At 41.7% G+C, this 461,373-nt stretch carries 398 protein-coding genes, 4 tRNA genes, 2 pseudogenes and 1 riboswitch (2 of these 405 cut by a window edge); of the genes and pseudogenes, 150 read left to right on the forward strand and 254 right to left on the reverse strand.

Going from position 1 to position 461,373, the window contains the following annotated elements:
- The 3 genes from BUC20_RS04090 to BUC20_RS04105 form a co-directional block, all read right to left on the reverse strand.
- A protein-coding gene (locus tag BUC20_RS04090; protein WP_073227747.1) for a LodA/GoxA family CTQ-dependent oxidase crosses the window boundary here: on the reverse strand, positions 1-1,444 show its 5' end (the start). Its footprint begins 1,808 nt before the window's first position; 1,444 of the gene's 3,252 nt are visible here — the first part of the coding sequence; the start codon lies at positions 1,442-1,444; the stop codon falls past the left edge of the window.
- 896 nt (positions 1,445-2,340) lie between these two features.
- The gene (locus BUC20_RS04100; protein WP_073227750.1) at positions 2,341-3,024 is read right to left on the reverse strand and encodes a DUF6624 domain-containing protein; all 684 of its coding nucleotides are present in this window, start codon (positions 3,022-3,024) and stop codon (positions 2,341-2,343) included.
- A gap of 74 nt (positions 3,025-3,098) precedes the next feature.
- On the reverse strand, positions 3,099-3,911 hold the full coding sequence (locus BUC20_RS04105) for a helix-turn-helix domain-containing protein (protein WP_073227753.1): 813 nt from the start codon (positions 3,909-3,911) through the stop codon (positions 3,099-3,101).
- A gap of 414 nt (positions 3,912-4,325) precedes the next feature.
- Between BUC20_RS04105 and BUC20_RS04110 the strand changes: the two genes are divergently transcribed.
- Positions 4,326-4,745 carry a hypothetical protein gene (locus BUC20_RS04110; protein ID WP_073227755.1) on the forward strand — a complete coding sequence of 140 codons (420 nt, stop codon included), beginning with the start codon at positions 4,326-4,328 and terminating at the stop codon, positions 4,743-4,745.
- Positions 4,746-4,890: 145 nt separating this feature from the next.
- Here the strand turns inward: BUC20_RS04110 and BUC20_RS04115 are convergent, their stop codons facing one another.
- The 4 genes from BUC20_RS04115 to BUC20_RS04130 form a co-directional block, all read right to left on the reverse strand.
- Positions 4,891-5,730, reverse strand: a complete 840-nt coding sequence (locus tag BUC20_RS04115; RefSeq protein ID WP_143166688.1) for an MBL fold metallo-hydrolase — start codon at positions 5,728-5,730, stop codon at positions 4,891-4,893.
- A gap of 44 nt (positions 5,731-5,774) precedes the next feature.
- Positions 5,775-6,398 (reverse strand): DsbA family protein, encoded by a 624-nt coding sequence (locus tag BUC20_RS04120; RefSeq protein WP_200800879.1) that lies wholly within the window; start codon positions 6,396-6,398, stop codon positions 5,775-5,777.
- The gene (locus tag BUC20_RS04125; protein WP_084528520.1) at positions 6,398-6,832 is read right to left on the reverse strand and encodes a MoaF-related domain-containing protein; all 435 of its coding nucleotides are present in this window, start codon (positions 6,830-6,832) and stop codon (positions 6,398-6,400) included. The genes BUC20_RS04120 and BUC20_RS04125 overlap by 1 nt, the downstream gene beginning before the upstream one ends.
- Before the next feature lie 74 nt (positions 6,833-6,906).
- A complete protein-coding gene (locus BUC20_RS04130; RefSeq protein ID WP_073227761.1) occupies positions 6,907-7,488 on the reverse strand; it encodes a Crp/Fnr family transcriptional regulator in 582 nt (193 codons plus the stop codon).
- A 104-nt stretch (positions 7,489-7,592) separates the two neighbouring features.
- Here BUC20_RS04130 and BUC20_RS04135 point away from each other — a divergent pair, with 104 nt between their 5' ends.
- Positions 7,593-9,281 carry a patatin-like phospholipase family protein gene (locus BUC20_RS04135; RefSeq protein WP_073227762.1) on the forward strand — a complete coding sequence of 563 codons (1,689 nt, stop codon included), beginning with the start codon at positions 7,593-7,595 and terminating at the stop codon, positions 9,279-9,281.
- A gap of 32 nt (positions 9,282-9,313) precedes the next feature.
- Here BUC20_RS04135 and BUC20_RS04140 read toward each other — a convergent pair whose 3' ends face one another.
- Positions 9,314-10,642, reverse strand: coding sequence for a serine hydrolase domain-containing protein (locus tag BUC20_RS04140; protein ID WP_073227765.1), 1,329 nt, complete (start codon positions 10,640-10,642; stop codon positions 9,314-9,316).
- A gap of 91 nt (positions 10,643-10,733) precedes the next feature.
- Positions 10,734-11,972 carry an MFS transporter gene (locus BUC20_RS04145; RefSeq protein WP_200800880.1) on the reverse strand — a complete coding sequence of 413 codons (1,239 nt, stop codon included), beginning with the start codon at positions 11,970-11,972 and terminating at the stop codon, positions 10,734-10,736.
- A gap of 127 nt (positions 11,973-12,099) precedes the next feature.
- Between BUC20_RS04145 and BUC20_RS04150 the strand changes: the two genes are divergently transcribed.
- From BUC20_RS04150 to BUC20_RS33865, 3 genes are all read left to right on the forward strand, one after another.
- Positions 12,100-12,990 carry a LysR family transcriptional regulator gene (locus BUC20_RS04150; protein WP_073227767.1) on the forward strand — a complete coding sequence of 297 codons (891 nt, stop codon included), beginning with the start codon at positions 12,100-12,102 and terminating at the stop codon, positions 12,988-12,990.
- 11 nt (positions 12,991-13,001) lie between these two features.
- Positions 13,002-14,825 (forward strand): serine hydrolase domain-containing protein, encoded by a 1,824-nt coding sequence (locus BUC20_RS04155; RefSeq protein ID WP_073227769.1) that lies wholly within the window; start codon positions 13,002-13,004, stop codon positions 14,823-14,825.
- A gap of 136 nt (positions 14,826-14,961) precedes the next feature.
- Complete coding sequence (locus tag BUC20_RS33865; protein WP_159441048.1) at positions 14,962-15,114, forward strand: hypothetical protein; 153 nt, start codon at positions 14,962-14,964, stop codon at positions 15,112-15,114.
- 90 nt (positions 15,115-15,204) lie between these two features.
- Here BUC20_RS33865 and BUC20_RS04160 read toward each other — a convergent pair whose 3' ends face one another.
- Positions 15,205-15,636, reverse strand: a complete 432-nt coding sequence (locus BUC20_RS04160; RefSeq protein ID WP_073227771.1) for a VOC family protein — start codon at positions 15,634-15,636, stop codon at positions 15,205-15,207.
- Between the two features lie 245 nt (positions 15,637-15,881).
- Between BUC20_RS04160 and hmpA the strand changes: the two genes are divergently transcribed.
- The 4 genes from hmpA to BUC20_RS04180 are packed head-to-tail and all read left to right on the forward strand — an operon-like array spanning position 15,882 to position 19,987.
- Positions 15,882-17,090: an NO-inducible flavohemoprotein gene (gene hmpA / locus BUC20_RS04165; protein WP_073227773.1), complete on the forward strand. Its 1,209-nt coding sequence runs from the start codon at positions 15,882-15,884 to the stop codon at positions 17,088-17,090.
- A 10-nt stretch (positions 17,091-17,100) separates the two neighbouring features.
- Positions 17,101-17,553, forward strand: a complete 453-nt coding sequence (locus tag BUC20_RS04170; protein WP_073227775.1) for an Rrf2 family transcriptional regulator — start codon at positions 17,101-17,103, stop codon at positions 17,551-17,553.
- A gap of 17 nt (positions 17,554-17,570) precedes the next feature.
- Positions 17,571-18,071, forward strand: a complete 501-nt coding sequence (locus BUC20_RS04175) for a GNAT family N-acetyltransferase (protein ID WP_073229462.1) — start codon at positions 17,571-17,573, stop codon at positions 18,069-18,071.
- Positions 18,072-18,082: 11 nt separating this feature from the next.
- Positions 18,083-19,987 carry an AAA domain-containing protein gene (locus BUC20_RS04180; protein WP_073227777.1) on the forward strand — a complete coding sequence of 635 codons (1,905 nt, stop codon included), beginning with the start codon at positions 18,083-18,085 and terminating at the stop codon, positions 19,985-19,987.
- 51 nt (positions 19,988-20,038) lie between these two features.
- Here the strand turns inward: BUC20_RS04180 and BUC20_RS04185 are convergent, their stop codons facing one another.
- Positions 20,039-21,469 carry a DUF2141 domain-containing protein gene (locus BUC20_RS04185; RefSeq protein WP_073227780.1) on the reverse strand — a complete coding sequence of 477 codons (1,431 nt, stop codon included), beginning with the start codon at positions 21,467-21,469 and terminating at the stop codon, positions 20,039-20,041.
- A gap of 233 nt (positions 21,470-21,702) precedes the next feature.
- Between BUC20_RS04185 and BUC20_RS04190 the strand changes: the two genes are divergently transcribed.
- The 5 genes from BUC20_RS04190 (at position 21,703) to BUC20_RS04210 (ending at position 25,453) form a co-directional block, all read left to right on the forward strand.
- Positions 21,703-21,778: transfer RNA gene (locus tag BUC20_RS04190), tRNA-Lys, on the forward strand.
- A 303-nt stretch (positions 21,779-22,081) separates the two neighbouring features.
- Positions 22,082-22,378: a hypothetical protein gene (locus BUC20_RS04195; protein ID WP_073227781.1), complete on the forward strand. Its 297-nt coding sequence runs from the start codon at positions 22,082-22,084 to the stop codon at positions 22,376-22,378.
- 4 nt (positions 22,379-22,382) lie between these two features.
- On the forward strand, positions 22,383-23,867 hold the full coding sequence (locus tag BUC20_RS04200; RefSeq protein WP_073227784.1) for a metallophosphoesterase family protein: 1,485 nt from the start codon (positions 22,383-22,385) through the stop codon (positions 23,865-23,867).
- Positions 23,868-24,230: 363 nt separating this feature from the next.
- The gene (locus BUC20_RS04205) at positions 24,231-24,860 is read left to right on the forward strand and encodes a DUF4145 domain-containing protein (protein WP_073227787.1); all 630 of its coding nucleotides are present in this window, start codon (positions 24,231-24,233) and stop codon (positions 24,858-24,860) included.
- Between the two features lie 38 nt (positions 24,861-24,898).
- Entirely contained in the window at positions 24,899-25,453 is a 555-nt protein-coding gene (locus BUC20_RS04210; protein ID WP_073227790.1) for a hypothetical protein, read from the forward strand.
- Positions 25,454-25,942: 489 nt separating this feature from the next.
- On the opposite strand, the gene BUC20_RS04215 is transcribed toward BUC20_RS04210, so the two are convergent.
- The 5 genes from BUC20_RS04215 to BUC20_RS04235 all read right to left on the reverse strand — a co-directional run bounded on the left by BUC20_RS04215 (position 25,943) and on the right by BUC20_RS04235 (position 28,841).
- The gene (locus BUC20_RS04215) at positions 25,943-26,767 is read right to left on the reverse strand and encodes a DUF6266 family protein (protein WP_073227792.1); all 825 of its coding nucleotides are present in this window, start codon (positions 26,765-26,767) and stop codon (positions 25,943-25,945) included.
- Between the two features lie 12 nt (positions 26,768-26,779).
- The gene (locus BUC20_RS04220) at positions 26,780-27,283 is read right to left on the reverse strand and encodes a hypothetical protein (RefSeq protein ID WP_073227794.1); all 504 of its coding nucleotides are present in this window, start codon (positions 27,281-27,283) and stop codon (positions 26,780-26,782) included.
- Positions 27,284-27,285: 2 nt separating this feature from the next.
- On the reverse strand, positions 27,286-27,837 hold the full coding sequence (locus tag BUC20_RS04225) for a peptidoglycan-binding protein (protein WP_234994439.1): 552 nt from the start codon (positions 27,835-27,837) through the stop codon (positions 27,286-27,288).
- Positions 27,756-28,112, reverse strand: coding sequence for a hypothetical protein (locus BUC20_RS04230; protein ID WP_084528522.1), 357 nt, complete (start codon positions 28,110-28,112; stop codon positions 27,756-27,758). The genes BUC20_RS04225 and BUC20_RS04230 overlap by 82 nt, the downstream gene beginning before the upstream one ends.
- An 81-nt stretch (positions 28,113-28,193) precedes the next feature.
- Complete coding sequence (locus tag BUC20_RS04235; RefSeq protein ID WP_073227803.1) at positions 28,194-28,841, reverse strand: DUF6266 family protein; 648 nt, start codon at positions 28,839-28,841, stop codon at positions 28,194-28,196.
- 1,192 nt (positions 28,842-30,033) lie between these two features.
- Here BUC20_RS04235 and BUC20_RS04245 point away from each other — a divergent pair.
- The gene (locus tag BUC20_RS04245) at positions 30,034-31,077 is read left to right on the forward strand and encodes a GNAT family N-acetyltransferase (protein ID WP_073227809.1); all 1,044 of its coding nucleotides are present in this window, start codon (positions 30,034-30,036) and stop codon (positions 31,075-31,077) included.
- A 651-nt stretch (positions 31,078-31,728) separates the two neighbouring features.
- Here the strand turns inward: BUC20_RS04245 and BUC20_RS04255 are convergent.
- From BUC20_RS04255 to BUC20_RS04265, 3 genes are all read right to left on the reverse strand, one after another.
- Entirely contained in the window at positions 31,729-32,223 is a 495-nt protein-coding gene (locus tag BUC20_RS04255) for a RidA family protein (RefSeq protein ID WP_073227815.1), read from the reverse strand.
- 87 nt (positions 32,224-32,310) lie between these two features.
- Positions 32,311-32,919 carry a class I SAM-dependent methyltransferase gene (locus tag BUC20_RS04260; RefSeq protein ID WP_073229465.1) on the reverse strand — a complete coding sequence of 203 codons (609 nt, stop codon included), beginning with the start codon at positions 32,917-32,919 and terminating at the stop codon, positions 32,311-32,313.
- A gap of 211 nt (positions 32,920-33,130) precedes the next feature.
- Positions 33,131-33,808 (reverse strand): TetR/AcrR family transcriptional regulator, encoded by a 678-nt coding sequence (locus BUC20_RS04265; RefSeq protein WP_073227818.1) that lies wholly within the window; start codon positions 33,806-33,808, stop codon positions 33,131-33,133.
- 171 nt (positions 33,809-33,979) lie between these two features.
- Between BUC20_RS04265 and BUC20_RS04270 the strand changes: the two genes are divergently transcribed.
- The 3 genes from BUC20_RS04270 (at position 33,980) to BUC20_RS04285 (ending at position 38,191) form a co-directional block, all read left to right on the forward strand.
- A complete protein-coding gene (locus BUC20_RS04270; protein ID WP_073227820.1) occupies positions 33,980-34,627 on the forward strand; it encodes a carbonic anhydrase family protein in 648 nt (215 codons plus the stop codon).
- A gap of 263 nt (positions 34,628-34,890) precedes the next feature.
- Positions 34,891-36,264 (forward strand): S41 family peptidase, encoded by a 1,374-nt coding sequence (locus BUC20_RS04275; protein ID WP_073227823.1) that lies wholly within the window; start codon positions 34,891-34,893, stop codon positions 36,262-36,264.
- Between the two features lie 505 nt (positions 36,265-36,769).
- The gene (locus BUC20_RS04285) at positions 36,770-38,191 is read left to right on the forward strand and encodes a serine protease (RefSeq protein WP_073227835.1); all 1,422 of its coding nucleotides are present in this window, start codon (positions 36,770-36,772) and stop codon (positions 38,189-38,191) included.
- A 121-nt stretch (positions 38,192-38,312) separates the two neighbouring features.
- On the opposite strand, the gene BUC20_RS04290 is transcribed toward BUC20_RS04285, so the two are convergent.
- A complete protein-coding gene (locus BUC20_RS04290; RefSeq protein WP_073227837.1) occupies positions 38,313-38,786 on the reverse strand; it encodes a helix-turn-helix domain-containing protein in 474 nt (157 codons plus the stop codon).
- Between the two features lie 165 nt (positions 38,787-38,951).
- On the opposite strand from BUC20_RS04290, the gene BUC20_RS04295 reads away from it, so the two are divergent.
- Complete coding sequence (locus BUC20_RS04295) at positions 38,952-39,551, forward strand: hypothetical protein (protein ID WP_143166690.1); 600 nt, start codon at positions 38,952-38,954, stop codon at positions 39,549-39,551.
- Positions 39,552-39,585: 34 nt separating this feature from the next.
- Positions 39,586-40,224 (forward strand): hypothetical protein, encoded by a 639-nt coding sequence (locus BUC20_RS04300; protein ID WP_073227843.1) that lies wholly within the window; start codon positions 39,586-39,588, stop codon positions 40,222-40,224.
- Positions 40,225-40,332: 108 nt separating this feature from the next.
- On the opposite strand, the gene BUC20_RS04305 is transcribed toward BUC20_RS04300, so the two are convergent.
- The 3 genes from BUC20_RS04305 to BUC20_RS04315 form a co-directional block, all read right to left on the reverse strand.
- The gene (locus BUC20_RS04305) at positions 40,333-41,127 is read right to left on the reverse strand and encodes a hypothetical protein (protein WP_073227846.1); all 795 of its coding nucleotides are present in this window, start codon (positions 41,125-41,127) and stop codon (positions 40,333-40,335) included.
- Positions 41,128-41,423: 296 nt separating this feature from the next.
- The gene (locus tag BUC20_RS04310; protein WP_143166691.1) at positions 41,424-42,023 is read right to left on the reverse strand and encodes a PAS domain-containing protein; all 600 of its coding nucleotides are present in this window, start codon (positions 42,021-42,023) and stop codon (positions 41,424-41,426) included.
- Positions 42,020-42,520 (reverse strand): hypothetical protein, encoded by a 501-nt coding sequence (locus tag BUC20_RS04315; protein ID WP_073227851.1) that lies wholly within the window; start codon positions 42,518-42,520, stop codon positions 42,020-42,022. Before BUC20_RS04315 ends, BUC20_RS04310 begins: the two co-directional genes overlap by 4 nt.
- Before the next feature lie 337 nt (positions 42,521-42,857).
- Here BUC20_RS04315 and BUC20_RS04320 point away from each other — a divergent pair, with 337 nt between their 5' ends.
- Both BUC20_RS04320 and BUC20_RS04325 read left to right on the forward strand, forming a co-directional pair.
- Positions 42,858-43,334: a YybH family protein gene (locus tag BUC20_RS04320; protein WP_073227854.1), complete on the forward strand. Its 477-nt coding sequence runs from the start codon at positions 42,858-42,860 to the stop codon at positions 43,332-43,334.
- 39 nt (positions 43,335-43,373) lie between these two features.
- Positions 43,374-43,871: a hypothetical protein gene (locus tag BUC20_RS04325; RefSeq protein ID WP_073227857.1), complete on the forward strand. Its 498-nt coding sequence runs from the start codon at positions 43,374-43,376 to the stop codon at positions 43,869-43,871.
- A 12-nt stretch (positions 43,872-43,883) separates the two neighbouring features.
- Here BUC20_RS04325 and BUC20_RS04330 read toward each other — a convergent pair whose 3' ends face one another.
- Entirely contained in the window at positions 43,884-46,259 is a 2,376-nt protein-coding gene (locus tag BUC20_RS04330; RefSeq protein ID WP_073227860.1) for an ABC transporter permease, read from the reverse strand.
- Between the two features lie 454 nt (positions 46,260-46,713).
- On the opposite strand from BUC20_RS04330, the gene BUC20_RS04335 reads away from it, so the two are divergent.
- Positions 46,714-47,772 (forward strand): 3'-5' exonuclease family protein, encoded by a 1,059-nt coding sequence (locus tag BUC20_RS04335; protein WP_143166692.1) that lies wholly within the window; start codon positions 46,714-46,716, stop codon positions 47,770-47,772.
- Between the two features lie 108 nt (positions 47,773-47,880).
- Here BUC20_RS04335 and BUC20_RS04340 read toward each other — a convergent pair whose 3' ends face one another.
- Positions 47,881-48,291 carry a winged helix-turn-helix transcriptional regulator gene (locus BUC20_RS04340; protein ID WP_073227864.1) on the reverse strand — a complete coding sequence of 137 codons (411 nt, stop codon included), beginning with the start codon at positions 48,289-48,291 and terminating at the stop codon, positions 47,881-47,883.
- Positions 48,292-48,386: 95 nt separating this feature from the next.
- Between BUC20_RS04340 and BUC20_RS04345 the strand changes: the two genes are divergently transcribed.
- Positions 48,387-48,764 (forward strand): nuclear transport factor 2 family protein, encoded by a 378-nt coding sequence (locus BUC20_RS04345; RefSeq protein WP_073227867.1) that lies wholly within the window; start codon positions 48,387-48,389, stop codon positions 48,762-48,764.
- 15 nt (positions 48,765-48,779) lie between these two features.
- On the opposite strand, the gene BUC20_RS04350 is transcribed toward BUC20_RS04345, so the two are convergent.
- From BUC20_RS04350 to BUC20_RS04375, 6 genes are all read right to left on the reverse strand, one after another.
- Positions 48,780-49,421, reverse strand: a complete 642-nt coding sequence (locus tag BUC20_RS04350; RefSeq protein ID WP_073227871.1) for a DNA alkylation repair protein — start codon at positions 49,419-49,421, stop codon at positions 48,780-48,782.
- Positions 49,422-49,642: 221 nt separating this feature from the next.
- Positions 49,643-51,058, reverse strand: a complete 1,416-nt coding sequence (locus tag BUC20_RS04355) for a hypothetical protein (protein ID WP_073227874.1) — start codon at positions 51,056-51,058, stop codon at positions 49,643-49,645.
- A 184-nt stretch (positions 51,059-51,242) separates the two neighbouring features.
- Positions 51,243-51,689: a hypothetical protein gene (locus BUC20_RS04360; protein ID WP_143166693.1), complete on the reverse strand. Its 447-nt coding sequence runs from the start codon at positions 51,687-51,689 to the stop codon at positions 51,243-51,245.
- Between the two features lie 207 nt (positions 51,690-51,896).
- Positions 51,897-52,334: an immunity protein YezG family protein gene (locus BUC20_RS04365; protein ID WP_073227880.1), complete on the reverse strand. Its 438-nt coding sequence runs from the start codon at positions 52,332-52,334 to the stop codon at positions 51,897-51,899.
- A 30-nt stretch (positions 52,335-52,364) separates the two neighbouring features.
- On the reverse strand, positions 52,365-53,603 hold the full coding sequence (locus BUC20_RS04370; protein WP_073227882.1) for a hypothetical protein: 1,239 nt from the start codon (positions 53,601-53,603) through the stop codon (positions 52,365-52,367).
- 7 nt (positions 53,604-53,610) lie between these two features.
- Positions 53,611-54,864 carry a hypothetical protein gene (locus BUC20_RS04375; RefSeq protein WP_073227885.1) on the reverse strand — a complete coding sequence of 418 codons (1,254 nt, stop codon included), beginning with the start codon at positions 54,862-54,864 and terminating at the stop codon, positions 53,611-53,613.
- 358 nt (positions 54,865-55,222) lie between these two features.
- Here BUC20_RS04375 and BUC20_RS04380 point away from each other — a divergent pair, with 358 nt between their 5' ends.
- Together BUC20_RS04380 and arr are read left to right on the forward strand one after the other, a co-directional pair.
- Positions 55,223-55,780: a T6SS immunity protein Tdi1 domain-containing protein gene (locus BUC20_RS04380; protein ID WP_073227888.1), complete on the forward strand. Its 558-nt coding sequence runs from the start codon at positions 55,223-55,225 to the stop codon at positions 55,778-55,780.
- 567 nt (positions 55,781-56,347) lie between these two features.
- A pseudogene (arr, locus tag BUC20_RS34375) lies at positions 56,348-56,728 on the forward strand (NAD(+)--rifampin ADP-ribosyltransferase); the annotation flags it as partial.
- A gap of 30 nt (positions 56,729-56,758) precedes the next feature.
- On the opposite strand, the gene BUC20_RS04390 reads toward arr, so the two are convergent.
- Positions 56,759-57,952: an RCC1 domain-containing protein gene (locus BUC20_RS04390; protein ID WP_073227894.1), complete on the reverse strand. Its 1,194-nt coding sequence runs from the start codon at positions 57,950-57,952 to the stop codon at positions 56,759-56,761.
- A gap of 353 nt (positions 57,953-58,305) precedes the next feature.
- On the opposite strand from BUC20_RS04390, the gene BUC20_RS04395 reads away from it, so the two are divergent.
- Positions 58,306-59,178, forward strand: coding sequence for an alpha/beta fold hydrolase (locus tag BUC20_RS04395; protein ID WP_073227896.1), 873 nt, complete (start codon positions 58,306-58,308; stop codon positions 59,176-59,178).
- On the opposite strand, the gene BUC20_RS04400 is transcribed toward BUC20_RS04395, so the two are convergent.
- Positions 59,170-60,096 (reverse strand): Rpn family recombination-promoting nuclease/putative transposase, encoded by a 927-nt coding sequence (locus BUC20_RS04400; protein WP_073227899.1) that lies wholly within the window; start codon positions 60,094-60,096, stop codon positions 59,170-59,172. The two genes, BUC20_RS04395 and BUC20_RS04400, sit on opposite strands and share 9 nt — an antisense overlap.
- Before the next feature lie 237 nt (positions 60,097-60,333).
- Positions 60,334-61,695 carry an alpha/beta hydrolase family protein gene (locus BUC20_RS04405; protein WP_073227901.1) on the reverse strand — a complete coding sequence of 454 codons (1,362 nt, stop codon included), beginning with the start codon at positions 61,693-61,695 and terminating at the stop codon, positions 60,334-60,336.
- 430 nt (positions 61,696-62,125) lie between these two features.
- Here BUC20_RS04405 and BUC20_RS04410 point away from each other — a divergent pair, with 430 nt between their 5' ends.
- From BUC20_RS04410 to BUC20_RS04415, 3 genes are read left to right on the forward strand one after another with little or no spacing between them, the layout of a single operon-like run.
- Positions 62,126-62,737 carry a hypothetical protein gene (locus tag BUC20_RS04410; RefSeq protein ID WP_143166694.1) on the forward strand — a complete coding sequence of 204 codons (612 nt, stop codon included), beginning with the start codon at positions 62,126-62,128 and terminating at the stop codon, positions 62,735-62,737.
- A gap of 33 nt (positions 62,738-62,770) precedes the next feature.
- Positions 62,771-62,920: a hypothetical protein gene (locus BUC20_RS33870; protein WP_159441049.1), complete on the forward strand. Its 150-nt coding sequence runs from the start codon at positions 62,771-62,773 to the stop codon at positions 62,918-62,920.
- On the forward strand, positions 62,917-63,726 hold the full coding sequence (locus BUC20_RS04415) for a hypothetical protein (protein WP_143166695.1): 810 nt from the start codon (positions 62,917-62,919) through the stop codon (positions 63,724-63,726). Before BUC20_RS33870 ends, BUC20_RS04415 begins: the two co-directional genes overlap by 4 nt.
- Positions 63,727-64,041: 315 nt before the next feature.
- Here BUC20_RS04415 and BUC20_RS04420 read toward each other — a convergent pair whose 3' ends face one another.
- The 9 genes from BUC20_RS04420 to BUC20_RS04460 all read right to left on the reverse strand — a co-directional run bounded on the left by BUC20_RS04420 (position 64,042) and on the right by BUC20_RS04460 (position 74,080).
- Entirely contained in the window at positions 64,042-65,076 is a 1,035-nt protein-coding gene (locus BUC20_RS04420; protein ID WP_073227910.1) for an MAC/perforin domain-containing protein, read from the reverse strand.
- A gap of 182 nt (positions 65,077-65,258) precedes the next feature.
- The gene (locus BUC20_RS04425) at positions 65,259-66,782 is read right to left on the reverse strand and encodes a hypothetical protein (RefSeq protein WP_073227912.1); all 1,524 of its coding nucleotides are present in this window, start codon (positions 66,780-66,782) and stop codon (positions 65,259-65,261) included.
- Positions 66,783-66,855: 73 nt separating this feature from the next.
- A complete protein-coding gene (locus BUC20_RS04430) occupies positions 66,856-67,782 on the reverse strand; it encodes a DUF4465 domain-containing protein (RefSeq protein ID WP_159441050.1) in 927 nt (308 codons plus the stop codon).
- Positions 67,783-67,833: 51 nt separating this feature from the next.
- A complete protein-coding gene (locus BUC20_RS04435) occupies positions 67,834-69,315 on the reverse strand; it encodes a PKD-like domain-containing protein (RefSeq protein WP_073227915.1) in 1,482 nt (493 codons plus the stop codon).
- A gap of 324 nt (positions 69,316-69,639) precedes the next feature.
- A riboswitch (cobalamin riboswitch) is annotated at positions 69,640-69,843 on the reverse strand.
- Between the two features lie 421 nt (positions 69,844-70,264).
- Positions 70,265-71,011 (reverse strand): hypothetical protein, encoded by a 747-nt coding sequence (locus BUC20_RS04440; protein ID WP_073227918.1) that lies wholly within the window; start codon positions 71,009-71,011, stop codon positions 70,265-70,267.
- A 49-nt stretch (positions 71,012-71,060) separates the two neighbouring features.
- Positions 71,061-71,462, reverse strand: coding sequence for a hypothetical protein (locus BUC20_RS04445; protein WP_073227919.1), 402 nt, complete (start codon positions 71,460-71,462; stop codon positions 71,061-71,063).
- An 11-nt stretch (positions 71,463-71,473) separates the two neighbouring features.
- Positions 71,474-71,878 (reverse strand): lipocalin family protein, encoded by a 405-nt coding sequence (locus BUC20_RS04450; protein WP_073227922.1) that lies wholly within the window; start codon positions 71,876-71,878, stop codon positions 71,474-71,476.
- Positions 71,879-72,277: 399 nt separating this feature from the next.
- On the reverse strand, positions 72,278-73,045 hold the full coding sequence (locus BUC20_RS04455) for a hypothetical protein (protein ID WP_073227925.1): 768 nt from the start codon (positions 73,043-73,045) through the stop codon (positions 72,278-72,280).
- A 30-nt stretch (positions 73,046-73,075) separates the two neighbouring features.
- Entirely contained in the window at positions 73,076-74,080 is a 1,005-nt protein-coding gene (locus BUC20_RS04460) for a hypothetical protein (RefSeq protein ID WP_073227928.1), read from the reverse strand.
- A gap of 485 nt (positions 74,081-74,565) precedes the next feature.
- Here BUC20_RS04460 and BUC20_RS04465 point away from each other — a divergent pair, with 485 nt between their 5' ends.
- The 3 genes from BUC20_RS04465 (at position 74,566) to BUC20_RS04475 (ending at position 76,298) form a co-directional block, all read left to right on the forward strand.
- Complete coding sequence (locus BUC20_RS04465) at positions 74,566-74,952, forward strand: helix-turn-helix domain-containing protein (protein WP_073227931.1); 387 nt, start codon at positions 74,566-74,568, stop codon at positions 74,950-74,952.
- Between the two features lie 3 nt (positions 74,953-74,955).
- A complete protein-coding gene (locus BUC20_RS04470) occupies positions 74,956-75,345 on the forward strand; it encodes a TfoX/Sxy family protein (RefSeq protein WP_084528526.1) in 390 nt (129 codons plus the stop codon).
- Positions 75,346-75,455: 110 nt separating this feature from the next.
- Positions 75,456-76,298 (forward strand): hypothetical protein, encoded by an 843-nt coding sequence (locus tag BUC20_RS04475; RefSeq protein ID WP_073227935.1) that lies wholly within the window; start codon positions 75,456-75,458, stop codon positions 76,296-76,298.
- Here BUC20_RS04475 and BUC20_RS04480 read toward each other — a convergent pair whose 3' ends face one another.
- From BUC20_RS04480 to BUC20_RS04515, 8 genes are read right to left on the reverse strand one after another with little or no spacing between them, the layout of a single operon-like run.
- Positions 76,299-76,904 (reverse strand): GAD-like domain-containing protein, encoded by a 606-nt coding sequence (locus BUC20_RS04480; protein ID WP_073227937.1) that lies wholly within the window; start codon positions 76,902-76,904, stop codon positions 76,299-76,301.
- 50 nt (positions 76,905-76,954) lie between these two features.
- A complete protein-coding gene (locus BUC20_RS04485) occupies positions 76,955-77,563 on the reverse strand; it encodes a GAD-like domain-containing protein (RefSeq protein WP_073227940.1) in 609 nt (202 codons plus the stop codon).
- Positions 77,564-77,613: 50 nt separating this feature from the next.
- The gene (locus BUC20_RS04490) at positions 77,614-78,234 is read right to left on the reverse strand and encodes a T6SS immunity protein Tdi1 domain-containing protein (RefSeq protein WP_073227943.1); all 621 of its coding nucleotides are present in this window, start codon (positions 78,232-78,234) and stop codon (positions 77,614-77,616) included.
- A 4-nt stretch (positions 78,235-78,238) separates the two neighbouring features.
- Positions 78,239-78,799: a suppressor of fused domain protein gene (locus BUC20_RS04495; protein WP_073227946.1), complete on the reverse strand. Its 561-nt coding sequence runs from the start codon at positions 78,797-78,799 to the stop codon at positions 78,239-78,241.
- Positions 78,800-78,841: 42 nt separating this feature from the next.
- Positions 78,842-79,216 (reverse strand): Imm10 family immunity protein, encoded by a 375-nt coding sequence (locus BUC20_RS04500; RefSeq protein ID WP_073227949.1) that lies wholly within the window; start codon positions 79,214-79,216, stop codon positions 78,842-78,844.
- Positions 79,217-79,229: 13 nt separating this feature from the next.
- Positions 79,230-80,489, reverse strand: coding sequence for a hypothetical protein (locus BUC20_RS04505; RefSeq protein ID WP_159441051.1), 1,260 nt, complete (start codon positions 80,487-80,489; stop codon positions 79,230-79,232).
- 8 nt (positions 80,490-80,497) lie between these two features.
- Positions 80,498-80,968 carry an SMI1/KNR4 family protein gene (locus BUC20_RS04510; RefSeq protein ID WP_084528527.1) on the reverse strand — a complete coding sequence of 157 codons (471 nt, stop codon included), beginning with the start codon at positions 80,966-80,968 and terminating at the stop codon, positions 80,498-80,500.
- Positions 80,969-80,970: 2 nt separating this feature from the next.
- Positions 80,971-81,882, reverse strand: coding sequence for a BatD family protein (locus BUC20_RS04515; protein WP_159441052.1), 912 nt, complete (start codon positions 81,880-81,882; stop codon positions 80,971-80,973).
- 551 nt (positions 81,883-82,433) lie between these two features.
- On the opposite strand from BUC20_RS04515, the gene BUC20_RS33875 reads away from it, so the two are divergent.
- Genes BUC20_RS33875 through BUC20_RS04525 form a run of 3 tightly spaced genes read left to right on the forward strand, consistent with a single transcriptional unit; the run spans position 82,434 to position 83,941 of the window.
- Complete coding sequence (locus tag BUC20_RS33875; RefSeq protein WP_159441053.1) at positions 82,434-82,601, forward strand: hypothetical protein; 168 nt, start codon at positions 82,434-82,436, stop codon at positions 82,599-82,601.
- Between the two features lie 47 nt (positions 82,602-82,648).
- Positions 82,649-83,107: a GNAT family N-acetyltransferase gene (locus tag BUC20_RS04520; RefSeq protein ID WP_073229473.1), complete on the forward strand. Its 459-nt coding sequence runs from the start codon at positions 82,649-82,651 to the stop codon at positions 83,105-83,107.
- A gap of 21 nt (positions 83,108-83,128) precedes the next feature.
- On the forward strand, positions 83,129-83,941 hold the full coding sequence (locus BUC20_RS04525) for a lipoyl domain-containing protein (protein WP_073227955.1): 813 nt from the start codon (positions 83,129-83,131) through the stop codon (positions 83,939-83,941).
- 1 nt (position 83,942) lies between these two features.
- Here BUC20_RS04525 and BUC20_RS04530 read toward each other — a convergent pair whose 3' ends face one another.
- The 13 genes from BUC20_RS04530 to BUC20_RS04590 all read right to left on the reverse strand — a co-directional run bounded on the left by BUC20_RS04530 (position 83,943) and on the right by BUC20_RS04590 (position 110,885).
- Entirely contained in the window at positions 83,943-84,449 is a 507-nt protein-coding gene (locus BUC20_RS04530; protein WP_073227958.1) for a SecDF P1 head subdomain-containing protein, read from the reverse strand.
- A gap of 42 nt (positions 84,450-84,491) precedes the next feature.
- A complete protein-coding gene (locus BUC20_RS04535; RefSeq protein ID WP_143166696.1) occupies positions 84,492-84,950 on the reverse strand; it encodes a hypothetical protein in 459 nt (152 codons plus the stop codon).
- Between the two features lie 107 nt (positions 84,951-85,057).
- On the reverse strand, positions 85,058-86,896 hold the full coding sequence (locus BUC20_RS04540; RefSeq protein WP_073227963.1) for a hypothetical protein: 1,839 nt from the start codon (positions 86,894-86,896) through the stop codon (positions 85,058-85,060).
- Positions 86,897-86,929: 33 nt separating this feature from the next.
- On the reverse strand, positions 86,930-87,469 hold the full coding sequence (locus BUC20_RS04545) for a hypothetical protein (RefSeq protein WP_073227966.1): 540 nt from the start codon (positions 87,467-87,469) through the stop codon (positions 86,930-86,932).
- 29 nt (positions 87,470-87,498) lie between these two features.
- Positions 87,499-95,778, reverse strand: a complete 8,280-nt coding sequence (locus BUC20_RS04550) for a Tc toxin subunit A-related protein (protein ID WP_073227968.1) — start codon at positions 95,776-95,778, stop codon at positions 87,499-87,501.
- Between the two features lie 28 nt (positions 95,779-95,806).
- Complete coding sequence (locus BUC20_RS04555) at positions 95,807-103,138, reverse strand: SpvB/TcaC N-terminal domain-containing protein (RefSeq protein ID WP_073227970.1); 7,332 nt, start codon at positions 103,136-103,138, stop codon at positions 95,807-95,809.
- A 377-nt stretch (positions 103,139-103,515) separates the two neighbouring features.
- Entirely contained in the window at positions 103,516-104,301 is a 786-nt protein-coding gene (locus tag BUC20_RS04560) for a hypothetical protein (RefSeq protein ID WP_200800881.1), read from the reverse strand.
- A gap of 4 nt (positions 104,302-104,305) precedes the next feature.
- Positions 104,306-105,085: a toxin-antitoxin system YwqK family antitoxin gene (locus tag BUC20_RS04565; RefSeq protein ID WP_143166697.1), complete on the reverse strand. Its 780-nt coding sequence runs from the start codon at positions 105,083-105,085 to the stop codon at positions 104,306-104,308.
- Positions 105,086-105,142: 57 nt separating this feature from the next.
- Positions 105,143-105,865, reverse strand: coding sequence for an NAD(P)-dependent oxidoreductase (locus BUC20_RS04570; RefSeq protein WP_073227973.1), 723 nt, complete (start codon positions 105,863-105,865; stop codon positions 105,143-105,145).
- A gap of 60 nt (positions 105,866-105,925) precedes the next feature.
- On the reverse strand, positions 105,926-106,360 hold the full coding sequence (locus tag BUC20_RS04575) for a bleomycin resistance protein (protein ID WP_073227976.1): 435 nt from the start codon (positions 106,358-106,360) through the stop codon (positions 105,926-105,928).
- A gap of 52 nt (positions 106,361-106,412) precedes the next feature.
- Positions 106,413-108,785: an ABC transporter permease gene (locus tag BUC20_RS04580; protein WP_073227978.1), complete on the reverse strand. Its 2,373-nt coding sequence runs from the start codon at positions 108,783-108,785 to the stop codon at positions 106,413-106,415.
- Between the two features lie 230 nt (positions 108,786-109,015).
- Complete coding sequence (locus BUC20_RS04585) at positions 109,016-109,924, reverse strand: ketopantoate reductase family protein (RefSeq protein ID WP_073227981.1); 909 nt, start codon at positions 109,922-109,924, stop codon at positions 109,016-109,018.
- Positions 109,925-109,931: 7 nt separating this feature from the next.
- On the reverse strand, positions 109,932-110,885 hold the full coding sequence (locus BUC20_RS04590) for a bifunctional helix-turn-helix transcriptional regulator/GNAT family N-acetyltransferase (protein WP_073227983.1): 954 nt from the start codon (positions 110,883-110,885) through the stop codon (positions 109,932-109,934).
- 230 nt (positions 110,886-111,115) lie between these two features.
- On the opposite strand from BUC20_RS04590, the gene BUC20_RS04595 reads away from it, so the two are divergent.
- Entirely contained in the window at positions 111,116-112,654 is a 1,539-nt protein-coding gene (locus BUC20_RS04595; protein WP_084528529.1) for a serine hydrolase domain-containing protein, read from the forward strand.
- Between the two features lie 18 nt (positions 112,655-112,672).
- Here the strand turns inward: BUC20_RS04595 and BUC20_RS04600 are convergent, their stop codons facing one another.
- From BUC20_RS04600 to BUC20_RS04615, 4 genes are all read right to left on the reverse strand, one after another.
- Complete coding sequence (locus BUC20_RS04600; protein WP_073227989.1) at positions 112,673-112,864, reverse strand: hypothetical protein; 192 nt, start codon at positions 112,862-112,864, stop codon at positions 112,673-112,675.
- A 548-nt stretch (positions 112,865-113,412) separates the two neighbouring features.
- Positions 113,413-114,282, reverse strand: a complete 870-nt coding sequence (locus tag BUC20_RS04605) for a YegJ family protein (protein ID WP_073227992.1) — start codon at positions 114,280-114,282, stop codon at positions 113,413-113,415.
- A gap of 138 nt (positions 114,283-114,420) precedes the next feature.
- On the reverse strand, positions 114,421-115,101 hold the full coding sequence (locus BUC20_RS04610) for a response regulator transcription factor (protein WP_073227995.1): 681 nt from the start codon (positions 115,099-115,101) through the stop codon (positions 114,421-114,423).
- Positions 115,098-116,474, reverse strand: coding sequence for a sensor histidine kinase (locus BUC20_RS04615; protein WP_084528530.1), 1,377 nt, complete (start codon positions 116,472-116,474; stop codon positions 115,098-115,100). The genes BUC20_RS04610 and BUC20_RS04615 overlap by 4 nt, the downstream gene beginning before the upstream one ends.
- 137 nt (positions 116,475-116,611) lie before the next feature.
- Between BUC20_RS04615 and BUC20_RS04620 the strand changes: the two genes are divergently transcribed.
- A complete protein-coding gene (locus BUC20_RS04620) occupies positions 116,612-117,976 on the forward strand; it encodes a DUF4270 family protein (RefSeq protein ID WP_073228000.1) in 1,365 nt (454 codons plus the stop codon).
- Positions 117,977-117,986: 10 nt separating this feature from the next.
- Complete coding sequence (locus tag BUC20_RS04625) at positions 117,987-118,982, forward strand: Kelch repeat-containing protein (RefSeq protein WP_073229481.1); 996 nt, start codon at positions 117,987-117,989, stop codon at positions 118,980-118,982.
- A gap of 50 nt (positions 118,983-119,032) precedes the next feature.
- Here the strand turns inward: BUC20_RS04625 and BUC20_RS04630 are convergent, their stop codons facing one another.
- Positions 119,033-119,401 (reverse strand): winged helix-turn-helix transcriptional regulator, encoded by a 369-nt coding sequence (locus tag BUC20_RS04630; RefSeq protein WP_073228003.1) that lies wholly within the window; start codon positions 119,399-119,401, stop codon positions 119,033-119,035.
- A gap of 93 nt (positions 119,402-119,494) precedes the next feature.
- On the opposite strand from BUC20_RS04630, the gene BUC20_RS04635 reads away from it, so the two are divergent.
- The gene (locus tag BUC20_RS04635; RefSeq protein ID WP_073228006.1) at positions 119,495-120,235 is read left to right on the forward strand and encodes a 3-oxoacyl-ACP reductase family protein; all 741 of its coding nucleotides are present in this window, start codon (positions 119,495-119,497) and stop codon (positions 120,233-120,235) included.
- A 63-nt stretch (positions 120,236-120,298) separates the two neighbouring features.
- Here the strand turns inward: BUC20_RS04635 and BUC20_RS04640 are convergent, their stop codons facing one another.
- From BUC20_RS04640 to bla, 5 genes are all read right to left on the reverse strand, one after another.
- Positions 120,299-121,549 carry a hypothetical protein gene (locus BUC20_RS04640; RefSeq protein ID WP_073228009.1) on the reverse strand — a complete coding sequence of 417 codons (1,251 nt, stop codon included), beginning with the start codon at positions 121,547-121,549 and terminating at the stop codon, positions 120,299-120,301.
- A 46-nt stretch (positions 121,550-121,595) separates the two neighbouring features.
- On the reverse strand, positions 121,596-122,069 hold the full coding sequence (locus tag BUC20_RS04645) for a DUF4625 domain-containing protein (RefSeq protein ID WP_073228011.1): 474 nt from the start codon (positions 122,067-122,069) through the stop codon (positions 121,596-121,598).
- Positions 122,070-122,091: 22 nt separating this feature from the next.
- Positions 122,092-122,940, reverse strand: coding sequence for a DUF4625 domain-containing protein (locus BUC20_RS04650; protein ID WP_084528534.1), 849 nt, complete (start codon positions 122,938-122,940; stop codon positions 122,092-122,094).
- Positions 122,941-122,950: 10 nt separating this feature from the next.
- The gene (locus tag BUC20_RS04655) at positions 122,951-125,365 is read right to left on the reverse strand and encodes a TonB-dependent receptor (RefSeq protein WP_073228013.1); all 2,415 of its coding nucleotides are present in this window, start codon (positions 125,363-125,365) and stop codon (positions 122,951-122,953) included.
- Positions 125,366-125,967: 602 nt separating this feature from the next.
- Positions 125,968-126,861 carry a class A beta-lactamase, subclass A2 gene (bla, locus tag BUC20_RS04665; RefSeq protein ID WP_073228017.1) on the reverse strand — a complete coding sequence of 298 codons (894 nt, stop codon included), beginning with the start codon at positions 126,859-126,861 and terminating at the stop codon, positions 125,968-125,970.
- 170 nt (positions 126,862-127,031) lie between these two features.
- On the opposite strand from bla, the gene BUC20_RS04670 reads away from it, so the two are divergent.
- On the forward strand, positions 127,032-128,318 hold the full coding sequence (locus BUC20_RS04670) for a prephenate dehydrogenase (RefSeq protein ID WP_317042760.1): 1,287 nt from the start codon (positions 127,032-127,034) through the stop codon (positions 128,316-128,318).
- On the opposite strand, the pseudogene ribB reads toward BUC20_RS04670, so the two are convergent.
- From ribB to yiaA, 4 genes and pseudogenes are all read right to left on the reverse strand, one after another.
- Positions 128,311-128,922: pseudogene (gene ribB, locus BUC20_RS04675) on the reverse strand (3,4-dihydroxy-2-butanone-4-phosphate synthase); the annotation flags it as partial. The gene BUC20_RS04670 and the pseudogene ribB sit on opposite strands and share 8 nt — an antisense overlap.
- Positions 128,923-129,017: 95 nt before the next feature.
- Complete coding sequence (locus BUC20_RS04680; RefSeq protein WP_073228022.1) at positions 129,018-129,887, reverse strand: AraC family transcriptional regulator; 870 nt, start codon at positions 129,885-129,887, stop codon at positions 129,018-129,020.
- A 15-nt stretch (positions 129,888-129,902) separates the two neighbouring features.
- Complete coding sequence (locus tag BUC20_RS04685; RefSeq protein ID WP_073228024.1) at positions 129,903-130,400, reverse strand: hypothetical protein; 498 nt, start codon at positions 130,398-130,400, stop codon at positions 129,903-129,905.
- Positions 130,401-130,422: 22 nt separating this feature from the next.
- A complete protein-coding gene (gene yiaA / locus BUC20_RS04690) occupies positions 130,423-130,848 on the reverse strand; it encodes an inner membrane protein YiaA (protein ID WP_073228027.1) in 426 nt (141 codons plus the stop codon).
- A 188-nt stretch (positions 130,849-131,036) separates the two neighbouring features.
- Here yiaA and BUC20_RS04695 point away from each other — a divergent pair, with 188 nt between their 5' ends.
- From BUC20_RS04695 to BUC20_RS04740, 10 genes are all read left to right on the forward strand, one after another.
- Complete coding sequence (locus tag BUC20_RS04695; RefSeq protein WP_073228029.1) at positions 131,037-131,618, forward strand: hypothetical protein; 582 nt, start codon at positions 131,037-131,039, stop codon at positions 131,616-131,618.
- A 310-nt stretch (positions 131,619-131,928) separates the two neighbouring features.
- Positions 131,929-132,240: a hypothetical protein gene (locus tag BUC20_RS04700; protein WP_073228032.1), complete on the forward strand. Its 312-nt coding sequence runs from the start codon at positions 131,929-131,931 to the stop codon at positions 132,238-132,240.
- 190 nt (positions 132,241-132,430) lie between these two features.
- Positions 132,431-133,546 carry an efflux RND transporter periplasmic adaptor subunit gene (locus tag BUC20_RS04705; RefSeq protein ID WP_073228035.1) on the forward strand — a complete coding sequence of 372 codons (1,116 nt, stop codon included), beginning with the start codon at positions 132,431-132,433 and terminating at the stop codon, positions 133,544-133,546.
- Between the two features lie 6 nt (positions 133,547-133,552).
- Positions 133,553-138,055 (forward strand): efflux RND transporter permease subunit, encoded by a 4,503-nt coding sequence (locus BUC20_RS04710; protein WP_073228038.1) that lies wholly within the window; start codon positions 133,553-133,555, stop codon positions 138,053-138,055.
- 146 nt (positions 138,056-138,201) lie between these two features.
- Positions 138,202-139,257, forward strand: coding sequence for a sensor histidine kinase (locus BUC20_RS04715; RefSeq protein ID WP_084528538.1), 1,056 nt, complete (start codon positions 138,202-138,204; stop codon positions 139,255-139,257).
- A complete protein-coding gene (locus tag BUC20_RS04720) occupies positions 139,244-140,005 on the forward strand; it encodes a LytR/AlgR family response regulator transcription factor (protein WP_073228041.1) in 762 nt (253 codons plus the stop codon). Before BUC20_RS04715 ends, BUC20_RS04720 begins: the two co-directional genes overlap by 14 nt.
- Positions 140,006-140,080: 75 nt before the next feature.
- Positions 140,081-140,647: a Crp/Fnr family transcriptional regulator gene (locus BUC20_RS04725; RefSeq protein WP_073228044.1), complete on the forward strand. Its 567-nt coding sequence runs from the start codon at positions 140,081-140,083 to the stop codon at positions 140,645-140,647.
- Positions 140,648-140,738: 91 nt separating this feature from the next.
- Complete coding sequence (locus BUC20_RS04730; RefSeq protein ID WP_073228047.1) at positions 140,739-141,317, forward strand: NAD(P)H-dependent oxidoreductase; 579 nt, start codon at positions 140,739-140,741, stop codon at positions 141,315-141,317.
- A 35-nt stretch (positions 141,318-141,352) separates the two neighbouring features.
- On the forward strand, positions 141,353-141,964 hold the full coding sequence (locus BUC20_RS04735) for an ExbD/TolR family protein (RefSeq protein ID WP_073228049.1): 612 nt from the start codon (positions 141,353-141,355) through the stop codon (positions 141,962-141,964).
- 182 nt (positions 141,965-142,146) lie between these two features.
- Positions 142,147-142,458, forward strand: a complete 312-nt coding sequence (locus BUC20_RS04740) for a hypothetical protein (protein WP_073228051.1) — start codon at positions 142,147-142,149, stop codon at positions 142,456-142,458.
- Positions 142,459-142,532: 74 nt separating this feature from the next.
- Here BUC20_RS04740 and BUC20_RS04745 read toward each other — a convergent pair whose 3' ends face one another.
- The gene (locus BUC20_RS04745) at positions 142,533-142,934 is read right to left on the reverse strand and encodes a GNAT family N-acetyltransferase (RefSeq protein WP_073228054.1); all 402 of its coding nucleotides are present in this window, start codon (positions 142,932-142,934) and stop codon (positions 142,533-142,535) included.
- A 33-nt stretch (positions 142,935-142,967) separates the two neighbouring features.
- Between BUC20_RS04745 and BUC20_RS04750 the strand changes: the two genes are divergently transcribed.
- From BUC20_RS04750 to BUC20_RS04765, 4 genes are all read left to right on the forward strand, one after another.
- Positions 142,968-144,494, forward strand: coding sequence for an aminotransferase-like domain-containing protein (locus BUC20_RS04750; RefSeq protein WP_234994442.1), 1,527 nt, complete (start codon positions 142,968-142,970; stop codon positions 144,492-144,494).
- 28 nt (positions 144,495-144,522) lie between these two features.
- Complete coding sequence (locus BUC20_RS04755; RefSeq protein WP_073228056.1) at positions 144,523-144,993, forward strand: hypothetical protein; 471 nt, start codon at positions 144,523-144,525, stop codon at positions 144,991-144,993.
- 227 nt (positions 144,994-145,220) lie between these two features.
- Positions 145,221-146,021, forward strand: coding sequence for a metallophosphoesterase family protein (locus BUC20_RS04760; protein WP_073228058.1), 801 nt, complete (start codon positions 145,221-145,223; stop codon positions 146,019-146,021).
- A complete protein-coding gene (locus BUC20_RS04765) occupies positions 146,002-146,607 on the forward strand; it encodes a hypothetical protein (protein WP_234994444.1) in 606 nt (201 codons plus the stop codon). The genes BUC20_RS04760 and BUC20_RS04765 overlap by 20 nt, the downstream gene beginning before the upstream one ends.
- A gap of 21 nt (positions 146,608-146,628) precedes the next feature.
- Here BUC20_RS04765 and BUC20_RS04770 read toward each other — a convergent pair whose 3' ends face one another.
- The 4 genes from BUC20_RS04770 to BUC20_RS04785 are packed head-to-tail and all read right to left on the reverse strand — an operon-like array spanning position 146,629 to position 151,102.
- A complete protein-coding gene (locus tag BUC20_RS04770; protein ID WP_073228064.1) occupies positions 146,629-148,137 on the reverse strand; it encodes a helix-hairpin-helix domain-containing protein in 1,509 nt (502 codons plus the stop codon).
- Between the two features lie 8 nt (positions 148,138-148,145).
- Positions 148,146-149,393 carry a PP2C family serine/threonine-protein phosphatase gene (locus tag BUC20_RS04775; protein ID WP_073228066.1) on the reverse strand — a complete coding sequence of 416 codons (1,248 nt, stop codon included), beginning with the start codon at positions 149,391-149,393 and terminating at the stop codon, positions 148,146-148,148.
- Between the two features lie 6 nt (positions 149,394-149,399).
- Positions 149,400-150,452, reverse strand: coding sequence for a TerY-C metal binding domain-containing protein (locus BUC20_RS04780; RefSeq protein ID WP_073228068.1), 1,053 nt, complete (start codon positions 150,450-150,452; stop codon positions 149,400-149,402).
- Positions 150,453-150,466: 14 nt separating this feature from the next.
- Positions 150,467-151,102 (reverse strand): vWA domain-containing protein, encoded by a 636-nt coding sequence (locus BUC20_RS04785; RefSeq protein WP_073228071.1) that lies wholly within the window; start codon positions 151,100-151,102, stop codon positions 150,467-150,469.
- Between the two features lie 341 nt (positions 151,103-151,443).
- On the opposite strand from BUC20_RS04785, the gene BUC20_RS04790 reads away from it, so the two are divergent.
- Positions 151,444-154,092, forward strand: a complete 2,649-nt coding sequence (locus BUC20_RS04790) for a PAS domain-containing sensor histidine kinase (protein WP_073228074.1) — start codon at positions 151,444-151,446, stop codon at positions 154,090-154,092.
- Between the two features lie 7 nt (positions 154,093-154,099).
- Here BUC20_RS04790 and BUC20_RS04795 read toward each other — a convergent pair whose 3' ends face one another.
- Entirely contained in the window at positions 154,100-154,675 is a 576-nt protein-coding gene (locus BUC20_RS04795; protein ID WP_073229491.1) for a TerD family protein, read from the reverse strand.
- A gap of 65 nt (positions 154,676-154,740) precedes the next feature.
- Here BUC20_RS04795 and BUC20_RS04800 point away from each other — a divergent pair, with 65 nt between their 5' ends.
- Both BUC20_RS04800 and BUC20_RS04805 read left to right on the forward strand, forming a co-directional pair.
- Positions 154,741-155,487 (forward strand): class I SAM-dependent methyltransferase, encoded by a 747-nt coding sequence (locus BUC20_RS04800; RefSeq protein WP_234994446.1) that lies wholly within the window; start codon positions 154,741-154,743, stop codon positions 155,485-155,487.
- Positions 155,488-155,491: 4 nt separating this feature from the next.
- Positions 155,492-156,697 carry an MFS transporter gene (locus BUC20_RS04805; protein WP_073228075.1) on the forward strand — a complete coding sequence of 402 codons (1,206 nt, stop codon included), beginning with the start codon at positions 155,492-155,494 and terminating at the stop codon, positions 156,695-156,697.
- On the opposite strand, the gene BUC20_RS04810 is transcribed toward BUC20_RS04805, so the two are convergent.
- On the reverse strand, positions 156,681-157,037 hold the full coding sequence (locus tag BUC20_RS04810) for a cupin domain-containing protein (RefSeq protein ID WP_073228078.1): 357 nt from the start codon (positions 157,035-157,037) through the stop codon (positions 156,681-156,683). The two genes, BUC20_RS04805 and BUC20_RS04810, sit on opposite strands and share 17 nt — an antisense overlap.
- A gap of 79 nt (positions 157,038-157,116) precedes the next feature.
- On the reverse strand, positions 157,117-157,686 hold the full coding sequence (locus BUC20_RS04815; RefSeq protein WP_073229496.1) for a porin family protein: 570 nt from the start codon (positions 157,684-157,686) through the stop codon (positions 157,117-157,119).
- 648 nt (positions 157,687-158,334) lie between these two features.
- Here BUC20_RS04815 and BUC20_RS04820 point away from each other — a divergent pair.
- A complete protein-coding gene (locus BUC20_RS04820) occupies positions 158,335-159,081 on the forward strand; it encodes a LytR/AlgR family response regulator transcription factor (RefSeq protein ID WP_073228080.1) in 747 nt (248 codons plus the stop codon).
- 29 nt (positions 159,082-159,110) lie between these two features.
- Here the strand turns inward: BUC20_RS04820 and BUC20_RS33880 are convergent, their stop codons facing one another.
- Positions 159,111-159,254: a hypothetical protein gene (locus tag BUC20_RS33880; protein ID WP_159441054.1), complete on the reverse strand. Its 144-nt coding sequence runs from the start codon at positions 159,252-159,254 to the stop codon at positions 159,111-159,113.
- An 88-nt stretch (positions 159,255-159,342) separates the two neighbouring features.
- Between BUC20_RS33880 and BUC20_RS04825 the strand changes: the two genes are divergently transcribed.
- Entirely contained in the window at positions 159,343-160,431 is a 1,089-nt protein-coding gene (locus BUC20_RS04825) for a sensor histidine kinase (RefSeq protein ID WP_073228083.1), read from the forward strand.
- Here BUC20_RS04825 and BUC20_RS04830 read toward each other — a convergent pair.
- On the reverse strand, positions 160,405-163,215 hold the full coding sequence (locus BUC20_RS04830; RefSeq protein WP_073228086.1) for a lantibiotic dehydratase: 2,811 nt from the start codon (positions 163,213-163,215) through the stop codon (positions 160,405-160,407). The genes BUC20_RS04825 and BUC20_RS04830 overlap by 27 nt on opposite strands.
- Positions 163,216-163,624: 409 nt before the next feature.
- Between BUC20_RS04830 and BUC20_RS04835 the strand changes: the two genes are divergently transcribed.
- The 3 genes from BUC20_RS04835 to BUC20_RS04845 all read left to right on the forward strand — a co-directional run bounded on the left by BUC20_RS04835 (position 163,625) and on the right by BUC20_RS04845 (position 165,631).
- Positions 163,625-164,419: a murein L,D-transpeptidase catalytic domain family protein gene (locus tag BUC20_RS04835; RefSeq protein ID WP_073228089.1), complete on the forward strand. Its 795-nt coding sequence runs from the start codon at positions 163,625-163,627 to the stop codon at positions 164,417-164,419.
- Between the two features lie 95 nt (positions 164,420-164,514).
- Complete coding sequence (locus tag BUC20_RS04840; RefSeq protein ID WP_073228092.1) at positions 164,515-165,099, forward strand: Crp/Fnr family transcriptional regulator; 585 nt, start codon at positions 164,515-164,517, stop codon at positions 165,097-165,099.
- Between the two features lie 82 nt (positions 165,100-165,181).
- Positions 165,182-165,631 (forward strand): carboxymuconolactone decarboxylase family protein, encoded by a 450-nt coding sequence (locus BUC20_RS04845; RefSeq protein WP_073228095.1) that lies wholly within the window; start codon positions 165,182-165,184, stop codon positions 165,629-165,631.
- Positions 165,632-165,723: 92 nt separating this feature from the next.
- Here BUC20_RS04845 and BUC20_RS04850 read toward each other — a convergent pair whose 3' ends face one another.
- The 13 genes from BUC20_RS04850 to BUC20_RS04910 all read right to left on the reverse strand — a co-directional run bounded on the left by BUC20_RS04850 (position 165,724) and on the right by BUC20_RS04910 (position 184,592).
- Positions 165,724-168,264, reverse strand: a complete 2,541-nt coding sequence (locus BUC20_RS04850) for a zinc-dependent metalloprotease (protein WP_073229497.1) — start codon at positions 168,262-168,264, stop codon at positions 165,724-165,726.
- Positions 168,265-168,403: 139 nt separating this feature from the next.
- The gene (locus tag BUC20_RS04855; RefSeq protein ID WP_234994448.1) at positions 168,404-170,044 is read right to left on the reverse strand and encodes a protein-disulfide reductase DsbD family protein; all 1,641 of its coding nucleotides are present in this window, start codon (positions 170,042-170,044) and stop codon (positions 168,404-168,406) included.
- Positions 170,045-170,093: 49 nt separating this feature from the next.
- Positions 170,094-170,540, reverse strand: a complete 447-nt coding sequence (locus BUC20_RS04860; protein WP_073228100.1) for a protein-disulfide reductase DsbD N-terminal domain-containing protein — start codon at positions 170,538-170,540, stop codon at positions 170,094-170,096.
- Between the two features lie 78 nt (positions 170,541-170,618).
- Positions 170,619-171,839: a FecR family protein gene (locus BUC20_RS04865; protein WP_073228103.1), complete on the reverse strand. Its 1,221-nt coding sequence runs from the start codon at positions 171,837-171,839 to the stop codon at positions 170,619-170,621.
- 56 nt (positions 171,840-171,895) lie between these two features.
- Positions 171,896-172,495, reverse strand: a complete 600-nt coding sequence (locus BUC20_RS04870) for an RNA polymerase sigma factor (protein ID WP_073228105.1) — start codon at positions 172,493-172,495, stop codon at positions 171,896-171,898.
- Positions 172,496-172,594: 99 nt separating this feature from the next.
- Positions 172,595-174,004, reverse strand: a complete 1,410-nt coding sequence (locus tag BUC20_RS04875) for an efflux transporter outer membrane subunit (protein WP_073228108.1) — start codon at positions 174,002-174,004, stop codon at positions 172,595-172,597.
- A 67-nt stretch (positions 174,005-174,071) separates the two neighbouring features.
- A complete protein-coding gene (locus BUC20_RS04880; protein ID WP_073228111.1) occupies positions 174,072-177,266 on the reverse strand; it encodes an efflux RND transporter permease subunit in 3,195 nt (1,064 codons plus the stop codon).
- An 8-nt stretch (positions 177,267-177,274) separates the two neighbouring features.
- Positions 177,275-178,417 (reverse strand): efflux RND transporter periplasmic adaptor subunit, encoded by a 1,143-nt coding sequence (locus BUC20_RS04885; RefSeq protein ID WP_073228112.1) that lies wholly within the window; start codon positions 178,415-178,417, stop codon positions 177,275-177,277.
- A gap of 166 nt (positions 178,418-178,583) precedes the next feature.
- The gene (locus BUC20_RS04890; RefSeq protein WP_073228115.1) at positions 178,584-179,183 is read right to left on the reverse strand and encodes a TetR/AcrR family transcriptional regulator; all 600 of its coding nucleotides are present in this window, start codon (positions 179,181-179,183) and stop codon (positions 178,584-178,586) included.
- Positions 179,184-179,337: 154 nt separating this feature from the next.
- Positions 179,338-180,687 carry a hypothetical protein gene (locus BUC20_RS04895; protein WP_073228118.1) on the reverse strand — a complete coding sequence of 450 codons (1,350 nt, stop codon included), beginning with the start codon at positions 180,685-180,687 and terminating at the stop codon, positions 179,338-179,340.
- A gap of 7 nt (positions 180,688-180,694) precedes the next feature.
- Positions 180,695-182,713 (reverse strand): hypothetical protein, encoded by a 2,019-nt coding sequence (locus tag BUC20_RS04900; protein WP_073228121.1) that lies wholly within the window; start codon positions 182,711-182,713, stop codon positions 180,695-180,697.
- Between the two features lie 35 nt (positions 182,714-182,748).
- A complete protein-coding gene (locus tag BUC20_RS04905; RefSeq protein ID WP_073228123.1) occupies positions 182,749-183,426 on the reverse strand; it encodes a hypothetical protein in 678 nt (225 codons plus the stop codon).
- A gap of 107 nt (positions 183,427-183,533) precedes the next feature.
- Complete coding sequence (locus BUC20_RS04910) at positions 183,534-184,592, reverse strand: glycoside hydrolase family 18 protein (protein WP_084528638.1); 1,059 nt, start codon at positions 184,590-184,592, stop codon at positions 183,534-183,536.
- Positions 184,593-185,197: 605 nt separating this feature from the next.
- Here BUC20_RS04910 and BUC20_RS04915 point away from each other — a divergent pair.
- A complete protein-coding gene (locus tag BUC20_RS04915) occupies positions 185,198-186,232 on the forward strand; it encodes a LacI family DNA-binding transcriptional regulator (RefSeq protein WP_073228126.1) in 1,035 nt (344 codons plus the stop codon).
- Here the strand turns inward: BUC20_RS04915 and uxuA are convergent.
- The 7 genes from uxuA to BUC20_RS04950 form a co-directional block, all read right to left on the reverse strand.
- Positions 186,229-187,404: a mannonate dehydratase gene (uxuA, locus tag BUC20_RS04920; protein ID WP_073228127.1), complete on the reverse strand. Its 1,176-nt coding sequence runs from the start codon at positions 187,402-187,404 to the stop codon at positions 186,229-186,231. The two genes, BUC20_RS04915 and uxuA, sit on opposite strands and share 4 nt — an antisense overlap.
- 4 nt (positions 187,405-187,408) lie before the next feature.
- A complete protein-coding gene (locus tag BUC20_RS04925; RefSeq protein WP_073228130.1) occupies positions 187,409-188,230 on the reverse strand; it encodes an SDR family oxidoreductase in 822 nt (273 codons plus the stop codon).
- Between the two features lie 102 nt (positions 188,231-188,332).
- Positions 188,333-189,559, reverse strand: coding sequence for a purple acid phosphatase family protein (locus tag BUC20_RS04930; protein WP_073228132.1), 1,227 nt, complete (start codon positions 189,557-189,559; stop codon positions 188,333-188,335).
- A gap of 64 nt (positions 189,560-189,623) precedes the next feature.
- Complete coding sequence (locus BUC20_RS04935) at positions 189,624-190,877, reverse strand: sensor histidine kinase (RefSeq protein ID WP_073228135.1); 1,254 nt, start codon at positions 190,875-190,877, stop codon at positions 189,624-189,626.
- Positions 190,874-191,551: a response regulator transcription factor gene (locus BUC20_RS04940; protein ID WP_073228137.1), complete on the reverse strand. Its 678-nt coding sequence runs from the start codon at positions 191,549-191,551 to the stop codon at positions 190,874-190,876. The genes BUC20_RS04935 and BUC20_RS04940 overlap by 4 nt, the downstream gene beginning before the upstream one ends.
- A 64-nt stretch (positions 191,552-191,615) precedes the next feature.
- Positions 191,616-193,574 carry an LTA synthase family protein gene (locus BUC20_RS04945; RefSeq protein ID WP_073228140.1) on the reverse strand — a complete coding sequence of 653 codons (1,959 nt, stop codon included), beginning with the start codon at positions 193,572-193,574 and terminating at the stop codon, positions 191,616-191,618.
- 159 nt (positions 193,575-193,733) lie between these two features.
- The gene (locus tag BUC20_RS04950; RefSeq protein ID WP_069381434.1) at positions 193,734-194,072 is read right to left on the reverse strand and encodes a helix-turn-helix domain-containing protein; all 339 of its coding nucleotides are present in this window, start codon (positions 194,070-194,072) and stop codon (positions 193,734-193,736) included.
- Positions 194,073-194,157: 85 nt separating this feature from the next.
- On the opposite strand from BUC20_RS04950, the gene BUC20_RS04955 reads away from it, so the two are divergent.
- Positions 194,158-194,592 carry a hypothetical protein gene (locus tag BUC20_RS04955; RefSeq protein ID WP_073228143.1) on the forward strand — a complete coding sequence of 145 codons (435 nt, stop codon included), beginning with the start codon at positions 194,158-194,160 and terminating at the stop codon, positions 194,590-194,592.
- A gap of 159 nt (positions 194,593-194,751) precedes the next feature.
- On the opposite strand, the gene BUC20_RS04960 is transcribed toward BUC20_RS04955, so the two are convergent.
- The gene (locus tag BUC20_RS04960) at positions 194,752-196,104 is read right to left on the reverse strand and encodes a Gfo/Idh/MocA family protein (RefSeq protein WP_073228146.1); all 1,353 of its coding nucleotides are present in this window, start codon (positions 196,102-196,104) and stop codon (positions 194,752-194,754) included.
- Between the two features lie 447 nt (positions 196,105-196,551).
- Between BUC20_RS04960 and BUC20_RS04965 the strand changes: the two genes are divergently transcribed.
- Together BUC20_RS04965 and BUC20_RS04970 are read left to right on the forward strand one after the other, a co-directional pair.
- Positions 196,552-197,571 (forward strand): LacI family DNA-binding transcriptional regulator, encoded by a 1,020-nt coding sequence (locus tag BUC20_RS04965; RefSeq protein ID WP_073228148.1) that lies wholly within the window; start codon positions 196,552-196,554, stop codon positions 197,569-197,571.
- A gap of 79 nt (positions 197,572-197,650) precedes the next feature.
- Positions 197,651-198,730, forward strand: coding sequence for a phosphotransferase enzyme family protein (locus BUC20_RS04970; RefSeq protein WP_073228151.1), 1,080 nt, complete (start codon positions 197,651-197,653; stop codon positions 198,728-198,730).
- Here BUC20_RS04970 and BUC20_RS04975 read toward each other — a convergent pair.
- From BUC20_RS04975 to BUC20_RS05010, 8 genes are all read right to left on the reverse strand, one after another.
- Positions 198,675-200,372, reverse strand: coding sequence for a GMC oxidoreductase (locus BUC20_RS04975; RefSeq protein ID WP_073228153.1), 1,698 nt, complete (start codon positions 200,370-200,372; stop codon positions 198,675-198,677). The two genes, BUC20_RS04970 and BUC20_RS04975, sit on opposite strands and share 56 nt — an antisense overlap.
- Positions 200,373-200,384: 12 nt before the next feature.
- Positions 200,385-200,882, reverse strand: a complete 498-nt coding sequence (locus BUC20_RS04980; protein ID WP_073228156.1) for a gluconate 2-dehydrogenase subunit 3 family protein — start codon at positions 200,880-200,882, stop codon at positions 200,385-200,387.
- Positions 200,883-200,901: 19 nt separating this feature from the next.
- On the reverse strand, positions 200,902-203,559 hold the full coding sequence (locus tag BUC20_RS04985; protein WP_159441055.1) for a TonB-dependent receptor domain-containing protein: 2,658 nt from the start codon (positions 203,557-203,559) through the stop codon (positions 200,902-200,904).
- A 50-nt stretch (positions 203,560-203,609) separates the two neighbouring features.
- Positions 203,610-204,806 (reverse strand): SGNH/GDSL hydrolase family protein, encoded by a 1,197-nt coding sequence (locus BUC20_RS04990; protein WP_073228160.1) that lies wholly within the window; start codon positions 204,804-204,806, stop codon positions 203,610-203,612.
- A 48-nt stretch (positions 204,807-204,854) separates the two neighbouring features.
- Positions 204,855-206,051: a hypothetical protein gene (locus tag BUC20_RS04995; RefSeq protein WP_073228163.1), complete on the reverse strand. Its 1,197-nt coding sequence runs from the start codon at positions 206,049-206,051 to the stop codon at positions 204,855-204,857.
- 68 nt (positions 206,052-206,119) lie between these two features.
- On the reverse strand, positions 206,120-209,479 hold the full coding sequence (locus tag BUC20_RS05000; RefSeq protein ID WP_073228165.1) for a DEAD/DEAH box helicase: 3,360 nt from the start codon (positions 209,477-209,479) through the stop codon (positions 206,120-206,122).
- 53 nt (positions 209,480-209,532) lie between these two features.
- On the reverse strand, positions 209,533-210,117 hold the full coding sequence (locus BUC20_RS05005) for an O-methyltransferase (protein WP_073228167.1): 585 nt from the start codon (positions 210,115-210,117) through the stop codon (positions 209,533-209,535).
- A gap of 56 nt (positions 210,118-210,173) precedes the next feature.
- Positions 210,174-210,725 (reverse strand): 5' nucleotidase, NT5C type, encoded by a 552-nt coding sequence (locus BUC20_RS05010; protein ID WP_073228170.1) that lies wholly within the window; start codon positions 210,723-210,725, stop codon positions 210,174-210,176.
- A 92-nt stretch (positions 210,726-210,817) separates the two neighbouring features.
- On the opposite strand from BUC20_RS05010, the gene BUC20_RS05015 reads away from it, so the two are divergent.
- Positions 210,818-211,567, forward strand: coding sequence for a DeoR/GlpR family DNA-binding transcription regulator (locus tag BUC20_RS05015; RefSeq protein ID WP_073228172.1), 750 nt, complete (start codon positions 210,818-210,820; stop codon positions 211,565-211,567).
- 63 nt (positions 211,568-211,630) lie between these two features.
- Here the strand turns inward: BUC20_RS05015 and BUC20_RS05020 are convergent, their stop codons facing one another.
- The 8 genes from BUC20_RS05020 to BUC20_RS05055 all read right to left on the reverse strand — a co-directional run bounded on the left by BUC20_RS05020 (position 211,631) and on the right by BUC20_RS05055 (position 220,387).
- Positions 211,631-213,256, reverse strand: a complete 1,626-nt coding sequence (locus BUC20_RS05020) for an NADP-dependent glyceraldehyde-3-phosphate dehydrogenase (RefSeq protein ID WP_073228175.1) — start codon at positions 213,254-213,256, stop codon at positions 211,631-211,633.
- Between the two features lie 33 nt (positions 213,257-213,289).
- A complete protein-coding gene (locus tag BUC20_RS05025) occupies positions 213,290-214,657 on the reverse strand; it encodes an MFS transporter (protein ID WP_073228178.1) in 1,368 nt (455 codons plus the stop codon).
- 39 nt (positions 214,658-214,696) lie between these two features.
- Entirely contained in the window at positions 214,697-215,356 is a 660-nt protein-coding gene (locus BUC20_RS05030; RefSeq protein WP_073228181.1) for a bifunctional 4-hydroxy-2-oxoglutarate aldolase/2-dehydro-3-deoxy-phosphogluconate aldolase, read from the reverse strand.
- 37 nt (positions 215,357-215,393) lie between these two features.
- The gene (locus BUC20_RS05035) at positions 215,394-216,419 is read right to left on the reverse strand and encodes a sugar kinase (protein ID WP_073228183.1); all 1,026 of its coding nucleotides are present in this window, start codon (positions 216,417-216,419) and stop codon (positions 215,394-215,396) included.
- A gap of 6 nt (positions 216,420-216,425) precedes the next feature.
- The gene (uxaC, locus tag BUC20_RS05040) at positions 216,426-217,826 is read right to left on the reverse strand and encodes a glucuronate isomerase (RefSeq protein ID WP_073228186.1); all 1,401 of its coding nucleotides are present in this window, start codon (positions 217,824-217,826) and stop codon (positions 216,426-216,428) included.
- Between the two features lie 120 nt (positions 217,827-217,946).
- Positions 217,947-218,744, reverse strand: a complete 798-nt coding sequence (locus BUC20_RS05045) for a DUF4350 domain-containing protein (RefSeq protein WP_073228189.1) — start codon at positions 218,742-218,744, stop codon at positions 217,947-217,949.
- A 263-nt stretch (positions 218,745-219,007) separates the two neighbouring features.
- Complete coding sequence (locus BUC20_RS05050) at positions 219,008-219,769, reverse strand: arylamine N-acetyltransferase family protein (RefSeq protein WP_073228191.1); 762 nt, start codon at positions 219,767-219,769, stop codon at positions 219,008-219,010.
- A gap of 18 nt (positions 219,770-219,787) precedes the next feature.
- Positions 219,788-220,387 (reverse strand): helix-turn-helix transcriptional regulator, encoded by a 600-nt coding sequence (locus BUC20_RS05055; RefSeq protein ID WP_234994450.1) that lies wholly within the window; start codon positions 220,385-220,387, stop codon positions 219,788-219,790.
- Between the two features lie 411 nt (positions 220,388-220,798).
- Between BUC20_RS05055 and BUC20_RS05060 the strand changes: the two genes are divergently transcribed.
- From BUC20_RS05060 to BUC20_RS05080, 5 genes are read left to right on the forward strand one after another with little or no spacing between them, the layout of a single operon-like run.
- Positions 220,799-221,308, forward strand: coding sequence for a DUF2480 family protein (locus tag BUC20_RS05060; protein WP_073228197.1), 510 nt, complete (start codon positions 220,799-220,801; stop codon positions 221,306-221,308).
- Positions 221,309-222,436 carry an efflux RND transporter periplasmic adaptor subunit gene (locus BUC20_RS05065; protein ID WP_073228199.1) on the forward strand — a complete coding sequence of 376 codons (1,128 nt, stop codon included), beginning with the start codon at positions 221,309-221,311 and terminating at the stop codon, positions 222,434-222,436.
- Positions 222,437-222,445: 9 nt separating this feature from the next.
- A complete protein-coding gene (locus BUC20_RS05070; protein ID WP_073228202.1) occupies positions 222,446-225,604 on the forward strand; it encodes an efflux RND transporter permease subunit in 3,159 nt (1,052 codons plus the stop codon).
- 9 nt (positions 225,605-225,613) lie between these two features.
- A complete protein-coding gene (locus tag BUC20_RS05075) occupies positions 225,614-227,002 on the forward strand; it encodes an efflux transporter outer membrane subunit (protein WP_073228204.1) in 1,389 nt (462 codons plus the stop codon).
- 56 nt (positions 227,003-227,058) lie between these two features.
- On the forward strand, positions 227,059-227,484 hold the full coding sequence (locus tag BUC20_RS05080) for a GNAT family N-acetyltransferase (protein WP_073228207.1): 426 nt from the start codon (positions 227,059-227,061) through the stop codon (positions 227,482-227,484).
- A gap of 92 nt (positions 227,485-227,576) precedes the next feature.
- Here the strand turns inward: BUC20_RS05080 and BUC20_RS05085 are convergent, their stop codons facing one another.
- From BUC20_RS05085 to BUC20_RS05095, 3 genes are all read right to left on the reverse strand, one after another.
- Positions 227,577-230,804 (reverse strand): TonB-dependent receptor, encoded by a 3,228-nt coding sequence (locus BUC20_RS05085; RefSeq protein ID WP_073228210.1) that lies wholly within the window; start codon positions 230,802-230,804, stop codon positions 227,577-227,579.
- Between the two features lie 71 nt (positions 230,805-230,875).
- On the reverse strand, positions 230,876-231,907 hold the full coding sequence (locus tag BUC20_RS05090; RefSeq protein WP_073228213.1) for a FecR family protein: 1,032 nt from the start codon (positions 231,905-231,907) through the stop codon (positions 230,876-230,878).
- A gap of 59 nt (positions 231,908-231,966) precedes the next feature.
- Positions 231,967-232,542, reverse strand: a complete 576-nt coding sequence (locus BUC20_RS05095) for an RNA polymerase sigma factor (RefSeq protein WP_073228216.1) — start codon at positions 232,540-232,542, stop codon at positions 231,967-231,969.
- Positions 232,543-232,751: 209 nt separating this feature from the next.
- On the opposite strand from BUC20_RS05095, the gene BUC20_RS05100 reads away from it, so the two are divergent.
- Positions 232,752-234,224, forward strand: a complete 1,473-nt coding sequence (locus tag BUC20_RS05100; RefSeq protein WP_073228218.1) for a calcineurin-like phosphoesterase C-terminal domain-containing protein — start codon at positions 232,752-232,754, stop codon at positions 234,222-234,224.
- 291 nt (positions 234,225-234,515) lie between these two features.
- Here BUC20_RS05100 and BUC20_RS05105 read toward each other — a convergent pair whose 3' ends face one another.
- Entirely contained in the window at positions 234,516-235,547 is a 1,032-nt protein-coding gene (locus tag BUC20_RS05105; protein ID WP_200800882.1) for an alpha/beta hydrolase family protein, read from the reverse strand.
- A 178-nt stretch (positions 235,548-235,725) separates the two neighbouring features.
- Complete coding sequence (locus tag BUC20_RS05110; RefSeq protein ID WP_073228221.1) at positions 235,726-239,568, reverse strand: TIM-barrel domain-containing protein; 3,843 nt, start codon at positions 239,566-239,568, stop codon at positions 235,726-235,728.
- A gap of 876 nt (positions 239,569-240,444) precedes the next feature.
- On the opposite strand from BUC20_RS05110, the gene BUC20_RS05115 reads away from it, so the two are divergent.
- From BUC20_RS05115 to BUC20_RS05130, 3 genes are all read left to right on the forward strand, one after another.
- Entirely contained in the window at positions 240,445-243,537 is a 3,093-nt protein-coding gene (locus BUC20_RS05115; protein WP_073228224.1) for a SusC/RagA family TonB-linked outer membrane protein, read from the forward strand.
- A gap of 15 nt (positions 243,538-243,552) precedes the next feature.
- The gene (locus BUC20_RS05120) at positions 243,553-245,064 is read left to right on the forward strand and encodes a RagB/SusD family nutrient uptake outer membrane protein (RefSeq protein ID WP_073228226.1); all 1,512 of its coding nucleotides are present in this window, start codon (positions 243,553-243,555) and stop codon (positions 245,062-245,064) included.
- 318 nt (positions 245,065-245,382) lie between these two features.
- The gene (locus tag BUC20_RS05130) at positions 245,383-245,673 is read left to right on the forward strand and encodes a hypothetical protein (RefSeq protein WP_143166698.1); all 291 of its coding nucleotides are present in this window, start codon (positions 245,383-245,385) and stop codon (positions 245,671-245,673) included.
- A 343-nt stretch (positions 245,674-246,016) separates the two neighbouring features.
- On the opposite strand, the gene BUC20_RS05135 is transcribed toward BUC20_RS05130, so the two are convergent.
- From BUC20_RS05135 to BUC20_RS05180, 10 genes are all read right to left on the reverse strand, one after another.
- The gene (locus BUC20_RS05135; protein ID WP_073228233.1) at positions 246,017-247,354 is read right to left on the reverse strand and encodes a TldD/PmbA family protein; all 1,338 of its coding nucleotides are present in this window, start codon (positions 247,352-247,354) and stop codon (positions 246,017-246,019) included.
- Positions 247,355-247,359: 5 nt separating this feature from the next.
- Positions 247,360-249,000 (reverse strand): TldD/PmbA family protein, encoded by a 1,641-nt coding sequence (locus tag BUC20_RS05140; RefSeq protein WP_073228236.1) that lies wholly within the window; start codon positions 248,998-249,000, stop codon positions 247,360-247,362.
- 94 nt (positions 249,001-249,094) lie between these two features.
- Positions 249,095-250,735 (reverse strand): TldD/PmbA family protein, encoded by a 1,641-nt coding sequence (locus BUC20_RS05145; protein WP_073228239.1) that lies wholly within the window; start codon positions 250,733-250,735, stop codon positions 249,095-249,097.
- 597 nt (positions 250,736-251,332) lie between these two features.
- Positions 251,333-252,649 carry a TldD/PmbA family protein gene (locus BUC20_RS05150; protein WP_073228241.1) on the reverse strand — a complete coding sequence of 439 codons (1,317 nt, stop codon included), beginning with the start codon at positions 252,647-252,649 and terminating at the stop codon, positions 251,333-251,335.
- 2 nt (positions 252,650-252,651) lie between these two features.
- Positions 252,652-254,286, reverse strand: coding sequence for a TldD/PmbA family protein (locus BUC20_RS05155; RefSeq protein ID WP_073228244.1), 1,635 nt, complete (start codon positions 254,284-254,286; stop codon positions 252,652-252,654).
- Positions 254,287-254,354: 68 nt separating this feature from the next.
- Complete coding sequence (locus BUC20_RS05160; protein WP_073228246.1) at positions 254,355-256,139, reverse strand: hypothetical protein; 1,785 nt, start codon at positions 256,137-256,139, stop codon at positions 254,355-254,357.
- The gene (locus BUC20_RS05165; protein WP_073228249.1) at positions 256,129-258,366 is read right to left on the reverse strand and encodes a DUF4175 family protein; all 2,238 of its coding nucleotides are present in this window, start codon (positions 258,364-258,366) and stop codon (positions 256,129-256,131) included. The genes BUC20_RS05160 and BUC20_RS05165 overlap by 11 nt, the downstream gene beginning before the upstream one ends.
- Positions 258,359-259,777 (reverse strand): BatA domain-containing protein, encoded by a 1,419-nt coding sequence (locus BUC20_RS05170; RefSeq protein WP_073228252.1) that lies wholly within the window; start codon positions 259,775-259,777, stop codon positions 258,359-258,361. The genes BUC20_RS05165 and BUC20_RS05170 overlap by 8 nt, the downstream gene beginning before the upstream one ends.
- Before the next feature lie 2 nt (positions 259,778-259,779).
- On the reverse strand, positions 259,780-260,667 hold the full coding sequence (locus BUC20_RS05175; RefSeq protein WP_073228255.1) for a DUF58 domain-containing protein: 888 nt from the start codon (positions 260,665-260,667) through the stop codon (positions 259,780-259,782).
- On the reverse strand, positions 260,667-261,665 hold the full coding sequence (locus tag BUC20_RS05180) for an AAA family ATPase (RefSeq protein ID WP_073228256.1): 999 nt from the start codon (positions 261,663-261,665) through the stop codon (positions 260,667-260,669). The genes BUC20_RS05175 and BUC20_RS05180 overlap by 1 nt, the downstream gene beginning before the upstream one ends.
- 175 nt (positions 261,666-261,840) lie before the next feature.
- Between BUC20_RS05180 and BUC20_RS05185 the strand changes: the two genes are divergently transcribed.
- Complete coding sequence (locus tag BUC20_RS05185) at positions 261,841-262,470, forward strand: DUF4159 domain-containing protein (protein WP_073228259.1); 630 nt, start codon at positions 261,841-261,843, stop codon at positions 262,468-262,470.
- Here the strand turns inward: BUC20_RS05185 and BUC20_RS05190 are convergent.
- From BUC20_RS05190 to BUC20_RS05225, 8 genes are all read right to left on the reverse strand, one after another.
- Entirely contained in the window at positions 262,467-262,925 is a 459-nt protein-coding gene (locus tag BUC20_RS05190) for a DoxX family protein (RefSeq protein WP_073228261.1), read from the reverse strand. The two genes, BUC20_RS05185 and BUC20_RS05190, sit on opposite strands and share 4 nt — an antisense overlap.
- A gap of 58 nt (positions 262,926-262,983) precedes the next feature.
- Entirely contained in the window at positions 262,984-263,565 is a 582-nt protein-coding gene (locus BUC20_RS05195; protein ID WP_073228264.1) for a Crp/Fnr family transcriptional regulator, read from the reverse strand.
- Between the two features lie 55 nt (positions 263,566-263,620).
- A complete protein-coding gene (locus BUC20_RS05200) occupies positions 263,621-263,770 on the reverse strand; it encodes a KOW motif-containing protein (RefSeq protein ID WP_200800883.1) in 150 nt (49 codons plus the stop codon).
- Positions 263,771-263,834: 64 nt separating this feature from the next.
- The gene (locus BUC20_RS05205) at positions 263,835-264,218 is read right to left on the reverse strand and encodes a DUF3037 domain-containing protein (protein ID WP_073228267.1); all 384 of its coding nucleotides are present in this window, start codon (positions 264,216-264,218) and stop codon (positions 263,835-263,837) included.
- Entirely contained in the window at positions 264,196-264,993 is a 798-nt protein-coding gene (locus BUC20_RS05210; RefSeq protein WP_073228269.1) for a HipA family kinase, read from the reverse strand. The genes BUC20_RS05205 and BUC20_RS05210 overlap by 23 nt, the downstream gene beginning before the upstream one ends.
- Positions 264,994-265,008: 15 nt before the next feature.
- Complete coding sequence (locus BUC20_RS05215) at positions 265,009-267,003, reverse strand: tetratricopeptide repeat-containing sensor histidine kinase (RefSeq protein ID WP_073228271.1); 1,995 nt, start codon at positions 267,001-267,003, stop codon at positions 265,009-265,011.
- Between the two features lie 90 nt (positions 267,004-267,093).
- Positions 267,094-267,555, reverse strand: a complete 462-nt coding sequence (locus BUC20_RS05220; protein WP_084528548.1) for a DUF4268 domain-containing protein — start codon at positions 267,553-267,555, stop codon at positions 267,094-267,096.
- A gap of 34 nt (positions 267,556-267,589) precedes the next feature.
- Positions 267,590-268,273 (reverse strand): pseudouridine synthase, encoded by a 684-nt coding sequence (locus BUC20_RS05225; RefSeq protein WP_073228276.1) that lies wholly within the window; start codon positions 268,271-268,273, stop codon positions 267,590-267,592.
- Positions 268,274-268,433: 160 nt separating this feature from the next.
- Here BUC20_RS05225 and BUC20_RS05230 point away from each other — a divergent pair, with 160 nt between their 5' ends.
- Together BUC20_RS05230 and BUC20_RS05235 are read left to right on the forward strand one after the other, a co-directional pair.
- Complete coding sequence (locus BUC20_RS05230) at positions 268,434-270,023, forward strand: M20/M25/M40 family metallo-hydrolase (RefSeq protein ID WP_084528550.1); 1,590 nt, start codon at positions 268,434-268,436, stop codon at positions 270,021-270,023.
- A gap of 203 nt (positions 270,024-270,226) precedes the next feature.
- A complete protein-coding gene (locus BUC20_RS05235; protein ID WP_073228281.1) occupies positions 270,227-270,988 on the forward strand; it encodes a CPBP family intramembrane glutamic endopeptidase in 762 nt (253 codons plus the stop codon).
- Positions 270,989-271,046: 58 nt separating this feature from the next.
- On the opposite strand, the gene BUC20_RS05240 is transcribed toward BUC20_RS05235, so the two are convergent.
- The 7 genes from BUC20_RS05240 to BUC20_RS05270 form a co-directional block, all read right to left on the reverse strand.
- Complete coding sequence (locus BUC20_RS05240; protein ID WP_234994452.1) at positions 271,047-273,488, reverse strand: alpha/beta hydrolase family protein; 2,442 nt, start codon at positions 273,486-273,488, stop codon at positions 271,047-271,049.
- A gap of 110 nt (positions 273,489-273,598) precedes the next feature.
- Positions 273,599-276,352 carry a M14 family metallopeptidase gene (locus BUC20_RS05245; RefSeq protein ID WP_234994454.1) on the reverse strand — a complete coding sequence of 918 codons (2,754 nt, stop codon included), beginning with the start codon at positions 276,350-276,352 and terminating at the stop codon, positions 273,599-273,601.
- 13 nt (positions 276,353-276,365) lie between these two features.
- Positions 276,366-277,880 carry a RagB/SusD family nutrient uptake outer membrane protein gene (locus BUC20_RS05250; protein WP_073229508.1) on the reverse strand — a complete coding sequence of 505 codons (1,515 nt, stop codon included), beginning with the start codon at positions 277,878-277,880 and terminating at the stop codon, positions 276,366-276,368.
- A 49-nt stretch (positions 277,881-277,929) separates the two neighbouring features.
- Positions 277,930-281,394, reverse strand: a complete 3,465-nt coding sequence (locus BUC20_RS05255) for a TonB-dependent receptor (protein WP_073228287.1) — start codon at positions 281,392-281,394, stop codon at positions 277,930-277,932.
- 112 nt (positions 281,395-281,506) lie between these two features.
- On the reverse strand, positions 281,507-282,757 hold the full coding sequence (locus BUC20_RS05260) for a FecR family protein (protein WP_073228289.1): 1,251 nt from the start codon (positions 282,755-282,757) through the stop codon (positions 281,507-281,509).
- A 52-nt stretch (positions 282,758-282,809) separates the two neighbouring features.
- Positions 282,810-283,406 carry an RNA polymerase sigma-70 factor gene (locus BUC20_RS05265; protein ID WP_159441056.1) on the reverse strand — a complete coding sequence of 199 codons (597 nt, stop codon included), beginning with the start codon at positions 283,404-283,406 and terminating at the stop codon, positions 282,810-282,812.
- An 80-nt stretch (positions 283,407-283,486) separates the two neighbouring features.
- Complete coding sequence (locus BUC20_RS05270) at positions 283,487-283,897, reverse strand: VOC family protein (RefSeq protein ID WP_073228293.1); 411 nt, start codon at positions 283,895-283,897, stop codon at positions 283,487-283,489.
- 130 nt (positions 283,898-284,027) lie between these two features.
- On the opposite strand from BUC20_RS05270, the gene BUC20_RS05275 reads away from it, so the two are divergent.
- From BUC20_RS05275 to BUC20_RS05300, 5 genes are all read left to right on the forward strand, one after another.
- Positions 284,028-284,936 (forward strand): AraC family transcriptional regulator, encoded by a 909-nt coding sequence (locus BUC20_RS05275; RefSeq protein ID WP_200800884.1) that lies wholly within the window; start codon positions 284,028-284,030, stop codon positions 284,934-284,936.
- Between the two features lie 83 nt (positions 284,937-285,019).
- Positions 285,020-286,204: an MFS transporter gene (locus BUC20_RS05280; RefSeq protein WP_073228299.1), complete on the forward strand. Its 1,185-nt coding sequence runs from the start codon at positions 285,020-285,022 to the stop codon at positions 286,202-286,204.
- Positions 286,205-286,614: 410 nt separating this feature from the next.
- Positions 286,615-287,196 (forward strand): Crp/Fnr family transcriptional regulator, encoded by a 582-nt coding sequence (locus BUC20_RS05290; protein ID WP_073228304.1) that lies wholly within the window; start codon positions 286,615-286,617, stop codon positions 287,194-287,196.
- A gap of 76 nt (positions 287,197-287,272) precedes the next feature.
- Positions 287,273-287,893: a hypothetical protein gene (locus BUC20_RS05295; RefSeq protein WP_073228307.1), complete on the forward strand. Its 621-nt coding sequence runs from the start codon at positions 287,273-287,275 to the stop codon at positions 287,891-287,893.
- A gap of 8 nt (positions 287,894-287,901) precedes the next feature.
- Positions 287,902-288,303 carry a DoxX family protein gene (locus BUC20_RS05300; protein ID WP_073228310.1) on the forward strand — a complete coding sequence of 134 codons (402 nt, stop codon included), beginning with the start codon at positions 287,902-287,904 and terminating at the stop codon, positions 288,301-288,303.
- Positions 288,304-288,433: 130 nt separating this feature from the next.
- Here the strand turns inward: BUC20_RS05300 and BUC20_RS05305 are convergent, their stop codons facing one another.
- From BUC20_RS05305 to BUC20_RS05315, 3 genes are all read right to left on the reverse strand, one after another.
- Positions 288,434-289,519 (reverse strand): alpha/beta hydrolase, encoded by a 1,086-nt coding sequence (locus BUC20_RS05305; protein ID WP_073228313.1) that lies wholly within the window; start codon positions 289,517-289,519, stop codon positions 288,434-288,436.
- A gap of 100 nt (positions 289,520-289,619) precedes the next feature.
- Positions 289,620-290,663, reverse strand: a complete 1,044-nt coding sequence (locus BUC20_RS05310; protein ID WP_073228316.1) for a bifunctional transcriptional activator/DNA repair enzyme AdaA — start codon at positions 290,661-290,663, stop codon at positions 289,620-289,622.
- A gap of 11 nt (positions 290,664-290,674) precedes the next feature.
- Positions 290,675-291,442 (reverse strand): isocitrate lyase/PEP mutase family protein, encoded by a 768-nt coding sequence (locus tag BUC20_RS05315; protein ID WP_073228319.1) that lies wholly within the window; start codon positions 291,440-291,442, stop codon positions 290,675-290,677.
- 140 nt (positions 291,443-291,582) lie between these two features.
- Between BUC20_RS05315 and BUC20_RS05320 the strand changes: the two genes are divergently transcribed.
- Positions 291,583-292,227 (forward strand): hypothetical protein, encoded by a 645-nt coding sequence (locus tag BUC20_RS05320; RefSeq protein ID WP_073228322.1) that lies wholly within the window; start codon positions 291,583-291,585, stop codon positions 292,225-292,227.
- Between the two features lie 528 nt (positions 292,228-292,755).
- Here BUC20_RS05320 and BUC20_RS05330 read toward each other — a convergent pair.
- The 6 genes from BUC20_RS05330 to BUC20_RS05355 all read right to left on the reverse strand — a co-directional run bounded on the left by BUC20_RS05330 (position 292,756) and on the right by BUC20_RS05355 (position 299,614).
- Positions 292,756-293,643, reverse strand: coding sequence for a DUF6999 family protein (locus tag BUC20_RS05330; protein ID WP_073228328.1), 888 nt, complete (start codon positions 293,641-293,643; stop codon positions 292,756-292,758).
- An 11-nt stretch (positions 293,644-293,654) separates the two neighbouring features.
- Complete coding sequence (locus BUC20_RS05335; protein ID WP_073228331.1) at positions 293,655-295,532, reverse strand: beta-ketoacyl-ACP synthase III; 1,878 nt, start codon at positions 295,530-295,532, stop codon at positions 293,655-293,657.
- Positions 295,529-296,257, reverse strand: coding sequence for a sterol desaturase family protein (locus BUC20_RS05340; protein ID WP_073228334.1), 729 nt, complete (start codon positions 296,255-296,257; stop codon positions 295,529-295,531). The genes BUC20_RS05335 and BUC20_RS05340 overlap by 4 nt, the downstream gene beginning before the upstream one ends.
- A gap of 56 nt (positions 296,258-296,313) precedes the next feature.
- Positions 296,314-296,754 (reverse strand): GNAT family N-acetyltransferase, encoded by a 441-nt coding sequence (locus tag BUC20_RS05345; RefSeq protein WP_073228336.1) that lies wholly within the window; start codon positions 296,752-296,754, stop codon positions 296,314-296,316.
- A 294-nt stretch (positions 296,755-297,048) separates the two neighbouring features.
- A complete protein-coding gene (locus BUC20_RS05350; RefSeq protein WP_073228340.1) occupies positions 297,049-297,840 on the reverse strand; it encodes a hypothetical protein in 792 nt (263 codons plus the stop codon).
- Positions 297,827-299,614: a DUF885 domain-containing protein gene (locus BUC20_RS05355; RefSeq protein ID WP_073228343.1), complete on the reverse strand. Its 1,788-nt coding sequence runs from the start codon at positions 299,612-299,614 to the stop codon at positions 297,827-297,829. The genes BUC20_RS05350 and BUC20_RS05355 overlap by 14 nt, the downstream gene beginning before the upstream one ends.
- A 180-nt stretch (positions 299,615-299,794) precedes the next feature.
- Here BUC20_RS05355 and tatA (BUC20_RS34150) point away from each other — a divergent pair, with 180 nt between their 5' ends.
- From tatA (BUC20_RS34150) to BUC20_RS05370, 3 genes are all read left to right on the forward strand, one after another.
- A complete protein-coding gene (tatA, locus tag BUC20_RS34150; protein WP_073228345.1) occupies positions 299,795-300,061 on the forward strand; it encodes a twin-arginine translocase TatA/TatE family subunit in 267 nt (88 codons plus the stop codon).
- 15 nt (positions 300,062-300,076) lie between these two features.
- Positions 300,077-300,247, forward strand: a complete 171-nt coding sequence (tatA, locus tag BUC20_RS05365) for a twin-arginine translocase TatA/TatE family subunit (protein WP_073228348.1) — start codon at positions 300,077-300,079, stop codon at positions 300,245-300,247.
- A 109-nt stretch (positions 300,248-300,356) separates the two neighbouring features.
- Positions 300,357-301,211 carry a DMT family transporter gene (locus BUC20_RS05370; protein ID WP_073228351.1) on the forward strand — a complete coding sequence of 285 codons (855 nt, stop codon included), beginning with the start codon at positions 300,357-300,359 and terminating at the stop codon, positions 301,209-301,211.
- Here the strand turns inward: BUC20_RS05370 and BUC20_RS05375 are convergent.
- The 4 genes from BUC20_RS05375 to BUC20_RS05390 form a co-directional block, all read right to left on the reverse strand.
- A complete protein-coding gene (locus tag BUC20_RS05375; RefSeq protein WP_073228354.1) occupies positions 301,183-302,172 on the reverse strand; it encodes a Gfo/Idh/MocA family protein in 990 nt (329 codons plus the stop codon). The genes BUC20_RS05370 and BUC20_RS05375 overlap by 29 nt on opposite strands.
- A 64-nt stretch (positions 302,173-302,236) precedes the next feature.
- On the reverse strand, positions 302,237-304,891 hold the full coding sequence (locus BUC20_RS05380; RefSeq protein WP_084528560.1) for an ATP-binding protein: 2,655 nt from the start codon (positions 304,889-304,891) through the stop codon (positions 302,237-302,239).
- A 13-nt stretch (positions 304,892-304,904) separates the two neighbouring features.
- Positions 304,905-305,738: a DUF6929 family protein gene (locus tag BUC20_RS05385; protein WP_073228358.1), complete on the reverse strand. Its 834-nt coding sequence runs from the start codon at positions 305,736-305,738 to the stop codon at positions 304,905-304,907.
- A gap of 50 nt (positions 305,739-305,788) precedes the next feature.
- Positions 305,789-307,603: a serine hydrolase gene (locus BUC20_RS05390; protein ID WP_073228361.1), complete on the reverse strand. Its 1,815-nt coding sequence runs from the start codon at positions 307,601-307,603 to the stop codon at positions 305,789-305,791.
- A gap of 175 nt (positions 307,604-307,778) precedes the next feature.
- On the opposite strand from BUC20_RS05390, the gene BUC20_RS05395 reads away from it, so the two are divergent.
- The 7 genes from BUC20_RS05395 to BUC20_RS05425 all read left to right on the forward strand — a co-directional run bounded on the left by BUC20_RS05395 (position 307,779) and on the right by BUC20_RS05425 (position 319,271).
- Positions 307,779-308,729: a hypothetical protein gene (locus tag BUC20_RS05395; protein ID WP_073228363.1), complete on the forward strand. Its 951-nt coding sequence runs from the start codon at positions 307,779-307,781 to the stop codon at positions 308,727-308,729.
- Between the two features lie 94 nt (positions 308,730-308,823).
- Positions 308,824-310,269, forward strand: a complete 1,446-nt coding sequence (locus tag BUC20_RS05400; protein WP_073228366.1) for a PP2C family protein-serine/threonine phosphatase — start codon at positions 308,824-308,826, stop codon at positions 310,267-310,269.
- 5 nt (positions 310,270-310,274) lie between these two features.
- Positions 310,275-314,348 (forward strand): FtsW/RodA/SpoVE family cell cycle protein, encoded by a 4,074-nt coding sequence (locus BUC20_RS05405; RefSeq protein WP_084528561.1) that lies wholly within the window; start codon positions 310,275-310,277, stop codon positions 314,346-314,348.
- A gap of 20 nt (positions 314,349-314,368) precedes the next feature.
- A complete protein-coding gene (locus BUC20_RS05410; protein WP_073228369.1) occupies positions 314,369-315,160 on the forward strand; it encodes an FHA domain-containing protein in 792 nt (263 codons plus the stop codon).
- A gap of 15 nt (positions 315,161-315,175) precedes the next feature.
- Positions 315,176-316,708 carry a serine/threonine protein kinase gene (locus BUC20_RS05415; RefSeq protein WP_073228370.1) on the forward strand — a complete coding sequence of 511 codons (1,533 nt, stop codon included), beginning with the start codon at positions 315,176-315,178 and terminating at the stop codon, positions 316,706-316,708.
- Between the two features lies 1 nt (position 316,709).
- Complete coding sequence (locus BUC20_RS05420; RefSeq protein ID WP_073228373.1) at positions 316,710-317,630, forward strand: NTF2 fold immunity protein; 921 nt, start codon at positions 316,710-316,712, stop codon at positions 317,628-317,630.
- 246 nt (positions 317,631-317,876) lie between these two features.
- Positions 317,877-319,271: a glycosyl hydrolase family 18 protein gene (locus tag BUC20_RS05425; RefSeq protein ID WP_200800885.1), complete on the forward strand. Its 1,395-nt coding sequence runs from the start codon at positions 317,877-317,879 to the stop codon at positions 319,269-319,271.
- Positions 319,272-319,328: 57 nt separating this feature from the next.
- Here the strand turns inward: BUC20_RS05425 and BUC20_RS05430 are convergent, their stop codons facing one another.
- Positions 319,329-320,060 carry a LytR/AlgR family response regulator transcription factor gene (locus BUC20_RS05430; RefSeq protein WP_073228384.1) on the reverse strand — a complete coding sequence of 244 codons (732 nt, stop codon included), beginning with the start codon at positions 320,058-320,060 and terminating at the stop codon, positions 319,329-319,331.
- Positions 320,057-321,076 carry a sensor histidine kinase gene (locus BUC20_RS05435; protein ID WP_073228387.1) on the reverse strand — a complete coding sequence of 340 codons (1,020 nt, stop codon included), beginning with the start codon at positions 321,074-321,076 and terminating at the stop codon, positions 320,057-320,059. The genes BUC20_RS05430 and BUC20_RS05435 overlap by 4 nt, the downstream gene beginning before the upstream one ends.
- Before the next feature lie 183 nt (positions 321,077-321,259).
- Here BUC20_RS05435 and BUC20_RS05440 point away from each other — a divergent pair, with 183 nt between their 5' ends.
- From BUC20_RS05440 to BUC20_RS05455, 4 genes are all read left to right on the forward strand, one after another.
- On the forward strand, positions 321,260-322,039 hold the full coding sequence (locus tag BUC20_RS05440) for a hypothetical protein (RefSeq protein WP_073228390.1): 780 nt from the start codon (positions 321,260-321,262) through the stop codon (positions 322,037-322,039).
- 463 nt (positions 322,040-322,502) lie between these two features.
- On the forward strand, positions 322,503-323,138 hold the full coding sequence (locus tag BUC20_RS05445) for a response regulator transcription factor (protein ID WP_073228393.1): 636 nt from the start codon (positions 322,503-322,505) through the stop codon (positions 323,136-323,138).
- A 123-nt stretch (positions 323,139-323,261) separates the two neighbouring features.
- Complete coding sequence (locus BUC20_RS05450; RefSeq protein WP_143166700.1) at positions 323,262-323,738, forward strand: hypothetical protein; 477 nt, start codon at positions 323,262-323,264, stop codon at positions 323,736-323,738.
- 126 nt (positions 323,739-323,864) lie between these two features.
- Positions 323,865-324,623 carry a penicillin-binding transpeptidase domain-containing protein gene (locus BUC20_RS05455; RefSeq protein WP_073228399.1) on the forward strand — a complete coding sequence of 253 codons (759 nt, stop codon included), beginning with the start codon at positions 323,865-323,867 and terminating at the stop codon, positions 324,621-324,623.
- On the opposite strand, the gene BUC20_RS05460 is transcribed toward BUC20_RS05455, so the two are convergent.
- The 3 genes from BUC20_RS05460 to BUC20_RS05470 all read right to left on the reverse strand — a co-directional run bounded on the left by BUC20_RS05460 (position 324,617) and on the right by BUC20_RS05470 (position 327,961).
- Positions 324,617-325,300: a hypothetical protein gene (locus BUC20_RS05460; protein ID WP_143166701.1), complete on the reverse strand. Its 684-nt coding sequence runs from the start codon at positions 325,298-325,300 to the stop codon at positions 324,617-324,619. The two genes, BUC20_RS05455 and BUC20_RS05460, sit on opposite strands and share 7 nt — an antisense overlap.
- Positions 325,301-325,351: 51 nt before the next feature.
- Positions 325,352-325,966 carry a competence protein CoiA family protein gene (locus tag BUC20_RS05465; protein WP_073228405.1) on the reverse strand — a complete coding sequence of 205 codons (615 nt, stop codon included), beginning with the start codon at positions 325,964-325,966 and terminating at the stop codon, positions 325,352-325,354.
- Positions 325,967-326,077: 111 nt separating this feature from the next.
- Positions 326,078-327,961: a helix-turn-helix transcriptional regulator gene (locus tag BUC20_RS05470; protein ID WP_073228407.1), complete on the reverse strand. Its 1,884-nt coding sequence runs from the start codon at positions 327,959-327,961 to the stop codon at positions 326,078-326,080.
- 212 nt (positions 327,962-328,173) lie between these two features.
- On the opposite strand from BUC20_RS05470, the gene BUC20_RS05475 reads away from it, so the two are divergent.
- Genes BUC20_RS05475 through BUC20_RS05490 form a run of 4 tightly spaced genes read left to right on the forward strand, consistent with a single transcriptional unit; the run spans position 328,174 to position 330,796 of the window.
- A complete protein-coding gene (locus BUC20_RS05475; protein ID WP_073228410.1) occupies positions 328,174-329,127 on the forward strand; it encodes an SPFH domain-containing protein in 954 nt (317 codons plus the stop codon).
- Positions 329,128-329,138: 11 nt separating this feature from the next.
- Positions 329,139-329,387: a hypothetical protein gene (locus BUC20_RS05480; protein WP_073228413.1), complete on the forward strand. Its 249-nt coding sequence runs from the start codon at positions 329,139-329,141 to the stop codon at positions 329,385-329,387.
- Positions 329,388-329,390: 3 nt separating this feature from the next.
- The gene (locus BUC20_RS05485; RefSeq protein WP_073228415.1) at positions 329,391-330,218 is read left to right on the forward strand and encodes a hypothetical protein; all 828 of its coding nucleotides are present in this window, start codon (positions 329,391-329,393) and stop codon (positions 330,216-330,218) included.
- Positions 330,219-330,229: 11 nt separating this feature from the next.
- Positions 330,230-330,796 (forward strand): DUF6620 family protein, encoded by a 567-nt coding sequence (locus BUC20_RS05490; RefSeq protein WP_234994456.1) that lies wholly within the window; start codon positions 330,230-330,232, stop codon positions 330,794-330,796.
- A 268-nt stretch (positions 330,797-331,064) separates the two neighbouring features.
- Here the strand turns inward: BUC20_RS05490 and BUC20_RS05495 are convergent, their stop codons facing one another.
- Entirely contained in the window at positions 331,065-332,030 is a 966-nt protein-coding gene (locus tag BUC20_RS05495; protein ID WP_084528646.1) for an alpha/beta fold hydrolase, read from the reverse strand.
- A gap of 87 nt (positions 332,031-332,117) precedes the next feature.
- Between BUC20_RS05495 and BUC20_RS05500 the strand changes: the two genes are divergently transcribed.
- Complete coding sequence (locus tag BUC20_RS05500; protein WP_073228423.1) at positions 332,118-332,891, forward strand: hypothetical protein; 774 nt, start codon at positions 332,118-332,120, stop codon at positions 332,889-332,891.
- Between the two features lie 4 nt (positions 332,892-332,895).
- Here the strand turns inward: BUC20_RS05500 and BUC20_RS05505 are convergent, their stop codons facing one another.
- The 4 genes from BUC20_RS05505 to BUC20_RS05520 are packed head-to-tail and all read right to left on the reverse strand — an operon-like array spanning position 332,896 to position 339,363.
- Positions 332,896-334,017 (reverse strand): cytochrome-c peroxidase, encoded by a 1,122-nt coding sequence (locus tag BUC20_RS05505; protein ID WP_073228426.1) that lies wholly within the window; start codon positions 334,015-334,017, stop codon positions 332,896-332,898.
- A 15-nt stretch (positions 334,018-334,032) separates the two neighbouring features.
- Positions 334,033-335,547 carry a DUF6850 family outer membrane beta-barrel protein gene (locus BUC20_RS05510; RefSeq protein ID WP_143166702.1) on the reverse strand — a complete coding sequence of 505 codons (1,515 nt, stop codon included), beginning with the start codon at positions 335,545-335,547 and terminating at the stop codon, positions 334,033-334,035.
- Positions 335,548-335,565: 18 nt separating this feature from the next.
- The gene (locus BUC20_RS05515) at positions 335,566-336,777 is read right to left on the reverse strand and encodes a DUF4876 domain-containing protein (protein ID WP_200800886.1); all 1,212 of its coding nucleotides are present in this window, start codon (positions 336,775-336,777) and stop codon (positions 335,566-335,568) included.
- A gap of 6 nt (positions 336,778-336,783) precedes the next feature.
- The gene (locus BUC20_RS05520) at positions 336,784-339,363 is read right to left on the reverse strand and encodes a TonB-dependent receptor plug domain-containing protein (RefSeq protein ID WP_084528562.1); all 2,580 of its coding nucleotides are present in this window, start codon (positions 339,361-339,363) and stop codon (positions 336,784-336,786) included.
- A gap of 266 nt (positions 339,364-339,629) precedes the next feature.
- Here BUC20_RS05520 and BUC20_RS05525 point away from each other — a divergent pair, with 266 nt between their 5' ends.
- A complete protein-coding gene (locus BUC20_RS05525; protein WP_200800887.1) occupies positions 339,630-340,160 on the forward strand; it encodes a P-loop nucleotide/nucleoside kinase family protein in 531 nt (176 codons plus the stop codon).
- Between the two features lie 48 nt (positions 340,161-340,208).
- Positions 340,209-340,529, forward strand: coding sequence for a hypothetical protein (locus tag BUC20_RS05530; RefSeq protein WP_073228435.1), 321 nt, complete (start codon positions 340,209-340,211; stop codon positions 340,527-340,529).
- Here the strand turns inward: BUC20_RS05530 and BUC20_RS05535 are convergent.
- From BUC20_RS05535 to BUC20_RS05545, 3 genes are all read right to left on the reverse strand, one after another.
- A complete protein-coding gene (locus BUC20_RS05535) occupies positions 340,507-341,247 on the reverse strand; it encodes a hypothetical protein (protein WP_073228438.1) in 741 nt (246 codons plus the stop codon). The two genes, BUC20_RS05530 and BUC20_RS05535, sit on opposite strands and share 23 nt — an antisense overlap.
- Positions 341,248-341,319: 72 nt before the next feature.
- Positions 341,320-342,249, reverse strand: a complete 930-nt coding sequence (locus BUC20_RS05540) for a hypothetical protein (protein WP_073228441.1) — start codon at positions 342,247-342,249, stop codon at positions 341,320-341,322.
- Positions 342,250-342,457: 208 nt separating this feature from the next.
- A complete protein-coding gene (locus tag BUC20_RS05545; RefSeq protein ID WP_073228443.1) occupies positions 342,458-342,778 on the reverse strand; it encodes a hypothetical protein in 321 nt (106 codons plus the stop codon).
- Between the two features lie 415 nt (positions 342,779-343,193).
- On the opposite strand from BUC20_RS05545, the gene BUC20_RS05555 reads away from it, so the two are divergent.
- The 4 genes from BUC20_RS05555 (at position 343,194) to BUC20_RS05570 (ending at position 355,544) form a co-directional block, all read left to right on the forward strand.
- Positions 343,194-344,366 (forward strand): helix-turn-helix domain-containing protein, encoded by a 1,173-nt coding sequence (locus tag BUC20_RS05555; RefSeq protein ID WP_073228449.1) that lies wholly within the window; start codon positions 343,194-343,196, stop codon positions 344,364-344,366.
- Positions 344,367-344,526: 160 nt separating this feature from the next.
- Positions 344,527-345,741, forward strand: coding sequence for an exosporium glycoprotein BclB-related protein (locus tag BUC20_RS34380; protein ID WP_084528563.1), 1,215 nt, complete (start codon positions 344,527-344,529; stop codon positions 345,739-345,741).
- 32 nt (positions 345,742-345,773) lie between these two features.
- Positions 345,774-354,593 (forward strand): Ig-like domain-containing protein, encoded by an 8,820-nt coding sequence (locus BUC20_RS05565; protein WP_073228451.1) that lies wholly within the window; start codon positions 345,774-345,776, stop codon positions 354,591-354,593.
- Positions 354,594-354,656: 63 nt separating this feature from the next.
- Positions 354,657-355,544 (forward strand): PorP/SprF family type IX secretion system membrane protein, encoded by an 888-nt coding sequence (locus tag BUC20_RS05570; protein WP_073228454.1) that lies wholly within the window; start codon positions 354,657-354,659, stop codon positions 355,542-355,544.
- A 57-nt stretch (positions 355,545-355,601) separates the two neighbouring features.
- On the opposite strand, the gene BUC20_RS05575 is transcribed toward BUC20_RS05570, so the two are convergent.
- From BUC20_RS05575 to BUC20_RS05585, 3 genes are all read right to left on the reverse strand, one after another.
- Complete coding sequence (locus tag BUC20_RS05575; protein WP_073228456.1) at positions 355,602-355,952, reverse strand: MmcQ/YjbR family DNA-binding protein; 351 nt, start codon at positions 355,950-355,952, stop codon at positions 355,602-355,604.
- A 46-nt stretch (positions 355,953-355,998) separates the two neighbouring features.
- A complete protein-coding gene (locus tag BUC20_RS05580) occupies positions 355,999-356,235 on the reverse strand; it encodes a helix-turn-helix transcriptional regulator (RefSeq protein WP_084528564.1) in 237 nt (78 codons plus the stop codon).
- A gap of 116 nt (positions 356,236-356,351) precedes the next feature.
- On the reverse strand, positions 356,352-357,371 hold the full coding sequence (locus BUC20_RS05585) for a lysophospholipid acyltransferase family protein (protein WP_262497405.1): 1,020 nt from the start codon (positions 357,369-357,371) through the stop codon (positions 356,352-356,354).
- Positions 357,372-357,641: 270 nt separating this feature from the next.
- Here BUC20_RS05585 and BUC20_RS05590 point away from each other — a divergent pair, with 270 nt between their 5' ends.
- Positions 357,642-358,673, forward strand: coding sequence for a GNAT family N-acetyltransferase (locus BUC20_RS05590; protein ID WP_073228461.1), 1,032 nt, complete (start codon positions 357,642-357,644; stop codon positions 358,671-358,673).
- Between the two features lie 81 nt (positions 358,674-358,754).
- On the opposite strand, the gene BUC20_RS05595 is transcribed toward BUC20_RS05590, so the two are convergent.
- The 4 genes from BUC20_RS05595 to BUC20_RS05610 are packed head-to-tail and all read right to left on the reverse strand — an operon-like array spanning position 358,755 to position 361,365.
- Positions 358,755-359,279 (reverse strand): hypothetical protein, encoded by a 525-nt coding sequence (locus tag BUC20_RS05595; RefSeq protein ID WP_073228463.1) that lies wholly within the window; start codon positions 359,277-359,279, stop codon positions 358,755-358,757.
- 10 nt (positions 359,280-359,289) lie between these two features.
- Positions 359,290-360,093 carry a helix-turn-helix domain-containing protein gene (locus BUC20_RS05600; protein WP_073228466.1) on the reverse strand — a complete coding sequence of 268 codons (804 nt, stop codon included), beginning with the start codon at positions 360,091-360,093 and terminating at the stop codon, positions 359,290-359,292.
- A gap of 20 nt (positions 360,094-360,113) precedes the next feature.
- Positions 360,114-360,515: a GlcG/HbpS family heme-binding protein gene (locus tag BUC20_RS05605; protein WP_073228468.1), complete on the reverse strand. Its 402-nt coding sequence runs from the start codon at positions 360,513-360,515 to the stop codon at positions 360,114-360,116.
- A 58-nt stretch (positions 360,516-360,573) separates the two neighbouring features.
- Complete coding sequence (locus BUC20_RS05610; protein ID WP_073228470.1) at positions 360,574-361,365, reverse strand: SDR family oxidoreductase; 792 nt, start codon at positions 361,363-361,365, stop codon at positions 360,574-360,576.
- A gap of 363 nt (positions 361,366-361,728) precedes the next feature.
- Here BUC20_RS05610 and BUC20_RS05615 point away from each other — a divergent pair, with 363 nt between their 5' ends.
- Both BUC20_RS05615 and BUC20_RS05620 read left to right on the forward strand, forming a co-directional pair.
- Positions 361,729-362,118 (forward strand): hypothetical protein, encoded by a 390-nt coding sequence (locus BUC20_RS05615; protein WP_143166704.1) that lies wholly within the window; start codon positions 361,729-361,731, stop codon positions 362,116-362,118.
- Between the two features lie 69 nt (positions 362,119-362,187).
- The gene (locus tag BUC20_RS05620; RefSeq protein WP_073228474.1) at positions 362,188-362,877 is read left to right on the forward strand and encodes an HAD family hydrolase; all 690 of its coding nucleotides are present in this window, start codon (positions 362,188-362,190) and stop codon (positions 362,875-362,877) included.
- Here BUC20_RS05620 and BUC20_RS05625 read toward each other — a convergent pair.
- Both BUC20_RS05625 and BUC20_RS05630 read right to left on the reverse strand, forming a co-directional pair.
- Positions 362,874-363,767 (reverse strand): SDR family oxidoreductase, encoded by an 894-nt coding sequence (locus BUC20_RS05625; RefSeq protein WP_073228477.1) that lies wholly within the window; start codon positions 363,765-363,767, stop codon positions 362,874-362,876. The genes BUC20_RS05620 and BUC20_RS05625 overlap by 4 nt on opposite strands.
- 108 nt (positions 363,768-363,875) lie before the next feature.
- On the reverse strand, positions 363,876-364,514 hold the full coding sequence (locus tag BUC20_RS05630) for a DsbA family oxidoreductase (protein WP_200800888.1): 639 nt from the start codon (positions 364,512-364,514) through the stop codon (positions 363,876-363,878).
- 109 nt (positions 364,515-364,623) lie between these two features.
- On the opposite strand from BUC20_RS05630, the gene BUC20_RS05635 reads away from it, so the two are divergent.
- The gene (locus tag BUC20_RS05635; protein WP_073228480.1) at positions 364,624-364,995 is read left to right on the forward strand and encodes a winged helix-turn-helix transcriptional regulator; all 372 of its coding nucleotides are present in this window, start codon (positions 364,624-364,626) and stop codon (positions 364,993-364,995) included.
- Here BUC20_RS05635 and BUC20_RS05640 read toward each other — a convergent pair.
- From BUC20_RS05640 to BUC20_RS05655, 4 genes are all read right to left on the reverse strand, one after another.
- Positions 364,990-365,850 (reverse strand): AraC family transcriptional regulator, encoded by an 861-nt coding sequence (locus tag BUC20_RS05640; protein WP_073228481.1) that lies wholly within the window; start codon positions 365,848-365,850, stop codon positions 364,990-364,992. The genes BUC20_RS05635 and BUC20_RS05640 overlap by 6 nt on opposite strands.
- 11 nt (positions 365,851-365,861) lie before the next feature.
- Entirely contained in the window at positions 365,862-366,338 is a 477-nt protein-coding gene (locus tag BUC20_RS05645; RefSeq protein WP_159441057.1) for a hypothetical protein, read from the reverse strand.
- Positions 366,335-366,901, reverse strand: a complete 567-nt coding sequence (locus BUC20_RS05650) for an NADPH-dependent FMN reductase (RefSeq protein WP_073228486.1) — start codon at positions 366,899-366,901, stop codon at positions 366,335-366,337. Before BUC20_RS05650 ends, BUC20_RS05645 begins: the two co-directional genes overlap by 4 nt.
- 116 nt (positions 366,902-367,017) lie before the next feature.
- The gene (locus tag BUC20_RS05655; protein WP_073228489.1) at positions 367,018-367,536 is read right to left on the reverse strand and encodes a hypothetical protein; all 519 of its coding nucleotides are present in this window, start codon (positions 367,534-367,536) and stop codon (positions 367,018-367,020) included.
- A gap of 244 nt (positions 367,537-367,780) precedes the next feature.
- On the opposite strand from BUC20_RS05655, the gene BUC20_RS05660 reads away from it, so the two are divergent.
- From BUC20_RS05660 to BUC20_RS05670, 3 genes are read left to right on the forward strand one after another with little or no spacing between them, the layout of a single operon-like run.
- Positions 367,781-368,800: a bestrophin family protein gene (locus BUC20_RS05660; protein WP_073228491.1), complete on the forward strand. Its 1,020-nt coding sequence runs from the start codon at positions 367,781-367,783 to the stop codon at positions 368,798-368,800.
- 12 nt (positions 368,801-368,812) lie between these two features.
- Entirely contained in the window at positions 368,813-370,396 is a 1,584-nt protein-coding gene (locus BUC20_RS05665) for a Na+/H+ antiporter (protein WP_073228493.1), read from the forward strand.
- Positions 370,393-370,824 (forward strand): hypothetical protein, encoded by a 432-nt coding sequence (locus BUC20_RS05670; protein ID WP_073228495.1) that lies wholly within the window; start codon positions 370,393-370,395, stop codon positions 370,822-370,824. The genes BUC20_RS05665 and BUC20_RS05670 overlap by 4 nt, the downstream gene beginning before the upstream one ends.
- A gap of 23 nt (positions 370,825-370,847) precedes the next feature.
- On the opposite strand, the gene BUC20_RS05675 is transcribed toward BUC20_RS05670, so the two are convergent.
- Positions 370,848-371,066: a hypothetical protein gene (locus tag BUC20_RS05675; RefSeq protein ID WP_084528565.1), complete on the reverse strand. Its 219-nt coding sequence runs from the start codon at positions 371,064-371,066 to the stop codon at positions 370,848-370,850.
- 10 nt (positions 371,067-371,076) lie between these two features.
- A complete protein-coding gene (locus BUC20_RS05680) occupies positions 371,077-372,096 on the reverse strand; it encodes a hypothetical protein (RefSeq protein WP_073228500.1) in 1,020 nt (339 codons plus the stop codon).
- Positions 372,097-372,314: 218 nt separating this feature from the next.
- On the opposite strand from BUC20_RS05680, the gene BUC20_RS05685 reads away from it, so the two are divergent.
- Both BUC20_RS05685 and BUC20_RS05690 read left to right on the forward strand, forming a co-directional pair.
- Positions 372,315-373,391 carry a sensor histidine kinase gene (locus BUC20_RS05685; protein ID WP_073228502.1) on the forward strand — a complete coding sequence of 359 codons (1,077 nt, stop codon included), beginning with the start codon at positions 372,315-372,317 and terminating at the stop codon, positions 373,389-373,391.
- Positions 373,388-374,122, forward strand: coding sequence for a LytR/AlgR family response regulator transcription factor (locus tag BUC20_RS05690; RefSeq protein ID WP_073228504.1), 735 nt, complete (start codon positions 373,388-373,390; stop codon positions 374,120-374,122). Before BUC20_RS05685 ends, BUC20_RS05690 begins: the two co-directional genes overlap by 4 nt.
- Before the next feature lie 13 nt (positions 374,123-374,135).
- Here BUC20_RS05690 and BUC20_RS05695 read toward each other — a convergent pair whose 3' ends face one another.
- From BUC20_RS05695 to BUC20_RS05725, 7 genes are all read right to left on the reverse strand, one after another.
- Positions 374,136-374,708 (reverse strand): hypothetical protein, encoded by a 573-nt coding sequence (locus tag BUC20_RS05695; protein WP_073228506.1) that lies wholly within the window; start codon positions 374,706-374,708, stop codon positions 374,136-374,138.
- A gap of 40 nt (positions 374,709-374,748) precedes the next feature.
- Complete coding sequence (locus BUC20_RS05700; protein WP_073228509.1) at positions 374,749-375,114, reverse strand: hypothetical protein; 366 nt, start codon at positions 375,112-375,114, stop codon at positions 374,749-374,751.
- Between the two features lie 54 nt (positions 375,115-375,168).
- The gene (locus BUC20_RS05705; protein WP_143166705.1) at positions 375,169-375,738 is read right to left on the reverse strand and encodes a hypothetical protein; all 570 of its coding nucleotides are present in this window, start codon (positions 375,736-375,738) and stop codon (positions 375,169-375,171) included.
- Positions 375,739-375,750: 12 nt separating this feature from the next.
- Positions 375,751-376,275, reverse strand: coding sequence for a DUF2199 domain-containing protein (locus BUC20_RS05710; protein ID WP_073228514.1), 525 nt, complete (start codon positions 376,273-376,275; stop codon positions 375,751-375,753).
- A 56-nt stretch (positions 376,276-376,331) separates the two neighbouring features.
- Positions 376,332-376,643, reverse strand: coding sequence for a hypothetical protein (locus BUC20_RS05715; RefSeq protein WP_143166706.1), 312 nt, complete (start codon positions 376,641-376,643; stop codon positions 376,332-376,334).
- Between the two features lie 3 nt (positions 376,644-376,646).
- Positions 376,647-379,013 (reverse strand): ABC transporter permease, encoded by a 2,367-nt coding sequence (locus BUC20_RS05720; protein WP_073228518.1) that lies wholly within the window; start codon positions 379,011-379,013, stop codon positions 376,647-376,649.
- A gap of 203 nt (positions 379,014-379,216) precedes the next feature.
- A complete protein-coding gene (locus tag BUC20_RS05725; protein ID WP_073228519.1) occupies positions 379,217-379,966 on the reverse strand; it encodes a sulfite exporter TauE/SafE family protein in 750 nt (249 codons plus the stop codon).
- Positions 379,967-380,077: 111 nt separating this feature from the next.
- Here BUC20_RS05725 and BUC20_RS05730 point away from each other — a divergent pair, with 111 nt between their 5' ends.
- A complete protein-coding gene (locus tag BUC20_RS05730) occupies positions 380,078-381,574 on the forward strand; it encodes a hypothetical protein (RefSeq protein ID WP_073228522.1) in 1,497 nt (498 codons plus the stop codon).
- Positions 381,575-381,597: 23 nt separating this feature from the next.
- On the opposite strand, the gene BUC20_RS05735 is transcribed toward BUC20_RS05730, so the two are convergent.
- From BUC20_RS05735 to BUC20_RS05745, 3 genes are read right to left on the reverse strand one after another with little or no spacing between them, the layout of a single operon-like run.
- Positions 381,598-382,020, reverse strand: a complete 423-nt coding sequence (locus BUC20_RS05735) for a hypothetical protein (RefSeq protein ID WP_073228525.1) — start codon at positions 382,018-382,020, stop codon at positions 381,598-381,600.
- Between the two features lie 59 nt (positions 382,021-382,079).
- The gene (locus tag BUC20_RS05740) at positions 382,080-382,958 is read right to left on the reverse strand and encodes an alpha/beta fold hydrolase (RefSeq protein WP_073228527.1); all 879 of its coding nucleotides are present in this window, start codon (positions 382,956-382,958) and stop codon (positions 382,080-382,082) included.
- A 41-nt stretch (positions 382,959-382,999) separates the two neighbouring features.
- Positions 383,000-383,929, reverse strand: coding sequence for an MBL fold metallo-hydrolase (locus BUC20_RS05745; RefSeq protein ID WP_200800889.1), 930 nt, complete (start codon positions 383,927-383,929; stop codon positions 383,000-383,002).
- A gap of 91 nt (positions 383,930-384,020) precedes the next feature.
- On the opposite strand from BUC20_RS05745, the gene BUC20_RS05750 reads away from it, so the two are divergent.
- Positions 384,021-384,914, forward strand: coding sequence for a helix-turn-helix domain-containing protein (locus BUC20_RS05750; RefSeq protein WP_073228529.1), 894 nt, complete (start codon positions 384,021-384,023; stop codon positions 384,912-384,914).
- 48 nt (positions 384,915-384,962) lie between these two features.
- On the opposite strand, the gene BUC20_RS05755 is transcribed toward BUC20_RS05750, so the two are convergent.
- From BUC20_RS05755 to BUC20_RS05780, 6 genes are all read right to left on the reverse strand, one after another.
- The gene (locus BUC20_RS05755; RefSeq protein ID WP_073228531.1) at positions 384,963-385,877 is read right to left on the reverse strand and encodes an NmrA family NAD(P)-binding protein; all 915 of its coding nucleotides are present in this window, start codon (positions 385,875-385,877) and stop codon (positions 384,963-384,965) included.
- A complete protein-coding gene (locus tag BUC20_RS05760) occupies positions 385,864-386,271 on the reverse strand; it encodes a hypothetical protein (RefSeq protein WP_073228534.1) in 408 nt (135 codons plus the stop codon). The genes BUC20_RS05755 and BUC20_RS05760 overlap by 14 nt, the downstream gene beginning before the upstream one ends.
- Before the next feature lie 16 nt (positions 386,272-386,287).
- The gene (locus BUC20_RS05765) at positions 386,288-386,701 is read right to left on the reverse strand and encodes a DUF2141 domain-containing protein (protein ID WP_073228536.1); all 414 of its coding nucleotides are present in this window, start codon (positions 386,699-386,701) and stop codon (positions 386,288-386,290) included.
- 55 nt (positions 386,702-386,756) lie between these two features.
- A complete protein-coding gene (locus BUC20_RS05770; RefSeq protein WP_073228538.1) occupies positions 386,757-387,722 on the reverse strand; it encodes a DUF6268 family outer membrane beta-barrel protein in 966 nt (321 codons plus the stop codon).
- Between the two features lie 66 nt (positions 387,723-387,788).
- Entirely contained in the window at positions 387,789-388,679 is an 891-nt protein-coding gene (locus BUC20_RS05775) for an AraC family transcriptional regulator (RefSeq protein ID WP_073228540.1), read from the reverse strand.
- A gap of 143 nt (positions 388,680-388,822) precedes the next feature.
- The gene (locus BUC20_RS05780) at positions 388,823-389,209 is read right to left on the reverse strand and encodes a VOC family protein (protein WP_073228543.1); all 387 of its coding nucleotides are present in this window, start codon (positions 389,207-389,209) and stop codon (positions 388,823-388,825) included.
- A 220-nt stretch (positions 389,210-389,429) separates the two neighbouring features.
- Between BUC20_RS05780 and BUC20_RS05785 the strand changes: the two genes are divergently transcribed.
- On the forward strand, positions 389,430-389,849 hold the full coding sequence (locus tag BUC20_RS05785) for a lipocalin-like domain-containing protein (protein WP_143166708.1): 420 nt from the start codon (positions 389,430-389,432) through the stop codon (positions 389,847-389,849).
- Positions 389,850-389,937: 88 nt separating this feature from the next.
- Here BUC20_RS05785 and BUC20_RS05790 read toward each other — a convergent pair whose 3' ends face one another.
- Positions 389,938-392,325: a TonB-dependent receptor gene (locus BUC20_RS05790; RefSeq protein ID WP_073228547.1), complete on the reverse strand. Its 2,388-nt coding sequence runs from the start codon at positions 392,323-392,325 to the stop codon at positions 389,938-389,940.
- Positions 392,326-392,628: 303 nt separating this feature from the next.
- Between BUC20_RS05790 and BUC20_RS05795 the strand changes: the two genes are divergently transcribed.
- Both BUC20_RS05795 and BUC20_RS05800 read left to right on the forward strand, forming a co-directional pair.
- Positions 392,629-393,588: a quinone oxidoreductase family protein gene (locus BUC20_RS05795; protein WP_073228550.1), complete on the forward strand. Its 960-nt coding sequence runs from the start codon at positions 392,629-392,631 to the stop codon at positions 393,586-393,588.
- A gap of 189 nt (positions 393,589-393,777) precedes the next feature.
- Positions 393,778-395,190, forward strand: coding sequence for a hypothetical protein (locus BUC20_RS05800; protein ID WP_073228552.1), 1,413 nt, complete (start codon positions 393,778-393,780; stop codon positions 395,188-395,190).
- 28 nt (positions 395,191-395,218) lie between these two features.
- Here BUC20_RS05800 and BUC20_RS05805 read toward each other — a convergent pair whose 3' ends face one another.
- The 7 genes from BUC20_RS05805 to BUC20_RS05835 all read right to left on the reverse strand — a co-directional run bounded on the left by BUC20_RS05805 (position 395,219) and on the right by BUC20_RS05835 (position 400,199).
- Entirely contained in the window at positions 395,219-395,716 is a 498-nt protein-coding gene (locus BUC20_RS05805; protein ID WP_073228555.1) for a hypothetical protein, read from the reverse strand.
- A gap of 21 nt (positions 395,717-395,737) precedes the next feature.
- Positions 395,738-396,955 carry a hypothetical protein gene (locus BUC20_RS05810; protein WP_073228559.1) on the reverse strand — a complete coding sequence of 406 codons (1,218 nt, stop codon included), beginning with the start codon at positions 396,953-396,955 and terminating at the stop codon, positions 395,738-395,740.
- A 145-nt stretch (positions 396,956-397,100) separates the two neighbouring features.
- Positions 397,101-398,243: a WD40 repeat domain-containing protein gene (locus BUC20_RS05815; protein ID WP_073228562.1), complete on the reverse strand. Its 1,143-nt coding sequence runs from the start codon at positions 398,241-398,243 to the stop codon at positions 397,101-397,103.
- The gene (locus tag BUC20_RS05820; RefSeq protein WP_073228565.1) at positions 398,243-398,680 is read right to left on the reverse strand and encodes a DUF6265 family protein; all 438 of its coding nucleotides are present in this window, start codon (positions 398,678-398,680) and stop codon (positions 398,243-398,245) included. The genes BUC20_RS05815 and BUC20_RS05820 overlap by 1 nt, the downstream gene beginning before the upstream one ends.
- 17 nt (positions 398,681-398,697) lie before the next feature.
- Positions 398,698-399,378 carry an Imm19 family immunity protein gene (locus tag BUC20_RS05825; protein WP_073228568.1) on the reverse strand — a complete coding sequence of 227 codons (681 nt, stop codon included), beginning with the start codon at positions 399,376-399,378 and terminating at the stop codon, positions 398,698-398,700.
- A gap of 5 nt (positions 399,379-399,383) precedes the next feature.
- The gene (locus BUC20_RS05830; RefSeq protein ID WP_073228571.1) at positions 399,384-399,605 is read right to left on the reverse strand and encodes a bacteriocin immunity protein; all 222 of its coding nucleotides are present in this window, start codon (positions 399,603-399,605) and stop codon (positions 399,384-399,386) included.
- An 18-nt stretch (positions 399,606-399,623) separates the two neighbouring features.
- Positions 399,624-400,199: a hypothetical protein gene (locus BUC20_RS05835; protein ID WP_073228574.1), complete on the reverse strand. Its 576-nt coding sequence runs from the start codon at positions 400,197-400,199 to the stop codon at positions 399,624-399,626.
- 311 nt (positions 400,200-400,510) lie between these two features.
- On the opposite strand from BUC20_RS05835, the gene BUC20_RS05840 reads away from it, so the two are divergent.
- On the forward strand, positions 400,511-400,963 hold the full coding sequence (locus tag BUC20_RS05840) for a nuclear transport factor 2 family protein (protein WP_073228577.1): 453 nt from the start codon (positions 400,511-400,513) through the stop codon (positions 400,961-400,963).
- 7 nt (positions 400,964-400,970) lie between these two features.
- On the opposite strand, the gene BUC20_RS05845 is transcribed toward BUC20_RS05840, so the two are convergent.
- The 5 genes from BUC20_RS05845 to BUC20_RS05865 form a co-directional block, all read right to left on the reverse strand.
- Positions 400,971-401,588 (reverse strand): methyltransferase, encoded by a 618-nt coding sequence (locus BUC20_RS05845; protein WP_073228580.1) that lies wholly within the window; start codon positions 401,586-401,588, stop codon positions 400,971-400,973.
- Positions 401,589-401,603: 15 nt separating this feature from the next.
- On the reverse strand, positions 401,604-404,096 hold the full coding sequence (locus BUC20_RS05850; RefSeq protein ID WP_073228583.1) for a DUF1963 domain-containing protein: 2,493 nt from the start codon (positions 404,094-404,096) through the stop codon (positions 401,604-401,606).
- 129 nt (positions 404,097-404,225) lie between these two features.
- Complete coding sequence (locus tag BUC20_RS05855; protein ID WP_073228586.1) at positions 404,226-405,152, reverse strand: hypothetical protein; 927 nt, start codon at positions 405,150-405,152, stop codon at positions 404,226-404,228.
- 2 nt (positions 405,153-405,154) lie between these two features.
- Complete coding sequence (locus BUC20_RS05860) at positions 405,155-405,508, reverse strand: peptidase associated/transthyretin-like domain-containing protein (RefSeq protein WP_073228588.1); 354 nt, start codon at positions 405,506-405,508, stop codon at positions 405,155-405,157.
- 113 nt (positions 405,509-405,621) lie between these two features.
- Positions 405,622-406,035, reverse strand: a complete 414-nt coding sequence (locus tag BUC20_RS05865; protein ID WP_073228592.1) for a VOC family protein — start codon at positions 406,033-406,035, stop codon at positions 405,622-405,624.
- A gap of 257 nt (positions 406,036-406,292) precedes the next feature.
- Here BUC20_RS05865 and BUC20_RS05870 point away from each other — a divergent pair, with 257 nt between their 5' ends.
- On the forward strand, positions 406,293-406,478 hold the full coding sequence (locus tag BUC20_RS05870; protein ID WP_073228594.1) for a hypothetical protein: 186 nt from the start codon (positions 406,293-406,295) through the stop codon (positions 406,476-406,478).
- A gap of 20 nt (positions 406,479-406,498) precedes the next feature.
- On the opposite strand, the gene BUC20_RS05875 is transcribed toward BUC20_RS05870, so the two are convergent.
- From BUC20_RS05875 to BUC20_RS05890, 4 genes are all read right to left on the reverse strand, one after another.
- Entirely contained in the window at positions 406,499-407,191 is a 693-nt protein-coding gene (locus BUC20_RS05875) for a DUF421 domain-containing protein (protein WP_073228597.1), read from the reverse strand.
- Between the two features lie 63 nt (positions 407,192-407,254).
- On the reverse strand, positions 407,255-407,602 hold the full coding sequence (locus tag BUC20_RS05880; RefSeq protein ID WP_143166709.1) for a hypothetical protein: 348 nt from the start codon (positions 407,600-407,602) through the stop codon (positions 407,255-407,257).
- 186 nt (positions 407,603-407,788) lie between these two features.
- A complete protein-coding gene (locus tag BUC20_RS05885) occupies positions 407,789-409,594 on the reverse strand; it encodes an alpha-L-fucosidase (RefSeq protein ID WP_073228603.1) in 1,806 nt (601 codons plus the stop codon).
- 110 nt (positions 409,595-409,704) lie between these two features.
- Positions 409,705-410,226, reverse strand: a complete 522-nt coding sequence (locus BUC20_RS05890) for a hypothetical protein (protein WP_073228605.1) — start codon at positions 410,224-410,226, stop codon at positions 409,705-409,707.
- 102 nt (positions 410,227-410,328) lie between these two features.
- On the opposite strand from BUC20_RS05890, the gene BUC20_RS05895 reads away from it, so the two are divergent.
- Positions 410,329-410,682: a hypothetical protein gene (locus BUC20_RS05895; RefSeq protein WP_073228607.1), complete on the forward strand. Its 354-nt coding sequence runs from the start codon at positions 410,329-410,331 to the stop codon at positions 410,680-410,682.
- Here BUC20_RS05895 and BUC20_RS05900 read toward each other — a convergent pair.
- Positions 410,679-412,127: a serine hydrolase domain-containing protein gene (locus BUC20_RS05900; protein ID WP_073228610.1), complete on the reverse strand. Its 1,449-nt coding sequence runs from the start codon at positions 412,125-412,127 to the stop codon at positions 410,679-410,681. The genes BUC20_RS05895 and BUC20_RS05900 overlap by 4 nt on opposite strands.
- A 301-nt stretch (positions 412,128-412,428) precedes the next feature.
- On the opposite strand from BUC20_RS05900, the gene BUC20_RS05905 reads away from it, so the two are divergent.
- The 4 genes from BUC20_RS05905 to BUC20_RS05920 all read left to right on the forward strand — a co-directional run bounded on the left by BUC20_RS05905 (position 412,429) and on the right by BUC20_RS05920 (position 414,694).
- Positions 412,429-412,504, forward strand: a tRNA-Lys gene (locus BUC20_RS05905).
- Positions 412,505-413,015: 511 nt separating this feature from the next.
- Positions 413,016-413,441: a MarR family winged helix-turn-helix transcriptional regulator gene (locus tag BUC20_RS05910; RefSeq protein ID WP_073228613.1), complete on the forward strand. Its 426-nt coding sequence runs from the start codon at positions 413,016-413,018 to the stop codon at positions 413,439-413,441.
- 9 nt (positions 413,442-413,450) lie between these two features.
- A complete protein-coding gene (locus BUC20_RS05915) occupies positions 413,451-413,798 on the forward strand; it encodes a GIY-YIG nuclease family protein (RefSeq protein ID WP_073228615.1) in 348 nt (115 codons plus the stop codon).
- A gap of 11 nt (positions 413,799-413,809) precedes the next feature.
- Positions 413,810-414,694: an alpha/beta fold hydrolase gene (locus BUC20_RS05920; RefSeq protein ID WP_073228618.1), complete on the forward strand. Its 885-nt coding sequence runs from the start codon at positions 413,810-413,812 to the stop codon at positions 414,692-414,694.
- 60 nt (positions 414,695-414,754) lie between these two features.
- Here BUC20_RS05920 and BUC20_RS05925 read toward each other — a convergent pair whose 3' ends face one another.
- Positions 414,755-415,387, reverse strand: coding sequence for a hypothetical protein (locus BUC20_RS05925; protein ID WP_143166710.1), 633 nt, complete (start codon positions 415,385-415,387; stop codon positions 414,755-414,757).
- Positions 415,388-415,890: 503 nt separating this feature from the next.
- Between BUC20_RS05925 and BUC20_RS05930 the strand changes: the two genes are divergently transcribed.
- The 4 genes from BUC20_RS05930 (at position 415,891) to BUC20_RS05945 (ending at position 420,606) form a co-directional block, all read left to right on the forward strand.
- A tRNA-Lys gene (locus BUC20_RS05930) sits at positions 415,891-415,966 on the forward strand.
- A 130-nt stretch (positions 415,967-416,096) separates the two neighbouring features.
- Positions 416,097-416,954 carry a sialate O-acetylesterase gene (locus BUC20_RS05935; protein ID WP_073228623.1) on the forward strand — a complete coding sequence of 286 codons (858 nt, stop codon included), beginning with the start codon at positions 416,097-416,099 and terminating at the stop codon, positions 416,952-416,954.
- Between the two features lie 188 nt (positions 416,955-417,142).
- On the forward strand, positions 417,143-419,845 hold the full coding sequence (locus tag BUC20_RS05940) for a sensor histidine kinase (RefSeq protein WP_073228625.1): 2,703 nt from the start codon (positions 417,143-417,145) through the stop codon (positions 419,843-419,845).
- A complete protein-coding gene (locus tag BUC20_RS05945) occupies positions 419,845-420,606 on the forward strand; it encodes a LytR/AlgR family response regulator transcription factor (protein ID WP_073228627.1) in 762 nt (253 codons plus the stop codon). The genes BUC20_RS05940 and BUC20_RS05945 overlap by 1 nt, the downstream gene beginning before the upstream one ends.
- A gap of 58 nt (positions 420,607-420,664) precedes the next feature.
- Here BUC20_RS05945 and BUC20_RS05950 read toward each other — a convergent pair whose 3' ends face one another.
- The 4 genes from BUC20_RS05950 to BUC20_RS05965 form a co-directional block, all read right to left on the reverse strand.
- Positions 420,665-422,374, reverse strand: a complete 1,710-nt coding sequence (locus BUC20_RS05950) for a RagB/SusD family nutrient uptake outer membrane protein (protein ID WP_073229523.1) — start codon at positions 422,372-422,374, stop codon at positions 420,665-420,667.
- A 13-nt stretch (positions 422,375-422,387) separates the two neighbouring features.
- Positions 422,388-425,744, reverse strand: coding sequence for a SusC/RagA family TonB-linked outer membrane protein (locus tag BUC20_RS05955; protein WP_200800890.1), 3,357 nt, complete (start codon positions 425,742-425,744; stop codon positions 422,388-422,390).
- Positions 425,745-425,861: 117 nt separating this feature from the next.
- A complete protein-coding gene (locus BUC20_RS05960; protein ID WP_143166712.1) occupies positions 425,862-427,055 on the reverse strand; it encodes a FecR family protein in 1,194 nt (397 codons plus the stop codon).
- A 91-nt stretch (positions 427,056-427,146) separates the two neighbouring features.
- A complete protein-coding gene (locus tag BUC20_RS05965) occupies positions 427,147-427,746 on the reverse strand; it encodes an RNA polymerase sigma factor (RefSeq protein ID WP_073228632.1) in 600 nt (199 codons plus the stop codon).
- Positions 427,747-427,953: 207 nt separating this feature from the next.
- On the opposite strand from BUC20_RS05965, the gene BUC20_RS05970 reads away from it, so the two are divergent.
- From BUC20_RS05970 to BUC20_RS06015, 10 genes are all read left to right on the forward strand, one after another.
- A complete protein-coding gene (locus BUC20_RS05970) occupies positions 427,954-429,183 on the forward strand; it encodes a TPR end-of-group domain-containing protein (protein WP_073229526.1) in 1,230 nt (409 codons plus the stop codon).
- Between the two features lie 104 nt (positions 429,184-429,287).
- The gene (locus BUC20_RS05975; protein WP_073228636.1) at positions 429,288-429,548 is read left to right on the forward strand and encodes a helix-turn-helix domain-containing protein; all 261 of its coding nucleotides are present in this window, start codon (positions 429,288-429,290) and stop codon (positions 429,546-429,548) included.
- 64 nt (positions 429,549-429,612) lie between these two features.
- Positions 429,613-430,518: an NmrA family NAD(P)-binding protein gene (locus BUC20_RS05980; RefSeq protein ID WP_073228639.1), complete on the forward strand. Its 906-nt coding sequence runs from the start codon at positions 429,613-429,615 to the stop codon at positions 430,516-430,518.
- An 81-nt stretch (positions 430,519-430,599) separates the two neighbouring features.
- On the forward strand, positions 430,600-431,520 hold the full coding sequence (locus BUC20_RS05985; protein WP_073228641.1) for a helix-turn-helix domain-containing protein: 921 nt from the start codon (positions 430,600-430,602) through the stop codon (positions 431,518-431,520).
- A gap of 341 nt (positions 431,521-431,861) precedes the next feature.
- Positions 431,862-433,181 carry a paraquat-inducible protein A gene (locus tag BUC20_RS05990; protein ID WP_073228644.1) on the forward strand — a complete coding sequence of 440 codons (1,320 nt, stop codon included), beginning with the start codon at positions 431,862-431,864 and terminating at the stop codon, positions 433,179-433,181.
- Entirely contained in the window at positions 433,168-434,502 is a 1,335-nt protein-coding gene (locus tag BUC20_RS05995; protein WP_073228647.1) for a paraquat-inducible protein A, read from the forward strand. Before BUC20_RS05990 ends, BUC20_RS05995 begins: the two co-directional genes overlap by 14 nt.
- Positions 434,474-435,313: a helix-turn-helix transcriptional regulator gene (locus BUC20_RS06000; RefSeq protein ID WP_073228650.1), complete on the forward strand. Its 840-nt coding sequence runs from the start codon at positions 434,474-434,476 to the stop codon at positions 435,311-435,313. The genes BUC20_RS05995 and BUC20_RS06000 overlap by 29 nt, the downstream gene beginning before the upstream one ends.
- Before the next feature lie 69 nt (positions 435,314-435,382).
- Positions 435,383-435,742, forward strand: coding sequence for a DinB family protein (locus tag BUC20_RS06005; protein WP_073228653.1), 360 nt, complete (start codon positions 435,383-435,385; stop codon positions 435,740-435,742).
- A 1-nt stretch (position 435,743) separates the two neighbouring features.
- The gene (locus BUC20_RS06010; protein ID WP_073228656.1) at positions 435,744-436,058 is read left to right on the forward strand and encodes a DUF1330 domain-containing protein; all 315 of its coding nucleotides are present in this window, start codon (positions 435,744-435,746) and stop codon (positions 436,056-436,058) included.
- 63 nt (positions 436,059-436,121) lie between these two features.
- Positions 436,122-437,108 (forward strand): 2-hydroxyacid dehydrogenase, encoded by a 987-nt coding sequence (locus BUC20_RS06015; RefSeq protein ID WP_073228659.1) that lies wholly within the window; start codon positions 436,122-436,124, stop codon positions 437,106-437,108.
- 189 nt (positions 437,109-437,297) lie between these two features.
- Here the strand turns inward: BUC20_RS06015 and BUC20_RS06020 are convergent, their stop codons facing one another.
- The 7 genes from BUC20_RS06020 to BUC20_RS06050 all read right to left on the reverse strand — a co-directional run bounded on the left by BUC20_RS06020 (position 437,298) and on the right by BUC20_RS06050 (position 441,940).
- The gene (locus BUC20_RS06020; protein WP_073228661.1) at positions 437,298-438,257 is read right to left on the reverse strand and encodes a hypothetical protein; all 960 of its coding nucleotides are present in this window, start codon (positions 438,255-438,257) and stop codon (positions 437,298-437,300) included.
- 82 nt (positions 438,258-438,339) lie between these two features.
- Positions 438,340-438,681, reverse strand: a complete 342-nt coding sequence (locus tag BUC20_RS06025) for a TfoX/Sxy family protein (protein WP_073228664.1) — start codon at positions 438,679-438,681, stop codon at positions 438,340-438,342.
- Between the two features lie 68 nt (positions 438,682-438,749).
- On the reverse strand, positions 438,750-439,124 hold the full coding sequence (locus BUC20_RS06030) for a VOC family protein (protein WP_073228666.1): 375 nt from the start codon (positions 439,122-439,124) through the stop codon (positions 438,750-438,752).
- 73 nt (positions 439,125-439,197) lie between these two features.
- On the reverse strand, positions 439,198-440,013 hold the full coding sequence (locus BUC20_RS06035) for a helix-turn-helix transcriptional regulator (protein WP_073228668.1): 816 nt from the start codon (positions 440,011-440,013) through the stop codon (positions 439,198-439,200).
- Positions 440,014-440,036: 23 nt separating this feature from the next.
- Entirely contained in the window at positions 440,037-440,732 is a 696-nt protein-coding gene (locus BUC20_RS06040; RefSeq protein ID WP_073228670.1) for a hypothetical protein, read from the reverse strand.
- Positions 440,733-440,775: 43 nt separating this feature from the next.
- Positions 440,776-441,405: a DUF4304 domain-containing protein gene (locus tag BUC20_RS06045; protein WP_084528568.1), complete on the reverse strand. Its 630-nt coding sequence runs from the start codon at positions 441,403-441,405 to the stop codon at positions 440,776-440,778.
- A gap of 31 nt (positions 441,406-441,436) precedes the next feature.
- Positions 441,437-441,940 carry a hypothetical protein gene (locus BUC20_RS06050; RefSeq protein ID WP_073229532.1) on the reverse strand — a complete coding sequence of 168 codons (504 nt, stop codon included), beginning with the start codon at positions 441,938-441,940 and terminating at the stop codon, positions 441,437-441,439.
- Positions 441,941-442,104: 164 nt separating this feature from the next.
- Here BUC20_RS06050 and BUC20_RS06055 point away from each other — a divergent pair, with 164 nt between their 5' ends.
- On the forward strand, positions 442,105-442,695 hold the full coding sequence (locus BUC20_RS06055; RefSeq protein ID WP_073228673.1) for a hypothetical protein: 591 nt from the start codon (positions 442,105-442,107) through the stop codon (positions 442,693-442,695).
- A 3-nt stretch (positions 442,696-442,698) separates the two neighbouring features.
- Here the strand turns inward: BUC20_RS06055 and BUC20_RS06060 are convergent, their stop codons facing one another.
- The 4 genes from BUC20_RS06060 to BUC20_RS06075 form a co-directional block, all read right to left on the reverse strand.
- The gene (locus BUC20_RS06060; protein ID WP_073228676.1) at positions 442,699-444,072 is read right to left on the reverse strand and encodes an SMI1/KNR4 family protein; all 1,374 of its coding nucleotides are present in this window, start codon (positions 444,070-444,072) and stop codon (positions 442,699-442,701) included.
- An 87-nt stretch (positions 444,073-444,159) separates the two neighbouring features.
- Entirely contained in the window at positions 444,160-444,639 is a 480-nt protein-coding gene (locus BUC20_RS06065; protein ID WP_073228678.1) for a hypothetical protein, read from the reverse strand.
- On the reverse strand, positions 444,639-445,337 hold the full coding sequence (locus BUC20_RS06070; protein ID WP_073228681.1) for a LytR/AlgR family response regulator transcription factor: 699 nt from the start codon (positions 445,335-445,337) through the stop codon (positions 444,639-444,641). Before BUC20_RS06070 ends, BUC20_RS06065 begins: the two co-directional genes overlap by 1 nt.
- 10 nt (positions 445,338-445,347) lie before the next feature.
- Positions 445,348-446,379, reverse strand: a complete 1,032-nt coding sequence (locus BUC20_RS06075; RefSeq protein ID WP_073228685.1) for a sensor histidine kinase — start codon at positions 446,377-446,379, stop codon at positions 445,348-445,350.
- Positions 446,380-446,519: 140 nt separating this feature from the next.
- On the opposite strand from BUC20_RS06075, the gene BUC20_RS06080 reads away from it, so the two are divergent.
- Entirely contained in the window at positions 446,520-448,913 is a 2,394-nt protein-coding gene (locus tag BUC20_RS06080) for a TonB-dependent receptor domain-containing protein (protein ID WP_073228687.1), read from the forward strand.
- A gap of 51 nt (positions 448,914-448,964) precedes the next feature.
- Here the strand turns inward: BUC20_RS06080 and BUC20_RS06085 are convergent.
- The 5 genes from BUC20_RS06085 to BUC20_RS06110 form a co-directional block, all read right to left on the reverse strand.
- A tRNA-Ile gene (locus tag BUC20_RS06085) sits at positions 448,965-449,040 on the reverse strand.
- 497 nt (positions 449,041-449,537) lie between these two features.
- Complete coding sequence (locus BUC20_RS06095) at positions 449,538-450,428, reverse strand: SPL family radical SAM protein (protein ID WP_073228689.1); 891 nt, start codon at positions 450,426-450,428, stop codon at positions 449,538-449,540.
- Complete coding sequence (locus BUC20_RS06100; RefSeq protein ID WP_073228691.1) at positions 450,425-451,135, reverse strand: DNA alkylation repair protein; 711 nt, start codon at positions 451,133-451,135, stop codon at positions 450,425-450,427. The genes BUC20_RS06095 and BUC20_RS06100 overlap by 4 nt, the downstream gene beginning before the upstream one ends.
- A gap of 79 nt (positions 451,136-451,214) precedes the next feature.
- Positions 451,215-453,446: a B12-binding domain-containing radical SAM protein gene (locus BUC20_RS06105; RefSeq protein ID WP_200800891.1), complete on the reverse strand. Its 2,232-nt coding sequence runs from the start codon at positions 453,444-453,446 to the stop codon at positions 451,215-451,217.
- Positions 453,447-453,589: 143 nt separating this feature from the next.
- On the reverse strand, positions 453,590-454,132 hold the full coding sequence (locus tag BUC20_RS06110; RefSeq protein WP_143166714.1) for a hypothetical protein: 543 nt from the start codon (positions 454,130-454,132) through the stop codon (positions 453,590-453,592).
- 129 nt (positions 454,133-454,261) lie between these two features.
- On the opposite strand from BUC20_RS06110, the gene BUC20_RS06115 reads away from it, so the two are divergent.
- Together BUC20_RS06115 and BUC20_RS06120 are read left to right on the forward strand one after the other, a co-directional pair.
- Positions 454,262-455,326, forward strand: a complete 1,065-nt coding sequence (locus tag BUC20_RS06115) for a serine hydrolase domain-containing protein (protein WP_073228696.1) — start codon at positions 454,262-454,264, stop codon at positions 455,324-455,326.
- Between the two features lie 139 nt (positions 455,327-455,465).
- On the forward strand, positions 455,466-456,002 hold the full coding sequence (locus BUC20_RS06120) for an RBBP9/YdeN family alpha/beta hydrolase (RefSeq protein WP_073228699.1): 537 nt from the start codon (positions 455,466-455,468) through the stop codon (positions 456,000-456,002).
- A 54-nt stretch (positions 456,003-456,056) separates the two neighbouring features.
- Here the strand turns inward: BUC20_RS06120 and BUC20_RS06125 are convergent, their stop codons facing one another.
- The 3 genes in view from BUC20_RS06125 to BUC20_RS06135 are tightly spaced (at most 37 nt apart) and all read right to left on the reverse strand, a layout consistent with a single transcriptional unit that may run on beyond the window.
- On the reverse strand, positions 456,057-457,490 hold the full coding sequence (locus tag BUC20_RS06125; protein WP_073228701.1) for a TolC family protein: 1,434 nt from the start codon (positions 457,488-457,490) through the stop codon (positions 456,057-456,059).
- On the reverse strand, positions 457,483-460,647 hold the full coding sequence (locus BUC20_RS06130; protein WP_073228704.1) for an efflux RND transporter permease subunit: 3,165 nt from the start codon (positions 460,645-460,647) through the stop codon (positions 457,483-457,485). The genes BUC20_RS06125 and BUC20_RS06130 overlap by 8 nt, the downstream gene beginning before the upstream one ends.
- Positions 460,648-460,684: 37 nt before the next feature.
- A protein-coding gene (locus BUC20_RS06135) for an efflux RND transporter periplasmic adaptor subunit (protein WP_073228705.1) crosses the window boundary here: on the reverse strand, positions 460,685-461,373 show its 3' portion. It continues 394 nt past the right edge of the window; only the last 689 of its 1,083 coding nucleotides appear in the window; the start codon falls outside the window, past its right edge; the stop codon is at positions 460,685-460,687.

Raw genomic sequence — 461,373 nt, forward strand, 5'->3', positions numbered from 1 at the left:
TGATATTGCGTAACATGGAAGCTGGCGCGTCTACAGCATCCGGAATATCCAGTGCCATTTGAAATTGATACCAGGATGATTTTTGGTTTGCTAAATGCGCATGCCAGACAATAGTGGCGTTATCGGCAGTCAGCTCTTTAATTGCCTTTCCGGCGGCATTAAATCCGTAAATTCTGAATTCAGCAGCTTGTCGTTTTAATGCCCCGGTTTTATCCCGGTAAGCATAATCGTCCGTTAATGCGACCGGTTCTGAAACCAGGGGGCCAATAAAATATTCATCATCACTATTTCCTACACGCATCACTCCAATCGGGGGATATATACCGGCCGTAACAATGCAGTTGCTATCTTCGTCCGGATCTTCCTTAAAGGGAGGATTAATTTCATCGGGTTCGTCTAATTGTTGACCGTTGGCCTGATGGCGCGCTTCTGCACTTGCAGCATAAACGTCTTTTCTCGCTTCAGCAATCGATCCCAGCGGCTCATGTTGTGCTAAGGTTCTCCAGATGTTAAAAGCAAGGATGTTTCCAAATTCAGACTGGCCAATTGCCGAAATATCCTGTTGTGGGAATTCTAATTCGGCAATGCAGACATAAGGGCTTTCTTCTGTGCTCCAGACCTCCTGGGCATCATTAAGCGGCATGGTATCGTTTGTCCGGGGCTGAATTTCAAAACGGAACTTTGCGCTTTTATTACGCAGTCGCTGATGTAGGTCAAGTCCCAGATAATTGTTGTCATTAAAAACGGCACCATGATCGGTTTCATCAGGTACTAAACGATATTTAACGATACTCGTTTCCCCCAACTTGAAAGGGAGTATTGCCCAATAACCGGCGCTCAGACAACTCGCTTCCACTTTTGTCATCGCGTTAAGGATATCGGAAAGTTTCTTGTGCTTATTGATATAAGAGTCGTAGTCACGGTCTATGATCCCCGCGGTAGTGAAACTGCACATCTGCTGTGCATCTTTTGCGAAAAATCTGTCTATGTTTTGAAAGATGAAATCCGCGTTGTTGCCATCTCCAAATAATTTAGGACCTTCCACACCAAACAGTTTCAGTCCCAATCCCAATGTGGAGTGTATATCCGGTGAAGTTGGCCCGGTATCGCTGGAAAAGCGTGCCACACATTCGTAAACATCACCATCGAAAATACCCACCTTATATTTGGGGTCGATGTCTTTTTTTATGGTGAAGGTTCCATATGCAATCCCATGCTGTTTTCTAAAAACGGCGCGTTCAGCAGGCATTTGCCCTTTTTCTATCCTTGTCTTTTGTCCAATCTCGACGAACATCTCTTTGAGGCGTTCGGTTACCACTTCTATTGTGCCTTCGCTATCCCAGCATACTACATTATTTGCTGTCGCTTCGCCTTTAGTGGCTTTTTTCGCTGATGAAGATTCATTCTGCAGCGGACTTGTTTTTTTCTTTGATTTCTCAGTCATAATTAAATTTTAGTTAAGGGTTCTAAAATGATAAATAGACTATTACACATTTTGAATATGCATTAACTAACTCCGCTTATGAAAAAGATAACTGGGTATTTGGGATTGAATTAAAGGAAGGGTATCGTTTAAACGATTCATTTGAGGAGAGGTTAATGTAATGTAATAGGGTTGATAGAATAAAGCTATAGAAAATATCTAACTATTTAATACTTTTTATATAAACTATTGCAGATTAATATATGGCTATAACCAAACGAAAGCGCCCCCTTTCGCCAGAGCAAAGTGACTCCTCAGCGATTAAGAATGATTTTTTAGCTCTCCTTTGGACAAAGGCCCGACTACTTTTGTGATTTTTTTGCCCGCTCAACATCAGGACTACGGTATAAATCCTCAGATATAGACGACAGAGTAGAGACATGTACCTGTTCACCAAGACCATAAAATTGTTGAAAGCTCATTATGAGCGGTCTCCATTTTTATTTATAACCAAATCTACCATAATGGTATACTGTACAGAATCCGATTCTTGCGGTATTAAAGGTAACCTCTATGGTATCAATTTGGCATTGATCCCTCAATAGAGAGTATGGGCATTTGGCAAATGCCTGCAAAGAAAAAAAACGCCCCTAAACTATCTTTAGAGGCGTTTTTACTTGCTGGTGATCCCGCTGGGATTTGCACCTGGTGCAAAAGTCAACGTTTAAACAATATCTGGATGGTTTTGTAATTCGACTCCCCGAATAAAGAACCTTTTATTTAATACATTTTAGCTGCAAACGTATGATTGTTCTATTTGGAATAGCCCTACTTTACTTCTACTTAAGGAAGAAACTACAACCCAATAATCAAAAACTAAAACTTTTACACTCAAATCTGATTTATGTAGAGTTGCGCTATTGTTTAGTAATTTCTCTTATTTGCTCTTTTGTATATTCTTTATAAACCACGCCGAGCCTTAGTGCATTCTCTTCAACTGTAGAGTCAAAACCTGCTTCCTTCCGTCTTTTATTCACATTTTTAGCATCTTTAATAGGCATTACATATTCAAAAGGCTCTTTCTTGCCCGTTTTAGGATTATTGATCATTTCCATATATACTTGTGTGCCGTAAACTTGTTCTTTACCTTCACCAGTAAGCTTCCTGTCAAGCATCATGGCCGTGTACTTATAAGGTAATTCCTTGGCCTTGCCCGCCTTTTCTATTAGTTGATAATATTTTGGAATTTTATTTGAATGCTGTATTGCATAAAACACAGCCGTGTTTTCAGGTTCGCCCACCAGTGTTTTTCCTGGATAGCCATACTTTGTAATTATACGCTCTACCTTTTCGATGTTTATCGAATCAATTTTTTGCATAATTCTCCCCGCACTTTTATCCAGTACAGTTCTCGGGTAATTAAGTAATTGAGCAATAGCATCTTTTCTTTCTTCCTTTACTTCTGAATCAAGGAATTCCCTTATACCCTGATCAGTCTGTAAAATGGTATCCAATTGCTTCTTTAATTCAACATTAACTGGTTTTTGAGCAAAGCAGCTTATACTAATGACTGTTAGTAACGATACGAATATTGTCTTCATAATGGTAATGGGTTATTCTACCTATCAAAAGTACGTTTTAGCAAAAAGGCAAACAGGTATAAATCGGACAATCTTTACATTAGTTTAAAGACTGAACTTCCATTCCCCGGCAGGAAGGAAGCTCTTTTAAACTGCCTCAGTGAGCAGTCGGTAAATTGTACAAACTCTTTTCTGAAATGCGATGAATCGTAATAATCTTCTGTAAGTAAGAATCTATGGTACGAGTTAGTATTTTTTGAATATCGGGCATCAAGTACATTTCTAAACCGAAGTATTTTTTTATACGTTGAAGGACTGCAACCAAAATACTTTTTAAAATATCTTAAGAAAGTTCTTTCAGACATACAGGCGATAGCTGACAGAGCTTGAACCGTCAATTTGTCGATTCCAGCCGTACTGTTAAAAATTCGCTCCAATGTATCCCCTTTGTGCTCGTTCAGACTTGACAAAAGGAATGCTTCCAGTTTTTCGATTCTTTTTTCTGGGGGTTTTGAAAAGAGCAGTGAGGCAAATTCAGTCCATGTAGATTCATTCAGCAGCTGATGCGACTTGCCTGCCATTTCTAAAAATGGAATTCCGAAAAAAAAATTGATGCCGCATGGGGTAAAATTAATACTTATCTCATCTACGGGATCATTAAATGTTATTAGTGTTGGGCGTGTTAGCCTACCCAATAAGATAATTTCCGGCCCCTGAGTATCATCTTTTGTGAAGGTAACTTCGTGTGGCTGTATCCGGATCAAAGTATGGTTAAAAAACGCCAGGCAGATGCCCAGATTTGGAAACGCGGTATACCTTAACGGAAAGACCCCTCCTTTCTGGGATACTGTAAAACTGGTAATGTATCTTTTCAGTTTATCGGTAACGGGTATAATATTGGTAAACATATTTTTCAGGTTATCTAAAATAAACTTCGTCAAAATGAAGATGCATCCTAAAGTTAATAAGATTGTAGTTTATTTGTACGCAAACTGTGCACATTCTGTTTTTTTGTTACAAAAAGAATTCGGAAAAAACTTACTCAACAAGGTTTACCAGTGTAAGAAACACGCCTTCGAATAATATCAGATGAAGCCAAGGTTAAGAGAGTTAAATAAATTCGTTCCTTCAAGTCCTCCCCAAGCTAAATTACTCGCGTTATTTTTGGATAGATTCGGAAAAAGTAGCAAACATTAGTTTTTTCGTTCAAAAGACACGGTTCATTAAAGCATCTGCTAATAAATTATTTTTTAAAGGCTAACACGTAATGTCATATATTTATGTGTTTGCAGAAATGTTGACCTGACCATAGATTATAAAGAATGAGTAATAATTTGGATAGCATTATTGTAGAATTGGTTGTCACCGCTTGCCAAGCAGAGGCAAACAATATTTGGATGCAAGGTGGCCTGGAAATAAGCCTGAATAATGAAAAACCATATACAGACAGTGACATTATTGATATAGACGAATTTTTGAAAAGCTTAGAACAAGATGGTGAATTTTTCATTTTTTCATGCCATTGTGGTTTACCAGAATGCAGTGGCTGGGAATTAGGAATTCAGGTTTTACATTTGGAAGAAAACATCAAGTGGACCAATCCCAATAATGGAAAAACTTGGTGCTTTAGTAAGCAAAAGATAACAAATGATTTAATCAACATTCGAGAAGAAATAGCAAACTACAAACAGTTCTTCAGTCAAAAAGATATAGCGTATGTGGGAGTTGGGTACAATTGGTGAAGTTTTGATATTCCCGTAAAAGCAAAAACCCCGCTAATCGTGCGATTGCAGGGTTTTATATGTTTTGATTCTAAATCTGGTGATCCCGCTGGGATACGACCCGGGATCCGATGTTATCCGGGACTGCAAGAAATGTTTTATACCACTACCATTTCATTTCGCCAGTATTCACCTTCGCTCCCAGCTGCAATGCAATTTCAAACGTCGCATCCGGATAACGTTTCTTCATCGCAGCGATCAGCTCATCCGAAGTCTTCACTTTACTCAATTCTTCTCCATAAGCTTTCAGATAAGCCCTGTTGTACTTCAAAGACTCTATATTTAATGCTGCTCCGTCTTTATGGTGTGCAGGAATAATAACCGCCGGTTTCAACGCTTCGATCTGATCCAGTGCCTTTAGCCACTGCTCACGTTTTTCTGTGCTTGCATCATCTGCCATCCATAAGTGAAAACCGGTACCGAAAATATTGATACCACCTACAACAGCCTGGATCGATGGGATCCATACAAAAGTACGTGAGGCTGCTCCTTCTACATTGACAAATTCCAGCTTATGACCTTCCAGTTCCAGGCTATTTCCTTTTAATACCTGTGGCAAAACCACGTTTTTCGTTCCATTATCGCCCAATTGAGGTCCCCAGACATCCAGTTTCTTCTGAGCAGTTTCTTTGATATGGGCTACTGTTGTTTCGGTAGCATAGACCGTTACGCCAGGGAAATAGCTTTTAAAAACTTCCAGTCCGAAATAAAAGTCCGGATCACCATAACTCACATAAATGGCTTTTAATGTTTTGCCACTGGCTTTGATCTCTTCTGCCACTAATTTGGCATCAGATAAGGTAAACTGGGCATCTACCAATATCGCATCGGTTTCCCCGCTAATGATCACCGATGCCACGCCGAAGCTGGTTTCGGCTGCATGGTATACGTTAAGCTTTAACGGACCGGCATCAATTGTTTTAAATGTTTGTGATTGTGCATTCATGTTTAATAGGATTAATATGAATAAAATGGCTTGTCTTTTCATTTTTATTGAACACTTAAATGGCTTTCAATGCGGTTGCTGATCTCTTCCAACGAAGAATAGCCCTGTTCTATCAGCAACAACTCCGATCCTGTATCCAGCAACAACGTCGGATAAGACATCGCATAATCTGCTGCTTTAGCAAAAGCTGCTTGTGTAGCGGCTTTCATCTCCACACTATGAAAATGTTTGAAAAACACTTCCTTATCAATACCCAGCGAATCCAGAATCTCCTGATAAGTCAGGTCCAGGTTCAGGTCTTTACCATAGAAGTACCTCTCCTTTTGTACTGCAGCAGCAAAGGTTACGTTCTTTTCCGGCCAGAACTCTTGTACTGTTACAATCGCCCTTGATGGGATTTCACTATCCAACAATACTTCCTGCGCATTGATAAACTTAAAATAATCTTCTCCAAAGGCAGTTCCGGTAAGCTTTGCAATCTGCTCGTCGTGTTTGATAAAATAAGCCGCCATTTGTTTGCTTTGTTTGCGGACATTTGCTCCCGCCCACATTCCTCCGGGAATGATCTCAAAAGGAATGTCTTTATAATTTTCTGCTGTTTGCAGGGTATTTCTATAATTTCCGTAGCACCATCCGCAAAGCGGATCCATCACATAGATCAGTTTCATTATTTTTGTGTATTAAATTCAAATTTTCCTTTTAAAAACTGTGAGGACCTTCCTGCAGCAGTTTTATCATCTTTGTAGCTTAAAAAAGCATCCACTTCCCCATCTTTGGTATTGATCACCTGACTCACCGTGAGCCCGTCTTTTTCAATCCAGTTCAAGAAATAAAGGTGGCCATTGAGTTGTTTAAAGGAAACATGTTCTGTACCCTCATTGGTTTTTCCGCTTTTATCTACCGCTTTCCAATGCACCGTACTGTCGTTTAAGTACTGTACTTCGGCACTAAAATCAGGGTATGTGATCTTTCCGGTTTTTCCAATAAGCGTCTGTGTAGTGTCGGCTTTGCTGTCTTTTTCATTTGCCGGATTGTTGTTTCCGCTGCAAGCCTGAAAAAGAAACGCTGCGAAGAGCGAAGTGATGATAATATTTGTTTTCATATGTTCTGATGTTTGACACTACAAAATTAGAACACCTGAATGGCGAAAAAGTTGAACTAGTTCAAAAAAGAAACTTACCGCTGTTTAGCCAGTTTTTTCCTGATCTTACTCAGGAACTCGTGGGAGATGCCCAGATAGGAAGCCACCTGTAATTGGGTGAGCCGTTGTTCCAGCTGCGGATATTTGGTGATGAATTCCAGGTAACGCTCATCTGCTGTTTTTCCTAGCGCAGAGATCATTCTTCTTTGCAGGGCCACATGCGTTTTCTGCGTCATGATACGAAAAAGCTTCTCTACTACAGGAACCTGTTCGTACAGCGCTTCTTTGTAAGGCTGGGTGATCAATAGTACCTCGCTATCTTCAAGGGCTTCAATATTCAGGATCGAGGGTGTATTGTTCGTAAAGCTATCGATATCGGTGATCCACCAGTCTTCGATCGCAAAGTATAAGATCCGCTCCTGCCCCTGTTCGTCCAGGTAATAGACCCTTAAACAGCCTTTGATCACAAATCCTTCAAACTTACAGATTTGTCCGGCGCGCAACAGGAATTGCTTTTTTGCAATTTTACGATGGTAAAATGGCGCGGTGAACCGTTCAAAATCCGAATCAGAAATTGCCAGGTGTTTTTCTATGTTTTTACGGAGAAGCTCGAACATAGCCCTAAGGTAAGACAAAATGGAAATTAACCACAGACCGCTGAACAAAAACCTCAGATTTTTGTTTTAATTTAACCCTATAATCATTCCCCTATTTATTAGCTATGTCATCCGAAAACGAGAAAGAAAACACCTTTTACATTGGCCTTTGCATGGCTGGCGCGGTATCCGCAGGCGCTTATACTGCCGGAGTAATGGACTACCTCTTAGAGGCCCTTGCCGAATGGGAAAAGAGAAAAAACGAACCAGGCGTCCCTACACACAAGGTACAAATCCCTGTAATCGGAGGTGCTTCTGCCGGAGGTATGACCAGCATCCTGACCTCTACCGTCCTGAACAGCCTGCATATCCCTATCGATAAACCCAGTGATAATATCCTTGCTGAGCACCCGGAAAACAAGTTTTACCATACCTGGGTAGACTTGAGTCAGGGGGATATTTTAGAGAAAATGCTCGACACCTCCGACATCAAAGAAGCAGGCCTGGTTTCAGGATTAAACTCGGCTTTTATCGATGAAATTGCACAACGTGTGGTAGCGACCGAAGCCGACCGGAGCAAATGGCGGCCTTTACCCCCTTTCATTAAACCTGGCTTAAAGATTTTCAGCACGCTGACCAATCTGGAAGGCTTCGGTTATACGGCTGATTTTGGTCCGGGGAAACCGCAAACCAGAAAGTACCACATGTCCATTCATAACGACTATGCCTGTTTTGAACTCACCGAAGAAAATATCATTGGCTCAAACGGCGGCTGGGTGCCCCTCAACCTCAAAGACGACATCAATGTAGACCTGGCAAGAGATGCCGCAATTGCAACCGGAGCCTTCCCTGTCGGACTAAAATCAAGGCTCCTGAACCGCGATGCATCCTATGTGAACGCCAATCTCTGGTTAAAAAAATACCTGACCAATAACCCTGTTGCCCCGGGCAATTACCAGACCCTCAACGTGGATGGCGGACTGATTAACAATGAGCCCTTCGAAAAGGTGCGGGATGTGCTGTACGAAATCACCGGACAGGAAGCCAAAGATTACCGCGACTTTCATCAGTTTACCTCTACCGTAGTGATGATTGATCCATTTCCAAGCCAAAAGCCGAAACCAATCTCCAAATTACAGGACCTGATGAATGTCCTTGGCCTCACGCTCAGCTCGATGATCAACCAGATGCGGTCAAAGCCCCTGGACATCGCAGATGCACTAAGTAACAGTTGCGCAGGTCAGTTTCTTGTTGCACCTTCCAGAATGGTAACCAGCCCTGATGGAGAGCAACAGAATGTAACCGGCGAAATGGCCATTGCCTGTGGTACTTTGAACGGCTTTGGCGGATTCCTGAGCAAAGAATTCCGTGTTCATGATTATTTTCTGGGCAGGCACAATTGCAAAATCTTCCTAAGGGATTACTTTACCATCCCCGAAAGCGCCTTACAGGAACATCCGATTTTCAAAGAAGGTTATGCCAATGCCAACCTGGACCGCTTTAGATCCACCAAGGATGGAGGATACCAGATCATCCCCATATTTGCAGAAAAGACCGATTATACCTTCCCCCAGCTCAGGTTTAAGTCTGGAGGAACCTGGCCTGTTGTCGAAGATCAGGACGTAGACCGCTATAAATCGAAACTCAAGGAACGCATTCAGGCAATTCTGCTAAACGTTGCAGAACTCAGTGGCACCAGTAAATTCCTGATCTGGGCAGGTGCAAAGATTGTACTCAACCGGGTACTTTCCAATGCTGTGCTCAAAAAGATCAAGAAAGACCTGGTGATCTGGAAGCTCTTATCCGAAAAATAGTAACGTTCCCTGAGCAAGATCACTATTTTCTTTTAATTGCTGAGGGCCTGATAAACCGCAACCTGGAATTCTTCTCCTATACTAAAATACGGAGAAAGGTATTCCTGGGTAAACAACAGCGCTATCAGGCCCTCTTTTGGATCTGCCCATCCATGTGTATTGAAAGCTCCTCCCCAACCAAAAGATCCTTCGCTTAAAGGCAACAGGTAGTCATTTTTCTGAGTTTCCACTGCAAAACCACCTAAACTAAACTGGAAGTTCTCCGGCTGTGGAGGCATTGCAGAGGTCTTTACCTGATCTCCCAATTGATTCTGTAACATCAGTGCTATCGTTTTCCCGGAAATCAGTCTCTTGCCATTAAATGTTCCTTTATTCAGGTAAAGCGTATAGAAATTGGCCATGTCCTGTGTGGTTGAGCTTAAGCCTGCTCCTCCCGACAGATAGGTTCCTTTAAGCTTGGGGAATTCCGGATCAACTCCTTCATATAATAGATGTTTCACTTTAATCAGCTGATGATCTGCCGTGCTCTCGTATAAGCTGGCCAGTCTGTTTTGTTTTTCTGCCGGAAGGTGGAAATACGTGTCTTTCATCTCCAAAGGATCAAAAATCCGCTGTTTCATAAACACATCCAGGGCTTGTCCGCTCCAGATTTCGATCAGATAGCCCAACAAATCAATGTTTAGCCCATAGGTAAATGTTTCGCCCGGCTGATGTTGTAGTGGCAGTGTAGCCAATAGTTCCATTTTCTCTTTCAACGTGCCTTCGGTAGTACCAACACCGGAAGGAATTCCGGCACGCTCATAGATCTTCCACATAGAGGCATCACTGAATATGGCCGGATAAGCGATTCCGGAAGTATGCCTTAAAAGGTCGCGGACGGTAATTTCCCGGTTTGCAGGTTTTGTCGTATAGCTGTTTTTTGTGGCATCATAAGCCAGTAGCACTGTTGGGTTTTTAAATGCAGGGATGTATTTAGAAATCGGGTCGTCCAACAGGAATTTCCCTTCTTCCCAAAGCATCATCACTCCCAGGCTGGTAATCGCTTTAGACTGGGAAGCAATCCTGAAGATATCATCGTTCTTCACCTTCCGTTTCGTTTCCAGATCGGCATAGCCAAATGCTTTTTGGTAAATCACTTTTCCGTCTTTCAGCACCAATGCTGTGGCACCAGGAATGTGTTTCGCGTCCATTTGGCGTTGGATCATTGCATCAATTTTCAAAAGCCGGTCCTGCTCGTAACCGGTTCCCGGATTACTTTTCGAGGCAGATCTGGCTGTATGCTGAGCATAAGTATTTGTAATGTGAAAGGCAGTGAGCAAAATACCCACAATTGTTCCTTTATTTATGATGGATAAGTTCATTGTTGTTTTCTTTTAAATGCTTTAAATACAGGTGGAAGTTTAAATACAATTGAAGTTTAAGTGCAGTTCCGGTTTAATTACGGATCCAGGTCTAATTACAGGTCGAAGCCAGGGCTTCAACTTTGTTAAAATTCTGTTCAGACAGTTTTTCTTCTCTTGCACTCAGCAATGCCAGCACGATAGAAACGAGCACAAAGATTGCCCCAACCCATGGTGCTGCGCCCAGGCCTAGTGTGGATGAAACCACCCAGCCTCCTGCATAAGCCCCCAAAGCAGCTCCTGCATTAAAGGAAGCGATGTTAAAAGCCGAAGCTACGTTTGCCATTGCCGGATTAAATCGTTCTGCGGTCTGAACTACAAATAGTTGAGATGCCGGAACTGTACCAAAAGATAAGGCACCAACTACAAACAAAGTGATGATTGCCGGAATGGTATGGTGCACCGTGAAACTGAAAATCAACAGCACTACAGCCTGGATCACCAACATCCAGAGGAGCGCTTTAAGTGGCACTTTATTGGCCAGCTTTCCGCCAATGATGTTCCCCACTGCAATCGCAATTCCGTATACGAGCAACATCAGGCTCACCATATTTTGCGACATTCCGGTAAGCTCCATCAACAACGGAGACAGGTAAGTGAACACCAGGAATACGCCTGCGTAATTAAATATGGTAGTCAGAAAAGCCAGGAGTAATTTCTTATTGCCCAGGATCCCAAATTGTTCTTTTATTGGTGCAGCAGCTTCATTTTTAATGTTACCAGGCAACAGAAACAAGTTGGCCAGTAATCCGATCAGCCCCAGTCCGGCAACCCCCAGAAAGGTAGCACGCCAGCCAAAATGCTGTCCGATCAGCGTTCCAAGAGGAACTCCTGTAGCCATCGCTACCGTTAAACCCGCAAACATAATGGCAATGGCACTCGCTCTTTTATCTGCCGGCACCAATGCTGCTGCAATCGTTGCTCCAACGGCAAAAAATACCCCATGTGCAAATCCGGTAATGATTCTTGCCATCACCAATGGCATAAAACCAGGAGATATTCCTGCCAACAGGTTCCCGGCAACGAAAAGTACCATCAGGTAAATCAGTAAGGGTTTACGGGGAAACTTGTTGGTCAGGGCGGTCAGTACCGGAGCACCTATCGCCACCCCTATGGCGTAAAAACTCACCAGTAAACCTGCTGAGGGAATGGAGATGGCTAAATCTTTTGCCACAGTTGGCAGTAAACCCACAATGACAAACTCTGTTGTACCGATGGCAAATGCACTGATGGTTAATGCCCAGAGTGCCAGTGGCATTCCGGTTTTGGTTTTTATTGTTTTATTGTTCATGATTTTTCTTTTAGGAATTGTGATGACAAAGGTCAGTAGTCTTAAACTATAAATGAAATAACATGATTTATGGTTTACTATAAATATTATTATAGTAAGGCTGAGAAAATAGCTGTAATTTTGAATCATGGTAAATTTAGAATGGTACCGGACCTTTAAGGCAATCTATCATACCGGGACGTTAACAGGCGCAGCGCAGGAGTTGCTGATTTCTCAACCCAATGTGAGTCAGCATTTATCGGCATTGGAAGCCCATATCGGCAAGCAGCTATTTGAACGGAAACCCAGACGTATGGTGCCCACAGATTATGGAAAACTGTTTTATACGCAAATTATTGAGGCCATGGATAAGCTGGAAAGTGTGGAAGCAGAGTTCAGGTATATCCGCTCCTCCAACCTTCCACTCACCTGTATTGGTGCCCCAAAGGAGTTTTTCTATACGCTGTTGAGTCCGGAGATCAGCAAGGCACCGGCAAACTTTGTCTTTGAGTTTGGCCTCACGAAAAACCTGATGGAGAAACTGGGCAAAGGGAAACTCTATTTCGTGATTGCAACACATTGCACAGATGAGAAAGATGTGGTTTATGAACCCATCAGGGAAGAAAACTTTGTCCTCGTTGCCAATTACGATCTGGATACCCGGGATTTCGACCAGTATATCGCAAACGGAGAACTGGATAAAGCAGAAAAATGGCTTTGTGAACAGGATTGGTATGCCTATAGCAGCGACCTGGCCATTATCCGCAGGTTCTGGCTGGAAAACTTCAAAAAACGACCGGCCATAAAGCCACGCTTTATCATTCCCGATTTCAATTCTATTCTTAAAGGCATCAGCAAAGGAAAAGGACTCGCCATTGCTTCAGATTACCTCGTTAAAGAACTCCTGGAGAAAAAGGAACTCAAAGAAATCTGGAAAAGCCATAAACCGGCTACCAACACCATTTACCTTTGTTACGATAAAAACAGGGCCACCACCGACCAAATAGAAATGGTAAGAAAATTGGTGCAAAAACAATAGATTTGCAACACATGACCAGAATTTTTACGCTCAGCCTTCTTTTCAGTTTCATCAGTTTATCTCTTGTTGCACAGGAAGATGAATTGCCACTTCGCGAAAAAATGATGACAGCCCTGGCGGATGAAAAACTGGCCGGAGCAGCCTGGTCAACAGTGTCGCCTTTCGGGATCATTACCGCAGATGCCTATGGCCTCAAATCTTCCCTTACCAAACGCCCCTTAACACCATCAGACCGCATTCAGGTAGGCTCCGTTACCAAAACACTATTGGCTACCGGGATTTTCAGACTGGTTACGATCAATAAATTAAGCCTCGATACACCGGTAGAGAAAATACTAACCAATATCAAATTTGAAAACCAATGGGCTTCCAGTGATCCGGTTACGGTAAGACACTTATTAGACCATACCTCAGGACTGGAAGATTTGCGTTTCTGGCAGCTGTTCAGCGAAAAGGTAAGTGCAAATACCCCTTTGATCGAAAACTTCAAAAGAGATCCTGCTGTACTCCATATTTATACCAGACCAGGTGCTCAGTTTGCCTATTCCAATATGGGGTACACCCTACTCGGAATGGTCATAGAAGCGGTAACAGGGCAACGCTACGAGGATTATCTGGACATGTTTCTTCTGGAACCACTGGGCATGACCCGCAGTACTTTTCATTTTGTGAGCCAGCAGGGAGCACATGCGGATAAAACCCTCGCTATGGGACATCTGGAAGAAATGAAGGCGCAGCCAACTGTGCCGATGTACCTCAGACCTGCCGGGCAATTCACCACCACTGCCAATGACATGGGGATTTTTATCCGCTTCCTGATGAGCGATGGAATCCTGCACCGTTCCCCTTTTATCCGCGAAGATTTACTTCGTTCAATGGGCAATCCAAAGGAAACAGAAGCCACAAAGCATGGCCTGGAAATCGGTTACAGTGGCGGATTGATGAAAAGAGACGCCCATAAAGTAATAGGTTATGCCCATTCAGGAAACACGATCGGCTACCATGCCATGATCTACCTCTTCCCTGAAGAGAAAAAAGGTTTTTTCATTTCCCATAACATGGATAGTGAAACCGCAAATTATGAGGTGTTCAACAAAATCCTGATCCAGTCGCTCGATATTCCTGAGGGCAAAACGCAGGCAGCAGGCGAAATGCCTAAAGACATTCGCAACTGGAAAGGCAATTACATCGCTGCAAAAGATAAAATCAAAACTTTCGCTTACCTGGATTTCCTGACCAACTTTGTAACCATTATCCCTCAGGAAAAACAGGTTCTCTTTTGTCAGTTTCAAAAAGACGATAAAGTGTTAAGCCCTGCAGGTCATCACCTTTTCAAATCTGCCGGCAAAATAAGCCCCTCACATGTCTTTTATACGGATCCTACCGGCAACCAAATGGTGAGTACCGGATTCGGGACCTTTAAAAAGATCAGTTCCTTTTATCTGTGGGGAATGTGGATGAGCTTCATTCTGGGCGTCCTTGCCCTTCTTTACCTGTTCATCAGCGGGCTGGTAAAATCACTAACGCAAAGAATGGCATTTTTGAAATCGCTCAGGTCAGCTCCTTTTCTTTCTCTGCTCTGCTTATTAATTCCTGGCTTGTTGTTTTTGAACCAGAATTTCACTGCATTGGGGGATGTTACTCCGGCAAGCATTTCCCTGGCCATAGTTACCCCTCTTATCCCTGCTGCATTACTGTTGGGTATCTGGGCTTACTTTAAGCATAAAACAAGACGAAATACTGCCATCCTGGAGATCTTTGCACTGATTCTTGCCTTACAGCTGTTCCTGGTCATGATGTACTGGGGAATGGTTCCTTTCCTGCTCTGGGCTTAAGTTTTATTAGGCTTTTTGCAAAGCCGGTAACAGCCTCCTGATGCTAACCAGAACAGTCCAGAAGAAAAAAATAAAATTATGACAAATACATTTGCAAGAATGTCCTTATCTTTAAGTAATTCATTAGCAAAACGATATGAAAACAAGCCACTTAAATTATCCTGATCCAAGGGAGGAAGGGGATGAAAAACAAAGGACGTACGATGATGATGAGTTTGACCAGGATATTGATGAACCCTGGAGAGAAATGGACGATGATGAGGATAATGAGGACTACTATGACGATTAACCTCCACCGGCTTTTTTAAGAATTCAAACATCTTACTTAAAAGCTCCGTATAAATGCCTTTTACAGGAGGCATTTATACGGGCATTTTTTTTATTTGTCTTTAGTATAGTCATAGTTCACCAACCATTGGATGCCAAAACGGTCTTTCAGCATTCCAAAGTAAGCGCCCCAGAAAGCTTTCTCCAGTGGCATAATGATTTCTCCGCCAACCGCAAGTGCATTAAAAATCCGATCAGATTCCGCCTCACTCTCTGTAGTCACAGAGATAGAAAAATTATCGCCCACATTGAGCTTTTGTCCCATTGATTCCAGGGTATCGGTTCCCATCAGAAAGTTACCACTTCCTATAGGCAAGGAAATGTGCATGATTTTTACTGCATCTTCTGCAGACAGCTCATCGCCACCCGGCGTATCTTTAAAGCGCTGAACCGCCTGAAATTCCCCACCGAAAACAGATTTATAGAGGTTAAATGCTTCTTCAGTCTTTCCTTCAAAATTTAAATAAGGATTAATAGTTGCCATGTTTTGTTCTTTTAGTTTTTAGGTGTTTATGTATTAACTAAGATATTCAGTTAATTCCATAACTCAAATGTAGTGCTAAACTTAGTTTGCAAACAAGGCCGGACAAGACAATAACAGGGGGCAATCAAGACAAGCTTATCCCCCATCTCTTTTATCCTTGAAATGTAATTTCCTCAGAAATCCGGTTTAAAATTAGGCCTCCGTTTTTAAAGTTGTATTTTTGATGCAACTTTAAATAACACATTATGCTTACAACATCAGAGATCGGCTTGATTAAAGCCACCGTCCCAATTTTAAGAGAACATGGAGTATTGTTAACCAAACATTTCTACCAAAGAATGTTTGACCATAACCCCGAACTGAAACATATTTTTAACATGGGGAACCAAAAAAACGGAACCCAGCAAACGGCATTGGCACTCGCAGTACTTGCCTATGCCGAAAACATCGAAAACCCATCTGTACTCCTACCCGTTCTTCAAAGAATAGGCGATAAACATACCAGCTTGCAAATCAGTGCAGACCAATACGATATTGTAGGCAGACATCTTCTGGCTTCTATCAGTGAAGTACTTGGCGAAGCCGCAACCGAAGAGCTGATCACCGCATGGGCGAAAGCTTACGGACAACTGGCCGACATCATGATCAATCTCGAAAAATCAATCTACCTGCAAAAAGCAGCTGTTCCGGGTGCCTGGAGCGGATGGCGTAAATTCGTCATCGACCGGAAAGTTAAAGAATCAGATGAGATCAGTTCCTTTTACCTGCGCCCTCAAGATGGTCTGGAAGTGGCCTTACATCAACCCGGTCAATACCTGAGCATTAAGGTGTATATCCCTTCATTAGACCTTTATCAGCCAAGACAATACAGTATTTCCTCTGCCCCAGATCAACATTATTACCGCATTTCGGTAAAGAAAGAAGCCGGAAATCAGAATAAAGAAGAAGGAACAGTGTCTAACCACCTGCACAATGTACTTCAGGAAGGTGATGTACTGGAAGTCAGCACCCCTGCCGGAGATTTTGTGCTCAACACCGATCAGAGCTCCCCTCTTGTGTTGCTGAGCGGTGGTGTAGGCCAGACTCCTTTCGTCTCTATCATGGACTTCCTGAGCGCTGCAGATCAGCAACGCCAGGTGAGATGGGCCCATGCCTGCAGGTCTGAAAACGTACATGCTTTCCGGGATCAGATCAAAGCCTGGGACGAGGAACACGATTGGTTTAAACATATCGTCTTTTACGAAAACGCAGCCCAGGAAGACAAGAACATCCGCTCCGGCAGACTGGATGTTGCCGAAATCACGGAAATGGTCCTGATACCCGAAGCAGATTATTACCTTTGCGGTCCCAAGCCCTTTATCGAAAAAACAATTCTCGACCTTGCTGCTTTAGGCGTAGATCGAAAAAAGCTGTTCTTTGAAGAGTTTGGTCCACAGACCATTCATACCAATTAAGATCATATCAATGAAACTGAACCAATTTACAGATTACGGACTGAGGATCCTGATGTATATGAGCCGTAAACCGGAGCACCTGCCGGCAACGACCATTACAGAACTGGCAGACCGGTTCGCGATATCCAGAAATCACCTGGTTAAAGTGGTTCAGTTTCTTTCCAATCAACAAATCATAGATGCACAAAGAGGCAGAGGTGGTGGATTACGCCTGTACGCTTCGCCAGAAACTTACCGGATCGGAAAACTGGTTCGCCTACTGGAACAGGACGAAGACCTGATCAATTGTCAAAATCCGCTCTGTATTCTGGCAGGTGATTGTGGCCTGAAAACCATTCTCAACAGTGCCATGGAAGCCCTTTATCTTCACCTGGACAATTATACCCTGAACGACATTAGTCAGCCGACAGTGAGCAAAACCTTACAATCTCTCTTTGCAGATCTTCCGGATCAGAAAATATAATGCTATTTTGCGGCATCATGCTAAATATTTATACCGCAACTTCGAGCGACTATCCCCTAATCCAGAAGATCGCTCATGAAACATGGCCGGACACTTTCGGCGCAATTTTATCAAAAGAACAAATCAGCTATATGCTGGAAATGATGTACAGCACTGCTGCGTTAACAGAACAAACCAGCGTCAAAGGACATCAGTTTCTCCTGGTAAAGGACGAAACAAAACATTTAGGTTACGCTTCTTTTGAACTCAATTACAAAGGATTATCAAAAACAAAAATCCATAAAATCTATATCCTTCCAGAAGCACAGGGAAAAGGCGTGGGCAAATTGCTGATGAATACCATTACCGGTATTGCCAAAGAAAACAACAATGACACGCTTTCTTTAAATGTCAACAGAGACAACTCTGCTTTTGCTTTTTATCAGAATATAGGCTTTGAGAAAGTAGGCGAAGAAAACATCGATATCGGAGATGGCTTCCTGATGGAAGATTTTATTATGGATAAAAAACTAGTTTAAACCAGATACTGTTGGAATATTTCAAAAAGCTCCTTGATTTACTGAAAATTGAGCGCGACGAAGACTTAAGGTCTTACCTGCAATTAACCGAATCTTCTTCTGTCGCAGAGCGAAGGGCCAATGGTCTTTCCTGGTACCCTATTGCCATCAGAGGTTCTGAAATGAGCCGTGGGGATTATCTGACGGTGGAAATCGAACGCACCACGCATCAGGAACTCTCCCACCAGCTTCGCTTTGGCGCCTCTGCGGTATTGTTCTCTAATCACGATCCAAAAGACCGTGTGGAAGGAACCATCACCCATCAAAGTGGCAATAAGCTTAAAATTACGTTAAAGACAGATGAGCTGCCAGACTGGGCACGTGATGGGAAACTGGGGATTGATGTGCTCTTTGATAACAACAGTTATGATGAGATGCAGGCGGCGATAAAACAAGCCTCGTCTCCTGTCGAAAACAAAGAAACACAACGCCTGATCAACATTCTGACAGGCAATAGCAGTCCGACGTTCTCCAAACCCGATTTCCAGTATGCCATTCCGGGCTTAAATGAAGTACAGCAACAGGCAGTAGATAAAATTCTTTCCGCACAGGAGCTTGCCATTGTCCATGGTCCTCCGGGAACAGGGAAAACCACCACATTGGTGCAGGCCATAAAGGCTTTGATCAAACAAAACCATCAGCAAATTCTGGTGGTTGCCCCAAGTAATACCGCTGTAGACCTGCTCACCGAGAAACTGGACGAACAGGGTCTAAATGTACTGCGCGTAGGAAATCCGGCAAGGGTATCGGAAAAATTGCTTTCCCTCACCCTGGATGGCAAAATGACCGAACACCCAATCATGAAACAGGCACGTGCGTTTAAAAAACAAGCCAATGAATTCAAAAACATGGCCCATAAGTACAAGCGCAATTTCGGCCGTGCAGAAAAAGAACAGCGTAAAGCCCTTTTTGACGAAGCGCATAAAATCATGAAAGAAGTGGGCAATACAGAGCAGTACATCATTGATGATCTGCTGAGTAAAGCCCAGGTGGTTACCGCAACATTGGTTGGCGCCAATCATTATACGATCAGAGGTCTTAAGTTTCATACAGTAGTGATTGATGAAGCCGGACAAGCGCTTGAACCCGCCTGCTGGATCCCTATTCTGAAAGCACAAAAAGTGGTATTTGCCGGTGATCATTGTCAGCTTTCGCCTACCATAAAGTCAAATGAAGCTGCAAAAAGTGGATTAAGCACTACCTTACTTGAAAAGTCTGTTCTTGCTCATCCAGAATCTGTTACGCTTTTGGAAGAACAATACCGGATGCACGAAACCATTATGGGTTATTCTTCAAAGGTATTTTATGGAAACAAACTAAAAGCAAATGCTTCGGTAGCCAATCATCGTCTGTTTGCAGATGATGCTCCTCTGGCTTTTGTCGATACTGCGGGTTGCGGATTTGAAGAAAAATCAGAAGGAACGAGTACCACCAATCCGGAAGAAGCTGTATTTCTGTTTAAGCACCTGACGCAATTGGCAGAACAACTGAGCAGTTTTTATACGGTTGAAGATTTTCCTACCATTGCAGTGATCTCTCCTTATAAGCAGCAGATCTTTTTGATGAAAGAATTACTGGCCAACTCCCCTGTTCTTCAAGCTTACGGAGACAAGATCTCTGTGAATACGATTGATAGTTTCCAGGGACAGGAACGCGACCTGGTTTATATCAGCATGACCAGGAGCAACAATGAAGGAGTAATTGGCTTCCTTTCTGATACCCGAAGGATGAATGTGGCCATGACCAGGGCAAAGAAAAAACTGGTGGTGATTGGCGATAGTGCCACGCTTTCCAGATTGCCTTTTTACTCTGCTTTTATCAGTTATGCAGAAGAAAATAATGCTTACCAAAGCGCATGGGAGTTTGCAGATTTATAGTCTGCAAACTTCTTTTTAATGCCTGCGTGACAAATAGATACTAGTAATTATCTAATAGATCAGTTTAATACTGATTTCTGCTTCGTTTTCCAGTTTAAACTTCGTATCTCCAAATTTAGGAGCTGATAATGTTGGCTTGAAATTCTGGGAGAAACCATATCCTTCTTTCGGAATTCCGATAAGGTTGGTATTGCATTTCCCATCCGAGTTTTCATCATGGTAAAGCGCAACTGCATATTCCCCTGCCGGAAGATCTTTAAAAATAAAGGTCTCAGATGTAGACTTTACACTTTTGATCTGTGATTTATACTCCTGCCCTTTTTTAATAAACTTCTCTTTACTGTTGTACAGGCTGACCTGTATTTTCCCTTCCACTTTATCAATGTTGGGTATAGTGATTTTTAATTGACCTTTTTGTGCATAGCCCTGCTGAAAGGAGAAAAACAAGATGACCAGCAGCGCAGCTTTAAAGAAGCGTGAAGCCATCTTTTTGTCTTTTGTGACATGAGCGCTGTAAGGTTCGGATTGTTTCAGGAGGTGGCTTTTAATTGGCTTTCTGAATAATTTAGTGAATCCTTTCTTAACAGTGGAAACAGATGCATTCAGCTGGTCGAAATAGTCTTCCAGGGTATCTCTTCTGAAATCGATGATCTTTGCAAGATCATCGCCATCTTCGTAATATCCGCAATGAAAGTTCTTTTCTGCAAAAGAGTGTTCTGGGAAGTCGGCCTTGCCGAGGCCGAAGGCCTCAAATGACCTGTTTAAGAATTCCTGATAAGTAGTTCTGCAGGTTGCTCCTCCTCCCAGGTTAAAGATCTTACCTTTTAATTCTGTTCTATGTTCGATAGCCAACACAAACGCCCTTGCGGTATCTTTTGGGGTCAGGATTTCCATTGCGGTATCCAAAGGCATGTGAAACATGATTCCTGAAGCTTTATGGTTACCTGTTCCCATAATTGCAGCCAGTCTGAAAATACCGTAATCTATTCCACTGTTTCTGATGAGTGCTTCTGTTCCAATTTTAGTAACCGCGTAATGATCGTGCGGACTCGGGATCAAAGGATCTGATGTTTTAATCCATGGATTGGTTAGCCTGTCGCCATACACAGAAATGGAAGAACTGTAAAGGAAAAAAGTATTCCTGCCGTGTTTCTGTATTCCGCTGATCAGGTTTTTAGTTCCGATCACATTTACTTTGTGGGCAAGATCTGGATGATGATCCGCTAATGGAGGAATAATAGCAGCCAGGTGAATGACGACATCCTGATCTTTGCATGCCGCCTCAGCCTCTTCTGTATTTGTGATATCTCCGTAGATGATCTTCACCCGATCTTCAAATGGAGACAGTATTTTCTTTGAATTATTGGTCTTTTGATCAAATGCCGTAATTTCATAGTGTTGAAATTGTAGCAATTGCTTTAAAACCTCTTGTCCTACGGTCCCTGAGGCTCCTGTAAGTAATATTTTCTTTTGTTTTCCCATGCGCTGATTTCTCTTCTATACTTCATTAAGCATTTATTATTCCAAAAACAGAGATTGTCTTTTTTAGCGTAAATATTTCTACAGGCTTAAGTTTATTGGAAATCGTTGATTATTAAGGCAGTCGGGAATGAGCAGGGAGTTAAGGAAAAATTAATCTAATTTTTTTTCAAATTTATTAGCAATTTAATATAAATTTTCTACCTTTGCACTCCCGAAACAAGGGAACAATAAATGATTCCGTAGCTCAGCTGGTAGAGCATTACACTTTTAATGTAGTGGTCCTGGGTTCGAATCCCAGCGGGATCACCATATTTAGAATCAAAACGTACAAAACCCCTGCAAACATAATGTTTGCAGGGGTTTTGTTTTTTCAGGGATATCAAAACTTGCAGCCACTACGGTTTAGCTATTACATATATGAAACGAATCGACGAACCTCAATAATCTAACATGTCATTGCGGTGGTAGGTCATAATCTACAGTTTTGTTTGTGGTAAAATACCGCTCTTGATAAATCGCATTGCTTAATTTTTAAAGACATTTCAAAATTAGTCACCAAATCTATTGTTGATGTTAAAGAAAAGCTTAAATTAGTATAATAAAATCCTGCTCATGTATCATTCTATTATTCCGGTGCCGAATAGTCACGCCCCTATTGTTGTTGAAGGAAGTATAAATACCCGTTTTATACTATTCAATGCAGGCCCTGCAAATATTGAATCACAAGTTTGGATAACGTGGTCAGGCAAAGAAAATGCTTATGAACCAAATTTTCGTCTTGAACTCCGTGCTGGTAGTGAAAAAATCATCTCTAGAGCATTCGCAAGAGTTAAACTGAACGAGACTGGCAAGAGCAGAGATTCATTTGCAGCTGTTGGAATAAGATTAATCTCTGAATATTATATCTAATTAAATGGCCGTAACTTACACCAACCAAATCCAAATACTCCACCTGTCAGATTTGCATTTTGGAGAACATCACATCTGTAATCCTGTAGAATCAGCTTCAAGAAAAGGAATCCCAACGTTAGCTGAATTAATTGGCGATGATCTTCAAACAGATTTCGGTGCAACTGTATATGACGTTACCGACTATGTCGATCACCCTAAACCACCTCTAATTGTAGCCGTTTCTGGTGATTTCACGCAAAAGGCGAAAAGCGATGAGTTTAAAGAAGCTGAAAGCTTTCTAAATGCGCTAATTAGTAAGCCAATAATGCATCGTACCGTTCACAAAAAAAATGTGTACATCATTCCTGGCAATCATGATGTTTCTTATGAATCGCATTCACCAGACGAACGATTTCAGTCATATACCAATTTTTATAATCGCTTTTATGGTAATCAACGACCAACTGCAGCTGCACATGAACCGATGGATTTCACACAGGTTCACGCCGATGACATTGATGGTAACAAATTTTTAATAGCAGAAATTAATTGTAGTATTTATGTAGAAAAAGGGACTGAAGACAGCAGCCGGGGGCAGGTGGATATGGATTCTATAAAAAGATTGCGACAGAAATTGAATGAGCTATCTCAAAACACTGATTATGAGGACTATATAAAGGTTGCTATGATGCACCATCACGTAGTCCTTTTACCGGCTTTTATTGAATCAGGTCGAGGAGTAGATTCTATCGTTAATGCTGGTTATCTTTTGGAATTACTTAGCGAAAATAATTTCCATTTGATTTTACATGGACATAAACACTATCCACAAATATTCAATTATGAACCTCTACCCTTGTGGTCGGAAAGCAGCACAAAAATTCCGCAATTGGTTATTTCAGGAGGAAGTTGTGGAAGTAGAGAACTACCGGATACGGTTGATACAGCTTGTAATACTTATAGTGTAATTACAATAAAATGGCATCCAGCAGCGAATCAGGCAAGGGTGCAAGTTATTACTAGAGGCCTGATTAGAAAAGGAAAGAAATTACTTGCGCCAGACGAATGGAAATGGAGAACAGTAAATATCAGCGATAAAATACTTTCTCCATACCAAACTGTACCACCAGTTGGGGAATTTCGTTTAGAAGAAATCGGGGACGATAAAGGGCGACTTGAAAAATACGAGATGCAACGAGGAATGATGCCTGTGGTTGAGGTCATGCCTTCACTTATACCAAATCAAGCATATGAAGTCAGAGCGTGGATCGTATCTCATCGACCGGAATCGCAAAAAACACCTAAACTTTCGATCGTAGAATGGACGGCTGGACGTAAATTTAGAAAAATCATTTGCGAACGAAAAACAAATCCAGATTTTTGCATGGCATATCAATACTGGGGCCCAATGTTAATGGAAGCAAAAATGATTTTTGAAGATGGTTATACGATCTCATCATTTGTCTATGCTAGAATGCCAAGAAACGAAACAAAAGGCCCGATCTGAATGAGCACCGAATCAAAGATCTTGGTTTTTATCCAATGATCATTTTGAATTTATCTATCAACAATATATAAAACTTCTAGAAAATTAACTCATGGCCTAGTTAACAATTATGATAACCTTAAACTAGATCTGGATCATCCTGCGCTCAGACAAATAATGTAGTGTCTTGGTCTTCACATTTAGAAGACCTACAAGTATCAAGCTGTCCAGATCTACGCTTCTTCACGTGTGATTGGAAAAGAAATAGATGAGTTTATTCCCGCCTCTACAAAGATCTAGATCTCAAATTCTCAGACCGTGGGCAAGTTATTTTGCTATGAGGTAAGCTTTACCTACATTTACACAAACTAAATTAACTCACTCATGAACTTTATACAACCACAGGTATTCCTTAAATCATTCACTTGCCCCTATTGTAGTGCTATTGCTCAACAAAATTGGTGGCACACATCGTTTAGTGGAAATAGATATCCGACTTCGAGCAACAATGGAATAAGAGTTAGTCATTGTCAACATTGTGAAGAATATACACTTTGGGTATGGGACAATATGGTCTACCCTACCAACGGGAATGCCCCAAGCCCAAATGGTGAAATGCCAGAAGCTGTGAAGAAAATATATCTAGAAGCCTGTTCAATCTACCAAAAATCCCCTAGAGGTGCAGCTGCATTATTGAGATTAGGTATACAAATGCTGTGTAAAGAATTAGGCGAGAACGGCACCAATATTAATAATGACATCAAAAATCTTGTAGAGAAAGGATTACCAGAAATTGTTCAAAAGTCACTTGACATAGTTAGGGTGACTGGTAATGATGCTGTTCATCCAGGTCAAATAGATACAGATGACCCAAATACTGTTGCTCGTCTCTTTGAACTCACCAATATAGTAGTTCAATATATGATAACACTCCCTAAGCAGGTAGGATCACTTTATGATTCATTGCCGACCGACAAAGTTGAAGCAATTTCCAAGAGAGATAAAACTAATTAGATAATTGAAATCAAATCATTAATTGTAATAAACTAATCATGAATGAACCATATATATTCTTAAGTGTTGGCGGAGTTGCTAATGATGCTCAAGAACTATTTGTTAAAGCAATTGAAGATCGAATTGCTAGCGAGGGTCTTATCCCCAAGACTGTAGGTAGAAATACCTTTAGTGAGGAATCGCCACTTAAGACAATTAATAAATTGATGGCGGACTGTTCGGGGACTATTATTATCGCTTTAGAACGGACCTACTTTCCTGAAGGGGTTGAAAAGAGAGGTGGGGATATGGAAAAAATTCTTCGAGATGTAAAATTTCCAACCCCATGGAATCAAATAGAAGCTGCAATGGCTTACTCCAAAGGTCAACCATTAATGATTATAATGGAGGAGGATTTAAAAAAGGAAGGGTTATTGGATACGGGCCAAGAATGGTTTATATTGTTGGTGAAGCCAGATGCTTCGTCACTTAATACTCCTGCATTTAATGGAGTCTTAGCTAGTTGGAAAGGAAAGGTAGCTGAGTTGGGTATTTCGCCAAAAGTGGCCATTCGTTCCGCATTTAAACTGACACTTAATTCCGCGCTAAACTGACCAGGTATTACGGAGCAAAGTGGCCGTTATTTTAGGTTTAGGGCATTATTTTACTCCCTGCATTGTAAATTCTTTTTTTTAAATGAGCCTGTTTGAGGCCGCTTGTTCACGCCGGATTCCTTGGTGTGGGATTGTTTGTCATCCGAGGTGTCAGCTCGCCTTAAATCGCTTTATTTTGAGGCGGAGCTGGAATGGATCAGTTGAAGGTGATTTAGGGGCATGTTTTGATCTGAAAATACAATCAGGAGGAGAATGAGATTGGCTTTTGTTGCTAAGGATGAAAAATCCAGAGTGTTGGTTATATTCGTTCAGGAGAAGGGAACTTTATGGACTCACTCGGCAGCCTAATTTGCGGCCACTTTGCCCCGAAACAATGGGGTCACATTCACCGAAATGTACACCGTATCCCCTAAAACAGAAAATCAAGGCTTTTTTTGACGTATAGTTTTCCGAATGACAAACCCATTTCCCAAAACTTCACCTGTATTTTCACGAACGGATCGCCCAATCTTTCCTGGATTTCTTTTTTTTGGGATAACATTTTTTTGGAATCGCTAAGTATTTTGCAACCTTCCTCAGGTTTTCTTTTTTGGCATTAACACCATCATCAACGACAGTCTTACAAACAGATCCTAAACTTCTGTCTTTTTCATTCCGTCCTGGCTCCCGCAAATCCAAACATTGATATTGTGTTCGGGACACCTCCTTTTTTAGAGAAGAACGCAAAAACACATACATATGGATTTTCTTTCCAACCATTTCTTTAGGCAGGGGGAACATAAAATGGTTGTCATTTCTCATTGCTCCCATAGAAACTTCAATAACAAGTCTATCTACAGCATCATAAAGAATGCAGTAAATGCGATCACAACCATCTGTATCCAGGTAATGCCCCCATTTGATGCTATTATTCCATTTCACATCAAATGATTGACGATCAATCCGATCAACTTTCAGACTGCTAAGTCCTTCCAGGTTCCCTCTGCTAAACGTTACTTTCGAATAATCAATTTCCAGATTTGGATATACTCCATCAATAACACAATGATAATTCTTCGAAAACACCGCATTAAATGCGCTCATCCGCCGTTTTGGTCTCTTAGGATATCCAATCCGGATAAAAGAAGTAAACAGGCCTAAAAACGCCGTCAGTAACTTTAATCTTGCTCTAATGTTTAACGCGGCCTCGGTTATTGGGCCTTCATACTTTTTTGGAAGATTTCTTACCTCTGTTTGATTGTTTCTTGTGGAGAACACCAGTCCTCCTATCTTTCCGGATATGTTTCCAAAAAGACCACCTGTTAAAATAGCCATGGTTTTAAAAATTTAGGGATGAATAAATAGTTTGTATTTTAAGATGTACCAAAGGAAGAGTAAGGCGACCAGAATCAGGAGCCAGTGCCAGACAGACAACCGAAGGTCTTTCTTTTCTGTATCCTTCAGGGAAATATCCTTTGTTTTTATCCTCGATTCTGTTATATCGGATACTTTGGTACTTTGCGCTGCCTCCTCCTTTCTTTCGATCGTTCTGCTACCAGACTTTGTTTTTTTATAGATCAATACCTTTTCTGCCTGCCCGGAGAAACCTTCCCCTGGAGAGAAATCAAACCTCCCTTTCGGCCAGATCTCTATCTGTGAAAAAGAATCTGCAGCATCATTCCTGATCGTTAAAGATTTGTTCTCCTGCTGATGCAGATACTTTGACTGATCCTTAAATTCAATTTCCTCCTTGTCTTTTAAATTAGAAACGGAACTGCTTTTTGTTGTTTTATGGAGCGTCCCACAGGCTGATAAAAGCAGTTGGCTGAGAATTAATAATAAACTACACATTTTCATGGTCTGTTCTCCTTTCCTATCCAGTTAGCAAATTTGGCGATGGTGCGCAGGTGTCTGCGCTTTTTAAAAACCCCATCGCCTTCTCTGCTCCCTTCTATATTTGTGTTACCTTCCAGGGTGACTGCCCAATCAGACTTGATACTTAACACAAATCCTGTATGTGCAATTCTCTTCAATGAAGGAAAATAAATTCCAAAAAGATCTGCAGGTATGGGTTTTCTAACCAACCGATTTGCAGGAAACAGCGCTGGCGTCCAGCCGGTCCTTGGCTTAGAAAGCCCCGCCTGTTGGTGAACCCAGCTGACGTAGGCTCCACACCAGGCATGGCCTTTTGGTAATCCTATATATTTTAGGTAGAGCTCTACCCTTTCTCCATCATTTCTCCCTGACTTTTCTCTGACTCCAAGTTCCTTTTCCGCAATTGAAAGTACAGACGTTCTGACTTTTGCCTCAACTAGTGAATCACCTAACAGATGGCGATCAGGCATCCCACTGCTGCAAATAACAGGGACACAAATGATGCCCAGTAAAAGCTTAATTGTTTCCATGAGTCCAGAGTTTTAAATTGTAAAACCATCACTTCTATTACAGGCAAGCCTAGTCCCAGCCATAACCTTTCCAATAACCAAAAGCTTAGCCCTGCAACCAGCAGAAAGGAGATCAGACTCAGCAAAACCAGGAGCCAGATGCCCGGATCGATATATCCGGCGGTTACATCTGCACTTAAGATCCAGCTTTGCCCTAATGGCCACAACAGCAGCATGACTAATAATAAAAGACCAATTTCTAACACATAAGCCGTCATGATATGAGGCTTTTTCATACCTATATTTTTCATAATAAAATCTATTAAATGAAGGAATAATCACCCGCCTTCCTTTCGGAACAGCGGGTGACAGATTGATTAGGTTAAAGTAATGCTTCCACAATATTTGGAATCTGAAACCATTTTTTCGTCAGCGGTGACGACCATGATGTAACAGTGAAGCGGCAGACCGATAAAGTCAAACGGAACCACCATCCTGAGCGTTAAAGCTGACCGTAAAGTAGCGACCGGATTAGAGATGATGTGTTCTATTTCCGGTGTATGGATGTAGATCTTCACTAAATCGGTGTTATTACTTATGCCATAGCCAACGATCAACTCCCATGAAACATCCAGTGTTGCCATTTCACCGGCTACGCTTGCTACTTTCGCTTTTTGAACAGGAGCTAACTTGCCCCTACCTATCGAAAAGTTCTCATAGTCAATGCTATAATTGGGCGCTGTTCCCTTAAGCCCATGCTCAAGGTTGTAGCTCAGTGCAGCATTTCCAGGAGCCAGATTTTTCTTATTGGATTTGAACCCAAGAGCAATTGCTCCACTGAACAGACTCACATGCTGCATGATCATTCCAAAGCCGGCTCGTTGGTTAGCCTGGCCAATTGTAGCTGGCTTTGAGGATTTCCCTGGCTTCATTGAAAATACATTTTTGTTTTTGACACGACGGCCAACGTTGTTTCCTACTTTTCCTGTGAGGTGGTAGAATGGACCTCCTTCTAAAAATGCCATAATTTTAAGTTTTAAAAAATGAATTAATCTGTTGATTCATAAGTCGCTTGCAAGCTGCATTTTCCGGGTACCTCGGAAGCTGCTTAAACATTACGATTCAAACGTATGAATCGATATCTTAATAACCTAGGCCTCAATGGGTAATGAACGCATTTGAACGGTTTTGACTCAATTTGACTGGATTTGACACCCTTAGCAATTTTACAAATGACCATAAAACAAAAATGCTTGTACTAATCAGCACAAGCATAAGAAGCAGGTTTAGGTGAACAATACTGTAATATGACCTTACTCAGATTCCAGAATTGAAGATTTAAGATAATACTTTCGCTTGCCTACCAGTCTCATTTTCCAGTCGAGCTCTTTTGCCAATCTCCGAAAAGTACTTTCGCTAACGCTTAATAGCCGCATTACCTGAAACTTATCTAGCCACTCAGCTGGTGGCACTGGTGCTTGATATATAACTATCTGCTGCTCTTTGGAATTAAAATATCTTTCTAACTTCTGTTCTATTCTTCTCAATATCATTTTCATAACAATAGGGATTTTAGTAGGCCGGTTTTGGACATGAGGATTTACCCAGGCGACAAAAGTAAAGGCCTATTTATTTAATTAATAAGGATGAATTTTCGGTAGACCGATTAAGTCGGGCGCTTGAGGTACTATTTGGGATTTAAGTATTTCATCATGAGATTCGATTTAAAGGTTAATCTTTACGTTAATTATTTCCCTCCCTTTTTATTTTAATCTTCCCCTGGTGTTCTGTTTCAAATCAGGTCATTACAAAACAGTACTTCAGCGAGGATACATCAATAGCTTCATTATTACCAGCATAGTAATACTATAAATATATGTTTTATTTAATAAAAAATTAAATATTATTTATAATAGTTATTTCTGTATAAAAAATATTTAAACAATAGATAAGCATCATAATTTCTATAATGTTGGGGAATATTTACACTGAGATCCGGTTAAAATGTTTTGCATATCCGTTTTCTTCCGGTTGACTATCATTTAACCATTAATACGAGGTTAATAGGTCCATGATTGGTCTGACGAACCTTTTAGCCATGTTTCTATAATCAGGTGATGGTGAGTTTAATTAAAACGCATATAAACACGATATGAAAAATATTTTGTAACTTGTTTTTAATCAATTCATTCAGTTAACTAATTAAATAAATTAAAAATGGGAAAATTAATAAATGGGTTATTTGGCGGATTCCATGGCAGAATCGGCAACCTGGTAGGTTATACCTTGAAAGGTAAACATGTGATAAGAACAATTGGCAGAAGTGAAAAACCACTTACTCCGGCAAGGAAAGCAAATTGTCAAAAGATGACGGTGGTCAACGAGATCCTTAAGCCTTCAATTCAAGCAATCCGTGCAGGATTCCGCCTTGCGGTTGCCGGAACAGACAGAAACGAATACAATGAAGCAGTTTCTTACAATAAAAAGAATGCCCTTCAGGGAGCATATCCGGATATCAGTCTGGACTACAGTAAAGTATTAATGAGCATGGGAACACTTCCTGTGGCTATTAATCCTTCCATTAGTCAGGCAGAAGAAAAAATCACCTTTAACTGGGAAATATCGGCTAGTCCGGTAAGTGAGTATCATACTGACCGCACTATGTTAGTGATCTATTTCCCTGATTTAAAAGTGAGCTTTTGCCAGTTAATCGGAGCAAAAAGAGTCGAGGGAAAAGATGTGATTGTGATCAGTTCTGAACATATAAACGAACGGATGGAAGCTTATATTTCTTTTGCTAAAGACGATGGAAAAGCAGTTTCTAATAGCGTACACGCGGGTTCATTGAACTTAGATCGTAAAACAACAGTTGCAGACGATAGCACACCTGAAATAAAAGATATTCCTGGATTTGTTCATTCGCTAAAGGACGAATTTAGTCAAAATTTAGGCGGAGACTGTGAGTTGAAACTCAATCAGTATGATGCCCGCATTGCAGAACTTAGCATCAATTCCTCTCCTAACACCCAAGCGGATATAAAAGAATCTCTATCTTCAACATTGTCTCTTTTATTCAAAAAAGCAAAGATTAATCGTATTGTTCTGAAAATAAACACAGACAATAATGAAATGATCAGCTTATTGAAGGTTCTGGGCTTTAAAAAGGAAGGTCATTTTATTGAAAATCGGTTTGTAAATAGCAAGTGGATTAACGAATATCAATTTGCGATACTAAAATCGGAATGGGACTTATTAAACTAGTCGTTTAGCAAAGGAAGTTTGGCTCTTTTACCGTATATGGTTTACCAGAAGATCTTCAGAATCTACCCTGGAAGGAATTTCTATGGATTTAGTTACCAACCAATGGAGCAAATCTTTCAATCATTTATATCTCTATAGACAGTAAAGTATTGTTAGCCAGATCTTAAAACATCAGCAAAAAAAACAGAACAAATATCATCCTCCTAACGAAAAGGCGAAAGCGAAGCCGTTACCATTGATACACACAGCAAATACAATACTGTAACAATAAATGCCGTTAACAGATGCGATTTAGCCCGGCGTAAATCCTGCTGTTTTAAGTTGGTATAGACACATGATAGCGATGTTAACAGGACAAAAACCAGTGCTCCCCATTCTACGATGAACTTATGAATAAGTAAATTTGTAATCCCTGCAGATGATGCTCCACCACCATAGTTATAAAAGTATATTAGAGGAATTACCAATATGTAGAGAAATGCGGAATAGGCAACTCCAATTATCAAGAAAAAAAGAAAATGCATCCACTCCGTCTTACTCTTGAGGATATCTTTTATTGAGATGACCATTCTATCCAGGGCTCAAAAAATTTCTGTTGATGATTTGATGGAGTAGAATGTCTATTGTTCGCATTTGGAGAATAAAAGTAAGTTATTCATTATTATCTGGCAGTTGTGCAATTAAATCAACTTCTACCTTTGCTTTAGCTTCATACAACCTGCTGATTTGTACCCAGGTCGCAGCAGGATAATCACCTTTATAAAACTCTTTTCTTGAATCGTTGTATTTCTTCATTAGCTCTATGTCGGTAGTATAAAGGTTTTCTTTTACCACATTTTCTGAGGAGGCTCCATAGGCATTTAAGCACTTTTCCAATGTTTTATAAAGTGCGGTTATACCCTTTGGGCTTAAATCACTTGTAGGAACCCCGGAAATGTAAAGGGTATTACCTACTTTAACAACCTGAGCATACCCGGCAGTTTCATCTTGCTTTTTCTCATTACCCCAGTTCCACTTTTCTTTAATTATAGCTTTCTTTTCTGTCGCGGGTTTTCCTCCAGCTTTTTTTGAGTCATCGCTGTTTTTGCAGCCAGTTTGAATATATAAAAGGGAAACAAGACCAAATAATAACGTCGTTTTAGTCATATAAACTTGTTTAAATTAATTTCATTGCGACACTAAATGTAAAACTTAAAACCGCAATTGCCAAGATCCATGCAGTTTCTTCCTGTCTTATTTCCTAAGGCACCAGGTAGTCATTGACCGCAGATTCTGGACATTGGTGGTCTTGATCGGCTCATGTAAGGTTGCACCTAGCTTTTTGGTAAAGGCGAACAGCATTTCCTGATTCACCAGAAAACGCTCGGATTCATCTGGCAGAAGATATCTTCCATTTCCGATTGATCTGACGAGGCTTTCAATACCAATATCCGATGCCAGACGACAAAACAGATACCCTCCGGGACGGATCACCCGCCACATTGAGTTCAACATTTCCTCAAAATGCTGGAGGTTACTCGCAAAATGGAGCACTGCACTACTAATCACCAGGTCAAACTGTCCATCATTAAATGGTAGATTTTCTACAAGACCAATCTTAAAATTATCTTGTGACGAACTACCGGAAAAAGGTGCAGCCATCTGTTTGATCCTTGCAATGTTGTCTGCAGATGAATCGACACCGTAAACCTGATATCCCGATCGTAAAAAGTAACCGACATTCCTCCCCTGCCCGCAGCCTGCATCGAGGATCGACTGACAGTCATCATATGTTCCTTTTAACAACTGATCAAATAAATAGATGTCGATATTACCAAACTGGTGGCGCAGGTCTTCTTTCATAAAACAAAAATAAGGATAATCTCCTCCCCCGCATATGCTTTTGTTTGATTGCAAAAAAGAACATTTTAAAATCTGACCACCCATTTTATTTTTGCAAAATACTCCAATCTTGGATTACTTTTGCCGAAACGCACCATCTCTTGTTGACCATCAATGATGATGGAATAGGTTTAGATGAAAAAATGTTAAATATCTGCTACACTTAGTTTAACTAACCTTTTCCCAAACTGGTAAAGACCAGGTCGTTCAGGAAAGCGCTGATTTCAGATTCCTCCTTTGCCACTCCGAAATCGGTTAATGATGGGAGATTGTTCATAAAAAAATTTTGGAAATGAGCCATCTCAATAATGGTAGATGCCAGGGATTTGGGATATTTATACTCAGGGCTACATTCAGAAATAATAACACTGACAACAGCGCAGAGATCTTTATATGGCTTAAAAAATTGCTGTTTGTTGTCCTCTCCTACCTGCTTTGTCAGGTAGGCTTTTGATCCTTCTGTAATAATGATCTGGTGCAATAAACTTTCATTGATATAGCTCGTTTGCTCATCATCTTCCACTGCAGTTGCCAGAAGGTTGATCACCTTCTTCAGCCTGATGGCCGGATCAGCTATATTATTGGTTTGAAAACTGATCTGAAACTCAAGCCAGCCCCAATACCAGGCAGTAAGATATACCAAAAGTTTATGCTTGTTCTCAAAATAACGGTAAATACCAGCTTCTGTGGTGCCAATATTTTCGGCCAGTTTTTTAAAGGTGAATGCTTCAAATCCTGCTTTGTAAATTAGCTGCACACTATGCTTCAGAATATTCTTACCCAGGTCCGAGCTTTCCGGATTTTTAAGGTACAAGGCTTCATTCATTTTTATCTGTAGCTGTAATTTCATTCTGTTCGCCTCTTTTTCTTTTGGATAAGGAGAACAAAGCTAATGAAAATATATCTGGATTATTTTTGATAGTAATACTACCATACAGAAAACCATTACTATCTTTGTTGCTGTCCTTGTATCCTTTAGTGGGTATTTATTAAAATATAAAAAACTGTTAAACCCGATAAAATGAAGACGTTAACAAAAGAAATGCAATCAGCCATCACTCCAACCATGGCATTAGATTTATTGAAAGACGGTAACAAAAGGTTTGTTAGCAACCTGAAAATTAACCGAAACCTTTTGCAACAGGCGAATGAAACATCAGATGGACAGCATCCATTTGCTGTAATTCTGAGCTGCATTGATAGTCGTACATCTGCCGAACTTATTTTCGATCAGGGACTTGGTGATGTTTTTAGTGTGCGCATTGCCGGAAACATCATTAACGAAGACATTTTGGGCAGTATGGAATTTGGTTGCAAAGTTGCCGGCTCAAAAATTATTGTGGTATTAGGACACACCAAGTGCGGAGCTGTAAAAGGTGCTTGTGATCATGTGGAAATGGGTAATCTTACCGCCTTGCTGACTAAAATAAGACCTGCTGTGGATGACGAAACCACCACTACTGAAAACCGTACTTCCAGTAACCCGGTTTTTGTAGAAAACGTTTCCACCATCAATGTGAAGCGCACAGTTAAATCAATAATGGAACGCAGTCCAATTCTGAAAGAAATGATTGAAAGCGGAGAAATTGGAATCATCGGAGGTTCGCACGACATCGCAACAGGTGAAGTATCCTTTTTCCATGATACCTCAAGCATCCATAACATTTAAGAACAAAGGAGATTTTTATATAAAAACGGGGCTTATCTACTAAATATAAGCCCCGTTCTCCTACCTGCTAAATTTTAATACACCAATTTCTGATGGCTTTGTTAATTATTGGATACCAATAAAGATTACTTGACAGATATCTGTCTTAATAAGTATATTTATTGCCAGAACCAATATAACTTATGACTACAGGAAAATTTTTATCCCGATACATCCGAACCGCCATACTACTTTGTAGCATATTGCTTAATCCCGCCTTCCTGATGGCGCAAAAAAAGTGTGATTGTGAAGGTAATTTCAAATGGGTAAAAGAGACTTTTGAGAAAAATGACGCGGGCTTCGGCTATGCGCTGCAACAAAAAGGCGCAGATGCTTATCAAAAGCTGAACAACACGATTCTGGTACGTATTAAAAAGGCCAATACCAAAGAAGAATGTGCTGCGGTGATGCGGGATTGGCTACAATTTTTCCGAAACGCCCACCATGGCATTGCTCCGTTGCAGGATGCAACAGTTACAGCCGCCGCCAAGAATACAATTACCTGGGAAACGCTTCCGCTTACAGAAGAAGAGGTTAAAAAACAAATCCCTTCTGGCGGTCCTGCTTCCTTTGAAGGGATTTGGAGCACCGGCGCCTATAGATTAGCCATTGTCAAAAAAGACAATAACTATAAAGGTATGGTCTTGGCTTCCACCAATATGAACTGGACACCTGGTAAGGTCAAACTAAGGATTTCTGCTGATAGCTCCGGTGTATTTTATATGGGAGACTATTCTCCGGCAACGTTTAATAAAGCGTTGGCTCATGGAAAAAATACGCTTCAACTGGGCCGTATTTTTTTAAAAAGAGAATATCCGGTATTACAGGATGATGCCGGCGTACAGTTGTACGCAAAAGAGATGACCAGCACAGGACCTTTTCTGCAGCAGATATCGGCAAAAACGATCCTGCTCCGCATCCCGACTTTTATTGATTCCCAAAAGGGCCTGATCGACAGTATCCTCAAAGCCAATGATCAGCTGCTGAAACGTACCGAAAATCTGGTTATTGACATCAGGGATAACGGCGGTGGGTCTGATGTTAGTTATTATGAAATTATTCCATTACTGTACACCAACCCCATCCGTAGTGTAAATGTCGAATTTCTATCTACCCCACTTAACAATTCAAGAATGGAACGTTACCTGGCTAAATTTGTTGGTTCGGAAGCTGAGAAAGACCAAATTAGAAATATGATCAAAAAATTAAATGAAAATCCAGGTAAATTTGTGAACCTCAATGGAGGGAAAGTTGTTAGCGAAGGAAAACTGGATACTATTTTCCCATTTCCTAAAAACGTAGGCATTATCATTAATCAAGCTAACGGCAGTACGGCTGAAGAATTTCTGATGGCAGCTAAACAGAGTAAAAAAGTAAAACTCTTTGGTGTTACTACGGCAGGTGTTCTTGATATCTCCAACATGTATGTGGTGAATTCCCCGGATGGTCAATTCGAACTCAGCTACTCGTTATCGAGAAGTCTGCGGATACCAGACCTAACGATCGATGGAAAAGGCATCATGCCTGATTATTACATCGATAGAAGCATTTCGCCGGAAAAATGGTTGGACCATGTGATTGGCATATTGGAACAATAACCGGTTTCCTCAAATCAATATTTCGGAACTTTTGATACCTTAATCCCAGGTTATTTTCATGCGGAACATATATTTGTTCTATTCACATCAACTGTACTGATCTGGCTTAGCTTAATTGCACAATCGTGTATCTCTATACCTGCACTTCTAAATCAAGGATTGAGTATGGCTGATGCAATTGTCCGGCTACTGAAATGCCTGGCTACAAACAGGTGCTGATCAATTCACTGTTTGTGCTTTTCGCGTTTTTAATATTGGGTTTACTATTTATTGCGATATCGCGATTCGGGACAGTTAAAAAGTAAGCAGCATTCCTCCCCTGCCTGCAACCTGCGTCAAGGATTGACTGACAGTCAAAATATGGATAATCTCCTCCCACGCGTATGCCTTCAGTTATCATAATTATCTCCAAAGATGGAAAAGAACCACTTTTCTCGGAAACATACAGGTTATGGTAAATATTCAGTAAATTCTTATATTTAAACTTAACCAAACAATTAAAATTATGAAAAAAACCATTATTAGCCTCAGCCTTATTCTGGCTTTGAGCATCTACTTTATTGGATGTAAGAAGAAGGACCTTCCAGAAAATCAACAAGAAAAAAAGGTAAACGATAAAACAAGTATTATTGGCGGTGAGCCAATAAATATCTTGAATGCCCCTTATCAAGCCGCCTTTTTCGTGCATAAAGGTATCTCTTTTGGCTTTCAGGGTGGCGGAGTTATTCTGAGTGAAAATTGGATACTTACGGCGGCTCACGTAGTTTCTAATGGATCCCAGCAACTTCCTTTAAGTCTGGTAAATGTTAGAACCGGCTCAACTGATGCAAATCTTGGTACGAATAGAACAGTAGATCAGATTATACGACATCCAAATTATAACCCAACAACCTTGGAAAATGATATTGCCCTGGTACATTTGTCGTCGCCTATGACTTTTAATGCTTCAACAGCTGCAATTTCATATTCAACGTCGACTTCTATCCCTTATGCACAAGCAGGTTATGCAGCTATTGCATCTGGCTGGGGAGATACCGTACAGAGTGGAATTGGATCAAGCACTAACCAATTAAATAGTGTCGGTGTAAAAGTAATACCTAACAATGATGGTAGTATTCCTGGTTACATGAACAGATCAGAGTCAATACTTTTTACAAATTCTCCTGACAATCAGAACCATGGCACATGTAATGGAGATAGCGGCGGGCCATTGACAATTAATTTTGGTGATGGCCCTGTGCTCGCAGGCATTGTGAGTTTTGGAACGCCTACTTGTTTAAATGGTCCTGCTGGTTATGCTCGTGTTTCGTATTTTGCAGACTGGATTTATACAAATTCTGGTGTTGGTTCCGACAGGCTTTATGGCAATTATGGAATAAATTATTTTTGTGGATCTGCAAATTATCAAATCGTTCAGCCATCAACAGGAACTACTGTTAGTTGGAGTGTAAGCAACCCTTCAAATGCCACCTTAAGTACTTCAACAGGAAATAGCGTAACCGTTACGCGTACAGGAGATTTGTATGCAGATTTAAATCTTACCGCAACTATAACATTCCCTGGCGGAAGAACAAAGGTGATCAATAAAAAGATCTTTTCTGATTGTAAGGTTCCGATTGTAGTTCAGGCACTTCGGGGTGGTATGCCAAGGCCACTTATGGGAGGAGTAAAATTTATATCAAACAATCCGCAGAATCCCAGAGAGTTTGGTTCTGATTGGATGAGTGTTGATGAACCGGAAATCGTTCCGGGAACGTACAATCTATATGCTTATTTAGATAATGGTGTTTCGGTTAGTGTTAATGTAAATGGAACAAGTCAAAATGTAGTTGGGCAAGGCGTAGGTAGTGTTGGCATTGGCAACGGAGTTTTTCTAGGCACTGTTACTGTAAATAGCGGTTTTTATGTGAAAGCAATCCTTCCATAATAACATTTGATTTTTAAATTGGCAACTGGCTCTTATTGGTAAAACATACTTGTAAGAGCCAGTTGCCTTTCTATTTAAAAAATAACGATGGATCATCGAATATTAAGCCGTATTCATTAAATCAGGCCAATTTCGATTGTAAATAAGCATTCTTTTCGCGTTCAAGATTAAGCAAGCCTTCATAAAGGGCTTCATTTTTTGAGTGAAGTTCTCTGTTTTCCCCATAGACTGTTTTAAGCTCTTTCATCGCTTCCACTAATGCAACGAAAGGATCGAAATTTGGAGTATTAGCATGATTCACATCTCCGTTACCATTATGTTGCGTGCTATGATTAAATGTGTTAAAATAATTTATTGCAGCCTGTTCATCAAAATTCTCCAACACTTTTACAGGGACTTTTAACAGTTCTGCAATCGAATTCAACAACTCAGGATCTACTACTTCTCTCGCTTCTATTAAAGAAATCCTTTTTTGACTCCACTCCGGCCCTAGCTGATCAGCCAGGGCTTCTTGTCTTATTCCGAGCATCTCCCGGAACCGTTTTACATTTCTCCCCTGATGAGCTTGTCCCGCTCCGTCTGTTTTAATTTTCATATCATTTAAGTTTTGTGAAATCAAATTTATTAAAACAAAACAACATAAATCATACAGTAAAGAATATATTTTACCCATTAGTTAATAAAAACTTAAATAGAAAGTGAGATGCATGGGTTAGAATTTCCAAAAGGTATCTATTCGTACCACACAAATCAGGAAATCATGAAGGCTAAAAACATTTCAACGAAAGCGCTCTTACTTTATAACCTCAGTCAAAACGAGATAGAAAACCCTACAATTATATTGAATGACTTTTGCCTTCATGATCACCTTCCTGCCCACCTGGAACAGCTTAAACATTGGAGAAACCTGCTGATCTCCAATAAAACCTACAAAAGAAGGAATTGTCCGTCAGACTTATTTCTTCATTACAGAATGACGATAAAACTATTAGAGGCAGCCTGGTTATTAAAAGAAAAAAGCACACCTAATCACCCCACCCTAGACAAAACAGAGCAAGCACTCATCAAATACTTGCTTAACAAAGAGCAGCAGGAAATAACATTCTACCCTACTTCATTGAGCATGGAAGAGCTCTGGAATCCCAGGATACTGTTTAGCAAACTATTTAAGCAATATAAACTGAAAGACTACAGAAGGATTCTTCAATACTGGATGAGCGAAGCCTTAAGCCCCTTCTGCAGCGATGAAGTCCTGATGAAAGCCGAAATCATCATTGTCTATGAGAATCTTCAAAAGCTTTACGAAGCCTGTTGGCTCATATACGAACGGGCCAACAAAACCCAGGAGATTCAGAATTAGAATCAATTTATCCATTCACATAAAGAACAATAACATGAAAACAGTAACAACAACACCAGCAGCAACAGGTTTCAGACAATTAACAAGTTATGAGATAGACTATCCAATGTACGCGGTCTGCCACTTTTGGTCCATTGATGCTTACATTGAAGAATTCCGGATGGATGTATACTACTGGATTAAAACATCCTGTTCTTTATCCGATGACCAGTTTGGAGATCCTTATTATTTTGAACTTATTCATGCACAATGCATTAAACTATTGGAAATAGCTCATGTTCTGTTTAGCGATTATGCTGACTTTAAAATAGATAAGGATCATCCTCTTCGCAGACAAAGGTTTTCCGTTTTTGGTCATTATTTAGAAGATCAACAAGTTTTAAGGTGCCCGGATCTATACTTCCGTACGCTTGACGGGAAAGAAATAAATGATGTGACCATTTTCTTCGAGGATTTTTTTGAGTTTAAGAGTTTAGACGAATGGTATCTTATTTTAGACCAGCTACTGATCAATTCCAGGGAAGAGACCAGTGTAGTAAGAAATGCAGAGATCGGACCTCTGATTTTGGAAATCAATGAGTATCTGGAGAAGTTAATGGAATCAATCTATGTGGTGTATCAAACACAAGCAATAAATTTCATCGCTGAGCATCATCCCGAATTGCTTGATTAGGGCATGGAGGAATCGATAAAAAAGCCTTCCAGAAATGGAAGGCTTTTTTATAGCATAGATTTTTCCGGAAAGAATTCCCTGGGGGTAATCTCCCCGAACTAATCTGAACTAATGGATATTTCGGATAACTGAATTGAAAAGTTGCGTGTATTTACTCTCGTCAACGTTGGCATAGTTGTATTTGAAGTTGGAGAGCATGTGTTCAAAGGTGTTATTGTAAATATTTATGACATGGTTTTTCATCAATGCGGTATCGGTCAGGTCAACCTTTGAAAGCTTCTCCAGGCTCTCTTCAAGTTCTGAGTATTCAACTTTCCAATCCTTTGGTAATGGCAACCTCCGGTTTGGAAAAGCCAGGTTTTCTAAATAGTGCGGGTTATACAAACTATCGAAGAGTACATATAAATAGTCGAAGAGACGGGTTTCGGATAACTCGGTAATATTAAGTCCGAATGTGTTTTCTGCACGTATGTGCCGGTTATAAGATGCCTTGTATTGTTCAACAAATTCATTCCTGACAGTTGTATATTCGGGCAGTTTGCTTTCTAAAAGAGAAATCAACCTGTTTCTCATTTCCTGGGCTTTTGGCTTCCATACTTCTTTTGAAGTTTTCTCGATTTCCTGATACTCATATCTTTTATAAGCTAATTGCCCATCGCTGGAACAATCTTCGTAACACTCCCCGACGTAAATTTCCAATATATCAGAGGAGATTACATCGATATAAATCCAATTATCAACATACTCTCTAATTATAGTTAATTGGGATATTGATTCCAGGTGAATTTCGTAGTAATAATCCTCCCTATAATCGTACTCCGGAAATCCACTTAAAATAAAGTAATGATCACTGATTTCGGAAATCGAATCCAGATAAAAAGCTTTGTATGATTCTGTTGTCATTGCATTAGTGTTACAGGAATAGTTAAAGATAGGAATACATTATTGAGTACTGCTTTTGCTTAACGATTAAATGTAAATACATTATATTATGGTAGAATACTTAAATCTATATTCATATGATGGTTGCTACGCAGCCACATGGTTAAAAAACGATAAGTAAACAGCAATCGAAAAAAGAAGATATCTAGTCAGGCGTCACTTTTAGTAGTGAGGAAATGTCCCGCATGAAATTCTTTCAGAAAATTCCCAAAAAGCACCTCTAACCACAACAAACATGTCTTTTCGATTGATCCTGGCTATATGATTTTCAACATTTGATAGTCCGATAAGCTTACGCTCAACGGTCTGGGATCTTTTCTCCAGGTTATAGTTCTGTTGCTGGCATCACTTTCCGTAAAATCTTTTCGGATAAAAGAAAACAGGTAAATATTGTTGTTTTGGAACACCAGCTCATCATCTTTGATTAAAGGGTTCTCCTGCAGGACAGAAGCCATGTGTTTGATTAAACTTAGCGAGTTGGAGAAAACAGGAATACCTTGAAAATGAAGCTGATTTGCCCTGTTGTCGGCAAAAAACTCGGTTAGTTTGCCATCTTCGTATTCCAGCGTTAAGCCCGTTGCCCTGTATTCCGTTTCAATAACCCCCCGTTGTGCGCTTGTTTCGTCTAAAGCTTCCATTACATTTTTTAAATCCTCTTCAGTAAAAAAATCTTTAAGCATATCGTAAGTAGCCAGCAACTGTTCTTTTTGCAACGATAAATTGTTTTCTCCCGTAATTTCTCCCAGAACATCTTTAAGTGCACTTACTTCTAACCGGGTCATATCAAATACAGCTTTGCCCAGACCAACACCTGGCAACAGCTCCCAATTGCTATCGTATTGTTTATTTGTTGTCATTGCATCCATTTTGTTTTCTTGTGACTCCTGATGATTTTTATGCCATCCTGTTTATCGGTCTTCCATAAATGGATTTCATAAAAGTCTTCTCCATCAAGTCCGTCCTCACTAATTTTATCAAGGTTTCCATAATAAATCCGTGCCCTGTAAACTCCGTTTTCAAGTTCAATTCTTTTTGCCTCCGGAAAATAGTCGGTACAGCCTGCAATTACAATTTTACCTGAGCTAACTTCTATATCACATTCGTTTATTTGTCCTATCACATGCTCATCATCTGTCAAAAATGGGGGTTCGCTATCAAATATTTTTAGGTTTACCGGAACGTTCATATTTCGCACGGTTCCAACTCCAATTGTGCCATCTGTTATTGCTAAAAGAATGCAGACAGCTTCGTTAGTCCATTTATCACTCAAATCCCCATCTACTTTTTCATCTTGTATGTAAAATTGAAAGTAGTCTGCAAAAAGTATCAACTTAACTTCGTTTACTATTCCCATATCAATTTACTATCAGAGGTGTCATTTTATATTGATTTGTAATAGGTTTCTGTAAGTGTTTTTTCCAGGATCATCATCTTTAGGCTTTTCATGGGCCTAAGGACTAATGCTCTTAATTAAGTATAGATACACAAAATTAAGAACACCAAGAGGCCAGGCCAAGAAAACAGAGATTACATAGCGACTACATATTCCTGAACAAACGTCTACAAGGGAACTACCGGATAGCGTTAAACAATTTTAATTCGAATACGTTCCTAACCTAGCCCATACCAGTCTTTCGTTATTTAATGCCAAAAGGATTAAATTTGATATATTCCCCATAAATCATGAACAGATGAAGATGATCTTACAATTGGTTTGTATGATGCTTTTCGCACTTACTGCAAACGCGCAAACATTAAATGGATCTGCAGAAGAACGGAGTTCGCTGGAAAAAGCAACTTTAGCACTACGAAATGCTTTTGCTACGGGCAACTCAAAGCTGGTTGCCAGATTACACCATCCTGATATCGTTAAATATTTCGGAGGAGACAATGTCCTCATTGGTCGTGCGGCAGTAGAAAAGGGAGCAAAAGAGTGGTTTGAAAACTCAAAGGTAGAGTTTATCGAAAATACGGTAGAAAGTACCGTTTTTAATAAAGGGACGGCAATACAAACGGTTATTTTTTCAATCAAAACAACACCGAAATCAGGAGGTAGTCCAGTAATAAGCAGAGGGCGATCATTGGTAGTTTACATGCGCGACAAGAATAGTCCAACAGGTTGGCTTTCTCTGAGAGAAATAGCCCAGGCCGCACCAGACCAAAAATAATATAAGAATTGGTATTGATAGTTTACATATAACGCTTTAATGAAAATATTTAATGTACAACCAATAAAAGTAATTGAATATATATACAACGAGGAACATCTTGTGAAAAGCAATACAGATTGGAACTATGAGTCTGGCTTTGAATTCATTGGCAAAAAAGTTCAACCATTAAATACCATGTTCATCTTGTTTCACATCCTTTATTGTGTGGGTTCCACTCACGAAAAGGAAATCATTACCCCCACCGGTCCAGGCAAGCATACCATTGAGTTTTCGTTTATTGCGGGTGAAGATGTCTTTATTTCTTATCGCAGTTCATGTCAGTTTGATTTTGAAAGTGAAGGCTTTGATGCTGATGTGGCCTCAATAACTGACTTTTTAGCTGATTATCAAGCTCATACTCAATCATTTTTTCGCCAATATGGATTTAATTCCATCATAAAACTAGAAGAAGAGTCTCGTATGCGGCATACATTAAAAGCAGACGCGATTATAGCAATTGATAATCTGCGTGAAAATAACATGTACGAGTTTTAAAGTAGGTCTCTCCTATTGTTCATACTTCAGCGCTTCCGCAGGATTGGCCCTGGCAGCCTTGTACGCCTGAAAACCGACCGTCAAAAATGCAATGGCAGCAGTGCCGACTATTGAGGTCAATATCACCTGGAATGATATGCTGGTCCGGAATTCAAAATTAGTGAGCCATCTGTTCATCAGGTAATAAGCCAAAGGTACGCCAATACAAGCAGCGACAAATACCATTTTCAGGAACGAAACCGACAGCAAATTCATGATACTACTCACTGAAGCGCCCAGTATACGACGCACACCAAATTCTTTCGTGCGCTGTTCCGCACTGTAAGCTACCAGGCCATAAAGCCCCATGCAGGAAATAAATATCGCGATACCGCCAAACAGATTGGCCAGTATGCCCAGGATCTTTTCAGACTGCAGTTTTTGGGCATACAGATTGTCCACAAACTTGATGTCGACCGGATAAGCCGGATTCAACCTTTTTGCAACAGCTGAGATCAGTTCCACATTCCGGCTCAAACTGTTGGCAGGATTTAGCCTCATGTTGATGGTAAAGCCCTTTTGTCTGTTAAAATTGATGACCATTGGTTTTTCAGTCTGATAAGGCGAATCCCAGATGAAATCTTTGAACACCCCAATTACCTTCAAATCCTTGCCGTTAAGTTCTACCCTGGTGCCCAACGGACTTTGAAGATTCATCACTTTCACCGCCGTGCTGCTCAGAAGAACCCCTGCCGTATCAGAGGCAAAGTCTTTAGAAAAATCGCGTCCTGCAACGAGCTCCACACCGCTGGTCTTCACAAAATCGTAAGTGGTTTCCAAACGGTTAAAAACAATATCTTGTCCTCCCGGGGCCATATTGGCCCATTCGAAGCCCCAAAACCAGTTACTCACGCTGGAAAAACTGCCAGAGGCCTGGTTGACTGCAGTGACAGCCCCTGATTTCAAGACCTCCGATTTAAAGACCTCAAATTTGCCGGAAAGCTCACCCTCCTGCGGCAATTCTACCAGCAGATTTGCGTGGTAGCCAATCGGCCTGTTTTTGATGAAGCTAATCTGTTTGTAGATCACCAGTGTAGCGATGATCAGCATAATGGCAAAGCAAAACTGGCACACGACCAATACCTGCCTCAAATTCACAGGGACTGACTTTGCCCTTGCGGTCTTTCTTTTTAAAGTTTGAATGGGGTTAAAAGCAGAGAGGAACAGCGCAGGGTATAATCCCGACAGTAATCCTGTTCCCATTACCACTCCAAAAATTACCAGCCAATACCAGATATTGCCATAGTCTATTGCAATTTCTATACTCAGCAAATTGTTGAACATGGGCAAAGTAAGCTCTACAATAGTTACTGCCACTAATACACTTCCCAATGTCAATACCATAGCTTCAGTAAGGAACTGTATAACGAGGGAAGCCCTTGTGGCGCCAATGGTCTTCTTGATGCCTACTTCCTTTGCCCTTCGCTCGGATTTGGCGGTCGCCATATTCATAAAATTTATGCAGGCGATCAATAAGATGCCAAAGGCCAGACCAATAAACAGATAAATTCTTTCAATGTCACCACCATCATTTTTTCCGTTAACGAATTTATTATAAAGGTGCTTTTTAGCGAGTGGAAATAAGAAATTCTCCGTTTTGCCATCGGGACTTCTCTCATTAAATATGCCCTTGATCTTGCTGTTGATTAAATCGACTTTTGACGGGTCGTTTACCTTTACCATCGCCAGCCAGCTGAAGCTGCCCCAATTCCAATTTTTGGCCCTTTCATTTATCATTTCAAAGAAAGACCAGGGCATGACATAATCAAACTTAATGGAAGTATTGCCAGGAAAGTCTTTGATCACACCCGTGATGGTCAGGTCCCTTTCATTTTTGTATTTTATGCTTTTGTTAAGCACATTGACCCCGCCAAATAACAGCTTTGCCGTCTGTTCCGTTACAACAACAGAATTGGGCACATCAAGGGCTGTAGCTGGATTACCGGCTATAAATTCGTAATTGTAGATCTTCAGTATTTCAGGATCTGCAAATATTTCAACCCTTTTGAAGCCTGTTCTGCCATTGGCAATGAGTGTCTCCCCGCCTCCGGCGATACGTGTTACCGCATCAACTTCTGGTACACGTTTCCTGATTTCTCCGGCGATGCCATTTCCCGGACTACCACCCGTCCCGGTGATCTTTCCTGATGCATCCTGATAATTGGTCATCACCTGATAAACCTTGTCAGCATCTTTGAATCCCTTGTCGAAATTCCATTCGTAGTTCACGTACAATAGCAGTAAAAGGCAGGATGCCAGACCTATTGCCAGACCAATAATATTAATCACAGAAGAAGTCTTATTTCTCAGGATATTTCGCAAAGCGATTTTTAAATTGAGTCTGAACATGGCTGCAGGTGTTTATTGGTAAAGATAAGATTGAACTCCAATTCACCAAGTTAGTGCCAAGACCAGCAAATGCTTTAAATTGCTGCTGTACCCCACTTTATCCCGAAATCGAGGAGGAAACCGTTCATTATTGAACATCGGCTGTACGCTGCCGTACACCAGGTGTCAGACACTCATAGGTTTCTGTAACGCTTTGTATTAGTCAACAGCCACCTATTATAGGTGATATCTATATGGAAAATAATCGTTCGCAAATAAGTTGCAGAGGTTCGTTAACGATATTTGCCGACGCCTCATTAACTTTGATTAACTCTGATTAACTCTTTATTAACTCTTTAACATTCAATTTCTTGTATTTTTGTTTATAGACATTCGAAATGCCAAAAGATACTATTTGCTTAAGCCAAAGAACTTCATCAAGTCTAAATATTTTTTAACTCAAATTCTTAAACCGATGTTAAACCGAAACAAACAAAAAATCGTCTATGCCTTTTTAGCTATTACATTTCTTTTAAATGGCTGTAAAAAGGAAGAAAAAAAACCGGATAAAGTCTCAGCCAGAAGATCTGTCCAGGCTTTAGTGCTGAATGGGAATAACGTTAATACACTAGAGGAACTACATGAATATGTAAGGCGTAATGGTTTTACAGATGATATAAATGGTACTGCGGTTAAAATGTACGCTGGGGACTTAAATAAGAGCTTGGGTCAGCTTATATCCGATAAAACACCGGTAGTTCCCCGGGAGGCGGCATTTAATGCTGCAGTGGAAAACGCGGCTTATGCATATGCGAGATCCATTTTTAATCCCAATCAGGCAGAAATGGATTTTTTTCAAAAAACCTTACAATTGATAGGTAGTAACGCGGGCGGCCAGTCTCCATATATGATCTATAAAAAAGCCGACTTTGACATAGAAACAGATCCAACTAAACCCGATTTCGGTTTGTCAAAATACGACAAAGCGCAGATTTTGTATTTTGACACTCAGTTTAAAATGTATGACCTTTATCGAACCTATCTAAACCAGGTAACTTCAATGACGGACGAACAACGAATTCAAAAGCTGACCAACTCATATATTCCGATTTTTAAGCCCCTGGTTGCAAACAACTACAAAGGATTTGATGCTCCTTTTTCTATCGGAGAAATACTACCATGGTTGAGAAATAATACGATTGGTACCTCCCGAAATGCGTTTTGTTTAAATTTAGCCCCAAGGATACAAGACAGTAATTTTACAGCAGCTGTAATCTCTGATATTTTAACTACCAATGATGGCAAATGGGTTGGTGTCTTGCTAAATGTAGCAACAGATGGCGTACTTGGATCATCAGTTTATATGTATGTTGGTGATACAAGGGCAGGCGACATTTTACCGTATCATTGGGACAGTGAAAAATCGAATAAAAGTCCATGGGAGATACAGCCCGATTATAGCGTCGTAAAACCAAAATGGTTAGCCGAAGGGCCGCCAGTTATAAAAAAAGACCCAAGAGATTTGAATCCCTGATTTTTAGATCTGCATTTTAAAGTTCTGCTCATGCAAAAACAAAAGTCTTTCGGAATTAACTGAAAGACTTTTGTTTGAGTTGGATTCCTGTTTTTTACCTCACACCTGCTATTTAACCTTCTTTTTTAAAGCCTGACTCAGCTCTTTAATCACGCCAGCCTTGTCTTTTTTAATTTGCTTTCCCAAATCCCTTCTTGGACATTGTTCATTATACTTTGCGCCCCAATCCATAATTTCAATTACTATCGGTAGCAGGTCCGCTCCTTTTTGCGTCAGACTGTAGACAAACTTCGATTTATTAGTTGCTGAAACTTCTTTGATCAAAATATTTTCCTCCTCAAGGACATTCAATCTGTTTACCAAAATATTACTCGCAATTTTTTCCTCCGAAGTTAAAAATTCGCTGTATGACAGCTTTCCTCTCAACATGACATCCCTGATAATGAGCAATGACCATTTATCGCCAAATACATCCAGCGAGCAACTTATCGGACAATCAGATCTGGTTTTCTTTTCCATAACAAAAAAATAGCTCTTGCATTTTGCAATAACTTTGTATCTTTATACTTGTTGCATTTTGCAAGAACAAATTTATGACTTAAAAAATAAAAGCAATGGAAAATTCAGAAGAAACAAAACAATTATTGGAAACTTACTACAAAGGGTTTGCAGAAAAAGCAAACTGGGAAAGTGTTATTTCTGACGACTTTCAGTATAGAGGTGGCGACATGACCAATACTACTCCCGTTGTTGGCAAACAGGCCTACATTGAAATCATAAAGCGATTCTCACAACGTTTTGAGGCCATGCGTGTATTGCAGATGATTGTAGAGCAGGACAAAGCAGCAGTTATTGGTAATTATGATTTTGTATTTCCCAATGGAATAAAAATAAACGGAAATGTGTCTGAACTTTGGACCCAGAAAGATGGCAAACTCAACAGTTTAACTTTATATTTCGATACCCTTACTTTCATGAACAATTTGAAATAGAACTGCTTTGCACGGTTACAGGCTTCGTTTATTACTTTCGATAGCGATGAACTCCGGCAAATAATTTGGAGTACATCCTTTTGACACCATTTGATCTTTGTACAGGCCGGTTTTCTTGCCGATCGCAACGCAACGTGCCCGGAACTTTTTATCGTAAACGCCTATCCAACCAGCAGTAAAATTCATGGCCCACTGCACTTCTGACGCTTCCCCGGTAATCTTAGCTTCAATTGCCAAAAGCAGGTATGCAGTATTCTCAGGGGAAACTTGCCCCATCCATCTTAACCTTCCCTGATAATACCAGAAAATCCGCCTTTGAAGAGCTGAAGGACTGTTTTCCCAGGATTCAATCAATGCAATAGTTTTCTTGTCTTTGGTAAGTTGATTGGCCATGAGCCAGTCTATTAATTGATTTCGCTCGTTAACCGGATGGCCCTGAATATCCATATCCAGTTTATCGACCACCTCTTGCGTAAGAACTTTATGATCCATAATTAAGATGGCAAGCTGCCTGGACAGGAAATCGCCACTGCTCCAAAGCTCATTAGCCAGGGCATGATCCATCTTAATTTCCTTTGCCATTTTACGCAGGTCGCCAAGTTTAGTCTTACTATTGATTTGTCTGAGGAGTTGCTCTGCTTTTGATGAAGTTTGCATATCAATCGTTGCTTTTGTGATCCTGTATAAGTTACGAAATCAGAAATGAAGTGGAGAAAAAATTGGGAGCAAACTATGCAAACACGCTACTCGATAGGTTCTCCAAGCCAAATGCACGATGGGTAGCCAGTATAAGCGTACTTATTATACAGCTGAATGCCTGGTAGTAATCGCGAACATTGAAAACCCTGGTACCTAACCGGCACCAGGGTTCGTAATGATTAGAGTGCGATTACTTTGATTGACGATGCTTTATCGTTAAAAGTAGAAACAAAGCTACTGGAGGAGGTAATCTCTATGCTGCTTCCGGTAAAATTATCACCGTCGTACATGATTACTTTTACGCCAAAGCCCAGAGTCAATGAGGATACGTCATTATTGCTAATGCCCAGACTAACCAGGTTTGCAGTAGTATAATTACCTACCGGAAGCGAGACGCCATACCCACCATAACTGCCATGCTGGAAAAACTTTGCTGATCCATTAGCCCCTATTTGCGGTACCCCATTCAAAAATGAGAAAGAATAGGCTTTGGAAATGGTGCTGCCATTATTGAGCAACAGTTTCACTCTTACATCATAAGGCTCGTTGTTTTTAAAGTTAAGCTCATTGAGCGCCATTGCCCCTGTGAGGGTATTGCCTGAGCCGGGATTAAACCGCCAGGTTACCGCGTTGTAATCAGCATCATCGCTGCTTATTTTTGGATCCATGTACACCAGGATGTCGCTTACGGTTTTGTCGCTGGTATAATTTCCTATCAGGTTAAGGGTTTGCAGGGAGCTGTCGTAGGTCAGGTTGGCGTTAATGGTTGTTGTTGCGCCCGCATATGGCGTTTCGGTTGGCAAAGGGCTCTGAAAGACCTCATTTCTATTCAATATCGCGGCATCAACCGGTGTAAGGAATGTGGGCTGGCCTTTACTAAAAGTTACGTTTCCGCTTCCCATTAATGAGGTTCCATAAACAGGTTGTTCGGAAGTGTATTTTGCATGGTCATGTGGTAGATTTAACCCATGACCAAGTTCGTGCAACATCCCTCCAATGTAATTCGACGTACTCGGAATTTTGTCAACAGCCATATTACTGTTATCCAGTGCGAAACAATATTTTCCCCAGCCATAAAAAGGCTGCCCTGCGCTGCTGCCATCGGTGCGCTGAGGCATCAGGATGAGCATGTGCGATGAATTCGAAAATTCGCTGGCATGGGTGGCTTTGTAAGCATTAATTTCATTGATAATTTTACTGGCCGATACGCTCGCCGTGTAAGGATAATCAACCTGCGGGCCCTGGGCGGGAATTTCGATAAATTTCACTAAGCCTCCGGTATCCAGCGGAAGCCCCATGAACTTATCATAGCCATAGCGCAGCATTTCGGTATGCAGCCAGCTCTGGAAATGAACCATCAGCGTGGTTAGACGGGTTCTGTAATCGCTTAATGCCGGGTTGTCTGTGGGAACAAACATCACGATGTTAAGATTTTTGGGATTGGTGGTAAAAGTTGATGTAGTGGTTGAAGTGGTTGAAACTTTCATGCTTTTTACTGCATGTTCGGCAGGGAGCACTTTTGCCTTTTCGCAGGAGCTCAGGAATACAGTGGTCGCAATTAGTACCGCGAAAATGCTTGTTTTTTTGTTTTTCATCTTTTGTTTGGTTTAGGTTTGGTTTTAAGTTAAAATGCCCCGTAAATGAATACATGGGCTACAAGCTGACAAAAGGATACCGTCAGTTATACCTTAAAATTGACCTATTATTTGTTAAAAAAAGATGAAAAATGGTAAAGAATGGGTAGAAAATTCAGTAGAAAAAGATTCCCTGAAGAGCTTACTAGTCCTTCTTTTCGGTTAAAGTATCTTTGGTTACATCATACAAATATTCATGAGTATCGTAATTTCTATAAATTGTGACACTCTTTAAATTTTTGTTTTTATTCAGGATAACATCTTTAACATGCTGAGCAATATTAAACAGAGAATCTTTTTGAATGACGAGGTCTACAGGAAAATCAATAGACAAATAATATTCGAAAGGAACTTTATTGTAGTCTTTGTATAGCGTATCTTTCCCTTCCTTTGTATAATTATAATAGAATCTTTCTGATTTACAATTGTACGTTTTCTCTAATTCTTTAAAATACTGTTGCTCCGTTGATGATAATTCTGGCTGCGCTATTATTTGTCCGGGTTGCATTAGCCAATAAAAAGGATTAAAAATAAATGCCAGAATGATGACCAATGCAGCGGCAGCTATAATTATTTTGATTGACCTTTTCATGTTCATCTTTTCTTTATCAACACGGCTTCGCAGGATGAAGTGGTTGTTTCATTCAAATAAGTTTATTGATAGCTAAATATAAAAAATTAAAGCCTTGCCAACTACTATCAAACAATTAAAGCACATTCAAACTTAAAATCTCTGGTAAAAATTTATCTCCCGCTTTGGCTACTTTTTGAAAGTCGGAGTAAAACCTCGCCAAGCCTATCAGCCTTTATTTACGATATCCTTTAACCATTGAGGTACAAGTGACTCTTCTCTTGGGAATTTTTTCAGGTCATCAATATACTTACTGTTGTCGGGTTCATAGGTGAAATCCGGTTTTGTCTCATACTCATATTGAATGTTAAATTCCCCTTCTGAATCCACTTGAAGGGCCGCATGATACCATGCACCCTGATTCGGAGACATCGAATAAGTGATTTCTCTTAATTCTTTAAAAAGCAGGGATAGATCAGGTCCCCCCTCCTGTTCCGGATCAAAAGACTGAAGCTTGTGATCTGAATCAACATAACTGGCATCAAGCTGAATAAATTTATTCAGGATCCTGACTTCAACAGTGAAATAATTCCAGGAATCAACAGGGATTGCGTTAAACGCCGATTGTGCAATTTGGGTAATGAGTTCGTTAGATCTTTCTAGCATTTGGATTATATTTTTAATTCATGAACGTTATTAATTATTAGGGTCTTTTTCAAGCGCTGTTTTTGCATCGTCCCACCATTCTTTTAAATGAGGTATGTTGTAATAGTTATTCAACTTAAATTCTCTGGAATACCTTCTGTCGCCATCGCCAATACTGGCAAAGACCTTTACCATTAATTCCTTGTAGGGAACATTATTTCGGGGACTCCCCTTTTTTGCAATGGTATTCGCGTATTCTGGCTGAATGCAGATGTTTTGACCAAATGCAACGAGGGTTGCCAGTAGTTTTGCCTTTTGTTTTAAGGGGATACTGTCCCGGTCTTCAAGCGCCAGGTAGTTGATATAATCGCTCAGATGGGCAAGGTATTCAGGGTGTTCCGGAGTAGTGATAAATCTAATCAGGTCCAAAGTATTTTGATGAACCGTAATTTTACCCTTGCAATCTTTGCTCCACAGTAATTTACCAAAGCCTTCAGCATCGGTGGTTTTGTCGTCGAAAACATATGGAACGGTATCGTCGAAAACGAGTTTCAATAATTCGGGATCACTGACATAACCGAATTCCTTCACCAATGTTTTTAAGAAGCTTTTATCGTTTTCCCATAGCCAGGACAACTGGCTTTTATCATCATTGAAAAGATATTTGTTACGGAAAATAAGTGTTTTGAGATTTAATTCCCTTTCTACATCCAAACCTGCAAGATCTTTCCAATGTTTGATCTTTACATTTACTTTTTCGATGGCATCATAAACTGTAATTTCCTCTTGCTCTGCCGTTATTAGATCCGGAAAGTCTTTTTTATAGTTTATAATTTGCGGAAGCGCATAAAATCCGGTAATAAAAGATCCTTCTTTTACCATGAAGACCCCTTGTATATCCGCACTAAATGGATGGTAGAGCGGTGTAGTTTGACACTTGTTGTAGAAATTCTTATACAGATATTTGGTTGCTGAGCCGGGGTCTATTGTCCGGTCAAATATCAGTTTTATCTTCTTTGCAAAATCGGCTTTGTTCAATTCTTTATAGCCATTCCCAGCCAATACACGCTTTAGGATGGGTAAAGTCACCTCAAAATCCTGCTGGGAATAATTGTAAGTATCATAGTCGGATGGGCCTCCCGCCCTGAGTTGTTTTTCCAGTTGACTCACAATGGGTTTTGCCTGCTGATCAGGTTCGGGATCTGTTTGATTTTTTACCTGCGCCTTGCAGGATGTAAGGAACATCAACATGATCAGACTTATTCCTATGTGAAAGACATATTTCTTCATACAGCTATCATTTAATTCGATTAGGAGTATAACCAGATCTGCTCATATTTAAGTAATCCTCCGGGCTGGGATTATCCGCTAGTTCAATACCTTTAAAAACGTTTTTTTCTTTTTCAGCCTTTTTCAACCATTCTTTTAAATTCGGCAGCCCGTAATAGCTGTTATTTTCAAACTCCTTTCTATAGGTCCCCTTATCATCCAGGTAATGGATAAAATTTCCGCTAAACATCTGGCCATAGTGGTATGCTTTATTGTACTTATACTGCTCTCCAAATTGCAATAAATGGGCAATAACATAAGCCTTGTTCTTAAAACTCATCTCTTTAAAAGGGGGATTGACAACGTTAAAAAAAGCATTAATGCATTTTGCTATACCGATAATATGTCCGCTTCGATCCGGACTTGCAAATTCCTTTATCACTTCCAGACTCTTCGGATGAATCACGACTTTGCCATTGCAACGGGTGTGCCAAAGGCTCTTGCTGAAGGTTTTCAAATCATCAGCACTGTTGATATTTTTAGGAGGGCCGATCACTGATTTCATAATCCGTTTTTCCCCGGCGTAACCGAAATCGAGAAATAGGTGTTTCAGGAACTCAAAATCGTTTTGAAACAGCCAGTTGAAGTCTGTACGACTGTTGTTCAACAGGTACTTATTTCTGGCAACAAGTACTTTAAGATTCTGTATCCGCTCTGATGGCAGATTTTTATAATCTTTCCAATGAGGAATTTCAATTTCCTTACCAAGGTCTGGCTCTTTTTTTATGATTTTAGCCGCTTCTATTTTATTATACTCAGGAAATGCTGTTTGATAATCTATCAGTTCCGGGATCGCGTACAGATCTGTAAAAAATCCTTCTTTAGTAATAAATGTTCCATCGAGTGCAACTCCATTTTTCATATACAGTTGTCTCCTGTCGCAGGCATCATTATAATTCACAAACAAATGAACCTGGGATGAAATGTCTATCGTCCGGTCGAAAATCGATTTTACCCTGGAGGCGAAATCGGCTTTACTCAACAATTTTACCCCATTGGCCAGCAAGATCTTCTTAATGATGGGAAGTGTTGCTTCAAGATCAGTTGAGGTATATTGATGGGAATCGTATTCTTCTTCGCCGTTGGTTTTACCATCCTTTAGCTGGGATTTTAATACTTCGATTGCATGAGTGCTTAAACCCGTTTCTGTCTGGGCATCGCTAATGAGGCTTCCGGTAAACATCATCAGACCAAGTGCTAAAATTGCTTTTCTAATTCTCATATTAAATCTATAGCGATACAGCCTTCCATTTCATTTCTATCATCTAAAAGTATGTCATACTTTGGTTGGCATTTATTATTCAATTTTTATCCTGGTGTATCGGGCATATTTATCGTTGAAAAATAAAATAAATCTATGAAAAATTTATGCAGTATTATTTTATGTTATTTTTTTATACAAAACAAATCCCAATCTCCCCAAAATTAAAATGCTAAATCCGGTATTACTATTCCAGACATCAAAAAAACAGCGATGCGCAGATCAGAAAAATTGACATATTTTCTGGCCGTTGATTTGCTTACCATTCCTTAAGCAAATAATTATTCAGTGGTATCATACCCAAAAGCTTTCGAATATCATGATTGAGTCTTTCCTGGCCGAATGTGGCCCATTAAAACATCATGTAGAGGCAAATCAAAATAGCCTCGATAAAATAAAGGATGAGTTGCCTGAAGATATACTCGGCTTATTATCTGCTGGGATGGGCAGCTATATGAATGGCTACTTTTGGACTGTTGATCCCTTCGATTATCAAAGTATTTTGGACGAAGTTTATACTCCTGTAGAGCTTCCATCCACCTGTTTTGCAAGAGACGCCTTTGCCGGGCTATACCTCTGGGAAGGCGGCAGCATTATCTATATTAATGTACGGCATGGCAATTCAAAAGTTGTGGGGAGAAAGACCAGTGTATTTTTTAACCACATCATAACCGACTGGGAGTATATGTCGGACTTGCTGGGTCTGGAAAACTACTTTCCAGCCAAGGCGGCTCTCGGTGATCTTTCTGCTGAACAGTGTTATGGCTATGTTCCGATACCTGGCCTGGGTGGAGCAGAAAAAGTAGAAAACCTGCAAATCGTAAAGACAAAGGAACATCTCAGCATCATTGCTCAGGTGATGGGTAAAATAAGATAGGGCGACGAAGTTGCTTTTAACTCCCCCAAATATCTTTAAAAGTAGAATATCATATTACACAAAGCGGCAAAGACCTGAAGCTGTGATGCATGAGCTTTGTACGATATTAAATGCGAAATGGAGATTTGCATCATCTGATACATTTAGCGATCTTAGTATCAACAACAGAATCGAATTACCTACTTAACAGCTAAATCATTAAAAATGGAATTCAGCCCATTCAACAGTGTAGTTAAACTCTGCCTTCAGGGCATGGCGATGGAGGAAAATGGCAAACCCGAAGAAGCAAGCCGACTTTTTCTTCAGGCCTGGAACGAAGCAACAGAAGACCTGGAAAAATTTCTTTCAGCTCATTTTGTAGCCCGATGTCAAAAAAACACCGCTGAGCAATTACAATGGCTCGAAACGGCTTTACAGTTTGCATTAAAAATAAATAACGACACTGTTAAAAGCGCCTTCCCTGCTCTATACTCGAAAATAGCAAAATGCTATGAGGACTTAAACAAGCCTGACAAGACAAAAGAGTATAACGAATTATCTGCTTCTTTTAACGATACCCCATCAGACAAAGGTCCTTTTTATCATGGGACAAAGGCCGATTTGCAGGTTGGCGATTCGCTGATAGCCGGGGGGAATTCTAATTACCAGACCGGGCTCAAAATGAATCACATTTACTTCACAGCCATTGTTAGTGGAGCCGGCCTTGCTGCCTCCTTAGCAAAGAGCGATGCACCTGAACGCGTTTATATTGTTGAACCAACAGGAGCTTTTGAAAATGATCCGAATGTGACCAACAAAAAGTTTCCAGGCAACCCTACACGGTCCTATCGTTCAGAATCACCATTAAAGATCGTTGGCGAAGTGATAGATTGGGAGAAAGCAGCAGCTGCCGAAGTGCAGAAATGGCGCGAAAAAATAGACGGGAATAAAGGAGAAATTATCAATTGATGCCGGAATCGGAATGAATATACATGAGGATTAATTCAGCTTAATTTTTGTAAACACATCAATGTCTTTATTATTTCCTGATCCCAAATGACCAAAGGAATTCTGGCCCGTCCCAAACATGGTCTGATCTGTTTTGATGATGAAAGAATGATAATCAGCTGCAGATACCTGGGCCACATTGTCAGTGATGCGAAGGAATTTGTTCTGATCCGGACTCTGAATGCCATAGGTACTGTTATTGAAGCCGGATGCCCACAAACTTTTGTCGGTCTTAATGATCAATGAGAAAAAGCGTCCGCCAGCAAGGGCTGATACATCGTTCATTACTTTTACAAATCGGTTCTGATTGGTTAGATTACCAATCCCGAGTTCACCATTTCCGTTTCTTCCCGTCGCCCAGAGGCTATTGTCCGTTTTGATGATCAACGAATGATAGTCAAGGGCTTTGATTGCGCTCACCCCATCCATCACCTTTACAAACCCGATCTGATTGGAAGAAAAGCTCCCGATGCCCAGCTCCCCTTCTAAATTTCTTCCGCAAGCCCATAAGCTATTATCGGTTTTTAGGAGCAGGAAATGTCCCAATCCTGCTGATATCGCCTTAATATTCTCTGCAATTTTCGTGTATTTTTCAACTACAACTCCGGTTCCAACAGATCCAAAGATTTTATCATCATTAAATCCTGCTCCCCAGAGACTGTGATCCGGTTTGATGATAAACCCATTCCTTTCGCCCGCTTCAATCTGCTCAGCACCATCAAATATTTTTACAAATCTACCATCAGATGGAACGTCACCTGTACCCAATTCCAGGAATGCGTTACTGCCAGTGGTCCATACACTATTGTCGTTCTTTATTACAAGAGCACGGGAATCCTTTATAGAAATGTCTTTAACCTCCCCCATCACACGCACAAATTTAGGCTGTTGGCTGATATTACTGCCAAGCCCGAGAACATTGCTGTTATTCTTGCCTGCAACCCATAAATTACCTTTATTGTCGATACTCAAGGTATTGCTTGTTGTGGTGCTGATTTTCAGAAAATACGATTCAGTAGAACCTGGTTCCGGGCCAGACGGTCCATCGTCTTTTACCCGTTTCTTTTTACAGGATGATGCCGTGACCAGAATGAAGACAATGAGCACAAGCTTGCAAACCTGAAAACGATTGACAAACTTTCCTGCCCGAAGTCCTTGAATGATCTTTAAGAGAAACCTATTCATATCAGTATATTTTAAGAGAGATTCTTTTTAATACGACTAAACCCTTGTGATGACAGATTACCTAAGCGCGATATACAAATTGCAGCGCAAAGCTGATGCCATGATTTACTCCTTACCACTGGGACATATAAAAGAGAAACGAGGCAAAATAGTAAGGCCGTTTTAGTCATAAGAAACTGTTTAAATTAACTTCACTGTAATCGGTTAAAAATATAAAATTTAGCGCAATTAAATCAGCGTGTTACCAGAGTCGTAATTCACCCCTAAAGTTGTCGTTCTTACACCGCATAAAATCACGAAATCGTCACCACCTTTGTTTCACCAATAAGTTTCCAACTTAAACAAACATCACTATGAAAAATTTATTCAGCACAGGGAATCACTTTAAATCATTACTGATAATTGCAATCATTATGTTGACAGCATCTCAATCAAACGGACAAATCAAACCTTCCAACAATGGCTATGCACCTGTTAACGGCATCAAAGTTTATTACGAAGTATATGGCGAGGGTAAACCTATCGTTTTGCTGCATGGCGCCTTCATGACCATTGGGACGAACTGGGGACAATTAATCCCCGAATTGTCGAAAACAAGAAAAGTCATTGCCATTGAAATGCAGGGGCATGGGCAGACACCATTTTCAGAGAGAAAATTTGACCATGAGATATTGGCTAAAGATGTTGAAGGTGTAATGGATTACCTGAAAATTGACAGTGCTGATGTTTTAGGGTATAGCTTTGGTGGTGCAGTCGCTTATAAATTTGCTATTCAATATCCTAAACGCTTAAAGAAACTGGTCATTATTTCTGCCACTTATAAAAGTACAGGTTGGATGCCCCAGATAAATAATGCATTTAAAAGTATGAAGCCAGAATTATTTGCAAACAGCCCTATGCAAATCGCATATGATGCTGTGGCACCAGATAAGACAAAATGGACCAAATTCCTGGCGCAGATGATCGCTTTGGCAGGGAAACCGTTTGACTTTGGTGATGCCAATATTTCGAAAATATCTGCACCGGTATTGATCATAGCCGGCGACAATGACGGATTGGATAAAATCGAGTTTGTAAAAACTTATCAATTATTAGGGGGTGCCGTATGTGCCGATTTCGGGACAATGCCAAAATCGCAATTGGCCATTATCCCTTCACAGGGACATGTTAGTCTGATGATGCAGGCCAAACCAATATTGGGATACCTGGACAGTTTTTTAAAATAACAATTTCTCGATTTCTTCAATTGAAAGTTTTGTGATGTTGGAAATTTGATCAATTGCCATTCCTATTTCCTTTAATTCAAGGGCAACAGCTAATTTTGCCTTTAGCTCACCTTTCTCCATACCTACCTCAATACCTTCCTCCCTTCCCTCAATTCTGGCCTTTTCCACCCCCTCTTTTCTGGCGAATTCAATAGTAGCCATATAATCCCGCTTCGCCTTTAAGTTAGATTCATAAATTTTCCGTTGCTCTTTTGTTAATTTACTCACCTCTGCGATTTTAAATAATTTTTGAAAGATCCCTTTATCGAAGTACGATGGTATCTTTTCCAAGCGGCTCATATTTTTAAGAATATAAAACCACTTATCCAGATCTGATTCCAATTTATCGACCTCCTTATCAAAATTAGGCAATTCCAGGAATTTAAACCCTAACCTATCGTAGAAAACTTCGCCTGTATCTTTGTTCATAAGTGCAATGTCATGTAAATAACGACCATCATCATTGTTTTTAAATTTGAATTCCAATACCGCAATTAAATACACTTCCTTAAGCCTGGTATCCCAATTGACTGCTCCCTTAGGAAGTTGCTCACTAATTAATCTGGATATATAATAGATGCAACGGTCATGAAAACATTCCTGCTCTCTACGTTGCATTTCGATAATAAATTGATTACCATCTTTTCCGGTACACATCAGATCAAAAAACACTTTCTTATACTCATCGGTGTTTCCCGCATACTCTGTCGGACTAAAAACCAGATCCACAATTTCCTTTTTCCCTGCAAAAATGGCATTCAGAAAAGCAATCATGATTTCTTTATTGGGCTCACTCCCTAATAGATGTTTAAAACCAAAGTCTGTAAGCGGATCAATGTATCGGGATATAGGAGCGGAAGTTATCGTTGTAAGGTTCATAGGCTAACCTATGCATTATTCACAACAAAAACCACAAATAAAGAAAATAATTATTCTAATTATAAATAAATATTTTACTCTCAGTAACTTATATTACAGTTTCAGCATTGCCATTAATTTCCGCTCTATGATTTAAAGTTGACTCAAAATATAAAGTCACAAAAAGTGTGACTTTATATCCGTAACAGTGGTTATCATATTCGTAACCTTAGCCTCATATGTGCCATGACACAGTTCTTATATTACATCAATGTATTTATCCACCCAATTGAATATCCTGGTATACGCAATGGCTAATGCCCCCGGCTGACAATGCAAATAGCCTGTATCCTCTTCAGTAAACAATACATAATCTTTAGGGCAGGTAAGTGCATCATACAGCCTTTTCGCTTCTCCCACCGAGAACTCCTCTCCCGTTCCATCGATCACCATCATCCGGCACCCGATGTTTTTGGCAACAGCTTCAATATTGTATTCCTGGTATTTTTTGATCAGTTCTGAGGGTTTATGTACACCGTATTTCCACAGCTCATCTGTTATTCCCCATTTAACATAACTGCTCGTTCTCATATACTCCTCAATTTTCTGATCAAACAGATCGTAATTGCCCGCCTGAAACAAAGGCAATAACTGAGGATCTATCTGGTTCAAACCATTGTATATACTTGCTGTCCAATTGAGCACACCAGGATTGGCCACACAAAGTTTAATGCGTTTTTCGACTGTTACCGCTCTTGGGGCCAGAAATCCCCCCATGCTGAATCCCATCAACACCGTCTTATTCATGTCTACCTCTTTTTTAGTATGTTTCAGAAAATCCAGTACCGGTGTAATCACATTCTCCCAGTCAGGCCGGAAAGGGATTCCCTGTATCCGTATCACTTTTCCCTGACCCGGACCATCAAACAGTAAGCAATGGTAACCTCGTTTTACAGCTTGTTGCGCAACCCATAGATAATCCTCGGCCCAGGAGTCTCGTCCTGCATGAAGAATGATCACAGGTGCTTTTTTGTTGGACTTCAATTTGGCTGGGAAAAAATAACCCGGCAATTCTGTCTTCATATACGGTATAGACACTGCTTCGAATGGGATTGACATTAGTTTCAGGGCCATTTTGTAATTTTTAACCACCTTGAGGCTGAGTTCTTTTACGATCTTATTAGCCGGATCCGGGTAGTGATGAAGCGCTGCGCGATAGTAAGTGGACGAGCGTAAATAAGATTCTCCAGCTGTAAATTCATGATGTTCTTTCAGGCAGGCATCTCCAAGCACCTTTAGCCTGTTGCCGGTTTTTATCCATTGATCTGACCAGCTATAGTCGTTCGCTTCATCAATTCGGGATGCAGTATCAAAGCATTCCCCAACATCAGACAGTCTTTGCCAGGTGCTTCCCACATAAAAAAGGAAAACACTTTCGAGCACAGGGTTTTTAAAAACCCCAAGTGGATACCAGGATTTTTTTGGGATCTTATTCGTTTCCTCATTTTCGGCAAGCTGCTCAGGATGGCTTCCCGCCAAAACAGCCGGGCTTGCCAGCGTGCACAGACCGGCTGTAGCAGCCAGTTTTACAAAAGAGCGGCGATTAGTTTCTCGTTTCATAATTTATTGATTTATAAGTTTTTACTTACATCAAAGCTCTCTATCTTTAAAAAGAAGACAAAGAAATTAATTACGAAGTGTTTAAATTTTACTACGAAGCGTATCATTCAGGATACGAACCGATTGGTTTCGGAGGACAGGAGCTTTTTCATCAAAACTTTCTTTTCTGGTCTTGAATCCATTCAATCCCTCGTCCGAAATGTGGCAGGTTATATTCTGACATTTATTCATGTTGTTAAATCAGGTTTTTGAGGGTACACTCTCTTATAGTCTGAATTACATTTCCGGTTTTGCAAGTGTAGAGTTTTAATTAAAAACAGTACAAGATTGAGAAATTTTATTAAAATATCTTGTAATTTCAACTATATGTTTTTAGAATAAAAAAAAGAGATTCCGTAGCCTGATTTCTCTTACACTTAAACACATAAAAATGTCACGTAATTATATCAAAATAACACTCATTATGGGATTTATAGCCTCATTGTTTGGATGCAACTCCGAAAAAACACCTCAACACACCAAATTAGAAGAAATTACCTTGAGAGCCGATCCTTCAGAAGGATTTAGTGATATTTATCTAAAAATAATATCCGATAAACCGACAGATAGTACTCATATCTATGTTGCCAAAGGGCTTTATCATGGCAAAACAGTAGGAATACAGGTTGAGGTTAAATCCAATATGCCAGCAGGTATAACGCAAAACGGCGAGATCAGTAATGCTGGGTTTATTTATGACGCAGTAACGTTTTTCTCTATTGGGGAAGAAAGTAATGAACTTATAAAGGCACTAGGCACTTTATATTCGGTCAATACATCCAGGCCATTTGCCAGTCAAGTGACAGCGACGACTGTATTTTCCTTAAACAAAAACATATCAAATCTTAATACTGCAGGTAATTATAAGTTTAAGCTATTCTTTGATACTGAAGCCGATGTCCCTGAAATATATCTGAACTTAAACCTAACAGAAGGAATAATAGAAATACTGGAAAAAGACCAGGAATACAGGAAACCTATAATAGACGTTTTAACCAAATAGAATTACTGATGTTGTACATCAGGGACTGAGCATATGACTGAACGACAAAAATATCAGGGAACTTTTGCCGATCAGTTTGGAACCACTGACATTGTGGTTTTAAACGATTTTGAAAACCTGTATTTTGAAATAGACGGAGTAAAATTCGAGGGCCTGGAAAAGACTAACAATATAAATGAATGAAAATATTTGTTTTAATACTAATGCTGTTGATTTCCTGTGGGAGAAACCAATCTAAAAAAATCTCAAACGATGAGGAGGTCAATATAGCAAAAATCGATTCTACGGATATTGAAGGTAAAATACATGCTCCGGCCTCTTCCAGGAACCAAAGTGTGCAAAAAAAAGTAGATACAGTGAATATTCCATCGAAATATGTAGTCACAATTCCATTGGAAATCAATAAAAAAAAGATAGACATCCGATTGCTGCTCTCTAAGTCTGAAGATTTGTTTAGAGGAAAAAATTATACCATTGCTGAAATAGAAGAAGATAAAAATAGCTTTTTACCTAAATCTGCTTACGACTGTATAGAAGGCACTGTTGAGCTTCAGCATTGGCAAGTTCTAAATAGCAATTCATATTATTTTGCTTATGATTATTATAAGAATAACAAATTCAAAGAAAATGATTTTGTAAGTAAGAAAAAAATGATTTTTGGTCATGCAGATTATAATTTCATAACAATAACAGATGTGGATAATGATGGATATGAAGATCTTCTTATTCTGGATCTGGCAAACTCCATGAGAGATAATGAAGTGCATCAATTCTACAAATGGTCTGAGAAAGAAAGCAAACTTATATTTATGCCAGATTTTTTCGATAAAACCGCTTTCCGGGGATGGGACAAAACAGAAAAATATCTAATAACAGGGCTGAGTGATACCAGAGAAAGAAAACTCTATAAAAATAAAATAGTTCGGGGCAAACTGAAGGTTGTTGATGAATGTACAGAGTACGCAGTATCAGATAAATTTTGTTGGTAAACAAATATTTTTCAAATATGATCATGTTTCACCCGCCATTGCCTATCCTTTGAAACTTTTAAAAGCGATCTCCAGGCAGACAGATATATGGTATACGAAAGATATGATATGGAGAAAACCTGGAAAATATCATGTTAATTAACCACAAAAAAGACTTTTAATAAAAAATAAGCAGGCTGTTTCATATAATAGAAACAACCTGCTTACGTTAAAACTTCATTCTTTGAATACGAACTGCGGTCAAAATAGCCAGTAGCGCTACACCTACATCAGCAGAGACAGCTTCCCACATGGCGGCAAGTCCAGCCCATAAATTTAGTTTGTCAACCTGACTGCTTTATCAGCAAAGTATTTTCCGAGGTAAGCTTTTACCGCGGCTTTTTTAAGGGGTTCATCAATAAAACTATCTAGTGGAACCAGGCGATCCCTAAAAACACCAATAAACCGTGCATTGTCTTCTGTATTAGTTGAACGCCAGTCTGTAATATTCAACATCACTCTGTTATTTATCATTTCAGTTCTCAACCTGTTCAGCTCACCTCCAATGGAGCTATAATAGATTTGTGCCTTAGAATTTGCATTTAAGTTCTCTAACTTCACCGCATCCATGGGGCCGGTCATTAAGCCAAATGTTCTTTTTATCGCATAGCGTAGTCCTTCCATAATAACAGACTCTCTATTTTCTGCCGGGGCCTCTGCCTGATAAACAACATCAAATTTTGAACCCATATTTATCCCGGCCAGAACGTGTGTTCCATATTTATGAATAAGCTCCTCGGCGCTTAGTAAAGTAATGTCGTTCCTGAAACCCGCTGTCAGAAATTTATTGACACGTTGCTCAGGATAAAACTCATATCTTTTCCATACCATGTAATTGGAATAGTATCCGTAAACATATTTTTTATCTGTGGCAACTGTTCCAGGGAATATCTTTTCGATAGTGTTTCCAAAGAGCCTCAAACCTTTGGTTTCTTCATAAGTACTGGAAAATTTTTCTGAAAGCTCCATCGCATTTTTGGCATGAATAGTTCTCCACGAACCTTCAGTGCCTCTGGCTATGCTAACTAAATCAGATCCACTGGCAGCATAAGCTAAAACGTCAACTACGCTTGCTCTTACTGAGGCTTCGTCGTCGAACTTATCAGTAACATCGTATCCAAACCCTAAAAAATTATAGGTTTCAGGCCGTTTATACAGCGGCTTACTTTCTTCTGTTGCCCCCTTAACGACCAATTCAATATCCGGGGATAATTTCTCTTTCTGATCAGGGGTTTTAATTACTTCATCGGATTTTTTCTTGCAGGAGGCAAGCATGGCAAAAACTGCCATCACTAGAATTGTTTTTTTCATGTGGTTTAAATTTGTGTGTATGTTGTTCACAGCAATTTTAATACCACTAATACAACATTTTTTTTATTTATTTACAAATATCCTTCAGCTTCGAATAAATCCGGTATACGGTTATTTATTATTGAAATAAAAAAGACGCATTTTTGATGCGTCTTTCTATTCTGAGTGATCATCAGACCTTCTTATTGTTTTACGGTTTCAATTTTTGTTCCTAACAAGTGTAAATCTTCCCCCCTGCTGATTTCGGTAGAAGCTTCTCCCAACCAACCATTTTCCTGATCTATCCCATTGTAGATCTTTACAAAGTCGATGCCCGGCAGGATGACTTTATTTCCGTTTTTATCAATAGCCCATTCAATATCAATACCGGAATTATCATGCGTATTGGGATAATTATCTACATATCCGTAACCATATGCGTATTGTACATAGTAACTTCCTTGTCCACTTTCTTCTACACCGTTTCTAGCCAGGCGAATACCTTTGTAAGTGATTTTATCATCTTTCAGCCAGGCAGGATAATAACTCTGTGCATGAAAAGTATTTTTCACTTTATAACCTTGTTGCCCCTGGTTATCTGCCCAACGGATATAATTGTTGATACTGATGTTATTCTGAGGTGTACCTGTGGGACTTTCCGTTGCAGGCCTGTCGTAGGTCATTTCATAACTGCGAAAGGTACGTACATCATTATTCTTGCCGACAGCAATCGCATACCACGGCTCTTTTTCAGCAGAGAAATTACCACTTCCCTTTATTTCATACCACTCGTCTTCATCAGGCTTACCGTTTTTATTTTTATCATAAGCTACCATCACAATTCCTGGCTCGGAGCTTCCACCAAAAGGTGCGTTTGGACGGGGATTCGCGGCAGCACCGAAAGCATTTCCATGAATCCTGAAATCGCGTCTGCCTGCTACATTAACAATGGTATGATCAAAGCCCAAAACTACGTAACCGCCCCAGCCTCCCAGGGTGATGGCATTGGCATTCTCTCCTACAAGTTCTTTTCCTGCTTTGTTAACCATCGTTTCATAAGTATCACCGGCAACGTATTTTGGCAATTCGTTTACAAACTGACCAGGCGCCGGAAGGTAATCGAACACTTTAGCGATATAGGCTGAAGCAAGGCGTTCAGGTCGGCGCACAGTGATGAGTAAGGTATCGGCCAGGTCACCGGAAGATACCTTTAGCTTGTAAGTTCCCCTATCCACGGTTGCAAACATTGCCGAGGTTGCATTGGTAGCCGTTAGTCGGTAAAGCTCAGATGGAGGAGAAAGTACTTCCCATTTCAGATCATTTTTGCCTGCAAATTTCTTTGATGCCTCCAACGTCAGGATGGCATTGGTTGTGGTCTGGAAGTTCAGATACCGGCCAGTAGTGATCCTGACTACCTTTTGGAAAACGTTGCCCGAATTGTATGCCATCACGATCAGGTTATAAGTGCCTGGTTCGGCAGGTGCCTGGAAATTGTATTCCATAGCATTGGCTACCCTTTTTCCGTTTACATGCCATACTAAAGAATCTACTTTGTTTTCAATTGCAGGTTTAAACAATAAGGTCTCTTTGACCACCACATAATATTCAGCTTCAAGTCCGGAGATGCCAGGTGCAGGTGCTGGTGTTTCAGCTTCTTTTTTACAGCCACCGATTAATAATATGGTAACGGTGGTCAGGTAAACTAGAAATTTGTAAGATTTATTCATTTTGTCAAATTATGATTTGCACTATCGTTAACTGATAGCAGTATTATAAAAAAGCCGGGTATTATTTATCGGATTATAATGTCACCTTTACATTGTCTATGCAGACATAGGCTGGTGTATTTAGTCCGTAGGTGCCTGAATCATTACCTTCAATATTGAATTCAACACGGGTAACATTACCCAGGTCCGAAAGGTCAAAATAAGTCCATGCGGTTAAAGGTCCGGTAACAGGCAAGTGGTTATTGTATCTTGCGAGGTCAATTTCAACAGGGTCACCGTTATTTGTGGCTGTGTTGCCATTAAATCCATAGGCCAGCAATTTCAGATACCCCGCTCCTCCTGCTACATCTTTTAATGGCGTTGCCGTTCCTGAACCGAATGAATTACCATTCTGGATTACCCCATAAGTATAGGACGAAAGCGTTACATACATCCCTTCTACCACTCCGCTGCCAGATGTAAAATCAAGCTTAGGACGTGTAGCATAGGTTGAATTATAGGAATCTACATAGCCAAACATGACTGCAAAATTACTGCTGCCACCATAGCCACCGTTTTTAGCGCCATCTGTACCTGAATAAACACTGCACTGATTGAGGTAAGAATACCACCAATCACCGGTTTTTCCCGGAGTATTTGATTTGTTGTTCCAGTCGGAAACCACAAAGCCTCCGTTCCAGTAGTCGACCGGAGATCCTCCGCCTGCACCTTTGATCGCAAACTTCAAATTGCTTGGCGAATGCACATATGGTGCGATCTGGGTACCAGCCCAGGAAGAGTAGGCATTATCTCCGTATGAGGTATTACCAGCCATGAAGCTACTTCCGATACCTTCAAAAGTGATGGTATAGCTTGTGGCCAGACTCGTTTTTGATTCTTTTGTGCTTTTGGTTTGTGAAGTTACCTCTGGTAATAAATCGTTCTGTTTGCTACAGGAAGCCAATACACCAAGAGAAATGGTTGCTACCAGTAAGGTTTTAATAGATAGGGATTTTTTCATAATAAGTTCTAATTTTTGATTTGGATTATACATTGGGATTACCCGGCTTTTTTAATTTTTGAGGTGTTTATCCAAAATAGACCCCACCTGTAACATGCGCCCTTCTTCCATATTGTAATCGGTCATCACATTCCCTGTGCTCAGGTCCTGTTGAAAAGGATAGACCACCTTTTGAACTCTTACAAAATCGATTCCCGGCAATTGAATCGTCTCTCCTTTTTTGTTTACGGCCATATCGATATCAATATTCAACTTCTGAAAGAATGGAGCGGCACCAGTAATGTTCCTGCTGATGCGCTTTCCCTTGCGGGAGAAAGAACTTTTCCATCCATCCAGAATGGCTGTCTGTTTTGTCGAATTGTCGGTTACGGTTAGTCCTGGAAAGAAACCTCTGTTGGAGAATGCTCCTGCGCTGGTCATGGAACTGGTAAAGGTTTTGTTGGTCAGGATCTCTCCACTGGCAAGGCTTGGCTGGTTGTCTTTCCAGTTAAAATAACTGTATATCCTTTTGGCATCTGTTTCCGTTTTATTGTAGGTAAACACCATTTCATATTCCGGGATATCTTCCAGCCCATAATCATCGTTTTTCAGCTCGTACCATTCGTCTTCGTCCGGCATTCCGTTTTTATTACGGTCATAGGCTACGTACACCGCTGGCAGGTCACGGGCGGAGTGAAAAGCATTCATCTCCAGATCGGTTTTACCCGAAACATTGGCAACAGTATGGTCAAATTTGAAAGTGACAGATCCACCCCAGCTACCCAGGAAGAGTGCAGCATTTGTATTTATTTTTCTAATGGCGCTTGCCTTCGCGAGAAAATCATTGTAAGCGAGTGGGTATTCGTCACCATACTTCCAGTTATCCGCAGATCCTATGATAGACCAATTGTGGTTTTTGCCTGGTGAAGGAGCATATTCGAGTACGGTATAGGCATTTTTTATATACTGTTCTTCCTTTACTGCGATCGTGCATTTGGCGGAAACACTTTGTTTTCCGGCGGTTGCACGAAGTGTAAGCTCGTAAGTTCCCGCTTCAGGGGAAATAAAGCTCAGGTTTAGTTTTTTACCAATCACCAGATCTCCGATAGACCATTCATATTCGTAATCCTTACGGTCCGGTCCGGTGATGGCAGGCGTAATCTCCAATACATTGGACATGGAGACCTTCAGCTCATTAGTTAACGAGATCACAATCGGCTTTTCTACAGTTAATTTGTAAGATTGCTGCTCTGTACCTCCTTTATTGGTTACTTTAAATATGACTTCAAAGATTCCCGGCTCGGTGGCCTGAAAGGTATAGTTGAGCTGCCCCGAAGCTGTTTCCTTGCCATTCACCAACCAGATATAGCTATTGCCTTTGGTATTTGTGATATTGGGCGCTAAGGTTAGTTTATCACCGATGTTTAGCGTAGCTATATCTGTCTCGACCCCGGAAATGGTTGGCTTAACCTGTAATTCCTTCTTGCAAGAGGAGGCAAAGAGCATAACTGCGACCAGTAGCTTTAGAGAAATGATACCTTTCAAGTTTTTCATGTTTGTTTTTTTGATTATCTGAGTTTTAATTAAATCCTGATCTGTTACTTAGTAAAATGAGTTGGGATATTGTAGATAAATTCCGGGGAATGCCCCTATCCAGACATATAGGACCAGGGCAGTTTTTCTGCCCATATAGATTAGCGCTAATAAATGCTAAAAACGTGATCATTAACGTTTTTAATGCGTCTGAGATATACATCAATAATTGAATAAATAGCTTCGGGAATGACATGCGAAAACAAACGGAACAGACCACGAGGGCCCTCGAAGTAAAATTACCCCGGTCCATGCTGTATTCAAAACCTCATCCTCGAAGGCTTTAAAAAATATATGTATCTGGCAGGTCTCCTGACTTATTCCCAATTTGACGGCCTTCCCATTTTCTTTTAAAAAACAGTGGCAATTAGATGTCAATTGTTGTGATAGAACTTACAGTAGCGGGTCTGCTCAGGATTTTCACCTGATTCCCTATTAATCCTAACATTGTGAAATTTTATGTTAAGAACCAATTACGACGCGAAAGTACAAAAAGTTATTGATATGGTGGTGAAGTTTAAGTAATAAGCATCTGTATCACAAGACAGCTACCTTCTACGAATTACTTTATCAATTGAGAAAATCAATAAAAACAGAATAGCAAAAAAGACTAAAAAATAGCCCAGGAATAATCTTTGATAATCGTTAAACACTAACGTAAATATTAATAATAATACAATTATACACGAAATGATATAAATATAATTTCCCTTTGAATAATCTTTAAACTTTATAATCCGGTACAATCTGACTATTAGAAATAAAGGGAGGAATACCGCACAAAAGACAGATATTTGGTGTACTAAATTCGATTTTAAAATTTCGTCCATAACAAGATTTTACCCTGAGGTTAACATCTTTATTAAGAAGTATCCCCGACCGGGCCGAATTTAGTGATTATTATTGTGCGTTATCTCCTAATCGTAAAATAGTCCTCCATACTTTTGCCATGACGGTCTTTGAATTTCCTTAAAATTGATTCATTACAGGACAAGGTATCGATGATGCGTATAATTTTTCCAGGCATCTCTATTTTTTCCGCCAGGCCGCTGCTCTCGAGGTTGAATTCATTTTTTTCCGGAGTTCCCTCATGGTAAGCGATGGCCCCATCCGCACTGATGTCAAAAAAGTAAGGTCTGCCATTTGACTGCCCGGTAAAATACTGCACCAGATCCTCGCGCCTGACATAGGCTGTCCCCACAAGATGGGTATCAAAATAGATGTTTTTAAGCTTGTACATTTCCTGTTCTACCTGGGGCCATCCGTTTGCAAAAAAATCAGCATAAGCCTGATAACTTTTCAGGTCGAGCTGGTCGGGGTCTACATAAAGCATGGTCACTCTTCTATCGTTATTTTCGATCCTGTTTTTATAGGTAACCGTATCGGGGCCAATGAGGCGATAAGGAATATCTTTAAAAATGGCATAACTGTAAGGCCTGCCATTGAGGTCTATGGTATGGGCATCAATATATACCGGTTTTAAATCACCCAGTTTAATGAAATAATCCACTGTACCTGAGACAAAAGTTCTGGTTTCTTTAATGCCGACAGTAACCTGCTGATTCTTATAGCGGCCCTGATAAATGTCAGTTTTACTTTCACAGCTGATAAAAGTGGTGATGATGATTATGCTGTAAATGAAGTATTTGGTTTTCATATTGGTGGTTTTAATAGCGCAGGTACTGACATGTAAAAAGAATTGGCTCTTATTTGCTCAGGTTGTACGATAATTTATCAATATTATCACCATCTTTTTCCGAAATGCTAAATGTCAGTTTCTTGTCGTTCAGTTCGTCTATATCATAAGCTTCATCCTCAACCAGCAGCTTATTCTCCGCATTAATGCTATAGTTTCCGGTACGTTCTGCTCCGTTCATCCTGACCTGGATTTTACCATCAGCTCTAAATTCCATGTAATCGCCTGGCTCGGCGGGATTGGTATCGATACTGGGTGGTTTGGTAGTGGTTACGGTTCGGGAAACATAGGTCCATTTACCAAGTATTTTTTCCTGGATAGTTTTTTCCCGTTCCTTATTTTTATCTTTTTTACAGGCCTGGACGGCAAAGATCATTGCCGTAAACAGCATTATAGTTTTTAAAGTTTTCATGGTCTTAATTTTTAGCGGCCGAGGGTAAAGGTGCTGGTTACCGTTCTGGTACTGCTGGTATATGATGCTTCAAAAACGAATTTGTTGTTTGTGATTTCCTTAATGGTATAAGGTTCATCAAAGAGTTCAATCGTAGTATCATTTTTTATCTTATAGGTAGCGGTTAGTTCCCCCTCTATATTGGTCTTCATTGTGCCATCAGCAAAGAATTCGAAATACCCCCCTTTAAATTCGGATGTATTTGTTTTTGGCGGCTCTCCGGGCTTTTGGATGATCTCGATGAAAGAGGTAAGGTTCCATCTGCCTATGACTTTTTCATTGACAGTTTTTTCGGGTTCCTTATCTCTATCCTTTTTACAGGCGGTAACAGAGAGCAGCAGCGTTAAAAGCAATAGGATAGCTGATTTTGATTTCATGGTAGTTAGATGTTTAAAGGTTAGATTGATAAATCAAAATTACGATCAGATATCCTCCAAACCGCATAAACAGCGTCTACTTAGCGACTACGTATGCTTAATCAGCACCAATAAGTGTAACCTGACCGGTATTCCGGAACAAAAAAGCTACAACATTAGCCAGTTTAGCTACATCAGCTGGTATATTAAAGTCCATCTTTGACACATCATCATCAAAAACAGATCAAGATGTCCTACTGCAGTTATATCAATAACATGCAGTTCATCAAATCATCTTAACAAAAAATCCCAATTGGAAACAGTGATCATCATCAATAGCAGAGCAGCTGTTGTGGAAATCAGACTATCGGCCTGTAACCTAAACTGGGATCAATGAGATAATCAGAAGAATGCTGGAGATTATTGTCCTTTGATGTTCAGTTCTTCAAGCTTTTTTGTTGAAGGATTCATTTCAAATACTTTTTTTGAGGGACGCTGAATGTAAAGCGTGTTTAACAGCTTATACTTGTCTGTATATCTCTTTATGTCAAAATCTTCCTCATTCTTTGAGAGTTCATAAACTATCGGCACAAGTGTATAGCTGTTACCTTCTATTTTTTCCGGATCTGCCGGAAGCCATTCGATGTAATAGTTATCAGTTATTGCTTTTCGGACTTTTGCATTTTGCGGTGTTTTCAGATAAGCATTTACGATCTTGTCAATCCAGCTATTTTGGTTATAAATGTTACTAAATTCAATTTTCCCGTCGTTGTTTTGCGAGTATGTGGAGTATTTGTGATATTGAGTATAATCGCTTTTATAGGATAAAGAACAGGGTTTGTTTTTGTTTATACAAATAAGGGTATCAATTTCAAGTTTAATATAACCGTTAGCAAAAATATGATAGGAACCTTTTATTTGTTTGACGTCACTTTGTTCCAAAGCCTTATTTGTACTGATAAAATTTAATGAATCAAATTCAATTAAGAATTCAAAGTCATGATATGGGTCTTTCGTGTTTTCAGGAAAGATTTCAGAACCTATTCCATGTCCATATCCCCAAAAAGTTTTAGATTTCCATTTGGTATTTTTTAAATTTAATGTTTGGGCATTTGCATTAAACACGCCTGATATAAGTAAGAATATGAATAGTATTTTTACTACCGCCGACTGGTGCTTTTTATTCATTTTTTGCAATCGTTCTATTTCAATAATTATTTAGTACACCTGGAGCTCAGCACCTTTTTTGGGACGATACAAATAGAGCCGAATGTAAGTTGTTGTTCCAATAGCTTTATCTTTTCGTTTAAAACCACCCCAAAGAGATGATTTTTCGTTGTTTTTCTTTTCCAGACAAACTAATTTTCCGTTGGCATAAAAAGTCAGTTTGTAGTTTTCTATTGGTTTCAGATCAAAAAATTCCAGATTAGCGTCGGTTCTGAATTGATAGTCGTTGTCCCATCTTTCTTTTATTTCCTCAGGAGAGGAATACAATTGCTGTGCAGTCCTTTTTTCACTTGTATATAGCTCATTGGCTAAATCATCTTTTGAACCTTTTAAATAAACATCTCTGATCTGGTTATACTTGGTAACCACCTCTTTTTCCAGGGTTTTCAGCTTGTCATTATCTTTTGTATAGAGTGTTTCGGCATTAGCTAACGTATGAATTTGATAAGGTACTTTAGCCTCAAAGGTAAAACCATCTTCGAAAGAAGGACTCCCATCATAGGTTGCGGTTTTTTTATTCTGGGATTCTTTTTGTGGAGTTGAGTAAACTTTAATCTCTTCCTCATCGCCAGAACCACCATCTTTATCAGGGACTGATACTACGATAACGACTTCAACTGCAGAATTTTTCATTAATGCAGGGAATAAGGAGCCTGTCTTCTGATTAAATCCGGGAGATAAACGGACTGTTACTTTTTGTGTGCCCTCTTGTGTGATGTCCCAATTGATAGGGAAATATGAGCGCGACAAGCCAGCTCCGGAGGCGTCGCGATGCTTAATAACAGGGATGTCATTAATGAGGACCTCAAAAGAACAATTATTAGTTGAAATATAGGCCCCGTAGTTAGGTTCTTTATTGAAACGTTTTATTTCGCGTCCTATTGCATAAATATCATTTTCAGACTTAGCGTTCTCCTTCTTCTCCTGTCCTTTGCAATTTATAAATAGCAAAAGGGGCAAAATCAGAAGGACCGGTTTTATGTTTATTATTTTCATAGGGTTTTTCAAAAATCACTTATCTTTTTTCATCCAAGTGTTTTGGTCTGTATTTCAAAGCTAATGATTTCCTTATTGATAATTCTTTCGTCTTAATTCAATTTTTTTGATTTATCAGACAACCAATAAGTTTCAATATTATTCTCTTTTGGCTATTTTCATTTGGCAGATAAGTGTTGTGTAAATAACACTCATGACATTGGTATTCTTACAATAAATATGGAAATACAGAAGATTATCTTTATTATCACAGCTGCCTGCTTCAATTTTTAGAAATTCCTGATGTATTCATCAGAAAAGAGAAACATTTTACTGGCGCATCTAACATAGCGCGTCTTACTCAATAGATCTTTCTAAAACACTCCATACCCTCATCAATTCTTATTTCAGGAATTTCAGATGAGTAACTGAGAAACGCCACCAATAAGTATTTATGCTGCAGCACAACATTAATTAATCAATGGTCAAACTAAAAACTAACCAATATGAATCTTGGAAGAAAAATCGGACGTATCCGCGAATTACGCGGAATTAAGCAATCAACTATGGCAATTGAGCTGGGTATAGCCCAACAGAACGTTTCCAAGCTAGAACATAGAGATGAAGTCGGAGACGAACTTCTGAAAAAAGTTGCTAATATACTCGGAGTAAGCCCGGAGGGTATAAGAAACTACCAGGAAGGAGATTTACAGGAAATTGTTACCTGCATGAAAACAAAGAAAGAAAAGCAAATGCTGATTGACTACTCTCCTCCCTTCGATCCTATGGAAAAAATAGTGCAGCTCTATGACGAAAAAGTGGAGCTCCTGCAACGTCTCGTAGAAAGTGAACAGGAGAAAGTTGAAATCCTACGAAGGATGAAAGAAGAATAACTGATGATAACATTCACTACATTTGAATTGGCATCCAATAAACTATACTATATGGCTTACGATGAACAACTGGCTAATCAGGTACGAGAATTACTCTCCGACCGCGAAGATGTGACTGAAAAGGAAATGTTCAGTGGGATTTGCTTTATGATAGATCAAAAAATGTGTATCTGTGTTTCAGGCAATGAATTACTATGCCGCATAGGTTCAGAAAAAGTGGGTGTAGAATTAGAGAACGGCAATTGCAGGAACATGATGAACAATGGCAGAGTAATGAAAGACTATGTTTATGTTGAAGACACGGTTCTTAACAGCTTAAAGAAGCTGCAGTATTGGGTTGACCTATGCCTTGAGTTTAACCCAATGGCCAAATCATCCAGAAAAAAAGATTGATTATTCTGCCCCTATCTATACCGAAATACTTAAAATCAACAGCAATACACAACTGATTAATTATTTATTTGTAGAATTGCGTTAGTGAAAACCATCAATCAATTCTCAAAATGGAAAACTCATTAGAATTAACGGATGAACAGGAAAGAGCAAGGAAATTCAAATCAGAGGTAAACAGCTACGGGGATATCTGTAGAATTCTAAACATAGATCCTGATCTTGAACCAGATGTATCTGCTTACGATGAAGAGGATAAAGAGGCGGCGATCTCCATGTTCAGATTGTGGAAAGCAAATAAAGTAGCATGGAATGGCGAAGCGATCGACTTCAATAAGTATCAGCCCCAACATGAAATTTACTGTGATCTCAGTGATGAAGCTGGTTCTGGTTTTGGTTTCGCGTACTACAGAACACACTACGTTAGCGATTACACGAATGTAGGTGCCCGCCTCCTTTGGCCCAGCTCTTTTATCGCAAAACACATTTTTAGGGCGATGCCGGAGGACTTTTATAATATGATGAAAATACCCGATGAAGCAGCATACTTAAACCCAAAATCCGGGGAAATTAATTTCGTCGAAGAAGTAAACGGTTATGGGGATGTCTGTAAAATCTTAAACATAGACCCTGATTTAAAACCAGATGTATCGGCCTATGATGATGAGGATAAAGAGGCAGCGATCTCCTTGTTCAGGTTATGGAAAGCAAGTAAAGCGGCCTGGAATGGCGAAGTGCTGGATTTCAATAACGATAAACAGGAAAAATTTGAAGTTTTGTGTTGTTTGGGTGATGAAGATAGTCCGTTGGGTTTTGAATACGTTAGCTACCAATTCTTCGGCTCTTGTACACATGTCGGTGCCCGCCTGCTTTGGCCCAGCATTGCCATAGGAAAACACCTTACTGAGGTGATGAAACAGGATTTCATTAATGTGATGAAAATCCCGAAAAAATAACTATCCTAAATCAATAATTTTACCTACAGCCTGGCCAATGATGTGAAGGTATGCTTTTGCTTCAATAACCGCTAAGTTATTGTTTGAGGCTTTCCCTCCTAATGACAAGGCAGGTATATAACCATAGCATTGACCATATTGCAGTTGAGATAACTTGTCCTTAATTTCTAAAAAGGCTTTGGAATCGAAATATTCTTTGTGAGCTATAAAATAATCATCAAAAAATACATCAAGAGTTCCTTTCATAGAATTTAATGCGCGACTTTGACATTTTCTAATATTTATTATTTTCACCCTATTTCCTTCATCCGGGGCGATTGTCCAATTTTCATTTCCCTCCCAAATCAACAAATCTCCTAATGCAGTTACTCCAAAAACAACAGACGGCTCTAATAATTTATCAATGTATTCAAATACAAATTCAAATTCATCTGGATTTACCAATTGAAGAAATCCATCTTCAAAAATCCCAAATCCCATTGTTTGCCAAATATTGATCAATTCACCAGGAAGCAGATTTTTGTATTTATTGATCATTTCTAAAGAAACTTCAACATGCCTGACGTAATTATTCTGGTTTCTTTCTTCAAATGTTAATCTTGACATATTGTATTTTTTATCAGACAGTAATCATTAATGTAAATATTCTTCAATAACTATCCCAGATCAACAATCTTTCCTACCGCCTGACCGATCACCTGAATATAAGATTTTGAGTCCACAACCTGTAAATTATTGTTGGAGGCTTTCCCTCCCAATGGCAAAGCAGGCACATACCCATAGCATTGCCCATACTCCGGTTTTGATTGCTTTTCTTTAATTTCTAAAAAGGGTTTGGCGTCGAAATAGGATTTATTCGCAATCGCAGTATGATCACCTAAAGTAAAATTCAAAAGGAAATCCATATCACCCAAGATTCTTGCATTACATTTTCTCACATCTATTAGTTTAACACGATTCCCTTCATCCGGGGATATTGTCCAATTTTGATTCCCTTCCCAAATCAACAAGTCACCCAGCGCTGTAACTCCAAAAACAATAGATGGCTCTAATAATTTATCAATGTATTCAAATACAAATTCAAATTCATCGGGATTTACCAATTGAAGGAATCCATCTTCAAAAATCCCAAATCCCATTGTTTGCCAAATATTGATCAATTCACCAGGAAGCAGATTTTTGTATTTATTGATTGTTTCTAAAGAAACTTCAGCATGCCTGACGTAATTATTCTGGTTTCTTTCTTCAAATGTTAATCTTGCCATATTGTATTTTTTATTCCACGGTAATCATTAATGTAAATAATCGTCAATAACTATCCCAGATCTATAATCTTTCCTATTGCCTGACCAATTACCTGGATATAAGATTTTGCATCCACGACCTGTAAATTATTGTTGGAGGCTTTCCCTCCCAATGGCAAAGCAGGTACATATCCATAGCATTGACCATAATGTAGCTTTGGCAATTTCCCCTTCATTTCCAGATAAGGTTTAGCTTTATAAGTATCAATTAAATCGTCTTCATCATTAACAAGTATATCCAGATAAACATCGACCTCAGCACCAATTATATTTTTCTTCGGTTGTCTGATATTAACAAAAGCGGCCCTATCTCCTTCATCTGCCGCAATTGTCCAATTATCGTTGCCTTCCCATAAGAGCAAATCACCTAATGCAGTAATCCCCCAAATAATTGTAGGTTCCAGAAGTTTATCTATATACTCAAATACAAAAGTGTATTCTTCCGGGTTTACAATTTGCAAATAACCGTCTTCAAAAACACCAAAGCCCATATTTCGCCAGATCCAGGTTAATTCTTTCGGAAATTTTCCTTTAAATAGTTCATCATACCTGGCTATTGTTTCTTCAGAAACTGCACTATGCTGTTGGTAGGTACTCATGTTCCTGTTAATGAATTGTTGGATTGTCTCCATTGCTTTACAATACAGATTTTCTATTCATATCAAAAATGTCAATCTCTTTCTCCTCAAATAATGCTTCCAAAGCTTCAGCGCTATTGTTTTTTCTGAATTCTAATTCAGCATCTGAAATAGCAATACCCAGTAAAAAGGATATTTTTTCATTTTGCACTTCAAAATCTTCAAGTTTATCTTCCCACAAATACGGGTTGCTGAAATAGATATGTTTCATTTCTAGGTCCTTGTAATACATTTCGACCAAAGTCTCAAAAACTGTCCCAGGGGAAACTTTCCAGTGATCCTTTATGCAGAAAAAAGCACTTGTACTTAATATATTCCCTATTTTATCATTGTCAGCATATCCTGCGAACATTAATTCATATTTCTCATTACCGATAGAAAAATCAGATAACCCAATCGTGGAGTAAAAGATAACGTCTTTATCAGTTGGATCAGGACATTCCATAATGAAGATGGCATTTTCACCAGAATCATCACCGTATTTGATGACTTTAGGTTCAACTCCAATAATTGGAGCTAATTTTTTATATATTTCTTTTTGTTTTTCTGTTGGTTTCATATATCTGAAAAATAAGCTGCTACAGCTGACCGAAATATATTTCTATTCGAAAGACTGTTCCATATTTATTTGTAATAAATCGCCAAATATCCCCTTCAGATATTCAACAAAATTCTTAGGCAGATCTACATTTTCAATATCTATTATGATTTGACTCTCTTGAACAACAAGCGTTAAATTTTTATGATTAATCCTTATTTCTTTACAGCAATTAAAGCATGAATCTCCATTACATTCGACATATATACCATTAGATTTTGCATTTGGGTTGTCATTTTTACCAAATTTATAGGGCTTTTGAAATAGGATATATTTTTCATAATCAAATTCATCTTCAGCGAGCCCCACAAGGTAATAGTTGTCTTTTTTCTCTATAGATGCATGTGCAAATTTTGCCTTAAATTCTACTTTATCCATGTTTTGGTTTTAGTTAATAGATTTCCATGATCTTATCAGCATGCAGGATATAGTAATAGAGGATGGTACGGAGCTGCAATATATGGTCTTCAAAATAAACATCACCACCTTCAGTGCTGTTGGCAGCAGAAGCAATAGCGTCTTGTCCCATGCCTTTGGATAGGGATTGTGAAAAACGCACTTGCTGTTCCTTGGATCTTGCCAGGTCATCAGCCTTTACTCCTGCTTTCTGCAATGCGATCTTTTCCTCCAGCTCTATTTTCTTTAATATACAGTCTGGCTGATTTTTACAGGCAGCCGCATTTTCTTTAATTTTACCACTAAAGCCATCACCTGAATAAGAAGCCAACGCGTTATAGCTGCACATCAGGTTATAGGTTTGGGAAATAAGAAGGAAGCGTAATGCTTCTTTTTCAAACGGGCTGAGTTTCAACCCATCAATGACCACTCCTTCCGCTTTGATCCATTCCATAGCCAAAGGTTTCAGTTCTTCCCAATCGCTTCTTGTAGCCATGTGCGGAAGGCTTTCTTTATTTACAATTTTGTTCAGATAGTTTTTGCCAAGCTCGCTCAGGCAACCGGGTAATCCTTCTTTGTTACTGATCTCACACAAGCAGGCAAGTTTGCCCTCACAATTTTGGGTGTAAGGCAGGAATTCGAATACACAATCCTCCGCCACACCAAGTGGAATATCTCCGTTAAGCCGGGCATAAGTTGCGCGGTAAGGCTTTATGTAATTATCCTCCAGATCCAAAAGGAGCGCATATTGTTTTTTGTCGTTATAGAGAATATCATATGCATAAGCAATGACCATTACAGATTGTGCGGTAAGACTTTTGGGCAATTCAGCAGCCAGGGCTTTGTATTTTTCTCTTGAGGGGCTGGAAGTTCCAAAATCAGTAAGCAGGCAATAAAGCAAACGTGTTTCTGCCGGAACTTTAGGGTCTTCAATTGTGGTTTTGTATTTGCTTTCGACAAACTGTTTATATGCTTGTCTGTACCTGGTAAAGTATTCCTCAGTACCGTCATCATCTTTCCATTCAAAATAACTGGCCAGAGCCGAAATCAAGGTCGCCTTTTCACCAAGGCTATGATCGGAATTCAGGTAATTCATAAAAGGTTCTTCTGCCATACCATTTTTTGAAGCGGACTGAATCATACTGTCATTTTCGAATAATTTGGTAAATCCTAATCCTGGTAAAAAGGAAGAATCAGCATTGGCAGAATTTACAAGCAGGAAGCACAAAAAAAAGAGTGTCAGGTATTTTTTCATAAAATTCATTAAAGTTCATTAAGCAGGTCTGGGTTTTCTAAAAATGCTTTTAAAAAATCAACCAGAGCATCTGAAACTCTGATATCCATACAATAGATTGCATTCTTTCCCCCATCGTCAATTTTATTCATCGCCAGATATAGTCCTTCATTTACTTCAAAAAACAAAAGTTTATCATGGTTATAAAGATCTTGGTATACCTCTAAATCAGGATCAAATTCAAATTCATCCAACTTAAGATTTATTTGAGTTAAAGAAAATGGATCCATGAACCGATTGATGTTTCCGGTACTTCTGTTGAAAAAACCGTAACCACATTGTTGATAGAACTGATGTAGTTCTACTGGCAGATTAGTTTCTAACTTTTCGATCGCTATTTTAATGTCCTCTTCTCCAACAGGATAGATGATGATATCATGGTCAGTATCCTGGGATTCATCAGAGACCTTATGCTGTGCTAAAAATGAAAAGTCGCTCATGTTTATTTTACTTTAAACTCAAGGGCCTGGGATTTAATCTGAAGTTGCGTTGCCCCCTTGTCTGTTACCTTGTAACCGCCGCTATCCTGAGGTTCAAATTTGCTAAAATAGTCTGTATTACTTTTATACACATGGTATTCAAACTCGCTTGGTTCTATTTTAAACTCACCCTTATTTTTAGGCACAAGACCGGTCGTGAAAATTTTCGTTTTCACATAGCTGATACCGTTAATAATTTCAATGCTCTTGCGATCCCCCATTGCGTCCCAATCGAAATTGACCAATTCAAAGTTCTGCTTTAGATAGTCTTCAAAGCCTTTAATACCAGCAATATCATCCAGCGTTGGTTCACTTGAAATCGTGATTTCATTATCTTTTCCGGTCACAGATCCCTTAATTGCCATGTTTTTCTTCCTTTTAACGTTTATAAACCGGCTGTATTCATAAAGGCTGATGGCAATGGTATCTTTAAGACTGTACACCGCTTTATCCGAAGTTAATGCCACTTTAACAGCGTCGGCGCCCACTTTTAACTGCTGAACCACATTGATAGAAAATGGGCGCGTTTTGTATTCCTTCCCTTTTACTTTCATGGTCAACACCGGAAAATCGATCTTTCCCAATTTTTCAGGACGTGCATAAGTATAAAAATGAAAATACGACGTCACTTTACCATTTTCATCAGTAGACTCACTTTCATTTATCTTATCTGAGATCCGGCTTAAGCCATCGGTTAAGGTCAATCCCTTGATCTGATCGGTCGCCGATGAGACATGATCTGGTTTCATTGCAAAACGCACATAAAAATCGGTGTTCTTTCCGATCTCCACCTCAGGCTGAACCACGTATTGAATGAAATCAGGTTCTTTTTTCTCCTGGCAACTGGAGAAAGAGGTCCAGAATAAAGTTGTCATACACAGAAGTGTCTTTTTTATCATTTTATTATCCATTATTGAAAGCAGAACACCTGCCTTTTCCCGAAGATATTAATATATTCTGTATTTATTTTTTGTTTACTCCTTACACTCAGGCTGCAGAACTGCGGCTACCAAAATCAGGAGAATAAATGGATGCTTGTACATCGTGCTTATTTTTTAATAAATATACAGACCACAACAGGAGTTTGCCAGGCAAACTGGTATAGCTGAACATTGAATCTACATTCGTAGTAGTTTAGCCCATATTTGATTTACCCTTAGCTGACTGGCGCAGTATTTACCTCCGGCTTTTGCTAAGAAAACTGAACAGGAATTTAAGAGTGATGTGTACTATAGGAATGTGATCAAAAAAATCGTTGTCAATGATAAATTGTGGCAAGAGATTAAAGGTTTATTGATAAAGGAACTTCAGGTGGAGCAAGAACCAGTCGCACCCAACGGATTCCAGGTTGCTAAATTTTATTTAAAAATAATATTAAATTACTAAAGATAAACCGTAGATTACGAATAACTTAAATATCATTAAAATGGAAAAGTTTATTTTGATGCTCACGCCCAATGGAAACAATAAATCCAGAACTTATTGGATCAACCTGCTTTGCTTTCTATTTCTCGTTACTGCCTACTTCTTTGATCATAAAGATCAGTTTCTAAAAGGTGTAATGCAAGGACTATACGACTTTACCGGTAAATAGCCGGGTAAAGGATTTACTGTATCTTGCCGTGTTAATCCGTAATGCTCATGCTTATTATTAAATACACACCGGCTTTCAGAGAGAGATGTATTGAAATCTTTAAAAGCAATTTACCCAAATTCTTTGCTCCTGAAGAATTGCAATTCTTTGAAGCTTTTTTAGATGGTGATATTAAGGATAACTACTTTGTTGTCAAAGATGATCAGCAGGTAGTAGCCTGTGGGGGAATATTTCTGAATGAGGCAACTGATGAGGCGGGCCTGTCCTGGGGAATGGTGCATGCCCAATACCATTTGAAAGGAATAGGCAAAGTGTTTACACAATATAGAATAGACCTGTTAAAGCAATTATATCCTGCCAAAAATTATAAAATAGAGACCTCACAGCATACAGCCGCATTTTATGAAAAAAATGGCTTTAAAACGGTGGATATAATTCAGGATGGATTTGGTAAGGGGATTGACCAGTATATCATGAAAATAGATCATACGATGATTGACAAATAATCTTTACCTTCCATCACCAATATGCAGGACTATAATAAACGACATGCTGAGGCGATTAACTACTTCAGGAATGAGGCAAGAAAAGCCTTTGCAGCGATTTGTGACCGCTTCGGTTTACAGGAAGAAAATGTCACCCTACAAGATACAGATAACTTATTTCAGGTAACCTTTTCGAATAGTAAGATCCGAATCCGGGTGGAGGGCATCAACTGGGGCATGAATACAGGTGTCTGTTTTGGAATGAATACCCGGGATAGTAATTTATACGGCATTCATCAACTCATCAAAAAGCGAAAACCTGCAACACCTGTTACTGGTAATCAGACCGACCAGCTTTTTGGATATGCTGATTACCTGATGACCTATGCTACTAATATTCTCCAGGGCGACACCTCCTTTTTTAATCAGCAGGACGCGTTGATCAAGAAAGAGAAAGAAAAGTCCCTGAAAGCCATTCAAGCCGAATCAGCCAGAAAAATTTCTGAAGGCTATCTGAAAATTGATACGCAATTCGGACTAACGGTCTGGAGAAAACCCCGCCCACTTTTACCCGCATATAACCATGTTAAAGCTAAATTTCCACATAGCTTTGAAGTCGTCCTGAATGAAGGCGATTTTTTAGGCTCAGGGAATGATGAAGCGATCATCAGCGAGTGGAAAATAGAATTGGAGGAGATTGTTAAGAAAGATCAGGTGATTTGTGAGGTAAGTACTGACAAAGTTTCGCTTGAAATTGTTGCACCGGAAGCAGGTCGGTTGGTATGGTTGCTGGAAGAAGGTATTGCAATCAAATTTTCGGCCTGTATCGCGTTAATTGAGCCGCAGCATAAATGAACTAGTGCTCAGCCTTGATCATTGCTTTGAATTTTTCAAGTTCTTCTTTTGAATAGATCCCCCGATCCATTACCGTTATACCATTATCGACCTGATCCCTTACACTTACGACATACAAGAGCTTGTTATCAAGAATAAATGCAAGTTTTTTCCCAATCGACTTCTTTGTTGCGATTCCCATAAGCTTTGCTCCTGCTAAGTCAAGCTCCATAACCAACCGATATTTATATTTTGGCGCATTCAAAGTGCTTCCATCAATTAAAAAACTGTTGAAGTTGCTTGCTGTTACAATTGCGGTTTTGTCTATAAAACAATGCTCTTCCGACTTATCCAATTGTCTTTTGAAACCTTTAGGGCCATCAACAACGTAATACCAACCGGTCTTAAGAATTTTGCTCTCGCCTTGCATCGTTTCTCTGCCGATGGATTTGTTGACAGCACAAACGATCAGAAGTATTAATGATAGTTTTAAAGCTACCACAAAAGTTTGTTTTCGTTTTATCATCATATGCTTGTTTATGGTTGATCAAAAAAGACAGAATAGCAGAAATCAGGTTTTGTTCTTATTCACTATCAAATTCTCTCCAAATTTTCTAAAAGAGTCCTGAGCAGCAGGCATTAGGTTTTCCAAAACATTTTCGGACTTACCTTCCTGTTGTACTTTTTCTAAATTATTGGATGCATCATAAGAGAAAATATAAGTTTCATCATAAGTATCTGACACCGACTCATCTATAAACATTTCTACCCTGAATTTCACTTTTATAGTGGCATCGTTTGAGCTGATATTTTCCGGGGAATAACTCATCGCACAACCCGAGCCACAGCTGATCACCATTGAGTCCTTAATGTAATCTTTTATTTCATTTGACTTTGTTGAGCCAGTCTTTTGTTTTTGAACCTCAGCGGTATCTTTTGTACTGCCCGTTTCTACTCTTGAAGCGCTATTCTGGCATCCTATTGCACAAAATAATAAGATACAGAAAGTTAATTTTTTACTGATTTGCATTTTTAAAACTAATGAATTCCTGATAAGAATCCGCATCCGTTTGATCTGAAAACGTAAAAGGAGGCCATCTGACCTCCTCTTACGCAATAACACAGTTTTAAAAATCTTTATTCTTCCGGTGCCTGGAATTCTGCCTGTGAGTGTGCAGGATCCATGCCGGTACCCAATGAAGATTTCAGGTTTTTTACAGTGACCTTATAATTTACTCCTGCTTCCAGTTTAACCGTAAGTTCCACAGCAAAATCCTTTTCTGAACTGCGTACAGCTTCCAGTACTTTTACCTCTGGTACAAAAGTATAGTTGGAAACGTCGTCTGCAGTTGCAGGATTGATTGGCAGGTTGAAAATCAACTCCACACTATCCAGATTCGCCGCCTGAGCAACCTGTAAATCGATCAGCTTAGGAGGCGTGCCACCTGCACATGGAGGTAAACCACCACCAAATGGTGCAGATTGAATCACTTCCAGGCGACAACTGATAGATGGATCTGTGATTGGATCACTTCCTCCGCGATGGTCTTTAATATAACCAAACAGCATTGTCCATTGCTGGATTGCAGCATTGATATAACCAAATGCAGGGTCTCCCAGCCATAATTTGCCGGTGATATTTCCGAAGGCGTAACGATCGGCCTGTCCTATTGCAGTGTATCCGAAAAGAACTTTAGGTTCTCCTCCATAGAAACAACCAACTCCATGTGCCATCGCCATCAGCAGCCCTTCAAAGTTGAAATCAACCAACCTTGCAAGTCCGCCTGAAACCTGTACGATTTTCTTTCCATAGGCTTCAAATGCATATACATTTGGCAGCATATCGAAGACATCCAGATAAAATACAATGTCAGGAAAATAACCGTTCAGCTGTATTTGTGCAGTGTCGTAGAAATATTTAGGGGTAGGATCCGAAAGCGGAACCTGCTGGCAATTGGCGAGTATTTCCTTAGCCTGATCCTCGGTAAATAAAGATTGTGCACCAATCGGAAGAATTGATGCGACACGAGTATAGGTTTTGAAAGCACCATTGCCCAACGCTTTAGGCGCTTCTGCCCCATCTTTATTTTTCTTGTAGCGGAATTCGAAATGTGTGGAAGACAACTGAGTCTGGGCATTTTCCGCTCTTAAGGCGATTTCGTAAGCTTCAGTTCCTATTACCGCATGAACGTTATCTACATCGTGCTTAAGCGAGGCATGAAGCTCGCCAAACTTCACCTGCATTTCAAAATCTCCGGCTACGACGCCACCAGCCAGAATCAGATGTCCGTCTGGGGTACCGCTCCATGGATTATCAGTTGCGATGTGATGTACACCGCCGTTGTAAGTACCAAGGCTCACAAATTTTATTTCAACCGGGGCACCATTTTTGTCAACCAGTTGCATTCCTGGTGTCAGCTTATTGGCCGTAGTGAATTTACCGTTTGCAAGCAGAAAAGGTTGTTCCTGAGTACAGATCAGATCTCTCACTACCGAGTCTTCAAAGCCAATGTAAACCATAAAAGGCTGGGCTCCTTCGCCCGTACCCATACTGAATTTAACAACAGACTCCTTCCAGTCGGGGTTGGTTACGCCCCTGGTGAGTACTTTTGCACCGTTAGGAATGGTGTACATTTCGGCATAGCCGCCAGGAACTGCAACCAGCGTATCCTTGGCAAAACATGCGCAGCAACAATAGCACCAGCGCTGCTGCCATGCAGGATCTGCCTGATGCAGTGCATCACACTCCTTGAAATAGGTTGCAGGTGGAAAATACCTGTTCGTATTGGTTACAGAATTCCAGCAGGTAGCAACTTTTACCTGGAAGTAGATGATTCCGGCATCTACACATTCATCATGGTAATCTCCACCCACACCGGTGAGTGTATCACAATGATAAGGAAGGTTAAGACTGTCGCACGCTATGCGACCTTTGTCCTTGATTTTTTGCAGGCAAACATTCGGATCGTATCCCATTTTGTTTTGTTTTAGTGATGATTATTTGATTGATTAATTATTTTCGGTTTCTAAATACTCTTCCTCCCATCGGTTCTCTCCTACTTTAAATGGATGTTTATCCGGGCAGGTGTCTGTACCCCTCCTGGCCTTTACTTTAACCACACAGCCACATTTTGAACACACTGATTTATGGTTCATCGCACCCGAGATGCTGTAAAGGGCATTCTGATCTGATGAAGGCACACGGAGATTCGGACAGGTTTTGCAGGCATTGACCCTTCGCTCATAAGTTTCATTTGAAACGGTAGAAAAACCTGTCCCTGCCCATTTCAGCAAGGATTGGGCTGCCCTTTTCAGCAATGTGGGTGTAGGGATGTCAATAGCCACCTGTTCAGCCACTGCAGGTGGATGCATGAGCAGATAATTGAGGTACTCTGTTTCATTCCGCACCACAAGGAGGTGATGTGCATAATTCGGATCGGCCAATGCTGTGAGCAGCACCTTTTCCGGCACCGGCACATCCAGTCCCAGGATCGCTGCCATCTCGATACATTGCTCTTTGAGCCTGTTCTCGTTTATATTTTCTTTCATGTGAAATCTGAATTAATTAGAAAACTGTGTTAATATACTTTCGCCTGATACAACCCGATCACCTGGACGTTCAACAGCTTTTCACCATCAATATGTCCGTCTTTTAAAAGGGGCTTAATGGTGTCACTGCTGAGGTCGAACTCCAGCTTCCAGCTGACAGGAAGTTTTTTGGCGTCCCAGTTGATGCCCGCGATGGTCCCCTGGCCTTTGTTTAGCGGCGGACTGGCCTCATGGCCGGCATCTATTGCCAGCTTGAGGAATGTTGCACCATTTGCAATGTTTACCCCCGCAGCCAATTCCAGTTGCAGAATGATCGTGTCGTACGCAAACGTCTTGAAATAGCCCATTTGCGCCGGATCATTTTTAATGGTAAGCGTCTGTTTGGTGGCATCTTGTGTATCCATAAGGAAAGCTAGCCAGGCGCTGCTCTGCATGTTGCTGCTGATGAGGATACCACCTGTTAAAGGCACTTTTGCCAATTCAGCTTTTACATCTGTTTCCAGTTTCTGATCGAAAAATGCGGTATATTTTAGCGTAATGACCACATCAGACAACTGGTTGAAATCAAACCTGTTGGTTTCCTTAGGCATGCTCAGCTCCCAGTCTGACACCGCACCGGTGTTTTCAAAAGGAAGGTAGCGGGGCTCCTGAAAATCGAGTACAAACAATCCCGAATCGTCCACACCTTTGGAGAGCGCGATCATCTGGTTCACTCCCCAGTCTTCGCGCAGGCCTTCCGCAGGTTTTGGGTTGTTGTTATCCAGCAGGTATTTTACAGCGGCAATGGAGGTGCCATTCAACACGACATAGTTTTTTGTCTGTTTCAGGATGGCTTTAACCTCCTGATATGGTCCCAGAACCGCAGGAATGGAAACAGAAATCGTTTTGATTTTGCGGGCGTACTGACCAGGGTAATCATAATCGAACAATGCTTCTGTAAACTGGAAGGTGCATTTCCCGGTATTGATCAGATCGAGCAGGGCATCCGGTGCCAGTACGGAAAGCGGAATGGTTTTCACCACATCCAATGCGCGTACATCCCCAGCCCTGAAGGCACTGTCCATACGGTTCAGCGATAACCTCAGTCCTTCACCTGCGGTAAGTCCTTTATGCAGACTATCCCAATAGTCGAATGTAAGGAAGCGTTGTGTGCTGTTCATTTCATACTGGAAGGACGCTTCTGCCTGCCTTGCAGCTTCGAGAGCTAAAGCATAGGTCTGGAAATAGGTACCACTAAGACTGCCTATCATCCATTGGTATAACTCCCGGTTGGTAAACTTATTCTTGAGGTAGGTTTCCACTACCTTGTTTTGTTCAATCGATTTGAGGTGAATGCTGAGGTCCTGCTGTGCAGATTCCAGCTGATAGTTTGCGGCTTCGATCTGTTGCTGGATATTTTGAGAGTCGTAAGTGGCCTGTTGTCTCTGCAGCTTCCAATCCTGAGTACGACGCTCATATCCACCCATGGTGGCCGCTTGTTGTGATACGAAGGCGCTTACTGTTGCACCAATTTCAAATGCTCCGGATGCCGCATTGACCATGGAACCTACCTGAACACCACCATAAGTCATTGCGAACGGTGATCCTACCTGTGGTATTGCGTAACCGATCGCGGCAGCAGTTTTACTGATCCCGGCCAGGATATTAAATGCAAGTCCGGAAGCCGCAGCTTCAAGGCTGGTTTTTTCAAAACCGCTCAGACCTGAATCAATCAGATCGTTATAGTGGGTTTGTCTGAAATTGGCCGAAGCAAGCGACTCGTTAAGGCCTGATATGTTGGCATTAAGTTCGGCTATCCGGTCTTCTTTTATCCTGGTGGTCATGTCCAGGATCTGTCCCTGCTGGTTTGCCTGCAGGGCAGAAAGGCCTTCTGCATCGTTCTTTTCAAGAGCGCTCAACATTCCATTACCCAGTTCGATCAACGTGCTGCATAACATCGCAGATACACTGCTGATCGAGGTATAACGATAAGGAGAAAGCTGTGGTTTTGAGCTGCTTAACGACTGTATATTATTGCCTGCTTTAGCTGCCCTGACCAAGTCTAAGGGGTTAAGCGGCGGCTCGAAGAGTGGCAATTGCCTGAAGATTCCATTGATGTTCAGAGAGTGATTGATTTTATACATGCGGTCTTCCACAAGGTCCCACCGGCTCATCAGGTTGGCATTTTCCGGTACACAGAAATAGACATTCAAATCGTTGAAAGCATGACTGAGCATTGCGGTATCCGAACCTGTACCAGTTCCGGTAAAATGTTCCAGTTCAATCAGGAACTGTGGAATACCATTCGGATATTTGGCCGCAATCTCATTGAAATTTAAGACCACATTTTCGCCTTTACAGACGCCCACTTCCTGTGGACGCGGGCCCAGCAGATCGTAGGCATATACATAAATCATATACGCGGCTGTGATGGATTCCCAGGTATCCTCGGTAAATAGCTGATCGCCCCAGGCAATCAGGTTATCGATGTACTGTATGAGCGTGGCTTTTTCGAATGCACCGATTCTCAGCCTTGCGATTGCAAAAGGATCGAAAGGGTCGTCGTTATAAACTTTTATTGCCGGATTATTATCTGACAACATCTCCTGCAGGCTTTCCAGGTTATGTGTCCGGAAAGGTCTGAATTGCCAGTAATGACTTGAAGGCGCATTGAGCTGATAGTTTAACAGCTCATTACGAACCATCAACAGCTGATCGCTGCTCAGCGTCGGATCCTGAACTTTAAGGAAGCCGAGGTCTGTAGTAGCTTTGAATTCAGGGTTTACTTCGCCGGCAGCATTAAGTATTGGTGCCGGAGGGTCTCCAATGTTATGGTTCTTAAGGTTGGTTACAATGCCAGTGGCCTGTTGCAAAGGAATATTCCCTTCAGAGTCGCGCGTAAGCGCTTCCGGGGTTACAAAATCTTCCCGGCTGGTGGGATTAAAAATGTATTGATGCCAGGTGGTTGCATCAGGAAACTTCTGATTGATCTTCAAGGTATAGGAAACCAGCATGGGAATATGATAAAAGATTTCCCAGTAATACTGTCCGTATAAGCCATCATAGTCTACCTGTGTCGCATCCAATGCGGCAGGCCATTGCAGATTGCTTGTAGAGGGATCAAACCTGTCGAATGGCAGTACAGGGACTACAGGAATCTGTTGTGTTTTGAGGCTGAGCAATTCGTCTACCCCGTTAACAAACAGGGCACGGCTGATCTTGTTGACCGCACCGGTAGACAACCGGACTACATCAAACACAAATTCAGAAGTCTTCGTGTTATTTTTTGCATCCCCCTCATTGGCATAGTTGAGCTGAACTGCCTCCGGACAAGTCGCCAGGATCTTAAATACTGAAGCGATCTGCGACTGAGATAATTTATTGGTGTTGAGCAGATTTCCCAGGGCAGTCATCAGGTTCTGCCCGTTGAGGTAAGCATCGTTTATCCTTCCTGTCGGATCAATGATGCTGAATTTGATCAGGGCCTTGAATATATCCTCCGAAACACTTTCGGTGACCCCCACCGGTACGAAACTGTATTTGAAAATGATGGACGCATTGATAAAAGCACGGTATACATATCCCACCTGAGCATCAGTCATATCGCCCAGCTCAACGAAGAAATCAAGTGTATTTTCAAAGTTGGCCCATGTGGCTTCGGCTGTAGGCCGCCCGTTGACCAGTAAGTTATACTTCACTAATCTGTCGTATATTTTGACCGATAAGTCAACGCTGATGCTATCCTCTTTTTCTGTCGGTTCATAAACGGTATACACCATGACTGCAAATGCAGTGCTGATCAGCGGAGGACCAATGCGCAGGCTTTCTGCAAAAGTACTGAAGGCGGTTTGCCCCAGAGTTTTTGGCTTAGGGATGAGCAGGAATATTTCATCACTTACGGTAAACATGAACCAGCCTGGCTGTGTGGCCACCGGCACGATACTGCCTCCCATCACCTGGCCAAACAATGGTGTTGCTTCCATGTGATTGAAAAGCACCTGCAGGATGGCCGGAAACTGCATCGGTCCAAAAACATTATAGGCCAGGATACTTTGCAAAGACTTATACAGGTCGAGGGTTACCATAGCCGCCGGGATCACCATTCCGTTATCGTCGATTACTTTTGCCGTTTTCAGGGCGACAAAAATTTTGGTGCTGAGATCGGCTGAGATTCCGGTAGTGATAAAAGAATCGCCATCCAGCGGTGTGGCCAGACTGGTCGAATCCAGACTGCTATCGTCCTGCGCCCGGCGGTTGCTGTTGATGGCTTCTGCGCTATGAGAAATTTGCATAATCTCTCCTGAGCTTTGAAGCTCTGCCCTGATGGTCGATAAAGGACCGTTAGCCAGATAAGGGTCGGTCATGATGAATTCTTCGCGATGAACCAGGACGTCCCGGTCGAGGCTCACATTGATGACCCGCGTTTGCATTAAGGACAGGTAACCCGTATTTTGCCCCACGATCATTCTGTTATGGTCTTCGGCCCTGGAATGCAGGTTTGCCCAGAAGGCAGCTGCATTCGGATCTGTTGTTGGCGCTGAACTTTCTGCGTCCACAATTGAAGAGGTATTCGCTATATTTGGTCCATACATGACCACCAGCCGTTCAGAACCTGCCTTAAAGGAAGGAGCGTTCACATAGCTGTCAGCATTTACGCTGAAGGCAAAGACTTTGTTCCAGCTGGAGTTGTTCAGGTTAAAATCCCCCTCAAAGACCGGAGAATTCATCAGGTTGATTTTCCTGCTGTCATCTGCGTTGGAGTATATCACCTCCTGGTCTACCAGTGTCTGAGGCTGAACCCACTTTCCAGTCTCATTCAGGAAAGAGTATTTCAGCGTTGCAGTATAGACGAGACTATTATTGGTGGTCACGGATCCGCCACTACCAGACACGGATGAGGTATTGTTTTTTGTGATTTCTACCCAGAATATAAATGGCCTGTTGAAGGCATAGACCAGGCTGCAATTCGGCGAATTGATGGTCAGGTCTATTTGCGTCCAGGGGGTCCATGGCATGGACTCCGGCTGCTCGCAATAATAATAAACATAAGGATCGGTTTTGGATCGTGACAGCAGATAAATCCGATCGGTTTTATCAATGTTACTCCGGTAAGCATCTACCGGTTTTAACTCCGCTACCGCAGAAAACCCGTTGATATAATTGCTGAAGGCAGTATTTACATAAGGCTTGTTGATATCACCCTGTTGCAGCGTTTTGGACAGCTCTTCAAACTGAGGGGTCACATTTTTGCGCAATGTTGGAATGAGGTAATTTTCCGGATACAGGAAGATCTGTCTGTTCGCTTCCCAAACCCTGTAGTTCATCATCCATTCCCACCAGGCTTCCTGGATGTAACTCATGTCAAGTACACCTGGTTCCAGCCTCAACCTGCAGCGTTGTAAATAAGTCTGGCAGGCATTCAAGGCTTCTTTTATGTAGGAAATGCTCGTTTCGGGTCCCATTTCGACATCGGTGAGCAGAAATTCATATACGTTACGGTCTGCAGTGATGTCCTTGTAATCGGTGTTCAGCTCGGCCAGCACCAGCGGTAATAAAGCATCACGCAGGTGCAGCGCCAGATCTCCTGAAAGTGTGGCCCAAACCTGTGGCCAGCCCTGGCCATACAGCCCGGCTACCTTGTCTATCAATTGCCCGAAGGTCTTTTTGTATAAGGCCCAGTTTCCCAGTGCCGGTTTTGTTGCGAGTGAGACCAGGCTGTTCATCAATTCCGGATTTGCAGCCAGTTTTTTCATCAGTGTGAGGCAAATCTGGAGGTCCTGCAATTTCTGGCAGATGATGGTATCTGCTTTCAGAGGACCAGTGAGCAGGCTTTGAACCTCTGCCGGTAACCAGCCCGTTGCATTTTGCAAGGCCTTAAGCTGATCGGACTCAGCTGCGTTTTGCGAAGCCAGGGAAATGTATAACAAGAGGTTTTGCTGTGCATCCCCGTAGCCAACCATCATGACCTGCACCATGTTGATCCATTGAATGGATGTAAGGCTGATCGCATCAAACTGAGCAGGCAGGCCATATGCCGCCGGATATGAGGAGGTGTTGGTGACGATTTCTACAGGAAGGGCAAGATCGTCGGAAAGTGTGAGCCAGCGGGAAACCCATTGCAAAACGGCACGTACATAATCGCCATATTTTGGGGTAATTCCATCTGCATCCGCAGTCATAAAGCCGTCTTCCCAGGTGGTTACTCCTGCAGGCTTTGTCACTGCTTTCAGGCTCATTTCCAATATAGCGGTAATCCGCGGGACATCTGCCCCGAACAGAATAGCGATATTAGAGGTGATGTCATTGCCTGTTTCAGGCGTATTGGGTTTTACGTTTATCCAAAGGGTACGTAACCATTCATCGACTTTGTCTGGTTGATACCGTGGATTCACATAAACACTCAGATTTCCATTCATGATGTAATCCAGGTGATAAGAGTTTACCCCGCTATCGTCCATCCAGATGGCCGTTTTAATGAGGTTCTCCAGGTCTGCAACAGTTGGTGCAGTTGGAGTAGCCAGTTTTATGACTTTTAAGAAGAGCACATAGGCAGCCATGCTTATACGGAGTTTCTGGCTCAGTAAAGCATGTCGGTATAAGGCCGAAATCACCTCCACTGTCAATTGGACCTCAGTGGCTCCGTAAAGGTATTTCCCGAGGATATTGGCATCATTAAGACTCAGGCCAAGTCCGGGCAGAATCCTGTTGATGGATGCGGTATTGTCTTCCCCGGCATTTTCCGGTGTCCATTTGAGCGGATCGGATTTATAAAGGGGATTTAATGGATTTCCTGAGGGTTGATAAGCTGGTTTGGTTGCAACTACACCCGAAGAATTGAAAAGCGTGTCAAAAGCAGAACTGTTTCCATCTGTTGTTTTACCATAAGTTTTGATGGGCCCAGACAGTACAGAAGCCGTAGCCAGGTCTATATCCAGAAGCGAAGCACAGTCCAGCAAGCGACTAAGGTTAACGATGGCCTCGTCGTTCAATGCGGGAGCCGCCCCATTTTTGAGGCAACGCAGCACCCAATCAGTATCGGTTATCGTGACGCCAATCGCAATGGCCAGGCGTTTAATCCTGTTGATCTGGTCAAGCGGCGCTGCATCCATATTGGTGAGTACATAAGGGCCATTCGCCACTGGCTGTTCCAGTTTTACCCACTTGCCATTTAAGCCTTCATTGATGTAAAAATTCTTTTGTAATCCTGCTCCCTTTTCCAGGTCATTCAGGTCCTGATCCAGCAGCCTGGTCAGTTCTGCAAAGTTGATCCAGCTTTTCTCGATAAATGTCGTAGCATCTTTAAGGGTGACGATATCTGTTACATTATAAAAAGGAGCGATATCTTCCGGTTTTGTGAGCTGAGTGATGATAATTTGCTGTTGTTCGGGTGAGAGGCTGAGCCCACGCGCGGCAGCCACATTATCCGCTTGCTTCCAGGCCGTCAGGATAGCACCATAAGGTGCTTCGGCCTGATTCAGCAAGACCTGAATCTGGTCCAGCGGGTAATTAAAAGGCAGCTCGATGGGATAAACAAGCGTGGTGGCCAATGCCTCTATGACCTCTTCCGGACTGGCCTTGCCCAGGTAAGACTGGGCATAGGCGGTGAGCCTTTCATTTACGATCTGAAGATATGGAACAAGGTTGTTGGTATTCGCACAGGTCAGTTCAATTTCTCCGATGTCCGGCCTGCGGCTGGTAAACAAAAACTCCCTGGCGATGGTTTTTTCGTTCGGTTTGGTAACGTATTCTGAGATGATCCGCTGCAAATCGACCAGATAAGCTGCTGCACCAAAGATGGAACGGCATTCGTCGCACCTGCAAAAGTCCAGGGTACCAAAAAGGTCCTGGTAGCTGGGCAGATTCGAAAAAGTTTTCTCGACATCAGAACTGACGTTGTTCAATACGGAACCCTGGTAAAACGACGAGGCGACCGTACCCCTTACTGATGCCCAGAGGTGCATGGACTTGTTGCGAAGACCGGTGGCACGTTTATGCAGTTCTACTGCCGCTGCTTTTTCCAGTCCGAGATCATCTGCATGTTCCTTAACGAACTTTTCCCTGGGGATGACGGCGAGCTGATTGGCAGAAGTGATGCCTTTATTCATCAGGGCCTGCACCACATCATTGCTGGAATGGAGCTTTCCTAACCGTTGCTGGGTTTGCAGCGCTTTCACCGTAGCCGCTTTGGCTGGTGAGCTGAGTTTTAATTTTTTCAAGGTGGACTTATCGAAAAGGTCCACTGAATGAATGTCTATACCTGGATTTACATTCATGAATTCCTGTGCCAATTGGGATGATACAGTTTTTTGAGCATTATTTTTTTGGGCCATAATGACTTTTTTTATGCCTTTTGGTGAATTATTTAGTGCGGTTGACACCAAGTTGTGTCCATGTCTTTGTCAGTTCTTTATATTTTTCCGGAAAGAGTCTGCTGATGACATCCTGTCCGAACGGATCGGTTGTTGCAAGTGTTAATCCGGTGGCCATCTTCTGGGCCGAGGCAATCGGCTGCAGCCTTACTTTAATTCCATTCTCGTCCAATAGGGTAACTGCATCAATAAAATTTGTGGCTTTTGCAGATTCATCATCTACGAGTGTTTTTGGCAGGTCGTACGGTCGCAGGAATTTTGTGCGGAAAATATATTTCCCCTTGCCTAATTCTGTATCCAGAAACTTTTTAAAGGAAATGATCGTTCCTACACAACCCAGGCAGGGAGAAAAATTTATCCTGAGGCTAAATACAGGTTTTTTGGCCACCTTACCTGTATTTAGGGTACTGCTGGGGACGGATTCTGAGGTAAGAAATGAGCTAAGAGTAGTTGATGCACTCTCCTGATAAGCGACCCGGAACGAGTTGAGGTTCCAGTCTTCGGCATGTGGATTGATTTTTAAACCTTTCTGGTTTTCTGTACCTATTGACGGGAATTCCAGTGAAGAATCGGCCGGTCCATTCTTTCCTGTTTGCAGGGCAACACCATTCACTTTCAGGATGGCAATAACACCCGTTGTAGAGGTCACATACTGTTGTGTAATACTGCTGGTTACGCTTGACGTTCCGGTTTCATAAAAGCTTTTTCTGCCTTTTTTACTTTTTCCACTTAAATTGTCCTGACCGGCATTATCCTCTACCACAGAATCTGTCAGAGACCATGTCGCCTTACGTTTACTCGAGAGACCGTTAGGGTCTTTGTAACGCAAAGGGTTGTTTTTGACATACGCGTAGAGATTTGGGCCGTCTTTCTCCCCTATAGGATCGGCAGTGAGCCATCGTCCGAGCCAGGAAATGAAATACCGGGCACCGAAATAGTAGAAACCAGTGCTGTCGTCGCACTCTTTACCGGAGTAGCGGTAATCCTTTAAGGAAACTTCAACCTGGTTTTCGCCGGCAATGATTGCAGTTCCGCCAAAGGGAAAATAGGCTTCATAGCTGATCATCTTTCCTTCGGTGTCCATCTCGATGGAGACGGAGTCATTGCCATTGCTCATCTGGAAACGTACGCTGTGTTGTCCGGTCTTGTCTACCTGCAGTTTCCGGTTGTCCTGTTCCCAGTAGTGGATGATCGCTACGCAGGTCTGGTTGTCCATAATCCTCAGGGTTCGCTTTTCAAGCATCAGGTTAGCATTGCCATCCTGAACCTTATAATCCTGTGTGACTTCATAATTACCGATATAGGTTTTGCGCGAAATGTTGCTGACCGCCCCTCCCTGCGCCATGCGTTCGTTTACTTTCAGAATGCGGTCTTCTGCGGAGTCATACACATAATAATCGCTGTCGTCGGCTTCCTCCGGCCGTTCAATTGTGCAGGCACGCACCAGTTTTTCGCAACAATTGAAGGAAAGTGTTACGGTATTGTTGATGGAAATCTGGCGTTGGTTGCCACTTGCATCATACTCAAATTCTTTAAGATGGTTGTTGTTGTCGTTCACCGCACCATCCACGGAATAGGAAGAGCTGGCGGCGGTATGTTGCTTGTTGATCAGGTTTCCGGAGTCATCATAGGTATAGGTTTCTCTGTAGTTCTCCAATGCGCTGCCATCTCCTGCGGCGGGAAGCTGACTGAAAATAGATTGCTTAAAGCTATCCTGTGTAATGTTGTTCTTATAGGTGTTCGCATTGATCCCGGGATGCTGCCGTCCACTTGCTATAATCAACCGGTAATAGGCATCATATGTATAATCAGACATGGGGTCTACCTGCTGATTCTTGTAGAAAATGGTTTCGATACTACGATCCCAGCTTCTGGTGAGGTTACCTACAGGATCATAGGTATAGCTGATGTCCTGTACAATTTGCTGATCTGTCTGTTGCCTTGTGCTGAGCAGACGAACCAGTCGTTGCGTGGTCCATTCGTAGGTGTAGGACGTCTGTATTCCATTAGCGTACCGGATTTTTTTCCTTTGACGGTTGGCGTCATATTCTATCTTGCTGACGATCTCCTGTGTAAAGTTATCCTGACCGTTCAGGCTTATCGTGTCGAGCAGGCCGGCGATGTTATAGCTGAAGCTGGTGACTGAACCGTCTGGGGTGGTTTCGCTGAGCAGGGTTCCCCTGGCATCGAAAGTAAATGAAAGCTGGTATATTTCAGGTTCCAGTCCGACCGGATTTTTCCAGTTTGCAGGGGTTTTATAATCCTTTACCACTTGCCTTGCACTTTTAAGGACATTGCCCGCCATGCTGTACTGTAAAGTGGTGGTGCTGCCCGACAAATCTTTCAGTTCGAAGAGGCGTCCGCGAAGGTTGGCCTTATCCGCATCTGCCTGCGTTTCTCCGTAGGTAAAAACCTCTACAAGGTTAAAATCCCCGTAATTAATCACCGGACCACTGTATTCGATCAGCATAATGTTTAATTTGCTTTTCCGGTCCAGCCTGTCGTAGTCGAGCAGCTGGCAATAATTGCGTGGGCTGATAGACCAGCAGAGACCTTCAAATATGTTGTTGAAGAAACGTTCCAGGCCGGCATCAGCGCTATTGTTGGAGCTGTAACTTTTGGACCCCATCGGATAGAGGTATTTAAAGCTGTAATAATCGGTGCCCTTCTCCATATTGGATTTGAAGAGCCTCGGATCGGTGAGTAATACTTTCCTGCTCTGAATATCATATTCCAGAAGGGTGACCATCTGCTTTCCTCCTTCTGCGGTCTGGATCTCACGGATACGTGAAGCAGTCTGGTCTGTGACATAAATCGTTGGGGTGTTGTAGAAAAGAGCCGCTTTGTCCAGGGCATCTTTTTCATCCTTTTGTTCCTGGGTTGGGTTGGCAGGATAATTTGCCGTAAACCATTTATAGTAAGGGGAATCCAAAACGGTATCGTCCTCATCAAAATGCGATTCCTCCCATGCGGTATACACTACTTTCGTAAAAAAGCCTTTAGGGGTATCCTGCCGGATCTGCCGGAGCAAAGGATCATAAAAAAGGGTTGCAGGTGGAGGAACGATGCCTTCGTCGGTGATTTCTTTCTGACTTTCGTAATTGGGAGTGTTGCTGAAATAAGCCAGGTATTGTTCAGCAGCCAGACCTTTATTGTTATACACTGTCCGGCCGGATACCAGCCATCGGGTTTCCGTTTCGGCCAGCAGGATACTACCCTTGCTCCTTTTCAACAAGCCTTTATCATTTCTGGTCACCGCAAGGCCGGGCTCTACACGCATTTTCTTCTCGATGATCTTGCCCTCCCCACTGCTGAATTCCAGTTCTGTATGACAGCGGAAGGCAGTTGTATTTCCATCCAGGTAATAATAGTCGTAGCGTTCAAGGCTGACTGAGCTGAGGGGTTGTGGCTGTGCTGGTTTTTCCTGATGGAGGATCACTGAGCGTTCGTAAGCATGCAGGTCGTAAAAGAAAAAGGACCCTGCACCCTGCAGGTAATATTCGGAGTTGTAAATGACGTCCTCAAACGTGATCGGATCACCATTTTCCGCTTTATCCCTGCGGATGTATTCAGCAGGCTTGCTGTCATATTCATACAGACGCATGTTGCCACAAGGTTTTCCTTCTTCATGACCAAACAGGGTGCTGACGATGACCTTACCGAAAGGATCATAAAGCACCTGTCTGACATTATTGTTGATGTCAACAATTTGCTTTGGCAGCATGGCCTGATAATCAATTTTTGCAGTGATGACCTGTTCTGTTTGTTCGTCCAGGTATTGTGTGGATTTTATGGCAGCAAGGAAATAGAGATCATATTCCAGTGTAGATTTCCGGTACAGCTCCGAAGCAGGACTTACGAAGGAGTTTTCTACCTGCCATGGCATAAAAAAGCTGTTGGCATCTTTAAAATAATGTTGGACCAGTCCGCGGTTTTCGTAGTACCCGCTGGTATCGTTATAGAAATAACCACCCTGTTCCAGGATTACCGCTTCGCTGAGGCGGTCTCCATAGATCTGGTTAATGTTTTCTTTGGTATAAACTTGCTGGGCCTGGTGGTGGAGCAAAGCCCGGGAAGAAATTTCTCCTCCGGCAAGTGCTTCGCTCTGCAGTTCATTCCAGAAATAAGCCGTGTTCCAACTTAACTGAGCGGCATAAGGATCGGTATTTTCGGCCTTAGGGCTGCCCATATAAGGGACAACATTTGCAAAAGCCTGAGCCGCCTGTCTGCTGATTTCTGTATAGCTGAAATATTGCGATCCGGCAATATTCAGCCTGAATAATTCAAATTCCTGTTCGTCGTACAACATTCCTCTGTACCAGTATTCCTGTTCCTTGCTGGTATTGATAAAGCTTTTGGTATTTGCACTTGCTTTAAGGAGCTGTTGTTCGGGGTATATGTTAAGTTGTGCTTGCCCTGTTGTTCTACGTCCCAGAAATATACTACAGTCTTTTGTGACTTCTCCGCACTGCGGATCAACCTCCAGGGTAAATTGCTGTCTGATATTTGGGTCGGCAGGATTGCGTTCGTAATTGTATTGTATATTTTCCCGGCTGTCTATCCGGAACACCCCACGTGCATTCACCTCAGCAGCCTGGATCATGACCACTGTATAGTTTGATTGCTGAACGGTATAAGGGTATTTTGCCTCAGGCGAATCGTCCAGCCCATATACCTCCTGTCTGATCATCCGGTCTCTCAGGGCTACGTAAGCCTGACTGATTGTTTCCGGATTGTGGAGGTAAATGGCGGGATCAAAAAAACTGTCGGGAAAGTTGAGGGCGTCTTTGTCGCCATCAAAATAGCTGGTCTTGTATTGTTCCAGCAGAGCGTCGTAATCAGCATATGCTCCGGTTAAATACCAGGTCCTGGTGTAAACCGGCGGAATAGAAGCCGGAGATTCCTGATTGACCGTTTCATTTCCGGCATCCCAGGATTCTACGTAACCGAAACCACGGAAGGCTCTATTGACAGGGTCATAATAACCATCATGCCAGGCATATCGGGTCACACTGCTGATTTCCGAGATGTGGTCATACGTATTGACCTCATTTACCACCTGCACAGGAAAAGGGACTGTTGTTGGCCAGGGCCTGCCTTTTAGTTTATCCTCGAGGGCGTAATGTGATGAAGTGCCATATTTTATAGTTGTGGTACTGCCTGAATGGTTATCTATCTCAGAAAGCAGATAGGGTTTGATGGAGGCTACCCATTTGCCGTTTTCGGCTGCTGTTTCGCCGGCAAAGTTGTACCAGTATTGAACAGGAGTTGGACTTATTTTGGTAAAGATTATGCTGGAAGTGCCGTTGCCAAGGATATCGGCAAAGTTGATCTGGTCTATCGCACTAAATAATGCGGGCAGATAGATCACGATCCGATCCGAAAAAGAATTTCCAGATTGATTCAGGTAAGCTTCCACGCGATCGGGATATACATACACAAGATCTGCTGTACCGGAGCCATCCAGGTCTGTGAAAAATAAATTTGCTGCCTTAAAGTCTTCTCCAAAATCCGGCGGATTGCCCATGGTGACCACTTCATCAAAGTTTCCATATCCGAAAGAAGGCCAGCATTGCACCGACCTGTTCCGTACCCTTATGCGATGGGACATCCCATCTCCAAAAATATTCGCAAAGCCCACATATTCAACCGGGTTATCGAGTGAATTCATTGGGACGTTATTCAGGTTATCCAGGGTTTTCAGACTTTGGTAACCTTTTTCTCCCAGGGATTCATAAATGCTGATTTGCTCTGTTCCAATGATCAGTAAGTCGGTTTTCCCATTGCTGCTCAGGTCTGCTGTTTCTATATAGGGATTCGCATAATTTGTTGGGTAGCTCTCGAAAGGTTGAAAATTTTCCCAGGAATTGTTGCTTTGCAGTTCATAAAATCCGGCTTTATGCGCATCAGCCACCACCAGTTCTATGCCACCGTTTCCCTCTACATCCCGTATGGCGGCTGTACCATCACCCAGATTCCTGTTGACTGGAAATTGGCTTAGGTTTTCTGGTCTTTTATATTTCCCGCCCCCTTCAGGTTCCAGATACATTACCGAAGAGCCATCAGTGTATAGCAAACCAGGAATCCCCTCTCCATTCAGGTCTATCGGAAAAAACTGAGCAGATTCCAGCAGACCAGGAATATCGTACCCTCCACTGGTCAGGGTTTTAAACTCTGGTCGCTCAGGGGGATTAAACTCAGACCAGCTGAACTCGAGGGCTGGAAAATCCGATCTTTCGAAAGTGCTTTCGGATGCTTTCCGGAATGCGCAAAGCCCTGCTTTTTTTAGTTTTGACATGCCCAGAAAGCGGATAGGGTCATGTGTTTCCTCGTTAATATGTTCAAGGGTGCTGGCTTTAACCAGAAAAGGAGCACCCAGTTCTGCTTCAAAACAATGAAAAAGAAGGATATTCCTGCAAAGTCTGAAGGTCCTGATCTCAAAGCCGCTGCGATAAGAAGAGAAAGGATCAGGACGGCAGTCCCATTCTTTTACCGGGGTCCAGGCTACAAGAGGGTTACTGATATCGTATTCCCCATAGTCAAAGACAATGTTAAAGGCAAATGACTCCTCTGTGGCATCCTTTTTCAAATAGTTTCCATAGGAAATGGAATGGAGGTAACGTTGTGCGGTAAAGGAGCGGTTTACTTCAAAAACATCTTTTGGCACGTTGTCGTTGTTTTCTTCTTTATAGGAATAGACAATGCGATTGCCTTTAGGATCAACAGATTCATCGATCAGCCATTCGTATACCTGAAGTGGCTGAGCAGGATTAACTATGCGTGAAGTATTGTTGCGACCAAAGTAAGAGGTGACATTGGCTTTTGAGGTTACCTTCCAGTGTACTTCGGCTGTTGCCTCATTTTTCCATCGCTCTATCCTGGAAAAGGCTCCCTCTAAACGGGGCAGGTAGGTACTCAGCTCATAATTATCCCCATTCAGCTTTATGGTTTGGGGATTGGGGTCGCCTGTGACACTCTTTTTTAGTACAAGCGGTCCCTGATCGCTCATGGTGAATCCGTCCAGTCCGTCATAACGGGGAATCCTCTTTTCTGTGTTTACTGAAATTCTGGGCAGCGAAACAGAAAAGCCGAGGCCGAACTCTGAATTTCCGTCGCCTGAATTGTAATCCAGACTGAGCTCCGGTTCAAAGCCTCGTGCAGGCGTTACCGGCAAGGGAATGGAATAAGCACCGGTGCCATTAAACAGGTTCGCATTATACGCACCTCCAATGCTACGCATGGCCCCTCCTCCTTTGGGGAGATTAATCTGATCCTGAGATATTTGTTGCATTTTTCCGGGGATGACGGTTTTGTTTTTCATATTATTCAATGTTAGCTGCCTTTAATGCAGGTAAGTAGATGAAAACCTGTTAATGCAGGTATTATAGATGAAAATCTGAGACGACCTTAAATAGTAGTTGTCGAGGTATAAGATCTGATGTTGGATTTGAGCGTCATGATTCAGATGATATTTTAATGAGAGATAGCGTTATTGTTACAATAAAGTTAGCGGTAAACAGGAGGAAATATCCGCGCAGAAATACCCGAAGTTAAAACCAAGTATTTCTACTTGGTTGTTGCAGATGGTTATCTTACTAACGTGGGTTCAGTCTGTTGCAGAAGATCATTTTGCAAACAGTCAGGATATTTAGCTGAGGAGGCTGGAGAAGCAGATTTATCGGTTTTGGGAGCACCTTTCTATTGCCACCAGGATTTTTGGGCTCTGGCATCTTTACTTTCAATAATTGCTCCATTTGGCATCTTGTTTTTTAGCGCAATACCAAACCAGCCATTTTTGAAATATTTTTCAGAGACATTGAACTCTCCGGTGCCAATATCAAAGTCACAATTTGAATCAGGAACGCGATAATCTGCCCAGTTACATCTTTTCCCGGCTTTCGACTGATAACTTTTCCATTTTCCAACAAAAGCATTATTAAAATAGCCATCTGAAGCTATATTTATATCATCATAGACCATTTTATCATTCTTGTCCAGATACCATTTTGTTTTGAGGATACCATAAAAAGTACCCGGATGTTTTTGGCTTTTATCCTCAAGAAATTCGTACTTCGCGGTTAAAAGACCCTGAGTGTTTATCCCCTTATCTTTAAATTCATTATCTACACCAAAATGGGTTCTTTTAGATTCTCTTATTTCCTGAATGGTGATCTTGCCATTAAAATCACAAACGTTTCCTTTGACACTTGATTTTCCTTTAATCAGATACTCTTCCGGATGGTCCGGATGCTGCGTGACTTTCAAAATCTTAATTAAAATCCGTTGATGTTCATCGCCAATTATTCCATAAATCAAGTCGTTATCCGTCTTTAACCAAAGGTTCGAAAAATTATAGGTTATGAATTGTTCAATTCTGTTTGCCGGAATCAACTCCTCATTATTCATAATGTCGGTCCGACAGATGGTCTGTGCCCGTAAAGCAACAGAAAAAAAAGAGAGCAGGATCAAAATTTTATACTTCACACCCCTATTTTTTATTGCTTTGCTGATATTTTTCAAAAACGTCCTTTGTCACCTTATCCCCAAGAAGGAAATAACTTTCAAAAAGAACGCTTCCATCAGGTTTGTACATGTGCGAAACACCATGTCTTTTGCCATTTTCATACATGGAATCCATATTTTTTTTGCCCATAGCATACATGGTTGACAGGCCATTTTGCAAATCGTCTTTGTAATTGTTTTCTGTCACGATCTCGCCTCTGCTATATACACGAAAAACACCGTTGCGCAGGTTATTTTCATAATTACCCTCAGTGGTAACCTGGCCATCAGAATAGGTGAAAGAAGGTCCGTCTTTTTTACCCGCTTTATAGTTTGATTTATTAACGATTTTATCGCCCTGATACATTTCACTGACCCCATGTTGCCTGCCATCTTTATATTCCTGACGCAACCACACCTTTCCCTGATTGTCGTAATTTTCCTTTAAACCATTACGTACGCCATTTTTAAAATGTAATTTACATTCCATTCTTCCGTCTTGCGCGTACCAAAAAGCCTCACCTGTGATCAAGCCATTTTTAATGTTATACAGGGCAAAACCACCTTCATCCAACGCGATTTCATACTGCCCCTGTAGTGGATTATTATTTAAGGAAAGCAACATTTCAGTGCTATCAGCATTATAGGTCTTTACGAGGTGGTTCCATTTAACTACTTCAGGCAGCTGAGCAAAAAGGCTACCGCTTAAGCAAAGAAAAATAAGAGTATAGCTGAGTTTTACAATAAGATTTTGATTGGTTTTCATTTGTTTTCAGAGCATAAGGTATGTGCTGACTAAATTACCAATAATACTGGAATTACGCTAGCCATTGTAAATTACAGGCATCTGCCCTTTCCAGTTTTTCCAGATGGCCTGGTCTGTGAGGAGTTGAGCCATAAAGTGTGCTACGTTTATACGACTGGTTTGTCCCGGATTGAAGAGCGCACTTCTTGTGGGTGAAGCATGTAAAGAATATGTTGTTACTTTTTCCAGGTCGATTAAACTGTCGGGACGTACAGCAACCCATTCGATGAAAGGATTTGATTGCCCTATTTTCTGTCTTAAGTAATCTGCTGCCTTTTCATTGTCCGGATGTGGGGGCAAAAGTAAACGAAGCAGGCCGATCATGATTTTTTGCCCGAAGGAAACCGGTTCATTTAAGTCCCTGTTGCTATTTCCTGCAGTGTTCATCAACACGAACCCAATGGACTTTTCCGGAGCATTTTTAAGAATGGTCTCACAGATCAATTGCACCATGTCTGTAACCAGCTTTTTTGGTTTTCCATAAATGCCTTTAAAATTCGGATTGTGCCCCAGGCAAGAGGCCACAGCCTCACAGTCTTTGAGATAGACTTCCATTTCATGCGCACTAATTTCTGTGATGTGATTTACTCTGATCAACGAGATGTACTCATTGCTGCTCCAGGCCTCAGGAACATTGCTGGTTGTGCGGACAATGATTTTCAGTCTATGTCCTGCGCTTAGCAATTGTGCGACCAACAGTTTTCCTGTTGCACCACTCGCTCCGACTATCAAAATTTTCATGTTCTGATGTTTTAATTCTTTATGGTAAATGATGGAGTCCACAGGAGCTAATTTCTGACTTCAGGCTGTCCGTTCGCCTAAATCCTTAATTAAGCGCAACAGATAACCATCCGGATCCATTACCAAAAACTGTTTCTGACCAAACTCTAATGCCCCTGCACGGTACCATTTTTCCTCCACATCCACAAATAGCCCGAACCCTGCCCCGGTTAAACGGTCAATGATCGGTTCAATATCAGGAACCTCGATCTGAAAATTAATCCCACGGCCCAAAGGTGGCTCGAATGGACCTGTCTCCCAGCTGTTATCTGCCTCATTACGCTGTTCCAGCATGATTTGTGCCCCATTTAAATCGAGGTAGGCAAAGCCTTCTTCCGGACGGTCGTATGCTACTGAAAAGCCAATTAAGTCGCACCAGAAGAACAAACTTGCTTTAATATCCTTTACACTTAATTCCGGTACAAGTCTGGCCCAATTGTTTATTTGATCTGACATATGGGATTTTGACCAGATAAAGCAGGTTTTGTTACAGGATTCTTTAACTGAATTATTCGTATTTCAGTGCTTCAACAGGGTTTGCTGTGGCTGCTTTATAGGCCTGAAAACTGACCGTCAGAAATGCAATGATTGCCGTCCCTCCTATGGACATCAATATAATTGACCAGGAGATCGTGGTTCTGAACTCAAAAGCAGTAAGCCATCTGTTCATCAGGTAATATGCAAGAGGTACGCCTATACAAGCCGCAATAAATACCATTTTAAGGAAGGAAACGGAGAGTAGTTTCATGATGTTGCCCACTGAAGCGCCCAATACACGACGTACACCAAACTCTTTTGTGCGCTGTTCCGCACTGTAAGCCACCAGGCCATAAAGCCCCAGACAAGAGATCAGGATCGCTATGCCTCCAAAAAGGTTAGCCAGGATGCCCAGAATCCTTTCTGACTTCAGTTTCCTGTCAAACAACTCGTTCACAAATTTAACTTCTACGGGAAATGATGGATTTATCTTTTTGGTGACGGTCGAAACCATCTCTACATTCTTACTTAAACTATTGGCAGGGTTTAAGCGCATTTTTATGTTTCCTCCCTCATATCTATTAAAATTGATCACCATCTGTCTACCCGAATGATAGGGAGAATCCCATATAAAATCTTTAAAAACACCAATTACCCTAACCTGATTTCCAAAAAGTTTTACGTTCGTGCCTATCGGGTTTTTAAGCTTCATTACTTTCACGGCTGTACTGCTCAGCAGGATTGCGGCAGTGTCTGAGGCAAAATCTCTGGAGAAATCACGGCCGGCAACGAGTTCCACACCGCTTGTTTTCACAAAATCATAGGTGGTTTGTAAACGATTGAAGACAATTTCTTTTCCCTTTTCTTCCATTCCCGGCCATTCGAAACCATAAAACCAGTTCCCTACCCCGGTCATGCTCTGTGAAGTCTGGCTCACTGAAGTGACTGCTCCGGTTTTCAGCAGCTGATCCTTAAATAGTTCAAACTTATGACGCAGTTCACCATCCTGAGGCATCTCGGCCAGTAAATTGATGTGGTATCCTACCGGTCTGTTCTTGATGAATTGCATCTGCCTGTAGATCACCAGTGTAGCGATGATCAGCATGATGGCAAAACAAAATTGCCCGACTACCAGGACCTGTCTGATGTTAATGGGGATGAGTTTTGCTCTTGCTGTTTTCTTTTTTAAAGTCTGAATGGGATTGAAAGAAGAAAGGAATAGTGCAGGATAGGCTCCTGCTAAAAGGCCGGTTAAAAAAACCACAGCCAGGATAGACAGCCAATAGTTTAAATTGGTATAATCAATGGCAATTTTTATATCCAGCAGGTTATTGAAGACGGGTAAACTCAGTTCTACAATAGTAACTGCAATCAATACGGCAGCCATAGTAAGAACCATAGCTTCAGTTAGAAATTGATTGACAAGGGAATTTCTCGTTGCACCGATCGTTTTCTTAATTCCTACTTCTTTTGCCCGTCGCTCTGATTTCGCAGTAGCCATGTTCATGAAATTGATGCAGGCAACAAGCAAAATACCAAAAGCCAATGCCATAAAAAGATAAATGCGCTCAATGTCGCCACCTATACTCTTGCCATTCAGGAATTTACCATGCAAATGGTTATCTGCAAAGGGGAACAGGAAATTCTCCGTTCTTTGCGCAGTATAGTTTTCATTAAACAGTTTTTTCACTTTTGCATTGATCAGGTCAATATTGGCCTGATTGTTAACCTTCGCTATTGCAAGAAAGCCAAAATCACCCCAGCCCGGATTTTTAAGGTAGTCGTTTATACTTTCAAAAAAAGCCCAGGGCATCAGGTAATCAAACCTGAGGGAAGTATTGCCGGGTAAATCTTTGATGACACCGGTGACCCTTAAATCTCTTTTATCATTATATCTGACAGTTTTGTTCAACACATCAGTTGTCCCAAACAGTAGTTTCGCCGTTTCTGCAGTTAATACAATGGCATCAGGCATATTCAATGCAGAATTGGGATTACCAACGATGAATTCGTAATTGAAAATCTTAAGGATCTCCGGGTCTGCAAAGAGATCTGTTTTTTTAAACACTTTTTCTTTATTGGCAATCAGGGATTCATCACCACCACCAATCCGGGTGATGACATCTACTTCTGGTACTTTAGCTCTGATGGCCATTGCAATTCCGTTTCCCGGCACACCTCCAGTACTGGTAATCTTTCCGGTAGCATCCTGAAAATTGGTCATCACCTGATAAACCTTATCCGAATCCTTAAAGTTACGGTCGAAATTCATTTCGTAGTTGACATACAGCAGCAACAGCAGGCAGGCAGACAAACCAACCGCCAGACCGACAATATTAATCACGGAAGAAGTCTTGTTTCTCCAGAGATTACGCAAAGCGATTTTTAAGTTGAGTCTGAACATGGTTGTATTGGTATATCAATTAAACGAATCCTATAGATCTGCAATTTACTAAGTTTATGCCAAGACTGACACACATCATAAAACACTTATAAACAGGCGATTATTTCACATCCACTCCTAAGACCGTCCATTATCGGACGCTTGCTGTACGCTCCCGGACAGTGAAAATCATACTGCTCAACCCATTCTCTAAATTCAGACCTGCAGGCCGTATAGGTGGTCAGCATCCTTCATACTCTGGACAATTCTGATTTTAGTTTTGTCAATTCTCCCAGCAAGGCGGTAACCGGCATATTGATTTTCTTCCCGCCAGCCTTTAGTACCGCGAAATTCAGGGTTTCGATCTCTGTTTCCCGCTTATTCAGGATATCCTGGTAAGTGGATATTTTCTGCCCGTCGGACATTTCACTGATCGTAAGGACATTTTGCAGCACCTCTTCTTCAGTCAACTGAATGCTATTTTCTGTGGCCACCTGCAGGCATTCTCTGATCACTGTTTTAGCAATAGCCAACACCGCATCGTTTCGTTGAAATACACCATTATCTGTTTCCAGCAAGGGGCAAATGGAATTAAATACGCAATTACTGATTACTTTCTTCCAGATGAGCTTTTGTATATCTGTTTCTGTTCGGAAAGAAAAAGCAGCGGTATCCAGTTGTCTGATAATGCGTTCAAGGACTTCATCTGATCCTTTAATTACTCCAATCGGTGAGGATGCGACCATCCTGAACCTTACTTTATGATCACTCAGCGACTGACTGGTGGCCATCAATACGCATCTGTAAAGTTCTTTGAATCCCTTCTCAATAAAGCTGCTTTCAATGTGTAAACCATTTTGCAAAAAAACGATTGGGGACTCCCCTGCTTTGAACTTTAGTTTGTTGGCCAGGGCCTCATTTCCAAATGATTTATTGGTTAACAGAATGATGCCCCTGAGTTTTTCATAGTTACTGATGCTGCTGATGGTTATATCGGCCTGTAAGATGTTGCCTCCCATTTCTACCTGGATGTGCGCTGTGTAAACAGGTTGTTCATCTACACTCCCCCTCAGAATGGTTACCTCTCTGCCATTAAGGGTTAAGGCTACGGCTAAAGCTTTTGCGATTACCCCATTGCCAACAATAAATAAGTGTTCCATGTTAAGGTTATTTTATTTCCAGCTCCATTTGAATATTGCATCGCTCATAAGGTGTAGATCGTCCAATCACCTTTTTAAAACCTAACTTCTGATAAAGGTTAATCGCAGGCTTCAATATGGTATTGCTTTCCAGATAAATTTTGGATGCCCCCAGTTCCCTCGCTGTATTTACGATGGCCTGTCCAAGCAGCCAGCCCACACTTTTACCCTGAATTTTTGGTGATACCGCCATTTTTGCCAGTTCATAATCGTAATCCGGATCGTTCATTTTTATCAATGCGCAAACTCCGATAGGCTCATTATGGTAGAGTGCCACAAATATTTTTCCTCCTTTGTCCAGAATATATTCTTTTGGATTGTCCAGGGCCTTGTAGTCTGCCTCTTCCATTTTGAAATAGGTGGAGATCCATTCTACGTTGAGTGCCCTGAAAGCCTGTTGGTACTGTTCCTGGTACTCCACAATCTGCACATCTTTGCTTTCTCTCAGTTTTCTCTGTTCCTGAACCCGCTTGAGCAATGACTTCTCATCCAGCAGGAACTCCCATTCCTCGATGGCCTCCCAAAGGTTATGTCTGGCTTCAGAAATGATGCTTTCAATGGCAAGATCCACGTCGGTACATTGCACCTTGATCTGTTCTGAAATTGTCATTCCTTTGGTAGTTAAGGCTACCACGTTCCGTCGTTTATCAGGCGAATCCTGATTGTCCTGAACCAATCCTGCAAGGGTCATCTCCTGGATGATCTTGCTTACTGAGGGTTGGGAATGACTGATTTCATTGGCGATTTCGGTAATGGTCTTTTCTCCATCTTCTGAAAGAACAAAAAATACAGGAAACCACTTAGGCGAAAACTCCACATTATACAACTCATAAATTCTGGCAGCATCTTCGGTCACTTTTGAGGTTAATAATCTTAGCCTGCTGCCAAGTGCCATTTTTCCGGTTCGTTCGAATAGTTTCATATAGATAGTCAATTACATAATCAGTTATGTAAATGTAAAAAATATCTGATAAGCTCCAAATCTTCTTTTATTTAATGACAGGAAAAGTGGATTTCAGGGAGTTGAGGAGCGACAAACGAGTAAGGCAAATTTACCGGGTATAACTTTACAGGGTATAATTTTAAAAGGTGTAACCTCCACTTCTCTTGTGTAGTCTTAAAACAAGCGTCACCATTAATCTTAATTCATCTATGATTCTATTCACCAAACTTAAACGGATCTCCATATTGCCAGGTTATGCATTATGTATAATGGCATTTATCCTTTTTGCGGCATTTACAGGCATTCCAAACAAAGTAAAAAAGCATTCGGGCAGCGACTATTACAAAAACAAGGAAGCTAAAATTTTAAGTGATTCTCTTGATGTTTTGTTAAGCCAGATCAGGCAGTCGTTTGGAGGAGAAGGACTTGATTTAACATTAGGTGTGGTTAAAGATGGTCATGTTTTCCTGAAAAAGAATTACGGATATGCTAATCAGGAGACAAAAACTCTTTTTTCTGACCGGACTCAGCTTTACATTGCCTCCACTTCCAAATCCTTAACAGGAACATTGGCTGCTGTTTTAGACCGGAAAGGAATCATCAGACTGGATCATACATTAGCTGATTATCTGCCGGAACTTACCTTTGATGATCCGAATATTCATCCTGACAAAATCACGATCAGCTCATTGATAACCCATACTCATGGCATCAAAAATAACGATGCGGTAGTATGGACCGCTTTTATTGGAATTAAGAGCAATGATCAATTGATGGCCATGTTAAAAAAACGGAGTACTGCCCTACCTAATCAGAATTTCTATTATTCCAATTTAGGTTCCGTTATCTACTCGATGGTCCTGATTAAGCAATTGGGTAAGCCATGGCAACAGGTGATGAATGAACAACTTTTCCAGCCATTAGGTATGCATCACACCACGGCCTATGTTTCTAAAGTAAACTCCAGGTATATCAGCTATATAATTGACGGGTCCGAAGGCAGGCAAAGGTCTGTATTTGACAAAGCAGATAACTCGATGTCGGCCGCAGGAGGACATTTGACCACGGTAAACGATATGCTCAAATATTTGCAGTTCTTTATCACTGAAGGGCAATCCGTTCCCGGTGTATTGAACCGGGAAGATGTGCTGATGGCCAGTTCCGCTATCGTTCCTCAGAAGAGCAGTTACCAATCTTATGAAAGATTTGGTTATGGACTGGGATGGGAACAATCTCTTTTCAATGGGGAGCAGTTGGTGTCACGGATGGGTGGATACAGCGGGATTTCCTCGCATTTGTCCTATATGAAAGCGCATAAGATAGGTATAGTGGTATTGAGCAATAAAAAAGGAATGGAAGTATTGACTCATTTGGTTGCAAACTACATTTACAATACCATGCTGAACAAAGAGAACAAATACAGTATGCTTAAAGAAAACCTCAGCTCGTTGCAAAAGTATGTTCAATCAGACGCTCAGGAAACAAAGGAAGTAACCGCAGCAATAGATAAAAAAGCAACAATAGATAAAAAGCTATGTGGCATTTACGATGGTGGCGAAAAATCCGGAATGATGGAAATAACCAGTACCGGCGAAGTCATCTGGGGCAACCTGAAAGGCCCCTTACACATGCTTTCAGACAGTACTGGTTTAATCAATTTCAGGACCATGATACGTTCTTTTTCAGTTAAGAAAGAAAATGGTGCAATCGCAGGTGTTTATTCTAACGACCGATATTTTAAGCGTTGAGGTGAAGGTAAGCCAAGGTTAGCGCTCAGCTTGAAGCTTTAGCAGTTCAGCAGGAACGCCGGTTTTTTTGAGGGTTTCAATCGCTTTGTTAACCTTTTTAACAATGTAAGGATCTTTACTATGATCTTTAAGGTTAGCAACAACTTTATCCTTTAGAGGATCAAATGCAAATCTCTTTAATTGAGCTTGAAATGTTTCTTCCTTCTTCATATACAAATTATTATTTACGTAACACCATAAACGCCTCATAGTTAATGCATTTTTCAAATGGAAACCAGGCGCCTTCTATTAAACCATAAACCTCAAGAACATCGAGCTATGCTCCACAATAAAGTATACCGCTCCTTGTTCATACAACAAAGATAATAAACCTGGATTTTATTTAACTACAAATTAAATAATATTATTATAATACAACAACATAAACCCCAATACAATAATATATCTTATTTTTCAAGATTAATTAGGAGCGGATTTTAAAAGCGGTTAAACTATGATTTATCCAATGCCTCGTTTTGACGATTTCATCCTCTTGAAATCTTTGTTAAGAAAAAGAATGACTACCTTCATCACATATTTCAAAAAGTTAAATATTAAAGCATATGTCAACATTACTTTCTCTACTTGCACTTGTAGCAATTATTATGGTTACGGCCTTCTATCTTTCCTTCATTAAGAAAAACAAGGAAACTAACGGTCACCACTAAGATATAATCCTGTCGCTTCTTTCTGATAGAAAACAATTGGAAAGGAGCGCTTTAACCCGCTACACCTAAAACCCTCCATCCCTGGGCGGTTTTATAGGTCTGCAATCTTTGTACGGAATTTCCTCCGTCGGGATAAGTACAGACTTCTGTTATAATCCAATAATTATCATTTATTTTCTCCCGGTTGGTAAAGGCCCTGTTGATGTTAGAAAAATCAGGCATTCCCTCTTTTTCGATATAACTTACAAAGGAAATGGCCAGGGCTTCGGAAGTGCTGATGATCATCTCCTCCTCCATTTGAAAATCAAGGCTGGAAAGCATTAATTTCGCTTCCTGATAGAAATCTTTACAAGCGAGTGCTTTATCGATGTCTTTTTCCTGATAGGCTTGCTCAAGGGATAAGATTGCCCCTTCCGGAGTGTCAAAATCTGCTTTAAAATGGTCAATACCGACATCAATAAGAAGGCCTATCGACTCATCAAATGAGGTTCTTTCTGTTTCCGGTATTCCTTCTCGGATCGCCCGGATGGTGTATCCACCAATTAAACGGCCATGTTCAACAATCATCCAATCCGAAATGAGTGTCCTCATCACCCCTATTTTCTGGCCCAGCTTCACATTTTTTACCTGTACCGGCTCATTTCCGACTTCTCCGAATAAGTTCCCTTCTTCATCAAAATCCGGAGCGGTTAACCAGATGTGCTCCACTTGTCCTTCATCTTCGATCATCACTTTAATGGAAAAGTATTCCTGTCCGGCGGAGGGGCTTTTCAGGCTGTTTTCAAAATACCATAAAGTAAGCCCTGCTTTCTCCATTGCCCAGTTCATGCGCTCGTCTTCATTTGGTATATATACCAGATCAGGCTCTGCGCTTCTTTCTACAACTTTGTTTTTTCCAAAAAAACGTGATAATAAACCCATGATTGCGTAATTCGTGATTTTTTAAATATAATAATTCTTCTATACTTAAAAAAGCATCTCCTCATTCTCATTATTACGTTAATGAAAAATTGCGTTTACTTTGTCAACAGAAACTGTAAACCAAGTTTACAGATGGATTTAGAATTTATCCCTGATTTCTAAAACATAACCTATATTTCTTACGGTAAGGATCTTAATTCGGTGGTCTTCCCTTAAGTATTTCCTTAACCGGCTGATGAAGACCGCCAGACTTCTGCTGGTAAAAAAATTGTTCAGATCCCACAATTCTTCCAGTATTTCTTTTTTTGTGACCACCTCATTTTTATGTTCAATCAATTTTTTTAACAGTTCCGACTCCCTATAGGAAAGGTTAATACTGACACTGTTAATGGACAGTTGATGCATTCTGGAGTCAAAAGCATAATTGCCCACACTATATTTCGGATATTCTACCTTATTTGTCTTTTTTAAATGACTGTGCATCCGGGCGATCAGCTCTTTAATGCTATAGGGTTTCTTCATGTAATCACTCGCCCCGATTTCGAAGCCCTTTAATACATCTTTAATCTGTATTCTGGCCGTGGCAAATATAATTGGAACATGATCATCCATTTCGCGGATTTTCTCGGCCAGATGGAAACCATTTAATTCAGGTGTAATCACATCCAGAATAATGATATCAGGTCTGAATAATTTAAAGCTTTCAAATGCCTCACGCCCATTGAGGTAATGACGAACCCAAAAGCCTTCAAATTTGAGGCTTTGCACCACAATCTCTGCCATACCGGCCTCATCTTCCAGAAATAAAACATCGATCATGATCTGAGGGGGATTGAGATTAAAAAAGTACTTCCTATGGTCAACGTACTTTCCAGGCTGATAGTCCCTTCGTGAAGTGCTACCACCTTTTTCACATAGGAAAGGCCCAGTCCAAAGCTTCCCGCAGCATCATCACTGGTGGAAACCCTGAAAAAGCGTTCAAAAATATCATCATGGTATTTTTCAGGGATCCCTATTCCGGTGTCCCGGATGGAAAGTTTCCAGACCCCATTGTCGAGAATACTGCTGATCCTGATGATGACACCATCATTGGAATATTTGATCGCATTGTCTATAATATTGCGAAGTGCATTGCTCAAATGAAGCGGGTCAATCCATAGCGGAGGAATATCGTTACCGTGCTCCAATCTGATATCAACAGGTTTTGCATTTTTGATGGAATAATTTTCAATCAGCTGACCTATCAGTTCATTCACATCCGTATTTTCCTTATGTAATACCATCTTATCGTTGTCAAATATAGATTCCTGCAGAATTAACTCGATCAGCTTAGATAGGTGATTGATCTCATTAGTTGAGATTTCCAGATAACGTGCTGTTTTGTTTTTATCCAACAGGTTGCCATATCGTTTGATGGCTTCTACAGCCACGGATATCGTTGCCAAAGGGGTCTTTAATTCATGAGCCATGCTGTTAATGAAATCATTTTTGACCACCGACATTCTTTGTTGCCGGAATATCGTGACCAGCATATAAGCCAGACTACAGGTGGTCAGCACGATTAAAAGTACAGATACACCGAATTGCCACTTCATTTTATTAAAGATGTAAGATGCCGGTGCTTTATAAGCGGTAGTTCTGGCGAATTCAATGGGCATAGCCCTGCCATGTTGTAGCGAGGCGGTATCGGCAGGCTCAAGGATTCCTAGCGGAAACCTGTCTGTGTAACTGACCGTATCTCCGAACGGGACTGCCGTTCTGCCGGATGTAGCAACAAGTGGTGAGACAGGGTATATGCGGCTGGTAAACATTGAAGTATCCTCGACCAGGGCCGCAGATTTGATAAAATCAGCAGTCAGAGGTAATGCAGGCATGGTCTGGGCAGGTATCGTTTGAACAGGTATCGTCTGGGCAGGCATGGTCTGCAAAGGCATCATCGCAGAAACCGTTCCCGACGGATAGGCAATAATGGTATTCGCTCCTATTTGATTTCCATCCAGAACCACTGTTTTTGCAGCGGCAACGCTTAAAACAGCCTGTGCAGTGGGAAGAAAAAAATCATAATCAGAGGAGAAAAAAGGTTGGCTCTTATAATATCTGTAGTCCCTGTAAAGCCAAAATCCCTGGGCAAGAATAACGCCTAAAATACATAAGGTCATCAGACATAAAATGTACTTTATACGATTTAACATAGTTTGTTGGTTTTCATAAAACAAATGTAACTGCCCCTTCTTTATTAAAAGTTCCACTTAACGATTTTTAACAATTCGTAACATTCATTAACATTCCCTCAGCACATCTTTGTCGCAATCAATTATTATAAACAACTATGAATTCCACTATTAAGCTTTCCTCCGGTCAATTCTTACGCTATTTCCCTTTGGTGCTGTTGCTTGTTACAGGATGCAGGAAGGGCGACCCTATTGGTTTTCCGAAAGATAAAAACCCGATATCCGCTGAGATGACAGATACAGTTACAGTGATCGCCTCAACCTATCTGCTGGACTCCTTACCCACTTCTAATGCTGGTTCCATTCTGTTGGGACAAGCCGACGATCCTGATTTCGGGAAAACCAGGCTCTCCTCCTATTTTCAGGTTGGAATACCGGTCTTGAATAACGGAACTATACCTGAGGATGCCGTGTTTGATTCATTCAACCTGGTCTTGAAATACAATAAATATGTATATGGTGATACCAATGAATTACAAACGTTCTCGGCGCATCAGCTGACCAAAAGAATAAAGCTCATCAAGGTGGAGAAAGCCGTTGAGCCGGAAGAACGTCCGATATTTGTTAAAGAAGAGGCCTTGTATAGTACCAGTAAGTTTGAGTATGATCCTGTACCCTTAGGAACGCTCAGCTTTTTTCCGAAATCTTTTTCCGGGGATAGCATCGCCATCCCTTTAAAGCAGTCATGGGGACAGGAACTCCTCAGGATGATGATCGATAAAGACAAGCGGTTAAACGTAAATGAAGATTTTCTTAACTATTTCAAAGGCCTTGCCCTTATCGCGGGAAACAATAGTAAAAGTATCATTGGCTTTGACGCTGAAAAGGCAAAGATCGTGTTATCCTATAATTTTAAGGGGACTGATGGATTTCCAAAAAAAGGAAGCGTTCAGTTCAATTTAAATGATAAGCAGTATCAGTTTAACCATATCGACGCAGACCGGAATAACACCAGGTTAAAGACACTAAATTACCAATCCAGGGAATTAAGTGCGGAAGCGACAAACAAGGAATTGTTTGTTCAGGCCGGAACGGGCATCGTAACCAGACTTTCTCTGCCGGGCTTAACGAGCTTTCTTCAGCAAACCGGAATTGGTGTTAATGCTGCAGAACTGATCATCGAAACCGAATCATCATCCTATAAAGTTTTTAAAGCACCGCAGGAGTTGAATTTATTTATCGCGAATTCTGCCGGTACCCCAACCGAAGTCGTTACCAATGCAGATGGAAAGTCTATTCAAATGGCAAAGTTTCAGCCGGGAAATGATGCCGGTTCAAAAGCAAGATATGTTTTCTCCCTGGGAGGATATATTGATGGACTCAGAAAAGGTAAATACAAAAAGACATCGCTGATGCTGAGCCTTCCCTTTGATCCTTTAACAAAAACAGTGGACAGGTTACATATTGCTAACGGGGAGTCTGTACGCGCGATAAAACTCAAGATTTTTTATACTAAATTTTAAATATATGATCATGTTGAAAAAACTACTGAAAGTGTCCCTGTTGATAATCGTGGTGATGGCATCTGCCTGCAAAAAAGATAAAAAAGACGATCCTAAAGAATGGGTTCTGGGCTCTGATTTTGAAGGGGTTCGGCGGAGTGGGGCAACCAGCTTTGTTGTTAATGGTAAGGTGTATGTTACCGGAGGATTTGATGGCGAGAAAAGATTGAACGACTTATGGACCTATAATGAAGACAAGGCCAACTGGACCAGAATTAAAAATGACAAAGATGAATTCGTCGTTTTCCCGGGTAAAGCCAGAAATTATGCCGTTTCATTTACTATTGAGGGAAAGGCTTACGTTGGAGCCGGCTTTGATGGTAAGGATGCCCTTTCTGATTTTTATGAGTATGATCCGGTTGGGAAAACCTGGAAAAAGGTAGCTGCTGATTTCCCTGGTGAAGCCAGATACGGAGCTGTTGCCTTTGCGGCTAATGGTCTGGGAGTGGTAGGCACAGGTACAAATAAAACCGGAGATCTGGTTGATTTTTACAGCTATAACCCTCAAACTGATCAATGGAAGAAAGTAAGCAGTTTACCCAGCTCTAAAAGATCAAATGCATTTACCTTCACGATCGGAGATGCCGTTTATATTGGTGGCGGACTTAATAACGGGAGGTATTTGTCTGACTTCTGGAGGTATTCCGTTAAAGGAGACACCTGGGAAAAGCTGAATGACCTGAACCAGCCTAAAAAACCACATGAATATAACCTGAGCCGTCAGTTTGCCTCTACATTTGTGATCGGAAATAGTGGATACATTGTTGGAGGAAGCTCCGGACAGCTTTTAAACTCGGTATGGAAATATAGAGCTGATATGGACGACTGGAAGCAATACGATGATTTTAAAGGAGCAGCAAGAGAGGCTGCAATTGGTTTTGCGATAGGCAATAAGGGCTTTATTACCACCGGAAGAAACGGATCAACATTGTTTGATGATACCTGGGTATTTACACCCAGCAAATAATCACAGGGTAGATCATCACCTCGTAAATCATTAAAAGAGGGGCTTGTATGTTAAACAAGCTCCTCTTTCTGATATTTGGCCTTATGGTTGTTTCCCCATTCCGACATCTTAGTGAGCATGGGTTGCATACACAATCCATCTTCAGTGAGTTCATATTCGACCTTTGGCGGAACCTGAGGATGAACAATCCTGATCAGGATCCCATCTTTTTCAAGTTCTCTCAGTTGCTGTACCAGCATTCGCTCCGAAACCCCTGCTATAGAATCCCTGAGTTCGCTATACCTTACTTTCCCATCCATTAAGCGGCAAATGATCGTAGGCTTCCAACGACCTCCAATAATGGACAATGCGTAGGAAGTTCCACACATTTCTCTTAGCCTTTTTTCGTTAATATTGTTCGTAGAGCTCTCTTTTCTCATTTCTTACGTTTTAGTAAGTACCTAACAATTTGATGTGTACCCTTATTTTCAAATATCTAATTATAAATTTGAATAAAATATAGAAAACTTCATATGACAAATTTAAAGAATAAAATAGCATTGGTTACAGGCGGAAGCAGAGGGATTGGTGCAGCTATTGTAAAAAGACTAAGTGCTGAAGGGGCCAAAGTAGCTTTTACTTATGCCAGTTCGGGAGCAGCATCTGAAAATCTGGTAAAAGAAATTGAAAATAACGGAGGCCAGGCAATTGCCATAAAAGCAGACAGTGGCAGTTATGAAGAAGTGACCGGAGCAGTAGAAAAAGCAGCAGCGCATTTCGGCAAAATAGACATCCTGGTGAACAATGCCGGTGTTGCAGATGGTAAAGCTTTTGAAGAATATACGCAGGAAGACTTTAACAGAATGTTTGATGTGAATGTAAAAGGGGTGTTTTTTGCCACTCAGGCAGCCATAAAGCACATTCCTGATGGTGGAAGAATCATTACCATAGGCAGCTGCCTGGCAGAAATCGTGACGGTTCCTAACCTCACCTTGTATTCTATGAGTAAATCAGCTTTGGTTAGTTTTAACAAAGGACTGGCTCGCGATCTTGGCGACAGAAGAATTACCGCAAACCTGGTAAATCCGGGACCAACAGAAACGGATATGAATCCGGCTACAGGGCCATCAGCAGATGCAGCAAGAGAGAGAATGGCAATTAAAGAATACGGAACGGCCGAAGGAATTGCTTCGTTAGTAGCCTGGGTTGCCGGCGAAGAGTCGAAGTACATGACCGGGACTTCATTAACAATGGATAGCGGAACAAATATTTAAATAAGTATCGGGTATAGCCTGGAGAATTTACACAAGGCCATACCCGATATTTTTTACCGGATATTAATCATTATGACCTGCATTACTCTCAAACCCTGTAAGCGCAAGCTTTACCGGACGTGAGGATACTTTATGTCTGATGATTTTGCGGAAATCAGTCAGGTCTATCTGAACAACCTCTCCACTTGCAGGTAAGGAAATGTACGCGAACTTAGCTGTCGCTTCAATAACCGGTTTGTAGGTATCGGTTGAAGTAACTGCTGAAATTGCTGTCCCTTCCCTGGTTAGCTGCCCGCTGCTGAGGTTATAAATTCTCAATTTTCCATCAAGCGTTAACAGCAACAGGTTCTTTCCTGCATAGTCAAGCTTGCATTGAAAGACATCATTGCCAGCATATATTGGCGAGATCTTATCTGTTTTAATGTCAATCAGGTAAGCTCCTTTTGTGGCCACGAATCCAACGAATTTATCTGCGGCATCAGCATAGTAAATGCTTGCCAAACGAAATGCACCAAAACCATCAGGGTTTGGAATTACCCTTTGCTCTCCGGTAGCTTTAACGACTAAAACCCCACCTGCTGTTGCCGTTGAATTTGTAAAACCACCAAAAACAGCATTCCCACCGTCGCTGGCATTGCCATGAATGTTACCAAACTCTAATTTAGATGGATGGATATGCTTGCCATCTTTGTCAATAACGATCACCTTCGTTGGTGCTGCACCGGCACTTGCGGTTGTGGTAACCGCAATGGTGCCATTGTCAAAATTGGCCATTGCACCATGGTGAGGTAACAAGCCGGCATTGATGATCTTGAATTTTGCCCCAACCGTATGGAAGTCGGATTCTTTTCCCAGGCTCAATGTGCCCTCACTATCGTTGAATATCAATACCTCATCCTTTACACTTTTGTAATGTGTCGGCTTTGCTGCAGTTGCAGAGATGGATGCCCATTTTGGGGAACCATCAACATCAACATGATCCTGATGGCTTTGAAGACCTGTATCAAAAATTTCAACCAGGTTTTCCTTTTGGTAGATCACCGTTGCATAACGTTTGTTTGCTGTTCCATAAAGTGTTGCCAAAGGGTATTTTGCATCATAGGAGGTAATGGTCCCGGTAAAAGGATCAACCTGGGTGATTTTGTTAGAAAGCTCATCGGCAACCAATACCCTCAGGTATTTGAATTCTTTAGTCGCAGTAGTTTCCGGAGTTTTCGGATCTACCGGTTCAGCCTTGTCTTTTTTACATGCAGAGACTGAAGCAATGACGATCATCCCCAGTAAGATTTTCTTAAAAAGTTGTTTGTTTAACATGTTGTTTTATTTAGTAGTAATTGATATTTTTCTATTTTAAAGCAGGTTACAGCAGTTTAATGCTGATTCCTTTTATCGTTTGCCATCCTGCTTTGTCAGTTAGTCTGATCATAAAATGATAGTCACCAGGATCGGCATCTGCCGGAACCACCAGCTCTTCATTAATGGTAAATGATTTTTGCCCTGCAGCAATTGGAAAAGTTTTAATGAGCAGGAAAGGATTTACCGGCTTCTTAACGGGCTCCATATTACAGTTACTTACTTCTGTACTGTGTGTATGGTGATCGAAATTATGATGAATGTCTATGCTGGATGACCCCAGTTCTACGTTGTCATGAAAGCTTGCCCTGAATATGAATTTTTCTCCCCTTCTGATACTGCCGCACTGTTTAGGGAATGCGCTTGCGGCAGTAATGTCGATTTCCGGGTAACTGGTATCCACCTCAGCACTATCTTTTTTACAGCCTGACAAGAAGTATCCGGCGATGAGAATACCTGGAATAATGTACTTTTTCTTCATTATAATATGTGTTTTGTGTTTTTTACTGATAATCAATTACGATCGGAATGCTTTTATGCAGACTAAGGTTATGTAGCTTATTCTCATAGATGAGTACAAAATTGTACTTCCCTGACTCCCATTTTTTTAGTCCTGTAATTGCTGAGGGCTCAGGGGAGTTGGAATCTCTGTCTGCGCCAATGGTAATGGTGTTGAACATTCCCCAGGAAGGGCTTTCGTTGCTGACAAACCTGCCGATTACTATAGCCTTACTAAAATCAATATGAGCTACTGTTTCAGGATAGTGTTTTGCGCTTTCTTTGATCAGCACAGCGCATAACGTACCTTCGCCCTGTACGTCGTTTACAGTGAAACGCGCTGTTAACACCTCTCCTTTTTTGTAAACTTTATTTTCTTCGGGAACGGTGCGGAGGCTAAAAGCCGGATTAAATGGCAAGTCAGACTGAGCCATAATGTTGAAGTCCTCTTTAATCACTAATTGTGTTCCATTCTGATCTGTTACGATCAGTGAAAAGTCGTACTTACCCTTTGGTGCATCCTTTGGAATATCAAAATGTCGGTGGACATTGGTATTCTTTGCATCCTTGTAACTCTCCCATGCCAATTCAAATTTCCATGGAGCAGTGTAAGTCTCCCCGGCTTTTTGAGTAATCAGGACTTTAACAAGCGCTATTTTATGGCCTGCAAGGATATCGGCATTGAGGTGAAAATCTGCACCAATAATTCCACGTTTGTTATTATTGGTTCCTATTTCTACGTTTGTTGCTGTTGGTTTAGGAAGATTTGGTTCCGCGGTTTTGTACTTACTACATGCACTGAAAATTGCCAGACTTATGAACAGGACAACCATCATTCTTTTTGTTTTCATCATTTGTGTTTCGTTAATGGATTTGATTTTTATTGATTTTAAATGGGATACTGATGGATAAAATGAGATTCCTTCCCGCCTCGGGCAATTCAATAAGCCTGTAAAAACTGGTATGATTTAGATATTTTGTGTTGAGCAGGTTTTGCGCCTGCAGGTTTACCGAGACCGGCATTCCATTTACATTTATTTTTGTTCCGGCCTGAATGTTAAAAATCCCATAACCCTCTGTCTTCTTTTCCGGGGGAACGATACGATGTTGCTTAGCCGTGATCCGGTAATCAACAGAAAAATATGCGTTTGTTAGAGCTTTACTAAGATCAGCGCTATAGGTCAGGTTCAGCAGCAAAGAAGGCGGTGGGGAGAATGGAAGTACATATCCCTTTTTATCTCCCGACAGCTGTTTGGCATAGAGGTATTCGGCAAGGGCTTCTGTACTCAGGTTTTTCAGCAATTTTAATTTAAGCTGCAATTCGGCACCATAACGCATCACCCTGCTTTGTGCGTATTGGAAAATCTGATTTCCTGCACCATAATCATAGTCGTGATCAGCTGTTGGATTTAAATAGATGTAATTCGGAAAGTAGTTATAGAAAGGACTGAAAGCGACCGACCATTTTTCCGCTTTCCAGCTTAAGCCAAGATCTGCCTGATAAGAAAGCTCCGGGGAGAGGTTAGGGTTTCCTTTTTCGTAGCTGAAATAGTGGTAATTTACTCCGTTTGCGCCAAGTTCTTTCGGAATTGGCATTCGGAAACTCTTACCCATGTTCCATTTAAGTTCGAACTGGTCTTTATTAAAGTTGATACCCAGGGAATAAACCAGACTGTTAAAGGTCCTTTTTAAATCCGCAGCTCTGGTTAGATGCTGATAAACCTGTGGATTCCCTGATCCTACAGGCGAAAGAAACCAATCCTGATAATGATCCAGATGGACATTTCCAAAGTCATAGCGCAGGGCTCCATGAACAAACAGGTTATTGTTCAATTTATATTTATCATAAACAAACAACCCTGCGGTAAATTGCCTGAAAGCAGGAACCAGGAAGCTCCAGCCATTGATCTGATTGTTCTGGTATTCGCTGTTTAGACCAAAGTTCAGCTCATGTTTTCCTAACTGAAGCTGATCACTCAGGTTCGCAGCATATACCCGCTTGTCAAACTCACGTTCCAGATCGGATGGTTCCTTCCGATCTGCAGGATAGATTGGAGGCATATAACCATGGTTGACATAGTTACTATGTTCCTGACGAAAATTATGCTGATAACCAAGGTCAAATTTCAGTCTGTGGCCATTGAATTCAAAAACAGTTCTGTTGATCAGCTTAAAATGGTTCACCTCCTGTTTTGGCATCAGGATATCTCTGGAAGAAGCATCATGTAGCCCTGCATCTACCCTTCTGGGTTCCAAACCATGCGCGTTGGCAAAAAAACCGCTTTTTTGATGTACGTTACTGAAATAAAGAACTGAACGGAAAGCTCCTTTTGTGTATCCTGTACTGAAGTGCAGGTCTGTCTCGCGTCCTGCGGTATTTCGTAAATGTCCTTTGTTAAGTGCTACCGCATAATCATAGATATATACTGAATCTGCCGGGACTTTATAATCTCCATAATTCTGATAAGTTATTCTGGAATCAAAAAACCAATACTTCTTTCTGCCATTTAGATTTAACGAAGTACCATACCATCCGTTGTTCGTTTTCCCTATAAAATCAATTGCCCCACCTAAAGAATTTATTGCTGGTGGAAGTGGTGATTTTACGTCGATTACACCCGCTATGGCATCTGAACCATAAACAAATGAGGCGGCACCTTTAATCACTTCTACCTCAGCTGTTGAAAACTGATCTATTTCCAGTCCATGGTCTGCTCCCCATTGCTGCCCTTCATGTTTCATCCCTTTGTCTGTCACCACTACACGGTTAAAGCCCATTCCACGAATAAGCGGTTTAGATTGACCACTACCAATGCCAATGGTTTTGATCCCGGGAAGTCGCTCCAAGGACTTCATCAAACTACCACCAAGGTTCCTCAGGATGAAATCACGTTTTACGGTTTCGACATTCATCGATTCTTCCTGTTGCCTTTTTAAGGCCCGGTTCTCCACGATGTTGACATCTTCCAGCTGATGAAGTGCAGTATTTAATCTGACAATGACGAAAACGGAATCCTGCCGGAGGGAGACTTTTTGGTTATAGAGGGCGAACCCTGCCGCTGAAGCTAAGAGGTAATGGTCTCCTCTCCTGGTCAATTTGAAAGAAAAGCTCCCATCGAAACCTGATTTAACCGACTGGCTTAATCCCATAAGACTTAACTCAACGTCCCTGACGGGCCTTCCCAATGGGCCGAACACTTTTCCGGATAAACGATATTCCTGCGCAAAAAGCGCAGAACAAATGAACAAACTGATGATCAGGAAGCAAATTTTCTTCATAGTAATTGTAACGGCCATAAAAAAGCCATCCTACCGAATCTGTAAGATTCGATTAAAGCAGATGTAAAAGGATATTTTGATAAGTGCCCAGATTTGGGCGAAGCAGCGTTTATGACACTAAAGGAGGCCCCTTGTTGCTAAAACAAAGGACAAGAGTAGAAGATCTGCCTGGCAGGTATAAGCCGCCGTTTACTGGTTGATGAGTGATTACCGCAAAATCATAAAGAACACGGTCGGGTCTTATGGCATTGTTCTTTTGATGCAGGAAATGATCACAGATTTTACAGTGATCTGATTTCATCACTTTAACAATATGAAATGAATCTTCAGAATGATGGTTATGCGTATGATGGTGCAGGTACTGCAAATTTACGATACACAGAAACATCAGCATTATCAGGATGGAGAATGCCTTTGTTAAAGTTGTATGTAAAAAAATTACTTTCCGTTTCAAATCGCAACAAAGTTGCACTATATATCTGCGATTTGCAAAACATTTTCATTTTTTATTAACGGGTAATATAAAAAGCGCGTATTGTCCAGACGATTATTTACCAGACAACACGCGCTTTTTTAATAAAATATGGTTGATATAAACCTGGTTACTTTACCGCTTCATCAAAGGCTGCTTTGGCCAGCTCTGCAATGATCTTATCGACTTCTTTATCATCTTCTTTTGTCATCGATACAAATGCAGAGATGAGCATTTTTTTGCCATTAGGAAGGGTCACAATTCCAATGTCATTGGAACCTGAAATAATCCCCGCTTTATTTACTCCTGAGTTTCCGGTTTTATGGGCAACAACAGTTCCCTGAGGCAACAGGCCTTTAATTTTACCCGGTCCTGTTACGGTTTCTTCCATAATTTTCATTAAGAAATCTCCGGTAGCCTTTTTAAGGACTTTACCTTCCCAGAATTTTTTAAGCAATTGATTGGCCGCTTTTGGTGTAGTCCAGTTCCTGAACTGTACCTGATCATCTTTGTGCATCTCTTCCTCTGTTCCGGTAATAGAGATCTCTTTAATGCCTTGTTTTTTGATAAACTGATGTGCTTTTCCGGTACCTCCGATGAGCCTGAATAAAATGTCACAGCCGTTGTTATCGCTCTCCGAAACGGTGTATTTCAGGATTTCCGATAAAGGCAATTCGACATTTCCATTTGGATATTTATCGCGTATCGGGCTCCAGGTATCCTGAAGCAGGTCGCTTGGTTTGACAAGAATTTTTTGGTCGATACTGAATTTACCTTGGTCTACCTGGTTCAACACGGCCAGGGCAAGGTGAAATTTGTAGACACTTTGCATTGGATAATGCTTGTCGCCATTCACAGAGACGACTTTCTGGTTTTCCAAATACAATACGGAGAAGCCTACATCAGCTTTTTTAGTCCTGACGATGCTGTCCAGTTTTTGTTGGAGCGGGTTGGTTTGTGCAAATAATGCTGAGGAAAAAACGGATGCCGTCAGCGTTAAAAATAAAAAGGAATTACGTTTCATGTGACAAAGTTAATGTCTTTATGCATTAACTCTCCTTCTAACGTGTATGGCTTTAAAATATTCTGATATACTTAAACTTTTGTTCCCCTTTATGATGATGCTGATTTTTTGTGATGCTCATCATTTCTGATTAAAAGGAATTTTGCCTTATTTGCAGCGTTTAACAGCTGATGATGAATGTAGGAATTATAGGACTTGGTGATATGGGTAAAATGTATGCTTTAGGTTTTGCTAAAGCAGGTTATACCGTTTATGGCTCCGACCTTCCACAGCGGAGAGAAGAATTAAATGAAACGCTAAACCCCTATGGGATTACCATTCTGGAGGATGGTAAGGAAGTTTCCAGAATCTGTGATGTGATTTTTTATGCGGTAGAATCGGAAAAGATCGAGCAGGTATTGGCGATGTATGGCAGTTCGACTAAATATGGGGCAATTGTGGCAGGACAAACTTCGGTGAAACATCCGGAGATCACGGCTTTTGAGAAATACCTGCCTAAGGACATTCAGATCATCACCTGTCATTCTTTACACGGACCAGGCTTTGATCCTGCGGGTCAGAAAATGATTGTCATCCCCCACCGGACCAGTAATGAAGCATACCAGCGTATGACCGACCTCCTCTCCTGCCTGGGCTCTGAACTGGTAGAGATGAAAGATTACCGGGACCACGACCGCATTGTTGCCGATACACAGGCTGCCACACACGTAGGGTTTGAAAGTATGGGTACAGCCTGGGCATCGGCCGGCTTCTTTCCATGGGAAAATGCATCCTATCTGGGTGGAATAGACAATGTAAAAATCCTGACCACCCTTCGGATCTTTAGCTATAAAGCGCATATCTATGCGGGTTTGGCGATCCTGAATCCCTTTGCAAGGCAACAGGTGAAACGTTATGCCCAGTCGGAATCGGAACTTTTTAAGATGATGATCATGGAGGAAGAACAGGAGTTCAGAAACCGTCTTTATAAAGTCAGGGATTTTGTTTTTCATGAAAGCAGGAAACCATTGCTTCTGGATGATCAGGTGATGCAGGAATTTTCACTGTCTACCAGTCCGGGGGTACGGAAGGCCAATTCACACCTCAGTTTACTGAGTATGGCCGACGCCTGGTACCATTTACAGATCAACCCTTACGATAACCTGATTTGTCAGACTCCCCCATTTCGGCTGAGGCTGGGAATTGTGGAATACCTTTTCCGGAATGAGGACCTGCTGGAAGAGTCCATCCATGCAGCGCTATTTGATAAGAGCATCCGTGCAGACGACCTGGAGTTTCATTCCGCAGTACGGGAATGGGCATCCATCATCGGCTACGGGGATATGGAGGGCTATAAACAGCATTTTGACCAGACTAAACTGTTTTTCAAGGACAGGCTGGAGCATGGCCGTGAACAGAGTTCAGCGATGATCAAAAGGCTGACAGATCAAAATACTTTTCCTAGTGTTCCTTTTTAAGGTAAGCAATCAGGTCTTCGATAGAGATGATTTTCAACTGGTGTCTGGCGGCGATTTCCATCAGATCCGGTAAACGGGCCATTTCCCCATCTTCTTTCAGGATTTCTACCAATACCCCTGCCGGCTCCATTCCCGCTAAACGGGCAAGGTCTACGGTTGCTTCCGTATGTCCGGGTCTGGCCAATACACCACCTTCTTTAGCGCGTAAGGGAAAGATATGCCCTGGTCTGCCCAGATCAAAGCCTTTTACTTTTGGATCGATCAATGACCTGATGGTTTTTGAACGGTCGGATGCAGAGATTCCGGTGGTACAGCCGCTTCCCAGTAAATCAATAGAAACGGTGAAACTGGTTTCATAAGCGGCAGTATTATCGGTTACCATTTGATGCAGGTTGAGTTCATCACATCTATCTGCCGTTAAAGGAGCGCAAACCAGCCCCCTGCCATGACTCACCATGAAGTTAATCACCTCCGGGCTTGCATTCTCAGCAGCGGTAATAAAATCCCCCTCATTCTCCCGATTTTCATCGTCTACTACAATTATTACTTTACCGGCCTTAATCTCTTCAATGGCTTCGGCAATGCTGTTCAGTTTAACCTGCATGATGTGATATAGATTTAAAATTAGTTGCAAAGGTATCCCGGCCGGATTTCCCGATGTTAGGACTAAGGCTTGCTTTATTGGTACTTTTGCTGTAATTAAGCGACAGAAGATGCGGTTTTCCGAAACTCAGCAGGTGTTAATCCCTCCTGTTTCTTAAATTGACGGGAGAAATAAGAAAAGTCTTTAAAGCCAAGCTCAGCTGCGATCTGCCCCACAGTCCAGGGGCCGTGAATGAGCATTCTTTTTGCTTCCAGGAGTACTCTTTCCCGGATGAGTTCCCCTGCAGTTTTTCCGGTGATTTTTTTAGCAATCTCATTTAAATGGGCTGTAGTGATGAAAAGCTGTGCTGCAAAAAAGGAAAGTTTGGTTTCTTTTTTATAGTTCTGCTCGATCAGCTTTCTGAACTTCCTGAAGCTGAAGAGGTTGATATTGTCTGTCTCTATAGATTCTTCTGAAAGCATCATCCTCTGGATCTGAAAAAGAAAAGCAAGCAGGAGGTGCCTGATGACACTGGCCGAACGGTCTTTCCGCCCTGCCTCAAGATGTAGCATGTTTAATATGGAAGCCAGTTCCTTTGATTCGTCCGGGTTTAGGCTAAATGATGGTTTGGAATGACTGTTTTCGAGAAATGACAAGCCCATCAGGATTTCAGGGCTGGCATGACTAAGCGAAAGGAATTCTTCTGTAAACATGATGCTATAGCCTTTCACATTTTCCGATTGCCCCAGTTCATGGATCTGACCGGGAGCTATAAAGAAAAGTGCATCTGAGTCGAGGTCAAAGGTATGCTGATCAATCAGGTGCTGAGCAGGCCCTTTTTCAATCCACAATACCTCGTAAAAACTGTGTTTATGTGGCCATACCATACGCACAGGTTTTCCGATATCTTCAAACCTATCCATCATAAACTGTCCGGGAATAGAAAAAGAAGAGCTAAAATCTTCGAGATGGTAGCTGACGATCATGATCAATACTTTTTGTTAATACCTAACCGATGTCCAATGGATGAGTTTCCCACTGAAATCTCCGCTAAAATAAGACAATAATTCTTCAGCAGATGAAAAACCATCATTTATGGCCAGGGTATTCAGTTGTTCATCGTCCAGCTGATTTTCAGCAACAGTAACGGTATAGTTTTCCCCGGCAGCTTTTCTGATCTCGATTTTCTGAACACCGGTGCAGTGCAGCATCGGGGCAAACTGAAACTCATCTGAGGTATCTTTATAGATGACCATGGTGATTTCTGCGCCTGCATGCCATAATTCATCAGGATCTTTTCTGATCGTATGGATTTTTGGTTCCAGAAATTCGGTGTAAGCATCACCATCCCAGTTCCTGTCGAACTTCTGAATGTGACGTTCCTGATATCTGTAATGCTCATTGTCCAGATGTGAAGAAAGGGCCATGAGGCCCTTCCAGATCTTTTCAATGAAGTAATTCGGTTGGTCATTAATGACCGTTCCAAATGATAATTTCATTCTTTAATGTTGTTATTTAAGCTTAATTGTCTTCATTACGGTTGATGTGACCACCGCCACCACCTTCCGGTTTGTTATCCCTGGTATTTTTCTGTACGGCAATAGCGCCAAACATCGCCAAAAGGAAAGCAAAGGCATAAAACCCTTTTTCGCTTGGCAATAATGTGGCATTCCAAAGTCCAATGGTTAGTAAGACAATGGATAAAAGTGTAGCAAACCAGCTCAATCCATAATAGATGTCTGTTACAGGAATTCCTTCCAGCCTGTCCCTTACACTTTTTTGTACGGATACTACGGCAAACAAGCCAAACATCATGATGGAGAAGTAATATCCTTTTTCGTTGAGTTGCATTTCTGCTCTTGCTAAACCGACGAAATAGCCGATCATTCCCGCTCCAAGGGCGATCCAGGATACTGCGACGAAAGCGTTAGATGTTTTTTGATTCATAGTTTGTGTTTTTGTAACTGTAATTATAATGAATAATCAGATATAATTATTCATTCTGCAAAATATATTTACGGTAATAATTAAGGTACAATACCAGGAATACTTGCTTTAGCTCATTTAAGCATAATAAATTTTCAAAAACAAAACTTATATCGGTTTGTTAAAGAGATACATTTAAAACATATCTTATGAAAAAATTATTCTTAACTGCTAGTCTATGTGCCGGACTATTATTTGGCGCAAAAGCACAGATACAAAAAGGTAATGTATTTGTCGGTGCCTCCCTTTCAGATATTAGTTTTGGTCTGGATAAACCCAATACATTCAGTTTCAATATCAATCCAAAAGCAGCCTGGTTTATACAGGATGGGCTTGCCATTGGTGGTGAAGTGGATTTTGGTCTGACTACTCAAAAAGGTGGCGGAACAGGCATTAACTATGGCATTGGTGCTTTGGGAAGATACTTTGGCGCAACCGGAGCAAACGAAGTGGTGAAAAACTCAAGGTTCTTTGGTGAGGCAACTGTAGGTGTTAACGGAATTAATCCTGCTGGTCCTGTTGGAAATACCAATGGACTGGGTTTTAGTTTTGGTCCGGGTTTCACTTACTTTGTGACGCCAACTATCGGACTGGAAGGATTGCTAAAGTATAACGGTGTTGTCGGATTTGGCAGCAGTGCTTATGCGCATAAATTAACACTTGGTGTTGGTTTCAGCATTTACCTTCCTGGAAAAAGTACAGCAAGAAAAGTACAGAAAGATGTGAACTAACGTATACTTTCTTTTATAGCCTGTATAAAGGGGCAGTTGCTTTCGGTCGAAAGCAACTGCCCCTTTTCTTTTGATAGGATTTTCTTTTATAGCATTACCTAAACTTTTTCTTCCTGTAATCCTCCTTCTATAAAACTGGTAATCCGATTCCTAATCCCCCAAATTGTAGAATAATTCTACAATTAAAACAGATGAATAAATAGTTAAGTGTCTAAAAATCAGAACTGTGCCAGAAAATGTTTATTACGGCATCATTATTAAACCTACCCTAAACGTAATTAACAAGAATATTAACTGAAATACAACGAATATGAAAAAGATCATTTTATCAGCAGCATTTTTAGCTTTCGCAGGATTAACAGCAGCAAACGCAAGTGAAGTAAAAGAACCAGTAGCCATTACCGTTAAACAGGATAGCGTTACTAAAGCACCAGTTGAGTTGAAAGATTTACCTGAGCCGGTTAAAGCAACACTACAAACAGAACCCGTTAAAGCATGGACACCAACAGCTGCCTTCCTGGTAACGAATGCGGATAAATCTACTTACTATCAGATCGATATCAAAAAAGGTGAAGAAACAGCTTCAGTAAGATTAGATAAAGACGGTAAACCCGTAAAATAACGACAAGTTATTTCTATATATGCTATGAAAGAGCCGGATACGTCCGGCTTTTTTGCGTATAAGACATTTTATAAATTGATCCGCCTATTTCTCTAATTCGGTCGCCTTTTTCTACAACTCAGTCAGTTTCCTCCCCTCGTCACCCTGTGTATGGAATAATTTTGAAGAAATTATAAACCAATAAACAGAAATGAAAAAGGGAAAAAATATCATCATCTGGTTATCCTCCATAACCGGAATATTATGCTTTATTGTCTATGTTCTTCTTGACAATAAAGCTGCAGCCGACAGTGAGATAAAAAAAGACCTCAGCCCTGTCTCCTATGCGGTCTCTGCTGCTTATGCAACAGAAACAGAGGTCCCTGGCGCATCGGTATTCAGGGGACATATCGCCGCCAAAAACATCGTCAATATCTTTAGTGAAGGTGAAGGAAAACTGACCAGTTCTGCTATTCTGCTGGGTAGAAAGCTGAGCAAAGGCGAGGTGATCGGGCGGATCGACAAGACCATCAGGACCGCAGCCAATCAAATCAATGTATTGGGACTGGCAAAAGCAAAAACAGATTATGAAACGGCCAGGAGAAATGCAGCCCGGTTTGAAGCTTTGTTAAAAGAAGACAATGCTTCTTATGTGGAAGTAGAAAATGCCCGTTTACAGCTGAGCTCCGCGGAAATGCAATTGAAAACTTATCAGCAGCAGCTGACCATTTCCAACAAAGAAGTGGGACAGCTGAACGTTGTATCGCCCGCAAATGGAATAATTGTAGAGAAAAAATCAAATCCCGGTGATTATATCAGCCCTGGAACACTGCTTGGCGTGATTGCAGAAATGGACCATGTGCTGGTTAAAGTATTTGTTCCGGAACAGCTCATTACAAAAATACAGGTAGGCAGAACGGTGAGCATCCGGCCTGATGTTTATGTGAATACCAGCCTGAAAGGAAAAATTAAAACCATTATTCCACTGGCCAATGAAGCCAAAGCTTTTCCGGTGGAGATTGAAATCCCCAATCCTGAAACCACACCATTGATGAGCGGAATGAATGTTTCTGTCCATTTTAATGAAGATCTGTTCTCTAAAGCCCTCACCATTCCAAGAACAGCCTTATTGAGAGATGTTAAAGGAAACTATGTATATGTGATCGATTCCAGGAAAAATCCCCTGCGAAAAACAGTGGTTCCGGGCAGAGATATCGGGACTACGGTTGAAATCAAAGAAGGGCTGAAAAAGGGTGATCTGGTGATCAGCTCCGGCCAGGGAAATATCGAACCTGGAAAAGTATTGAAATCTTATACCTTAAATTAAAGCATCATGTCTATCACAGGTTTGGCCATCAAACGCCCTATCATATTTCTGGTCTTTTTCATCCTATTGGGAGGACTTGGCTTTATTGCCTACAAAAATTTAAAATACGAGTTGCTTCCTGATCTGGCAACTCCTTATGTAACGATTCTGACCAGCTATCCGGGTGCTTCACCTAAGGAAGTTGAAAACAGTGTCACGAAGAAGATCGAAGAAAGTCTGGGATCGGTCACTAAAGTAAAAAAACTGAGCGCCACTTCATCAGAAAACCTGTCTGTTGTTACGTTGGCATTCCTTGCAGATGCCAATGCAGATCAGGCTGTTCAGGATGTCCAAAGGGCGCTGAGTGGTGTACTTGCAGAAATGCCCACAGGCGTTAAAACCCCATATATCGACAAGTTTAACATCAATGACCTTCCTGTACTACGGCTGGGCATCACCTCCGGTTCTACTTCTGCTGCGCTATACCAAACGATTAAGGATAAGATCAAACCACGTTTGGCTCAGCTTAAAAGTGTGGGCAGGATTACCATACTGGGAGGGGAACAAAATGAAGTAAAAATCTGGATCGATCCCGATAAAATGGCCAGTTACCAGATTTCGAATATAGAACTGGTAGAGGCCATCCGTAAGAATAACAACGATGTTCCCCTTGGAAACATCAAAGATACTGATGCGGAACTGAGCATCAGAATGGCGGGAAAAATTACCGATCCTGCCCTGGTAGCTGATTTGCCCATCCGCATTTTTCCTGATGGCAGCGCAATCCGTGTCAAAGATGTGGCCCGTGTAGAAAATGCAGCCAAAAGTATCGAAGTGCTGAGCAGACTGGACAATGCCCCTTCTATAGGATTATTTGTGAACAAACAATCCGGTGCAAATGCCGTAGATGTTTCTGAGAAAGTAAGAGAGGAACTGAAATTGCTGGAAGAAGAATACAAGGATATTCAATTGAAATTCAACATTGCTCAGGATAGCAGTGAGTTTACGCTGAATGCCGCCAAGGCAGTGTATACCGATTTCTTTATCGCCATTATACTGGTGGCTTTGGTGATGCTGGTATTTTTGCACAGTCTCCGGAATGCAGTTATTGTGCTGATTGCGATTCCAACCTCACTCGTGACCGCCTTTATCATGATGTATGTGATGGATTACTCCCTCAACCTGATGACTTTGCTGGCCATGAGTCTGGTGATCGGGATTTTGGTGGATGATAGCATCGTGGTCTTAGAGAACATTTACCGCCATATGGAAATGGGCAAAGAAAAAGTGCAGGCTTCTTTAGATGGCAGGAACGAGATTGGCTTTACCGCACTGTCGATTACACTGGTGGATGTGGTGGTGTTTTTACCAATGGCATTGGTTCCCGGCCTGGTTGGAAGTCTGGTGAAACAGTTTTCCCTCGTGATTGTGGTCTCTACCCTGACCAGCTTATTTGTTTGTTTCACCCTCACCCCTATGCTGGCTTCCAGATTTGCAAAATTAGAACACCTGAGCAATGCTTCATTTTTCGGGAAAATCGGTCTTTTCTTTGAAAACAAAATCAATGATTTGATTGATTGGTATACCCGGGTGCTTAAAATCGCATTGCAACGTAAAATGGCTACTTTACTGATTACCATGGGCTTGCTCATCGCTTCTGTAAGCCTGGTGCTCACAGGCATTGTAGGTTCTGAATTTACACCAACCACGGATAAGGGTGAACTGTCCTTATTGATCGACATGCAGCCGGGAACGAAACTGTCGGCTACCGACGATGCAGTGCAAGCCGTAGAAGCAAAATTAAAATCAGTACCTGAAATCACCAAACTGTTTACCAATGTGGGGTATCAGTCGGATGGTTTTGGCGAAAATAACAGTGGAAATGTAGCGTCCATCAATATCTCCTTAAAACCAGGAAAGGAACGGAGCAAATCCCTTAATGACCTGAGCAGGGAAGTTCGCGCATTGGCGATGGAAGTGCCCGGTGTAAAGGCCAGGGTTTCCCCTATCGGATTATTTGGGGCCAATGATGCGCCGATTCAGATCCTTTTATCCGGAAATGAACGGGACAGTGTTTTTGCTGCTGCCGGACAGCTCATGGGCATTATGCGTAAAACTGCTGGTGTGGTCACGCCCCGCATGTCCTCAGAAGAAGGCAAACCGGAAATTGAGATCGAGATCAATCGTGAAAAGGCGGCTTTGTTAGGCCTGGACCTGGGAATGGTTGGTGCCAATATGAGAAGCGCCATTAATGGTTATGATGAGCTGAAGTTCAGAGGTACTGCAGAAGATGTGAATGTGAGGATTCAATTGCAGCAGGACCAGAATAGCCATACCGCTATGTTGCCAAAATACAGCTTCAACAATGATAAGGGAGAATTGGTTTACCTGGACCAGTTCGCGAAAGTAGTCCTGAAATCCAGTGCCACCAACCTTCAGAGGAGGGCAAAACAAGCGAGCCTTGTATTGTTGTCGCAGGTAACAGGAAGACCAGTTGGTGATGTTGGTGAAGACATTAAAGCTACCGTGGCAAAAATTAAAGTCCCTGCTGGTGTAAAGATCTCTTACGAAGGTGATCTGGAATTGCAGGGCGATGCCTTTACCCAGCTTGGGCTTGCACTGCTCGCTTCATTTACCCTCGTTTACCTGATCATGGTTGCATTGTATAACAATTGGGCATACCCGTTTGTGGTCCTGTTTTCTATCCCTGTGGCTGCTGTAGGTGCATTTTTAGCACTTGCCCTGACAGCAAAAAGTCTCAATGTGTTCTCTATTCTCGGTTTGATTATGATGATGGGACTGGTGGCTAAAAATGCCATCCTGCTGGTGGACAGGACGAATGAGGCCAGAGCAGAAGGTAAATCGCTCATGGATGCTTTACTGGATGCAGGAAGTACACGTTTAAGGCCTATTTTAATGACTACCCTGGCCATGGTGATCGGAATGTTGCCACTGGCCCTGGCAAAAGGTGCTGCTGCAGAAATGAACAGCGGACTGGCCTGGGTATTGATCGGCGGACTGAGCAGTTCTATGTTCCTTACTTTATTTGTAGTACCTGTAATTTACGATCTGATCACCAAGATGTTAGAAAAAACATCTGAAAAAAAAGAATCTGGTGGAGCAACCTCAGGTGGCGAAGCAGCGCCGGCCAAAGTTGGTCCTGCTTTGACTGGCCTTGCAAAAATAACCGGGGTATTTTTCTTGCTGCTTTTTGCAGGAAATATGGCCATGGCGCAAAACCGGAAGCTGAGCCTGAAGGAGGCATTAGATAAAGGGCTGTCTGAAAATATACAGATTAAACAGGCGGAGCTGGAAGAGCTGAAGGCCAGACATTTCAAGGCGGAAAGCAAAGGGAGTTTATACCCTGATGTTTCTGCCTCGGGTGAATATTTCAGGAATGTGAAATCACCGGTCATGTTTTTCCCGACTGTTGGCGTTGCCCCTGATGGCAACTTAATACTGGATGATAAAAATCTGACTCCGATAAACGCAGCCTCAAAGAACTCTTATTCCCTTACCGGAACGTTGACCATGCCTGTTTTCAACAGAGAAATTTATAAAGAGATAGCAGCTGCAAAATGGGATGAACAACTGAGCAAAGTGAATACGCTGTTGTCAAAAACGCAGTTGGCTGACGAAATCAGAAGGGCCTATTACCATGTTCTGGCAACTGAAGCAGGAAAAACACTGGTTAAACAATCGATTAAGCGGGCAGAGTTCAATCTAAGAAACAGCCGGAACCTCGTGAAACAAGGAATGGCTGTACCGGCAGATACCTTATCGGCCTTTATCAATCTGGAGTCCATGAAAATCAATGAACTGAGGTCGGATAATGAAATCCGGCAATCAAAGAATTTCCTGAAAAACTTAATTCAGCTACCATTGGCAACAGAAATTGACTTGACTGACGACTTGAAGGTGGATGCTGCTCCATTAACAGCAGCAGGTCCATTGGCTTTAGGGGATAGTGTTCTCCTTGAAAACCGTCCGGAAATGATCAGAAACAGCATTCAGATCAAGGCTGCGATGAATCAGATTGAACTGCAGAAAAGTAAATACCTGCCGAGCCTTAATTTCGTCAGTCAGTATCAGTTGCAGACCCAGGCAGATAATTTCAGGTTTGGGGATTACAGATGGCCAAACAGTATGTTTGTGGGCCTTCGGTTAACGGTCCCTATTTTCTCCGGATTTAAAACAAGTAACCGGGTAAAACAAGCCCAGGCCAGTGCAAAGATTGCTGAGCTGCAAAAAATAAAGCTGAATCAGGACATGTCCCTGGAATTGCTGAATGCGAAGAACAACCTGAAGACCAGCTGGCTGGAATGGGAACATCAGGGAAAAATTATTCCTTCGGCAGAGCGGAACCTTCAGCTGATTAGCAGCAGGTGGCAAAAAGGTGTGGTGAAATATTATGAGGTTGCAGATGCAGAGTTAAGCCTGATTCAGGTTAAAAACAACCATTTACAAGCGGCCTATGCCTATTTGATGGCCCAAACAGCCTATCTGAAAGCCATTAATCAACTTTTTTAAAGATGATGAAGCGATCGCGTACAGGCGCATGATCGCTTCATTACTTATAAAAGACCATGATATCCTGAAAAAATATATTCAATGCTGTTGTTGATTCTCGTAGTTTTGTTTGTGATCCCGTTTAAAACCATAAGACCTTAATTCTGATGCAAAAGTTAACCTACCGGCTGTTTAGATTGTACGGATACCCTTTTCTGACGGTGATCATTTACCTGATGTTTTTTTTCATGACCAGTGAGGATCATGCGAAGTCCTATGCTGATTATTCGCTTTACGATTATTGTCTGGAGGCATTTTACCTGGGTTATTTTGTCATCGTGACGATAGAATCGTCGATTCTGATCACAAGGACCCTCAACCAGTTTTTACCCTGGGAAAAATCACCGATCAACCGTTTTCTTCTGCAGCTGATGATTCAGATCGTGCTGCTAACGGTGATGTTCTATGGAACATCGATGTTGATCCAGGCGGTTTCGTTGAGTGCTTTTGAATTTCTGACAGAGTTGCTGATCCGTCAGGCCCTTGTCCTCGGTGTACTGATTTCTTTATTGAGTACTGCCGCTTTTACGATAGACTATTTTTTACACAAATGGACTGATGCAGAGCTGGAATCAGTTAAATTGAAGCAATCGGTAACGCAGGCGCAGCTGGATGCCTTAAAAGCACAGATAGACCCCCATTTTTTATTCAATAATTTCAGCACGCTGACCGCTTTGATCGAAGAAGATAAAGACATTGCGGTTAAGTTTCTTCAGCAGCTTTCTTCTGTATACCGGTATTTGCTCTCCAACCGGAGTCAGAGTGTCATTGCGTTGAAAGAAGAGTTGTCTTTTATCAGGTCCTATTTCTTTTTGTATGAGATGCGTTATGGGGACCGGATTGCATTACTGATAGATATTCCTGATGGAATGCTGGGTTCAGGGATCGCTCCGATCACTTTGCAATTGCTGATAGAAAATGCGATTAAACACAATGTGATCAGTGCATCTGAACCGCTGCACATCCGGATATACGGATTGGAAGACCATCTTTTTGTAGAAAATAACATCAACCTGAAAACCCATGTAGAGTTAAGCTCTAAGATGGGTTTGAAAAATATTGAAGAACGCTACCTTTTGTTATCGAATAAAACCCCTATTGTTCTTCAGACTCCAGATCGCTTTCAAGTTAAAATCCCCCTGCTGCCCTATGACCATAGATAGTTTAATTATAGAAGATGAATTGCCCAATGCCAGGCGATTGGAAAAGCTGCTCAATGAATCCGCTTATTCCGTTCAGATCGTTGGACGGTTGCAGACCGTAAAAGAGGCCATCATCTGGCTAAAGAGCAATCCTGCCCCTTCCCTGATTTTCATGGACATCAGGTTAAGCGATGGGCTGAGCTTCGAAATTTATAAAAACGTGGAGCTGCAGGCACCTGTGATTTTTACTACAGCTTATGATGAATACGCATTGCAGGCATTTAAGGTCAACAGCGTGGATTATCTGTTAAAACCAATCGATAAAGAGGCCCTGGAGCAGGCGCTTCAAAAATTCAGCATGCAACAGCGCAAACCGGATTATGAGTCGATGATGCAGTTGTTTGGTCAGATTCAATCAAAGCAGGTCATTTACAGGTCCCGTTTCCTCGTGACTTTCAGGGATCAGCTGATTTCTATTGCAGTGGAAGACATTGCTTATTTCGGTTCAGCATTCAAAACCACATTTCTGGTGACACATAAGGGAGAGAAACACTATATCAGTCAGACGCTGGAAGAATTGGAAAAAGAGATTAATCCTTCGTTATTCTTCAGGATCACCAGGCAATATCTGGTTTGTAATGCTGCGGTAGGTAAAATCCATATATTTTTTAATGGTAAGCTCAAGGTAGAATTGCGGCCTCCTGCGGAAGAAGAAGTGGTGCTGAGCAGGGATAAATCCATTGCTTTTAAAGAGTGGCTGGACAAATAAACCAGTTCGTCTATCCGGATAGAATGATATCTTTGAGGCCAAACTCAGGGAGATTATCATTTATTCTTATTTTCAATGATCAGCACTTTTCTAACGTCATTTAACATTTTCAGCCCTTCAGAGATTTCTGCTTTCGAAGAAAAGACCGCATTAAGGTCCATCAAAAAAGGGGAGTTCTTAATTCAGGAAGGTCAGTTTTGTAAGGAGGTCGCTTTTCTTAAAAGTGGCATTCTGCGGTCTTTCTTCAGCCCTGAATCCGGAGAGGAGATCACCTATTGTATCACTTTTCCCAACACCCTGACAACGGCATATTCTTCATTTATTACCGGAGCGCCTACTGTAGAGAATATTCAGGCGGTATCATCAGCCGAACTGGTGGTTGTTCAGAAGGCAGATCTGGACCTGTTGTCTCAGTCCAGCCTGAACTGGACCAGGTTCCTTAAAATGATTGCCGAACAGCAATATCTGGAACTGGAAAAGCGGTTATTCAGTTTTCAGAAAGAAAAGGCTAAGAAAAGGTATATGGATCTTCTGGAAAACCAGCCTGTATATGTTCAGCAAATCCCTTTGCAATACCTGGCCTCTTATCTTGGCATCACACCGAGGCACCTGAGCCGCTTAAGACGGGAAGTGACTTTGTAGTAGAAAAAGGCCTCGTTTTATAGACAAATGTCCTGTAGCCGGAATGCGCATCAGGATACCTTTGCCCTGAACAAATAAATATCAGGACAAAATGAACAAGATTCTAATTATAAACGGACATCCCAACCCGGAAAGTTTCAACCATGCACTCGCAGAAGCTTATAAAGATGGGGCCATAAAAGCTGGTGCGACCATTTCCCGGATCAATATCGGCGAACTTGATTTCAACCCAAACTTACAATACGGCTATACCAAAAGAATGGACCTAGAGCCGGACTTGCTGGAAAGCCTGGAAAAGATAAAAGCAGCAGATCATCTGGTCTGGATACATCCTGTTTGGTGGGGAGGCCCTCCCGCAATAATGAAAGGCTTTCTGGACCGGCTGTTCCTTCCCGGACTAACCTATCAATATAAGGAGAATTCCATGTGGTGGGACAAATTGCTGACCGGTAAGACCGCCAGAATCATTACGACACTGGATCAGCCAGGCTGGTATTACCGGCTGATGTATGGAAGGCCAAGCGTAAATCTATTGAAAAAGAGTACGCTGGAGTTCTGCGGGATTAAACCCGTAAAAGTAACCTATGTTGGTATCATCAAAACTGCACTGCCAGAGCAAAGACAAAAGTGGATCAATCAGATCTACCAGTTGGGTGTGCAGCAACGCTAACCGGTCAAACCTTTCACCTTTTATATTTTTAAATTATGCCCAGAGTAAAAGTCCAGAGGAAGGCGTTGACCATCGATATGACGGCCATGACCGATGTTTCCTTCCTCCTCCTCACCTTTTTCATCTTAACTGCCACGGCAAAACAACCGGATCCCCTGGATGTAAAAATTCCTACATCCACCTATACGATTAAGGTGCCTGATAAGGACATTGCATTGCTGACCATTGGGAAAGGGAAAGTGTTTTTTGAAGCCACTGGTCAGGACATTAAAATTGCGATGCTGGAAAAGATTGGTACACAATATAAAATCGGGTTCAGTGCTGAAGAGAAAAAAAGATTCAGCGTAATTGGTTCTTTTGGTGTGCCCGTTCAAAGCCTGAAGGCTTATATCATGATGGATGGGGCAAAACGGACTGCCTCAGGTCTGGAAACAGGTATCCCGGCTGATTCTGCAAACAACCAGCTGGCAGATTGGGTATTACATTCCAGGCAGGCTGTTGCAGAACTGCATTCCACAGCGATGAGGGTCAGTATTAAAGGAGATGCCAATGAAGAGTACCCCGCTGTAAAAAAGATCATCGACATCCTGCAGAAACAAAAGATCAATAAGTTTAGTCTTTTAACCAATGCAGAAGCTGCTCCATAAGATACGAGCATAAAAGCTGCTACCTTAAGCCACAAAGTGTAGCACATCTCTACAGTTAATTTAACCTCTTATTTTACAAATAGCTGTTTATCAATGCTATGCCACACCTGATTTGTTCTGGCATCATTATTAAACATAGTCTAATCGTAATTAACAAGAATAATAACTGAAATACATAAGATATGAAAAAGATCATTTTATCAGCAGCATTTTTAGCATTCGCAGGAATCTCAGCAGTAAACGCAAGTGAAGTAAAAACTCCGGTAGCAATTACCGTGAAACAAGATAGCACTACAAAAACTCCGGTTGAATTGAAAGATCTTCCGGAAGCAGTAAAAACTACTTTGCAAAGTGAACCAGTTAAAGCATGGACTCCGGTTGCAGCTTTCCTGGTAACTAACGCAGACAAAACCAAATATTACCAGATTGATGTGAAAAAAGAAGCAGAAACTGCTTCCATCAAAATTGGTGAAGATGGTAAAGTAATTCAATAGGTCCCTATTGAGCAATCAATGTATGTTTAAAAAAGGGGTCGGAGTAATCCGGCCCTTTTTTTTTGCTGTTCTTTTTATACTGCTCTTCTGATGAGAAATGCATTGTCAAGATGCTCCATCCCGATTTTGGGGTAATAGCTCATCGCTGTTGGGGCGGATAACAACAACAGCATCGACTCCTGCCCTATGCATTCTTTTGTCAGCGCCACCAGTTCCTTTCCTATTCCGCTTTTTTGATAGTCCAGATGAACAGCCAGATCTGAAAGGTAACAGGAATAACAGAAATCTGTAATTGATCTGGCAATCCCCACCAGGTTATCGCCATCCCAGGCGGAAACGATCACATTGGAGTTCTCATACATCTTGTGTATTCGCTCAAAATCCCCTGTAGGTCTGCTTAAGCCCGAACTTACATACAATGCAATAATTGCAGCAGTATCCGGACAAAGGTTAGTTTTATAAGTAATGTTCCTCATATTTCGTTTTTTTTATTCAAAAGTACAGGACAGATGGACTACCTTTACTATCCAGATTTAAAAAACAGAGTAGTCCAGATGCTTCCATTTACCACCCTCCTCTCCATCGACAAAGAATCTCCGCAACCGATCTTTCTACAGATCGCAAACAATGTGGTGAACATCATCCGGGAAGGACAAATCAAACCCGGAACGATGCTTCCCGGTACCCGTGAGCTGGCTAAACTTTTGAACATTCACCGTAAAACCGTCATTGCCGCCTACGATGAGCTCTATGCACAAAGCTGGATCGAGGTGATCCCCAGAAAAGGTGCCATGATTGCACAGAACCTGCCGGATTTAAAACCACAGCGCTGGAACGAGCCCAGATCGGGTTCCTATGGAGAATTTCTGGCCGCCCCTTTTTATCAGATGGAAACACATACGCCTATTGTATCTGTCCCTGGATTGAGGTCTCCGGAGTTCATCATCGATGGAGGATATCCGGATTCCAGGCTGGCACCATTGGATTTGCTGAACAGAGAATATAGAAGCAGGTCGAAACTGGCTTCGGCCAGGAAATGGCTTCCGGGATCTTTAGGCGGAGGATCTCCATTACTCAGAGAAGCCCTGGTCGCTTATCTTCTGGAAAGCCGCGGACTAAACATTGAGGCACAGCATACCATGACCACCCACGGTGCTCAGATGAGCATTTACATTGCTGCCAGTTTATTACTCCAGGCCGGAGATGCGGTTATCGTAGGCGATCCGAGCTATTTTATGGCAAATATGGTATTCGAAAAGCTGGGTGCCCGTCTGGTTAAAGTTCCGGTAGATGCCTGGGGAATGGATATGGATGCCGTAGAGCAAGCCTGTAAAAAGCAGCAGATCAATGTGCTTTATGTGATTCCACATCACCATCATCCGACCACAGTAACTTTAAGTCCACAGCGGCGAATGAGGTTGCTGGAACTTTCCAGGAAGTATAACTTTGCCATTATTGAGGACGACTATGATTACGAATTTCATTATAACTCGGCCCCCTATCTTCCACTCGCCAGCAGTCAGCATGAAGGAAGAGTGATCTACATCGGCTCTTTTTCTAAATCTATTGCTTCTTCCATAAGGATCGGCTTTATGGTGGCTCCTGCCGATTTTATCCGGCAGGCCATTCAAATGCGGATGATTATCGATCTGAGAGCGGATCATGTCCTGGAAGACGCACTTGCGGCACTGATTCAAAACGGAGATATCGGCCGCTATTTAAAAAAGGCAAATAAAGCCTATTTCGACCGGCTGAATAACCTCTGCACACTATTGGACCAGGAGCTGAAAGGAATCGTCAGTTTTGAAAGACCTTCGGGCGGAATGGCGATCTGGGCAAACTTTAATGAAGCTTATCCACTGGCTAAAGTTGCAGATGCTGCGATAAGCAAAGGATTGTACATTAGTTCCGGTATTCATTATCATGGCAATCCGCAGCATAACAATTCCATCCGGATGGGTTTTGCAACGATGAACATAGCAGAGATGAATGCAGCAATTGAAATCCTTTGCAAGGTGTTAAAAGCTAAAATATAATGTAGCTTTGGGCTTTCTAACATCCGGTATGACAAAAACGCCCCATCAATTGACAAAAGGAAAATATGTGTTCTTTGGTACTCCTCAGCAGCAACAGGGTGAGAATGTATTGGTACCATATTTTACGGCGACTGGATTGTGTCTGACCGAAAATGAAGGCCTGATCTCCGGCAAGGTGGAACAGTTTGACATCAGTCACCTCATTTCCAAAAGGTCCGTTTATGTGGATAGCGAACGGTCCATAGAAGCTCATAAATTGTACACCTGGCCGGCAAAACTGGGTGATCCGAATGCCTGGGCAGAAAGCAAACGTATATTTTTTGAAGATCACCTGATCGATCATCCAATGGAGATTCTCTTTGAACTGGAAGAAAACCAGGTGAGCTGGAAATACATCAGTCCGCAGGATTTTTCTGAAGCAGCGGCAATGGCCTCCACTTCTCCTGAATTTAATGAAATCAATAGCGGGCTTTCTTTAAAAGACAAGGTTAAGGGCTAAATACAAAGTTAAAGCGCCTTGAAAACCATGCTGTTCTTTTTAACGGGCTTCAACTAAACAGGTTAGCTTTTCTAAGCTCATTTCATTTATTTTATTCTTGATATTATTGTTTAACAGAATTGTTAAATCAATGCCATTTAACGGTTATCGCAATGCCATATCCGCGATTTGGGCTTTTGAGGACGTGTTTTTAAAACTAAGTTTGACAGAAACAATAAGATTCCTCAATGAGAGTATTTGTCGCACCGATCATGATTGCAGTTATGGGATTCTCCAGCTGTAATAGTTTTGAATATAGTCCCAATCAGACTTTTGACAGGAATTCCTACAGAGATATTAACGCCGGCAACCTGAAGCGTCTGGGTGATGGTAGGAATGACGATACGGTACGTTTCATCTTAACGGGTGATACCCAGCGATCGCGCGATGAGACGGTTCGTTTCACGAAGAAAATCAATGAAATGCCGGGGATAGACTTTGTCGTAGTGGCCGGAGACATTACAGAATTCGGTGTATTACAGGAAATGGAATGGATCAGCCGCAGCTTAGCCAAACTAAAGCCGCCTTATGTGGCGGTGATTGGAAATCATGACCTGACCTCCCGTGGAAGAGATGCTTTCACGACGATGTTTGGCCCCCTGAATTATTCCTTTATCTATGGAGGAATAAAGTTTGTATGCCATGATACCAATAGCAGAGAGCATAAATTTAATGGGCAAACACCCGATATCCCCTGGTTAAAAGCAGAAATGCAGCCTCAGGAAGGCGTGAGCAATTATGTGGCGATTTCTCATGTTGCCCCAAATTCGGATGATTTTGATCAGGCGCTGATTAAAGGGTATACGGATAACTTTGCCGCGGTTCCGGGTTTTCTGGCTTCCCTTCATGCTCATGCTCATAATTATCAGCTTTTTTATCCTGATGATTCCGGAATCCCTTATTACATCACCAGTTCAATGGGAAATGAAGAATTTTTATTAGTTGAAATCATAAATCACAAAGCAAGTTTTGAACGCATCCCTTTTTAAATCAGCGTATATCGCCATATTTCTGATCGCAGCGACGATGAAGGTCTCTGCGCAAAATTTAAAGTTTCTGATCCCCGACAATGCAATTGTACAGTTTGCGGGAAGTATCGGCTATTTTAGCGTAGGTGCAGGTTATGATTTATTCAAAAATAAAAGAGGGATCCTGGATTTCAATTATGGTTATGTTCCCGCCTCTAAAGGTGGTGAACTAAACATTGTGACCGCTAAAATTGCCTATCGGGTTTATGAGATTAAGCTGAAGGAATGGGGGAAGTTCTACCCTTTTATTCCGGGCTTATTTCTCAGTTATACTTTCCATCCGGAACTCTCTTACCGCTTTAACAGAAACAGGTATCACCCTGACTATTACCATTGGTCTGAAGCAATGAGGCCACATTTATCCATTGCCAATGAGATTGAGTTTAACGGAGAAAAGTTACTTAAAGGATCAGGAATAAAGGCGGTCAGTGTGTACACCGAGCTCAATACCAACGATTATTACCTGATCAATTACTTTCAAAACACCTCAGAGCTCAACTTAGGGGATATTTTTAAGCTGGGTATCGGCCTGAGGTTGAAATTTTAAGGTTTTATTCGTTTTAAGTCTTTATTCTCCCACCAGGGTAACCAATGCCACCCTTCCCCCTTCTTCGGCTGAAAACAGAATTTTCTTGCCCTGGGTGAGTTCTACAAATCCGCCAACCGGGATGTCTGTTTGTTCTGTTACATCCCTTAAGGAGGTCAACGTCTGGTTAACCAGCACCCACTTGTCATTGTGTTTCACAAAATACCCTGCAGGTGCTTTATCCACCTCTGTTAGCTTTTCATTCCTCACGATGTTCCTGTTTACATGCCATGGAAACAGGTATTGGTTGGTATAGACCATTAACCGGTGCTGTTCTGGCCGGTAAGCTCCTTCGGCAGATTTAAAATATAAATCCAGGACTGGTAAAGATCCGGAATGCAGCTGGCCACAGAAAGGGCATTTTGGTTGGGTAGTATTGTCGAACACATACCACTTTTGCTCACATGCAGGATTACTGCAGGGCTGTAAAAGATCGCTGGTCTTCATCAGGGCTTGTTCCCAGATGTCTGCTGCAGGCCGGGATGCCGGATGATGAAGGCCGGTGACGAAAGCCTGGTCAAACAATTCCTTGAGGTAAGGCCCTGTAAGTGTATAAGGCAATTTATCTACATCTCCCCAGGGTTGTTCCCATTTTGAGAGCTGACTGGCTTTAGGCCGGTTGCTGAGGTCTGTGGGATGTTCTATAAACAAGGCGTTTTTCCCCATCGCCAGCAGGTTATCTGTTTCCGGATCAAGATCATGGACCTTTCCTCCCAATAGTGGGTGACGGTGTAAAAGGTACATGTAAATCAGAACCGGCAGGGAATGCAGGTCTGTTTCCCTTCTGGGAAGTTTGCGTTCCGGATCTGTTTTGTTCAGGTGTTTGGTAGCCATTACTTCAGGCGCAATGAATTCAGCTGTACCAATTACTTCTGCCGGAAATAAACCAGGAACCACCAGGCCATCCAGATCGATCATGCAGGCAGATTTGGTAACCGGATCTACCAACACATTATTATAGGAAAGGTCCGAATGAGCAAGCCCCATTGCATGCATCTTTTTAACCCCGCGGCACAGGTTAACGCATACCTGAAGATAACTCATCCAATTACCTAACTCTGAGCTCGCTATCCTCAACGGAAAATTGGGATTTCTGAATTTTGAGCCGGCAAACCATTTGCCGTTTTTCTCTCCTCCAAGGATCAGGTCGTTCTTCTCATAGCCTTTGCTAAAGAAAAATTTAGGGGCGTAAATGGGAACAACGATCCCTGTGAGTCCTTTCCATTCAATCACATCGGTGGGCCAGCGGTATACCTCATTCAGGTAATACTCTCCCGCTTCTTTGCTGCTGATCTGCTGCAAATAATGGCCAGTAATTCTTTTCAGACGTTCTTTTTGGTTATCATCGAGGCGTTCCCTGAAAATGGCGACTACATATTGCTTGTCTACACTAAAGTAAACGTCTTTTAGTCCGCCTTTTTTAGGATCACCGTTATCATAATACTGATATCTTTTGCGGGTATATGGAGATTCTACAGTTACAACAGCCATGGTTAAATTTAATAAATGATCACTAAAGTTCTGTCATCATGATTCCCGGTACTCCAGAAATCCATCCAGGAGGAAAGCTGGGCAGCTACATTTTGGTTTCCTTGCCGGAGATTTACCTGCTGTCCTTCCGGATTGTTTCCTTCCAGATCATCGATCAGTCCTTTCCACATTTTTGGTTGTGCCAGGTTGAAGGTCGTCTCAAATTTGGCATCATAGATCCCATCACTCATCATCATCAGATAAGCAAAATCAGGAACCACCCTGGCAGAGAAACGGGTATAAAAATCGGGATGATCAAATATCTCCGGCATCGTGATGAAACGCGTGGCACCGCCGTACTCTCCTGAGTCCAGGACATTCAAAACATCTGCTTTATCACTATCTATTAAGGCAATAGGGCAATCACCGACACTAAAAGTCAAGATCATCCAACCCTGATCGGAGGCCTTGATCAGACAAAGCGCAAGTGTGGAATGAAGGTCAGAAAGGCTGATATTCATGGATGCAGCCCTTGATGCCAGCTGCTGGTGTACCTGATAGACGGTTGGACTCAGGAAATCTGCAGCCAATTGCTGAAGATCCGTTGTCAGCTGATCTGCTTCGGCTCCGCTGATGTTTCTGGTCTGTCCCTGCAGCTGCTGCCCCAGCGCTTGCCATTCCGTTTCCGGCAGTGCTTTCAGCTGACTGATGGCGCTTTCGCAAGCCAGTTTTGAACCCAATCTGGATAAGCTGGCACTGCCTGCCCCATCAGATACCACCAGAATGCTCCAACCCTGTTTCCCGAGTGTTGCAACCTCATAGTGGTCTTCTCTGAACTTCCCTGTATTGGCATGGGCCCTTCCTCTTTTGGAGGCTGCCACCAGTTCCTTAGTACCAAAAAGCTGCTGCGTAATTTGCTCATCCGCCTTCCACCAGGGATCCTGCGGATCACTCTCCAGGTTTTTCCATAAAGAGCGGGGGTCCGGATTAATGGCAAAAGGAACTTTCTTTTCTATGGTTTCTCCGGCAATCAGAAAGTTGAAAATCAGTTTCAGATCGGCATTTCCCAAAGGGGTTCCGGCTAAGGTATTACTTTCTTTGTGGTAAGCTAACCCTGTATTTTCCAGACCTGTTATATCCGATAAAATCAGCTCAGATGAAGCTTCTTCTCCCAGGTCGATCCATACCTGATAATCCTTCCCAACAGTGGCATTTGGCAATACAATACGTTTCTCCTCCAGGTTTTTTTTCTGTTGGAATAGTTCCCATTTTTCCATTGGCGCTTATCCCTGGGTTCTGTTAATGTCAAAACCTCCGCCACCTGTTCCATACTGTGCCTGTGTATTGCACCATGGGCAGGTACTGTATTCTTCTTCACCGATACAATGGATCTTACCACATGAGCAGATGGCCAGGCCATATTGATTGCCGCAGGATGGGCATGTTGGTGCCCCGATCAGCTCTTCACTGTTTATTTTAAAGGAACTGGCTGATGGGTCTGAGAGTTCATAATAAGAATTGTCGACCTGAAATGCTCCATTCAGGCGGTAAGCTACCGTTTGCAGGCCCAGATCAGAAAACGGGGAATCATTTAAGACCTTTTTGTACTTCATCAGGTAAGGCCTTTTGGTATTCTGGCATTTGGCTGCGAGTACCACATAGTTTGGATCGATATATTCCTGAAGGTCGGATTTTTTATTGAGGTCAATTTTGGTCACTACCTTATCGTCCAGCTTGGCAAGTTCAAAGCCTGAAGCGCTGTTGTCTACGCTGACGCTGCTGGTTTTAATCGAATCAGTTACCCATTTGAAAAACGCTGTATACTGAGAAGCGTCGCTGTTGTTAAACATGAGCACATGTTCGGTCAGTTCTGTAAGTAAGGAAAGGTCCGTTTCCTGTCCGAACGAAATGGCCACCAGGTTGGTAGATTTCTGCCAGTTTAGCTTCCATTCCTGAATTGCAGAACGGGTATCATCAGTAGGTACGCCGTCTGTAAGGAGGAAAATAATGGGTTTCCAATCACCCTTTTGTTCGTGGGTAGTTTTAATGATATTTGATCTCAGCTCATACATCAGGTGGCCTAGTCCTTTGCTTAAGGATGTTCCTCCCCCGATGGGAAACCTTGGTGGGTAGAAATCCGCAATCTCCTGAAGCGGAACAATTGTTTTTGCCTGTCCGGCGAAAACCAGTACAGAGATCCATACCGTTTCAATGGCATAAGGATCGGATTTTAATGCTTTAATGATCGTTGCCAATCCTTCTTCTACGTTTTGGATAGGCTCACCGATCATGGACTCAGAAATATCTATAAGGAAATATATAGGAAGTCTTCTCATGTCTGGGAATAGGATCAGATAATTAAATGAATTTCGGAAGGTGGTGGTGGCAGGGTAATGCTTTCGGTCGTGCCCATACTTTTATTGCCCTGGTCTATGGCATCAGATACCCACTTAAAGAATTGTTTAAGGGTGGTGCTATCGGCAGTATCCAGATGAACAACGGTATCGGTCAGTTCTTTCAGAATAGAGTCATCCGCCAGATGTCCGGCAGCACAGGCCACAATAGAGGCAAAATTAAGTGCTTTAACTTTAGGGATCATCTGCCTGTACAACATCAGGTCGGAAGGTTTGCCGTCGGTAAAGAGAAAAAATAAAGGCCTCCAGTCTGCAGTTTGTTCATCAGAAGCTTTACGAAGTTCTTTCTCTGCTTTTTCATGGAGCAATTCCAATGCCTGACCGAGATGTGTAGGCCCGCTTTGAGGGCAAACAATTTCCGGCAACTGGAAATGAACAAGTTCTGTTAGTGGAACAAGTTCTTTCACTTCTCTGTCGAAAGTAATGATGCTGATCCACAAAGAATCCAGTGCCTGCGCATCTGTTCTTAAAGTGCTCAACATTCCGTTTAAAGCATTATTTAACGCTTGAATAGGCTCTCCATACATCGACCCGGATGTATCCAGCAAAAAATAAACAGGTAATCTTCTCATCTAATTTCTCAAGGTGGTAATTAACTAAACTTTTTGATATGTTTTTAGTTCTTTCATTGGAATATAATTGTTTTTTTTCGAGTTCTTTATTGAATTTTAAATGTTCTCAAGAGTTCGCAAGCTCAGTTTATCGGTTATGAAGCGATCATGATCTTGTATTCAATCGTTAGGTGACCGGTAAGATCATGATGGTTTCAGTAGGTTAAAGTTAATAGGTTTTTTACATATAAAATAATTAATTCAGATGTCAGGGTTCTTTTTCTACTTTAATTAAATACAGCTGAGGATGAAAAACCAGGGATTTATTGTTACCTTAATCCACGTTCATCAGTTTCTGCCCTATGAAAAAAACACTGAGAATTATACTGCTTGAGGACCCTGAATATGACCAGGGGGAAATTGCTGATGCGTTAAGATCAGATGCTGAAGTTGACTTGTTAAAGGTCTATACGTTTAAGGATTATGTGGAGGCATGGAATGAATTTACGCCTGATCTGACTCTGGCTTCCTTTTCGGGCCCTGAATCTGCCGGCTGCCAGGCTTTTTACTGGCTCAAGGGTACCGAACATGAGGCTGTTTTTATCGGGATCAGCAGTCCTGAATTTGAACAGGAAGGGATCAGTTTATTGAAACAGGGTGCTGCTGATTATTTATTGAGGGACCGTTTAACCCGGCTACCCTTTGCAGTGCTGGATGCTTTGGAAAAAGCAAGGTTAAAGGAGCAGTCGCAAAATGAGCTTCAGTCGCTGTTGAAAGAAGGCCGGCATTTTGAACAATTGCTTCAAAAAGTTCCTTCTGCGGTTGCGATACTCCTTGGCCCTACGCATATTTTTCAGTTTGCGAATTCCTTTTATTGCGAGCTTACAGAAAAAAAACAGATCCATCAGCTGCCTTTAAAGGAGGTCTATACCCTACCGGAACATCAGTTTATCATTCAGGTTGCGGATCAGGTTTATCGGACCGGCGAGACTTTTTTAGATAAGGAAGTATTTATCCGGCTGGAACAGGGTATCCTGGGAAATCCCAGTCTGACCTCATTGTACATCAATTTCACGGTACAGGCATTGCGCAATAACGAAGGAGAAATTGAAGGTTTGCTGATTTTTGGAATCGATGTGACCGAGCAGGTACAGGCACGCAAAGAAACGGAACGGGTAAACCAGGAAATAGACAAATTATTTGAAGCGGTTAATGAAGGTTTTTTCCTTAGGGACATTGTTCACAATCGATACCTGCAATTGTCTGCCGGTTGTCCAAGAATTTATGGTTATACGATAGCCGAATTTCAGGAGAATCCTGATTTATGGTATGAGATCATTTATCCTGAAGACCGTCATATTGCCGATAAAGCAGATGTGCTGCTCCTTAAAGGGGAACAAGTTAAAAACCAATACCGGATAACCCATAAAGACAAAAGCATGAGGTGGGTGGAGGTTCGTGCCCTGCCTAACCTCGTGAATGGGGAATTGCTGACCGTGGAAGGTGTGGTGAGTGACATCACCCAACGCAAGCTCTCCGAGGAAAAAATCAGACTGGCAGAGGCCGGATTGTCGGAAGCCCAGAAGATGGCACAGATCGGAAACTGGAATTACGATTTAAAGAAACAGGAACTGACCTGGTCTGATGGGCTGAAGGAGATCTATTGGGGTGATGAATCACTGATTCCTGCCAATCAATACTTCGAAGATCTTGTTCATCCTGAAGATAAGTTACGGCTGCAGTATGAGGTGGACAAAATGAAACGCCTGGGCAGGAATATGAAAACCAGTTTCAGAATCATGAATCCTGAAGGGGAAGTTAAGATCCTGACCGGAGAAAACCGGATTGAACTGGACGATGAGGGGAATCCGATCCGCCTTTACGGAATTTTACAGGATGTAACCACGCTTAAAGTTTCTGAGGAGACCTTAAGGAAATCGGAAGCCAACCTGAGAACATTGCTGAACCATACCGACGCCGCTTATATCCTGGTAGATCATGAACTGAAAATTGTGTCCTATAGCCAGAAGGCAACAGAAGTTGCTGAATTCAGGGGGCATGCAAAACCATTTGAAGGCACACATATATTCGATTATTTTATTGAACAAAAGCGGTCAAAGCTGGAAAAGATCGTTAAAGAGGTGATCAATGGAAAGAACATTTCCTACGAAATCAAAGCGAAGGAAAAAGATGGGATAGAAAAATGGTATGCGATAAAATGGGTTGGTGTACATGATTTTGAGCATAAAAACTGGGGGTTTATCCTGTCTGTAAAAGACATTACCCTGAAAAAGAAACTGGCAGATCAGCAACATCAGCTCACCTCAGAGCTGATCATGAGAAATAAAGACCTGGAACAGTTTACGTATGTGGTCTCACACAACCTGCGCGCCCCGGTAGCCAACATCATCGGACTCAGCGAGCTGATGAACACCACCCCACCGGATCAGGCAGGCTCAGCAGAACTGATGCGGGGATTGCGGACTTCCATCAAGAACCTGGATACGGTGATCAAAGACCTGAACGATGTATTACAGGTGAAAAAAGATTCGCCGGGACGGATCAAAGAGTCTGTTGACCTGAGAGTTTTGATTGAAGAAATTCAGTCGAGCATCAATCACCTGCTGGAGAAAGAACAGATGACGTTTAAATACGAACTGGAAGTTCCTCATGCCTATACGGTACGTGGTTATTTGTATAATATTTTCTATAACCTGATTTTAAACAGCTTAAAATACCGCCTGCCTCACCTGGCACCCTGTCTGCGGATCAAAACATACCTGACCGGAAATCACCTGAACATGGTGTTTACAGATAATGGAAAGGGCATTGATATGCGCAAATACGGAACTGAACTGTTTGGCCTTTACAAACGTTTTGACATGGATGTGGAAGGTAAAGGCATGGGCTTGTTTATGGTAAAAACCCAGATAGAAGATTTAGGCGGAAGCATTCAGGTAAAAAGTGAGCTGGAGAAAGGAACAACTTTTCACATCATGCTTCCGGTATAATGGTATTTTATTTGATGATCTCCCCGGTATAGTATTTGGCGAGGAAAAAGGCCAGGTCTTCTTTGTATCCCCTTCCCGAAGCTTCGAACTTCCAGCTGCCGTTTCTTTTGTAAAGACGGCCGAATTCAATCGCTGTTTCTATCGAGAAATCTTCGTCTAACTCGTATTTTGCCACTTCTTCGCCTGTGGTATCGTCTACAATCCGGATATAGGAGCTCCTCACCTGCCCGAAATTCTGTCTTCTTTGTTGTGCCTCGTGAATGGTGACTACAAATAGCAACTCCTGAATGCGTTCGTCTACAAGGGAAAGGTCTACTTTCACAATCTCATCATCACCTGTTGCACTGTTTCCTCCTGTAGGGTCATCTCCTGTATGGAATAAGGCTCCGTCCGGAGATTTGTCATTCCCATAGAAAACGAAAAACTCCTCAGCAGGGATCATTCTGTTCGTATCGACCATGAATGCCGAAGCATCCAGGTCAAAATCATGCCCTGTTCCATCGTTAGGGTCCCAACCCAGTCCTATACTGATTTTCGATAATCCAATATTGATTTTTTCGCCTTTACGTAAGTTAATTGCCATATTTTCTGCTTTGAACATTTTAAAGTTAGGATGTTTTGCGGGAATGGCAATTCTATTTTTTTATCTTGGCAGAAATTTTACACAGCGTGACGACAAGAGATTATTCAGCGAAAGCTACAAACAAAGAAATTGAAAGCAGGTTTGACCAGGATGTTGAACGTTTTTCCAATCTGGATACGGGACAATTGACTACACTGGATGCCCCGCTGACGATGGAGTTGTGTACCGATGCTGCTAAATATGTTGTTCCTGAAGCTAAGGAGTTGCTCGATATCGGTTGTGGTGCAGGCAATTATACCTTAAAGATGCTGAGTAAAATCCCCGACCTGAACTGCACACTGAACGACCTGAGTTTACCAATGCTGGAAAAGGCAAAGGAACGTGTTGCCATGGCCACACGTGGGACTGTGACCAGCATTCAGCTGGACATGAGGGCACTTGAACTGGAAGAAAACAAATATGACATTATCCTTGCAGCAGCCACCCTTCACCACCTGCGGGGGGATGAAGAATGGGAACAGCTGTTTGAGAAACTCTATAAAGCATTAAAACCTGGTGGTTGTTTTTGGATCTCAGACCTGATCAGCCATGATGCGCCCCATTTAAATGAGTTGTTTCAACAGAAATACGGGGAATACCTGGAAAGCCTTGGAGGTCCGGAATACCGGCAAAAGGTATTCGATTATATTGAGTATGAGGATACCCCCCGATCGGTTAATTACCAATTGGATCTAATGAAGAAGGTTGGTTTTAAGCAGGTAGAAGTATTGCATAAGAACCTTTGTTTCGCGGCTTTTGGAGGGCTAAAATAAGATCATGTCTATCTTTCAAACGATTGCCGGAAACTATAAAAGGTCTTTCTCGGGGCTGAGCCGTGAAACCTGGATCCTGAGTATTGTGATGCTCATTAACCGAAGTGGTTATATGGCGGTTCCTTTTATGGGCCTGTATGTGACCCAGTCCTTACACCGGTCTGCATCTGATGCGGGTTTTATCATTACGCTTTTTGGTGTAGGCTCTATCCTGGGCTCTGCTGCCGGAGGAAAGCTGACAGATGTCATTGGTTTCAGGCCTGTTCAGATCTTTTCTGCGATTATTGGCGGAACCTTTTTTCTTTTTTTTGCCAGCATCACCCATTTTCATACGCTTTGTATCCTTGCGGTGGTGATTAGTTTCTTTGCGGAAGCCTTTCGCCCTGCGAATTTCGCGGCCATTGCGGCCTATGCCAAACCCGGACTGGAAACGAGATCTTACTCGCTGAACCGCCTGGCGACGAATATAGGATGGGCTTTTGGCGTAAGTATGGGTGGATTGATCGCTTCTTACGACTACAGGTTGCTCTTCTATGTAGATGGAGCAGTGAGTATTTTTGCAGGGTTGAGCATCATGATCTTCCTTCCTAAAATCAAGGCCTACCGGAAAACAATTAAAGAAAAGGTGAAGGGCATTGTAGTCCGTAAGCCATGGGAAGACGGGCTTTTCATTAAGTTCATTCTACTCAGCATGATTTTTATCATCTGTTTCTTCCTGATGTTCAGGGTGGTCCCGGTGTTCTTCAAAGAGGCCTGGAAGATCAATGAGTTTATGATTGGACTGATCCTTGGCCTGAATGGGGTGATCATTGCCTTGTTCGAGATGGTGATGGTTCACCGGATTGAAGGGAAAAGATCGCCGGTATTTTTTATTACTGTTGGTGTCTTGTTTATTGCTGCTTCCTTCCTGGTGTTGATGGTTCCTTTTGGTTCTCCTCTGGTATTAGGAACCTTGTGCATCGTGTTTTTTACGGTGGGGGAAATGTTTGCCCTCCCCTTTGTAAATACCTTTGTGATGAGCAGGGCCAATGAGTTTAACCGGGGGCAATATGCTGCAGGTTATATGTTGGTATGGTCTGTAGCCCAGGTGGTAGGACCAACAGCAGGTTTTTATATCGCCGAACATCATGGTTATAATGTATTATGGCTCATTTTAAGTGCCCTGCTGCTGGTTTGTGCTTATCTGTATAAGTTTATGAAGACGGAGTAGCTTCGTCTTTTAGAAAGTCCGATCTGTGTGGTGTAAAGGCATCAATCAGGATTCCTGGCTCTAAACATACACAGCCATGAACTGCATGTGGAGGCACGTAAAAGCCATCTCCTTTTCTTATGGTTTTCTTTTCTTCTCCAATGGTCATTTCAAATACACCACTGTCTACGTAGGTAACCTGTGTATGGTGGTGTTCATGGAGGGTGCCAATGGCTCCGGCTTCGAATTTGGCTTTCACCAGCATCACCCTGTCGTCATAGCCAAAGACCTGTCTTTGAATCCCATTACCGAGGTCTTCCCAGGGCATATCGTTCTCTATTTGAAATAATTCACTTTGCATATCGAAATAATTTACCCAAATATAAAAAAAGGGCCAATGAATTAATCAAGACCCTTTATTTATCTGAAAAATTTAAGTATTAGAAGATCTTAAAGCCTACAGAAAGGTTATAAATGCCTGTTTTCTCGTTTAATCCTTTGTTGATTTTGGTGAATCCTCTGGTGTAACGGGCATCAATGGTAAGGCTGCCTATGTCTACCCCTGCATTGATCACTCCACCGATATTGAATTTTTTGTAATCAAATGAAAGCGGGGCATTTGGCTTGTTCAGGGTATAACTGAAATCCGGTCCGGCAGAAACATGCAGGTTGAACGCTTCTTTGTTGATCAGCTTGTAACCTACCATCAACGGGATGTTCATTTGTTTGAAGTTAGGGCTGTACGTTGTGTTTCCATAACTGTATTCGCTCTTGAAAGTGGTATAATTAATTTCGGGTTGAAAATACAGGGTTTCACCCACACGTGCAAATACGCCGATATTGAATCCCAGCTTTCCTTTTTCTTTTGACAATTCTTTAAAGTCAGAATGAAGATTGGCGAAGTTTGCCCCTGCTTTGATTCCAAAGCTTAATCCCGGCACCTGTGCCTTTAGGGTAGTCATACTGAAAATGCTTACTGCAACGATTAATAGATACTTGATTGTTTTCATTTTGTTGTTCTTTTGATAATTGATCAATTTATTTTGATGATTTATGAATAGGACAACCATTTTAGAACTTACCCCTACGCCGGAAAAAAAAATAATCCCGGATCAGATCCGGGATAGGATGATCTACGCTTCAATAAAAAAAATAAAATGAATTATAGAAAGAAATCGCTGTTCATTAAGCAAAGGGGAATACTCCCCTTTCAAGTTAACAAACTATATGAGAACGCGAGATGTCGTTTGCAATTTGGTTCCAAGCACCAATTTGGAATAAAGATCCCCGATGCACCTCCATGCATCGGGAATTTCGTTTTATAGGGGGGATGTGATAAAAGTAGGCAAGATCAGTGATACGCACAATTCTATTACGCCAATGAATAGCTCTACGTGGTGAATGACACTTTTTGCGTGGTGAATGAGAAAGTCAATTAGAAAAAACCATTAAAACTCTCCATTCTTCGGAAAAAAGCTTTAAAAATCAGGTAATATGGCTCATAAATTATAGTTTTGTCACTGAATTTGATTTAACTTTACACATTCTTAATAAATTTCATGATATAATAAAAAGTATTACGCGAAATAGCTGTTTTGCGTTGTGAATATTTTTAGGTTAGATTTATTAATATTATTCCAATTTATAGGAGGAGATCAATGGATAAGAAATTAAACTGTGTAATAATTGACGATGAGAAACATGCTGTAGAACTCCTGGTTGATTACATTAATACCATGCCCAACCTACAACTGGTAAAGTATTTCACCAATCCATTGCAGGCATTGATGGAAATTTCGGCCAATGATCAGATAGATATTGTTTTCATGGACATGGATATGCCAGGGATGTCAGGAATAGATCTTTCTATCGCCATAAGGGACAAAACGAAATACCTGGTCGTCACGACCGGTCACTCGAAATACGCTTATGAGGCTTTTGGGGTTCAGGCGAATGAATACCTTTTGAAACCGATTTCCATGAGTAAATTCGCATTGATGATCAAAAGGCTGCTGAATGCTGAAAACACGGTTAAGAATACCGTTACAGCAGATGATTTCTTTTTTATCAAGACCGATCAGGTCCAGAAGTATACAAAGATTAACATCAGAGACATCATCATGATTGAGGGATTAAACAATTACGTGAAGATTCATACCGTGAATGAGACACATGTTGCCTATCTGACGATGAAGGAGCTGGAGTCGAAGTTGCAGGATAACAATAATTTTGTACGGGTACAAAGGTCTTTTATTGTTTCAGTGAACTACATCAGTAAAGTGGAGGGATATACGATTATTCTGAGTAATAAGATGGAAGTACCTTTGGGGACGACTTATAAAAAGCAGTTTTTAACCTTTCTGGGAGAGAAAACAATGAAATCCAAGCGGAATGTATCCGATTAGATTTCATTGTCATGTGCGCCATATTATGGCTAGAATCTGGATACTGTATGTCCGGTCGCAGTGGTGTTGGTCGGATCAGTATAGGTTTTAAAAGAAGTTGCTCTTCCTTTTTTTGATTTGAACACAAATAATGTGTTTTTCTTTAGATTGATTGCTGTGAGTTCTTTTTTCATGTTCTGGTTTTTTTGTGAAAATTAGCTCGGATAGCTGCATCAACGAAAAGTATTACGTAAACCCTATTTTCTTTTACACGAAGTAAAAATGACATTAAAGAATTTTCAAGACTTTTTATACAGATACAGGATCCATTTTTTAGGCTGGTTCCTCTTTATATTTTATGAAGTAGTGATTACAGGGTTAATCCGGGGTACTTTTATGACCTTTGGAAACTATGCGTTGTTTTATTTATTCAATGCATTATTGTTTTATTTTCATGCTCAGGTGGTCATGCCTGCAGCCAGAATGGGAACCATACATGGGGTATGGAGGTTGCCGCTTTTCATTGCGCTTGAAGTAGGATGCTACATCCCAATCGTACTTTTTGTGGCGGATTTCATGAGCAAAAATGGCTTGGTCACACTTTTCGAACCTGTACAATTTACTTTCAAAGCCTATATTTATGGTGCTTACCGAGCGGTTTATTTCATCTTGTTTGCCACCGGGTATTATTATATCCTGAGTTATTTCAGGGAAAGAAAACGAGCGGAGGAGCAGGAAAAAGAGCGTTTACTGGTCATCATTGAAAACCAAAGGATTTATTCAGATCTGATCAAGTCGCAACATGCCCAGCTGAAAGCGCAAATCAATCCCCATTTCCTCTTTAATACCTTAAATTTTATCTATACCAATACCCGAAAAAGTGCTCCGGAGGCTGCGGAAGCGATTATGGCCTTATCAGAGATGATGAGGTATTCTATTGAAGAAGTGAAAAATCACGCACAATCGGTATTGTCCGGAGAACTGGAGCAGGTAGAAAACCTGATTAAACTCCATCAGATTAAAGCCGGATATGGCCTGCACATTTCACTTAGCTACAGCGAAGCTGCTGCAGAGGTTCAGGTCATTCCCTTGCTGGTGATGACTTTAGTAGAGAACATGTTTAAGCATGGGGAACTCCGGCAGGAATCCCAGCCTGCTTTGATTGAGCTGGATTGTTCTGCCGGAGTATTGTATGTAGAAACGAAAAACCTGATTGCCATGGAACAACCACATAGCAGTCACCATATCGGCTTACACAATGTAAAAAAGCGATTAAGATCCACTTATGGAGATAAAGCAGCGCTACAAACCTTTGTTACTGAAGACAAGTATTTCCATACCCGGCTAACGATTGAACTGAACCAGGTGTAAGTTTTGTTTTTCTGTTGCCAGCTGTTTGTACAGGAAGCTATAGATGATCGTTTCATGTGCTCTCTGATGACTGGCAAACAACCGGTTGATGTGCATGTGAAAAAGGCTGCAGTATAAGGATTTTCTGTCCTCAGGACTGCTTTCTGTTAAGGTGCCGGTAAAAGAACTGAGCAGCTCATCCGGAAGTGTCAGCAGAAGTTCCGCCAGGCTTCCTTGCGGATAAACCTCCCTGAAAGCGCTCCATTCCCTGTTTACTTTTTTAAACTCCATGCCGGCCATGTGATGCTCTCTTTCGTATACCTGCTGAATGCTGCGGATAAACAGCGCCTCCTCTCCTATGCTCAGTCCCATGGCGGTCAATGCTGATTTCATGAAAACGATGCAGTTCGCATACTTATCGAACAGGTCCAGGTCTTCGGTGATTACTTTCAGGGCATAGGCACTGTCCAGTTTGAAATGCTGCTCGGTAAGCTCCATCAGAGCGGGCCCATAGCGCTCTGTTTCCCTTTGATAAGTTTTCAATTGAATGTCAGTGATGAGTCCGTCGGATAGGTCTTCGGAGAGCAGCTCCATTAATTTGCTCATGTAAAAATATCCTTTTTCCGGCTGCCTTAATTGCAGCCGCAACCTGAGGTGCGGAGCCGGATCATTGTACCGGATAAAGAACCAGGTTTTAAATTCCGGAGCATAGGATGCGATGAAATTTTCGATCATGCCGGCAAGGATAAAGTCGGCTCTTTCCTCATGACAATAAATCTCAAAATACAACCAGTCTTTCCCGGGAACGATTACTTTTTCCAGGGTATTGCCAACTGTTTTTTTAGCTGGAACATGCCCGGAATAGAGTTCTTCGTTGTGGTTTAAGCTGATTAAAGCCTGACTAAAGTAACTATTACTATTATCATCTTTAAATATCTGACAATTAGGCATAATAACCTCAGTTATAACGAAATCGTTGTATTGATTCAGGTACTGTTTAAAGTATATTAAATCGGTTTCATTCTCTTTATCAAAGCATAAGGTCTGATCTCCGGTCCCTGCAGAAAAGTAACGGCTTACCCCCATTTCATTGAGCAGGTTAAGTATAGTTTTCTGCCCCTGATCTCCAGCTTTGACCCTCCATTTTCCGAGTGATAAAACGAGGTTTTTGTATTGAACTCTTGGGTAAAAATCCAGGTCCGGCAAGAGAGACTCAATGTCGAATAAGAGCTGCGTTTGTAATTGCTGGTGTTGCAGGTCGCACAGGAAGCGGTAGATGGACAGATCAGACCTGCTGTAGTTGTAGGCGGAGGCTAATCTCGGGATCAACCGCTTCCCATATTGCGCAGACAGGAGGATAATCTCACCGTTTTTTACGGTAACCAGGATATCATTTAATGGAATGACCTGATCAGCGCAGGAATAGTTCAAAATGGGAACCTCATATTCATACACCCCTTTTCTCCGGTTCACATTATCTACCTTACCTTCTGCCATATAAGCGATATCAAAAAAGATCACCTCCGGGTTTGCTGCGGATTCCAGGGCCGTAATCTGTCTGCAATGTGAGGTGACGGCATCACTAGCCATGGTAAACCTCCCTGTTAATGCATTGCCTGTACAGCCGCCCATTGATTCCAGGATCAGGAGATTGTCTGCAAACCTAACTAAAGCACTAAAAGTGTTAGGTAGCTTTATATTACTATTTATCAACTCTTTGTATTTAATATTCTCCAATTGAATGGGTTGGTTTTTCTGGTTTGCCATCCGTAACATCTCTTTGAGCAACTGGTGCGCAAATTCAGTCCTGGGCATTCCAGAGGGTTCCGCCTGAGTTGCCCCTTCAGTCAGCTCACTTGCCAAACCAGCAGCTGCTGAACTTCCTGCTAAATCTCCATAGCCTATTCCCAATTCCGGATCCAGCACCCGTACCAGGGATAACTCCTGAGATTCAAACCGCTTTTGGAATGCATTTATAAAAGCATTAAGTCCTTCATTTATTGGTAGTATACTCTGTTTTGTTAAATATTCAATACAGGAAGGAAGATGTTTTAATGCAGCTTTGTCAAGCCCTCCTGAATGCAAAGTTCTTTCTGCAATAAGGTATTGCTCCTGTGTTCCAGAAAGCGGCTGACCGGTCCTGTTGAAATAGTCTGGTCCAATAATGTTCGGATCAAGATCGGTGAACAACAGTTGTAACTCGAGCATCGCTTTCAGAATACCTTTGAGGACTTCTTCTGACACCTCTCTGCTTTCCGCGAAATCACATATAGCCGCATATTTTGCTTTTTGACTGCAATATTCCAGCAACTCGCTGATGAATTCGCTTTTCTCAATTTCGGCGAGTTCAAAGACCTGCTCCTGCAAGGAAATGAAGCGGATGCTCCTGGAGGTAGAATAAGTACTGGAATTAGAGAAATACAGACGATCTGGCGATGTCAAATCACTCATCGACACTTCCATATCGTTTCTATACGACCAATCCTTAAAACGATGCAAATGCTGCGCTGAAGAAAACACCACCTCTTTTGCTCCCTCCGTCAATTCGGCAACCGCAAATGAAGCAAAGCTCCCATAGGGTGTTCCCCTGTATCTGGAACGGTTGAAATACTTCCATATCGTAAACCTGACCTTAGGGTCCAGGTTCGCGAGCTCGCTTGCTTCAATGGTCTTTATTTTTTCATAAAAATCACTGGATGAAAAGCTAATAGATACTTTTAGCTGTTCCCATACTTCAACTAATTGATCTGTCATGGAGAAGGCCGGAATTCTTAAAAGAATAAAAGGGCTGATGTTTATTTTCATGCCTACAAATTCCAACAGATTACAGGAGGAACAAAATCTATTACGTAAACAGGCAGATCTATTACGTCAATTTACAAGAGGCAGGTTTCGGTTTAACTGAATACGGAGCGCACTATTTTAAACCTTTTGTTGGAATTTATGTCTGTTTTGAGAATATGAACGTTTATGTATCAGAGGATCAGAATAAAAGAAGAAAAAAAATAGCCTGATTATTAACAGAAACCGCCGCTCTGATAATTTTAGATGACGGTTATACACTCTTAAGATAGTTAAGTCATTGGAACGTAATAGCCCGCCATTTTTAAACACAAACATCAAATAATCAATATATTAGCATTTAAACACAAGCCTATAGCAAAGCATTACATAAATAACAGAACAATTATTCATAGCACTAAAACCCAATTCTATGATGAAATACCTTTTTGGTGGAGCAGGATTTATTACGATGACAGTTGCCTTCACCATGATGAGCCGGGAGCCGGTAACTCCCCCAATTAACGCAGTTGTAATTCCAACTGAAGATAGTTTGTACAGCAGGCACGTCAGCAATATTTACCAATCAGCACATCTTGAGGAAAGTGGCTTAAGTCCTTCCGTTTTTGAAAAAGCCGTTACCGGTTTTTACAACCTTAAAAGATCCGGACAAGTATCTGCGGATAAGTCTATTCTAACCATTGCTGATTTTGACCAAAACAGTACACGTAAACGTTTATGGATTGTAGATCTGGACAAAAAGAAATTGTTGCTCAATACCTGGGTTGCCCATGGACAGCGAAGTGGAAGTGACAAGGCTACCCGGTTTTCCAACCTGAATGATTCCTTTCAGAGCAGCATCGGATTTTACTTAACAGCAGAGATTTATAATGGACAGCACGGCAAGTCATTACGCCTTGACGGAATGGATGAAGGCTTTAATTCCAATGCCCGTAAGCGTTCTATAGTAGTACATGGTGCCGACTATGTGAGTCAGGGAACGATCAATGCTTTGGGGAGACTGGGCCGTAGTCAGGGCTGCCCGGCAGTAGCGCCGGAACTTGCAAATACCCTGATCAACACCATTGAGGGGGGGAATGTTCTTTTTATCAATGTCACAGACCATTACTATACCTCGAAATATCTGAATGAACATGTCGCGGCCATATATGCCGCCAACGATACGAGTAATAAAGAGCTGAATCTGGATTCTGCTCTCAGTATTTAAATCCCTATAATGAGCAGGAGGCTTCTGTACACAGGCCTCTTGTTTCATTTAAAAAACAGGAACAATTCCTTATCTTGCCTTGAAAAAGACAATTCATGTTCCATCCTCTTTTCGATCATATTCACAAGTACATCCCTCTGGATGAAAATGAAAAACAGCTCATTACCAAAAAACTGAAATACCTCCATCTGAAAAAAAAAGAAGTAGTATTGGCGGAGGGTAAGGTTTGTCAGGCCAATTATTTCATCGTTAAAGGATGTTTGAGGATGTGTTTTTTTGACGATAAAGGAGTCGAACAAACAATTCAGTTTGCCATCGAGAACTGGTGGATCAGTGATTATACAAGCCTGGAGAATGGCAAACCATCCGGATTTCAGATTCAGGCGGTGGAAGCATCAGAAGTCATTGCGGTAGAAAAAGCGATTCAGGAAGGACTATTTGATGAGGTGCCTAAACTGGAACGTTATTTCCGGTTGATGATGCAGCGGGGCTACTCTGCCAGTCAGATGAGAAAAAAATATGATTATACTTTATCCAGAGAAGAGCAATACTATCATTTTAGTGCTGCTTTCCCTCAGTTTGTCCAAAGGATCCCACAATACATGCTGGCTTCCTATCTGGGCTTTACTCCCGAATTTTTAAGTAAAATCAGAGCAAAAGGCACAAGGAAGATTTCTTAAACCAGGTTAAGTTTTTTTTAGCCCTTTTATGCTGACCTTTGAGATGTAAATTAAAACTCATTTAAAAAACAACTACATACTGATGAAACAAAGAATCGATATCCAAAAAGTTAATCCTAAAGCTTATCAGGGAATGTTTGCGCTGGAGAATGTTTTAAACGATAGTTCTCTCAGCAAAACTCATAAAGAACTGATTAAAATCAGGGCTTCACAAATAAACGGCTGTGCTTTTTGTCTGGACATGCATACCCGTGATGCAAGAGGTTATGGTGAAACAGAACAACGCCTCTACACCTTAAGCGCCTGGAGAGAAACCTCATTTTTTACTGAAGAAGAAATGGCCATACTTGCTTTAACAGAAGAAGTTACCCTAATTGCATCAGGTGGCGTGTCGGAGCAGACCTATGCGCGTGCCGCTGAATTGTTCTCTGAACAGGAGTTGTCTGAAATTATCATGGCGATTGTAACAATTAATGCCTGGAACAGAATTGCGGTAAGCACTCATAAACAACCAGCATTCGTTAAGGCATAAAAAACAGCATTTGTTAATGCATAAAAAAGGCCATCTCCGGTTTAGCTTATAATGATGCTAAATCAGAGATGGCCTTCTTTATGCTTAAATAATTACGATTTCGGATTCAATGCGTTGTTGATGCGCACCAACAGATCCTGTAAATGGTATTTACTTAAGCCTGTTGCCGCAGGAATGGCAAGGCGGATATCTTTCGCCAAACCGGTCATTTGTGCACGGCTAATGCTGGATACATCAGTACTTGTAGGATCGGCAGATCTCATTCCAGGGAAACCTCCCGGAGCTGCCGAAGCTGGTGCAACCATCAGCTTACTTAAATTATCTACATAAGCTTTTTGAAGGTTTCTTCTGTATACATCTATGTTTTTATGGCTGCGTAATTCAGACCAGATTCCGTTTTTAAGGTCGGCAAACAGATGCTCCGCAGTATAGGCTTTGGCACCGTTCATTACTTCTGCATTGATCAGTTTACCAATGGTATTGGCATTCAGGAATCTGGCTAAAGTGTTTTTCTGAATCCCCTGAAAAACATCTACAGGATTAATTCCGGTACGCTCTATTAACTCTTTGTTGATCAGCCAGGTTGGGCTATTGAATAACTGTGCATTCAAAAAGGTCATTGCTTCCTTTTGCGTGGCAAATGGAACAGCAACAAAAGAAGCGCCGCTTTCTTCTACCGTTTTAGGAGTAGTATAAATACCGCCGATATTTTTAGCTACATGTCCCATGTAACGGCCGTATTGACCTACCAGTTCGCCATATAAGGTTTTAGCGTTCTGATAGCCTTCATTCGGCTCTTTACTCCAGGTAAGCAGATTAGGTAAAATGCGTTTTAAGTTTTTAATTCCGTAAGCAGAGGCCAGCATGGCATTGTCGCCAAGATCTTCATTTTGGTTACGTGGATCATTGGCATCGCTTTCTGTTCCAAAAGCAAGTCTTTTATTTCCGGAGATCCTGTTGATGATCGTTTTATTGGAAATGGCAAGTTCTTCCTGTGGTCCTTTAAATTCAGGCATCCATTTGTAACCCCATTCTATTGCCCATAGATCATAATCACCGATTCTTGGGAAGATTCCTTTGGAACTGATGTTGTCTTCAGGTTGAGCTACATAGTTAAAACGCGCATAATCCATGATCGAAGGCGTATGTCCGTTTTTCTCTACCCATTGTTTGTCTCTTAATTTTTCTACCGGTACTGTTGCCGAAGAACCAAAGTTATGGCGCAGACCTAAGGTATGTCCAATCTCATGAGAAGAGACAAAACGGATGAGCTCACCCATCAATTTGTCGTCAAAAGTCATCTTTCTTGCCGCAGGGTCAACTGCCGCCGCCTGGATCAGGTACCAGTTTCTAAGGATCAGCATGACATTGTGATACCAGTTTACATGGGTTTCCAGAATTTCTCCGGTGCGAGGGTCATGGACGTGTGGTCCGCTTGCATTTGGAATATCAGAAGGTTTGTATACAATAACGTTATGTCTGGCATCCTCAATGCTCCATGACGGATCAGTTGGTGCTTCTTTCGCTACAATTGCATTTTTGAATCCGGCTTTCTCAAAAGCAATCTGCCAGTCATTTACTCCTTGCATCAGGTATGGCACCCATTTTTTTGGTGTTGCAGGGTCGATGTAATAAACGATTTGCTTTTTTGGCTCTACCAGTTCACCTCTTTTGTATTTCTCTACATCTTCGGCCTTAGGTTCCAATCTCCATCTGGTGATCAGGGACAGGTTCTTTACGCCCTGAGGATTTGAGTCAAAGTCAACAAAACCGGTAGCGAAATAACCAACACGGGGATCGAAATACCTGGCTTTCATCTGTGAGGAAGGCAATAAAACCATAGAACTATTCAGTTCGTAAGTTGCCGGGGTTGCGCTTGGTGCACCGCCCATTCCGCCAGGCATCTGAGGAGCCGACTTCGAATAAGTCTTCAAAGTCCGGATCTCAATGTTCAGCGGATAAGCTTTAATCTCTTTGATGTAGCTTCTGTCGGCCATCATTCCGCCCAATGACAATGCTTTTTTCACGGAAGGATCAAAAAAGAAAATCTCGTTATCACTGTTCATGTAATCAGTGACATCTATCACCACCCCTTTGGCACCCGAAACAGAATCTTTAGCCAATGCTTTGATGTCAAATGAGGCCACCAATGGCTGCACATTTGAATTCATGACCGACTTGTATAATCCCTGAGCAGTGGTATCCTGAGAACGCTCTCCAAAAGAAATGCTTTTTAGAAACAGTTTGTTGGCAGGACCTTTCTGAAAGGAAATGACATTGTCGCCAATCTGATCGCCACCATAACCCATCATTTGAGAACGGTTTCCGGCAGCGGCTTTGCTGATCCTGTTTACGATCAGAATCTCTCTGTTCATCAGTGAATCCGGGATCTCAAAGAAATACCGGTCTTCTACGTTATGTACTTTAAACAGACCTTTATCTGTTTTTGCTTTGGCAGTGATCACTTCAGCATAAGGCTTGGGGCCGTTTCCTGCAGGCGGACGGTTCACCGCATTTGGATTTGCCGCCGGGCTTACCGCAGAAGGTGCATTTTTCTTTGGGTTTCGTTGTTGTGTGAAACCTTGAAAACCAGTGCCTAAAAGCACCAGCGTGATCAAACTTAATCTTTTCATTCGTTGTAATTGAGTTTTAGATATATTCGTTCCTTTTACCGGAACAGGTTGTTTCATGTTGTGGATGACATTTTAAAACGATGGTCAGCATCCACCACACCATCGTTTTTACTATTAACTATTTAACCTAAATTTTCAATTATTTATTGAAAGTCTTTAAGCCACTATCGAGGAATTCAAGGTATTCCCCAGCTTTGACAGCACCTGTAGGTGGGCTCAGCAATTGTTCATCATGCCCAAGCAAAACATAAAATGGCTGTGAATTTGAGTTGAATCTGGAAGCCTGAAAATCGCTCCATTTGTTTCCCAGTGTTTTCACATCACGGCCGCTAAACTTTGATTTAAATTTTTCATTTTCCATCAATTCTGTTTTATCATCCACATATAACTGGATGATGACATAATCGTTATTGAGTTTAGAAAAAATCTCTTTAACAGACCATACATTGGCCTCCATCTCCCTGCAGTTTACGCAAGCATGTCCCGTAAAATCCAGAAGAACAGGTTTCTTTACTTTCTTCGCATAAGCCACTCCCTCCTCATAATCAAAAAATACATTCAGATTTAAAGGGGCATGAAAGATGTCAGAATATTTATGAGGGCCTTCTTCATGCTTTATCGTATGACCAGAAGAGCCGCCTGTCAATGTAGCGGTATAGAGGTCAAAATCCTGAGTCGCCTGCGGCGGAAGGAATGCAGATACAGATTTCAGTGGTGCTCCCCATAATCCGGGAATCATGTAAACTGTAAATGACAGGACCACAATGGCAATCAATAACCTTGGAACAGAAATGAAATTTACAGGGCTGTCATGGGAGAATTTTAATTTTCCAAGCAGGTATAAGCCCATCAATCCAAAAATCACAATCCAAAGCACCAGAAAAACTTCTCTGTCGAACCAGTTCCAGTGGTAAGCAAGATCTACATTGCTTAAAAATTTCATGGCCAATGCCAGTTCCAGAAAACCCAGAACCACTTTCACACTGTTTAGCCAGCCTCCTGATTTAGGCAGGGCGCTTAACCAGGATGGGAACAATGCAAATAAAGCAAATGGAATGGCCAGGGCAAAAGAGAACCCGAACATACCTACCGCCGGGCCAAGCAATGCACCACTGGTTGCAGCCTGTACCAATAAGGTCCCGATAATCGGACCAGTACAGGAGAAGGAAACCAGGGCCAGTGTACCTGCCATAAAGAACAAGCCGGCAAGGCCACCTTTATCGGAGTTCGCATCCATTTTGTTTACCCATGACGAAGGGAGTGTGATTTCAAAGGCCCCAAGAAAGGAGATCGCAAAGATCAGGAGTAAGATAAAGAACAGGAAGTTAAAAATACCGTTTGTAGACAAGCTATTGAGCGCATCCGGACCAAAAAGCACCGTTACCAGTAAGCCCAGTACCACATAGATCACGATGATAGACAAGCCGTAAAACATTGCCCGGCTGACTGCCTTACCCTTGGTCTGACTTCCCTTAGTAAAAAAGCTGACCGTTAATGGAAGCATCGGAAAAATACAAGGCATCAGCAATGCGGCCAGACCTCCGATAAATCCTGCGATGAAAATTCCGGTTAATCCTTGTTTTTCTTCTTTTTTCAGCAGATTTTTGTCCGGCCCGGCAACATCAGCACTTTGCTTAGCCGGGCTGACAATCGTGGCGGTAATACTGTCCCTTACCCCGCTATCCGGCTTAATTTCAGTGAATTCAATGTCATTTAAGGAGCTGTCTGTCTCCTGCGACCGGGCTGTTGTAACCGTCAAAAAAAACATGAGTATTCCCATGACGAGCATTTTTATGCTCGTCTGATAGTTATTTAAAATCATTTTCTGCTTACTTTACAGGGATAGAAAATTCAACAGTTTCCGGAGGAAGACATTGAGAATCGTCGCAAACCATATACTCTAAAGTCCCCTTAACTGTAGCTGCTGCTCCGGTTAATTTGATTTTCTGCTGGAAGATTACTGAATTCTCAAAATAACCTACATTCATATCGAAAGCTTTTTCGAACTTAACGATGGGTTTTGGTTCTATTGCTTTACCATTCAGCTTATAAGTCTTTGCAGGTGTAAATTTGAAAGATGTTTTTACAGGACCTCCATCAGGAATATTTTGTGAATACAAATGCCATCCTTCTTCGATGCTCGCCTTAAGGTATAATGTGGCTTCAGTTTTAGATGTTTTTTTAGCGGCATAACTCCATTTTACAGGTTTTAGAATCTGGCTGCTCGCGGTCATACTGAAGAATAGTCCGACAGCAAATAAGAATAGGTTTTTCATGTTGTTGTTTTTTTATGTGTTAGCAAACTTAAATATTACCATAGCTATGGTGGTTATCTTTATTAACTTAAAGTTGTTTTATTTTATATTTTGTTCATGATAAGGCATCACAATAATTTTATTCCCTTCTACTTTAAACTGAATGGATTTTGTCAGTTCCATGATCCGGAGTACCTGTGATAAATTTTTCATCCTCGATACTTGTCCGCCAAAACGGATATTGCTCACATCTCCCCTATATTCTACCTCTATATTATACCATCTTGAAAACTGACGCATAATGCTATATATGCTTTCATCATTAAACCAAAATAAACCTTGTTTCCAATCAATCACCGCACTGGCATCCACCTGACTTACCTTTATGTCTGTTACGACCTCTGACTGATCTCCCGGTTTAAGGATCGCAGATTTACTGGAAGGAAGTGTCACTTTTACGCTTCCCTCAATTAAAGTGGTCCTTACACCATGTTCATCGTCGTAAGCATTGATGTTGAAATGAGTTCCAAGCACTTCAACTTCCTGTTGCTGCGTCTTCACCCTGAAAGGCATTTGTTTGTTTTTCGCCACTTCGAAGTAAGCTTCACCAGTCAATTCTACTTTTCTTTCCCTACCTGTAAATGCGGATGGATATTTCAGTGAAGAAGCTGCATTTAACCAGACCATGGTTCCATCAGGAAGTGCGATGCGGTATTGTCCGCCTTTAGGGGTCGCAATGGTATTATAGCCTACTTTTACATGGCTTAATCCCTGTCTAAGGGTATACAACAACCTTCCGTCTGCGGTTTTGGTAATCTGTACACCGGACTCCTTAGCAATCTCTCCATTGGCCACATCATCCAGCGTAATATGCGAACCGTCTGAAAGGGTAAGTACCGCCTTATTGCCACCAGGCTTAATGTATTCTCCTTTTTGTCCGGCAAACTCAAGCGGAAGCACGGACTTATTGTATTTTGAATTCAGGTAATAAGCGCCAAACGCCAGCGAAATGAATACCATTGCTGCTGCAGCCCATCTCGCGTAAGGACGAAATCCGATGACCTCACTTTCTTCCTCTTCAGTTTGCAGTTTAATGCGTTCATAAACCATATCCAGTTCTTCTTTTCCTGCAGTAACCTGGGAAACATCATCAGCGGCATGAAGCACATCATCTGTGGACAAATCTTCTGTAAAAAGACTTTCCAGTTGATCACGGTACTGTGAATCATGCAATAGCGCTATCAGCTGTTGCTTTTCAGCTACAGTTAAGGTTCCTGAATGGTACCCTGCTAAAAGTGATTTGAATCTTTCTGGTGTCATTACATTTATATAGACAGTTCAAAGGAAAAGTTGTGGGGGTATGATTTGTATTTTTTTTAATTATTTCTGGAAAATAGCCATAACAGTAACATATAGTGGTAATTGTGTTCCAGAAAACTGCGGAGATTCTTCAGGGCTTTGCTCATGTGTTCCCGGACCACATCATAGGAAATGTGTAACTGATCTGCAATCTGTTTATGGCTCAGGCCTTCTTCCCTGCTCAGCTTATAGATTTGCTGCTGACGTGGGGAAAGGCTGTCTACTCCTTTTTTAATGAGTTGTTCCAGTTCCCGAAAATCAATATCTGTACCGGTTGAGCGTTCAGCTGAGGACGGCTCTTCTGCATGAAATGCTTCCAGGGGTTCCATTGGAATCTCCTTCTGAAGTTCATTGATGAGCTGATTTCTGGAAACGGTAGTCAGCCAGGCAGGAAAACTTTTCAGGTAAGGCAATTGCGCGCTGTTGTTCCAGACTTTCACAAAGATCTCCTGTACTGCATCCTGAGCGAGAAAGGGGGATTTAAGGTATTTCATGCCCATAGCATACACCTTACCCGCATACTTATCGTACAACAGGTTAAACGCGGATTCATTGCCCCCTGCAACTTCTTCCAGCAATTCTTGTTCGGTATAACCTTCGGGTCTATTAAATAACACGGCCTTTATAAAAGATCATATAAAGGCCAATGTTAAATAATTAAAACTTTAATTTTATCATTCTGCGATGTAAAATTTTACCAGACATCGCAATGCGGACTAAATTCCGCCTCCCAGAGAACGGTAAAGTTCTACTGAAGCATTTAATTGTGCTGTTTTTATGCTGGCAAGCTCCAACTCACTTTGAAGAGAATTGCTTTGTGCAGTGATCACCTCCAGGTAATTTGCCATTCCGTTTTTAAACAGGAGGTTGGCATTTTTTACCGCTTGCTGTAAAGTGCTGACCCTGGTTTGGGCAATGGTATATTGCTGTTTCAGTTTTTCAATTTTTACCAGTTCATCAGAGACTTCTCCTACCGCAACCAATACCGATTGTCTGAATTGAATCACTGTTTTTTCGCGCTCGATCTTTGCCGTTTCATATTGAGTTCTCAACTGTTTACGCTGAAAAATCGGTTGGGTAAGCCCTCCTGCCACTGTTCCAAATAAAGAAGCCGGAATATTGAACCAGTTACTTGCTTTAAAGGAGTTGAGGCCGGCACTTGCAGTAATGCTCAATGATGGATATAAACTGGCTTTGGCAATACCTACCTGAGCATTGGAAATATTTAAAGAAAGTTCAGCACTTCTCACATCCGGTCTTCTGCCTACCATAGCAGATGGAAAACCTGAGGAAAGCTGTTCAGGGAAAGCAATCTTGTTCAGGCTTGCTGTTCTGCTGACTGAACCAGGCAACTGACCTGCTAAAATGCGTATGGCATTTTCCTGAATGCTGATGTTTTGCTCCAGTTCAGGGATCAGCTGTGCGGCAACCAATTGTTGTGCCTGTGCCTGCTGAATGGCCAGTGAAGTTACCTGTCCGGCATCAAACTGCATGTTGATGATCCTTAAAGTACTATCGCTTAATGCCAGGTTCCTTTTTGCAACGCCCATTTGTTCATCCATCATTAACAAACGATAATACCCCTGAGCTACATTGGCAATCAGTCTGGTTTGAATTGCTTTTTTTGCTTCTGCGGTTTGCAGGTAAGTAGCCAATGCAGCTTGTTTCTGACTTCTGATTTTACCCCAGATGTCTGCTTCCCAGCTCAGGCCAAGATTCGCATTGTAATCTTCCACATGTGTGGTCTTCAAAAACTGGCTGGTACTCAAGCCATTCAAACTGTTATCCGAAGGACGGTTGCTATTGGCCGTAATGTTAAGGTTCAGTTGCGGAATATTTCCCAATTTGGATTGTTTGAACAACAAATCGGCAGATTCCATGTTTTTCAGGGCAATTTGCAGGTCGTAATTTCTTAACAGCGCCGTATCCAGTAAATTCTGAAGGGTCGCATCTGTAAAAAACTGTTTGACCGTAAGGCCCGCAATGCTGGTTGAATCCGCAGAAGGGGCATTCCTGAAATTTTCAGGAATGCTGGCTTTAGGGATTACCACATCTTTTGAAACTTTACAGCCGGCAAGTAATGCGAGGATTACGATAGGTGCAAGTCTGTTTATATATGTTTTCATTAGTATATATGAGTTATCGTTAATGAAACCTGCAAAACGCATATGCAGGTTTCATGAATTCAATAGATTAAGAATAGATGATATTGGCTTCTGGATTTACAGTCACCCCATGACCGATTTCTTCTACTACCGGAGGTTTACCGCTTACTTTTTCCTGAAGGTACTGGAAGATCACAAACAATACCGGAATGATGAACAAGCCAAGTATTACTCCCGAGATCATCCCTCCTGCTGCACCAATACTAATCGAGTGGTTACCCAGGGCTGATGGTCCTGTTGCGGTCATCATCGGAATCAATCCTACGATAAAGGCAAGTGAGGTCATGATGATTGGGCGCAAACGCAATTTCGCAGCTTCCAAAGCAGCAGCAATCAGGGTTTTTCCGGCTTTCCTTCGTTGTACCGCATATTCCACGATCAGAATCGCATTTTTTGCCAGCAAACCGATCAGCATGACCAGTGCTACCTGTACATAAATGTTGTTTTCAATTCCGGTCAGGCCAATGGCCACAAACACACCGAATACACCTGCAGGGATGGAAAGTACCACTGCTAAAGGCAGGATATAACTTTCGTACTGTGCAGATAACAGGAAGTAAACAAACACAAGACATAAAATAAAGATCACCGTTGACTGTCCGCCTGAAGAGATCTCCTCTTTCGTTAAACCTGAGAATTCAAAGGAATAACCTGAAGGAAGGTGTTTCTGAGCCACTTCTTCTACCGCTTTAATCGCATCACCGGAACTGAATCCCGGTTTGGCAATGGCGTTTACCCCAATCGAATTGAAGAGGTTGTACCTCGAAGCGGTTTCAGCACCATAAACCCTTGATAAAGTAGCTACCGTACTGATCGGAACCATTTCGCCCTGTTTGTTTTTAACATATACGGCATCCATTGCAGAAGCGTCAGAACGGTCGGCGATATCTGCCTGCACCATCACCCTGTAATATTTACCAAAACGATTAAAATCTGAAGCCTGTGCACTTCCAAAATACGCCTGCATCGTTTGCAGGATGTCTTTGGTATTGATACCCAGTTGTTCTGCTTTTTCATCGTCAATTTTCAGTTCCAACTGAGGATAATCTGCTTTAAAGGTGGTAAAAGCAACGGCAATTTCTTTACGTTTCATCAATTCCCCAATGAAATTATAGGCGATTCCGCTGAATTTATCCAGTTTACCACCACTTTTATCCTGTAATACCAGATCCAGACCATCCACATTACTGAAACCCGGAACGGTAGGGAAAGTGAAGACAAAGAAGTTGGCCCCTTTTACGGTAGAGAGTTTGCCTCTGATGTCGTTCATGATGTCGTTGATTCCTTTCAATTTACCACGTTCTTCAGTAGGCTTCAACAATACGAAAGCTACCCCGGCCGAAGGGCTGGTACTTTGGGTCATGATGTTAAAACCGGAAAGGACGTTTAACAAACGGTTAGATTCCAGAGGCATCAGGATTTTTTCTGCTTCTTTCAATGCTTCGGTGGTACGTTCCAGAGAAGCACCGGCAGGCATAGATAAAGCGATGGCGATAAAGCCCTGATCTTCCGAAGGAATAAATCCTGTAGGTGTTTTTTTCACCATCCAGATGGTAGAAAGGGTGATCAGAATTAAACCTGCAATACCTACCCATTTGAAGCGGATCAGGAACCTCAGACTACCAATGTATTTGTTGGTCAGACTGTTGAAACCTGTATTGAAGCCAATAAAGAAACGTTGTTTAAAGGATTTCTTTTCTGCTACCCCATTTTGATGTTCATGTGGGTTTTTAAGGAACAAGGCACATAAAGCCGGACTTAAAGTAAGGGCGTTTACGGCAGAGATCACAATGGCAATCGCCAGGGTGAAAGCAAACTGTCTGTAGAATACCCCTGTTGAACCTTCCATGAAACCTACCGGTAAGAATACCGCCGACATGACTAAGGTAATGGAGATGATTGCTCCGGTAATCTCCTGCATCGCAGAAGCTGTGGCTTCTTTTGGAGGTAAATTATGGTGTTCCATTTTAGCATGCACCGCCTCGACCACCACAATGGCATCATCGACCACAATACCAATTGCTAAAACAAGTGCAAATAAAGTCAGCAGGTTGATGGAGAATCCGAACAGCTGCATGAAGAAGAACGTTCCTATGATCGCTACCGGTACCGCAATTGCCGGAATCAGGGTAGAACGGAAATCCTGAAGGAAAATAAACACGACAATAAACACGAGAATAAATGCCTCGATCAAAGTGTGTTTTACCTGATCTATGGATTGATCCAGGGATACTTTAGTACTGTACAGTACATCATATTTTACCCCTTTAGGGAAATCTTTCTCTGCTTTTTTCATGAAATCCTGGATTTTGATCTGGATCTCATTGGCATTGGAACCGGCAAGTTGCAGGATACCTACATCAATCCCTGGTTTTCCATTGATACGGGTTAAACTTCCGTAGGTATAAGCACCAAATTCAACTCTTGCTACGTCTTTAAGTCTTAAGATCGAGCCATCCGCGTTGGAACGGATCACCATGTTCTCATAGTCCTTAGGCTGATTCAGTTTACCTTTATATTTGATCACATATTCAAAAGCATTCTTACTGCTTTCCCCGAATTTTCCGGGAGCAGCTTCTACGTTTTTGTTTTGAATGGCAGCCATTACTTCATTAGGCATCAGGTTGTAACTGGCCATTTGTGCCGGATTTAACCAAACCCTCATCGAGTAATCTTTGTTTCCACCGAAGATGCTGGCAGAACCTACACCAGGAATCCTTTTGATTTCCGGAATAAGGTTGATCTGCGCATAATTGGCAAGGAAGGTCTGGTCGTAATCCGATTCTTTATCGGTATACATGTCCAGTACCATGATCAGACTGTTCTGTTGTTTGGCAGTGGTTACCCCAGCCTGCACCACCTCCGCAGGGAGCTGACTTGTGGCTTGGGCAACCCTGTTCTGTACGTTTACAGCAGCCTGATCCGGATCGGTTCCCAGCTTAAAGTAAACGGTTATGGCTAATGATCCGTCGTTACTTGCAGTAGAGCTCATGTAACTCATGCCTTCTACCCCATTGATGGATTCTTCCAGTGAAGGTGCTACGGAACGCAGTACCGTTTCCGCATTCGCACCCGGATATAGTGCCATTACCTGAACGGCCGGCGGCGCAATATCAGGGAATTGTTGTAGTGGTAATTTGGAAAGTCCGAGAACCCCGAAGATCACTAATAGTATAGAGATCACGGTTGCAAGGACCGGTCTTTGTATGAATATCTTAAACATGACTGGTTTTAATTAGCGGCAATTTTTAATGTTTTTTCTTCTTTAGCTGTTTCAGGAGTGATGGCATCGCCGTCTTTCAGAATTTCCATTCCTTTTGACACAATTCTGTCGCCCGACTGTAAGCCCTCTTTGATCAGGTAATTTGTACCGCTGGTACCAATTACTTTAATCGGTTGTTTAGCTACCTTGTTGTCTTTACCTACAGCGTATACAAATATTTTATCCTGTACTTCTACGGTGGCCGACTGAGGTACCATCATGGCATCCTGGTGTTGCAGGCTCAACCTTACTTTACCTGTATTTCCTGATCTCAACAGACCTGAAGCATTTGGAAAGCTGGCCCTTAAGGTAATCGAACCAGTGGTTTTGTCGAACTGTCCGTCGATCATATCAATTTTACCTTTTTGGCTGTAAGTGCCATTGTCTGATAAAACCAATTCTACCGGAGGCAGGTTCTTCAGGTTTCCAGCTGTTGTTGCTGAAGGATATTTCTCTTTGAATCCGATGAAATCTGCTTCGCCTAAAGAAAAATATACGTGTACTTCGTGTACGTCAGACAGGTTGGTCAATGGTAAAGCATCTGATGGAGACACCAGGCTTCCTTGTTTTTTAGGTAAACGGCCAATGTATCCGCTTACCGGAGCTTTGATCAGGGTATAACCTAAATTGATCTGTGCGGTACCCACACTAGCTTTTGCCTGAGCAACAGTAGCAACAGCAATCTGTAGTGCTGTTTTTGCTGTTTTTAACTGGATGTCTGACACTACTTTATTTTGAACCAGAGGAACCAGTTTATCGACTTCAAGCTGTGCATTCAGTACAGCGGCTTCGGCAGCACGCTGATTTGCTTTGGCATTGTTCAATTGTTCCAGGAATGGCATTGCATTGATTTTGAATAAAGGTTGTCCTGCTTTAACAAGTGCACCTTCATTTACCAATACCTGCTCTAAGGCACCAGCTACCTGAGGACGAATTTCCAGATCTATAGCACCCTGTACTGAAGCAGGATATTCCTGATAAGTGGTCTCTGCGCTTTTGCTGATGGATATTACGGGTAATGATGGTGCCGGAGGGGTACCGGCAACCTGAGCTGATTCGCTGGAACAGCCAAGGAGAAATATAGCGGTGGAAAGTAAAATTAATGTTTTCATAACGTTAGTAGATTGTTTAACAGTGTTAAGTGATTGCGGGGACTTCGGATAATATTTCATGATATGTTTGATTTAAAGAGGGTGTAACGTGGGTAAGTAATTTAACAGCGTTAAGTAACTGTTAATAAAAAAACGGATTATGATTAAAACCCGTTGCCAAATGATTTTAATCGTTGATGTACTTTATAATTCCTTTGAGTGCGTCACGTAGTATATGTTGATTTGTTTCATTGTCGGTGCCCTTTCTTACAAAGTTGATCGAGATCAGGCCGTGTACTACAGACCAGAAGGTGAAGTACTTTCTACAGACCAGATCATCGTTGATCGGATTGGCCGTCATGAGTTCCTTAATGGTATCACAAATGATGTTTGTGGTTCCCTCCGCTTCCGGAAAGGCTTTCATAACCTCGCAACAGTTCATATCTACGCCATACATGAGCTGATACAATTCTTTGTATTTAAAGGCAAAATTCCAATAGGCCAGCCACATTCCTTCCAATTGATCTGCCGGAAGCTGGTACTTGCCTTTTGCTGCTTTTAATTCCTGCAATAAGATGATGTATCCTTTTCTTGTAAGTTCCAGAAGAATCCCCTCTTTATTAGCAAAATACTCGTAAATGATTGGTGCAGTATATTCGATCTTGTCTGCAATCTTTCTCATACTGAGCGATTGCCATCCATCTTCCTTTACGATTTCCAGAGCTGCATCTAGTATATTGAGTCTTGTTTCCTCTTTCAACCTCTGTATGCGTTCTTTACTTCCCATTCTTTTAGAAAATTAAATAGTGTAAATAATTTAACACCGTTAAGCAAATGTACAGCGGCTTTTGAATATTAATATCATCACTTTGTCAAATACAAAGAGAAAGGCCTTTAAGTATACTTAAAGGCCTTTTCTAAAGTAAATATTTTACTGTATTTTATTTGATGAGTTGAGAAAAAGCGTTGATGTTTTTCTTTTGGAAATCGATCTGTCCCTGAAGGTGTCCATTTTTAACGTCAATTTTAGTTGCCCTCAGTTTCAAATGGGTAAATGGGCCCAGGTAGGAGGTTAACAAAGGAAATTGCTGTTGTTTTTTAATGCTGCTAAGGTCTGCCTCTGCAAAAAAGAAATATGGACTGGATTTCAGTTCTGCGCTAAAGCTGTCTTTTTCCATCGTGCTCAGTTGCAGGGCATCATCCTGTACGGACGTAAAAACCTGGTACAAAGGAAAGAATTGTTTGTTCAGCTGATCTGATCCGTTGATGATGTTTTTCTCTTGCAGGTATCTTAACAGGCCTGAAGCATTGCCGGCACCAATGCTCAGTCTTAAATGAGGTACCGTAACTTCTTTAGCTGTTTTTGTGGCCACCTTTTCAAAGTCGTCATTGTATTCGTAGGTAATCACCGAATCTTTTTGTGTAATGTTCTTTCTCAGTTCAAGCGCCGTGTACCCCCAGTATTTCAACAAGCTATCAGACTGCAGACTGAAATCTTTAAAATTCAGATCTTTGTGTTTAATAATCCCCCTTAGGTTTGCGTTTAACCAGACCTTCAAATTTGCATCGGCTGCAAAGCTGTTCCGGTAAGCGCCCTGATCCGGAACACCCAGATCAGCAATCGGAAAGGTACTATCGATCTCGGCTAAGCCGTCTTTAAAGTTGAGGCTTCCGGAGTAAGTGCTGACATTCCAGGAAAGATGTCCTTTTATATCTTTCAGGACTTTAATCTTCGGATCGCTATCCGGCATCATGTTTTTTTGTGCCAGCAAATCATGGAGCACATCAGTTACGTTTTCTTTTTGAAAAGAGTAAGCCATCGCCAGGTGTTCAGCGTTGTACATGACGGTCAGTTTTTGATCTGCTGATATTCCGGTTACCGATCCTTCCGCTGTTTTATTAAACGCGTTCAGCTTAAACACACGTTGCAGGTATCGTTTTAAATCCAGGCTGTCCGCTACGGGTAAGAGGCAAAAATAGGTCCCTGCAGACCTGGAATGAAGGGTATAGATAAAGATGTTCGCTGGTAAAGAAATTCCACGGGAGCTGCTCCCCTCCTTCTTATGGTCCGTTGAATCCTTTTTGCTTTCAGTCAGGTAATAGGCAGGATTACTGATAAAATCTGCCGACATGGTTTTAAACAGCCCATCCAGATTGAGCTTAAAAACCAGGTCTGCATCCTTATGAATCCTGTTCTGATAAGAACGGTATTCCCTGAATTGCAAATACCCATAAACAGAAATCAGCAGCAATATTCCTATTGCTGCTGATATTTTTAATATTTTATTCATTTAAAAACTATTTCAGGCTCTCCATCACAGAGAACAGGTATTTCAATGAGTTTTTCTGATCTGCAGGGGTATCCATGCTGATTTCTCCGGAGAAGGTATTGCTGTTCATTGGATAAGATTTCATATAAATATCACCCAAGGCATTTAAGGTCTTATTTGCTTTCTCCACTTTAGACGGACTGCCAAGCTCTTCCGCAGGGATTTTTCCAGCCAGTCTTTTCGGACTAAAGTAAGCGGCATAATTGTTTCCTAATAACGCAGTTTTATGTCTGCCTGAAACCTTAGCCTGGTAAGTATTGCTTACGATCTGCTCCATTTCAGTACCATTGGTACCTATGAAAATGATCCCATCTTTAATCGCAAAGTACAGGGCAAGCGGGCTTTTAGGAATGCTCAGTTCATAATAACTGTTTTTGCTTTTTACCACTTCCTTTTTTACACCGTAAGTGATTAATTTATTAAGCAGGCGGGTATCTTCCGTAGAGATCATTGCAAGAAAATCTGGCAATGTCTCTTTTTTGGTTTTCATCACTTCAGTAGTTTCAAAGTTTTCTTCATTGTAATCGTAAGATTTATAAGAAACTTCTTTTTGTGATAAGCCATTGAAAACAAACATGACATCACCTTTGACCACTTTGCTGATGGCTTCTTCATCTATAACTAAAGAGAAAAGGTCTGTTGCCATTCCAATTTCGTCCGCATACATTGATCCGTAGATTTGAGAAACCAGTTTAGGGTATTCCTGCAAATAAGCTTTGGTATCTATTGCATAAGCCATATAGCCAATCAATTTGTCTTCATTTACATATTTCAAAAATGTTTTGTTCAGTTTTCTCTGCTGTATTTTTCTCAATACGCTGCCCATTTCATTACCGAAGGTCATGGCAGAACTGATGCGGATAGATTTTTCTTCCAGATACAATTTTGCATTAGCTGATCCATATCCGCTTAGGAAATTGAAACCTTTAAAATAAGGGGTTGCCGGCATATAAGCATTAGCCAGTTTCTCTACACCTGCAAGCCAGATCGTTGCTTCTGCTTTCGGATCTGTATTTTTAACAAAGTCTGCATTCTTTAAGATAGAACCCTGGTTTGTACCTGCAAAAGCCTCATCCAGTATTTTGGTGCTCCAGCGTGCTACGATTGATTTTTGTATGATTTTATCTTTGTAATATGGAGAGTCCTGATACTCTACAGAAGAGTAAGCACTGTCGGCTACTGCAACTGCCGCATCTGCTGCTGCATCAGCGGTTGCATACTCCACCATTGGTTCTTCAACAGGTACCGTTCTTACTACCGGTTTCTTTCTGTTGGATTTTTTAGCTGTCTTCTTTCCTTTACCTTTAGTTTTTTTAGACTTCGACTGGTAGCTGCTCTTCTTTTTTGACCTGACTTTTTGTTTAGGTTCCTCTACTGCGGGCTCAACATTAGTCACATCCATCGTAGCATCCGTTACCGTAGCTGTAGAATCGACTGATACTGCCTCCTGTGGAAGTTCAAGAACTGACATTCCGAAACGTTGACGGATCTCCGGGCGATCGAAATAAGCACTTCTTCCATCTGCCAGTACCATCAGAAACATTTCATCATCCCAACGTGCAATTTTAGTAGAGTCGGCATTGAAAAAAGTTCTTTGCTTCCCATTGGTGATGATTTTCTTCCCTGATTCGCCAAACAATTTGTCTAGCTGAGCGGCATTTTTTACCGGGGCAAGAAAGCAGTTATAACTGACACTATCATTCGTTTGGTTGTAATAATAAAATGAAGAAGCAAGGTTAAAGCCAAAATCTTCCACACTCGCGTAGTTGCTCTTGTTTTGTTCTTCTTTCAGTTTCTTAAACATTTCTTTTCCAAAAAAAGTGCTGTTGAATTCCTCTACAGACATCAGTTCAAGGAAGTTGTTCCCTTTGATGGTGGCTACCGCCATGGCATCAGCAGGGATTTTGCGGACAAGGTCCTGTGCATTTACTGACAATGTACCCAGAAGAAAAGCTCCGGTTATTGCAGATTTAAAAAAGTAATTCATGAGGATATTGATAATTTAGATAGATATAAGCTGTTTTATTTAGATAGGATAATTTTGTTGGAAATATTGGTTTTGCCATTGATCAGGCCCATCATTCCAGTGTTGAGCATCACTGCTTTTTTTGTTTTGGATATTTTGGCCAATGGATTTGAGCTGCTGCTTACCGGTTTTTCAAAGCGGTAAATGCTGGTATAACTCGCCTCCTTAAATACGTTTTTAACTTCGGGTTTCAGCTTGTTGTATTCGAGCAATGCTTCTTTTGTATGGGCATAGCTCCTTTGAAAGGTATTTGTTTCCGGGCTAAAAGTATATGAAGAATTACTGACCGCTTTAATCTTCATTTTTTTCAGCACATTCTGATTTACATTATTGATGTTGGAAATATTTTTGAACGCAAAGCTCACGCTTGCAATATAGTTTTCCAGGTCTACTGTTTTTTTGACATTGCTGATTCCGGGCGAATTTCTCAGATAGGCAACCACCTCATCCATTTCCTTCTGAATCTTTTGTTTTGAGGGGACTTTGTAGCCGTTTACGCTATCCAAGAGCATAATCGAAGCCACTTTCGTTTTACTTGCACTCAGATTTACAGTTAAATTCACGGTCCCTGAGCCATTGGCAGCGACATTAATTTCTTCTATAATCTGAAAGCAGGAAGAAAAAACACTGGCCAATAGTATTAATATAAAGTACCTCAAATTTCTCTTTATCATGTGCGCGTCGACAATATTAAATATATATAATGTCGCAAAGATATAATTTAGTCCTTTATATTTAGGATCAAAATGCGTTAAGGTCGTATCAGTAGTCCTTTTGTATACTATTTCAGCGATTTAACGATCTCGTTCAGCAGGTATTCCTTTGGATCTGAAGCATATTCCCAAAACATTACCCCCGCCATTCCCTGATTGGTCACATATTTACACTTTTCTCTTACAGACCATTCATCATCATAGGTAATCAGGGTTTTGGTTGTTGCGTTAAAAAGATAAGAGGCTTTTGCATCCTGATCTTTAAATTCCCGGAATCCTTGTTTATTGATCAGACTATCCTTGATTTTGCTGAAACCACTGCCAAATTCGCCCGTTACATAACCCGCACCCAGGCCTGTGGTTGTGCCTTCTGCTACTTTAGAATTCCTGCCATAAAAGGCAATTCCCATCACCAGCTTTGAGGCGGGTACCCCTGCAGCGATATAAGCGCTGATGGCTTTATCCGCAGAGTTTACTGTTGGATAGATCTTTGAAGGATACAGGTTGGTATGATGTCCGGCGATTTTTCCGGAATAGAAATCATAGGTCATCAGGTTGATATAGTCCAGGTAAGTGGCTGCTTTATCCATTTCTGTATGGTTCAGAAACTCTGCAAAACCACCCACGGCTGTAGTCAGCAATTTCTTCGCCCCGCTTTCTTTTTCCAGGACATCGAGTTCTTTTCTTAAGGCTTCAAACATGAGGGTAAAATTCTGTTTGTCTTCCGGTCTGAACACATTGCCCTCTTCTCCTGCCTGAGCAGGATATTCCCAGTCGATGTCTACGCCATCCAAATGATACTTTCTGATGATGTCTACCGCAGTTGAAGCAAATTCAGCTCTTGAGCTTTCTGTAAGTACAGCGTCGGAGAAGTTCTCACTCCATGCCCATCCTCCTATCGAAATCAAAATCTTTAAAGCAGGGTTTTTCTTTTTGAGGAGTAAAAGTTTGCGAAAATTAACGGTATCTGTTTTTTCATTGGTCAGGAATGCGCGGCTGCCCTTCACATCTACAAAAGCATAATTGATATGGGTAAGTTTCTCTGCAGCAATCACATCTGTATTAACAAGACCTCTGAACCCACCTACATAGCCGATAACGACCTTCTGAGGGGCTTCTTTTTTCATAGATCCAAATAGGACCACCAATAAAAATAAAAGCAATGTTCTTTTCATCATCATAAAATCAGCGTTAATTTCGTTTCCATTAAAGATATAAAAGATTTTGGGGAAATGAAAGCTTTTGATGTTTTGTACAACCCTCGTACACACTGGGTATACGCTCCATACACGCTTCGCTATTGAGAGGTAGTTGGAAGGTTATTGAGAGGTATCTGAAAGGTTAAATAACTACGGAACTACCTCTCAGATATCTTCCAGGTACCTTCCAATTACCTTCCAACCCCGGAGCTGCGGAGCCAACGTCCACGAGCATTACTACCATAAGTTTACACAAACTGAATAGATATGTAAAGTCAAAATGTAATACTATTACATCAGACAGCCCTGCATTAAATATACGTATCTGACCTTACAAAAAATGGAGGGTAACGGGAATTTATGCTGACAATGACAATTGAATTAAACGGATAAAGCTTTACGTTTGAAAAGCAGAGATACGGATTCAACCTTACCAGAATGCCTGTCTGTAATTAAAGATTTACTGAAATATCAAAAAACATTGCCCTTATCTCCCCTAATAATTGCAATTTAGACCTCAAAATGAAACCGGCATGAACAACAGTATCACTTTAAAGGATATTGCGAAAGCGCTCCATCTATCTACTTCCACGATATCCAAAGCCCTGAACGATAGTTACGAAATTGGCGAGGAGACCAAGAAAAAGGTAATGGCTTATGCCAAAGAGCATCACTATGTGCCCAACCGGATGGCGAAGGGATTAAAGCAAGGCAGAAGCAGGTCCATTGGTGTGATCGTTTGCTCCCTTGATAATAATGTGATTGCGCAGATGCTGGATGGAATTGATAAGATCAGCACGGGCAAATCTTATCAGATCATCATCATGCAAAGTAAGGAATCGTTGCAGCAGGAAATTGCCTGTATCGATTTGTTATATGCAGGAGGAATCGACGGCCTGCTCATTTCACCTGCCTGTGAAACGATTGATTTCAGTTACCTCAAAGCGCTGCAGGCATCGGGTTTGCCTGTCGTTCTTTTTGACCGGCTAACGGATCAGATGGATACCCATAAAGTTGGTGCTGATAATTTTAAAGGTGCCTATGATGCCACGATGCACTTGATTAAAAACGGATACCAGCGCATTGCGCACTTAAATACGAACACCAATCTGAGCATTTCCATTGATCGTCTGAATGGATATAAAGCTGCGCTTTCTGATCAGAAAATTGAGTTCAGAGCAGATTACCTGAGGTCCTGCGACTATACCGATACCAACAGGCTTAATGCAGATCTGGAAGAAGCCATAAAATTCTATATGTCTTTGCCGGAGCCTCCTGATGCCATTTTTACTGCTACAGATCAGATCACGACCAGGTGTGTGACCTTATTGAACAAGCTGGGGCATCATATTCCGAAAGATGTTGCGGTGATTGGATTTACCAATACAGAACTGGCCGATGCAATGAACCCTGCTTTGAGTACCATACATCAGCCAGCTTTTGAGATCGGTCAGCTTGCAGCTGCCAAACTGATTTCTTTAATTGAGCAGAAGGGTCCTGCAGAAGAGTTTGAAACCATTAAACTGGCCACCAATATCCTCGTCAGGGCTTCCTCTCAAAAAAACTAATAATTTCCGGTGATGCCCAATTCCAGTCCACGGAGTTCTGCCAGTCCGCGTAAGCGTCCAATTGCCGAATAACCCGGGTTTGTCTGTTTATTGAGGTCGTCCAGCATTTGATGACCATGGTCTGGACGGAAAGGAATGGGGTTTCCCCTCAGTGCATTTTCCTTTACGATGGCTTTCATCACCTCATACATATTTACATCACCACCAAGATGATCTGCTTCATAGAAGTTTCCTTCTTCGTCTTTGGTCACATTTCTAAGGTGTAGGAAATGAACACGCCCTTTTACAGCTTCAAAAATTTCAGGCAGGTTATTGTCCATGCCTGCCCCCAGAGAACCGGTACAAAAACAGATGCCATTAAATTCCTGGTTTACACTGTTGATGATGTGCAGCAGATCAGCTTTGGTGCTCGCAATTCTCGGAAGACCCAATATCGGATAAGGCGGATCATCAGGGTGAATGGTCATTTTGATCCCTTCTTCTTCACAGACTCCGGAAATCCCATTTAAAAACCAGATCAGGTTCTCTTTTAGTCCGGCTGTACCGATGGTTTTATATTCATCGATGCTGTTGCGCAAGGCTTCCAGTTCGATTTCTTTTTCATTTGGAATGCCCATCAGCACATTGATCCTGAGCAGATCCAATTCCGAAGGCGTTAATCCGGCATAACGTTGTTCGGCTTTAATGCGGATCTTTTCGTCGTAATCTGCCGCTGCTCCTGCTCTTTTTAAGATGAAAAGGTCAAACACAGCGAGGTCTGTCCAGTTAAAGTAAAGTGCTTTTGAACCATCTGTCATGGTCAGGTCCAGCTGCGTCCGTGTCCAGTCCAGCACCGGCATGAAATTGTAGCATACCGTTTTAATTCCGCAGGAAGCGAGGTTCTTAAGACTGGCCTTGTAGTTTTCTATATACTGATCTGCATCAGCTCTGCGGGTTTTAATGGCTTCATGAACAGGTACACTTTCCACTACTGCCCAGGTTAATCCGGCAGCTTCAATAATCGATTTGCGTTCCTGAATATCGGCCAATGGCCATACTTCCCCATGTGGGATATGATGCAATGCAGTAACGATTCCTGTTGCCCCTGCCTGCTTAACATCCTGCAGACTCACCGGATCAGATGGCCCGTACCAGCGCCAGGTCTGTAGTAATTTATGATTTTTGTTATCCATTGTTTTATACGCCGCTATAGGCATTAAATCCACCATCAACTAATATTGTTTCTCCGTTTACGAAGGCTGAAGCATCGCTAAGCAAATAAATCAGTGTGCCATTGAGTTCTTCCGGATTCCCCAGTCTGCCGAAGGGGGTATGGTTCACGAAACGCTGTGCACGATCCGTATAAGAACCATCGGCATTCGTCAGTAGCGAACGGTTTTGTTCCGTTAAAAAGACACCAGGTGCCAGTGCATTCACCCGGACCCGGTCGCCATAACGTTGTGCAAGCTCTACCGCCATCCATTTGGTATATCCTTCTATCGCTGTTTTCCCCATTGTATACCCCAAAACCCTTGTTAAAGGTCTCTGTGCAGCCAGGGAAGAGATGTTAACGATAGATCCTTTTCCCTTTTCTGCGATGACCCTTCCAAAGACATGAGTTGGGAGTACCGTGCCGAAAAGGTTAAGTTCGACCGCTTTTTGGGTATCTGCGATATTGATGTCAAAAATATTCTGATCCGGGGCAATGGTAGCACCGGGAATATTTCCTCCGGCAGCATTTACAAGACCATCAATCGTTCCCCATGCATTTAAAATTTGTGTTCTTGCTGCAATCAGGGATTCTTCATTCAACACATCAGTGATTACCGCAATGGCTTCGCCCCCATTTACAGTGATGGCTTTTACCCTTTCATTTGCTTTTTCTTCGTTTCTGCCTAAAATGGCCACTTTAGCTCCGGCAGCAGCCACTGCCAATGCAAATGACTCTCCCAGTACACCAGTAGCTCCGGTGATTACAATCACCTTATTTTCTAATGAAAACAGATCTTTGCCATTCATAATTTAAGTTTATATAGGTTAAATACTTCATTCAATGTTAATGAAATTTAGCCTCGTATAACCACGAATCTCCTTAAATATTTACGATAACGTTTGCGTTTTTTATCTGCTGAGCTCGTAGTTGCCCACTTCCTGTCCATTATCGGCAAGCATACTCAGGTGGAGCTTCCGTTCATTGGCTTTCAGCTTGATCAAAGTCCGCTTTCCATCTTTCGGGCCTCCCCCGATGATGATTGGAAACTGATGTCCTTCTTCTGGCGGATGAACTTTATAGGTATGGGTATGTCCGCAGATCATGAGGTCAATTTTATATTTATTAAACAAAGGTCCAAAGACCTCCCTGCAATGCAGGGTTCCATGTCCATCACCAGAATGGTAATGAGGGATGTGCATGATCACCACTTTAAACTTCGCTTTTTTATACGCTTTACTTTTCAGCTGCGTTTCCAGCCAGATGGCCTGCTTTTTTCGGTAGGTATCAAAATCTATCAGCCCTGCGTAAACCGGATGGTTGTCTTCTTTGTCTTCGCCGGTATCCAGGGCGATAAAGTGGACTGGTCCTCTGGTAAAACTGAAATACTGTCCTCCATCTAAATTATGAAAATAAGCAGGTAGCTGGCGGGCAAACTTACCTCTGGTCTCGTGATTGCCACGGACATACATAAAAGGTTTAGTACTGGCGAAAGCAGTTGTACAAGGATTGATCATATTTTTGATGATCTGATTCTCATCAGTTTGATAATCAAAAATATCCCCGTTAAAGAAGACAAAATCGTAAGGATCATTTCCATTTAAAGCCATCAGCTGAGGGATGCTCTGTGGCCGGTCATGAATGTCATTCATGATCAGTAAAGATACTTCGGCAGGATTTAACGCAAGTGTGGTAAATTCATAAGTACTGCTCTCAATGGTCTCTCCATAAGTAATCTTATAGGGCTCATAGCTTAGGATCTCTTTGGCGTATACCTTATAAGTATATATGGTTCCTGGTTTTAGTTCCTGCAGGCTGACCTTGTGCAGGCGGTCATTTGCATCCACCATCCCATCGGTAACGGCATGTGCTTTTTTCGTTGTTCCTCCTTTTTCCTGATATTCGACCCAGCTGTAAGCATCCCTGGCGGTGATCCACATAATGGTCATGCCATCCGTTCCGGGATGCTGCAGGTAAGGTTGGGTGAGAAAGGTGTGGCCTTCGGCAGGGAGCGAATCTTTTGATTCCGGTACGGTGCTGTCTGCCAGAGTTGCGAGTGGTGAGATCGCAAGTCCGAGGATACTTGTTTTGGAAACCAATCCAATAAAGTCCCTGCGTTTAAATTTTTCCTGGTTCATATTTGTGGTTGAAATGAACCTGCAAATAAAGCTTTTAGCCTACGTAATTACAAAGATTAAATGATTAAAAAACGATGATAAAAGAATGTTTTTCATTTTCATACTTATAGCTCAGTTTAAAACCATATAAATTGCAAATTTGCCGCGAAATGGCCAGTCCGAGGCCCATTCCTTCTGAGCTGGCGTTTTTGTTAAAGCGTTCAAATGTTCTGCTTTCGTCAAGCGCAGTGGCGGGGCTGGTATTGCTGAAGACCAGTTGATCTGGCCTTAACTCCACATCGATATGGCCTGATTTCAAATTATGCCGGATGGCATTGCTCAAAAGGTTATTCAATAACATATCTGCCAGATACTTGCTCATGGAAACTTCTTTCTCCTGAAGGTTCAGCTGGATACTGATCCCGCTGGACTGGAGCAATTCCATGAATTGCCTTGCCTTTTGGTTCAGCATTTCTTTCAAATCTATCGGCTCCTCGTTTTTGATCAGGTTGTTTTCAATTTTTGCCAATAGCAGTAAAGAATGACTTAGGCGCGATAAGCGGCCTACTGCCAGGTAAATGTCTTCAATGAGTTCCCCCTGTTTATCGCTGAAACCTTCTGTTTGCAATAAGGTATCGAGCTTTGAATTGATCACGGCAAGTGGGGTCATCATTTCATGCGAAGCATTGTCTGTAAAGGATTTCAGTTCTTTATAGTCCTCCTTAACCCGTTGCGACATGGATGAAACCGCCTGATTAAGTTCCCTAAATTCATCGATTTTAGTAAACTCGGCATTGATCTCATTTTTACCTGTTAGATTAAAGGTCTTTATCTGATCCAGGATATTGTAAAATGGTCTCCATAAACTACTTAATAAGAACCGGTTAATCAAAAACAGGATCAGCAGTAGAAAGGCAATAATAACCAGGGTGATGAGGAAAATAAGTTTAACCAGCCCTTCTGCTTCTACCCTGGATTTAATGATGGTCACTTCGAAATCCTGTCCATTGACCTTGATGTAGGTAAGCAGACTTCTGCCGGGTTCATTTTCATTTTCCTTCTCATTCAGGTAGACACAATTGCTAAAGCTCCTTCCGCTCGTATCCTCCTTTTTGACCAGTCGGTAAGCCACCTTCTGATCATGAAAGTCTGCGGGAAGTGGCAGTTTATGATAGGTTTTGACATAGGCATTGATCTCATTTTCTTCAATTCTAAGATCTCTGTCCAGTTTTTCTGTTAATATAAAGTGGATGGCGATATAGTATATTACCCCTGTGAGGAGCAGCACGATCAAAGAGACAAAGAGGTTGACTCTGTTGTATTGACTGGCCAGTTTCATATGTTTTCGAACTTATATCCTACCCCATACATTGATTTGATATAATCTTTACATCCTGCTTCCATTAATTTTTTCCTCAGGTTTTTGATGTGTGTATAAATGAAGTCAAAATCATCCGAGAGGTCAATTTCATCTCCCCAAAGGTGCTCTGCGATGGCATTTTTTGTCACGACCTTGCGTTGATTGGCAATGAAATAAACCAGCAGGTCAAATTCCTTTTTGGTCAGGTTCAGCAAACGCTCATTTACATTGACTTTCATTGCTTGTGTATCAATACTGATCTCATTAAAAACAATGGTGTTATTGCCATCAAAGCTTTTTCTGCGGACAATTGCAGTGACTCTTGCCTGGAGTTCTGAAAGGTGAAAGGGTTTCACCAGATAGTCATCTGCGCCCAGATTAAGGCCATCTACTTTATCATCCAGCGAATGCCGGGCAGAGATGATCAATACCCCGTCTTTCTTATTCATTTTTTTTAATGCCTTCAGGATTTCCATTCCTTCTCCACCGGGAAGACTGAGGTCCAGCAAGATACAATCATAGTTGTAAATGTTGATCTTTTCCATGGCAACAGGAAAATCACAGGCAACTTCACAGATATTTCCTTCTGCATTGAAATAAGCAAGTATACTTTCCCGAAGTGACTGTTCATCTTCAATTAATAGTAATTTCATCGGACAAAGGTTTCTGTATGCGTTTCAAGTTAATAATTATTTATGGATGTAAGCCAGCATTTATTTATTGGTGTAAACCACCATTCTTAAAAAGATCGTAAGCGGTCTGATAATTGGCAATGGCTTCCTTTACCACACCCCCTGAAAAGAGCCGGGGTACCTGCTCATTTTGTTTCTTATGATAGATAAACGTATTTACTTTTTTCTGAGGGCCAAGAATAACCAGACTATCTTTTTTCAGGTAAGCCAATTTTTGGTAAGTTCCCAGCAATATCCGGGGGACATAATCCGGGGCCAGGACATTCTTTCCATAAAAGTTACTTTCGTAAGTCCAGCCAAACAGGTTAAATAAGGTTGGATAAAGGTCTATCTGGGAGCACACTTTACTAACCTCTACTTTTCTGGAACCCGGCAAATTTAAAACCAGACAAGGAATATGGTATTTACTGATGTCAATTTCATTCTTACCAGCGCTACTGGCACAATGGTCTGCAACGATAATGATGACCGTGTTTTTAAACCAGGCTTTAGTATTCATCTGTCGGATAAACTGACCAATTGCGTAATCGGTATACCTTAAAGCACCAGATCTTCCGGTACCTGAGGGTATGTTTATTTTGCCCTTAGGATAGGTAAATGGACGGTGGTTAGAAGTGGTCATGACGAAGCTATAAAATGGTTTCCCATTTTTAAACTGTTCATCACTGCCCCTGATGACCGCACTGTATAAATCTTCATCACTAATCCCCCAGGCATTCTCAAAATGCACCTCAGGATCTGTGATGATGGTTCTTTTAGTCAGATAGTGATCTCCGGCCATTACCCTTCTTCCTCTATCTGTGATGTTATAGCCGTTACTGCCAAAGTATTGATTCATATTGTCGAAATAGCCATCCCCACCGTAATAGAAAGTACGGTCATATCCCGCTTTTTCAAAAATGTTCCCAATGGTGGTCAAACTGCCATTGTCAGGACGGCGGACGATGCTACTTCCCGGTGTGGGCGGAATGCCCAGGGACAAGGCTTCCATTCCCCGGACGGTTCTGGTTCCGGTGGCATACATATTGGTAAACAACAGATTTGAGGAGGCCAGGGAGTCCAATACCGGTGTTAAATTTTCCTTATTTCCGAAATGCGACATAAAATCAGCACTGAGGCTTTCTACAGTGATCATGATCACATTGGGTTTATAAGAAGTTCCTGTCCCGGTAATGTTTCTTTTGATGCTTCTGCTATTGCTCAGGTAGCTGCTGTTTTTTTCCTTCAATTGAGACCTGATCAGGCGATAAGCTTCGGGCTCACTCAATTGCTGATAAAAATGATTGTAGTTGAGTTCATTATTTTTAAAGGCTGAGAAAATCGAATATATGCCTGCTTTGGACAGTTCATCATGGTACCTGTTTTCTCCCTGTTCTGCCCAGGAATTGTTCACAAACAATCCAAAAAAAAGTGCCAAAAGGACGATGGTACCGGAAATCATCCCCCTGATTTTTATAGACGTATCTGATTGAAAAAGGGCTTGAAAAACACCCATTTTTATCAGAAGCCAAAGCACAAAAATGCTCATCAGTAAAACACCACCAATGAGTAATGGCAGTGGATAAGATTCATTAATATTATGGATCACTTCATAGGTATAGACCAGATAATCGACCGCAATAAAGTTAAAACGGCTATCAAATTCCTGCCAGAAAGTAAGCTCTGCGAAGAAGGAAAACACAGCAATAATTACCATGAACAGCAAGCCGGTATAGCTCATGAAAATATTAAGCCAGGACTTGATAAAGCGCTGTGGCAGAATAAATAAATACAAAGAATAAAACAGTGTAAGAAAGGCGGATACACCAAGGTCATAACACAAACCCTGTAAGAAAATCCGGGCAAGGGAAAGGAAGGAAAAATCTGTTTTTCCTAATGTAGCTGTCACCAGTCCGAGACGAATCAGGAACGACGCGGCTATAAAGACAGCTACAAAAGAAAAAAGCACACTGTACCTCGTTTTGAACAAAAATAATGAGTTCATAAGACCATATCTGATATCGTCAAATGTACTTCTGCATTCTGAAGTAAAACTGAAGTTGAACAGTGCTTTCTACCTAATTTAAAGGCGAAAGACCGGAATTACCAGAGGCTTAACATTTTTCAAAAAATGAAAGGCCTCTGGTGCCCCGGGTGTTAAAGATTAAGCAATTTTGTTGCGCTGATCTTCCTTATCATATAAGTCGATCAGTTTACTTTGCAAACGGATTACAGAACTTTCCAACTGACTGATTTTTTCTTTCAGTTGTTCAATAATCTGAATGTGTTCACTTACTCCTTCTTCCCCAACATCGAGAAACTCTCTTAAACTTAATCCATGAACTTCTGCGATCTGATTGATGCGGCTAAAGTTTGGATCAGTAATACTCGTCTCTAATTTTGAGTACGCTGGAATAGAAATGTCCAGCAGATCGGCCATCGCTTTTTGGTTGACCCCTTTTTTTTGTCTTAAAATTCTAAATTTCTCCCCTAATGTTTTCATAATGAATATTATTATTTTTAATAACCCCTAATTGAAATAAATTTAAGAAATATTAAATATAATATTATCATATTATTACAAAATTTTGAAAAAAATAATCAAAGCTGACTTTTTAGCCCTCAGATTTAGGGTAAAAAAGGGCAAAAAAAAGACGTTAAATCACCTACAATTTAGCGTCTTTTTTGGCCTTGATCCGGCAATAGGAAACGTTTTTTCGGTTTTCCCTCATGTCACCACTTTCGCCCATAATCGACTGTTTATGAGCGAAATAAAAGGCGATTATTTTTTAGTTTGCCTTAATATAAAGGCCCCTAACATCAGTGCAACCGCCAATCCCGAAAGCCCTGGAAAAAGGATGAATAAATATAAAACTCCAGCAACCAGGACTAAAGCGACAATAAATAAAAAACCTTGTAAAAAAGTCTCCATTTTGAAGGCTGCCACGAGTGCAAACACTAAAAAGGTTATAGCAAGTACGGTTAAAAACATATGCAAAGATGCATTTCCTATGTTAAGTTAACGTTAAGAAATGCGAATTGGCTCTTTTTTTTATAAAAAAATAACAGAATAAATGTTAAAAATTACAGAAATCTAAATGGGAAAGTCAAGGCTTGGCTTCCACAAAAAAGACCAGCATGAAACATGCTGGTCTTTTTTGTGGAAGCTTTGTATCCGTAGCTTAATAATCGTCGTTTAAGGCGAAGATTGGTTTCCTGGTCATCCAGTTTCCGCTGGTAAAATCAGGGAAGTCTATGGTTTCATTTCCAAGTTCTATAGATTGCTCACTTAACGGCGTGATGGCGCTCCATGCTGCAGCATCATATACATCTAAAGGAGTAGGTTCATTTCTTTTGGCTGCTTCGATAAAGGCGTGGATCACGAAGAAGTCCATCCCACCATGACCCGCACCCTGCGCATCATTGCCATATTTTTTCCAAAGCGGGTGGTCATATTTATCCAGCCATTCTTTTGCAGGATCCCATGCATGCGGTTTACTCACACCTTCTACATAGATACTTTTATTGACGTCCATCCACAGGCCTTTGGTTCCCTGAACCCTGAAACCTAATGAATATGGTCTTGGTAAATTGGTATCGTGTTGTAAAATGATCGTTTCTCCGTTTGCACAGTCGATGGTAGTGGTCACGATGTCTCCCAAACGGAAGTTCACTTTCGCATTTGGATGACTTTCCCCACCTTTCTCTACGATATAGTTATGTAGTCCTCTTGATTTAGTAGCAAATGAGTTTAGCTTTAAAAACTTGTTGCCACGGTTGATGTTCACACATTGCGCAACCGGGCCGATTCCATGAGTCGGGTATAAATCACCGTTACGGTGTACAGAGTGATTCGTTCTCCATTTGGCCTCAGAGAATCCTTTTTCATTAAATTCCACGCCACCACCATAAGGTTTTACGCCATCGTTGAATTTAACCTCCCTAAGGTCATGCTGATAACCGCCCTGAAGGTGCAGCATTTCTCCAAATACGCCCTGACGTACCATATTTAAAGCAGCCAAAACATCTCTTCTGTAACAAACGTTCTCCAACATCATCACATGTCCGTTGTTTTTCTCTGCTGCCTGTACCACATCCCAATGGTCCTGAAGGGTAATTCCCAACATCACTTCCGTAGCTACATATTTAATTCCTGCTTCCAGAGATTTGATGATCATCGGTTTGTGTAATTCCCATGGGGTTGCAATAACGATTGCTTTTAAACCTTTTGTTTCCAGTAGTTTCTTCCAGGCATTCTCATCACCTGTATAGATTTTAGGCATTGGCTTACCACTTTTTGCGATCAGAGCTTTTGCTGAATTCAGCATTCTTTCTTCTACATCGCAGATCGCCACCAATTCCACATCATCCCTTTTCAATAAAAGATCAAGATGATTCTGGCCTCTCAATCCAACACCAATCATGGCTACTTTTATCTTCTCCGCTTTAGTACCGGCAAAAATAGATTGCTCAGGTAAAACAGTCAGGGCTGCGGCAGTGATGCCACTACTTCTCACAAATTGTCTTCTGTTCATAACTTATTTAGTTCATTATATATGTTCGGTTCAAATTAATCCTGCTCCGGGTATCCACAGGGTGATTAATCGAATACAAGGTATATACTATAATAGTAACCCCACAACCTAAGCCTAAAAAAAAACACGCAAACGTTTGATATTTTATGCGCTTTCCCTGTTTTTAAAACATCCCAAACAAAAAAAAACTGATTTAAGAGAATTGTAACAATTATATGATCATTTTTAAACCAAATACCTGCATCATTTAGAAAAACAGCAATAATCGGGAAGCAAAAACACGTTTTTTATCTTCAAAATATCGCCTGAAATTTAAATTCAGGCTTTTATTTTCAAGCAAACGTTTGCGCACATTTTTGTACATTAGGAAGCCATTATGACCGATATAAGAATTGTTTTTTAAAATTATTCAAGGTTATTGAAAGTTTATTCTAATATTTGAATATCATGTCTGATAAACCTACCACGATTAAAGAAATAGCCAAAATACTTAAGATCTCGGTTTCCACCGTTTCAAGGGCTTTAAATGACCATTCCAGTATCGGCTTAACAACAAAGATGAGGGTTAAAAAGCTCGCTATGGAGTTAAATTACGAGCCAAATCAAAAGGCCATTCAGTTCTTACAGGGCAAGTCTCATATAATAGGTGTGATTTTACCGGAGTTATCTGAGTCATTTTTCTCTACTGCAATCAGTGGTATTGAGGATGTGGCTTACAAAAGAAACTATACGGTTTTACTTGCCCAGTCGCATGATGATGCCGATCGGGAGAAACTGCTCGTTGAAAAGATGAAAACCCAACGGGTAGATGGTTTATTGGTTTCTGTTTCCAAAACCACCAGCACCTATGAGCATTTTGAAGTTTTCAAGAAGCTGAACATTCCCGTGGTATTTTTTGACCGCATCCCTCCTATTAAAGACATTCACTATGTGGCCTCTAACCTGGAAAACGGAACCTATGAAGCCGTTAATTTCCTATTGAAAAAGGGACACCGTACCATAGGAATGATCAATGGTCCTACCACATTGGTGGCCAGCCATGAACGGAAAGAAGGCTACATAAAGGCCATGATATCCAACCGTTTAAAGTTTGACCCCTCCTTAATCGTGAGCTGCGACCTCTCGGAAGATGGTACCATTGATGTGATGAACACCATGCTGAACCATAGGCGTAAACCTACTGCAATCGTTACCTTTAATGATTATGTGGCTTTATTTGCCATGCGTTATACCCGTTCCCTGGAGCTGGAAGGCATAGATTTTGTCAGCTATGCGAACCTTCCGATTATCAACTATATGGATTACACCCCGATTGCTTCGGTAGAGCAGTTTCCATACAAGCAAGGTAAGAAAGCAGCCGACATTTTAATCGACCTGATCAACAGGCCAAAAAACGAAACCGGAACGGAACAGGCTTATTTTAACGTAGTTGTAGAATCCGAGCTGATCGTCCCAACCCCTAAATAATTTTGCGCAAACGTTTGCTCAATGGTTTAATGACTTAAATAATTACGTTTGAATTCTGTAACCAATTCTGATAAGACGCATGTTTGAAAATATTTTACCATTGTATGGCCTGAATTCTGAAGAGACGACTGTTAACCTGTTTGGCGATGGCCTGATTAACCATACATGGAAAGTAACTGCGGGTAAGCAGAGTTATATTCTGCAAAAGGTGAATACAGATGTATTCAAAAATCCTGAAAACATCGATAAAAACCTTTGTTTATTAAAGGATTTCCTCAGTAAGAAAGATCCTGATTATCTGTTTGTATCGCCGGTTAGCGCATTATCAGGAGAATCGCTGCTCCATACTCCTGACGGTCATTTCCGCTTATCTCCATTTGTGGAAGGTTCCCTTTCGTTGAATGCCTTAACAAAAAAAGAAGAAGCTTATGAAGCAGCAAAGCAATTCGGAAAGTTTTCCAGCCTGCTGGCAGATTTTGATGCAGAGAAACTAAACATTACCATTCCTGATTTCCATAACCTGAGCTTAAGGTACGAACAGTTCAAAACGGCCTGTGCAAATGCCAATCCGGAAAGAATGGAGAAAGCCAAAGTATATGTAAATTTCATCAATGATCACCATGACCTGGTAGATACTTACCTGAGCATTGTAGCCAATAAAGAAGTGCCACTAAGGGTCATCCATCATGATACCAAAATCAGCAACGTCCTGTTCGATAAAGATTACAAAGGTATTTGTGTAATCGACCTGGATACCGTAATGCCTGGTTATTTCATCAGCGATGTGGGTGATATGATGCGTACCTATTTATGTGCAGCCACTGAAGAAGAAACCGATCTGAGTAAAATCAGCATCAGAAAAGAATTCTTTAAGGCAGTATACGATGGTTATATGTCAGAAATGAAAGAGGTGCTGACCAATACTGAAAAGCAATACTTTACCTATGCCGGAAAGTTCATTATTTATATGCAGGCCATTCGCTTCCTGGCGGATTACCTTCAGAATGATGTGTATTACGGAGCGAAGTATGAAGACCATAATTTTAACAGGGCCATCAATCAGATCACCCTGTTAAAAGAATATATTAAAATCGAAAAAGAGCTTACAGCTCCCCTTTCTTCATCGACTGTACCGCATAGTCAACCGCACGGGCAGTAAGTGCCATATATGTTAATGATGGGTTTTGTGTAGATGTAGAAGTCATACAAGCCCCATCAGTAACAAATACATTTTTACAATCATGCATCTGATTCCATTTATTTAATACGGAAGTTTTAGGATCATGCCCCATTCTTGCACCCCCCATTTCGTGGATGTCCAGACCTGGTGCCTGTGAACCATCATTGGGCTTAATGTTTTTGAATCCTGCAGCTGTAAACATCTCTGTCATCTGCTCCAGGTAATCTTTCTTCATTTTAGCATCGTTGTCGTCATAATCCACAGAAATACGCAATTGCGGAATTCCCCATTCATCCTTTTTGTGCTTATCCAGCTTTACGTAGTTACTCGCTTTAGGGATGGTTTCGCCCATCATGTGTGAACCGACCTGCCATGGGCCAAGATTTTTATTAAGCAGTTGTGCTTTCAAATCTGCTCCCATACCTGAGGTATCCTTTTCCGGACTTCTGTAGGCAGAAAAACCAGCCGCATATCCTCTCTTGAAATTGGTTTCCTGTTTTAAAAGGTTCCTGAAGCGGGGAATATAACCGCCATCAGAAGGGTTCCTGCCATCGGTAGTAAACTCTTTTAAGCCATCATATTCTGCACTGATCCGGGCACTGTAGTTATGAAAAGCCACATATTTACCCAATACCCCACTGTCATTTCCCAATCCGTTCGGAAAACGGGAAGAAGTAGAGTTGAGCAGAATCAGATTGGTATTGATGGCAGCCGCGTTTACAAAAATCACACGTGCAAAATACTCGGTCACCTCTTTAGTATTGGTATCCACGACCCTTACTCCCGAAGCCCTTCCCAGCTTTTCATCATAGATGACAGATTCGACTACAGAAAAAGGTTTCAAGGTCAGGTTTCCTGTTTTTGCTGCCCATGGTAAAGTAGAGGCATTGCTACTGAAATAACCACCAAACGGACAGCCCCGCTGACAAAGATTCCTGTTCTGGCATTTGCCCCTTCCCTGGTCAAAATGAATCTGTCGGGGTTGCGATAAATGTGCACATCGCGAGCTGATGACATGCCTTCCGCTGTATTTTTCGTTTAAAGTTTTCTTGAAATAATCTTCCACCGCATTTAAAGGGAATGCAGGTAAAAAGTCGCCATCAGGCAATTGTGCCAGACCATCTTTATTACCGGAAATTCCCGCAAATTTTTCTACGTAACTGTACCAGGAATCCAGGTCTTTATGCCTGATCGGCCAGTCGACCGCAAAATCATCCCGCAGTGGTCCTTCAAAATCAAGGTCGCTCCAGCGCTGTGTCTGCCTGGCCCATAGTAAAGATTTCCCACCTACCTGATAGCCACGGATCCAGTCGAACGGCTTTTCCTGCACATAGGGATGTTCTTTGTCTTTTACAAAAAAATGCATGGCATCTTCCCGGAAAGCATAACATTTACTCACCACCGGATTTTCCTTGCGGATGGCCAGTGTCAGTTCCCCACGGTGTTCAAATTCGTAAGGATATTTATTGGTTGTCGGGTAATCGATCAGGTGTTTTACATCCCTTCCCCGTTCCAGAACGAGGGTTTTTAAGCCTTTTTCTGTAAATTCTTTGGCAGCCCATCCACCACTAATGCCAGAGCCAATGACGATGGCATCATAAGTATGTTGTTTGTTTGACATGTTCTTTTTTACTTAAGTGGTTTTAACAGGGAAATAACCATTGTACCTTCCGGGAACCAGTTCCCAGATCAGGAGCTTACTCATTACATATTTGGAATTCAGGTAGCCACCGATAGTACGTGATTTCATGATGGAATAGAAATCGCCAATTTCTTTTGACAAGCCCGGCTTTTCGTTATTGGCGGCCATGACCTGCTCCTTTAAGGCATTGCCTTCCAATCCTTCAAAAGATTTCAGGCCTTTCATAAATTGCTCCTGATCTTTTGTATCGTAACAATCGTCCAGCATCTTCAATACAAAAAGATGAAGGTTCAGGTCTTTTGCGCCGGAAGTATCCGTTTTGGGAATGATCAGCTCCGCAATTTCTGCCAGTAGTTTTTCCTGTGTGGCAGAAATATCGAGGTGTTGTAATTGAATGGAAACTTTGCCTTCTTCCCTGAGGCAGGAAGGCAGCAGGGCCATTCCGCCTGCAAATATTAATACTTGTTTTATCGCTAAACGTCTGTTCATCGGTTCATGGTGTGTGCTGCTAATGTAATCCAAAATCCTGAAGTCTCATAGAAAAACCAAGCAGGAAAAACCTGGTTACCCCATCCGTACGACTTTCCGTGACGGCATTATCAGAGAAAGTTCTGTTCAGACCATTTCCCTGGTTAAGGAGATCATTGACCGCAAATGTCAGCATTCCTGATTTATTTTTAAAGAGTGTTTTTTCTATTCCTGCATTGATCAGTAAAGGATTGTTGGCTGCAATGGAATACCCGGTATTGATTCTTTTAGAACCTGTGAAGTTCAGGGTCCAGGATTTGGTAAGGATATATCTGGAATAGATGTTAAACATCCAGGTCTCTACATTTCTCCTCTGGCCGGCGCTGCTTAAGGAATAGGTATTGGCATTCAATCCATAACTGGCTTGTGCACTCATACTCAGCTTCTCTGTGTTTGCTGAAAAGCTCAGCTGCTGGTCAAAATTAAATCTCTTGCTAAAGCTTTTCTTATCATCTGTAAACAGCACATCGTTTGCCCTGTTCAGGTTTCCGCTCAGGGTCAGCGCAAATTTGTTTTTTGAAAAAGGATAGGATAAGGAATAAGAAGTACCTATATTATAGTTCCCGTTGGCATTGACATACCGTGTTTCCTGTTTAAGGCTGTTTAAGCTATCTCCAACAAGGACTACATTGGCGACAACCTGATTCTGGATAAGGCTGGTGTTCAGTCCGATCTGAAAAGAAAGGCCTCCTTCAGGATCGAAAAGACGGTAATCCACATTCGCATTATGGTTGAAAGAAGTCTTGAGGTTTGGGTTTCCAATGATCACATTCTGCAAATCCCTGGTGTCTGCTACAGGTTGTAATTGCTGGAAATCAGGGGCATTGCTGGCTCCGTTATAGTTTCCGCTGAGTGATTGCGATGGTGATATCATATAATTCAGGTTGCCTGAGGGGGAGAAGTTCAGGGTATTCTGACTGATTTTATCTGTGCGCCCTTCGTAACTTCCTTTCAGGGAACTTGGCTGTAAAGAGATTCCCGCAGTATAGTTTAAGCGCTTTGAGCCGTACCTGTAACTCAGCCTGAAATTGTTGTTGAGGAAATTAGAATGATAGACATTACTTAGTGAATCGACAAAACTGATTTGCCCGTTCTGATCTTTTACCCTCGTCTGCAGGCTATTGTTGTTCGACGACAGCGAGAAGGCATAATTAAAATCGATATTTTTTGTGCTCACCGTATCATCAGCGCGATTCAAGGGTTCACTATAAGTCACACTGGCATTCCATTGACCATTGGAGCTCTTGTTGTCAACCAAACGGTTTAATGGTGTTTCCTTAAGGAAAGCTCCGGTCTTCTGATCGTAATAGCCTATTTTGTTCATCATGTCCTGATCACTTTTCGATTTTCCAAAAGCGCCGGAAAAGTTTACATATATGGTTCTTCCTCTTTTTGCAAAGCTCTTTCCCCATCCAAAATTAGCATTCAGGTTTGGGTTAGATTGATTCGAGAGACTGCTGTTGTAGAGGTCCTGACGGATGGCTCCCTTTTGAATGTTTTGAGAACTGCTGGTCGACTTGCCATCGGAAAAACTTCCGTTTAAGGAGGCGGTCAGGTATTCTTTATCATAATTCCCCTGTAGGTTGAGGTCGAAATTATGCCCGTTAGAATTGGTATTGGAGCTGTTTTCATTGGTAGTGTACAGTGTACCCAATTGGTTAACCCGCTCTATATAATTAAACTGACTGCTTTCATTCAGGTTATTGTTAAAAGCATAATTTGCAGATCCTACCGTTCTTTTGGTGATGTGGTCCCGGTAATTCCCCGAGGTATAAAGTGCCCTCGTAGATCCGGCGCTGTTATTGGCATTGTTGAGGTTGGCACTGGCTCCTATCTGCCTGTCGTCTTTCCATATGTTTCCCGAGCTCTGAAAACCATATCGTTTATTCGTTCCCCCATCTATACCTGCATTCCCAAAAGTCCCTCTGTTTCTTCCCGGTTTTGTAACGAGGTTGAGGATCTTCTTGGGTTGTCCCATTTTTATGCCGGTGAGCTTTGCTTCCTCCCCATAATCATCGATCACCTGCAGATGAGAAAACATTTCTGCCGGAAGCTGTTTGATAAACTCTTTTACATTACCAGTAAAGAAATCCTTCCCATTGACCCTTATTTTAGTCATCTCTTTCCCCATGGAGGTCACCTTACCTTTCTCGTCCACTTCAATGCCTGGCAACTGTTTCAGCAATTGGTCCACATGATCGCCTTCGCGCACTTTATAAGCAGCGGCATTGTATTCCAGTGTATCCTTTTTAACTTTCATCGCGACAACCTTGCCTTCAATGATTACCTCTTTCAGTAGTTGGGTATCCGGCATCAAAATGATAGGTTTCAGAGAAAGGATGTTTTCTCCGGTTTTAAAAGAATGGGTACTGGATGTTGTACGATAACCAATACTTCTGACGAGCAGGGAAAAATCTGAAGATGAAGAATTCAGGTTCTCAAATGAAAACTTACCATCGGCATCAGAATTGATGCTCAGGGTATCTTTACCGGCAATCATCCGGACATTTGCTCCAGGAATACCTTGTTTACTTTTATCAGTAACACTTCCCGTCAGCTTACGCTTGACCTGGGCCGTTAGTATCAGACTGGGAAATAGCAAAACAATAAAAAAGAAAATCCTCCCAGTAATACTCAACTTAATTTCAATTTTGACCTGAAAGGCGCTAATATAGATAAAAGCTCTGGTTAGTTGATCAAAAAATGAGCAATACGACAAGCATTCCCCTTACTTTTTTCGTTTTTATTCTCGCTGATCCTCAGCTTTAAAACATGGTCACCGTCGGTAAGGTTGCTGCCAAATAAAACATACCAGGGTAAATGCAGGGACTTGCTCCATCTGGTATATAAATCCAGTTCTTTTTCAGGGCCATTGTCAATAGCATACCGCACTTTTCCGGCATCAGCGCCGGATACCACCGACATACCTACAGCACTACCTTTAAAGCGCAGTGTAAGCGTTGCACCAGGTTTGGTTGCCTCGAGCATGGGAACATGAACAAAGCCTTTACGGGTGTTCAATCCATCCTCTGGAAACCAGTCGTTATTTAAAGTCCAACCGGCCGAATAGACAGCGGATGTGATGTCACCATAGCGCCCCTGCTGAAAGCTTCCTTTATTCATTGGTTCAGGTAGTTCCCTTTTTTTGAGATTCCTTCCGGATTTAAGCCCATCGAAACTATCAGACAACAGTCTTCTGATGGCCTCTGCATAAATCCCTTGTCCAAAGGGAGAAGGATGCAGGTCTTTAAAGTCTTTCTCCCAGCTAAACTCCTGGTTGTTCATCCGATCCCTTACCGCCTTAGCCAGATTGATGGAGGGCAATCCATAATGACCAGCGATGAGCTCATGGTTAAATACAGAAACGGGTACTTTTCCTTTGTTATAAGTTTCGGTTTTATCCGGGTCAGCAAAGGACATCAAAATAATGTCCATATCAGGCTGATGCGACCTTGCATTTCTAACGATCCCTTCCAATGCCCTCAACTGAACGAGGCTATCCGTTCCGTTGACCTCGTCGTTCACCGCGGCTTCCAGAAACAGCAGATCCACCTTTCCGGAGTCCAGGACATCCTGTTTCAGGCGGAACGCATGCGGCAGGCTACCCAAAGATGGAATGCCTGCGGCAATAAAATGAAAGGCGGTTTTGGGAAAACGGCGTTGTAAGGTGATGCAAACCGAGTCTCTCCATCCCGGTGCATTGGTGATTGAGCCACCAAGAAAGGCTACGGTTGCTGTTTTTTGTTGTTCAAATGCCCGGAAGGCATTTCCAAGTCCTTTTCGGGTGCTGATATAATTACGGTCATCAAGTCGGGCGCCTTGTCCATTAGTATAACTAACGAAACAGAGCAACAGGAAGGAAAAAACAAGCAGTATCTTGGTCATATAAACAGGAATAACCCAATTAATTTAAGGCATTTAAATATACTTATTTTAATGATTAGGATCGTATTGATAGACGATCTGGTAAGGTGTGTTTCTCAGCTTTGCGGAGATCACACCAATTGGGAGGTCCTCCTTTTGAGGGGTGGGTTCACAAACAGAATAGAGTTTCCCTTTATATACGATGGCATCGCCAATAGGTTTGTCAAACTGAACGGCCATGGTAATATGTGTAGGGTACAGCATGGCAATCATGGGCAGGTTGTAAATCTCTTTGACCAGGTAAAAGAATAAGGCTACACGGTCATCACAATCACTGTGGGTTGCGAACAAAGTCTCTTCCGGAGAAAGGCGTTTTTCTCCGCCAAAATTCTGTTCATCATCTTCATATAAGAAAGCATATCTGGTAAAACGCATCAGATAGTCCACTCCTTTCTTCTGGTTCATTCCTGAGACATTCTTTCTGAGTAACGGGATCAATGATCCATACGTTTCTTTGCTGAGCGGAATGTTAAAATAAGTTTCGAAATCTACGCCCGGATAATTGGCAAATATGGCTTCTACATCTCTGTTGAGCTTAATATTGAAATGGTAAGCTTTATGCTTGTAGACAAACTCCAGTTTCTTTTCGAAGTAATTGTCTGGTTTAAAATCAGGCATTTTGGTCACTTTATAAGAAAAAGGATTTGTTGCAGCGGCTACGTTAATGGTAATTGGAATAGGTGGATCCAGATTCAGGTCTGCTTTTGGATAGTCATGGTAATTCAGGCACATAAATTTCTTTTGGTCTACCATAAAGAAAGGGATATCAGTAATGTCCTCGTCATTAAAGATGTAGAAGATGATCTTGTCTTTACTGAGCGCCAGGCGGGCATCATAACCTGATTTTGCCAGAAAGAACCATTTATATAAGGTATAACGGCTATAGTTGTCTTTTTTAGGACTGATTTGCTGAGCGGTTTTACGAATCAGCTGATAATACAACCAATCGTTCAGTTCGTATTTTTTGCGGTAAGCCAGCAGGGAATCGATGATGGGCTGGTAATCTCCGGAATTTAAATGCTGATAGGCTGATTTTATAGATTCCTGGGAGAGTTCCGGTGCCGCTACGAGAACCGAAGTGTCCACTTCTGCGTTAAATACTCCTTCGTAAAATTCAAAAGAAATCCATTGTTTACCCTGACCCTGTACATTCGTCAAAGTAAGCATCAGAAATAGCGTCCCGAAAATTTTGAAAAGACGGTCCATAAGAATTGCTCGCTTAACATTAAATATACATAAAATTCACCTTAACTTAATGCAATATTTATGTCTTTTTAGCTGAATAACGCGAGTAATTCTTTTTTAGTTAAGGACTTATAAATGGAGGCATCCGTTTTTATCAGATCCTTCACCAGGTCCTTTTTTGAAGCCTGGAGTTTCATGATCTTTTCTTCGATGGTATCCGGGCAAATGAGGCGGACTGCAATTACGTTTTTCTGTTGTCCGATCCGGTAAGTACGGTCGATGGCCTGATTTTCTACAGCAGGATTCCACCATGGGTCTACGAGGTATACATAATCCGCCTGGGTCAGGTTTAGTCCTACCCCACCTGCTTTTAAACTGATCAGGAAAACCCTGACCTCCGGATTATCCTGGAAAGAATTCACTACCGTTTCACGGTTTTTGGTTTGCCCGGTCAGGTAGGCAAAGGCGATCTCTCTTTGTTGCAATTCCTTTTTGATCAGGTCCAGCATGCCCACAAACTGAGAGAAGACCAGGATTTTATGGTTCGCAGACTTATTTTCGATCTGCTCCAGTAAAACTTCCATCTTTGAAGAGGAACTTCCATAGAACTCATCTTCACTTAACAGCGCCGGAGAATTGCAGATTTGTCTGAGTTTGGTGATGCCCTTCAGGACATTCATCGTGTTGCTGGCCACTTCTTCGTCTGTCTGGTTGGTCAGGTAATCGCGGATTTCCTTTTCATACCCATCATATACTTTGCGCTGATCATCCTCCATTTCACAGTAAATCACCATCTCCGTTTTATCAGGAAGTTCTTTGGCCACCTGTTCCTTTGTGCGCCTTAACAAAAAAGGATTGATTCTTTTTTGCAGTTGTATCGCGGCCCTGCGGTCCTTAAACTGATCGATTGGCGTGGAGTAAATCTCTCTGAAATACTGCTTGCTGCCCAATAAACCCGGACAGGCAAAAGAAAGCTGTCCATAAAGGTCAAAAGTGTTGTTTTCTATCGGAGTTCCGGTAAGCACCACTTTATTTCTTGATTGCAGCAGGCGGACCGATTTATAACGTTGGGATTCCGGGTTCTTAATGGTTTGTGATTCATCAAGAAAAACATAGTTGAAGCGGTATTCTTTTAAGAACCTGATGTCTGTAAGTAAGGTTCCATAAGAAGTGATGATCACTTCATACTGATCAAAATCATGGTGGTTTTTGATCCTGTCGGCCCCATAAATGGTATGCATTTTAATCGAAGGTGCAAATTTGCTGATTTCCTGTTGCCAGTTAAAGATCAGCGATGCAGGAACAACAATCAGATTGGTATTGTGATGCCCTTTTGTTCTTTGAGAAAGGATGAATGCAATGATCTGGATGGTCTTTCCCAAGCCCATATCATCCGCCAGGCAGGCACCGAAATTAAACTCATCCAGAAAGTTCAGCCAGTTTAATCCTTCTTTCTGGTAGCCCCTTAAAGTGGCATTCAGTCCTTCCGGTACCGCCACGTCTGTAATGGTATCCGAGCCTGAAAGTTTTCGCCTGTAGATTGCCAGCTGATCTTTGGCCGATTCATCCAGCAACTGATCTTCATACATTTCTTCAATTGCGGTGAAACTGATCTTTGGCGTATGGATCTCCTCTTCCACCACTTCCCCCGCATTGAAGTACTTTGTAAATTTCTCTATCCATTCATCAGGCAGCATGCCCATTGTACCATCATCCAGCTTTACAAATTTGTTCTTGTTGCGGATCGACTTATGGAGGTGCCTTAAAGAAACCACCTGATTCCCGTATTTCAGCTTTATAGCGGTCTTAAACCAGTCGATCCCACTCATCACATTGATAGAGATGTTTGCTTTATGCTGGCTCAGGTTATTGTTTTTAAGTTGATTAAACCCTAGTATGGTGATGTTCTTATTTCTCCATTCCTCAAAGGCATGCAGAAACCAGCCATTTTCCAGCAGCCTTGAACGGTGCAGGTAAAAGCAATCGTTGTTTTCCAGCTGTTCTTCAAAATAAGGATGTTGTCTGACCACATTTGAAGTAAACTGAAGCTCGGCCTCTTTATCCCTGGACAGGGTAAAAAGGTTGCCGTTCCGGTCTTTGGAGCGGATTTGTTTCCTGGACAAAATCGGGATCTCCAGGTCTCCGTATCTCATTACGGGAGTCAGTAAGACGAAATCGTCAGACTCCGAAAGATAAATGAGCTGTTCATTTTCCAGGTCAAAGCCCTTCTCTTCTATTTGTTTCTTTGTGGCTGCTTTAAGGTAATCATAAGTCACCTTTATTCTGTTTTCCAGTTTGGAAAGGATATCCTCCTGAAAAGCTTCAAATTTAGAGTGATGAACCAGCATCCTGTCGTGGTGCTGTTTGAAAAAATCTATGACCCTTAAAATATCAGGATTATCAATCAAATGAAGGGTTTTGTCCATCTGAATGAAATAATGGTATTTTAACTGGATCTGGTCCAGGGCATAAGCGGTCCCATCCAGTGTCAGTTTCCCGGATACTTCATAAAACTCTTGTCGCTGGCTCACATGCAGGCTCATGTCAGCACTCTTACACTTTAACTTTATCGGGATGATGGAGCTCGCAGTCAGGTTAACAGATATTTTTGCATCATGAATAAATACAGGCAGGTTCAATGGATTCTTAGCCAAAGCTTTTAAAGCATCCAGATCTGAATCTGTACGTTCCGAATTGTAATTATTCTGAAATTTTAAGATGCCGCTATAGAACTTGAGCTCTTCGTTGCTTTCTGTTTTCCAGATCAGGTCTGAAGGGCTGATGTAATTTACAGGGTTCTTAAACTTGCCATCCAGTGTGGTTTGCGCTTCAATCAGTTCCAGTGTCAGGTGACTATAAAAGCGGTGTTGCCCAAAGACCAACCCCATCTTATGATTGGCTTTAAGACCAAATGAACCTGGCAATTGCAAGCCTTGTTTTGGCAGCAGCGTATTTTGAAGCGCCTGTTTGCTCTGGATATTTAAAGGAAAAAGTTCTTTTTTAATGGAATTAATCCGGGTCTGTCCATTTTCATATTCCAGTTCAAAAAAATCAGAAAGCTTTTCTTCTTTTTCCAGGCCATAATCTCTTGCCTGAACCCTCATCTTCTCGTACCGTAATTTCTCATCAAAGAAAATACGGATCGCGGGACGCTCCATGATGTTATAGAGTGCCTGGGCCTGATGGGTACATAATTTAGGATTCGGATCTGTACAGGAACAGGTTAACCTCGTTACCTTTCCGGTCTGAATGATGCTCACTCCCGGAAAAGGAATGCTGGCGGAAGGATGCGTAAAAAAAACAGCATCAATGCCGATGTTTTCCGGAACAAGGTCATAAAAGCCTTTCACACGGTTATCCACCTGTTCATTGACGTGTTTAAATATAAATAAGGTGGTTAATTCTGAAAAATCAAAATCTTCTAAAATGTACTCTTTTCTAACATCCATTTCCTGCGGCAATTCCGGTGGCTAAAGGTAAAAAGAAAAAGAATTTAACCCGGTTATACTTTCCTTTTTGTTGCGATTACAATTCCGGTTGCCCAGCATTGTTTGGTCAGGACCAGGTCTTTTCTTTTTTCGAGTTCTTCTACCAGCAGGGTTGCTTTTGCGGCATGTCCTTCCGGCCAGTTCGCTTGCGGCAGCATGTCATCTATGATATAGAGTGCTCCGGGGTTTAACATCCCGATCACTTCGTCCAGCATCAGGTATTTTCCATGCCAGGTATCCGCAAAAATATAATCGAATTTCTGCTCCATATTGCGCTGCACCCAATCTCCCCCATCTGTACATTCAAGTGTTAACCTGTCGTCATTTGCCAGGAAGCGCTTGGCAATGGATAGAAATTTATCATCATTATCGATGGAAATTAAGGTCGAAGACTCGTCCATTCCATCCAATATCCAGGAAGTAGACAATCCCGTTCCTGTTCCCAGTTCCAGAAAAGCACCTCCGGGTTTTGAAGCAGCCAGTGTTTTGAGCAATGAACAGGTCAGCACATCTGAAGCCATTGAAAATTCGGAATCTGCGGTGGCCTCATTGATGGCAATGTAAGCTTTTGGGTAAGTCTGTCTGATCTCTTCTATCATTTTTTCTGGATTTCATTTAAAAATCAGAAGATAGGAAAAGATTAGGTTAATACTGATTAAGCGTCAATTAAACTTTCTTTTTCCATTAAGGCCAATACTTCTGTCCAGCTTTTTACCCTTACATGGTGGTGTTGGTTCACATTGTGTGAAGCATGGAACAAAATCGCCTTTCCCATACAGAAATCCAGGTTTTTGCAATGGTCATCGATCAGGTAATCGGTATCAATGATGCTTTTATCTCCACAGAAAATGATATTTCTCCAGCTGATGAAAGGAAAATGTTCCGCCAGCCATTCGTGTTTCTCTGATAAACATTGTGGGAATTCTGTTGCGGCGGATACAATATAAACCTCATAGTCTTCCATCAGTTTTTTTACTGCAGCTACTGCTCCCTCCATTACCGGAATGGTCCGGAAGAAACCTGGGGTATATACATATCTTTTGATTGCGTCTTTTTCAGGAAAACCTTCAGGTTCCAATACCCCAAGTCTTTCTTCCCTTGGCACCCGGATGCCATATTCATGTTCGTACCAATCCATGAACTGCTCTTCAATATCTGCAAGAACGCCATCCATGTCAATTCCTATTGTCTTTTTTATCTTATTCATGTTGTTTTCGTAATATATTGCAACAAATATAGCAATATTTTGCAGTATATTGCAATATAACCCTCAATTTAAATCTATATATTTGCAACAATATGATAAAGGAAGAACGATTACAACTGATCATAGAACATATCCGCAAAGAGAGAAAAGTTCTATTGGGTGATTTGAGCACACTATTAGGTGTTTCTGAAGACACGGTTAGACGTGATATTAAAGAATTATCAGACCAGGGCCTCCTGAAAGCCGTTCGTGGTGGCGCCATTTCCCGCTCTCCTACGCCAAGGCATTTCCGCGAAAGGGAGCACTATGATGTCAGTCATAAAGGGATTATTGCAGAAAAGGCATTGAAGCTGATTAAAAACGGACAGGTTGTTTTATTTGATTCAGGTACTTCAGTACTGGCCATTGCAACACTTTTACCGCGGGATCTACAGATTACTGTAATTACCAATAGTTTTCCCGTAGCTTCTGTTCTGGAAGACCATCCTTGTGTAGAGGTCATTTTCCTGGGCGGGCGTTTAAATAAATCTTCCTTCTCTACTTCAGGTTTTGAAGTGATCCAAACCATCAGGGGGATTCGTCCGGACATTTGCTTTCTGGGCATTTGCAGCATCGACATGATTTCGGGCGTTACGGGAGTCAGCTATGAAGATTGTCAGGTAAAAAAAGCAATGGTGGAAACTTCCAAGCATATTATTGCATTGGCCACCGTAGAAAAACTGGGAACTACGGAACCCTACTACATTACCAGTATCAGTGATATTGACACCATCATTACAGATATTGATCCTGATGATGAAAGCCTTAAAGCTTATAAAGATGCCGGAATCAATCTGGAGTAATCCTTCTGATTCCGGCATCTGCCGGTATTTAAACCGAACACCTCGTATTGAATATCTACCAGTTTAAAACAAGTATCTGGTACTTAAAAAATTAGAGCTGTTGCCTTCAACGATCTCATTGATCAGGTGTTTGTTGTTGTCATTTAGCTTTGTAGCCACCAATGAGCGGATAGAGAAAGACCTCAGGGCATCCACTACAGATAAAGTACCTTCGGCACTATCTTTTCTTCCCGTAAACGGGAATACATCCGGTCCGCGCTGACACTGACAATTGATATTCACCCGACTCACCTGGTTCACTAAAGGATCGATCAATGCCGCAATCTCCTCCTCATCATTACTGAAAATGCTGACCTGCTGACCATGGGTAGACTCGATCAGGTATTCGATCGTTTCTTCCAGATCATCAAAAGGGACCACCGGGATCACAGGTCCAAACTGCTCTTCCGTATATAACTTCATTTTTTTGTTTACCGGATAAACGATTGCCGGGTAGACAAAAGATTCATTTACTTTTCCTCCGTTTTCATTGATCACCGAAGCCCCGTTGGCAATGGCATCAGCGATGCATTCCTGCAGATAAGCAGGCTTATGAGGCTCAGGTAAAGGCGTTAAAGAAACCCCGTTTTCCCATGGCATTCCAAATTTCAATGCAGCTACCGCTTTTTCCAGTTCTTTTAAAAACACATCCGCAAGGCTCCTGTGAATGAACACAATTTTCAAAGCCGTACATCTTTGTCCGTTGAAAGACAGGGAGCCCAATACCGTTTCCTGCACCGCAAGCCTTACGTCTGCTTTTGCGGTGATGATGGCTGCATTCTTGGCATCCAGTCCGAGGATGGCCCTTAAACGGTTTACCTTTGGATGAAGTTTCTTCAATTCATTCGCCACCTTACTCGAACCAATCAGGGTCAGTACGTTGATCTGACCCGACTTCATCAGATCAGGTATGATTTTATTTCCGCGTCCATATATGGTATTCACTACCCCTTTCGGAAAGCAGTCGCGGAAAGCTTCCAGCAATGGATAATGCAATAACGTTCCGTGTTTAGGTGGTTTGAACAACAGGGTATTCCCCATGATCAATGCAGGGATCAATGTGGTAAAAGTTTCATTCAAGGGATAATTGAACGGCCCCATACACAACACCACTCCAAGCGGAGAACGCCGGATCTGTGCCACAATGCCTTGTTCAATACTGAACCTGGACGACTGGCGGTCCAGATCTTTCAGGGCATCAATTGTGGCATGAATATATTCTACGGTACGGTCAAACTCCTTTACAGAATCTGCATATGATTTTCCAATCTCCCACATCAGGAGTTTCACCACGATGGCTTTCTTCTCGATGATGCGGCCGGTGAATTTCTCGACACAGCTGATCCTGTCGCCGACACTCATCGTAGGCCATTCCCCTCTTCCATTGTTATAGGCCGCAACTGCGGCATCCAGAGCTTCAGCCGCTTCTTTTTCGCTACATAAAGGATAAGTGCCAATCACTTTGCGCTTCAATCCTTCAGGTGTTTTTAAGCAAATCGGCGATAAAACCTCATGTACTTCTCCATCCCATGCACGTAGCTCACCATTGCTCAGGTATTCCCGCTGGTGAACCTCCTCTTCTAATTTAAATTCCTCCGGAATTTCATGCTCTTCCACAAAAATTGCTTCGAGCTGTTCATTAAAATTCATAGTAATATGGTCGGTTAGGTTAATAATAGCGATTTATAAATCAGTAATCGGGGCGTATTTCGGAACAAGGAATTTCATCACCATCCATGCCAGTAAATAAGCTACTGCACAAATCGTAAACATAATGGTATAACCTGTCTGGGTATGCCCCAGCAATTTGTAGTGGTCAAATAAGGCACCTCCTAATTTGGACATCACGACACCGCCCATACCGCCTGCCATGCCACCAATCCCGATCACAGAAGCAATACTTTTCTTAGGAAACATATCCGAAACGGTGGTAAAAATATTTGCCGACCATGCCTGGTGTGCAGATGCACCAATTCCAATCAGTACTACCGGGATCCAGAAGCTGATGTGTCCCAGTGGTTGTGCAGCCAATACCAACAAAGGAAATAAAGCGATCACAAACATCGCGCGCATCCGGCCATCATATGGAGAATATCCTTTTTTAATGAAATACATGGGGAACCATCCCCCGCCAATACTTCCGATCATGGTCATGCTATACAATACAGTTAAAGGCAGCATGATATCAGTACCCGTCAGACTGTACTGAACTTTAAGGTAGGAAGGCAACCAGAACAGGAAAAACCACCAGACCCCATCGGTCATGAACTTGCCAAAGGCAAAGGCCCAGGTTTGTCTGTAACCCAATAGCTTAAACCAGGCTACTTTTTCAGTGGCTTCGGTCTCCACTACAGGTGCTTCCTCCAGCTGATCGCTATTGATATAGGCAAGTTCTGCAGCATCCAATCGTTTCTGACTTTCCGGTTTATCATAAAAAACATACCAGAAGCCCAACCAGATAAAACCAACTGCACCTACAATCAGAAAGGCCGCTTCCCATCCCCAGACTTTTGCAATCCATGGAACGGTTAAGGGTGCCAGAATCGCACCTACATTGGCTCCGGAATTGAAGATTCCGGTAGCAAAAGAGCGTTCTTTTTTAGGGAAGTATTCTGCAGTAGCTTTAATTGCTGCAGGAAAGTTGGCAGATTCCCCGAAAGCCAAAACAGCCCTCGCCAGAATAAAACCTACAACAGATACCGGGACCATTCCCAAACCAACCCAGCTGATCAATGCCGCAGCACTTTCGCCAATGGGTACTGCAACGGCATGCATGATGGCACCTATAGACCAGATGATCAATGCAATGATGTATCCCCATTTTGTTCCCAGTTTATCTACAAATCGTCCTGCAAAGAGCATGGAGATCGCATATACAAATTGAAATGCGGCAGTGATATTGGCATAATCGCTATTGGTCCAGTTAAATTCTTTCTCCAGCATCGGATGCAGGAGGCTCAGTACCTGACGGTCAAGGTAATTGACTGTGGTTGCAAAAAACAATAATGCACAGATTGTCCATCTGTAATTACCCATTTTAGTCTCTTTCATTATATTTGGCTTTGGTTGGTTAGGTCGATTGTTTGGGTTTTATCTGCCCGCTTTTACCAGATCAATCGTCTTTCTGGTTAATACTTCTAATTCGTTATAATTTTTAGTTTCCAATATTTCTTTACTGATCAGCTTACTGCCCATTCCTACCGCACATACCCCTGATTTAAACCAATTGCTGATATTGCTTTGCTCGATCTCCACTCCACCGGTAGGGATAAACAGCTGACCCGGAAAAAGATCTTTAATGGCTGCCATATAAGACGGACCTAAGATATTTGCCGGAAACAGCTTGATCAGACCTGCCTTTAACTGATGCGCGGTATTGATCTCTGTTGGGGTAAAACAACCCGGAATCCAAAGTAAACCATTGGCATGTACCAGTTCTCCTACTTCCGGATTTACAATCGGGCAAACGATAAAATGAGCACCGGCTTTTATAAATTCTTCTGCTTCTTTAACCGTTTTAATCGTTCCGATTCCCAGGTAAAGGTCCTGCATTTCCGTTTTAAGGGTTTCAATCAGCATGCTGAAATTGGCCAATGCCGCCGGACCACGATTGGTGTATTCCAATACCCGGATCCCAGCTTTATATAAGGTCCTGATGATATCCAGGCTCACTTGCGCATCTTCAAAATAAAATAAGGGAAGGATACCCTGGTCTGTAATCGCTTTTAAGGAACTTTCTTTCGTTTTCATTGTGTTATCTTTTTTAACCGTCTGGTTTATTTTTTATTTAAAAGGTAGTTTCATAGGTTTTTGCCCGCAACAGGATCTCTTCCTTACTGGTTGTGTTAAAATCCGTATCGGTAAACAGTTTGGAGAAGGCTGCACTCGTGGCAAAGCCAAGGATCTCTGCAGGAGGAAGCTGATGGTAAAAACCATAGATCAGTCCTGCCATATAACAATCGCCGCTACCAATTTTTCCGGTGATCTTTTCTGCGCGATATTCTGTAGAGACAAAAAGCTCGTTCTCTGTAAACAAGGTACTGTAATATTTAACACCGGCTTTGTAATCAAACCTGAAGGTGTTCGCTACTGCGGTACATTTAGGAAATGCTTTGATAATAGCCTGAGAAGTTATTTTTGCCTGCTCCAGATAGTTTTCTTTCTGATCAGTTTCTACGAGGCCGGCAGGAACCGGGATACCCAGCATATTTTCTGCCGCCCAGATATTTCCCATGATGAGGTCACAATATGGGGCCAGCAAAGGCATCACGTCTATCGGATCTTTTCCGTATTTCCACAATTTGCTCCTGAAGTTGAGGTCCAGTGAGATGCGGATGTTTCTTGCTGAAGCGGCCTTTAAAGCTTCTTCACATACTGCGGCCACATCTGCGTTTAATGCCGGACAGATGGCGCTGAAATGAAACCAGGTAATGCCTTCGAAAACCGAATCCCAGTCTATCATTCCTGGTTTCAGGGTCGAAAAAGAAGAGTAATTACGGTCGTAAATTACACCTGCATTTTTAAGGTCTTTCCCGTTCGGCAGATAGTATAAGCCTATCCGTTCTCCCAGGTATTGCATTGCTGAAGTATCTATGTTCAGCTGGTTCAGATAATCAACCACCTGTTTACTCAAAAAGTTATCCGGTACTGCAGAGAGATAAGCTGAAGGTACTCCCCAAAGTGCCAGTGCAGCCGCCACATTGGCCTCTGCCCCTCCCACATAAAAAGGAAGATGATTCTCCTTTAACCATGCTCCGTCTACATCCGGAGAGATTCTCAATAATAGTTCACCAAAGTTTAAAACCTTTCCCATATATCATTAAAAGTTAAAATATTCTTTTGCATTGTGGTAACAGATGTCCTGAATCAGCTTCCCAACCCATTCCTGATCATCCGGTAATTCCCCGTTTTCTATATCCTCTCCAAAGAGGTTGCATAAAATTCTTCTGAAATACTCATGGCGTGGATAAGAAAGGAAGCTCCTGCTGTCGGTCAGCATTCCTACAAAACGGCTCAGTAAGCCCATATTTGATAAGGTATTGAGCTGTTTGATCATACCTTCCTTCTGGTCTAAAAACCACCAGGCCGATCCCCATTGTACTTTACCCGCAACAGTTCCGTCATTGTAATTGCCAATCATGGTGGCCATCAACTCATTGTCGGCGGGATTCAGGTTATAAATGATGGTTTTTGTCAGACAGTTCTGAGCATCTAGTTTATTTAAAAACTTCGAAAGTGCTTTTCCCTGAGGAAGATCCCCTATAGAGTCAAAACCTGTATCCGGACCTAATTGCCCCAGCAGGCGGTCGTTGTTATTTCTTAACGCACCTAAGTGGTATTGTTGCACCCATCCTTTTTCATGGTCCCAGAGGGCAAACTGAAACAACAAGGCAGATTTGAACTTGCCACTTTCCGCATTTGTTAAAGGAACACTGTTCCTGATCTTTCCGTAAATGTCTTTGATGTCTTCTTCGGTATAGTCATCCGCGTAGATCTGTTCCAATCCATGGTCGGAAACGGAACAGCCATTTTCAGCGAAGAAATCATGTCTGGACTTAAGCGCAGACAGGTAGGCATCCAGATCGTTTAGTTCTTCACCTGTTAATGCAGAGAGCTGATCGATGTATTTGTTTAGTCCTGATGCGTCATCAGAATTCATCGCTTTATCGGGACGGAATGCAGGAAGCACCTGAATGTCCAGTCCATCGTTCTTTATTTTCTGATGGTGTTCTAAAGAATCCAAAGGATCATCTGTGGTACACAGGGTTTTTACGTTCATTTTCCGCAACAGATTTTGTACGGAATATTCAGGAGTCCTGAGTTTAGTGGTACAATCTTCATAAATCCTTTCTGCATTGGCAGGAGAAAGAACCTCATGGATATCAAAGTAGCGCTGTAATTCCAGGTGTGTCCAGTGGTACAACGGATTTCTTAAAGTATAAGGGACCGTTTCTGCCCATTTTTTGAACTTTTCTAAATCTGTTGCATTTCCGGTGATGTAATGTTCGTCAATGCCGTTTGCACGCATGGCACGCCATTTATAATGATCACCATATAACCAGACCTGGGTAATGTTTTCAAATATGAAATCGTTTGCAATTTGATCCGGCATTAAATGATTATGATAATCAATAACCGGCATCTGTTTTGCAAAATTATGGTATAGCGCCTGCGCTGTTTTGGTCTGTAATAAGAAATTGTCGTCTAAAAAGTTCTTCACAATAATATTTCTAAATGTATTAATTTTTATAGATAATTGGCAAATTTTATAGGTCTAAAACAAGTCTACATAATTATTGCAAGGATTAACAGGCTTGATGCGGAATTATTTGCGCAATCGTTATAGACAGCTTTTGATCCAGTCGACAAGATCCCTTGCCGCATTTAAATTGTCGAATGCCACAGGAAGTTTTTTCCCGTCAACGTATTCATTGTAAAGCCATGGATCGCCGATGGCAAATACAGCCCCTTTCCCATGTCTGAAAATCGCCATCACCTCCTCCCCGTCTTTATCCTTTAAAATGGATCTTGCAGCGCCGCTTAAGGCCAGAGTGCTGTATTCTTTAATGAATAATTGTCTGGCGGTTTTAAAGATCTGATTGCCAGGTGCAACATCAACCCTGCCCATTTCAAACTGGTTTTTGATCACCCTCCCCTTGCTGTTGAGGTTGAACTGTATGCCAAATTGCTTTGCGAGTTGGTTGAAATGTTCGAGTTCTGCATTTCCAAGGTCATTTGCCATCAACAGCAAAACCCCTCCTGACTTGACCCAGGAAGTAATGGCCGAAATGTCCTTTTCATTTACAAAACTGGGATTTGGATTTTCTTTCTCTATATCCGGATCAACAATGATGTATACTGAAGCTTGTTTTAAATTCGCTTTTGTCGGAGCGGCGTTTAATGTTTCTGCGGTAAAGCCTTTATCTTTAAAAACTCCCGCAAACAGGGAAAAGCCAACACCGGAATGCTCCTCCCATTTGTAATGCCAGGACTGTTCCTTACCACTGGAATCTTTTTTGAGCTCATTGTTGAAATAAGAATCTAAAAGTACGACTGGTTTTTGGCCTGACGATTGGGCATAACCTACTCCCGCTGTAAGCAATGAAATCAGAACAGGGAAAATGGAATATTTGCTCATATCCTGGATATTTACTGGTTAAATATTTGGTTAGGGCCAGATGATGGCCTGATACAAGTCTACAAAGATTTGAGAGCTAATGAAACAAATGACCAGGAAAAAACTACGCAATCGTTAGCGTAATATCTGCCTGAAACATGTGTTTTGTGAGCGATACCTGCGGTTTATTTGCCAGCAATGCTGTGTATACTGAATACAGGTATAATGAGCTATCAAGTGCTATATTAGTATTCTATACGAATACAGCCTGCGAGATAAAGATTTTAATTTTTACGGGGACTCAGGCGTATCTTAAAATATTTTTCCAGATGCTGATAAAATTCTGATTCCTCAGTAAATGCTTTTTCGGTCAATTCTCCTGATTTCCTGATCTTCAAACGGTCATCCGTAATGGTAATCCGGCCGGTTTCCGTAGCGATAGAACAGATCCTCCTCTTTGTGAAATTGGATTTTTCACTGGTCTGATGGTAAATGCACATTTCCTTAAAATCGTCAGTAGTTCTGGCAGTTTCCGTAAAAATATACTTAGGAACGAAAGTACCATCGACCAGGTTTTTGACAATCAGGTAAGTATCATCGAAACGCTCAATTTGAAAATCATCATAGGAGTCATGTTGCAGGGTGTTCAGGGTAATTTTTAAAGGTGCTGCACTAAACTCCCCGAATCCAACATCCACGAGATAAGTGTTTCCATCAATCTCCGCTATAATAGCCATATGATCGTATTCCAAACCAAACCCTTGTTCCTTGTTTGCAACCCGCCCTGAAATGAGTTTAACATTAAAGCCAAGATGTTTCAGCAAACCAAAGAAAATGCTGTTCAGTTCATAACAGAACCCACCTCTTCCCTGCTCGACAACTTTTGAAAACGCATGCTCTATTTTTATTTCTACGCCCTGATGGATGTCAAGGTTTTCGAATGGAATATGGAGCAAATGCAATTGTTGCAATCTTTTAAGCAATGAAAAAGAAACAGTCAGTTCCCCATCATAGTGTATTCTTTCCAGGTATTTTGGGTAATCCATAGCTGCTGATTCAGGGCATTAGTTATTGATTTCGGCGATGCGGTAAGCACACCTCCTGTCTCCACTTACAATATGGTCTACACGGTCAATCTGCACCTCATTTCCCAATACATGCTTAAAGATGTTCAGTTCTGCTGAGCAAAAACCCTGACAGGTTTTGGCGGCTGCGCAGATCGGACAATGGTTTTCGATCAGTAAATAACCTTTATCGTCTTTTGAATATTCAGCCATATACCCTTCCCTGCTTCTGATTTCGGTAAGTTTTGCAATGCGGCCTTCCAGGTCAAAGAGTTGATCGAGTTCTTTCAGGTAACGTTCTTTTCCAGATTGTTCACTTACATCAATAACGGTTTGCAAGGCTTTGTCGCCCAGCGTATCTCTCATGATATTGATCAGCTTCACGGTCAGTTCTGCATGGGTATCCGGGAATTTGGAATTGCCAAGCTCTGTCAGCTGGAAAAACTGCTTTGGCCTTCCTACCCCCTGAGATTCATTAAATGAACTCACCACACCTTCTTCGGTAAATTTCAATAACTGTAACCTTGCACCTTCATTAGTGATTCCAAGTTCATGAGCAATTGAAGCAGCGGTCAATGCACCCCTGGTTTTCAATAACATTAAAAATCTATTTGTCTTCATAATCTAATAAAACAAGTGTTTAGTTGTTTTATTAACAAAAGTACTAACTTTGCCGAACTTATCAAGGTTAAAAACTCATAATATTAGTTTTTAAAGACAAAAATCGATGAGCATAAAGGTTCATTTTATTTATTAAACAAAGAATTATGCCAAATCAAATACTATTCGTCGTTCCTTACTGGAATATATTAGTCAAGCAGGTGCTAAAGCAAAAGCGCCAGACTTAGCCAGCTTCTACACTCCTTTATTCATAAGAAGCGCAGGTAAATAAAGCGCCCTATTTTCTCAGTTTCTGTCATGAAATCAGCTGAGCAGGCATCGCCATGTCCAAAAATTAATCTCCAAATGGGCCATCCCATTGAAACAAAACAACAAACACATTTAACAATTATGGAAGAAATCATTAATAAAGTAGAACAATCAGGCATCCTTACACTGGACCTGTTGTCGTATAAACCAGAGAAAAAGGAAATCCTTGCTTTTGATATGGTGCCCTATCTTTTTCATGGCTACCTGCTTCAGGAAAAACTATTCCGGGCAGAAATGAGTCTGATCGACTGGCAGGAATATCGGGGTAAGGAAGTGGTCATCTATTGTTCCAACGACGCCATTGTCCCTTACTGGGCTTATGTTTTCGTCAGTTCCCTGCTTCAGGCTCATGCCGCCTTTATCTGCTTTGGCCCCCAGGCAGACCATCAGCTGCTAATCTGGACGGAGCGTGTCAAATCCATAGATTATGGCCTTTACAAAGACCAGAAAGTAGTGCTCAAAGCCCGGTCTGAAGTTCCTGAAGCCATTTACGTAACCGCTACCACAAAATTAATGGAACAGGTTCAATCCCTGATGTGGGGTGAAGCTGGTTCCCCGATCATGATCCATAAAAGAAAAAAAACAATATAAATGAAAACAACAGTATTATTCTATCCGCTCTTATTGACTGCATTCCTGACCTCCTGTAAACCTGCTCAAAATCAGGGGCAACAAACCGAGCCGCAGGAATTCCCAACCTTAGTGCTGAACCCACAGCAAACCACACTTTCCGTAGAATACCCGGCTACATTACAAGGAGAACAAACCGTAGAAATCAGGTCCAAAGTGGATGGATATGTAGAACAGGTTTATGTGAACGAAGGCACACATGTACGCAAAGGCCAGCCATTGTTCAAAATAGATGCGAATAGTTACCAGCAGGATGTCAACAGCAGACAGGCAGCTGTCCTTGCTGCTGAGGCGAATTTAGAAACCGCCACCATTCAGACTCAGCGGACAAAAGTGCTGGTCGACAGAAAGATTGTCAATTCTTTTGAACTGACCTCTGCCAAAAATGTAGAGCGCGTAAAGCGGGCAGAATTAAATCAGGCAAAAGCAGATCTGTCTGCCGCAAAATCCAAACTCGCTTATACGAATATCGTAAGCCCGATAGATGGTGTGGTGGGAAGTCTTCCCTATAAAATTGGCAGCCTGGTGAGCAGCAACTCGGAAACTGCATTGAGTACAGTGGCCAATACCAAACAAATCTATGCTTATTTCTCCCTGAGCCAGCAGCAACTGGCCACCTTTCTGAACAAATATGACGGGCAGCAGGTAAAGGATAAATTTAAACATATGCCAGAGGTGTCACTAACGCTTGCCGATGGAAGTACCTATCCTGTAAAAGGAAAGATCGAAACCCTGAGCGGCGTACTAAATGCCAATACCGGAGCCGCCAATTTTAAAGCAGTATTTCCAAATAAGGAATCAAAATTATGGAGTGGAGCCAGTGCGGTATTGAGCATTCCAACGGCATTAAATGATGCCGTGATGATCCCTAAAAGTGCCACTTTTGAACTTCAGGGCAAACATTTCGTCTTTAAGGTTGATGGCCGGAATACGGTTCACAATACAGCTGTGGAACTGATGGACGCGGTAACGGAGAAAGATTATGTGGTTACCAATGGGGTCAAATCCGGCGACAGGATCGTGACCGAAGGATTGGAAAATTTAAAGGATGGAATGAAAATCAAAGCTGTTCAGTCCTCATCGAAATAAGAAAGAGATATGTTAAGAAAATTTATAGAAAACCCGGTATTGTCTACGGTCATATCGGTCATCATAGTCATTCTGGGACTGCTCGGACTCCTGTCCCTCCCCATCTCCCAATATCCGGAGATTGCGCCGCCCACCGTTGCCGTAACCGCAGCCTATCAGGGTGCAAATGCAGATGTGGTGATGAAAAGTGTCATTGTTCCTCTTGAAGAACAAATCAATGGAGTAGAAAACATGACTTACATGACCTCTACTGCCAGCAATAACGGAAGTGCCACCATTACCATCTTCTTTAAACAGGGAACAGATCCCGATCAGGCAGCAGTAAACGTACAGAACAGGGTAACGAAAGCCACCAGTTTGCTCCCTACTGAAGTCATCAAAGCAGGGATCACCACAAGTAAAAAACTGAGCAGTACGGCTTTTAGCTTTTTATTGTACAGTAAAGACAAAGCTTACGATCAGAAATTCCTGGACAACTACCTCCGGATCAACATCATGCCTCAGATGAAACGTGTGGAAGGTGTTGGCGAAGCCACCATTTATGGAAATCAGGAATATTCCATGCGGATCTGGCTTAAACCGGATGCCATGGCCAATCATGGAATGGTACCTGATGATGTCATTGCAGCATTGAAAGAACAAAATATTGAAGCAGCACCCGGTAAAATCGGAGAAAACAGCAGGCAGTCTGTTCAATATGCCTTAAAATATACCGGCCGACTGGATGAGGAGTTTCAATTCGAAAACATCGTTCTCCGTAGCGCCAGACAAGGTGGCCTGATCAGGTTAAAAGATGTGGCAACCGTAGAATTTGGTGCCCTGGATTACACCACTTCACTGGTTACTCAGGGTAAAGTTTCTTCGGGTGGCGCGGTCAGTCAATCCTCAGGATCCAATGCGAGGGAACTCATCATTGCCTGCGAAAACATCCTGAAAGAAGCTTCCAAAGATTTTCCTCCGGGAGTGGAATACCATACTTTTTTAAATGCCAATGAGTTTCTGGATGCATCTATAGAAAAGGTAATATATACCATTGTAGAGGCATTTATTCTTGTTTTTATCGTGGTATTTATCTTTCTTCAGGACTTCAGGTCGACCCTGATTCCTGCAATTGCTGTTCCGGTAGCCATCATCGGTACGTTTTTCTTCCTGAAGCTTTTCGGTTTTACCATCAACCTGCTGACCTTGTTTGCCCTCGTTCTTGCCATTGGAATTGTGGTGGACGATGCCATTGTGGTGGTCGAAGCAGTACATGCAAAACTGGACCAGGGGGCAAAATCCGCAAAGAAAGCAACGATTCATGCCATGAGTGAAATCAGTGGGGCCATCGTATCGATTACCCTGATCATGTCGGCAGTATTTGTTCCGGTGACCTTTATCACGGGATCTGCAGGGGTGTTTTACAAACAATTCGGTTTGACCCTCGCGGTGGCGATTGTGATCTCTGCAGTGAATGCATTAACTTTAAGTCCGGCACTTTGCGCTATCTTTTTAAAACCGCATGATCCGGATAAAAAGCACGATAAAAAAGGATTTTTACCTACTTTTTATGCAGGATTTAACACTGCATTTGAAGCCGTAACTGGTAAATATATGCGTGCAGTCCGCTTCCTGATCCGCAGAAAGTGGATCTCCGTTGCCGGGATTTTGTTATTCGGACTGATCTTTTATGCTTTACTTAAAACCACGCCAACCGGTTTTGTTCCGAATGAAGATGGGGGTGCCATCTATGGAGATGTGATTCTTCCCCCTTCTGCTACACTGGAGCGCACAGAACAGATCACCAATCAGGTAGATAGCATTGCCAGAAGCATTCCTGAGGTGGAACTTTCTTCGAGATTAGCCGGAATGGACCTGATCAATGGATTTGGAGGCTCCTATGGTGCTTTATTTATCCGCCTGAAACCATGGAAAGAAAGGAAAGGAAAAGATCAGGATGTCAGCGCAGTAGTGAATCAGTTGTTTGCAAAAACAGCACATATCAAAGGGGCTAAAGTGATCTTCTTTGCAGCACCAACACTTCAGGGCTTCGGAAACAACAATGGTTTTGAAGTTCAGTTGCAAGACAGAACCGGAGGTGATTATAAGGAGTTTGCCAAATCAATCGGCAAATTTATGACGGCCATCAACCAGCGTCCGGAAATCATGTTCGCCACAAGTCCTTTCAACATCGGATTTCCTGAACTGCAGGTGAACGTAAATGTTGAGAAATGTAAAGATGCCGGAGTCAGTGTCAACACTGTGCTGAATACTTTGCAGGGATATTTTGGTGGGGTCTATGCCTCAGATTTCAATAAATTCGGAAAACAATACCGGGTGATGATGCAGAGTCATCCTGATTTCAGGGAAAAGGAAGCGGATATCAATAAGGTCTTTGTCAGAACAGACAAAGGAGCAATGACCCCTATTTCGGAATTTGTTACGTTAAAAAAGACCTATGGCCCTGAGTTCATCAACCGGTTTAATTTATTCACCTCAACTACGGTAACGGGTTCTCCAAATAAAGGTTATAGTTCTGGTGACGCGATCAAAGCAATTGAAGAAGTTGCAGCCCAGACGTTAAGTCGCGGGTATACTTATGAGTTTTCTGGTTTGACAAGAGAAGAACTTTCCAGTGGCAGTCAGACGATCATGATCTTTGCCCTCTGCCTGGTCTTCATTTATTTCTTACTGAGTGCCCAGTACAAAAGTTATATCCTTCCTTTTTCGGTATTGCTTTCCCTTCCTATAGGTTTAGCAGGAGCATTTATATTCGCCAATCTGTTCAATATTGACAACAATATTTTCCTTCAGATCAGCCTGATCATGTTGATCGGACTATTGGCCAAAAATGCCATTCTGATCGTAGAATTTGCATTGATGCACCGCTTAAGCGGAAGAAGCATTGTGCAGTCAGCAATCTATGGTGCAAAAGCAAGGTTAAGGCCAATTCTGATGACTTCCTTTGCCTTTATATTCGGTCTTGTCCCTCTGATGATGGCTACAGGTGCCGGAGCGCTGAGCAACCGCTCTATCGGTACCGCAGCTGTCGGAGGAATGCTGATCGGAACGTTATTCGGAGTTTTTGTGATCCCTGTTTTATTCATCATCTTCCAGTCTGCACATGAGAAAATCTCTGGTGTAGCTGTTCCAGATCATTCCCCACGCGCCCTCCCAGAAATCATTTAAGTCAACACCATGAAAACAAATCATATATTTCTCTTTTCCTTGATTTCCATTGGATTATGGACCTCATGTAAAGTCACCAAATCTTATCATAAACCTGAAGCAGCCATAGCTTCAGGTTACCGGGACATCGTTAACCCAGACAGCAGCAATATGGCTGCAATGAAATGGTCTGAGGTGTTTACCGACCCCGTTTTAAACGAGCTGATCCGGCAAGGGCTAAGCGCTAACCTTAATTTGAAGATCGCCGTAGAACGCATCAATGAATCTAAAGCCAACCTCAGGATGAGCAAAGCGGCATTCCTGCCTGGGCTAAACGGAAATGTTTCGGTAAAGCAGAGCAGACTGGCCTTTCCACAAGGTTTTGGAATGATCAATAACTCTACTCAGTATGACCTCGGCATCAGCACCAACTGGGAGCTCGATATCTGGGGCAAGCTGAGTAGTGCAAAAAGGGCTGCCTATGCAGATCTGCTGGCCAGTGATGCAGCAAAAAGAGCTGTTCAAACGCAACTGGTTGCAGATATTGCCAATCATTACTTTGAATTGCTCAGCCTGGATCAGCAATTGCTCGTGACACAGAAAACTGCAAAAAACAGATCTGAAGATGCGGAAGCGATAAAATTGCTTTTTGAAAGCTCCATCTTAAACGGCGTTGCTGTGGTACAAAGTGAGGCCAATTATTACGAAGCAGAACTTGCCATTCCCGATTTGCAACAGAAGATTAAAGAAACAGAACATGCCTTATGCATTTTACTGGCCAGAACTCCCTCGAAAATAGAACGCACTTCCTTAACTCAGCAGCAGCTTTCCTATGACTTGAAACCAGGAATTCCCGCGCAATTACTGGCTTACAGACCAGATGTGCAACAAGCAGAATACCAGTTTAGGGCAGCATTTGAGAACAGCAATGTGGCGAGGACTTACTTCTACCCTTCTTTAAGTATTACAGGTGCGGCCGGATTCTCCAGCCTGGGACTGAGCAACTGGTTTAGCAGCGCGGGCTTATTTGGCAATATTGCCGGCGGTCTGACCCAGTCTATCTTTAACAAAGGGGTCAATAAGGCGAGGTTAACCACGGCGCAATCTAAACAGCAACAAGCCCTGTACGGCTTTGAATATTCATTGCTAAAGGCCAGTCAGGAGGTTTCTGATGCCTTATCGGCGTATGAACATGCTGCTCAGAAAGAGGAAAAACGTGCTAAGCAATTGAAAGCCCTGGCACAGGCCGTAGAATTCAATAAGGAATTGCTGAACAATAGCAAAAACACGAATTATACGGATGTGCTTGCTGCAGAACAAAACCTGCTGACCGCGGAGTTAAAAGGAATTAATGACCAAAGTCAGAAATTACATGCGGTAGTCAATTTATATCGTGCATTGGGTGGCGGTTGGAATTGATCCTTTCTACTTTCTCAAGAAAGCTTATTTTTACTTCGTTAAATCTACTTTTTAAGATGGGTATAAGAAAGGCAAGACAAGAAGATACACAGGCCATAGCGTCTTTATTAGCACAAATGGAACATCCTACAGCGGAAAATTTGGTTGCAGAGCGGTTGATTCAACTGATCAACCATCCTGATCATGAAATAATTGTCTTTGAATTGGAGGAACAGGTGAGGGCTTTCATGTCAATTCACTTTTTACCTCAGATCGCTTATTCAGGAGATTTCGCCATGGTAAGTTATTTCGCTGTGGATCACAATTTAAGGAGTCAGGGTTTAGGTCGGGAAATGGAAGAACATTGTGTTCAGCTGGCAAAAGAAAGGAAGTGTAGCAGGATTGAGCTGCATTCCAGTATCCGCAGAGTTGATGCACATCGTTTTTACCTTCGGCAGGGATACGTCGAATTCCCTAAATATTTTAGTAAAAAACTGATTTAAAAAAAGGGAGATGTTTTCAGGCTGAAACCTTTGCCTGAAGGGGCAAAATTTCTATGCCTTCATCCTATCTCCCTTTTTTAATAATATTGCTCCTAGAAACTATACCTCAATCCAAGTTGGCCCCTCCACCTCGAATCAAAAGGTGCATTGATGAAGGATCCGTTTACCGGACTATAGCTATAGGTAGGTTTAGGGCTTCCTGCAACGATTGATGCCGGATCGATTCCTTTGTAGGCAAGAATGGAACCACTTAATGTGGCTGGCAATTGTGCGGTGGTGATGGAAGGCAATTTAACCAGTCCCCAGTTTTTATTCAGGAGGTTACTGAAATTGAACACATCAAACGTGATTTGAAGGTTGTGTTTTTTTCCTCCTGCATTGATTAAGATGTCTTGTGCAAGGTGAAGGTCGAAGATGTGCGACCAGGGTGTTCTTGCTCCGTTCCTTTCTGCCATTTGTCCGCGGTGTTTGCTTAGATATGGATCTTGTTCTATAAAAGCATTCAACTGCTCCCAGATTTCTGCAGGTGTGCGTTTATCAGATGCATTGTTGGGTACTAAAATAATGTCCTTGGCGCTGGCAGGGATATACATGGCATCATTTTGTGTCTGTCCGTCGTTATTGACATCGGAGTTCAGACGGTAGGTATAAGGAAGACCAGATTGTCCGTTATAGACCAGACCGATGGTTGTTGCAAAGTTTTTCAGGTACTCAAAACGGTACGACAGGGTTCCGATGATGCGGTGATTCAGGTTCCAGTCTGAAGCTGTTAACCCCGGAAGATTGGGGTTGTTTCCAATCGTATTGTTTCTGAAGTTGGTGGAAGCGATGGTGGAGTTCATGCTCGAGATGTCTTTCGATTGCGCATAGGTATAGGCGATGCTACCGGAAACACCTTCTGCAACGTTACGCTGCAATTGGGCAGTAAGGCTATATTGATATCCTTTATTGGTATTTGTAAGCAGGAAGACATTGGTGTATTCCGGGTATTTTAAGCGGCCGTTTCCTGCCGGGTAAAGGTCTCTTCCTTCTCCGGCAAACTTATCTTTTGGCTCGACAAGGTTCAGGTCTTTGATGTATGGAGCATTCATTTCTTTGCCGTAGATTCCTTCCAGTGTGGCGGTAAATCCATAAGGGAGTTTTTGATCTATAGCGAAATTTGACCTCCAGACCTGAGGCATCTTAAAGTTGGGATCAGTAAGGTCGATCTCTGAAGTAGCTACAGTGGAAGTTCTTGGCTGATTGTTCACATCTGCATCAAACCTGATTCCTGCTGCTGCAGCACCGTTGGCATTAATTCTGCCGAGGTCAACACCGGAATTGTTATATGCATTTCCAAGCCATACATAAGGCAACCTACCGGTAAAGATTCCGGTTCCTCCGCGAAGAATGGTATTGCCATCGTTGTTGATGTCGTAATTAAAACCGATCCTTGGAGAGAAAAGCAGTTTTGACTTTGGCTGTCTGCTGGTTTTATAACCTTCAGCACGGAAGGAATTGGCAAACTGCTCATTTTCTAAAGGCTTGTCCAGGAATACAGGGATATCTACACGAAGACCTCCGGTTAGCTTTAAGCCTTCCATCGCTGTATATTCATCCTGTACATAGAATCCGAGTTGCATGGCCCTGAAAACTGAGGTTGGAATCTTTACATCCGGGATTTTTGAATAGGTAAGCTGATAAATTGAGGGAGCCTGTCCTTTGGTAAAAGCATCGAGACCTGGAAAGGTATAATTTCCCCAGACATTCTGGATAAACAGGTTGTCGAATTTAAAAAACTCATTCTGGGTACCAATGGTAAAATGGTGGTCGTTGTGAATGATATCCAGGTTATCCGTAAGCTGGAAAAGGTGTTGCTTCTGACGGGCAGAAGGCGAATATCCTTCTGTTCCGGCTACAAGTGTTTTGCTGGCATCAAGCTGGATCGTTACCTGAGGAAAAGGACTTCCTGGAATCTCCCGGTTGTCCCTCACATTGGAATACCCGACAATCAGGTTGTTCACTACTGTGTTCGAAAAATAGGTATTCAATTCTGCTACCGTTATGTTTGTTTTGTTGGTCTGAATGTATTTATTGTTCTCAAAACGAAGTGAGTTGATGCCATTACTGATGTCATCGCGCTTGCCATTCACATAATTATGGCGAAGGGTTAACCTGTTTTTGGAATTGATCAGATAGTCAAAACGGACAAAGAATTTCTCACTGTTTGTTTTTTTGCTGATGTCTTCAAACTTGCCGGGATCATAGTTATAAGTGTTTTTCAGGGTATTGTAAAAGGTTTGAGCCATCTCTAAAGGAATCTGAGATTCATTTGAAGTCCCTGCTCCCCTGTTTGCCTGGTATAATAATGGTTCGTCCCGGCGACTGATCTCTGCATTCGCAAAGAAGAACAGCTTGTCTTTAATCACCGGCCCGCCTAAACGGAAACCATACTGATAATCCGTAAAATCGTTAAACTTCGTTCTTTTATCATCCGGACTTTTGCCTACAAGATTTTGATTTTTGCCATAAGTGTATACCGAGCCTGTAAAGGTGTTTGTACCACGACGGGTGACGGCATTAATCCCTGCACCGGTAAAACTCCCCTGTTTCACATCAAATGGAGCAAGTACCACCTGGATCTCATCAATCGCATCTAAACTGATCGGCTGTGTACCTGCCTGACCTCCCGGTGCGCCTGTTGTCGTTCCCCCGCCTACACCATAGCCCATGATGTCGTTGTTTTGCGAACCATCAATCTGAATGTTGTTGTAGCGGTTGTTCCGGCCGCCAAATGATAAGCCTGAGGATTGTGGGGTAAACCTGGTATAATCTGACAAGGACCTGTTCAATGAAGGATAACGATCGATGTCTTTTCTGCTGATGTTATTCGAAGCACCTGTCTTCGCCAGGTTTCTGGAAGATCCTGACCGCTGTGCTTTTACCTCTACCGCCTGAAGCTCCTGGTTTTCTGAACTCATGTACACTTTGATGGCATAAACCTGTCCGAGCGACAGGAACACGTTGTTTTCTGTATAACTGTGATTACCTACATGGCGTACTTCAATGCGGTAAGGACCACCAACAGGTAGGTTTTGCAGGTTAAAAGAACCTTTATCTGAAGTTTTGCCCTCAAAGCGGGAATTTGCAGGAAGGTAAGTAACAATGATGCCTGCTCCGGAAAGCGGAACATTGGAATTGTCAAATACAAAACCCTTTATTCCTGAGGATGTAGCACCCTGGGCCCTTGCCGAAACATGGCTGAATAATAATGTACTGAATACCAATAAGGCCAATGCAATGGGCAATAAACAATGACGTAATCCTGATCTGTTTTTCATGTTTGAATAATTTGTCTGTGCTGTTATTTTGTCGTTCTTGTTATGGATGATCTATGTTATGGATGATCTGGTTATGGGTAAGATTTGAATACTACCTTCTGACCCTTGATTTCGTATTGCATCCCGGTTTTCGCTTTTATTTCGTCCAGAATGATTTCCAGCGATTTTCCCTTGGTACTCATCGTAATCTGCAACCTTGCTAAAGTTTCATCTTCCAGTTGGATGCTCAAATGGAACTGCTCTTCAAGGGCAACGAGAACCTGTTGTAATGGAGTTTCGTTAAAGGCCAATGCAGAAGTTGTACCTGGTATGGATTGCGATGCTGCTGTGTTTTTAGTTTCTTTTTGTGGTGTGTTTTTGGTTAAGGTCCCTGTATTCTGAATAAAGACGGCTTCTTCCCTTGGCAAGAGGAATACAGTAGCCGTATGCTCCCCTTTTACACCAACCTTACCCGTTTTTACTTTCACCCTGACGTTGCCGGTAGGCCTTCCTGCATCTACCCAGAATGAAGTTCCCAGAACCACAGTTTGAACAGCTCCGCTATGCACGATAAATGGATGCTGAACATCATGTTTAACTTTGAAAAAAGCTTTCCCATTCAGCTTTAACTCTCTTTTCTGCTGAACAAAATGAGCGGCATATTGTACAGATGCCCCTGGATATAAAGTGACGATAGAAGAATCGGGTAAGGTGATTTCCTTGTTTTGCTTTCCATCATTGTGAAAGTCTATAATTTTAACAGCCGACACCTGAATGGCAGAAGGTAGTTCCTGAAGCTCAGCCTTTGGCTGAGGAAACAACATCCATAAAAGCAGAAAAGGAAATAAAGCCGCTGCAATACGTACAGACCAGGTAGAGAAATTCTTCTTTACCCTTTCACGCTTCAGAATGGATGCTTTCAGGTCTTCAAAACCAGAACTGGTATTTTTAGCTGGTTCTGAAATCTGTTGTTCCAGGTAGTCCAGGTGTGCGTCAAGGAAAACATCCTGTTCTTCCTTAGTGCAGGTACCAAGCCAGTCCAAAACCTGCTGATGCTGCATTTCATCCAGTGTATTCTGGAAAAACCGGGCAATTATTTCTTTTGTAAATGGAGTATTCTTCATGTCGATATGAAGCTATACGGATCCGCCTACCCGCAACCCTACCCTGATTGCAAAAAAAATTAAAGTTTTAGCAAAAGAAAGAAAATCAGCAGTTGCTGATCTTTGAAAACACCTCTTAAGAAACGTAAGGTTTTTGTAAGGTGCTTTTCTACCGCTTTCAGGGAGATGTTCAACTGATCTGCAATTTCCTTGTTGCTGAACTGCTGTGCCCTGCTGAGCTCAAAGACTTCCTGATTTCTCTTCGGTAACTTCATCAGAACCGAAGAAACCATCCGTTGGTAATCGGCATAGATGATCTGATCAAGTGTGCTGTGGTCTGCTTCCGTACCCGCCGGACGGAGTGTCCATACTTTCTCCTGATACCTGCTCTGACGTAAAGCATCAATGGTTAGATTTTTCGCGATGGTATAGATCCAGTTTTTTGTACTCCTGGCGCCATCAATATGTTTTCTTTTCTCCCATATTTTCAGAAAAGTACATTGAATCATATCTTCCGCCAGGTCATGATCCCTGCAATAAGCATACAGGAACTGATGTAACTGCTGCTCATATAAACGATAGAAATATCCCAGGGCTTCGACGTTTCCGTCTTTCAGTTCCTGAGCCGCATGCCTGTCGTCTGTAAATAATTCCATGGATCCCCCCGTAAATTTTTGTCAAAATTATTCAGTTCCCATCCGCCGGAGGTTCAGTAATCATTATCAAATTATTATATCCTTTCCCAAAAAATGAGGCGATTTCGGGAGATGCTTAATGAATTGTTAATCTAAACCTAACAAGGATCAACGGGTAAGTATTTTAGTTTTGCAGCATCCGGAATCCCCCTCCTGAAAAATCAATAATTATGGAAAAAAGAAGATCCTTTCTTAAAAATATCGCCTTATTAGGCACAGCACTTAGCGCCCCAACAATCGTTTTTGCAGATACCAAGTCATTCATCAGCCCTGCTGTTAAAGACCGCCTGGTAAAAGGAAAAGTGGATGATCACCGTAAAGGTCTTTCCGGTATTCAGGTGACAGATGGTTTTTCGATCGTAACTACTGATGATAAAGGATCATTCTCACTGGAAACAGATCCACGCGCCGAATTTATTTACCTCTCGACCCCCGCAGGATATGAATTTAATCAGGAATCCGGCATCGCACAGTTTTATAAGCCCATATCTGCCAAGGATTTTAACTTCAGCATCAGAAAACTAAGTAAGGACGACAATGAACATATGTTTGTCGTATGGGCAGATCCACAAGTGCAAACCGATGCTGATGCCCAAAATATATTAACTCAGGCCGGTCCGGATCTGGCAAAACTCAAATCTTCTTATCCTGAAGGCACCTTGATTCATGGCATTTGTGCAGGAGATATCGTATGGGACCAGTTCAGGTTATTTAAAGATTATAAGAAAAGCATTGGCCAGTCGGGCATTCCTTTCTTTCAGGTGATTGGAAATCATGATATGGACCTTGATGTACGTACTGATGATTTGTCAGCAGCCACTTTTAAGCAGAACTTTGGACCTTCTTACTATTCTTACAACAGAGGGAAAATTCATTATGTGGCGCTGGATGATGTTTTCTTTCTCGGAACAGGCAGACGTTATATCGGTTATTTTACTGAAAATCAATTGTCCTGGCTGGAACAGGATCTTAAACATGTATCTCCCGGGACAACAATCGTACTCACAGTTCATATTCCTACCAATACGGGACAGAAAAGAAGATATGAGCTTAAAGATGATGACATCGCCAATGTCGTGGCAAACAGGGAGCAGTTGTATAAATTATTGAAACCTTATCAGAGTTATATTTTATCCGGTCACACGCATTTTAATGAACATATTGTAGAAGGAAACAGACATGAAATTGTTCACGGGGCAATCTGTGGCGCCTGGTGGAGTGGTGAAATTTGTTATGACGGTACACCTAAAGGATATGGTGTATATGAGGTAAAAGGAAATGAACTGAGCTGGTATTATAAGGGTGTGGGTAAGGAGAAAACACATCAGATCAGGGTTTATGACCGTAATAATAAAGCAAAACCGGGGCAAGTGGTTGCCAATGTATGGAACTGGGATTCCTCCTGGGAGATCAGTTGGAAAGAAGATGGTGTAATGAAAGGCGCAATGACGCAGTTTTCAGGGAAAGATCCAATGGCGATTGACTTGTATGAAGGTAATGTTAGACCTGTAGAACAGCCCTGGGTTGAACCGATCCTTACGGATCATTTGTTTTATGTGAATCCTTCTGCTACGGCGAAGAGTGTTGAAGTTAACGCTAAAGATAGATTTGGAAATTTGTATTCGGAAGGGATAACGCTTTAGAATGTATTTCGTTCTCTGGAAATTAAGGTCCTTTGATTAAAAAAAGAGAGATGTTTTCAGGCTGAAACCTTTGCCCGAAGAGGGCAAAATTTCTAGGCCTTCACCCTATCTCGCTTTTTTTAATAATTACCCATGGAGTTTTGGTTCTCTGCATGGGGGATATCTATATGAAGTATACCTTTATGGAGCATACCTTTATGAGGAATATCTTTATGAAGTATACCATTATGGAGCCTACCTTTATGAAGGATATCTACATGGAGAATATCTAAATCGAGCAGATATTATTTTTTATTCCTGAGCTTTATTTATAAATGTAGAAATCGCATTTAAAGAGCATTTCACATAGGCACTCCTGCCCATCAGGACATACAAATAGTTTTTCCAGGCCGGCCATTGACCAGATAATTGATAGTTGAAATGATTAGCTTTTAGAAGTCCATGCGTTGCATTGGGGTAAACTATGATGTGCGTGTCTTTTCTGTTGTTGGTGATTTTTTTATACAAATGAGCGTTTACATTGGCATCAAGGTTTAAATCGTTTTCCCCCCACATGGCCAGTAGCGGGCCTTTCATGGTTAAAATGTCGGCCCTGGAATCTGACTTATAGTTTCTTACCACAAATTCAAAGCGATCGGCCGCCATGCCAGTTGCTTTTATCTTTTCAGGATTGCGGGTAATAAACATATCTTCATCTGAACGTCTGATTTCACTGGCAATTTTTTCAATCTGCCCTGGATCTTTACCTTCCAGTTCTAATCTCTTTCTGGTATAAAAAGCACCTTGATCCATCCAGTTAACGGCTCCACCAATGATGATTGAAAAGGCAGGAGCCTGCATCGTTGCCGCTTTTGGAATCACCCACCCACCTTGGGAGAAACCCAGATAGCCAATTTTCTGAGGATTCGCTTTTTCATTTGATACTAAATATTTGAAAGCATCTACAGCTTCTACGGCTCTATCTTCAATGGATTGATCCAGCCAGTTGCCTTTACTATTTCCAACACCCTTTTTATCCCAGGAAAACACAGCTATTCCCTGTTCAACTAAATGATGTATCATTGGGAGATATCCTCCTCCTGAATACCTGTCTTGTACACCATCTCCATGTACAAACAGCGCAACTGAGGTATGATGATCAAGTCCTTTTTCAGGAATAAACAGCGTCCCTGATACGCTATCTCCCTGACTATTAAAATTGATTTGTTTTGACCTTAGATTACTGGTCTCAAAATCTTCACTGCCCGTGTAGAATAAATAACCGAACACTATTATAAACAGCAGAATTATAATTCCTATTATTTTCCAGGTAATTGGTTTCATCGTATTTTTTTGTTCAAAATTATTGTAATTGGAGTGATCACATAAAACCTTTCCCCCTCAAATATCATTTTTAAGGTTTAAACTGACTGAATATCTTTCTGAAATGAAGTTAAAGGCCATAAAAAAGCCGTTCCATAATTACTTATGAAACGGCATGTTGTAAGTTTGATGGTTTACGCTAAAAGCGAACCGTATTTAGATTCTTGTCTACCAGGAATCCTTCAACTACTTTAAGGTCAAATTTCACTTTACGTTTAGCTTTTAACTTTAATACGAACAAATCTGAGTTGCCGTTTAAAGTCTCTTTGTTGCCTACGTTAACGAAAGTTGGATACAACACCTTATCACCATTGGTGTGAAGCCTGTCGTTGGTCAGGTTCTCCATTTGTTTGACGTTGAGGTTTTGTACAGCTACGAATTCATAGTCCTGAGAAAGGTATGGCAATGCAAAGCTGATTGCGTTTACCGATTTCAGATTGAGTCCTTTTACTTTAATCTCGACGATTTCATCTTTGTTATAATTTGGCTTTGCGGTGCTGATCTGGATTTTACCTGCAACCTTTTCATTTTTATTGCTTTCTACTCCACCATCTAGTTGCGTAGCTGCAACAGAGATATCGTAAGCATCAATAAGGTTGTTTTTGTTGATGTCACCATTGCTGATGTATCCCTCGAAATCTGCATCACCTTTTTTCAGTCCGGTATAATTGGTGTATGAGGTCAGGTCATTTCTGTCAATCAGACGATCGTTGTTGATGTCGCCGGGAAGATAGCTTTCTGTTCCAGGAACTTTGAATACATACAACTCTCTGCCAGACCCGAAGCCTCCAACTCCATCAGCTACCGCAATTTTGATATATCTCGCGGTTGGGTGGTTGGCGAAGTTGAATACTTTCACATCTTCTGCATTTTTCCATTCAAATGAACCTGCTTCTGTCCAGTTTTCTTTATTATTGCTGTAGAACACCTTGCCTTTTAGCAGGATTCCATTTCCTCTTCCTCTCCGTGGCAGGTAATGGAATTTCTCCAGTTGATTGATTGATTTCAGGTCCATGATGATGTCGAAAGGAACAGATTTTACGCCCCATTTGGTATGCCACATGTTGCCTTCGTCATAATCAAACAATTTATCTATTCCTGATTCTTCCTGGTTTTCTGCAGTGGTTTCGGCTGTGATTCCGGAAATGGCAAACTCCAAAGGATTAGATTTTGTGGTTGCCTTTAACTCAGTCCAATCCGAAGCGCCGTCTTTGTTAACCGCGCGTAATTTGAATTCATAATTTGTTTCTGCCAGTAAACCGTCAAACAATAAGGTGGTATCCTTAATGGTGGTATAATGCATGCCATTGAAATCTATTTCATAGAAATCTGCATGGTCAACCTTGTTCCATGTTGGTTTTAAGGTGTACGCTTCGGTGTTTTTTTCTGTTACACGGGCATTTGCCGGAGGGGTTAATTTTCCAGATGAAACGCGATGCTGATCTGCAGGTTCAAATTTAAACCCTTCTACCGTAACTGCAACAGGATTCAAGGTAATGTCTGTCTTTGCCAGTTTAACCAGTACCTGTGCATTTTTTGCAATGATCACTTTCTCAAACTCACTACCTTTGGTAGCAAACTTATTCAGGTTCGGTTTTGCTTCATAGAAATAAACATCCGCTCCTTTAAGGTAGTCGGCCATTGAGTTAACTTCGGTCAGGCGGATTTTGTTCTTTCCAATTTTAGCGGAAAGGTTCTTTGGTTTTTCAGTGACGTTTATTCTCAGTTCTGTCGCTTTTTCTTTGGCGAAACCATTAAAATCACCCTTAGCAGGATGAATGGTGACGGTCACTTTGCCTTTGTCCTGTTCTGATTCAATCAGTGTTGAAGCACCTTTACCCAGTTTATATTCTTCTGTGGTACCGTCATCGTCGTATTCTGTAAAAGATGTTTTTCCAGCCGGGTAAAGCTCATAGATGCGAAGACCTTTATTTATTTCTGTTACGTTGTTGTTTGGGTTTGCCATCGGGATGATCGCTCCGCTTTTAACAAAGAGTGGCAATTTCCAAAGGGGAGCATCAAAAGTATTCAGGATGCTGTTTCCGGCATATCGCTCTCCGGAGAAATAATCGATCCACAGACCTTCAGGCAAGTATATTCCATTGCGGATGTCATTCCCTTTATCATCTGATTTGGTGGCCTGATAAATCGGTGCCACCAGGAAATTTGGACCGTACAGGTATTGGTATTGGGTTGCTGTACCTTGGGTATACGCATTCGGATATTCCAGGAACATCGCTCTGATCATCGGCAAACCGTCAACAGCTGCTCTGGAAATGCTATACGCATAAGGCATCAACTCTGATTTGAGTTTTAAATAATTGCGGTTAATAGAGGTAACGGGTTCAGCCAGGGCATGAGGATATTTTTCATTCGCTCCCCAGCCATCCATGTTCAACTCCATTGGAGTAAAGGTTTTCCATTGGAAATCTCTGGTATTGATGGCTGCATTTTTACCGCCAAAGATGCCGTCCATATCGGAAGTAATATTGGGTTGGCCAGATAAACCTGAGCCAATATAGGTTGGGATATGGAAACGGATATATTCCCAAACTCCGCCGGTTTGATCGCCTGACCACACTCCTGCATATCTTTGAGTACCTGCCCAGCCATCCAGAGAGATAATGAAAGGCCTGTCGTTATTCCCATAATAAGGCATGATATGCCCCACATCGGCCACCCCATTCAGTCCGAATGAATATCCAGCCCCTACCCAGGCTACATCGGTTTTTAAGACCCGGACACCAGCATCTCTTACTTCTTTGATGATGTCCCGTTGGAGCAGGGGACTTACCTCTGCTTTGGGATGCAGGTCAGACTGAGTCCAGAGGCCGATTTCCACCCCATTTTTACGGGCGTAATCGCCTAAGCTTTTTAGGTTTTGGATATTTCCATCCAGGCTTTCCGTTTGTCCGTAACCGGCACCATAACCATCGTTAGGAAGCAGCCAGCCAAAAGGCATGTCGTTTTTCTTATACCTGTCGATCACTGCACGTGCAGAAAACTGATAATTGTTCTTTTCGCCATTGAGGGATTCTTTTACCCCTCCATTGTCTTTCTGGCTTTCCTTGTAGCGTTTTCCATCTTCAAACAAAATTCCTTTCTCATCTTCTTTCCAGAAATCGCGGTTGTAAGCATTCAGATGTCCCTGATAAAAACCAAACTTTGGCAATAATATAGGGTTACCAGTCAGCTGATAAAAGTCGTTCAATAGGGCGGAAGCTCCATCGCTCACCATAAAAAAAGCATCCAGATAATCGGAGTCATGAGATAGCTTTACCAATCCTTTTTCCTTAGCTCCAAAATCATATTTTCCTTTTTTGAAGGTATGCCACATCATTCCATATCCATTGGAAGACCAGTAAAAAGGTGTTGGAGAAGCAACACCCCCATCTGTCCAGCTGTTTTGGTTTTCAATAGAAATGGCTTTTCCTTTATGAGAGAAACGGCCATTTTGAACGCCACCACCATAAAAGTATTCCTGAGGATATTCCTTTAAAGTGAGGGTTACCTTTCCTTTTTCAAAACTGATCGGTGCTGCTTCTTCTAATACAATCGCTTTAGTAGCCTGGTTAATCACTTTTAACAGTGAGGTGTTTTTATCGATCAGGACGGTGATCTTGTCCGTAGAAATGGTAATCTGATTGCCCTGGTCAGTAAATTCCAGTTTTGAAACCGGTCTTCTTGGGTTTTCTACTAATATTTTTGCTTCAGGTTTTGCTTCAGGATCACGGATAAATCCTCCGGAGTTGTCCTGGAACAGCCTGAACATGTTTCCCCCGTAGAAATCGAGTGTTAATCTTTGGTTATCGGAAAACAATAATTCTATGGATGTCGAATTGATTTTTTTTGCGCTGATCACTTTCTGATTTCGCTGCATGGCTTGTTCCACGATGTTCATTTTTGGCATTGCCGATGCTGGGATATAAGCACCTAGTAAAGGGAAAGCAAGCGCAAGTAAAACTGTGTTTTTTCTTCTCATTATTCTTGTAATAGGTTTTCTCTGAGTTTTTTATGGATACAAATAAATTTGTATACTGTGGTTATCCCAGATGTTTGTGTGTTGTAGGCCGAATATAGGAATTATGGGTATAAATCTACAGCCAGCCCTGAACCACCGGTACTCCCAGATGCAATAATTGCCTTAATTGGCCTCCTGAGCGATTTGTTTCTTAAAGCTATAGCTTTTAATGACGATTCTGAATATCCTGAAAACAGCCTCTAATGGCAGTTTGACTGCCTTTTCAGCACATCATCCCATTTTGCAAACGATTGCGTAGATATTGTAGCTGAATGACTGATCAGCGCCTCTTAATCCTGCTCTTCATAGCCGTCGTTCCCAGACCGAACTGACACGTAATACACTAAATAAGAGCATATTGACGTTTTATTTCATTTTAAGTAAAATGCAAGCTGAGCTAATACTGCCAAAATTAAAACAGAAATATCAATCGTTTGCGCAGAAATGAATGGAAAGATCTCCCTGTGTGGCAGTCCAAAAGCTCTTATGACAATTCTTTGATGGTTTTTACTTAAAGTCTACAGATTTAGTAGTATTTTTATTTATCTTTGCAGGCGAAACGAATAATACGTACAAGTAAAGAGACATTATGAATAATTTTCTACTCCACCCCTATCAGATTGCTGACTTCACAGCGAGCTTAATCCACAACACCAGCTCAACACATCGAATGTGTTGCTGTATGGCTTAATCCTTCCTTAAACGATATCTAAAAGGCACAAGCAGGAATTTATACTGCTAAAGGAAAACTATTGTCAAAAATTTCCGTTTCAGGAAATTTTCAACGTAAACAAATTATTATCTTACAGTAATCATTCACTAAACAACAAATTTCTGATGAAAACGAAATTATCTATTTTATTTCTTTTGTTCTTCATTCAATTTGCCAAGGCCCAGGAGGTATATAACGTCTCGGGTAAAGTAATTGAAAAAGGAACCAAGCTCCCCCTGCCTGGGGTGAGCATCCTGATTAAAGGAACCAAGTTGGGAACAACGACGGACCAATCAGGTAACTTTAACCTGAAGCTGAGTAAAGCTCAGGAAACGCTTACCTTTTCTTTCCTTGGTTTTGCCAGTCAGGATCTCATTGCCAATGCCGGACAGAACTTAAGCGTAGTATTAACCGATGCGTCGAATGAACTGGATGAAGTGGTGGTGGTTGCCTATGGTACGACAAAGAAAAGGGACATTATCGGAGCCGTTTCCCGAATCACAGGAGATCAGCTTCAGAACAGGCAGGTATCCAACATCACTAAAGCATTGCAAGGCCTGGCACCCGGTGTTCAGGCTGTTGCTGCCAGCGGGCAACCTGGTACATCTGCCACTATTCGTATCCGCGGAATTGGCTCTATCAATGCTTCCAGTGATCCTTTGTATGTGGTAGATGGAAACCCGTTTTCAGGTGATTTAAGTTCCATCAATCCGAACGATATAGAATCTATCAGTATTCTTAAGGACGCTGCTTCCAGTGCATTGTATGGTTCCAGAGGTGCTAATGGTGTAATTATCGTCACCACTAAGACCGGAAAAAAAAATGGAGAAACCCAGATCAGTGCAAGTTTAAGTCAGGGAGTTTCCAAACGCGGAGTAAAAGATTACGAGCAGGTAACTACGAATGAGTATTTTGAAAGTTATTGGTTAGCAGCAAAGAACAAACTAAGAGTCTCGAACCCGACTTTTACAGATGAAGCACTGGGACTTGCTGCCGGCAGGCAGTTGATTACAGACCTGGGCATCAACCCTTACGGTCAAAACTATCCAATTCCGGTAGGATTGGACGGAAAGATCGTTCCCGGAGCGACTCCTTTATGGGACAATGATTGGGGAAAAGCGACCCAACAAACCGCCCGGAGAACTCAGGCAGACCTCAGCTTTAACGGAGGTTCGGAGAAAAGCCAGTATTACATTTCCGGTGGCTACCTTGACGACAGAGGGATTGCACTGGCTTCAGGATATAAACGTTACAGCGCCAGAATCAACCTGACTACACAAGCAAAAAAATGGCTTACCGCCGGCTTAAACGTTTCTGCTGCAAACTCAGTACAGGATTATCCGACTTCGGAAGACAGCAACACGGCTAACGTAATTCAATACTCAAGAGCAATTCCAAGCTTTTACCCTATTTTCGAACGCAATCCTGATGGATCCTTTAAGTTAGATGTAAATGGAAATAAAGTTCCTGATTTTGGGGCTTACCGCCCTGCTTCGGCCATTCCAAGAAGTAACCTTCCCGCAACAGTAGGATTAGATAAATCTGAAATCATGAAGGATAATGTTTCTGCAAGGGCATTCCTTGAAGCAACGATCATTCCTGAGCTAAAATTCAAAACCACTTACAGCAGTGATTATCTGAACAATAACACCCATAGTTACACGAATCCTTTATTAGGAGATGGAGTGACGACCGGAGGAGATGTTTCTAAAAGTAACAGCAGAACCTATTCCTGGACCTGGAATAACATCCTCACTTATGAGAAAACCTTTAAAGAAGACCATCACCTGAACTTATTGGCAGGTCAGGAATTTTATAAATTTAATTATAGAGTCATTTCCGGTTCGAGACAGCGCTTTGTACTCCCGGGTTTTGATGAGCCTGATGCTGCTGCACAACTCACCGGTTTTAATGGAAACTCCACTGAATACGCCCTGCTAAGTTTCTTGGGAAGAGCAGAATATGATTACAAAAAACGTTATTTCTTTTCTGCTTCCCTAAGGTCTGATGGCAGTTCAAGGTTCTCCCCTGCTAAACGATGGGGAACATTCTGGTCGCTGGGAGCTTCCTGGAAAATCTCAGAAGAAGCTTTCCTGAAAGAAACACCATGGTTAAGTACATTGACCCTGAGAAGCAGCTACGGTGCACAGGGAAATGACAATCTCGGAACCTATTTTGCGCATAAAGGCACTTCCATCATTAAGCCTAATCTTGGCGAAAGCGGACTGGTGACTTCAAGACTGGAAACTCCGGGCTTACTATGGGAAACCAATCTGAACTTAAATATAGGTTTTGATTTTGGCTTGTTCAAAGACCGCATCAGCGGTACAATAGAGTATTTCGACAGAAGATCCAAAAACTTGCTGTTTAGCAGGCCTATAGCACCTTCATTAGGATATAGTGCTATCGATGATAATGTTGGCGCTTTAAAAAATGTAGGTATTGAGGTTCAGCTAAATGCAGTTCCGGTACGTACCACAGACTTCAGGTGGACCATCGGTCTGAATGCGACCCATTATAAAAATACGATCACAGACCTTCCGCAAAAGGAGATTAAAACCGGAAGCAAGATCATGTATATTGGCGGTACTTCTTCTGATTTCTTCCTTAGAGAGTGGGCTGGTGTAAATCCTGAAAACGGAGACCCTCAGTGGTACAGAACTGACGATAAAGGAAATAAGGTATTGACAAATGTTTATTCCAGTGCAACACCATATATTCAGGAGACCTCTTTACCGGTTCTTACGGGTGGTATTTCAAATACTTTCAACTATAAGGAATTTGAGATTTATGCCCTGCTATCTTATAGCATCGGTGGGAAGATCCTTGATGGGGATTACATGGGATTAATGCATGCAGGAAGATCCATCGGCCGTCCATGGTCAAAAGAAATTCTTACCCACTGGACTCCGGAAAACCGTAATACTGATGTACCAAGGTTAATTACCGACGATGCAGGATGGGCCCAGGCTTCCACAAGATTTTTATACAGTGCAACCTATGCACGTCTGAAAAACCTGACTGTTGGTTACAGTTTACCTAAGTCTATAGCGAGCAAATGGGGATTGTATAACTTAAAGCTAACCCTTACGGGAGAGAACCTGCTTACTTTCTATGGACATAAAGGAATGGATCCGGAGCAAACCATCGGAGGGACAACCTATTTCAGGTATCCTTCAATGAAGACTTTCTCTGCAGGTCTTAACCTTACTTTCTAATTTAAACTTACAACGATGAACTTAAAGAAAATTACATATATAACTGCTGCAGCCTTTCTACTACCCTTTCTGGGCTGCAAAAAAGCACTGGATACCAGTCCGACAAATGCAGTAGAATCTTCTGCTATTTATACCAACACGGCAAACATTGAAACGGTTCTGAATGGCACATGGGCCTATATGCATGAGACTTTTTTCACTTTTGCAAATCCTGGTTATTCTACCCTTTTAAGAATGAGTGATGCCATGGGTGATGATGTTGCTATTATCCAAAACAAATATGGATACGCAGACTCCTATAATTTTACCCATGCGTCAAATACAAGTCGTCTGGGCGCCATATGGACCCTCAATTATAAAGTAATTGACAACTGCAATAACATCATCACTAAAATTGATGCTGCTTCCGGATCTGATGCCGACAAAGCAAGGATTAAAGGACAGGCATTGGCGTTAAGGGCCAATAGCTATTTGAGCCTGGTCACTTATTATCAGTTCAATTACCAGGTAAATCCCTTAGCAAAAGGAGTTCCGCTATACACAGAACCAACCACGCCCAATTCAGTACCCAAGGCAAAGTCCAGTCTTGAAGACATCTATAAACAGATTGTTTCAGACTTAACTCAGGCTGCTAAATCTCTGCCGGCTTACAACCGTCCGAATACAACCAAATACAAAATCAACATCGATGTTGTACATGGTTTGCTTGCCAGAACTTATCTGAATATGGGTAAATGGGACCTCGCTGCACAGGAGGCACTGGAAGCTAAGAAAAATTACAGCTACATGCCTGTTGCTGAATATGCCAATGGATTTAATGACCTTAAAAACAGTGAATGGATCTGGGGTCAGGGACAACAGGCTGATCAAAGTAATGCAAGTTATAATTTCCATTATATTGATGTGACCACCAGTGCTTCATATTATTACAGCTTTATGGCGGATCCGAACTTTCTAAAGCTCTTTGACGCTACCGATATCAGGACTAAATTGTTCTTATGGGATGGATTACCAGGAAGAGAAGGTTACCTTCGCTATCAGAAATTCAAATTCCGCCCGGATGTAACGGCTGATATTGTACTAATGAGATCAGCAGAAATGACCCTTATCGCTTCTGAAGGCTATGCCAGAAGTGGTGATTTGTCTAAAGCAGCAACAATTCTGAATGAGTTACTCAGCGCCAGACAAGCAAGTCCTTTTATCCTGGGATCAAAATCCAAAGAAGAAGTGATTAACGCCATTCTTATAGAAAGAAGAAAGGAACTTTGGGGAGAAGGTTTCTCATTGTCAGATATCTTAAGAACGCAAACTGCTGTGGTTAGACTCCCTGCTCTTGGTGCAGACGGACAACCACTAAAAGTAACAGTAACTACCCCTGATGGTAAAACTAAAGAGGTATTAGCGAAACAACATACCACGCTTAAATTCCCTGATAAAGTTAATCCCGATTTTGTACCGAATAGTCCGTATTATCTGCTTCCTCTGCCACAGGCGGAATTAGATAACAACCCAAATATTAACAATTAAGCTTGATTTTTGCTTATTGAACAGCCCTGGAATTTAGATTTCAGGGCTTTTTTTTTTACCGCTTTCTTCATTACTTACTTTCATTATTTATTGCTTAGTTCTTTATTACGTCCTTCGTTCATTACTTCTTTACTTTTAAAAAAGACATCTGACTCTTCAAAGGCTGGAATCTTTGCCCTGAAGGGGGCAAATTTCCTAGGCCTTTTCTGAGCAGGTATCTTTTTTAAACTAAAATATTGCAAAAAAATATTGCTCAATTGTGCCACGCCATATTTTCCGAAAGATCCAATCGTAGCGGATCAAAGCATGTCGTATTCCATGAGCTCACAATGGTCTAGTTTACTCATTGAAAAACTAAACGGTCAAATTGATGGCTCCAAAAAATTAAGGCTACTCAATAGACTAATCTCGAAAACTGTAATATTATATCGTGCTCTGTTGGCAGGAGAATCCCTTATTAACGTCAAAACGGAAATCAAAGCAAACCAGCTAGCTTACCTTGCATCTACGAGATGCCTTAAACGTATTTCAAATGCAGGTCCAAAAGGAAAAGAGATGTTTTTATGGTTTTCTAAAATGAAAAAATTACTGTTTGTCAATCAAAAATAAAAGACTGATTATCAAAGTGAAGTTAAAACCGTTTGTCCCAAAAAGGAAGGAAGGAAGGAAGGAAGGAAGGAAGCTAAACATCCTGGTTAACAGAAATGAGGGGCTTCCGGGAAAAAGTTGCGTTCTATGAAAAGGCCTAGGAAGATTTGCCCCCTTCAGGGCAAAAATTCCAGCCTTTGAATAGTAATGCTTCTTTTTCAATATTTCTTTTTCAATACTCCTTTTTCAGTATTTCTTTATCGATACTTCGTTCTCAGTATTTCTTTTTCAATACTACTCTTTCAACACCTCTTTTTAATACTTTCCTTCAAAATTTCTCTTTCAGAAAAGATATTTAAATCACCTAAACCGCATCAGACAATGAAGTAAAGGTAAAATCCCTTATTTTCAATGCCGGCAACAGGTAATTTGTATCAGACTCCGCACTTACGGTCCTTTCTGACTTCCCTATTTCATCAAGATTGTTTAACATGATGATCGGACTTTCATTAAACCTGAAGTTCTTAACCGGGAATTTGATCTCTCCGTTTTCGATATAGAATGTACCATCCCTTGTTAAGCCTGTCAGCAATAGTGTTTGAGGATCTACGGAACGGATATACCACAACCTGGTAACCAGGATCCCTTTCTCTGTGCCTTTGATCAGTTCTTCCAATGTTTTTGTGCCGCCTTGCATGATGGCTCCACCCGGACTTGGGAGTGACTTGATGCCCTTCTTAGCTGCCCAATACATGGAAGTATACAGGTTTTTCACTACTCCTTTTTCTATCCAGTTGACTTTTTGCTGAGGTCTTCCATCGCCATTCCATGTGGCGGTAGGTAGCTCCGGATTCCATGGATCAGAGTAAACATTGACCCTTTCATCGAGCAGCTGCTCTCCTACTTTTGTTTTTCCTCCTGGCTTGCTCATTGAGCTGCGTCCTTCATCAGCACGTCTGGCATCAAGGTCAAAAAACAGGTTTTCCAGCATCACTGCTACTGCGGTTGGCTCTAGGATAACGGTATATTTCCCTGGTTCTATTGCTTTTGCGGTTACGGAAGCCATGGCCTTTTTTGCGGCGATGGCAGTGGCACCTTTGGTATCCAGTTTAGTATAGTCATTATACCCCTTGGTTGCATATCCTGAACCTTTTCCATCCTCTGTTCTGATGGTAATGTTGAAAGCCACATCGGTTGATTTGTTATAGGCAAACAGGCCTTTGCTGTTCATCATGGCCGAATACCCTGTGCTGTTGGACAAGAATCCGGCAGCATTGAGTTTATTTTCTTTGGCCTGGTTTAAGCTGGCCTGCACGGCATCGGCTCTTTCTTTAGGGCCCATTGCAGCAGTGGCTTCTGAGAATGTTGGCGACTCGGGCCCATATTCCTGTGGACCAAGGAAATCCATAAACTCTGGATTTTCAGGGGCGAGTTGCGCCAGTTCTTCAGCTCTGCGAACCACTTTTTCCAGGGAAGCATCATCAAATTCATTGATCGTTGCCACACCGGATTTCTTTCCAAAGGCGGAAGTGACCACCAAACTGTTGGTACTGATTCCACCGCTGGTAGATACGGAGCTTCTTGCATATCGGATATTACCACCATCGGATCCGTTGAGATTTACTTCACATTGTTCTGCTTTTGAGTAGCTAAGGACTTTCGTTAAAAGCGCTTTAGCTTGTTCTTTAGTTAGTATTGCCATGATTTCTATCCGATTTTTCTAGCTGTATTGATTACATTAACTCCATTAAAACGCGCCGTTGCAGATCCATGAGATACTGCGCTCGACTGGCTTGGCTGGCCTTTGCCATCAAAGAAAGACCCACCTAAGCGGTAATCACTTTGATCACAGATGGCGGTACAGGAATTCCAGAACTCCTGAGTATTGGCCTGATAAGCCACATCCTTTAGCATGCCAACGATTTTACCTGCTTTAATTTCATAATACAGTTGTCCGCCGAACTGAAAGTTGTAGCGTTGCTGATCAATTGAGAAAGAGCCATCTCCAACAATATAAATTCCTTTTTCTACATTTTTAATCTGGTCTGCAATGGTCAAAGGCTTTTTGCCTGGCTGTAAGGAGATGTTTGCCATACGCTGGAACTGTACGCTGCTCCAGTTGTCGGCATAGCAGCATCCCTGAGAATGGTCCAGTCCAACAATGTGTGCCTGGTCTCTGATTGCCTGATAGTTTACCAACACCCCATCTTTGATCACATCCCATTTGCCACATTTCACACCTTCATCATCGTAACCTACTGCACCCAATGAGCCCACTTCCGTTTTATCGGCCGTGATGTTTACCTCATTGCTGCCGTACTTGAATTTTTTAGACTCCCATTTGTCCAGGGTAAGAAAGCTGGTTCCGGCAAAGTTTGCTTCATAACCCAGCACACGGTCAAGTTCTGTAGGGTGTCCACAGGATTCATGAATGGTTAGCCATAAGTGTGAAGGATCAAGCACCAGGTCATATTTACCTGGCTCAACAGATTTGGCCTTTAACTTTTCGCCTACCTGTGCAGCGGCTTGTCTGGCATCTTCCAGCATGTCATATCTGCCTTTATAAAGGATTCCGGAATCAGTTTTTATTTTATCTTCCGGCCTGGCATCTAAGTACTCATAGCCTTTACCTGTAGGTGCACTTAAGGAGTTTCTCGTTTCAAATTTCCCGCTTTCCTTATTGATTTTAGTGATGAAGAAAGTTGGCCAGATGCGGTGGATATCCTGGTCAATATAGGAACCGTCTGTAGAGGCAAAATATTTTTGCTCGTTGACGGTAAACAAGACAGAGTTGATATAATCGGCACCGCCTTTCATGGCAGCATCATTAACTGACAATAAAAGGTCTACTTTCTCTTTGATGGGAACTTCGAAAGCGTTCTTTTCAATTGGTGCTTTCCAGCTCACTTCTCCATATCCTTTCTGGGGAGCAAGTTTTACTGGTTCTGTCTGTAAGCGGCCATTTTCTTTGGCAATAGATACGGCAAGTTCTGCTGCTTTTGCAATACTGTCTTTATCCATTTTGTCTGTGGCAGCAAATCCCCAGCATCCGTTTGCGATGACGCGGATTCCGACACCATAAGACTCCGTGTTTACAATATTCTGTACTTTATCCTCCCGGGTAACGACAAACTGGTTCAGGTATCGTCCTATCCGTACATCGGTGTAAGTAGCTCCTTTGGAGCGTGCTGCATTCATGGCTACATCCGTCAGGATTTTTTTGGCAGCGGGGTCGATGTACTCAAGAGCCCTTTCCGGGGAGACTTCATTTCCCCAAACGGGAATGGCTGGAAGCATCGCAGCTGCTGCGCCGATGCCTGTTAAATAAATAAAATTTCTACGTTTCAAGTTAAGGTGGTTTTAAGGTTAATTAGTTAGTAATTATCAGACGCCCCCCGCTTAAAAAAGTTACAGCTTACAGCTATAAGCTCCCCTATTTTTTTTATCCTAATTTTCTTCCTGTATTGATCACATTGACCCCATTAAATCTGGAGGTTGGACTACCATGAGAAACTGCACTCACTTGTCCTGGCTGGCCTTTTCCATCTGCAAATGTTCCCCCCAGACGGTAATCATTTTTGTCGCAGAGCTGAGTACAGGAATTCCAGAACTCTTGTGTATTGGCCTGATAAGAGGCATCCTTCAGCATTCCAACGATTTTACCCTCTTTGATCTCATAAGCCAGCTGTGCACTAAACTGAAAATTGTAACGCTGCTGATCTATAGAATACGAGTTCCGGCCAAACATATAGATCCCCTTTTCTACATTTTTCACCATTTCTGCTGCGCTTAGTGGTGTTTTACCTGGCGCGAGAGATACATTCGGCATCCGCTGAAACTGGATGCTTTCCCAGCTATCCGCATAACAACAAGCCTGAGAAGCTTTAAGGCCAAGGATGTGCGCCTGGTCTCTGATCGTTTGGTAATTCACAAGAATTCCATCCTTAATGATGTCCCAACTGCCACATTTCACCCCTTCATCATCATAGCCAACGGCTCCTAACGATCCTGGTTCTGTCTTATCAGCAATCACATTTACGGCCTTACTCCCAAAATTAAACCGTTTACTTTCCCATTTATCCAGGGTCAGGAAGCTTGTTCCTGCGTAATTGGCCTCATAGCCCAACACCCGGTCCAGCTCTGTTGGATGCCCGACAGATTCGTGAATCGTCAGGAATAAATGCGTAGGGTCCAATACGAGATCATATTTCCCAGGTAATACCGGTTTAGCCTTTAATTTCTCCGCAACATGGACCGTGGCCTCTTTAATGTCTTCCATCAAATCATAGCGTTTCTTATACATGGTTACCGGGCCACCTTTGATCTTTTCAGTATCTTTCGGTGTCAGGTATTCAAATCCCATTCCCATTGGTGCACTGAGTGCATTTCTGGTTTCAAACTTCCCACCCGAAGGATCAATACCTGTCACCGTAAATGTGGGCCAGATCCGATGAATATCCTGATCGATATAAGATCCATCAGTAGAAGCAAAATATTTCTGTTCATTGACCATAAAAAGGTTGGAATTCACATACTTTGCTCCTCCCTTCATGGCTTCACTATTTGCATTCAGCAACATGCTGACCTTATCTGTAATCGGAACCTCAAACGCATTGACCTCCACCGGAGTTTTCCAGCCTACCTCACCAAAACCTTTCTGTGCTGCCAGCTGTACAGGTTCTACCAGGAGCTTTGCATTTCCTTTAGCGATGGCCACTGCCATTTCTGCTGCTTTGGCAATGCTGTCATTATCGAGATTATTGGTTGCTGCAAATCCCCAGCTGCCGTTGGCAATCACCCTTACGCCCATCCCATAGGATTCAGAATTGGCAATATTTTGCACCTGTTTCTCCCTGGTTGCAATCACCTGGTTTAAATACCTGCCAATACGAACATCTGCATAGGTGGCTCCTTTTGAGCGGGCAGCATTGAGCGCAACATCGGCCATTCTCTTTTTCAGCTTAACGTCAACCGGCGTCAATGCCTCTTCCACGCTGATCTCTCTCCCAAAAGCCGGTATACCCTGGACCATAGAGGCACCAAGGCCTATTCCGGTCATATATAAAAAGTCTCTTCTTCTCAATTTCTATAATTTAATCATCATGGTAATTATTGTTAATAATTCTGGCTTCAAATGAATCAAACGATCATCGGCCTCAGCAAGCTAAATAGTATTTGGCTTTTAACCGTCTAAACAATCCCTGCTTCAGACAGATCAAACGAGCATCGGTCTCAGCAAGCTAAATAGTATTTGGTCTTTAACCGTCTAAACAATCCCTGCTTCAGACAGATCAAACGAGCATCGGCTCTAACAAGTTAAATAGCATGAGAATCAAATCACCTCAATCATCTTGCTCCAATTGCTGGTTCCAATATTTTGCGACAAAAAAAAGACAAAAAAGCTAAGCATCTTCCATAACAAACTATGAGGGGCTTCCAGGAAAAAGTTGCGTTCTATGAAAAGGCCTAGGAAGATTTGCCCCCTTCAGGGCAAAAATTCCAGCCTTTGAATAGTAATGCTTCTTTTTCAGTCCTTGATAAACCTTGCTTATTAAATCTTGCTTAACAAACCCTGCTCAATAAACCTTGCTCAACAATCCTGCTTATTAAACCTTGCTTAACAATCCTGCTTAATAGATCTTGCTGAACAAATCCTGCTCAATAAACCCTGTTTAAAAATCTAAACTGCATCAGACAATGAAGTAAATGTAAAGTCCCTGATCTTCATTGGCGGAATCATTCCACTTCCTGTCCTGACCGGTTTCCCCAATGCTTCCACATTATTGAGCATAATCACCGGACTTTCATTGAATCTAAAGTTTTTAACAGGAAACTTAATCTCTCCATTCTCTATATAAAACGTACCATCCCTTGTTAACCCTGTCAGCAACAATGTCTGAGGATCTACAGATCTGATATACCAGAACCGTGTTACTAAAATCCCTTTTTCTGTACTTTTGATCAGGTCTTCCAGAGATTGTGTCCCTCCTTCCATTACAATACTTCGGTTAAAAGGAACGGGTTCCACTCCTTTTTGTCCTGCCCAATATCTGGAATAGGCCAGGTTTTTGACCACTCCTTTTTCTACCCACTGCGTTCTTTTCACTTTAAGTCCATCATCGGTCCATGTTGCAGAAGGGACTTCCGGATTCATAGGGTCGGAGTAAATGTTTACATTTTCCGAGAACAGTTGTTCTCCCAGGCGGGTACCGCCACCTTTTTTGCTCATAAAGCTACGGCCTTCGTCTGCACTGCGGGCGTCAAAGCCTCTGAACATATTCCCCAGCATGTCACTTGCTGCCAATGGTTCCAATATAACCGTATATTTTCCCGGTTCAATCGCTTTGGCACCTGCAGAGCCGTTTGCTTTTGAAGCTGCAATTTTACTTAGGGCAAGGGTATCCATTTTGGCAAGGTCATTGAATTGTTGTTCAATATAACCTGAGCCTGTTCCTGCCTGATTTCTTACCGTTACCGAGAAAGAGACATTGGTCCTTTTGTTATAGGCAAACAAACCTTTGGAGTTCATCACCGAATCAAAGCGTGTAGCGTTTTCAAGAAATCCTGCTGCTTCCAGGTTGGCCGCTTTGGATACCTGTAAGCTTTTACCCACCATTTCTGCCCTGGTATCAGGCGTCATTGCTGCTGTATTTTCATTATACGTTGGGCTTTCCTGAAAATCCTGCGGACCTAATAAGGGCATGAACTCCGGATTTTCCGGGGCTAACATCGCCAGTTCTTCGGATCTTTTTACTACTTTCTGCAGGGAGGCATCATCAAACTCATTGATCGTTGCCGTCCCGGTTTTCTTGCCAAAGGTGGAGCTCACTGCCAGGTCCATCACGCTGATTTGTCCGGCGGTAGATACGGCATTTCTTGCATAGCGGATATTTCCGCCATCAGATCCGTTTAAACTGATTTCACAGGACTCTGCTTTTGAAAAGCTAAGTACCTTTTTTAATATTGCCTGGGCTTCTTCTTTACTTAATATGGCCATAATTAAATCTTTCTTGCTGTATTAATAACATTAACTCCATTAAAACGGGTAGTTGCACTACCATGCGATACTGCGCTGCTTTGGGATGGTTGTCCTTTACCATCGTTGAACGAGCCACCAAGGCGGTAATCACTTTGATCGCAGATCGCTGAGCAGGAATTCCAAAACTCCTGTGTGTTCGACTGGTAAGCTACATCATTGAGCATACCTACAATTTTTCCATTTTTGATCTCATAGAATGTTTGTCCGCCGAACTGGAAGTTATAGCGTTGCTGATCGATGGAGAAACTGCCATTTCCGATGATATAGATTCCTTTTTCTACATTTTTGATCATGTCATCTACACTGAGTTTCTCTTTTCCTGCCTGTAAGGAGATGTTAGGCATACGCTGAAACTGTACATCATCCCAGCCTTGTGAATAACAACATCCCTGGGATTCTGTGAGCCCGATGATATGTGCCTGATCACGGATGGCCTGATAATTTACCAGGATACCATCTTTGATGATGTCCCATTTTTTACATTTCACCCCTTCGTCATCATAACCTACCGCGCCCAATGAGCCTACCTGGGTTTTATCAGCGATCACATTTACTTTATCACTACCGAACTTGAACTTTTTAGATTTCCATTTATCGAGGGTCAGGAAGCTTGTTCCTGCATAATTGGCTTCATATCCGAGCACCCTGTCGAGCTCTGTCGGGTGACCAACAGATTCATGGATCGTGAGCCATAAATGGGAAGGATCGAGCACCAGGTCGTATTTTCCTGGCTCTACAGATTTGGCTTTTACTTTCTCACTTGCATTCAGTGCCGCAGATTTAGCATCCTCCAGCATGTCGTAACGACCTTTATAGCGGGTCACTACACCTTGTACTTTATCCTCCGGACGGGCATTCATATATTCATAGCCCATTCCCATTGGCGAGCTCAATGCAGATCTTGTTTGAAATTTCCCTGATTCCCGGTCTATTCTTGTCACATTGAAGGAAGGATAGATCCTGTGAACATCCTGATCGATGTAAGAACCATCTGTCGAGGCAAAATATTTCTGTTCATTCACCGCAAAGATGACCGAGTTGACGAAACTTGCTCCATTTTGCATGGCGATGTCGTTCACGTTCAGTAAGAGGTCTACCTTTTCCTTCACGGGCACTTCAAAAGCATTGATTTCTATCGGTGTTTTCCAGCTCACTTCCCCAAAGCCCTTTTGTGGGGCCAGCTGAACGGGTTCTCCTTGTATTTTAGCATTTGCTTTTGCCACGGCTACGGCTTGTTCTGCTGCCTTTGCCACATCTTCTTTGGTCACTTTGTTTGTTGCGGCAAAACCCCAGCATCCATTGGCCAAGACCCGGACTCCAATACCATACGACTCCGTATTGGCTACCCCCTGTACTCTTTTCTCGCGGGTGGCGACAAACTGATTGAGGTAACGTCCGATACGGATATCAGCATAGCTGGCTCCTTTAGATTTTGCTGCATTTAAAGCAACATCAGCAAGTTCTTTTTTAATTTTTACATCTACTCCCTCGAGTGCTTGCAAGGGATCTATTGGATTTCCGAAAGCAGAGAGATCAGGAAGCAGCAGGGCCCCCATCCCCATTCCGGATAAGTAGAGAAAGTCTTTTCTTTTCAATTGGTTGAGTTAGTTAGGTTAATAATACTCCCAATTTACCTATTCTGAAAAGGAAAGGCTAAGAACTTCTATAACAATTTAGTTTCATACCATAAAAAAGTTACGGCAATCAAAAATGGAATAAAGAACCACCACAACGAAACCGGTTTTTCAATTAAGACACTTGTTTCTAAAGACTTACGACTCTTCTCTTGCGCTTTGATAAATGTGGAGGTCACTTTAAGTTTTGCAACCTGATTTTCTGTTTTCCAATCCTTCTCCCTGTACACATAGAAAAACTCAGTTTTTCCATTGATGCTCATCCTGTTCCATCCCTCTTCCGTTGCCCAGCTGGTTGCCTGCCATTGAAATGGGAGTTCCGGATTTTGAAGGGGACTTAAACGCGAGCCGTTGAGGGCAACCAATGCTGCTTTATTTGCGGCCGATTGATCCACGGTGATGTTTAGCCTTTGCCTGGCCATTGGTTTGGCCGGCTCCATTACCCAGCTTTCCGATAAATAAGTCTTTCTTGCGGTATGTGTCATGATTTCAGACCAGAAGGCCGAATAATCAGCAGCCTGTCCATTCAATAACCAGTGGTAAGTAGCGGGAACCAGAGCGGCCACCACTTTTCCCATTCCACTGATCCGGCTGTTGACAAGTACCTTACCCGTATTTTCGACCACCAGTGGCTGATCATTAATACCAGGTTTCAGGAAAAGCAGCTGCTCAAAAGGCAATGGATGAAACAAGCGTTCTTCTCCCGGAAAGCCAATCGTTAATGATTTATTTTTGAGCCCCGGAGATTCATAGCGACTGAAGCTTCTGCCGATCGCCGAGCTGGCTTTCAGTCCGGTAAGCCGAAAAAAGAGCCCAAGGCCTCCATCCACCGCAGTATTGATGGCCGCAAGTTCAGCTCCGCTGAGTGCCGCTAATTCGTCTTCATCGAGGATCAACACATCAATCTTACTCAACAATGTTACGGTAACCTTATTTACGTTTGATCTTTCCGTATTGAGAAAGTCTGTGCTGTATTTATCCTTGCTGATCCTGCTTCTGAAAATCACCGGATATTTTTTCTCAAAAAACCAGTCTTTAAGGAATTTGTATTCAAAATCGGGATATGCAGCCAGCATCAGCACTTTTAAAGGAGCAGCAGGCTGGACTTGCACAGGCACAGGTTCATTAGCCAAAGTATCCTTACCTTGCAAAGCAATGACCTGATAAACTGCCCGGCCGGATTGTTTTGGCCTCCCTTTTAGGGAGAACGTATGTTCGCCCTTTGTTTTGATCGTCACAGAATCCAGGTTCGCGCCTAAACCCTGTAAAAACAGTTTTACCGGAAGGGCTCCGCTGTGGTGATAAACTCCCTGCAAGGTCAATTGTTCTGCATCACTTAACCTGGAGTTCCAGTTTCCTGAGATCAGGCCTTCCGGTTGTGCGGCAGGGTGGAAGTTAAGCTGATAGTCCTTTAATTCAGCAAGCTGTGCAGCAGGCAGACCATAGCCGTAGATATTTAAATGATTGAGGTCCGGCTGTGATTTTAAAAAATAAGAGAGATCCGGCAGCAGACTAAGCCTGGGCACCTTCAAAGCCTGATCAAACCTGACATCGGTAGTAACAATTCTCCCTTTCAGACTGTTGATTGTATCTTTTGAAACCCCTTCAGTCAACACATTAAGTTCATGCGGACGTTCGGCTCTTTTCACCTGATAAGAGATGGGGAATATAAACAGGGCGAAACACACTATTGCGAGGTAACTTGCCGCTAACCTCCAGATCAGGCGGGCCTTATTTGACCTCCGCCATTCCTTCAGACTGAGAAAAACACCCAGGATGAGGCATAGCAAAATGGCGATGTATTTAAATTCCATTGGCTCCCCCTCCTTTTCTGAGCTGATTAAAATAGTTCCGGTAAAGTGCTGAGGCCGGAGGAGCTATCGGTTGTTGTGGCATCGGCTGCTCTGGTCCGATCATTTTTCCAATTGCTGCCTGAACTGTTGAGATGTCTTTTTCTGATCCCTTGCTCCCTGTCATCAGTTTCCTCCATGACTTTAAAGCAGGTAAAAAGATGGTCGGGTTATCTGAAGCTGCTACGACCATATATTTTTCAGTTTCCCGGATCAGACTGAGCTCTTCCGGGTTAAATGTGCTTGTTGTTTTCCTGTTTTCCAATGCGCTGAGTGCCTTTTTCAACAGCGCTGTTTTTTGATCGGTCTGTTCAAAAGCGCTTTTCTGCAAAGGCTGCGTGATCTTATCCAGTTCCCCGGAAAGGCGTTTCTCTTCTTTTAGCTGTGCCACTTTCACTGTGGTCTTGGCCACATAGGCCCTTGACTTCTGCTGAAGGTCTTTCAATAAACGCAATGCTTTATATTCATAAGGCAAGGCGTCCCGGGTTTTATAAGTTCTTAACTGCAATTCAGAGCTCCACATTTCGGTGAGTACTGCTTTCAGCTGTGCTTTTAATTCAGGTTCAAAGAAAGTAGCATCTTCTGCAATGTCGTGTTTATGGGCATAGCTGTCCATAATGGCCTTTACATCACCAAACTTTTCTGTGGTTTTCGTTTCTTTCTCCTCGTGATGTTCTTCTCCCTCTTTATGGTCATGTCCTTCTTCATGTTCATGCCCCTCTTCATGCTTTTCGTCTTCTTTATGACCTTCTTCGTGATCATGGTTATGAGGTGTGCCAATTGCGGTTTCAGTTTCTTCTCCAAGGAATTTACCATAACGCAGGCGTAAGAGGCGCTGATCTATTCCCAGTTCATTACTTCTGTTCTTGAATGCTTCCGGAGTAATTTTCGACTGCTCATCAAGAAGTTTTTCTGTATCCATAATGATCTGCCGCTGACTCCGGAAATATTCCGGAACAAGATTTACCCCATTGGTCATCCCTGCCATACTCATCAATTCTGCAGTATCTACGATAGAGACAAAATACACATCAGACCTGCTGGCCTGTCCGTGGTTATCCAGGGCTTTAACAAAAAAATAAAGCTCATCGCCAGGTTTCATGCCCAGGCTTTTCAAATCTATGGTCTTATTCAGGGACATGGCTTTGCTGTTGTTAAAATTGGTATTGAACAGCAGTTTTTTTTCTGTGAAGCTCACTCCTTCCCCTTTTCCACTGGCCATGGTTGCAGAAATGGAAGCATCTTTAATCCCATAGTCGTCAGTCAACTGAAGCACTAAGCTGATCCGCTGAGGCTGGCCAAAATCAATCGTACTATGCGGCTTTGGCTGGGTAATTCTGATCGTTACCGGCAAATCGGGGATCAGTTCGATCTGATAAAGATCAGATTTCTTTCCATCCAGTTCAATCTGATAAAAGCCGGGCTGATGAACCGTTTTTGCAAAATGCCATTCCAGGCCTTCGCCATTCAGGGAAGTTAAGCTGGCCACTTGCTTGTCATTGAAAATGAGTTTTAGCTTTTTAACGGCTTCATTTGTCCGGATTTCCCATTTGAGCACAGATCCTGTTGCTGCCTTGACCGTAAACTGCTGCTGTTTTCTTTCGGTCATGCCCGTATATGCCGGCGGACTAACCCTTAGAGCAAAGGACTCAATTTCCGGAAGGATCCTTTCCTCTGCTTTTTTACCAGCTATTTCAGGCAAAACAGCTCCGGCACCATTGGTAAAAGTGCCTACAGCAGGAATTGCCTTGCCCAGTCCGAAACCAGCGATCAGGATTAATATCGCCCAGCCCAGGTTCTTTAAAGGTGTTCCCGGCACTGGAATTTCTGTGATGACCTTATTGATCTTTTGCTGTTGCAACCTTTCCAGCACCGACAATTCAGCAGTAGGCTTTAATAAAATTCCAGTACTTTCTTCCAGCTCCGGATACTGTTTGTCCAGATACCTGGAAATGCGCTGCTCCGTTATTTTCCAAAAAGGATTTTTCAGACCTGCGATCGCCAGTATGGGCAGAAAAAAGCAGAAAAACAGGACTGCTCCTGAGTTGCTGCCCGATGGAAACAGATGAAGTGTTACTGCAGCAAGAAAAGCCGAAACCCCTATACTAACAGCAATTACCTGTAGCAGTCGAAATATTCGCCATTGCCTTTTCCAATCATGGATCCTTTTCCCTATTTCCTGATCAAGCATGACTGATTTTATTTTGTTTATAAAAAGAAAGCATTCTTTCCAGCACAAAAACAGCTAGTGCCAGCATCCAGAAATATTTATTGAGCGGTTCTTTTTGTCCTGTTCTTTCCAGCAAACCTGTTTTTATGGAAGCCTGTTTTTGAGAAAACAGGTTGGTGCTGCGTCGTTGGTCATCCGGATGGTTTTCAAAACCAAAATCAGCAGTATCAGCATCCTGTCCGATCACAATTGGCATAAAGGCTTTCACAAAGGCTTCCTTCCAAACCAATGTAGTCCAGGAAGGATTTAATCTGCTGTAGAAATGGTAATGATCTATCCCGGCTTTCCTTTCAAAGGAAAGTAAAGTCTGGCCGAAACCATCATTCCAAATGCCTGTTCCGGGGTAAGAAGTGGCAACTACTCTCTTATTCAGTTCCACAATTGGCTGAGGCCCCGTTTTGCCTGGCTGAAGATCTATTTCAGTAGGTATAGAAACTGTTTTGCCAGATTCATAACTAAATAAGCGGCCCCCGGGGTTTAGCTGCTTCATAAATCCATCAGCTACCTTTTGTTCGGATAACCAAAAACCAAGATCAAATTTTAAACCACCAGGATCCTGCCCATTCCATTGCTTCAGCTCTATTTTACGTTTCGTAAAATCGGCTATTGCAGCCAATGCGGCATTGATGTATTTCGCGTCTTCAGCATTTGTTCCTTTATAGATTAACACAGAAATCACCGGAGCTGCTTTGCCCTCATCCAGGTTGCGATAGCTGGTTAAAGAAGGACTGGATGTCGCCTCATAAGTTTTACCAGATAAAACCCGGGTCCAATGGCTCAGCGTATCTGCAACGTTGATTGCTTTCCATTTGAGGTTAAAATCAACAGAAGGCAAATCTCCGGACAATTTATTCAATCGCTGACTGGCATAAAGATATACCGGAAATCCGGCGGGTAAAGTTTCATTCAACTGCCTGAACATGGAATGATAATCCATTGAATTCAAATGAACTGAACTATCTTTTATCAAGGTATCCTTTAGACTTATTATTGGAAACCCCATATCAAACCGGTGTAATTGATAACCTGCTTTAAGGAGGGTATCGATCTCTTTCTGGTGTGCCTTATAACCTGCAGAAAAGCTATTCTTCTCCATCAGGATCCAACCTTTTTCATTTCCGCCTCCTGCTTTCCTCTTCAGGTATGGTCCTGCCAGCAGGAACACCAACAGCGTAATCAGCAGCAGCCTCAGCAACAACAATAACCAGTCTGCAATCCGGTAACTTCTGGAATTTAAAGGCACACCATCTCCCAATAAGGCAATACTGCCTATCTTCAGCGTTTTTCCCTGTTTCACATTCCATAAATGAATGATCAGGGGAATCGCCAATCCTGCAAGCGCGAATAAAGCTATTGGATAGAGTAATGACACAATTATACCTTTAATTTATTTCTTTGATTTAAAAAATCCCGCAGGGCCTGGTCCAGCGGCTCATCTGTTCTGATCATCCGGTAAAAGATCCTCCTGTCGAGCAGTTTCATCCGGGTATCTTCCAGGTATTGTTCCAGCTTTTGCTGATAAGCGGACCGCGCTTTTTCCTGGTCTATCTGAATTGTTTTTCCACTTTCCAGATCTTCAAAAGAAGTATATCCCTTAAAATCAAGATCGATTTCATTTCCTGACATCAAATGAAAAACCACCACTTCATGTCTGAGGGTATTCAGGGTATCCAGTAAAGTAAAAATCTCATCATTGGTTTCATAAAGGTCAGTAATGAAAATCAGCAGTTCTCTTTTTTGTACTCCTGCATACAATTCTTTATAATGGATCGGCCTGGTAAAAATGCCTTCGGGTTTGATCTGTTCCAATTGATAGAACAACCTGGCCAGGTGTTGATAGTCCTGTTTCGCCAGCATGGCATATATTCCGCCCGATTGAAAGACATACAGACCTATTGCATCTCCCTGCAGGTTTCCAAGATAAGCCAGTGAGGCAGCCAGGTAACGGGCGTAATCAATTTTGGTAAAGCCCCCATCCTGATGGTTCATCGACGCGCTGGCATCAATTAAAAGGCGGACAGAGATATTGGTTTCTACCTCAGATTCCCGGATGTAATAACGGTCTGAACGGGCAAACATTTTCCAGTCCAATGAGCGTAAATCATCACCAGGCTGATAGCTTCTGTACTGACTGAACTCCAGTCCGGGGCCCTTCACAGTACTTTTGTTGATTCCACTCATAAAACCATCAATCGTCGTTTTTGCCGACAAGGAAAGCTCTTTAATGGCCATCAGTACCTTAGGATCCAGCAGTCTGCTCATTAAATGTTGATTTTAGGCCTGGAGATGCTTTTAATTAATTCGGCAGCTACCATATCTGAACTTACGTTCTCGGCATCTGCTTTAAAATTCATCAGGACCCGATGCCTCAATACCGGGTAAGCCATGGTTTGAAGGTCCTCCATCACTACTGCATAGCGGCCATGAATCAGTGCCCTGGCTTTCGCCGTCAGGATCAGCGCCTGTCCGGCCCTTGGCCCTGCACCCCACCTCACCCATTCCTTTACATAGGGAACGGAAGAGGTTTCCGGTCTTGTGGCCCTGATCAGTTCTGAGACGTAAGAGATCAGATCATCACTGATACTGACCTCTCTGGTGAGCGCCTGAAGTTGTTTGATCTCTTCTGCTCCAATCACAGCGTTGACCTTATTCTTTATCGTACCTGTAGTACTGCTTAATATTCTGGTTTCCTCGGCAGCTGTAGGGTAACCGATCTTGATGTAGAGCAGAAAACGATCCAGCTGTGCTTCCGGAAGCGGATAGGTCCCTGCCTGTTCAATTGGATTTTGGGTGGCCAGGATAAAAAACGGACGGTCTAATGGATAGGTTTGTCCGCCATAGGTCACTTCAAATTCCTGCATGGCCTCAAGTAGTGCCGATTGTGTTTTTGGCGGGGTACGGTTGATCTCATCGGCCAAAATAATATTGGCAAATAAAGGGCCCTTGTTAAATTTAAAGAAGCGTTTCCCCGTCTGATGATCTTCTTCCAGAATCTCGGTGCCTATAATATCCGTAGGCATCAGATCGGGCGTAAACTGAATCCTTCTGAAAGAAAGGTCCAGGGCTTGCGACATGGTCCTTACCATGAGCGTCTTCGCCAAACCGGGTACTCCTTCCAAGAGGCAATGCCCTCCGGCAAGCAAAGCGACCAGCATTTCTTCAATGATGATGTCCTGCCCGACAATCACCTTCTGAATTTCTTCCTTTAACTGCGAAATCTTTTGTATTAATATTTTAAGGTTGCTTTCTGAAATTTCCAAAACAATGTTTTTTTGAGGTAAGCTATTGTAATTCTTTTTAGGGGTAAGCTATTGTAATTCAATATAGGGCATCTGAGCTTACTTTTCCTAGCCTCTTAATCAGAATATCAAAAAAATTACAGATATCTATCTTAAAAAACTAGATTGTAAAAGAAATTGACGCTATTTTAGAACTATGCAACGATCGAGGTTTACTTTTGCCAGAATAAAATACAAATCCGGAAACTGGGATACCGATCAGCGAATGCCCTCGAATTTGCTGAATTCCTTGCTGGAGTATACCACCATCCCTTTAGATCAGGAAGAAAAGATTGTGGAACTGAGTAGCAACGACCTGTTCAATTACCCTTTTTGTTATTTAAGCGGACATAAACTGGTGCAGTTTAATCAGCAGGAGGCGGCAAACTTTAAGAAATACGTGAACAATGGTGGTTTTGTATTCGTAGACGATTGCAACCATGACATTGACGGCTTGTTTGCCAAATCTTTTGAAACACAAATGAGCAATCTGTTTGGTGCTCAGGCACTCAAAAAAATCCCGAATGATCATAAGATCTATCATTCCTTTTTTAAGTTCGAGAAAGGTCCGCCTACAACTTCATTTGAACTGAATGGCTGGGGTGATGATCTGGTTCATGATTACCTGAAGGCCATCACTGTAAATGGCCGTATCGGGGTATTGTACAGCAATAAAGACTATGGATGTGAATGGGACTACGATTTCAGGAATAAACGTTTCCTTGCCGAAGACAATACCAAATTTGGGGTAAACATCATCCTATACGCAATGGGCATCAACAGCTAAGCTGCCAGCTTTATTCCAAAATACCATGCCCAGCCGATCAACAGTACCTGCATCGGGATCCTAAACCACAGATAACTTGTTCCAGGACCATTAAAATCTCCTTTCTGAAGGTCGATATGGTGTATCGCCGCATAAATATTGGCCGGTAAAATCAATACAAAAAATGCGATCAGAAATACCGCAGCATACGCTCTCGTATGACTAAATAACAAACCAATTCCCGCAGCGATTTCCAGGAATCCTGTTCCAATCACTACCGCTTTCTTAAAGGGGATAAAATCCGGCAGCATCATTTCCATCCCTTTAGTGAATGCAAAATGACCACTGGCGGCAAAACACATCATCACACACAGTGCAATATTCCCGGCCATCAGGAAATTCCAGGAGCTGCTTGCCCATTTATAAATACAAAGGCTCAGCAGAAAAACAACAAATAATACGATTAATACTTTCATTAGGTTTGATTTATACCACAAACTTCTGATAAGTTTAACACATAAAAAATGACATATGTTAGTTTCGTGAATAGCTCTTTCTGATCCTGCTCAGGCTCTCCGGCTGGATCCCCAGATAAGTGGAAAGGTGTTTCACTGCTGTTTTCCTGATCAGTTCCGGATTGCGGTCCATGAGCTGGGCATAACGTTCCTCTGCCGTTGTAGAGAGCAGGGCCATTTCTCTTTCCAACCTCTTTTTATAATGAAATTCTGCGATCAATCTACCGATGCGCTCTCCGGAATGGGAATTCAGGTAAAAGTCCTGAAGCAGCTGATAAGGAATGAGTATGGCTTCTATATCTTCGATTGCCTGAATGGCGATCATAGAAGGTTCACGCGTGATAAAGGAATAGTAGGCGGTTACCATGTCACCTTCAAATAAAAAGTCAACGGTAAACTCTTTTCCATCTTTTAAGAAATAATTCCGGGTGGCTCCTTTTACCAGAAAAAAGATATGGTTTTCTATTTGCCCCTCCCTGCAAAGGAAACTCCCTTTTGGAAATGACTTTTGCAGCAGCAGCTTAGAGAAAGCCAACCACTCTTCATCAGCAAGGCTGACAAAGGAGGCAATCAGCTCCCGCATTTTGTTTAACCCTTCCATGATGATGATCAGCGGTCCTCAAGAACGATTACATTCTTCCCAAGTGTCTTGAACCTTACTGAGTTCTGTTGTTCGACAGTAATCGTCGGTGTCCCGTTTTACTGGTATTGATGTCTCTCACTGTACCAGTTTTACCTTTATGGGTTCCTCCGGTTACCAGACATTGATCTCCATCCTTTAAATTACCTGCAACATTTGTATCCATACCTTATCTATTCTTGTATATTCCAGCAATAGCGCAATCAGATCTTTAAAGCACCAGCTGAGCCCTAAAGGACCAGCTGATGGTATAGTTTTTCCAATGTTTCCTGTGCATCAAGACAGAAACCAGGATGGGTTTTGGAAGTCTGCACTACTGTACTGCGGGTAGCAGTGAGCCAGCGGAATCTGGAAGCCATATCCAGTTGTCCGATTGTCCCTCCTTCTTTACCTCCTTTACTGATCAATTCAAAGGAACGCAGGTGACCTTGCAGTTCTTCGCAATCCAGTTTACCACAAAAGGCTTTCATCTTTATATCATTGACTTCAAACTGTGTTTTCAGGAACTTTTGTTTGGCACAATAAAGTATGATTCCCACATTCAGAAATTCTTCCCGTTCTACCCTTGGCACGACGCGGATGACGGCATACTCAAATAAGTGTTTCTCTTGCATTCTGTGCTGCTTTTACAAAAATTTCTGAATTAGCGATCCTTAACTCCAGGAATCGGGAATATACTTCACGGTGTTCGGATATACTGTCAAAGGGATTGTCAACCGACAGCCAGTCGTCCGGAATAAGCGAAACGATGGCACGGATTTTTTCATTCGTAAGAATTGCCCTGAATTCTGCGTCTACCTGTTCCAGTTCGCTTGCTTTGGAAAGCAATACATGGTCCTTAATCAGGCCAAAAGGTTTTATGGCCTGTTCTTCCCAGTTCTCCATAGCATGATGGAAATACAGTGCTGCACCATGGTCAATCAACCATAATTCTTTATGCCAGATCAGCATGTTCGTATTACGGGCTGTACGGTCCATATTGGTTAAAAAGGCATCCAGCCATACGATCTGTGAAGCCGTTCTTGCATCCGGATGATTCACGATCGGATCAAAGGTGATGGCTCCTGAAAGGTAATGGAGGGCCAGGTTAAGTCCAACGCTTGTCCTCAACAGGTCCTGAATCTCTTCATCAGGTTCTATCCTGCCGAAATCTGTTTCCAGCGTTGCAAACACCAGTTCCGGGATGCGTAATCCCAATACACGGGCTACTTCTCCGCCGAGCAATTCGGCAATAAGTGCCCGGAGCCCCTGACCGGCTCCGCGGAATTTAAGTACATATAAAAATTCGTCGTCCGCCTCTGTAATGGCAGGCATTGAGCCTCCTTCGCGCAGAGGGGTGACATATCGGATCACATTGACCGTTCTAAGCTGTGGCTGATAATTATTCACGCGCCAAATATAAGGCTATTCTCCTACATGAAGTTCAATATTTATCGCAGTACCTTCATTGATCGCTGAATTCAGTTCCATTTTGCCATGCAAGAGGGCTACCCTGTTTCTGATGTTGTCCAGGCCTATCCCTTTAGTATGATTTGCTGATTCGGGGTCAAATCCCTTGCCATTGTCTTCTGCAGTGATCAGAAAAACGCTTTCATTCTGACTGCATTGCAGCAAGAGCTGAGAGGCTCCGGAATGGCGTACGGTATTGCTGAGGATTTCCTGAATGATCCGGTAGATATTGATCTTCATAGAAATCTCCATGCTTTCCTGGATATCAAATAATTGTAAAGTGATTTTCAGACCATTGTTGTTAAAGGTTTCGCAGAGGTCTTTAAGTGCAGTTTCGAGCCCAAACTTCAGCAGTGTTTCCGGCATCAGGTTTCTGGCGATGCTCCTAAGATCGTTTACTGAATTATCCAGCTGTGCAATGATTTTGCCCAGTTCAGTATCTTTTCCTGCAGGAGAAGTATTGGCCACCACATCAGATAAGTTGATTTTTATTCCGGCCAGGGTCCCTCCAAGTCCGTCATGAAGATCTCGCCCTACCCTTTGTCGCTCCCGCTCCTCACCTTCCAGCATGGCGTTACTGATCGTCAGCTGCTTGTCCTGCTCCAGTTCTTTTAATCTTTGCCTGTAATTGATTTCTTCCTGTTTGGTGAGCTTTTTACTGTTTCTGAAATATAAGAGTCCGAAAAAGGAAATGATCAGCAGAAACAAAGCGACAGAACCCAGCAACCAGGCGAGCAACCTGTTGTTTTTAACAGACAATGCGGCCTTTTCATTTGTCGCTTTGAGAACTCCTATTTCCCGTTGGTTCTCCGCTTTTTTATACTTGATTTCCAGTTCATGCACATCCTTTTCAAGCCTGCTCTTGTTGATACTATCCCTCATCAGACTAGCCGTTTTCATCCATTTGTAAGCCTCAGACATATTTCCCAGCCCTGACCAGGTTTCTGCAAGGTCTGTATAAACCAGCAAACGGTCATCACTAAGAAACAGCATATCTTTTTGTTTCAGGAGATAATTAGCTATAGAAAGTGCCTTATCGAACTTCCTTTGGCTTCGGAGTACATGAAGCTTTTGCATCAGCAGGCGTTGTTCCTCGTTTCTTGCCTGGAGCTTTAATGCCATTTCAATTCCTTTATCAAGGCTAATGATGGCCTGATCATATTGTTTGACATCATCGAAGTACAAACCTTCTGCAAAATAATAGTCAAGGTACAAGGGGCTTTCCGGATTGGGGCTCAGCAGTACCGACGCACTATCTAACATCGCTTTTGCCTGCGGGTACTTCTTCAGAAAGACATAATTTTCAGCGGCGGTATGGTAAGCTACAATTTTATAGCTTTTTTTTCCTTTTACTTTTTGTAGAATTTGTAAGGTAGAATCTATATAGATCTGTGCCTTTTCGAACTGTTTATTGTTCTTGAAAACCAGCGAAAGGTCCATGTAATTGACGGCCAGATAAGCCTTATCACCTGATTTAATCGCATAAGGAATTGCCTTGTTCAATAAGGCATCGGCCATTCCCCTGTAATTGTCCTTCAGTTGCTGGAGTACCCCATAATTGTGCCAGGACTTTGCCTGGAGCAGATAAGCATCTTCTGTTTTAAAGGGAGCGAGTAAGGCATGTGCCTTTTTAAAACTGACTTCACTCTTATGGAGATCGGTACGGGATTCCAGCGTTGCGGCATAGTAATAATAAATCGCCTGCAGGTAGGCATTCTTTTTAATGAGCTTCCTTCCTTGTTCCAGGTAATTATTGCTTTGCAGGGTGTCGGCATACAATAGTTGTTCTGCCAAATTGAAGTTTGTTCTGGCTCTGAGGCTGTCCGGAATTTTCTGTTCCAACATGCCTTTCAGGCTATCCACGAGAGATATTTTTTTGGCGGGTTGCTGGGCCTTAAGTCCGGTAATCAGGATTCCAAGAAGGAGAAGCGTGTAGAAGAATCTTGTCATTCAACAAGATAAAAAATAAATAAAAGATTATCACAGGGTTAAATGCAAAATACCTGGAAACTGGTATGCCGGAATAACCGCTTTAAACCGCTATTTAAACGTATCAAAGCTGTCTTTTGCATCCGACCAGAATTCGTCCAGTGCAATGATCCTTGGCTTAAAGAAAGAAATCAGTTCCGGCCAGTCTTCCTGCTTAAAAATGCTGACCCCAGGCAAAGTTTTCACGATTCTGCTGACCGTCTTATGGTTTTCATCCTGTGCATGAAGCTGCCATTCCCACTCTTCATTCAGACTGGCATTGAGGATGTTTTTAAACTCCAGAAATTGTTCAAACATCAGCTCCTGCATGCCAGGGTCGGGATGAGACATTTCTATCGCAATGGATGCGGATTTTTTATCTGCCTGCATCTTAAAGTGCAGGTTCTTGATTCCTGTTTTATAGTTCACCCAATTGGTCCGGAGCCCTTCTGCTGAAAGGTGTGGCGCAATATATTGTCCGAAAGCGGTCCAAAAAGCCTGTTTTAGTTGTGAAGCCTGTTCTTTAGAATACAATGTGTAAGATGTTAACCGGGTAAATATTTAATAATTAAAGGGACCAGCTCATGAGGTCCATCGTTCTTTTAAATTCGTCCTGAACAGAAGCTTTAAGGTGAATTTCTTCTTTCGTCACCGGATGATTAAAGATCAGTTCAGAAGCATGTAACAACATGGTGGTCATCTCCCACTCCTCTTTGAAAAACCTGTTCTGCTTGTTGCAACCATGCTTACGATCGCCGATAATGGGATAAAAGATATGTGCAAAGTGACGACGAAGCTGGTGCATCCTTCCGGTAGTTGGCGTGGCTTCGACCAGGGAATAGCGGGAGGTCGGATGTTTACCAAAGGCCACATCGATCTCTGCTCTTTGCAGGGTAACATAAGCGGTAAAAGCCTCCTGCATCGTTCCATTCTCTTTAGCCAGAGGATAATCAATCTCTCCGCTGTCCGGTGCATATCCCCTCAGTACAGCAAGGTATTTCTTTTGCACTTCCCCATTCTGAAACTGCTGGTGCATGGCGATCTCCACATCTTTCTCGAAAGCAAAGAGCAGCAAACCTCCGGTTTTCCTATCCAGACGATGGACCGGACTCACATGCCTGTTGACCTGATCCCTAAGCAGCTGTAAAGCAAACTCTTTTGCATCATTCGCAATAGAAGATCGGTGAACCAATAAGCCATGAGGTTTATTGATGGCAATGAGATGGTCGTCCTGATATACAATTTCCAGCATTTATCTTTTTTTGGCGAAGATAACCTTTTGTACTTTCAGAACCACTCCATTGTATCAACTTTGTTCGTTTTTGACAGACCAGATGCATTTCTTCTTATCTTTCATCAAAAATTTCCCCATAATCTAAACTAATTATTTCCTTACCTAAACGAATGATTTAATGAATACCACAACCACCACCACATCCTTTGCTTTGTTAAAACGAAGTACAAAGGTCTTTTTTATGGCCATGCTGATCACAGGAAATATCAGTTATGCCCAATCAAAGAAAGAAACAGTCGACAAGATCGTCAAAGAAGCAACAGAAAACTCACAACTCGAAAACCTGGCTCATGAACTATTGGATGTAGTTGGTCCACGTCTGGTTGGCTCTCCACAAATGAAACAGGCCAACGACTGGGCGGTGGCAAAATATGCAACCTGGGGAATTACAGCCAAGAACGAACAATGGGGAGAATGGCGCGGTTGGGAAAGAGGAATCTCACATATCGATATGGTTTACCCGAGGGTAAAATCTTTAGAAGGAATGCAATTGGCCTGGAGCCCCTCCACAAAAGGAAAAGCAGTGGTTGGTGAAATGATCATCTACCCTGACCTACCCGATTCTGTTTCCTTCAAAAGCTGGTTACCAAGTGTAAAAGGGAAATTTGTCATGTTCTCCATGAACCAGCCTACCGGCAGACCGGATTACAACTGGCAGGAATTTGCCACGCCTGAATCTTTTGAAAAGATGAAAAACAGCAGAACAAAACAGGCAGATGCCTGGCGTTCCAGAATCAGCAAAACGGGATTGAACCTGAAAGCATTGGCCCTGGCATTTGAAAGTGCCGGAGCGCTGGGTGTGGTAACAAGCAACTGGTCTTCAGGATTCGGAGTGAACAAGATCTTTGGGGCCAATACCACAAAAATCCCGTCAATAGACATTTCTCTGGAAGATTACGGATTGCTTTACAGACTGACTGAATCAGGAAATAAACCAAAAATAAGTGTAAATATCGGTTCTAAGGAACTCGGTGTAGTCCCTACTTTCAATACCATTGCAGAAATCAAAGGTTCAGAAAAACCAAATGAATATGTGATCCTTTCCGCACATTTTGACTCCTGGGATGGTGGTACTGGTGCTACTGATAATGGTACCGGAACCATTACCATGATGGAAGCGATCAGGATCCTGAAAAAGATCTATCCTAACCCGAAAAGAACCATTCTTGTGGGACATTGGGGAAGCGAAGAACAAGGCCTGAACGGATCAAGGGCTTTCGTGGAAGACCATCCTGAGATTGTAAAGAACATACAGGTGGTGTTTAACCAGGACAATGGAACAGGCCGTGTGGTTAATCTGAGCGGACAAGGATTTTTAAATTCTTATGCTTACCTCGGGCGCTGGTTGTCTATGGTTCCTGAAGATATTAAAAAACAGATTGCAACCACCTTCCCGGGTACTCCGGGTAGTGGCGGTTCTGACTATGCTTCATTTGTGACCGCAGGTGCTCCTGCTTTTTCTTTGAGTTCCAATAGCTGGTCGTATGGAACATATACCTGGCATACGAACAGAGATACTTATGATAAAATTGTATTTGACGATGTAAGAAGCAATGCGATTTTAACCGCAATTCTGGCTTATATGGCCAGCGAAGATCCGGAAACGACTTCCAAAGAAAAAAGTGTGTTACCTGTGAATGTAAGAACAGGTGAGCCTGCACCCTGGCCACAGCCAACAAAAGCAACCCGTAAAGGTGGAGTGAATTAGGTTATTTGTTAACTGTTCAAAAGAGCCGCTCTGTGAAATAACACAGAGCGGCTTTTATTTTTACTGAAATGGTGTCTTGTACTCAAATAGGTTTACAAAGCGGGAATTACCCCCTCCTCTGCAACCTTTTAAAAAGTTCTGTCGTCTTAATAAAATCACGGGTACCCCCTTTTTGAAATAACCTACACTCGATAAATTTAAATATGAAAAGAACCGAACACAAAAGCCCCGTTTTTTCATCTATCCTTGTCATCATTACCATTTTCGCTGCGCTGCAAATCCGCGATATTGCAAAATGGGCAGGATTGAAGATTTCTGGTTTTCCAATTCCATTTGGTGGAAGTATTCTGGATAATTTATTATCTGTTCTATTGGTATTGATTGTTGCCCTCATCCTCCTTCCTAAACCAGGATTGAAAATCAGTCCGGCATTAAGCCTCAACTGGAATGGTTTTAAAGGACCTTTGCTTGTCTTGCTTGCCACCATCCCCTGCTGGATCGGCTTGTCTATGCTGGGAACACCAACTAAGGACCTTGATTTCAAAAGCATCTTTTTTCTTACCCTATTGTTCCCTTTTGCAGAAGAATTGGTGTTTCGTAGTTTCGGATTCATCTTTACACGAAAGGCTTTAGGCTGGTCTTTAGCTCCGGCGATATTACTACAGGCAATTGCCTTCGGAGCGGTTCATTGGTGGGGAAATGGCGGAGGTACAGGTATTGCGCTTCAGATTTTCTTCATCACATTTTTTGGCAGTATTGTATTTGCCTTGTTGAATATGCTGGATGGGTATACGATATGGAGTGGATTTGTACTTCATGCCTCATTAAACGCTGCCTGGTTGGTATTTACAGTTTCTGATGCTGCAGCCATGGGTTGGATTGGAAATTTACTGAGGTTTGGAACTGCACTAATTGCTATTCTGTTATTAAAGTATGCTTCAGGAAAGAAAGTAAATCAACCTTAACCAGGCATTTAACGTATAAAAAAAGAGGTGATCAATTTGAATTGACCACCTCTGATTATTATTTTTTGTTTTTTACATATTTCTCTAACCATTGGTCCTGCTCCCAGAAGGTATGAAGGATAGACTCCCTGCTCCTGTACCCATGAAACTCTTTAGGCAACAACACCAATCTCACCGTCCCGCCATGACCTTTGATTGCGCTATATAAACGCTCACTCTGAATCGGGAAAGTTCCTGAATTTTCATCATCAATACCATGAGTCATCAGCAATGGCGTTTTAATCTTATCCGCATAATTGAAAGGCGACATTTTATTGTACACATCCATTGCCTGCCAGTAAGTACGTGCTTCTCCCTGGAAACCAAAAGGTGTTAAGGTCCTGTTATACGCACCACTTCTTGCGATTCCAGCAGCAAACAGCTTGGTATGAGCCAATAAATTGGCGGTCATAAACGCACCATAAGAATGTCCTCCTACCCCAATCCTGCCTCTGTCTGCAACACCCATATCTACTACATAGTTGATCAATGCTGTTGCATTGTCTTCAATCTGTTTCAGGAACGTATCATTGGGTTCTTCTTTTCCTTCGCCAACGATCGGCATATCTGCCTGATCCAGGACAGCATAACCTCTGGTTACCCAGAATACCGGAGAGCGGAAAGCCAGACGGGTAAAGCGGTAAGGAGAACCTTTCACCTGTCCTGCAGCGGCCAGACTTTTAAATTCTCTTGGATAAGCCCAGATCAATACCGGCAATGGTCCGCTTTCTTTTTTATAATCTTTTGGCAGATACAAGGTGGCAGATAACTTAATTCCGTCCTTACGAGGATAAGAAAGTAAGGTTTTCTGAACACCTTTTAAGCTTGGATAAGGATCTGAAAAGCTCGTTAATGCCTGTTCAGACTTATTTTTAAGGTTGATTGCGAAGATGTTTGGTGTCTCCTCTGTTGATTCTCTGGAAATGTAAACTTTGCCAGTATTGTTAAAGAAAACAGGTTCTTCATAATAAGGGGATTTTGATTTAAACAGCGTATCCTGTTTATTGGAAAGCAGGTTCCATTTCAAAATAAAAGGACGGTCACCCAGAGATGATGCTCCTGCTCCTTTGGTAAACACCACTCCTGCTGCTCCTTTGTCAAACAGCAATACTTTTGCTGCATAAGGACCTTTACCAAAGATAAAATCTCCTGGATCGGTATACGTATCTTCAGAAGATCTGTTCGCAATTTCTTTTACTGTTTTACCTGTTTCAGGATTGATCAGGGTCATCTTCTCCTTACGGTCTTTTCTCCATTGTTCCTTTACCAGGGCGTAATTCTGGTTGCCCCAAACCACATCACTATACCTTAGCGCCATCGAAAACAGTTTTACAGGTTCTGCAGTGAATGGTGCTTTTAAGGTATAAAGCACATCGCGAAGTTCAGATTTAAGGTTAGGATCTCCTTTATCCTGTGCTTCTGCCCATACCACAGTTGCTGCAGCATCACTTCTCCACTCGTAACTGCGTGGGCCCATTGCCACTGCGTCAAATCCTGTAGGCAGTTTTTCTGCCAGAGGGGCATTGTACAGCTGTTTCACTAATTTCCCTGTCGCGTCCAATACAGTAGTTTGGAAAGGGAAATAATAGATGGGAACCAGGTAAGAATAAGGTTTCTCTACCGTTTGAGTCATCAGATACTGCCCGTCGGGCGAGTAAGCTGCTTTGCGATAGATGGCTGGACTGCCTATTTTAACTGCATTTCCGCTGAGGTCAACAGATTGCAGTTGTGAAGTCAGGTAATACTCCATTAAACTCTGATCGTAAGTATTTTTCAACAGGTTCTGATACGTTCTGGAAGGGGTCACCACGCCCAGGTTTTGCTGTACCACCGGTCCGGTAGGTACAATGTTTTCTACAGGTTTAATTCCGCGCTCCGGAAGAATAAACTGGGCAAGAATATGCTTTCCATCAGGATGCCATTGCAAAGTGGTGCCATAAGCATCATTCAGGTATCCATCAGAAAGCCTTGTTGCCTTTAAATTCTTCACATCCGCCAGCCATAATTCAACGCCGTTCAGGGCATTGTTGGTAAAAGCAAAGAAGCTTCCATCCGCATTCCAGCTGATATTTGTCATCCTGAGTTTTTCGGGAAGCCCGGAAAGTTTATTTTCTTTACCTGTTTTCAGGTCTTTAATCGTCAATCCGTTGTATACTCCGGAAAGCTCTCCTTCCGTGGAGTTATTGGCAGGGTTGATTCTGATGCCCGCCAGTCCGATCACGGGTTGGGCAACCTGTTCTATGGATGCATATCCGGGCGCCTGCAAGAGCAACATCAGGCTGCCATCTTTATTAAATTGTACAGTTGGGCTACCTGGGGCATCCACCAGATCTACGATGCTTTTAGGTGGCAGCTGATAAGTAAGGTTTTCCTGAGCATAAACATAAGTGCTCAGTCCTCCCATCAGGAGAAAACTCAACAAGGTTCTTTTCATGGGGTAATAGTTATTGGTCAGTTTCATTCGTTTGATTTTGATTTATTCTCCAGGCAGCCATTTTTATGAGCTGGAATCACCTGATCTCACAAAAATGGCAATCTAAAAGGATGCCTGGCGTATGTATAGCGTAATCGTTACTTATGCAGGTACAACTCATTAAAGAGCATTTTGAAGGTGCTGTGTGCCTGCGCCCTGAAAGTGATCTCTGTACCAAAGGCATACAGTTTTCCTTTACCTACGGGGGCCACAAAAGCAATCACCCCATCTTTCAGGTAAGCTTGTCCCCAGGCCCATCCGCTTCTCAGTGCATCGTCTTTACCAAACCAGGCCAATGGTTTGATCCCTTTTCCTTCCGCATCGCTTCCAAGCTTAAACACCGGACTGTTATTGAATACCATATCTACTTCAGCAGGCATTCCCCAGTTTGCAGGCTGGTCTTTAGCTACAGTTGCTTTTAATATACTTCCAGGGATATAGAACTTATCGCCCGGCAGTGCGGTTTCTTTTCCATCCGCTTTGGTTTCTGCAAGCGCATTCTGTACCGGTAAACCAAGGTGATAAGCCAGATTGGTGCTGCTTCCTATCGTGATGATATCTCCACCTTTTTCCAGAAACTCCTTTAACTGAGGGATAGATTTTTCCGGACTGATGCTGCCCAGCCATGGGCGGAAAGCTTCCGGAATTTCTTCCGGTTTAGGTGCACGGCCCCCTCTTCCCGGAGTCGCTTTCTGGTCAACTGCCGGAATACCTCCACTGATGAACAGAATCCTGTCGTATTTTGAATTGAGCATTCCTTTATCGATGTCCTGCGGATAAATCAGCTGGAATGAGAAATGAAACTGCTCTAAAATCCACCTTACCCAACCGGAAGGCATAGAACCTCCATACTGATCAAATAAAGCGATACGTCCCGGCGTAATTTTAACCAGTCCTTTCGGCTTATGCTCGGTTTGCATAGCCATTGTCCCGAAATTAACACCCGTTTTCATCAGGATTTCCATTCCCTTTTCAGGAACATAAAAAGAGCCTTCCGGCATATTGCCCTCTGCTTTTGTCAGCCTTGACACTTCGATTCCTGCTTTGAGTAAATCATTTACCGCAATGAACGAGTTGTTCTGTGCAGCACTTAGTAAAAACCCTGTTGCAGCTACTAATTTATATACCGGTGGAGATTGTAACACCCCATATCCGATCTTTTCAAAAGGACCATCAAAACCATCCAGGATGCGGTCAAACTTAACTCCCATTTGAAAAGCCAAGGTCCAGCCTGCAGCATCATAAGGACGTACCGGCGGGCCACCCGGATATTGAAAATCATTGGGGTGATCCTGAGCCTCGAACATATCTACCAGATGCGGACGGAAAGCCTGATTTGTTTTGACTACATAAGAGCCGGCAGGGTAAGACCTGTCTGCTATTTTAAATGCTGATTTTGCCCGTTGCACCTCAATTCCTGACTTAATCAGGGTATTGATAAATTTCACTGCCGTAGGAAAGTCCGGCTGATCTGAGGGAATGACATATCCCCTTGCATCTCTCAAAGCCGGATTTTTATAAACCGCATCATAGTACTTCATCGGTATATCATTAGATACTTTTCCTGTGCTGTCCTTTTTCAGTAATCCATCCTTTTTGTCTTTTTCAAAAGCGGCAGTAATCGCTGCTACATGTTTTGGGGTTAAGGTCCAGTTGTCCTGATTTCCTTTTTGAATGGCATTTCTGCCCATCACGTAGATGTTGTACAACAGTTTATCGCCAAGCCTGCTCGCATAATCCAGGATTCCGTAATTCAGGGATACAGAGTAATCAATGGACTGCCTGAAGTTCCATTTCTGAGGTCTCACCGGATTTGGTGTGGCATTATTGGGAATTAACCTTTCCGGTACCAATGGAATCTCTGAAGGAGTTGGATTTCCGGTGATTTCCGTAAGGATTCCGATCATATTATGGAAATATGGCGTTGTTCTTAATCCTCCGTTCCACCAGGTCGAATAAACAGATCCACTCAAACGCGTATATCCTGGTTTGTTCTCCGTATTCAGCCTGTTGATCATGGAAGCCGCTACCCCATCAATTCCGGTGATGAGCAAAGGATCGTAAACATAATTGAAGGGATCGCGATATGGAGGTCCGGCCACTACCGCTCCCGCAGGTGAGGTCTGGTGGTGGTTGTAAATGATCTGCGGCATCCATTCGATGTATTGCTGTCTGGCAATATTGGTGCTTTCCTTCATGTTCATCATGTAGAAATCCCTGTTGTTGTCATGGCCGATATATTTCTGATACAGACGGGGCACATTCATGTTCATTTTTGCTGGATCTTTCTCCTGCATGTACCAGTCTGCCACCAGTTCCTGTCCGTCCGGATTAACCTGAGATAAAAGAATGATCACATTGTCCAGGATGCGCATGGTTTCCGCATCGTTGGCACTCAACAGTTTGTAATAGATTTCTATTAATTGCTGGGTAGCCACCATTTCGGTGGAATGCAGTCCACCATCTATCCAGACGATGGGCTTTCCTTCTAAAGAAAGCTTTGCGGCCTCTTCATCCGTAAGCCCCTCTGCCCTGGCCAGTTTCTGGGAGATCTCTTTATAGCGGGCGATTTTCTTCAGGTTTGCCGGAGATGAAACCACCATCACATATTGTTTTCTGTTTTCTTCCGTCTGCCCGATTTCTTTCAGCAATACCCGGTCAGATACTGCGGCAAGTTTTTTGAAATAGGCTTCGGCCTGAGTGTAATTGGCCAGCTTATAATCATCGCCAATGTTAAAACCAAAATGTGACTTCGGACTTGGGATGGTCTGTGCCATTAACGGCGATATCCAGGCTATTGATACAAAAGCAACAGCTGATAATAATTTAGTATACCTCATTGTTTGTTTCATTAGGTTAAAGCTACTAGTTGTTCACCATTTTCTTGTTCAGAATCAGCTCATCACTGGAAATCGGGAAAATATAATTCTGCGAAGAAGGGCTTGCTGCGGGAATGGAGTGGATAGGTTTGGCTGGCAGGTCTAATCCCAGCCTCATGATATCTGCATTCCTGATTCCCTCACCAATAAATTCGATCTGACGCTCTTTTAAAGTCGCCGCGATCAGCTCATTTGCATTCGCAAAATCAGCAACCGTATAACTTTTGCTTTTGTCCGACCTGTTTCTTACTGCTGTTAACAAAGCCACCGCCCTGCTGTCTACAGACATACTGTTTTTTGTCAGCGCCTCTGAAAGGTTCAACAACACTTCTGCGTACCTGATGACCGGTGCATAATCCGTATGTGGGGAAGCCTGACTGAACTTAAACAACCATGGTTTTGAAGAACTTGGCCCTACCTTAATGAAACTTCTTCTTGCATCACCGGCTGCCCAGGTATTGTCTGCAAGGATGCCGGCAGGGTTTAAAGAGTACTCTCCTGCACCATTGCTGGCTGTTGTTCCGCCATCTTTAGTACCCGGAAGGTAATAGCGTGGCATAGATACTGCCGGTGCATCATTATTGGTAAAAGGCATAGAGAAGATAGATTCATTGCTGGTGTAAGGTGCAGTGAATACGGCTTTCACATCTGCGGATAATCCGTTAGCCACCCCATCAATTGGAGCCGCAAAAGGGGCAGTAAGAGAAACAATTTTATTGGCTTCCGTAATCACCTTTGCATAATCCTGTATGCTCAGGTAAACCCTTGTTTTCAATGCGATTGCTGTATTTCTATGCGCACGGGTGGTATTCAAAAATGCAGAACTGTATTTCAAAGGCAGGTTTGTTTCTGCAAAATCAAGATCCTGTAGAATTTGTGCATAGGTTTCTTTGACCGTACTTCTGGCCAGGTCGTAGTTTCCTGGCTGGGTATTCCCTTCCAGGCGCAAAGGCAGGCCTGGTTTTGAGCCTGCCCCATCCAGATACGGGCGGGCATAAAGCTGTAGCAGATTGTAGTAAGCCACTGCCCTGATCAATCTTGCTTCGGCAATATAATTGGCACCCAGGTCTTTTCCTACCACTGCTGTTCCGGTGCGGTTCATGCCATCGATAAACACATTACAGGCATTGATGGCCTGGTAAGCGGTTTCCCAGGTCGTCACCACATCATTGGTGGTCGTTTGGGTAAGCAATTGATAAGAAGTATATCCGTTAGCCGCATTCAGGTTTGTACAGACAAAATCGCCGGAACGGATGTCACTGATGATGTAATACCAGCTGCCAAGAAAACGTCCGGTTTTTAAAGCCGTATATAAGCCGTTTACCTGATTGGAAATCCTTGGTGCGGTTTCAAATGCGGTCGCATCGGTGATTAAAGTCGAAGGATCAGGGTTCAGCAATTTGCTCTTGTTGCAGGCAGAGAACAGCAATACACAAGTGCCGATTAAAAGTAATTTCCTGAAGTTGTAATTATGGTTGAATATTCTTGAGGATCGTTTCATAATCTGATTTTTTAAAGAGATGTTCTGAATAAATGAATTCGTCATGAGCTTAGAAGCCAACGTTAAGGCCAATAGTGAAGGTTCTCGCATTCGGACTTTGGTTCTTGTCGATGCCCTGGGTAATTGCCGTATTTGCATTGGTCGTTACCTCGGGATCCATTCCGGTATATCTGGTCAGTAAAGCAAGGTTTTGTCCGCTGACATATACCTTGGCATTGCTCAGTTTGATTTTAGAAAGCACATTTGTGGGAATGTTATAAGAGAACATCACATTCTTTAACCTTAAGAAATCTGTTGAGCTGACATTGATATCCAATGGGATCGTATTTCCTCCGGAAGTATTGTCTCCGTTTACCACTCTCGGAATATCGGTGATGTCGCCTGGTTTTTGCCAGCGGCGCAATACGTCTGTAGAGTTGTTCCAGAAACGCTGATCACGCATCGTTGCCTGGGTTCCGTTCATCATATAACCGCCCAGCTGATAGGTCAGCAACACACTCAACTCAAAATTCTTATACTGAAAACTGTTCGTCCATCCACCAAATATTTTTGGGGCGGTGCTTTTGTAAGGAACTGCATCTTCGGCAGGCGTAATCGCATTCGCTTTGCTGCCATCTTCGTAAGCCCATTGATAAGCCGATGGACCGCCTGGAAGTACCACTTGCTGATAAAGCACTTTACGTCCGGCTTTGTCCAGAAATATTCTTCTTCCTGTAGCGGCATCCACTCCGGCAGTGCGTATGGCATACAACATACCTGCTGCATATCCCGGAAGGGTGATGCTGTAAGCGTCAGTACTACCAATGATGATGCTGGGTACGCCATCAGCCAGGGAGGTTACTTCGTTTTTATTCGCGGTGATATTGATCCCACTGTTCCAGGTAAACTGATCATTCCTGATTGGCGCACCATTCAGCGAGAACTCAATTCCCTGATTGTACATTTTACCTACGTTTTGAAGGATGCTGTTGTTTGTAGAATTCGGGATTCCTACAGATGGAGGCAGTGGAACACCGAAAATCAGTCCGTCGATGTTGTTTTTATAATAAGCCAGCTCTCCGTTCAGCTTGCCATCCAATAAGCCGAAGTTAATGCCTATATCTGTCTTTTTACTGGTTTCCCATTTCAGGTTCGGGTTTCCTGTTGCAGAATAAGTCAGCCCGGGTTGGCCACCATAAAGACTGGCCGAATAGGTATTTAAAGCACCAAAATCGGTTAAACCACCAATGTTACCTACTTTACCATAACTGGCTCTGATTTTAAAATTACTGAATACTTTATCCAGGCCTGCTTTGGTCCAGAAATCTTCTTTCATGATTTCCCATCCGGCAGAGAATCCCCAGAATGTTCCTTTTTTATTGTTTGGTCCTAATGCAGAATACTCATCCTGTCTGTAATTTCCGGTCAGGTAATACTTTTGTTTATAGTTGTATTGCAAACGTGTGAAAAGAGAGAACAGGTAATTGTTAAAGATCCTGTTGTTGGTATTGTATTCAAAGATGTTTTGCCATCCGCCCTGAATATTCGAATAAAGCGGATCTGTTTGTCCCTGACGCTCTACTCCAAACTGATTGCCATCTGTTTTTTGTTGTTCCTGTCCAAGGAGTAAATTAAAAGCATGGTCTTTGGCGAAGACCTGATCGGCAGTCACTGTATTTGTCCAGACCCATCTTTCTCGTGTGGCATGTGCACTGCTCGCAGAACCATTATTGGTTACCCCTTCCCCACTCTGCGGACTAAAGTAATTCTCATAAGTGGTATAGCGGTAATCTATTCCATAAGTAGACCTCACAGAAAGCCAGTTCAACGGTGTGGCCTGGATATAGGCATTGGATTGAATGTTATTGACTTTATTTCTGGAATAATTGCTGCTCAAAGACACTACCGGATTGTAAAAACCCAACCTCGCCTGGTTCAGGTGGGTCGCATTGTCCTGTAAGCCTAAAAATCCGTTAGCGGTATTGTTAAAAGAACCGTCCTTATTAAAGGGAGCCACAATTGGGGAGTTGATCAGTGCCAGTCTGGACATTGCTCCGGAAGCTGAGGAGTTTCCCGCAGATCCGGTAGACATGGCCGAGGCATTGTTTTCATTGATGTAATTGATCTTTGCACCCAGGCTTAACCATGAAGTGGTCTTATTGTCGATGTTAAACAAGGCAGATTTCCTGTCGAAACTGTTTTTACGGAAGATTCCGTCTTGTTTCGTATAGCCCACCGATCCGTAGTATTTTGTAGATTGGCTTGCTCCTGAAATGCTCAGGTTATTGTTATGGGAAACCCCTGTCTGGTAGATGTAATCATACCATCTGGTATCTATAGGATTTCCGGCAGCATCATAAGAAAGGCCATAATAATTGGTCTTATCATTAAAGGTGTTGTCATTTCTCAAACCTTCATTTTTAATTTCTATGTACTCCGCGGCATTTAACAATTCAGGAAGCCTGTTCGCCTTACTAAATCCTACCCAGGTCTGATAAGCAATTTTTGCGGCGCCCTGCTTTCCTTTTTTAGTGGTGATAAAGACCACGCCATTGGCCGCGCGACTACCATATATACTTGTTGCAGCGGCATCTTTGGCAATGTCTACACTTTCTATATCTGCCGGATTAATGGCCGAAAGCGGGTTGGTGGCCGCATAACCAAGGTTAGATTCGTTTTCATTGGTAAAGGTCGGAACCCCGTCCACCACAATCAGCGGGTAGGAACTCAGGGAAAGAGAGTTTACGCCCCTGATACGGAATACGGGAGCCTGGTTTACTACACCGGCATTGGCTGTCATGTTTACTCCTGTAGCACGTCCGTTTAAGGCGCTTTCAAAACTGGAAACAGGCTGATCAGCAAGCACACTTCCTTTAACATTGGTGATGCTTCCTGTAGTTTCTGATTTCTTCTGTGTACCGTATCCGATCACGACCACCTCATTCAGATCTGAATTGTCGGGGTTCATCTTCAGGATGCCGAGATCTGCTGCAACCTTTATCTCTTTGGCCTGGTATCCAAGATAAGAAATGATCAATGTGGCATCCGAGCTGACCCCTTTTAGCATAAAACCACCATTGCTATCGGTCACCGTTCCCTGTGTGGCTCCTTTTACCTTCACGGAAGCACCAGGCAGCGGCAATCCTTTTTCATCCACAATGCGCCCTTTCACATCCACAGGAGGCAAGGCCGGTTCGCTGATTTTTTTAGGCGTGATGAGTACCGTATTGTTTTTCAATTGATAACTAAAAGGTTGTCCCATGACCGATAATTTCAAGGCTTCTTCCAGAGAGGCATTGGCAATATGGATAGACACCGGTTTTGCTGTACCAATCAGGTCGGCATTGTAAAGAAACTTACAGCCACTTTGTTTTCTGATCTCCAGCAGTACTTTATTCAGGGAGGCGTTCTTTTCTGAAAGGGTAATCTGACTTTTAGCATTGACCTGGAAGACGGTAATGCCCAGGATAAAAATGGTTAATTTTGGATGTCTAAAGCAGTCATACATCCTTTTGAAAGGTACATGAAAATTCATACGCTAATAAATTTAGGTTAGTTAATGTGTAATTAAATTACTCGTTTGCTTGTATTTGGTTCTGCAATATGGGATTGGTTAATCCCCCATACTGGTATTGTTTACGCTCTTTCTATTCTATTTCAATTTTTTTTCCTTTTCCATCAGGTGCCGGTTCAATTTTAAACTTCAGGCTTCCGGTGAGTTCCAGCATGTCCAGGACCTGGGAAAGCGTGACATCTTTAGAGATAAATCCATGGTAACGCGTATCAGGGATATGCGCATAGTCGACTTCTACATTGTACCACCTTTCCAGCTGTTTCATAATATCTGTCAGCTTCAGGTTGTTAAACAGGAAGTTCCCTTTCTTCCAGGCCATCACCTCTTCCAGATCTGCAGTTGCAATTTTAATCCGGTCATTTTTTAAGATCGCCTGTTGACCCGGAGTCAGCAGCCCTGATGCTTTAGAGCTGAGGTTTGTCACCCTTACGCTTCCTTCCAGGAGTGTTGTTCTCATGGCGTTTTCATTGCCGTAAGCATTGATGTTAAAGTGAGTTCCCAGTACTTCTACTTCCTGGCTCCGGCCATTGTCGGCCAGCGTGATCACTTTGAAAGGCTGGCGGCCAGATCTGCTGTGCTGCTTACTGATTTCAAAATAAGCTTCTCCCTTTAGTTCTACTTTTCTTTCTTCCTCAGAAAACCGGGTTGGAAATTTCAGGGAAGAGGCTGCATTGAGCCATACTTTACTGCCATCAGGAAGGTTGATCTGGTATTTCCCACCTTTAGGGGTACTGATGGTATTGATTTGTGAAGTTTCATTTTGCTGATCCTGTCCTTCTTTTATCGTATAACTAAGTTGCCCATCGGCAGCTTTGGTGATACTGATTCCGGACTGGTTTGCTATTTTACCATTTGATACTTCATCAAGTGCAATTCTGGTTCCATCTGCCAGGGTTAAGACCGCCTTATTGCCACCGGGCTCAACATCATGAATTGCAGTAGTCCCTGCCATTTCAGCGGGCTGACCTGCAAGATTCTCCTGATCTGAATAATTGGAATAATAAAACAGGGCAACTGCCGAAATGAGGAGCAATACTGCGGCTGCAGCGACAATAGCCAGCCATCTCTTTGGCTGATGAACCGGCAGCTCTTCTTCTGTTCTTCCTGCCTGGAATATATTTTCCAGGAGCTGTTTGCTCTTTACAGGTGTAAAAACAGCTGTTGAAGGTTCAAAATCTTTCCATGCTTCTCCCAGCAATTCTTTCGCTTCTTCCTCATTTTCAGGATCACCGAGCAGGTTCATGAGTTCTGCTTTTTCGGCCTCACTGGCCTGATGCTTAAGCTGCAGCTGGAACAAATAAAATAAGCGGGTATTTGACATCATACCCTAAAGACACAGAAAGATTAAAAAGTGGATAAGGAAAATGATTTTTTTTCTAATATTTTTCCAGTTGAGAGATCAGAATCAATAAAGCAGACAAAATTTCACAGCTTTTTACATACCCGATCACTGATTTAAGTGCCCATTGCTGGTATTTTTTGACGGAATCTGTAGAGATGTTCATCTGTGCCGCAATTTCAGGATTTTTGAGCCCTTTTAGCCTGCAGGTAAACACCTTTTGTTGTTGTGGAGGAAGTTGTGCGATCGCCTGATCGATGAGCGACTGAAAATCCTGTTCCTCCTGCATTCCCGCAGATTCCAGCTGTTCTTCTTCTTCTGCCTGCTGATAATAACGCTCCTGACGTTTATGTTCAGTGGCGATTTTCCTGATTGCATTTAAACAGTAATTCCGGGTGAGGATAAAGAGGTAACCGGTAAACTTATCAATGTTCTTTATTCCGGATCTGTTTAACCAGACTTTCAGGAAAACATCCTGTACAATTTCCTCTGTCATTTCCTGTGATTGGGTCAGCATCAGGACGTATTCCCCCAATTGCTGATGATAGGCCATAAATAATTCCTCAAAGGCTTTTTCATCGCCCAGAGCTACCTTATTTAACAGATCAGATTCATTGCGTACAGGCTTTAACACGACTAACCGATTGATTGGTGAAAATTACACGGTTAAGTTAATATAAAATAGAAGCAATTGATTTGGAAGTGTGTAACAATTTAGTCCGTTTGCTGCAGGCTGCTTTCGTCTATATGCATGACTGCCCACAAATGACCATCCAGGTCCTGAAAGCCATGACCATACATCCAGCCATGGTCTTGTTTGTCGTTTGGAGTGGTTGCCCCTGCCTGTACTGCCCGGCTAACCATCTCATCTACCCGCTCCTTGCTCTCGACAGATAAAGTAATGATGACCTCAGTGCTGTGTTTTGCATCGGCAATCTCTTTGCTGATGAAAGTCTGAAAGTATTCTTTTACCAGCAGCATGACAAATATATTCCCGGCAATAACCATACAGGTGGCTTTATCGTCGGTAAAACTGTTGTTGAACCTGAAACCCAGCTTTGTGAAAAATGAAATGGACTTATCCAGATTCCTGACCGGAAGGTTAACGAACATATTTGTAGCCATAAGGGTATTTTGAAGGTATCATACAAATTTAGGTCGGGAGCTGAAAACATCAGGTGTGCAAATGCGACAATAAAAGGGGTTATACGCGACAAATAAATTATCTTTGTTCTTTGAAATATTCAATCCGCTGATGATGAATACTATTGAGACAATTGATCAGTTCTACAAAAGAACGAACCAGATGATCCCCTCCGACTTGCTGAATACGGCAGGAAAAACCAGTCATTTTAATGTGAAAGAGCGCAGTTATTCCGGAAAAATCACGCCATATAACCGAAGGGACCATTACAAGATCTGCCTGACCAAAGGGAAGGGCAAACTCCATGTGGCAGACCGGATCATTGAGATCGACCGTCCGGCATTGATCTTTTCCAACCCTACAGTTCCTTATTCCTGGGAATCAGTTTCAAGAAAACAGGATGGCTATTATTGCCTGTTTAATGACTCTTTTGTTTCCCCGGATCTGAAAATGGGACTGGAAAGAACCTGCCCCCTGTTCAACCCGGCTATGGAACCTTTTTATTTCCTGAACAAAGCCGAATATGAAAGAGTCAACACCTATTTCTCTCAACTGATGAACGAGCTTAAGAGTGATTATGAGTATAAATTTGAAGTCATCAGGAGTATTTTGAAACTGATCATCCACGAGGGAATGAAACTGCAATCGGCTATGAATATGGTACCGCAGCAAGGTGCTTCAGACCGGATCATTCCCATGTTTCTGGACTTACTCGAACGTCAGTTCCCTGTAGACTCACCGGAAAACCCTTTAAAGCTGAAGAGCGCCTCTGAGTTTGCCAGCCATTTAAACATTCATGTCAACCACCTCAACTACGTGGTAAAATCTCATACCGGAAAGACCACTACACAAATGATCAGCAACAGGATTGTGGCTGAAGCTAAAAGTTTATTGAAACATACCGACTGGGATGTTGCCGAGATCGGCTATTGCCTTGGTTTTGATTACCCGGCACATTTCAACAATTATTTCAAAAAAAACACCGGCCTCAGCCCCGCGGTGTTCAAGAATTACAATTAGCATTTTCAATTCTTTGATTTTCGTAATCATTTCTTTGTTTTCTGATATGTTGTTATTGGGAATGGATTTAACTTTGTGCCAGCATGAGAATCATAGAGAAAGAACACGACGGCATAGGCACTTTACTGGCATTTATCCTCATCCCGCTTTCGGGACTGGCCACAGACATTTACCTTCCATCTTTACCGGCAATGGCGCATCATTTGCAAGCCAGCAACGCAGAAGTACAACTTACGATTGTATTTTTCCTGATCAGCTATGGCATTTCCCAACTTTTTGTAGGCAGCTTACTGGACAGCTTTGGGCGGTACCGGCTAACGATCGCCGCATTGTTGTTGTTTAGCATCGCCAGCTTTACCATTGCCCGTTCGCACAGCGTCTACCTGATCTATCTGATGAGAATTGTTCATGGCATTACCGTGGCGATCATCGTAGTGGGGAAAAGGGCCTATTTTGTCGACATCTTTTCCGGAGAGAAATTAAAACACTATACCAGCTTGTTTTCTATTGTCTGGTCTGCAGCCCCGATCATTGCCCCTTTCTTTGGCGGCTATCTTCAAACCTCGTTCGGCTGGGAATCTAATTTTTATCTGTTGGGTGGTTTTGCCCTGATCATTGTGATTCTGGAACTCCTCTTTGGTGGCGAATCTTTAAAGGTGTTTCAAACCTTTCATTTCAAATCCATTATTAAAATCTATGGATCAATGCTGAAAACGAGCAGTTTTAGTCTGGGATTGATTGTCCTGGGGCTGGCAAACTCTGTATTTATGGTTTACGGAATGAGTGGCCCATTCATCATAGAACATGTTTTTAACCAGTCGGCAATTACTACAGGATACTGTGCGTTAATTCTGGGGATTGCCTTGTTACTGGGTGGTTTCCTGGGCAAGGCGATGATCAACCGTCCTTTTTTCAAAAAGATGATGATCGCGATTGTGACTCAGCTGATCATCACCATTTTAATGATCCTTAGTCCGGGGATTTATTCCGATTTGTATACCTTAATGGCCTTTGCTTTTGTGATCCACTTCATTGCAGGCTTTGTCTTTAACAACTACTTCTCTTATTGTTTAAGCTTATTCCCTAAAAATGCGGGTATTGCCAGTGGCGTTACGGGAGGTTCGATTTACGCTATTACTTCAGTTTTAAGCTATGGCATCGTATATAGCATTCCTTCTGAAGGACAAGTTAGCCTTGGAATCAGCTACCTCATACTTGTTTCTTTAACATTCCTGACCTTCTTTCTGATCAGAAAGAAGGTTCATTAAAAATGTCGCTATTCTACGTATAGTGACATTTCCTTATCAAAGGTCCATACCTGCCGTTGCCCCATCCTCGCGATTACAAGTGAGTAGTTATAATCAGACGCTTCTATTTCAAGTATCTCCCCTAAATTAACCAATTTATCACCAACGGCTAAATCGGCCATTTCCAAGATTCTAAACATTGTGTGTTGTTCCAATATAGTATTCATGAGAGCGAAAAATTAAGAAAAGTTCTAGTTAAAATTTAATTAATACCCAAAAATAAATATTTTTACCACAAAACACTAACAAATTAACTTAATACACTCAATCGGTGTCATTTATAAAAACACAACCTCCTCAGGGCAGGTTTAAAGGTGTTTCCGAGGTGTTTTACTACCTTTGTACAGAAAATAAAACTCCCCTGTCTCCGCATGAATCCTTTTAATATCCTTTTCGAACACCTGCAATCCACCATTGATCTCAATGTGGAACAATTAGCGCTCATCGGGAATAAATTCAAAGAGAAGAAGGTCAAAAAGAAAGGCTTTTTACTGGGCGCAGGGGAAGTATCCAAACACATGCGTTTTATTGCTTCCGGCTGTTTGCGGAGCTATTATATGGACGAAAATAGTCAGGAGCACACTTTACAGTTTGGCATAGAGAACTGGTGGGTCAACGACCTTTACAGTTACCTCACCGGCAGCCCTTCCAATCAGTTTCTTCAGGCAATTGAGGAAAGCACAATATTACAGATCCATAAAGACGACCTCGAAATTCTTATCGGGGAAGTTCCCGGAATAGAGCGGTTTTTCAGGCTCAAGATCCAGTCGGCCTATGTAACCTTACAGGAAAGAATGCTGGACAACATGAGCCTTACGGCTTATGATCGTTACGTAGATTTCCGGAATAAATACAGGGATATCGAACAAAGGGTACCACAGTATATGATTGCCTCCTACCTGGGGATCACTCCCGAATTTCTCAGTAACATCCGTAAGAACGCGCCAAGGTAAATCCTTTCTTAAGGTATCTTAACTTTTCTGTTCCGGGGGAGCAATAGGTTTGCAGCAGTTATCAAAAACACTGCAAATGAATAAAATCACCACGGTCCTGCCCCTGTTTTTTCTGGCTGCATTATCCGCCAGATCACAAACATCATATACACCTGAAAAGGTATTCGGCCATCGGGCGATGTCTTATCAGCATGTAGTTACACATGCATTTGAGGAGGGAACAATGCGTCTGGCCAATGTGCTCCTCTACGATACAGAATATGGGAGTAAAAGAAACAACATTTACTTTATCCGCAATACCTTCAGTTACGCGGTAAAAAAGAACCTGTCCCTGGTTGCAGGGCTTGGAATGAAAAATCCAGGTTCCTTTGGTATGCTCGCCTTGCAATTCCAATACAAACAACAAAGCTTTTCTTTAAGCTATACCGGGGGTGCAACTTACCAGCGGGGCTTTACCCTGGAGCAGTCATTAATCTTAGAATACCTGCCGGAAATCAGGGAAAAGCTCCATATGGTGATCAGGGCGCAAATCGCCGCCAACATCAACAACACTTACGACAGAGGTTTCCAGCAAATCCGTGCCGGATTAAAGACCGCAGGTCTTCAATTCGGTTTGGCCGCAAACCTGGACCAATGGCATAACTCCACAAAAACACTCCAGAACTATGGACTATTCATCAAAACAACAATTAAATAAATAATAAAATGAAAACAAACACAAACACAGGATTACTAATCATCAGACTAACTACGGGCCTTTGCATGTTGATTTATGGATTGACCAAATTGAAAAACGGCGTGGGTTTTATCGAACAGATGCTTGCAGCTGAGGGCCTTCCTACTTTTTTCGCTTCAGGTGTGTATGTTGGTGAACTGATCGCCCCATTGGCCATTATGCTGGGCTTCAGGACAAGAATAGCAGCTTTGGTAATGGCTTTTAACTGCCTGGTAGCCCTATTGATTGCACAATCCCATCTGATCTTCTCTTTAAACCCTTTTGGCGGTTGGGCCGTTGAACTGTTGGTCATCTATACCTTTATACCATTGGCATTGTTTTTTACCGGAGGAGGAACTTATGCCCTTTCCAGCAAAAACCGTTGGGATTAAAGATGGTCTTATGTCTTTTAAAACTGACCTGGCTTTTAAAAATAAACAGCGCACAATCCTGGCAGGACTGTGCGCTGTTATAGCCTTAAAATTGCGGAGTGTTCCCGCTTTTAAGCCAATTGCAGTTTACTTAGTTATGTTTTTTAAAAAAAGCCTTCATTGCACTATTGTATATTTCCGGTGCTTCAAATGGTACATTATGCGAGGCGTTTTTTATGTATAGTAATTCTTTATCTTTCTTTGGTATATTTTTAAGCGCATTAAAAATCGTCTTGCCTTGCTCCACTCCAATGGCATAATCAAACTCACCCTGAAGAACCAATACAGGCTTTTTAATTACAGCAATTTCATCTGTTATGTTCAAATTATTGTAAGACTCGGTGTTCATAAAAACTTCGTTTATGTATTCAAGCTTTGCAATTGCCTTTTCGAGAATTTCAGGAGTGTATTTTATCCGGGCATAAAAAGCCGGGTCTTTAAGTAGTTTTGCCTTTTTTGCTTCCAATTCCGGCTGAGCCCAATAAACGTCAAAGCCTAAATCTTTTGGAAATTCAAATCTTAAAACGTTCATATCCTTAAAGAAATCTTTAAATCCATTTTTTTCAATCTCGCTTAATTTTGTCAGAATCGCTTCATATCTCTTTTTCTTGATAGTGTCATTCGTATTTTTCAGAAGTTCGCTGGCCAGTTTACGTTCGTGCTGTATTAAAGCGAAGTTTCTTTGCGGACTATCTGCAAATCCAGAACTGCTTATAAATGAATTGATCTTTTCCTGATGTTTTATCAAATACAAAAAGCCGTATGTTCCACCCCAGGAGGTGCCTAAAAGGTTTATTTTTTTGTTTGGATATTTATCTTTTATATAAGCTACAACATCATCCAGATCTTTAACAAATTGATCTGTTGTAAGCATTGATTTGTCTTTGCATTCATCAGATTTCCCTCCTCCTCTTTGGTCAAAGTAAACGACTAAATAATCTTTTTCAAAGACGTCTCTGAAAAATTCATGGTCTACTGAAAAAGCGCCGGGCCCTCCGTGTAATACGATAATTATAGGTTTTTCTGAATTACCAATAACACGTGTGTAAAGGTTTGATTTCTCAATCGGTATAAAAAATTCGGTGTCTACCTGATGATCGTTTTTTTGCTTTTGAGCCTTAGAAGAATTAATAATTACGAAAAAAATAGGAATGAGACATAGTAGCGCTCTTTTCATTGTTGTTTGGTTTGAGGGGGATAGCAGGTTAAATTAATAATGAACTTGTCATAAAAGCAGCCAAAGTATCACTTTTTCGGTGAAGTTCAAAAATTTTCGGTCAACGGTGTTCCTGTTCATGGTCCAGCAACCATTTCTTGCGCCACAATCCGCCGCCATAACCTGTTAAATGACCATCTGTACCAACCACCCTATGACAAGGAATGATGATGGAAATCCTGTTCATCCCATTTGCGTTTCCAACTGCCCTGACTGCCTCCATACGGTTTAACCTTGTTGCCTGCCGGAGATAAGTGGAAGTTTCACCATAAGGAATTTCCTGAAGCTTTTCCCAGACCGCCTGCTGAAAATCTGTACCGGGACTATGTATGGGCACTGTAAAACTGGTCCTCCTACCCTCAAAATACTCGGCCAGTTGTACCCGAAGGGTATCAAAATGCGGATTCTCCCCTTGTAGGATTGTTGCATTCAGGTATTTTGCGATTGCCTTTAGTTCTGTTTCCAGCATTTTCCTGTCCGAAAACTCTAACAAACAGATTCCTTCTGCTGTTGCACAGGCAAACATGGTCCCAAGTGGCGTTTCCAGCCTGGTCAGGTCTATGACCCCCTTGTCTTTACTATGCTTTGGAGAGCTCCCAAAGATGGCTTTAAAGGAATCTCCGAAACCGCTGAGTGATTCAAATCCAGCATCAAAAGCCACCATGGTAACCGGTTCTCCGTTTTGTATTTTCTTAAAGGCTGAATTGATCCGGAACGCCCTTTGGTATGCCTGAAAAGTCATGCCGTGGTTTTTGAGAAACCACCTGCGCATCTGACTGGGTTGAATTCCCCTCTGAAGTAAATCCCAGTCTTTAAATTTGGTAGAAGGATCCGAGGCCAGCTCAGCCAGAATGGCTTTAATAGCCTCTGGTGTTTCATCCAGATGTTCCAAAGGATTGCAAACCTTACAAGGCCGGTATCCACTTAAAATGGCTTCTTTTGTCGTTTTAAAAAACTCAACATTTTCTCTTTTGGGTTTTCTTGCCCTACAGGTAGGCCGACAAAAAATACCCGTCGTTTTTACCGCCGTAATGAATGTTCCTTCATAAGCGCTGTCTTTTGCCAGAATGGCTTTATAATAGGTTTCTTCAAGATTCAGTTCCATATTGATTGTTTTTAAAATAAAGGACTAAACGATCCTTCTTCTTTTATACGGTCTATAGCGATCGCAAATTGGTTGTCGAGGTATCGGTACATAAAACCTCCCATGCTCAGTCTTTTCACCCCCAGTGCACTTAGTTTCTCAAATGAGGACAGTTCAGGCAAACACATCACATTCACCGGAACAGGGCTTGCGGTTACCACCGTTCTGATGTCCTCTTCCTGTTGTATACCAGGAACAAAAATGCCATCAGCACCGGAGTTCACATAAGTCTTTATCCTGCCGAGTGTTTCTTCCAGCGCATTTTCCTTATTCAAAAGAAAGGCATCTGTCCGTATGTTCATAAAAATATCGATATTTTCTTTTGACAAACCTGCTTTGATCAGCGCTACTTTCTCAGAAAACTGTTCGGCAGAAATCAGTTTCCCGGGATTACTGATGTCGGAATCTTCCAGGTTTATCCCTGCAACACCCAGTTCATGCAGGTATTTAATGTTTTCTACAATTGCGATGGAATTTTCTCCGTAGCCCGATTCCAGATCTACCGTTAAGGGAATACTGATGCTTTTAATGATCCTGCCCACTATATAAAGCATTTCGCCAAAAGACAGCTGTTCCCCATCATCATATCCTAAAGACTGCGCAATGGCCGAACTTGATGTTGCAACGGCCTGATACCCTTTTTCCTCAAATAATTGTGCCGTATTTACATTCCAGACATTCCCTAGTAATAATGCTTGCTCCTGATGGTGGAGTTGTTTAAACTTATTGTAATTATTCATACCAATTTCTTTGATACAAAGGAACGGCAACTAAGAATGCCGGACAACCGAAAAATGAACAAGTATTTTTATTTCTGTTAGACCTTTTTTCAGAAGTCTGAATTATTTAATAATGAGCTATGAATTTGATATATTGATCTATGAAATTAACACTCCCTCTGATCATCGTTTTTTTGCTGAGTACAGGAATCTCAAGTGGGCAGAACGTTTTAACCAAGCCTGTTCTTAAAAAGCAACATTCCGTAAAAAGAAAAAAAACAGCTCTTCTTGAGAAGATGGAAAAGGAGTATAAAATTGAAAACGATGGCTGTATTGTAGTTAACAAATATAGTCCTGAGCAAAGATTGAAACGTTATCCCTTTTCGAAGGCAATAAAAATAGCCGCAGTCTCTTATAGGTTTACTCCGGGGCAAATTATAAATCCCGAGGACATCATAAAACAACGATTGCATATTAAGGATGGCCTATTAGATACGACCTCCATATTGGAGTTTATTCAATTGGGATCTGCACAAACAGACTCCTTAACTCAGTTGATTTTTAATACCATTTACCTTAAGACAGAAGCCCTTCATACTGAAGAATTCGGAGCTTGCTTTAATCCAAGAAACTCAATTTTATTCTATAATGATAAGGGGAAGATCTTCGAATACATCACGGTCTGCTTTGAATGTCAGAAATTTGAATCCAGCAACACTAAACTTAACATAGGTGATCCCTGCACGCAGAAATATGAACTTCTCAGAAAATTCTTCATGAGCATAGGCATAAAAAACGGAGTTTAATTCCCATAAAACTGATTGCTGATAAGACAAATAATAAGAAACTATTTTAAATGTATTTTTACAGCTTAATTTTTAACCTCTCATGACCGAAAAAGTGACATGCCCAAATTGCAACAGCAATAACACTAGATCTCTAACAAAATCATTTTTCATTAAAGAAATTATGGTTTCATCAATTATTTTTGTCATTGCCCTTAGCTTCTGTATATATAAATTTTCAACTTTATCGCTTTTCTTCACCCTTTGGCCGTTGATTTTGATCACATCTAGTCTTATAAAAATTTACAGCCAGAAACCAAATAAGGGTTTCTGCCTAGCGTGCAAAAACAGGTGGAAGTACTAATCCAGTTTACTATTTTTATTTTCTTAGTTACAGATAATATCAAAGAATCGCAACTATCACAACGCATTTGATTATTTAGTGCTCCAGTATTACGAGAGAGGATTGACAATTTGCATTCATTACTCAATCTCGTAAAATGCGTTTAATCGATTGGCTAAGTTTCCTTTCCTTGAATTTTGCCGATACTAATTTTCATTCTTTTGAGCTAATTTCCCCTGAACCAGCATCGCATGCAGTACTTCTGTAGAAAAGCCATGGAGCAACAACCGGAAAGCTGCACCTGCGGTAGGCAATGGAATCATCGGATGTTTATTGTTTAAGGCAGTCAGCTTTTCGGGGCAATCCATAATTGTGCTGGCATAAATGCCGATCACTTCATCCAGCTGCAGGGAATTGGTGGCCCTCCAAAAGTCATTATCAGTCAGGTAAAACTGATATACCGGAGTGAAAAGTTCTATTGCTGTGCCCAGGTCTATAAAATTGGTCCAGCCATCTCTGAAGTTTTCAAATGGAATCTCTCCTTCTGAGATCGCGGTAAAATCCGGATTTTCTTTTTTCACGATCTGAAGTCCTTTTTCTGCAATGGACACATTCAGGTTGATGATAAAGTTGTAAAGGTTCAGGTCATGTTCCAGAAAAAGGTTGTCTTTTACCTCATTTACAGATAAGGGCTTCAAAGGGTTCATCGGAATATCCTGAGCCCCATCCACATTATCTTTGATGAAGCGCAGGACTTCAGAACCCAGATAAAAATGGCGCAGGATGACAAAGTTTGCTTCCGGCGTAATGAAATACTTCATGCCCAGATAAAGGCATTTATGAAGCAGTTTCGGCGCATTGATCAAGTTGGGAATGATGATCTTAAACAGCTGCATCAAGACGATAGAAAGCCTTGCAAATACCTTTGCTACCGGATATAGAAACTGCCGGCTTTTGCTGGAAGAATCATAGAGAAAAGCGGCTTTTGCATCCGGATTAAAAGGAACACTTTTATCCAGGTATAAGGCATGCCAATGACTTGGATTCCGGGGTTCATTCACCATCTTTTCGTAATACTCTCTTTTATGTAGCATAGCTGTCTGTATTAAAAGTTATCCAGTTCTTCCAGTTGCATGGTATACAATTTAGCCACCACTTTTGCTGTTTTAACAATTTTCTCGGCCATTTGTTGGGTCAGTAGTTCCGATTGTATGGCTTGTTCGAAACGCTCAAAATGATTGTCGTTGCTGTCACTTGATTCATGGTAAATGAAAAAAGAAACCTGGTCTTTGTCCAGATTCAGCTGTTGCTGAATCGCCCTGCCCCATTTCCCGGAGACCCTGTTTCCCAGTCCTTCGATGATGAACATGCCGCCCAGCAAGTCAAAAGGGTTCGGCTGACTTGCCCTGTGAAACATAAAAGCACTCAGGGCTTCACTGCCGATATTTTTGATTCCGGTCAGGATCTCTTCTTCTTTTCCACCACAATTGATATAATTCTTTTCCAGAATCTGGTAATCCCGGTGTTCATCAGAAGAATGCCTGATAAAGGCAGACCTTACCGGGAAATATTCCATGCTTACATTTGAAGCTGCTCGGGCAATCCATTGAGAACCGTCAATCACCTGTTGACGAAGGTTCACCAGCAGGCGTTTGTATTCTTCCAGAGTAAGCGTGCCTTTAAAGATCTTTTTAACCACGGGCACCTGCTGTAATCCACGCTCAAAATCAAACCAGACCCCTGTGAGCTGACGCACCAGCCATTCCTGTACCGGTTTGTCCTGTACACGGATCTCCGGTGGTTTGATCTCTGCAATCTGTTCTGTATAACCAGAAGCACCCGCTGCCAGGCCTTCACGAACAGTCAGCATCATAAAGCCCGTCACAAAACGACCACTTTCCGGCACCATGCAGAGGATCTTTTGTCCGGCTTTCAGTTCAGCGCTTTTCATCAGCTCATCCAGCATGACGAAAATAGAGGCTGAGCCAATATTTCCTACGGTATATAAATTACTGAACCATTTTTCTGCGGGAATCTCTACCCCTCCGTTTTTCAGGAGCGCTACAATCTGTGGTTTAAAATGATGAGAAGAATAATGACAAACCAGACGGTCAATGTCTTCCGGTTTAAACCGTCCTTCATCGATGAGTTCAAAGAAACGCTGAATACCCAGTTTCACAATGTTGTCTACCTGTTGCATGTCCTGTTTCAGGTTCAGCGCACCTGCGAAATTCGCTTCGCTGATGGTATCATAATCCAGCCAGGTCTTTGATACACTGCCTTCACTTTCTTTATTCGTCCCGGTGTACATACAGACTTCATAGGCATGGGCATAAGATTTCAGGTCTACCCATTCTATCTCCAGTGCCAGCCCATTACCAGGTGTGTCCTCTAACAGCATCGCCCCTGCGCCATCGCTCAGCATCCAGCGCAGGAAATCCGTTTCCAATGGCAATGCTGCCCCTTCTACCTTAAAGGCATCCTGTCCTTCAAAGCGTTTGGATTTGAACATTCTGCTGGGGAGCTCCGCGGCACAACAAACCGCATTTTTTACGGTTTCAGATTTTACCTGAAGGTAAGCGTTCTGAATGGCCATCATTCCTGCCGCACAGACACTTTGGTGGGAAGCCAGTCCACATCTGCCAATTTCAGTTTCCCCATGCACCATACTTGCAAAACCAGGTACAGGCAAGTCACTTTGGGTAGTTGCTGCACTCAGCATCTCTACCTTTGTGGCATCCAGATGGCTGCGCTCCAGGCAGTCCTTTATGGCCAATCCGGCCATTTCATAGGCTTTATGGGTGGTTTTTTGGTTGCCATCTAATGCATAATGGCGGTTTTTAATGCCATTTTTCCGCAGAAAAATATCCTTGGTACGGGAAGGTACATTGTCGATCTTTCCCAGAAAATCTTCCATCTCTTCATTGCTTACCGGCTCATTGGGCAGGAAGCTTCCCGTGGAGGTGATGTATACTTTGTTCATGAAATATTTTTTACAGAAGTGTTGAAAATTTTGTCCAGCCAGGGCAATAAAAAGCCCAGGTTACCTTTTCCTTTCTTATGATGCATGCTGTGGCGGTAGGAAAATTTCAAGATATGTTCAGGTGCATGTCCGCTAAAAAAGTCATAATTGCAATGCCCCAGCAGGTTGATGATCAGGCTCATCACCGGCAAGGATAAAATTGCCAGTGCCTGAAAGGGAAATACCAGCAAAGGAAATACGATTACTGTGCCCAGCAGGAAAGCCTCTATCCAGTGAAAACTAAAAGTAGAATAGACGGTGGGTTCTTTTGAATGGTGGTGCACTTTATGGATATGTCTCATCATAAACCTGGTATGAAGCAGCGCATGAACCGCATAAAAGTGCAGTTCATTCCAAAAGAACAATACAATGATCTGTGGGAATACCCACCAGTTGAGCTCATAACTGATCCGGAACCAGCCCTGTTCAAGCCCCTGCTGAATCATAATCCCCTGCAGGCTGAATACCAGAATGGAGCGCATGCTTTGCCAGATCTCCTTTGTGACCTGACCGGCATACAGGTGGTGGTTCGCGACTTTCGTTAAGCCCCTCCTGCGTACCAGATACCGGAATACCAAAATCCCGGCCCCGGTTACGGACCAATACAGCAAATTGAAGAAGATGAATAATGCCAAAAAAGCATTATACCAGGTTTCAAACACCCAACTGAATATCGCTTCAAGCATTTCCTAAAGTAGTAAAAATATGATGTTAATCTCAATTATGACCGCTATTAAAGAAATTACCTGCGTTTCTTTTTGAAGGCAAGTAATTCTTCTCTTCCTGCGATTTGTACAAACCCATTCTTAAGCAACACTTTTTGCGAAGGAAAGTTTGCCGGAGCAGTTTGTGCAATGACTGCTTCAACAGCTTTGTCCTGGAACGCCCAGTCTACCATAGCCTGGATCGCTTCTGTGGCATAGCCGTTTCTTTGTTGCTGCTGGTCGATCATATAGCCCATTTCTACAATTCCATCTTCATTCGCATGGCCAACAAAGCCGATTCCACCAATGGCAATATTGGCGGCTTTATCGACAATCTCCCAATTGGTATACCATTGGTATTTCTTTGGATACGCTTTAGTTTTTGGCAGCCAGAAGTTAACAAGGGCGTCATGAAGTTCTACCTGATAAGCAGGATCAACTTGCATAGCGGATATATTTATTCCCAGTGAAGTTTCCATTGCAGGTCTGCTAACCTGACATAAACGTAGTAACTGGTGATTTAACGGGATCAATTTCAACCGTTTAGACTCTATAAAAAACATTGGACTTTCTTGATTTTAAAACAATAGAATAACTGCTTAACCGAAGGTTAAGTCATTGCCTGTAAAGAGCAGGCTTTGTTACGCAATTACAGGCTCTGTGGTCTGCCTGTTTAAAATCTGATTCATAAAAGAGGTTCTTTTTTTCAATGATAAGAATTATCTCTAAAAAAATAAAATATTATTTTAGATTTTAGGAAAAGACGGTGAAAGTCAATGGTTTTTAGGGTAACCGTATTTAAAGTGCATGTATAAAAACAGACAAACATAAGCGATTAGCGCGATGGACATCATAATTCCAAATACCAGGAGCATCACTTTGAATGGAGATTTTGCAAAGTCCAGTAAAGGTTTCTTCGGAGCTTCCCATTTGATATTGAACCGATGAGCAAGCCAACCGGCTATGACCACGACCAAAATAAAACCTAGAATATACTTCAGGAAGTCAAGTCTGTATGTCCAGTAATTTCCCCTTGCTCTCCATTTCTCCCAGTTCTCCCAATAGATCTTGCTGACATAAAAATTATCTGCCCCGGCCCGGCCAATATCTACCTTAATCTGGCGTTTATCCTTCAATGCAAAATAAGTGCTTCCTGAACATTCAAATTTTAAAGGTTGATTTTCATAGGTCACGAAGACCAGACCGCCCTCTATTGTCTTTTTGATCCGGTGTGCTGCTAAACTATCGATTTTTAGCACTGTTGTTTTCGATTCCCCAACAGCCCCATAAAACAACATTTGCACATTCTTGCTGGTGTAATATAGAAAGAAAGACAATAGCCCTGCATACACCAGAAGCATCAAGTGGTCCTTAAAGCGTTTCGGTCCTTTATATCTGATGTGAAGATAAATTGCAATTGCCAGGCTAATCGCATATACCAGGGCATAATAACGCCATCCGTTATTCGTGGTGATCAATTCAAAACACCAAACCCTCAAAAAATAAATCAGGGCAGCTGCAACAAACCCAATGATACAGGAGAATACTAAATTATTTTCCTTCATTTACCCGCTTCGCCCATGCGTCCATTTTTTGTTCCAAAACATCAAGAGGCATTACGCCATCCTTTAAAATCTCATCATGGAAATCCACAATCTTAAACTTAGCGCCCAATTGTTTTTCATACTTCGCACGCAGCTCCCGGATCTTTAAAGCACCGATTTTATAAGATAGTGCCTGTCCTGGTAAAGCCATATAACGCTCTACTTCTGCCGTTGCAGCATCTTCAGCTATTGCCTCATTGCTCATCATGTATTTGATCGCCTCTTCACGGCTCATATTCTTTGTATGAATGGCCACGTCTACCACCAAACGGATGGCGCGGTGCATTTCATCACCCAATGCGCCCATGTATTGATAAGGATCGGTGTATAAACCCAGTTCTTTACCTAATGATTCGGAATATAAGGCATACCCCTCTCCCATTGCTCCATACCATGCAAAACGTCTGAATTTAGGCATGTCTTTACTTTCCTGCTGTAAAGAGATCTGATAATGATGACCAGGGATGGCTTCGTGAAGGAACAAGGATTCCATTCCTGAAGTGATGTTAAATTTCTTAGCGTCCAGAATAGGAATGTAAAAAACTCCCGGTCTTGATCCATCAGGAGATCCCGGATTGTATTCCGCACTTGCAGAAGCGGCACGGAAAGCCTCTGTCTGTCTGACTTCAAAAGGAGTCTTCGGAACTTTATGGAATAGCTTCTGAAGCTGAGGCTTCATCTTATCATGAATGGCATTGAAAGCCGCAATCACTTCTTTTGGTGTTTTGTAAGGCGTAAATTTAGGATCTGTTTTCAGGTAAGTGAAAAAAGCATTCAGATCGCCTTTAAAACCCACCTTATTTTTAACGCTGTCCATTTCTGTACGGATCCTTTTTACTTCAGCCAGTCCGGTCTGGTAAATCTCTTCCGGAGTTTTATTCGTCGTGGTCCAGTACTTCACACTGTAATCATAGATTTCCTTTCCTGCAGGCACCGAAGAAATTCCTGAAGTAGACCTGGATTTAGGCAGGTACTCCGTTTTAAGGAAAGTACTTAGTTTCTGATAAGAAGGAACCAGTTCTTTTAAGATGGCCTGCTGATACAAGGCAGTAATTTTTGCTTTATCGGCTGCTGAGATCTCTTTCGGCAGGTTTTTGATCGGATCGTAGAACAAGCTTTTCTGCGCATCGGTCACAACCATCGCATCCATTTGCGGGATCATCTTTTCTACCAGAGGTTTGGGCAAGACCATACCTGCAGCCATTCCATGTCTGAAATTGGCAATGGCAGTATCCGTCCACACCGTAAACCCTTTCACACGGCCCAACCAGTTTTCATAATCTTTTAGTGTTTTAAAGGGCTGGTTTCCTGCGCCTGAGCCTAGCTGCCCCATCGTTAAGGGCAAGGAGAAGAACTGTTGTGCAGGAATCATCCAGGTGTTCAATTCGAGACCTTTCAGTTTCATCTGAAGATCATATTTGAACACATCATAGCTCAGTTTATCATTGTCGTTCAGTGCTTCTCTATCAAATTTCTCCACCTGATTCAGGTAATCCTGATAGAAGTTTTTCAGTGTATCACGGAATGCTTTAGTGCCATCGTTGGGCAATTGATCGTTATAACGGTTGTCTCCTTGTGAAGTCGCATCCAATGGGAACAGTTTGGAATTCTTTTCCCAATAGGAATCGAAAAGGCTTGCAATTTCTTTTGAATCGCTCATTGTTTCTGAAGATTTGTTTTTACAGCCCGCCAAACTTAAGACCATGGCTGCACAAAGGAGACCTAATTTATTCATATCGAAAATTACTAAAATTATTTAAAACATCAAGGACAATAACTTTCATGCTGCGATGCTTTCATCGCGGAATACCTCTACAAGCTATCATCACCATATGCCCATATTAAATTTTAATCCCGTTTTAATCCGGCTTTAATCTCCTGCAAGTAGTTTTGTTCTTACACTAATGAAACGAATATGATCTTACTTGAATTTCTAAATATGGGTGGTGGTGAAATCTTGCTCATCCTCGCGGTTGTCCTTTTGTTGTTTGGGGGTAAAAAGCTACCTGAACTTGCCCGCGGACTGGGGAAAGGAATCAGGGATTTCAAAGACGCTTCGGAAGGTGTGAAGCGCGAGATTCACAGGAACATCAATGTGGTAAACGCAGATGATGAACCCGTACGTACGGAAACAAAGGAATCTGTCGCTCCAACAAAAGAACCTATTACTCCCAAAAATTAAAAACCAACGTAAATGATGTTGCATACTCCCCTGCTTGCCGCGATTGGCACACAAGAAATTGTCCTTATTCTACTAGCCGTTTTATTACTGTTTGGAGGAAAGAAGATTCCGGAACTAATGGGCGGTTTAGGGAAAGGAATCAAAGAATTTAAAAATGGAAAAGATGGTGTAGAAAAACCTGATTAGTTTATCTGAATAGCTTTAATTACGATAAACAGAGGAATACCGGAGGATTCTGTACTGATTCTTATCTCAACATTTTTCTTATTTTTGATAAGAAACCAAAAGAACCGGAATGAGTACTTCTGCCTTAATGTTAGTGATTGCAGCGGCAATATTACATGCAGTCTGGAACCTCATTACCAAACAGGTCAATGGTAAACTGGCCTTTTTCTGGTTGATCTCTCTTTTTTCAGCCATCATTTATCTTCCTGTACTGATCTATCAATTAATCCATACACCAATTCAATACACAGGGAGTTTATTTCTTTTTTCGGGAATAAGCGCAGTGCTACATCTCTTTTATTTTATCGCCCTCCAATTGGGTTACCGTAAGGCTGATCTTTCTGTCGTATATCCAATTGCCAGGGGTGCAGGCCCAATATTTACCATAATAGGTGCTATACTTATTTTTCAGGAGAGACCAGGTATAATGGCCATTACAGGGGCCATTTTGATCGTATGTGGTGTCATATTGATGACGGGATTGAAACTAAAGAAAGACAGCAGGATGTTAGCGGGTATAAACTACGGCCTGTTAACCGGATTTTTAATCTCCAGTTACACTTTATGGGACAGGTTTGCAGTGGTAGAGCACCAGGTTTCTGCCATTTTCATTACTTTTTCATCGATTGCGCTTCCACTGATCATTTTGCTTCCCCTGCCCATCAGAAAAGCTGATGAAGTACTGCTGGAACTGAAAACGCATTGGAAACAAGGCCTTGCAGTGGCTATTTTTCAACCACTGTCCTATTTGCTGATATTGATTGCCATGAAAAGAATGCCTCTTAGTTATGTTGCTCCATTAAGGGAACTCAGCATTGTCTTTGCCGTATTTTTCGGGGCCAATCTTTTGAAAGAAAAAGACAGCAAACGAAGAATTATTGCCGCCCTGATCATCCTTATTGGCATATCTCTGCTGGCCTGGTGAAGCTATCCATCAGTTCCATTGACAATATGGCCTGGGCTGCTGAACATGGATTCTCTGCCTGACCAAGGAAATAAGCCGTTACTTTTTCGATCATGGGTTGTTGCACATGTTCCAGTGGGTCAAAAACAAACACTTCCTCTTTTCCTTCTCTTTTCACCACCACTTTGTTCCCGAAGACAGGGAAACTGATCTTTCCCCTGGAGCCAATGATTTCACATATATCAGTTTTATCTTGTTCAGCAACTGAAAAACACCAGGTCCCGGTAAAGACCACCCCATTTTTAAACTGAATGTGTCCGGTAACCAGGTCATCTACCCTGGTTTTTCCCGTTTGATTTAAAGATAAGCCTGCAGACTGGCTGAAGGCCCCAAAGAAATAAACCATCAAATCCAGTTGATGGGGTGCCAGGTCATGAAATAAACCACCTCCGGAAATGGCCGGATCCAGTCGCCAGTTCGTAGCGGAATTCGCAATGATGTCCGACTCCTGAGGCTGTAACATCTGCAAAGTGGCAAAGCGGACTTCCCCGATTACGCCTTGCTCAAGAAGAGCTTTGATTTTCAGGAACATGGGTTGTGCACGCCGGTAATGGGCAACAGTAAGTTTTGTATCGTACAAAACCGAATCCGCTTCCATCCTCAAACCGGATTCTGCATTTAAAGTCATTGGTTTTTCTACATATACCGGTTTTCCAGCTGCAAGGGCAAGCCTGCAATAGTCCTCATGCTGAGCAGGAGGCGTTGCAATATAAATGGCATTCACCTCAGGGTCATTGATCAGTTCTTCCGCATCAGTATACCATTTTGGCACACCATGTCTGAACGCATAATCTGCAGCTTTTGCGCCATCTCTGCGCATCACTGCCACTAACGATGAGTTGGGAACTTTATTAAAAGCAGGTCCGCTTTTCACCTCTGTCACATCGCCACACCCAATCATCCCCCATTTCACTTCTTGCATATTTCTTCTGATTTTGCCGGCTAAAATACTAAAATACAAATGACAGACCTTAAGAGAATTGAACTTAACGGAGATAATGCGCAATCTTCGAATATAATTCCATCGGACTAAAAGGCTTGGATAAATAATCATTCATTCCGGAATCCAGCACTTTAACCTTAATCTCTGCCAGAACTGAAGCCGTTAAGGCAATAATGGGGATATTTTTAAACCTTTCACCTTCCATTGCCCTGATTTCATAAGTGGCGGTATACCCATCCATCACCGGCATTTGTAAATCCATCAAAATAAGGTCGTAAGAATGTGTTTTAATTTTTTCTACTGCCTCCAGTCCAGTCCGGGCATAATCAATCTCCAGTCCCCATTTCTGCATAAATTTGCTGGCTACCATAATGTTCACCTCATTATCTTCAGTCAGCAACACCTTATATCCTGCGAGGCTACTGAAATCTGACGATGATACCATGACCTTCTTGTGGACTGAGCTGAGCTGACTTCTTTTTAAAGGCAACCTGAAGGAGAATTTTGAACCTTTCCCCGGACTTGAATCCAGGCTGATCTCACTTCCCTGTAAATTTAACAGCCTTTTTGTGATGGCAAGACCGAGGCCGGTACCGCCGAAATGCCGGGTGGTATCTGCACTTGCCTGGGTAAAACTCTCAAAGATATACTCCTGTAAAGCATGATCGATCCCTATTCCGGTATCAGTGACATAAAAATCAACATAAATAAATTTCTCATCGGTATGGTGGAGACGAATGTCTAATGATACCGATCCGGAAGGCGTAAATTTCACAGCATTACTGATCAGGTTATTCAGGATTTGTGCGAGTCTTAATCCGTCACCAACTACGATTTCCGGCAACTGAGGATCAATACTCACTTTAAATGAAACTTCCTTTTTCTCTGCCTGCAGATGATGGGCGTGTTTCAGGCTGTTGACAAATTCTGCCAGATGGAAATCTATATTTTCAAAGATGACCTTCCCAGCTTCAATTTTGCTGTAATCCAGGATATCGTTGATCAGGCTCAACAGGTTATCACTGGAGAATTTCAAGGTCCTCAGGTTCTCTTCCTGCTCTTCTTTTGGGCCCTCCTGCAACAGAAGGTGCGTTATTCCGATTACTGCATTTAGTGGTGTCCTGATTTCATGACTCATATTGGAAAGGAACTGTTGCTTAGCCATGGCCGCTTCCTCGGCAATATGTTTTGCGTTCAGCAATTCAGTTTCTGCGCGTTTTTTATCGGTAATGTCCATGATTGCCCCCCTTAATTTGGATACGTTTCCATTCTCTATGATAGGAAGGCAAATGAAGCGGAGCCATTTCTCACTGTTCTTTGGCCGGACCTCCATATCAAAAGGCTGCTGCAGGTACAAGGCATTTCTTACCCCAGCATTAATCGCCTCTTCTTCCTCATAAAGTGCGGCGGCTTCTTCCAAAGAGGTGGCTTCAGTAATGTGTTCCCACAGCATATAAAGCTGTTTTGTTCTGTGTACAAATTTACTGCCCACCTCAAATTCCCATCCCCCGGTCTTGCTGATTTCCTGTGTGGCATCCAGCAGGCTTACTGTTCGTTCCAGTTCTTTCTGAGTCTCTCTTAATCCTTGTTCCGCAGCCCTCTGATCGGTAATGTCAAGCACAAAAGCAATCACATTTCCTTTATGATCCGGATGAGGAAATACATGGTTTTGATAAATCAGGACTTTTCCTTCTTTTTCTATTGAGGTGGTAAAGTTTCCAAACTCACCTGAAAGGGCCTTGCGCAGTTGCTCTTCTGCCATAGGAAACACTTCAAATGCACTTTTACCGAGCATCTCTCCGTCCTTATAGCCTATTGCCTTTAATCCTGCACCCCCGGAACGCACAAAATTACCGGCAGGATCAACTTCATAGATCATGATGGGAGAATTGTCCAGTAAGCCTTTTAACAAGAGGCTTTGCTCTTCAAATTCCTGCTGTAATTTTACCCGTTCAGAGATATCCTGACAAAAAACGGTCATTCCCTTTACCTCTCCCTGATCGTTAAACATCGGATTACAGATCATGCTAAAATAGGCCCTGTATAAGCCGGGTTCACCGAATTCTTCTATGGACTCCACAGTCCTCCCCAACATCACCTCATCAAATATCTCTCTGGTCCTTCCGGCATCAACCCCGGCAACATCCGTATAATTGTCTCCGATTTTGATGTCCACACCTCTGGCGATCTTCATCTGTTTCCGGTGTGAACTGTTATAGGCGGTATAATTGAAATTATGATCAAAAGAAAAAACACTGGCACTCGTGCTTTCCAGTAGCGACTGAAGAATGAAAACTTCCTTTTCCAGTTTTTCTTTAGCCAGATGATCCCCAACAATTTGCTCAATAGTGCCATAGTACCCCGAAAGGACCCCGGCTTCCAATACCGGAGCCAGACGAACAGCCACATAACCTAAGGATTGATTCTCATTGAAAAGTTGAAAAGGGCTTTGAAAAACCCCGCTATTTCTTGCTTTGAATAAATTCCATTCCTTTAAAAAAAGAATGCCCTCTTCTTTTCCAATTGGCCTTAACCATTCTTTACTGATGGATTGTGATTCAGAAAAGCCCAGGATTTCCCGGCATTTGGCACTCATGTATAAGCAACTGTCTGTAGTATCCAACAGGAAGTTGCCTCCTGCAGAAATGTCATTAATAGCATTGAGTATTCCCTCACTCATCCCCGGTAGCTCCCTCATTTAATATTGTAAATTAGTGTTTCAAATTTAGCAGATAAATGTCTGCCTGCAACGCATCGCTATCATTGTCTTCACATAACAGGAAGGAAATCTCGTTCTCTTTTTTATGTTTTAAGGTGAGTCCTTCAAACTTATGGCGGTCGGAGATTTCTTTTGTAAAGTCGATCTTCATGGTTTTGAGGGATATACTGCCAATGATGCTACCTAAAACCTCGCCATCATGATAAGTCGAATTTGTATTTTCCGCTGCCGCTAAAAAGTAAAGTTTATCCTCTACCTGAACCGCATCTGTGAAACCAGTGCGCACTCCTTTAATTTCGGGAAGCTGCAATTCTGTAAATGTGATTTCAGGATCTGCTGTCAGGCTTTTACCATGAACGGTAAACACCATGTTTTTGCCGGAGTTTCCATTTCCACGATTGAAAAAATACCAGGCCGCTTCAGTACGGACCACGCCTTCAATGTTAAAGCTTTCGCTGTTCAATCCGGCGACCGCCTGCATCCTTTTGTATAATGTGGCTAAATCAATAACAGAAAGCACTTCTTTAGTCACTGCATTTAACTGAATCATTTTATTCCTGTTTTCTGTAGAACCAGAGCCAAACAGGTAGAATGAATCTCCGTAAAAAGCCAGGGCTTCGAAATCTGGTTTGAGCTTCTTTGCTATATTTTCAGCAGGGTGTTCGCTGAGTGCATGGCGTTTTAGTGCAGCCGTTTTCAGTTCATATTCATAGAAATAAGAACTGTTGTCTCCAATCACATGAAGCGAATTGTCCTTTAAAAATAAACCAGATGCAGAGCCAATCCCTATAATATGTAACAGTAATTCAAGTGTAAACCTATTCATTCCCTAATTTCCTATTCTAAACTATTTACGTTTCTATTCTCTTTACATTTCTATTCTAAACTCTTTACAATTTTGGCTGCATTATCATTGTTTGGATTCAATTTCAAGGCTTTCAGGTAATTCTCCTTGCCCAGCTTTTTATCTCCATCTGCAAGGTAAGCCTCACCTAAACTGTCGTATACGTCGCTCTCTTCAGGATAAAGAAAGGCATTGACTTTAAACAAATCTATTGCCTTTTTTATTTCTTTGATGCGGAGCAAACGATACCCCATATCAGTGAGGTACCGCTGTCCTACCGTATGGTAGTCCGGGTGTTCCTTTTTCATTTGCTGATAAGCAGCCAATGCCTGATCAAACTGCCCCTCAAGAATAAATTCATAAGGCACTTTTTCATCCGTTTTCATTACAGGGTTGATGTACTTAACCGCATCTGTTCCCCAGATAAAAGCAAGGTGTTTGACCTGATCAGCAGGATTAATCACCACCTTAATTTTATAGTCGGAACTGTTGGCCACCACAAAAGTATGGTCTGCAATTTTAAACAACTCTTCAGGCTGTTCAGAATTTTTCATCAAAAAGACTTTCCCTCCTTCTCTGTATATCCTCATTAAATCAGATCTGTCTGTCCGGTAACGTCCCGACAGGTAATCCAGCTCTCCTTTGTCCAGCTCCAGCTTCTGATAAACCGGGGACACGTAGTTTGGCCAGTTATAGGTCGCTGCCACTGCACGGATCAGCTCATCCACCAGAGGAGGTTGATTTCCGTTGGTCAGTACCACGACCCCATCCCCACTGTCTTTACTGGCCGTAAACCGGCTGGAAAAACCTTCGTTCCAGCCCCCATGGCCAAAGTATCGGTCATTTCCTTTTTTTTCCAGAAAGATTCCAAGCCCTTCAAACTCTTCAATAAAAGGACTGACCATTTGAACTGCCATGGCCTGCGACAACACCTTTTTGCTTTGCCCTTTGATGGTCAGTTGCAAATCTATCGCAAATTTCGCCAGGTCTTCGGCAGTGGTCCATAAACCTGCGGGGGCCATTTCAGGATAAGTATGTCTTTTTCCTTTCGTTTCTGAGCCATCAGGAAGATATCCTGTAGCGGCAAATTTCAGCCTGTCTGCAGGGAGTGGCTGCCGGTAACTGCTGTTTTTCATGCCCAATGGGCCAAGCACCAACTCATCCATGATCTGCGGAAAAGGTTTCCCCTCCAAATCGATCAGCATTTGCTGCATCACGCAGTATCCTCCTCCGGAGTACCTGAAAGTTCCGCCCGGTACTTTATCTACCCGTATCGCCGGAGAATTTGCAGGTTTCTTTCCATCCAGAACCTCTGTTAGCGTGGGTATTTTTTCAGAAACGGGATAGCCCGCGAAGCCACCTACAGTAAGCCCTCCGCTATGACTCAGCAAATGTTTCAGGTTTACTTTTTTCTCTTTGGTAAACTGGTTGTCAGGAAGTTTCCATGATTTAAGGTAAGTGTTCACATTCTCCTCCGGATTGATTTTCCCACGCTCCACTTCTTTTAATGCCGCATAGGCACTAACCGGTTTACTGATGGAAGCGGCCTGGAACAAGGTTTGATTGGTTACCGGCTGTTTAGTCCCCCGGTCCACAATCCCATAGCTCTTTGCCCATACCACTTTTGAATTTTTAATCACCGCGATGCTCAGGCCAGGAACACCGAAATGTTTCATCCGCCCTTCAATCGTCCAGACGGAATCGCCCACAAAGCGGTTGGGACGAATGAGTCCGGATTCTACTTTTCTGATCTGGGCTTCCGTCTCCCGGTCATATTGTGCATAAATATTTGAATATTGTAAGGAAATGAGCAGGAAGAAGCCCAATACTGATGCGTTTTTTTTCATCTTTGCAATAATGGTGATTAACAGGGGTTGATTATTCTACTATGCCAATATATGGCTTTTAGCTTAAAATATAAGCCCGCTAAACCCGTTAAAACATCAATTGTTGATATTTATTGATATATACTATTGGCCAATATCATTATATTCAGTTCTAATTAGCTACTTAAGATTAAAAATGACTACAAAACCTACTTTTTGGCAACGTATAGGCATCCAGGATTGGTTCTTAAATGACAACAGTACCAAATCATCTGCCAAGCTAAAGCCACTTACGCCCAACATAGTTTATAAATACATCATCCAGAGGTTTCAGGAATCCATTGCTGAGTTGTCATTTGCCGAACGCATTGTGTTCTACCATGAGTTTATCATTTGCCTCAACGCAGACGATTACAGGGAATTTGTAGACAACAAGAAAGGCATATTGGGATTGGTTGCTCAGGAATCAGTAGATAATTTCTACGTGTTGCTGAACAAACAGGCGGCATCGGGAAAAAAGGTAGAACCTTCCAGCAACAAATGGGTTTTCCGCTTTGTATCCCATCCTGATTACCGTCGCGGAGACATCAGCTTTATCGGTAAGCTCCTGCCCGACAGCAACCTTAAAGACGAAAACCTGCGGGTTACCTTTATCCCCAGACAAACCGGGCTTGCCCAGACTTTTGACATGGACAATGACCTGCTGAAGGATTTCATCTTTTACAGTGAAGGTTATTATGAGATTCCTTACATGGCAGATTTAAAAATGCCCGATAAGGCTCCTGAAAATAAAAAGACCGGTACCCTTGCCCGCTTTGAAACGACTTTGCCAAACAAAGCCTATGCTGGTCAGAAGCTGGAATACCTGATGAAGGCAGAAGATATTGTGATCTCCGGAAACGAAGAAACGAGTGAAGGCGCACATATTTTCAAAATCCCTTCAGAATGGGTAAACAGCCCTCACCTGAAAGTTCATTACAACAACGCAGAGGATAAGTTTTACCTGGCCTCTTTTGGGGAAAAGACGATCGTGAATGAGAACCTCGTAGAACGGAGTGATATCTATGGGCCCAAATGGATCGAGCTTCCGCTCAATTCAAGAATTATCCTTAACGGAATTATTGGCATCAATATTTTTAAACCCTGATATATGTCACATGCCTTATCTATAGCGTTATTAGTACTGTGTGTGGTCTTGTTGATTGCACATTTCAACGACATTAAAAATTCGCCCAAATAGAATGGACAATAATTATTTTGGAATAACCGACATTGGAAAAGTTCGCGACAATAATGAAGATGCCTTTATTGCGGAACGCAGCTCAGGTAATGATTTTGTAATTGCCTGCGTTATTGATGGTGTTGGCGGATATTCTGGCGGTGAAATCGCAGCAGACATTACCAGGAAATCGATACTTCATCACCTGACAAATCCGGATAAAAACGATTTGCCCCGACTGATGAGGGAAGCGATCCTTGCCGCGGATGCACAGATTATTGTGGAGAAGCAAAGGGTAAAAGGACATGAAAATATGGCCTGTGTATTGACATTGGCTGTAGTAGACCTGCACAAAAACAAACTATACTATATCCATGTGGGTGATACAAGGTTGTATCTCCTGCGCGACAATTCCTTAATCAAGATCTCAAAAGACCAGTCTTTTGTTGGGTTTATGGAGGATTCCGGCAGGCTTACCGAAGAGCAGGCCATGCAGCATCCTAAACGCAATGAGATCAACAAAGCCCTTGGCTTTGGGATGGGAATGGCCGGACAGGAAGATTACCTGGAATCCGGAGAATCTCCTTTCCTTCCCGGTGATCTGTTGCTGTTGTGCAGTGACGGGCTTTCGGACATGGTGAATAAACAAGAGATGATCAGCGTGTTAACTTCCGGAATCTCTATTAAAGAAAAAGGTGTTCAGCTGATCAATGCGGCAAATAAAAACGGAGGTTTAGATAACATCACGGTGGTGTTGGTAGAAAACGATAAGCAATCGCAGGTACATGAGCTGACCAAGCCGGTTAGCAAATCAAAGAAACCGAACGCTACTCCCGGGAATGAAACTGTTGCTGTAAATGAAACTGGTCCTGTGAATGAAACTGCTGCTCCAAAAACTCAACCTGTGCAAAAAAGCAATAACAATACCATTACCCTGCTTGTTGGCCTTTGTTTAATTCTTCTGGCGGCCTGTGTTTATCTATTCTGGCAAAAGCACCAGTTGGACAATACAAAATCTCCTTTGCCGGGAAACCAGACGCATGTCCGGAATCCTCAGGAACTGAAGCTTCAGGCAGCACTGGATCAGCTGAAGGGAAATACCCTGACCTTAACAGACTCCATGTTTAAGTCGCCGGTGATCCTCACTGAATCTTTGCATTTTAACAAAGATTCCCTGTTCATCATTTCCAAAAATCAACTGATCATTAAAAGTGATTCCACCTTTAGAGGAAATGCGATGATCATCCAATCCACCAGCAATTATGTATACCTGGAGAACCTCAGTTTTGAGGACTTCAATACGGCGATATCTTCACAAAACAATGCACTCGTGTTAAAAAACGTACAGTTTAAAAACTCACCTAATGCCATACAAACCATTTATGATTTGCCGGCAAAAGGGTATATCAACGGGAAGATCTCCCGCAGTACATTTAAGGCTGATTCCATACCAAACACTTCCAAATAAGCAAAATGGAAGAAACGACACCAACAACCGGGAATAGAAAAACGGAGCGCAGGCTCCTGCTATTGTCAGCCATCATATTAGGAGCGCTGTTCATTACGCTTTTCCAGACCTTACAGAAAGGTTTTCTTGAGGTAGATTCCAGGTTGGAAAATGGCACCATGGTCAATATCAATGATAAAAAACCAGGCCAGCTGATCAGAACGTTACTGGAAAAAGGATATTATTTTGAAGATAAAAAAGACATTGCATTGGTAGAATCTGTGGTGAGCGATGGGGCAAAATCCTTTAAAGAACCAATAGACAATGTTGGAGAACTGAACAAACGCCGGTTCTTTATCGGAGCTGATGATGCCTTTACCAGAGGCGGACAAAACTTCAAAAAAAGAGTACTGGATTCCAGGGCTTTATTGGGCTATACCGGAGATGATTCTCTTCTTTTCAAAAGAGAAAAGGTCAATCCTCCTGTATTAAAAGCAGAAACAGACCTGCAGAAAGGACAATATCACATTACAGGAAAAGTAATTGATACTGCCGGAAAACCGGTATCGGGTGTACTGATCAGGCTGCAAATGATTTTACCGCAGGACAGCGCGGATACGGACGACGATGAGGCGATTCCAAAACCGGCTTTAAAGGCTTATGCCAGAACAGATGCAGCTGGTCATTTTGCCTTCAACAGGCTTCCCGATGACCAGGCTTTTTCAATTCTGCCAATGCAGCCGGGATATCAGTTTGGTAAATCTCAGGGAGTTCAGGAATTACAAAAAGATGCTTCCTTTGTCTTCAAACAAAGCCCGCATACCATCCGCCTTTTTTCTGCACGTGATTTCAAGATCCTGAAAAAAGAAAAATCCTTAATTGTCCGTACCCCTGTGGAGTATAACCAATGGTACTGGATCATTACCGCGTCCTTTTTCTTTGGGTTCTTCCTGCTCCACCTGCTGATGACCTTTAAGTTTCCAAAGGCAGATCAGCTGCTCCTTCCGGTGATGATGCTGATGACAGGATTTTCATTTATCACCTTACTCAGTTTACAGGATCCGCTTCGGGACCGCTTTCTGGCGAAGGATACCCTGGTATTTTTTGGAATGGGGATCCTTGGAATTGCGATCCTGCTGTTCATCAAATTCCGCAAGTTTACCGTGGATTCACGCGTGTACAGAATGCTGGTGCTGGCGAAAAGCACGGGTAAAGCGAATGGCTGGCAATGGGCAGGTTTGGCTTTGGCATTACTGGCCTTAACGATCGTATTCGGAACAGGTCCGGAAGGAAGTGGTGTAAAGGTGAACCTTTTCGGTGTACAACCCAGTGAAATTGTAAAATATGCCATTATCTTCTTTCTTGCCGGATTTTTTGCCAGCAATGAGAAGTTCATTACAGAATACAGAACCTGGAAAAAACGCTGGTACTTCTTCTCTTTTGCATTGGTAGCCATGGCCATCGCCATTTTACTCTATCTGGTGCTTGGTGACCTTGGACCGGCAATGGTGATCTGTTTTACTTTTATCATTCTCTTTTCATTCTCACGTGGGGATTTTATGATGATGCTGATTGCCATCATCACTTATACGTTAACCGTTTGGTACCTGAACATCTGGCTGGCCAGTCTGATTACCGTGTTACTGGTAGCCCTGGCCATGTTCCTCAATAAAAAGAAAACCAGCGAATCGGCCATCATGATCATTATGGTCATCGCCGGATTCTTACTGATCGACCAGATCCCTTACCTCGACAAACTCATTCCAGGCCCGGTAAACAGGCTTACAGAACGTAAATCCATCTGGCAGGATCCATGGAACAATGAAGTTTATGGAGGTGATCAGGTGGCAAACGGAATATGGGCAATGGCCGGAGGTGGCCTCAGCGGACAAGGTGTTGGTGAAGGATTCGCCAAGAGTATTCCTGAAGCGCATACAGATATGATCCTCCCTGCAATTGGGGAAGATTTTGGATGGGCAGGGATTGTATCGGTGTTTGTCCTCTTCCTGGTGTTTTTTAACCGGTCCATCAATATAGGCCGGCAAACGGGAACACCCTTTCTGTTTTATTTATGTGCCGGAATAGGGATCAGTATGTTTGCCCAGTTTCTATTGATCGCAGGTGGTTCTACGGGAGCATTACCACTCTCAGGTGTAGCCCTTCCCTTTATCAGCTATGGAGGCTCATCGCTCGTTGCAAATATGCTGGCGGTAGGTTTACTGCTTTCGGTTTCTTCCATCCGGGGCACAGCCGTTCAGATGGAATTCATTACCAAACAACAGGATAAAAACCTGGTTCCGGCATTGTTGTCTGCAAGTATTGCCGTGATTCTCCTTACCGTAACCGTATCAAGATATATCAGTAATAACAAGAAATGGGTGGTACAACCTGCATTGGTTGCCGACCGGAGTGGCCTGAGGATGTTCAGTTACAATCCACGTATTGCCATCCTGATGAACAAACTGGAAGCGGGTCAGCTTTACGATAGAAACGGACAGATACTGGCCACCAGTAACCCGGAGCTGATCAGAAAACAGGCTGCACAATTACAGGAATCCGGATTGAGTTATAACCTGGATTCTGCAGTACATAAACGGGTAGACCGTTATTATCCTTTCGAGGAACAAGCCTTTTTCTGGGTTGGAGATGTCAATACCGGGGTATTCAATGGCAGTACCAATGGTTACTTTGCAGAATATGAACATGCAGCAGAATTAAGAGGTTTCCATACTCCAGTGCTTTCGTTCAATACCATTGCCAACCGTTACCATGAAGACCGTTTTCTGCCCCGTGGAGTGAAAGAAATGACGGTCAGCAAAAGAGATTATGCGGCATTGTCCCCACTCCTTCTGGCTGGGGTAAACAGTGAAGAGGTTGCTGCTTTTAAAAAGCGAAACAGGGATGTGAAACTGGCTGTTGATGCCAGGTTACAAACCGCCATTCAGCAATCCATTGCAAAAGATGATTCGTTGAAAAAAAGCCGTGTATCGGTGGTGATCATGGAAGATGAAACCGGAGATGTGCTCAGTTCAGCAGTCTACCCGCTACCCGAAGTTAAAGATTGGGAAATGCTCACCATGACTACTGCCGAGCAGAACAGGTTATCCGGATGGCATACCAATGCCGATCTTGGTTTCACCTATGCCACCCAACCAGGCTCCACCGCAAAAGTACTGACCGCAATGGCAGCCTTTAACAAACTTGGTCTGGCAGCAGTCAACAAAACCTATAGCGTAAGCCGCGCAGAAAGGATCCGGACCAAAGGTATTGAACCTGATGAAACCGGGAACATCAATATGGAAAAGGCATTGGTCAAATCAAATAATGTGTATTTCATTAAACTGGCCAATCAGGAACAACTCCAGGAAGATATGGCAGCCTTATACCTCAAGACAGGTATGTTTTTAAGAGGCGTTGGCGGTTATTATTACAACAAAGGAGCAAACAATGAAAAGCAGGAAGAGAAATGGCTGAATTATTGGAGGAAGACAGAGTTTAATACGAAACCAAAATATGATCCTGAAAGGATCAGACGGACACGTGCAAAAGGAATCTCAGGAATGGCCTGGGGACAAGGCGAACTCATTGCCAGCCCTGCATCCATTGCCCGACTGGCAGCAGGAGTTGCCAATAAAGGGGTCATGGTGCCAAACCGCTTTGTGTTGAAAATCAGCGATTCCCTGACTAAGGTCCAACCGGGTATTAAACTGGCAAACGATCCTAAATATGCCGCCTTGTTAACGGATTTTATGATCAAACAGAGCATCAATAAATCCTATGCCATGGGCTTAAAAGTAGCGGGTAAAACCGGAACACCGGAGCGGGTCTGGAAAGCAGCAAGGATCAATGATGGCTGGTATGTGTTTTTTGCACAGAATAAAATCGGCAAAGGACATATTGTGGTGAGCATCAGGATAGAGTCGACCAGGGGTTCCAGCAGGGCAGTATTGCTGGCCACTAAACATGTGGTCCCTGCCCTGATGAAGCTGGGTTATGTGAGTGACCTGGAAGAAGCAAAGAAGAAGGTCGTTAAAGCCAAAAGCATTAAGACCACAAAAACAGACAGTACTACAGTTTCAGAAGAGCCTGTAGCAAATTAATAAGATAAAGATACATGAGCATGTTTAACCTATTTGGTAAGGAACCATCCGAAAAACCTCAGGACGTAAAAGCAGTCAGAGAGGCACTTCTTGTTTTCATTAAACAGGAACTTCAGAAAATGGAAGGTGGCGAAGGGAAACATATTAAAGGATTTCAGCTGTTTATCGCCTGTGTTCCGGTAGAGAAATACCTTTATGAATCTGCCGTTTTTATGGAAGAAGAAGGACGCTTTAAGAAAGAGGTCCAAAAGCTGGCCGATGACTTTGCCATTGACCTGCCTGAACACTGGACCATGGAAAGCCTCTTTGTAGATGAGCTCCCTCAGGATGTGATCAGGGCATCCAACCTGGAAATCGGACTGTACATTAAAACACCTGAACATGCCATCGTACAACACTCCGAAAAGGCCCGCATCAAAGTTCTGAACGGAGAGGCGGAGCAACAGGAATACCTCATTACTTCCGCCGACGGAAAGATCAATATCGGCAGAGAAAGAAAAGTGCAGGACGCAGATGGTTTCATCAGAGAAAATAAGATCGCTTTTCCTGATTCCAGCAGCAATGAAGGCAATAAATACGTCAGCAGGCAACATGCACATATTGAATGGAATAAAGAAGCAGGAGTCTTCCTTTTGTTTGCTGATGAGGGTGGTGTGCCGCCAAGAAATAAAGTAAAAATCAGATCTAAGGCAGATCATAACCCTGTTAAACTTACCTTTACAGAACTTGGACACCCTTTACAGGAAGGTGACCAGATTATTTTGGGCGAATCAGCTGTTTTAGAATTTAGTTATGTTTCAAACCCTTCATAAAACGACAATCATACCATGAGCAAAATATTTACCATAGCAGAGGGATTAGAGAACATGGGTGCTTTACGCACCGGCGGACAGGGTTCTGTTTATAAGGGTAAAAGAATGGGCACCATCATTACGGCGGTGAAAATCATACCAACCCCTATTCATTCGGAAGATACAGAGGATAAAAACTACAGGAATTTCAAGAATGAAGTAGAGAAGTTAGAGAAAGTAAACCAGATCCCCAATCCAAATGTGGTGAAGATCCTGAACTCCGGATTAACGGAAAGCGGATCATTCCCTTTCATAGAGATGGAATACATAGAAGGACCCGACCTGGAAGACCTCTTAAAACCACCACACAGCCCTGTATTTACCATACGGGAAACGATAAAGCTGGCCGAACAACTGTCTAACGCCCTGGCACATTGCCATAAGGTAGGTGTGAAACACGGCGACATCAAGAGTAACAACGTAAAGTTCAATGTGTATACCGGCAACTATATCCTGCTTGACTTCGGACTTGCGATTATGTCTGATGAACAACGGAGAAGCAGTGTCAGACACGCAGGTGCAGTAGAATTTATGGCACCGGAACAACATGATGGAGAAATGTTCTTCCAAACAGATATTTATAGTTTCGGAGTAATCCTTTTTGAACTGCTGGCAGGAACCGTTCCTTTCCCACTGATCAACAAAGCAGAGAACTCCCGCAATTCGGTGATGCTTTCCCATATGGAAAAACCAGTGCCGGATCCATTGAGTCTGCGCAGGAATCAAATCCCTGAAAGCTGGGCACCGGCCGTCCGCGACCATGAGATGAAAGTTCCGATGTGGCTGCTGGAGCTGATCAGTAAATGTCTGGAAAAAGCACCTGAAAAAAGGTTTGCCAATGGCGAAGCCTTACATGAAGCAATTGCCCGCAACAACATAGAAAACATGGCTTTACCAGTTGCAGCTGCTCCTGTTGCTCCGGTCTATACGCCGGCACCGGATGAAAGCCCTTCTAATGCGGTAAAAGTATCAAAACCATTGTTTATCCTGATGATCCTGGCCTTGGTTGGCCTGAGCGCATTTACCGGATATGCCTTGCTGTTTAAAGATCAGATGGATAAAAATAAAGCAAATGCAGCACTTCATAAAGACAGTACAACAGTTTCAAAACCTATTCATGAAGTGGTAGATACGATGCCTGAGCCCGACACGACCAATATCGTGAAGCCCATCATATTGGATACTACCGAACAACAGACCAATGTAGATTCCCTGCAAAAGGAATATGAAAGACAAATGGGCCTCAACAAGCCTGTTCCGAAAAAGGAAACCAATGTAGAGGCAGTAATTGTTAGTGAAGGCAAAAAATACAAACTGCCTAAGACAGCAATCTATTTCTATGATTCTCCGAGCGTAGATGCCCCAAGACACGGAGTTCTGGGTTTATGGGTAAATACCAAGTTTACCGTAGTGGATGAACAGAATGGCTTTATCTATGTGACACATAAGGATAATGATGGTCAGGTCACCAAAGGATGGTTAAATAAGAGCGATCTGAAGGAGCAATAACATGAATACGGTTCAATTTAAAGATCAAAGCCTTACTGCTGAAGAGATCAAAGCGCTTGCACAACAGACAAAGCTGGTCGGGATCTCGTTTGTAAACTGTCCGGTTACCGATGAGGATATTTTACAGTTATCCGGTTTACCGAAACTGGTGAACCTGTCGCTGGAAAACACAAGTATAACGGACTTATCGCTGGAGTATTTATCTAAACTTCCGGCGTTAAAGCTTTTATTCATCACCGGAGCAAATATCAATGGATCTGGCTTCAAATCATTTGAAAACAACAAAAAGATCGATTGTATCTGGGCCTGTAGTACGAAACTCAACGATGATGGCCTTCGTTTACTGGCAAATATCCCTAAACTGGGTGTGATCCGAATTCTGGATACTGCCGTTACTTTTGAGGGTTTACTTTCTGTGGCACATAATCCCCGGATAAATGTGGTTGCCAATGATCTGTTCAGTCCGGAGCAAATGGCGCAGTTTGAGCAGGAACAACGAGATCAGGCAAAGTCCAAAAAGAGCTTCATTCCGGAAGAAGTCGAAAAAGCAAAAGCAGTACTCCTCTCCTTTTTTCAGGCAATGACGGATTGGGAAAAATATGCAGAAGAATCGTCCTCAGGATCAGGACCGTTTGCCTCAGACCTTCAGCCAAGATGTGAAGCGATATTTAATCAGTATTGTACGGATAAACCCCGCACAGGTTACAGACCAGATGGAATACATTTTTCTCTTGGCCCGGATTACAGCTATGGAAAGCAGGAATTTACAGATGTAGAACAAGCCTCAAAAAACAAAATTCTTTTTTATACAAAGAATCATATCGACTTTCAGTACCGCTATATTCTCGTAAAAAAAGAGAACGATTGGAAAGTGGATGAATGCCAATGGCATTCCACAGGCTGGAAAAAACATGGATTGTAAATAACTCCATAAACATGTGCATTCTGCACAAATTTATTTTAATGATTTTATCTCGTATCATCGGCTGCTAAACAAGTCCCACTGATTCCCCCGTTTATCTTTAAACAAAGCCGGATTGACTGTATTTCAAGCGTATCGCCATTTGTATTTATTTTAACAAACACGAAGTTTATTTGAAATATATCCTTGGTTTATAGGGTTTATTATGTTAATTTAATATTAAATCCCTAATGTAATTCAAATATTATGAAAACAAAAAACCAATTTAGGTCAATTCTATTGCCAGCGTTATTGATGCTGTGTATGGCCTCATGTAAAACCAAACAAGCTGACTTTGCTTCGCCAGAACTTGAAATGAATTCAAAGCGTTCAGATGTTCATGCAGCCGATGCCGCTAATTTTAAAGTCATCGGTTATGTTCCCTCCTGGGCAGGAGAAGTCAGTCAGATCCAGTTCAGTAAACTGACACACATCAACTACGCCTTTATTCTACCAACAAATTCAGGTGGTTTTCAGGCGTTGGAAAACCCCTCCAAACTTCAGGCCCTGGTATCTGCTGCACATGCCAGCAATGTAAAAGTATTGGTTTCTGTAGGTGGCTGGAACGATGGAAATGACAGCGCTTTTGAAGCTTTTGCAGCAAACTCCGGCGGACGGACCACCTTTACCAATAATGTAGTAAACCTGGTCAATCAGTATGGGCTGGACGGAATAGACATCGACTGGGAATACCCGGACAATGGAAGTTCTGCAAACAACTATTCCCTATTAATGCAGCAGCTCAGTACGGCGATGCACAACATGGGAAAACTACTTACCGCAGCGGTAGTCTCCTATAATGGAGCAAGTATCCAGAATAACGTATTTGGATATGTAGATTTCCTGAACATCATGGCCTATGATGAAAGCGGAGCCAATCACTCTACCTATAACCTCGCCGTACAATCCTTAAATTACTGGAAAGGAAGAGGTTTACCTGCAAGTAAGGCCAATCTGGGTGTACCATTTTACGGCAGATCGGCAAATGAGTATGTGGATTATAAAACCATACTTTCCAGAGGCGGAAGTGCAAATTCAGACTCTTTTTCAGGAATAGGTTACAATGGTATTCCCACCATCAAGCAAAAAACCAATCTCGCCTTTGATCAGGGTGGCGGCATCATGATCTGGGAACTTTCGCAGGATGCAACCGGTGGAAATTCTTTACTTACGGCCATCAATCAGGTAGTGGTTTCCAGGACAGGAAATCCCGGCACACCGATTCCCATCGGATCAACAGTAACCCTGAAAGGATTTAACAGCAAATATGTGAGCGGGGAAAATGGATTACAAGCCATGACCTGTAACCGGACAACGGCCTCTCCTATTGAAACTTTTACGGTCCTTGACGCTGGGGGCGGTAAAATCGCGCTGAGAAGCAAGGGTAAATTCGTTTCCTCAGAAAACGGGAATTCGGCAATGACCTGCAGCAAAACCACTATGGGCGACTCAGAGAAATTTGATTGGGTAGCCAATCCGGATGGTACCGTTTCCTTCAGAGGAAACAATGGAAAGTTCGTTTCCAGTGAAAACGGCACCCAGGCCATGACCTGCAACAGAACCACTGCTGCCGGATGGGAAGCTTTTGGAATTAACAAATAAAATGAACAGAGGGGATACCGCACCTGCGACATCCCCTCTGTTTTTTTCAGTATGTTCTTAGTATAATTTTCGGTTGATGAAACTCATAAAAGCTTTCCGGTAGGTATCGCTGATCGGTAATTTCCGGTTTGCAATCCATACCTGATTGTCTTCAATTTTCAGGATATGATCTACATTTACGATATAAGAATGATGGATCCGCTGAAAGTTTTCGTCCATCATCTCTGCCAGATTTTTCATTCTTTTATTCACCAGAATAATACCCTTATCGGTATGAAAATCAACATATTCCTTATCCCCTTCCAGGTACAGAATGGATTCACATTCCATCCGGATAATTTCCTTGCCAGACTTAATAAAGAGCTGTGAAGCCGATTTGGGCTTGCCTGCTGTAGTTGTCCCAGGAACAGCGTTTGTCGCAGGAGCAGCAGGACTCAACCGATCACAAGCCTTCATTACCGCATCCATAAAACGGGAAAATGTAATCGGCTTCAGGAGGTAGTCCGTTGCCCGTTTCTGATAACTTTCCACTGCATATTCCGAATAAGCTGTAGTAAAGATTAAAGCCACATTCTTAGGAATCAGTGTGGCCAGTTCCATTCCGCTCATCTCCGGCATTTCAATGTCCATGAAAATGATATCCACCGTTTCTTTTCTCAGGTAATTGATGGCCTCAAAAGCATCATAACAAGACATGACATGGTCGAGAAAGTCCACATGTTCCAGGTGCGATTCCAGCAGGGCCACCGCATTGGGTTCATCATCTATAATCAGGCATCGAAAATTCATTCTTCAGGGATGTTAACGGAGGCATAAAAAAGAAGACCTCTGGTTTCAGTGGACAATGTAAAATCGTCCTGGTATAGTAAATTTAAACGTTTTCTCAGATTTAGCAAACCAAAGCCCGTCCGATGCTCAGTTATGGAAGAATTTACCCCATTGATGACTTCAAAAAACAGTCTTTTGTTTGCGATTTCCAGTTTCATTGAAACCACATTTTCAATTTTCCTCTTGTTGATGCCATGTTTAAACACATTCTCGACTAAAGGGATCAGAATCATTGGAGGAATAAGGAAGTTTTCCGGAATCTGATGATCAAAGGTCAATTGCAAAGGATACCTCATTCTGAGGCGCTCCAATTCAATATAATTCTCTATAAACTCCAGTTCTTTCTGCAAAGGAATCTTTTCCATCGGGCTTTCTTCCAGGAAAAAACGCATCATTTTTGCCAACCGCTCAATTTGCAAAGCAGTGGCCGGAGATTCTTTATGTGCCTGATAATAAATATTGTTTAAGGTATTAAAAAGAAAATGTGGCTGCACCTGAGCCTTTAACAGGCTCAACTCTGTATGGTAGTGCCGGGTTTTCAATTCATCCTGAGCCCTTAATAAATGAAAATACCGTAGACTGGCATAAAAGAGGAAACTGGTAATGACAATCAGTCCGGCAGAAAAAGAGGTATAAATCCATTGGGCAAAAGAGAAATTGTACATTTTCTCCTGATAATAAATTCCCAGAACATAGTAATTGGTCAGCATTTCTAAAACTACAACCAGGGAGAAAAATAGGAAAAGCAGGATACCGTACTTCCAGTAATGTCCTTTACTGTATATTTTAGGAATCAGCCATACCCCATTTCCATATAAAATCACCGCATAAAAGAAGGCGATGAGAACAGATTGAACAGCAGCTTTGGTAAATCCGGCTGCCGGCAGCCGGAAAACAAAGTTAATCCCAAAGAATACCGCCCAGCCGATCAGCTGAATGATCCAAAGGTTTCGCTGATGTGTTTTTACTGATTCCATATGATGATCCGGGTAAAAGTATGATTTACAATCATTAATGCGCCAAAAATTCAATCATCTACTGCTTTTTTTCAATAACTCAGTTGTAGATCAGAGCCGCCTGTTGGTTAGAAATTAAACGGCACTTATTAATTTCTTTCTGTTTACTGTGATTACTGTTCCAGCTTTGAACAAAAAAGAACGATGAAAAACTTACTAAAAATCAACGGTGTGTTATGTATTGCCATGTTCATCATCATGCAGCTCAGTAATGATCAGCTTTCTGCTCAGAAATGGCGAAGCAGCATCTTCATACGTCATTTGGAAAACCATTCCCGAAATGAAGTTTACGTTTTGGGAACCTTGTATAAACGCCATGAGCAGAGCAAAACCTATGACCTGGATGCATTAAAGAAAGTAATCGCAAGCATCAACCCGCAGGTATTGGTACTCGATGTAAGTCCAAAAGAACTCAAAGAGCAGAAGGTATACCCTGGGAAAATAGAATATACGAAAATCATCTTTCCCTATATCCGTAGCAACAAGTTAACTGTTTATGCCGGAGAACCTGATGAACCGATGTTCAGTACCATTGTAAATGAGGCGACAAAAGCTCATGAAGCATTCAATAAGGATCAACCGGTATTGTCCGGATCACTGGAAGCATACAACAAGGCATTGTATCAATTGCTGATCCAGTCCTGGAAAAATGTTGCCGATGCCAATGGAAAAACCACGGATCAACTCCTTTCTGCAAAAATGACTTTAGAAGGGGAACTCATAGGCAAAGGACAATCAGAGAGCTGGAAAACATGGAACCGCCATACCACAGATATCGTCCTCAAAGCAGTAAAGGAAAATGATGGACAACGTATATTGGTTATAACAGGAATAGAAAACGCGGCTTTCATCAGAAAAAACCTGAAGGAGGAGAAAGTAAAAATTGTTGATATCGAAGACTGGCTCAATAAAGGAAATTTGTAAAATTTACCACATCCCTATTTACAACAAAAGCCCCGTCAGGGGCTTTTATCAAAAGGCTTTCTGTTTTACGGGAAGCCTCCCTCACCTATTTTTACACATATCTAATCATTATATGTTTTAACCTTAACCAAATCTACAAAGTGCTGCCAGAAAGCACAATACCCAATTATAAGGGTTTATAACTACCTGTTTCCAGGTATTTTTCGGCCCTTAATCCCCATTTTCTGTAAATCTTCCCTATACTTGTATATGATAGGCCACCATGTTTTTAGTACAGCCACTCGTCGGGAGTAAGCGACCAAGATATTTTTATCGTACCCTAAACATGATCATTTATCTCTGAAACCCGGGTTTTACCTGGCCTTGGTGCCGGATTACGCAACATCAGGAATTGGATTGGCCTTTTAAAAGGAAAAACCGAACCAGTAACCAATTAAGATACAGATTATTAATATAGAATTAAATGTGGACTGACAAAGCAAAATTAGCAATCGTAGACGACCATCTCATTGTCCTGGAAGGACTACAAAGGTTACTGACCGACCTGGATGGCATAGAGATTTCGGGCTGTTTTACATTGGGTGCCCCTTTTATTTCTTTTCTGAAAGAAAACCCTGTAGATGTGGTTTTACTGGACATTACCTTGCCGGATGCCAATGGCATTGAACTCTGTAAAGAGATCAAAAAGATCTCTCCGCATACCCATGTGCTGGCCTTAAGCAACCACAGTCAACGCAGCATGATCCTTCAGATGCTGCAAAACGGAGCAACCGGTTATATGCTGAAAAATATCTCGTCAGAAGAGTTAATCACCTGTATCAATGAAGCACTTCAGGGACGCATCACTTTCAGCAATGCGGTAAAAGAAATCATGGCACAGCCCACCATGAATGAGTTCAATACCCCTGCCCAGCTCACCAAAAGAGAAAAAGAAATCCTATGCCTCATCTCCGAAGGGAAAACCACTCCTGTGATTGCAGAAAGCCTTCATTTAAGTCCGCTGACGGTAGAAACTCACCGTAAGAATCTCCTGCAAAAGTTTCAGGTTAAGAATGTAGCCTCTCTGATCAAAGCAGCTATGGATCAAGGGCTTGTGTAAAACAAAATAACAAATACCTGGAAGCAGGTAGAAATAAAGCCATGTTTCCGGGTATTGATACGGCCATAAATACCCGGTATTTTTGGGTTGATAACCATGATTAACCCCGAAATAAAAACCAACATGAAAACTCTCCTAATGATGTGTGTTACATTGATCCTATTCAGTGGCACATCCCTAAAAGCACAAGGTATCTTTGATAAAATTGACAAAGCCCTGAGTAAAGTGGATAAAGCAGCCAACGCTGCCGATAAGACCAAGGGCACCAGCGACAAATTATTTGGTTTCCTTTCTAAAAAGAAAAAAACTACCGACACCAAAACTGAGGAAGCAATGAGCACCACCATTACCATCACTGGTGTAGATTTCGGAACCCTGAAAGCACTCAACGAAAATATTCAGAAATGTACCGGAGTAGAAGCCACTAAGATTAAATATAACGCAGCAGGTTCTACCATTGATGTGCAGCATACCGGCAGTTCAGAAGACCTGCTGAAACTCATACAAAAATCAAACTCAAAGGATCTTTTTGCCGATAAAAACCTGGAAGGCCTTGAAGAGGGCAAAATTGCTGTAAACGCCGGCAAAAAGAAACCGTAACAAAAGATCCCCCTATCTAAGTCTTGTTTTCCCCGCATTTTCCTTCTTTTTAATTTCATCAGTTCAGAAAGAAGAAAATGCGGTTTTTTTATGTATATTATTTCCCGGAAAGAATAAACATAAAAAATGAAAAAGATACTCATTTTCCTTCTACTTCTTTTCCCTTTTATTGGGTACGGACAATCCATTTCGAATCAGATCTTCAAAGATCATCAGGTAGAAGGAAGCATGACCATTTATGCTTATAATAAACAGCGTTGGTTGTATAGTGACAGCCTTGATGCCATCCGGGAAACTCTTCCAGGTGCTACATTTAACCTGATCAATTCCTGTATTGCATTAGAAACCGGGGTGATCAGGACCGAAAATGAGTTGATCAAATGGGAAGGTAAAGAGAGTGATTTAAAAACTGCTTACAGGAATGCGACAAACTGGTTTTACATGGAGCTCGCCAAAAAAATTGGCAGAAAGGATTATCTGGAATTCTTAAAGGCCTTCTATTATGGCAACCTTAATTTTGCCGAAAGATCAGCAGACTTTTGGAATACCGGCGCCTTCGGCATTTCCCCAAAAGGACAGATCGAATTTTTAAAACGTTTCTCCCGGCAACAAATGTACTTATCTCCCCGTACTTTTAGAATAGGAAATGAACTCCTGAATACTGAAAAAACAGGAGATTACACTTTTGTTGATCAAAGTTCAGTGGTTAAATCTCAGGGAAAGGATATGGCCTGGTATATTGGCTATGTATATAACAAAACCAACGCGTATTACTTTGCAACAAGAATTAAAAAACCTACGGATAAAAAAATCGCCGATTTCCAAAAGCTGGCCCGGAAAATTACGTTGAGTATTTTGAAACAAAATAAGATATATCCTCAATAATAGAAACCAAGCATTTTATACTGAATCCAATTCTTTGCATCCTTACTGTTCGGGTTAATGGCGGTAAATTCTGCGACAGTTAATTTTCTGGCTGTCGTACGGGTCACAAGGTGGTATGCAATTCCATTTTTATGATCTTCCCAGCGTTGGTATTTAATGTCCTCCCTGGGCCCTTTCATTTTTTCTCCGTTTTCGTCAAGGCGTATGGCGCTGGTATCTAAACCAGAATCTTTCAGAAAAACTGACTTCCCATATCTTTGGTTCAGCGATTCTTCCAGGGCAGATGCGGCCTCGGCAGTGTAAATCATGGCTTCGTAACAGTCTATCCTGTTCCCTTCTGTTGAATAATGCAAAACGAGGTGATTGTCGTTTGCTCCTGCTTTGCCACCCAAAGAATGGCCGTCAAAGACCAAAAGATTTGCAGCAGAGGTTGAAAATGGCTCGTAGTGCATCAGGGTAGTCGCTCCGGGAAGTCCGTCTGAGAACTGAAGTCCTTCTTTTTTTAGCAGATCGCTGATGCTTTCTTTAAAAGTCATATTGGCGAGATCAAATTTCTCCTGACTGTTGTTTTTCTGCCCGGATACTTTTACAGTATCCCCATTTACGTCTTTACTTTCAGTTGAGCCACAAGAGAGCAATACCACTGATAAAAACACGGAAATCGTCATTCTGCACATACGGGTTATTTTACTTTCGCAAGTTAATAAAAGAAGTTAAATCCTTTTATATTACCCCAGGTACCGTTCTATAAAGTGTTTCCTCGGGATGATGTGCAGATAAGGATAATCACCGGAAAGCTGTTTCCGTTGTTTCAACTGATATAAAAAATGGCCGCCAAGATCCACAATAATCGGAGCTTTGGCTTCGTACCAAACCCGGTGAGGATGTTTCCAGCAAAATGAATAATAACAGGAAGTTAGTGGTACCCGCTTAATTTCAGGATGGTAAAAATTCAAAATCTTTGGTCGTCCCTGTAACAGGTCCGATTTACGGATCATAGAAAGGTGATCACTATGGCAAAATTCGTAATCGGAAAGCAGAGGGTCATCTACATCCGGTAAGCTCTTTAAGATTCTAAAGCCCTTAAATTTCTTTCCGTTAAGCACCCAAACGAGATTTGGGTAAAAAGCTTCCCTGCTCTTCAATTCCTCCACGCAAATCGGAGAATTCTGAAACTCCAGTGTCGTACCACATGGGGTATGTACATCAGCCCGGTGAAGCTCAGCCCTGGTTTCATCCACAAACGAAACTTCCCTGAAAGATGGAGGAAATGCTTTCTTCCAATTGCGGTGCCATGGGGTTTCTCCTGGATAAAATCTCAATAAGGGAGAATTAGATTCCATATGATGAATTCTTTTGAATTTAGCAGGAACAAAAATATACTAATATAATTAGCATCCAAAAAAATAAATCAACATCCTTATTATCTATTTCTAAATCACAATTATAGCTTATTACGAAAGCGTTGCACTGGTCAGATTTTTACCCAGTTGCTGTATAAAAATATTCAAATCATCCTCCTTGGAAAGTCCCAGTTTCTGCTTGATCCGGTAGCGGCTCATCCGGACGCTCTTCGCTTCCACATGCATGAGCTGGGCAATTTGTCTGGTATCCATATTTAAATGTAAACAGGCACATAGCTTAAGGTCAAGTGGGGTCAGTTTCTGCTGCGCACGTTCGGTCAGCAACTGAAAAAAACCAGGATGCACCTGCTGAATCTGCAGTTTTGCCTGTTCAAAATTCAGGTCCAGCATAGATTCTGACCTTAATATTTTCTGCATATTTATCGAATCATGATCTGTCAGCTGCGCTTTGATGTTGTGCAGCATTTGGTTTTTATGGTCAATTTGCAGCACATTGGCCATCACTTCCTTTTTCAACTGCTCCTGCTCCGTCTCCATTAAACGTTGTTCGGCCTTTAACCTTGCACGTTCTTCTGTTTCCAGCCTTACCCTCATCTCGGATTCCTGCTTTTCCAGCTTCAGTTGTTTTTCCAGTTGTATGGAATAACGCAGCTTAAAGTGGTAGGAACGAAACAGAAATATCAACCCTATCAATAAGGCAACAGCAATACAACCATATAAAACAGCTTCTAAGCGTCTGCTGCTTTCCCTTTCCCGGAGCACCAGCATCTCATTGTTTTTTTTTTCAGTTTCGTATTGTATTTCCAGTTTTTGAGCATTCGTTGCCTGCTCTTTGTTGAAACTCTTATTGTTATATTCCGTAATCAGCTTTTGAAAGCTTAATGCTTTAGGATATTCGCCTTTCTTTTCATACATATCAGCAAGGGCCTGAACCACATTAATCAGGGTATAATAAGAGGGGTCTTTTTCTGTTTTCATCACTTCATGAGCCTGAAGCAGGTAGGTTTCCATCAATCCCAGGTCGCCCTCCCTCCTCGCATATTCACTCAATATCCCCAGGCTGCTGGCGATGATCTGTTGATTTCTCAGGCTGTTTTTCAATACGGACCTGGCTTTATTTGCATATAGAATGCCATTGTTCCTGGCCAGCTGATCGTTTTCAGGAAAATACCTGAGGTAATAGTTGGCCATATTGATGCAGCCAATGGCGTAAGTATGATCAGCCACTTTTCCAGGGTATTGCTGGTAAAGAGCTTCTGCTTTATTCAGGTAAAATAAAACACTGTCCAGCTCCGCTTTATTCTTCGAGGCGGTATAATTGTATTCATACGCCACAGACAGGGCTGTGTATCCATTACTTAAGGCATTGTAATCCTTGGCTTTCAAGGCATTATCAGCTACCTTCCTTGCATATAAGTTTACCTTAGCCACGTTATTCCAGCCAGAATTTACCGCATAAAGCTGATAATAAACCTTAGACATCAGGTAAGGATCATCCATTTTCTCCAAAGCTTTCAGGGCCATCTGGGAATATTTAACCACCTCATCCGCATTGGATAAAGCCTTGTACAATACCACCCGTCCATACCAGGCATAGGCCATTGCCCCAGGCTGGTTATGTTCACGTGCAATGAACAAGGCAGAATCGCTGGCTGATTTCATTGCGGCAAACTGCTGGGTAACGGCATAAATATTAGTGAGTATCACATACCCTTTTACGGCATCCGTATAGTTTTTGTTCTTCAGGGCAAAGGCCACACTTTCCTTTCCCGTGATGATCCCCATCTTATCGTCCTTATTCAGCCTGTAGATTTCTGATAAGCGGATCAGCAATCCTGATTTTTCTTTGGGATCTGTAGTTGTATTTTTTATCGCTGCATTTAAACTATCGGCTAAGATAGATTGTGCAGTGGCATTTAAGCTAACCAGAAAAATGGCACAGCAAAGTAATCGTTTAACCAGGGGAGATTTCATACCATGAAAATAATACAAATTGATAAGAATCAGTGAAAAATATAACTGTAGTCAAGATCTGTAGACATACTGTAGTCATCTTCTACAGATTGGTAGATGCAATGTAGGAGGTCAAAATTGAGGTTTATCCGCAAACATCAGGATCTTTACTAAAAGCCCCCTTGCCACTGCCAGGGCCCCTACCTGGTGGTGGCTTTTTAAACAAACCAGATATGGCATTACCATTTATAGAAATCATCGAATCTGTCAGCCCGCATTCAAATATGTTGATGTGGAAATTTGCTGATGCAGATAAAGAAATTAAGAACGGTGCCATGCTGACCGTCAGAGAAAGTCAGCAGGCACTTTTATTAAATGAAGGTCAGCTTGCCGATGTGTTTTCTGCCGGAAAGCATCGCCTGGAAACAGAGAACATCCCTATACTTTCCCGTTTAAAGGGTTGGAAGTATGGTTTTGAAAGTCCTTTTAAAGCGGATGTTTATTTCTTCAACACCCATCAGTTTGTGAACCTCAGGTGGGGAACACCGAGCCCGATATTGATGCGGGATGAGAATTTCGGACAGGTACGTATCCGGGCCTTTGGCAATTACAACATCCGCATCAACGATATCGGCCTCTTCTTTAAAGAATATGCAGGGACCTACCCCAGCCTGGGGATTGCAGAGCTGGAGTTACAATTGCGTGATTTCATTGCCCCTAAATTTGCAGAAGTTCTGACTCAGGCAAAGATAGCAGTGGTGGATGTTGCAGGGAATATTTCTGAGCTGAATCAAAAGATCAGCCCCCTGGTCCAATCCTTTTTCAGTGGTTTTGGGATTGAGATCACACAGTTTACGGTGACTAGTGTGACCTTACCTGAAGAAGTACTAAAATATTATGATAAGGTGACCGGCATGAATATGGTCACAGACATCAATAAATTCTCCCAGTTCAGCATCGCCAATGCGATGGATAAAGACAATTCTGAAATGGCTGACCTGACCAGGCAAGGACTTGCTATGGGAATGATCATGAACATGACTCCCAATGGAGTCCCGCTGAACAAACCATTGCCAGGGGAAGACATTCTTGGAAGGCTTAAAAACCTAAAAGAACTCTTTAGCATGGAGCTGATTACGGAAGCGGAATATGCTGCAAAAAAAGAAGAACTATTGAAACTGTTATAACAGGGACACCAATGAGTGATACAGAAAAAAAGACGACACAAAGTTACCTGGAACAGTTAAAGCAAAAAGCATTGAGCCAGGAGAATTACGGTGGGGAAATCAAATATGAACAGGCCGGTATGCAGGTTTACGATTGTCCCGAATGTGGTGCAGGCCGGGCGCTTGCAGATGGACTTACCGTTTGTGCCTATTGTGGTTTTAAATTCATGACCGTCACGCTCAGTGATGGGATTCATATTAAAAAAATAGATAACTCTTAGCTGATGTTTGGTTTTTTTAAAAATAAATATGATAATCCGGCTTTGCTGGAAGAGATCAGGCAGACTGAAGAGAAATGGTTTGTCTTTCTTGACAAGCTGGAAACACGCCTCGACGAGTTATGCACTGCCGCTGTACCGGAATTGATTGCGGTTTTTGATCAGGATACAGATCCTTATAAACGTGCACATGGCAGGATGCTTACCGGCTTGATCGGACAAATCAACCAGATGCGACAAAAGGCTATAACTGCAAAAGAAGAACGCATCATTCCCTTTATGTATGCTTCGAAGTCTGTCCTTCCTGATCTGATTTCCGGTGCCGGCCGCGAATACCATGACCGTCTTTATCGCTTTCAAATGGCTTGCTTTGACCGGCATCATCAATTTGAAGACAAGATAAATGAAGGGATTACGGCATTAAGATCCGCCGAAGGAAACCGCGGCCTGGAAGCTACTTATCAGCAACAAATAGCTGAATTTGAACGCATAAAAGATAAGTTCCTGTGCAAACAATGTGGCGGAAAGATGAGTATACCAAAAATGTATTTTATTGCCACCTATATCCAATGTCCATTTTGTCAGACGCAGAATACCTATACTCCTTCCACAGAAATGCAACTGTTATTCCATCAGGCACGGCCACTCGCAGAGCAACGAACTGCCCATCTGCTGAGGGCTTATGAAACACAGCATCCTAAAAATCCAGTCTTATATCAACAATATTTAAGGGCCATGTTCGATGAGTGGAACAAAATCACGCCGGATATGGTAGCCGAAAACGAACGTTTTTACCTGCGTTTGCTAAAAGATCATTCTATTAATCATTACTAAATATAAAAAACATGTCAAACCCACTATTAGAACCAATTCACGGTATCAGTTTAGAAGATTACAGCGCGGCTTGTGCAAAGTTAGGAAGCGGTTTAAGCGAAAATGAAGTAGCAACAGCTTTAGGTGTAGAATTACCGGTATGGCAGGAAGCCAACCTCCTCTGGCCGGAACGCATGAAAGAAGATTCGACTTTTCAGATTGTCACGCTATTTGGTCAGTATTTCGGTGCTGCAGACCAGCATCCCAAATTCAGTAACCTGCAGGCCACAGTATCTGAGGAAGGTGCAGGTAACATTCAGAAAATCAAGACCGATAAAGACTTTTATCAGGAGCTTGAAGTGGCCAGACAGGTGGCTTATGATCATGGTCTGGATGGAGCCAGCTGGATCACTGATAAATATGGAATTACGCTCGGCGATTTTCAGGTTGCGGCCTCTTTATGGAATGAGCAGATCCATAAAGATATTGCTGCTGATTATCAGAAATATAATCAGACTCAGGATGCCTATAAACAAAAGTACACCCAGTTGTTTGCCAATGCCCAGGGTGGCAATGTTGCAGACGATATTGAGTTTTAAACAAAAATTCCCTGTTCAGTTTAAATGAACAGGGAATTTTTGTTTAGTGTGACCTGGTGCTTAATTTATCTTTATGATCATACGGTCTGATCTTTGATCGCTTTTTATATTCTTTTTTTGCCTGTCATTTTTTACAATGGCAGTCAGGTACATAAAAATATAAAGTATCAATAAAATTTTGCTTAGGCTCATCCCCTTTGTTTTCAATGCGTAAAATTACCGCAAAGAAAGTATGTTTTCAACTGAGTAAAGACGTATTCCGACGGAACTATTTAAACGCAGCCGGCAATATTTGTTCAATGATCACTTGTTGTAGTTTCTCCGGCTCGCTATTAAAAACCGTGTGACCAGATTTTTCAAACCAGAACAGCTCCTTTTTAGGCGCTTTCAGAAACTTATAATAATCTTCTACTATATAGTGCGACTTCTGCTGATCTCCATTTCCTTCTATAAAGTAGACCGGACACTTTAATATGGGTAATGTTTTAAAAAGGTTGTTCGTCACTGATTTCTTCCACATTGGAAACCACATGGCCAGCCAATCATGGTACTTTACTTTAAAACCATCCTCTTTCGCGAAATCAACACCATTGTGAATGAACAGCCATTTTTGAGAATAAAACAAGTCATCTTCCCGTTCAAAAGGGATTTTCACCAATGCCAGTTCCTTTACTGCAGCATCGTTTTTTGTTTCCCTTGCCCATTTATTTAACATCTCCATGGTTAGTTTTTCACTTCTCCTTTGATCTACGATTCCGCTGATCGGGATATAAGCATACAGCAATTCAGGATGTTTACCGCCAATATTAAAGCCCATCATTGAACCAAATGAGTGAGAAACCAGGAATAACTTTTTACGGTTAAATTTTCGCAAAAGGTGTTTTAGCAACTCATACGTATCCTTCTGCAGTAACTCAAGAGATACCGCTTCAGGAGATGGGTTTAACTTTAAGGTTTCCCCGGTATTTCTTTGGTCCCATTGCACGACTATAAAATTGTTTTTCAGTTGGTCTGTAAACTGATCAGCCACAGGAATCAATGAGGTTCCCGGCCCGCCATGAAGAAAAAGCAATAAAGGCTTTGTCTGATCCGTACCCTGAAGTTTTATAAATTGTTTGATCCCTCCTATCTTTACTACTTCTGTAGTATCAATCTTAACGATACCATTTACAGGTTTAGCTTGTACGATTACAATGGAAGAAATAAAGATAAAAACTGCCAACAAATGTTTCATATCCTCTTTCATATATTTACTTATCCGGGAAAGTTATGTAAATAATATGGAAAAGTATATTTTTACCCGACAGATACCTATATTGATATGATCCTTTTAAGTATAACAAATTATGGATGGGTGACGATCGCCCTGGCCGGACTTTCCATAGTGGTTGCCATAAAGGTCTTGCAACGGATGAGCAGTAACCGCAATTCGGGCTTTATCAGTATCGGATTTGTCGCACTTATTGTCTTTATTTTATTGAGTTTATCACTATCGCTGGGCAATTTCTTAGGTCGGTTTGTAGCCAAAACCATCCGGCTTCCAAAGTACGAGGCCAAAATTGTGGATTATACCACTCATCAAAGCTCTGGTAGCGGAGGCAGAAGATCCAGCACTATGTTTACGCCAGTAGTCTCATTTACCACTCATAAAGGTATCCCGCTAAAGATTGCCACGGACATTTCCTCAGGGGGCAGGCCCGTAACAGGCGAACTGATCACCATTGGATATGAGGAAGGTATGACCACTGCCGAAGAGTTTACAGGTTCCAAATACCTGCTGATTGGCGGGGCCTGCACCATGTTGCTCATCATGGGATATTTTTGCATAGTGGGTATTGCTTACGCAATGGGTGCCGAAATGCGCGTTTATTTTAGTATCGGCATCAACCTGTTACTTTACGTGATTTTCCCTATCGGACTGATGTTTTTCCTGGGGGCAGTTGGGTATGCACTCTTTCTTTATTTTACAGGTCAGAAACCAAATATGCCTGGTTGGGCTGTTGGGGTATGTATCTTCTTTTTGATCATGTTGTTTCTGGGCTTCATTTCTTACCTCCAAATGCTTTATAAGCGCATCAGCGCTCCCCGTTTCTGACGAATTATCTTGGCAGCTTTGGTCGTTCCATATGGTATTCTGATGCTGTAATGGCGCCCATAAATGCAACAATAGCCCTGATCTCTCCATCGGTTAATTTCAAGGGTTTCAATAATACATCTGTTTTCGGAAATAACGGATCTGCCGCTGCCTCTTCCGGTGTCGGATCAACCATGTGCATTCCACTGTTATACATATTGATTACCCCCGTAATGTTGTCAAAAAAGCCATTATGCATCCAGGGGCCTGTATGTAAAACATCCCTTAACGAAGGCGTTCTGAAACGACCGACATCCTCTGGTTTGCCGCTGACCAGATATTTTCCCAGGTCCTGTTGTTCTCTTTTATAATAAGTAAGTCCGATATTATGAAAACCTTCATCTGTAAAATACTGACCGGAATGACAGTTCATGCACCTGGCTTTAGTACGGAACAAATGTAATCCATGGATTTCCTGATTGTTCAACGCCTGATGATCTCCATTCACAAAACGGTCAAAGCGACTGCTTCTGCTTCTGATTGTTCTTTCAAATGCGGCCAATGATTCCAGAATCTGTGGATAGGTGATCTTCTCCTTTCCAAAAGCCTGCTTAAACAAATCCCGGTAAGGTTTAATCCTGCCCAGTTTTTTAGGTAATGCAGCTGGTTTCATTGCCATTTCATGATGTGCTGTAAGTGGTCCTTCTGCCTGTTCTTCCAATGTACCAGCCCTTCCATCCCAAAACATACTTTTACGTTCTGCCACATTCAAAAGGGAAATGGAATTTCTATTCCCTGTCAGGTGGTCATTTCCCAATGCTACAGAACGTTTATCGCCCCAGGCAATTTCCGGATCATGACAACTGCTACAGGAAATCTGACTGGAACCGGAAAGCAGCGGATCAAAAAACAACAGTTTCCCCAGCATCACTTTCGGCTGATCCATCAGGTCAAAATAATTGGTATCTACCGGAGGTAAAGCAGTCAGCTCGGTCCATTTCACCAAAGTATCCACTGTAGGTTCAGGCCATTGCGCAACAGGTTTGCTATAAAGAGACCGCAGATTCTCCTCATCGTCGTCCGACAAAAATGCCGAACCTACTACAAATACCAATAGAAAAGAAACAATAAAAAAAGTCCTGTACATATGAAATAAAAATCCTTAAAAAGTAATGCCTGCGCTCAGCAGAAACTGATTTCCCTGATGAGCGGTATCAAATGAAGTGTGTATCCAATTGGATTTCAGGGAAAGTCCCATGTTGTTTTTAAGCTGGTAATCCCAGCCTGCGTTTAGTTTCAATTGCTGATAACCGGCGGTATAATAAGCATAATTGGTCTCCAGCATCTGGTAAACAGAAGAAGCGGCATCCATACCCGGCCAGGAGCGTTGACCCTTTGTATTTTTAGCACTCCTTCCTCCTGCCCCGATCCGGAACAGCGATTTGCCCAGCATTTTGGAAAGCTCTGCCTGAATTCCACCGCTTAAAGCAGAAAACTGCAGGCTTCTTGCCGGTTCGAGATATTGGCTTTCCTCATCCGAAAAACCAATGTCTGCAGACAAGTCCCAGGACAGTTTCGATTCTTTCTGAACACCGTATACAGCCGTCAGCCGGAAATCTTTCTGTTCATCCTGGTAGTTCTGATTGGAAGATATCCTGACATAATTATTTTGGCCTTTGTTGTCGAACTTTGACTCGATCCCATCCCTTTTCGTCAGAAAAGCGGAGGCCTTCCACCCATAATAACGGTCTTTACTGCGAATAAGATAGCCCAGATCTGCTTTAAGCCCGTTGGAGTTTACCTCTGCAAGGGGAATGATCACCGGATCTGTAATCACCTTACTAAAAGAGAACTGCTGATAACTTAAAGAAGAGAAAAAACCTGTTTTATCCTTTGGAAGGAATTGCAATTCAAAGCCATACCCTTTACCATCATAAAAAGCATTCCTTCTATTTCCTGCAAAGAGTTTATGATCCACTCCCAGTCCTGCCATATGGTAAACAATGGGTGCACCGGTTTCGCTGAAAAACTTCAGATTGCTTTCCTGCGAGTACTTACGGAAAGACCCGGCTATGGCAAGTTCATAACGGTTGTTCAAAGATCTGGAAGCACCGAGTTTAATTTCCAGGTCGGAGCTTGTGTTCTTTGGTCTTGGATCTACATTCCGGTATTCCATTAAAGCCCGGTAAGCAGCCGAAATACCCAGTATAGTATGGTTCAGTTTAAGTGCATATCCGCCACTAAAACGATAGGTTTCTGCAGATAAATCACCACCCACCGTATCCGCCATCACATAAGGGTAGATCGTTTTATAATCAGCGTTTTCCGACCAGTTTTGTCCCAGTCGCTTTCCGTTCTGATAAGCGGCGGTGCCCCACAGGGCGTCTTTCCCCTCATTTTTAAGAAAAGCATTGGCTTCAAAAGCAGCTTGTTTAAATCCTTTACCTTCCTGAAGTACATATCTGTCCTGCTTGTTTTGTTCCAGATTCAGGTTCATTTCCGTTAAAGAAAGCTTTCTCTGATGGTACTTTACTGCAGGGTTCGTATAAAAACCGTCCGTAAACCGGTTCAAAGGAGCGCGGTATTCCCTAAGCCTTTTGATTAAATTCAAAGAATCCAGTTTAACGCTATCGCTGGAATAGGAAGTCCCTATGCCAGCTAAACAGATCCATATCATAATTTGCAGACGCATATTTTATTTCATTAGCGAAGGTCTCAGCCCTGCTTCAAAATCATTTGTAGAATTGTTCGTGTCTTTCAGGATTTCGCGGCCATCCACAGCAATAGCTAAAACCCTGCGTCTTACACTTTTTCCATAACGTGCGGCATCATCACTTACTTTAGCACAGAAAGTCCAGCCCATATCCAAAGCAGGATCAGTAACTATCCACTGAAATTCAGATTGTACACTCAGGTTTACAGCATCCAGGATCCAGCTGTTAGGAATTTTATACTCATTGCTTTCTACCGGAAAAGATACCCCATCGTTCACAAAATCATAGCTGAAATCATATTTGTAATTGCTTAGAAAATCGTTTACTCCTTTCTCAAAACGTGCCAGTACATAGCTGTTGTATCCCCTGTTATTCGGGTTAAATTTACTGTATACGGTTTCCATGTTCGGCACCTGAGGATTGTCGATATCGTCAGAATCTTCATAGAAGAACTCAAAATCTGCTTTCGACAAATCAATAGAATTGGCATTGTTCGTTTTGTGGTTGATGGCATCTTCGCTCACAACGATGTACTTTCCGGGAAGCACAGGATATTGTTTTCCTGAACCGGGAATCATAATCACACTTTCTACTGCTACTGCCGAAGACATCACGTCTGGTGTGTATTTTTCTTTCGTAGCCGTCTGAAATGCCGATTGTGCAATGACCAAACCATCCGCATATAAAGTTTCGCCGGAATTGTTGTAGATTTTAAAATACTTATCTCCAAGGTATTGTTTTCCCTCCGGACTCAAGGTTCCGGTAAAGAAGATCTCCTGAATCACAAATCCACCACCTGCTTGTCCTAAAAACAGCTTCAGGCTTTCTGTATGCTGAGCACCTGTAAGCACCAATCCCTGTTTCAATGCACCTGTTTTTCCGGTGATGGTTTTTCCTTCCAGCTGGTAGCTGATATTTCCGTCAAGGCTGATATCATAAGCACCTTCGGCCAACGAAACAGACAAGGTGTTTCCGCTCACATTCGAACTCACTGTTTCTTTACCACTGTTGATCTCTCTGAACGTAATTTTAACGCCTGAAAGTGACACTGCTGCTAAACCCTGAGGATTTTCCAGTCTGAGGGTCAATGCCACTTCTTTTGATCCGAGTTGTTTATCTTTTTTACATGCAGTCAGGCAAAGCAAGGCACATAGGGGAAGGCATAAAGCGCGTAAGTTTATTTTCATCATCATATTATATTACAAGTTAAAATTCAATTCCATCCCAAAATAAGGGCTGTTTAAGCCCGATCTCCTGATGGTCACGCCATTCGACTGATAATCGGGTGCATAGTTAAAAATCCTGTTAACGAACATGCCTACACGGATTTTATCTTTAAAGTTCTTTACCGCTTTGAAGTTCACATTCAGGTCCATTGGCGTCCTGTATTTGTTGAATGAGGCTTCAGCATAATTGATGTTGAGCCATTGCAGGACCTGATCGCTTTTATCAGCTTCTGTATAAGGGTGAATAGCCCCGTTTACATCTACATAATGACCAGGAGTTCCATTTTTTCGGGTCATTTGCTGTGCAGCAAACCAGCGGCACTGGATTGCTGTAGAAAATTCCAGTCCGATTTTTGGCAGGTAAGTATCGAACAGGATGTTCGTATTTAACTGGGAGCGGATAAAACCTTCGTCTTCAGCATACAATCCAAGAACCTCTACCCGTTTTCCATTCTGCATGATCTCTTTTTGAGGCCCGCGGTATATAGGCAAACTGTTTTCATAAACAGACCTGAACCATGCTCCGTTCAGGGTAATTCTGGTGTTGATTCCTTTAATTCTTTCAGATGAAAACTGGTATTCTATCCCCTCTTTGATCATCGCACTTCCGTTCTGTACCTGGTTTAAAATAACCGTTGTTTTACTTTCTTCGAAGGGAAGGTCTTTCACATCCGGAGCAGTGGTCATCTTTTCCGGATCGATGCCGGAGGTATTGTATTTTTTGTAATTCAGTACGCGGTAGTCCGTTCCATTCCTAAATCCGGAAGTTGAGCTCTCCTTAAAATAGGTAATGCTAAGGCGATTGCTGTTTAGCGAGATATCTGTCTTCAATTCCCATTTTTTGTTCCTTGCCGGTTCCAGCTGGTCGTTATTCATGAGGAATTTATAAGTCATCACATTGGCCTTTCTATAGTCCGGATTATTGTGGTAATAATTCAGCTGTTCACGATCCAGATAGGTATAGTCCGGATACATCTGGGCCAATACCGGGAATTTGCTTTGCCAACCCAAACCACCTCCAAATGCAATGACCAGGTCTGAAGTACCCAATTGCATTTTAGGCAAGGTCCATTGTGCGTTAATACGCGGGTCTATTGCCGTTAGTCCAAACATGGTCATACTTCTCAACCCCGCGGAAAGCACCATTCTATGTGCGCCAAGATGAACACTCATCCGGTCCTCTGCAAAAAAGGAAAGGTCTTTTGCGGCGGGAATATCACGGTAAGCCCGGTTTCTGTTCCTCATCTCCGGACTTGGCGGAAGCATAGGATCATACACTTGTCCACGTCCGTTGTTTTTGCTGTAATTCCCTTCCGTTCCCAGCAGTATCGCGTGGTTAATTCTTCCGGTTTCAAAGCCCAGATTGGCCATCAGTTTTAAGAATCCATCGATAGGTTTGCCATCTACCAATAAATGAGCAGTATATTGGGGAGTCAGGTATCCCGCATCATGGGCTCCTTCCTCTGTAGAATTATTCAGGATGGTTGCACTGCCCAGCTGAACCCATTTGGTCTGATTGATCTGATCGCGCTGCAAACTCAGGGAGGAATTCAGTTCAATTGATTTCAGGACTTTGATCTTGTTAAATTTAAGAACCAGGTTATTGCTCAGAGCCATTCTATTGTATTCAGACCTGTATTTATCTACTTTCTGATATCCTGCATCGGGATCTGCCTTTTGGTTATCGAATGAAGTTCCATAATCGAAGCTGCTGCTCAGGTTCAGATTCGCGAAGTCTTTTTCCCATATTTTATTCAATCGCAGGGAAGTATTGATGCGTTTAAAATTTTCAAAACGATCTCTGGGATCTGACATAGAATTGAGGTAATCTAGGTCCACATTCAGGCTCATCTTATTTTCCGGAAAAAAGAAGCCCTTTCCGACATAAGCCAGTTTGCTAAAACCATCCGCTTTAAACCGGGCTTCAAGTGCGCGCCCTCCTTGTTTTCGGGTAATTTTAACCAGACCACTGGTCAGATCACCATATTGAACAGAAGGAATCCCCCTCACAATCTCGAGGCTTTCAATCTGATCAGTGGAAAGCGTCCGCATGTCTACCCCTTTCCCGGTAATGTTTCTTCTGGTATTCAAATCAGACTTCGCGTCAAAACCTGCAGTGTACTGCATATTGGCACGGGTGCTGAGGGGTGCACCATCTATCAGAAAGGCAGTTCCTAAAGAAGAGATATCGTAATTATCACTGGAAATCCCTACCTGACGTAAACCGATCAGGTTTGCGGCACCAAGATTTGGATCTCTGGAACGGCCGCCTGGAAGCAGTTCCAGCAGGTCTGCGAAACTCGAAGGCTGCAGGTGCTGCATCGCCTTGCGGTTGATGATCGAAGAAGTACTTAATCCTTTTGATTCTGAAGCAGTGATGACAACTTCATTGAGTGCAATCTGCTTTGCTTTCAGGCTGTCTGCCTTATTTTTTAAGGAATCTGTTTTGCCAGAAATGTCCTTTATTTTTTTCTGTTGCGCGAGCACCGGAGAAACCACTACTACTGAGACGATTAGTAAAAACGAATTAAGAAAATAACGACCACCCTGCATGTACACAACTAATTATTAAATAACATGTTTAACTTCATGTTACTATTTAGATAGAATCTAATTAGTCGCAAAAGTAAGATTTATTCTTTAAAAAGGAAGAGTTATTTAAAAAAGGTCTAAATAACAAACTTACAAGAAGCGTGATTTGAATCTATTTAAATGAGTTGATCCCCGCAGGAGGTTCCTTCGGAGATCAACTTCTGGATTAGGATTAGAATTTTCAATTCAGATAATTTGCAAGGCCGATCAACGTTTAATCCATTATTATGGAACAGAATAAGTCGGTGTTGATTGTATTTGGGGGGCTTCCAGGTTCAGGAAAAACTACTTTAGCGAAAGCTTTAGCCAATCATTTGAGTGTGGTGTATTTGCGGATAGACACGATAGAACAATTGTTACCAAAAACCGGGTCCGGTCTGGGGCCTGAAGGCTACCTTATTGCAAATGCCATTGCCAGGGAAAACCTGAAACCGGGTAACATTGTGATTGTTGATTCCGTTAATCCCATTCCGGTGACCCGCGAAATGTGGGAGAAGACGGCCTCAGAAACCAATTCAAAGCTGATCGGGATTGAAGTAAAATGTTCTGATCCTGAAATCCACCGTCAAAGGGTAGAAAACCGCATTGCAGATATCCCGGGCCATCAGTTGCCAACCTGGGATCAGGTCATCAACAGGGAATATGATGCCTGGGAAAGCAAGGATTTCAGCATAGAAACTGCACATGAGACCGTGGAAAGCTCTTTTAAAGAACTCCTGCTGTCTTTAAGTAACATCAATCGAACCGGGCAGGCTTAGCTGTTTTATAAGAAATGTATATACACAAAAAAGTTTTACTTTTACCCTATGAAAATAAGGTGTACCTCTTGTCAGGAGATATTTGATGCCAATAAAGATCAGGAGAAATTCCTGACCTATGCCATAGGAAAAGGGCAGAAACTGGCCATGCTGGATTGCCCCTTATGTTACGGGAGTGTTCCAGTTGATCCGGCCAATCTTCTATCCCATCAACCTCCTCAAAGTCAGGCCACAAAAAAGGGCAAAGAAAAACCTGTTCAATGCCCTGAATGTGCGGATGGCGTACTATCTTATATTGACGATCCTGGAGAGGAAAATTTCTGGGGCTGTGGTGAATGCGGACATGTTATTTTTGACCGTCCGTCTTAATTTCCTGTTCCCACATTAGTTTTCCTTCCTTATTGAAATATTTAATTCCTGTAAATTTCTGTTTATTCCGAAAGCGTGTCCCTTCGGCCTTAGCCATTCCAATTACCAGTTCACCATCTTTTCCCTGAATCACCAAACCCTTTGTATGATCTGCGTGTGCAAAGAGATGTACCGCTTCTCCTTCAGAATCATCCAGACCCACTACCACATTTGCTTTGCCATCGGGAGAGGTATTGACTCCGGCACCACCCAACTCCATCCCCATACCATCGTTCCAGAGCATTCCTGAATTATCAAATATTCTTCTTCCTACATTGGCATCAGCGAGTTGATCGCCGATTAAGACTCTGTCAAAGCCTCCCTCATTCATGACAATCATTCCTATGGCACTGTGCCGGTAACGGCGGTACCACTTCATATACTGTTCCGGATCCTTTTTATATATTCTGCCTGCCATATGTTTGCGAACCAGATTGGTATCTGTCCTGACCCGATATTTTGAGTAAGGAACCGGTGCACCAATCAGAATGCGGTCCTTACCTAAACTGTCTTCAATCACAATCCCTTTTGCTCTGATGATGTTAAAGCTCTCCTTACCTTTAAAAGAAAAGCCAAGTGTGACAAGAAGCAGCAATGTAGCGCAACCTATTAGTGCCACCTTAAGTTTCTGATGTTTTCTTTCCAGCTTTTCCAGCCGGAGAATCAAGTCTTTTTCCATGTTATTAATTTGTTGGTTTAACAAAAGACGTTCTCCGGCTACCAGGTGTTACATCAGCAATGCCACCCGAATTTAAGAGTATACCTCAATCCCGAACTTGCGCAACCAATCGTTTAAAGCGGATTGATATTGAGCTGTTGCGACCGACATGATACGATCTGCTTCTTCACTGGTATCAATTGCATCCTGCCCTGTATGTTCTTTTAACCATTGCAGGTAGTTGTCCCGGCCTTCGCTGCGCTCCTCTTCTTCATCCTCATCACGGTAATAATAAGCCTCTTCCAAACCTACCGAAATCTCGGTATCATAACTAATCAGCTGTAACAATTGACGAAGCCCGCTGGCCACCACGTGTATACCGCCCTCGTCTCCGAACACTACAATCGGGCAAGTTTCAAGATCTGGTTTTATGTGCCAGAAAGCGTAGCTGCTTCCGCCACCTGTGGCTGTAGCAAATTCTGTAAAGGACCTGAGCCATTCCGAATCTTCAGACCAGCTTTTCAATCCATATTTTTCTATGGGATACAAACAAAAGCTGTCAGCAAAATTACCTGCACCTTCCAGCTCCTGAAATTCAAAAAGCTGTTTCAGCAAATCCGGGATTTTATGATCGCCAAATTGTGCCGAGAAGGCCAGCCAGCGGCCTTCTTCTTCTGATTTTTCCAGCTTTTCCATTTCATTGATGATCGCTACCCATAACTTATGAGCCAGGGCCTGTACTTCCTGCGGACCTTCATTGGTCAGGGTCTTTAAATTCCCGTCTTTTTCAAGATAGAAAGGAAATACAAAACCGTCACTATGTACAAAGCTTAAAATGTACTGACCATTGTATTCAATTCTAATGGTATCGCCTCGTGGCTCATTTTCTTCGTTTATATAAGGTTTAAAAATGCATACCTTAAATTCGTCCAGCTCAAATTCAAATCCTTCGTCATCTTCAGGAACGAGTTCAGATTGGATAATCTTTAATAAGTTTTCCGGTGTAAAGTCGTATTTATTCATATTCAATTTTTATTCTCTTCAATCGTTCAAAAACGTCAACTGTTTTCATGGCACGGATGATGCCCGTCATTACTATAGCTCAAAAATAGCACCTTTACAGGATGTAATGCAAGCAAAAGCCTACTACAAAAGGGCTACAACTATAAAAAAACAGGACATCTACCCTATTTTGAGCGATCTGGCTATGGAGAGAAACGAGATACTGAGATTAGCAGTGTACCATCTGATAAATCTGCAGCATATAGGCCGCCTGATTTAAAGCAGAGAAAAACTCATGCCACTCTACCCGGGTAAATACAAGAGAAATATCCACGAGTGGAGAAGGAAAGATGACCACTTCAATTCCATCAGGGTTGTTTTCAATGTAATCATCGAATATAAGGTCCTTCGTTGCTTCGATAAATTTATAGAACTCATCAAATGAGAATGTCATTAAAGCATTTCTATTCCAGATATTGATGACCTTACAGTTTGCACATTGAGTAACGGAAACATCTCCTTCCCTTGAAATTACGATTGGATTGCACATAGAATTGGTCTTAGATGAATAAACAGCACAAATATCTTATTATTTAGAACAGTTCCAAATAAAAGGATATAATAACTTTTCTATGTTCCACTTACCCCGCTCAGCAAATGACCAGTTTTCCATCAAAGATCATGATGATTTTATTCATCTTATTCATTTTTACACAAATACAATAGCTTTAAAGAAAAACAACTTACAGGAATATTTCTCTGTAAACAAACAAAAACAACACAAACAAACAACTAAAAAACAAAGAGTTAACAATTACACCGTAAGGAGAGAAAAACACGCTTTATTATTTCAACCTATCAAAATCAATATTTTGAAAACACCAGTAAATTGCTGAGCTGACAATAAATTTCATGTAATATTTTGAAATAATTAAGCTACATTTAAGATAGTAACCTCCTAAGTTATGACCCTCTCTCTCTTTTTTAGCAGCATCAGCTGCTTTTTATTATTGCTGTTCTCACTGCACTTGTTTTTCGCTAAACGTGGGAATAGACTATTGAATCGCCTGCTTGCCCTACTTTTTCTTTCCAGGTTTGGCCAGATCCTGATCACCTTATTTATTCATTCTGATCACCAAACGTTATTTCCTTTTGTATACCAACTGTTTACTCCTTTATGGTACATCACACCCGCGTGTTTTTATTTATACGTGATCAGTTTCATACAGCGGAACCAGCAGCCGCTTAAGTTTCAATGGCTACATTTTATGCCAGCTATTTTTGCGGTTATCCATATATTTCCCTGGCATTTAAGTAACCCTGTTAACTGGAATTTGATTGCCATTCAGATTGCAGAAAACAAACAGCTGTTCATTACAGAGCGCACAGGATTATTTTCTCCGGTTTTCTATTATTTAGGCAGGCCTGTTCTGGTGATCGTTTATTTATCGGTTACCTGGTATGCGGTATTAAAATCAAAAATTCTGGATAAAAAGACTGAACCCGTCCGCAGAGACTGGTTGTTGTTGTTTCTCAGGATAGGCACTTTCTTTTACCTGGCCGGCTTCCTTTCCCTCGCCTTCTGGAATATAGACAAGCCGTATATCAATACGTTATTCATGATCATAAATGGTATGATCGTACTCATCATTATGGTTTTCGTATTGCATCATCCAAGATTGTTTTACGGTTATCTTTTCGTGTCAGTTAACCTGAACCCTGGACAAAAACATGGGGATACCGAAGCGCCTGCACAGATCAATCAGGCAAAAAAAATGAGTCTTTTACCTGAACAGTTGTTAAAATATTCAATTTCCATGAAAGAAGTCATGGAAATTAAACAACCCTACCTGCTGGAGAATTTTCAGATTGTTGACCTCGCCGGAGAACTCAACATTCCTGTTCACCATTGCTCTTTTGTACTCAATAATCTAATTGGCAAGAATTTCAGAGACTGGATCAACGAATACAGAATCCGCTCTTTCATGGAGCAATACCCCCTCAAATCAGAAAGAATGACGATTGAGTCTGTAGCGCACGAATGTGGATTTAAAAGTACAGCCACATTTTATAACGCATTTAAAAAGGAAACAGGATTAATGCCAACTGCCTATTTCTCTCAAAAAAAGGTTTCCTAAAGACAGTTTTCTTTTACAACCATTCAATGGTTAGACAAGTACAACGCTAAAATCTAACTTTTAGTATACGTAAGCCGATAACTTTATTAATGAAATACTATTCGTTCTGAAATGGTATTTCATTACCAAGTTTAAATTGAACCCTCTTAATTCCTCTCTTATGAAAAAATTTACTTTTACGCTACTGGCATTCTTTTTATTTGTGCTTAACAGTTTCGCACAAACACCACAAAAAATCAATTATCAGGCGGTGATCCGAAACGCCACGGGCCAGCCGGTACCCAGTCAGGCTGTAGGAATGCGGCTGACTATCCAGAATGGCCCTGTAGGCGCTGCGATATATACAGAAACGCAATTGCCTACCACCAATGCATTCGGACTGGTAAATTTACAAATAGGAACAGGAACAGTAGTAACGGGTACATTTGCCCTCATCCCCTGGGCTACAGGAAATAAATACCTCAAAATTGAAGCGGATATCGCAGGTGGATCTGCGTACACCTTGCTGGGTACTGTAGAGCTGGTTAGTGTTCCTTATGCGCTAAACGCCTCAACCGCAATAACCAGCAACGACAACCGCTGGACCGCTGCAGGTGCGAACATTCTGAATAACAATGTCGGCGGTGTCGGAATCGGCCCCGGATCAGGCACTTTTCCTGCAAATGATGCCGTTCTGGACATTTGGTCGACCACTAAAGGAATCCTCATCCCAAGAGTAACCTCAGCAGCAGCAATCTCCTCTCCAAGTGATGGTTTACTAGTGTATCAGACTGGTGGAACCAAAGGTTTTTATTATTCAAAATCCGGGGCATGGGTAAGGATTACAGATGCCAATGATGCTTCAGGAGGTTCAAATGGCGGCGCAATCATTCCTTTCGCATCGGGTATGCCTGTAAGCATGACTACCATTGCCGGTGGATTGGCTGGTACCCCAAGCTTTGTCGGGTTCGGGAGCAGTGCACCCAGTGTTTCCATACTTGGATCCACAATTGATTTGACAGGAGCATCCGGTACACTCCTGAATTTCGCCTTTTCTATGCCAAGAAGTGGAACCATAAAGAGTATGTCTGCTTATTTTAGTACTACGGCAGCTTTATCACTTATAGGCTCAACCGTAACCATAAATGCACAGCTTTATTCAAGTACTTCCCCAGACAACAGCTTTACCGCAGTTCCCGGAGCCTCAGTTACTTTAGCTCCGTCATTATCAGGCATCATATCTATAGGCGCTATATCCAACGGAATTACCACCGGACTTAATATCCCGGTAACTCCCCAGACACGCTTTTTATTGGTATTTTCTACTTCAGCGGCAGGTATCAGTCTGATTACAACTACCGCTGGCTATGCCAGCGCAGGATTAAGCATTGAGTAAATCAGTTCACCAAAATCATTAAACATATCATTATGAGATACCTTAAAACAATTATATTGTTGTGGGTTTCGATTTTGGCTTGCTTAACTGCAAATGCTCAATCTGCGAATAGCCATACAACCAGTTCCGCTGGTGGCACCTTAGTGCTGCCCGGAGGGAATACGATGGGCTTTACCGTTGGAGAAGCGGTGATTCGTACCCTTGGAACAAACCCATTATTTACACAGGGACTACATCAGACCTTACTTACTTTTTCCGTAACAGATGTGAACTCCCCAAACACCGTCACTACTTACAAAGAAGGAGGCGTGGTGCTGGTCACGGTCACATTTGACCAACCTGCCCTGGTCTCAGGAGTTCCTGAACTCGCGCTAAACAGCGGAGGAAAGGGGCTCTATACCTCAGGCTCAGGAACCACGGTACTCACTTTCACTTATACGGTAGCTGCCGGAGAAACTTCCGCAGACCTGGACTATAGTGCCATAGGCTCGCTTACCCTGCCCGGTGGAGCAACCATTCAGAATGGTCTTGGTGCAAATGCGCCCTTAACCCTACCAACGCCAGGTGCTCCTGGCTCATTAGGTGCAAATCAGAATTTCGTTATCGATACCACAGCCCCGAACGCACCTTCAACTCCTGTGTTGGCTGCGGCAAGTGACAGTGGTATACCTACAGATCAGATTACCAATGTCACCCTTCCTGTTTTTACAGGAACCGCCGAAGCGGGATCAACAGTGACCTTATATGATACAGACGGAACTACCGTACTCGGAACCGCTGTCGCCACCGGTGGAATCTGGTCTATTACTTCCACAGCCCTGGCAGAAGGCGTGCATACCATTTCGGCAAAAGCAACAGATGCTGCCGGAAATGTGAGTGTAGCTTCAACAGGACTTCCGGTAACCATAGACCTTACCGCCCCTACCCTGGCCATCACGAGCAACGTACCGCAATTAAAATCAGGGGAAACTGCCACCATCACTTTCACTTTTAGTGAAGACCCGGGAACAACATTTACCTGGGATGGCACCGTTGGCGATGTAGTGGTAACCGGAGGAACACTTGGCGCAATATCAGGCTCAGGTCTGACCCGCACCGCAACCTTTACCCCAACGGCTTCCACCAATGCAGGTACTGCAAGTATTACTGTTGCAGCAGCCACTTATACGGATCTGGCCGGGAATAATGGTACTGCAGGCACTACTCCGGCACTCACCTTTGATACTTCCAATCCGGCAGCACCATCTACACCTGTTCTGGCTACAGCCAGCGATAGCGGCGTATCCAACTCGGATAACATCACTAACGTAACGACTCCTGTATTTACCGGCACAGCCGAAGCAGGATCAACAGTAAATTTATATGATACTGACGGCGTAACGGTAATTGGAACTGGTATTGCTACCGGAGGAAACTGGTCAATCACTGCTACTACCTTAACGCCAGGCGTACATACTGTTACCGCAAAAGCAACTGATGCAGCGGGTAATGTGAGTCCGGCTTCAACAGGTCTTGCAGTCACCATCGATACCACTTCACCTACACTGGCCATTACCAGCAGTGTTCCTCAATTGAAATCAGGAGAAACCGCAACGATCACCTTTACCTTCTCTGAAGATCCGGGGACCACATTCAATTGGGACGGAACTACAGGCGATGTAGTCGTTACAGGTGGCACACTCGCTGCGATTTCAGGCGCAGGTTTAACACGTACAGCAATCTTTACACCAACAGCAGGTACCAACGCAGGTACTGTAAGCATTACTGTCGCAGCGGCTACATATACCGATGCTGCAGGTAACAATGGTGGTGCAGGTACGACTCCTCTGTTAACCTTTGATACTTCAAATCCGGCGTCGCCATCTACACCTGCTCTGGCCTCAGCCAGCGACAGTGGTTTCTCAAATACGGACCACATCACTAATGTCACGATCCCTGTATTTACCGGAACTGCTGAAGCAGGTGCTACAGTAACTTTATACGATACTGACGGAACAACCGTACTTGGAACCGGTATTGCTACCGGTGGGAACTGGTCGATCACTGCTACGACCTTAACACCAGGCATACATACTGTTACTGCAAAAACAACTGATGCAGCAGGCAATGTAAGTCCGGCTTCAACAGGTCTTGCGGTAACGATCGATACCACTTCACCAACACTGGCCATTACCAGCAGTGTTCCTCAATTGAAATCAGGGGAAACCGCAACAATTACCTTTACCTTCTCTGAAGATCCCGGCACTACTTTCGCCTGGAATGGAACTATAGGTGATGTAGTCGTTACAGGTGGTACATTAGCTGCGATATCGGGCACAGGCCTGACCCGCACGGCGACCTTTACCCCAACTGCAGGTACCAACGCAGGCACAGCAAGTATCACTGTGGCAGCAGCCACTTATACGGATATCGCAGGTAACAATGGTGGCGCAGGTACAACTCCTACGTTAACCTTTGATACTTCCAATCCAAATGCACCATCAGCACCTGTACTGGCCTCAGCCAGCGACAGTGGTTTCTCAAATACAGACAACATCACTAATGTGACGATCCCTGTATTTACCGGAACGGCTGAAGCAGGTGCTACAGTAACTTTATACGATACCGACGGAACAACCGTACTTGGAACAGGCATCGCCACTGGCGGAAACTGGTCGATCACTGCTACTACCTTAACACCAGGCGTACATACCCTTACTGCAAAAACAACTGATGCAGCAGGCAATCTGAGTCCGGCTTCAACAGGTCTTGCCGTAACCATCGACACCACTTCACCAACACTGGCCATTACCAGCAATGTACCACAATTGAAATCAGGGGAAACCGCAACAATTACCTTTACCTTCTCTGAAGATCCCGGCACTACTTTCGCCTGGAATGGAACAACAGGTGATGTAGTCGTTACTGGTGGTACATTAGCAGCGATATCAGGCGTAGGTTTAACACGTACAGCAATCTTTACCCCAACTGCAGGTACCAACGCAGGCACAGCTAGCATCACCGTGGCAGCAGCCACTTATACGGACATTGCAGGTAACAATGGCGGCGCGGGAACTACTCCGTCACTGACCTTTGACACTTCAAATCCTGCTGCTCCATCGGCACCGGTTCTGGCAGCGGCCAGCGATAGTGGCGTATCCAACTCGGATAACATCACCAACGTAATCACTCCTGTATTTACCGGAACAGCCGAAGCAGGATCGACAGTAAATTTATATGATACTGACGGCGTAACGGTAATTGGAACTGGTATTGCTACCGGAGGAAGCTGGTCAATCACGGCGACTACCTTAACACCAGGTGTACACACCCTTACTGCAAAAGCAACAGATGCAGCAGGCAATGTGAGTCCAGCTTCCACAGGTCTTGCAGTCACCATCGATACCACTTCACCTACACTGGCCATTACCAGCAATGTTCCTCAATTGAAATCAGGGGAAACCGCAACAATTACCTTTACCTTCTCTGAAGATCCTGGAACCACATTCAATTGGGACGGAACTACAGGTGATGTAGTCGTTACCGGTGGCACACTCGCTGCGATTTCAGGCGCAGGTTTAACACGTACCGCAATCTTTACCCCAACAGCAGGTACCAATGCCGGTACCGTAAGTATAACGGTAGCAGCGGCTACGTATACGGATGCTGCAGGTAACAATGGTGGCGCAGGTACAACTCCTCCTTTAACCTTTGATACTTCCAATCCAAATGCACCATCTCCACCTGTACTGGCCTCAGCCAGCGACAGTGGTTTTTCAAATACAGACCAAATCACTAATGTGACGATCCCTGTATTTACCGGAACGGCTGAAGCAGGTGCTACAGTAACTTTATACGATACCGACGGAACAACCGTACTTGGAACCGGTATTGCTACCGGTGGAAACTGGTCGATCACTGCTACTACCTTAACACCAGGCGTACATACTGTTACCGCAAAAACAACTGATGCAGCAGGCAATGTAAGTCCGGCTTCAACAGGTCTTGCCGTAACGATCGATACCACTTCACCTACACTGGCCATTACCAGCAGTGTTCCTCAATTGAAATCAGGGGAAACCGCAACGATTACCTTTACCTTCTCTGAAGATCCCGGCACTACTTTCGCCTGGAATGGAACAACAGGTGATGTAGTCGTTACTGGTGGTACATTAGCTGCGATATCGGGCACAGGCCTGACCCGCACAGCGACCTTTACCCCAACTGCAGCTACCAACGAAGGTACAGCAAGTATCACTGTGGCAGCAGCCACTTATACGGACATTGCAGGTAACAATGGTGGCGCAGGTACAACTCCTCCGTTAACCTTTGACACTTCCAATCCAAATGCACCATCAGCACCTGTACTGGCCTCAGCCAGCGACAGTGGTTTCTCAAATACAGACAACATCACTAATGTGACGATCCCTGTATTTACCGGAACTGCTGAAGCAGGTGCTACTGTAACTTTATACGATACCGACGGAACAACCGTACTTGGAACAGGCATCGCCACTGGTGGAAACTGGTCGATTACTGCAACTACCTTAACACCAGGTGTACATACTGTTACTGCTAAAGCAACAGATGCATCGGGTAATGTAAGTCCGGTTTCCACAGGTCTTGCGGTAACCATAGACACCACTATTCCGGTGATCAGCAGTATCGCCCTGGCAGATCCGAATCCTACCCTGGCCACGAGTGTGCGCTATAAGGTAACCTTCTCGGAAAGCGTATCTGATGTACAGGTGACAGACTTTAGCATTGCGACAACTGGTACTGCCGGAACAATCGCAGGCGTCACCACAGCAGACAACACCGTTTACACGGTAACCGTCAATGCCATCACCGGTAGCGGGACCATCGGACTGAACCTGAACAATGCAGGAACAGGAATTGCCGATATTGCCGGAAACAACATTGCAACCGGTCTGACAGGTGATTTCTATACGTTTGACCATACCGTACCAACCCTAAGCGCGGTAAATATCACATCAAACAACAGCAATCCGATCTTCGCGAAAGTTGGCAATACCGCTACCCTGACCTTTACAGCCAGTGAGACTTTACAAACTCCGGTAGTCAGCATTGCGGGCCATGTGGTAACTCCAACAGCTACAGGCAATAACTGGACGGCCAACTACACCTTTACTTCAGCAGACAGCGAAGGATTGGTAGCCTACAACATTGCCTTTAGTGATCTGATCGGAAACCCGGGTGTCCCTGTTTCCACAGGAACAGGAAGTGTGACCTTCGACCGTACCACGCCAACTTTAAGCGCGGTAAACATTGCATCCGACAATGCCAATCCACTCTTTGGGAAGGTTGGTAACAACATTACCTTAACCTTTACTTCCAGTGAAGCGTTACAGATTCCAGTGGTCAGCATCGCAGGTCATACGGTAATCCCAACCGCAGTTGGAAACAACTGGACAGCAACCTATCCCCTTGCATCTACCGACGCAGAAGGTTTGGTTCCTTACCAAATCGCTTTCAGTGATCTGGCAGGAAATGCAGGAACTCCGGTTTCTACAGGTACAGGCAGCGTCACCTTTGATAAATCTACGCCGACCTTGTCTGCGGTAGAAATTTCATCGAACAATGCCCTTCCTTTTCTTGCTATCGTTGGCAATACTGCAACGCTGACCTTTACCGCCAGTGAGCCACTGCAAACACCAATAGTAACGATCGCAGGTCATACGGTAACACCAACAGTTTCAGGAAACAACTGGACAGCCACTTACACCTTCACTTCAACAGATACGGAAGGCCTGGTTGCTTACAACATCGCTTTCAGTGACCTTTCCGGAAATGCGGGTACCCCGGTTTCCACAGGTGCAGGCAGCGTGACATTCGATAAATCTGTACCGACCCTGTCTGCGGTAAATATTGTTTCAGACCATGCCAATCCTACCCTGGCAAAAGTTGGCAATACCGCAACCTTAACCTTTACCGCAAGCGAAGTGCTGCAAACCCCGGTGGTTACCATCGCGGGCCATACAGTAACGCCAACAGCTACGGGCAACAACTGGACCGCCAGCTATACCTTCACTTCATCAGATGCAGAAGGATTAGTGGCCTACAACATTGCTTTCAGCGATTTGGCAAACAATGCAGGAACTCCGGTATCTACAGGCACCGGATCTGTAACATTTGACAAATCTGCACCAGTCTTAACTGCGGTAAACATTGTTTCTGATTATACGGTTCCTACCCTTGCCAAAACAGGCAACACGGCTACCCTGACCTTTACGGCCAGCGAAACCTTGCAGACACCTGTGGTAACGATCGCTGGTCATACGGTAACGCCTACAGCCACAGGCAATAACTGGACGGCTACTTACACCTTTACTTCAACAGATCCGGAAGGTCTGGTTGCCTACAACATCGTTTTCAGTGACCTTACAGGCAATGCAGGAACTCCGGTTTCTACAGGTACCGGCTCAGTAACCTTCGACCGTACTGCCCCTGCAATTCCTGCGGGCCTTATCGCCGCTTCGGGTGATACACAGCTCATCCTGAACTGGGCGGCTAATTCAGAGCCTGATCTGGCAAAATACAGGATTCTTTACGGAACCAGTCCATCGCCAACCACCGTCCTTGCTGATGTTCCGGCTGGAACAACAACCTTTACGAATGTGGGATTAATCAATGGTACGACTTATTACTACCGCATTCAGGCTTTGGATCAGGCTGGCAATGTCAGTGCCTTAAGTGCGGATGTATCTGCGGTTCCCAAAGGCAGTCAGACCATTACTTTCAATGCAATAGCCACAAAAACTTATGGAGATGCCTCCTTTAGTTTGGGGAATGTAAATTCATCTGCTGGTCTTCCGATCCAATATACAGCCACAAATACTGCTATCGTTTCCATTGCAGGCAATATGGCCACGATCTTGAAATCCGGAAGTACCACCATCACGGCAAGTCAGCCGGGCAACGGAAGCGTCAATGCAGCGGCCAATGTACAGCAGACATTAACGGTTAACAATGCAACGCTAACCATCGTCAACAACAGTCGCTCTAAAGTATACGGTGATGTACTGACCAATACCGACTTTACCGGAAACATCACCGGGCTTCAAAACGGCGATAATATCCTCGTTACCAGAAGCAGCACCGGTGCCTTGGCAACTGCTGCAGGAGGCCAGACCTACCCAATCGTTGCTACATTAGCAGATCCAGGGAACAAACTGGCTAACTATACCGTTAACAACCCGGATGGCACGCTGACGATCACGCAAAAAACGCTGACCATCACCGCCAAAAACCTGAACAAGACTTATGGTGAGGCCCTGATTTTTACCGGCAGCGAGTTTACAGCAACCGGTCTGATCAATGGAAATACCATCACTTCGTTAAGCTTCAGCAGTCCGGGTGCCGCAGCAACGGCAAGCGTTGCAGGCTCTGATTATGACATCATTCCTTCAGCAGCCATAGGAACAGGCCTGGGGAATTACAGTTTTGCTTATGCCAATGGCAAGCTAACCGTAAACAGAAAAGCCCTGACCATCACCGCTGATCCTCAGGTTAAATTTCTGGGTGATGCAAATCCTCCGTTAACCGCAAGCTATGTTGGTTTGGCAAATGGAGAAAGCAGCTCAGTGCTGACAACGCTCCCGTCTTTAAGCACTACCGCAACCACCAATAGTCCGGCAGGCACCTACGACATCAACATCAGTGGTGCTGTGGCCGCCAACTACGCCATCAGTTATCAGAAAGGAACACTGACCATCAAGACCGATGTGCCTACCAGCATCAGCCTTGCCAGTGTACCACTATACGAAAATACTGCTTTGGGAACCTCTGCAGGAACACTCAGCAGTACTTCTGATCGCCCGGCCACTACCTTTACCTACTCCCTGGTAACAGGTGCAGGTGATACAGACAATGGAATGTTTGCGATAAGCGGCAATAAACTACTCAGCAATGCAGCGCTGGATTTTGAAAGCAAATCCATTTTCAAAGTAAGGGTTCGTTCTACTACACAAAACAACACTTCGCTGGACAAAGAGCTGACGATTAACCTAAGTGATGTGAACGAGGCCCCTACGCTTGCGGCAATCGGTAACCAGACCCTCTGTGCAACCACTGCTACACAAACCGTTAACCTTACAGGAATCAGTGCAGGTCCGGAAAGCGGTCAGATTGCAAAACTAACTGTTACCAGTACCAACTCCAGTCTGTTTGAATCCTTAAAAGTATCCGGTAGCGCTGCTACAGGAACCTTAACCTACAAACTGAGAAGCGGAGCTGCGGGCACCGCCACAGTTACGGTAATGGTGAAAGACGATGGAGGTACAGAAAATGGTGGTATCGATACCGAAACCCGTTCATTCGTCCTGACGGTCAACAGCACGCCAATCGTAACGATCAGCAGCAACCAGGGGAATCAGGTGAGCAAAGGCGCAACAGTGCAGCTTACTGCAAGTGGCGGAACAAATTACGTATGGTCAAACAGCAGCGGCATTCTGACTGGTCTTAACTCAGCAACGCTAACGGTAAGACCACGTGAAACCACCACCTATACAGTAACCGCAACGAATGCCAACGGTTGTTCACAAACACAAACCTTTACCCTGGGCGTACTGGATGATCTTGCCCTCATCAAGGGAACCAATATCCTGAGTCCTAACGGCGATGGTTTTAATGATAAATGGATCATAGATAACATTGATTTCTATCCGAATAATGAAGTGAAGGTTTTTGATAAGGCCGGAAGGATCCTGTACACCAAAAAAGGATACGACAACAGCTGGGATGCCATGCTGAACGGACGGCCTTTAGATGAAGGAACCTATTATTACATCATAGACTTTGGAACGAACAGGCTTAAATTCAGAGGCTTTATTACTGTTATCAGAGAAAATTAATAATTAAGGAGCCTGCATTACCCATTCAAAGGAATGCAGGCTTCATAACCATTACGAAGAGACATGAAAATCATACACAAAATAGGTTTACTGATTGCTTTCACCGCTTCAGTAAACACAGCAAAAGCGCAGTTAAATCCCTTGTCTGCTCAGTACTATATCAATCAGTATGTGATCAATCCGGCCTTTGCGGGTTATACCGGAGGTATAAAAATCAATGGCTCCTATCGCAAACTCTGGGACAATGTGCCGGGTGCTCCTGTAACCCAGAGCCTTACTGCGGATTATGGCTTTAAGAGGGTTGGTATTGGCTTGAACGTAAACAATGAAAGTGCCGGTCTGCAAAGACAAACGCGGGTATTGGCCACCTATGCTTACCACCTCAGGCTAAATGAGAAAAATGATGCACTTCATTTCGGGCTCTCCTTAGGGATCTTATCTCAACGCCTGGAAGACACAGATCTTTACGGAAATCCCAATGACCCGCTCGTTGGGCAATACAATAACCGTAAAAATTACCTGGACGGAGATTTTGGAATCGCCTACACCGGCAACAGGTTAACGGTACAGGCTTCCATCCCCAACCTCAAAACTTTTCTGAAAAAAGAGACCATTAAGCTGGCCGACGTAGCGACTTTCTACTCAGCAGTGAGCTACAGATTTCCAATCAGTCAGGGTCCCGATGGTTTTGATGCAGAACCCAAAGTTGTTTACCGTGGTGTAAAAGGACATGATAACATCTGGGATGGCGGTGTTCAGGTTGGAATGGCCAACAGGCAGGTCTTTGCAATGGTGATGTACCATAGCTCTGAAAGTGCAACTTTTGGATTAGGCATGGATTACAAAAGCAAATACCTGATCAGTGGAACGTATACTACACAAACTTCTGCACTAAGTGCTTATACCAACGGTAGTTTTGAGCTGAATCTGAGGCTAAGCCTGGGTAAATAACAAGTACGCCGGTAAATAACAAATAAAGGTCATAAAGGGCTTTACCTTTTATGACCTTTATTTACCAATCTCCTGTTGTTTGTTTTTAGGCAAACTATTAAATACCAGCTCATAAGAGTGGTCAATGAGCTCATTCAATTCCTTTCTGGTCAGACGACCATCCATGAATACCGTATTCCAATGTTTCTTGTTCATGTGAAAACCTGGTATGATTTCATCGTATTGTTCCCTCAATTCAACGGCTCGTTCGGGATCGCATTTGGCATTAAAACGGTTGCCGGTTACCAGGCTGGTCAACAGGAAAACTTTATCTCCGACTTTAAAAACCAGGGTATCTTCGCCAAAAGGAAAACCCTCGGCAGCACCCGGTTTTTCTAAACAATAGTCCCTTAATTCTTCTATATTCATATCTGCTATCAAATATAAGGATTAAGGTAATTTCAGGAAACAGTTTTTATCCGGGATTTTCCTCGATGAAGAAGACCTGATCAATTGATACCCCAAGCATCTCTGCTATTTTCATTGCCAGTCCTTGCGAAGGCAATGCCCGTCCGCTCTCCAAACTACGAAATCTGTATGAGGTGATATCGAGTAGTTTTGCAAATTCAGCCTGGGTTAGATTTTTCTCCCTTCGAAAGATCCTTATGCGATTTTTCATCATGAAACTTCTCATCATCAAATATATCGACATACTGAGTTAAACAAGATATAGACATCGGTTTTAAGGCAAAATGAATAAAATGAACAGTTAAGTTATCTTATTCTATTGTACTTTCTCAAACTATCAAGGAGCCCGTTAACTGATCTTTATGCTTCTGTATACACTTCTTTTACTTTTGCTGCAGGTGGTTTGTGTTTCCAGCGGCGGTGGCTCCACAACCAGTAAGCTGGTGCTTCTTTGATCATTTCCTCAAGAAAGCGTGTTTGAAGCAAGGTAATTTCAAATTCAGCAGTTTCGGCCGGGTTTAAACAAATCGGAACACAATCCACTTCATAATAGCCACGTTTGAGGTAGTTTATTTTCAGATAAAAAACCGGCCTGTTGCTTTTCTTTGCTATTTTTTCAATGCCCAGCTGGATAGAAGTTTCCTGATTTAAGAAGGTAGTCCAGTAATTGGATTCCCCATTGGAAGGCGCCTGGTCACTACCAAAAGTAAACATGCTGGTGGTATTCTTTGTAGTCTGTATAGTTCTTAGGGTTTGACGCATGGAGACCATACGGTTCCCGAATCTGCTCCTCATCTGCAAAAACCAATTGTCAAAAACAGGGTTACTCAAAGGCTTATAAATAGGGTAATGATCCCCAGCAGAAAACTCCAGCCCAATGCCCATACATACCCACTCATAATTGCCAAAATGTGCAGAGCAGAAAAGTACACTCTCATTATTCTGCAAATAAGCATTTACCAGATCCGCATTTTTAAACTTTACCCGTTTTTTGAGTTCCTTTTCAGAGATGCTCTTCATTTTCACAATTTCAACGACGAGCGAAGCCAGGAACTTGTAATACTTCTTTTCAATAACGTTAATTTCAGCATCACTCTTTTCAGGGAATGAAAGCTTCAGGTTTCCCCTCACTACCGCTCTGCGGTAACCAAAAACATGATAAACCAGCACGTACAACAGATCTGCCAGTCTATACAGGATAAACATGGGTAAGAGAGAAATGGAGGTCAGTAAAAATATACCAAGGCTGGAGAAACCCTTTCTAGTCATTTTGATTGATTTATCGTGCAAAATTAAACTGTGAGTCAATATTAATTGCCACACAATTGTTAGATTTTTACATTTACAAATTGTTACAGAAAAAAAAGATGGCCCCACCATCGCATAAAAGTCCAGTACACCTCTTCCAGATCAAAAAAAATCCTGTTTAGATCCGTTTCAGATGTGTTATATATCTGTTATCCTTCAATTGACCATCATTTAACGATTAACAAAAGGTTGATAGGTCTATGATTGGTCTGACAGACCTTTTAACCATGTTTTCGAAATCAAATGACCGTTTGTTTTAGGATAACGCATATGAATACCATGTGAAAAACATTTCGTAAATTGTTTTTAATCAATTCAATCACTTACTTAAATAAATTAAAAATGGGAACATTAATAAATGGGTTATTTGGCGGATTCCATGGTAGAGTCGGCAACCTGGTAGGTTATACCTTAAAAGGTAAACATGTCATCAGAATGATAGGCAAAAGCGAAAAACCACTTACTCCGGCAAGAAAAGCAAATTGCCAGAAGATGACAGTGGTCAATGAAATCCTAAACCCTTCAATTCATGCGATCCGTGCAGGATTCCGCCTTGCGGTTGTCGGAACGGACAGAAACGAATACAATGAAGCCGTTTCTTACAATAAAAAGAATGCCCTTCAGGGTGAATATCCAAACATTAGTCTGGACTACAGCAAAGTATTAATGAGCATGGGAACACTGCCTGTGGCGGTGAATGCTTCGATCAGCCAGAATGAGGAGAAAATCACCTTTAACTGGGACATATCGGACATTCCGATGAGTCAGTATCATAATGACCGGGCGATGCTCGTGATCTATTTTCCTGATTTAAAAGATACCTGTTACCAATTGATCGGGGCAAAAAGAGTTGAGGGTAAAGATGTGCTCACTATCGATCCGGCGTATATCAACAAACGCATGGAAGCCTATATCTCTTTTGCCAGACAGGATGGCAGAGCAGTCTCCAATAGCGTACATGTGGGCTCTTTGAACTTAGATCGCAAAGTAGAAACTGCAGGCAATAACACACTGGAAACTAAAGATAGTTCTGAATTTGTCCTTCAACTTCAGGATGAACTTAAACAAAAAGCATCCGGTGACTGGGAGTTAAAACTCAGTCAGAACGATGCCCGCATTGCTGAACTCAGGATCAACTCCCCTGCTAATGAACAAGTGGATATAAAAGAAACGCTGTCTCTTTTATTTAAAAAAGCAAAAATTAACCGCCTTGTTGTGAGTATAAACACAGGAAACAAGGAAATGATCAACTTATTAAAAGATCTTGGTTTTAGAAAGGAAGGTTATTTTATTGAAAACCGGTTTGTAAATGGTGAATGGATCAATGAATATCAATTTGCAATTTTAAAATCGGAATGGGAGCTGTTAAACTAATCGTTTAACAAGGGAATTTTGGCTCTTTTTACCGGGTATTGTATACCAGAAGACCTACATGATCTACTCTGGAGGGAATTTCTATGGATTTATTGTAGGTAGTTCTTTAAAATTGGACCATCCATCTAATTTGGTTAAATATTGTTTCACCCGATCATGCAAGAACGCATCAATAATCAGCATTCCAAAAAACATTCCGATCAAACCAAGCGCCAACCCCTTGTAGTAATTCTTCGTGAAGACAAAATAAAGCACAGCTGAAATCACCATTAATACTGCCCATACAGATTTTGAAAGACCATAACTTTTATCCTCTGTTTTGGCCCTTGTAAGCTCATGCTTCATGGTTTTCTCAGGATCTTTGCGAAACTGCGTTTCAATCTGGACCAAAGCCTTTGGTCTGCTTAAAAGTAAGTAGCTTCCATAGCCCAGATTCATGACCAACAATAAACCAACCGGGATCAGCATGCCCTGCAGAAGTGTATTACTGCTTCTCATGATGCCTATCAGAACTGGCAACAGCAGCACAATTGCGGTTCCTACCATCATCTTTCCCTGAGTGACATCCCCTTTTACCCAGATCTGTAGTTGTTGAATAAAGTCCATTAAATCGAAGTTATATTTCTGATGTGGTTAAGCCAAACTTTTGTTTAAAGGAAAAATAAAAATGCGACAAGTTCTCAAATCCTAAATCCAGATAAATATCAGCAGGTTTTTGTTTCTTATGTTTAATCCTGTAAAAGGCCTCATCAAGACGCTTATCCCGTAGCCATTGCTTTGGCGTGGTACCGAATGTTTTAGAAAAATCCCGTTTAAAGCTCGACATGCTCCGGCCGGTAAGTTTAGCAAACGATGCTGTAGAGACATTGAACATATAGTTATGGTTCATAAATTCTTCCAGATCTATTTTGTAAGGTTCAGAAAAGTCAAAGAGGATATGTTTAAAATCAGGGTTGCTTTGCAGTAGTAATTCGATCGCTTCCCTGATTTTTAAATCTGCCAAACGAGGTGTTGCTTCTTTCTTCTTATTAAGATATGGCGTAAGTGAAATGAAATAATTTTGCAGGAAATCATCAGGTTCAAAAAACAACTTCTGTTTGCCATCATACCTCTTCTTTACTGCAATTTTGTTTTCAATTGCGTATTGTTGCAAGGTTTCTTTGTCGAGCGTAATGGAAACAAACTGGTATTTCCCTGTTTTGGAAGGATACTTAATGGTCCGGATCAATTGGTTTTTCCTCACCAGCACAATTGTATTTTCAGGAATGACCGTATTGCCATCTGCATGGAAAGCATGCGTTTCGCCTGATAGCTGAAAGCCTAAAAAATGTTCGGGAATAAACTCTTCATGCCCTCTATGTTTTTCAAAGACACAGGAATACACCAACCTGTCAAAAATTATTTCACGCTTTCCTTCCATAATACAAGTATCTTAAATCTTTAAGAAAGTACAACATTTCCTGCACTTGCAATTTCTTTATCCTGTTCTGGTGATCCACCAGACGAGGCGATGGCTCCAATGATATTGCCTTCTTTATTTTTGATCAGCACACCACCTGCAATCGTTAGTAATCCATCGTTAGTGTTCAGCATTCCATAACCATGCACATCCGCCCCTGCGACAATGGTTCCCATCACCTCGCTGTCTACACCAAACATCACTGCCGTTCTTGCTTTTTTCAGGGCGAATTCTATAACCCCGTAAACACTGTCCAATCTTGCAAAAGCCACCAGATGCCCGCCTGTATCTACTACAGCCAGACTTACGGGAATGTTTAATGATTTCGCTTTTTCTGCAGCAGCATTCAAGGCTTTCGCTGCTTCATTATATGTTATGTTCATTTTTTGTTTTGATTTGTAATAAAAAAGCACAGATTTCCCCGTGCTTTTGTAATTTGTTTTAGCTTTTTGCAGTCCAGGCTTCTACCTGCAATTGTTTCACAAAATCTTCGGTTTCTTTCGGATGTACGTTTCTAAAGTTTGAATTTTCATCCAATGCCACATCAACAATACAATCTGCCATTGACTGGGGATCTAACTGGTGGGCTAATGATTCGGTTGTACCGTCAAAAACTGAAGCTGGTGTAAAATTGGTTTCAGGATCGTACCAACGGGAAATGGTATCCACCCCACGATCGTTAAAACCGGTACCAAAAACACCAGGATTACAGGTTGCAATCTTGATATTGAATGATGCCAGTTCTGTTCTTAAACCTTCGGCTATTGATTCCATTGCATGTTTTGAGGCACAATAAGCAGCAACATAAGGCACGGTCCATAAACCACCCATAGAAGTCGTAAATACAATTTTGCCCGCTTTCTTCTGGTCTACAAACTTTTTGATGAAACCTTGCGCCAGTTCCAGTCCACCAAACACATTCACGTCAAACATAGAACGGATCAGGTCTAAAGGCTGCTCTGCTATTGGTCCGCCTTCCATGATTCCTGCATTGCTGATCAGGATATCAATATCGTATTTTTGGTGGATATAGGCGATGTCACGGGAATTGGTCACATCCAGTTTGTCGACAATAAGTTCTATTCCCTGCGCTTTCGCTTCTCTTATTAAGTCGCTCATTTGGGGATAAACCTGTGCGGTAGCAATTACCTTATGTCCTTTTTTTGCCAGATCAAATGCAGCGATTTTCCCAAAACCACTTGCGGCTCCTGTAATTAAAATTGTCTTGCTCATTTTTTATAGTTTAAATGTTGTAGCACAAAATTGCGCTAATCAGATATACTATTTATTGCTCTGAAGCCCAATTTTATGTTGGTCCGAGGTTCAGATACTTTCTCTTTTTGTACCCGCACAAAACCTCCTGGTAATAGTGATCCTGATAAATAGGGATCTTTTCATCTTCATTGTTTTTAGTTTGATCAACCCGGAAAGGATTCTGAATTTAGGGCTTCATACGCATGTCGCATTTTTTTGAAATTCCAGGTACAAAAAACAACATTAGAAAAATAATTATCATCGTTGATCGCTTCATACGGTGTTAATATAACTAGATTAGCTGTTAATATAATCCAACAAAATATGAGAAAAATAGATCTTGTGTCTGATTTTCAGAAAAAAACTTTCGTACAAATTCGGGAGGCTTACTTCAGAGAACGTAATGAATCCGGGGAGTTGGTATTTGAGGTTGAGTTTTGGTCATCATATTTCACATTGATCTTAGATCTGTTTTATCCAGACTATAGAGAGCTCCCCATTGAAAGTACCATACATAAGTACCACTCCTCCAATCAATATGATGAAGACACCTGGGGTGATGAGAACAATGGGGAGGTGGAAATTGACCGTCTTGAAGAATTCTATGGTCACATGAAATCTATCGTCCTTCCAGAGAGTTTGGGTGCGCAAGAAGTATACAATGCCATTATTGAAATCTGTGAATCGGCAATTAAGAATAAAAATAAACTCTACTTTATTGCTGATTATTGAAACCCCCAACGTTCACAAATATTACGGCAGACTTCATTTATCCCCGACGATCCATTAAATTCAATATCAATGACCACACTCAACTATTTTCTCTTCGATTATGACGGAACGCTCTGTCACACCCACAACACCATTAACCAGGCGATTGCAGAAACCTTCAGGGAATACCAGCTTGCGGTTCCGGAAGAACAACTGAGGTTAGCAGCCATTGGTTCAGGAATCACCATCAGCGAAGCCATGATCCACATGCATCCCGAAGGCAGGACATTACCTTCAGAGCAGGTTAAAGCCATGGTAAATTCCTACAGAGCCATTTACAATGACATCGATGCCCAATATACCACCCTGTTTGAGGGCGCGACTGCAATTTTATCTGGTCTGAAAGAGAAAAACAAAACTGTAGTTGTGCTCAGTAATAAAGGCTTTCAGAGCGTCAGCAATTCCTTAAAGTTTTTCCATCTTGAAGCGTATACAGACCTGTTGATTGCAGATGGTAGTCCGCTGATGCAAAACCTCAATATGAAACCCGCCCCCGACAGTTATCTATCCGTTATAAAAAAACAGTTCCAGATTCAAAACGACAGCGAAGTGATCATGACCGGAGATACCTATTCAGATCTTTTGTTCGCGAAAAACAGTGGAATAAAATCATGCTGGGCTTCTTATGGATATGGAGATGAAGATGCCTGCAAGAGCCTGAACCCTGATTACCTGATTGATCATCTTGCAGACTTCCATAAAATCGTAACCTGTTTTTAACCTGAAACAGGCTGGGAATATGCTTGTTTTAAGAATTCTTTTACGGTAGTTGGTTTCCTTCCCAGTAAATCTTCTAAATCTGTTTTTTCCGGAAGCAGTTCCCCCTGTCTGATGGCTTCTGCAAAGCCGGCAATTGCATCCACAAAATCTGGGGGTACGCCGTTCATCACCAGTGCGTCCTTGTAAAAACCAAGGTCAGGGCTGATATAGCTGATCTTTTTACCGAAAACTTCTGTCAATATTTTGGCAATATCTTTAAAAGAGACCTGATCGCTGTTAGACATTGAATATTCTTTGTTTTCATGCCCTTCAGTCGCCAGAATATTGGCAGCAACTTCTGCCATCTCACTTCTCAGAGCGGGACCTGCTTTCGTTTCACCTGCCGGATAAAACACTCCTGTTTCCCTGACTTTATCACCAAGGATAACGGGTACAAAATCCAGATACAGCGGGTTTCTTAATATCGTGTAGGGAATACCACTTTCCTTAATTACTTTTTCAGTATAAAGGTGAGAAGCCAACAGCATGATCAAAGGAGATGATGAAGTCTCATTTTTACGTTCTACACTTGTGTATACCACATGTTTAACTCCCGATTCTTTTGCTGCATTTACGACATTATCGTGTTGCTCCGACCGCAGGTTGTGATCCGTTCCCGATACCAGTAATAGTTTATCAATTTCCTGAAATGCATCAACCAGTGATTGATAATTATCGTAATCACCTATTTTTACAGTGATCCCCTTCTCTTTTAGCTCCTGCCCTTTTTCAGGGCTTCTTATCAATGCAACGATATTCCCGGCTGCGATTCCCTTTTTCAACAGAAAATCAATCGTATGTTTTCCGAAGGCTCCTGAAGCTCCGGTTATTAATATCTTCTCTTTATACATATGTTTGTTTTGTTAACTTTTCGTTTCCCTAATCACATTTACCATCCGGAGCGCAACGCTGTCCTTCTATCACCTTCAGTTTGACTTCAGGATTCACTTTTCGCCATTCTATAAATGTATTCTCCAATGTTTCCAGAAAGATCTGGCTTTCCTGAGCTCCTGAAATGGCAGATTTGTGATCAAACACAAAAAAAGGACACCGCGTACACCAACCTGTTGCGCTTCGTAAATGTCTTTTTTTACGTCATTGGCAAAACTTCCGTTTTCCAAAGCAGTTTTCAGAGCAGTGCCATCCAAACCGATGTCTATACCAAATTGAACCAGCATTCCATCATCGTCAATGTTCTTCCCTTCCGTAAAATATGACCTGAACAAGATTTCTTCGGCTTCATCCTGCTTACCATACCTTTTTGCAAAATGGATAAACCGGTGTGCTTTTAAAGTATTTGCAGGGATTGCCCGATCAAGATTATAAACAAGTCCAACCTGTTTTGCCAATTGAACCACATGATTGTTCATCGAGCTGGCCTGTTCCAGGCTCATCCCCTTTTGTTCAGCCAAAAACTCATTCAGGCTTTTATCCGGCGATGTCTTGATTTCTGGTATCAGCTGATAGCTTTTCCATTCCACCTGTATTTCATCTTTGTGAGAAAACCGGGCCAGAGCCGATTCAAATTTCCTTTTTCCAATGTAACAGAATGGACACATGATATCGCTCCAAATCTCTATTTTCATTTTATCTTTCATCGTTCTGTTTTTATTAGACAAAGATACCTTACCTTTGCTATACTTTAGTAAGCACTATACTAAAGTATACCGGTATACTTTGGTATAGTATTGGAATAAACAGCAGAAAATGAGCAAATTATTAAAATTAGAAGAGGTAAAAAAGTGCCCGGCGGAATTCGTATTGGCGGTAAATGACACCTTGAATGTATTAAGTGGTAAGTGGAAGTTGCCGATAATAGGCACTTTACTTTTTGGAAGAAAACGCTTTAAGGAAATACAAAATGGAATCCCCAGGATCACGCCACGTATGCTGTCTAAGGAGCTGAAAGATCTGGAAGTTAATGGAATTGTCACCCGTACGGTCTATAACACAATACCGGTTACGGTAGAGTATGAACTGACCACCTCGGGAAGCTCACTTGATCCTGTTATGGATGCCATGATCACCTGGGGTCTGGAACATCGTAAAAGGGTTATTGGCAATACCAATTCCTTATAGAAAGCTATCGCGAAAAGCTCCCGGTGATTGCCCTGCCGTTTTACCGAAAACACGGAGAAAATATCTATAATCGTTAAATCCTAACTTTTCCGCAATTGCTTTCAATGATAAACTGGAATATATGATGAGTCGCTGGGCTTCTTTGATGACTTCCTTTTGTATGACATCGGTAACTGTATATCCGGTTACCTTCTTAACCACGTCATTCAGGTAGCCGGTAGTGATGTTCATCTCCATTGCGAAATCAGAGGGCTTCTTTATGACAGTATCCTTTCTTAACAATTGCCAAAAAGTTTTGGCCATATTTATCTGACGGGCCGAATGCTGTACCAGCTTCTTGTTTTCACTGGATGAATAAATGGAAGAAATTTCATACACAAATGCCAGCAATAAGGACTGCAGGGTTTGTTTCCTAAAGATACTCCCCCGGCCGTTTTGATATACATAATTAATTGTCCCAAGCATATTCCTGATTAATTCGGCCTGACTAACGGACAAATCCATTGTGATGATTTCAGCCAGGAACTGGTCCAGTAATGTTCTGGCTTTTTCACCTATCAGGGTATCATCGAAAAACAAAATCCATCCTTCACAATCTGTCCTGGATATAAATTGATGTATTTGCCCCGGATAGGACATAAACACCGTATCAGGAGTTAATATGACCTTATTAAAATCTACCAGAATTTCCATCTCCCCCTTTTCGACCAAAATGCAGAAATAATGTTCATGTCTGTGAGGCAGAGAAATCTCATGAGGAGCTATAAAAGATTCCTGAGTTCCTATCCTTCCGATGTTCATGCCGGAAAAAGATTCTGTAATGGTATGGATGGGTATCTTTTTGCTTTTAGTCATATTTTTCTCTTTTACGCTCCGGTGATGTGTTCTTCCTGAACTCCGATTAATAAAACATCGGATAAGATCAGGTCATTCCTTCCCTCTACCCATTGCAGGATGTCTGGTGCAAGACTTTTATCAATCATATGAAAAGTGACCCTATGTGCCTTCAACGTTGCAAGTGTAATGCCGAGGGCAATTTCAAGCTGATGCTGTTGCCATTGGCGTAATATAGCGGGTTTTGATAATTCCTGAAGTTTTAAAGTAATAAAATCATCCTGCAAAAGGCAGTCCATTGTTAAATATTCCTGGCTTTTCCGTAAATAATCCTCCAGATCACTAAAGCTATAATCGTCCCAGATGAACATTGCGATAAACCGCCCGCCTTTGAATTCAAAGGCCGGAAATTCCATGACCGAATAAGGCGCCAAACCATAGGAGCCTGAGATCTTCCTGATGTTCTCCATAATGACATCAAACAAAGAATTCACACGATTGATCATCAACAACTTACCTTGTTTTCAATCCCTGTCTTTTTACTGTCTGTTAACAGCTGTACCAGCAATTCAAATTTCTTTTGGTAATTCGGACTGATCCTGCCTTCCTCATCATAAATTTCATTACGAACGGCAGGCACAAAAAAAGGCAATGTCCAGGCACGGAGTGATCTGGCCACTGCATCCATCGCATTAATCCCCTGAATGGCATATCCACCATCTGCCCAGCAGACCAATCCAACAACCTTTCCGGTTAGATAAGGTCCCCATGACTCCCGACTGATTTCCAGCCAGTCAAGACTATTTTTCATCGCACCTGTCATGCCCCCATGATACAGCGGGCTCAGCCAGATATGAAGGTCCGATTTACGGAATTCATGGACCATTAGCTCAACGGATTTTGGGGTCTCAGGCAATGTGGCATCAAAAAAGGGAACATGTGCATCTGCGAGATTAAAGACGGTAGCCGTGATGCCTTTCTCTTCCAGATGTTGCTTTAAGTAGGTACTTATGCTATTTGCTGTACTCTGACTCCTGCGATCCAGGGAACCATTAAAAATAAGAATACTCATCTTTTGCTAAGTTTAATATCTACAAAAGTCAGTTGTAACTTAACAAGATTAGATGATGATCAGAGGGAATATGTGGACGAATCACGTTTTTCGCCTATTTTGCCGTGATGATTCTGTTATTGTCCCCGATCGGGTTCAGGAAAAGCATTTTCATTCTCCATAGAAAAAATCACACTTGTAATTTTCCATTCATTTTTAATTTTAACCAATCCCCAGGATTCTTTCCCCCACAGCCCTTTTTTACCACCTGCCCAAAAACTAAAGTCGAACGTGATCGAAGCAATGTTACCATCGGTATCCATATTGACGTTGTAAAACTTTTCTTCTTTAACCGATCCCTGAGTAGTGCTTCTAAACCAGGATTTGTAATCTGCTGTTTTATAGTTTAAAGCATTTGCATCTTTTTCCGTTCTTTTTTGTTGCGTGTTATCTTTGTATACTCCTACCCAGGTTACCTGTCCATCATAAAATAAATTATACATACTTGTACTGTCTTTAGCTTTTAAGCTGGACATAAAAGTGTCTAAAACTTTTTGCAGTTCGATTTTGTGCGGGTTCTGTTCAGTTTCATTTTGGGAATACGCGAGGTGATACCCTGAAAGAAAGAGGACAATAGTGACTAGGATACTTTTCATGGTTTTTCTTCTTTACACTAAAATAAAGGAATAGCATATTCCGAAAAATAAAGTAGACGATCCCGAACTTAATGCCTACAGAAAGGTGTAAATAATAGACAAACATGGCATCTTATTCCGCTATTTTTTTATCTTCATATCTTAACCTGCATGCACTGTACCCTTAGTTTACCGTTCTGTTTTGAACATTAACTTTTAGGCAACAGGCTGGTTAAAAAACAGAAATAAATACAAATTTCCAACGATGCTGGTAAAAAAAACAATTTCAATAAAAGGGATCTTAGAATTTTCAGGTCATCATTTGTACTGGTTGATTGCGTACATGTCGATCATTGCAGTCTTGTATAAGATCGTTGGCTGGCACTGGATTTCCATTCCCTGGCTTCCGGTATCACTGGTTGGTACTGCGGTGGCCTTTTATGTAGGTTTCAAGAATAACCAATCTTACGACAGGGTCTGGGAAGCGCGGAAAATATGGGGTGCCATTGTCAACAGCAGCCGAAGCTGGGGAATATTGGTAAACTCTTATATCCGCAGCAACCGGTACAGCCTTGAGGAGATCAGGGAGATCAAAACAAAATTAATTTACCGGCATATTGCCTGGTTGTATACTTTAAGGGAACAGTTGTTAGTACCTACCCAATGGGAGCACATCAGTTTACAACACCATTTTGGAAAAATTGCCCGCCAGCGAAGAGCACAGCAAGGGATTGGTCAGTTTACAGATTTTTTAACCGAAAAGCAGCAGAAAAACTATTTTGCTGAGGAAGCGGAATGGGCATCTGCAGCCAATAAAGCGACACAAATGATCAATTTGCAATCCCTGGACTTAGCTGAGCTGGAAGAAAAAGAAATCCTGCATATGCGCCGACAATTGGATATGCAGAAAGTGCTGATGGATTTTTACGATCATCAAGGCAGAGCTGAGCGCATCAAAAAGTTTCCGCTTCCCCGTCAATATGCCAGTCTGAGCTTTATTTTTAACTGCATCTTTATCTTCCTTGCACCTTTGGGGGTTGTTGCTGAGTTCGCAAAATTGGGCGATGCAGGTGTCTGGCTCATGATTCCATTTGGCACAATTGTAGGCTGGATTTATGTGGTCATGGAACTGATCGGTGATTATTCAGAAAATCCATTTGAAGGATTGGGAACAGATGTGCCCATGTTATCTATATGCCGGACTATTGAGATTGATTTATTGCAAATACTGGGGGAAGCAGATCTTCCAAAACCAATTCAGCCTGTTAATGATATTTTGATGTAAAGAATTTAACCTATGCATACCCTTCTACCTTTTCTGCTGGCAATGATCGCTGCAATTGTGCTATTGAATATGTGGGCCGCCAAGCTTAAGATTGCCTATCCTATTTTATTGGTCGTTGCAGGATTGCTGGTTAGTTTTATTCCCGGGTTGCCGGCGGTAAAGATCAATCCTGACCTTATCTTTTTTATTTTTCTTCCTCCCCTGCTCTTTGCAGCTGCCTGGTCCATTTCTTTTAAAGAGATGAAAAAATGGTGGCGTATTATTGGCAGCTTTGCTTTCCTGGTGGTATTCTTTACGGCACTTTCTGTTGCTTTAGTGACCAATCATCTGATTCCCGGATTTACCATTGCTTTAGGTTTTTTACTGGGTGGTATTGTATCACCCCCAGACGCGGTAAGTACCGGAGCGATTACCAGTTTTGTAAAGATTCCCAGATCTACCTCGGCGGTACTGGAAGGAGAAAGCCTATTGAATGATGCTTCCTCACTTATTATCTTTCGTTTTGCCCTGGTCGCAGTTGGCACAGGCCAGTTTGTATGGCAGGAGGCTGCACTTAGTTTCCTTTGGATGGTAATTGGTGGTGTTGCCATTGGTTTATTGCTGGGCTGGATATTTGTGCAGGCACATAAACGATTGCCAACAGATGCACCTTCAGATATCGTATTTACCCTCATTGAGCCATATTTTATTTACTGGGTAGCAGAACAGGTCCACAGTTCAGGTGTAATGGCGGTGGTAAGCGGTGGTTTATATATGTCTGCAAGAAGGTTAACTTTCCTGAACAGCGCCAGCCGCATCAAGGGGCATAGCGTATGGGAAAGCTTTATTTTCGTCTTGAACGGAATTGTTTTCCTGATTATCGGCCTGGAATTACCTGAAATTGTAGATGGACTGCGGTCAAAAGGCATTCCTTTAAGCACTGCCATTGGCTATGGTTTACTGGTCACAGGCGTGCTGATAGCTGCCCGGATCATCAGTTCGTATGCAGCGATGACGGCCACCTTGATTTTCCGTCCCAGTGTGGCACCCCGTGCGAGTTCCGGATTAATGCGGATCACCATGCCACTATTGCTTGGCTGGACTGGAATGCGGGGTGTGGTATCATTAGCAGCGGCATTGGCTATACCTGTTACCTTAGCTGATGGCACTGCATTTCCATACCGAAACCTGATCTTGTTTATCACTTTTGTGGTGATATTGCTTACCCTGGTTGTGCAGGGACTTACACTCCCTTATTTCATAAAACGTATCGGTTCATTTGGTGGAATTATGAATGAAGAGGCAGAGGAACAGGCGAGACGCAAAATGAAGCAAGGTTTGAAACAACATGCCTATCAGTACCTTAAAAACAAGTACGATAATGAACTAAAAGGCCATGCAGGCATGGAAAAGATCATGAAGCATTGGGAAGAAAAAACACAGGCAGCAGATGACAGCTGGATGAATGAAGAAATGAAAGTTATCTTTGTTGGCTTGCTCGATAGCCAGCGGGAGTATTTATCAGAACTCAATAAAGATGTTTCGGTTGATGAAGAGATCATTCGTCAGCAATTGTATCAGATCGACCTGGAAGAAGAAAGACTAAAAATCATATGAACAGTTCCTACACCACAACCCTTGTCCCGCTAACAGCAGAAGATAAACAAGTAATTAAAAAAGCAATAAGTACCTATTACAAGCCAAATATCATTCTCTTACCATTGCTGGTCGTATGCTTCTTTTTTGGAATATGGTATTTACTTTTTTGGCTAGCCCTTGTGATCTGGTATAATATTTCTGCTTTTTCCAGCATTAAAAAAAATGAACGGTCCCTGGATCAACCGAAAATGATACTCACTGGTAAAATCACCAAAAAAGAGCCACCTGGCGAGGAGATGGTCATTTTTTTGGGAGGGGAAAGATTTGACATCACTTACGCAAATGTGACCTTCCCCCTGGAGGTAGATGACCTGGTTGCCATTCATTATTCGCAATTCGATGACAAAAAAAGAGGAGAGCTTCTTAGCGTAGAAAAAAAGGAATAAAATAACCGGCCAAAGAAATACACTCACCAATCACATGGGAAATAAACGCAATTGAAGCCATAGTACCTTAGTAAATTGATGATATCTTCCACATCGAAGAAATCTCCCTCCACCCGGAGAATTCTGTCTTCATCCTCTTGATCTATTGAAACCGTGAATCCCTGATATGCTCCTGATAATAGCTGAATAATTTTCATTGCATCTCTGCGGAATTCAGCATTTGTTTTAAAAACTGCTACCATAATCTTTTATTTATCGTTTTTTTCCAAAAAGAGAAAGTGGGTTAAATGAAACACCTACGTTAAAGTAGAATGACGGATCTGGTTTCATTTCATATATATGATCTTCAAACGAACTCTCCTTCCTGAAAACTCTTCCATTATTGGTTAATTTCGCTCCCGACTTTGCAGTGAATATAAAGTGCTTGCCTAGTGCATGCTCATAAACCACTCCCGGATTGATGTCCAGTTGGCGGTATTCATATTTTTGGTTGGTACCCTCTAAATTGTACATATAAAGGAGGGTTTGATCCATTTCCATGCCTACAGAGAATCTGCCATTCTTCCTGAAAACGAATTTCCTGAGGTACATACTTCTTGGCAATACGACATCTGCAATCCAGCCATTATTGAATTTATGTTCGTAAGTGAATGTTGGGATGGCCGGGATCTGAGACGCAGGATCAATATTAATCACAAACCCAACGGTCATTCTTGTCCTTTGATTTGCTTTTAATAGCATTGTGGCGGTAAACATTCCCTTAACGCGTTCAAAATGTTTGTCGCTCCCGTCGAGCAGGATGGTCGAAGAATAAAACGCAGGCTTTTTAAATAACGTTGAAAAATAGCTGAAGCTCAGTCCTGAAAAAAGGTAATGAAAGTCATCTTTGAAAATGGTTTTTTCAGGCTGTTCAGGCTGCATGATTTCGGCCTCAACCGAGGTCCCTCTGTAACCCACCGTTGCCCCCAGAAGCCAGGATTTTCTTTTAATAAAATTGAAATTAGCGCTTACTTTCATCTGTTGAAACTTCGTAACCCTACTCTCCGGAAGGCTGCCGTTTCCATGTTCAGGTTTGAAGTTGTAAGGAGAAGTATTGGAAAATTCGAAATTTAAAGGTCGGATGATGGCAAAGTTGTCTGTAACAACGGCCACTACCCGTTTGGGGAAATTCAACGTATCTTTTTTAACCTTTGAAGTACTATCAGTATTTTGGGCAAGACAGTCAACCGATAATGCCAGCATGCATAGAATCACAATTATTCTTGATATCATATTTATTGTTTATTTTAAAATTTAATGGTAAAATGAATGGGTAACACGCTGCAAAAGAATACATAATCCCAATCCGTATTTTTGTTTTTATACGAAAGCAGCTACATTTTATACTAAAGAGATCCGAGCTGATTTTTGATATAAGAAAAGCAGGGTTTGGTATAATTTACAAACCATAGGTAGCCAATTGTAGTACCTTTGGATGGACAAGAATTAGTATGAAAAAATACCTGGAAATCAAGAATATCGGACTACAGCAGTTTATTGTGGACAAACGGTTTAGCTTTTTGCGTCACGCACTGCTACTGATCGTCACATTTGTGGTCATCTTTAGTTCTAGTTCACAAAATGAATATTCGGGGGCTTTAAAATTTTATAGGCTACTACTGATCTACGCGGTATTGATCACCATGTGTTATATCAATACATATATACTGGTTCCGCTATTTTTCTTCAAAGCAAAGTATGTATACTATTTGGCCTCGCTCTCTTTATTGGTGATTTTATGTCTGCTTTTGATGAAAAATCTGTTTAGTGGCGCGCTGGCTTTCGGCAAAGTGTTAACAGCTCATGCCCATTTTGGAGAAATCAGAGGACTGAATGAGGGTTTTTTCATCATGGTATCTATCACATTAATCACTACGATGATCAAGTTATTTCAACGCTGGACCATAGATAACGAACGAATCTCTGAGTTAAAAACCATGGCGTTAAGAATGGAACTTAACGAGTTAAAAAATCAGATCAACCCTCATTTTCTTTTCAACATGTTAAATGGTATAAAGGCACTGGTACGCAGCGATCCTGAAAAGGCTAACCTCATCATTATGAAACTTTCTGAGTTCCTGAGGTACCAGATTTATGAGAATAATGAGGAGAAAACACCATTGAAATCAGAAATCACCTTTTTGTCCAACTTCCTCAGTCTGGAAATGATGAGAAGGGATAAATTGTCTATCGAGATTAAGACTCCGGAGCAGCCGGGAGTACTGAATGGTATTTATATACCTCCTAACCTATTTACCACTTTTGTAGAGAATGCGGTGAAACACAGTGTTGATATTAGTGGTGGAGAATCTTTTATCCGCATCAAAATAGCGCTTTCAGGAAATCAGCTCCATTTCTCTTGTGCAAACTCAAAAGACCCTGAATTTATGCCTTCAGATAAAAAAAACAGCGGATTGGGGCTTGCAAATATTAAACGCAGACTTGAACTACTCTACCAGGAAGACCATTCTTTAGATGTAGATTCCACTAAAAATCAGTTTAACATCACCTTAATTATACCAATATGAACTGTATCATTGTAGACGACGAGCCCTTAGCCAGACAAGAAATGCAGGCACTGATTAAGGAGGTCTCCAATATTGAAATTTTGGGAGAATTTTCCAACGCCCGGGCAGCTCTTGATTTTCTGAGCACAAATGATACTGATCTGATCTTTTTGGATATCGAAATGCCCATGGTCTCCGGAATTGAGTTTGCCGGATTATTGCCAGCTCCAACATTGGTCATCTTTACAACCGCCTATCCGCAATATGCCCTGAAGAGCTATGAACTGGATGCAATTGATTACCTCCTTAAACCTGTAGATACATTCAGGCTGGATAAAGCAATAAAAAAGGCAGAATTGTACAAAAGTCTGCTTTCAAATCACCCTGAACAAAATACCCTTGAGGGAAACACAGCAGATTTTCTTCTGATTAAATCAGACAGAAGATTTCACAAGATAAAATACAACGACATCAGGTTTATAGAAGGCTTGAAAGATTATGTCGTCATCCATATGGCCAATCAGAAGCTGATCACGGCCATGAACCTGAAAACTTTCCACCAAAAAATCCCTCAGGACCTTTTTATACGGGTCAGTAAATCCTACATCGTAAACAAAAACTGCATAGAATCTTTTGACCACCACACCATTTATCTGAATGGAAACGATCTGCCATTAGGTGAATTTTATAAGAAAGAGTTCTTTAGTTTGTTTTCAGGAGGAACAATTTCTGCAGACAGGGAGATCAGCTAAAGCCATTGGTCTTTTATTGATCCCTTTTCAGGTCAAAAAAATCGCTGAAATAAATATTTTCAATAACCCAGTTACCATCTTTCCTATAACATCTGCTGGCATTAACAATAGTTCCACCGAGTAAATTTCCATTAAGTTTTGATTCCTTTCTGATTTCAAGTGTATCCCATTTCAATACCAGTTTTATTTCATAATCAGTGAATGCAGATCGTTCCAGTAATATCAGTTTATTCTTTACATACTTATAACTGATGCGATTCTTTCTATCAGTTATCGTAGCATTTACTGACGCATATTGAGGATCATAACTCTCCAGGAGAAACAATGTATCCATCTCTTTTTTCAGAAATTCAGCCTGACTAGTCTTATAAACCTTCGTTCTTGCTTTCAGCTTGAGGAGTTCTACCGTAACTGGAGTTTTATCTTTAACCCTTCCCTGCCTGAGGTACATTTCATTTGAAATAACCGGAAAATTTAAATCTCTTGAACAACCTGGAATTGTAAAGAGCAATGTTCCCATTAAAGCCAATGCAACGATAGGTAAAAAGCGAAGGCCAGCAGGTGAATCTGTTTTTTTAATGGTCATTGAGTTCTTTTTCCGGGATCAATCATTAGCAAGGCCAATCTCATTTATTAATCAAATAATTAAGGTATTCTTCTTGTATCATTCCGTCATTTACAAAATGATCTATTTCAGCACCATATTTATCTAATGAAAAATTAATCACTTCATCTGGTGTATTAAAAGTATCTAACAAACCATAAGGCTCGTCCGGATCAACTACCGTAAAATCCGAGATATCAAGATTATCTACACCTCCCTGATCATAACACTCTATATACAGAAGATTATATTCTTCCTTTTGTGAATATATACGAAGCCATTTGAGAACTCTGCCGTCATCACTGTCATAGTGCCCTAACCACTGCTCTACTGCTTTCCCAACATTGAGTTTAGCCTTTAGTTGTTCCCTTGTCAGGTAATTATTCATGTATTATTCTTTAATTCTCTTTTATCTCTTCTCTTTTTCTATCAAAAGTAGCGTTTAATTACATCCGATTTCAGGAAGACATAATTGAGGCGGAAGTCCGCCCATTATAGAGATACCCAGTTTCTTCTTTTCCAGTTGAAAGAAAAGAACATTTTTCTGGATAAATATCGGTAAATCTCCGGGCATGGATAACCGATAATCCATGATACTATTTTGTCTATCATCGATAAATACCACTTCGCTCCTACCTCTAGGAGATAACATTTCTCCGATTCCCCATATGGTGAAGTTCGTGATGATGTGATAAGATTTTTTGGTTTTGAGATCCTTTAACCGGCCCAAATATTTTATTTCGGTTTTTGAACTCCTATCCCTGATTTTTTGCAACTGATTAATCTTACCTGAATTGATGAATTTCTTATAAAACTTTAATTTCTCCTTATCAAGAGCGGCGTTCTTTTTGAGTAAAATTTCGCTCATTTCCTCTTTAAAAGATAAAGTATCATAGACTACATCTATTCTTTTTGACTTATCATTCTGTGCACTTTGTACCTGGCTTTTAGCACTCTGACTGCAAGCCACAACAAAAAAAACTGTAAAAACAGAGAGATAACCTAAAGCCATTTTCATCTGGTGTTATGACTGATCTTCTCCAAACAACGCAGCAATCCTGCGCTCTGCCTCTTCCATTGAAATTCCATCATAATAATCCCTGACAAACGGATGGTCAGTACCCTGATGGGGAATAACGTCTGGTCGTTGATTGCCTTTTCTCGTTTCCACATTCATTGGAATTGAATTGCTAAAATCATAATCCGGCAGCCAGTTTGACAACCATCCAAAGTAAACCACTTCATGGTTTTCATTGTTAAAATTCTCATTGTAATCTAGGAAACTGGATTCACTCAGTGAAACCCAAACACCATAATCCAACCCGTCACAACTTCCGGTTACTTTCTGAGTCAGTGTAACCCGTATAAAAAAGTCAGTCCGATCCGGATATTCAATGACGCAAAAATCTTCGTTAAGCTCAGTTTGTCCGTATTGTTTTTCTTCCTCACTGAGCCCGGCATAACTGGCAGGGCAAGGAAAAGCAAGCGCAGGCCATTCGTAATGTTCTTTGCCACATGATGAGCAAATGAAAGTGTTTAGAGAATTCATAATTGCCCCAAAATTAATCTTTTCACCCTAATTCAGTAAAATAAGAAGAACTAAAGTTAAAGCCCCCAGTTAATTTTGTGGTCAGATTTCTCCATGGCCTGAACAATAAGGTCTCTGGGGTCGCCATAAAAACCTGATGCAAAGATTTCCTCAACAATTTCAACTTTGCCATTGGCCAGGCATAAAATACAACGGGCAAGCTGGGCAGGTCCAACATTTAAACTTGCTGTAAATAATGAGCACATTTTTTCAGTGACATAGTTTTTGTCAGCATCACTGGCAAATGTCTGTTCAATGGTCGTAATGATGTCTTCTGGCAATGTCATTTTTATACTTTCTTTTTGACCATATTCATTTATGTTAACCAAAGGTTATTCATTTCTTAAGGCATCCACCGCATTCGCCTTCGCCACTTTTACAGATTGAATGCTTACTGTTAACAGCGCAATAATAAGTGAAAGACCCGCCGCCAGCACAAAGGGAAATATGGATATTGCTACCCTGAAATCAAATGACGACAACCATTTATTGATCACCACATAAGCCAGAGGAAAGGCAATAAGATTAGCAATGATCACCAATTTTATGAAATCTCTGTTGAGCAAGGCCAGAATACTATAAGTATTTGCGCCAAGCACCTTACGAATGCTGATTTCTTTTTTACGTTGTTCTGCCATATATAAAGCCAGGCCGAGTAAGCCCAGACAAGAAATAAATATCGCAAAACCTCCAAACCAATTAGACAAGGTACCCAACAGCTTCTCCTGGGCAAACTTTTTATCAAATGATTCGTCTAAAAATGTACGGTCCACAGGGAATTCAGGATTCATTGCTTTAACAATATTGTCTATTTCGGACAATGAGGCACTGATGTTCTGAGCCTCCTTTAACCTTACCAGAACAACTTCCGCTTTGAATTTACTGATTGGATGGAAAAGCATGGGCATTACCTTTTGGTAAGCAGATAAGGATACAAAATCTTTCATGACCCCAATAATGGTAACCGGCTTATCCCAGAATTTAATGGTTGTTCCTACCGGGTTTTTAAGCCCCATGGCTTTTACCGCAGCTTCATTAACCATTACACTATTGGAATCGGCATATTTGTCTGAAAATTCGCGCCCTGCTGCCATCACTGTACCCATCGTTTTAACAAAATCATACCCCGAGGACCTATAATTAAACATGATGTTTTCATTTGGACTTTTCCCGCTCCAGGTCACATCCATGGTATTCCTGCTGTCCAGATTGATATCATCATTAAAGAAAGTCACATGGCTGGCAACTCCTGATTTTAGCAATTGCTCTTTTAACAGCTCCAATTTTTTCTGGTCGCCCAGACTTCCCTTTACGGCAATCTGGATCAGGTTATCTTTGTTATATCCAATAGGTTTATTTTTGATATAGTTGAGTTGCTGATAAATAACAACCGTACATATAATGAGACAGGCCGCAAATACAAACTGGAAAACGACCAATACTTTACGTACGGGAAATGAGGACCCTGCTTTTACGGCAAAGCCTTTCAACGCCCTGACAGGCTCAAATGAAGACAGGTAAAATGCGGGATAGCTCCCGGCCAGGAAGCCGGTAAAAATGATCAGCGTGAAAAGTGCCAGCCAGAATTTCCAGTTCTGGTATTCGACAATGAGGCTCACGTTCAACAGGTTGTTAAAATAAGGCAGGCTTATTTCTACCAGAATAAAAGCCAGCACTGTACCCAATAAGGAAAGTAACACGCTTTCGAACATAAACTGAACCATCAATGATTTCCGGCTTGAGCCTATCGCCTTGCGAACACCAACTTCTTTAGCTCTTTTCCCTGATTTAGCAGTGGTTAAGTTCATGAAATTGATACAGGCAATTAACAGGATGCAGAATGCAAGAATGAGAAAGATCCTGAGCTGATCGATTTTACCTCCGATTGATTTCCCATTTTCGAATTCACTGTACAAATGCAGTTTGCTCAATGGGTGGAGTATGGCTTCGGAAGTGGTTGTTTTATCATTACGCAGATAAATTCCCTTAATAGCTGCACTTGCCTTATCAAAGAGATCGTTATTTTGTAGCTGCACCAGGGTTAAATAAGAATTATCACCCCAATTGGTCTTTTTTAATTCAGGCATTATTTTTTCTGCAAACACCCAGGGTAAGAGGTAATCAAACTGAATACTGTTGTTCGGTGCTACATCTTCAATTATGGCTTCTACTTTTAAGGATTCGCTGTTGTCGAATTTTACGATTTTATTAATTGGATCTTCGTTACCAAACAGGCTCTTAGCCAGAGTTTCAGTTAGGATAACGGTGTTTACTTCCTGCAGAACCGCATTTGGATTTCCCTTTACAAATTTATAATCGAGTATTTTTAAGAAAGCCGGATCTGCATAGCGAGCCTTCTTTTTAAATTTCTTTTCACCATTGCTGATTAACTGTGGTCCCATCGATGCCGAGCGCGAGGCAAGGGCCACACCCGGTATTTTAGCGCTTACTTCGGCCGCCATAGCGCCGGGAGTTACGTCGACACTGAAGATCTTACCATCTGACTTGATGTTATTATAAACCACATAGGTGTTTTCCTGATTACTAAACTGCCTGTCGTAACTCCATTCGTAGTTTACATAAAGCAATAAAACCATACAGCTGGCCAAACCAATCCCTAAGCCACCCACATTGATTAATGTAAATCCTTTGTTTTTCCAAAGATTCCGGAACGCGATTTTAAAGTTTAATGTAAACATCTGCTGCGATTAAAATTGATATGAGGCCAATATTCAAAGCCTGTGCCAAAGCAAAAATACCACGCAAAACACTAATAATAAGCCAATTAAAATAAAAACAAGCGAACACTGTTCATTATCGGACTATTAATACACAGAATCGAACAGTAGGAAAGGAATGTCTGTTACTCCAGGTATTTTGCTGAAGACATTGCCTCGATGTTTTAAAGGTATACCTTTATGAAGAATACGGCTGTGATCAGGAAATTAAAAATAACGATCCCCCTCCGCAGTTTAACAGGGTCCATCTTTTTCGTATACTTTGCCCCAAAGTAACCACCCAAAATGGTTGCGACCAACATCACACTGGTTTCGGGCCATGCCACTTTTCCTGCAATTATAAACAAGGTCACGGCTATCGCATTAGCAATGCTCACAAACAATGTTTTATTGGCGTTAATCACTTTGATATCCGAAAGGCCGAATAAGCTCCACACGGCCATCATCATAATTCCAACGGCTCCACCAAAATAACCGCCATAGATCCCTAGCAGAAACTGCCCGCTAAGTACGATGCCGCTCCCGATATGGATTTTTTTCCGTAATTGATTTCCCAGTTGTTTGCCGAAAGCAAAGGCAAGTGCCCCCGTTAGCAACAGCCAGGGTACGAGCATACTAAAACTGGCGGAAGAGGTATTTAAGAGCAACAATGCCCCCAAACAACCACCTGCAAAGGTAAGCAGGATCATCAGGCGCATAGAGACATTCGGAAAAGGTTTGATAAATTCTTTGTACTCCCAGGCACTGACCAGGCTTCCGGGAAACAGAGCCACTGTACTTGAGGCATTGGCTGAAACTGCAGGAACCCCTGCATACAACATTGCAGGGAACGTAATAAATGAACCACCGCCCGCAGCGGCATTCATTGCTCCTGCAACCAGGCCGGCAAAGAAAATCAGAATCAGACTACTCATACACAGATTATTAAATCCTTTCTACTAATTTGCTAAATAAATGATGGAATTCATTTAATATTATTGTCTTATGGAAAAAAGGAAGGCATTGCATCCTAAAACAAAAGTCCTATGAAATTGACGATACTTTCTGTCCTGTGCATCCTGACCAGCTTTTCCAGAGCGGTGGCCAGCGAATGTTACCACTACCACACCTCTTCAAAATATTCGGCAATGATCGCAAAGGGAAAACCCGTACTACAGGTACGTGTGATAGATCCAAATGGGAGCAGCATTGCCGAAGAGCGCATCTTTTCCATTCAGCTGTCCTGCAAAAGTATCAGTATTGTTTCCACATATGGCGAGGACATTCTTTTACTGGCCGATGATACGTATTACCTGATGTCGAATCGCCCGGCCTATGATCAGAAAGAAATAACGCCTTTGAAAATTTCGGAAAAGAGAAACATAGAACAGGTTTTACAAACCAATATCCTCCGCATAAAAGGACAATGGTTCTATTTTCAGCGTAATCCATCATCCGGAAAACTAAATAAAACACTGATCAGCACCTTCCCCGGTCGCCCGGTGATCCTTGCTCATTTCGGGAACAGGAAGTTCCTGCTTAAAGATCAGAAACAAGTCTGGACCTTTGAATTGGGAGATAAAAAAGCAGTTAGATTTCCCGGTCTGAATGCTGCATCTGTTCAATGTTTTAAAGCAGGTAACAATGATGAAAAATACTTCCTTACTGATGGGAACCGTTTCTACATTATGGATGTGGGCGTATTGGATAAGACAGATATTACCCAAAGCCTTTTATCATTAGGTGCTAAAAAACCTTTCAAAATCAAAGAACTTGCCATCAATTGGCTGAATGCATTTGCAGACCTGGGAGACGGGCACATTTGGTGTTATATCGAGGCAGGATTGGGCCTTGAAGACGGCACCAACGCTTATCTTTATCCTTTAAAGGCCAAATGGTCAGGTCCTCAGCATCAGCTGATTTCCAAAAATGGGAAAGTATATTATAATGGCTGGGAAGCGATAAATGATTTCCCGGCCCTCAACCTCTCTCAGGTAAAACAAGCCCAATCTCTTGAAATTACCGCTTCGGGACTTTATTTCGATGGCCTTCAATATTATAACTGTGATTACAATACACAAAAACTAAGTCCTGTGAACTGGCTGAACAATAAAGCCCGGTTTATATCGGGAATAACCTCTTACCAGCACGGAACTGAGGCTTTCTTCGACGACGGGCAGAAAATCTTGACTGCCGGCCCTGAAGGTACTGCAAGGAGAATTATCCCACATAAATCTCCAATAAAAAACCTCAAACTTGCCTACGCCGTTGATGATAAACTACTCATCGAAAACAAAATTATTCCCAATATGGCTAAGCCTGAATCTATGGCGTATATTGGCTCAACGGTAGATGTAATTCAGGGCTGTGATGGCGGCCGGGGACAGGTCCCTGTAGTGATCAAATACAATTATTTTTTCAGAGACAGCAATGCAGTCTATGTTTACCAATCCGGAGCAAAGGCATTGCGAAAACTGGAAAGATTGTCGCCGGATCAGTTAAAACCCAATGACTATGTGCAAATGCGAAGTGCCCTTAAATAAAGATCCCCATTGAGTCTGACCATTCAGAAGCGAGCCACTTTACCGAGCTTTGATTGATCAAAGAGATCCATGAATTGAGGGTTTTCCAATTCTATTTGCCTGATCACAACTTTACTTTCAAAATCTTTGGGTAGTTTGAACTTCCGCCTTAAAAATAGCGTTAGTGTATCTTTGGTTTGCTTATAAAATACCTCCTGAAGTCCCTCTAAAATGTAATCATTTTCAGAATCCCGGTCAATTGAAGTCCATTTGCTTCGTGATAAGGACATGATCTGTTTATCTCCGGAAATGCCCCAATTGTCCTTTTTTAAATAAAGTACCTCCTTCAGCTCAGGAAAGCTAATCTCTCTGGTTGTCGATGGTACCATTTCGTAAGCATAGAAAACCGAACTTAATATACACAGTACACCGATTAGCAGGGCTCCAATAAAGAATACATATTTCATAATCAATCAGCTGCTGTCTAAAGTACTAAATATTTTCAAAAACCGGCAGTAAGCAAACATCATACATTCATACCTGCAAGAAATCTCCCAACACGTGCATTGATTTCATCCGGGAACTCTCCATTAATTGCATGTGAAGCCTTTGGCCAAATCTCAGCTTCCACCTTGCTGGAAAGGCTTTTTGCAAAGGCTAAAGCTTTAACTGAATCATGTACAATGCTTTTACCGGCAAAAATAACCAGGATGGGCGGCCGGATCCCATTTAATTCTTCTACCGTAAACTGTTTAGGTGCGGGCGTTTTGATCGCAAAATCTTTTAATCCGATTGAAATCAGCAGGGAGGTGGAGTTTTCAGGGTCAACCTCAGCTCCTCCGGAAATCCAGCTAAATGATTTTTTACGCCAGGATTCAGGAATAAAGGGAAGGGTGGAAATCAATGAAAACAGAATGATCTTCAGAGAAAATGGAGCAAATACCAATGCGGGGTCCAGCAAAATAATGGATGCAATGTATTTTTGATAATGGACGGCATAATTTACAGCAGACCATCCGCCAAAAGAAACACCTAACAAGTGCACCTGCTCTACCTCTAGTTCGGTGATGACCTCTTCCACCCAATCGGCCTGCTGATGGTTATTTTTGATAGGACTGGTTTGGGTGCTTAAACCTGGTTCTCCCAGGAGGTCCATCGCATACACATCATGGGTCTTCAATAATCCGCTCAGATTGGTTTCCCACATGGGGGTTGATGCTGCCCTGCCCGGAAAGAGCAGAATGGGAAGGCCTCCCCTATTTCCAAACTGATAAACCCTTACTGTTCCATAAGTAGTTTTGATATCAAGGATCTCCATTGGTACCGGAAGCTTTTTCATGGCTTCAGCATAAAATTTAAGAAAGCGCTGATGTATCTCTTCTGATTTGAATTGACTGGTTTCCATAGGTATATGGTTATTGTTTTATTTATAGGTGATGGTATTATTTATGATTTTATACGATCCAGGTACCGGTTTATTGAAAAATCAACCCTTTTCTTTCCATCTTCCAGGATATATGCACCAAAGGCACTATAGACCGTATTATATTCCAATGGATCCAATGATTGCTTTGCAAACTGTATCGCTTTTGCAGATAGCGGAATATAGTTGGGGTAGCTGTACATGAAAGTTACTGTTTTTAAATCAGATCCCACTAAAGGCATATCACCTGTGAGGAGCTGACCGTTGTGCTGAGGAATATGGATTACCGAAGCACCGTCAAAATGACCTCCACACAACACCAACCTGATGTTGTCCCAAAGCACCTTTTCCCGACCTTCCCAGAAGTTAACAGCGCTGTCCTTAAATGGTACCCACTGCTGGTCTGAATGGTGGATATAAATGGGGGCATGATCAAATGCCCTACTCCATTCCAGCATGGTCGAATAGTAATGGGGATGAGATATGGCAATGGCTTTTATTCCGCCGAGTTTATTGATCAGCTCTATCGTTGTTTCATCCAGGTTACTGATACAATCCCATAGGATGTTTCCAGCAGGACTAATGATTAAATGGGCATGCTGGCCGATTCCAAAACGGGGAATCGTATAAATGGAATAAATATTTGGCGCTACCTTTTCAATAATATTCTTGTGGTTTTTATTGATGGAGCTTAAGGTGGTCCATTGCTGGCCGTTTACGTTTACATGTTGTCTGGAATCTTCACAAACAGGGCAGTGATCCTGACTGGCTGATCCATACTGAACTCCGCAAGTAATGCAGATCGGATTTTGTACATTCATGGTAGGTATTTGTTTATCTTTAAAAAATGAAGAAAGGGATTCAGGTATTGCAAGAAATAAGGCCAGAAAAGAATTGTGTTTGACCCATTGTCTTCTGTTAATGTTTTCCATTGGAATATATTTGTTTGCCATAGGTTCATGCTCCTGTTTTGATGATGTAAAATTAGGTAGACAACCCGCTCTGAAAAATGGATAAATAGTAGTTATACTTGCACATTTCGACATGAGATCAAAAATCCCTACTCACCAGTTAGACCATAGCTTTTCAAAATTTGAAGGAGGGAATAGCCATATCGTTATTGCCGACTTTGATGATCAGTCTAAAATATTTGACCGTCAATACCCCCATCGCCATAATTATTATGAAATATTCATCTTACAGGAAAGCTCAGGAGTTCATTACATTGATTTTGAAGCCTATCCTTTTTCGGGGGCTGTCATTTTTTTAACCGCACCGGAACAGGTACATCAGCTGATGCGGGATAAAGGTGGATATGGGTATTCCATACAGTTTGAAGAGGATTTTTTCAACAAAAATTCCGATGCAGATACCGGTTTATTTTCACACTTTTTATTCGATCATTTTCAGGCACATCCTGTGATTTCAATCAATGAAACAGAGTTGAATAAACTAAAAACACTGCTGAGCTTATCCCTGGAGGAATATAAAACAGATCGCATGGGCTGCTCCTCGCTGATATCCGCATATGTAAGAATTATCCTGATGGAGATCCTGCGCATCCGGAAAGAACAATTTCAGGAGCATCATCTTCAGGTTGGTCCTCAGCAACAGCAGTTACTCCGTTTTAAACAATTGCTGAATGCGCAATTTTCCAGCAAACATGAGGTTCAGGATTATGCAGAACAGCTTAAGATCACACCAAGGCAATTGAACGCACTGTGCAAACAATTCTTAGATAAACAGGCTTCTCAGGTAATTAAAGACCGTATTCTACTGGAAACGAAACGGCTCATCACCATTAATACATTAAGTATTAAAGAAATAGGATACGAACTGGGCTTTGAAGATTCAGCTTACTTTTCCCGTTTTTTTAAACAGGGAACCGGAATGACTGCCCAGGAATTCAAAAAAAGCATCATAAAAACACCCGTTTAGCACAAAACCCTGCAATCAACAGATGAGCAGGGTTTTGAAATAGCCGGGCTAAAATAACAACTTCCAGAGCGGCTTTCTTTTAAAAAGATGCCGCTGCTCCTGCAGGTATTCATCCATGATGCGCGGTCTTCTTAAGATCAGGCCTGAAATGGTATCGGTAACCGGTTCAGGAACCTTGACGGCCAGATCATCCAATTCCACAATATGGCTGGCTAACCATTTGGGTAATTTTGCTTTATTGGTTAACTGGTTAAACAACTGCTCCGGTGTGAGGTCTACATAGTCGATTTTACGGCCTGTGATATGGGACAGTTTTTCGGCCATTTCTACATTCGTAATCGCCTGAGGACCTGCAAGTACAACCGACCGCTGCGTTAACGCTTCTGCGGCTAATAAATGATTTACCGCTACCGTAGCTACATCACGGCAATCAATATAATTTCTTTGTGCATCACCTAATGCTCCGTAAATTTTACCAAAATACTGGATGGTAAAGGTATTGCGCTCCCAATTTTGCATAAATGAATGCGGCCGCAGGCAACAAAAATCATCCATATTCTGAGAAAGATAATCGTCTATTTTACGATGCCATTGGCTCACCTCTACTTTTGCGGGCAACTGGACTATGGGTGCCGACAATTTAACGATTCGTTTTACACCGCTTTGTATGGCCGCTTCAATGATGTTAATTTCGTATTCAACCTGGTTTGGAGAGGTTGCAGTTAAAAGAAACAATGCATCTGCCCCTCTGCAGGCTTCTTTAAGTTGCCCGCCTGAATCCAGACCGGCACTCACATAAGTTACATTTGATGGCTGACTGCCGATTAACACCGGATAATGACGTTCCGGGCCTCTAAGCACCCCCCTTACCATACAATCCTGAGTATTTAACTGGCGCATGACTTCCCTCCCTACCGTACCTGTACATCCAAAAACAACTATAGTGGGCTTAATTTTTTTCATCTTTATAATTTTTTATTTCTTGCCGGATCGTGATTATTGCTGCACCCAGAAAGACTGAGAATATGATATTAAAGCGTTCTGACTGAAGGCTGAATATGGTGGTACACATCATCCCAAGGCTGATCATGAACAGGATGATCAGTAATGATCTGATCAGTCTATGGTGATTTAATATCTTTCTGGACTCAAATTGCCAGAGTATAATGAAACTAAGTATCGTTGAGACTAAGGACGACAAACCGATCGTCGTATAACTTGCCGTCATCAGCTCTGTTTTTTGAAGCAGAAGACCTGATACAAATGACATTAAAGTAGGAAATACATAAGAAGGCACAGCGGCAGCAAACAGGGAACGCAGATTGAAAGCTGAAGAAGGATAATTTCTATTTTTCATAAGGCATTCATGAGATTTAATAAAGTTTAATGGTTTGAGTTGTATTGTCACTATCTACATTTACAGCACACTCCTTAAATTTTGGCTTGGCGGAAGGTTTAAAATTATTGCCGTATCCAACAGGTTCCTGAGGGATACCAAACCAATCCTGCTTTAGTTTCTTATTGTTGTCCAGGTCCTGAAAAACAGTGACCGCATAGCTGCCTTTCTTCGGCAGATCAACCACAAATGTTAAATCTGACTGATCTGCTTTAAGTGTTTTACTAAGGAACACGGTTTTCAAAAAGTCTTCCTTTTTATCGTAGATGTTCAGCACAACGGTGCCTTTACCTGCTTCAATTTTAGTGATGTTGATGTTTAGTTTTACTTGTTGTGCCTTCGCTAAAACGGATGCGCACAGGACCATTATGGTCAGCATAGTTGTTTTCATTATTTTGAATTGATTGTTTAATGGATTTTATTAGATGATCTTCCGGCAATGTTATTTATCTCCTGCCAATGCGATAGCTCAGTGCTGCTTTTCCGTAAGCCATATTAGAAACAGAGAAGTCATTTACGGTTTTTTGTTTGTTATCGAACAGTTCATAACGATTTAAAAGTCCCATTCCGCCCTGTACCTGCAACCAGATCCCTCCAACTACCCGCTGATGTACCTGCAAGCCAGCATGGATCGTGGAAAACTGGGCGTAGTCTACTTCTCGACCTTTATAGCCCATATAATTCTTCAGGTTAAACCGCGTCCAGTCTATGGAACCAGCCAAACCTACCTGGGTATCCTTGCTTACATTATAGAGTACATTTAACCTTGGCCAATAAAACTGGGCCAACCATTTGTTGTTGGTGCTCCGGTAATCAATTGAGATACCCGGGGTAATTAAAGTCTCTCCGAAGGAATACATGGCATGAACACCGAGTCCGATTTCGAGATTTGATTCGGCACCAAATTTTTTCGAGACCCCAAGTATTCCATCCAGGATCAGGTCATCAAGGGAAACGGATTTTTTAAAATCTGCAGCAAGGGTTGGCATGGCGATTCCCAAAATAGACCACTTACTTGAAATCGGGTGCCGGATAATGATTACGGATTTTATTTCATGAATTCTTTGAATACGGTTTGGATCAGCGATCGTATTGTTGTCGTATTTGAAATCCATCATCCGATAGTTCAGGTTACTAAAAACGCTGGTATTGCCAATTTTAAAAGGGGGAACGGGCAGCCATGCATCATAAGTATTCAGCTGAAACTTATTGTCCGACAATGAACTTTCTGCGGGCAGGTCTTTAAAGCTGGCTTTACTATGAACAGTAGCGGCAACACCGCCAATATCCTGTATGATCTGGCCATGGCTGTGATTGGAAAAGAGGAGCGTTAAGGTGAGGACACAAAGGAATGACCATTTGGTGATCACTTTGTTTTTACAATAGGAGGCAACAGTTATTAATGTTTTCATTTTTCTTTGATTTGATAATACAAAGGTGGGCTGAAAACAAAGGTTGCTTTAAAACTAAACCACCCTTTACTCGGACAAATCCTGCATAAATGCAATCCGGTATTCGGATGGGGTTACTCCGGTTATCTTTTTAAAGAGACGACCAAAATAACTGGGATCGCCATAATTGAGCTCAAAAGCGATTTCTGAAATGCTCTTGGTCAGGTCCTGTAACAACAACTGGCTCTGCAGGATACTGACTTTATTGATCCATTCCTTTGGACTTTCGCCGATGGTTTCTTTTATACATCTATGGAGGTAGTTTTCGGAAACAGAGAGTTCACTGGCATAAAATAAGATCGTCTTATTCTCCAGGTAGTACTTATAAACCAGTTCCTTAAAATTGAAGGTAATTTCCGCACTCCGGCTAATGCTTTTATTCAGCTCTTTACTGGAGGTAAAGATTTTCTGTAAGCCTGCCTGCAACAGGGAATAACAGACGCCAAGGTTTGGATTTGGGTAATAGATCTCCGTGCTCAGCAAACCGAATAAAGTGTTTAGCCATACGCTGCTCTCCTCTGATAAATGAATCACGATGTTTGCAGAAAAGAGTTTAATGAGCTCTTGTTTTGATAACAATTGATTGAGTGTCTGGTCTTCAAATAAAATCATGTACCCCGCAGCATCCGCGCTCACCTCCTTTAATGAGGTCACATTTCCCTGCCTGACAAATAAGATTTCATTCTCTTTTAGTGACACCACATTGGCATCGACCTGCTGTTTTGCAGTTCCTTTGGTGATGTGAACGATGAAATTGTATTCGGGCCTGTGCAGCGGTGTGGGTACCTTTATGAAACTGGAAGTTTTTGCGATATCATGGATCTGAACAGGTGTCCTTAAAATCGCAAATTCATTCGACATTTCGGACATAAACTGTCCTCTGAAATCTGTTGGGGTTATTCTCTTTATCTTAGTCACAGCAAATAGTTAAATGCATAGATCACATGAGGTATAAACTACCATCACATAATTTCCCCTAAATTATCTTAATTTTCACAAATTGTCTCAGCTTTTAAGAAAGCGATTTCTTTAAGGGGGATCCTGGCCTCTTCCGAGGAACTTCACATTGGTCGGCCGAAGAACAGGACATATCCATCCGCATCGGTTATTTCAAATCCACGCAGGCCATCCTCATCATCTTTGATAGATTGATGGAATGTTACTCCGGCAGAGCGGTACTCCTCAAATAAAAGGTCCGGATCAATAACATGAATAAATGCATCCCATCGTGCCCACTCATGCCTGGTATAATTAGGAACCGGTTTAATGTCATCAGCAATTGCCTTTAACTGAACCGAGATCTCATCCCGTCCTACGATGGCAAAAAAAGGATGTTCTCCAGGGCCAATGAACTGTGTTTCAAAACCGAGTTTATTTATATAAAATGACACTGAATCTTTTATGTTAGAAACAATAAAAAAAGGCGAAATGTAAGTCAGATTTGACATGGTCTACATTTTTATGGTGAGGCATTGGTACTGCAACCGGCTTAATAAAATTAAGCAAAAGAGTTGATAAAATAAAGACCGGAGGGTTCAGGCACCCCACGTAGTCGCACGGTAGACGTCTGAAAGGTAAGCGGTAGTCGATGAGTAGCTCCTCATTTCTTTGTTCAGGGCTGCCAGCGAGGTAATTTTACCCTCATCAATTTATCTAAAATACATACTCATGAAAAATTCAAAATTACTACTCGTCGTATTACTTATGATTGGCCTGGCGTCCTGCAAAAAGAAAGATCCTGCAATAGAGGCAAAAGCGGCAATTGTAGGTAAATGGACACTAAAATCAATTTTAGAAATCAATTACAAAAATGGGGTAAAACAAAATGAGAACATCTCTTATGAAGAGAAAATTGACTTAGAAATCAAGGATAATGGGAAAGCTATTTTTGACAAAAGTGAATACAATTATCAACTGGAAGGCGATAAGAGGTTGAAACTAATCTACCCTGAAGAATCCAGAGTTCAATACGATTTTGAGATCAAAAAAATTACGGGTAACGAACTGAATCTGTACCTGGAGGAAATTGACACCGCAAAGAATGGGGACATCAGAAAGCAGACTTACGATCTGAATTTCACAAAGTAAGATAAAAGCAAAAGGTGATCTAAGCGGTAAGGCCTCTTCCAGTTTTAAGCATGAAGAGGCCTTTCCAGACTAGAATCAACAGGATAATTTAGATTTTATAGCCAATACTAAAGATGCTTCTCCTTGGCCAAAACGGCCTGTAAACCCCGTCAGTAGCCAGGTAACCAATGTTATTGGTTAAATTACTCACATTCAACCGGGTAAATACATTTTTATATTTATAACCTACCGCCAAATCCATGGACAGATAGCTGGATACTTTCTGATTAGGGAGGTTGAGTGTATTGCTATAAAACTGCCCCCTGTAAGAAAGGCCAAGTCCGATATCAAGGCCCTTTAACAAAATCTTATCCAGCTGATAGTCGGCCCATAGATTAGAAATTACTTTTGGAGCACCCGACAGCAGGTTGCCGGTTTTATAGGCAGGATCGGCCACCACTTTAGCTTCTATATAGGAAGCGGCAATGTTTACAGACAATTCCCCTGTGATTTTACCATTAATGTCCAGCTCAATCCCTTTGCTGCGATGTTTTGCGCCATCATACAACGCCCATTTAAACTCCTCATTGTAGAATAAATGAGGGAAATCAGGTTTGCCGGCCAATCCCATTACATACCCCATGACGTCGCTTTTATTGATTTTGAAAACCGACAATGAAATACCCAGTCTGTCATTTAAAAAATTAGATTTCACACCAAAATCCAGCTGCTCTCCCAAAGTGGGTTTCAGCATAATTCTAGAGGTTGTTTCCCATCCGTTTTGTTCATATGACTTCGCGTAAGAAGCATAAAAAGAAAGGTTGGGGTAAGGTTTAAATAATAAGCCAAACCTGGGGGTGAAGGGTGTTTGTTTGTCATTTCTATAACCATCGGGAGCCGGAACCGCAGCGGTATACTTCTGACCTCTTGTGGTTGCGTTAAAACGTATCCCTAATAAAAACTGAAGTTTATCCTTCCAGATCTTGATCTGATCCTGTAAATAAAAACCATATCGTTTTATAAAACTTTTTTCCTTGTCTTTATCCCCTTCAAAACCCGGGGTTAAAGGCAATTCGTTCTCTCCATATCTGGGGTTATAAATATTAAATGGTTTTAAGTCTTTATACTCGGCATTATAATAGGCATTGTCACTATAGAAATTATCAAAACCCAATACCACATTATGAGTCATGTTCAACACTTTGATTTTACCAATTAAATCATTTGAAGTTCCTATGCTTTTTTCAAAGGTTCTCCAGAATTCATTCTTTCTGTTAAGGTCCCCATTGTCCAACACCTTATTGTCAGTAAAATAAATGGATTCATAGGAAGAATTGACTTTAGAATAATAAAAGGTATTCTGGAAATGCCAGTCTTTGTTCAGCTTATAGCTCAGGGTAGCGTATACACTGGCTTCATTGTATCTGGCCTGGGTATTCGGCTCTCCCAGAAAAGTCCTTACCGACATTTTCTTCAGTTCTTCAAAATCTCCATTTTTTGACACTAAACCAGGAGACATTGTCCGCTGATCATTTCTGGCCACAAGTTCAATATTCCAGTTCAGCTGATCCGTTATTTTCCAGGCTATTGTCGGTGCGATAAGGTAGTTCTTACTGTTGACGTGATCGACAAAGTCTTTACCACTTTCGTAACTCGTATTCAACCGGTACAGTAGCTTATTATTTTTGGTAAGTTTACCATTGATGTCTATTGTAGGTCTGATCATTCCATAGTCATCCACTTTAAGTTCAAATTTTTGAAAAGTGGTATCTAAGGGCTTTTTTGTTACAAAATTCATCACTGCTCCGGGAGCAATATCACCAAATTGAATGGAAGCAGGTCCTTTCAGAATTTCTATGCTTTCTATGTTGTCGGTGAACAGCTGACTGTTATTATAGGTAAAGATCCCGTTTCTCCTGAAATTTGCAGAAGCGTTTAAGTCGAATCCGCGTCCGTTGAACATAGAATAAGCCCCATTATAAGAATTGTTCTGTGTTAGTCCACTTACATTTTTAATCGCATCCTCTATGCTTATGATTTGTCGTTGTTCGATGAGCTTACGATCGATGACCTGTATAGATATGGGAATATCAATCAAGGCCAGCTCAGATTTGGTAATAGAGGCGGTCTTTCGCTTCTGTCCGGTGATGGCAACTTCAGTAAGCTTTTCTGATTTTACCTCCAGTGTAAAAGTAACCCGGTTCTCTTCATTATTTTTTATGGAGATGATCTCCTGCAATTCATTATAACCTAATGCTTTGATGAGAATATGGTAAGTTCCGGCAGAAATTCCGCTGAGTTTGAATTCCCCTTCCCTATCTGTTAGTGTCTTATGTTTTGTATCGGGCAAAGTGATGGTTGCTCTATCGACTGGCTTACCGGATAGATCAGTTACCCTCCCACTTAAAAAGCTTTGTGTTTTTTTAAGACTGTCGGTGGTTTGAGCCGACAAGAAGGCTGGAAATAGCAACAACAGGATTAAGTAGCATTGTTTCATATGATTACACTATTATTTAGAATTATTATAAATTGCACGAATATATAATAATTCTAAATAAGAGTGCATCACTAAAGATTTTTTTTAAAATGCTGTGCTATAGCTATCTTAAGACCTTATGTTTTAGCAAAACCCTTTTCAATCCGAAATCCGACTTTCTATAGACGGGTTTGGTCTGATATATCCATCTGTTCTGAATTGTACAATTTTAAGGTTTAATACATATGTAGTTTTATGGTAAAGAATCAGAGAACCTAAATAGGTTCAGCAGCATTTTCTTAAATTACTTTAAATCCCTATACCATGAAAGCATTAACATTATCAGCATTCGGAAGTTCCGATGTACTTGAATATAAAGAAATCAGCGCCCCTGAATTAAAAAAAGGAGAGATACTGGTAGAAATGAAGGCCATAGGGCTGAATTTTGCCGATCTTATGCGAAGGAACGGAACCTATCCGATGAACGGCAATGCGCCTTACATCAATGGCTTTGAGGGCGCAGGAATTGTAAAGGATAACCACCATCATCCTGAGTTTAAAGTTGGCGACAGGGTTGCTTTTGCCGATGTTCCATCAGCCAATGCAGAATTGGTTGCAGTCCCAATGGAGCATCTGATTCCCCTACCTGATGAAATCAGCTTTGAAACTGCGGCTTCTATTATGCTGCAAGGCCTGACCGCTCATTATCTTACCGCCGATAGTCATCAGATAAAACCTGGCGAAACGGTTCTTATTCATGCAGCAGCAGGTGGTGTTGGACAATTGCTCATTCAGGTCTGTAAAATGCTGGGCGCTACAGTAATTGGTCTGACCTCTTCCGGCGAAAAGAAAGAAGTGGCACTCTCCTTAGGTGCAGATGCTGTATTTCTATATGATGAAGACTGGAAAACAAAAGTTTCAGAGATCTGTCCGGATGGTGTGGATGTGGTATATGAAAGTATAGGAACCACCATGGAAGGGAGTATTGCCGTCACAAAAGTCCGGGGTAAAATCGTTCTCTTTGGCCTGGCTGGTGGCAAACTGGAACTGGGCAATCCATTATGGATCATCGCACATTCTAAAACAATTACCGGAGGTGATTTGTGGAATTACCTTACGTCCAGAGCGGAAAGGATAAAAAGGTCAGCCCACTTTTTTGAATGGATCATTTCCGGAAAAATAAAGGTCTCTCCACCAACAATTTTCAGGCTTTCGGAGGGTAAGCAAGCCCATGACCTGATGGAGGGAAGAAAAAGTACCGGGAAGATTCTAATGGTTCCTTAAATCCCGGAACACTGCCATGCCTCCTACTACCGCAAGGATCAGCAAAGCGATATGAAATTACGCTAAATTCAAACCTTTTTCATTTAAATAACGTGTTTATCTTACATAACATCATGCAGATTGTAAAACTTTAATATATTTGTTTAAACCGGGAACTTGTTTTAAACCTGAAAACCAAATTTAATTATTATGATTTTGCTCTTTAGTGATAAACAAGAAAAAGCCCTCCGCTATATTTGGGTATTAGGAATCATCGTTGCATTTCTTCAAATCAGCAATTATTTTGTAAACGGCTACGGACCGGACAATACTTTTTATACTTACCTATGGTATAGCTCCAACTGGTTCCTGCAAAGTCTGCTTTTTGCCTGGTATTTTTACAGGAATAAATTGATTGCTAAAGGGCTGATTTTACAACTCCTCTTTATGCCCTATTATATTTTCCAGGCAGATTGGTCCCTCTTTATTGATTACCATTTTCCCATAGACAATAGTCCCAACATTTATAGTGTGATCAGGTTTATCACCTTTTTTATTCCGCTCATCTGTTTTGCCGTCTTTTACTATACATCTGAAGGGAGACCGGAAGGAGTCTCCAGACTGAAAGGTCTGATTGTACCGTTCTTAAGTGTGATGGTTTTCAGTTATGGAGTAAGTTCTGACCCCAATACACTATACAGTTATATTGGAAGGATTGGCACCGAATCCTTATATGTTAAAGACATTATCGTTTCTATCATCTTCCTGCTGATTACCTTTAAATCCATTGGTGCCCTGATCGCTTTCATGTATCTTTCCAACCGGATTTATGCTGTTAAAAAGTTATTCTCCCCGATTGAAGTTCAGCCCATTTCAAATCAGTTCTTTAAATGGGGTTTTATGATCAGTTACACGATCTTCTTGCTCAGCATTATAGATATGGGTGCTTCCATATTTTCCATATCGTTTTCTTCCTCGTCCTCAAAACCAACCACCATCACCTATATTTTATCCTATCTGATGATATTGCTGATCAGTGGAAGATTTTTTGCCATTCTGCTTCAATACAGAAACTACACCTTACAAAAATATTTAGGGGTTTTAAATGCAATATCAATCATACCTGTTTTAAATCTGATCTCTCTTTTTACCCTGCTTTTTGTAAAAAAGAGTGTCCTGCCAATCGGCACTTACATTCAGCATCTAAAAAGAAAGCGGTATATTCATTTGATCATCTATTCGGTTCTGTTAACCCTTTATATCCTTTATAAATATTATGGAGATCCTGAGGGATACCGTCAGGCTGCTGTACTCTACAAGATACCAGTATTTATTGTTGCAGTTGTTTTGCTGAGCAGGTATAAAATCAGCACCTTAATCGTGCCGTTCATCATCATCTTATTCCTTTACTACCAAGATGTTACCGATTTCTTTAATTTTACAAAAGGCCTCGTTTTCTTTTTTATGGAAAAGGTATTCTCTCTTTTTTTATGGCTGGGAAGTATAGCCATGTTCATGCTTTCTTATGTGGTCCATTATATTCTTCACAAATCTTTCTATACGGAGTATTTCGAGGAAAAAGATGAAGAAGCTTTTGAGCAGCATATTGAAAAATTCAACTAACATCAAAGGGCGGGTAGGGATACCTGCTTTATAGTTTTCTCAATATGATGGAGAATCCTTTATTATGACTGTTAATGTCCAGCTTCAGTTTAAAATCAAAATTATATTTGCCATCCTTTGGCACAATAAAATCAGCATTGTCCAATTCGAATGTACGTTTTGAATAGTAGGCCGTCGAATCTTTTTCCACACCGTCTGAATCCCCTCCACCCAATACCTCATAAGCTTCGGTGCTGCGCTCCGAATTGATGGCATGCCTGCCTTTAAGCACTTTTAAACTATCTGACCATACAGATTTTCCTTCATTTTCTACATTGACCCGGACCTTAAAATCCGGTAATACCTCATCATCATTCAGCGTTAATTTTGACCAGATCACCACCTTATCTCCTTTTTTCAAGTCAATATTCTCGGCCGATGAGATTTCCCCCGCCTGCAAAGGAAGCTCAATGATATTCTCTCCTACCGGATTGCAGGAAGCAAGCGCTAAAAGCAACAAACAGGGAACTATATAATATTTAAACATGAGTTTATTTTTAGGTGGTTCTTATTTCGATTTAATGGATAAAGTGTGGTGCTTAGCAAAATAGCTGAACATTTTCACAAACAGATCGGATTCGGTATCCCCGATATCATCTATCTTACTTTTTAGCACAAAGCTTTTATTGTTATAGTCTATGGGGCAAACAATTTGTACGGAATGGGGGCCAAAACGGCCTTCTCTTAGCATGCTCCTTGAGCCAATAATATAACAAAGTCCATCTTGTCTTATTGTAAAGAGCGCTTTGTTGTTTACGTCGATCACATTCCGCTGCTCATAATCGTTACTGAATTCACTTACCTTATTTACTTTAACCCCATCCATCTGTTTTTGAAAATGCAGTCGCTGAGGCGCGTCAAGCCGGAATAATTCCACAAAAGTATGGTCTACATGATCGGCATTTGGGAAAACACTCTCCCCTTCGTCTAAGAAGAATTTAAGCTCTTTTCCTAATTTTTTAAACACCCCGACCGCCATATTAACCTCAAGTACAGGTAGGTTGCGTACATAATCCTCCCATGAACTGAACTTCACATTGTCCGCGCTTTTGCTGGTTAAATTTTTAGCGTTCCTGATCAGATGATAAAAGAGGTTTACTTTTTGGTCTTTTGGCAACTCATGGGTCCAGCTCATTTCGGCCCTGTAATAAATATAACTTTTATTCGCCTGATCATATTCCAGATGAATGGCCACGAAGTTATTATCCTCATCAAAAACAATACTATTTTCATCCTGGAAATAAACCGTTTCAAGATCTTCGTAACTTGATTTTATGTCGTCCAGGGTTATTAATTTAGCATCCGTTTCGGGAATGATCAATATCGTCTGATCATATAATCTCAGTGCTTTAGAAAAGGTACTTGCCAATGTAATCACCCGGATACTGTCCTTTACTTTTGCCAGCTCCAGTTTGCCAAGCTTATCCTCTCCGTAGTTTTCCGGCGCTTCCTTTTCAAGCTTAAAATTATAATAATCGGGGATCCTGAGCTGATACTGTTTGTCAATTGTAATTGTCCTGTGAGGGAGTTTCAGGCCCATGACCTTCTTCATTTCTGCCTTATCATCTGCTTCCGAAATAACTGTTTCCTCTACAGACTCCCCTACCTTTTCTTCCCTGACCACCCTTCTGCAACCGGAACCGATCAAAACCAGTAAGATCAGGCTCATCCAAAGACGCTCCTTTACAGAAAAGTTCATACTTTTTAAATCAAGGCGAAAATTCATAGACATGGTATTTTGCTTATTTATACCAAATATATAATTTAACCTGTCAATTATTCCTTATTGTTTATCTCAATTAAAAAAATAAGGAGTAAATCAAGCAAATATTATAAGAAAATCCGGGGAACTGAGTTTGGTAGCGCTTGGGTTAAATAGCGTATAAGCTAAAACATCCGTAATCTGTTCTGACACCAAGAAGATCTCCTATAAATTTGATTTTAGCTGTTTTCACACAGTGGTCTATCGCAAAACTATACAGGAGTTTTTTCTGTTTAAAATCGTAGACATAAGCCCTGGTTCTCTGTAGGAGTACCAATCTGGACTGATCGTTATTCAAACAGAAAGCTTTGACCTCTTTGCTGTATTCTGGTATTTCCAGACTTTCAAAAGCCTGCTCCTGGCCTGTGCTCAGGTCAAAGTAACGGAGCCCGCGGCTACCATATAACGCTCTGATTATCAATAGCTGATCCTCATGAGCGAATTCCATCTGATCAACCCTCTCGAAATCACCGGTGATTTTACGGATGATTTGTCCATCCTTGCTGCTGATGAGTTCTATTTCTCCTTCTTTATGGTAAAAGGCCATCTGCTCCCCGCTTTTTGACAACCGGGCACAAAAGGGTATACTTCCCATGATCGTCTCGATCGTGTATTCCTGTTCCAGTAATACGTTGTTTTGAGGGTCAGTCAGGAAAAGTGTCTCCCGGGTGGCAAATGCCGTTTTTCCTCCCCGGATGGAAATGAAACTGGTCCGGCCGTTCTCTCCTTTGATCAGTTGCCGGAATGTTTTGCCGGAAAGGGTATATTCAAAAATATAGTGGTCAAGATCCAGGAGCAACAGGTTTGAAATGGGGCTATACTGCATGTCCCAGGCCAGGATTTTAGGGAGTAGTATCGTTTCCAACAGGTTTCCTTCCGTATCGATGCGTACCATGAAATCCTGCTGATCTGTTGGATTATTGAAATGACCATGCTTGTATACATAAATCCCATCTGGTGTATGTTCAAAAGCCAGGCTTCCGGTATAACCAGAGCCAACGAAATAATGTAAGCCCGCTTCGCCAGCTGCAGGCTGGTCATTTTTGAGGACGTATCCTTTTTTCAGCAACTCCCAGGCTTTTTTCAGCGCTTGTCGGGATGCTTCTTCTACTGAAGGAAACGCTTTCTCCGTGGTTTTTAGTTTATCAGGTTTACCCTGCGTGGAAATCAATACCTTGTCATTCAGAGAAAGGTTAAAAATCTTACCGGTACTATTTTCCCGTAAAGTATAAGTATTTGTTTTAGCAGTCATTATTTCAGTTTTCCCATTTTATAAGCATAACCTTTATCGTTCTCTCCCAGGACTTCCACAAAGATTGTGGTGTCATTTAGTTTTGTGTACTGGATCTTTTTAGGAAAATCATGGTCTGAATTTTCAAAAGAATATTTGTTTTTGAGGTTTTTATTCAGCTCAAATTCAATCACCTGTGCATTGTTCTGGTTCAGCACCCTGGCCTGATAAACCACTTTGTTGTTCAGGTGTCTGATCTGCAACTCTTCTGTGATGATCTTTTTACCTGCTTTAATTTTGTAAGAATTACCTTTCAATTGATCATCCCCTGTTCTTTTCCAGCTTTCATAGCTTTCTTTATTTTCTGCTTTCCAGGTGCCCTCCAGAAAATGGAGGTCGGTATTGGTCTGAGCAAACAGGAATGGAAACAGGATCAATAAGCTGATTAAAGTTTTCATAGGTTTAGATTTTAGGGTTATGATGGTCTCATGGCGAGTTTGATCACCTCATTCACCATGATGATCTCCTCTTCATTATTTTTAGGATTTCTTTCGGAATGGTTGCGCTTGCAGCATGTCCCGAGTTTAGGATCTTCGAAAAACATTTCAGCATCATCTTCATCAAATACGACATGATTGCTTAAATACATGGCTATTATGGGATGATGTTCTGCTTTAAATGCCGTAATTTTCAAACGCTGTTCAATTTCATTTCTAATCATTTCCTTTTCATCTGCGGCTCCCACCACTAAAGTAAGCAACAGGAAAAACAGCAAGCCGGAACTTTCGCGATTTTCGATGATCTGCAAAAACTCGGTCCACTTTAATAAGGAAAGACGGAAATGCCCGCCTGTATTCCCTAAATAGACCTCATTAAAGAAAAAGATCGTTTCATAAGGATGGTATTCTACAAATAAAGTAACCGCTTCATTGATCTCCAGCTGTAAAGTTGTGCCATTCCAGTCTTGTGCATCATTTCCATTGTGGTGCTTAGCTTCACCGGTGAGCTCTGTTTGCCATTCCTGATCAGGCATTTGATAGTGATCTGATATGAACTCATCTAACATACTTTCCGTTTCATGATCGGAGGCAAAGGGATAGCTCATCAGGAGGTAGATGCAGAAATTAAGATCAGATGGTAAAAATTCTATTTTCATAAAAATCAGAGTTGAATTGGACGGTATGCCAATGCTTTATCTACAATCTGTGCTGGTGTCAGGTCCTGATGTTCCAGCTCAAAAATATAATTTACAGCATCAGGATCCGGCACGTTATCCATAAAGACATCAATCAATTCATCATTTTCCGCTTCGGTATCCCCTTCTCCATTCTGGATCCTTTCCACCAGGCCGATCAGCTGTTCTTTCGTTAATTTTTCCATCATTATCTTTATCAATTGATACTACAAGTTATTTAAATAATGTTCGCCCAGAGGAGAAAGTGTATAGCCAGGTTCAAAACTAATGGTTAAACCCAGATTTTTAAGCTTTCGCACATTCAATTTAAGCCAGTCCTTTTCTTTACCGGTCAGTAATGCCAGGTCGGCAGCCCTGAGCTTCGGATTGTTTTTTATCGCATTTAATATTTGAAGTGTCCAGTCTCCCTGTTTACTGAATTTATCCAGCTTTTCTACTTTGGCTTTTAGCAGGTCAAATTCCGTTTTATCAAGCAGGGTGTTTTCTCTTAATTCCAGACGGGGATCTTCTGATTTATAGCTCAACCGGATGCGATAAATATCGCCGGAAGTTACCTTATTCAGCAAATCTATCAACAAATTGAGGTTTGAAAAGCCGGCCATTTGGGCTTCCTGTTCCGTTATTTCTAACAATTCGACTCTGGAGACCTCCAGCACTTCTATGATTCCCACAGCAGTTTTCATTAGACTGCCTTCTTTCGCGGCCAACTTGTTCCATTTACGGAAGGCCAGAGCAATAGCTCCGGATTTTATGCCTTGCAGGTGTTCGATCTTAAATAACATCTGGGTGATTTTGTTTCTGAGTGAATTGTTCCTGAGTAATTTTGTCTTAAACTGTTCAGTTCTATGACCTGTTTAAGGTATGAATATTAGGTTTTAGAGATATAAATTTCAAAATAGCATGTTTTGATCGCCCGAATAAATATATAGCTCTAAGATAATCCAAAAACACTACAAGTAAAAAGCCAGTGCGGGAAAAAACTACAAACAATACTGCATGATATATAAAAAAGGTAAAAGCATTGTCTATATTTATTTAAATAAGAAGCAGCATTTATCTAAAGTAACAAAGCACTGAAAAAACCACCTCATTTATGAAATTAATCCCATTATTTATCTTATTTATCGTTCTTGGTTCTTTAAAAGTTCAGGGCCAGACCGCTCAGGATTCACTTGACATCAAGAGGGTTGCACTTGCTTATATTGAGTCTCAGCACAACCCTAATCCAAAGCAAATGGACGATGCCCTACATCCACGCGTAGTTAAAAGGTCGGTATTCAAAAATAAAAAAACAAAAAGGGATTACATTTCTGAGTTTTCGGCCGAGAACCTGGTGATTCTTGCAGAAAGCTATAATACTGCCGGAGATAAGTTCCCAAAAACACCAAGAAAGGACATAAAATTACTGGATATATCGGCCTTGACAGCCTCCGTTAAGCTGATTGCAGATGAATGGATTGACTATATGCACATCGTGAAGACAAATGGGGAATGGAAAATCATAAATGTGCTTTGGCAGTACAACAAGGTATCAGAGCATCAATAGACGTTTTTTATTGCTGAGTTTTTCCCGTGTTAAGAAATCGGGGGATGAGAAAGGGGGTGTTTTTCTTATATTGGAGATAAGGTGCTCCAAGCCTTAATTCTACCTCAAATTCCTCAAAATATTTGATATAAAAGAGATGTGCGGGAATAACCATGATCAGACTGAAGAGAAAAAAATAAGTAGACTGAGCAAGCAGTCCCAGGCCCAATAACATGAGGTAATATCCCAGTGCCATTGGGTTCCGCACCTGATCATATACTCCCCTGATTACGACGTTTCTGGAAAATTTAAATGCCATTGCTCCGCGGCCAATTTTAGACAATAAGAAGGTAGAAGCCATACAATAATAGGATCCAATGAGCAGAAATAAACTTCCCGGGATCCATAAAAACAGATCATCCCGCAAGGAAATCAATCCCAGTGTTTCATCCAAATGTAAAAGTCCGGGGGTTAAAAAGCTGATTCCGGCTGGCAGAACAAGGAAAAACCAATAGCAGAAATGAACTACTCTGATGGGTAATTTTGCAAATTCTAAATCTGGTTTTCTTCTGATTGCTCTTCCACAGGCAAAAGTAGCCAGGATAAAAATGAGTACTCCGATGACCTGGAATGCGATCACAGCCATAATTCTGACGATTAATTAACTGGTTTCCAAGCTACAAAAGATATTAGAGAAATCTGCTTTTGCGAGATCACTTTTATGAATAACGAAGTAAATTTCTCCTGAATCCCAAAAGCAAAAACCGGGATTCTGATCTGAGCTTACCCTAAGCAACACCATATAATCCTGGGGTTGACCTTTTAATTTACTGGCCGCTTCTATCTGAGGCGAACCGTGTTGCTTGAAAACATAGCTATTGATGCTATGCACCGGTTTAACCTGATCCGGATGTAAACCTGACCTGAATTTGTCGATCAGGTCATAATCACCCTCTTCCAGGTCTGTTAAATTCTCTGCATCTCCATGATATAAATGCTCATCACTATAGAATGAAGGCATACCTGCGTATTTATCCGCTTTAACCATAAATGGATGAAAGATCCCATGATCATCATAAATGAAGTCTTCATTTACATCCAGATCTTTTGCGGATTGCAAGTCAGACAGTTCCGTTTCGGCATAAATCACCTTTGCACTGAAGTCCTCCTGATCTGTGATAAAGAAATAAAGTATTCCCTTGCGGGGCAAAAAGGACTGAAAAGTGCTCAGTTCCTCACAATTTAACTGCGCAATAAACTGATACCCCAATACATCGTTGTGATAAGTAGTAAAGGTGGGATAAGCCATATCTTTAGGGAGATCCGGGAGTCCTCCAAACCTGCAGTTTCCCTTCCTGCTGTAATCATCAGGTTTAGTGGTTTCGAGCGCTACAGACCATAGCGCCAGCAGCTCCAAACCTTTTTTATATTCCTCAAGCTCAGCTTCTGCAATCGAATGGCTTAAGTTGTATTTTAAGTCCCTTGATGTCATTGCAGAAAAGCATTCATTGTCAAATGAAATGGTTCCAAGTCCGTCGGCACCTTTGTATTCATAGTCAAGCAATGCCTGCTTTTTCTCCAGTTCCAGCTCCAGGTACTCGATGTATTCTATTCCTGAGGGCAAGGACTCAAAGGGATTATCGGTTATATTCAGCCATCTTAGCTTAGACAAACTGACCAGCGATGCAGGCAATGCTTTCAATTGATTTTTTTGAAGATACAGAGACTTCAGGCTTGAAGGAAGCTGGTCGGGAATTGCTTCCAGCTGGTTATTTGATAAAGTGCAAAATTCGAGGTCAGGAAGTTCTAAGGCCATGGAAGGCAATGTCTTTGCCTGACTTCCTACGATACCAAGGGAACGAAGCGCTTTGAGCGCTCCTATTTCTTCCGGAATAACCTTCACCAGATCTATCCAGTAGAAAGATAAATCTTTCAATTTACCCAGCCGATAAATATCAGCAGGAATTTCCTCCAGGCGCAACCCTGAAAAGCCATTATCGTAAAATATATTTAAGGATTCCAACTGGGTATAATTGAAAATTTCGTCTGGCAATTTACTGGCAGCCAGATTATTTAATTGCAGGTGACGGACCGTTTGAGGAGCTGCAGTACTGGCTTCGGTCAGAGAGCTGAACCGATAATGTTCCCATTTCAAATCAGCCAGGCTGATCTTCTTTGCCAAACTTACCGCATATACTTTTGTTTCCATAAAATCCCTGAAATAGCCATTGAAACCTACCCAACCCTCCTTTAGGGTAAGTTCTCCAAAAAGAGAGAGGCTATAATGAAAGCCACCTTTCCATAAAGAAACCATGTTTCGCTCCTCCCGGTCCTTTTCTATAGAGAACTTACCAGTAGGAATCCCTTTCTGATAAATATCTCTGAGGTCGAAACGAAAGTACACCACACCATCATCGTAATCGTTCAGGATATGACCATATTTTTGATAATTCGGGATGGCCGCCTGGAGATAAAGACTGAGCTGATCGCCGGTGTTTCCTGTACTATGGATGGAACAACTGGAACCTTCCAGGAAATCAAATGAGACATGATCGATCTTAAACTCCTCCTGCTGATCTGCAGGAATCTGAAAATCTTTGATTTCAGGAATTTCAGCGTTTTGCTCTTCTTCCGTTTCCAGGGGAGCAAGAGCTGCAGTCTTAAACAAGGCATCCAGTCCTTTATTCTGTTCCTCCATCGCTGTAACCTGACCACCAAAATACTGAAGGCTTTTCCATGTTTCTTCGAACAAGGGAATGTACTTTTTATACTGACCTGCTTCACAGTCTCCTACAAAATCATAGCTGTAGGCCTCGCTGATTTTTAATACTCCAAAATAGTAGAAATACCCGTAAGACGACTTTGCCATCCGGATATAACTGCTACCTCCGGCAACTGTTATGGTTTTATCTTCAATAATTTCCAGCTCTCCCCTTCGCTCCTTGCAACAATTATAGAAACATTCTTCAAAATCTTTTCCTTTGAACTTGTCATAGTACTTGTTTTCGTAAAGTGCAACAGTGATCGTTGCAATATCATCATCTCCGTAATCCCCATAGTTATGTTCCGCTCTAATGCATTCCCACATCGTTTGAGTATGCTTAAAGGGAGGGTTGATGTTGATCTGAAAGGTCTTTGCAGGGATCGTTTCCATATTGAACTTTGTTGGTTGATGTACACCAAAAATAGCCAATACGCACAGGAATCAAGATATACAGGAGTCTACTTAGCGTCTACGGCCTCTCATTTCCGGAATAAATTTTTCAAACAGCAATCTGATCAATTAATCCAGACCAGTATAAGAGAGACTATATTTAAACACCTCAAATTGTTTTCCATGCTGAGGCAATTGCAAAATGAAGTAATTCTGATAGCGGGAATTGTCTTTTTTATCTTCAGCAGTCAACACCCCCAGGCCTTTCGGGGCTGTGGCATTTTCCAGAGTTACCGCTTTCCCATTTCCCATGATCCGAAGCTGATAATTTTTAATTTCAGGCATGATGCCTTTATGTGCATCAAAATAACCCATCAGGTTTTCATTATAGGCTTTTTGCTCCGCAACGGACATTCTTTCGGCAGCAAACAGATCATGCTTTGCCTTATCTATTATTTTCATAAAAGTGGTCCCATCACCAGCATTTAAGATGGCTCTTAACTCATTGAATCGGGACAATACCATTTTCTGCAATTCCTGCTTATCCATGCGGTTCAGATTTACGGCGTTTTTCAGGCTTCCATAATTCAATTCCGAATGATGATCGAATGTCCACTCCTGTTCAAAAGATGGTCTTGCAGTTTGCTGGCCTGAAAAATCCAGAGACAACAACAACTTCTCTTTGGACGAATCACGTTGATAAACAGCTCCTTTCAGGGATTTTAAAAGTTTGGGAGAGATTACCCCTCCTTTCTCCATGTTGGGGGCAAAAACACGTATTTTAATTTTCTGCCTGCCATCAGTCGTCAAAAAAGCATCCAGATTTTCCGCAGCAGCAAGACCATCTACTCCCCCTTTAACCAGGACGAGATCGTTTACTAAAACTTCAAAAGGAATGGAAAAGTTTACAGCAAGAAAATATTTACCTTTTGTGACTTTCTTTTGTGCAATTACCGGGCTGTAAGCCGTAAACAACAGCATGATGATACAAAAAGAAAGGCGAACCATCTTCCCATTGGAATGAATGAATAATTTGTAATCAAGCCGTTGTTTCATGATCAGAGGCTGTCTTTAAGCATCAAAAATACGGTATCGGGTGTATGATTCAGAAAAGTATATTTCAACTTTTCGCCATGTTGCGACCAAATTGAAGGAAGAGTATCTATTCTGTATTTATCGAGCGAAAAAATCAGATCTGTAAAAGATTGTTTCTTATTTTCTATCCTAAAATAGCCTTTTGCATCAGTATATGTAAATTTAGCATTTGCCGGTAACCGCTCCTTAACCAATACCTTTGTCAAAGGTTCCCTCGTCAGGCCATCATAAACATATCCGTGGTAAGCCTCTGTGGGGCTGCAATAACTAAATAAAAGACAGGTAAATAGTAAAATGACATTGGCAATTTTTCTCATGTTTTGAGCCCATCAAAGATTCAGTATTTTATATTTTAAGGCAAGATACATGATAAAATTACATTCTAATAAAAAGGAAAGACAGAATTGCGCTCTGTCTTTCCTTCAAGAGTTTATTGAAAGTTGACCATCCAGTTGACTCCGAATTTATCTGTAAACATTCCAAAGCTTTCTGCCCAGAAGGTTTTACTCAAAGGCATTGTAACTGTGCCTCCTGCTGAAAGCCCTTCGAATAAACGTTTTGCTTCTTCTTTACTTTCAGGAGCGATCGTGATTGAAAAATTACTTCCAGTTATAGGGGCTGCCACAGTGCCAGGCGTATCACTTCCCATTAAAACGGTGTTCTTTCCTATAGGTAAGGCCACATGCATTACTTTTTGGCTTTCATTTTCTGCGGGTTTGTATTCTCCGGGAACATCGCCAAACCTCATCAGGGTAAGGAATTCTCCTCCAAATACGGATTTATAAAAGTTAAATGCTGCTTCGCAATTATCTGCAAAAGACAGGTAAGGACTTAATTCTGCCATGTTTTCTGGTTTTTAGGTGACTAAATCTTGCTGGTACTCACATTGTTGGTTTGCTTATACTAAGATAAATAGAACAAATTAAATTCCGGGAGTGCAATCAGGACAATTAAAAGGGGCAATTGCGAATTTATCTTCTCTAAAAACAGCTGATGATCCTGAGTATAAAGCCATCATTTATCGGGTATCAAAACTAATTGATGATCAGGGATGTTATACACCAAACTAATCATTGAAGAAATGACCTTTAATACGTCAATATGAACAATTTTTTCAGAGGAATTATCGCGGCATGGGGTGCCAAAAAACTGGGCGGAGGATGCCTGTCGACGATCATTATATTTGTATTGATTTATACCATGCTAGGAAAGTGCAACACCACTCCGCGTACTGCTCAGCAGGGTCAGCAGGCAAGACCAGTAGCAGCAATAGCAATTGGCAGGTAAAAAGGAATTGATTCAGGTCTTTATCTGATCCTGCGGGCATTTATTGCTGCAACCCATTTCTTATGCCCGCATTTACCGCATTTACGTTCTTTCACAGGACTTATATCCAACACGTTCCCACAATGTGAGCAGGCATATTTTCCAGCCTCCCTCACCTTTTCAGTTGCTTGTTCAAAGAGCGTGGGAAGAATCGGTAATCCGTACTTTACCTTTTCATCAGGATAATAGAATATACTTAAATTGCCTGAAGTCTCCAGTATCGCAGTTTCGACCTGTCCGAGATGAGATACGCTTTGTTGACGAAGTTCAGAGAAGAATTCATCCTGTGCCAGGTTTTCTTTATTAAAGCCATTGATAGAGAACTCACCATCAATAATAAAATAGACACATTTACCTTCCACCAGGTCATCAAACTTCCTGCTTTTGGCCATCAGGTAAGTGGTAAGCCGATAGGCGGCCACAATAATGCCGAATATGACAATTGGAAACAGTAAGCCGATTTCCTTGTAGAACATGGGGTCACCGGCAGCGGAGCCAAGGCTAATGATCACCACTAGCTCAAAGACAGAGAGCTGTCTTAAACCACGTTTTCCTAAAAGCCTCAGCCCGATCAGTATAATAAAATACATCACCACTGTACGCAGGCCTATTTCCAAAAGAAAAGTCCAGTCTTCTTCGCCTATAAAAAATTTAGTCCAGTCTATTGAATGCATATTGGATTTTAAGGTGCTTTGTTTTAGCAGCCAATCCAATAACGATTGAATACGATGATTTGTTTATGAACCGATAGTTAATTCAGTGGCGGTAAGCGCAAAATAGAGGTTCTGGATCTGGTGAACGTATTGTAATTTATAGTCGAGCATAGCAATTTCACCATCCATAGGTTGAAAACTATCACTCAACACGAACTGATGACCATTTGATTTTTCTAATACATAAGTGGTTTCAAGTCCCTCTTCATATTCAAACTCGAAGCGTTCAAAGCCGAACTTAATTATCCATTCTTCTGTCAACAGAATCGGCTCCATCAATCCGGCAGAATCAATATCAGACCCATAAGGTATTTGTTCCGGATGGCCGTGATCCATTGTATAATTCCCGATTCTTAGTTCGCTCGCTTCCATAATCTGTTCTTTGCGCGCAAAACTACTAATAAACATTGTTTTATTTGCCTGTTCTTGGAGCTTCTGCTTATTTAAGAACTACTTTTAAACCCAGGAGATACAGCTAAATATAAAAATTCCCTCAAAAAGTGTTTAACTTCCTGAGGGAATTCCATTAAAGCATGCCGGACTTTCTACGTTTAGCCCTTAGATTGGCTTCAGTGTAATGCTGCTGATCTCTGGCATAAATTTACCATTGATCCCCGTTGCTTTAAGTTCCAGTCGTAGAGACGCTGCTCCTATTGCCTGCTGGGAAACCTCAATCACACCAGCTTCGACTTCTTTAAAACCACCATTGTTTTCTGATGGGAAGCCATAGTTAAGGGTATTATTTTCAAGTGTAAAAAGAAGCGTTCCTCCTGCATCCGCAGCGGCGAAATAATTAATCAGCACTTTATATTTTCCCGGTTTCTGAATCTTTAAATCCCAGTAGGCATGATCATTTTTATCCGTCCATGAAGCGATGGTATTTGGTCTGTTTGGGTCGTGAGTCGATGCGCCTTTCAGCTTCATCTTACCGCTTAGTTTCGCATTATTTGCTGTCAGTAAAATACTTCCATCCTTCAATGAACTCACTTTATTGGCGATCACAGCAGGAATACCTTTGATTTCTGTAACTACGACCATTGGTTTGGGGCCGGAGAAATCAGCAGGCAGCTGAATGGCCTTTCCACCAGCATTTGTTTTAACCACTAAAGGTTTGCCCTTATATCCTAAAATATAAGCTTTGCCAATGGCGCTGGACAGTGGCACGTCCAGCACTCCATTTGCGGGGGGATTAAAGACTTGTAAGTATAATTTTCCTGGTTTCTGGGTCGCATATCCCCAATCCAGTGAGGGAAATGGGCTTGCTGTAGTCCCATATACAGATTCATTGTTCACTTTCATCCATGTTCCGATTTCCTTCAAAATCTTTACACCTTGTTCAGGGATCTGTCCCTCTCCATCCGGACCGATATTTAATAAGAAGTTTCCTCCTTTACTTACCGTCTCCAGGAACAGGTTCATCATTTTATCATAAGATTTCCAGTTTTGATCATGAGCGCTATAGCCATAACTTTCATTCATCGTATGGCTCACCTCCCAATCCATCCCAGGTAAACCTGCTGGCGGAACATATTTTTCAGGTGTGCCAATATCTCCGTTTTTATTTTCCAGGCCTTCCCAGAAGCGATTGTTCACGATGATGCCTGGCTGCCATTTGATCAGGTCTGTGAGGATACGTTTGGTGCCCCATGCTTCGCCCTGATTATTTTTGGCACTAAAGTCTAACCATAGCACATCCATTTTACCATAATTAGTTGCCAGTTCTTTGATCTGATCGTACAGGTAATTCTTATACACCTCATGATTAGGCTGAGTTCCCGGCACACGGGGATTGTTTTTGAAAGTATGGTAAGAATCCGGATGCTGCCAATCCAGCAGGGAATAATAGGCACCCGTTTTTAAACCTGCTTTTTTGAAAGCAGCAACTGTTTCCCCATATAAGTCTCTTCCTTTCGGAGAGATATTTGTTCCACCCGTTACCGGATTGTTCAATGAATACGGAGCTTTACTGTTAAAGATGCTGAATCCTTCATGATGTCTGGAGGTAATCACCATATATTTCATACCTGCTTCTTTGGCCAATGCTGCCCATTCTTCCGGTTTGAACTTTGCCGCGGTGAACTTTGGCTTTAGCGTTTCGCTATATTCCTTACTTGGAACATTGGCCCAGGTTTCTATCCACTCGGCGTAATGCTGAGGATAGACCTTGCCATTCCAGGAGCCACCGGCTGCACTGTATAGGCCCCAGTGGACAAAGAGGCCAAAGCGGGCCTCCCTAAACCATTTCATACGCTGGTCTTTGGATTCTTCCCAACCGGGAACACCTTCATAGGGTTTCGACTCCTGAGCGAAGATGGATGTTGCTGTGCTGAACAACAGGATACAGGATAAGGTGATTTTTTTCATTTATTTGTGTGATTCAGAAATAAATCTAAATGCTTTGGATGAAATAATCAGAGATATGCTAAAATCGTTTAATGTTATGTCAGTAGCGTACAATCAATAGTTAATTTTTGCTATCCGCTTAGTCCGGCATTGTCCAGATCATTAAAAAACCTCGTGGTATACTTCGAAAAGCCCTTTATATTTAAAAGTTGATCGCGTAAGGAATGTATCTTTTTCAAATCTTTTGATTTTGTAATTACGGAAAACGCACAATGTCTGATGTTCTCTTCCTCCTCTTCGTTTGCAACTGTTTCCACACAAAAGTCAATCACATCATGAAAATTACTGAAGTTCCAGGTTAGCGCAATAAAGCCATATTCTCTGACCAATTCATCCTGCTCCGCCTTTAAGCAAGCTAAAATATCATCTTTTATAACGATCAGATCGAGGCCTTTAAAATCAGCAACTTCAATGATTTTGTAAATGTTCACCTTTATGAGGTCATAAATCTGCTCCTCTTTTAATAGTGGCAACAGGAATTCCCATTTGTGGTAGTCATCTAAAAACTCAAATTCAGCACCGATAAGGTCGGCTTTATCCTCTTCATCTGAACTGGTCTGGTACTGATAAACAAGTTGTTCCAATTCTGTCATGGTGTACGGTCTTTCCAATCGCTATAAACAAATGCGATTCTCCACCATAAAGATAGGTAAGCATTTAATAGTTAAATGGTACATTGCAACTTTTTATCAATAATGGACGATCAGATACACCCAAATTATAAACCCGCAGCCTATTTAATTTTTGCCGCAATAGCCGTTGATCTGATTAATGGATTTATTCAAAAAGGAACAAATCCGGATTTCGACATGGTTACTCTTGCAGAAGTATCTTTAATGTTCCTCACTTTTGGGTATTTTGCCTTTATTGGAAAAGACTGGATCAAATGGGTCATCCTATTGGCGACTATTCTTACCATATTCCCTATTGTGGCGGCTTTAAATCAGAAAGCGAACCAGTTGAATATACTTTACATTTCCCAATTCTTCTCCAGTCTCTTAAAATTCAGTTCATTTATTATTCTTTCTCTTGTACCAAAGAAAAATTAAAGGCTGCCCGCGAAGGTGAACTGTAAAAAAGGGGCTTTGTCTATCGCGCTGTCTTTTAGCTGAGAACCGTAGGCAATCGCTTTTGCAGTCACCTGCTGATTTACTGACTTCATTTCCAGATAATATATGCCCTGTGTGCTTATTAAGCCATATACATTTGTCCGGTTTAATGGAACTATGGTATAATGCTTGCCATCTGCAAGCATCAGATTGCCGATATTTCCTTTAAATTTCAGTTGAGCAGTCCCATTAACCGTTTTCCCATCCAGCGTGCTGCTGGTGTTAACCTCAGTCTCTATGTCTTTAACTTTATTGACCTCCTGATCGTCCATGAAAAGCTGAGCGAATAAATGTGCGGTTTCTTCTATTGAGCTCGCCCAGGAAGCATTCACCATCAATGAAATCGCCGTTTCCTGATCAGGGAACATACAAACCACCGTCCTGGCCCCTTCCATCCCCCCCGCATGTTCTATCACATTTCTTCCATAAATATCCTTACTAATTCTCCATCCAATGCCAATCTGTACGATTTCTCCGGACAACAAATGTTGCGGTTTGAACATTTGCTGAACAGTTTCCTTTTTTAAAAACCCATTGGTGTAGGCAAAGGTCAATTTTACCAGGTCTGATGGCGTGCTGATCAATCCACCCCCAGCCCACTTATAGCTAACATCTTCAGGATTGCGTTCTTCTATCAGTTGATGATCTTTAAAATCATAAAGCCTGGCCAGATTGGTATAGCTCTGATGTTTTCTAAGGTCCGGTCCGGTATTTTTCATGTTTAATGGCTTCAGCAGGTCTTTGTTCAGGTAATCCAGAAAAGCCATACCAGAGACTTTTTCCATTAAAGCAGATAATACCGTAAATCCATGAGTAGAATAGCTATATTTAGTCCCTGGAGGGCTTAATAGTTTCTGATGCGAAAACACTTTTAAAGCCTCTTCTGTTGAATTGTAGAAACGATTCTCAATTTTATCATCATCGGCATAGTGTGGCAAACCCGACAGATGGCCGGCCAGTTGAAGCGGGGTAATTGTGCGATAGCTGGGCGGCAGGTTGGGCAGGTATTTATCGATAACGGCATTCAAATCCAATTTACCCTCCTGCAGCAATTTTCCCAGTGCAGTGATGGTGATCACTTTGGCACAGGAAGCCGTTCTGAATTGTGTCTCCGGATTCACAGGGATTTTCTTTGCCACATCTGAATAACCAAATCCCTCGGCATAAACAATTTTACCCTTTTGACTTACCGCAATGGAAAGTCCTGGTATTTTAGAAACTTCCAATAGCTTATTGGCCATAATTCTGACCCTTTCTACCGGTTTTTTAACGTCTTTTGAAACAAAAGGTTCCAGCTGGAAATAAACAGCACAACTGGCAGGAGTAAATCCAAACGCTGCAGTAAAGATGAATACAGCAGCATAGATTGGGAGTAGTCTTTTCATGATTTTTCTTATTTACACTAAAATAACTGAATCACATATTGCAAAAAATTAAGTAGACGATCCGGAACTTAATGCAGACAGACGGTTATAATTGACAGACAAACATGTTTTGTGGGCATATATTATCAATCCATGCAATTCCACCAAAATAAGCTAACGCACTGACAATCTTGGCGCTTGATTTCTAAAACTCCGATTAATTGATCGAGAGCATCTTTTTTAACTTATTTTTTTCAAAATAAATATGGAAATCAAACAAAAAATGATAACTTCGCGGCCTCTTCAGTTATAAAAAGAGAATGATTCCGTAGCTCAGCTGGTAGAGCATTACACTTTTAATGTAGTGGTCCTGGGTTCGAATCCCAGCGGGATCACCAGATTTAGAATCAAAACTTATAAAAACCCTGCAAACAGTATGTTTGCAGGGTTTTTATTTTTTAAGGGGGTACCAAAACCTCCAGCGATTCGCATATAAAATTGAGCGATTCGGTGAGTAGTTTTAAAGATCCGTCCTACTCACCGAATCCGACGCCATCAACTAATGAACAGGTTGCTTAATGGGACATCTTGTAGACCTTAAGCATCAAAGCCAACTGAGGAACGAAGGCTATGTAAGGATCTGAAAATTAAAACTTACTATTTTACTGGTTAGCATCATTGAGGACTCCCCGCTAAAGGTATTCAAAGCACACGATTTGAAGTAAAGAGATTATTTTGGAATTACCATTATCAATTTTAAAATGAGATCAAAGATATTGATTTTAAGCATGTTGAATGCTCTAAATAAAACCATTACCTTCTCATACTTAAACAAAATCACAATATATATTTTGTATCAAAATAAAAAAAACTATGTTTGTAGAAACTTAACAACTCAAGTACTTTTCAATGATTAGTGAAAATTTAAATTCAGCTTTGTCTCTCATAAAAACTCAATCGATTCTTTCAAAAAAATTTGATAAGCTGAATATCCATGGTCTGGGTCTGAGTGATTTCATCATACTTTATCTTCTGAAAAACAGCCCCAACAACCAATGTCGAAGAATTGATTTGGCAGTTAGAATGGGTATTACCGCATCTGGAATTACAAGGTTACTTGCTCCGATGGAGAAAACAGGTTTAGTTGATCGCCAATCCAATACCAGGGATGCGCGGGTGAGCTATGTTGTATTGACCAAAGTTGGTGAACGGATTTATGAAGAGGCTAAAATAACCGCAGAAGAAGTTGCCGAAGAAATTTTTTCATCATTGAAAAAGAAGAATCACAGCATGCTGATGGATGTTTTAAATGATTTGATTTCAAAGTTTAATTAAAATAATACAATGGATAAACAGGCAAAAAAGAAATACAGGGAAGAATTTGAAAACAAAAAAGCAGTGATGGGGATTCTTGCGATAAGAAATAGTCAAAATGGAAAAACATTTTTAAAACCTACCCTTAATGCAGAGGCCTGGATCAATAGAACCAAGTTTATATTGAAAAACGGACAATTTGAAAATACCGAATTCCAATATGATTGGACTACTTTGGGGGAAGATCTGTTCAGCTTCGAAATGATTGAAGTATTAGAAGAAAATAAGACTCCATTTTTTGATCATCAGAAAGAATTGAGTAAAATGAAACAGGCAGTATATGAAAGCTTGTTGGAAAGAAAGATTGAACATTATTAAATTCATTAAAAATGCCAATTGCCAAGCTAAGCAAAATTGACCTCTTCTATGATATAATGGGCGCTGAGAATTCTGAAACAGTATTATTGATTTCAGGATTGGGAAGTCAAATGACGAGTTGGAGTTATTCATTTTGTCAAGAACTTGTGGACAAAGGATTTAGAGTTATCCGTTTTGACAATAGAGATTCCGGTTTATCAACTTTTATAGAATATGATATAAATGATGTGAGAGAGCTGATCGGTCTTCTTCAACAGGGAGAATATCCAAAGAATTCTTATAAATTGATGGATATGGCCAATGATGTTATTTCTCTACTGGATGAACTGAAAGTTGAAAAAGTACATGTATTTGGTCGTTCTTTAGGTGGAATTGTTTCACAAATTGTCGCATCAGATTTTCCAGAACGGGTAAAGAGTTTAACCATTATCATGTCAACTTCTTTAAATCCAACTTTACCCCAAACTAAAGCTGAAATAATGGGTTTAATGCTTCGGCCAATGCCCAGTTTTAAAGAGGAATTGAATTTATATCTGGATCAGCGACTGGAATTTGTCGAAGCCATAGCGGGAAGCCGTTTTCCAATTAAGATAGAAGAAGAAAAAGAAAATATTTTAAAAGACCTGAAAAGAGCGCCATCAGCGAATATTTTAGGTCAGATTTGTGCAATGACATTAACATCTTACGATTTAAACCAATTGCAAAAAATCAAAACACCTACTTTAGTAGTTCATGGATCGGAAGACTCCATATTTCCATTGGCCTGTGGCAAAGACATCGCCAATTCCATCCCGAATGCATGTTTTATGGAAATCGAAGGAATGGGACATTCCCTTCCTAATGACTTGAATACGGTGGTGATTGATGCATTTATGAACAATAATATAACTCATTAAGATAGATCAGACGATATGTAATGTATTTTCGTTATTGCCATACTAGCCGTTTTGGTGTTGTTAATATAACTTCTTATCGGAAAATTTAAAATCCTGTATCTTCGGTAAGGGTCTGATTAAAACCCTTTTTGTTCTTTTATTTAATATTTTTTTTGAATCCAAATGATCATCAGTTTCGGTTCTGAGGCCCGTAATTAAGTTAAATTCAGTTTTTGTAAACACAGTGTTTTCGTCAATACTGCCATCAATTGAATTTTGAGTTAATTTCTCTACATTAATCAACTCAAAATTGCCATTACGATATTTGAAATCGTAAGTAATATTTCCTCCTTTAATTTCACTCCACATTGATAAAACCCCTTTTTCAATAAAAAAATTCGGAATTTGGTATTCACTATGTTTTCCCTTTTTTTCAACAGGATATTGTGCTTCAATTATTTGGGTCGAAGACACAGCTAAAGTTAGTTTTCGTCCTTTTGGTTGAGATAGAAAAATTTGTAATCTTAATGGCCTTGTTTCATCTATTAAATCCATTTTTACCGTTATTTTGTCCATTTTACCATCATTATTTAAGTCGCCTTTTTCTTCTCTTACTTGAAAAGTATAATTGTCTTTACTTTTAATATTTTGAGCGAATAAATTCATTTGTACTGAAATCAAAATGAATACAAAGTATAGGTATATGTTTTTCATAATTTAAAGTTCATTAATTTTCCTTTTTTGAAGCTGAGAGCTAGCCGATGAATATACACAACTTATTTAAGTTGCAAATGATTGCAAGCTTTCTCCTTTTGCCAAAACGTCTAACTCCTGCCAATAATTAATTCTATTTTCCAGAATACTTATTTGCCGGCACGCGAATCATCTCTTCTGCAAGTTTTCAGGTATAAGTGTGGTTTTGCCCTGTAACCAGGCAAATCAGGAGTAAGATCCTTTTCACAGTATTAAATTATTTAAAATAGTCGTTCCCTTATTGGAATAGGAAAAAAACAGGAGATTCTGATTTGCAGAATCAGGAGTTTCAATTTATAAAACCTGGAAAATAATGGCGCGTTAAATAGCCGATAGTATTCTTTAGAGCATATAGGTGTGGTATTTGTATGCTTTTTAAATCCAGAATAAAAATTTTCATTTTTATTCTGGAGATTCAACAAAAAATGATACCTTCGCGGCCTCTTCAGTTATAAAAAGAAGATGATTCCGTAGCTCAGCTGGTAGAGCATTACACTTTTAATGTAGTGGTCCTGGGTTCGAATCCCAGCGGGATCACCAGATTCAAAATCAAAATGTATAAAGCCCTGCAATCTTACGATTGGCAGGGCTTTTGCTTTCACAGGGTTTATCAGAGTGATTGTTAGATGATGCGGATTAGAAGTATTAAAAGAAAGAACTATAAAAAATAATGATAAACTCCTTTTTGATGGTAGGTCAGTCCAATATGGCAGGCCGGGGATATTTGAACGATGTTCAACAGATCTATGATGAAAAGATCAAAGTGCTGGTAAATGGCCGCTGGCAAACAATGACAGAACCAATTAATTTTGACAGGCCCACATCAGGCATAGGACTTGCCGCGTCATTCGCGGGTGCCTGGAGATTAAAAAATGATCAGGAAGAAATTGGTTTGATACCATGTGCCGACGGTGGGACAAGCCTGGATGATTGGGCTGTCGGGGGAGCACTCTTTGAAAGCGCCGTGCTCCAGGCAAAGCTTGCCCTAAAGATCAGTAAGTTGAGCGGTATCCTATGGCATCAGGGAGAAAATGATAGTTTTGGCGGACTTTCCGCTCTTTATCACGATAAGCTGAGTATTATTGTTGATGCATTTCGCTCTCAGCTTGACGCACCAGATATTCCTTTTATTGCAGGCGGTCTGGGTGATTTTTTAAGCGGCGGCAGGTATGGTAAATATTTTACTGAGTATAACGAGGTTAATTATGCTCTTCAGAAATTCGCTGAAACAAAACCGAACTGCTACTTTGTAACAGCGAATGGATTAACGGCCAACGGGGATGGACTTCATTTTGACGCGGTATCACAGCGCAGGTTTGGAATCCGGTATTTCGAATCATTGCTCGAAAAGAAAAATATTCTGGCCCCCCTTGCCGGCGAGGATGAATTAATAGAGATTATACAGAACAGGCCTTTAACAAAAAAAGAGCAGGGTACATTGCTGGAAATTGATTTTGCCCGTGGTAAAATATCTTTAGGAGATCTGGAGAAAAAGTTGAACCTACTGAACGACCAATCGTCAAACTAATATCTTCTCTGACTTCATTCAACTACTTTACACCCTGTAACACTTTTTCTTGCCTCTTAATCATTATTTCGCAGTAATCAGCGAGATGAAATGGTATTATTGCAGAATAATAAGTCATAGAAGTCATCTACTCAGTGAGGCCAAACGAAATGGATAGCTTTAAGTTCTTTTGTTTAAATCTTAGAAACATGAAACAGAAAAAACTTTTAAGCCTTGGAATAATTTTGTTGCTCGCGCTTTCACAACTCTTCGCTCAAAAAAAGAGTGCTGCATTAACCTTCAAGTCAGGAGATTGGTTTGAAGCAGATATTCGAATTAGTAATACCGCTCATACCTTCGATTATAACTTTGATGTTAGATATGAGGTTTCAAGTAAAATGCCAAATGGAGATTTGGTTTTTAAAGTTTCCTTTGAAAGGATGAAATTAAAATATTCTGATGCAAAAAATATCTGGTTGGGTTATGATTCCTACTACCCTCCTTATTTGGAAAACAGAAAAAAAGATCTAACTAAACAGATTTACGAAATAACGGCCGATAGCCATGGTAAAATATCAAAACTGAAGTTACTATCCACCGCTCAAAAGATTCACTTCTCCTCAATTAGTGCTAAAACAAAATCTACTGCTCCAAAAACAGAATTGCCGGCCGTTAGGATTTTCCCAATTGCACATTTAAAGCAAATTTCTGAAACAATAATAAGTTCGCTGATTGAGGGTAAGAGCCTGGCTAAAACCTTAGACTTATCCAACTCCACTGAGGGCAATAACATTGCTAATGCAGTTTTCAAATCGGCCTCTTTCAAATTGCAAAAAAATGCACTTATCAAAGGTAGGATTAACAATTTAGCTAAGACCGATAGCATTTACGGAGTTAATGATGAGATTTTCAGGTTTAATAAAGATGGTTCTTTTCGCGCTGAAGTTCTGGCAGGTTTAAATTCAAGACGCAGGTTTATTTTTGGTGAGTTTGATCAATATAAAACCTTCAGTGTCCTTTTGGGCCCCTTAGATACACTGATCATTAAGGCCGATGCACGGGATTTTGACAACACCGTTTCTTTTGCTGGAAATGCAGCAGCGAAAGCCTCACTAAGTAAAGATTTGGTATCCGTTTTTAACAACCAATGGATTAATGAGCGTAGTTATCGTTCAAAATCACCAGCAGCTTTTTTAGCTTTTCAAAAACAGGGGCAAAAAGATTTTGAGGTTACCATAAACAAGTACGCGAACCATGTTTCTCCGGAAATTTTAAACCATTGCAGAGCTGATTTTAAGTACGTGCAGGCCGGGACGAAACTGATGTACCTTTCTGAATACCGTAAACAACAAAAACCGAATGTGTCTTTTGAAGACTTCCCCAAAGGATTCTTTCTAAGTATTGACACCACCTCTGTTTTAATGAGTGGTCTTGAGCGAAGTCTTTATTACGATTATTACCTGATGGCGTTAAGCTCCTATCAGAAAACAAAATTAGGCATGGTCAATGCCGATCAGTACGGCTTCTTTGCTGATTATGCAACCTCTATGGCATCTTTCGAGGGATACCCCCTATATTCTGCCATTTATGAATCATTAAAAAAAGAGCTTTACAAAAGTGAAGTGGAAAGTACAGAAAGGCTGAAAAATTATTATGAAGATTTCATCCATAACTGTGGCGATTCTATATTTACAAATCGCATCAAAGAGGTTTGGACACAAGCAAGGCAATGGTTGCCAGGAAATCCAAGCCCTGTCAGGAAACTCCTTTTACGAGACGGAAGTGCGCTTGATCTTACCGGATTTAAAGGAAAGCCTCTGGTATTAATTGTGAACAATCATAATCCTGATGTTTTAGAAGGCTATATAGATCTTATAAAAAAGCAAAATGGTAGTCAGGTTCATTTTGTTATTGCGCAAGGAACTTTCTCCACGATGAACAAAAATACCATTGATCAAAAACTGAAGGATTTGCCCAATGTTACTTATGTCGAATTAAGTGATGAGGGAAACAAACAAATGAATTTTGACCTTTATCATCTGCAGATCAAGGCATTTGCATTTACTTCAGACTTTAGAGTCATATCCAGTTACTTGTTTGATGCAGCGCCTGATGAGCATCAGGTTGTAGAGGAACTGATCAAAAAAGCAATAGATTCGGGTGTAATGACCAAAGAACAAAAGGCATCATTAATCACGACTATAGGGTGGAGCGTTTGCTCCGCTCTGCTGACTTCAATTGTCGTCTTTTCGGTGTATAGAGTAAGGATTAACAGCTTAAAGAAGAAAACTTTATTAAAAAATAAAATCAAGGATCTGGAGATCAAGGCCATACGCTCACAAATGAACCCGCATTTCATGTTCAATGCGTTGAATTCCATACAATCCCTGATTAACCATTATCAGTATAAAGAAGCCAATGTTTATCTGGAGAAATTCTCGTTGCTGATGAGAAGAGTGCTGAATAATTCGGAGAAAAGCTTCGTGACTCTTTCAGATGAGCTAGATGCAATCACACTCTATTGTGAGCTGGAGCAGCTGCGCTTTAACTTTAAATTTGAAATTGAAGTCTCCCCCGAAGTGAATACCCAGTTAATGGAAATTCCGGGTATGATCATTCAGCCGCTTGTAGAGAATTCAATTCTGCATGGTTTGGCTCAGAAGGGAGATGCAGGACGCCTTGTTATGCATATTACTTGTGATCAGAAATACCTTAAAATTGTGATCAAAGACAATGGCACTGGCTTAAAGGAAAATATAACCGAGGGCAATAAAAGCTTTGGATTAAAGCTGGTAAAAGAACGACTCATCCTGCTCAGTGCCGATGGAAATGTAGGAAACTTACATTTAAGTAGTAATTTAGGCGAAAATGAGAACGGCGTTACTGCTGTATTAACTATCCCGATAGATTAATGAGGACCTTAAAAGCGATATTAATTGACGATGAATTGAAAAGCAGAGATAACTTGCGTCAGTTATTGTTGGAATATTGCCCAAATGTAGCAATCATTGCCGAAGCGGGCTCCGCCGTTGAAGCCCTTAAATTAATTAGGGAATTAAACCCCGATTTACTTTTTCTGGATATAGAAATGGGAGAAGTTTCGGGGTTCGACTTGTTAAAATTATTGAATGGCCAGCAGAATTTTGAAGTTATTTTTGTTACCGCTTTTGACAAATATGGGATACAGGCAGTTAAAGCATGTGCTATAGATTACCTGCTTAAGCCGATTAATATTTTGGAATTGAGCAATGCAGTGGAAAAAGCAGCAATCCAGATTAATCCCAAAAAAGAAAATGAAAGGTTAAAAGAGTTGGTTGCCAATATAGACAGAGGAGATGATGAGCAGAGGATCGCTATTCCTTTATCGGATAAAATAGAGTTCTTAGCTATCCATAAAATTATTAGACTCGAGGCTGAGGGGAATTACACGCATATCTATTTAGACAATAAAAAACAATACCTGGTCTGTAAAACATTAAAGGAGTATCAGGAATTGCTTGAAAAGCATAATTTCATCAGGACACACCAGTCTCATCTGATCAACTTCCGAAAAATCTCTGCTTATGTAAAAACTGATGGTGGATACATTGCCATGGATGATGGCAGTCAGGTTCCCATATCCAGACAAAAAAGAGATGAAGTTTTACTGAGAATCATGAAAGGGAAATTTTAATAGAGAATCAGAAAGCAAACGACGAGCAGTTTGCATGACTGCCCGTCGTTTGCGGTGACTAATTAGTTGGATTTTGCGTTAATTTCCCTGGATAGGAATTAATAGCATCTTGAGGGATGTAATAAACAACCCTGAAATCGGTCGCCGATATACTTGTTGTTTGATTCTGAGGGCCGGGATATTGACGGACAAGAGACTTTCCGTTACGGAACACATCAAAACTACGCTCTGCCTGATAGGCCAGCTCTAATTGTCTTTCTTTGTCAATCAAATCACCTGCATTTGCAGCATTTAAAGTAGCATATCCACCGCCAATAATAGACCGTGTTCTGATCCTGTTTAAATCATCAAGTGCTGAGCTATAGTTTTGCAATTTAGCATAAGCCTCTGCCCTGTTCAGATACACTTCACCCAGCCTGCTGATCACCGGAGAATGCAATTGAGAATCTTCTCCTTCACGGGAACATTTTACAATATAAAATTGAGGGTAAGCACGATTTAAAGTAATCAAATAGTCTATTACCCCAGTGTAAGTTTTGCCATTTTTATAATTTATGGTATAAATGTCCTGTGCGGCATCAACCGGCGTCAGCGTGTACACATCTTTGCGTTCTTTACAGGTAACAATACCTCCGCTTCTTGTTACCGTGTCCTGAGCATAGTTCAGCGTATTTCCGTTATCATCTTTAATAAATCTGAAGACTTCGGTATAGGCACCGGCAGTACCTTTTGTATAGGTAGGCTCTATAAACGCAGCCCTGGCATCCACCATTTTATATTTCTCTGGTCTCCAGTCATTTCTGCCGGTTTCGTTTAACAGGTCAATGTATTTTGCACTGGCATACATTTCCCCCCAGCCCATTCCGCCAATATTTGAATACATTCCGCCAATACCAGAATAATGATCGTTGCCTGAAAATTCAGAGGCTACACGTTTAATGGCAAAAATTGTTTCTTTATTATTTTCAGGTGTAAAGGTATTGTATTTCATGAACTCGCCTCTCTGCAACAAGCTATATCTGGATGCGCCAATTACTTTATTTGCATAGTCTACAGCCAGCTGTGCATAAGTCCCGTTGGGATTTTCATAAGTTCCGCTCATATAAAGATAAACTCTCGAAAGGATAGCCTGAGCAGCTTCTTTAGAGGCATAAATAGGGCCTCTGTTCACTGAAATCAACTCTTCCGCCTTTTTCAGGTCCGAAATCACCTGCTCATAGGTTACCTTAACAGTTGCTCTGTCTGGTAATATTAAATCAATTACATTAGCTGGAGTACCATTAACAATTGGCACCCCTAAATTGGTCTCGGGGTTTTGATAATATGGGCGTCCATAGGCACGAACCAGATAGAAATACATCAATCCGCGAACAAAATAACATTCACCCAACTTACTATCCATGGCTGCACTTTTACCTTGTGGAATCATATTAATGATATTGGAAGCCTGTGCCACTGCTTTATAACCACTGTTCCAAAACGTGTTTAACCTGCTATTATTTGGCGTTCTGGCAAAGGAGATAAATTCATAGAATGGATCTGTAGACGAGCCTCTGATCATCATGTTGTCACCTGCATACTCTCCTAAACGGTGCATAGGATCAGACCAGGCTTTAAGCTGGCCATACACTCCGTTCAGTAAACCATCTATAGCTTCTTCAGGATTTTTATCTATTTTTTCAGATTCCATTGATCCGAAAGGCGTTCTATCAACCTTGCAGGATGACAGGGCGATTGCAACAAAAATTATAGCTAATATTTTTTTCATTTTTTTATGCTCTTTAGAATGAAACATTAAGTCCTAACATGAATTTCCTTGCCATAGGGTGAACAGCAGGGCCTGTAGAAAACAGGATCGCATTATTGTCTTCTTTAATAGGTATTTCAGGATCAACTCCCGAATATTTTGTGATCACAAATAAATTCTCTCCGGATACATACACCCTTAAATTCCTGACTTTATACTTTTTCAGATCGAAATTGTAACCCAGAGCCAGTGAACGCATTCTAAAAAAATCATTGCTTTCAAGATAACGTGAAGAGGTCGAATTTCCCTTATCCTGGTTATTGTAGCGGGCAACAGGATGGGTTGCATTGTCGCCAGGTTTCTGCCACCTGCTCCAGCCATCCATTAATCTCATCTGGTTCCTGTCTGTATATGCTCCGTCCGAATCATATTCCTGACGGGAATAATTATAGATCTTGCCTCCAAGTGAGTATCCGAATACCGCATTTAAATCAAATTTTTTCCAGGTTAAAGCAGTAGTAATACCCCCAAACAGGTCAGGCGTAGCTTTTCCCACCTTTTCCTGAGTAGCATCTGCATAAGTTGATGTTGTTGTCCTTTCTATTTCATTACCGTTTGCGTCTCTCTTAACTTTATACCACATCGGTAAACCATTATCGGGATTAACGCCTGCCCATTCCCGAAGTAAGTAAGTATCAACAGGTAAGCCAATTTCTAAAATTCTGCTGGCGGAACCTGCTAAGCCCAGTTCATCACCTATTATGATCGGTTTGGCTGAATAGCTGCCATCCAGGTTCCTGGTTTTGTAGATGTCTGTAAGCTTATTTACATTGTGGCCAAGATTTACATCCAGGCTCCATAACCAGTCTTTGGTACGGATAACATCACCACCCAATGATATTTCTATTCCTTTATTTCTCATTTTGCCCACATTTTGCCATAACCGGGTAACACCCGTTAAGCCCGAAATGGGTACATTGTACAAAATGTTATCTGTATTTTTAACATAATAGTCTATCGTTAACCGGGCCCTGTTGTCAAACGCATTCACATCCAAACCTACCCCGCTGGTATAGGTTTCTTCCCATGTCAGGTTTTTGTTGCCAATCTGGCTAATCAAAAGGCCTGGAATTCCATTATAACCGGCAGAGGGGGTAACCGAATATAAATTGTATTGAGGGTACAAGGCCGAAGGGCGGTTACCTACTGTACCATACGCGGCACGAAGTTTAAGTGTATTGATGTAACCAGCATTAAACCAACTTTCGCGGTTGATATTCCATCCACCGCTGATGGAGAAGAAATCACCATATTTTTTACCAAAATTTGAAGCACCATCCCTGCGAAGAGATACCTGTGCCAAATATTTGCCATCATACGAATAATTTGAATTAAAAAGATAAGACTGCACTGCCCATTCTTCTATTTCTCCCCTGGTCCTTTCAGGTTTTGAGACCCCTTGCAATACCTCAATGCCTGGAACAAGACCTGTTCCGTAGACATCTAATGTTTTACTTCTGAAATCATTAAACTCATAACCTGCCAGGGCGCTGACACTATGTTTTCCCCATGAATCGTTATAACGTAGGATTTGGTTGGTATAACGACGGGTATATTCAGATCTGTAATCTGTGATACGGCCGAGTACGCTTATCCCACCGTTTGAACGGGGATCGATATAACCACTGGCGGAGTACGTGTTGAACCGGTAGTTGTTAACTGAAGAGAAGGTGAATTTCTTTGATAATTTGATGTCAAAATCAAAATTACCCATAAACTCATAATTGGTATTGGCACCATGGTTCCACTGTAAATCGTACAAATAGTTCGTATTTGCACTATTTACCCATGTACTGGAACGGTGGCCTACCAGATTTCCATTGGCATCATAAGCGCTGTCCCAGGGAAGATTTGAATACATTGAAGCTACAGAATATTGTTTATCACTCACTGCACGACGGGCACCCACAATAGAAGGTTTAATGGTTAACCATTCCAAAGGCTTATAAACCGTGTTTAACCTAAAGTTGTACCGTTCGTAATCGTATCCTTTAACAGCTCCGGATTCATCATAAAGGCCAACCGACAGGAAGGATTGTAGTTTCTCAGTTCCTCCACGTAAGGAGATATTGTGATTTTGGTTAAAGCCATTTTTGGTGGCTACTTTCCACCAGTCGAAATTACTGTTGCGCAAATCTGCATTCCAGCGCGGAAAGCTAATGGTATTTGCATTGGCGAAAGAAGAGAAGTAGTCATACAGTTCGGCCCCATTCATCACTTGTAAATTCCCATTGGTAAGCTGGGTAAAGCCTGTTCTTGAAGCGATGTCTATAGTCATTTCTCCGGATTTTGCTCTCTTGGTAGTCACAATGATTACACCATTGGCACCCTGAGAACCGTAAATTGCTGTTGATGCGGCATCTTTTAATACCGTAAGGGACTCGATATCCTCTGAATTTACTTCGCCCGGACTGGAGCCTACGATTACCCCATCTATCACCCAAAGAGGACTCATGGTCCCATCCAGACTAGCCTGCCCACGGATGATCACCGCTCCTGCTGTTCCCGGTTTTCCGGAACCAGGTGCAACGAACAGACCAGGTGCTTTACCGGCAAGCATATTTTGTACGTTTGGCGAGGTAATGTTTTTTAGCTTATCTCCGCCAATTGTGTTCAAAGCTCCGGTAAGACTTTCCTTTTTCTGAACAGCGTAACCAACAACTACCAGCTCGCCCAGTAGTTCAGGTGCTTCGTTTAGGGTGATGTCTCCCAATGAAGGGCCGGTAACCGTAATTTCTCTGGAAGTAAAACCGATAGAACTTACCACTAATATTTCACCAACACTCGCCTCTATACTGAACAGTCCTGTGTTGTTGGTAGAGGTCACACGTTTGGTCCCTTTTACGGTTACTGTAGCGCCTGGAATAGGGCTGCCACCGGCATCTTTAACAGTACCCGAAACCGCTTGCCTGATCATGGTTTCATCTGCAACCCAATTTTTTCCGGGTATACTCAGAATTTTATTTACTGCAATGGTTTTGCCTTCAATATTATAGGTTAAAGACAGGTCTTTTAATACCTGCTGCAAGATGTTACGGATGGAACTTTCGTTGACATTAACGTCAATTTTTTTTAGTCCTTTAAGGTCTTCGGTCTTATAGAAAAAAGTATAATCAGACTGTTTTTCAATTGCCGTTAAAACTTCGGTAAGTTGTACAGATTTTAGATTTAACCTGATGGTTTGAGAAAAAGTTTTAGCGTTTGTAATCGTAGAGATACTAATGGTTAGTATGGTCACAACTGTCATCATCGCAAAAAAGTGGCTAAAGGCTTTTTTTTCCTTTAGGGGCGGCGACTGTTGATTTTTTCTTTGGTTAGTTTTTTGTTTCATTTGAAATATAAATTTCAGGATTAAACGATTTGTTCGTAATTGGTTTGTTGAAGCAGTTTCCTGCATGAATTGGCCGGTCAGTTTTTTCGCATAGCGTATAGTTTAGGTTTATATATATTATTGAATTATCAATTTGTTGTCGTCTGTCAGTTGGTATCTGACACGTGTTGCCCCCAGTATTTTTAAGGCCTGTCGTAGTGTTAAATCCTTTTGTATCTTTCCGGTAAAAGTGCCGGAAGGCTTAGTTCCTTCATATATAATTTCAATGTTGTACCACCTGGCCAGTTCCAGCATTACATCGCTGATATCTGCCTGGTTAAAATGGAACAAATTGTTTTTCCAGGCCAGAATATCCGCGAAGTTTACATTGTCGATGAGCTGTATCCCTTCAGAATCTGGCTGGCTGACAGCCTGCTGGTTCGGCTGTAGTAAAAGGTTCCGTTTCCCGGTACTTAACTTTATGCTGCCCTCCAGCAGTGTGGTTTTGTAACTGCCATTATCAGCGTAACTGTTTATATTGAAATGTGTTCCTAAAACCTCGATATTGGTTTTAGAATTTTCGATGTTTACGATGAATGGTTTCTGTGTATTTCTTGCGACTTCGAAATATGCTTCCCCTGATATGGCCACTGTTCTGGTTTTTCCGTTAAAGGTTACCGGATACTCAATACTACTGGCAGCGTTTAACCAAACTTTAGTACCATCAGACAAAGTGAGGTTGTATTGTCGTCCTAAAGGGGTCCGGATACTATTGAGGCTGTTTCCAGCAGGTTTTTTACCATCTAAATAAACAAGCTGTCCCTTACTGACTTTAATTTTTGAACCATCATGATTAATGATCGCCTCACTGTTACCCGCACTGTCCAGTAAAACTTCCCGTCCGTCTGACAGGACCAATATAGCCCCGGTTTGCCCGGGCTGGACATCTTTCTGGTTTACTTCGGCTATAGTTCTCTGGTTAATGCGCTCGCTAAAATTTTGGTGAAGCAAATAAGAACCGATCGCTATCATAACCGCAGCGGCAATACCGTATTTCAGGAACCTTATTTTTGGATGTTTAGCAATTGTTTTGACCTGAGGCGGCTTATCCAGGGATAAGATCTGGTTAACTTTGGCTTTGATTTCAGTTTCATCTACACTGACCTCCTCATCTTCCGGTTCCGTAAAAGTATTTATGGTTTCGGTGACCAGGGCTATTACTTCTTCATGTCCGGCTTCGTCCATAAGCTGAGACAGTTCCGCAGTCTCTTCAACAGACAACATATTGTTATAATATAGCTGCAATAAATCGAGGATTCTTTTTTTGTGCACGTGGTTAGTGGTTTAGTTTGGCAGGATTTTCATCCTAATCAGAGGTATGAATGCACTTTTTCGAACGACTACTATCGGGGCTTAGTTTTTTTTATAAAAATTCTAAGATGATCAGTATGCTGAGATGAACACCATAGCCAGATTTAGAAAGATCCTGGCGGATAGATTTTAGGGCTACCGTAAGGGTATTGTAAACGGTATTGATGGAGATATTTAGTTTTATTGCGATTTCCAGGGGGCTCAACCCCTCCTCTCTGCTTAAAACGTATATAGTTCGCCGTTGATGAGGCAGCCGTTCAACAGCCTGGTTAACTATTGCTTTTATTTCGGCAATTTCTATGTGCTTTGGCGTCAATATTTGCGTTTCACTTTCCAGGGATGACTTCAATCTGTCGGCCTTTGTTTTGATATGGAGCTCTTTTCTGATCAGCGTTAACGCTTCTGTACTCACCACCTTATAAATCCAGGCCTGGAAATTTTCTATTTCCATTAACCTGTCCCTATTGAGCCATACCCTTAAGAATGCTTCCTGTAAAATATCTAAAGTTGACTCTTCCTGACCCCGAACGGTTTTTAGCAGAAATTTGTGTAATTTTTGATAATAAAGGGTATATAAAACTTCAAATGCTTTTTCATTTCCATCTGCAACTGCACGAATAAGATCTGATTCGATGATTTTCACTTTGGTCATTGGAATAATACACCTTTTATCGGGGCAATATAGTCAAATTTCATGCAAAGGTAGCCACCGGGATTGCCAACAAGACCGATTACCTCACAAAGTAGCCTTTAAAATTATGGTGTAAAGCGTTGCCTTCTTTTCAGTTATCATGGTATGCAACCTTTTTCATAAAACCATCATCTATAGCTAAAACAAATGATGATGATAAAACTATCCATGAAAAAACTCCTTTTGGCAATTGGAATTTGCCTGATGGTAACTGTTGCTAATGCCCAGCAAGAGCAAACAGCAAGCGACTTCGAGGCCTATGCCGCAACGCTTACTAAAAACTTAAACGACTTAAATAATAAAAAAGATTATCAGGGCTTAATAACGGGTCTTGAAGCCTATGAAGCCAGGTATCAGCAATTGCCCGCATCGGTAAAACCGAAATATGCGGGAAATATGCCAGACAATTACTACAATTTGGCCTGTTTTTATGCATTAGTCAACAATAAAGATAAAGCAATCTCCAATTTTGGAAGAGCCGCTGCTGCCGGATATTCCAATTATCAACACATGGCAACTGATCCGGACCTAAACCTCTTGCGGAATGATCCAAAATTTAAAGTTTTTGCTCAACAAATAAGAGACCGGGGAGATTTTGGGTATATTCTTAAAAAAGCGGGCAAGTATCAGGTACAACCCGAACAAAAATCATCACCTTTTACCTATCAGAATGCTTCTGATTCAAACTTAATTGCTTTTCGCAAGCTATTTAATCTGGATTCTATTGCCGGAGCTGGTACTGAAATCAGCAAATTTAAAAATCTTTTAAATTGGGCGCACAATGTGGTAAAGCATGATGGAAGTTCATCCAATCCACAAGCTCAAAATGCGATCGATCTTATCGCGATCGCCAAAAAGGAAAACAGAGGTTTTAATTGCAGGATGATGGCAACTATTCTTAAAGATGCTTATCAGGCGATGGGCTATTTTTCCCGCGTGGTGACCTGCATGCCAAAAGATACAGCAGATTCTGATTGCCATGTAATTAACGTGGTATGGTCTAAAGAAAAGAAAAAGTGGTTGTGGATGGACCCTACATTTAATGCTTACGTGAGCAATGACAAGGGCGAATTACTTAGCATTGAAGAAGTAAGAAGTAGCTTGATTGCCGAAAAACCATTGGTACTGAATGAAGATGCGAACTGGAATAATCAGATGAAACAAACAAAAGCAAATTATCTGGACCATTACATGTCGAAAAATCTGTATTGGATTCAGGTATCGACAAAAAGCGAATGGAATCTGGAGACCAGCGCTGTAGAAAAAAAAGTGAGCTACATCAACCTATATCCCAGTCAGTATACCACGCTTAAAGGCTTAAAAGTTTCTTCTGGAAATCTGATCAAATATGCCACAAATGATCCGGCTTATTTCTGGCAAGCACCTGATAAATTATAAAAAGTGCCAGTTGCAATAACAGATGTATTATCATAGATTTGCCGCCCAAATGAACTAAGGACGCAGAGCGTCCTGAATACTTTAAACAATTACAATAAACATAAATGGAAGAAAACGATTTTGTATCCATCTGGTTGGAAGAAAACGGAAACCCCGCTATAGAGGAATTAACGCAACTAAATCTGGACCTGGCCAGTAAAACTGTAAAAACCTTAGCCGACAAAGGCCTTTCAGAAAATGACCTTGCGATCTCCATGGACATCAATCCTGACGAGATCAAAAGGTGGTTGACGGGCAGGCATTCGTTCAGTATAAAGACCATAAAGGAAATCTCTGGCACCTTGGCAGATTATACTACAACATAGCGACTTTTGGCTACATTCGTCTTGTTCATTGTCCGGACTTTTGAATCAACAAAAAAGAACAAATATGAACATCGTACTCACAGGATCACTTGGGAACATTGGCAGGCTACTCACAGAAACGTTGGTAAGCAATGGCCATACTGTCACTGTTATCAGCAGCAATGCAAAACGTCAGAAAAACATTGAACTCCTTGGCGCAAAAGCCGCCATTGGCAACTTACAGGATGTAGATTTCTTAGCAAAAATCTTCAAAGGTGCGGATATCGTTTACCTTATGGAAACAATGGAGGCTGCCGGTGATATGTTTGATAAATCGGTTGACTTTATCAGCGACATTACTAAAATCGGCAAAAATTACAAAGAGGCTGTAGAACGCTCCAGGGTACAGCAGCTGATCCACCTCAGCAGCATCGGCGCGCATACTGACACAGGAACCGGAATCATCCGTTTCCACCACAATGTAGAGACCATTCTTCGACAACTCCCGGCCAACATCGCGATCAAGTTCATTCGCCCGGTCAGCTTTTACATCAACTTGTTTTCTTCCATTCATAACATCAAGTCTAAAGGGGCAATCATTTCCAATTACGGTGGTGATGTCAAAGAGCCATGGGTCTCGCCAAAAGATATTGCGGCAGTCATTGCCGAAGAGGTGGACAAAGAATTTGAGGGCAAAACAATACGTTATGTTGCAAGTGATGAGGTTTCGCCAAATGAGATTGCCAGTGCTTTGGGCGAAGCCATCGGCAAACCCGATTTGAAATGGCTGGTCATTCCAAGCCAACAGCTGCTGGATAACTGGCTAAGCATTGGCTTTAATGAACAGGTGGCTAAAGGCTTTGTTGAGCTGCAGGAAAGCCAGGGGAGCGGCAGGCTTTACGACGATTATCATCTGCACAAACCCTCACTAGGCAAAGTGAAGCTGAAAGATTTTGCCAAAGATTTTGCCGAAGCTTATGCAATGGAATAAAGGACTGGTGTAATTGTTCCATTAAACAGTATTTATTAATTTAGGACAAAAGGTACTGCAAGAAGAGTAGCAGCTAAGCGCATGAGAAAAATTAAAAAACTTAAGACGATTAAAGAGTTTCATCAAACCAGAAGTCTTAATCCGCCAGAGCATCCCTTAATCAGCATCGTGGATTATGCGGAGGTAAAGCTGCTACCAGAATACTTTGAATGCAAGTGGACTTTTGATTTTTATTTTATATCACTTAAGAAAAATATTGACGGCAAAGTAACGTACGGCCAGCAGTCTTATGATTTTGACGAAGGCGTTATGTTCTTTATTGCTCCGGGCCAGGTATTCGGTATAGAACAGATCACCGGTACACCAGCCAATAAATCCGGGTGGATGTTGCTCATCCACCCGGATTTTCTTTGGAATACCTCATTGGCTAAAGGCATAAAGAAATATGAATTTTTCAGCTATACGATCCATGAGGCGCTGTTTGTATCCAAAAAGGAAGAAGACATCCTGATGGGGATCATCAGTAACATTGAGCGGGAATACCATGCTAACATTGACAAATTTAGTCAGGGGATTATTATTTCTCAGATAGAGACCCTGTTGAATTACTCAGAGCGTTTTTACAATCGCCAGTTTATTACCCGAAAACGGGCCGCTCACCAAATGCTGGATCAGCTGGAATTATTATTTGCAGATTATTTCAGTGATGATGTCCCCAGCAAAAAAGGCCTGCCTACGGTTCAATATTTTGCGGAAAGGTTACATCTGTCGCCGAAATATTTAAGCACTATGCTCAAAACGCTGACAGGGCAAACTGCTCAGCAGTTTATCCATGGGAATCTGATAGAATTGGCCAAAGAGAAATTATCAGTCACCGACCTGAACGTAAGCGAAATAGCTTACAAATTGGGCTTTGAGTATTCCCAGTCCTTTAACAAACTATTCAAAAGTAAAACCTCCCTTACACCGCTGGAGTTCCGAAAGTCATTTGATCTGAACTGAAACAATACCTGGAAGCCAGACAAGAGCCATTTCCACTATACACAAAAAACAAAATAAAGCATTATCATCTATCTATCGACAAAGGTTGCCACCTCCTTGTCTGTCTTCAATTCTACCCTATCGATTAGCTGTTCAGCAAAGGCTTCATCTATGCTGGTCAGTAGCAACAGATACCTCGGCTCCTATCCATAGGCCAAAATCGCTGAAGAAATAGCTCCGGAAGCTTGATGTTATTAATTTAATTAACGTGAATTTAAAACAATTGCCAATTCGGCTTTGTTGAATACAACTAATTGCTCACCGATTAGATTATAGAAAAACAACAGCTCATCAGACTGCCGATGCATGAAATTAAAACCTTCGGGAACAAAACGATCCTTTCAAAACTCCTGCTGATTTTTGGTCTTGCAGTTTTATTATGTGCTGAAGGGTATTTTGGTTACCAGTTACACCAGCTTTCGGAACAGCAGGAAGAGATCAAAGAAGACTATTCCAATATCAACAACATTAGCTCAGGACTGTTCTCTGTGGAGCAATGGCGGGATAAAGTAGCTGCGATTGCAAGTCATCAAATCCGTGATTTCACGCTTAGCGCAAAACAAAAGAAAGAACTTCAGAAGGAGGTTGAGCAAATCATCATCGCATTGATTGATAAGGCGGAAGCGCTGATCAACAAACCCAAAAAGACCCTCGATGGTAAAATCAAGAAGTTTATCGTTAAAAATTTCGTAGATACGGATGACTTCAGAAAAAAGGCTCCTTCTTTTGCCAAAGAAATCATTGCCAAAGTTTATAATCCCAGGAATAAAAAGGAGCTCAGCAAAATGGCAATGTCCAAGTTTGATGCGCTGGAACGTGCGGAATACCTGGACAGTACGGTAGCTGCAACAAAGGCTGCCTCTGAAAAAATCTATCTCAAATATAAGGCATCTTCGAATGAGGAATTAAATACGAAACTGACTTCCTCATTGTCGCGCATCAGGACTTTAACCTACAATTACTCCTTCGCCATGTTGGGTTGTATCGTCATCGTTTTATCGTTATGGTGGATATTAAGGAAACGGATTGATTTGCATGCGCCTCTTTTTATCATGTCATTGATGTTCGCATTCATTTTGCTTTTTATAGGTTTAACGGCCTCTATGATAGAGGTCGATGCACGCATCAAAGCACTCGATTTTGTGCTGCTGGGTGAACATGTGGTTTTTGAGAACCAGGTATTGTTCTTTCAGAGTAAAAGTATCCTGGACGTGGTGAGTGTATTGATTAAGCAATCAGCTATGGATTCGGTCCTGGTGGGGATTTTGATATTGATTTTCAGCATCCTCTTCCCTATCATGAAGCTGAGCGCTACCGGCATCCACCTCCTGAGTAAAAAGAAAATTGCCAGGAACAGGATCATCCGGTATTTTGCCTTCCAGTCGGGCAAGTGGAGCATGGCAGATGTCATCGTGATCGCAATACTGATGGTTTACATCGGTTTAAACGGATTATTAGATAGCCAGTTGAAGAGCCTGAATATAAAAAGCGATGATTTAAATGTCATCACCACCAACAATACTGCACTCCAGCCAGGATTTATCATATTCATCAGTTTTGTATTATATGGCCTGATTTTGTCGACCATCTTAAAATTCATTTCTCCTCATGAAAGCCACTAGAAAGATAGTCCTTCCCAACATTTTACTTCTGGTTGGCCTGAGTCTGCTGCTTTGCGGAGAGACTTGGTTTGGATACCGTATTACTACGCTTTCCAGTCAGCAGGAAGAAATCAAAGCCGATTACAGCGCCTCCAACAACATCACCTTCGGCATCTTATCTGTAGACCAATGGCGTGAGAAAATGGCCGATGTGGTGGAGGGAAAGGTGAATGAGTTTAACATGACGGCTCTGCAAAAAAAAGAGCTTCAGAAAAAGGTAGAGAAACAATTAAACCATCTCGTTGACAAGGCCGTAGGTGAAGCAAACAAACCACAGAAAGGCATTGGCGGTAAGCTCAAAAAACTGGCTTTCAATGCCTTGGTTGATGCCGAGGAAATCCAGGCCGAGGTACCCGCTTTTGCCGCTACCATCGTGAACAGGATCAATAAACCAGCAAGCAAGAAAAGGCTCAAAAACATCATCACAAGCAAAGTTAACCAGCTGGAGAAGGAAACTTTCGACAATACTGAACCCGCCAGTGTTACGGTAAAAAGACACGTTTATAAAAAATACCATGTCAACAATTCTGTGGCTTTTGAGAAAACCATCAATTCGCAGCTTACCAACATACAATCAGCCATGTATAAGTATACTTACGCTATGATTGGTTGTGTGCTGCTGGCCCTTTGCCTCTGGTTTTTACTTAGAAAACAAGTACGTCTTCATACCACGTTATATATCCTCTCTCTTTTATTCGCCTTTGTGCTCTTATTGGTTGGCATCACAGCTACGATTATAGAAGTTGATGCCCGGATTCAGTCATTGAGCTTTACACTGCTCAGCGAAAAGTTAGCTTTTACCAACCAGGTGTTATTTTTTCAAAGTAAGAGCATCACCGGGGTAGTTACATCATTAGTTGAACAGCCTAAACCGGATGCCGTACTGGTGGGCATCCTCATCCTGCTTTTCGTAATCATTCTGCCTGTGCTCCGAATGATTGGCAAAGGTATTCTGATATGGGGCAGGGATAAATACGCCGAAAATAAACTGATCAGGTTTTTAGCCTTGGATTTAGGCAAATGGGACATGGCAGATGTCATGGTTGTTGGTATTGGGATGACTTATATTGGCTTAAACGGAATCTTACAAAGTCAGCTTTCAGACCTGAATATTCAAGAGGAATTGCTTTCTACGGTAACACAAAATAATACCTCATTACAACCAGGCTATTATATTTTTGTAACTTATGTGGTCTATGCCTCGGTATTGTCAATGATCTTAAAGCGCATCAACCCATTAAAAAACAATAAAAATGGAAGCCAGGATACAAACACTATATGATTCAGAAATTTGTGTCGTGCATAATTTTCTATGCCGTTGCGTGAATTGTACGGTCTCTGATAAAGAACATCAGGACAATTTTGTGATCGCTTACATAAGAACCGGAAATTTCCAATTCAAGGTATTTAGAAATAATCTGGATGCTTACCATGGTTTTTTCCTGATCAATAAGCCTGGATATGAATACAGGGTTGGCCATGATCATAAGTTTCCCGACGAATGTACCATCTTTACGATTTCAGAACATAGCTTAGCACAATTGAAGGAACAAGTTGGTGCACTGTCCTGGTTTTTCGGCAATCCGGATATTCAATCTGTTTTAGTTAAGGCAACCCCTGAAACAGAATACCTGCATCACTGCATATTTCAACTTTTACAAACCGCCCGTTTACCCAGGCTCTGGGTTGAAACGCTGATGACGGAGCTTTTTGTTCAGGTACTTTTAACGCATGAAAAACCAGCACTGCCTCCCTTGCTAACCGTTAAACAAAAAAAGAACTACCTGCCAACTATTGAAACGGTTAAGCAATTCATAAATGAAAATTTTACTGCAGATCTTTCTTTGTCAGAACTTGCAGAATTGGGTTACCTCAGCCCTTTCCATTTTAACCGCCTCTTTAAACAGATCACTACAGTTTCCCCCTACCAATATTTACTGCGCGTGCGTTTAAAACATGCCCATCTTCAACTTTGCAACACTTCGACCCCCGTTTCGGACATCGCTTTCCTGGCAGGATTTAACAGTTTGGTCCATTTTTCTGCAGCATACAAGAAAATGTACGGGATGCCCCCCTCTTCTGCCCGAAAGTAAAAAGCGCAATTTTCCTTAAATCTTATCCAAACCCAGAGACTAGCTTTGTTTTCACAAAAAATACATTTTATGAAAACTCAATTATTATCAAGACTGGAACAGGCTAAAAACTACACTTTGAGTGTCGCGGAAATGATGCCTGAAGCGCTGTATCATTTTAAACCGGCAGATCCCATCTGGAATTTCAAGGAACTCATGCACCATATCGGGTATGGCTTACATTGGTATGGAGACAATTACCTTAAAAAGAAAGACACCGCATGGATGCCTCCCCTTCCAACAGAAGACAAAACTGAAACTATGGCTTATCTGGATGCCGCATTTGACGCTTTACAGGTAGACATCGCGCACAAGCAACAGTTTATCTGCGTTGCAACGGAATTGTACCACCCGAATATATCTATTAATCATTTAACCAAACTCAATTAATATGGCAGTGTATTATATAAACAGCTACGATATTATAGACACAGAACTATACCAGGAATACGGCCCGAAAGTATATCCGATACTGTTGCGGTATGGCGCAGAAGTTTTAGCCTCAGATACCACTCCAATAGTTCTGGAGGGCCAGGCCAGAAAGATGAATGCAATTGTAAAATTCCCATCAGAAGAAGCGGCTCTAAATTGCTATAATGATGAAGAATACCAGGCTGTAAAGGCAATCAGAATAAATTCAACCGCCAATTGCACAATGGTTTTGGTCAGAGAATTTAGTATAAACCTACCGAATGCAAATGAGTAGGAATTGAGTCAGTTCATCGTATCTTGCGGTTAATATAGCGTACCTTACCCGAAACCACCAATTATGAAAATTGCAATATTCAGTTGCTGTAAGTATGACCAGGATTTTCTACAGGAATACAATACTGGTCATGATCTGACTTTTTTTGAATCTGCACTCACGCTACAGAATGCAGCACTGACCAAAGGCTTCGATGCGCTCTGTTTATTCGTAAATGACAGTGCAGACCGGGATGTCCTCTATGCATTAAAAGCGAATGGTATAAGACTTATTCTACTAAGATGCGCGGGGTTTAACAACGTTGATATTACTGTTGCAGCTGAGCTGGGAATTAAGGTGCTCCGGGTTCCTGCCTATTCTCCGGAAGCTGTGGCTGAACATGCAATGGCAATGATCCTCACACTTAACCGTAAAACACATAAGGCCTATAACAGAGTCAGGGAAGGGAATTTCTCCCTCGAGGGGCTTATTGGGTTTAACCTGCACAACTGCAAAGTGGCGCTGATCGGAACCGGGAACATTGGTAAGGCATTTTACAGAATATTAAAAGGATTCGGGTGCAGGATTGTTGCCTATGATCCATACCCGGATCCTAGCCTTGTTGAGGAGGGTTTGTCTTATGGCAGTCTGGAAGAGACACTAAAAGAAGCCGAGGTTGTATCATTACACTGCCCTCTGTCTGAAGACACTCAGCATATGATCAATGCAAATACGCTTAAACTATTTAAGAAGGGCGCAATGTTGATCAACACCAGCCGTGGAGGACTCATTGACACGCAAGACGTAATCGAAGCACTGAAGTCAGCTCAACTTGGTTATCTTGGGCTCGACGTTTATGAACAGGAATCGAAACTTTTCTTCCATGACCTTTCCGGGGACATTATACAGGACGATTTGATATCAAGACTTATTTCCTTTCCAAATGTGCTGATCACCTCCCATCAGGGCTTTTTCACGAGAGAGGCGATGCAGCAAATCGCAGAAATTACATTTGGAAATGCAGATGCATTTGAATCTGGATTACCTCTTATTAATGAAGTAAAAGCTTAAACTTTATTGTTCTACATATTCCAGGGCAAATTGTACCCAGTCTTTTACGCTCTTGTCCAGGTAAATATCTGGTTGGAGACCAATGTTATTAATTGGATAATATTGAGTATCCCAAAGAAAACCATAACCGATGATTAAAAATTGTAAAAATCATTCCTCTTTAAGAACTCATTCCCCTGCATATCGTGATTAGGGCACAGGCATTTTTTTACCATATCTTGTGATGGCATAACCATCAAATTTAATCAACTCCATTTCTGCCCGCTCATCTGGCTGATGATAATAAAGGTTATATAATTGATGGACATCAGACTGAGGATTTTTCTTTTTAAACGTTGAGGTAATGGCTGATTGCTTGATGACATCTTTACTTTTTTCTACAAGTGTGGCCAATTTCCCATTTCCATAAATTTTCAGCTCACAACGATCTTTGGGTAATAATGAAAATGTATTGGATAAAATGGCTTTTCTTTCATTAAGCACCCATTCATGTTTCATTCCGCGAAGTTGTGCGGTTTCATATTCGGCTTTTTGAATGGCTTTAACCACCTGGTCATCTTTTTTACTGTTCAGGTCATCAGTTAACTGCTTCATAGCATTATAAAGTTTATCAAGTAATTCCGGAGAATTTTTTAGTGGTACAGACTTATCCGAAGAAATTAACTGTACGGGTATTTTGGCCTTAAATTTTATGGTTTTTGCAAAGTAACCTTTCCTTAAATCGTCTTGCGAAAGGCCATCACTCCTTAATTCGTACTCAATTAGTTTCTTATTTTCAGGCTCAGTCCACGCTGATGCAATTACAGATAAATTTACTGTTGACTTAAACAATATGATCTTCAAAATTGGGCTTTCCTGTTTCTTGTAATTTTTTAAATCAATCAGGATTTTTAATTCTTGTTCTCCACTCCTATTAATGGCAATATCAACAAATGCGGGCATGTTCGTTCCGAAAAATTCATAACCTTTTAAAATCGGGTAATCGTTAACCGAGATTTCCGTCGGGAGATAGAATGTGGTTTGTATACCATATGCTCTTCTGTCCGGATCATATTTCAGTTTATTCAAAAACTCTGTGTTGACAATTTCTTGTCCGTTGCAGGATGTAAATGCCAACAAAGCCAGAATGATCAGGTAGTATTTCTTCATGTGGAAATTGAATAAAAGCGATTAAATATAAAAAATAGTTTTAGGTCAGATACAAACAGGATCACCAGATTTAACGGGATTTTCACTTCTTTGATGATTTCGCTACTTTATTGAATTCAAGACATAAGTTTACAAAATATTCAAAGTCAGTTTTTGCTTTAATTCCCTCGGGATGTATGTAACAATAACCTTTATACTCTTTTCCTTTCATCAGCATCGTTTCATAACCCTGTTTTTCTGCAATTTCTTCCTGTAATTTCGGATCGAAACGACACATTAAGTTCTCTCCGCTTACACAAACGCAGGTTTTCCCGTTGACCATAAAATTCAGAACATTAAACATTTTCTTTTCTTCAATTTCCAAATCCGGTATTTCAGCCAGATATGCTCTTATTCTGTCTGCAAGTTTGATGTCGTAAGCCATATTTTTAAATGATTAGGTATTGTTTGTTAAAATTAAGGTGCCAAATAAACTGAGTTTGGCACCTCAGATTATTGTCTTGAATGAAGCCCGATCGTATTGCCTTCTGTATCGATGATGAGAGATACAAATCCAAACGCTCCTATGGACATTTTAGGTGTAATAATTTTTCCACCGGCATCTTCCACCCGGGCCTCCTCGGTAGTACAATCACTGGAAACAAAGTAAACGATCGTATTATTTCCATTTGCAGGCCTATCTTCTTTTTCAACTAGTGCACCTGAAATATTCAGGCCTTCATAGTCTGAAGGAAAGGCTGATTGTTTCCCCCACTCCACTGGAAAATCAACAAGCTGTATATTGAATACTGTTTCATAGAATTTTTTTGCACGTGTTAAGTTTGATACATTGATATCAAACCACCCAACTGGATTTACATTTGCCATGATTTTATTATTTTAGGTTCGACAGCAAAATTAGATGGAGTCCGGCACCTGAAATTGTAAAAATGCGACAAGGCTAATCCGTACCATCAAAAATCAAAGACATCTTTAAAAGATCCCCATAAAATTCTTTGGGTGTAATTCCCGTAAACTCTTTGAAATCCTTAATAAAATGTGCCTGGTCGTAATATTCATTTTCGTAAGCCAGAGTGGTAAGGTTGGTCACTTTTTTGCTCAGCAAAGTTTTGAGTGTGGTCTGCAGTCTGATTGTCTTGGAAAGTTGTTTGGGGCTTAAACCAATGGCCGATGAAAATTTGCGTTCTAACTGCCTGCGGTTGACATTTGTTTGTCTGGAAAGCTCATCCACAGAAAGTTGTCCATTTGCCGTCAAGATCGTTTCGACCGTTGATTTAACGATTTGGTCAACAGTTGCTGTATCCCTCAGCTGGTCGAATAAGAATGTCTCAATAAGATTGATTCTTTCCGATGTGGAGTTGGCATTTAAAATCTTTTGCCCGATTTCCTGTCCCCTTGTCCCAAATAACTGTTCTAATGGAATCGCCGTATTTTCCATTTCCCTTATCGGAATGGTTGCAAAAGGTAAAAATCCATTCGGATGAAAACAGACAAAAAAAATGCCTGTTTCACCTGTTGGTTCCACTTCAAAAGGTCCGGTCAGCTGCCCTATGACGAAGCATCTTGGCAGGAAAACACTATTTCCGTTTTCGGTGTATTGTTTGTACAAATCGCCATGGTGAAAAATCATCTTCATACAGCCATCGGGCACGATGGCGTTTTTTTTCGGTGTTTTTTCTTTGGGGCTTTCCAATGTCCAATAACATTTGACAAGCGAGGCTAAGTCATTGTTCGGTTCAAATATCTGATAGTTCATTGGATTTTCATTTTTATGGCTTTCTATTTTGATAATTCTTCAATCCGGTCCATGATATGCTGGCTTTTGTTCTGGAGTTGTTTCTGGTAGCCCATCGAAATGCTATTCTTATAAATCAGGTCAAAACGGATCCAGAATCCGGGCTCTTTAAAAAAATATTTAGGTTGGGTATCTGAATGGATCACAAAATCAAATTTAAATTCATCCAAAAAGGATTCGTGGATAGGGTTTATATCTTTTAATCCACCTTCTTTAATCAGGCTGATTTGTAGTTGATGATGATCGAAACCAGGCAAATAAAATTTGAAAGAACGATAATCCCTGGTAAGGTAATGAATTGCATCCTCAAAGCGATTAAAGGAAACGACATTTAGGCTGTGCCTTGGAAGAACGAATACACTTCCTGCCTTTTTCCTGGTTACACAAATTATGTCACCATTAAAGCTACGGCCTATCTGAATGGCGTTTAAAAGGTCTTCAGCTGTAAACATTTCATCCAATTCCCATAAATCCGTATCATCTTTAAATGTTTCGGGGATCACTATTTCGTCAGGATAATGAATAACCACCTCTTCACAATACGTTCCTGCTCCATATTCTTCCAGAAATCTGAGATAATCTAAAGGTAGAATTTCTAAAATCCCTTTATTGATATTGCTTGTTTTTACTCTTCTTTGTGGGTCAAGCAAATTTGTTGTTAATGCTATTTTTTCAGTCATTTATGTCCTGCTAAACTATGGATGCAGCCCTGCTTTTATAAACTTAATCATCGTTTAAAATGGCTGCAATGGTTTCCTTGCTGTTGTTATCCTTTAATACCTCTGTTAAATTGTTTTCAAATATAGCCCATCGCTTTTCGGCCCCAAAGGTCCGGTGGAGTTGTTTTACAAATTGCTTTAATTGTGTTTTTCGTTCAGTCAGCAGTAAATATTTAAATAGTTCCCTGTAATTGTTTAGCCCATTTTTCTCTATCATCAAATCTATCAGGTCATTTGTTGAAGTGATGTTGTTAAACATTGCAATGGCAGCTTTGAGATCCTCATCAAGTTTCAAACCTAAGGTATTCAAATCTGTCTCCTGAGTAATCACATATCCATCGTTCGTAGATTCAACAATGGAAGAAATTCGCTTTCTAAAATAACATTCGGATTCTTTGGGATCAAGGCCTGTTGTCTTCCCAATTACACGGTCAATATTAGTGGAATGGATGCCACAGTTAATATAAAATTTTGTCTCTTGAGCCGAGTTCCCCTGGCTGTTTTGAAAGTTAAACAGAAAGATCAGGTCTTCTTTTTTTCTATAAAAATTCATCCCGTTTTTACTAAAGCCCTCTTCTTTTAATAAGGGTTTAACTATGCCGGCAATCATTTGATTAAATTTCTCTTTCATCATCGTTTACATCTTTCATTCAGCCCCTTTCAAATTAATTTTTCTCAATTACCACATCAGTAATTTCGTATGAAAAATTATCCTTATTCCGTTCTCCTTCAGGCTTTTTAAACTCAGCATAATTAACCGTTCCGGTAATTTTAAATTCAGGATGTTCATCAAGGTTATATTTTTCAGCGTTCTTATCAAAGACATAAAAGTTCTTCAGTGTGTATTTCTTTTGGTCTGCGGCCATATCCAGTAATGCGCTATTTGCAGAAGTCCCCAGGTTCAGGATCACACCAGATACATTGTGTTTGTCCGAACTCATGGCATGGGCTTTCACCACAAAAGACATGGGAATGGTTTTAGACCTGCCCGATTGAAACATAAAGTAAGGTGCATCAAATTCACCTACAAGTTCTATTTTTTTACCCTGATACTCATATCCGGATTCCATGGCTTGAACAAGCTTTACGGAATCGTTGCCGCAAGAAGACAATAAAAAGAGAAATAACGAGGTTAAGATCAGGGAAGAGGTAGTTTGTTTTGCTTTCATGGCTTTAATTTTATAATGAATTTTATGATTCATAATTTATTATTCTAAAATAACCAATATCTTTCGTTTTTAAACCAACCCAGTTCACATCCGTAGAAAACCAATTGAAATCCGTGGAATAACATTCAGGATCTGGAAGAATAAATATTGTAATTCAAATACCTATGGAGGATTTAATCCGGAAATTTCATTTAAGAAAAAAAATTGTAATGACCGCTATGGTCACTTTTTTTGTGATTGTCGCTTCAGCTTTTTTCATTTCATCTGTAACAGATACTTTGTCTATAGGAAGAACTGTACTTGGGGAGGAAAGGTACAGTGCCAGAATGAATGACAGCTATTTATTTGCCGGGATGATACTATTACTGACCCTACCTATGCTCTTACCGATCAACCAGTTTTTTGAAAAATACCTTAAAACGATCCGAACGCTTTCTAAAACGGAGGTAGAAAGACTGGAAAAACAAAATGAAACTGCTTTCTTTATAAATAAATATTTACCATCATACATTGTAAAAGATAAATCATTTATTTTCTTCAAATTTTTCGGAACGACTGAAATTCCGTTTATGGAGGTGACAAAAATTAAGATATCACCGGTCAGCTACAAAGGTGGCTACTCTATTTCTTTCAAAACCAATGCTTCTCTTTTTTATTATACATTTTCAGAAACACCTGAAAACCTATCGCTCATTGCCGATTATGCATTGGAAGTAAACCCAAACATCAATGTTTCTGCAATTCTCAGGCGATGAAAGCTACGGATTTGACTCTTTTGGAGCTGATGTACCCATAACTGTTCGGTTGGTCAGGCCATAGTCAGCTAATCTATGGTTAAGATTGGCAAGGATATAGTCTTGTTCTATTGGAAACTTTTCAGCAATATCTTTATAACAGGCCAGGAGTCTATTGTCTTTTACCCCAGACAGGGCTTGTAATGAGGTATGTATTACCCGGTTAGAATCATCTTTTAATCCTTCAATAAATGTTTCGATGTAATCTTTTTTATTCTCTAACTGGCCCAGGGTATAAAGTGATTGCACCTTAATGCCTTCAATATGGTGTCTGGCAAACGGTATAATCAGCCTGCTGTAGTCTGTGTTTGTTTCTTTTAGCAGGTAAGTACAAAACCTGAATGTTTCCTCATCCTCAATTCTAAAGACATTGTCTTCGATAACGTTTAGCCATTCAATAGCTTTATCCTTTGCATACCAATAAATAAACTGGAAGACTGAAAGTAAGTCTGTTTGCAGCAATTCAATTAAATGTGGTTTGGCGATTTGATCATCAGATTTACAGATGAGCTGAATTAACCTGACTTTATGTTCTGGGTTAGTTTCAATTAAGCTTTCAATTCGATTTATCGTTTCGTCTTTTAAACCTTTTTTATTCAATAAGCCGTTTAAACAATCTACCTTTTCCTGGACATCTATTGAAGATATAAACAGCTTCAGCAATTCTTCCTCAGAACCGCCCATATGATATCCGAACCAGCCAGTATGATCATGAATTAAATCGCCTGAAATCACTTCATCCAACCACCTTTCGTACCAGTCCAGGAAATTTCTCTCAAAAGCAAAGGTCGGCTTTTGGCCATCTGAATCTAAGTTTACTACCCTTCCCTTATACTGCCCGTTTAACACTATCCCATGTAAATAGGTGCATCCCTGTGAGCCTAAAGGAAGTATTCCGCCCCATAATTTACCTAGTTCCTGATCATATTCTTCATCAGCTATTGTTTCATCCTCATTGATCTTTTGAGATAATGCTTTCCAAAATTCATCAGTCATTTTTGGATGGATTACACAGCTGTTTTTTAAATACTTTTCTGAATCGGCATAGATTAATTCATTTATATTTTCTCCAAAGGGATAAATCCCATAAAAAGGTCCTGCTGAGGGATTTTGCCCGGTAAGATCACCGTTGCCAACATGAAGTACAAAAGATTTATAACACTCCGGAAGTTCAATTGAATATTTTTCTTCCAGTTGAGCAATCTTTTCTATTGTAGTCGGCTCGCCGATTGCGTATTCATGTTGCTCTGCTCCAAACACCATGCAGCTCTTGTCGGCAGCTTTGGCTTCAATCAACTTTTTCTTTATTCTCTGTATCTGTTCACTGTATGCTGTCATCGGAAAGGTATTCAAAAAAAATCAGGCTAAGGGCTTTGGGGGTTTATCGGATCAAAAATAGCAAAAATGGTCTGGATCAAAACTCCATTACCAGGATTCCCTCCTGATTCCGCGAATGCAGTCTCCATCAAATGTAACAAACCAACGTCCATAGCCATCAACATTTTCGAGATGATCGTTTTTGTTGCTTGTGGTAAAATCAAGTTCGAAACTCCAGCGGTTGACTGTTGTAAATGAGGGCTCTAAAAAAATAACATTAAGCCCAAAACCGAACATTAATTCACTTTGTTCCAACTCATTAAAGTATCCTGACATTTTAGCGAAATTTAGCAATGGGCTCATTGCTTTATCAATATAAGATGGTAAATGGTCCTCCAGATAATCTAAAAATTCAGGCAGTTTTATCCAGCCTGCTTCAGCAAAATAGTCGTTGGAATGAATTGAAAATTCTATCCTGTTAAATCCCCCAAAGTCTGAGGCTATTGAAAACCATTCCTCTTTATCCTCCGTTTGCTTAAAGAGGAACACTCCTGCCCTTGACCTGATCGATTTTATCTCCTGTTCCATTATTTTTTATCTACCCATTCCCCGATTAATTTCCGATAGGTTTCTCCAATCGACAAGTACTCCCCATTGCTCATTTGTATTTGATATCCTTCGATAACCCTGATCTTATTTAATGGAATAATATAGGAACGATGAATGCGGACAAATCGGTTTTGAGGCAGTTTGAGCAAAATATCTTTCATATTTTCCAACACAATGATCTTTTCTGCAGGGGTATGAATGCGAATATAATCTTTCAATCCTTCAATATACAAAATCGAATCTATGGCGATTTTATAGTGCTTGCGATCTGCTTTCACGAACAGGTAATCATCTGTTTCAGCGCTTTGAAAAGTTTCCTGCCAGCGGTTGTATTTTTCTACGCTTTGATAAAAACGGTTAAATATGATCGGTTTTAATAAGAAATCAATCACATGGAACTGGTAGACATCCAAAGCATATTCAGCATAAGCAGAAGTAATGATGAAATTGTGCTTTTGGTTAAACAATTGCATCAGTTCGATACCCGTCAGATCTGGCATTTGAATATCTAAAAAGATCAGGTCAACCATCTGAGTGTTTAAAATCTCTATGGCCTGGAATACGTCACTGCCGGCATACAAAACATTTAGTTGTGGGACCTTCGATGCGTAATCGGCAATGAGCTTTACTGCAAAAGGTTCATCATCAAGTATGATACAGTTTATTCTTTTCTTCATTGTAATATATTTACTTTTTGTCTCTTATTGACTTTTTAAGGGTGCTCAGATCGATCTGAAGCTGAGCCCTGAATCGATTATTTTCACTGGTCAGGATAAGCTCATGAGCATTTGGGTAATAGATTTCTAATCGATTTTTAAGATTATCCAATCCTATTCCTCCCAACTTATCTTTTTTTTGCGTGCCCATTTCATTACTTACCACAAAAGACAATTTCTTTGAATCTGTACGGATATCTACAATAATCGGATGCTGATTGGAAGTAAGTCCGTGTTTTAATGCATTCTCTATTAGTGGAGATAGTATGTAAGGTGGAATTTCGATACTTTCATCATCCGCATGGATGTTCAGCTTTACAAAATCATTTTCTACGTGCCTGAATTGCTCCAGTTCGACATAAGCTTTAATGTAATTGATTTCCTCAGAAAGGTTGATCCGTTCTCTTTGAGAGTAGTAAGTGGTGAACCTCATTACCTCACTCAGCTTTGAGATCGCAAGCAACGATTTATCAGATTGAAAATAAACCATCGAATAAATATTGTTTAGCGTATTGAAAACAAAATGAGGGTTGATCTGCGCTTTAAGAAACTTGATTTCGGTGTTTTTCTTTTCTTCCAAAAGATGGATAAAATAGATGAAATACCAAAGAAAGGAGCTGAACATGATCGGTTTACTGCTATAATAGACGTTATCACCAAGATAACCAAAAAAGGAAGGGTTGGTATAATTGATCTGATTAAATAAAATCCCGGTAAGAAACTGTTCTGCAAACCACCTTAACCCGGTAAAAACAAGGTAAGAAATGAACACACCAAAACATAACCTTTTCCATTGAAATACTTTAAAAACCCATTTCATGATCACCAGGTAATGAAAGTAAAAGGTAGCGACAAAAACGATCACATAGGTACAATAAAATAAATTGGGAAGGACGAATCTGAATTCAAAAGAATCTGTTACAAACGTAAAATACGCCGTTAACATCCAGAATAAAAGGTGAACCAGCCGTTCTGACTGCTTTGACAATGTGGTATTATTCATCTGTAGTTGTTTTATACAAAAGTATCCATTCGGGTAAAGGTAAAAAAATGGGTTAGTAGATAAACCGCAGGGGTTTGTCGAAAAAAGTAGCTTAAACAGCTTGTTCAATACAGTTTTGTACAAAATTTAATAGAAAAAGTATGAAACAGATTATTCCTTTATTCGTTGCCATTTTATTTCATCTTCATGTTTTCGGTCAGCAATTTTCGCTAAAAGGTAAAGTAGTGAACTCCCGTAAAGCTCCTGTAGAATTTGTGTATGCAAATTTAATGAAGAACGACAGTACATTGATCAGACAAGCGCTAAGTGACAGCACAGGTCATTTCTTTATGCTGGCAGAGAAAGGAAATTACCGGTTAGTTATAGCGCAATTTGGGACGAGGTTTACCAGCCAGGAAGTCGTATTAAACCAGAACATTGATCTTGGGAATATAGAAATCAATGAAACCACAGAACTCCGGGGGGTGACCATAAGTGGCAGAAAAAAGATCATTGAACAGAAAGTTGACAGGTTGGTATTCAATGTAGAAAATTCTGTAGTAGCAACTGGCGGAACAGCATTGGATGCACTAAAAGCAACACCAACGGTTAGGGTTCAGAACGACAATATCTCTATTGTAGGAAAAGGCGAAGTATTGGTTATGATTGATGACCGCCTGCAAAGAATACCACAAGAGGACCTCGCGGATTTCCTTAAATCTATTCCCTCCGCAAACATTAAAAGTATAGAAGTCATCACCACACCGCCTGCAAAGTATGAGGCGGAGGGCAACAGCGGGCTCATCAACATCAAATTGAAATCAGCAAAGACGAATTCATGGAATGCCAATATCGGTACCTCCTATACTCAAAAAACATACGCAGGTGGGAATCTGCAGGGTTTGTTCAATTTCAATCGTGACAAACTTTCTTTACAAGCTTCTTTTAACAAAGGCACACAAAAACTATTGACAACGTCAGACAGCCAGATATTTTACCCCAATGAACTGTGGAATGAGGAGATCAGGAACAAATCTAAAAATGAGGTATTGAGTTTAGGCTTTGGGTTGGATTATAAGCTGACTAACAAATGGACAACCGGCATAAAGTATCTTAACAGCCTGACAGATAAAGAATCGGCAAGTCAACCATTCACCAGCAGGTTAGACCAAGCGACAAAAACAGTCCATTCTTATGTGCTTTCGGATGTCATCGCAAACAACAAACCTGAAATGAATTCGCTCAACTGGTACCATTCATTTTCTCTGGATTCCCTTGAAAAAAACATCACGGTAAACTTCGATTACTTCAATTACAGAAAAAAAGACTTCCGGTCTTTTAATGGAAATGAACTTGATCCTCAGAAAGAAATCATTCAAAACACTTTCTTTTCATCCATCAATAACAACCTGAATAAGATTAAAAATTATTCCGGAAATATAGACGTTTCGCTACCTTATAAATGGGCAAATGTCAGCTTTGGGGCAAAATTTTCTTATACCAATACCAATAATGACCTGGTCGTTTATAACAATAAGACAGGTATCCCGGTTTTAGATACCAATCAATCCAACATCTTTAATTATAGAGAGCACAATGAAGCGCTTTACTTCTCTACCAGTAAAAAAATAAATGCACAATGGGAAACGCAAATTGGCTTTCGAATGGAGGCTACACAAACTGAAGGTTATTCCGGAAACCTGAACCAAACCAATAAGAACAATTATATAAAATTGTTTCCTACAGCATACATCACTTATGTTCCCAATGATAACAACTCCTTCTCCCTTAACTATAGCAGAAGAATCAGACGGCCCGATTTTGATTACCTGAATCCCTTTGTAATTAAAACAAGTCCATATTATTATTCAGAAGGAAATCCCTTTTTAAAGCCCTCTTACATCAATAATCTGGAATTTTCTTACATCAGAAAACAAAACTGGGCAAGCAGCGTTTACTTCTCCCAGGTAACCGATTTTGGGCAACAACTTTCTATCGTAGATGCTTCCACAAACATTACTAAGAGCACACCTTTGAACTACGCCAACACCTATCAGATTGGGTTTTCTACCTATTATAATTTCAAAAAATGGTCTTGGTGGAACAGCGTTACAGGATTTAATGTAAATTATCAAAATGTAAAATCAAAAACCAGTCTCATCCAATCTATTGATGGAGGAAATGGGTATTTCTATACCAACAATGATTTCACATTAAACCAATCAAAATCGATATTCTTTGGCTTAAACTATAGCTTACAATTGCCCGGACGTTACCAGATCTTTCATATCTCCTCCCTGAATATGCTGGATGCCTCGATGAAATTTTTATTCCTCAAAAAGAATCTGTCCCTTACCATTACAGGAGAAGATTTATTAAATGCTCAGAAACCTTTGATCTCTTATCAATCCAACGGCATAGCCAATAACATCAAAAGCTACGGAGATACAAGGGGCTTCAGAGTGGCTTTGAGCTTTAAATTTGGCAACATTAATTTAAAATCTAAAGACAGAAATTTCGGAAACGAGGACGAAAGAAACAGAACCAATCTGTAAACCTCAGGCCTCAACTAAAGCAAAATGTACCATTGCACCACAGGAAAATAATGGTGGAAATAAAAGGACTCGAACCTTTAACCGGTACCGTATAAGAGTACTGCTCTAACCATTGAGCTATATTTCCGTTAAAACAAAAGGTCCTCTTAGATTTATCTAAGAGGACCTTTTGTTTTAAATGTGATTATTCAAGACATAGCTATTCTCTCCGATAAATCGGTTGCGGTATATAGCTTTGTATTGATGTCGTTTTCATATGCTTATTATTTATGTTTTCCTGCATGGACTCGAACCACAATCTTCTGAACCAAAATCAGACGTGCTACCATTGCACCACAGGAAAATATGCAGCGTAACCCAGACGCTAAAATTCTTATTAAAACAAAAAATCCCCTTAGACTTATCTAAGAGGATTTTATATTTTAATTCAATACATAGCTATCCCCTCCGATAAATCGGTTGTGGTATAAAGCTTTGTATTGAGTTCATGTTCATGCTGCAATGATACGTAATTTTATTATTATTCAAAAAATATTTTTCATTAAAATCAAAAAAGAATAACATACCCTATTGCCACTGCCTGATTACTAAAATCAAATTATCGCCGAAATGGAGCTGCAATTTTTACGGCAAGATACTATTCCCGAGCTCGTATTGCCGACACATCTCTTCCATCTTCTGGCTAAAAGCCCGCCGATAGTACAATGGCATCTGGGATCCGCTGGAAAAAAACCGTTGGTACTTCTCCAGCAAATGGGGGTAATGTTTTTCTACAGCCCTCAGCACGAGAACCTTACTATCTGAAGATTCAGTACCATGTAATGTTAGCGTTGCGGGAAATATATAATCGACATTAGCTCTTTTAAACACTTGAAACATATTTTCAAGTTGTTCGGTGGTATCCGTTATGAATGGCAACAGGGGCATCATACTAACACCGGTATAAAGTCCTGCCTGTACTGCGGCTTTCAAGGTCTCCAGGCGTACAGAAGGTGGCGTTGCACCAGGTTCAAAAATACGGGCAACCGGATCGTCAAGAGTTGAAAAAGAGAAAGTCAGGAAAGCTTTTCGGGACAGTTTAAGGCGAAGGTCATCCGGAAGTATTGCCGCACTGTCGATGGCTTGAAGAAGGTCGAAATCTCTGCTCACCAGGTCGGATTTAGTGATGATATGCACCGGAAAACGATAATGCAAAATCACCTCCAGGAGACTTCTGGTCAGTTGTGTGGTCTTTTCGATTTGCAGATAGGGATCTGTAGCCGAGGACAGTACAATGATCCCATACTGTTTTTTACGGGCCCGGGCTGACAGCTGCCGTTCCAATAGCTCTACAGCATTACTTTTAACACTTAGTTTCTCTTCCATATTGATCCCATACTTACTCCCCCTGATGTAGCAAAACAGGCAATTAAAAGAGCAACCGCTATAGGGATTGACCGTATAATCGTCCAGAAACCAGGGATCACGCCGTTTGGTCTTATTGAGTATGGATTTAACAATAATCGTTTTTGTCATTTCTTCCTGCTTCGGCCAAGACCTATTCTAATTTTTGTCCGAAACCATTGTTTGGTATCAGTTGACGCAATTTTCAGATCATAAAGTGCAATAATATCCGGATGAAATCTGGCTATCGTTTTGGCACCCCAGCCGATCCCTTTTTTTGTGTGAAAATCCTTTGTACCCGCCAACGACAGGAGCAGATCGAATACAGGTGTTACAAAAACCGGATCCAATTCTTTTTTAACTGCATAATGTGCAGCCACACCAACTGTCCTTACGATCCATTTGTCTTCGTGTATGGCCAGCTGTCTGAGCACAGGAATCGTTTTCTCTGGGGTAGTCAGCAAAGCATAACCAAGTATCCGCTCTCCGATAATGTCACATACATACCATTGATCTCCGAATCGTATATACTCACAAGCTTTGGCTATGGATCGCTCAAAATCAACTGATAAACGTTGCTGAAGTATAATTCCTGCTAATACCTGACTGCCAATTTCCTTCAATCTGATGATATGGTCTGTAATAAGGAGCTGATCCGGTTCAGGAATAAACATCGCCATTTCCCTTGCTGCGTATTCCAGCAAAGGAAATCTGACTTTCTTTTTGAGTAGTTCCTGATGGAGTACAGTTATGAAAGCATCCAGCCCCTTTTCGTCTAAAAGCGTTTTTAGTTGAAGTACAATGCTTTTTATGGTCTCTTTACTATTGATCCTTTCCATTTATGGTCATGATTACCGAAGCTAAAGATAAAAATTATCGATCTGCAGCATCAAAAGTAGTTCTGTTTGAAGGCGTAGTTTATAAAACCAACAACCCAAAATCTCTCAGATTATAAATGGGTTCAGAATACCAGAACAGTTCAAAATGTTCCATATTACTTTCAAAATCTGTTTTAATGTCTTGAAAGGTATAAACCTGTGTATTGGAAACGGCTATTTTCTTTAAGATAGCAATCAGCCACTCTCCTTCCTTTTTATTGGTCTGAATGTCAAAGCTTTCCTTTTTATCATGAAAAGTTAAGATTGTCATTTCCAAAGGCTTGTTCTTTTTGTATTTGGTAAAGCTTTCTGCTTCCGGTTTCCCCCCTAACCAAACCACTTTAGCCGTTGGTTTGGTATTAAATTTACTTTCTTCTTTTATTGCTTTTTCAATAAAATCCGGAGGGATCGTTGTTTTGGGTATCTTAAAATCAAACCAATCCTGCAATTTATAATCGAAGCAAATGCCATGCATAAAATTGAAAAGTGATTTCTTCAGGCCATAGCTGAATTTATTATGATCTATTCCTGTTTTATCGACGTAATTGATGTCATTATTGGCAAAAGTTCCGATCGCTTCCGTTTCTTTGACCACGCCGAATTTCTCCGGATGCATACCAACAGGGCTGTGCGCTGTCATGGCAAACTGATGCCAGAAACCGGATTGTAAAACACCTGCTTCAAACAATTGTCTCACCATCTCCAGACTGTCTACCGTCTCCTGAATGGTCTGTGTCGGATAGCCATACATCAGATAAGCATGGACCAATACTCCTGCTTCTGTGAAATTCCGGGTAACCTGGGCTACCTGTTCAACCGTCACTCCTTTGTCTATTAACTTTAATAACCGATCTGAGGCGACCTCTAAACCACCTGAAACTGCGATACAGCCTGATGCTTTAAGTAAAATACACAGATCTCTGGTAAAGCTTTTCTCAAAACGAATATTTGTCCACCAGGTGACAGATATTTTTCTCCTTAAAATCTCCAGTGCCACTTCCCTCATCAAAGCTGGTGGGGCTGCCTCATCCACAAAATGAAAGCCATTCTGACCTGTTTTTTCACTCAGCTCCTCAATACGGTCTACAATTAATTTAGCCGCAACAGGTTCATAGACCTTAATGTAATCCAGAGAAATATCACAAAATGTACATTTCCCCCAATAGCATCCATGCGCCATGGTCAACTTGTTCCAGCGGCCATCGCTCCACATCCGGTGCATTGGATTTACAATTTCTATCACGGATATGTATTGATCCAATAGCAGATCACTATAATCCGGCGTTCCTACATCAAACTGTTTATAATCGCTTCTCAAAGCATCATTTCTATAACTTACCTCTCCATTATCCAATAGAAAAGTTCTTTTATAAAGGTGAAAATCTCCAGCTTTTACGATCGAATCATAGATCAGTTCAATAGGCAATTCCCCATCGTCTAAAGAGATGTAATCGAAAAACTCAAATACTCTTTTATCAGAAACGGAACGTAATTCTGTATTGGGGAAACCACCTCCCATGGAGACTTTTACCTCGGGATAACTTCTTTTTACATATTGTGCGCATCGGAAAGCGGCATACAAATTTCCTGGAAAAGGAACAGAAACAACCAATAACCTGGGCTGAACAACGGCAATCTTCTCCTCCAAAATTTTAACCAGGATATGATCCATATAGGTATACTCCTGATTTAAAGCCTCATAAAGCTCATCAAATGAATTAGCACTTCGGCCTAACCTTTCGGCGTAACGACTAAAACCAAAATTCGGGTCAATGCATTCAATGATAAAATCCGAAATATCTTCCAGGTATAGTGTTGCCAGATGTTTAGCCTTATCCTGCGTTCCCATTGCGCCAAATGCCCAATCCAGTTCTTCTAATTCAGCAAACCTTGATGCTTCCGGTAAAAAGTCTTCCTGGCAAATCTGCAGGGCCAGGGTTGGATTTTTGCCTTGTAAAAAAGCAATAACCGCATCAATGGTTTTGATGTATTCGTCCTTTAAAGCAAGAATCCGTTTTGCGTTCATGCTTCTTGACTTCCCTGGTCTTTTCTCAGCATAAGAGAAAAGATCCTGCAAACCCTTCCTGGAAAACAAGGCCAAAATTACCTCAATACCTAAATCCGCCTGAGTCGAAGAAATATCTTTGGTGTTTAAAAAACCTTTGATATATGCAGTTGCAGGATACGGGGTATTCAGCTGGGTAAAGGGAGGAGTAACAAGGAAAAGATCTGTTTTCAAAATGGAATGGTATTTCCCCACAAAAATATCCATAATTATTTTAGGATTCGACTTTATCAAATGATAAAATTTGACAAGTACGGGAATAGAGCCGGGTAGGCACCTGTTTCCCGGTAAATAAACGCCCTGACCATCATAAGTACAGGGCGTTTATTTATATCGTATCCTGAGAAATCTTAATTGGCTTCAAAGACAAGATTTCCACGAAAATCCTTCTTATACTTTCCAATAACTCTTCCTCTTTCATCCTCTACAACCGTATCTCCAAAGATGTTCTTTTTGTAAACCTTCTTCCCTCCTTTATCGTCTTCCTCAATGGTATTCCCGAAAATATCTTTTTTGAATTTCTTAACCGTCCTTCCCATCTCATCCACGACAATATTATTTCCGAAAATATCCTTTTTATAGACTCGTTTTTCTCCGTTCTCGTACTGTCCGACAGTGTTTCCAAAAATGTCCTTTTTGAAGGTTGCAATAGTTCTTCCCCTTTCATCCTCTACAACAGTATCACCGAAGATGTTCTTTTTATAAACTTTTGTTCCTGCACTTGTATCCTGCCTGACCACCAGACCAGTAAAGAAACTCTTCTTACCGGAGATGTCTTTGCTATGTCCAAAGAAAGGGACAATCATCAACGAAGCAGCCATTAATACCATTTTTGGCGGTACAAGCCGCCAAAGATCCCGACGGAGGAGATCCTTACCTTGTGTAGTTTTCATACGCTTATTGTTTATTTGTGTGTGTACATCAAGATACCAGTTTTTATCCAAAAAGCTCAAAACTTATTTATTATATCAAAAATATTGCAACGGCAGGCATATTACACCGTCTTATGAGAAAGATTCAATATGAGATATATCCTGACCTTAGCCCTGATTATTCTAAGTTTCTCCGTTTTTCCCCAATCTGTCAAGCTCCATAAATTGATTAGCAACTATGCAAATGAACACCAGTTTAACGGCACCATATTAGTTCAGAAAGGTAAAAAAATAACCTACCATCAAAGTTTTGGACTTGCAGAACGGGCCTTTAACACTCCACTCTCCAACAACACCAATTATCAGGTTTGCTCCATTACCAAAACTTTTACCGCGGTCTTAATTCTTCAGCTTGTGGAACAGGGAAAGATCAGTCTCCAGGAAAAAATAAACACCTACTTACCTGACTACAAAGGAGAAGGAGGAACAAAGGTAACCATCCATCAATTGTTAAATCATACCTCTGGAATGATGAATACGGACACCGCTAAAGATGAAAATTTCATGAGATACGGAATAGGATTTTACCATACCCCCTACACACTGGAAGAGATTGTAAACAAATTCTGCTCAAAGCCAATCATCAACGAACCAGGAACAAAGTTCGACTATAACAATGGCGAGTATATGATTTTGGGCAGAATTCTGGAAACCATTTATAAGATGCCGTATGAGAAGGTCTTGGAACAAAACATTCTAATCCCCCTGGGAATGACCAATTCCGGTCTGCTTTCCCATTACAAGCTCATTAACAACCTGGCCACCCCCTATTACAAACAGGATAAGGTTAGTGATTTGATCCCCAATATCCCCATGTATGTCGGAGATTTCTATTCTGCAGGCGCAATGTATTCCTGTACTCCGGACCTCATTAAGTTTAACAATGCACTCTTTGATTTCAAAATAATCAAAAAACAAACATTAGAACTTCTTCTAACACCAGGCCTGGACGACTATGGGTATAGCGCGTGGATCCGGGATTCCAAAGGCGTAAACGACAAGTACAAAAGAATGGAGCGATATGGAAGAATTTCAGGTGCAAACTGCGTATGGTTTCATTATTTGAATGAGGATGTGACCGTGATCATCTTGTCTAATACCAACCTCACAGATTTAGGTGATTATGCGCTTAAAATTGGGAAAGCCATCTTCTGAATAAAACCATACTGTAAGTACAAACAACGCTGCAGGATGAGGTCAACACAAACTATCCCAAAAATATAATGCATCAAACATTCATGTAAGAGTTTTAGCGGAAATCTGCTAATTTCGGTAATACAAGAAGTTATAAATAATGGGAACAAAAATATTGATCATGCCAGGACTGGGCGGCTCAGGAGAAAGGCATTGGCAAAGCTTTTGGTTAAAAGAATTCGACAATGCAGTCTGGCTTGAACAAGACAACTGGGAGGAACCGGAACTGGAGAAATGGCTGGAAAAACTCAATGAAAGCTTATCCGTATTAAACGGTCCTGTGATCCTGGTTGCACATAGCCTTGCGGTCTCATTGGTTGCTCATTGGGCAGTTAAACACTCAGCCATCCATATCAAGGGAGCTTTGCTTGTTGCCCCGGCAGATGTAGATTCTCCCACACACACACCGGATATCATCAGAAATTTTGCCCCTATCCCCCTGTCAAAACTCCCTTTCCCATCAATCGTGGTCGCAAGCCGGAACGATCCATACATAGATTTACAGAGGGCAATGTACTTTGCAGAACAATGGGGCAGTGAATTTATAGATGTCGGTTCGAAAGGCCATATCAATTCAGAGACTGATCTCGGTCTTTGGGAAGAAGGACAACTCCTTTTACAGCGTTTAAACAAATAAAAATGCCCCCAAATCCGGGGGCATTCCATAATACAGCTAAAAAAATTGCAAGCCTTATTGCCAGCCTCCACCTAAATCCCTGTAGAAATGAACCACTGCATTCAGTTGTTCTTTTTTCGTTTCAATCAGTTCCAGCTTGGATTCCAGCGCATCTCTTTGCGTCATCAACACTTCAAAATAGTTAACCCTTGCTGATTTAAACAAATCATTGGAAACCACGATCGACCTGTCCAGGGCCTCTACCTGCTGCGATTTCAGTCCATACCCTTTTTCCAGGTTACTGATTTTGGAAAGCTGGTTAGAAACCTCCAGATAGGCATTCAGAATGGTACGTTCATAGTTATACATCGCCTGAAGCTGTCTTGCATTGGCACTTAGGAACTCCGCTTTGATGGCATTTCTGTTGATCAGAGGCCCGGCAATATCCCCTGCCAGCGAATACAGCACTGATTCGGGAAACTTTAAAAAGTAAGATGGCTTAAATGCCTGTAAACCTACTGCTGCCGAAATGTCCAGAGAAGGATAAAACTCTGCCCTGGCCACTTTCACATCCAGCTTCGCCGCTGTCAATTCCAGCTCTGCCTGTTTGATGTCCGGACGATTGGCCAGCAATTGTGAAGGAATACCTGAATGTACTGCCGAGGGCAATAAATTTAAAAAGTTTCCCTTATCACGTTTGATCTCCTGTGGATACCGGCCGAGTAAAAAATTAATCCTGTTCTCTGTTTCTTTTATCTTTTGAAGAATTTCAAACTCCATACTCTTTGAAGTCAGCACTTCTGCCTGAAACTTCTGAACCGCCAATTCTGTGGCACGGGCTGCTTCTTTCTGAACTTTTACAATCTCCAATGCATTCTTTTGCAGTTCAATGTTCTGTTTCACAATTTGCAACTGGTTATCCTGAGCCAGCAACTCGTAATAAGAATCTGCAACCTCTGCGATTAAGTTAGTAATGACAAAGTTTTTGCCCTCTACCGTCGATAAATACCTGCTGATCGCTGCTTTTTTTGAATTGCGCAGTTTCTTCCAGATGTCTACTTCCCAGTTCGCATGAATGGCCAAAGTATAATCCATCAGTGGATCAGGCATTGCTTTACCCGGAACAATTTCTGTAGACGCATCTCCTGCCCCTTGACTGGTGTACCTTCCTACTTTTTCTACACCAACGCCTGCCCCTACACCTACACTAGGTAAGAGGTTGCCTTTCTTCACACGGATATCGTTCTTTGCAATTTCAATTTCCTGCAAAGTGATCATCAGTTCCTGATTATTTTTCAGAGCGGTATCAATCAGATCGACCAGGTTTTGATCCTTAAAAAAGCTGCGCCAGGGCATAGCCGACATGTTAGTGGTATCCCGGGCCTTGTCGTAGGCTCCGGGAACAGTTAATTTTGCCGTCGGAGTCACAACCGACGGAACTTTACAGCCTGCTACCGCAAGACCTATGCTCAACGCAAACATGCATCGATATAAATTCAGTTTATACATTGTGATCGATTTCTTCAGTTAATGGATTTTCTTCTTCATTTTTAACGAGCTTATGCTTTTCTGCAATCCGGGCGAATATATAGTACAGACCAGGGATGATTAATACCCCGCAAATCGTCCCTAAAAGCATTCCGCCAGCGGCAGCAGAACCGATGGTACGGTTACCAATTTTACCTGGCCCGGAAGCGAATACCAAAGGGATCAATCCGGCAATAAATGCAAAGGAAGTCATGAGGATCGGACGGAACCTGACTGCTGCCCCTTCCATCGCTGCCTGAAGTACTGTTGCTCCGGCACGGTGTTTCTGAACGGCAAACTCTACAATCAGTACCGCATTCTTGCCCAATAAACCAATCAGCATTACAAAAGCCACCTGCGCATAAATATTGTTCTCCAGACCGCATATTTTCAGTAATAAAAAGGCCCCGAAAATCCCACATGGAAGGGAAAGGATCACCGATAATGGCAGGATAAAACTTTCATACTGTGCAGCCAGAATCAGGTATACAAATCCAAGACAGATGAGAAAAATATAAATCGCTTCATTGCCACGGGATACCTCATCTTTGGAAATCCCCGCCCAGTCGATACTAAATCCTCTTGGCAAGGTCTTTTCGGCCACTTCATTGATCGCATTAATGGCTGCCCCACTGCTATAACCCGGGCCCGAAGATCCGCTGATCTCTGAAGCATTGTACATGTTGTGGCGGGTGATTTCGGACAAACCATATACCTTTTCCATTTTCATGAAAGCCGAAAACGGAACCATCTCATCACGACTGTTTTTTACATATAATTTCAGGATGTCTTCAGGCAATGCGCGGTATTGAGGCAAGGCCTGCACCATCACCTTGTACTGACGGTCGTACTTAATAAAATTGGTTTCGTAATTACTTCCAACCAGGGTAGAAAGGGTATTCATGGCATTTTCAATCGTTACTCCTTTTTGCTGGGCAAGATCATTGTCTACCCTTAACATATATTGAGGAAAGCCTGCACTATAAAAAGTGAATACCGACGACAGTTCCGGACGTTTGCTCAATTCCTTCACGAAATCCTTACTCACGGTTTCCATTTTCTTGAAATCACCAGACCCTGCTTTGTCCAGCAAACGAAGTTCAAAACCTCCTGCAGCTCCATATCCAGGCACTGCTGGTGGTTGGAAAAATTCTATGGTAGCGCCCGAAATCTCAGAAGATTTTTCTTCCAGCTCTTTCATCACCTCTCCAACCGAATGTTTACGGTCTTCCCAGCTTTTCAGGTTGATCAGGCAGGTTCCGGAGTTGGCACTTGTTCCTTCTGTCAGGATCTCGTATCCGGCGAGGGCAGAAACAGATTGCACCCCTTCTACCTTTTCTGCAATCTTCTGTAGCCTTTCCGCAATTTCATTGGTTCTTTCCAGTGAAGATCCCGGAGGAGTCTGAATGATCGCATAAAACATTCCCTGATCCTCATTTGGGATAAAGCCGGAAGGAAGACTATTGTTCAGGAAATAAGTTCCCGCACAGAAAGCAATCAGTACACCAAAAGTGACCATTCTACGGCTGACAATCGTTCCAAGCACTTTTTGGTACCTTCCTGAAAGCTTGTCAAACCCGCTGTTAAAGCCGTCCATGAACTTATCCAGTCCGTTTTTCTTTTGCGGTTTTCCATGGTTCTTCAATAAGATTGCACACAATGCCGGAGTAAGCGTTAGTGCCACGATACCGGAAAGAATAATCGCTGTGGCCATCGTAATGGAAAACTGTCGGTAAAATATCCCCACCGGGCCCGACATAAAGGCTACAGGAATAAACACCGCAGCCATCAGAAAGGTAATGGCAATAATAGCCCCGCTGATCTCGTGCATTACTTTTTTGGTGGCCTTTCTTGCAGAAATATGCTGCTCATGCATCTTGGCATGGACGGCTTCAATGACCACAATCGCATCATCGACTACCACCCCAATTGCCAGTACCAATGCAAACAGGGTAACCAGGTTAATGGTAATTCCGAAAAACTGCATGAAAAAGAAGGTCCCTATCAGTGATACCGGAACGGCAATGGCGGGGATCAGTGTCGAACGCCAGTCGCCCAGAAAGAGAAATACCACCAATCCAACCAGGATAAATGCTTCTACCAGCGTGTGTATCACTTTTTCAATTGAGGCATCCAGGAATTTGGAAACGTCATAACTGATCTCATAATCCACTCCTTTTGGAAAAGAGCTTTTCTTGATTTCCTCCATTTTGGCCTTAATGTCTTTAATCACCTGACTGGCGTTACTTCCATAAGATTGTTTCACGGTAATGGCTGCCGAAGCTTTGCCGTTCAGATTGGAATAAATATCATACATAGAACTCCCGAACTCTATGTTAGCCACATCTTTCAGGCGAAGGATCTCCCCTTTTGGACTGGAGCGCAGGATGATATTTTCATAACCTTCTTTAGTGGTAAAGCGTCCCGGATATTTCAACACATATTCAAATGATTGAGATCTTTTTCCTGAACTTTCCCCTGTCTTACCTGGGGAGGCCTCTAAACTTTGTTGATTTAATGCTTCTAAAACCTCATCAGCAGAGATTTTATAAGCCAGCATCCGGTCGGGTTTTAGCCAGATCCGCATGGCATATTCCCGGTTACCCAGGATATCAGCAACCCCGACACCATCTACTCTTTTCAATTCTGAGAGTACATTGATGTCTGCGAAATTGAATAGAAACTTCTGATCCATCTTAGGATCTTTACTGTACAGGTTGATGTACATTAACATGTTCGATTCTTCGCGGGTGATTTTTACGCCTTCCCGTACCACCAGTGGCGGTAGTTTGTTCACCACTGAGGCTACCCGGTTCTGGATGTTTACCGATGCCTGATTTGGGTCTGTTCCGAGATTAAACACCACCTGAATGGAGGCCTCACCATCATTACCTGCATCAGAGGCCATGTATTTCATTCCCGGAACACCATTAATGGCCCGTTCCAGGGGAATAATGACCGATTTGATCATGAGCTCACCGTTAGCTCCCGGATATTCTGCAGTGATGTTCACCTTTGGAGGTGAAATGGAAGGAAACTGTGTAACCGGCAAATGGCTCAAAGCCAGAACCCCCAGAAACACGATAATGAGCGATATTACTATAGAAAGGACTGGCCTTTGTATAAACTTATTAAACATTTGTTTATTTTTTAGTGATAGATACCAAACTGGACCGCTATTCTGCTTTTAAGCGCAGATGAGAAAGCACCTCTTTAGCTTCGATGTGCTCGCTTCTGATCTTTTCATCATCCTTTACCTTCTGAACACCTTCCAGCAGGATGTTGTCCCTTTCAGAAAGGCCGCTGCTGACCACATACATATCAGGCATTTCAGCCGCAACAGTGATATTTCTGGAATGCACCACCTGGTCTTTCCCAACCACAAATACATACATCTTATCCTGGATCTCATAGGTTGCTTTTTGTGGGATGATCAGCGCATTCCTTAATGGAACAATCATCTGGATTTTTCCTGTTTCTCCATTTTTCAACAACCTGTCCGGATTTGGGAAACGTGCCCTGAAAGCAATGTTCCCGGTTTCATTGTCGAACTCGCTTTCTACCACTTCTACATTTCCTTTATCTTTCAAAAGTTCATTGTTGGCCAATAACAGGCTCACTTTATTGCCAGCACGCGCTTTGACATTCGTTTGGTAATCTAAATATTCCGGTTCTGAAACGTTAAAGTAAGCGAACACCTGACTGTTATCAGACAGGCTGGTGAGCAATGCACCTTCATCAACCAGACTTCCTAACTTCAGTGGAATACGGTCAATGGTTCCATCAAAGGGAGCCCTGATCTCGGTAAATGACAAATGGAGTTTTGCCAGGGAAACTTCAGCTCTTGCCTGATCCAGCTTGGCCT

The sequence above is a fragment of the Pedobacter caeni genome (assembly GCF_900129215.1).
GTDB classification, from domain to species: Bacteria; Bacteroidota; Bacteroidia; order Sphingobacteriales; family Sphingobacteriaceae; genus Pedobacter; species Pedobacter caeni.

Bases quoted from the DNA above. Each gene is read 5' to 3' on its own strand.
- BUC20_RS04100 (WP_073227750.1), bottom strand. From the start codon at position 3,024: ATGAAGACAATATTCGTATCGTTACTAACAGTCATTAGTATAAGCTGC.
- BUC20_RS04105 (WP_073227753.1), bottom strand. From the start codon at position 3,911: ATGTTTACCAATATTATACCCGTTACCGATAAACTGAAAAGATACATT.
- BUC20_RS04110 (WP_073227755.1), top strand. From the start codon at position 4,326: ATGAGTAATAATTTGGATAGCATTATTGTAGAATTGGTTGTCACCGCT.
- BUC20_RS04115 (WP_143166688.1), bottom strand. From the start codon at position 5,730: ATGAATGCACAATCACAAACATTTAAAACAATTGATGCCGGTCCGTTA.
- BUC20_RS04120 (WP_200800879.1), bottom strand. From the start codon at position 6,398: ATGAAACTGATCTATGTGATGGATCCGCTTTGCGGATGGTGCTACGGA.
- BUC20_RS04125 (WP_084528520.1), bottom strand. From the start codon at position 6,832: ATGAAAACAAATATTATCATCACTTCGCTCTTCGCAGCGTTTCTTTTT.
- BUC20_RS04130 (WP_073227761.1), bottom strand. From the start codon at position 7,488: ATGTTCGAGCTTCTCCGTAAAAACATAGAAAAACACCTGGCAATTTCT.
- BUC20_RS04135 (WP_073227762.1), top strand. From the start codon at position 7,593: ATGTCATCCGAAAACGAGAAAGAAAACACCTTTTACATTGGCCTTTGC.
- BUC20_RS04140 (WP_073227765.1), bottom strand. From the start codon at position 10,642: ATGAACTTATCCATCATAAATAAAGGAACAATTGTGGGTATTTTGCTC.
- BUC20_RS04145 (WP_200800880.1), bottom strand. From the start codon at position 11,972: ATGAACAATAAAACAATAAAAACCAAAACCGGAATGCCACTGGCACTC.
- BUC20_RS04150 (WP_073227767.1), top strand. From the start codon at position 12,100: ATGGTAAATTTAGAATGGTACCGGACCTTTAAGGCAATCTATCATACC.
- BUC20_RS04155 (WP_073227769.1), top strand. From the start codon at position 13,002: ATGACCAGAATTTTTACGCTCAGCCTTCTTTTCAGTTTCATCAGTTTA.
- BUC20_RS33865 (WP_159441048.1), top strand. From the start codon at position 14,962: ATGAAAACAAGCCACTTAAATTATCCTGATCCAAGGGAGGAAGGGGAT.
- BUC20_RS04160 (WP_073227771.1), bottom strand. From the start codon at position 15,636: ATGGCAACTATTAATCCTTATTTAAATTTTGAAGGAAAGACTGAAGAA.
- hmpA (WP_073227773.1), top strand. From the start codon at position 15,882: ATGCTTACAACATCAGAGATCGGCTTGATTAAAGCCACCGTCCCAATT.
- BUC20_RS04170 (WP_073227775.1), top strand. From the start codon at position 17,101: ATGAAACTGAACCAATTTACAGATTACGGACTGAGGATCCTGATGTAT.
- BUC20_RS04175 (WP_073229462.1), top strand. From the start codon at position 17,571: ATGCTAAATATTTATACCGCAACTTCGAGCGACTATCCCCTAATCCAG.
- BUC20_RS04185 (WP_073227780.1), bottom strand. From the start codon at position 21,469: ATGGGAAAACAAAAGAAAATATTACTTACAGGAGCCTCAGGGACCGTA.
- BUC20_RS04195 (WP_073227781.1), top strand. From the start codon at position 22,082: ATGTATCATTCTATTATTCCGGTGCCGAATAGTCACGCCCCTATTGTT.
- BUC20_RS04200 (WP_073227784.1), top strand. From the start codon at position 22,383: ATGGCCGTAACTTACACCAACCAAATCCAAATACTCCACCTGTCAGAT.
- BUC20_RS04205 (WP_073227787.1), top strand. From the start codon at position 24,231: ATGAACTTTATACAACCACAGGTATTCCTTAAATCATTCACTTGCCCC.
- BUC20_RS04210 (WP_073227790.1), top strand. From the start codon at position 24,899: ATGAATGAACCATATATATTCTTAAGTGTTGGCGGAGTTGCTAATGAT.
- BUC20_RS04215 (WP_073227792.1), bottom strand. From the start codon at position 26,767: ATGGCTATTTTAACAGGTGGTCTTTTTGGAAACATATCCGGAAAGATA.
- BUC20_RS04220 (WP_073227794.1), bottom strand. From the start codon at position 27,283: ATGTGTAGTTTATTATTAATTCTCAGCCAACTGCTTTTATCAGCCTGT.
- BUC20_RS04225 (WP_234994439.1), bottom strand. From the start codon at position 27,837: ATGGAAACAATTAAGCTTTTACTGGGCATCATTTGTGTCCCTGTTATT.
- BUC20_RS04230 (WP_084528522.1), bottom strand. From the start codon at position 28,112: ATGAAAAAGCCTCATATCATGACGGCTTATGTGTTAGAAATTGGTCTT.
- BUC20_RS04235 (WP_073227803.1), bottom strand. From the start codon at position 28,841: ATGGCATTTTTAGAAGGAGGTCCATTCTACCACCTCACAGGAAAAGTA.
- BUC20_RS04245 (WP_073227809.1), top strand. From the start codon at position 30,034: ATGGGAAAATTAATAAATGGGTTATTTGGCGGATTCCATGGCAGAATC.
- BUC20_RS04255 (WP_073227815.1), bottom strand. From the start codon at position 32,223: ATGACTAAAACGACGTTATTATTTGGTCTTGTTTCCCTTTTATATATT.
- BUC20_RS04260 (WP_073229465.1), bottom strand. From the start codon at position 32,919: ATGAAAGAAGACCTGCGCCACCAGTTTGGTAATATCGACATCTATTTA.
- BUC20_RS04265 (WP_073227818.1), bottom strand. From the start codon at position 33,808: ATGAAATTACAGCTACAGATAAAAATGAATGAAGCCTTGTACCTTAAA.
- BUC20_RS04270 (WP_073227820.1), top strand. From the start codon at position 33,980: ATGAAGACGTTAACAAAAGAAATGCAATCAGCCATCACTCCAACCATG.
- BUC20_RS04275 (WP_073227823.1), top strand. From the start codon at position 34,891: ATGGCGCAAAAAAAGTGTGATTGTGAAGGTAATTTCAAATGGGTAAAA.
- BUC20_RS04285 (WP_073227835.1), top strand. From the start codon at position 36,770: ATGAAAAAAACCATTATTAGCCTCAGCCTTATTCTGGCTTTGAGCATC.
- BUC20_RS04290 (WP_073227837.1), bottom strand. From the start codon at position 38,786: ATGAAAATTAAAACAGACGGAGCGGGACAAGCTCATCAGGGGAGAAAT.
- BUC20_RS04295 (WP_143166690.1), top strand. From the start codon at position 38,952: ATGAAGGCTAAAAACATTTCAACGAAAGCGCTCTTACTTTATAACCTC.
- BUC20_RS04300 (WP_073227843.1), top strand. From the start codon at position 39,586: ATGAAAACAGTAACAACAACACCAGCAGCAACAGGTTTCAGACAATTA.
- BUC20_RS04305 (WP_073227846.1), bottom strand. From the start codon at position 41,127: ATGACAACAGAATCATACAAAGCTTTTTATCTGGATTCGATTTCCGAA.
- BUC20_RS04310 (WP_143166691.1), bottom strand. From the start codon at position 42,023: ATGACAACAAATAAACAATACGATAGCAATTGGGAGCTGTTGCCAGGT.
- BUC20_RS04315 (WP_073227851.1), bottom strand. From the start codon at position 42,520: ATGGGAATAGTAAACGAAGTTAAGTTGATACTTTTTGCAGACTACTTT.
- BUC20_RS04320 (WP_073227854.1), top strand. From the start codon at position 42,858: ATGAAGATGATCTTACAATTGGTTTGTATGATGCTTTTCGCACTTACT.
- BUC20_RS04325 (WP_073227857.1), top strand. From the start codon at position 43,374: ATGAAAATATTTAATGTACAACCAATAAAAGTAATTGAATATATATAC.
- BUC20_RS04330 (WP_073227860.1), bottom strand. From the start codon at position 46,259: ATGTTCAGACTCAATTTAAAAATCGCTTTGCGAAATATCCTGAGAAAT.
- BUC20_RS04335 (WP_143166692.1), top strand. From the start codon at position 46,714: ATGTTAAACCGAAACAAACAAAAAATCGTCTATGCCTTTTTAGCTATT.
- BUC20_RS04340 (WP_073227864.1), bottom strand. From the start codon at position 48,291: ATGGAAAAGAAAACCAGATCTGATTGTCCGATAAGTTGCTCGCTGGAT.
- BUC20_RS04345 (WP_073227867.1), top strand. From the start codon at position 48,387: ATGGAAAATTCAGAAGAAACAAAACAATTATTGGAAACTTACTACAAA.
- BUC20_RS04350 (WP_073227871.1), bottom strand. From the start codon at position 49,421: ATGCAAACTTCATCAAAAGCAGAGCAACTCCTCAGACAAATCAATAGT.
- BUC20_RS04355 (WP_073227874.1), bottom strand. From the start codon at position 51,058: ATGAAAAACAAAAAAACAAGCATTTTCGCGGTACTAATTGCGACCACT.
- BUC20_RS04360 (WP_143166693.1), bottom strand. From the start codon at position 51,689: ATGAAAAGGTCAATCAAAATAATTATAGCTGCCGCTGCATTGGTCATC.
- BUC20_RS04365 (WP_073227880.1), bottom strand. From the start codon at position 52,334: ATGCTAGAAAGATCTAACGAACTCATTACCCAAATTGCACAATCGGCG.
- BUC20_RS04370 (WP_073227882.1), bottom strand. From the start codon at position 53,603: ATGAAGAAATATGTCTTTCACATAGGAATAAGTCTGATCATGTTGATG.
- BUC20_RS04375 (WP_073227885.1), bottom strand. From the start codon at position 54,864: ATGAGAATTAGAAAAGCAATTTTAGCACTTGGTCTGATGATGTTTACC.
- BUC20_RS04380 (WP_073227888.1), top strand. From the start codon at position 55,223: ATGATTGAGTCTTTCCTGGCCGAATGTGGCCCATTAAAACATCATGTA.
- BUC20_RS04390 (WP_073227894.1), bottom strand. From the start codon at position 57,952: ATGAATAGGTTTCTCTTAAAGATCATTCAAGGACTTCGGGCAGGAAAG.
- BUC20_RS04395 (WP_073227896.1), top strand. From the start codon at position 58,306: ATGAAAAATTTATTCAGCACAGGGAATCACTTTAAATCATTACTGATA.
- BUC20_RS04400 (WP_073227899.1), bottom strand. From the start codon at position 60,096: ATGAACCTTACAACGATAACTTCCGCTCCTATATCCCGATACATTGAT.
- BUC20_RS04405 (WP_073227901.1), bottom strand. From the start codon at position 61,695: ATGAAACGAGAAACTAATCGCCGCTCTTTTGTAAAACTGGCTGCTACA.
- BUC20_RS04410 (WP_143166694.1), top strand. From the start codon at position 62,126: ATGTCACGTAATTATATCAAAATAACACTCATTATGGGATTTATAGCC.
- BUC20_RS33870 (WP_159441049.1), top strand. From the start codon at position 62,771: ATGACTGAACGACAAAAATATCAGGGAACTTTTGCCGATCAGTTTGGA.
- BUC20_RS04415 (WP_143166695.1), top strand. From the start codon at position 62,917: ATGAAAATATTTGTTTTAATACTAATGCTGTTGATTTCCTGTGGGAGA.
- BUC20_RS04420 (WP_073227910.1), bottom strand. From the start codon at position 65,076: ATGAAAAAAACAATTCTAGTGATGGCAGTTTTTGCCATGCTTGCCTCC.
- BUC20_RS04425 (WP_073227912.1), bottom strand. From the start codon at position 66,782: ATGAATAAATCTTACAAATTTCTAGTTTACCTGACCACCGTTACCATA.
- BUC20_RS04430 (WP_159441050.1), bottom strand. From the start codon at position 67,782: ATGAAAAAATCCCTATCTATTAAAACCTTACTGGTAGCAACCATTTCT.
- BUC20_RS04435 (WP_073227915.1), bottom strand. From the start codon at position 69,315: ATGAAAAACTTGAAAGGTATCATTTCTCTAAAGCTACTGGTCGCAGTT.
- BUC20_RS04440 (WP_073227918.1), bottom strand. From the start codon at position 71,011: ATGAAAACCAAATACTTCATTTACAGCATAATCATCATCACCACTTTT.
- BUC20_RS04445 (WP_073227919.1), bottom strand. From the start codon at position 71,462: ATGAAAACTTTAAAAACTATAATGCTGTTTACGGCAATGATCTTTGCC.
- BUC20_RS04450 (WP_073227922.1), bottom strand. From the start codon at position 71,878: ATGAAATCAAAATCAGCTATCCTATTGCTTTTAACGCTGCTGCTCTCT.
- BUC20_RS04455 (WP_073227925.1), bottom strand. From the start codon at position 73,045: ATGAATAAAAAGCACCAGTCGGCGGTAGTAAAAATACTATTCATATTC.
- BUC20_RS04460 (WP_073227928.1), bottom strand. From the start codon at position 74,080: ATGAAAATAATAAACATAAAACCGGTCCTTCTGATTTTGCCCCTTTTG.
- BUC20_RS04465 (WP_073227931.1), top strand. From the start codon at position 74,566: ATGAATCTTGGAAGAAAAATCGGACGTATCCGCGAATTACGCGGAATT.
- BUC20_RS04470 (WP_084528526.1), top strand. From the start codon at position 74,956: ATGATAACATTCACTACATTTGAATTGGCATCCAATAAACTATACTAT.
- BUC20_RS04475 (WP_073227935.1), top strand. From the start codon at position 75,456: ATGGAAAACTCATTAGAATTAACGGATGAACAGGAAAGAGCAAGGAAA.
- BUC20_RS04480 (WP_073227937.1), bottom strand. From the start codon at position 76,904: ATGTCAAGATTAACATTTGAAGAAAGAAACCAGAATAATTACGTCAGG.
- BUC20_RS04485 (WP_073227940.1), bottom strand. From the start codon at position 77,563: ATGGCAAGATTAACATTTGAAGAAAGAAACCAGAATAATTACGTCAGG.
- BUC20_RS04490 (WP_073227943.1), bottom strand. From the start codon at position 78,234: ATGGAGACAATCCAACAATTCATTAACAGGAACATGAGTACCTACCAA.
- BUC20_RS04495 (WP_073227946.1), bottom strand. From the start codon at position 78,799: ATGAAACCAACAGAAAAACAAAAAGAAATATATAAAAAATTAGCTCCA.
- BUC20_RS04500 (WP_073227949.1), bottom strand. From the start codon at position 79,216: ATGGATAAAGTAGAATTTAAGGCAAAATTTGCACATGCATCTATAGAG.
- BUC20_RS04505 (WP_159441051.1), bottom strand. From the start codon at position 80,489: ATGAAAAAATACCTGACACTCTTTTTTTTGTGCTTCCTGCTTGTAAAT.
- BUC20_RS04510 (WP_084528527.1), bottom strand. From the start codon at position 80,968: ATGAGCGACTTTTCATTTTTAGCACAGCATAAGGTCTCTGATGAATCC.
- BUC20_RS04515 (WP_159441052.1), bottom strand. From the start codon at position 81,882: ATGACAACTTTATTCTGGACCTCTTTCTCCAGTTGCCAGGAGAAAAAA.
- BUC20_RS33875 (WP_159441053.1), top strand. From the start codon at position 82,434: ATGGAAAAGTTTATTTTGATGCTCACGCCCAATGGAAACAATAAATCC.
- BUC20_RS04520 (WP_073229473.1), top strand. From the start codon at position 82,649: ATGCTTATTATTAAATACACACCGGCTTTCAGAGAGAGATGTATTGAA.
- BUC20_RS04525 (WP_073227955.1), top strand. From the start codon at position 83,129: ATGCAGGACTATAATAAACGACATGCTGAGGCGATTAACTACTTCAGG.
- BUC20_RS04530 (WP_073227958.1), bottom strand. From the start codon at position 84,449: ATGATGATAAAACGAAAACAAACTTTTGTGGTAGCTTTAAAACTATCA.
- BUC20_RS04535 (WP_143166696.1), bottom strand. From the start codon at position 84,950: ATGCAAATCAGTAAAAAATTAACTTTCTGTATCTTATTATTTTGTGCA.
- BUC20_RS04540 (WP_073227963.1), bottom strand. From the start codon at position 86,896: ATGGGATACGATCCGAATGTTTGCCTGCAAAAAATCAAGGACAAAGGT.
- BUC20_RS04545 (WP_073227966.1), bottom strand. From the start codon at position 87,469: ATGAAAGAAAATATAAACGAGAACAGGCTCAAAGAGCAATGTATCGAG.
- BUC20_RS04550 (WP_073227968.1), bottom strand. From the start codon at position 95,778: ATGGCCCAAAAAAATAATGCTCAAAAAACTGTATCATCCCAATTGGCA.
- BUC20_RS04555 (WP_073227970.1), bottom strand. From the start codon at position 103,138: ATGAAAAACAAAACCGTCATCCCCGGAAAAATGCAACAAATATCTCAG.
- BUC20_RS04565 (WP_143166697.1), bottom strand. From the start codon at position 105,085: ATGAAAACCAATCAAAATCTTATTGTAAAACTCAGCTATACTCTTATT.
- BUC20_RS04570 (WP_073227973.1), bottom strand. From the start codon at position 105,865: ATGAAAATTTTGATAGTCGGAGCGAGTGGTGCAACAGGAAAACTGTTG.
- BUC20_RS04575 (WP_073227976.1), bottom strand. From the start codon at position 106,360: ATGTCAGATCAAATAAACAATTGGGCCAGACTTGTACCGGAATTAAGT.
- BUC20_RS04580 (WP_073227978.1), bottom strand. From the start codon at position 108,785: ATGTTCAGACTCAACTTAAAAATCGCTTTGCGTAATCTCTGGAGAAAC.
- BUC20_RS04585 (WP_073227981.1), bottom strand. From the start codon at position 109,924: ATGGAACACTTATTTATTGTTGGCAATGGGGTAATCGCAAAAGCTTTA.
- BUC20_RS04590 (WP_073227983.1), bottom strand. From the start codon at position 110,885: ATGAAACTATTCGAACGAACCGGAAAAATGGCACTTGGCAGCAGGCTA.
- BUC20_RS04595 (WP_084528529.1), top strand. From the start codon at position 111,116: ATGATTCTATTCACCAAACTTAAACGGATCTCCATATTGCCAGGTTAT.
- BUC20_RS04600 (WP_073227989.1), bottom strand. From the start codon at position 112,864: ATGAAGAAGGAAGAAACATTTCAAGCTCAATTAAAGAGATTTGCATTT.
- BUC20_RS04605 (WP_073227992.1), bottom strand. From the start codon at position 114,282: ATGGGTTTATTATCACGTTTTTTTGGAAAAAACAAAGTTGTAGAAAGA.
- BUC20_RS04610 (WP_073227995.1), bottom strand. From the start codon at position 115,101: ATGATCGATGTTTTATTTCTGGAAGATGAGGCCGGTATGGCAGAGATT.
- BUC20_RS04615 (WP_084528530.1), bottom strand. From the start codon at position 116,474: ATGTTAAATCGTATAAAGTACATTTTATGTCTGATGACCTTATGTATT.
- BUC20_RS04620 (WP_073228000.1), top strand. From the start codon at position 116,612: ATGAATTCCACTATTAAGCTTTCCTCCGGTCAATTCTTACGCTATTTC.
- BUC20_RS04625 (WP_073229481.1), top strand. From the start codon at position 117,987: ATGTTGAAAAAACTACTGAAAGTGTCCCTGTTGATAATCGTGGTGATG.
- BUC20_RS04630 (WP_073228003.1), bottom strand. From the start codon at position 119,401: ATGAGAAAAGAGAGCTCTACGAACAATATTAACGAAAAAAGGCTAAGA.
- BUC20_RS04635 (WP_073228006.1), top strand. From the start codon at position 119,495: ATGACAAATTTAAAGAATAAAATAGCATTGGTTACAGGCGGAAGCAGA.
- BUC20_RS04640 (WP_073228009.1), bottom strand. From the start codon at position 121,549: ATGTTAAACAAACAACTTTTTAAGAAAATCTTACTGGGGATGATCGTC.
- BUC20_RS04645 (WP_073228011.1), bottom strand. From the start codon at position 122,069: ATGAAGAAAAAGTACATTATTCCAGGTATTCTCATCGCCGGATACTTC.
- BUC20_RS04650 (WP_084528534.1), bottom strand. From the start codon at position 122,940: ATGATGAAAACAAAAAGAATGATGGTTGTCCTGTTCATAAGTCTGGCA.
- BUC20_RS04655 (WP_073228013.1), bottom strand. From the start codon at position 125,365: ATGAAGAAAATTTGCTTCCTGATCATCAGTTTGTTCATTTGTTCTGCG.
- bla (WP_073228017.1), bottom strand. From the start codon at position 126,861: ATGAAACGTAATTCCTTTTTATTTTTAACGCTGACGGCATCCGTTTTT.
- BUC20_RS04670 (WP_317042760.1), top strand. From the start codon at position 127,032: ATGATGAATGTAGGAATTATAGGACTTGGTGATATGGGTAAAATGTAT.
- BUC20_RS04680 (WP_073228022.1), bottom strand. From the start codon at position 129,887: ATGATCGTCAGCTACCATCTCGAAGATTTTAGCTCTTCTTTTTCTATT.
- BUC20_RS04685 (WP_073228024.1), bottom strand. From the start codon at position 130,400: ATGAAATTATCATTTGGAACGGTCATTAATGACCAACCGAATTACTTC.
- yiaA (WP_073228027.1), bottom strand. From the start codon at position 130,848: ATGAATCAAAAAACATCTAACGCTTTCGTCGCAGTATCCTGGATCGCC.
- BUC20_RS04695 (WP_073228029.1), top strand. From the start codon at position 131,037: ATGAAAAAATTATTCTTAACTGCTAGTCTATGTGCCGGACTATTATTT.
- BUC20_RS04700 (WP_073228032.1), top strand. From the start codon at position 131,929: ATGAAAAAGATCATTTTATCAGCAGCATTTTTAGCTTTCGCAGGATTA.
- BUC20_RS04705 (WP_073228035.1), top strand. From the start codon at position 132,431: ATGAAAAAGGGAAAAAATATCATCATCTGGTTATCCTCCATAACCGGA.
- BUC20_RS04710 (WP_073228038.1), top strand. From the start codon at position 133,553: ATGTCTATCACAGGTTTGGCCATCAAACGCCCTATCATATTTCTGGTC.
- BUC20_RS04715 (WP_084528538.1), top strand. From the start codon at position 138,202: ATGCAAAAGTTAACCTACCGGCTGTTTAGATTGTACGGATACCCTTTT.
- BUC20_RS04720 (WP_073228041.1), top strand. From the start codon at position 139,244: ATGACCATAGATAGTTTAATTATAGAAGATGAATTGCCCAATGCCAGG.
- BUC20_RS04725 (WP_073228044.1), top strand. From the start codon at position 140,081: ATGATCAGCACTTTTCTAACGTCATTTAACATTTTCAGCCCTTCAGAG.
- BUC20_RS04730 (WP_073228047.1), top strand. From the start codon at position 140,739: ATGAACAAGATTCTAATTATAAACGGACATCCCAACCCGGAAAGTTTC.
- BUC20_RS04735 (WP_073228049.1), top strand. From the start codon at position 141,353: ATGCCCAGAGTAAAAGTCCAGAGGAAGGCGTTGACCATCGATATGACG.
- BUC20_RS04740 (WP_073228051.1), top strand. From the start codon at position 142,147: ATGAAAAAGATCATTTTATCAGCAGCATTTTTAGCATTCGCAGGAATC.
- BUC20_RS04745 (WP_073228054.1), bottom strand. From the start codon at position 142,934: ATGAGGAACATTACTTATAAAACTAACCTTTGTCCGGATACTGCTGCA.
- BUC20_RS04750 (WP_234994442.1), top strand. From the start codon at position 142,968: ATGGACTACCTTTACTATCCAGATTTAAAAAACAGAGTAGTCCAGATG.
- BUC20_RS04755 (WP_073228056.1), top strand. From the start codon at position 144,523: ATGACAAAAACGCCCCATCAATTGACAAAAGGAAAATATGTGTTCTTT.
- BUC20_RS04760 (WP_073228058.1), top strand. From the start codon at position 145,221: ATGAGAGTATTTGTCGCACCGATCATGATTGCAGTTATGGGATTCTCC.
- BUC20_RS04770 (WP_073228064.1), bottom strand. From the start codon at position 148,137: ATGGCTGTTGTAACTGTAGAATCTCCATATACCCGCAAAAGATATCAG.
- BUC20_RS04775 (WP_073228066.1), bottom strand. From the start codon at position 149,393: ATGGAAAAATGGGAACTATTCCAACAGAAAAAAAACCTGGAGGAGAAA.
- BUC20_RS04780 (WP_073228068.1), bottom strand. From the start codon at position 150,452: ATGAGAAGACTTCCTATATATTTCCTTATAGATATTTCTGAGTCCATG.
- BUC20_RS04785 (WP_073228071.1), bottom strand. From the start codon at position 151,102: ATGAGAAGATTACCTGTTTATTTTTTGCTGGATACATCCGGGTCGATG.
- BUC20_RS04790 (WP_073228074.1), top strand. From the start codon at position 151,444: ATGAAAAAAACACTGAGAATTATACTGCTTGAGGACCCTGAATATGAC.
- BUC20_RS04795 (WP_073229491.1), bottom strand. From the start codon at position 154,675: ATGGCAATTAACTTACGTAAAGGCGAAAAAATCAATATTGGATTATCG.
- BUC20_RS04805 (WP_073228075.1), top strand. From the start codon at position 155,492: ATGTCTATCTTTCAAACGATTGCCGGAAACTATAAAAGGTCTTTCTCG.
- BUC20_RS04810 (WP_073228078.1), bottom strand. From the start codon at position 157,037: ATGCAAAGTGAATTATTTCAAATAGAGAACGATATGCCCTGGGAAGAC.
- BUC20_RS04815 (WP_073229496.1), bottom strand. From the start codon at position 157,686: ATGAAAACAATCAAGTATCTATTAATCGTTGCAGTAAGCATTTTCAGT.
- BUC20_RS04820 (WP_073228080.1), top strand. From the start codon at position 158,335: ATGGATAAGAAATTAAACTGTGTAATAATTGACGATGAGAAACATGCT.
- BUC20_RS33880 (WP_159441054.1), bottom strand. From the start codon at position 159,254: ATGAAAAAAGAACTCACAGCAATCAATCTAAAGAAAAACACATTATTT.
- BUC20_RS04825 (WP_073228083.1), top strand. From the start codon at position 159,343: ATGACATTAAAGAATTTTCAAGACTTTTTATACAGATACAGGATCCAT.
- BUC20_RS04830 (WP_073228086.1), bottom strand. From the start codon at position 163,215: ATGAAAATAAACATCAGCCCTTTTATTCTTTTAAGAATTCCGGCCTTC.
- BUC20_RS04835 (WP_073228089.1), top strand. From the start codon at position 163,625: ATGATGAAATACCTTTTTGGTGGAGCAGGATTTATTACGATGACAGTT.
- BUC20_RS04840 (WP_073228092.1), top strand. From the start codon at position 164,515: ATGTTCCATCCTCTTTTCGATCATATTCACAAGTACATCCCTCTGGAT.
- BUC20_RS04845 (WP_073228095.1), top strand. From the start codon at position 165,182: ATGAAACAAAGAATCGATATCCAAAAAGTTAATCCTAAAGCTTATCAG.
- BUC20_RS04850 (WP_073229497.1), bottom strand. From the start codon at position 168,264: ATGAAAAGATTAAGTTTGATCACGCTGGTGCTTTTAGGCACTGGTTTT.
- BUC20_RS04855 (WP_234994448.1), bottom strand. From the start codon at position 170,044: ATGGGAATACTCATGTTTTTTTTGACGGTTACAACAGCCCGGTCGCAG.
- BUC20_RS04860 (WP_073228100.1), bottom strand. From the start codon at position 170,540: ATGAAAAACCTATTCTTATTTGCTGTCGGACTATTCTTCAGTATGACC.
- BUC20_RS04865 (WP_073228103.1), bottom strand. From the start codon at position 171,839: ATGACACCAGAAAGATTCAAATCACTTTTAGCAGGGTACCATTCAGGA.
- BUC20_RS04875 (WP_073228108.1), bottom strand. From the start codon at position 174,004: ATGAAAACATATATAAACAGACTTGCACCTATCGTAATCCTCGCATTA.
- BUC20_RS04880 (WP_073228111.1), bottom strand. From the start codon at position 177,266: ATGTTTAAGATATTCATACAAAGACCGGTCCTTGCAACCGTGATCTCT.
- BUC20_RS04885 (WP_073228112.1), bottom strand. From the start codon at position 178,417: ATGAAAACATTAATTTTACTTTCCACCGCTATATTTCTCCTTGGCTGT.
- BUC20_RS04890 (WP_073228115.1), bottom strand. From the start codon at position 179,183: ATGGGAAGTAAAGAACGCATACAGAGGTTGAAAGAGGAAACAAGACTC.
- BUC20_RS04895 (WP_073228118.1), bottom strand. From the start codon at position 180,687: ATGAATAAAATATTAAAAATATCAGCAGCAATAGGAATATTGCTGCTG.
- BUC20_RS04900 (WP_073228121.1), bottom strand. From the start codon at position 182,713: ATGAATTACTTTTTTAAATCTGCAATAACCGGAGCTTTTCTTCTGGGT.
- BUC20_RS04905 (WP_073228123.1), bottom strand. From the start codon at position 183,426: ATGATAAAGAGAAATTTGAGGTACTTTATATTAATACTATTGGCCAGT.
- BUC20_RS04910 (WP_084528638.1), bottom strand. From the start codon at position 184,592: ATGAAAAAAGAAGCCCCTCAGAAGGTCGTTATCGGCTATGTAGGTGGG.
- BUC20_RS04915 (WP_073228126.1), top strand. From the start codon at position 185,198: ATGAACAACAGTATCACTTTAAAGGATATTGCGAAAGCGCTCCATCTA.
- uxuA (WP_073228127.1), bottom strand. From the start codon at position 187,404: ATGGATAACAAAAATCATAAATTACTACAGACCTGGCGCTGGTACGGG.
- BUC20_RS04925 (WP_073228130.1), bottom strand. From the start codon at position 188,230: ATGAATGGCAAAGATCTGTTTTCATTAGAAAATAAGGTGATTGTAATC.
- BUC20_RS04930 (WP_073228132.1), bottom strand. From the start codon at position 189,559: ATGAACCAGGAAAAATTTAAACGCAGGGACTTTATTGGATTGGTTTCC.
- BUC20_RS04935 (WP_073228135.1), bottom strand. From the start codon at position 190,877: ATGAAACTGGCCAGTCAATACAACAGAGTCAACCTCTTTGTCTCTTTG.
- BUC20_RS04940 (WP_073228137.1), bottom strand. From the start codon at position 191,551: ATGAAATTACTATTAATTGAAGATGAACAGTCACTTCGGGAAAGTATA.
- BUC20_RS04945 (WP_073228140.1), bottom strand. From the start codon at position 193,574: ATGAACTCATTATTTTTGTTCAAAACGAGGTACAGTGTGCTTTTTTCT.
- BUC20_RS04950 (WP_069381434.1), bottom strand. From the start codon at position 194,072: ATGAAAACATTAGGGGAGAAATTTAGAATTTTAAGACAAAAAAAAGGG.
- BUC20_RS04960 (WP_073228146.1), bottom strand. From the start codon at position 196,104: ATGAACAGAAGACAATTTGTGAGAAGTAGTGGCATCACTGCCGCAGCC.
- BUC20_RS04965 (WP_073228148.1), top strand. From the start codon at position 196,552: ATGTCTGATAAACCTACCACGATTAAAGAAATAGCCAAAATACTTAAG.
- BUC20_RS04970 (WP_073228151.1), top strand. From the start codon at position 197,651: ATGTTTGAAAATATTTTACCATTGTATGGCCTGAATTCTGAAGAGACG.
- BUC20_RS04975 (WP_073228153.1), bottom strand. From the start codon at position 200,372: ATGTCAAACAAACAACATACTTATGATGCCATCGTCATTGGCTCTGGC.
- BUC20_RS04980 (WP_073228156.1), bottom strand. From the start codon at position 200,882: ATGAACAGACGTTTAGCGATAAAACAAGTATTAATATTTGCAGGCGGA.
- BUC20_RS04990 (WP_073228160.1), bottom strand. From the start codon at position 204,806: ATGACCAAGATACTGCTTGTTTTTTCCTTCCTGTTGCTCTGTTTCGTT.
- BUC20_RS04995 (WP_073228163.1), bottom strand. From the start codon at position 206,051: ATGGACCGTCTTTTCAAAATTTTCGGGACGCTATTTCTGATGCTTACT.
- BUC20_RS05000 (WP_073228165.1), bottom strand. From the start codon at position 209,479: ATGGATGTTAGAAAAGAGTACATTTTAGAAGATTTTGATTTTTCAGAA.
- BUC20_RS05005 (WP_073228167.1), bottom strand. From the start codon at position 210,117: ATGATAGAAGAGATCAGACAGACTTACCCAAAAGCTTACATTGCCATC.
- BUC20_RS05010 (WP_073228170.1), bottom strand. From the start codon at position 210,725: ATGAATAAGATAAAAAAGACAATAGGAATTGACATGGATGGCGTTCTT.
- BUC20_RS05015 (WP_073228172.1), top strand. From the start codon at position 210,818: ATGATAAAGGAAGAACGATTACAACTGATCATAGAACATATCCGCAAA.
- BUC20_RS05020 (WP_073228175.1), bottom strand. From the start codon at position 213,256: ATGAATTTTAATGAACAGCTCGAAGCAATTTTTGTGGAAGAGCATGAA.
- BUC20_RS05025 (WP_073228178.1), bottom strand. From the start codon at position 214,657: ATGAAAGAGACTAAAATGGGTAATTACAGATGGACAATCTGTGCATTA.
- BUC20_RS05030 (WP_073228181.1), bottom strand. From the start codon at position 215,356: ATGAAAACGAAAGAAAGTTCCTTAAAAGCGATTACAGACCAGGGTATC.
- BUC20_RS05035 (WP_073228183.1), bottom strand. From the start codon at position 216,419: ATGGGAAAGGTTTTAAACTTTGGTGAACTATTATTGAGAATCTCTCCG.
- BUC20_RS05045 (WP_073228189.1), bottom strand. From the start codon at position 218,744: ATGAGCAAATATTCCATTTTCCCTGTTCTGATTTCATTGCTTACAGCG.
- BUC20_RS05050 (WP_073228191.1), bottom strand. From the start codon at position 219,769: ATGGATTACCCAAAATACCTGGAAAGAATACACTATGATGGGGAACTG.
- BUC20_RS05055 (WP_234994450.1), bottom strand. From the start codon at position 220,387: ATGTTATTGAAAACCAGGGGTGCATTGACCGCTGCTTCAATTGCTCAT.
- BUC20_RS05060 (WP_073228197.1), top strand. From the start codon at position 220,799: ATGGAAGAAATCATTAATAAAGTAGAACAATCAGGCATCCTTACACTG.
- BUC20_RS05065 (WP_073228199.1), top strand. From the start codon at position 221,309: ATGAAAACAACAGTATTATTCTATCCGCTCTTATTGACTGCATTCCTG.
- BUC20_RS05070 (WP_073228202.1), top strand. From the start codon at position 222,446: ATGTTAAGAAAATTTATAGAAAACCCGGTATTGTCTACGGTCATATCG.
- BUC20_RS05075 (WP_073228204.1), top strand. From the start codon at position 225,614: ATGAAAACAAATCATATATTTCTCTTTTCCTTGATTTCCATTGGATTA.
- BUC20_RS05080 (WP_073228207.1), top strand. From the start codon at position 227,059: ATGGGTATAAGAAAGGCAAGACAAGAAGATACACAGGCCATAGCGTCT.
- BUC20_RS05085 (WP_073228210.1), bottom strand. From the start codon at position 230,804: ATGAAAAACAGATCAGGATTACGTCATTGTTTATTGCCCATTGCATTG.
- BUC20_RS05090 (WP_073228213.1), bottom strand. From the start codon at position 231,907: ATGAAGAATACTCCATTTACAAAAGAAATAATTGCCCGGTTTTTCCAG.
- BUC20_RS05095 (WP_073228216.1), bottom strand. From the start codon at position 232,542: ATGGAATTATTTACAGACGACAGGCATGCGGCTCAGGAACTGAAAGAC.
- BUC20_RS05100 (WP_073228218.1), top strand. From the start codon at position 232,752: ATGGAAAAAAGAAGATCCTTTCTTAAAAATATCGCCTTATTAGGCACA.
- BUC20_RS05105 (WP_200800882.1), bottom strand. From the start codon at position 235,547: ATGAAACCAATTACCTGGAAAATAATAGGAATTATAATTCTGCTGTTT.
- BUC20_RS05110 (WP_073228221.1), bottom strand. From the start codon at position 239,568: ATGAGAAGAAAAAACACAGTTTTACTTGCGCTTGCTTTCCCTTTACTA.
- BUC20_RS05115 (WP_073228224.1), top strand. From the start codon at position 240,445: ATGAAAACGAAATTATCTATTTTATTTCTTTTGTTCTTCATTCAATTT.
- BUC20_RS05120 (WP_073228226.1), top strand. From the start codon at position 243,553: ATGAACTTAAAGAAAATTACATATATAACTGCTGCAGCCTTTCTACTA.
- BUC20_RS05130 (WP_143166698.1), top strand. From the start codon at position 245,383: ATGAGCTCACAATGGTCTAGTTTACTCATTGAAAAACTAAACGGTCAA.
- BUC20_RS05135 (WP_073228233.1), bottom strand. From the start codon at position 247,354: ATGGCAATACTAACTAAAGAACAAGCTAAAGCGCTTTTAACGAAAGTC.
- BUC20_RS05150 (WP_073228241.1), bottom strand. From the start codon at position 252,649: ATGGCCATATTAAGTAAAGAAGAAGCCCAGGCAATATTAAAAAAGGTA.
- BUC20_RS05160 (WP_073228246.1), bottom strand. From the start codon at position 256,139: ATGGAATTTAAATACATCGCCATTTTGCTATGCCTCATCCTGGGTGTT.
- BUC20_RS05165 (WP_073228249.1), bottom strand. From the start codon at position 258,366: ATGCTTGATCAGGAAATAGGGAAAAGGATCCATGATTGGAAAAGGCAA.
- BUC20_RS05175 (WP_073228255.1), bottom strand. From the start codon at position 260,667: ATGAGCAGACTGCTGGATCCTAAGGTACTGATGGCCATTAAAGAGCTT.
- BUC20_RS05185 (WP_073228259.1), top strand. From the start codon at position 261,841: ATGCAACGATCGAGGTTTACTTTTGCCAGAATAAAATACAAATCCGGA.
- BUC20_RS05190 (WP_073228261.1), bottom strand. From the start codon at position 262,925: ATGAAAGTATTAATCGTATTATTTGTTGTTTTTCTGCTGAGCCTTTGT.
- BUC20_RS05195 (WP_073228264.1), bottom strand. From the start codon at position 263,565: ATGGAAGGGTTAAACAAAATGCGGGAGCTGATTGCCTCCTTTGTCAGC.
- BUC20_RS05200 (WP_200800883.1), bottom strand. From the start codon at position 263,770: ATGGATACAAATGTTGCAGGTAATTTAAAGGATGGAGATCAATGTCTG.
- BUC20_RS05205 (WP_073228267.1), bottom strand. From the start codon at position 264,218: ATGCAAGAGAAACACTTATTTGAGTATGCCGTCATCCGCGTCGTGCCA.
- BUC20_RS05215 (WP_073228271.1), bottom strand. From the start codon at position 267,003: ATGACAAGATTCTTCTACACGCTTCTCCTTCTTGGAATCCTGATTACC.
- BUC20_RS05225 (WP_073228276.1), bottom strand. From the start codon at position 268,273: ATGCTGGAAATTGTATATCAGGACGACCATCTCATTGCCATCAATAAA.
- BUC20_RS05230 (WP_084528550.1), top strand. From the start codon at position 268,434: ATGAATACCACAACCACCACCACATCCTTTGCTTTGTTAAAACGAAGT.
- BUC20_RS05235 (WP_073228281.1), top strand. From the start codon at position 270,227: ATGAAAAGAACCGAACACAAAAGCCCCGTTTTTTCATCTATCCTTGTC.
- BUC20_RS05240 (WP_234994452.1), bottom strand. From the start codon at position 273,488: ATGAAACTGACCAATAACTATTACCCCATGAAAAGAACCTTGTTGAGT.
- BUC20_RS05245 (WP_234994454.1), bottom strand. From the start codon at position 276,352: ATGAAACAAACAATGAGGTATACTAAATTATTATCAGCTGTTGCTTTT.
- BUC20_RS05250 (WP_073229508.1), bottom strand. From the start codon at position 277,880: ATGAAACGATCCTCAAGAATATTCAACCATAATTACAACTTCAGGAAA.
- BUC20_RS05255 (WP_073228287.1), bottom strand. From the start codon at position 281,394: ATGAATTTTCATGTACCTTTCAAAAGGATGTATGACTGCTTTAGACAT.
- BUC20_RS05260 (WP_073228289.1), bottom strand. From the start codon at position 282,757: ATGATGTCAAATACCCGCTTATTTTATTTGTTCCAGCTGCAGCTTAAG.
- BUC20_RS05270 (WP_073228293.1), bottom strand. From the start codon at position 283,897: ATGGCTACAAATATGTTCGTTAACCTTCCGGTCAGGAATCTGGATAAG.
- BUC20_RS05275 (WP_200800884.1), top strand. From the start codon at position 284,028: ATGATGAATACTATTGAGACAATTGATCAGTTCTACAAAAGAACGAAC.
- BUC20_RS05280 (WP_073228299.1), top strand. From the start codon at position 285,020: ATGAGAATCATAGAGAAAGAACACGACGGCATAGGCACTTTACTGGCA.
- BUC20_RS05290 (WP_073228304.1), top strand. From the start codon at position 286,615: ATGAATCCTTTTAATATCCTTTTCGAACACCTGCAATCCACCATTGAT.
- BUC20_RS05295 (WP_073228307.1), top strand. From the start codon at position 287,273: ATGAATAAAATCACCACGGTCCTGCCCCTGTTTTTTCTGGCTGCATTA.
- BUC20_RS05300 (WP_073228310.1), top strand. From the start codon at position 287,902: ATGAAAACAAACACAAACACAGGATTACTAATCATCAGACTAACTACG.
- BUC20_RS05305 (WP_073228313.1), bottom strand. From the start codon at position 289,519: ATGAAAAGAGCGCTACTATGTCTCATTCCTATTTTTTTCGTAATTATT.
- BUC20_RS05310 (WP_073228316.1), bottom strand. From the start codon at position 290,663: ATGGAACTGAATCTTGAAGAAACCTATTATAAAGCCATTCTGGCAAAA.
- BUC20_RS05315 (WP_073228319.1), bottom strand. From the start codon at position 291,442: ATGAATAATTACAATAAGTTTAAACAACTCCACCATCAGGAGCAAGCA.
- BUC20_RS05320 (WP_073228322.1), top strand. From the start codon at position 291,583: ATGAAATTAACACTCCCTCTGATCATCGTTTTTTTGCTGAGTACAGGA.
- BUC20_RS05330 (WP_073228328.1), bottom strand. From the start codon at position 293,643: ATGCTACATAAAAGAGAGTATTACGAAAAGATGGTGAATGAACCCCGG.
- BUC20_RS05335 (WP_073228331.1), bottom strand. From the start codon at position 295,532: ATGAACAAAGTATACATCACCTCCACGGGAAGCTTCCTGCCCAATGAG.
- BUC20_RS05340 (WP_073228334.1), bottom strand. From the start codon at position 296,257: ATGCTTGAAGCGATATTCAGTTGGGTGTTTGAAACCTGGTATAATGCT.
- BUC20_RS05345 (WP_073228336.1), bottom strand. From the start codon at position 296,754: ATGGAAACTTCACTGGGAATAAATATATCCGCTATGCAAGTTGATCCT.
- BUC20_RS05350 (WP_073228340.1), bottom strand. From the start codon at position 297,840: ATGAAGGAAAATAATTTAGTATTCTCCTGTATCATTGGGTTTGTTGCA.
- BUC20_RS05355 (WP_073228343.1), bottom strand. From the start codon at position 299,614: ATGAATAAATTAGGTCTCCTTTGTGCAGCCATGGTCTTAAGTTTGGCG.
- tatA (WP_073228345.1), top strand. From the start codon at position 299,795: ATGATCTTACTTGAATTTCTAAATATGGGTGGTGGTGAAATCTTGCTC.
- tatA (WP_073228348.1), top strand. From the start codon at position 300,077: ATGTTGCATACTCCCCTGCTTGCCGCGATTGGCACACAAGAAATTGTC.
- BUC20_RS05370 (WP_073228351.1), top strand. From the start codon at position 300,357: ATGAGTACTTCTGCCTTAATGTTAGTGATTGCAGCGGCAATATTACAT.
- BUC20_RS05375 (WP_073228354.1), bottom strand. From the start codon at position 302,172: ATGCAAGAAGTGAAATGGGGGATGATTGGGTGTGGCGATGTGACAGAG.
- BUC20_RS05380 (WP_084528560.1), bottom strand. From the start codon at position 304,891: ATGAGGGAGCTACCGGGGATGAGTGAGGGAATACTCAATGCTATTAAT.
- BUC20_RS05385 (WP_073228358.1), bottom strand. From the start codon at position 305,738: ATGAATAGGTTTACACTTGAATTACTGTTACATATTATAGGGATTGGC.
- BUC20_RS05390 (WP_073228361.1), bottom strand. From the start codon at position 307,603: ATGAAAAAAAACGCATCAGTATTGGGCTTCTTCCTGCTCATTTCCTTA.
- BUC20_RS05395 (WP_073228363.1), top strand. From the start codon at position 307,779: ATGACTACAAAACCTACTTTTTGGCAACGTATAGGCATCCAGGATTGG.
- BUC20_RS05400 (WP_073228366.1), top strand. From the start codon at position 308,824: ATGGACAATAATTATTTTGGAATAACCGACATTGGAAAAGTTCGCGAC.
- BUC20_RS05405 (WP_084528561.1), top strand. From the start codon at position 310,275: ATGGAAGAAACGACACCAACAACCGGGAATAGAAAAACGGAGCGCAGG.
- BUC20_RS05410 (WP_073228369.1), top strand. From the start codon at position 314,369: ATGTTTAACCTATTTGGTAAGGAACCATCCGAAAAACCTCAGGACGTA.
- BUC20_RS05415 (WP_073228370.1), top strand. From the start codon at position 315,176: ATGAGCAAAATATTTACCATAGCAGAGGGATTAGAGAACATGGGTGCT.
- BUC20_RS05420 (WP_073228373.1), top strand. From the start codon at position 316,710: ATGAATACGGTTCAATTTAAAGATCAAAGCCTTACTGCTGAAGAGATC.
- BUC20_RS05425 (WP_200800885.1), top strand. From the start codon at position 317,877: ATGAAAACAAAAAACCAATTTAGGTCAATTCTATTGCCAGCGTTATTG.
- BUC20_RS05430 (WP_073228384.1), bottom strand. From the start codon at position 320,060: ATGAATTTTCGATGCCTGATTATAGATGATGAACCCAATGCGGTGGCC.
- BUC20_RS05435 (WP_073228387.1), bottom strand. From the start codon at position 321,076: ATGGAATCAGTAAAAACACATCAGCGAAACCTTTGGATCATTCAGCTG.
- BUC20_RS05440 (WP_073228390.1), top strand. From the start codon at position 321,260: ATGAAAAACTTACTAAAAATCAACGGTGTGTTATGTATTGCCATGTTC.
- BUC20_RS05445 (WP_073228393.1), top strand. From the start codon at position 322,503: ATGTGGACTGACAAAGCAAAATTAGCAATCGTAGACGACCATCTCATT.
- BUC20_RS05450 (WP_143166700.1), top strand. From the start codon at position 323,262: ATGAAAACTCTCCTAATGATGTGTGTTACATTGATCCTATTCAGTGGC.
- BUC20_RS05455 (WP_073228399.1), top strand. From the start codon at position 323,865: ATGAAAAAGATACTCATTTTCCTTCTACTTCTTTTCCCTTTTATTGGG.
- BUC20_RS05460 (WP_143166701.1), bottom strand. From the start codon at position 325,300: ATGTGCAGAATGACGATTTCCGTGTTTTTATCAGTGGTATTGCTCTCT.
- BUC20_RS05465 (WP_073228405.1), bottom strand. From the start codon at position 325,966: ATGGAATCTAATTCTCCCTTATTGAGATTTTATCCAGGAGAAACCCCA.
- BUC20_RS05470 (WP_073228407.1), bottom strand. From the start codon at position 327,961: ATGAAATCTCCCCTGGTTAAACGATTACTTTGCTGTGCCATTTTTCTG.
- BUC20_RS05475 (WP_073228410.1), top strand. From the start codon at position 328,174: ATGGCATTACCATTTATAGAAATCATCGAATCTGTCAGCCCGCATTCA.
- BUC20_RS05480 (WP_073228413.1), top strand. From the start codon at position 329,139: ATGAGTGATACAGAAAAAAAGACGACACAAAGTTACCTGGAACAGTTA.
- BUC20_RS05485 (WP_073228415.1), top strand. From the start codon at position 329,391: ATGTTTGGTTTTTTTAAAAATAAATATGATAATCCGGCTTTGCTGGAA.
- BUC20_RS05490 (WP_234994456.1), top strand. From the start codon at position 330,230: ATGTCAAACCCACTATTAGAACCAATTCACGGTATCAGTTTAGAAGAT.
- BUC20_RS05495 (WP_084528646.1), bottom strand. From the start codon at position 332,030: ATGAAACATTTGTTGGCAGTTTTTATCTTTATTTCTTCCATTGTAATC.
- BUC20_RS05500 (WP_073228423.1), top strand. From the start codon at position 332,118: ATGATCCTTTTAAGTATAACAAATTATGGATGGGTGACGATCGCCCTG.
- BUC20_RS05505 (WP_073228426.1), bottom strand. From the start codon at position 334,017: ATGTACAGGACTTTTTTTATTGTTTCTTTTCTATTGGTATTTGTAGTA.
- BUC20_RS05510 (WP_143166702.1), bottom strand. From the start codon at position 335,547: ATGATATGGATCTGTTTAGCTGGCATAGGGACTTCCTATTCCAGCGAT.
- BUC20_RS05515 (WP_200800886.1), bottom strand. From the start codon at position 336,777: ATGATGATGAAAATAAACTTACGCGCTTTATGCCTTCCCCTATGTGCC.
- BUC20_RS05520 (WP_084528562.1), bottom strand. From the start codon at position 339,363: ATGCAGGGTGGTCGTTATTTTCTTAATTCGTTTTTACTAATCGTCTCA.
- BUC20_RS05525 (WP_200800887.1), top strand. From the start codon at position 339,630: ATGGAACAGAATAAGTCGGTGTTGATTGTATTTGGGGGGCTTCCAGGT.
- BUC20_RS05530 (WP_073228435.1), top strand. From the start codon at position 340,209: ATGAAAATAAGGTGTACCTCTTGTCAGGAGATATTTGATGCCAATAAA.
- BUC20_RS05535 (WP_073228438.1), bottom strand. From the start codon at position 341,247: ATGGAAAAAGACTTGATTCTCCGGCTGGAAAAGCTGGAAAGAAAACAT.
- BUC20_RS05540 (WP_073228441.1), bottom strand. From the start codon at position 342,249: ATGAATAAATACGACTTTACACCGGAAAACTTATTAAAGATTATCCAA.
- BUC20_RS05545 (WP_073228443.1), bottom strand. From the start codon at position 342,778: ATGTGCAATCCAATCGTAATTTCAAGGGAAGGAGATGTTTCCGTTACT.
- BUC20_RS05555 (WP_073228449.1), top strand. From the start codon at position 343,194: ATGACCCTCTCTCTCTTTTTTAGCAGCATCAGCTGCTTTTTATTATTG.
- BUC20_RS34380 (WP_084528563.1), top strand. From the start codon at position 344,527: ATGAAAAAATTTACTTTTACGCTACTGGCATTCTTTTTATTTGTGCTT.
- BUC20_RS05565 (WP_073228451.1), top strand. From the start codon at position 345,774: ATGAGATACCTTAAAACAATTATATTGTTGTGGGTTTCGATTTTGGCT.
- BUC20_RS05570 (WP_073228454.1), top strand. From the start codon at position 354,657: ATGAAAATCATACACAAAATAGGTTTACTGATTGCTTTCACCGCTTCA.
- BUC20_RS05575 (WP_073228456.1), bottom strand. From the start codon at position 355,952: ATGAATATAGAAGAATTAAGGGACTATTGTTTAGAAAAACCGGGTGCT.
- BUC20_RS05580 (WP_084528564.1), bottom strand. From the start codon at position 356,235: ATGTCGATATATTTGATGATGAGAAGTTTCATGATGAAAAATCGCATA.
- BUC20_RS05585 (WP_262497405.1), bottom strand. From the start codon at position 357,371: ATGGTGGGGCCATCTTTTTTTTCTGTAACAATTTGTAAATGTAAAAAT.
- BUC20_RS05590 (WP_073228461.1), top strand. From the start codon at position 357,642: ATGGGAACATTAATAAATGGGTTATTTGGCGGATTCCATGGTAGAGTC.
- BUC20_RS05595 (WP_073228463.1), bottom strand. From the start codon at position 359,279: ATGGACTTTATTCAACAACTACAGATCTGGGTAAAAGGGGATGTCACT.
- BUC20_RS05600 (WP_073228466.1), bottom strand. From the start codon at position 360,093: ATGGAAGGAAAGCGTGAAATAATTTTTGACAGGTTGGTGTATTCCTGT.
- BUC20_RS05605 (WP_073228468.1), bottom strand. From the start codon at position 360,515: ATGAACATAACATATAATGAAGCAGCGAAAGCCTTGAATGCTGCTGCA.
- BUC20_RS05610 (WP_073228470.1), bottom strand. From the start codon at position 361,365: ATGAGCAAGACAATTTTAATTACAGGAGCCGCAAGTGGTTTTGGGAAA.
- BUC20_RS05620 (WP_073228474.1), top strand. From the start codon at position 362,188: ATGACCACACTCAACTATTTTCTCTTCGATTATGACGGAACGCTCTGT.
- BUC20_RS05625 (WP_073228477.1), bottom strand. From the start codon at position 363,767: ATGTATAAAGAGAAGATATTAATAACCGGAGCTTCAGGAGCCTTCGGA.
- BUC20_RS05630 (WP_200800888.1), bottom strand. From the start codon at position 364,514: ATGAAAGATAAAATGAAAATAGAGATTTGGAGCGATATCATGTGTCCA.
- BUC20_RS05635 (WP_073228480.1), top strand. From the start codon at position 364,624: ATGAGCAAATTATTAAAATTAGAAGAGGTAAAAAAGTGCCCGGCGGAA.
- BUC20_RS05640 (WP_073228481.1), bottom strand. From the start codon at position 365,850: ATGACTAAAAGCAAAAAGATACCCATCCATACCATTACAGAATCTTTT.
- BUC20_RS05650 (WP_073228486.1), bottom strand. From the start codon at position 366,901: ATGAGTATTCTTATTTTTAATGGTTCCCTGGATCGCAGGAGTCAGAGT.
- BUC20_RS05655 (WP_073228489.1), bottom strand. From the start codon at position 367,536: ATGAAAAGTATCCTAGTCACTATTGTCCTCTTTCTTTCAGGGTATCAC.
- BUC20_RS05660 (WP_073228491.1), top strand. From the start codon at position 367,781: ATGCTGGTAAAAAAAACAATTTCAATAAAAGGGATCTTAGAATTTTCA.
- BUC20_RS05665 (WP_073228493.1), top strand. From the start codon at position 368,813: ATGCATACCCTTCTACCTTTTCTGCTGGCAATGATCGCTGCAATTGTG.
- BUC20_RS05670 (WP_073228495.1), top strand. From the start codon at position 370,393: ATGAACAGTTCCTACACCACAACCCTTGTCCCGCTAACAGCAGAAGAT.
- BUC20_RS05675 (WP_084528565.1), bottom strand. From the start codon at position 371,066: ATGGTAGCAGTTTTTAAAACAAATGCTGAATTCCGCAGAGATGCAATG.
- BUC20_RS05680 (WP_073228500.1), bottom strand. From the start codon at position 372,096: ATGATATCAAGAATAATTGTGATTCTATGCATGCTGGCATTATCGGTT.
- BUC20_RS05685 (WP_073228502.1), top strand. From the start codon at position 372,315: ATGAAAAAATACCTGGAAATCAAGAATATCGGACTACAGCAGTTTATT.
- BUC20_RS05690 (WP_073228504.1), top strand. From the start codon at position 373,388: ATGAACTGTATCATTGTAGACGACGAGCCCTTAGCCAGACAAGAAATG.
- BUC20_RS05695 (WP_073228506.1), bottom strand. From the start codon at position 374,708: ATGACCATTAAAAAAACAGATTCACCTGCTGGCCTTCGCTTTTTACCT.
- BUC20_RS05700 (WP_073228509.1), bottom strand. From the start codon at position 375,114: ATGAATAATTACCTGACAAGGGAACAACTAAAGGCTAAACTCAATGTT.
- BUC20_RS05705 (WP_143166705.1), bottom strand. From the start codon at position 375,738: ATGGCTTTAGGTTATCTCTCTGTTTTTACAGTTTTTTTTGTTGTGGCT.
- BUC20_RS05710 (WP_073228514.1), bottom strand. From the start codon at position 376,275: ATGAATTCTCTAAACACTTTCATTTGCTCATCATGTGGCAAAGAACAT.
- BUC20_RS05720 (WP_073228518.1), bottom strand. From the start codon at position 379,013: ATGTTTACATTAAACTTTAAAATCGCGTTCCGGAATCTTTGGAAAAAC.
- BUC20_RS05725 (WP_073228519.1), bottom strand. From the start codon at position 379,966: ATGAGTAGTCTGATTCTGATTTTCTTTGCCGGCCTGGTTGCAGGAGCA.
- BUC20_RS05730 (WP_073228522.1), top strand. From the start codon at position 380,078: ATGAAATTGACGATACTTTCTGTCCTGTGCATCCTGACCAGCTTTTCC.
- BUC20_RS05735 (WP_073228525.1), bottom strand. From the start codon at position 382,020: ATGAAATATGTATTCTTTATTGGAGCCCTGCTAATCGGTGTACTGTGT.
- BUC20_RS05740 (WP_073228527.1), bottom strand. From the start codon at position 382,958: ATGGAAACCAGTCAATTCAAATCAGAAGAGATACATCAGCGCTTTCTT.
- BUC20_RS05745 (WP_200800889.1), bottom strand. From the start codon at position 383,929: ATGGCAAACAAATATATTCCAATGGAAAACATTAACAGAAGACAATGG.
- BUC20_RS05750 (WP_073228529.1), top strand. From the start codon at position 384,021: ATGAGATCAAAAATCCCTACTCACCAGTTAGACCATAGCTTTTCAAAA.
- BUC20_RS05755 (WP_073228531.1), bottom strand. From the start codon at position 385,877: ATGAAAAAAATTAAGCCCACTATAGTTGTTTTTGGATGTACAGGTACG.
- BUC20_RS05760 (WP_073228534.1), bottom strand. From the start codon at position 386,271: ATGAAAAATAGAAATTATCCTTCTTCAGCTTTCAATCTGCGTTCCCTG.
- BUC20_RS05765 (WP_073228536.1), bottom strand. From the start codon at position 386,701: ATGAAAACAACTATGCTGACCATAATGGTCCTGTGCGCATCCGTTTTA.
- BUC20_RS05770 (WP_073228538.1), bottom strand. From the start codon at position 387,722: ATGAAAACATTAATAACTGTTGCCTCCTATTGTAAAAACAAAGTGATC.
- BUC20_RS05780 (WP_073228543.1), bottom strand. From the start codon at position 389,209: ATGTCAAATCTGACTTACATTTCGCCTTTTTTTATTGTTTCTAACATA.
- BUC20_RS05785 (WP_143166708.1), top strand. From the start codon at position 389,430: ATGAAAAATTCAAAATTACTACTCGTCGTATTACTTATGATTGGCCTG.
- BUC20_RS05790 (WP_073228547.1), bottom strand. From the start codon at position 392,325: ATGAAACAATGCTACTTAATCCTGTTGTTGCTATTTCCAGCCTTCTTG.
- BUC20_RS05795 (WP_073228550.1), top strand. From the start codon at position 392,629: ATGAAAGCATTAACATTATCAGCATTCGGAAGTTCCGATGTACTTGAA.
- BUC20_RS05800 (WP_073228552.1), top strand. From the start codon at position 393,778: ATGATTTTGCTCTTTAGTGATAAACAAGAAAAAGCCCTCCGCTATATT.
- BUC20_RS05805 (WP_073228555.1), bottom strand. From the start codon at position 395,716: ATGTTTAAATATTATATAGTTCCCTGTTTGTTGCTTTTAGCGCTTGCT.
- BUC20_RS05810 (WP_073228559.1), bottom strand. From the start codon at position 396,955: ATGAATTTTCGCCTTGATTTAAAAAGTATGAACTTTTCTGTAAAGGAG.
- BUC20_RS05815 (WP_073228562.1), bottom strand. From the start codon at position 398,243: ATGACTGCTAAAACAAATACTTATACTTTACGGGAAAATAGTACCGGT.
- BUC20_RS05820 (WP_073228565.1), bottom strand. From the start codon at position 398,680: ATGAAAACTTTAATCAGCTTATTGATCCTGTTTCCATTCCTGTTTGCT.
- BUC20_RS05825 (WP_073228568.1), bottom strand. From the start codon at position 399,378: ATGAAAATAGAATTTTTACCATCTGATCTTAATTTCTGCATCTACCTC.
- BUC20_RS05830 (WP_073228571.1), bottom strand. From the start codon at position 399,605: ATGATGGAAAAATTAACGAAAGAACAGCTGATCGGCCTGGTGGAAAGG.
- BUC20_RS05835 (WP_073228574.1), bottom strand. From the start codon at position 400,199: ATGTTATTTAAGATCGAACACCTGCAAGGCATAAAATCCGGAGCTATT.
- BUC20_RS05840 (WP_073228577.1), top strand. From the start codon at position 400,511: ATGAAATTAATCCCATTATTTATCTTATTTATCGTTCTTGGTTCTTTA.
- BUC20_RS05845 (WP_073228580.1), bottom strand. From the start codon at position 401,588: ATGGCTGTGATCGCATTCCAGGTCATCGGAGTACTCATTTTTATCCTG.
- BUC20_RS05850 (WP_073228583.1), bottom strand. From the start codon at position 404,096: ATGGAAACGATCCCTGCAAAGACCTTTCAGATCAACATCAACCCTCCC.
- BUC20_RS05855 (WP_073228586.1), bottom strand. From the start codon at position 405,152: ATGAAACAACGGCTTGATTACAAATTATTCATTCATTCCAATGGGAAG.
- BUC20_RS05860 (WP_073228588.1), bottom strand. From the start codon at position 405,508: ATGAGAAAAATTGCCAATGTCATTTTACTATTTACCTGTCTTTTATTT.
- BUC20_RS05865 (WP_073228592.1), bottom strand. From the start codon at position 406,035: ATGGCAGAATTAAGTCCTTACCTGTCTTTTGCAGATAATTGCGAAGCA.
- BUC20_RS05870 (WP_073228594.1), top strand. From the start codon at position 406,293: ATGAACAATTTTTTCAGAGGAATTATCGCGGCATGGGGTGCCAAAAAA.
- BUC20_RS05875 (WP_073228597.1), bottom strand. From the start codon at position 407,191: ATGCATTCAATAGACTGGACTAAATTTTTTATAGGCGAAGAAGACTGG.
- BUC20_RS05880 (WP_143166709.1), bottom strand. From the start codon at position 407,602: ATGGAAGCGAGCGAACTAAGAATCGGGAATTATACAATGGATCACGGC.
- BUC20_RS05885 (WP_073228603.1), bottom strand. From the start codon at position 409,594: ATGAAAAAAATCACCTTATCCTGTATCCTGTTGTTCAGCACAGCAACA.
- BUC20_RS05890 (WP_073228605.1), bottom strand. From the start codon at position 410,226: ATGACAGAATTGGAACAACTTGTTTATCAGTACCAGACCAGTTCAGAT.
- BUC20_RS05895 (WP_073228607.1), top strand. From the start codon at position 410,329: ATGGACGATCAGATACACCCAAATTATAAACCCGCAGCCTATTTAATT.
- BUC20_RS05900 (WP_073228610.1), bottom strand. From the start codon at position 412,127: ATGAAAAGACTACTCCCAATCTATGCTGCTGTATTCATCTTTACTGCA.
- BUC20_RS05910 (WP_073228613.1), top strand. From the start codon at position 413,016: ATGATTAGTGAAAATTTAAATTCAGCTTTGTCTCTCATAAAAACTCAA.
- BUC20_RS05915 (WP_073228615.1), top strand. From the start codon at position 413,451: ATGGATAAACAGGCAAAAAAGAAATACAGGGAAGAATTTGAAAACAAA.
- BUC20_RS05920 (WP_073228618.1), top strand. From the start codon at position 413,810: ATGCCAATTGCCAAGCTAAGCAAAATTGACCTCTTCTATGATATAATG.
- BUC20_RS05925 (WP_143166710.1), bottom strand. From the start codon at position 415,387: ATGAAAAACATATACCTATACTTTGTATTCATTTTGATTTCAGTACAA.
- BUC20_RS05935 (WP_073228623.1), top strand. From the start codon at position 416,097: ATGATAAACTCCTTTTTGATGGTAGGTCAGTCCAATATGGCAGGCCGG.
- BUC20_RS05940 (WP_073228625.1), top strand. From the start codon at position 417,143: ATGAAACAGAAAAAACTTTTAAGCCTTGGAATAATTTTGTTGCTCGCG.
- BUC20_RS05945 (WP_073228627.1), top strand. From the start codon at position 419,845: ATGAGGACCTTAAAAGCGATATTAATTGACGATGAATTGAAAAGCAGA.
- BUC20_RS05950 (WP_073229523.1), bottom strand. From the start codon at position 422,374: ATGAAAAAAATATTAGCTATAATTTTTGTTGCAATCGCCCTGTCATCC.
- BUC20_RS05955 (WP_200800890.1), bottom strand. From the start codon at position 425,744: ATGAAACAAAAAACTAACCAAAGAAAAAATCAACAGTCGCCGCCCCTA.
- BUC20_RS05965 (WP_073228632.1), bottom strand. From the start codon at position 427,746: ATGACCAAAGTGAAAATCATCGAATCAGATCTTATTCGTGCAGTTGCA.
- BUC20_RS05970 (WP_073229526.1), top strand. From the start codon at position 427,954: ATGAAAAAACTCCTTTTGGCAATTGGAATTTGCCTGATGGTAACTGTT.
- BUC20_RS05975 (WP_073228636.1), top strand. From the start codon at position 429,288: ATGGAAGAAAACGATTTTGTATCCATCTGGTTGGAAGAAAACGGAAAC.
- BUC20_RS05980 (WP_073228639.1), top strand. From the start codon at position 429,613: ATGAACATCGTACTCACAGGATCACTTGGGAACATTGGCAGGCTACTC.
- BUC20_RS05985 (WP_073228641.1), top strand. From the start codon at position 430,600: ATGAGAAAAATTAAAAAACTTAAGACGATTAAAGAGTTTCATCAAACC.
- BUC20_RS05990 (WP_073228644.1), top strand. From the start codon at position 431,862: ATGCATGAAATTAAAACCTTCGGGAACAAAACGATCCTTTCAAAACTC.
- BUC20_RS05995 (WP_073228647.1), top strand. From the start codon at position 433,168: ATGAAAGCCACTAGAAAGATAGTCCTTCCCAACATTTTACTTCTGGTT.
- BUC20_RS06000 (WP_073228650.1), top strand. From the start codon at position 434,474: ATGGAAGCCAGGATACAAACACTATATGATTCAGAAATTTGTGTCGTG.
- BUC20_RS06005 (WP_073228653.1), top strand. From the start codon at position 435,383: ATGAAAACTCAATTATTATCAAGACTGGAACAGGCTAAAAACTACACT.
- BUC20_RS06010 (WP_073228656.1), top strand. From the start codon at position 435,744: ATGGCAGTGTATTATATAAACAGCTACGATATTATAGACACAGAACTA.
- BUC20_RS06015 (WP_073228659.1), top strand. From the start codon at position 436,122: ATGAAAATTGCAATATTCAGTTGCTGTAAGTATGACCAGGATTTTCTA.
- BUC20_RS06020 (WP_073228661.1), bottom strand. From the start codon at position 438,257: ATGAAGAAATACTACCTGATCATTCTGGCTTTGTTGGCATTTACATCC.
- BUC20_RS06025 (WP_073228664.1), bottom strand. From the start codon at position 438,681: ATGGCTTACGACATCAAACTTGCAGACAGAATAAGAGCATATCTGGCT.
- BUC20_RS06030 (WP_073228666.1), bottom strand. From the start codon at position 439,124: ATGGCAAATGTAAATCCAGTTGGGTGGTTTGATATCAATGTATCAAAC.
- BUC20_RS06035 (WP_073228668.1), bottom strand. From the start codon at position 440,013: ATGAACTATCAGATATTTGAACCGAACAATGACTTAGCCTCGCTTGTC.
- BUC20_RS06040 (WP_073228670.1), bottom strand. From the start codon at position 440,732: ATGACTGAAAAAATAGCATTAACAACAAATTTGCTTGACCCACAAAGA.
- BUC20_RS06045 (WP_084528568.1), bottom strand. From the start codon at position 441,405: ATGATGAAAGAGAAATTTAATCAAATGATTGCCGGCATAGTTAAACCC.
- BUC20_RS06050 (WP_073229532.1), bottom strand. From the start codon at position 441,940: ATGAAAGCAAAACAAACTACCTCTTCCCTGATCTTAACCTCGTTATTT.
- BUC20_RS06055 (WP_073228673.1), top strand. From the start codon at position 442,105: ATGGAGGATTTAATCCGGAAATTTCATTTAAGAAAAAAAATTGTAATG.
- BUC20_RS06060 (WP_073228676.1), bottom strand. From the start codon at position 444,072: ATGACAGCATACAGTGAACAGATACAGAGAATAAAGAAAAAGTTGATT.
- BUC20_RS06065 (WP_073228678.1), bottom strand. From the start codon at position 444,639: ATGGAACAGGAGATAAAATCGATCAGGTCAAGGGCAGGAGTGTTCCTC.
- BUC20_RS06070 (WP_073228681.1), bottom strand. From the start codon at position 445,337: ATGAAGAAAAGAATAAACTGTATCATACTTGATGATGAACCTTTTGCA.
- BUC20_RS06075 (WP_073228685.1), bottom strand. From the start codon at position 446,379: ATGAATAATACCACATTGTCAAAGCAGTCAGAACGGCTGGTTCACCTT.
- BUC20_RS06080 (WP_073228687.1), top strand. From the start codon at position 446,520: ATGAAACAGATTATTCCTTTATTCGTTGCCATTTTATTTCATCTTCAT.
- BUC20_RS06095 (WP_073228689.1), bottom strand. From the start codon at position 450,428: ATGACAAAAACGATTATTGTTAAATCCATACTCAATAAGACCAAACGG.
- BUC20_RS06100 (WP_073228691.1), bottom strand. From the start codon at position 451,135: ATGGAAAGGATCAATAGTAAAGAGACCATAAAAAGCATTGTACTTCAA.
- BUC20_RS06105 (WP_200800891.1), bottom strand. From the start codon at position 453,446: ATGGATATTTTTGTGGGGAAATACCATTCCATTTTGAAAACAGATCTT.
- BUC20_RS06110 (WP_143166714.1), bottom strand. From the start codon at position 454,132: ATGAAAACTACACAAGGTAAGGATCTCCTCCGTCGGGATCTTTGGCGG.
- BUC20_RS06115 (WP_073228696.1), top strand. From the start codon at position 454,262: ATGAGATATATCCTGACCTTAGCCCTGATTATTCTAAGTTTCTCCGTT.
- BUC20_RS06120 (WP_073228699.1), top strand. From the start codon at position 455,466: ATGGGAACAAAAATATTGATCATGCCAGGACTGGGCGGCTCAGGAGAA.
- BUC20_RS06125 (WP_073228701.1), bottom strand. From the start codon at position 457,490: ATGTATAAACTGAATTTATATCGATGCATGTTTGCGTTGAGCATAGGT.
- BUC20_RS06130 (WP_073228704.1), bottom strand. From the start codon at position 460,647: ATGTTTAATAAGTTTATACAAAGGCCAGTCCTTTCTATAGTAATATCG.